At 58.8% G+C, this 461,373-nt stretch carries 430 protein-coding genes, 5 tRNA genes and 14 pseudogenes (2 of these 449 cut by a window edge); 201 read left to right on the top strand and 248 right to left on the bottom strand.

Annotated elements, in window-relative coordinates; genetic code table 11:
* Positions 1-306, top strand: the final stretch of a protein-coding gene (gene katG / locus NL116_RS12805; protein WP_494377472.1) for a catalase/peroxidase HPI. The gene continues 1,950 nt to the left of window position 1, outside the view; 306 of the gene's 2,256 nt are visible here — the last part of the coding sequence; its start codon lies off the left edge, out of view; it ends in the stop codon at positions 304-306.
* Between the two features lie 232 nt (positions 307-538).
* On the top strand, positions 539-763 hold the full coding sequence (locus tag NL116_RS12800; RefSeq protein ID WP_483839768.1) for a hypothetical protein: 225 nt from the start codon (positions 539-541) through the stop codon (positions 761-763).
* Between the two features lie 68 nt (positions 764-831).
* Here NL116_RS12800 and NL116_RS12795 read toward each other — a convergent pair whose 3' ends face one another.
* Together NL116_RS12795 and NL116_RS12790 are read right to left on the bottom strand one after the other, a co-directional pair.
* Positions 832-2,268 carry an FAD/NAD(P)-binding protein gene (locus NL116_RS12795; protein WP_494377471.1) on the bottom strand — a complete coding sequence of 479 codons (1,437 nt, stop codon included), beginning with the start codon at positions 2,266-2,268 and terminating at the stop codon, positions 832-834.
* 357 nt (positions 2,269-2,625) lie between these two features.
* Positions 2,626-3,189, bottom strand: a complete 564-nt coding sequence (locus NL116_RS12790) for a helix-turn-helix domain-containing protein (protein WP_494377470.1) — start codon at positions 3,187-3,189, stop codon at positions 2,626-2,628.
* Here NL116_RS12790 and NL116_RS12785 point away from each other — a divergent pair.
* From NL116_RS12785 to NL116_RS12755, 7 genes are all read left to right on the top strand, one after another.
* Positions 3,184-4,209, top strand: coding sequence for a DMT family transporter (locus tag NL116_RS12785; RefSeq protein WP_494377469.1), 1,026 nt, complete (start codon positions 3,184-3,186; stop codon positions 4,207-4,209). The two genes, NL116_RS12790 and NL116_RS12785, sit on opposite strands and share 6 nt — an antisense overlap.
* Before the next feature lie 193 nt (positions 4,210-4,402).
* Positions 4,403-7,321: a monovalent cation/H+ antiporter subunit A gene (locus tag NL116_RS12780; protein WP_494377468.1), complete on the top strand. Its 2,919-nt coding sequence runs from the start codon at positions 4,403-4,405 to the stop codon at positions 7,319-7,321.
* On the top strand, positions 7,321-7,665 hold the full coding sequence (locus NL116_RS12775) for a Na+/H+ antiporter subunit C (protein ID WP_007944721.1): 345 nt from the start codon (positions 7,321-7,323) through the stop codon (positions 7,663-7,665). The genes NL116_RS12780 and NL116_RS12775 overlap by 1 nt, the downstream gene beginning before the upstream one ends.
* Positions 7,662-9,347, top strand: coding sequence for a monovalent cation/H+ antiporter subunit D (locus tag NL116_RS12770; protein ID WP_494377467.1), 1,686 nt, complete (start codon positions 7,662-7,664; stop codon positions 9,345-9,347). Before NL116_RS12775 ends, NL116_RS12770 begins: the two co-directional genes overlap by 4 nt.
* The gene (locus NL116_RS12765) at positions 9,344-9,832 is read left to right on the top strand and encodes a Na+/H+ antiporter subunit E (protein ID WP_494377466.1); all 489 of its coding nucleotides are present in this window, start codon (positions 9,344-9,346) and stop codon (positions 9,830-9,832) included. The genes NL116_RS12770 and NL116_RS12765 overlap by 4 nt, the downstream gene beginning before the upstream one ends.
* Entirely contained in the window at positions 9,829-10,107 is a 279-nt protein-coding gene (locus tag NL116_RS12760) for a K+/H+ antiporter subunit F (protein WP_027924693.1), read from the top strand. The genes NL116_RS12765 and NL116_RS12760 overlap by 4 nt, the downstream gene beginning before the upstream one ends.
* The gene (locus tag NL116_RS12755) at positions 10,104-10,466 is read left to right on the top strand and encodes a Na+/H+ antiporter subunit G (RefSeq protein ID WP_123435820.1); all 363 of its coding nucleotides are present in this window, start codon (positions 10,104-10,106) and stop codon (positions 10,464-10,466) included. Before NL116_RS12760 ends, NL116_RS12755 begins: the two co-directional genes overlap by 4 nt.
* 58 nt (positions 10,467-10,524) lie before the next feature.
* On the opposite strand, the gene NL116_RS12750 is transcribed toward NL116_RS12755, so the two are convergent.
* From NL116_RS12750 to NL116_RS12735, 4 genes are all read right to left on the bottom strand, one after another.
* Positions 10,525-10,962, bottom strand: a complete 438-nt coding sequence (locus NL116_RS12750; protein ID WP_494377465.1) for a DUF3995 domain-containing protein — start codon at positions 10,960-10,962, stop codon at positions 10,525-10,527.
* Positions 10,963-11,036: 74 nt separating this feature from the next.
* Positions 11,037-12,053, bottom strand: a complete 1,017-nt coding sequence (locus tag NL116_RS12745) for an ABC transporter substrate-binding protein (protein WP_494377464.1) — start codon at positions 12,051-12,053, stop codon at positions 11,037-11,039.
* Positions 12,054-12,169: 116 nt separating this feature from the next.
* Positions 12,170-12,373, bottom strand: a complete 204-nt coding sequence (locus NL116_RS12740) for a hypothetical protein (RefSeq protein ID WP_494377463.1) — start codon at positions 12,371-12,373, stop codon at positions 12,170-12,172.
* Positions 12,374-12,823, bottom strand: coding sequence for a hypothetical protein (locus tag NL116_RS12735; RefSeq protein WP_172825907.1), 450 nt, complete (start codon positions 12,821-12,823; stop codon positions 12,374-12,376). It abuts the gene before it with no gap.
* 428 nt (positions 12,824-13,251) lie between these two features.
* Between NL116_RS12735 and NL116_RS12730 the strand changes: the two genes are divergently transcribed.
* The 3 genes from NL116_RS12730 to NL116_RS12720 all read left to right on the top strand — a co-directional run bounded on the left by NL116_RS12730 (position 13,252) and on the right by NL116_RS12720 (position 14,259).
* Complete coding sequence (locus NL116_RS12730) at positions 13,252-13,500, top strand: hypothetical protein (protein WP_494377462.1); 249 nt, start codon at positions 13,252-13,254, stop codon at positions 13,498-13,500.
* A 158-nt stretch (positions 13,501-13,658) separates the two neighbouring features.
* Positions 13,659-13,889, top strand: coding sequence for a hypothetical protein (locus NL116_RS12725; RefSeq protein WP_494378053.1), 231 nt, complete (start codon positions 13,659-13,661; stop codon positions 13,887-13,889).
* Positions 13,890-14,019: 130 nt separating this feature from the next.
* On the top strand, positions 14,020-14,259 hold the full coding sequence (locus NL116_RS12720) for a DUF2789 domain-containing protein (RefSeq protein ID WP_494377461.1): 240 nt from the start codon (positions 14,020-14,022) through the stop codon (positions 14,257-14,259).
* A 9-nt stretch (positions 14,260-14,268) separates the two neighbouring features.
* On the opposite strand, the gene NL116_RS12715 is transcribed toward NL116_RS12720, so the two are convergent.
* From NL116_RS12715 to NL116_RS12705, 3 genes are all read right to left on the bottom strand, one after another.
* A complete protein-coding gene (locus NL116_RS12715; RefSeq protein WP_494377460.1) occupies positions 14,269-14,472 on the bottom strand; it encodes a hypothetical protein in 204 nt (67 codons plus the stop codon).
* Positions 14,473-14,592: 120 nt separating this feature from the next.
* On the bottom strand, positions 14,593-15,816 hold the full coding sequence (locus NL116_RS12710) for a methyl-accepting chemotaxis protein (protein WP_494378052.1): 1,224 nt from the start codon (positions 15,814-15,816) through the stop codon (positions 14,593-14,595).
* Positions 15,817-16,397: 581 nt separating this feature from the next.
* The gene (locus tag NL116_RS12705) at positions 16,398-16,802 is read right to left on the bottom strand and encodes a TraR/DksA family transcriptional regulator (RefSeq protein ID WP_007907888.1); all 405 of its coding nucleotides are present in this window, start codon (positions 16,800-16,802) and stop codon (positions 16,398-16,400) included.
* A 366-nt stretch (positions 16,803-17,168) separates the two neighbouring features.
* On the opposite strand from NL116_RS12705, the gene NL116_RS12700 reads away from it, so the two are divergent.
* From NL116_RS12700 to NL116_RS12690, 3 genes are all read left to right on the top strand, one after another.
* Positions 17,169-17,780, top strand: coding sequence for a glutathione S-transferase (locus tag NL116_RS12700; RefSeq protein WP_494377459.1), 612 nt, complete (start codon positions 17,169-17,171; stop codon positions 17,778-17,780).
* Between the two features lie 25 nt (positions 17,781-17,805).
* Entirely contained in the window at positions 17,806-18,909 is a 1,104-nt protein-coding gene (locus NL116_RS12695) for a DNA alkylation repair protein (protein WP_494377458.1), read from the top strand.
* A gap of 137 nt (positions 18,910-19,046) precedes the next feature.
* Positions 19,047-19,643, top strand: coding sequence for an eCIS core domain-containing protein (locus tag NL116_RS12690; RefSeq protein ID WP_494377457.1), 597 nt, complete (start codon positions 19,047-19,049; stop codon positions 19,641-19,643).
* 132 nt (positions 19,644-19,775) lie between these two features.
* Here NL116_RS12690 and NL116_RS12685 read toward each other — a convergent pair whose 3' ends face one another.
* Both NL116_RS12685 and NL116_RS12680 read right to left on the bottom strand, forming a co-directional pair.
* Entirely contained in the window at positions 19,776-22,262 is a 2,487-nt protein-coding gene (locus NL116_RS12685) for an arylsulfatase (RefSeq protein ID WP_494377456.1), read from the bottom strand.
* Positions 22,263-22,493: 231 nt separating this feature from the next.
* Positions 22,494-23,066, bottom strand: coding sequence for a cytochrome b (locus tag NL116_RS12680; protein WP_494377455.1), 573 nt, complete (start codon positions 23,064-23,066; stop codon positions 22,494-22,496).
* A gap of 204 nt (positions 23,067-23,270) precedes the next feature.
* On the opposite strand from NL116_RS12680, the gene NL116_RS12675 reads away from it, so the two are divergent.
* The 10 genes and pseudogenes from NL116_RS12675 to NL116_RS12630 all read left to right on the top strand — a co-directional run bounded on the left by NL116_RS12675 (position 23,271) and on the right by NL116_RS12630 (position 34,076).
* Entirely contained in the window at positions 23,271-23,948 is a 678-nt protein-coding gene (locus tag NL116_RS12675; RefSeq protein WP_494377454.1) for a thermostable hemolysin, read from the top strand.
* On the top strand, positions 23,938-25,419 hold the full coding sequence (locus tag NL116_RS12670; protein ID WP_494377453.1) for an AMP-binding protein: 1,482 nt from the start codon (positions 23,938-23,940) through the stop codon (positions 25,417-25,419). Before NL116_RS12675 ends, NL116_RS12670 begins: the two co-directional genes overlap by 11 nt.
* Positions 25,416-26,090 (top strand): iron-containing redox enzyme family protein, encoded by a 675-nt coding sequence (locus NL116_RS12665; RefSeq protein ID WP_494377452.1) that lies wholly within the window; start codon positions 25,416-25,418, stop codon positions 26,088-26,090. The genes NL116_RS12670 and NL116_RS12665 overlap by 4 nt, the downstream gene beginning before the upstream one ends.
* The gene (locus NL116_RS12660; protein WP_494377451.1) at positions 26,077-26,886 is read left to right on the top strand and encodes an SDR family oxidoreductase; all 810 of its coding nucleotides are present in this window, start codon (positions 26,077-26,079) and stop codon (positions 26,884-26,886) included. Before NL116_RS12665 ends, NL116_RS12660 begins: the two co-directional genes overlap by 14 nt.
* Positions 26,883-27,527, top strand: a complete 645-nt coding sequence (locus tag NL116_RS12655; protein ID WP_494377450.1) for a tetratricopeptide repeat protein — start codon at positions 26,883-26,885, stop codon at positions 27,525-27,527. Before NL116_RS12660 ends, NL116_RS12655 begins: the two co-directional genes overlap by 4 nt.
* A gap of 11 nt (positions 27,528-27,538) precedes the next feature.
* The gene (locus NL116_RS12650; RefSeq protein ID WP_494377449.1) at positions 27,539-28,201 is read left to right on the top strand and encodes a response regulator; all 663 of its coding nucleotides are present in this window, start codon (positions 27,539-27,541) and stop codon (positions 28,199-28,201) included.
* Complete coding sequence (locus NL116_RS12645) at positions 28,198-29,616, top strand: ATP-binding protein (RefSeq protein ID WP_494377448.1); 1,419 nt, start codon at positions 28,198-28,200, stop codon at positions 29,614-29,616. The genes NL116_RS12650 and NL116_RS12645 overlap by 4 nt, the downstream gene beginning before the upstream one ends.
* A 1,026-nt stretch (positions 29,617-30,642) precedes the next feature.
* A pseudogene (locus tag NL116_RS12640) lies at positions 30,643-31,213 on the top strand (transposase); the annotation flags it as partial.
* Between the two features lie 258 nt (positions 31,214-31,471).
* Positions 31,472-32,545: an NAD(P)/FAD-dependent oxidoreductase gene (locus tag NL116_RS12635; RefSeq protein ID WP_494377447.1), complete on the top strand. Its 1,074-nt coding sequence runs from the start codon at positions 31,472-31,474 to the stop codon at positions 32,543-32,545.
* Positions 32,546-32,645: 100 nt separating this feature from the next.
* Complete coding sequence (locus NL116_RS12630) at positions 32,646-34,076, top strand: IS1182 family transposase (RefSeq protein WP_494373017.1); 1,431 nt, start codon at positions 32,646-32,648, stop codon at positions 34,074-34,076.
* Positions 34,077-34,545: 469 nt separating this feature from the next.
* On the opposite strand, the gene NL116_RS12625 is transcribed toward NL116_RS12630, so the two are convergent.
* The 5 genes from NL116_RS12625 to NL116_RS12605 form a co-directional block, all read right to left on the bottom strand.
* Positions 34,546-35,280: a hypothetical protein gene (locus tag NL116_RS12625; RefSeq protein ID WP_458959998.1), complete on the bottom strand. Its 735-nt coding sequence runs from the start codon at positions 35,278-35,280 to the stop codon at positions 34,546-34,548.
* 50 nt (positions 35,281-35,330) lie between these two features.
* A complete protein-coding gene (locus NL116_RS12620; protein ID WP_494377446.1) occupies positions 35,331-36,350 on the bottom strand; it encodes an HAD family hydrolase in 1,020 nt (339 codons plus the stop codon).
* 164 nt (positions 36,351-36,514) lie between these two features.
* Entirely contained in the window at positions 36,515-38,173 is a 1,659-nt protein-coding gene (locus NL116_RS12615; RefSeq protein WP_494377445.1) for an arylsulfatase, read from the bottom strand.
* Between the two features lie 457 nt (positions 38,174-38,630).
* Entirely contained in the window at positions 38,631-39,365 is a 735-nt protein-coding gene (locus NL116_RS12610) for an SDR family oxidoreductase (protein WP_494377444.1), read from the bottom strand.
* Between the two features lie 180 nt (positions 39,366-39,545).
* Positions 39,546-40,490, bottom strand: a complete 945-nt coding sequence (locus NL116_RS12605) for a helix-turn-helix domain-containing protein (RefSeq protein ID WP_494377443.1) — start codon at positions 40,488-40,490, stop codon at positions 39,546-39,548.
* Between the two features lie 286 nt (positions 40,491-40,776).
* On the opposite strand from NL116_RS12605, the gene NL116_RS12600 reads away from it, so the two are divergent.
* From NL116_RS12600 to NL116_RS12585, 4 genes are all read left to right on the top strand, one after another.
* Positions 40,777-41,541 carry an SDR family NAD(P)-dependent oxidoreductase gene (locus NL116_RS12600; protein WP_494377442.1) on the top strand — a complete coding sequence of 255 codons (765 nt, stop codon included), beginning with the start codon at positions 40,777-40,779 and terminating at the stop codon, positions 41,539-41,541.
* Positions 41,542-41,718: 177 nt separating this feature from the next.
* The gene (locus NL116_RS12595; RefSeq protein WP_494377441.1) at positions 41,719-42,015 is read left to right on the top strand and encodes a hypothetical protein; all 297 of its coding nucleotides are present in this window, start codon (positions 41,719-41,721) and stop codon (positions 42,013-42,015) included.
* 19 nt (positions 42,016-42,034) lie between these two features.
* Positions 42,035-42,292, top strand: coding sequence for an Atu4866 domain-containing protein (locus NL116_RS12590; protein ID WP_039773158.1), 258 nt, complete (start codon positions 42,035-42,037; stop codon positions 42,290-42,292).
* Positions 42,293-42,373: 81 nt separating this feature from the next.
* A complete protein-coding gene (locus NL116_RS12585; protein WP_494377440.1) occupies positions 42,374-43,291 on the top strand; it encodes an AraC family transcriptional regulator in 918 nt (305 codons plus the stop codon).
* Between the two features lie 179 nt (positions 43,292-43,470).
* Here NL116_RS12585 and NL116_RS12580 read toward each other — a convergent pair whose 3' ends face one another.
* The 5 genes from NL116_RS12580 to NL116_RS12560 form a co-directional block, all read right to left on the bottom strand.
* Positions 43,471-44,241: a nuclease-related domain-containing protein gene (locus tag NL116_RS12580; RefSeq protein ID WP_494377439.1), complete on the bottom strand. Its 771-nt coding sequence runs from the start codon at positions 44,239-44,241 to the stop codon at positions 43,471-43,473.
* Between the two features lie 323 nt (positions 44,242-44,564).
* Positions 44,565-44,942: a c-type cytochrome gene (locus NL116_RS12575; protein ID WP_494377438.1), complete on the bottom strand. Its 378-nt coding sequence runs from the start codon at positions 44,940-44,942 to the stop codon at positions 44,565-44,567.
* Positions 44,943-45,040: 98 nt separating this feature from the next.
* Complete coding sequence (locus NL116_RS12570) at positions 45,041-45,337, bottom strand: DUF6124 family protein (protein ID WP_494377437.1); 297 nt, start codon at positions 45,335-45,337, stop codon at positions 45,041-45,043.
* 467 nt (positions 45,338-45,804) lie between these two features.
* Entirely contained in the window at positions 45,805-46,020 is a 216-nt protein-coding gene (locus tag NL116_RS12565; protein ID WP_494377436.1) for a DUF4287 domain-containing protein, read from the bottom strand.
* 76 nt (positions 46,021-46,096) lie between these two features.
* Complete coding sequence (locus tag NL116_RS12560; RefSeq protein ID WP_027925332.1) at positions 46,097-46,981, bottom strand: LysR family transcriptional regulator; 885 nt, start codon at positions 46,979-46,981, stop codon at positions 46,097-46,099.
* Between the two features lie 121 nt (positions 46,982-47,102).
* Between NL116_RS12560 and NL116_RS12555 the strand changes: the two genes are divergently transcribed.
* Both NL116_RS12555 and NL116_RS12550 read left to right on the top strand, forming a co-directional pair.
* Positions 47,103-48,752, top strand: a complete 1,650-nt coding sequence (locus tag NL116_RS12555; protein WP_494377435.1) for a GMC family oxidoreductase — start codon at positions 47,103-47,105, stop codon at positions 48,750-48,752.
* Between the two features lie 130 nt (positions 48,753-48,882).
* The gene (locus tag NL116_RS12550) at positions 48,883-50,505 is read left to right on the top strand and encodes an MFS transporter (RefSeq protein ID WP_494377434.1); all 1,623 of its coding nucleotides are present in this window, start codon (positions 48,883-48,885) and stop codon (positions 50,503-50,505) included.
* Between the two features lie 51 nt (positions 50,506-50,556).
* On the opposite strand, the gene NL116_RS12545 is transcribed toward NL116_RS12550, so the two are convergent.
* A complete protein-coding gene (locus tag NL116_RS12545) occupies positions 50,557-50,925 on the bottom strand; it encodes a DUF427 domain-containing protein (protein ID WP_494377433.1) in 369 nt (122 codons plus the stop codon).
* A 265-nt stretch (positions 50,926-51,190) separates the two neighbouring features.
* Between NL116_RS12545 and NL116_RS12540 the strand changes: the two genes are divergently transcribed.
* From NL116_RS12540 to NL116_RS12520, 5 genes are all read left to right on the top strand, one after another.
* Positions 51,191-53,140, top strand: coding sequence for a DNA topoisomerase III (locus NL116_RS12540; RefSeq protein ID WP_494377432.1), 1,950 nt, complete (start codon positions 51,191-51,193; stop codon positions 53,138-53,140).
* Positions 53,141-53,253: 113 nt separating this feature from the next.
* Positions 53,254-53,883: a glutathione S-transferase family protein gene (locus tag NL116_RS12535; RefSeq protein ID WP_494377431.1), complete on the top strand. Its 630-nt coding sequence runs from the start codon at positions 53,254-53,256 to the stop codon at positions 53,881-53,883.
* 50 nt (positions 53,884-53,933) lie between these two features.
* Positions 53,934-54,437: a GNAT family N-acetyltransferase gene (locus NL116_RS12530; RefSeq protein WP_494377430.1), complete on the top strand. Its 504-nt coding sequence runs from the start codon at positions 53,934-53,936 to the stop codon at positions 54,435-54,437.
* Positions 54,438-54,582: 145 nt separating this feature from the next.
* Positions 54,583-54,735: a hypothetical protein gene (locus NL116_RS12525; RefSeq protein ID WP_007946257.1), complete on the top strand. Its 153-nt coding sequence runs from the start codon at positions 54,583-54,585 to the stop codon at positions 54,733-54,735.
* Between the two features lie 221 nt (positions 54,736-54,956).
* Complete coding sequence (locus NL116_RS12520) at positions 54,957-55,286, top strand: hypothetical protein (RefSeq protein WP_027925325.1); 330 nt, start codon at positions 54,957-54,959, stop codon at positions 55,284-55,286.
* Between the two features lie 70 nt (positions 55,287-55,356).
* On the opposite strand, the gene cynR is transcribed toward NL116_RS12520, so the two are convergent.
* A complete protein-coding gene (gene cynR, locus NL116_RS12515) occupies positions 55,357-56,229 on the bottom strand; it encodes a transcriptional regulator CynR (RefSeq protein ID WP_494377429.1) in 873 nt (290 codons plus the stop codon).
* A 74-nt stretch (positions 56,230-56,303) separates the two neighbouring features.
* Between cynR and NL116_RS12510 the strand changes: the two are divergent.
* Together NL116_RS12510 and NL116_RS12505 are read left to right on the top strand one after the other, a co-directional pair.
* Positions 56,304-56,384 (top strand): annotated as a pseudogene (locus NL116_RS12510) (cyanase); the annotation flags it as partial.
* A 72-nt stretch (positions 56,385-56,456) separates the two neighbouring features.
* Positions 56,457-56,615, top strand: a pseudogene (locus NL116_RS12505) (carbonic anhydrase); the annotation flags it as partial.
* Between the two features lie 50 nt (positions 56,616-56,665).
* On the opposite strand, the gene NL116_RS12500 reads toward NL116_RS12505, so the two are convergent.
* From NL116_RS12500 to glsB, 3 genes are all read right to left on the bottom strand, one after another.
* On the bottom strand, positions 56,666-57,007 hold the full coding sequence (locus NL116_RS12500; protein ID WP_494377428.1) for a BON domain-containing protein: 342 nt from the start codon (positions 57,005-57,007) through the stop codon (positions 56,666-56,668).
* 73 nt (positions 57,008-57,080) lie between these two features.
* Complete coding sequence (locus tag NL116_RS12495; protein WP_494377427.1) at positions 57,081-58,583, bottom strand: aldehyde dehydrogenase family protein; 1,503 nt, start codon at positions 58,581-58,583, stop codon at positions 57,081-57,083.
* A 74-nt stretch (positions 58,584-58,657) separates the two neighbouring features.
* The gene (gene glsB / locus NL116_RS12490) at positions 58,658-59,566 is read right to left on the bottom strand and encodes a glutaminase B (protein WP_494377426.1); all 909 of its coding nucleotides are present in this window, start codon (positions 59,564-59,566) and stop codon (positions 58,658-58,660) included.
* 375 nt (positions 59,567-59,941) lie between these two features.
* On the opposite strand from glsB, the gene NL116_RS12485 reads away from it, so the two are divergent.
* From NL116_RS12485 to NL116_RS12475, 3 genes are read left to right on the top strand one after another with little or no spacing between them, the layout of a single operon-like run.
* On the top strand, positions 59,942-60,145 hold the full coding sequence (locus NL116_RS12485; protein WP_494377425.1) for an HvfA family oxazolone/thioamide-modified RiPP metallophore: 204 nt from the start codon (positions 59,942-59,944) through the stop codon (positions 60,143-60,145).
* Between the two features lie 56 nt (positions 60,146-60,201).
* A complete protein-coding gene (locus NL116_RS12480; RefSeq protein ID WP_494377424.1) occupies positions 60,202-60,717 on the top strand; it encodes an HvfX family Cu-binding RiPP maturation protein in 516 nt (171 codons plus the stop codon).
* A gap of 58 nt (positions 60,718-60,775) precedes the next feature.
* Positions 60,776-61,474 carry a dienelactone hydrolase family protein gene (locus tag NL116_RS12475; protein ID WP_494377423.1) on the top strand — a complete coding sequence of 233 codons (699 nt, stop codon included), beginning with the start codon at positions 60,776-60,778 and terminating at the stop codon, positions 61,472-61,474.
* Between the two features lie 392 nt (positions 61,475-61,866).
* On the opposite strand, the gene NL116_RS12470 is transcribed toward NL116_RS12475, so the two are convergent.
* Genes NL116_RS12470 through NL116_RS12460 form a run of 3 tightly spaced genes read right to left on the bottom strand, consistent with a single transcriptional unit; the run spans position 61,867 to position 64,975 of the window.
* Positions 61,867-62,946 (bottom strand): putative urea ABC transporter substrate-binding protein, encoded by a 1,080-nt coding sequence (locus NL116_RS12470; protein ID WP_494377422.1) that lies wholly within the window; start codon positions 62,944-62,946, stop codon positions 61,867-61,869.
* A gap of 39 nt (positions 62,947-62,985) precedes the next feature.
* Positions 62,986-63,933, bottom strand: a complete 948-nt coding sequence (locus NL116_RS12465) for a hypothetical protein (protein WP_494377421.1) — start codon at positions 63,931-63,933, stop codon at positions 62,986-62,988.
* Between the two features lies 1 nt (position 63,934).
* Positions 63,935-64,975 (bottom strand): isopenicillin N synthase family dioxygenase, encoded by a 1,041-nt coding sequence (locus tag NL116_RS12460; RefSeq protein ID WP_494378051.1) that lies wholly within the window; start codon positions 64,973-64,975, stop codon positions 63,935-63,937.
* 320 nt (positions 64,976-65,295) lie between these two features.
* Between NL116_RS12460 and NL116_RS12455 the strand changes: the two genes are divergently transcribed.
* Positions 65,296-65,790, top strand: coding sequence for a PaaI family thioesterase (locus NL116_RS12455; protein ID WP_494377420.1), 495 nt, complete (start codon positions 65,296-65,298; stop codon positions 65,788-65,790).
* A 27-nt stretch (positions 65,791-65,817) separates the two neighbouring features.
* On the opposite strand, the gene NL116_RS12450 is transcribed toward NL116_RS12455, so the two are convergent.
* Positions 65,818-66,438, bottom strand: a complete 621-nt coding sequence (locus NL116_RS12450; RefSeq protein ID WP_494377419.1) for a cell wall hydrolase — start codon at positions 66,436-66,438, stop codon at positions 65,818-65,820.
* Positions 66,439-66,577: 139 nt separating this feature from the next.
* Between NL116_RS12450 and NL116_RS12445 the strand changes: the two genes are divergently transcribed.
* On the top strand, positions 66,578-67,429 hold the full coding sequence (locus NL116_RS12445) for a CAP domain-containing protein (RefSeq protein ID WP_494377418.1): 852 nt from the start codon (positions 66,578-66,580) through the stop codon (positions 67,427-67,429).
* 43 nt (positions 67,430-67,472) lie between these two features.
* On the opposite strand, the gene NL116_RS12440 is transcribed toward NL116_RS12445, so the two are convergent.
* Positions 67,473-67,697, bottom strand: coding sequence for a hypothetical protein (locus NL116_RS12440; RefSeq protein WP_494377417.1), 225 nt, complete (start codon positions 67,695-67,697; stop codon positions 67,473-67,475).
* Between the two features lie 196 nt (positions 67,698-67,893).
* Between NL116_RS12440 and NL116_RS12435 the strand changes: the two genes are divergently transcribed.
* Both NL116_RS12435 and yghX read left to right on the top strand, forming a co-directional pair.
* Entirely contained in the window at positions 67,894-69,657 is a 1,764-nt protein-coding gene (locus NL116_RS12435; RefSeq protein WP_494377416.1) for an L-lactate permease, read from the top strand.
* A 104-nt stretch (positions 69,658-69,761) separates the two neighbouring features.
* Positions 69,762-70,649, top strand: coding sequence for a YghX family hydrolase (yghX, locus tag NL116_RS12430; RefSeq protein WP_494377415.1), 888 nt, complete (start codon positions 69,762-69,764; stop codon positions 70,647-70,649).
* A gap of 172 nt (positions 70,650-70,821) precedes the next feature.
* Here yghX and NL116_RS12425 read toward each other — a convergent pair whose 3' ends face one another.
* The gene (locus tag NL116_RS12425; protein WP_494377414.1) at positions 70,822-71,610 is read right to left on the bottom strand and encodes a DeoR/GlpR family DNA-binding transcription regulator; all 789 of its coding nucleotides are present in this window, start codon (positions 71,608-71,610) and stop codon (positions 70,822-70,824) included.
* Positions 71,611-71,736: 126 nt separating this feature from the next.
* On the opposite strand from NL116_RS12425, the gene NL116_RS12420 reads away from it, so the two are divergent.
* On the top strand, positions 71,737-72,618 hold the full coding sequence (locus tag NL116_RS12420; protein WP_494377413.1) for a serine hydrolase domain-containing protein: 882 nt from the start codon (positions 71,737-71,739) through the stop codon (positions 72,616-72,618).
* A gap of 26 nt (positions 72,619-72,644) precedes the next feature.
* On the opposite strand, the gene NL116_RS12415 is transcribed toward NL116_RS12420, so the two are convergent.
* A complete protein-coding gene (locus tag NL116_RS12415) occupies positions 72,645-73,313 on the bottom strand; it encodes an ATPase (RefSeq protein ID WP_494377412.1) in 669 nt (222 codons plus the stop codon).
* A gap of 171 nt (positions 73,314-73,484) precedes the next feature.
* Between NL116_RS12415 and NL116_RS12410 the strand changes: the two genes are divergently transcribed.
* The 3 genes from NL116_RS12410 to NL116_RS12400 all read left to right on the top strand — a co-directional run bounded on the left by NL116_RS12410 (position 73,485) and on the right by NL116_RS12400 (position 76,088).
* Positions 73,485-73,961 (top strand): DUF2059 domain-containing protein, encoded by a 477-nt coding sequence (locus NL116_RS12410; protein ID WP_494377411.1) that lies wholly within the window; start codon positions 73,485-73,487, stop codon positions 73,959-73,961.
* Between the two features lie 57 nt (positions 73,962-74,018).
* Positions 74,019-74,927, top strand: coding sequence for an alpha/beta fold hydrolase (locus tag NL116_RS12405; RefSeq protein ID WP_494377410.1), 909 nt, complete (start codon positions 74,019-74,021; stop codon positions 74,925-74,927).
* A gap of 420 nt (positions 74,928-75,347) precedes the next feature.
* Positions 75,348-76,088, top strand: a complete 741-nt coding sequence (locus NL116_RS12400; RefSeq protein WP_494377409.1) for a hypothetical protein — start codon at positions 75,348-75,350, stop codon at positions 76,086-76,088.
* Positions 76,089-76,126: 38 nt separating this feature from the next.
* Here the strand turns inward: NL116_RS12400 and NL116_RS12395 are convergent, their stop codons facing one another.
* Complete coding sequence (locus tag NL116_RS12395) at positions 76,127-76,930, bottom strand: hypothetical protein (protein ID WP_494377408.1); 804 nt, start codon at positions 76,928-76,930, stop codon at positions 76,127-76,129.
* Positions 76,931-77,274: 344 nt separating this feature from the next.
* Between NL116_RS12395 and NL116_RS12390 the strand changes: the two genes are divergently transcribed.
* The 13 genes from NL116_RS12390 to NL116_RS12330 all read left to right on the top strand — a co-directional run bounded on the left by NL116_RS12390 (position 77,275) and on the right by NL116_RS12330 (position 88,433).
* Positions 77,275-77,880, top strand: a complete 606-nt coding sequence (locus NL116_RS12390; RefSeq protein ID WP_494377407.1) for an SCO family protein — start codon at positions 77,275-77,277, stop codon at positions 77,878-77,880.
* A complete protein-coding gene (locus tag NL116_RS12385) occupies positions 77,880-78,353 on the top strand; it encodes a copper chaperone PCu(A)C (RefSeq protein ID WP_494377406.1) in 474 nt (157 codons plus the stop codon). The genes NL116_RS12390 and NL116_RS12385 overlap by 1 nt, the downstream gene beginning before the upstream one ends.
* 122 nt (positions 78,354-78,475) lie before the next feature.
* The gene (locus NL116_RS12380; protein WP_494377405.1) at positions 78,476-78,901 is read left to right on the top strand and encodes a hypothetical protein; all 426 of its coding nucleotides are present in this window, start codon (positions 78,476-78,478) and stop codon (positions 78,899-78,901) included.
* Between the two features lie 143 nt (positions 78,902-79,044).
* Entirely contained in the window at positions 79,045-80,391 is a 1,347-nt protein-coding gene (locus NL116_RS12375; RefSeq protein ID WP_494378050.1) for a flavin-containing monooxygenase, read from the top strand.
* A gap of 21 nt (positions 80,392-80,412) precedes the next feature.
* Positions 80,413-80,829 carry a RidA family protein gene (locus NL116_RS12370; protein WP_027925290.1) on the top strand — a complete coding sequence of 139 codons (417 nt, stop codon included), beginning with the start codon at positions 80,413-80,415 and terminating at the stop codon, positions 80,827-80,829.
* Positions 80,830-81,010: 181 nt separating this feature from the next.
* On the top strand, positions 81,011-81,688 hold the full coding sequence (locus NL116_RS12365; protein ID WP_494377404.1) for a DUF1028 domain-containing protein: 678 nt from the start codon (positions 81,011-81,013) through the stop codon (positions 81,686-81,688).
* The gene (argE, locus tag NL116_RS12360) at positions 81,685-82,833 is read left to right on the top strand and encodes an acetylornithine deacetylase (RefSeq protein WP_494377403.1); all 1,149 of its coding nucleotides are present in this window, start codon (positions 81,685-81,687) and stop codon (positions 82,831-82,833) included. The genes NL116_RS12365 and argE overlap by 4 nt, the downstream gene beginning before the upstream one ends.
* A 321-nt stretch (positions 82,834-83,154) precedes the next feature.
* Complete coding sequence (locus NL116_RS12355; protein WP_494377402.1) at positions 83,155-84,570, top strand: purine-cytosine permease family protein; 1,416 nt, start codon at positions 83,155-83,157, stop codon at positions 84,568-84,570.
* A gap of 168 nt (positions 84,571-84,738) precedes the next feature.
* Positions 84,739-84,957, top strand: a complete 219-nt coding sequence (locus tag NL116_RS12350; protein ID WP_494377401.1) for a PLD nuclease N-terminal domain-containing protein — start codon at positions 84,739-84,741, stop codon at positions 84,955-84,957.
* Positions 84,958-85,547: 590 nt separating this feature from the next.
* The gene (locus NL116_RS12345; protein ID WP_494377400.1) at positions 85,548-85,841 is read left to right on the top strand and encodes a fructose-bisphosphate aldolase; all 294 of its coding nucleotides are present in this window, start codon (positions 85,548-85,550) and stop codon (positions 85,839-85,841) included.
* 391 nt (positions 85,842-86,232) lie between these two features.
* Positions 86,233-86,904, top strand: coding sequence for a DUF6680 family protein (locus NL116_RS12340; RefSeq protein WP_494377399.1), 672 nt, complete (start codon positions 86,233-86,235; stop codon positions 86,902-86,904).
* A 349-nt stretch (positions 86,905-87,253) separates the two neighbouring features.
* Positions 87,254-87,754: an Hcp family type VI secretion system effector gene (locus NL116_RS12335; RefSeq protein WP_494377398.1), complete on the top strand. Its 501-nt coding sequence runs from the start codon at positions 87,254-87,256 to the stop codon at positions 87,752-87,754.
* The gene (locus NL116_RS12330; RefSeq protein WP_494377397.1) at positions 87,747-88,433 is read left to right on the top strand and encodes a DUF4225 domain-containing protein; all 687 of its coding nucleotides are present in this window, start codon (positions 87,747-87,749) and stop codon (positions 88,431-88,433) included. The genes NL116_RS12335 and NL116_RS12330 overlap by 8 nt, the downstream gene beginning before the upstream one ends.
* Positions 88,434-88,451: 18 nt before the next feature.
* On the opposite strand, the gene NL116_RS12325 is transcribed toward NL116_RS12330, so the two are convergent.
* The 5 genes from NL116_RS12325 to NL116_RS12305 all read right to left on the bottom strand — a co-directional run bounded on the left by NL116_RS12325 (position 88,452) and on the right by NL116_RS12305 (position 94,603).
* Complete coding sequence (locus tag NL116_RS12325; RefSeq protein WP_494377396.1) at positions 88,452-88,874, bottom strand: hypothetical protein; 423 nt, start codon at positions 88,872-88,874, stop codon at positions 88,452-88,454.
* Positions 88,875-89,222: 348 nt separating this feature from the next.
* Positions 89,223-89,771: a cupin domain-containing protein gene (locus tag NL116_RS12320; RefSeq protein ID WP_007946335.1), complete on the bottom strand. Its 549-nt coding sequence runs from the start codon at positions 89,769-89,771 to the stop codon at positions 89,223-89,225.
* Between the two features lie 394 nt (positions 89,772-90,165).
* Positions 90,166-91,452, bottom strand: a complete 1,287-nt coding sequence (locus NL116_RS12315) for an NAD(P)/FAD-dependent oxidoreductase (RefSeq protein ID WP_494377395.1) — start codon at positions 91,450-91,452, stop codon at positions 90,166-90,168.
* Positions 91,453-91,509: 57 nt separating this feature from the next.
* A complete protein-coding gene (locus NL116_RS12310) occupies positions 91,510-93,000 on the bottom strand; it encodes an aldehyde dehydrogenase (protein ID WP_494377394.1) in 1,491 nt (496 codons plus the stop codon).
* Between the two features lie 226 nt (positions 93,001-93,226).
* Entirely contained in the window at positions 93,227-94,603 is a 1,377-nt protein-coding gene (locus tag NL116_RS12305; RefSeq protein ID WP_123436074.1) for a glutamine synthetase family protein, read from the bottom strand.
* Positions 94,604-94,887: 284 nt separating this feature from the next.
* Here NL116_RS12305 and NL116_RS12300 point away from each other — a divergent pair, with 284 nt between their 5' ends.
* The 5 genes from NL116_RS12300 to NL116_RS12280 all read left to right on the top strand — a co-directional run bounded on the left by NL116_RS12300 (position 94,888) and on the right by NL116_RS12280 (position 100,097).
* Positions 94,888-95,649: a gamma-glutamyl-gamma-aminobutyrate hydrolase family protein gene (locus tag NL116_RS12300; protein ID WP_494377393.1), complete on the top strand. Its 762-nt coding sequence runs from the start codon at positions 94,888-94,890 to the stop codon at positions 95,647-95,649.
* A 329-nt stretch (positions 95,650-95,978) separates the two neighbouring features.
* Positions 95,979-97,121 carry a polyamine ABC transporter ATP-binding protein gene (gene potA, locus NL116_RS12295; RefSeq protein WP_223516038.1) on the top strand — a complete coding sequence of 381 codons (1,143 nt, stop codon included), beginning with the start codon at positions 95,979-95,981 and terminating at the stop codon, positions 97,119-97,121.
* 29 nt (positions 97,122-97,150) lie between these two features.
* Positions 97,151-98,032: an ABC transporter permease subunit gene (locus tag NL116_RS12290; RefSeq protein ID WP_170219144.1), complete on the top strand. Its 882-nt coding sequence runs from the start codon at positions 97,151-97,153 to the stop codon at positions 98,030-98,032.
* Positions 98,029-98,913: an ABC transporter permease subunit gene (locus NL116_RS12285; RefSeq protein WP_494377392.1), complete on the top strand. Its 885-nt coding sequence runs from the start codon at positions 98,029-98,031 to the stop codon at positions 98,911-98,913. Before NL116_RS12290 ends, NL116_RS12285 begins: the two co-directional genes overlap by 4 nt.
* Before the next feature lie 86 nt (positions 98,914-98,999).
* A complete protein-coding gene (locus tag NL116_RS12280) occupies positions 99,000-100,097 on the top strand; it encodes a polyamine ABC transporter substrate-binding protein (protein WP_494377391.1) in 1,098 nt (365 codons plus the stop codon).
* 159 nt (positions 100,098-100,256) lie between these two features.
* Here the strand turns inward: NL116_RS12280 and thpR are convergent, their stop codons facing one another.
* Entirely contained in the window at positions 100,257-100,796 is a 540-nt protein-coding gene (gene thpR, locus NL116_RS12275; protein ID WP_494377390.1) for an RNA 2',3'-cyclic phosphodiesterase, read from the bottom strand.
* Between the two features lie 61 nt (positions 100,797-100,857).
* Between thpR and NL116_RS12270 the strand changes: the two genes are divergently transcribed.
* Complete coding sequence (locus NL116_RS12270) at positions 100,858-101,052, top strand: hypothetical protein (RefSeq protein WP_494377389.1); 195 nt, start codon at positions 100,858-100,860, stop codon at positions 101,050-101,052.
* Between the two features lie 14 nt (positions 101,053-101,066).
* On the opposite strand, the gene NL116_RS12265 is transcribed toward NL116_RS12270, so the two are convergent.
* Positions 101,067-101,420, bottom strand: coding sequence for a DUF1428 domain-containing protein (locus NL116_RS12265; protein ID WP_494377388.1), 354 nt, complete (start codon positions 101,418-101,420; stop codon positions 101,067-101,069).
* Positions 101,421-101,422: 2 nt separating this feature from the next.
* On the bottom strand, positions 101,423-102,508 hold the full coding sequence (locus NL116_RS12260; protein ID WP_494377387.1) for a hypothetical protein: 1,086 nt from the start codon (positions 102,506-102,508) through the stop codon (positions 101,423-101,425).
* 350 nt (positions 102,509-102,858) lie between these two features.
* On the opposite strand from NL116_RS12260, the gene NL116_RS12255 reads away from it, so the two are divergent.
* On the top strand, positions 102,859-103,128 hold the full coding sequence (locus NL116_RS12255) for a hypothetical protein (protein WP_494377386.1): 270 nt from the start codon (positions 102,859-102,861) through the stop codon (positions 103,126-103,128).
* Here the strand turns inward: NL116_RS12255 and NL116_RS12250 are convergent.
* The 3 genes from NL116_RS12250 to NL116_RS12240 all read right to left on the bottom strand — a co-directional run bounded on the left by NL116_RS12250 (position 103,125) and on the right by NL116_RS12240 (position 105,990).
* A complete protein-coding gene (locus NL116_RS12250) occupies positions 103,125-103,763 on the bottom strand; it encodes a Vgb family protein (RefSeq protein ID WP_494377385.1) in 639 nt (212 codons plus the stop codon). The genes NL116_RS12255 and NL116_RS12250 overlap by 4 nt on opposite strands.
* A 36-nt stretch (positions 103,764-103,799) precedes the next feature.
* Positions 103,800-105,011: a helix-turn-helix domain-containing protein gene (locus NL116_RS12245; protein ID WP_494377384.1), complete on the bottom strand. Its 1,212-nt coding sequence runs from the start codon at positions 105,009-105,011 to the stop codon at positions 103,800-103,802.
* Positions 105,012-105,159: 148 nt separating this feature from the next.
* The gene (locus NL116_RS12240; protein ID WP_494377383.1) at positions 105,160-105,990 is read right to left on the bottom strand and encodes a helix-turn-helix domain-containing protein; all 831 of its coding nucleotides are present in this window, start codon (positions 105,988-105,990) and stop codon (positions 105,160-105,162) included.
* 135 nt (positions 105,991-106,125) lie between these two features.
* Here NL116_RS12240 and NL116_RS12235 point away from each other — a divergent pair, with 135 nt between their 5' ends.
* From NL116_RS12235 to NL116_RS12215, 5 genes are all read left to right on the top strand, one after another.
* Positions 106,126-106,644, top strand: coding sequence for a carboxymuconolactone decarboxylase family protein (locus NL116_RS12235; protein ID WP_494377382.1), 519 nt, complete (start codon positions 106,126-106,128; stop codon positions 106,642-106,644).
* Positions 106,645-106,674: 30 nt separating this feature from the next.
* On the top strand, positions 106,675-106,926 hold the full coding sequence (grxC, locus tag NL116_RS12230) for a glutaredoxin 3 (protein WP_494377381.1): 252 nt from the start codon (positions 106,675-106,677) through the stop codon (positions 106,924-106,926).
* 116 nt (positions 106,927-107,042) lie between these two features.
* A complete protein-coding gene (locus tag NL116_RS12225; protein ID WP_494377380.1) occupies positions 107,043-107,474 on the top strand; it encodes a nuclear transport factor 2 family protein in 432 nt (143 codons plus the stop codon).
* Positions 107,475-107,779: 305 nt separating this feature from the next.
* Positions 107,780-108,181 carry a hypothetical protein gene (locus NL116_RS12220; RefSeq protein ID WP_494377379.1) on the top strand — a complete coding sequence of 134 codons (402 nt, stop codon included), beginning with the start codon at positions 107,780-107,782 and terminating at the stop codon, positions 108,179-108,181.
* A 120-nt stretch (positions 108,182-108,301) separates the two neighbouring features.
* Positions 108,302-108,580: a DUF3303 domain-containing protein gene (locus tag NL116_RS12215; RefSeq protein ID WP_494377378.1), complete on the top strand. Its 279-nt coding sequence runs from the start codon at positions 108,302-108,304 to the stop codon at positions 108,578-108,580.
* Between the two features lie 44 nt (positions 108,581-108,624).
* Here NL116_RS12215 and NL116_RS12210 read toward each other — a convergent pair whose 3' ends face one another.
* From NL116_RS12210 to NL116_RS12190, 5 genes are all read right to left on the bottom strand, one after another.
* The gene (locus NL116_RS12210) at positions 108,625-111,054 is read right to left on the bottom strand and encodes an efflux RND transporter permease subunit (protein ID WP_494378049.1); all 2,430 of its coding nucleotides are present in this window, start codon (positions 111,052-111,054) and stop codon (positions 108,625-108,627) included.
* A 27-nt stretch (positions 111,055-111,081) separates the two neighbouring features.
* Positions 111,082-112,158 carry a WD40/YVTN/BNR-like repeat-containing protein gene (locus NL116_RS12205; RefSeq protein WP_494377377.1) on the bottom strand — a complete coding sequence of 359 codons (1,077 nt, stop codon included), beginning with the start codon at positions 112,156-112,158 and terminating at the stop codon, positions 111,082-111,084.
* A 135-nt stretch (positions 112,159-112,293) separates the two neighbouring features.
* Positions 112,294-113,658, bottom strand: coding sequence for a DUF1329 domain-containing protein (locus NL116_RS12200; RefSeq protein WP_494377376.1), 1,365 nt, complete (start codon positions 113,656-113,658; stop codon positions 112,294-112,296).
* A gap of 31 nt (positions 113,659-113,689) precedes the next feature.
* Complete coding sequence (locus NL116_RS12195) at positions 113,690-115,519, bottom strand: DUF1302 domain-containing protein (RefSeq protein WP_494377375.1); 1,830 nt, start codon at positions 115,517-115,519, stop codon at positions 113,690-113,692.
* Positions 115,520-116,279: 760 nt separating this feature from the next.
* Complete coding sequence (locus NL116_RS12190; RefSeq protein ID WP_494377374.1) at positions 116,280-116,615, bottom strand: hypothetical protein; 336 nt, start codon at positions 116,613-116,615, stop codon at positions 116,280-116,282.
* 366 nt (positions 116,616-116,981) lie between these two features.
* Here NL116_RS12190 and NL116_RS12185 point away from each other — a divergent pair, with 366 nt between their 5' ends.
* The gene (locus tag NL116_RS12185) at positions 116,982-118,694 is read left to right on the top strand and encodes an amidase (protein WP_494377373.1); all 1,713 of its coding nucleotides are present in this window, start codon (positions 116,982-116,984) and stop codon (positions 118,692-118,694) included.
* A 48-nt stretch (positions 118,695-118,742) separates the two neighbouring features.
* On the opposite strand, the gene NL116_RS12180 is transcribed toward NL116_RS12185, so the two are convergent.
* The 3 genes from NL116_RS12180 to NL116_RS12170 form a co-directional block, all read right to left on the bottom strand.
* Entirely contained in the window at positions 118,743-119,123 is a 381-nt protein-coding gene (locus NL116_RS12180) for a RidA family protein (protein ID WP_494377372.1), read from the bottom strand.
* A gap of 67 nt (positions 119,124-119,190) precedes the next feature.
* Positions 119,191-119,313, bottom strand: a complete 123-nt coding sequence (locus NL116_RS12175) for a hypothetical protein (protein ID WP_494377371.1) — start codon at positions 119,311-119,313, stop codon at positions 119,191-119,193.
* Between the two features lie 35 nt (positions 119,314-119,348).
* Positions 119,349-120,365 (bottom strand): M14 family metallopeptidase, encoded by a 1,017-nt coding sequence (locus NL116_RS12170; protein WP_494377370.1) that lies wholly within the window; start codon positions 120,363-120,365, stop codon positions 119,349-119,351.
* A 171-nt stretch (positions 120,366-120,536) separates the two neighbouring features.
* Here NL116_RS12170 and NL116_RS12165 point away from each other — a divergent pair.
* Positions 120,537-121,022: pseudogene (locus NL116_RS12165) on the top strand (TetR/AcrR family transcriptional regulator); the annotation flags it as partial.
* Here the strand turns inward: NL116_RS12165 and NL116_RS12160 are convergent.
* The 5 genes from NL116_RS12160 to NL116_RS12140 all read right to left on the bottom strand — a co-directional run bounded on the left by NL116_RS12160 (position 120,978) and on the right by NL116_RS12140 (position 126,366).
* Positions 120,978-121,985 (bottom strand): DMT family transporter, encoded by a 1,008-nt coding sequence (locus tag NL116_RS12160; protein ID WP_494377369.1) that lies wholly within the window; start codon positions 121,983-121,985, stop codon positions 120,978-120,980. The pseudogene NL116_RS12165 and the gene NL116_RS12160 sit on opposite strands and share 45 nt — an antisense overlap.
* Positions 121,985-122,683 (bottom strand): ABC transporter permease subunit, encoded by a 699-nt coding sequence (locus tag NL116_RS12155; protein WP_494378048.1) that lies wholly within the window; start codon positions 122,681-122,683, stop codon positions 121,985-121,987. The genes NL116_RS12160 and NL116_RS12155 overlap by 1 nt, the downstream gene beginning before the upstream one ends.
* A gap of 5 nt (positions 122,684-122,688) precedes the next feature.
* Positions 122,689-123,402 (bottom strand): ABC transporter permease, encoded by a 714-nt coding sequence (locus NL116_RS12150; protein WP_494377368.1) that lies wholly within the window; start codon positions 123,400-123,402, stop codon positions 122,689-122,691.
* A gap of 150 nt (positions 123,403-123,552) precedes the next feature.
* The gene (locus NL116_RS12145; RefSeq protein ID WP_310265121.1) at positions 123,553-124,335 is read right to left on the bottom strand and encodes a transporter substrate-binding domain-containing protein; all 783 of its coding nucleotides are present in this window, start codon (positions 124,333-124,335) and stop codon (positions 123,553-123,555) included.
* Between the two features lie 27 nt (positions 124,336-124,362).
* Positions 124,363-126,366, bottom strand: a complete 2,004-nt coding sequence (locus tag NL116_RS12140; RefSeq protein ID WP_494377367.1) for an aminotransferase class I/II-fold pyridoxal phosphate-dependent enzyme — start codon at positions 126,364-126,366, stop codon at positions 124,363-124,365.
* A 561-nt stretch (positions 126,367-126,927) separates the two neighbouring features.
* On the opposite strand from NL116_RS12140, the gene NL116_RS12135 reads away from it, so the two are divergent.
* From NL116_RS12135 to NL116_RS12115, 5 genes are all read left to right on the top strand, one after another.
* Positions 126,928-128,688: a caspase family protein gene (locus NL116_RS12135; RefSeq protein ID WP_494377366.1), complete on the top strand. Its 1,761-nt coding sequence runs from the start codon at positions 126,928-126,930 to the stop codon at positions 128,686-128,688.
* 121 nt (positions 128,689-128,809) lie between these two features.
* Positions 128,810-130,309 carry a glycolate oxidase subunit GlcD gene (gene glcD / locus NL116_RS12130; protein WP_494377365.1) on the top strand — a complete coding sequence of 500 codons (1,500 nt, stop codon included), beginning with the start codon at positions 128,810-128,812 and terminating at the stop codon, positions 130,307-130,309.
* Positions 130,309-131,373 (top strand): glycolate oxidase subunit GlcE, encoded by a 1,065-nt coding sequence (glcE, locus tag NL116_RS12125; RefSeq protein ID WP_494377364.1) that lies wholly within the window; start codon positions 130,309-130,311, stop codon positions 131,371-131,373. The genes glcD and glcE overlap by 1 nt, the downstream gene beginning before the upstream one ends.
* 3 nt (positions 131,374-131,376) lie before the next feature.
* The gene (gene glcF / locus NL116_RS12120) at positions 131,377-132,594 is read left to right on the top strand and encodes a glycolate oxidase subunit GlcF (protein ID WP_494377363.1); all 1,218 of its coding nucleotides are present in this window, start codon (positions 131,377-131,379) and stop codon (positions 132,592-132,594) included.
* A 21-nt stretch (positions 132,595-132,615) separates the two neighbouring features.
* Positions 132,616-133,017, top strand: coding sequence for a heme-binding protein (locus NL116_RS12115; RefSeq protein WP_494377362.1), 402 nt, complete (start codon positions 132,616-132,618; stop codon positions 133,015-133,017).
* Between the two features lie 67 nt (positions 133,018-133,084).
* Here the strand turns inward: NL116_RS12115 and NL116_RS12110 are convergent, their stop codons facing one another.
* The 5 genes from NL116_RS12110 to NL116_RS12090 all read right to left on the bottom strand — a co-directional run bounded on the left by NL116_RS12110 (position 133,085) and on the right by NL116_RS12090 (position 137,098).
* Complete coding sequence (locus NL116_RS12110; RefSeq protein WP_494378047.1) at positions 133,085-133,414, bottom strand: hypothetical protein; 330 nt, start codon at positions 133,412-133,414, stop codon at positions 133,085-133,087.
* Between the two features lie 102 nt (positions 133,415-133,516).
* Positions 133,517-135,058, bottom strand: a complete 1,542-nt coding sequence (locus NL116_RS12105; RefSeq protein WP_494377361.1) for an ArnT family glycosyltransferase — start codon at positions 135,056-135,058, stop codon at positions 133,517-133,519.
* Positions 135,059-135,061: 3 nt separating this feature from the next.
* Positions 135,062-135,340 (bottom strand): lipid-A-disaccharide synthase N-terminal domain-containing protein, encoded by a 279-nt coding sequence (locus tag NL116_RS12100; protein ID WP_494377360.1) that lies wholly within the window; start codon positions 135,338-135,340, stop codon positions 135,062-135,064.
* The gene (locus NL116_RS12095) at positions 135,337-136,077 is read right to left on the bottom strand and encodes a glycosyltransferase family 2 protein (RefSeq protein WP_494377359.1); all 741 of its coding nucleotides are present in this window, start codon (positions 136,075-136,077) and stop codon (positions 135,337-135,339) included. The genes NL116_RS12100 and NL116_RS12095 overlap by 4 nt, the downstream gene beginning before the upstream one ends.
* A 46-nt stretch (positions 136,078-136,123) precedes the next feature.
* Positions 136,124-137,098 (bottom strand): NAD-dependent epimerase, encoded by a 975-nt coding sequence (locus NL116_RS12090; protein WP_494377358.1) that lies wholly within the window; start codon positions 137,096-137,098, stop codon positions 136,124-136,126.
* A gap of 145 nt (positions 137,099-137,243) precedes the next feature.
* Here NL116_RS12090 and NL116_RS12085 point away from each other — a divergent pair, with 145 nt between their 5' ends.
* A complete protein-coding gene (locus tag NL116_RS12085; protein ID WP_494377357.1) occupies positions 137,244-138,671 on the top strand; it encodes a M15 family metallopeptidase in 1,428 nt (475 codons plus the stop codon).
* 28 nt (positions 138,672-138,699) lie between these two features.
* Here the strand turns inward: NL116_RS12085 and NL116_RS12080 are convergent, their stop codons facing one another.
* The 6 genes from NL116_RS12080 to speB all read right to left on the bottom strand — a co-directional run bounded on the left by NL116_RS12080 (position 138,700) and on the right by speB (position 145,967).
* Positions 138,700-139,158 (bottom strand): GNAT family N-acetyltransferase, encoded by a 459-nt coding sequence (locus tag NL116_RS12080; RefSeq protein ID WP_494377356.1) that lies wholly within the window; start codon positions 139,156-139,158, stop codon positions 138,700-138,702.
* A 24-nt stretch (positions 139,159-139,182) separates the two neighbouring features.
* Positions 139,183-139,836 (bottom strand): peroxiredoxin, encoded by a 654-nt coding sequence (locus NL116_RS12075; protein ID WP_494377355.1) that lies wholly within the window; start codon positions 139,834-139,836, stop codon positions 139,183-139,185.
* A gap of 234 nt (positions 139,837-140,070) precedes the next feature.
* A complete protein-coding gene (gene betA, locus NL116_RS12070; RefSeq protein WP_494377354.1) occupies positions 140,071-141,759 on the bottom strand; it encodes a choline dehydrogenase in 1,689 nt (562 codons plus the stop codon).
* A gap of 2 nt (positions 141,760-141,761) precedes the next feature.
* Entirely contained in the window at positions 141,762-143,330 is a 1,569-nt protein-coding gene (locus tag NL116_RS12065; RefSeq protein ID WP_494377353.1) for a purine-cytosine permease family protein, read from the bottom strand.
* A 95-nt stretch (positions 143,331-143,425) separates the two neighbouring features.
* Positions 143,426-144,934, bottom strand: a complete 1,509-nt coding sequence (locus tag NL116_RS12060) for an aldehyde dehydrogenase family protein (RefSeq protein ID WP_494377352.1) — start codon at positions 144,932-144,934, stop codon at positions 143,426-143,428.
* A 28-nt stretch (positions 144,935-144,962) separates the two neighbouring features.
* On the bottom strand, positions 144,963-145,967 hold the full coding sequence (gene speB, locus NL116_RS12055) for an agmatinase (RefSeq protein WP_494377351.1): 1,005 nt from the start codon (positions 145,965-145,967) through the stop codon (positions 144,963-144,965).
* 151 nt (positions 145,968-146,118) lie between these two features.
* Between speB and NL116_RS12050 the strand changes: the two genes are divergently transcribed.
* The 4 genes from NL116_RS12050 to glyA all read left to right on the top strand — a co-directional run bounded on the left by NL116_RS12050 (position 146,119) and on the right by glyA (position 150,628).
* Entirely contained in the window at positions 146,119-147,033 is a 915-nt protein-coding gene (locus NL116_RS12050) for a LysR family transcriptional regulator (RefSeq protein WP_494377350.1), read from the top strand.
* A gap of 80 nt (positions 147,034-147,113) precedes the next feature.
* Entirely contained in the window at positions 147,114-148,622 is a 1,509-nt protein-coding gene (gene gcsR / locus NL116_RS12045; protein WP_494377349.1) for a transcriptional regulator GcsR, read from the top strand.
* 332 nt (positions 148,623-148,954) lie between these two features.
* On the top strand, positions 148,955-149,338 hold the full coding sequence (gene gcvH, locus NL116_RS12040) for a glycine cleavage system protein GcvH (protein WP_494377348.1): 384 nt from the start codon (positions 148,955-148,957) through the stop codon (positions 149,336-149,338).
* 33 nt (positions 149,339-149,371) lie between these two features.
* Positions 149,372-150,628 carry a serine hydroxymethyltransferase gene (gene glyA, locus NL116_RS12035; protein WP_494377347.1) on the top strand — a complete coding sequence of 419 codons (1,257 nt, stop codon included), beginning with the start codon at positions 149,372-149,374 and terminating at the stop codon, positions 150,626-150,628.
* Between the two features lie 126 nt (positions 150,629-150,754).
* Here glyA and NL116_RS12030 read toward each other — a convergent pair whose 3' ends face one another.
* Both NL116_RS12030 and NL116_RS12025 read right to left on the bottom strand, forming a co-directional pair.
* Positions 150,755-151,996 (bottom strand): M20/M25/M40 family metallo-hydrolase, encoded by a 1,242-nt coding sequence (locus NL116_RS12030; RefSeq protein WP_494377346.1) that lies wholly within the window; start codon positions 151,994-151,996, stop codon positions 150,755-150,757.
* 203 nt (positions 151,997-152,199) lie between these two features.
* Complete coding sequence (locus NL116_RS12025) at positions 152,200-153,270, bottom strand: diguanylate cyclase (protein WP_494377345.1); 1,071 nt, start codon at positions 153,268-153,270, stop codon at positions 152,200-152,202.
* 191 nt (positions 153,271-153,461) lie between these two features.
* Between NL116_RS12025 and NL116_RS12020 the strand changes: the two genes are divergently transcribed.
* From NL116_RS12020 to hglS, 3 genes are all read left to right on the top strand, one after another.
* Positions 153,462-154,916, top strand: a complete 1,455-nt coding sequence (locus NL116_RS12020; RefSeq protein WP_494377344.1) for a flavin-containing monooxygenase — start codon at positions 153,462-153,464, stop codon at positions 154,914-154,916.
* Between the two features lie 22 nt (positions 154,917-154,938).
* A complete protein-coding gene (locus tag NL116_RS12015) occupies positions 154,939-155,886 on the top strand; it encodes an alpha/beta fold hydrolase (RefSeq protein WP_494377343.1) in 948 nt (315 codons plus the stop codon).
* Between the two features lie 122 nt (positions 155,887-156,008).
* Positions 156,009-157,394: a 2-oxoadipate dioxygenase/decarboxylase HglS gene (gene hglS / locus NL116_RS12010; protein WP_494377342.1), complete on the top strand. Its 1,386-nt coding sequence runs from the start codon at positions 156,009-156,011 to the stop codon at positions 157,392-157,394.
* A 67-nt stretch (positions 157,395-157,461) separates the two neighbouring features.
* On the opposite strand, the gene NL116_RS12005 is transcribed toward hglS, so the two are convergent.
* Positions 157,462-158,139, bottom strand: coding sequence for a type 1 glutamine amidotransferase domain-containing protein (locus NL116_RS12005; protein WP_494377341.1), 678 nt, complete (start codon positions 158,137-158,139; stop codon positions 157,462-157,464).
* 128 nt (positions 158,140-158,267) lie between these two features.
* On the opposite strand from NL116_RS12005, the pseudogene NL116_RS12000 reads away from it, so the two are divergent.
* From NL116_RS12000 to NL116_RS11990, 3 pseudogenes are all read left to right on the top strand, one after another.
* Positions 158,268-158,423 (top strand): annotated as a pseudogene (locus tag NL116_RS12000) (type VI secretion system tube protein Hcp); the annotation flags it as partial.
* Between the two features lie 502 nt (positions 158,424-158,925).
* Positions 158,926-159,227, top strand: a pseudogene (locus tag NL116_RS11995) (DUF6124 family protein).
* Between the two features lie 17 nt (positions 159,228-159,244).
* Positions 159,245-159,488, top strand: a pseudogene (locus NL116_RS11990) (hypothetical protein).
* Between the two features lie 341 nt (positions 159,489-159,829).
* On the opposite strand, the gene NL116_RS11985 reads toward NL116_RS11990, so the two are convergent.
* The 6 genes from NL116_RS11985 to NL116_RS11960 all read right to left on the bottom strand — a co-directional run bounded on the left by NL116_RS11985 (position 159,830) and on the right by NL116_RS11960 (position 165,181).
* Positions 159,830-160,414, bottom strand: a complete 585-nt coding sequence (locus NL116_RS11985; RefSeq protein WP_494377340.1) for a hypothetical protein — start codon at positions 160,412-160,414, stop codon at positions 159,830-159,832.
* Positions 160,415-160,501: 87 nt separating this feature from the next.
* The gene (locus NL116_RS11980; RefSeq protein WP_494377339.1) at positions 160,502-160,669 is read right to left on the bottom strand and encodes a hypothetical protein; all 168 of its coding nucleotides are present in this window, start codon (positions 160,667-160,669) and stop codon (positions 160,502-160,504) included.
* 11 nt (positions 160,670-160,680) lie between these two features.
* Positions 160,681-160,923, bottom strand: a complete 243-nt coding sequence (locus tag NL116_RS11975; protein WP_494377338.1) for a hypothetical protein — start codon at positions 160,921-160,923, stop codon at positions 160,681-160,683.
* A 62-nt stretch (positions 160,924-160,985) separates the two neighbouring features.
* Positions 160,986-162,050, bottom strand: a complete 1,065-nt coding sequence (locus NL116_RS11970; RefSeq protein WP_494377337.1) for a lipocalin-like domain-containing protein — start codon at positions 162,048-162,050, stop codon at positions 160,986-160,988.
* Entirely contained in the window at positions 162,040-164,511 is a 2,472-nt protein-coding gene (locus NL116_RS11965; protein ID WP_494377336.1) for an ABC transporter permease, read from the bottom strand. Before NL116_RS11965 ends, NL116_RS11970 begins: the two co-directional genes overlap by 11 nt.
* A gap of 1 nt (position 164,512) precedes the next feature.
* Complete coding sequence (locus NL116_RS11960; RefSeq protein ID WP_494377335.1) at positions 164,513-165,181, bottom strand: ABC transporter ATP-binding protein; 669 nt, start codon at positions 165,179-165,181, stop codon at positions 164,513-164,515.
* A gap of 137 nt (positions 165,182-165,318) precedes the next feature.
* Between NL116_RS11960 and NL116_RS11955 the strand changes: the two genes are divergently transcribed.
* Positions 165,319-167,292: an alkyl/aryl-sulfatase gene (locus NL116_RS11955; protein ID WP_494377334.1), complete on the top strand. Its 1,974-nt coding sequence runs from the start codon at positions 165,319-165,321 to the stop codon at positions 167,290-167,292.
* A gap of 111 nt (positions 167,293-167,403) precedes the next feature.
* Here the strand turns inward: NL116_RS11955 and NL116_RS11950 are convergent, their stop codons facing one another.
* The 5 genes from NL116_RS11950 to NL116_RS11930 form a co-directional block, all read right to left on the bottom strand.
* Positions 167,404-168,789: a DUF1254 domain-containing protein gene (locus tag NL116_RS11950; protein ID WP_494377333.1), complete on the bottom strand. Its 1,386-nt coding sequence runs from the start codon at positions 168,787-168,789 to the stop codon at positions 167,404-167,406.
* Positions 168,786-170,132 (bottom strand): DUF1254 domain-containing protein, encoded by a 1,347-nt coding sequence (locus NL116_RS11945; RefSeq protein ID WP_494377332.1) that lies wholly within the window; start codon positions 170,130-170,132, stop codon positions 168,786-168,788. The genes NL116_RS11950 and NL116_RS11945 overlap by 4 nt, the downstream gene beginning before the upstream one ends.
* Before the next feature lie 112 nt (positions 170,133-170,244).
* On the bottom strand, positions 170,245-171,582 hold the full coding sequence (locus NL116_RS11940) for a DUF1329 domain-containing protein (RefSeq protein ID WP_494377331.1): 1,338 nt from the start codon (positions 171,580-171,582) through the stop codon (positions 170,245-170,247).
* 11 nt (positions 171,583-171,593) lie between these two features.
* Positions 171,594-173,420 carry a DUF1302 domain-containing protein gene (locus NL116_RS11935; protein WP_494377330.1) on the bottom strand — a complete coding sequence of 609 codons (1,827 nt, stop codon included), beginning with the start codon at positions 173,418-173,420 and terminating at the stop codon, positions 171,594-171,596.
* Positions 173,421-173,524: 104 nt separating this feature from the next.
* A complete protein-coding gene (locus NL116_RS11930) occupies positions 173,525-174,364 on the bottom strand; it encodes an AraC family transcriptional regulator (protein WP_494377329.1) in 840 nt (279 codons plus the stop codon).
* A gap of 94 nt (positions 174,365-174,458) precedes the next feature.
* Here NL116_RS11930 and NL116_RS11925 point away from each other — a divergent pair, with 94 nt between their 5' ends.
* Positions 174,459-175,385: a LysR family transcriptional regulator gene (locus tag NL116_RS11925; RefSeq protein ID WP_494377328.1), complete on the top strand. Its 927-nt coding sequence runs from the start codon at positions 174,459-174,461 to the stop codon at positions 175,383-175,385.
* Positions 175,386-175,511: 126 nt separating this feature from the next.
* Here NL116_RS11925 and NL116_RS11920 read toward each other — a convergent pair whose 3' ends face one another.
* Positions 175,512-176,426 (bottom strand): LysR family transcriptional regulator, encoded by a 915-nt coding sequence (locus tag NL116_RS11920; RefSeq protein ID WP_494377327.1) that lies wholly within the window; start codon positions 176,424-176,426, stop codon positions 175,512-175,514.
* Positions 176,427-176,497: 71 nt separating this feature from the next.
* On the opposite strand from NL116_RS11920, the gene NL116_RS11915 reads away from it, so the two are divergent.
* Entirely contained in the window at positions 176,498-177,553 is a 1,056-nt protein-coding gene (locus NL116_RS11915; protein WP_494377326.1) for an AraC family transcriptional regulator ligand-binding domain-containing protein, read from the top strand.
* A 114-nt stretch (positions 177,554-177,667) separates the two neighbouring features.
* Here the strand turns inward: NL116_RS11915 and NL116_RS11910 are convergent, their stop codons facing one another.
* Positions 177,668-179,365: a sulfatase-like hydrolase/transferase gene (locus NL116_RS11910; protein WP_494377325.1), complete on the bottom strand. Its 1,698-nt coding sequence runs from the start codon at positions 179,363-179,365 to the stop codon at positions 177,668-177,670.
* Between the two features lie 388 nt (positions 179,366-179,753).
* On the opposite strand from NL116_RS11910, the gene NL116_RS11905 reads away from it, so the two are divergent.
* From NL116_RS11905 to NL116_RS11815, 19 genes and pseudogenes are all read left to right on the top strand, one after another.
* On the top strand, positions 179,754-181,106 hold the full coding sequence (locus NL116_RS11905; RefSeq protein ID WP_494377324.1) for a UDP-glucose dehydrogenase family protein: 1,353 nt from the start codon (positions 179,754-179,756) through the stop codon (positions 181,104-181,106).
* The gene (locus NL116_RS11900) at positions 181,103-182,161 is read left to right on the top strand and encodes an NAD-dependent epimerase (protein ID WP_494377323.1); all 1,059 of its coding nucleotides are present in this window, start codon (positions 181,103-181,105) and stop codon (positions 182,159-182,161) included. The genes NL116_RS11905 and NL116_RS11900 overlap by 4 nt, the downstream gene beginning before the upstream one ends.
* Positions 182,158-182,904, top strand: a complete 747-nt coding sequence (locus NL116_RS11895; protein ID WP_494377322.1) for a sugar transferase — start codon at positions 182,158-182,160, stop codon at positions 182,902-182,904. The genes NL116_RS11900 and NL116_RS11895 overlap by 4 nt, the downstream gene beginning before the upstream one ends.
* Positions 182,905-183,552 (top strand): CpsD/CapB family tyrosine-protein kinase, encoded by a 648-nt coding sequence (locus NL116_RS11890; RefSeq protein ID WP_494377321.1) that lies wholly within the window; start codon positions 182,905-182,907, stop codon positions 183,550-183,552. It begins immediately after the preceding gene.
* 22 nt (positions 183,553-183,574) lie between these two features.
* Positions 183,575-184,603 carry a polysaccharide biosynthesis/export family protein gene (locus NL116_RS11885; RefSeq protein WP_494377320.1) on the top strand — a complete coding sequence of 343 codons (1,029 nt, stop codon included), beginning with the start codon at positions 183,575-183,577 and terminating at the stop codon, positions 184,601-184,603.
* Positions 184,604-184,620: 17 nt separating this feature from the next.
* The gene (locus NL116_RS11880; RefSeq protein ID WP_494377319.1) at positions 184,621-186,213 is read left to right on the top strand and encodes a GumC family protein; all 1,593 of its coding nucleotides are present in this window, start codon (positions 184,621-184,623) and stop codon (positions 186,211-186,213) included.
* On the top strand, positions 186,198-187,304 hold the full coding sequence (locus tag NL116_RS11875; RefSeq protein WP_494377318.1) for a glycosyltransferase family 4 protein: 1,107 nt from the start codon (positions 186,198-186,200) through the stop codon (positions 187,302-187,304). Before NL116_RS11880 ends, NL116_RS11875 begins: the two co-directional genes overlap by 16 nt.
* Entirely contained in the window at positions 187,301-188,668 is a 1,368-nt protein-coding gene (locus NL116_RS11870) for an O-antigen ligase family protein (RefSeq protein ID WP_494377317.1), read from the top strand. Before NL116_RS11875 ends, NL116_RS11870 begins: the two co-directional genes overlap by 4 nt.
* The gene (locus NL116_RS11865) at positions 188,665-189,633 is read left to right on the top strand and encodes a glycosyltransferase family 2 protein (RefSeq protein WP_494377316.1); all 969 of its coding nucleotides are present in this window, start codon (positions 188,665-188,667) and stop codon (positions 189,631-189,633) included. The genes NL116_RS11870 and NL116_RS11865 overlap by 4 nt, the downstream gene beginning before the upstream one ends.
* The gene (locus tag NL116_RS11860) at positions 189,626-190,762 is read left to right on the top strand and encodes a glycosyltransferase (RefSeq protein ID WP_494377315.1); all 1,137 of its coding nucleotides are present in this window, start codon (positions 189,626-189,628) and stop codon (positions 190,760-190,762) included. Before NL116_RS11865 ends, NL116_RS11860 begins: the two co-directional genes overlap by 8 nt.
* A gap of 12 nt (positions 190,763-190,774) precedes the next feature.
* Entirely contained in the window at positions 190,775-191,776 is a 1,002-nt protein-coding gene (locus NL116_RS11855) for a polysaccharide deacetylase family protein (RefSeq protein WP_494377314.1), read from the top strand.
* Positions 191,773-193,077: a lipopolysaccharide biosynthesis protein gene (locus NL116_RS11850; protein WP_494377313.1), complete on the top strand. Its 1,305-nt coding sequence runs from the start codon at positions 191,773-191,775 to the stop codon at positions 193,075-193,077. The genes NL116_RS11855 and NL116_RS11850 overlap by 4 nt, the downstream gene beginning before the upstream one ends.
* Complete coding sequence (locus tag NL116_RS11845) at positions 193,074-194,993, top strand: hypothetical protein (protein ID WP_494377312.1); 1,920 nt, start codon at positions 193,074-193,076, stop codon at positions 194,991-194,993. Before NL116_RS11850 ends, NL116_RS11845 begins: the two co-directional genes overlap by 4 nt.
* An 82-nt stretch (positions 194,994-195,075) precedes the next feature.
* The gene (locus tag NL116_RS11840; RefSeq protein WP_494377311.1) at positions 195,076-195,762 is read left to right on the top strand and encodes an N-acetyltransferase; all 687 of its coding nucleotides are present in this window, start codon (positions 195,076-195,078) and stop codon (positions 195,760-195,762) included.
* A gap of 4 nt (positions 195,763-195,766) precedes the next feature.
* On the top strand, positions 195,767-196,981 hold the full coding sequence (locus tag NL116_RS11835) for a GNAT family N-acetyltransferase (RefSeq protein WP_494377310.1): 1,215 nt from the start codon (positions 195,767-195,769) through the stop codon (positions 196,979-196,981).
* Positions 196,953-197,747, top strand: coding sequence for a ChbG/HpnK family deacetylase (locus tag NL116_RS11830; protein WP_494377309.1), 795 nt, complete (start codon positions 196,953-196,955; stop codon positions 197,745-197,747). Before NL116_RS11835 ends, NL116_RS11830 begins: the two co-directional genes overlap by 29 nt.
* A gap of 138 nt (positions 197,748-197,885) precedes the next feature.
* A complete protein-coding gene (locus NL116_RS11825; RefSeq protein WP_494377308.1) occupies positions 197,886-198,578 on the top strand; it encodes a GNAT family N-acetyltransferase in 693 nt (230 codons plus the stop codon).
* 286 nt (positions 198,579-198,864) lie between these two features.
* Entirely contained in the window at positions 198,865-199,707 is an 843-nt protein-coding gene (yghU, locus tag NL116_RS11820; RefSeq protein ID WP_494377307.1) for a glutathione-dependent disulfide-bond oxidoreductase, read from the top strand.
* A 281-nt stretch (positions 199,708-199,988) separates the two neighbouring features.
* Positions 199,989-200,201, top strand: a pseudogene (locus NL116_RS11815) (addiction module antidote protein); the annotation flags it as partial.
* Here the strand turns inward: NL116_RS11815 and NL116_RS11810 are convergent.
* Positions 200,104-200,877 carry a class I SAM-dependent methyltransferase gene (locus tag NL116_RS11810; protein WP_494377306.1) on the bottom strand — a complete coding sequence of 258 codons (774 nt, stop codon included), beginning with the start codon at positions 200,875-200,877 and terminating at the stop codon, positions 200,104-200,106. The pseudogene NL116_RS11815 and the gene NL116_RS11810 overlap by 98 nt on opposite strands.
* A 167-nt stretch (positions 200,878-201,044) precedes the next feature.
* Between NL116_RS11810 and NL116_RS11805 the strand changes: the two genes are divergently transcribed.
* Positions 201,045-201,428, top strand: a complete 384-nt coding sequence (locus tag NL116_RS11805; protein WP_494377305.1) for a hypothetical protein — start codon at positions 201,045-201,047, stop codon at positions 201,426-201,428.
* 3 nt (positions 201,429-201,431) lie between these two features.
* Here the strand turns inward: NL116_RS11805 and NL116_RS11800 are convergent, their stop codons facing one another.
* From NL116_RS11800 to NL116_RS11780, 5 genes are all read right to left on the bottom strand, one after another.
* Complete coding sequence (locus NL116_RS11800) at positions 201,432-202,862, bottom strand: sigma-54-dependent transcriptional regulator (RefSeq protein ID WP_494377304.1); 1,431 nt, start codon at positions 202,860-202,862, stop codon at positions 201,432-201,434.
* Complete coding sequence (locus tag NL116_RS11795; protein WP_494377303.1) at positions 202,831-204,324, bottom strand: sensor histidine kinase; 1,494 nt, start codon at positions 204,322-204,324, stop codon at positions 202,831-202,833. Before NL116_RS11795 ends, NL116_RS11800 begins: the two co-directional genes overlap by 32 nt.
* Positions 204,325-204,427: 103 nt before the next feature.
* Complete coding sequence (locus NL116_RS11790; protein ID WP_494377302.1) at positions 204,428-205,438, bottom strand: SCO family protein; 1,011 nt, start codon at positions 205,436-205,438, stop codon at positions 204,428-204,430.
* Positions 205,439-205,458: 20 nt separating this feature from the next.
* Positions 205,459-208,266 (bottom strand): multicopper oxidase domain-containing protein, encoded by a 2,808-nt coding sequence (locus NL116_RS11785; RefSeq protein WP_494377301.1) that lies wholly within the window; start codon positions 208,264-208,266, stop codon positions 205,459-205,461.
* A 185-nt stretch (positions 208,267-208,451) separates the two neighbouring features.
* Positions 208,452-209,900, bottom strand: coding sequence for a sensor histidine kinase (locus NL116_RS11780; RefSeq protein ID WP_494377300.1), 1,449 nt, complete (start codon positions 209,898-209,900; stop codon positions 208,452-208,454).
* Between the two features lie 289 nt (positions 209,901-210,189).
* Between NL116_RS11780 and NL116_RS11775 the strand changes: the two genes are divergently transcribed.
* From NL116_RS11775 to NL116_RS11755, 5 genes are all read left to right on the top strand, one after another.
* Positions 210,190-211,536, top strand: a complete 1,347-nt coding sequence (locus tag NL116_RS11775; RefSeq protein WP_494377299.1) for a hypothetical protein — start codon at positions 210,190-210,192, stop codon at positions 211,534-211,536.
* 35 nt (positions 211,537-211,571) lie between these two features.
* On the top strand, positions 211,572-213,815 hold the full coding sequence (locus tag NL116_RS11770) for an Ig-like domain-containing protein (protein ID WP_494377298.1): 2,244 nt from the start codon (positions 211,572-211,574) through the stop codon (positions 213,813-213,815).
* 57 nt (positions 213,816-213,872) lie between these two features.
* Complete coding sequence (locus NL116_RS11765) at positions 213,873-214,334, top strand: curlin (RefSeq protein ID WP_494377297.1); 462 nt, start codon at positions 213,873-213,875, stop codon at positions 214,332-214,334.
* 27 nt (positions 214,335-214,361) lie between these two features.
* Positions 214,362-215,810, top strand: a complete 1,449-nt coding sequence (locus NL116_RS11760) for a curlin (protein ID WP_494377296.1) — start codon at positions 214,362-214,364, stop codon at positions 215,808-215,810.
* Positions 215,811-216,308: 498 nt separating this feature from the next.
* A complete protein-coding gene (locus tag NL116_RS11755) occupies positions 216,309-216,686 on the top strand; it encodes a DUF6124 family protein (protein ID WP_494377295.1) in 378 nt (125 codons plus the stop codon).
* Positions 216,687-217,328: 642 nt separating this feature from the next.
* Here the strand turns inward: NL116_RS11755 and NL116_RS11750 are convergent.
* The 20 genes from NL116_RS11750 to NL116_RS11655 all read right to left on the bottom strand — a co-directional run bounded on the left by NL116_RS11750 (position 217,329) and on the right by NL116_RS11655 (position 239,720).
* Positions 217,329-218,186 carry a CsgG/HfaB family protein gene (locus NL116_RS11750; protein ID WP_494377294.1) on the bottom strand — a complete coding sequence of 286 codons (858 nt, stop codon included), beginning with the start codon at positions 218,184-218,186 and terminating at the stop codon, positions 217,329-217,331.
* 31 nt (positions 218,187-218,217) lie between these two features.
* On the bottom strand, positions 218,218-218,637 hold the full coding sequence (locus NL116_RS11745; RefSeq protein ID WP_494377293.1) for a curli assembly protein CsgF: 420 nt from the start codon (positions 218,635-218,637) through the stop codon (positions 218,218-218,220).
* A complete protein-coding gene (gene csgE / locus NL116_RS11740) occupies positions 218,634-219,026 on the bottom strand; it encodes a curli production assembly/transport protein CsgE (protein WP_494377292.1) in 393 nt (130 codons plus the stop codon). Before csgE ends, NL116_RS11745 begins: the two co-directional genes overlap by 4 nt.
* Complete coding sequence (locus NL116_RS11735; protein WP_494377291.1) at positions 219,023-219,562, bottom strand: type II secretion system protein; 540 nt, start codon at positions 219,560-219,562, stop codon at positions 219,023-219,025. Before NL116_RS11735 ends, csgE begins: the two co-directional genes overlap by 4 nt.
* On the bottom strand, positions 219,537-219,911 hold the full coding sequence (locus tag NL116_RS11730; RefSeq protein ID WP_027921386.1) for a type II secretion system protein: 375 nt from the start codon (positions 219,909-219,911) through the stop codon (positions 219,537-219,539). Before NL116_RS11730 ends, NL116_RS11735 begins: the two co-directional genes overlap by 26 nt.
* A gap of 4 nt (positions 219,912-219,915) precedes the next feature.
* On the bottom strand, positions 219,916-220,389 hold the full coding sequence (locus tag NL116_RS11725) for a type II secretion system protein (protein WP_494377290.1): 474 nt from the start codon (positions 220,387-220,389) through the stop codon (positions 219,916-219,918).
* A gap of 2 nt (positions 220,390-220,391) precedes the next feature.
* Positions 220,392-222,266 (bottom strand): secretin GspD/PilQ domain-containing protein, encoded by a 1,875-nt coding sequence (locus NL116_RS11720; RefSeq protein ID WP_494377289.1) that lies wholly within the window; start codon positions 222,264-222,266, stop codon positions 220,392-220,394.
* Positions 222,263-222,778 carry a hypothetical protein gene (locus tag NL116_RS11715; RefSeq protein WP_494377288.1) on the bottom strand — a complete coding sequence of 172 codons (516 nt, stop codon included), beginning with the start codon at positions 222,776-222,778 and terminating at the stop codon, positions 222,263-222,265. Before NL116_RS11715 ends, NL116_RS11720 begins: the two co-directional genes overlap by 4 nt.
* Positions 222,778-223,326: a GspMb/PilO family protein gene (locus tag NL116_RS11710; protein WP_494377287.1), complete on the bottom strand. Its 549-nt coding sequence runs from the start codon at positions 223,324-223,326 to the stop codon at positions 222,778-222,780. The genes NL116_RS11715 and NL116_RS11710 overlap by 1 nt, the downstream gene beginning before the upstream one ends.
* Positions 223,313-223,858 carry a PilN domain-containing protein gene (locus tag NL116_RS11705; RefSeq protein WP_494377286.1) on the bottom strand — a complete coding sequence of 182 codons (546 nt, stop codon included), beginning with the start codon at positions 223,856-223,858 and terminating at the stop codon, positions 223,313-223,315. Before NL116_RS11705 ends, NL116_RS11710 begins: the two co-directional genes overlap by 14 nt.
* Before the next feature lies 1 nt (position 223,859).
* On the bottom strand, positions 223,860-224,663 hold the full coding sequence (locus tag NL116_RS11700) for a hypothetical protein (protein WP_494377285.1): 804 nt from the start codon (positions 224,661-224,663) through the stop codon (positions 223,860-223,862).
* Positions 224,644-226,350, bottom strand: a complete 1,707-nt coding sequence (locus NL116_RS11695; RefSeq protein ID WP_494377284.1) for a GspE/PulE family protein — start codon at positions 226,348-226,350, stop codon at positions 224,644-224,646. The genes NL116_RS11700 and NL116_RS11695 overlap by 20 nt, the downstream gene beginning before the upstream one ends.
* A gap of 85 nt (positions 226,351-226,435) precedes the next feature.
* Positions 226,436-226,969 carry a response regulator gene (locus NL116_RS11690; RefSeq protein ID WP_494377283.1) on the bottom strand — a complete coding sequence of 178 codons (534 nt, stop codon included), beginning with the start codon at positions 226,967-226,969 and terminating at the stop codon, positions 226,436-226,438.
* 219 nt (positions 226,970-227,188) lie between these two features.
* Entirely contained in the window at positions 227,189-228,145 is a 957-nt protein-coding gene (locus NL116_RS11685; RefSeq protein ID WP_494377282.1) for a peptidylprolyl isomerase, read from the bottom strand.
* A 13-nt stretch (positions 228,146-228,158) separates the two neighbouring features.
* Positions 228,159-229,709: a cytochrome c/ABC transporter substrate-binding protein gene (locus NL116_RS11680; protein WP_494377281.1), complete on the bottom strand. Its 1,551-nt coding sequence runs from the start codon at positions 229,707-229,709 to the stop codon at positions 228,159-228,161.
* Positions 229,710-229,716: 7 nt separating this feature from the next.
* On the bottom strand, positions 229,717-230,337 hold the full coding sequence (locus tag NL116_RS11675) for an SCO family protein (protein ID WP_494377280.1): 621 nt from the start codon (positions 230,335-230,337) through the stop codon (positions 229,717-229,719).
* Positions 230,334-230,990: an SCO family protein gene (locus tag NL116_RS11670; RefSeq protein ID WP_494377279.1), complete on the bottom strand. Its 657-nt coding sequence runs from the start codon at positions 230,988-230,990 to the stop codon at positions 230,334-230,336. The genes NL116_RS11675 and NL116_RS11670 overlap by 4 nt, the downstream gene beginning before the upstream one ends.
* A 12-nt stretch (positions 230,991-231,002) precedes the next feature.
* On the bottom strand, positions 231,003-232,955 hold the full coding sequence (locus tag NL116_RS11665; RefSeq protein WP_494377278.1) for a cytochrome D1 domain-containing protein: 1,953 nt from the start codon (positions 232,953-232,955) through the stop codon (positions 231,003-231,005).
* Between the two features lie 143 nt (positions 232,956-233,098).
* Positions 233,099-238,906, bottom strand: coding sequence for a manganese-oxidizing multicopper oxidase MnxG (gene mnxG, locus NL116_RS11660; RefSeq protein ID WP_494377277.1), 5,808 nt, complete (start codon positions 238,904-238,906; stop codon positions 233,099-233,101).
* Positions 238,907-239,111: 205 nt separating this feature from the next.
* Positions 239,112-239,720, bottom strand: coding sequence for a lytic transglycosylase domain-containing protein (locus NL116_RS11655; protein WP_494377276.1), 609 nt, complete (start codon positions 239,718-239,720; stop codon positions 239,112-239,114).
* Between the two features lie 195 nt (positions 239,721-239,915).
* Here NL116_RS11655 and gspG point away from each other — a divergent pair, with 195 nt between their 5' ends.
* The 3 genes and pseudogenes from gspG to NL116_RS11640 form a co-directional block, all read left to right on the top strand.
* The gene (gene gspG, locus NL116_RS11650) at positions 239,916-240,350 is read left to right on the top strand and encodes a type II secretion system major pseudopilin GspG (protein WP_494377275.1); all 435 of its coding nucleotides are present in this window, start codon (positions 239,916-239,918) and stop codon (positions 240,348-240,350) included.
* 12 nt (positions 240,351-240,362) lie between these two features.
* Positions 240,363-241,550: a type II secretion system F family protein gene (locus NL116_RS11645; protein WP_494377274.1), complete on the top strand. Its 1,188-nt coding sequence runs from the start codon at positions 240,363-240,365 to the stop codon at positions 241,548-241,550.
* A 148-nt stretch (positions 241,551-241,698) separates the two neighbouring features.
* Positions 241,699-242,346, top strand: a pseudogene (locus tag NL116_RS11640) (hypothetical protein); the annotation flags it as partial.
* A 356-nt stretch (positions 242,347-242,702) separates the two neighbouring features.
* Here the strand turns inward: NL116_RS11640 and NL116_RS11635 are convergent.
* Positions 242,703-243,599: a LysR family transcriptional regulator gene (locus NL116_RS11635; RefSeq protein ID WP_494377273.1), complete on the bottom strand. Its 897-nt coding sequence runs from the start codon at positions 243,597-243,599 to the stop codon at positions 242,703-242,705.
* Between the two features lie 161 nt (positions 243,600-243,760).
* Between NL116_RS11635 and NL116_RS11630 the strand changes: the two genes are divergently transcribed.
* A complete protein-coding gene (locus NL116_RS11630; protein WP_494377272.1) occupies positions 243,761-244,780 on the top strand; it encodes an alpha/beta hydrolase in 1,020 nt (339 codons plus the stop codon).
* A gap of 106 nt (positions 244,781-244,886) precedes the next feature.
* Positions 244,887-246,314, top strand: a complete 1,428-nt coding sequence (locus tag NL116_RS11625; protein ID WP_494377271.1) for a mechanosensitive ion channel domain-containing protein — start codon at positions 244,887-244,889, stop codon at positions 246,312-246,314.
* A gap of 70 nt (positions 246,315-246,384) precedes the next feature.
* Here NL116_RS11625 and ycaC read toward each other — a convergent pair whose 3' ends face one another.
* The 7 genes from ycaC to NL116_RS11590 form a co-directional block, all read right to left on the bottom strand.
* Positions 246,385-247,011: an isochorismate family cysteine hydrolase YcaC gene (gene ycaC, locus NL116_RS11620; RefSeq protein WP_027921406.1), complete on the bottom strand. Its 627-nt coding sequence runs from the start codon at positions 247,009-247,011 to the stop codon at positions 246,385-246,387.
* Between the two features lie 68 nt (positions 247,012-247,079).
* A complete protein-coding gene (locus NL116_RS11615) occupies positions 247,080-248,918 on the bottom strand; it encodes an amidohydrolase (protein WP_494377270.1) in 1,839 nt (612 codons plus the stop codon).
* A complete protein-coding gene (locus NL116_RS11610) occupies positions 248,915-249,508 on the bottom strand; it encodes an antibiotic biosynthesis monooxygenase (RefSeq protein ID WP_494377269.1) in 594 nt (197 codons plus the stop codon). The genes NL116_RS11615 and NL116_RS11610 overlap by 4 nt, the downstream gene beginning before the upstream one ends.
* Entirely contained in the window at positions 249,501-249,917 is a 417-nt protein-coding gene (locus NL116_RS11605) for a DoxX family protein (RefSeq protein ID WP_494377268.1), read from the bottom strand. Before NL116_RS11605 ends, NL116_RS11610 begins: the two co-directional genes overlap by 8 nt.
* Positions 249,918-250,235: 318 nt before the next feature.
* Positions 250,236-251,612 carry a hypothetical protein gene (locus tag NL116_RS11600; protein WP_494377267.1) on the bottom strand — a complete coding sequence of 459 codons (1,377 nt, stop codon included), beginning with the start codon at positions 251,610-251,612 and terminating at the stop codon, positions 250,236-250,238.
* Between the two features lie 186 nt (positions 251,613-251,798).
* On the bottom strand, positions 251,799-252,719 hold the full coding sequence (locus NL116_RS11595; RefSeq protein WP_494377266.1) for a LysR family transcriptional regulator: 921 nt from the start codon (positions 252,717-252,719) through the stop codon (positions 251,799-251,801).
* A 35-nt stretch (positions 252,720-252,754) separates the two neighbouring features.
* Positions 252,755-253,741: an MBL fold metallo-hydrolase gene (locus NL116_RS11590; RefSeq protein ID WP_494377265.1), complete on the bottom strand. Its 987-nt coding sequence runs from the start codon at positions 253,739-253,741 to the stop codon at positions 252,755-252,757.
* Between the two features lie 206 nt (positions 253,742-253,947).
* On the opposite strand from NL116_RS11590, the gene NL116_RS11585 reads away from it, so the two are divergent.
* Positions 253,948-254,388 (top strand): helix-turn-helix domain-containing protein, encoded by a 441-nt coding sequence (locus NL116_RS11585; RefSeq protein WP_494377264.1) that lies wholly within the window; start codon positions 253,948-253,950, stop codon positions 254,386-254,388.
* Between the two features lie 60 nt (positions 254,389-254,448).
* Here NL116_RS11585 and NL116_RS11580 read toward each other — a convergent pair whose 3' ends face one another.
* A complete protein-coding gene (locus NL116_RS11580; protein WP_494377263.1) occupies positions 254,449-255,273 on the bottom strand; it encodes an alpha/beta fold hydrolase in 825 nt (274 codons plus the stop codon).
* Positions 255,274-255,306: 33 nt separating this feature from the next.
* Entirely contained in the window at positions 255,307-255,882 is a 576-nt protein-coding gene (locus tag NL116_RS11575) for a flavodoxin family protein (protein ID WP_494377262.1), read from the bottom strand.
* Between the two features lie 333 nt (positions 255,883-256,215).
* Here NL116_RS11575 and NL116_RS11570 point away from each other — a divergent pair, with 333 nt between their 5' ends.
* Entirely contained in the window at positions 256,216-259,020 is a 2,805-nt protein-coding gene (locus NL116_RS11570; protein WP_494377261.1) for an ATP-binding protein, read from the top strand.
* Here NL116_RS11570 and NL116_RS11565 read toward each other — a convergent pair.
* Positions 258,985-260,469 (bottom strand): ATP-binding protein, encoded by a 1,485-nt coding sequence (locus tag NL116_RS11565; protein WP_494377260.1) that lies wholly within the window; start codon positions 260,467-260,469, stop codon positions 258,985-258,987. The genes NL116_RS11570 and NL116_RS11565 overlap by 36 nt on opposite strands.
* Positions 260,470-260,654: 185 nt before the next feature.
* Positions 260,655-261,605, bottom strand: a complete 951-nt coding sequence (locus NL116_RS11560; protein WP_494377259.1) for a GlxA family transcriptional regulator — start codon at positions 261,603-261,605, stop codon at positions 260,655-260,657.
* 252 nt (positions 261,606-261,857) lie between these two features.
* On the opposite strand from NL116_RS11560, the gene NL116_RS11555 reads away from it, so the two are divergent.
* Positions 261,858-262,580 carry a pirin family protein gene (locus NL116_RS11555; protein ID WP_494377258.1) on the top strand — a complete coding sequence of 241 codons (723 nt, stop codon included), beginning with the start codon at positions 261,858-261,860 and terminating at the stop codon, positions 262,578-262,580.
* 99 nt (positions 262,581-262,679) lie between these two features.
* Here NL116_RS11555 and NL116_RS11550 read toward each other — a convergent pair whose 3' ends face one another.
* Positions 262,680-263,555 (bottom strand): LysR family transcriptional regulator, encoded by an 876-nt coding sequence (locus NL116_RS11550; RefSeq protein ID WP_494377257.1) that lies wholly within the window; start codon positions 263,553-263,555, stop codon positions 262,680-262,682.
* A gap of 113 nt (positions 263,556-263,668) precedes the next feature.
* Here NL116_RS11550 and NL116_RS11545 point away from each other — a divergent pair, with 113 nt between their 5' ends.
* From NL116_RS11545 to NL116_RS11535, 3 genes are all read left to right on the top strand, one after another.
* Positions 263,669-264,880: a YbfB/YjiJ family MFS transporter gene (locus NL116_RS11545; RefSeq protein WP_494377256.1), complete on the top strand. Its 1,212-nt coding sequence runs from the start codon at positions 263,669-263,671 to the stop codon at positions 264,878-264,880.
* 58 nt (positions 264,881-264,938) lie between these two features.
* On the top strand, positions 264,939-265,937 hold the full coding sequence (locus NL116_RS11540) for an NAD(P)H-quinone oxidoreductase (RefSeq protein WP_494377255.1): 999 nt from the start codon (positions 264,939-264,941) through the stop codon (positions 265,935-265,937).
* Between the two features lie 217 nt (positions 265,938-266,154).
* The gene (locus NL116_RS11535; RefSeq protein ID WP_494377254.1) at positions 266,155-267,090 is read left to right on the top strand and encodes an alpha/beta hydrolase; all 936 of its coding nucleotides are present in this window, start codon (positions 266,155-266,157) and stop codon (positions 267,088-267,090) included.
* Here NL116_RS11535 and NL116_RS11530 read toward each other — a convergent pair.
* Together NL116_RS11530 and NL116_RS11525 are read right to left on the bottom strand one after the other, a co-directional pair.
* The gene (locus NL116_RS11530; protein ID WP_494377253.1) at positions 267,062-268,876 is read right to left on the bottom strand and encodes an ABC transporter ATP-binding protein; all 1,815 of its coding nucleotides are present in this window, start codon (positions 268,874-268,876) and stop codon (positions 267,062-267,064) included. The genes NL116_RS11535 and NL116_RS11530 overlap by 29 nt on opposite strands.
* Positions 268,873-269,892, bottom strand: coding sequence for an AraC family transcriptional regulator (locus NL116_RS11525; RefSeq protein ID WP_494377252.1), 1,020 nt, complete (start codon positions 269,890-269,892; stop codon positions 268,873-268,875). The genes NL116_RS11530 and NL116_RS11525 overlap by 4 nt, the downstream gene beginning before the upstream one ends.
* Before the next feature lie 167 nt (positions 269,893-270,059).
* Between NL116_RS11525 and NL116_RS11520 the strand changes: the two genes are divergently transcribed.
* The 4 genes from NL116_RS11520 to NL116_RS11505 all read left to right on the top strand — a co-directional run bounded on the left by NL116_RS11520 (position 270,060) and on the right by NL116_RS11505 (position 272,671).
* Positions 270,060-270,911, top strand: coding sequence for a 3-hydroxybutyryl-CoA dehydrogenase (locus tag NL116_RS11520; RefSeq protein WP_494377251.1), 852 nt, complete (start codon positions 270,060-270,062; stop codon positions 270,909-270,911).
* The gene (locus NL116_RS11515) at positions 270,898-271,500 is read left to right on the top strand and encodes a TetR/AcrR family transcriptional regulator (RefSeq protein ID WP_494377250.1); all 603 of its coding nucleotides are present in this window, start codon (positions 270,898-270,900) and stop codon (positions 271,498-271,500) included. Before NL116_RS11520 ends, NL116_RS11515 begins: the two co-directional genes overlap by 14 nt.
* A gap of 185 nt (positions 271,501-271,685) precedes the next feature.
* Complete coding sequence (locus NL116_RS11510) at positions 271,686-272,099, top strand: VOC family protein (protein ID WP_494377249.1); 414 nt, start codon at positions 271,686-271,688, stop codon at positions 272,097-272,099.
* Between the two features lie 239 nt (positions 272,100-272,338).
* The gene (locus NL116_RS11505) at positions 272,339-272,671 is read left to right on the top strand and encodes a hypothetical protein (protein WP_494377248.1); all 333 of its coding nucleotides are present in this window, start codon (positions 272,339-272,341) and stop codon (positions 272,669-272,671) included.
* A 125-nt stretch (positions 272,672-272,796) separates the two neighbouring features.
* Here the strand turns inward: NL116_RS11505 and NL116_RS11500 are convergent, their stop codons facing one another.
* Positions 272,797-273,012, bottom strand: coding sequence for a TOBE domain-containing protein (locus NL116_RS11500; protein ID WP_046028014.1), 216 nt, complete (start codon positions 273,010-273,012; stop codon positions 272,797-272,799).
* A 328-nt stretch (positions 273,013-273,340) separates the two neighbouring features.
* Here NL116_RS11500 and NL116_RS11495 point away from each other — a divergent pair, with 328 nt between their 5' ends.
* Positions 273,341-273,550 (top strand): hypothetical protein, encoded by a 210-nt coding sequence (locus NL116_RS11495; RefSeq protein ID WP_494377247.1) that lies wholly within the window; start codon positions 273,341-273,343, stop codon positions 273,548-273,550.
* Positions 273,551-273,676: 126 nt separating this feature from the next.
* On the opposite strand, the gene NL116_RS11490 is transcribed toward NL116_RS11495, so the two are convergent.
* A complete protein-coding gene (locus NL116_RS11490) occupies positions 273,677-274,000 on the bottom strand; it encodes a hypothetical protein (RefSeq protein WP_494377246.1) in 324 nt (107 codons plus the stop codon).
* 713 nt (positions 274,001-274,713) lie between these two features.
* Here NL116_RS11490 and NL116_RS11485 point away from each other — a divergent pair.
* Positions 274,714-276,099 carry an IS4 family transposase gene (locus NL116_RS11485; protein ID WP_494377245.1) on the top strand — a complete coding sequence of 462 codons (1,386 nt, stop codon included), beginning with the start codon at positions 274,714-274,716 and terminating at the stop codon, positions 276,097-276,099.
* Positions 276,100-276,403: 304 nt separating this feature from the next.
* Here the strand turns inward: NL116_RS11485 and NL116_RS11480 are convergent, their stop codons facing one another.
* The 9 genes from NL116_RS11480 to NL116_RS11440 form a co-directional block, all read right to left on the bottom strand.
* Positions 276,404-276,823, bottom strand: coding sequence for a hypothetical protein (locus tag NL116_RS11480; protein ID WP_494377244.1), 420 nt, complete (start codon positions 276,821-276,823; stop codon positions 276,404-276,406).
* A gap of 17 nt (positions 276,824-276,840) precedes the next feature.
* The gene (locus tag NL116_RS11475; RefSeq protein ID WP_494377243.1) at positions 276,841-281,604 is read right to left on the bottom strand and encodes an RHS repeat-associated core domain-containing protein; all 4,764 of its coding nucleotides are present in this window, start codon (positions 281,602-281,604) and stop codon (positions 276,841-276,843) included.
* Positions 281,605-281,848: 244 nt separating this feature from the next.
* Positions 281,849-283,492, bottom strand: coding sequence for a fatty acid--CoA ligase (locus NL116_RS11470; protein ID WP_494377242.1), 1,644 nt, complete (start codon positions 283,490-283,492; stop codon positions 281,849-281,851).
* A 41-nt stretch (positions 283,493-283,533) separates the two neighbouring features.
* The gene (locus tag NL116_RS11465) at positions 283,534-285,312 is read right to left on the bottom strand and encodes an acyl-CoA dehydrogenase C-terminal domain-containing protein (protein ID WP_494377241.1); all 1,779 of its coding nucleotides are present in this window, start codon (positions 285,310-285,312) and stop codon (positions 283,534-283,536) included.
* A 6-nt stretch (positions 285,313-285,318) separates the two neighbouring features.
* Positions 285,319-287,856: an efflux RND transporter permease subunit gene (locus NL116_RS11460; protein WP_494377240.1), complete on the bottom strand. Its 2,538-nt coding sequence runs from the start codon at positions 287,854-287,856 to the stop codon at positions 285,319-285,321.
* Positions 287,857-287,871: 15 nt separating this feature from the next.
* Positions 287,872-288,960 (bottom strand): WD40/YVTN/BNR-like repeat-containing protein, encoded by a 1,089-nt coding sequence (locus NL116_RS11455; protein ID WP_494377239.1) that lies wholly within the window; start codon positions 288,958-288,960, stop codon positions 287,872-287,874.
* A gap of 147 nt (positions 288,961-289,107) precedes the next feature.
* Entirely contained in the window at positions 289,108-290,466 is a 1,359-nt protein-coding gene (locus NL116_RS11450; RefSeq protein ID WP_494377238.1) for a DUF1329 domain-containing protein, read from the bottom strand.
* Positions 290,467-290,507: 41 nt separating this feature from the next.
* A complete protein-coding gene (locus tag NL116_RS11445) occupies positions 290,508-292,511 on the bottom strand; it encodes a DUF1302 domain-containing protein (protein WP_494377237.1) in 2,004 nt (667 codons plus the stop codon).
* A gap of 128 nt (positions 292,512-292,639) precedes the next feature.
* Entirely contained in the window at positions 292,640-293,206 is a 567-nt protein-coding gene (locus NL116_RS11440) for an RBBP9/YdeN family alpha/beta hydrolase (RefSeq protein WP_494377236.1), read from the bottom strand.
* A 354-nt stretch (positions 293,207-293,560) separates the two neighbouring features.
* Between NL116_RS11440 and NL116_RS11435 the strand changes: the two genes are divergently transcribed.
* From NL116_RS11435 to NL116_RS11415, 5 genes are all read left to right on the top strand, one after another.
* Complete coding sequence (locus NL116_RS11435; protein WP_494377235.1) at positions 293,561-294,595, top strand: AraC family transcriptional regulator; 1,035 nt, start codon at positions 293,561-293,563, stop codon at positions 294,593-294,595.
* A 417-nt stretch (positions 294,596-295,012) separates the two neighbouring features.
* Complete coding sequence (locus tag NL116_RS11430) at positions 295,013-295,372, top strand: DUF6124 family protein (protein ID WP_494377234.1); 360 nt, start codon at positions 295,013-295,015, stop codon at positions 295,370-295,372.
* A 186-nt stretch (positions 295,373-295,558) separates the two neighbouring features.
* The gene (locus NL116_RS11425) at positions 295,559-295,915 is read left to right on the top strand and encodes a hypothetical protein (RefSeq protein WP_494377233.1); all 357 of its coding nucleotides are present in this window, start codon (positions 295,559-295,561) and stop codon (positions 295,913-295,915) included.
* On the top strand, positions 295,912-296,427 hold the full coding sequence (locus NL116_RS11420) for a T6SS phospholipase effector Tle1-like catalytic domain-containing protein (protein WP_494377232.1): 516 nt from the start codon (positions 295,912-295,914) through the stop codon (positions 296,425-296,427). The genes NL116_RS11425 and NL116_RS11420 overlap by 4 nt, the downstream gene beginning before the upstream one ends.
* 74 nt (positions 296,428-296,501) lie before the next feature.
* A complete protein-coding gene (locus tag NL116_RS11415; RefSeq protein ID WP_494377231.1) occupies positions 296,502-297,032 on the top strand; it encodes a DUF2931 family protein in 531 nt (176 codons plus the stop codon).
* Between the two features lie 147 nt (positions 297,033-297,179).
* Here the strand turns inward: NL116_RS11415 and NL116_RS11410 are convergent, their stop codons facing one another.
* The 7 genes from NL116_RS11410 to NL116_RS11380 all read right to left on the bottom strand — a co-directional run bounded on the left by NL116_RS11410 (position 297,180) and on the right by NL116_RS11380 (position 303,570).
* On the bottom strand, positions 297,180-298,190 hold the full coding sequence (locus tag NL116_RS11410; RefSeq protein WP_494377230.1) for a YeiH family protein: 1,011 nt from the start codon (positions 298,188-298,190) through the stop codon (positions 297,180-297,182).
* The gene (locus NL116_RS11405; RefSeq protein WP_494377229.1) at positions 298,187-298,513 is read right to left on the bottom strand and encodes a Rieske (2Fe-2S) protein; all 327 of its coding nucleotides are present in this window, start codon (positions 298,511-298,513) and stop codon (positions 298,187-298,189) included. The genes NL116_RS11410 and NL116_RS11405 overlap by 4 nt, the downstream gene beginning before the upstream one ends.
* Positions 298,510-299,172 carry a DsbA family oxidoreductase gene (locus NL116_RS11400; protein ID WP_494377228.1) on the bottom strand — a complete coding sequence of 221 codons (663 nt, stop codon included), beginning with the start codon at positions 299,170-299,172 and terminating at the stop codon, positions 298,510-298,512. The genes NL116_RS11405 and NL116_RS11400 overlap by 4 nt, the downstream gene beginning before the upstream one ends.
* Complete coding sequence (locus tag NL116_RS11395; RefSeq protein ID WP_494377227.1) at positions 299,169-300,500, bottom strand: MFS transporter; 1,332 nt, start codon at positions 300,498-300,500, stop codon at positions 299,169-299,171. The genes NL116_RS11400 and NL116_RS11395 overlap by 4 nt, the downstream gene beginning before the upstream one ends.
* A 91-nt stretch (positions 300,501-300,591) precedes the next feature.
* The gene (locus tag NL116_RS11390; protein ID WP_494377226.1) at positions 300,592-301,644 is read right to left on the bottom strand and encodes a beta-keto acid cleavage family enzyme; all 1,053 of its coding nucleotides are present in this window, start codon (positions 301,642-301,644) and stop codon (positions 300,592-300,594) included.
* 83 nt (positions 301,645-301,727) lie between these two features.
* Positions 301,728-302,576, bottom strand: a complete 849-nt coding sequence (locus NL116_RS11385; protein WP_494377225.1) for a TauD/TfdA dioxygenase family protein — start codon at positions 302,574-302,576, stop codon at positions 301,728-301,730.
* 13 nt (positions 302,577-302,589) lie between these two features.
* Positions 302,590-303,570 carry a quinone oxidoreductase family protein gene (locus tag NL116_RS11380; RefSeq protein WP_494377224.1) on the bottom strand — a complete coding sequence of 327 codons (981 nt, stop codon included), beginning with the start codon at positions 303,568-303,570 and terminating at the stop codon, positions 302,590-302,592.
* 285 nt (positions 303,571-303,855) lie between these two features.
* Here NL116_RS11380 and NL116_RS11375 point away from each other — a divergent pair, with 285 nt between their 5' ends.
* The 15 genes and pseudogenes from NL116_RS11375 (at position 303,856) to NL116_RS11305 (ending at position 315,600) form a co-directional block, all read left to right on the top strand.
* Positions 303,856-304,536, top strand: a complete 681-nt coding sequence (locus NL116_RS11375) for a DUF3313 domain-containing protein (protein ID WP_494377223.1) — start codon at positions 303,856-303,858, stop codon at positions 304,534-304,536.
* A gap of 103 nt (positions 304,537-304,639) precedes the next feature.
* Positions 304,640-305,101: a hypothetical protein gene (locus tag NL116_RS11370; RefSeq protein ID WP_494377222.1), complete on the top strand. Its 462-nt coding sequence runs from the start codon at positions 304,640-304,642 to the stop codon at positions 305,099-305,101.
* Between the two features lie 303 nt (positions 305,102-305,404).
* The gene (locus tag NL116_RS11365; protein WP_494377221.1) at positions 305,405-306,229 is read left to right on the top strand and encodes a winged helix-turn-helix domain-containing protein; all 825 of its coding nucleotides are present in this window, start codon (positions 305,405-305,407) and stop codon (positions 306,227-306,229) included.
* Complete coding sequence (locus NL116_RS11360) at positions 306,226-306,705, top strand: hypothetical protein (RefSeq protein ID WP_494377220.1); 480 nt, start codon at positions 306,226-306,228, stop codon at positions 306,703-306,705. The genes NL116_RS11365 and NL116_RS11360 overlap by 4 nt, the downstream gene beginning before the upstream one ends.
* A 584-nt stretch (positions 306,706-307,289) precedes the next feature.
* On the top strand, positions 307,290-307,661 hold the full coding sequence (locus NL116_RS11355; RefSeq protein WP_494377219.1) for a hypothetical protein: 372 nt from the start codon (positions 307,290-307,292) through the stop codon (positions 307,659-307,661).
* Positions 307,658-308,620 carry a helix-turn-helix domain-containing protein gene (locus NL116_RS11350; RefSeq protein WP_494377218.1) on the top strand — a complete coding sequence of 321 codons (963 nt, stop codon included), beginning with the start codon at positions 307,658-307,660 and terminating at the stop codon, positions 308,618-308,620. Before NL116_RS11355 ends, NL116_RS11350 begins: the two co-directional genes overlap by 4 nt.
* Before the next feature lie 295 nt (positions 308,621-308,915).
* Positions 308,916-309,416, top strand: a complete 501-nt coding sequence (locus tag NL116_RS11345) for an outer membrane beta-barrel protein (RefSeq protein ID WP_494377217.1) — start codon at positions 308,916-308,918, stop codon at positions 309,414-309,416.
* Positions 309,417-309,491: 75 nt separating this feature from the next.
* Positions 309,492-309,959, top strand: a complete 468-nt coding sequence (locus tag NL116_RS11340) for a response regulator (protein WP_494378046.1) — start codon at positions 309,492-309,494, stop codon at positions 309,957-309,959.
* 83 nt (positions 309,960-310,042) lie between these two features.
* Positions 310,043-311,827 carry a DUF1538 domain-containing protein gene (locus NL116_RS11335; protein WP_494377216.1) on the top strand — a complete coding sequence of 595 codons (1,785 nt, stop codon included), beginning with the start codon at positions 310,043-310,045 and terminating at the stop codon, positions 311,825-311,827.
* On the top strand, positions 311,824-312,186 hold the full coding sequence (locus NL116_RS11330; protein WP_494377215.1) for a P-II family nitrogen regulator: 363 nt from the start codon (positions 311,824-311,826) through the stop codon (positions 312,184-312,186). The genes NL116_RS11335 and NL116_RS11330 overlap by 4 nt, the downstream gene beginning before the upstream one ends.
* Positions 312,183-312,563 carry a hypothetical protein gene (locus tag NL116_RS11325; RefSeq protein WP_494377214.1) on the top strand — a complete coding sequence of 127 codons (381 nt, stop codon included), beginning with the start codon at positions 312,183-312,185 and terminating at the stop codon, positions 312,561-312,563. Before NL116_RS11330 ends, NL116_RS11325 begins: the two co-directional genes overlap by 4 nt.
* A gap of 100 nt (positions 312,564-312,663) precedes the next feature.
* A complete protein-coding gene (locus NL116_RS11320) occupies positions 312,664-312,786 on the top strand; it encodes a hypothetical protein (protein WP_494377213.1) in 123 nt (40 codons plus the stop codon).
* Positions 312,787-313,316: 530 nt separating this feature from the next.
* On the top strand, positions 313,317-313,946 hold the full coding sequence (locus NL116_RS11315; RefSeq protein ID WP_494378045.1) for a LysE family translocator: 630 nt from the start codon (positions 313,317-313,319) through the stop codon (positions 313,944-313,946).
* Positions 313,947-314,601: 655 nt separating this feature from the next.
* Positions 314,602-315,073, top strand: a pseudogene (locus tag NL116_RS11310) (carbonic anhydrase).
* A 50-nt stretch (positions 315,074-315,123) separates the two neighbouring features.
* Positions 315,124-315,600, top strand: coding sequence for a nuclear transport factor 2 family protein (locus tag NL116_RS11305; RefSeq protein WP_494377212.1), 477 nt, complete (start codon positions 315,124-315,126; stop codon positions 315,598-315,600).
* Between the two features lie 117 nt (positions 315,601-315,717).
* Here the strand turns inward: NL116_RS11305 and NL116_RS11300 are convergent, their stop codons facing one another.
* Complete coding sequence (locus tag NL116_RS11300) at positions 315,718-316,275, bottom strand: cupin domain-containing protein (protein ID WP_494377211.1); 558 nt, start codon at positions 316,273-316,275, stop codon at positions 315,718-315,720.
* Positions 316,276-316,433: 158 nt separating this feature from the next.
* Here NL116_RS11300 and cynS point away from each other — a divergent pair, with 158 nt between their 5' ends.
* The 4 genes from cynS to grxC (NL116_RS11280) all read left to right on the top strand — a co-directional run bounded on the left by cynS (position 316,434) and on the right by grxC (NL116_RS11280) (position 318,250).
* Complete coding sequence (cynS, locus tag NL116_RS11295; RefSeq protein ID WP_123434455.1) at positions 316,434-316,901, top strand: cyanase; 468 nt, start codon at positions 316,434-316,436, stop codon at positions 316,899-316,901.
* Between the two features lie 104 nt (positions 316,902-317,005).
* Positions 317,006-317,254: a DUF2790 domain-containing protein gene (locus NL116_RS11290; protein ID WP_494377210.1), complete on the top strand. Its 249-nt coding sequence runs from the start codon at positions 317,006-317,008 to the stop codon at positions 317,252-317,254.
* A gap of 40 nt (positions 317,255-317,294) precedes the next feature.
* Positions 317,295-317,957 (top strand): carbonic anhydrase, encoded by a 663-nt coding sequence (locus NL116_RS11285; RefSeq protein WP_494378044.1) that lies wholly within the window; start codon positions 317,295-317,297, stop codon positions 317,955-317,957.
* Between the two features lie 29 nt (positions 317,958-317,986).
* A complete protein-coding gene (grxC, locus tag NL116_RS11280) occupies positions 317,987-318,250 on the top strand; it encodes a glutaredoxin 3 (RefSeq protein ID WP_494377209.1) in 264 nt (87 codons plus the stop codon).
* Positions 318,251-318,269: 19 nt separating this feature from the next.
* Here the strand turns inward: grxC (NL116_RS11280) and NL116_RS11275 are convergent, their stop codons facing one another.
* The 4 genes from NL116_RS11275 to NL116_RS11260 all read right to left on the bottom strand — a co-directional run bounded on the left by NL116_RS11275 (position 318,270) and on the right by NL116_RS11260 (position 322,468).
* Entirely contained in the window at positions 318,270-320,315 is a 2,046-nt protein-coding gene (locus NL116_RS11275) for a 2Fe-2S iron-sulfur cluster-binding protein (protein ID WP_494378043.1), read from the bottom strand.
* Between the two features lie 226 nt (positions 320,316-320,541).
* Entirely contained in the window at positions 320,542-321,222 is a 681-nt protein-coding gene (locus NL116_RS11270) for a glutathione S-transferase family protein (protein WP_494377208.1), read from the bottom strand.
* Between the two features lie 32 nt (positions 321,223-321,254).
* Positions 321,255-321,800 carry a cysteine hydrolase family protein gene (locus tag NL116_RS11265; RefSeq protein WP_494377207.1) on the bottom strand — a complete coding sequence of 182 codons (546 nt, stop codon included), beginning with the start codon at positions 321,798-321,800 and terminating at the stop codon, positions 321,255-321,257.
* A gap of 44 nt (positions 321,801-321,844) precedes the next feature.
* Complete coding sequence (locus NL116_RS11260) at positions 321,845-322,468, bottom strand: DJ-1/PfpI family protein (RefSeq protein WP_494377206.1); 624 nt, start codon at positions 322,466-322,468, stop codon at positions 321,845-321,847.
* 127 nt (positions 322,469-322,595) lie between these two features.
* On the opposite strand from NL116_RS11260, the pseudogene NL116_RS11255 reads away from it, so the two are divergent.
* Positions 322,596-322,751: pseudogene (locus NL116_RS11255) on the top strand (alpha/beta hydrolase); the annotation flags it as partial.
* A 14-nt stretch (positions 322,752-322,765) separates the two neighbouring features.
* Here NL116_RS11255 and NL116_RS11250 read toward each other — a convergent pair.
* From NL116_RS11250 to NL116_RS11240, 3 genes are all read right to left on the bottom strand, one after another.
* Positions 322,766-323,677, bottom strand: coding sequence for a LysR family transcriptional regulator (locus NL116_RS11250; RefSeq protein WP_494377205.1), 912 nt, complete (start codon positions 323,675-323,677; stop codon positions 322,766-322,768).
* Complete coding sequence (locus NL116_RS11245; RefSeq protein WP_494377204.1) at positions 323,677-324,597, bottom strand: LysR family transcriptional regulator; 921 nt, start codon at positions 324,595-324,597, stop codon at positions 323,677-323,679. The genes NL116_RS11250 and NL116_RS11245 overlap by 1 nt, the downstream gene beginning before the upstream one ends.
* 205 nt (positions 324,598-324,802) lie before the next feature.
* Positions 324,803-325,432 (bottom strand): glutathione S-transferase family protein, encoded by a 630-nt coding sequence (locus NL116_RS11240; RefSeq protein ID WP_494377203.1) that lies wholly within the window; start codon positions 325,430-325,432, stop codon positions 324,803-324,805.
* Positions 325,433-326,182: 750 nt separating this feature from the next.
* Between NL116_RS11240 and NL116_RS11235 the strand changes: the two genes are divergently transcribed.
* A complete protein-coding gene (locus NL116_RS11235) occupies positions 326,183-326,416 on the top strand; it encodes a hypothetical protein (protein ID WP_494377202.1) in 234 nt (77 codons plus the stop codon).
* A 46-nt stretch (positions 326,417-326,462) separates the two neighbouring features.
* Positions 326,463-327,824, top strand: a complete 1,362-nt coding sequence (gorA, locus tag NL116_RS11230) for a glutathione-disulfide reductase (RefSeq protein WP_494377201.1) — start codon at positions 326,463-326,465, stop codon at positions 327,822-327,824.
* Between the two features lie 99 nt (positions 327,825-327,923).
* Here gorA and rclC read toward each other — a convergent pair whose 3' ends face one another.
* Together rclC and NL116_RS11220 are read right to left on the bottom strand one after the other, a co-directional pair.
* Positions 327,924-328,499: a reactive chlorine resistance membrane protein RclC gene (rclC, locus tag NL116_RS11225; RefSeq protein ID WP_494377200.1), complete on the bottom strand. Its 576-nt coding sequence runs from the start codon at positions 328,497-328,499 to the stop codon at positions 327,924-327,926.
* Positions 328,500-328,663: 164 nt separating this feature from the next.
* The gene (locus tag NL116_RS11220) at positions 328,664-329,005 is read right to left on the bottom strand and encodes a carboxymuconolactone decarboxylase family protein (RefSeq protein ID WP_494377199.1); all 342 of its coding nucleotides are present in this window, start codon (positions 329,003-329,005) and stop codon (positions 328,664-328,666) included.
* Positions 329,006-329,114: 109 nt separating this feature from the next.
* On the opposite strand from NL116_RS11220, the gene NL116_RS11215 reads away from it, so the two are divergent.
* The 4 genes and pseudogenes from NL116_RS11215 (at position 329,115) to NL116_RS11200 (ending at position 331,980) form a co-directional block, all read left to right on the top strand.
* Positions 329,115-330,020: an AraC family transcriptional regulator gene (locus tag NL116_RS11215; protein WP_494378042.1), complete on the top strand. Its 906-nt coding sequence runs from the start codon at positions 329,115-329,117 to the stop codon at positions 330,018-330,020.
* Positions 330,021-330,077: 57 nt separating this feature from the next.
* Positions 330,078-330,333 (top strand): annotated as a pseudogene (locus NL116_RS11210) (TSUP family transporter); the annotation flags it as partial.
* 236 nt (positions 330,334-330,569) lie between these two features.
* The gene (locus NL116_RS11205) at positions 330,570-331,307 is read left to right on the top strand and encodes an alpha/beta fold hydrolase (RefSeq protein WP_494378041.1); all 738 of its coding nucleotides are present in this window, start codon (positions 330,570-330,572) and stop codon (positions 331,305-331,307) included.
* 133 nt (positions 331,308-331,440) lie between these two features.
* Entirely contained in the window at positions 331,441-331,980 is a 540-nt protein-coding gene (locus NL116_RS11200; RefSeq protein WP_494377198.1) for a cytochrome P460 family protein, read from the top strand.
* A 120-nt stretch (positions 331,981-332,100) separates the two neighbouring features.
* On the opposite strand, the gene NL116_RS11195 is transcribed toward NL116_RS11200, so the two are convergent.
* Entirely contained in the window at positions 332,101-332,997 is an 897-nt protein-coding gene (locus NL116_RS11195; protein ID WP_494377197.1) for a LysR family transcriptional regulator, read from the bottom strand.
* Between the two features lie 189 nt (positions 332,998-333,186).
* On the opposite strand from NL116_RS11195, the gene NL116_RS11190 reads away from it, so the two are divergent.
* Positions 333,187-334,263 carry an SDR family NAD(P)-dependent oxidoreductase gene (locus tag NL116_RS11190; protein WP_494377196.1) on the top strand — a complete coding sequence of 359 codons (1,077 nt, stop codon included), beginning with the start codon at positions 333,187-333,189 and terminating at the stop codon, positions 334,261-334,263.
* Between the two features lie 162 nt (positions 334,264-334,425).
* Here the strand turns inward: NL116_RS11190 and NL116_RS11185 are convergent, their stop codons facing one another.
* Positions 334,426-334,791: an SDR family oxidoreductase gene (locus NL116_RS11185; RefSeq protein ID WP_494377195.1), complete on the bottom strand. Its 366-nt coding sequence runs from the start codon at positions 334,789-334,791 to the stop codon at positions 334,426-334,428.
* Between the two features lie 39 nt (positions 334,792-334,830).
* Complete coding sequence (locus tag NL116_RS11180; RefSeq protein ID WP_494377194.1) at positions 334,831-335,751, bottom strand: LysR family transcriptional regulator; 921 nt, start codon at positions 335,749-335,751, stop codon at positions 334,831-334,833.
* A 114-nt stretch (positions 335,752-335,865) separates the two neighbouring features.
* Between NL116_RS11180 and NL116_RS11175 the strand changes: the two genes are divergently transcribed.
* The 3 genes from NL116_RS11175 (at position 335,866) to NL116_RS11165 (ending at position 338,644) form a co-directional block, all read left to right on the top strand.
* Positions 335,866-336,735: an SDR family oxidoreductase gene (locus tag NL116_RS11175; protein WP_494377193.1), complete on the top strand. Its 870-nt coding sequence runs from the start codon at positions 335,866-335,868 to the stop codon at positions 336,733-336,735.
* A 469-nt stretch (positions 336,736-337,204) separates the two neighbouring features.
* Entirely contained in the window at positions 337,205-337,438 is a 234-nt protein-coding gene (locus tag NL116_RS11170; RefSeq protein WP_494377192.1) for a hypothetical protein, read from the top strand.
* A gap of 66 nt (positions 337,439-337,504) precedes the next feature.
* Positions 337,505-338,644 (top strand): zinc-dependent alcohol dehydrogenase, encoded by a 1,140-nt coding sequence (locus NL116_RS11165; RefSeq protein ID WP_494378040.1) that lies wholly within the window; start codon positions 337,505-337,507, stop codon positions 338,642-338,644.
* A 287-nt stretch (positions 338,645-338,931) separates the two neighbouring features.
* Here NL116_RS11165 and NL116_RS11160 read toward each other — a convergent pair whose 3' ends face one another.
* Positions 338,932-339,156: a hypothetical protein gene (locus tag NL116_RS11160; protein WP_494377191.1), complete on the bottom strand. Its 225-nt coding sequence runs from the start codon at positions 339,154-339,156 to the stop codon at positions 338,932-338,934.
* 758 nt (positions 339,157-339,914) lie between these two features.
* On the opposite strand from NL116_RS11160, the gene NL116_RS11155 reads away from it, so the two are divergent.
* The gene (locus NL116_RS11155) at positions 339,915-341,210 is read left to right on the top strand and encodes an erythromycin esterase family protein (protein ID WP_494377190.1); all 1,296 of its coding nucleotides are present in this window, start codon (positions 339,915-339,917) and stop codon (positions 341,208-341,210) included.
* A gap of 121 nt (positions 341,211-341,331) precedes the next feature.
* Complete coding sequence (locus NL116_RS11150; protein ID WP_494377189.1) at positions 341,332-345,477, top strand: CheR family methyltransferase; 4,146 nt, start codon at positions 341,332-341,334, stop codon at positions 345,475-345,477.
* A gap of 263 nt (positions 345,478-345,740) precedes the next feature.
* On the opposite strand, the gene NL116_RS11145 is transcribed toward NL116_RS11150, so the two are convergent.
* Positions 345,741-345,890, bottom strand: a complete 150-nt coding sequence (locus tag NL116_RS11145) for a hypothetical protein (RefSeq protein WP_494378174.1) — start codon at positions 345,888-345,890, stop codon at positions 345,741-345,743.
* A gap of 69 nt (positions 345,891-345,959) precedes the next feature.
* Positions 345,960-347,099: a glutathione-independent formaldehyde dehydrogenase gene (locus NL116_RS11140; protein WP_494377188.1), complete on the bottom strand. Its 1,140-nt coding sequence runs from the start codon at positions 347,097-347,099 to the stop codon at positions 345,960-345,962.
* Positions 347,100-347,420: 321 nt separating this feature from the next.
* Between NL116_RS11140 and NL116_RS11135 the strand changes: the two genes are divergently transcribed.
* Positions 347,421-347,624 carry a hypothetical protein gene (locus NL116_RS11135; protein ID WP_494378039.1) on the top strand — a complete coding sequence of 68 codons (204 nt, stop codon included), beginning with the start codon at positions 347,421-347,423 and terminating at the stop codon, positions 347,622-347,624.
* Between the two features lie 46 nt (positions 347,625-347,670).
* Here NL116_RS11135 and NL116_RS11130 read toward each other — a convergent pair whose 3' ends face one another.
* From NL116_RS11130 to NL116_RS11020, 23 genes are all read right to left on the bottom strand, one after another.
* Positions 347,671-348,120, bottom strand: coding sequence for a DUF421 domain-containing protein (locus tag NL116_RS11130; RefSeq protein ID WP_494377187.1), 450 nt, complete (start codon positions 348,118-348,120; stop codon positions 347,671-347,673).
* Positions 348,121-348,127: 7 nt separating this feature from the next.
* Positions 348,128-348,646 (bottom strand): hypothetical protein, encoded by a 519-nt coding sequence (locus NL116_RS11125; protein WP_494377186.1) that lies wholly within the window; start codon positions 348,644-348,646, stop codon positions 348,128-348,130.
* Between the two features lie 9 nt (positions 348,647-348,655).
* Positions 348,656-349,156, bottom strand: coding sequence for a CinA family protein (locus NL116_RS11120; protein ID WP_494378038.1), 501 nt, complete (start codon positions 349,154-349,156; stop codon positions 348,656-348,658).
* Between the two features lie 209 nt (positions 349,157-349,365).
* Complete coding sequence (locus NL116_RS11115; protein WP_494377185.1) at positions 349,366-350,577, bottom strand: carboxylate-amine ligase; 1,212 nt, start codon at positions 350,575-350,577, stop codon at positions 349,366-349,368.
* A gap of 97 nt (positions 350,578-350,674) precedes the next feature.
* The gene (locus tag NL116_RS11110; RefSeq protein ID WP_494377184.1) at positions 350,675-350,929 is read right to left on the bottom strand and encodes a hypothetical protein; all 255 of its coding nucleotides are present in this window, start codon (positions 350,927-350,929) and stop codon (positions 350,675-350,677) included.
* 1 nt (position 350,930) lies between these two features.
* A complete protein-coding gene (locus NL116_RS11105; RefSeq protein ID WP_494377183.1) occupies positions 350,931-351,572 on the bottom strand; it encodes a cytochrome c oxidase subunit 3 in 642 nt (213 codons plus the stop codon).
* Complete coding sequence (locus NL116_RS11100; protein WP_494377182.1) at positions 351,559-353,157, bottom strand: cytochrome c oxidase subunit I; 1,599 nt, start codon at positions 353,155-353,157, stop codon at positions 351,559-351,561. Before NL116_RS11100 ends, NL116_RS11105 begins: the two co-directional genes overlap by 14 nt.
* Positions 353,154-354,098, bottom strand: coding sequence for a cytochrome c oxidase subunit II (gene coxB / locus NL116_RS11095; protein WP_494377181.1), 945 nt, complete (start codon positions 354,096-354,098; stop codon positions 353,154-353,156). Before coxB ends, NL116_RS11100 begins: the two co-directional genes overlap by 4 nt.
* Positions 354,095-354,895 carry an SCO family protein gene (locus NL116_RS11090; protein ID WP_494377180.1) on the bottom strand — a complete coding sequence of 267 codons (801 nt, stop codon included), beginning with the start codon at positions 354,893-354,895 and terminating at the stop codon, positions 354,095-354,097. Before NL116_RS11090 ends, coxB begins: the two co-directional genes overlap by 4 nt.
* A complete protein-coding gene (locus NL116_RS11085) occupies positions 354,885-355,271 on the bottom strand; it encodes a hypothetical protein (RefSeq protein ID WP_494377179.1) in 387 nt (128 codons plus the stop codon). Before NL116_RS11085 ends, NL116_RS11090 begins: the two co-directional genes overlap by 11 nt.
* Positions 355,261-356,259, bottom strand: a complete 999-nt coding sequence (locus NL116_RS11080) for a hypothetical protein (RefSeq protein WP_494377178.1) — start codon at positions 356,257-356,259, stop codon at positions 355,261-355,263. Before NL116_RS11080 ends, NL116_RS11085 begins: the two co-directional genes overlap by 11 nt.
* The gene (locus tag NL116_RS11075; RefSeq protein ID WP_494377177.1) at positions 356,256-356,789 is read right to left on the bottom strand and encodes a c-type cytochrome; all 534 of its coding nucleotides are present in this window, start codon (positions 356,787-356,789) and stop codon (positions 356,256-356,258) included. Before NL116_RS11075 ends, NL116_RS11080 begins: the two co-directional genes overlap by 4 nt.
* Positions 356,786-357,310 carry a DUF3341 domain-containing protein gene (locus NL116_RS11070; RefSeq protein ID WP_494377176.1) on the bottom strand — a complete coding sequence of 175 codons (525 nt, stop codon included), beginning with the start codon at positions 357,308-357,310 and terminating at the stop codon, positions 356,786-356,788. The genes NL116_RS11075 and NL116_RS11070 overlap by 4 nt, the downstream gene beginning before the upstream one ends.
* On the bottom strand, positions 357,303-358,667 hold the full coding sequence (gene nrfD, locus NL116_RS11065; RefSeq protein WP_494377175.1) for an NrfD/PsrC family molybdoenzyme membrane anchor subunit: 1,365 nt from the start codon (positions 358,665-358,667) through the stop codon (positions 357,303-357,305). The genes NL116_RS11070 and nrfD overlap by 8 nt, the downstream gene beginning before the upstream one ends.
* Positions 358,657-361,554 carry a TAT-variant-translocated molybdopterin oxidoreductase gene (locus NL116_RS11060; protein WP_494377174.1) on the bottom strand — a complete coding sequence of 966 codons (2,898 nt, stop codon included), beginning with the start codon at positions 361,552-361,554 and terminating at the stop codon, positions 358,657-358,659. Before NL116_RS11060 ends, nrfD begins: the two co-directional genes overlap by 11 nt.
* The gene (locus tag NL116_RS11055; RefSeq protein ID WP_494377173.1) at positions 361,551-362,207 is read right to left on the bottom strand and encodes a cytochrome c3 family protein; all 657 of its coding nucleotides are present in this window, start codon (positions 362,205-362,207) and stop codon (positions 361,551-361,553) included. Before NL116_RS11055 ends, NL116_RS11060 begins: the two co-directional genes overlap by 4 nt.
* A gap of 218 nt (positions 362,208-362,425) precedes the next feature.
* On the bottom strand, positions 362,426-364,216 hold the full coding sequence (locus NL116_RS11050) for a thiamine pyrophosphate-requiring protein (RefSeq protein WP_494377172.1): 1,791 nt from the start codon (positions 364,214-364,216) through the stop codon (positions 362,426-362,428).
* A 57-nt stretch (positions 364,217-364,273) separates the two neighbouring features.
* Entirely contained in the window at positions 364,274-364,531 is a 258-nt protein-coding gene (locus NL116_RS11045; RefSeq protein ID WP_494377171.1) for a hypothetical protein, read from the bottom strand.
* Positions 364,532-364,836: 305 nt separating this feature from the next.
* Positions 364,837-366,021: an acetyl-CoA C-acyltransferase gene (locus NL116_RS11040; RefSeq protein ID WP_494377170.1), complete on the bottom strand. Its 1,185-nt coding sequence runs from the start codon at positions 366,019-366,021 to the stop codon at positions 364,837-364,839.
* Positions 366,018-366,482 carry an acyl-CoA thioesterase gene (locus NL116_RS11035; protein ID WP_494377169.1) on the bottom strand — a complete coding sequence of 155 codons (465 nt, stop codon included), beginning with the start codon at positions 366,480-366,482 and terminating at the stop codon, positions 366,018-366,020. Before NL116_RS11035 ends, NL116_RS11040 begins: the two co-directional genes overlap by 4 nt.
* Positions 366,479-367,645: an iron-containing alcohol dehydrogenase gene (locus NL116_RS11030; protein ID WP_494377168.1), complete on the bottom strand. Its 1,167-nt coding sequence runs from the start codon at positions 367,643-367,645 to the stop codon at positions 366,479-366,481. Before NL116_RS11030 ends, NL116_RS11035 begins: the two co-directional genes overlap by 4 nt.
* Positions 367,646-367,680: 35 nt before the next feature.
* Complete coding sequence (locus NL116_RS11025) at positions 367,681-369,456, bottom strand: acyl-CoA dehydrogenase C-terminal domain-containing protein (RefSeq protein ID WP_494378037.1); 1,776 nt, start codon at positions 369,454-369,456, stop codon at positions 367,681-367,683.
* Positions 369,453-370,691 (bottom strand): 3-hydroxyacyl-CoA dehydrogenase, encoded by a 1,239-nt coding sequence (locus tag NL116_RS11020; protein WP_494377167.1) that lies wholly within the window; start codon positions 370,689-370,691, stop codon positions 369,453-369,455. Before NL116_RS11020 ends, NL116_RS11025 begins: the two co-directional genes overlap by 4 nt.
* An 80-nt stretch (positions 370,692-370,771) precedes the next feature.
* On the opposite strand from NL116_RS11020, the gene NL116_RS11015 reads away from it, so the two are divergent.
* Both NL116_RS11015 and NL116_RS11010 read left to right on the top strand, forming a co-directional pair.
* Positions 370,772-371,689, top strand: a complete 918-nt coding sequence (locus tag NL116_RS11015; RefSeq protein WP_494377166.1) for a LysR family transcriptional regulator — start codon at positions 370,772-370,774, stop codon at positions 371,687-371,689.
* 100 nt (positions 371,690-371,789) lie between these two features.
* Positions 371,790-373,751 (top strand): alkyl/aryl-sulfatase, encoded by a 1,962-nt coding sequence (locus NL116_RS11010; RefSeq protein ID WP_494377165.1) that lies wholly within the window; start codon positions 371,790-371,792, stop codon positions 373,749-373,751.
* A gap of 18 nt (positions 373,752-373,769) precedes the next feature.
* On the opposite strand, the gene NL116_RS11005 is transcribed toward NL116_RS11010, so the two are convergent.
* From NL116_RS11005 to NL116_RS10995, 3 genes are read right to left on the bottom strand one after another with little or no spacing between them, the layout of a single operon-like run.
* On the bottom strand, positions 373,770-374,063 hold the full coding sequence (locus tag NL116_RS11005) for a DUF202 domain-containing protein (protein WP_494377164.1): 294 nt from the start codon (positions 374,061-374,063) through the stop codon (positions 373,770-373,772).
* Positions 374,056-374,442 (bottom strand): YidH family protein, encoded by a 387-nt coding sequence (locus tag NL116_RS11000; RefSeq protein WP_494377163.1) that lies wholly within the window; start codon positions 374,440-374,442, stop codon positions 374,056-374,058. Before NL116_RS11000 ends, NL116_RS11005 begins: the two co-directional genes overlap by 8 nt.
* Positions 374,442-375,737, bottom strand: a complete 1,296-nt coding sequence (locus NL116_RS10995; RefSeq protein ID WP_494377162.1) for a DUF1329 domain-containing protein — start codon at positions 375,735-375,737, stop codon at positions 374,442-374,444. Before NL116_RS10995 ends, NL116_RS11000 begins: the two co-directional genes overlap by 1 nt.
* A gap of 287 nt (positions 375,738-376,024) precedes the next feature.
* Here NL116_RS10995 and NL116_RS10990 point away from each other — a divergent pair, with 287 nt between their 5' ends.
* Positions 376,025-376,978: a LysR family transcriptional regulator gene (locus tag NL116_RS10990; protein WP_494377161.1), complete on the top strand. Its 954-nt coding sequence runs from the start codon at positions 376,025-376,027 to the stop codon at positions 376,976-376,978.
* Positions 376,979-377,015: 37 nt separating this feature from the next.
* Here the strand turns inward: NL116_RS10990 and NL116_RS10985 are convergent, their stop codons facing one another.
* The 3 genes from NL116_RS10985 to NL116_RS10975 all read right to left on the bottom strand — a co-directional run bounded on the left by NL116_RS10985 (position 377,016) and on the right by NL116_RS10975 (position 381,110).
* Positions 377,016-378,272, bottom strand: a complete 1,257-nt coding sequence (locus NL116_RS10985; RefSeq protein WP_494378036.1) for an MFS transporter — start codon at positions 378,270-378,272, stop codon at positions 377,016-377,018.
* Positions 378,273-378,382: 110 nt separating this feature from the next.
* Positions 378,383-379,546, bottom strand: a complete 1,164-nt coding sequence (locus tag NL116_RS10980) for an acyl-CoA dehydrogenase family protein (protein ID WP_494377160.1) — start codon at positions 379,544-379,546, stop codon at positions 378,383-378,385.
* A 16-nt stretch (positions 379,547-379,562) separates the two neighbouring features.
* Positions 379,563-381,110 carry an AMP-binding protein gene (locus tag NL116_RS10975; RefSeq protein WP_494377159.1) on the bottom strand — a complete coding sequence of 516 codons (1,548 nt, stop codon included), beginning with the start codon at positions 381,108-381,110 and terminating at the stop codon, positions 379,563-379,565.
* A gap of 321 nt (positions 381,111-381,431) precedes the next feature.
* On the opposite strand from NL116_RS10975, the gene NL116_RS10970 reads away from it, so the two are divergent.
* The 4 genes from NL116_RS10970 to NL116_RS10955 all read left to right on the top strand — a co-directional run bounded on the left by NL116_RS10970 (position 381,432) and on the right by NL116_RS10955 (position 385,790).
* Positions 381,432-383,285, top strand: coding sequence for a DUF1302 domain-containing protein (locus NL116_RS10970; RefSeq protein ID WP_494377158.1), 1,854 nt, complete (start codon positions 381,432-381,434; stop codon positions 383,283-383,285).
* A gap of 18 nt (positions 383,286-383,303) precedes the next feature.
* Positions 383,304-384,629: a serine hydrolase domain-containing protein gene (locus NL116_RS10965; RefSeq protein ID WP_494377157.1), complete on the top strand. Its 1,326-nt coding sequence runs from the start codon at positions 383,304-383,306 to the stop codon at positions 384,627-384,629.
* Positions 384,630-385,249: 620 nt separating this feature from the next.
* Complete coding sequence (locus NL116_RS10960) at positions 385,250-385,579, top strand: hypothetical protein (RefSeq protein WP_494378173.1); 330 nt, start codon at positions 385,250-385,252, stop codon at positions 385,577-385,579.
* A gap of 40 nt (positions 385,580-385,619) precedes the next feature.
* Positions 385,620-385,790, top strand: coding sequence for a hypothetical protein (locus NL116_RS10955; RefSeq protein ID WP_494377156.1), 171 nt, complete (start codon positions 385,620-385,622; stop codon positions 385,788-385,790).
* A 176-nt stretch (positions 385,791-385,966) separates the two neighbouring features.
* Here the strand turns inward: NL116_RS10955 and NL116_RS10950 are convergent, their stop codons facing one another.
* Positions 385,967-386,206, bottom strand: coding sequence for a hypothetical protein (locus tag NL116_RS10950; RefSeq protein ID WP_494377155.1), 240 nt, complete (start codon positions 386,204-386,206; stop codon positions 385,967-385,969).
* Between the two features lie 614 nt (positions 386,207-386,820).
* Between NL116_RS10950 and NL116_RS10945 the strand changes: the two are divergent.
* Both NL116_RS10945 and NL116_RS10940 read left to right on the top strand, forming a co-directional pair.
* Positions 386,821-386,937 (top strand): annotated as a pseudogene (locus tag NL116_RS10945) (integrase); the annotation flags it as partial.
* A 287-nt stretch (positions 386,938-387,224) separates the two neighbouring features.
* Positions 387,225-387,783, top strand: a pseudogene (locus NL116_RS10940) (integrase arm-type DNA-binding domain-containing protein); the annotation flags it as partial.
* 104 nt (positions 387,784-387,887) lie between these two features.
* Here NL116_RS10940 and NL116_RS10935 read toward each other — a convergent pair.
* Complete coding sequence (locus NL116_RS10935; protein WP_494377154.1) at positions 387,888-388,805, bottom strand: LysR family transcriptional regulator; 918 nt, start codon at positions 388,803-388,805, stop codon at positions 387,888-387,890.
* A gap of 236 nt (positions 388,806-389,041) precedes the next feature.
* Between NL116_RS10935 and NL116_RS10930 the strand changes: the two genes are divergently transcribed.
* The 4 genes from NL116_RS10930 to NL116_RS10915 all read left to right on the top strand — a co-directional run bounded on the left by NL116_RS10930 (position 389,042) and on the right by NL116_RS10915 (position 392,966).
* Positions 389,042-389,881 carry a pirin family protein gene (locus tag NL116_RS10930; RefSeq protein WP_494377153.1) on the top strand — a complete coding sequence of 280 codons (840 nt, stop codon included), beginning with the start codon at positions 389,042-389,044 and terminating at the stop codon, positions 389,879-389,881.
* A 72-nt stretch (positions 389,882-389,953) separates the two neighbouring features.
* Positions 389,954-391,033, top strand: a complete 1,080-nt coding sequence (locus NL116_RS10925) for an alkene reductase (RefSeq protein WP_494377152.1) — start codon at positions 389,954-389,956, stop codon at positions 391,031-391,033.
* Positions 391,034-391,274: 241 nt separating this feature from the next.
* Positions 391,275-392,063 carry an SDR family oxidoreductase gene (locus NL116_RS10920; RefSeq protein ID WP_494377151.1) on the top strand — a complete coding sequence of 263 codons (789 nt, stop codon included), beginning with the start codon at positions 391,275-391,277 and terminating at the stop codon, positions 392,061-392,063.
* Positions 392,064-392,246: 183 nt separating this feature from the next.
* Entirely contained in the window at positions 392,247-392,966 is a 720-nt protein-coding gene (locus NL116_RS10915; RefSeq protein WP_494377150.1) for a GntR family transcriptional regulator, read from the top strand.
* Positions 392,967-393,031: 65 nt separating this feature from the next.
* Here NL116_RS10915 and NL116_RS10910 read toward each other — a convergent pair whose 3' ends face one another.
* The 8 genes from NL116_RS10910 to NL116_RS10875 all read right to left on the bottom strand — a co-directional run bounded on the left by NL116_RS10910 (position 393,032) and on the right by NL116_RS10875 (position 402,905).
* The gene (locus NL116_RS10910; protein ID WP_494377149.1) at positions 393,032-394,558 is read right to left on the bottom strand and encodes a UxaA family hydrolase; all 1,527 of its coding nucleotides are present in this window, start codon (positions 394,556-394,558) and stop codon (positions 393,032-393,034) included.
* Positions 394,555-395,925, bottom strand: a complete 1,371-nt coding sequence (locus tag NL116_RS10905; protein WP_494377148.1) for an MFS transporter — start codon at positions 395,923-395,925, stop codon at positions 394,555-394,557. The genes NL116_RS10910 and NL116_RS10905 overlap by 4 nt, the downstream gene beginning before the upstream one ends.
* A gap of 106 nt (positions 395,926-396,031) precedes the next feature.
* On the bottom strand, positions 396,032-396,958 hold the full coding sequence (gene kce / locus NL116_RS10900; RefSeq protein ID WP_494377147.1) for a 3,5-dioxohexanoate:acetyl-CoA acetone transferase: 927 nt from the start codon (positions 396,956-396,958) through the stop codon (positions 396,032-396,034).
* Positions 396,959-397,008: 50 nt separating this feature from the next.
* Positions 397,009-397,971 carry a 3-hydroxyacyl-CoA dehydrogenase gene (locus tag NL116_RS10895; RefSeq protein WP_494377146.1) on the bottom strand — a complete coding sequence of 321 codons (963 nt, stop codon included), beginning with the start codon at positions 397,969-397,971 and terminating at the stop codon, positions 397,009-397,011.
* Between the two features lie 321 nt (positions 397,972-398,292).
* Positions 398,293-399,513, bottom strand: a complete 1,221-nt coding sequence (locus tag NL116_RS10890) for an alpha/beta fold hydrolase (protein ID WP_494377145.1) — start codon at positions 399,511-399,513, stop codon at positions 398,293-398,295.
* A 65-nt stretch (positions 399,514-399,578) separates the two neighbouring features.
* Complete coding sequence (locus NL116_RS10885) at positions 399,579-400,967, bottom strand: MFS transporter (protein WP_494377144.1); 1,389 nt, start codon at positions 400,965-400,967, stop codon at positions 399,579-399,581.
* 390 nt (positions 400,968-401,357) lie between these two features.
* Complete coding sequence (locus tag NL116_RS10880) at positions 401,358-402,284, bottom strand: LysR family transcriptional regulator (RefSeq protein WP_494377143.1); 927 nt, start codon at positions 402,282-402,284, stop codon at positions 401,358-401,360.
* 84 nt (positions 402,285-402,368) lie between these two features.
* Entirely contained in the window at positions 402,369-402,905 is a 537-nt protein-coding gene (locus NL116_RS10875; RefSeq protein WP_423502580.1) for a 2,4'-dihydroxyacetophenone dioxygenase family protein, read from the bottom strand.
* Between the two features lie 353 nt (positions 402,906-403,258).
* Here NL116_RS10875 and NL116_RS10870 point away from each other — a divergent pair, with 353 nt between their 5' ends.
* Both NL116_RS10870 and NL116_RS10865 read left to right on the top strand, forming a co-directional pair.
* Positions 403,259-404,263, top strand: a complete 1,005-nt coding sequence (locus NL116_RS10870; protein WP_494377142.1) for an LLM class oxidoreductase — start codon at positions 403,259-403,261, stop codon at positions 404,261-404,263.
* Positions 404,260-405,207 carry a nuclear transport factor 2 family protein gene (locus tag NL116_RS10865; RefSeq protein WP_494377141.1) on the top strand — a complete coding sequence of 316 codons (948 nt, stop codon included), beginning with the start codon at positions 404,260-404,262 and terminating at the stop codon, positions 405,205-405,207. Before NL116_RS10870 ends, NL116_RS10865 begins: the two co-directional genes overlap by 4 nt.
* A gap of 18 nt (positions 405,208-405,225) precedes the next feature.
* Here the strand turns inward: NL116_RS10865 and NL116_RS10860 are convergent, their stop codons facing one another.
* From NL116_RS10860 to NL116_RS10840, 5 genes are all read right to left on the bottom strand, one after another.
* Entirely contained in the window at positions 405,226-406,242 is a 1,017-nt protein-coding gene (locus NL116_RS10860) for a LacI family DNA-binding transcriptional regulator (protein ID WP_494377140.1), read from the bottom strand.
* Between the two features lie 161 nt (positions 406,243-406,403).
* Positions 406,404-407,366, bottom strand: coding sequence for a cyclase family protein (locus NL116_RS10855; protein WP_027620510.1), 963 nt, complete (start codon positions 407,364-407,366; stop codon positions 406,404-406,406).
* 47 nt (positions 407,367-407,413) lie between these two features.
* Positions 407,414-408,505, bottom strand: coding sequence for a glycerol dehydrogenase (locus tag NL116_RS10850; protein WP_494378035.1), 1,092 nt, complete (start codon positions 408,503-408,505; stop codon positions 407,414-407,416).
* Positions 408,506-408,580: 75 nt separating this feature from the next.
* Positions 408,581-409,351, bottom strand: coding sequence for an SDR family oxidoreductase (locus NL116_RS10845; RefSeq protein ID WP_027620512.1), 771 nt, complete (start codon positions 409,349-409,351; stop codon positions 408,581-408,583).
* A gap of 675 nt (positions 409,352-410,026) precedes the next feature.
* Positions 410,027-410,965 carry a LysR family transcriptional regulator gene (locus NL116_RS10840; RefSeq protein ID WP_494377139.1) on the bottom strand — a complete coding sequence of 313 codons (939 nt, stop codon included), beginning with the start codon at positions 410,963-410,965 and terminating at the stop codon, positions 410,027-410,029.
* A 121-nt stretch (positions 410,966-411,086) separates the two neighbouring features.
* Between NL116_RS10840 and NL116_RS10835 the strand changes: the two genes are divergently transcribed.
* Entirely contained in the window at positions 411,087-412,013 is a 927-nt protein-coding gene (locus NL116_RS10835; protein ID WP_027620514.1) for an alpha/beta hydrolase, read from the top strand.
* A 444-nt stretch (positions 412,014-412,457) separates the two neighbouring features.
* Entirely contained in the window at positions 412,458-412,817 is a 360-nt protein-coding gene (locus tag NL116_RS10830; protein WP_494377138.1) for a hypothetical protein, read from the top strand.
* 614 nt (positions 412,818-413,431) lie between these two features.
* On the opposite strand, the gene NL116_RS10825 is transcribed toward NL116_RS10830, so the two are convergent.
* From NL116_RS10825 to thrS, 9 genes are all read right to left on the bottom strand, one after another.
* A tRNA-Pro gene (locus tag NL116_RS10825) sits at positions 413,432-413,508 on the bottom strand.
* Positions 413,509-413,597: 89 nt separating this feature from the next.
* Positions 413,598-413,954 carry a MerR family transcriptional regulator gene (locus tag NL116_RS10820; RefSeq protein ID WP_003179985.1) on the bottom strand — a complete coding sequence of 119 codons (357 nt, stop codon included), beginning with the start codon at positions 413,952-413,954 and terminating at the stop codon, positions 413,598-413,600.
* On the bottom strand, positions 413,935-414,237 hold the full coding sequence (gene ihfA / locus NL116_RS10815; RefSeq protein ID WP_002553164.1) for an integration host factor subunit alpha: 303 nt from the start codon (positions 414,235-414,237) through the stop codon (positions 413,935-413,937). The genes NL116_RS10820 and ihfA overlap by 20 nt, the downstream gene beginning before the upstream one ends.
* Before the next feature lie 3 nt (positions 414,238-414,240).
* The gene (gene pheT / locus NL116_RS10810) at positions 414,241-416,622 is read right to left on the bottom strand and encodes a phenylalanine--tRNA ligase subunit beta (RefSeq protein WP_494377137.1); all 2,382 of its coding nucleotides are present in this window, start codon (positions 416,620-416,622) and stop codon (positions 414,241-414,243) included.
* Positions 416,623-416,648: 26 nt separating this feature from the next.
* Positions 416,649-417,665, bottom strand: coding sequence for a phenylalanine--tRNA ligase subunit alpha (gene pheS / locus NL116_RS10805; protein ID WP_007905876.1), 1,017 nt, complete (start codon positions 417,663-417,665; stop codon positions 416,649-416,651).
* A 109-nt stretch (positions 417,666-417,774) separates the two neighbouring features.
* Positions 417,775-418,131 carry a 50S ribosomal protein L20 gene (gene rplT / locus NL116_RS10800; protein ID WP_007905879.1) on the bottom strand — a complete coding sequence of 119 codons (357 nt, stop codon included), beginning with the start codon at positions 418,129-418,131 and terminating at the stop codon, positions 417,775-417,777.
* Between the two features lie 27 nt (positions 418,132-418,158).
* Entirely contained in the window at positions 418,159-418,353 is a 195-nt protein-coding gene (gene rpmI, locus NL116_RS10795; RefSeq protein ID WP_008145659.1) for a 50S ribosomal protein L35, read from the bottom strand.
* Positions 418,354-418,413: 60 nt separating this feature from the next.
* Complete coding sequence (gene infC / locus NL116_RS10790; protein WP_172668659.1) at positions 418,414-418,965, bottom strand: translation initiation factor IF-3; 552 nt, start codon at positions 418,963-418,965, stop codon at positions 418,414-418,416.
* A complete protein-coding gene (gene thrS / locus NL116_RS10785) occupies positions 418,965-420,887 on the bottom strand; it encodes a threonine--tRNA ligase (RefSeq protein ID WP_438661801.1) in 1,923 nt (640 codons plus the stop codon). The genes infC and thrS overlap by 1 nt, the downstream gene beginning before the upstream one ends.
* A 383-nt stretch (positions 420,888-421,270) precedes the next feature.
* Here thrS and NL116_RS10780 point away from each other — a divergent pair, with 383 nt between their 5' ends.
* The gene (locus tag NL116_RS10780; RefSeq protein ID WP_494377136.1) at positions 421,271-421,570 is read left to right on the top strand and encodes a hypothetical protein; all 300 of its coding nucleotides are present in this window, start codon (positions 421,271-421,273) and stop codon (positions 421,568-421,570) included.
* A gap of 292 nt (positions 421,571-421,862) precedes the next feature.
* Positions 421,863-422,075, top strand: coding sequence for a cold-shock protein (locus NL116_RS10775; protein WP_003179963.1), 213 nt, complete (start codon positions 421,863-421,865; stop codon positions 422,073-422,075).
* A gap of 72 nt (positions 422,076-422,147) precedes the next feature.
* On the opposite strand, the gene NL116_RS10770 is transcribed toward NL116_RS10775, so the two are convergent.
* The gene (locus NL116_RS10770; protein WP_494377135.1) at positions 422,148-422,468 is read right to left on the bottom strand and encodes an I78 family peptidase inhibitor; all 321 of its coding nucleotides are present in this window, start codon (positions 422,466-422,468) and stop codon (positions 422,148-422,150) included.
* A gap of 164 nt (positions 422,469-422,632) precedes the next feature.
* A complete protein-coding gene (locus tag NL116_RS10765) occupies positions 422,633-422,938 on the bottom strand; it encodes a hypothetical protein (protein ID WP_494377134.1) in 306 nt (101 codons plus the stop codon).
* Positions 422,939-423,070: 132 nt separating this feature from the next.
* On the opposite strand from NL116_RS10765, the gene NL116_RS10760 reads away from it, so the two are divergent.
* Positions 423,071-423,283, top strand: a complete 213-nt coding sequence (locus NL116_RS10760) for a hypothetical protein (protein WP_494377133.1) — start codon at positions 423,071-423,073, stop codon at positions 423,281-423,283.
* Between the two features lie 32 nt (positions 423,284-423,315).
* On the opposite strand, the gene NL116_RS10755 is transcribed toward NL116_RS10760, so the two are convergent.
* The 8 genes from NL116_RS10755 to NL116_RS10720 all read right to left on the bottom strand — a co-directional run bounded on the left by NL116_RS10755 (position 423,316) and on the right by NL116_RS10720 (position 430,925).
* Positions 423,316-424,344, bottom strand: a complete 1,029-nt coding sequence (locus tag NL116_RS10755) for a nucleoside hydrolase (protein ID WP_494377132.1) — start codon at positions 424,342-424,344, stop codon at positions 423,316-423,318.
* Between the two features lie 42 nt (positions 424,345-424,386).
* A complete protein-coding gene (gene rbsD, locus NL116_RS10750; RefSeq protein ID WP_494377131.1) occupies positions 424,387-424,791 on the bottom strand; it encodes a D-ribose pyranase in 405 nt (134 codons plus the stop codon).
* Entirely contained in the window at positions 424,788-425,705 is a 918-nt protein-coding gene (gene rbsK, locus NL116_RS10745; RefSeq protein WP_494377130.1) for a ribokinase, read from the bottom strand. Before rbsK ends, rbsD begins: the two co-directional genes overlap by 4 nt.
* A 24-nt stretch (positions 425,706-425,729) precedes the next feature.
* Positions 425,730-426,749 carry a LacI family DNA-binding transcriptional regulator gene (locus NL116_RS10740; RefSeq protein ID WP_494377129.1) on the bottom strand — a complete coding sequence of 340 codons (1,020 nt, stop codon included), beginning with the start codon at positions 426,747-426,749 and terminating at the stop codon, positions 425,730-425,732.
* 3 nt (positions 426,750-426,752) lie between these two features.
* A complete protein-coding gene (locus tag NL116_RS10735) occupies positions 426,753-427,730 on the bottom strand; it encodes an ABC transporter permease (RefSeq protein WP_494377128.1) in 978 nt (325 codons plus the stop codon).
* Positions 427,727-429,280, bottom strand: coding sequence for a sugar ABC transporter ATP-binding protein (locus tag NL116_RS10730; protein WP_494377127.1), 1,554 nt, complete (start codon positions 429,278-429,280; stop codon positions 427,727-427,729). The genes NL116_RS10735 and NL116_RS10730 overlap by 4 nt, the downstream gene beginning before the upstream one ends.
* A gap of 55 nt (positions 429,281-429,335) precedes the next feature.
* On the bottom strand, positions 429,336-430,292 hold the full coding sequence (locus NL116_RS10725) for a sugar ABC transporter substrate-binding protein (RefSeq protein ID WP_494377126.1): 957 nt from the start codon (positions 430,290-430,292) through the stop codon (positions 429,336-429,338).
* A 186-nt stretch (positions 430,293-430,478) separates the two neighbouring features.
* The gene (locus NL116_RS10720) at positions 430,479-430,925 is read right to left on the bottom strand and encodes a hypothetical protein (RefSeq protein ID WP_494377125.1); all 447 of its coding nucleotides are present in this window, start codon (positions 430,923-430,925) and stop codon (positions 430,479-430,481) included.
* 347 nt (positions 430,926-431,272) lie between these two features.
* Here NL116_RS10720 and NL116_RS10715 point away from each other — a divergent pair, with 347 nt between their 5' ends.
* The 3 genes from NL116_RS10715 to NL116_RS10705 all read left to right on the top strand — a co-directional run bounded on the left by NL116_RS10715 (position 431,273) and on the right by NL116_RS10705 (position 433,516).
* Positions 431,273-432,361, top strand: coding sequence for an asparaginase (locus NL116_RS10715; RefSeq protein WP_494377124.1), 1,089 nt, complete (start codon positions 431,273-431,275; stop codon positions 432,359-432,361).
* A 170-nt stretch (positions 432,362-432,531) separates the two neighbouring features.
* Positions 432,532-432,822: a DUF1654 domain-containing protein gene (locus NL116_RS10710; protein ID WP_494377123.1), complete on the top strand. Its 291-nt coding sequence runs from the start codon at positions 432,532-432,534 to the stop codon at positions 432,820-432,822.
* A gap of 4 nt (positions 432,823-432,826) precedes the next feature.
* Positions 432,827-433,516, top strand: a complete 690-nt coding sequence (locus NL116_RS10705; RefSeq protein ID WP_494377122.1) for an endonuclease — start codon at positions 432,827-432,829, stop codon at positions 433,514-433,516.
* A 65-nt stretch (positions 433,517-433,581) separates the two neighbouring features.
* Here NL116_RS10705 and NL116_RS10700 read toward each other — a convergent pair whose 3' ends face one another.
* Positions 433,582-433,947, bottom strand: coding sequence for an SPOR domain-containing protein (locus NL116_RS10700; RefSeq protein WP_494377121.1), 366 nt, complete (start codon positions 433,945-433,947; stop codon positions 433,582-433,584).
* A 249-nt stretch (positions 433,948-434,196) separates the two neighbouring features.
* On the opposite strand from NL116_RS10700, the gene csrA reads away from it, so the two are divergent.
* Positions 434,197-434,391 (top strand): carbon storage regulator CsrA, encoded by a 195-nt coding sequence (gene csrA / locus NL116_RS10695; protein WP_007938114.1) that lies wholly within the window; start codon positions 434,197-434,199, stop codon positions 434,389-434,391.
* Between the two features lie 188 nt (positions 434,392-434,579).
* On the opposite strand, the gene NL116_RS10690 is transcribed toward csrA, so the two are convergent.
* Positions 434,580-435,035, bottom strand: a complete 456-nt coding sequence (locus NL116_RS10690) for a DUF2214 family protein (protein ID WP_494377120.1) — start codon at positions 435,033-435,035, stop codon at positions 434,580-434,582.
* Between the two features lie 451 nt (positions 435,036-435,486).
* On the opposite strand from NL116_RS10690, the gene NL116_RS10685 reads away from it, so the two are divergent.
* On the top strand, positions 435,487-436,239 hold the full coding sequence (locus tag NL116_RS10685; RefSeq protein WP_494377119.1) for a carbonic anhydrase: 753 nt from the start codon (positions 435,487-435,489) through the stop codon (positions 436,237-436,239).
* Positions 436,240-436,450: 211 nt separating this feature from the next.
* On the opposite strand, the gene NL116_RS10680 is transcribed toward NL116_RS10685, so the two are convergent.
* A complete protein-coding gene (locus NL116_RS10680) occupies positions 436,451-436,873 on the bottom strand; it encodes an RDD family protein (protein ID WP_494377118.1) in 423 nt (140 codons plus the stop codon).
* Between the two features lie 284 nt (positions 436,874-437,157).
* Positions 437,158-437,234: transfer RNA gene (locus NL116_RS10675), tRNA-Val, on the bottom strand.
* 183 nt (positions 437,235-437,417) lie between these two features.
* On the opposite strand from NL116_RS10675, the gene NL116_RS10670 reads away from it, so the two are divergent.
* Positions 437,418-438,701 (top strand): NAD(P)/FAD-dependent oxidoreductase, encoded by a 1,284-nt coding sequence (locus tag NL116_RS10670; RefSeq protein ID WP_494377117.1) that lies wholly within the window; start codon positions 437,418-437,420, stop codon positions 438,699-438,701.
* Positions 438,702-438,748: 47 nt separating this feature from the next.
* Here NL116_RS10670 and NL116_RS10665 read toward each other — a convergent pair whose 3' ends face one another.
* From NL116_RS10665 to NL116_RS10565, 21 genes are all read right to left on the bottom strand, one after another.
* The gene (locus NL116_RS10665; protein WP_494377116.1) at positions 438,749-439,720 is read right to left on the bottom strand and encodes an XdhC family protein; all 972 of its coding nucleotides are present in this window, start codon (positions 439,718-439,720) and stop codon (positions 438,749-438,751) included.
* 1 nt (position 439,721) lies between these two features.
* A complete protein-coding gene (locus NL116_RS10660; protein WP_494377115.1) occupies positions 439,722-440,957 on the bottom strand; it encodes a c-type cytochrome in 1,236 nt (411 codons plus the stop codon).
* A gap of 2 nt (positions 440,958-440,959) precedes the next feature.
* Positions 440,960-441,499, bottom strand: coding sequence for a (2Fe-2S)-binding protein (locus NL116_RS10655; protein WP_494377114.1), 540 nt, complete (start codon positions 441,497-441,499; stop codon positions 440,960-440,962).
* Complete coding sequence (locus NL116_RS10650; protein ID WP_494377113.1) at positions 441,492-444,323, bottom strand: xanthine dehydrogenase family protein molybdopterin-binding subunit; 2,832 nt, start codon at positions 444,321-444,323, stop codon at positions 441,492-441,494. Before NL116_RS10650 ends, NL116_RS10655 begins: the two co-directional genes overlap by 8 nt.
* 471 nt (positions 444,324-444,794) lie before the next feature.
* Positions 444,795-444,871, bottom strand: a tRNA-Asp gene (locus NL116_RS10645).
* A 92-nt stretch (positions 444,872-444,963) separates the two neighbouring features.
* A tRNA-Asp gene (locus NL116_RS10640) sits at positions 444,964-445,040 on the bottom strand.
* Positions 445,041-445,093: 53 nt separating this feature from the next.
* Positions 445,094-445,169: transfer RNA gene (locus NL116_RS10635), tRNA-Val, on the bottom strand.
* Between the two features lie 181 nt (positions 445,170-445,350).
* Positions 445,351-446,127, bottom strand: coding sequence for an SDR family oxidoreductase (locus NL116_RS10630; protein WP_494377112.1), 777 nt, complete (start codon positions 446,125-446,127; stop codon positions 445,351-445,353).
* Positions 446,124-447,335: an O-succinylhomoserine sulfhydrylase gene (locus tag NL116_RS10625; RefSeq protein WP_494377111.1), complete on the bottom strand. Its 1,212-nt coding sequence runs from the start codon at positions 447,333-447,335 to the stop codon at positions 446,124-446,126. The genes NL116_RS10630 and NL116_RS10625 overlap by 4 nt, the downstream gene beginning before the upstream one ends.
* Positions 447,336-447,414: 79 nt before the next feature.
* The gene (gene purF / locus NL116_RS10620) at positions 447,415-448,920 is read right to left on the bottom strand and encodes an amidophosphoribosyltransferase (RefSeq protein ID WP_046026886.1); all 1,506 of its coding nucleotides are present in this window, start codon (positions 448,918-448,920) and stop codon (positions 447,415-447,417) included.
* 41 nt (positions 448,921-448,961) lie between these two features.
* The gene (locus NL116_RS10615; protein ID WP_494377110.1) at positions 448,962-449,522 is read right to left on the bottom strand and encodes a CvpA family protein; all 561 of its coding nucleotides are present in this window, start codon (positions 449,520-449,522) and stop codon (positions 448,962-448,964) included.
* A 99-nt stretch (positions 449,523-449,621) separates the two neighbouring features.
* Positions 449,622-450,275 (bottom strand): SPOR domain-containing protein, encoded by a 654-nt coding sequence (locus NL116_RS10610; RefSeq protein WP_494377109.1) that lies wholly within the window; start codon positions 450,273-450,275, stop codon positions 449,622-449,624.
* Positions 450,259-451,566, bottom strand: a complete 1,308-nt coding sequence (folC, locus tag NL116_RS10605; protein WP_494377108.1) for a bifunctional tetrahydrofolate synthase/dihydrofolate synthase — start codon at positions 451,564-451,566, stop codon at positions 450,259-450,261. The genes NL116_RS10610 and folC overlap by 17 nt, the downstream gene beginning before the upstream one ends.
* The gene (gene accD / locus NL116_RS10600; protein WP_494377107.1) at positions 451,563-452,483 is read right to left on the bottom strand and encodes an acetyl-CoA carboxylase, carboxyltransferase subunit beta; all 921 of its coding nucleotides are present in this window, start codon (positions 452,481-452,483) and stop codon (positions 451,563-451,565) included. The genes folC and accD overlap by 4 nt, the downstream gene beginning before the upstream one ends.
* A gap of 176 nt (positions 452,484-452,659) precedes the next feature.
* A complete protein-coding gene (locus NL116_RS10595; RefSeq protein WP_494377106.1) occupies positions 452,660-453,289 on the bottom strand; it encodes a phosphoribosylanthranilate isomerase in 630 nt (209 codons plus the stop codon).
* A 63-nt stretch (positions 453,290-453,352) separates the two neighbouring features.
* Positions 453,353-454,177 carry a tRNA pseudouridine(38-40) synthase TruA gene (gene truA / locus NL116_RS10590; protein ID WP_123434397.1) on the bottom strand — a complete coding sequence of 275 codons (825 nt, stop codon included), beginning with the start codon at positions 454,175-454,177 and terminating at the stop codon, positions 453,353-453,355.
* A gap of 303 nt (positions 454,178-454,480) precedes the next feature.
* Positions 454,481-457,120: a motility hub landmark protein FimV gene (locus NL116_RS10585; protein ID WP_494377105.1), complete on the bottom strand. Its 2,640-nt coding sequence runs from the start codon at positions 457,118-457,120 to the stop codon at positions 454,481-454,483.
* Between the two features lie 207 nt (positions 457,121-457,327).
* A complete protein-coding gene (locus NL116_RS10580) occupies positions 457,328-458,338 on the bottom strand; it encodes an aspartate-semialdehyde dehydrogenase (protein ID WP_494377104.1) in 1,011 nt (336 codons plus the stop codon).
* Between the two features lie 251 nt (positions 458,339-458,589).
* On the bottom strand, positions 458,590-459,702 hold the full coding sequence (gene asd, locus NL116_RS10575) for an aspartate-semialdehyde dehydrogenase (RefSeq protein WP_494377103.1): 1,113 nt from the start codon (positions 459,700-459,702) through the stop codon (positions 458,590-458,592).
* A 66-nt stretch (positions 459,703-459,768) separates the two neighbouring features.
* Positions 459,769-460,851 carry a 3-isopropylmalate dehydrogenase gene (leuB, locus tag NL116_RS10570; RefSeq protein ID WP_494377102.1) on the bottom strand — a complete coding sequence of 361 codons (1,083 nt, stop codon included), beginning with the start codon at positions 460,849-460,851 and terminating at the stop codon, positions 459,769-459,771.
* Positions 460,852-460,903: 52 nt separating this feature from the next.
* On the bottom strand, positions 460,904-461,373 hold the 3' portion of the coding sequence (locus tag NL116_RS10565; RefSeq protein ID WP_494377101.1) for a class I SAM-dependent methyltransferase. The gene runs 298 nt beyond the window's last position; the window shows 470 of its 768 coding nt (coding positions 299-768); the start codon falls outside the window, past its right edge; its stop codon occupies positions 460,904-460,906.

Here is a 461,373-nt window from a genome sequence, read left to right as displayed (position 1 = left end):
ACCCGGCACGGCGTGTTCACCCAGCAACCGGAAGCGCTGACCAACGACTTCTTCACCAACCTGCTCGACATGGGCGTGGAATGGAAACCAACCTCCGAAGCCGCTCAAGAGTTTGAAGGCCGGGATCGCAAAAACGGTCAAGTGAAGTGGACCGCAACGCGGGTGGATCTGGTCTTTGGTTCGAATGCGCAGTTAAGGGCGCTGGCCGAGGTGTACGCGAGCAGCGACTCGAAGGAGAAATTTGTCAAAGACTTCGTGGCGGCCTGGACCAAAGTGATGAACCTGGATCGGTTCGATGTGAGGTGAGGCACCTGTTCCACCCCGACCCGGTGACAAGGGTTGGGGTGGCCTGACTCGGTGCCGATCGACACCACAAAGAAAATCCCCTGCAGTTTAGATTGGGTGGTGTCAGCGATCGCACACCTCGCTGAGCATGGATCAACGTTCTTGATAACGACTATGCCCAAGGGTGTTTTTTCATCGCCGGGCTCCAGCACTACAGTGGCCACATCTTCTTCCCCCACTCTGGAGCACCCTCATGAAAAGCATCATCGGTCTTGGTTTCGCCCTGTCGGTCCTTGGCGCTACGTCCGCTATCGCCGCCCCGCATGCCACCTCGCAGGTTGTCGCCGCCGTCAAGGTCAGCCAACCGGCGACACTGAACGTCAACACCGTCGGTCTCGATCACAAGGACAGCCAGCCAAGCACACTCTACGTCGCTGAAAACCGTCCAGAATTCGGTTCGAAGTATCAGCGTTATTGATCAACGGCGTTGCGCCGCTTTAACGAAAAACCCCGGGCAGATCCAATCTGCCCGGGGTTTTCTTTGTCCTATGCAGCGACTACCACGAGTCGTGCGGCAAGGGCTTTGGCCTGAAGCGCTACGTCGGTGACAGCCGTGCTTTCCCACCACATGCCGCGCAACGGCGGGCCCATGGCGTACAGGCGACGGACGATCTGACCATTGGCGTCCAGTACGGCCCCGTCGACCGCCGCTGCGATCCCCAATGCCAAGGGTCCTGGTCGGATCAGTCCGCGCGCCAGCAATTGTTGCGGCAACGGTCGAGCGACCCGGCGCCAGTCGTATTCGATACCGCTGGAGTTGATCAACGCCGCGCCAGTCACCACACAGGTATCAGCCTCGCCACGGCGGCGAATGCGGATGCTGACGCCGCCCTGCGACCCGGGCTCAAGCCCTTTGAACGACGCGGCCTGAATCCGCAACCGCCCTTCCCGGTGCAACCGTGCCACCAGGGCCGCACTCAACGGCGGCGAGCGGTGGTGATGACTTTCCCACCATGGCCGGACATGCCGCACAAACTGCCGGCGTTGCGGGTCCGTCGCCTGATTCCACAACCGGCCAATATGCGCCCGCACGGTGTCGAGCGGTGCTTGCCAATCGACGCCTTGGTGGATCGCCTCGCGGCAATGCCGACGCAGTTCGCGCACCAGTTGGCGGGGTGTGCGCAGGCGGTGATCCTCGCCGAGAAAATCTACCCAGGCCGGCGGTTGCCGTCGCACATGCGGCAACAAGCCGTGACGGGAAAACACTTCGATGGGGCCGCGATGCCCGGCCTGCTCCAGCGACACCACGGCATCGACCATGGTCAGGCCGGAACCAATGATCAGCACCGTTGAGTGTGGATCGAGCTGGCGCATCGCGGCGACATCCCACGGATCGAGCGCGGCGGCGTTCAAACCGCTGGACTCGGTCTGTGGTGTGCGCGCGGCAGGGAACATACCTGTCGCCAGCACCGCGTAAGCGCCCTGCAAGCGTTGCCCGTCGCTCAAGGTCAGCTGTACCGAATCGTCGTCCGTTTGCAGATCGATTACTTCAGCCTGCACATGCTCGACGGTTGAGCCATTCGACGCCCCGACCGCTTGCGCTTCGGCCAGACGTTGCTGCACGTACACGCCGAACAGGCCTCGTGGCGGGAACAGTTCGCTGATCGGCACCGGTTGCTCCGCTGATTCCGGCCAGCCACCGCGGGCAATGTACTCAGTCAGCCATTGCGTCAGGTCATCGGCGTTGTCCGGGTCGACGCTCATCCGCGCTGCGTTGCCATTCAGCGTATGACCCAATTCGACGGCGCTGTAGGCTTCGCCTCGGCCAAGCTCGGCACGCGGTTCAATCACCAGCACCGATCGGCGGCCGGGCAAGCGCAACAACTGCGCCGCCAGCATCGTGCCGCTAAGGCCGCCGCCAATGATCAGGACGTCGGTGTGGCGGGTGGCGTCGGTCGTCTGTGCGCTCTGGATTTCGCTCATGCCTTGCTCGTAGGTCAAATGGAAAGCTGTGGCGTGCCACCTTAATGTGTTGCTCGCGCGCGCACAAACCCACCCTTTGTAGGAGTGAGCCTGCTCGAGACGCGGAATGTCAGGCACCCGTTGTACCCGGCGCCGTTCATGTCGAAGGCGTTGAGGCAAATTTCGCGGAATTTACGTGGGGGCCGGGTTGAGATTGTCATGGGCCGACTCCGGGATTCTGAAAAGACTTCCGGAGCTTTTGCAGGGGTCGCGCCAGTACACGATTTAGATATATTTCAATGGGTTAGTGAGCCTTTCTAGAAAATCATGCAGCTGTAGACAGGCAAAAGTGACTATCCGCTGTTGATTGGCGAACAGTCAAATCACCACGTTGCGTACAAACCGCGCCGCCACCGGACCGTCATTACGATAGGCGTGGGGCTGGTTGCTGGCGAACATGAAGAACTCACCGGCAGCAATGTGCTGCGGCGTGTCGCCCAACATCAGGGTCAGGCAGCCTTCGAACACGTAGATCTGTTCGCTCCAGCCCTCGGCGTCCGGTTGCGACGGGTAGATTTCCCCCGGTTGCAGGCACCATTCCCATTGCTCCACCTCGCGAGTCGCGGTGGCCTTGGACAGTAAAACGGCTTTGCTGCCAGGGATAATTCCGGCCCAGGCCACTTCGTTGATGCGGCTCGGGTCGCGGGCGTCCGGGGCCTGGATGAGGTCGCTGAACCTCACGTCCAGCGCCTTGGCCACGCGGTCGAGGGTGGTCAGGCTGACGTTCTTCTCGCCGGCCTCGATGGCCACCAGCATCCGCCGGCTGACGCCGGATTTTTCGGCCAGCGTGGCCTGGCTCATGTCGGCGGCGTGGCGCAAGCGTCGAACGTTCAGGCTGACGTGCTGGAGGACTGAAGCCCGTGGCGTGGAATCTTTGTGCACTATATTGCTCACTCGGTAGGGTTGGGCAGTATACTGCGCAACATTCGGCGCATTGTGCGTCCCCCTCAGGTAGCGCGCAAGGTCATGACGTCGGTGAACTCTTCTTCCCCCCGTTTCTCACGGTTCAGCAAAGCCGAGTGCGTGCTTGTGCTGATCACCATGGTCTGGGGCGGTACTTTTTTGTTGGTGCAGCACGCGATGACTGTCAGCGGCCCGATGTTTTTCGTCGGCCTGCGTTTCGCCGCTGCCGCGAGCCTCGTCGCGCTGTTTTCCTGGCGCCACTTGCGGGAACTGACCCTGTTCGAACTCAAGGCCGGGGCCTTTATCGGTGTGGCGATCATGCTCGGTTACGGCTTGCAGACCGTGGGCTTGCAGAGCATTCCCAGCAGTCAGTCGGCGTTTATCACGGCGTTGTACGTGCCCTTTGTGCCGTTGCTGCAATGGCTGGTGCTGGGTCGACGTCCCGGGTTGATGCCGAGCATCGGGATCATGCTGGCGTTTACCGGGTTGATGCTGCTGTCAGGCCCGTCCGGCGCTTCGTTCAATTTCAGCCCAGGTGAAATCGCCACGCTGATCAGCGCTATCGCGATTGCCGCCGAGATCATTCTGATCAGCACCTATGCCGGTCAGGTCGATGTGCGGCGGGTAACGGTGGTGCAATTGGCGACCACCTCGGTGCTGGCGTTTTTGATGGTAGTGCCGACCCAGGAACGCATTCCGGAGTTTTCCTGGCTGCTGTTGTGCAGCGCATTGGGCCTTGGCGCCGCGAGTGCGGCGATTCAGGTGGCGATGAACTGGGCGCAGAAAAGTGTTTCACCGACCCGGGCGACCTTGATTTATGCCGGTGAGCCGGTGTGGGCCGGGATCGTCGGGCGGATTGCCGGGGAGCGGTTGCCGGCGATTGCGCTGGTGGGCGCGGGGTTGATTGTGGCGGCGGTGATTGTGAGTGAGTTGAAGACCAAAGGTAAGGGGACCGCGGCGGAGGGAGAGCTGGAGCGGGAAACCTCGGTTGAGCCTTGATAACGCTGTTGCCGGATAGATAGCTATCGCGAGCAAGCTCGCGATGGGGCCAGACCTGCTGAAAACCGGCCCTGAAAACCATGTGAATCCGGCTTTTTACGTCTACCGTGTAGGATTCTGCGACAGCTTGGCGTTTGGCGATCTTGGGAGTGGCACGTATGATGCTTCACAAACTTCCGCAGATTAGAAGCCTATGTCCCTGATAGTTCTACTGCTTCTGCCTTTTATCGGCAGCTGTCTGGCAGCCGTCCTGCCACACAACGCACGCAATACAGCCCCCCTGCTGGCCGGCCTGATCGCACTGATCGGCACGGCCCAGGTCGCGCTCCTGTACCCGCAGGTCGCCCATGGCGGCGTGATTCGCGAAGAATACTTCTGGTTGCCAAGCCTCGGCCTGAACTTCGTCCTGCGCCTGGACGGCTTCGCCTGGTTGTTCTCAATGCTGGTGCTGGGCATCGGCACGCTGGTCTCGCTGTACGCACGCTACTACATGTCACCGGACGATCCGGTGCCACGATTCTTCGCATTTTTCCTGGCGTTCATGGGCGCCATGCTCGGGCTAGTGATTTCCGGCAACCTGATCCAGATCGTGTTTTTCTGGGAGCTGACCAGCCTCTTCTCGTTCCTGCTGATCGGTTACTGGCACCACCGCAGCGATGCGCGACGCGGCGCCTACATGGCGCTGATGGTCACCGGCGCGGGCGGTTTATGCCTGCTGGCGGGGGTCATGCTCCTCGGCCATGTGGTCGGCAGCTATGACCTCGACAAGGTCCTGGCCGCCGGCGATCTGATTCGCGCACATGCCCTCTACCCGATTCTGCTGCCCCTGATCCTGATCGGCGCCTTGAGCAAGAGCGCGCAATTCCCCTTCCACTTCTGGCTGCCCCACGCGATGGCGGCACCGACACCGGTCTCGGCCTATCTGCACTCGGCGACCATGGTCAAGGCCGGGGTGTTTCTGCTGGCACGGCTGTGGCCTTCGTTGTCCGGCAGCGAAGAATGGTTCTACATCGTCAGCGGTGCCGGCGCCTGCACGCTGTTGCTGGGCGCGTACTGCGCGATGTTCCAGAACGACCTCAAGGGTTTGCTGGCCTATTCAACCATCAGCCATCTGGGCTTGATCACCCTGCTGCTGGGGCTGAACAGTTCGCTGGCGGCGGTGGCAGCGGTGTTCCACATTCTCAACCACGCGACCTTCAAGGCCTCGCTGTTCATGGCCGCCGGGATCATCGACCACGAAAGCGGTACCCGCGACATTCGCAAGCTCAGCGGCCTGATCAAACTGATCCCGTTCACCGCGACCCTGGCCATGGTCGCCAGCGCGTCGATGGCCGGCGTGCCGCTGCTCAACGGTTTCCTCTCGAAAGAAATGTTCTTCGCCGAAACCGTGTTCATCAATGCCACGGCGTGGGTCGAGTGGAGCCTGCCGATCGTCGCGACCATCGCCGGCACCTTCAGCGTCGCCTATTCGCTGCGCTTCACCGTCGACGTGTTCTTCGGCCCGACCGCCACTGACCTGCCGCACACCCCGCACGAGCCACCTCGCTGGATGCGTGCACCGGTGGAATTGCTGGTATTCACCTGCCTCGTGGTGGGGATGTTCCCGGCTCAAGTGGTCGGCTCCATCCTGGCCGCCGCGGCCTTGCCTGTAGTGGGTGGAACCCTGCCGGAATACAGCCTGGCAATCTGGCACGGCTTGAACGCACCGATGATCATGAGCCTGATTGCCATGTCCGGCGGTATCGTGCTGTATCTGCTGTTGCGCAATCAGCTCAAGCGCGGACGCTTCAAATACCCGCCGTTGATTGGCCGGTTCAACGGCAAGCGCCTGTTCGAGCGCGGCCTGGTGATCATGATGCGCATGGCCCGTCGCCTGGTGCGCCGGATCAGCACCAACCGCCTGCAAACCCAATTGTTCCTGGTGGTCCTCGCCGCCGTGCTGGCCGGGTTGATCCCGATGCTCCACAGCAGCCTAAGCTGGGGCGACCGACCAAAAATCCCCGGTTCGATCGTGTTCGTGACCCTGTGGTTGCTGGCGATTGCCTGTGCCCTCGGCGCGGCGTGGCAGGCCAAGTATCACCGGCTCGCGGCCTTGACCATGGTCAGCGTCTGCGGCCTGATGACCTGCGTGACCTTCGTCTGGTTCTCCGCGCCAGACCTGGCGTTGACGCAACTGGCGGTCGAAGTGGTGACCACGGTGCTGATCCTGCTGGGCCTGCGCTGGCTGCCACGGCGGATCGAAGAAGTCTCGCCACTGCCGAGCACCCTGCGCAAGGCGCGCATCCGGCGTATCCGCGACTTGCTGTTGTCGACCGTGGTCGGCGGCGGCATGGCCCTGCTGGCCTACGCAATGTTGACGCGCCAGACGCCCAACGACATTTCCTCGTTCTACCTGAGTCGCGCCCTGCCCGAAGGCGGCGGCAGCAACGTGGTCAACGTGATGCTGGTGGACTTCCGTGGCTTCGACACCCTCGGTGAAATCACCGTGCTGGTGGCCGTGGCCCTGACCGTGTTCGCCCTGCTGCGACGCTTCCGCCCGCCGAAAGAAAGCCTGCAGCTGCCTGCGCAGCAACGCCTGCTGGCACCGGACGTGGTCACCGACCTGGTCAACCCGCGCCACGCCAGCGACACCGCGTTGGGTTTCATGATGGTCCCGGCGGTGCTGGTACGCCTGCTGCTGCCGATTGCCCTGGTGGTGTCGTTCTACTTGTTCATGCGCGGGCACAATCAACCGGGTGGCGGTTTTGTCGCCGGCCTGGTGATGTCGGTGGCGTTCATCCTGCAATACATGGTCGCCGGCACGCAGTGGGTCGAGGCGCAAATGAGCCTGCGACCATTGCGCTGGATGGGCACCGGGTTGCTGTTCGCCACGGTCACCGGGCTTGGGGCCATGGCGGTCGGTTATCCGTTCCTGACCACCCACACCTGGCATTTTTCACTGCCGGTGCTGGGGGACATTCACATCGCCAGCGCACTGTTTTTCGACATCGGCGTCTACGCCGTGGTGGTCGGCTCGACACTGTTGATCCTCACCGCCCTCGCCCACCAATCGGTTCGCGGCCACAAAACCGCGGCCCAGCCCAAATCCGTCGCCACGCAAGGAGCCGTCTGATGGAAGAAGTCATCGCAATCGCCATCGGCGTGCTTGCGGCCTCCGGTGTCTGGCTGATCCTGCGACCACGGACCTTCCAGGTGGTGATGGGCCTGTGTCTGTTGTCCTATGGCGTCAACCTGTTCATCTTCAGCATGGGCAGCCTGTTCATCGGCCGCGAGCCGATCATCAAGGATGGCGTGCCGCAGGACTTGTTGCACTACACCGATCCCCTGCCGCAAGCGCTGGTGCTCACCGCCATCGTGATCAGCTTTGCCATGACCGCGCTGTTTCTGGTGGTGCTGCTCGCCTCCCGGGGCTTGACCGGGACCGACCATGTGGATGGTCGGGAGCCTAAAGAATGAATGCGATGACGCACCTGATCGCCGCACCGATTCTGCTACCGCTGCTGACCGCCGCCATCATGTTGATGCTCGGCGAGAAACACCGTCCGCTGAAGGCCAGGATCAACCTGTTCTCCAGCCTGCTCGGCCTGGGAATTTCCGTGTTGCTGCTGCAATGGACACAAACCACTGGCGTGCCGGGTTCCATCGGCGTGTACCTGCCGGGCAACTGGCAAGTGCCGTTCGGCCTGGTGTTGGTGGTCGATCGCCTGTCGGCCTTGATGCTGGTGCTGACCGGAATCATCGGCGTCAGCGCCTTGCTGTTCGCCATGGCCCGTTGGGACGGCGCGGGTTCAAGCTTCCACGCACTGTTCCAGATTCAATTGATGGGGTTATACGGCGCGTTCCTGACCGCCGACCTGTTCAACCTGTTCGTGTTTTTCGAAGTGCTGCTGGCGGCGTCCTATGGGTTGATGTTGCACGGCTCGGGCCGGCCGCGGGTCTCGGCGGGACTGCATTACATCTCGATCAACCTGTTGGCGTCGTCGCTGTTCCTGATTGGCGCGGCGCTGATTTACGGCGTCACCGGCACGCTGAACATGGCCGATCTGGCGCTGAAAATCCCGCTGGTGCCGGAAGCTGATCGCGGTTTGCTGCATGCCGGCGCGGGGATTCTCGCGGTAGCGTTTCTGGCCAAGGCTGGGATGTGGCCGCTGAATTTCTGGCTGGTGCCGGCCTACTCCTCGGCCAGCGCACCCGTGGCGGCGATGTTCGCGATCATGACCAAGGTCGGGGTCTACACCTTGCTGCGCTTGTGGACGCTGCTGTTCTCCGGTCAGGCCGGGGCGTCCGCCTACTTTGGCGGCGACTGGCTGATTTACGGCGGTATGGCGACCATTGTCTGCGCGGCATTGGCGATTCTCGCGGCGCAACGCCTGGAGCGGATGGCCAGTCTGAGCATTCTGGTGTCGGCCGGGATTCTGCTGTCCGCCATTGGTTTCGCCCAACCAAACCTGATCGCGGCGGCGCTGTTTTATCTGGTCAGCTCGACCCTGGCGTTGAGTGCATTGTTCCTGCTGGCCGAGTTGATCGAGCGTTCGCGTTCGGTCAACGAACTGCCACTGTTCGATGACGCCGACCTGATTGCACGACCAGCGCCAGCCGCACAACTGCTCAAAGGCATCAACCTCGATGACGATCAGAAAGCCGTGGTCGGCCAGGTGATTCCCTGGACCATGGCCTTCCTCGGCCTGAGCTTCATTGCTTGCGCGCTACTGATCATCGGCATGCCACCACTCTCCGGGTTCATCGGCAAACTCAGCCTGCTCAACGCCCTGCTCAACCCGCTGGGCCTGGGTAACGGCGTCGGCGAACCGGTGTCGAACGCGGCGCGGGGATTACTGGCGTTGTTGATTCTGTCGGGCCTCGCTTCGTTGATCGCGTTCTCGCGCCTGGGCATCCAGCGCTTCTGGACCCCGCAAGAACGGCCATCACCGCTGCTGCGCCGCTTTGAGTGCGTGCCGATCATCGTTTTGCTGGGGCTGAGCATAGCGTTGACCTTCAAGGCTGAACCGCTGCTGCGCTACACCCAGGCGGCCGCTGACGCGTTGAACAACCCGCAACAATACGTGATGGCCGTGCTGGGCACTCGTGCTGTGCCAAGCCCGGAAGCCAAGGCAGCGATGGCGGAGGTGCAACCTTGAAGCGACTGTTTCCTGCTCCCTGGCTGTCATTGGCACTCTTGCTGTTGTGGCTGGTGCTGAACCAGTCGATCAGTCCTGGCAACCTGTTACTCGGTGTGTTGTTGGGTTTCTGCGCGCCGTTGATGATGCGCAAGTTACGACCGCTGCCCATTCGAATTCGTCGTCCGGGGGTGATCCTGCACTTGCTGTTGGTGGTGGGTCGTGACGTGGTGGTGTCCAACCTCTCCGTGGCCTGGGGCGTGCTGAACGCCAGTCGCCGTCCGCCCCGCTCACGTTTCATCAAGGTGCCACTGGATTTGCGCGACGCCAATGGTCTCGCCGCACTGTCGGCGATCTGCACCGTGGTGCCTGGCACCGTCTGGTCGGAGCTGGCGCTTGATCGCAGCATCCTGTTGTTGCATGTGTTCGATCTGGACGACGAAGCGCTGTTCATCCAGCACTTCAAGGCGACCTATGAACATCCCTTGATGGAGATCTTCGAATGAGCGCACTGCTGTCGAACGCCATCCTGGCGAGCCTGTTCCTGTTTTCCGTGGCGATGATCCTGACGCTGCTCCGTCTGTTCAAAGGACCATCGGCCCAGGACCGGGTACTGGCGCTGGATTACCTGTACATCATCGCGATGCTGATGATGCTGACGCTGGGCATTCGTTATGCCAGCGACACCTATTTCGAGGCGGCGCTGTTGATCGCCCTGTTCGGTTTCGTCGGCTCGTTTGCTTTGGCGAAATTCCTGCTGCGTGGCGAGGTGATCGAATGACTGGCGAACTGTCGCTGTGGGTTGAGATTCCGGTGGCAATTCTGCTGCTGCTCAGCAGTCTGTTTGCGCTGATCGGCGCCATTGGCCTGGTGCGAATGAAGGATTACTTCCAGCGCATGCACCCACCAGCGCTGGCCTCGACATTGGGCGCATGGTGCGTGGCGTTGGCGTCGATCATTTACTTTTCGGCGCTCAAGTCCGGGCCGGTGCTGCATGCCTGGCTGATTCCGATTCTGCTGGCGATTACGGTGCCGGTGACGACCTTGTTGCTGGCTCGGGCGGCGTTGTTCCGCAAGCGCATGGCTGGGGATGATGTGCCGGCGGAGGTGAGTAGCCGGCGGAGTGAGAGTGGGAGTTAAGTCCGGAGTTTTTTTTGACGGGACCGGCCTGCTCGCGATGAGCTATAGCTCAGGCAACTCAAATCCAGGCGACGGCCAACAACCCCGCACCTAACACCACACACAACGGCGAATACACCCAGGTGTCGAGCCGGGCAAATTTCGAATCCTTGACCACTTTGAAAAACCCCACCAGGTTCGAATCGCCAATCGCCCGAGCGAACATCAGTATCGCGACACCGCTGATGACCCATTGCAGCCACACGTCCTGCACCGCTGGCAAGCACAGCCCGACTCGCAGGCACACCAGCATGGCGATCATCAGAAGCCCCACCGCCACCAGCAACGTCATGAACCCCGACGGCTTGAACGCAGGCCTTGATTGCGCGCCGCCCTCCCCAGGCAACCGCGGCACCGCCGCCTCGCTGCCCACTTTTCCGCCCGACGCCCAATACACGTGGACCAGACTGATCACCAGAAAGATTGAAGACGTCCATTGCGCAACCAACAGGTTCATATTCAGTTATCCATCCAGTGGGAGCGCACATGCTCCGGGCGGCGATAGCGAATGAAGTTGTGCGAATAATCTGTTTACTTCAGGTCGGCGGAGACCTTATCAGCCACCTCCTTGGGTAGCCATGCCTTCCAGACGTCCGGGTGCGCTCTCATGAAAGCTTCCGCGGCCTGGCGTGGCGGGGTGTGTTTTTCGCTCATCTCGGCCAGCGCCTTGTTCAACGGGCCTATGGGCAAATCGACCTTGCTGAAAAACTCGGTGATCTGCGGATACTGTTTTTGAAACGGCGCAGATACACCAATGGACAGCTTTGAGGCCAGTGAACGGGTCGGCTTGGGATTTGGATTGTCAGCGTCGGTCAGGGTTTTCCAGGCTTCGGCGTCGAAGGGTGGCTCCTCCAACTGGATAAGCTTGAAGCGTCCGAGCAAGGGCGTCGGTGACCAGTAATAGAACAACACCGGTTTGCCACGATGGATCGACGACGTGATTTCCGCGTCCAGCGCCGCTCCGGAACCGCTGCGAAAATTCACGTAACTGTCGTTCAGGCCATAGGCAGTGAGTTTCTGCTTGTTCACCACTTCCGAGGTCCAGCCGATCGGGCTGTTGAGGAAACGGCCCTTGCCCGGGGTTTCCGGGTCGCTGAACACGTCTTTGTACTTGGGCAGATCGCTGACACTGCGCAGCCCCGGTGCCAGTGGCTTGATGCCTTTGGCCGGGTCACCCTTGATCACGTACTCCGGAACCCACCAGCCTTCGGTCGCCCCCTTGACCGTATCGCCCAGGCTGGCGACCTTGCCTTCGGCCTCAGCCTTGACCCAGACCGGGCTGCGACCCGCCCACTCTTCGCCAATGACCTGAATGTCATTGTTGGCCAAGGCGGTCTCCAGGGTAATGGTGGTGCCCGGCAAGGTATCCGTCGGCAGCCCGTAGCCCTTCTCTACAATGATCCGCAGGATATCGGTGATCAGGCTGCCACTTTCCCAATTCAGGTCGGCGAAGTGGATTGGTGCCTGGGCGGCAAACACCGGAACGGGTGACGTCAATAACCCGAAACTGGCCACGGACGCAGCCATTAACCGTCGAAATCCTTTCATGCTTTTGCACCTCGTGCTGTTCACAGCAATAGCAGGATGGCCTGATTAAAGACCGTGAGCCTCTAAATATTCGGTCAATTGACTGTAGTAGAGGATCCTGATGTCGAGGGCGGGAATTAATTTCCGGAAGATTCCTGCAAGCTTGATAGCTCTCTTCTGACCATGCTGGCGTACGCCGCCGGACGCAGCGTATAGATCTGTGACGCCACCCAATTCAACCAGGCGCCCTGCAGAACAGCCTTCTGCTCGAACAAACGAAGGGCTTCAGTATGGGCACTGGCCTGGTTTTGTTCGTGGAAATCGGCGCGGGGCAGGGTCATTTACTCGCTGGCCTTGAAGGTCACCAGCTCGCCCTTGCGCCACTTGGCGGCTTTGGCGGTCACGGCCTTCAGGGTTTTGGTCAGGCCTTCCTGCAATTGCTGGTGGGCGGCGAACACCATCACCACGCTATGACCTTCCTTAAACACAATCGCCTGACCGTCGGCGGTGGTGACAAACGCGTAATCGCCCAACCCATACACCGTCAGTTTGATTTCGCGGAACTTGATGTCCAGCTTGCCGCCTTCTCGACTGGGCAGGACCGAGGCACTGAAATGATCGCCAACTTTGAGTTTGAGCCCTGGCTTGTCATCCACCACCAGTGCTTCTTCGGTGTCTATCTCGGCAATGTATATGCCTTCGGCGTTCTGTTCTGTGACATAGACGAAACGAGATTGAAACTGTTTAACCAACTTTGCGCGCAAATCACCCAGCACGAACAAAGCATGCATATCGAGATTACTTACTGCCAAGGAAACATCCCCACATCTGAAATGGATGCCGCGCGTAGAAAAAAGCGCAGCAGAAAAAAGCGGCCATGCCGAGGGTCTAGCAAATAAACCGGGTTGAAATCCTGATCCGGGCAGAGGGCTCATGCATCGCGAGGTCAGTGAGCGTACTGGAATAACACTCGCGCCGTCTTCCCTCAACGTCGTCAGATGTTGAAGGAAAATGCCCTTCTTGCTGCCAGATGAACAGGACTACCAACTTTAAGGAAAAAACCCTACAAGAAAAGCACTTTTCCGACATATCACCCGCAAAAAATTGCTTTAGATGGACACCATTCGCCCACCTTGATGGCGATTCTAGAGCAGCGATGCTGACAGAGACTAGCCAAAACGACGTACATACGTCGGCAAAACATTGAAAAGGACTTCATATGTGCACAATGACTCACTTTGCAACCGCCCAATCGACTTACACACACAGCGCCTTGCCACTGTCGCAGACGTTATACGAACAACCACCCTTCTACCCTCAAAACCCCGCCCGGCCCAGGTTTCAGGTGGTCCTGGCAGGCAAAGCGTTTTTTCATATCAAGGAAACGTCCACAGGGCGCGTCAGAGGTTTCCGCGGTGACCACAACCAGGCTTGTGCGCTTGCTCGCTCACTTGAATCGCACGAATAAAGCCACCCTTGAGTTCATTCCAATAGACGTTTCGTCACACCGTCGAGTTAACTCAGCCGTCGACGGGTAACTACTGCCATACTGCCCGCCCCATGAAACCCGTTCCCACGTCGGACGGCGCTCAAAACAACAAAACATTTCCAAGGGAAGGCTGCTACGTGACGGAATTTGATATCGGCGAATTTATTATCCGGGGTGAAGCCAGAGAGATCGACGGCGAATTCCAGGCAGTGATAGTCATGCGCGCCAAACCGAAACTGACCACGGTGACGTATCACCAGGTCGAGAAAGATCGCTGGTTCAAAACGGCAGATGTTGCCGCCGTCGCCGCTCAGGAAGCGGCTTTGGAACTGAAGGCTGCCGTCGATGCAGGCGCATTGAAAGCCTGATCATCGAATTTGCCGTCTATGCTCACTCCTGCTTTTGAATATCCATCGAACTCCTGAAGCGCGGCCGCCTCAGATGCAATGAAGCCGCCCTTCAGATCTCGCATTCGACGCGACCCACCAGGAGATGAACATGGATTCACCTACACATGACTTGCAAGGTTTGTTCGACCAACTCGGTCTGGACTCCAGCCAAAAAGGCATCGACGATTTCATCGCCCGCCATTCACCGTTAGCCGACGACAAGAAAATGATCGATGCCGACTTCTGGACTCCACAACAAGCCAGGTTCCTCAAAGAACAACTGCGTGAAGACGCCGATTGGGCGCGAGTGGTCGACGACCTGAACTTGCGCCTGCACCAGGTTTACTAACCCGCACACTCAGTGCAGGCTGTCCGATGATTCAGCATTCAATTGCGCCAGCCAGGCAGCCCTGCACTCTTCGGCTTCATCGCGACTGGAAAACGCCGTCCCCCGGCGCTCACCGTTGAGCAGTACCACCCAACAAACGCTCTGCCCCACCGCGCGCAAACTGTCAGGCACACCGCTGCCAATCATCACCGCGACATCCACTTTGCTTTGCATGTTGGCCTCTCGAATTTCATTAGCAACCTAACTATGCAGGCATATTAATGAGTTCATCCGCGAGGAAACAGCAACGAGCCTGCACAGCTTCGTTGCCGGATTCGTAACAGTGACGGCCTCTCAGCGTGGCCCCTGTGGCTTGTACCCCAAGCGCAAACCGCCCCAATGCCGGCCCTTGACGAAGATTGGCACCGAGAGATCGTGCATCAGTTCGCCTGTGTCACGGGTATACGTCTGCAACAACACAGGCTGTTGATGGCTGCCACAGCGGATACCGGTGCGGTCAGCGAATTTGCGCTTGGTGCGGTTCTGCAAGGTATCGACCTTCGCATCGCCCGTCAGCGGCTGGCTGAAAACGGTGTTATGGGTCGGCACGTAACCCTGCTGCGTACAGGCGATGGCGAACACCAGCCCTTCATGACGCGGCAACAGCGGTTCCTGAATCGTCGGCAAGACCTGATCGGTGTAGCGGTCGAAGCGGGTCTGGAACTTCGCCGGGCTGGTGTTGGGGATCGCCTGGTAATTGCGGTCGAACAAATCATCGAGGCTGACGCGACCCTGGTCGATATCCGCTTCGAAGCGAACGGCAATCTGGCTTGCGCCCTCCCGGGCCAGGTCATAAATCCGTTGGTGATAGTCATCCAGTCCGACTTCGGCCAGGCGTTCGCTGATGGATTCGGCCTGCCCTTCCATTTGCACGGCGGCCTGGGCCAGACGCTGAGTTTGTTGGTCGCTGATCGCCAGATCGCTGCGCATCTGCTCGATTGCATGAAACAGGCTGTCGAGTTGATCGCGATTGGTGTCCGCGCCCCGGGCGATTTCCCCGACTTGGTGTTCCACTCCTGCGGCCAGGCGCGCAATGTTTTCAAGGTGCTGACCGGTGTGCTCGACTTGCTCGACACCGGTGTCGAGGTCGCTGGACAGTTGACGTATCTGTTCGACGACCTGGGCGGTACGTTGCTGGATATCGGCGACCATCTCGCCAACTTCACCGGTTGCCGTCGCGGTTCGCGCCGCCAGCCCCCGCACTTCATCCGCCACCACTGCGAAACCGCGCCCGTGCTCCCCGGCCCGAGCCGCTTCAATAGCGGCGTTCAACGCCAGCAGATTGGTCTGGCTGGCGATGGATTGAATCACCAGTGTCACTCGCTGGATATCGTCGCTGCGCAGGCTCAGGGCCTCGATCAGCTCGCGACTGTTGCTGGCGCGTTCGCTGAGTTGATGCATGCGAGCGATGGACTCGATCAACTCCTGGCGCCCGGCTGCGCCGCTTTGATGCGCCTCGCTGGCGGCGCCAAGCGCTTCGCGGCTGAGTTTGGAAGTGACTTCTTCGGTCGCGATCATCGCTTCGGCATTGCGGACAATCTGCGCCGCCGCGCTGAGTTGCGATTGCAGCTTGTCCGCCAGTTGCTTGACCGAAAAGGCCACGCCGGCCGCAGACAACGCGTTATGACTGGTGGTGTAGGAAAGATCGCGGGTCAACGCGCTGATAGCGCTGGGGTTTTCCGCCGGCAAGTCTTGAGGCGCAGCGCGAGAACGCAAGCGCGGCAACCAGATAATCAGCACCGCCAACGGCAGGCCAAGGTAAAGCGGCCATCCGCCCAACGCCATGCCGCACAACAACAGCATCACGGCGATGCTTTGCAGGGTCGGCGTCAGCCAAGGGTTTTTCGGCAAAAGCACTGGCGCAGGCGCGGCCGTCGCCAGAGATCCGTCTCTCGTCATCTTCGTCACCCCACGATCTTCTAATTGTTGTCTTCGCATTAAACGCCACTACCAGGCCATTATCTATGGTCCATTAGTCGTGGGTATTGCAGCAGATCAATAGAGGCGCATGAGGTTTTTTACAGACGAAAAAAAGCATCGCGGGCCAGCCTTTGCTCCTTTGGGAGTGAGGCTCGCCCGCGATGCGGGGCGCTACGAAATCAGGCCTGACGCTGGTGCTTGTCGATCTGTTCGTGACGCTCTTGCGCTTCGATGCAGTACTTGGTGGTCGGGCTGATCAGCAGGCGTTTCAGGCCAATCGCCTCGCCGCTGTCGTCGCACCAGCCGAAGCTGTCTTCTTTGATGCGTTCCAGAGCCTGTTCCAACTGAGGCAGCATGCGCTGGTCGCGATCGATCGCGTTGACCAGCCAGGTGCGCTCTTCTTCGACCGAAGCCGCGTCTGCCGGATCGGCCGGGGTATCCAGGCTTTCGATGGCGATGCGGTTTTGCTCGATGCGCTCATGGGTTTCGACTTTCATGTTCTGCAACAGCTCGCTGAAAAAAGCATGTTGCTCAGCATTCATGTAGTCATCCGCCGGCATGGCCAGCAACTTGTCCTTTGTCATTGATATCTCTATAAAAAAACGTGCATTAAGGCGAATTAGGGAGCGTTCCGGCGGACCTGTTGAAGGCCATCGGAAAGGCGCCGTTTATTCCAAGCGCCACCCGGCACTCAATTTACGAGGGGCGGCAGTCTAAGGCCGACTTGAGGCCCCAGCAACTGAAAAGTCAGCGAATTTGTCCGACAAGGTACGCAAAGTGCTCTACGGCGACCGTTGCGGCGGTTATCGGAGTGCGTTTATAGCAAGAAATTCAATCGAGCGGCTGTATATAGAAGACAAACGGCCGCACAAGCCCTCCCTTTGCTTGCAGGTTGCGGATCCTCAGCTAAGGTTGACCGTCCCGAAATGGTCCTCTGCAGGAGTGTATTAATGAAGCTGATCGGCATGCTGGATTCGCCTTACGTAAGGCGCGTGGCCATTTCCGCCCACTACCTGGGCATCGACCTGGAGCATCAATCGGTCTCAGTGTTTCGGCACTTCGAGCAATTTCAACAGATCAATCCGGTGGTCAAGGCGCCAACCCTGGTGCTGGACAATGGCGACGTGTTGATGGATTCGACCCTGATCATCGACTACCTGGAAGCCCTGGCCGGCCCCGGCAAAAGCCTCATGCCCGACGATCTCAAGCAACGGCTGCGCACCTTGCGCGTGGTTGGACTGGCGCTGGCGGCGTGCGAGAAGTCCGTGCAGCTTTATTACGAGCGCAACCTGCGCCCGGCGCAGATCCAGTTTCAACCGTGGGTCGAACGCGTCGAAGGCCAATTGGCCGCCGCCTATTCATCACTGGAATGCGAACTGGAAAAGCACCCGCTAAACAACGGTGCCTTGATTGCCCAGGACGGGATTACGGTGGCCGTTGCCTGGAGCTTCACCAATCTGGTGATCCCGGATCAAGTCGATACCGAGCGCTTCCCGCGAATCGCCGCATTCACCGCGCAGGCAGAAAAGCTTTCGGCGTTCATCAAAACCCCGATAACCTGAGCCACCCTCTAAACCGGATTCACCCATGACTGCCGCCGAACAATCCAGCCCGGCGCTGAAGGAAATCTTCAACGCCGAGCGCCTCAAGCATATCGCGACTGAAATGACGGCGGTTTACCCCGGGTTCAACGCCAAGACCTTCCTGAAGATGGCCAACGAAGGCCTTGCCGACCTGTCAATCATGCAGCGCATGGCGCGAGTCAGCGAATGCCTATATGCAGCGCTGCCGTTGGGGTATGACGAATCGCTTGAGGTGCTGCGCGCCCTCGCCCCTCGCTTGAACAGTGGCTTTGTCAGTATTTCGCTGCCGCATTATGTGGCGATGTATGGTGCGCATGATTTCGAGCAATCGATGGATGCGCTGAAATACTTCACCGGGTTTGGTTCTGCGGAATTTGCGGTCCGGTATTTTCTGCGCAGTGATTTGAAGCGTTCGCTGGCGCTGATGCAGGAATGGTCGCTGGATGAAAATGAGCATGTCCGGCGCCTGGCCAGTGAAGGCTGTCGACCGCGGCTGCCGTGGTCGTTCCGGCTGGAACAGATCCAGAGTGATCCGACGCTGGCGGCGGCGATTCTCGATAACCTCAAGGCGGATGAAAGCCTTTATGTGCGCAAATCCGTGGCCAACCACCTCAATGACATCACCAAGGATCATCCGGAATGGGTGCTGGACCTGATCGAGGGGTGGGCGCTGGATAACAAGCACACGGCGTGGATTGCCAAGCATGCGTTGCGCAGTTTGATCAAACAGGGCAATCAGCGGGCGTTGGCGATTATTGGCGCCAGTGGCAAGGCTGAGGTCGAGATGGTCGGGGTGACGGTTGAACCGGCGGTGATTCGGCTCGGGGAAAAAATAACCCTGTCGTTTGGTGTGAAATCCACCGTACCTGACAGTCAACGATTGGTGATCGACTATGCGATTGATTACGTCAAAGCCAGTGGCAGCACCTCGGCGAAGGTGTTCAAGCTCAAGTCCCTGACGCTGCCCGGCAACGCCACCGAATTCGTCAGCCGTGGCCAGCAGATCAAGGAACTCACCACCCGCAAGCACTATGCGGGCGTGCATGCCGTGCACATCCTCGTTAACGGCGAATGCCTGGCCAGCACCTCGTTCGAAATCCTCCCCTGACCCGGCGGCGATGCAGTCGTAAATCCAGAAAATCGTTCTTGAGTGACGGTGCCGGGTTCGGGTCTACGCTGAAGCGATGCGGGTCATCGACCCACTGTGATTATTGCTCTTGCAGCATCCGCCCCCTGGAGCGCTCAATGCCGTCCATCATCAAGCGACTGATGACGCTGTTTGCTCTTTGCCTGACGCTTGAAGTGCCAGCCCAGACCAACGCCTGCCCAACCGGCGAGAAACAAGTGTGCCTGGACAGCTGCATCTGCCTGCCAGACGTGGGCCAACTGCTCGGTCTTCCATCCAATGACATCTATCAGATCGCTGCACCCGCCCTGGCACTGTGGCTCACCCAAGCCCGCGCTGAAGCCGCCATCGCCGACACCCACCCCATTCCACCGAACATCCGCGACCAACTGCTGCGCTGGTACGACCCCAGCGTGCTCGATGCCGCGCGCTACAAAGTGAGCGATAACGGCCAATTCAGCGCTGCCACGGCCATGCTGCAAAATCCCGATGTCGGTGCCGTGACGCTGATCGACATCATCCTCTTCCGGGACGCTCAAACGGCAGAGCAGAACTTTGCGCTGTGGGCTCATGAACTGAAGCATGTGCAGCAGTTTCAGGAATGGGGGGTTGGGGGGTTTGCCCAGCGGTATACACAAGATTTCAATGCGGTGGAGGCACCGGCTTATGCCGTGCAGGGCGAAGTCCGGCGGTGGGTACGGGAAGGGGCTCACTGAAAATTTGCCAAGCTGAATGCCCCCCCGGGGGACATTTCCCCTGCACAGGCCAACTCAATCCGACGGTTACACAGGCGGCAATCCCTGATAAGTCGCGGATCATCTCGTGGGAGGTGATCCGCATGCTTTTTCCTAGTCTTTGTTGCCGACCTTGTTCTGAACGGCTTCCTTGCCCGCGGCATTCAACTGCGTTGGTTCAAGCGTGACGGTAAGTTTGTGCAGTGAACCGGTGAATGCAAACGGTACTTGGTAATCCTTGTCATCGACGGGGGTGCCGGTGTCGGAACCGACATCGAAACTTTCATCCACACCGAAGACGAATGGAACGCTGTGTGGGATTGCTTGACTAGCCAGTTGCTTTCCATCCACCGACAGCACGCCAGTGCCGCCCTTACCGAATCCCGGCCCGGCATATTTGAAATCAAAGCTGATGCTGTGCTTTCCGGGCGTGAGCGCGTCGGTCCCCTCCCAGCGGAATCGCGCAACGCCTTCGAGGTTGTAGTTGAAAATCGGCTTACCTTTCAGGAGGTAGAGCGCGTACCCCCCAAAGCGGCCGCCGTCGGTCACCAATACACCGTCGCCGCCGTTTTCAGGAACAGTGATGTCAGCCGTAATGACGTAGGACTTGTTCAACACGTTGGGCTCGTTGCCTGGAAGAATGCCCGTCACTGGCGAAAGGTAATTGAACTCGGTGCGTCCGGCCACGATGCTCGGCCTCTGTGCAATGACGCGCGTAAAACCGGACGCGTCGAGTGGCAATACCTGATATTTGTTCGCTTCCACCCAGAACAGATCCTGCAGTTCCTTGAGTTTTGCGGGGTTGGCGGCGGCGATATCGTCATTCTGCGTCCAGTCCTTGGTGATGTCATACAGCTCCCATTTGACGCCATTGACGATGTCCTTGGGTGGCTGAGAAGTAATGTCCCAAGGTGCCCGGTAGGGCGTCGTCGAGGCCATCCATCCCTCGTGATAAAGCGCACGCATTCCAAACATCTCGAAGTATTGCGTGGTGCGTGTGGACGGCTTTTCGGCATTCTGCTTGTCGAAGAGATAAGCCATGCTCGTGCCTTCGATGGGTTTCTGCGCAATGCCGTCTACCTGGAGCGGCGCATCAATGCCAGTGGCTTCAAGGATCGTCGGCTCGATATCAATGACGTGGTGGAACTGGTTACGAATGCCACCGACATCCTTGATCCGGTTCGGCCAGGAAATGGCCATGCCCTGCCGGGTGCCGCCAAAATGCGATGCAATTTGCTTGGTCCACTTGAAGGGGGTATCCATGGCCCAGGTCCACCCCACGGCCATGTGTGGATAGGTCTGGTCCGAACCCCAGGCGTCCAGGTACTTCATCTGGTCGGCGACCGGCACGTCGATTCCGTTGAAAGTGGTCATTTCATTAGGTGTGCCGTTGGGGGTGCCTTCTGCGCTGCTGCCGTTGTCGCCACTGATATAGATAATCAGCGTATTGTCGAGCTTGCCCATGTCATCGATCGCCTCGATCACCCGGCCGATTTCGTGATCGGTGTACGCGAGATAGGCCGCGTAGACTTCCATTTGGTGGGCATACAGTTTCTTCTCGTCCGCCGGCAGTTCGTCCCATTTCTTCAGTGAATCAGGCCAAGGCGTGAGCTTGGCCTCTTTCGGGATGACGCCGAGGCGCTTTTGATTGGCGAAGATCTGGTCGCGTGCAGCGTTCCAGCCCATGTCGAACTTGCCCTTGAATTTGTCGACCCACTCGGGCGTGGGGTGATGCGGCGCGTGGGTGCCGCCAGGGGCGTAGTAAAGAAAGAACGGCTTCTTCGGATCGAGCGCGTTCAATTGATTGACGTAGCCGACGGCGTCATCCGCCATGGCGGTGATCAGGTTCCAACCCGGTTTGCCGACATAGGGATGGATTGGCGTAGTGTTGCGCATCAGATTGCCCGGTTGCCACTGGCTGGTTTCGCCGCCCATGAACCCGAAGAAATAATCAAACCCCATGCCAATGGGCCATTGATCAAACGGACCCGCCTGAGTGATCTGGAATGACGGCGTGTTGTGGTTTTTGCCAAACCACGACGTTGCATAGCCGTTGTCCTTGAGGATTTTGCCGATGGTCACCTTGTCCTTGGTGATAACGCTGTTATAGCCGGGGTATCCCGTTGAGATTTCTGATATGACACCGAAACCCACAGAGTGGTGATTGCGCCCGGTAATCAAGGCTGCACGTGTGGGCGAGCACAGTGCCGTCGAATTGAATTGCGTGAAGCGCAATCCCGCTGCCGCAACGCGGTCCATGGCGGGTGTGGGTATGAGGCCGCCGAACGTACTGGGCGCGCCGAACCCGACGTCATCGGTGATGATCAACAACACATTGGGTGCGTCTTTAGGCGGGACGACAGTCGGCGACCAGTAGGGCGTCGAGGTCGTGGCGTCGAGGTTGATAACGCCGCCGAACGCCGCTGGAGGATTAGGCAGGTATCGCCCATCGAGGGTCGTCGTCGCACTGGGTGAACCGGGCGAGCCGGTGACTTCTGGTGTCGCGGCATGGGCGTAGTTGAAGGCAAGCAAGGCAACGGCCAATCCTGAACGGATGAGCTGGCGCAGCCTTACAGGTTCATTCCAGTGTGCAGTGGCCATGGCCAGCTCCTGTAAACCCCCGAGACCCCAAGCCCGGAGTGTAGAACCGTTTTCTTCTCTCGCCAGTAAATTGCAACGTTAACCCGAGTGGCCGCTGACTTTTGAGGCCCGATGTCTATACCTGCGCTTGATACCAGGCAGGTTCAGCAAGGGCAGGAAAAGATCCGTTAAATCCACAATCGATAGCAGCCAGTACAGCCACTGTTTTTCGCGCCTGCAACCGATCCAGGATCATCGCTGCCGCTGGTTGACCACATTGCCGGATCGACCGGGCAGCATGCGGGTCAGGGTGTTGTCGCGTACCCAATAGTGATGGAACAACCCCGCCGCCGCGTGTAAACCGATCAGCCAGTAACCGGCGCTGCCGAGCAGTTCATGCCAATGCCTGAACTGCCGCGCCAGGTCAGGATCAACCGACACCAGCGACGGCAGGAAGAACCCGAAATAGGGCATCGGCTTGCCGCCTGCCGAGAGCATCAGCCAGGCCAGCAGCGGCGTGGCGATCATCAAGAGATAGAGCGCCAAATGCATCAGGTGCGAAACGCCGGTCTGCCACAGGGGCAATGCCGGGGTGATGGGTGGACGGGGCGTGAGTCGCCCGAGCAATCGCACCCAGACCAAAATGAAAATGCTCAACCCGAACAGCCCATGAAGCCCCAGAAACAGGCCCTTCAAGGCATGCCCGCGGGGCAGCATGCCTTTGAGCTCAATACTGGTGTAGACGCCGACAAACAAGGCCAGCATCAGCCAGTGCAAGGTCATCGACAGTTTTCCATAGCGAGGTGTTGCTGAGTCGCGGGTCATGGGGGCCTCGTGAAAGTCGTTGCCGGCCGGCGAGTCATTCGCCCAACCTGGGTCCGATGGGTCACCGGACTGACGGACCGCACACTGCCCGCCAAGTCTTAAGGCAATCTGAAGACCGCTCCCCTCCTCCTTTTTTCACCTTCAGACTCTCTTAAGTAACGCCTTTGATACTTCACCCGACCTGACCCGTGGAGGCGTCTTCCCATGCCCGATTTTGAGTGGAACATCGCGCTCCCCTTACGTTTCGGCCAAACCGAAACCGAACAGATGTGTTTGCACAGAGCGCTGCCGGACGAGCCCCTGCGCCCCCTCTTCGAAGACTTTATCCAGCAACGCTTTCGCAAGGCTCACGGTGCTGACATTCGTCATTTCATGCCGCAACTGTTCGGCATGAGCAACGCGTCGGACGAACTCTGTGCAGTGGCCGGGATTCGCATGGCGAGCGTCGGCCAACTGTTTCTGGAGCGTTATCTGGACGAATCGATCGACCCGCTGATCAGCGCGGCCGCCGATCACCCCGTAAACCGTGCCGGCATCGTCGAAGTCGGCAACCTCGCCGCCAGCGACACCGGCAGCGCACGGATGAGCATCATCGCCATCACGTACCTTCTGGCCATGGGGGGTCTGGAATGGGTGGCGTTCACCGGCAATGTCGGCCTCGTCAACAGCTTTCATCGCCTGGGCTTGAAACCTGTGACGCTGTGCGCCGCCGACCCCGAGCGGCTGGGTGACGAACGCCACCACTGGGGCAGCTATTACGAGAGCAAGCCTTGGGTACACGTTGGCAACATTCGCGCTGGCTTCATCCATTTGAACAACAGCGGGATGTTCAGTCGCCTGGGGTTGCCAACGTCCAACGAGGAATCCAGCCATGTCGCCTGAAACCGAACGATTCAACCAGACCCTGCGCAACCATGCCGAACGCACGCCCGGTGCAATTGCATTGTGGGGCGATCAGGTGAAAGTGGACTACGCCACGTTGTACGCAGAAGTGCTGACTCGTCAGCAGCGTCTGCGCGATGAAAACGTCAAGGTGCTTGCGCTGGCCTTGGACAATGGCGTGGAAGCGATGCTATGGGACCTGGCCGCGTTGTTCGAAGGCCTGACCTGCCTGACATTGCCGCCGTTTTTCAGCCCGGCGCAACGCCGCCACTGCCTGGTACAGAGCCACGCCGAACGGGTGATTGCCGAGCCGCAACTGGACACCGAATTACAGGAGGCCGGCTACGAGAAAGCCAATGGGTTCTGGTGCCAGACCTCTATGGACCCGCACTGCCTGCCCGAGGGGACCGCGAAACTGACCTTCACCTCCGGCACCACGGGGACGCCCAAAGGCGTGTGCCTGAGCGCGGAGAGTATTTTGACGGTCGCTCGCGAACTGGATCAGGCCAGCAAACCCACCGATCCGCAGCATCACCTGGCGCTGCTGCCCTTGGCGATCCTGCTGGAAAACCTCGGTTGTTATGCCGCGTTGTATGCGGGCGCGACCCTGAGCGTGCCCAGCCAGCAAACCCTCGGCATTCAAGGGGCCAGCGGTGTGGACGTGCCACAGCTGCTCGGTTGCCTGGCCGCCCGCGCGCCCCAAAGCCTGATCCTGGTGCCGCAGCTGTTACTGATGTTGGTCAGCGCCGCCGAACAGAAAGCCTTCAACCCCGGCACCCTGCGCTTTGCCGCGGTGGGTGGCGCCCGGGTTTCCGAGGAACTGCTGCACCGCGCCCGACGTGTCGGGCTGCCGGTTTATGAAGGCTACGGACTGTCGGAGTGCGCCTCGGTGGTGTGCCTTAATCGACCCGGTGCACGTCGCGCCGGCAGTGTGGGCCAGCCCTTGCCCCACGTGAAGATTCGCTTGGCGGAGGACGGCGAAGTGCTGGTCAAGGGTTCGACCTTGCTGAGCTATCTGGGCGAAGCGCCACCCACCGACGATTGGTGGCCGACCGGTGATCTCGGCAAATTCGACCCCGAAGGTTTTCTCTACCTCAACGGGCGCAAGAAGCATCAATTCGTCACCAGTTTCGGCCGCAACGTGAACCCGGAGTGGGTCGAGTCCGAATTGACCCAGCGCCGCCACATCGCCCAGGCCTTCGTCTACGGCGAAGCCCTGCCGCACAACCATGCGCTGCTCTGGCCCTCGCGCCCGGACTGCACCGACGACGAACTCGCCGCCACCGTCGCCCAGGCCAACGACGTCTTGCCCGACTACGCCCAGGTCCATCACTGGACCCGACTGGATCAACCCTTCTCCCCCGCCAATGGCCTGCTGACCGCCAATGGCCGGCTGCGCCGCGACGCCATCGTCGAGCGTTACCAGGCGCAACTGTCTGAATCTGCATTTTCCGAGGAATCCGCATCATGAATTTTTTCGACCGGCTGCAAGAAGCCACGCAACAAGAACGCCATGCACTGTTCAATCTGCCGATCATTGTCGACGCCCTGGAGGGCAAGGTCAGTCTGGAAAGTTATCGCGCATTCCTGGCGCAAGCCTATTACCACGTGCGCCACACCGTGCCCTTGATGATGGCCTGCGGCGCGCGTCTGCCGGCCCGCCTGGAGTGGCTGCGCAAAGCGGTCTGCGAGTACATCGAAGATGAATACGGCCACGAACAATGGGTTCTCAATGACATCGAGGCCTGCGGCGGCGACAAGGTTGCGGTGCGCGACGGTCGTCCGAGCTTGCCCATCGAGTTGATGGTCAGCTTTCTCTACGACTTGATTGCCCGGGACAACCCGGTCGGCCTGTTCGGGATGGTCAACGTGCTCGAAGGCACCAGCATCGCCCTGGCCACTCACGCCGCCGGCAGTATTCGCGAGCGGCTGGACTTGCCGGAAAGTGCCTTCAGCTACCTCAGCTCCCATGGTTCCCTGGACATCGAGCACATGCAGACTTATCGCCGCCTGATGAACACCCTCGATGATCCGGCCGACCAGGCTGCGGTCATTCACGCGTCCAAAGTGGTGTACACGCTGTACACCGATATGTTCCGTGGCTTGCCACGTGACGGGGAGACATTGCATGCGCCTGTCTGAAGCTCGTGTGGTACTCACCGGTGCCAGCGGTGGCATCGGCCTGGCGATCGCAACCGCCCTGTGCGCCAGCGGTGCCCGAGTGCTGGCGGTCGCGCGGCAAGAGGCACCGTTGGCGCCGTTGCTGGCGCGCTATCCGCAGCAGCTGTGCTGGATCGGCGCGGACCTGACCGTCCTCACCGATCGGCGCAAGGTGTTGGCTGCTGCCCAGGCCATTGGCGGGATCAACCTGTTGATCAACGCCGCCGGAATCAATCACTTCGCCATGCTCGAACAACTCGAGGACAGCGAAATCCACGCAATGATGGCGGTCAACATCAGCGCGCCGATCTGCCTGACCAAACTCTTGCTGCCGCTGCTCAAGGAAGCCGAAAGCGCGATGGTGGTGAACGTCGGCTCAACCTACGGTTCCATCGGCTACCCCGGCTATGCCAGCTATTGCGCCACCAAGTTTGCCCTGCGCGGGTTTTCCGAAGCCTTGCGCCGGGAACTGGCGGACACCCGCGTCAACGTGTTGTATGTCGCCCCGCGCGCCACCCGCACCCGGATGAACAGCCCGGCGGCCCAAGCCTTGAATGATGCACTCAAAGCCAACGTTGATGATCCGCAAACGGTCGCGGCTGCCGTGATCCATGCCATCGCCGGTGATCACCGCGATTTGTACCTGGGCTGGCCGGAACGCTTTTTCGTGCGCCTGAACAGTCTGCTGCCCCATCTGGTGGACAAGGGCTTGCGCAAGCAATTGCCGCTGATCCGGCGCCTGAGTGAAAAGCCTGACAACGAGAATTTGAAACCATGAAAAAAATCATCGCTTGCCTGCTACTGGGCGCCTTGAGCCAAAGCGCCTGGGCGCTGGACCCTTCCGACCAGCAACGTCTGAAGGGCATTCAACAAGAATGGGCGCACATTCAATACGAAGTGCCCGAAGCGCAGCGTACTGCAGCGTTTGAACAACTGGCGGCCCAGGCGTCGGCGTTCACCCAGCAACGCCAGTCGGTGGCAGAAGCCTGGATCTGGTCCGGAATCGTCACCAGCAGTTGGGCCGGTGCCCAGGGCGGCCTCGGCGCGCTGAGCAAGGTCAAGGCGGCAAAAGCCGATCTGGAAAAAGCCCTGGCCCTGGACCCGAAAGCCCTGCAAGGCTCGGCCTACACAAGCCTGGGTGCGTTGTATGACCGCGTGCCGGGCTGGCCCATCGGTTTCGGTGACGCTGACAAGGCCGAACAGTTGCTCAAACAGGCCTTGCAACTCAACCCGGACGGCATCGATAGTCTGTACTTCTGGGGCGATCACCTCTACCGTCAAAAGCGCTACAGCGAAGCGAAAATCGCGCTGCTGAAAGCGTTGCAAGCCGCCCCAAGACCCGGCCGGGAAACCGCCGACGCAGGGCGGCGCAAAGAGATTGAAGCGTTGCTGGTGGACGTGAACAAGAAACTCGACTGACAGGAGTTCGTGTGCGCTTATTACTGATCGAGGACGACGTTGCCCTCGGCGAGGGCATCCATCAGGCCTTGGGCCGCGAGGGTTACACCGTCGATTGGCTACAGGATGGCGCCAGCGCCTTGCACGCGCTATTGAGCGAAACGTTTGACCTGGCCGTGCTCGACCTCGGTCTGCCGCGCATGGACGGGCTTGAGGTATTACGACGCTTGCGTGACAGCGGCTCCAACCTGCCCGTGCTGATCCTTACTGCGCGCGACGCGACCGAAGACCGCATTGCCGGGCTGGATGCCGGGGCCGACGATTACCTGATCAAGCCCTTTGACCTGGCAGAACTCAAGGCGCGCCTGCGGGCCTTGCTGCGCCGCAGCGTCGGGCGCGCACAAATGCTGATCGAGCACGCCGGCATCAGCCTGAACCCTGGTACCCAGCAAGTCAGTTATCACGGCGTTCCGGTGGCGCTGACGCCCAAGGAGTATCAGCTGCTGCACGAATTGCTCTCGCCGCCAGGCCGGGTCATGACCCGCGATCATCTGATGCAGTTGTTGTATGGCTGGAGCGAGGAAGCCGAAAGCAACACCCTGGAAGTGCATATCCATCACTTGCGCAAAAAATTCTCCACCGACCTGATTCGCACCATTCGCGGTGTCGGTTATCTGGTGGAGGAGCGTCGATGACGTCGATTCGACGCCGCAGCCTGACGCTCATCATTGGCCTGATGCTGGTCGGCGTCGCGGTGATCAGCCTGTTCAATCTGCACGACAGCAATCATGAAATCGCCGAAGTCTATGACGCCCAACTGGCTCAAAACGCCCGGCTGTTGCAAGGCGTGATGCGCATGCCCTTGGCCAACAAGGAACACGCCGACTTGTATCAGGCCTTCAATAAAGCCTTGGGCGAAGCAGACCCCAGGGTCGACGGCCATCCTTATGAAACCAAACTGGCGTTTCAGGTCTGGAATCGTCACGGCGAAGTGCTGGTACACACGGCCAGCGCGCCCTCTTTCAGTACACCGCCAGCGACACCCGGTTTCAGTGATGTGGTCGACCTGAACAATCGCCATTGGCGCGCGTTCCTGCTGGATGACAAACAGAACGAGCTGAAAATCTGGGTCGGCGAACGGGACGACGTGCGCGCGGACCTGGTGGATCGGATCATGCGCCATACCTTGTGGCCCAATGTGCTGGGCAGCTTGATTCTAGCGGCGCTGATCTGGATCGCTATCGGCTGGGGCCTCAAGCCGCTGGAAAACATGGCGGCGACTTTGCGGGCACGGCACAGCGGTTCGCTGGAACCGTTGCAACTGACCCCGCTGCCCAGTGAACTGGAGCCGATGCAAGCAGCACTCAATCGCATGCTGGCGCAGATTCAGGAAGTGCTGGCCCGCGAACACCGCTTCATCGCCGATGCCGCCCACGAAATGCGCACGCCTTTGGCGGTGCTGCGGGTGCATGCGCAAAATCTGCTGGAGGCTGGCACCGAAGAAGAGCGCCGTGACTCGCTGGAGTTTCTGATTGCCGGCGTCGACCGCACCAGTCGCCTGGTCAACCAATTGCTGACCATGGCTCGCCTGGAACCCAAAGCCATGGCGCCGCTGCAGCACGGCATCGACCTGGCCGAAATTGTGCGCGGCAGCCTGGCTCAGCTTACGCCCTGGATACTGAGTAAAAATCTTGAGCTAGCCTTCGACGTCCAGGACCGCCCCTTCAAAGTGGTGGCCGACGCTGCCGCCATCGACATTGCACTGAACAATCTGATCAGCAACGCGGTAAATTTTTCCCCTGATAAAGGCGTGATCACCGTGCAGTTAGGTCAGGCCGATGGCTTCTATTTGCTGAGTGTCGAGGATCAGGGCCCGGGCATTGATGAAGCGGACCGCGAGCGGTTGTTCGAACGGTTTTACAGTCGCGGCAATGTCCAGGGCGCGGGACTGGGGCTGACCATCGTCAACACCATCGCGACCCGGCTGGGCGGACACATCACGCTGGTCAACCGGCCGGAAGGCGGGTTGCGTGCGACGCTGGCTATTCCGGATAGCCAGACGCGCGCTTCTTTACCGCACATTGCACGGGAGTTGCCTCCCATCGTTTAAGTAAAGTCTCGCGAGTATGAGATTACGCAACCGATCGGCTTTGTACTCAATTAGGTGAATAGAGCCCACTGTAATTTGAGTTTGCGGCTGGAACCGCTCTCAACGAACCTTAGTGCCAACCCAATGCGATTTGGAGCCGGCAGTTGCTCATTTGCTCAGGTACTCGTCAAGCTTTACAGCGCTGGTTTGTCACTGCGCGCCTTGAGATTGACTTTGAGCTGTTCGCTCATCGGCAGTAAGCCACTTCCAAGTTCGGCCTCTTGAGCTGCCTGCGCACATCATCAACGATGGCATCAGTTAAATCGACTGAGAAACCCACCGCTTCGGTAGGACCGATCAAGTAGCTGAAAGGTATCGATGCCTCCCGGTAAGACACGGTGATTTGTTACTGTCGGCAATTTTGTCGAGTGTCTGCGAGTTGGCGGGAATGCAAGGGCAGACAAGCCTGCGGCGAGGATTGTCGTTGCTATGAAATATGAGGTTTTTCATGGGACACCCTTTAAAGTATGAAAAAGGCAAAAACATCTCAAAAACACACTGAAAACCGTAAAGGACGTGAGCACCCATTTCCGCCGTGTCTACGAAACGTTATTGCAAACACTACGCCCAGGTACGGTAGATACGTTGAGCCAGATCAGAAAACCGAGTCATGTGCGAAGTCGCGCGAACTCCATCGCGACGTTCAGGCGCAGAACAGGTAGTTTTTTATTTCATTAATACCGCTCGGATTGCCGGCGCGTCAGCTTCAGACGTCACGCTGCAGATTGGAGTATTGGGGTTGGAAACGAGGGAAGATGTTTCGATGACACTTAGGCGCATCTAAAGCCTGGGGCTTAACGTATCGATCGATATGGGGCGCCGGGCGAAAAGCCGCGTAGCGCCGGGTTAGGCCAGACCTTGAATGCCTGCTCCCCAAGCTGGCCACTTCAGCTTTTGGTCGAAAGAGGTTGTTAGTGGATCGCTGCTTTCGGCCGAGAGTGTGTAAAAACACAACTACGCTCAAAAGCCCTGTATCGAGCGATGGCGTCAAAAACGCTGTCGGTAGTGGCTGACCGAGGTTACTTCAAAAGCGAAGAAATCCTGGCTTGTCACGATGCCAACATCACCGCCTATGTGCCCAAGCCGATGACCTCTGGAGCCAAAGCAGACGGGCGTTTCAATAACGATGCCTTCATCTATGACACAGCGAAAAACGAATACATTTGCCCGGCTGGGGGAGGTGCTGATCTGGCGCGACACCAATGTTGAAAAAGGCCTGAAGTTACACCGTTATTTGAGTTCGAAATGCCGGGGCTGTGCAATGAAACCGAAGTGCACACCGAGCACGGAGCGGCGGGTTCGACGCTGGGAGCATGAAGCCGTACTGGAGGAAATGCAGGACAGGCTGAGCAACGCGCCGGAAATGATGCGAGTCCGAAAACGGACGGTTGAGCATCCCTTCGGGACGCTTAAACAATGGATGGGTGCAACGCACTTCCTGACCCGAAAACTTGCCGGGGTGAGCACAGAGATGAGCTTAAACGTGCTCGCCTACAACTTGAAACGGGTCATGAAAATCATCGGCGCTGACAGTTTGATGGGGGCACTGTCGGCGTAAGAAACGCCGGTTTTGGCCAATCCAAAGGGCTCCAAAGCAGCGCTGACATGTTCCAGGTTGCTACCAATGCAATCCGAGGCATTGACTTTGCGATAGACCCGTCAAGGAAAGTCGATGCTTGAGGAATCCCAGGTCCATGAGCGTTTTTACACACTCTGGGCCAGGAGCAGACACTCAAAAAGCTGAACGATCAGGTTCTCATGTCATGAAATCATCCAGCTGTCGTACCATCGGCACATCGACAAAACGGAGGTTGATATGGGAAATGGTCAGGACAAACGAGTCGTTGTCATTGGTGCAGGCATCGTTGGCGCGTCATTGGCGTATCACTTGGCAGGTAAAGGCGCGAATGTCACTTTGGTAGAAGCTGAAGATATAGCTTCGGGAGTGACTGGCAGCTCATTCGCTTGGCTCAATGCCTCACACCCCGAACCTGACCCAATTGCGCAACTGCGCGGTTCTGCCATCAAGGAGTACCGCCGACTCGAAACGCAGCTGCCAGGTCTGGAGATAAGATGGACAGGTGCCTTGTCTTACAGCGTGATGGCGATTGGAGCGCGGCCGATCTCAGGTCACCAAGCTTCGGCAAACCTGGTGTCTCGATCGCAGATTCTCGACCTGGAACCAAATCTCAAGAACCCTCCCCAGTCTGCTCTGTATGCGGCTGAAGAAGGGGCGCTGGACGCAGTGGCAGCTACGCATGCGTTGATCGCAGGTGCCCAGGCGTATGGGGCGAAGATTCTCACTCAGACGCGAGTGCTCGGTTTTCTAACCCAAAGTGCAACGGTGACCGGAGTCGAAACAACAATAGGCATCCTCGATGCCGATATTGTCGTACTGGCAGCCGGGACAGGCATCACGAAACTGACAGACATGCTTGGAGTGTCCCTGCCAATAGAGGCCTCGCCTGCCATTTTCATTCGTTACAAGTCACAACCCAACCTCGTGCACACCCTCATCTCCAGCCCTGAAATGGAAGTGAGGCAAAGCTCGGATGATGCATTGCTGGCGGCAGAAGATTACCTGGACGACGCCATGGAAAATCAGCCGGCTGCGATAGCGCTTCGAACTGCCAAGACAATCCAGAACGAACTCCATGGTGTTGTTTCCATAGATCCGGAACGGGCTTGTGTCGGACTCAGGCCCATGCCTGCCGATGGCATCCCCATCATCGGTTATCTACCCAAAGTGGGTGGCGTCTACGTTTGTGCAATGCACCCTGGAATTACTTTGGCTGCGACAGTGGGACGTCTGGCCAGCGAGGAGATCATCGATGACAAGGCATCCAGTGCCCTTTGCCCATGCCGGCCCGATCGATTTTTGCAAGCGTAGGGGGGATCCTCTTGTGAGGCAGAAATCGGCCCAGAGTGTGTAAAAACGCCCGGACAAACCCTTGCTATGATTTCTGAGAATCTCATCGCAGGGGGAACCCATGAAACGGTTTATCCAGGGTGAACACCGAGGTCAAAGTACCTTACTTCCAGAAAGCCTCGACGACTACGTCAGCGATACCAATCCAGTGCGTGTGGTCGATGTCTTCGTCGATGAACTCGACCTAGCCAAACTGGGTTTCGATAGCGTCATTCCAGCCGAAACCGGCAGACCTGCTTATCACCCTGCGATCCTGCTGAAGATCTATATCTACGGCTACCTAAACCGTATTCAATCGAGCCGACGTCTTGAGCGAGAAGCTCAGCGTAACGTCGAGTTGATGTGGTTAACCGGGCGCCTGATGCCCGACTTCAAGACCATCGCCAACTTCCGAAAAGACAACAGCAAAGCCATTCGCGGTGTCTGCCGCCAATTCGTTTTGCTCTGCCAGCAGTTGGGGTTGTTTAGCGAAAACCTGGTTGCCATCGACGGCAGTAAATTCAAGGCGGTGAACAACCGCGACCGGAACTTCACCAGCGCCAAACTGAAGCGGCGCATGGAAGAAATCGAGGCGAGCATCAGCCGTTATTTGGCCTCGCTCGATGCGGCTGATCGCCAGATCCCTAGCGCCTCCAAGCCCGACACGGTGAGCTTGGAAGATAAAATCGCCAAGCTCAAAGCACAGATGAAAGAGCTTCAGGGGATTGAGTCTCAGCTCAACGAATCGCCAGATAAACAGGTTTCGCTGACCGACCCGGATGCCCGTTCGATGATAACGCGCGGCAGCGGGATCGTTGGCTACAACGTGCAGACGGCTGTCGATACGGAGCACCATTTAATCGTTGCTCACGAAGTCACCAACAGAGGTTCTGACCGTGACCAACTCAGTTCAATGGCGAAGCAGGCTCGTGAAGCCATCGGCGTAGAAACGTTGTCGGTAGTTGCCGACCGAGGCTACTTCAAAGGCGAAGAAATCCTGGCCTGTCACGACGCAAGCATCACCGCTTACGTGCCGAAGCCGATGACTTCAAGCGCCAAAGCTGATGGCCGATTCAACAAAGATGCCTTCGTGTATAACGCGACGAAAAACGAATACACCTGCCCGGCGGGAGAGGCACTGATCTGGCGATTCTCCAGCGTTGAGAAAGGCTTGTATATGCACTGCTACTGGAGTTCAAAGTGCCAGAGTTGCACGCTGAAAACCCAGTGCACGCCAAGCACAAATCGTCGAGTAAGGCGTTGGGAACATGAAGCTGTGCTGGAGGAAATGCAGCGTCGGTTGAACCAAGCACCAGAGATGATGAAGGTTCGAAAACGGACAGTTGAGCATCCCTTCGGGACGCTCAAGCAATGGATGGGGGCAACGCACTTCCTGACTCGAAAACTGAACGGGGTGAGTGCGGAGATGAGCTTGAATGTGCTCGCCTATAACTTGAAGCGGGTTATGAAAATCATCGGTACAGAAGGCTTGCTGAAGGCGATGGCGGCGTAAAAGCCGCAGCTTTTACCGCTCCAGGAGGTGCCAAAGCGCTTCATAAACGATATGACGCGCTATCGGCGCGGATCTTGGCAAATGTTCGGGAAATCGCCTCGCCCAGGAGCGCTGGGCTTAGGCATCCAACATACGGAAAGTGTTTTTACACACTCTGGGCCAATTGCTGCCTGTCACGAAGCGCCGCAATCCACAACCCAAAGCGGACATCCATTGCCCCTACTGCCCCAACTTGACCGCCTCTTGGTAAACAAAATTGGCAGTGCAGTCAGTCATCAGGCGTGGGGACTCCGTCTGAATGCTTCAGTCTTGCTGCCAGCCATCCTGATTTTGCACACTGCGTCCAAGTTAAATCTCTGTGTTTGTTGACGCAGACGCTGCGTTTGTTGCCGAAATCCCAGGAAATAGCTGTGGCCTTTACCAATAGGGATCGCAAGTAATAGAAGCTTGGTTCCATGGATTAAACAGCTCAAGGTTTCAGATCGAACTGGTGGAGTTTCTTCGCTGCCGTGCCGAAGTGCCCAAGCTGGTACACCGCCGCACCCTCTGGCGAGAACGTGAACGTATCAAACGGTTCGGCGATCATCTTGTCCAGGTACTCTCTGGGTGCAAGACCGGTGGTGACGTGCGGATGGTAGTTCTCGCCAGAAGACTTAGGCACGAAGTCCGAAACGTAAGTGATCAAGGCAGGGAGGACCTCAGGAACGTCGCCGGTGACGAACGCGGCTGAGGTTCCAGTTTTCACCGTGAACGGAGTCACCGCGTCGATCACCTGCATTTCCAGTTTGATCAATTCGGGAGTTGGCTTGATGACAATGCCCGAGAGGCCAAGGTCTTTGTCCGGTATGTAGTAATACTTGATAGCTTCCAACTTCAGGCCGGTCACATTGGTGCTGGCGAAGACTTTACCGACGGCGGCATACACTTTTTCAAGATTCTCGGTGAGGACGAAACGCTGTACCAAGGTGATGTGGGGGCGGTGTGTGGCGTCCAGCGCAAAGCCCTTCGGGAAAACTTTGAGCAGGCGGTCATTCACGGCTTGCGAGTGCTGGAGCATCGTATTGTCCGGCTCAAGCAGGATGTCGATGGCCGTGACCGCAGGTGTTGCTTGCTGAGCATGCGCAGTCGCACCCAGAATTACCAAGGCGCAAGCCATCAAGCCTTTCAACACAAAAGGTTTGAGGTTCTTCGTCATGAGTTGCATGGCTGTATTCCTCTCTTCGTTTGCAGATTATTGGCGGGGGCTAACATTAATTATTTGTCGAAGGCAAAAATACGTTTCCAGTCGTCCTTCATGCTGACCACGATCCAACCCTGATTTTTCGCCTGCTCATCTAGCGCGGCAGGGAAGGCACCAAGTCTCACATCTGGCAGTCCGCGAGCCGGGCCGTAGGCATATTCGCGCGTCGCATCATCATGCAGGACCAGTAGCATAAGCCGCGCGCCCTTGCCGCCCTGCGTGTACTCCAGCATTTCTTGATCACCAATCGAATTGCCAAACGCGGCAATCGGGCGCCGGCCAATAAACTGGTTGATGCCGACGGGCTTTCCGCCCTTGTCGTCAATGAAGTTCAACTCAGGCAATCGCACTATCACCGGTTTTCCGTCACGCAGTTCAAACTGCGTCTTGATGCTACTGCCGACGACCTGTTCTGGAGGCACTCCGTAAACCTGCTCAGTCCACACACGCATGAACTCAATGCCACCGCCAGAGACAATGTAAGTCTTAAATCCGTTCTCGCGCAGATAAGCGAGCACTTCGAGCATCGGCTGATAAACCATTTCTGTGTAGTGCTTGCCAGTTTTTGGATGCGTTGCGGTGGCAAGCCAATCCTTGACCACCTGCTCAAACTCCACAGTAGTCATGCCGGCATGCGTGGCCATGATGAGTTCCAGTAATGCGTGGTCTCCTCCGGCGAGCGCTGTTTTCAGATCCCCCTTGAGCAATGAGCTAAATGGTTCCTGTGTCTTCCACTCGGGATGCTGTGGCGCAAGTGCTTTTACACGGTCAAGCGCGAAGTAAAGCTGAACGGGCATCGGCTGCTCGCACCAGAGCGTGCCGTCGTTGTCGAAAGTAGCGATGCGTTCAGCGGCCGGCACAAAGTCTGGTGAGCCCGGTTTTGTCACCTTCTCCACGAAGTCGACGATGGATTGCTTGGCAATCCCGTCGTGCCACAAGGGCAACGGATCAGCAGCATGGGCGATGTTTGTAGCGAGCACCAACGCGCCAACAAGCGCGATGAAGAGGAATCTAAGTGAACGTACAGTTTTCATGGACACGTCCTGTCAGATTTTAGGGAAGTCCTTCAGTCAATATGGCCTGAACTCAACACATGGGTGCCGCGCAATCAGGGGGTGGGAACCGATGTTGAATTACCCCTGATTACGCGGTGGACGAGATGCAATTCGCGACCTCGGCTAAGGTCACCACGGCGGTTTCAGTTGTCAGCTGGAATCTGAATTTTGATGCCTTCTTTTTCAAGGTCGTCGCGCACTGACTGGAATTTCTGGTACTTGGACAATTCGATCGGGCCGTCGTAGCTCATGCTTTGCAGTTTGCGAGGAGGATACTGAACATAGGTTTTCATCAGCTTCGCAATTGCTGTGCTGATAGGCACCATGGTCCAGGTATGCTCGGTGTAGTTGTTCATGAAAATGTCATAGCGTTCCTGTGGATCTTGCAGCAAGTCGAATACTTGCGGCACGGTTGCTACGTATTTGGTTGGCCCCTTCCAACCCTGGTTGGTGTCGACGGCCAGACCGCCCGTCACGGCCCCGTCGTCGCCCCTCAGGTTGAACACCGCTTTGTAGTTACCGACACGGGCAGCACCGGGCGACAACTCGTTTTCGGTGAAATAGAACCACTCTTTACGCGGGTCGGGTCCAGTGCCGAGCAGCACCGGTGTCATATCGTAGCTGTCGAAGATGATCGGCTTACCTTCGCGGTCTTTCTCAGGCAGTTTGATGCCGGCCACGGAGGCGAACGTTGCCATCAAATCGAGACCACCGATGATGTCGTGATTTTTTGTGTTCGGTTTGATTTTGCCTGGCCAGGCCATGATCGCCGGAACCCGGTTGCCACCTTCACGCACCGTGCCTTTGGTTCCACGGAAGGGCGTGTAGCCAGCGTCTGGGTAAACATCCTGCCAAGCGCCGTTATCGGTGGTGTAAACCACCAGGGTGTTTTTATCCAGACCCAGCGCTTTTAGCTTGTCCATGATGCGGCCAATGCGGGTATCGAGTTCGACGATTGAGTCGGCGTATTTGGTCTTGGAGATCGACTTGTGCACAAACTCCGGTGCCGGCAAGTTCGGCTGGTGTACTTTCATGAAGTTGACGTTGATGAAGAACGGTTTATTGGATTTTGACGCGGTGTCGAGAAATTCCAGCGTGGCTTTTTCCACATAGTTGTCAAAGAACGGAATGCCGACCACACCGGGTTTGCCATCAATGACCGGCGTGTCTACGTACTGACCGTTGATCTTGAACTCCTCAACCGGCTTTTCCCCGGCTTTGGCCGACAACGCGCCCTTCGTCACTTTGGCAAACATCGCGCGGGTTTCATCATCCATGTCCGGGAACCAGGTAGGGTCCGCGTAGGTGTAAGCGTTCAGGTGATACAGGCCGACGTACTTCATTACGTCGTAACCTTGAGCATTGGGTAGCGCGTAATCGTCTTCGCCCAAGTGCCACTTGCCGGTGAAATAGGTGTCGTAACCACCGGTTTTGAGTACTGATGCCAGTGTCCATTCCGCTGCTGGCAAGCCACCACCCTGACCCTGAAAGGCTACCGTGGTCATGCCGCTACGGTTGGGGATGCGTCCGGTTTGCATGGCAGCCCGGCCCGGTGTGCAACTGGGTTGAGCATAAAACGAGTAAAAGGTGGTGCCTTCTGCGGCGAGTTCATCAATGCTCGGCGTCGGCATGCCTCGACCTACACCCCCTCCGTAGGGGCCCAAATCTCCATAGCCAGTATCGTCGGAGACGATAAACAGAATATTGGGTTTTTCGGTTTGTGCTGCCTGGACAAAACCGTTCATCGCTATCAGCAATGAACAAGCAAAGTAAAACCTGGAGAAGTGTGAGAGCCTTTTCATGCTTGGTTTCCTTTCTCAAAAGCTGATCCTTTGCTCACCCAACAACGCGATGAGTGCAAGCCAAGGATCCTGCGAGGGACCACCCAATCAACAGCCTGGACAGATCTGGAGACTCGCTAACTTCGAAATAGAAATTCCCACACACTATTCAGGGTTAATGTCGAAGCCTAGTACGAAAGGTTTCATGTCGTTTGGTGCCTTCATACCGCTCGTCGAATATGTCGGCTCTAGAGCATTTGTAGCTCGATCAGGCAGTGCAGTGCCGTGTATGGACGGGGGGCATTTCCTCTCTCAATGCCCGCTATTGGCCGATTGTACCTCTCGCGAAGGACCGCAAAGGGTCGTTTCCAGCCGGCCGCGGCAGGCTGAAATCGGCCATTAGTTGCCGTTCCTGATAGGAGCAGCCGCTCCTAAAGCGACTGCCTCCGACCAGTTTGTGCCTTTCGCCCAATACTCCTCAGTGTGGACTGGCGGTCGGACGAACCACAATCTCACTCACATCGACATCGTCAGGCTGCTCGATGGCATAGGCAAGCGCTCGCGCAATGGCGTCTGCATTGAGCGCCACACGGCGGAAGGCTTTCATTTCCTCGCGGGCCACATCATCCGAAATCGTATCCGCCAACTCGGACTCAACAACCCCCGGGCACACCACGGTGACCCGGATCTTGTCCGTTTCCTGACGCAGACCATCCGAGATAGCCCGGACTGCGAATTTGGTCGCGCAGTACACCGCGGCTGTCGGAGAAACCGCGAGGCCTCCAATGGACGAGATATTGATGACCTGACCGAACCCCTGCGCCTGCATGTCCGGCAGGACGGCGGCAATTCCGTGTAGTACACCGCGAACGTTGACATCGAGCATCTGGTTCCATTCGTTGACCTTCAACGAGGCCAGGGGAGACAACGGCATCACGCCCGCGTTGTTGATGATCACATCGACCTTGCCATGTTGCGTCTTGGCGAATGCCACGAATGCGTGCATCGATTGCAGATCCGTAACGTCCAGTGCGCAGGCACTTGCGGAACCACCTTCGGCCTGGATATCGCTGACCAGTTTGTCCAGACGCTCGGTACGGCGGGCACCGAGGACCACACGCGCGCCTTTGGCGGCGATCAACCTGGCCGCCGCTTCGCCAATACCACTGCTTGCACCGGTAATCAGGACGACTTTGTTTTGAATGTTCGACATATCCGTAGCGCCTGCTGTCTGCATTGAAGTTCAGCACCGACCGCTGAAGACGCGGTCGTTACTGTGGGGTACGTCGAAAAGATTAAGGGTACGGGCCTCGTCGGTGCGTGCCGAAACCTGCGCAACTTTTGCCTATTCGTGTCTGTGTGCATCGCCTGCAAACTTGTAATGAAGCGACGCTCAGGCCCCACGGAACTCGCTGGGCGTTACGCCCACTTCACGACGAAATACCTGCGAGAAATGACTGGGGCTTGAGTAGCCGACCTCCAGTCCGACGTCGATGACGCTAAGGCGGGTTTCCAGTAGCAAGTGCCGTGCACGAACCATGCGCAAGCGGATGAAGTACTGCGATGGCGAAAGCCCCGTCGCACGCTTGAACAGGCGGCTGAAGTGGTACTCGCTCAGCTCGGCAAGGCTGGCCAGTGTTGCCAGGCTGAATTCAGCGCTCAGATGCGCGCTCATGGCGTCGGTGACTTTGCGCAACTTGTAGGCTTGCAAGGCGTTGACCCGACGCCCGGGCTGGCTTTCAGCGAGATAGCTGCGCACCAGATGTACGGCCAGCGCCTGCGCCAGAGAGCGGGCGAAAAGAGCGCTGGGCGAGCGTTCCAGAAGCAGTTCGGTGCGCAACTGCTCCATGACAAACGCGACGCGCCCGTCCCGTGCCCCTGAAACATCGCGCAAACGCACAAGCCCGGCGTGCTGACCCGACAGCTCTCGAGACGCTTGCTCGATCAGCGGCAGACCCAGATAAAGATGCATGACTTCGAAGGTATCGCCTCCGTGCGTCTGCCAGCGCATTTCATACGGCTCATCGGAACTGGTGAGGAAAAAATCGCCGGCACTTACCTGTGCAGCTTCCCACTCGCCACCCAATGCGCGCTCCTCCACCCTCGCCGCCCCGGCCAGAACCAGGACAAGCAGCGGTTCCACCACTGCCGGCACGAGAATGGGCTCGATGACGCTGCGATGGGTAAACAGCTGAATCACAACGTCCGTGATTTCCGAGCGCGATGGTAACGCCTGCGGTTCGCCTGGCAGGAACTCACCCATCGACTCGCCGGTGATGCGCAAGTCTCGAGAGGATGTCGACAATGCTTCCTGGGAGGTACGCCCGGTACTTGCCATGAACTCGTCCTTTTCAGATTCGGCTGTGCGAAGCCAGACAGGTCTCGGATGCTTGCCCGCACGCCGCGTCACGGAGACCGGCTCGATGATATCGGGCTTTTCCCTGTGGGTTGAATCGAGCACCGAACCTCCTCCACTGACATTCAGCGCAAAACCCCGACAGCGTGGGCAATCTCACGAAAGCCCACTTTGCCTCGCTGCGAGACAGTAGGCCCGTCGCCGATGACAGCGCCTCGCCGGCGCCAACACGGCTTATCCCTACTCGATCAAATCGCTGGAGAACATCATGACCGACTTCAAGAACAGCACCCCAAACGAAGTGGCCGGTAAAGTCGCTCTGGTCACTGGCGCGGCCAGTGGCATCGGCAAGGCCATCGCACTGCTGCTGCATGCCCGTGGCGCCCAGGTCATTGCTGAAGATATAAACCCTGAGGTGCAAGCACTGGCCCGCCCTGGCCTGGTCCCCCTGATAGCCGACATCACTCAGGACGGGGCAGCCGAACGCGCGGTCGCCCTGGCCGTCGAGCAATTCGGTCGGCTGGACATTCTGGTCAATAACGCCGGCATCATCATCAATAAACTGGTCATCGACATGACCCGCGAAGACTGGGAACGCATTCAGGCGGTCAACGCCACGGCGGCCTTCTTGCATAGCCGGGAGGCGGTCAAAGCAATGATGCCCAACAAATCCGGATCGATCGTCAACATCGCGTCCTACGCCTCCTATTTCGCCTTCCCCACCATTGCCGCCTACACCGCCTCCAAAGGCGCGCTTGCCCAACTGACGCGCACCCTGGCGCTTGAGGTCATTGGCCACGGCATCCGGGTCAATGCTGTCGGTGTCGGCGATGTGGTGACCAACATCCTCAACAATGTGGTCGACGATGGCCCTGCTTTTCTCGCTCAACATGGCGAAGCCGCACCAATCGGTCGCGCCGCCCAACCGGAAGAAATCGCCGAAGTGGTCGCGTTCATCGCCTCGGATCGGGCCAGCTTCATGGTCGGTTCGGTGGTCATGGCCGACGGCGGCATGACTGTCACGGCCGGCTGAGCCGCAGCATAAACGCGCCGCACGACATGTCCGACAAGCCCGAGAGGATCAGGCAAATCTGCGGCAGTTTCGTCCTAACACCCCTGCACTCGGCTACGTAATCTGAAAGCACGCAACGGATGCACACACAGGCCACGGCAGGCCGTTCAGATGAACAACGTCAATGAGGACTGAACAATGAAAAACGCAAAACGGCTTTCCCTTTCACTTGTGATCGGCGCGACGGTGGCCTGCGCGATCAACCTTTCCTCGACCAGCCTGTACCTGTCCGCTGACGGTGCTGATCGAACTCCCGGCATGCGCGTCACTGAAGGCGGCAGTGATCGCATTCCAGGGTTCCGCGTTGCCGCAGATGGTTCGGACCGCACGCCCGGCATGCGCGTAACTGAAGGTGGCAGTGACCGCACTCCGGGTTTTCGCGTTGCCGAAGACGGCTCTGATCGCACGGCTTTGGGCCGTATCAGCTCAGTCTGAAAATCCAAGGAGAAAAGTGATGAAAGATGCCAAAAAAACCACTCAGGACCATCGTTACGCAGGCATGTGGGTTACCGCGGATGGATTCATACGTCATGAGCTTCTGACGACTGGTCGTTACGACGAGGCCCGTGGTAAAAACAAGAGCGCCTATCAGGGCCGCTACGAACTGGTCGGTGATTACATCCAGTACTGGGACGACACCGGCTTCACCGCTGATGGCCACTTTCATGACGACGTGCTGTATCACGCCGGAATGATCCTCTATCGGCAATGAGTACTTTGATGATGTCGGGTGAATATCGTCTGCCTGAAAAGCTTCAGGCAGATGCTCATGAACACTTGTGAGAGCCTTGAAATGGAACAAAGCGATGCTTTCATCCTTCAGAACACGGCCGTCTACCGTGACGAACTGGTTCGCCTGCTGACGCAACGGTTTACCACACCCGGAATCTATGAGACGGCCATAGCTCCCCTGCATGTCATCCGTTTCGATGCACCTTCGGAGCTGATCCATACCGTGCACAAACCGGCACTTTGCCTGATCGTGCAAGGACAAAAGGAAATTGGCCTGGGTGACGACCACTATCTGTACGACCCGCTCAGTTACCTGGTGGTTTCGGTCACCCTTCCGGTGTCCGGTCGCGTGCTGAAGGCCAGCCCGGAGGCGCCCTACCTGTGTATCCGGTTTGATTTCGAGGCCACGGAAATCGCTCAGGTCATCGCCGATGCTCCCCCGTCGGGCGTCCCGGACGAGCCGGAGCTTGGTCTATTCCTTGAGAAAGTCGATGTTCCCCTACTGGAAACAATGCTTCGGCTGGTACGGCTGCTGGAAACACCGAAAGACATTGGCATGCTGGCACCGCTCGCCCTGCGGGAGTTGTATTACCGCCTCCTGCGAGGCGTCCACGGACGTCGTCTGTATGAGCTTGCCCTCGGTGACTCACAAACGCGGCGGGTAACGCGGGCAATCGATTGGTTGAACAACCACTACACCCAACCCTTGCGCATCGAAGAACTCGCGCGGGTCGCCAACTTGGGCAACTCCACATTGCATCATCGTTTTAAGGCAGTGACAGCCATGAGTCCGCTGCAGTATCAGAAACAACTGCGTTTGCAGGAAGCCCGCCGTCTATTGCTCGGCGAAGGACTGGATGTTGCGAGCGCCTGTTATCGAGTGGGCTATGAAAGCCCATCGCAATTCAGCCGGGAATACAGTCGCCAGTTTGGGTGTCCGCCATCCAGAGATGCCGGCCGAGTTCGCCACCCTGCGTGAAAGCCTAATCAGCGACCTATGGCTGATGTGGTTCTATCCGATTAGGAAATTGGAGATTGCTTTGGGGTCCGATTCGTCGAGCAGTCTTTTCACTAATAGTTTTCGTCAAGGGCTATCGTCTGAATGTTTGCTTTTTGGCCGAGACCGGCAATGCCTGCCGCCCCATTCTCGTGCATCCACTAGAGCCTCTGCGTCACTCGGCACTTGGGAAACGCCGAACAGCCCCAGAACCGTTTCCCCGCATTCGGGCCGGACTTCACGGTGCGAATGAGTAATGCACTGCCGCATTTTGGGCACTTGCGCTCGGCTGTTGGATCATTGCGGCGCTTGAGGTTTTGCACATGTTTACGGTGGGTGGCCAGACCTGGCGGGCGCCGGCCGCTTCGCAGAGCTTGCACAAGCGTTTCAACTTCAGCCTCAGTGAATACCGGCTGCTTGAATGACTTTATGTAACGAATGAAGCCACTACCTTGGGTGACATTGGCGGGCATCTCGGATTTGAAGGTGCTTGCGCCAACAAAAGTGACAACCGAGTGCAGATGTTCCGGTTCTACGCCGAGAGTGGTCTGCAGAGCCTTGAGATGTTTGAAGTTCTGCCGCAGTGGGTTCTGGAACGTGTATGTATTTTTATATAACTTCTGTGTCCACTGCGATTGCCTTTCGCTACCGAATATCCAGCCACTTTTGTTCTTGGTCTCCACAACGAAGATGCCGTAGGGAGACAGGAATACATGGTCAATTTGGGTGGTGCCATCGATCGTATTCAGCGTGATGTTGTGCATGCGACGGTAAGTCCGCTTGTCCAGCCGACATCTGGCAACCAGCCGTACCAGGAGCTCGCCCATGTGACCTTTGGCCCAGCGTGATTGCAGTAGAGCGATTAGCAGCAAAGGCGGGATAAACCAGCGAAGAGCATCCCAAACCTGCATGAAGCTATGAGTGAAGTCCATTCCTCTGCCTCAATGTGTAGCCGAATCGAGCATCAATGGACCATAGCGCGATACGAGAGTTTGTCCATTTCGAATTTACTCTCGAAAATTTGTGAATCGACCCTGCATTTGTAGGCGCACGGAGTGGCTGCTTTTGGCCGTTATTTGCCTGTCACAACCGCAGCCGACTGCTGCTGGATGCGATGAGCCGCCCGAGGTTGTATTCCGAGATTGCTCATGAGCGATTTACCTGCGAGAGGTCGGCGGGCTCATTTGCATTGCCCCACACGTCCTCAAACCTGAAATGGCTTTTAGCTGTCTGTGCCTGTCTCTCATCTCAAACATCACCGATTTTTTGAAATAACACCACCCATGTATTGATTCAAATCGCGCAGATCTTTAACGCTCCATGAGTACGGCGAGAGCTTTACACCGTTCTCTCGTAACGTTTTTGGAATTAAGTCTCCATTGGGACGAAGTATTATCGATGACACAATCACGCCCGGATAATTATTCAATCGTTTTTTGAAAGCGGAGGTTGTTAGATCAGGTGTAAGAGGATTGCTTTTATTAGCCAATGGCCCTGTAGCTTTGAGATCTATTCCGTGACACATGGCGCATCGCTGTAAATAGAGGTTTTTTCCATTAACATTTTCAGCGAAGGATAGTGATGTTTGAGCTAACGACACCCCCCCTAGAAAAGTAATGAATAATAGTTTCATGGTTTTTATCTTCTTTGATGGAATCGGCGTTGACTGGGTGCGATTGGTGGGTGCGCTCTGTGGCGAGCAATCAGTTTCCCGCCACAGAGGGGCCGTGCTTACTCCTTCACTACAACGTTATCCAGCGCCTGATTCACCGCCAGTTCCCCCAGCATGACCACCTGCGTAATCCCCATCAGCGTCTTGCGGTGTGAGTTCTCCAACAACGCCGCGAGATTGCTGAGCATGGTGGTCGCCGAGCCCAGTGATTCGCTGGCGTTGACCAGCAGGGATTCTGAGTCGCACTTGGGGTGGTCGAGGGCGCGTTCGGCCGCTACTTGGAGCTTTTTCGAATCGAGGGATTCGTAGGGCGATGCCGGATCGGTGTCGGGCGGGTTGGGTGTTGGTTTGATCATAGTAAAACTCCTAATTGAAAACGGAGCCTTCACCCACGCTACCAAACGATGGGTGGCGGCCATACGCGGGTTGGTAGACCGGTAACTAGGAACCCGGCGCTCCCATGAGAGCCCTGCGCATGGCCACCATAAAGCAGAGACAGAACAGTCCTGCAAACGGTGCGCTATGCGACTAGTTATACCGGGCTACCAAACCCGATCACTGTTTTTTTCAGTGACCCAGCCACGATAGAACCCGCGCCCCAGACGCACAAGCCGGCGAATTCTGTCTTACCCGTAGGCGAAGGCGCAAGGCGTTGTAGCCTTTGGCTGGTAACAGGAGGCTTCGTTTAAACAGATGCGGGTTTTGTTGTTTAAGCGCCAAACAAATGAAATCCCTGTGGGCGCGAGCAAGCTCACTCCCACAGGGTTTTGTGTTTTGTCTGAGGGATTGGGGGGCACAAATATGCCCTGCCCCCCCTGCCCGGTCACTTTTTGTTGGCGGCCAGATAGTGCGCGACCAACGCATTGGCATGGCCATGGCCCATGCCGTGTTCATCTTTCAGCCAGGCCACCATTTCCATGTGCTTCCTGTCGCGCACTGTTCCGAGCAACGCCAGCCAGTGGCTAATCGGCTGCCCATACTTTTTCTCAATGGACGGAAAGTACGACGCCGGTCCTTTTACTTTTGTCTCTTCGGTCATGCTGCAAGCTCCTTTTGTCACGACGCAGTGTCGGATAACGCGCCTTGTCGTCAGCCCATAGAGTGGCCGCGATTGGCTATCCCAGCAACAACCCCTGCTCCGCCTCACACAACCCCACCACATAGTCCCAAACCACCCGCAGCCGCACCGACTTGTGCAACTCGCGCCGCGTACTGATCCAGTAACTTCGCTCAATACTTTCGTCGGGCAACAACGGCACCAGGTCCGCATCTGCACTTGCCATGTAACAAGGCAACACCGCAATTCCCAATCCGGAGCGCGCAGCCTGTTGCTGGGCGATGACGCTGGTGCTGTGAAACACCACCCGTGGATTGCGGCAGAAGCTATTAAGGAACATCAGTTCCTGGCTGAACAGCAAGTCGTCGACATAGCCGATCCAGGCATGGCGCCCGAGGTCTTCGCGGCTGCGCAATGGCGGTGAGCGGTCGAGATACGCCTGGCTGGCGTAGAGCCCCAGTCGATAGTCGGTGAGTTTGCGGGTGACCAGCATGTCGGCGGCCGGGCGTTCGAGGTGGATGCTGATTTCGGCTTCGCGGTTGAGGATGCTGACGAAGCGCGGCACCGCCACCAGTTCCACTTCTAGCCCCGGATAGCGTTCGAACAAGCCGTTCATGCGGCTGGCGAGGAACATGATGCCCAGCCCTTCCGTGACCCCGACGCGAATCTTGCCCAGCGGCGCGGTGGACTGGGTGATTTCTTCTTGGGCCAGCAGCGCGACATTTTCCATGGCTTCGGCGTGTTTGAGCAGCGCTTCGCCGGCCGGGGTCATTTCGTAACCCTGGGCATGCTGGACGAACAGCGCGGTGCCGAGGCTCTTTTCGATGGCCTCGATGTGCCGCGCGACTGTGGCGTGGGTGGTGTTCAAACGGCGGGCAGCGGTGAGCAAACGCCCGCTGCGCTGCAACTCGAGAAAAAACCGCAGGTCATTCCAGTCGAACATGATCCGTCCTTGAGGCAATGCTGTTTAAAAACGCACAGCGGCTGCGCAAAAACTAACATTCTTTTGACGAAAGCGAACAACTAGGATGACCGACAACAAGAACAACAAGACGAGGTCAGGGATGAAGACGCTCCTGGATGAATTCGACTACATCGTGGTCGGTGCCGGTCCGGCGGGTTGTTTGCTGGCCAATCGACTGTCGGCCAACCCGCAACACCGGGTGCTGCTGCTCGAAGCCGGTGGCCGCGATAACTATGCGTGGATTCACATTCCCGTGGGTTACCTGTTCTGCATCGGCAACCCGCGCACCGATTGGTGTTTCAAGACTCAGGCACAAGCCGGCCTGCAAGGTCGCACCCTGAGTTACCCGCGCGGCAAAGTGCTCGGCGGCTGTTCTTCCATCAACGGCATGATCTACATGCGTGGCCAGGCCGGCGACTACGACCGCTGGGCTGCCGATGGCAATCCGGGCTGGCGCTGGAACGACGTGTTGCCGTTGTTCAAAAAGAGCGAAAACCATTTTGCCGGCGACTCCGAGTTTCACGGCGCCAGCGGCGACTGGCGGGTTGAGCGGCAGCGGCTGTCGTGGCCGATTCTGGACGCCTTCCGCAACGCTGCCGAGCAGAGCGGCATTGCCAGCATTGATGATTTCAACCAGGGCGATAATGAAGGCTGCGGCTACTTTCAGGTCAATCAGAAGGCCGGGATCCGCTGGAATGCGGCCAAGGCTTTTCTCAAACCGGTCCGCCATCGTGTCAATCTCACCGTGCTGACCGACGTCGAAGTGGACCGCGTGTTGCTGGAAAACGGTCGCGCTTCAGCGCTGATAACGCGCTGGCAAGGTCAGGCGAAAACCTTCAAGGCGCGCAAGGAAATTGTCCTGTGTGCTGGCTCTGTCGGTTCACCGGGCATCCTTCAGCGTTCGGGGATAGGCCCTCGTCCCCTATTGCAACAACTGGGAATCGGCGTCGCCCATGAACTGCCGGGGGTGGGCGGCAATCTGCAGGATCACCTGCAATTGCGGTTGATCTACAAACTGGAAAATGCGCGAACGCTGAACCAGATCGCCGGCAGCGTGTGGGGCAAGATGGGCATGGGTTTGCGCTACCTGTATGACCGCAGCGGCCCGCTGTCCATGGCGCCGAGTCAACTGGGGGCCTTCGCCCGTTCGGGTCCGGAACAGACCTCGGCGAATCTCGAATATCACGTGCAGCCCTTGTCGCTGGAGCGCTTCGGCGAGCCGTTGCACCCCTTCCCTGCTTTTACTGCCTCGGTTTGCGATCTGCGGCCGCAGAGCCGTGGCCGAGTAGACATCAGTTCTGCCAACCCGCAGGACGCGCCAGTGATTCAACCCAACTATTTGAGTCACCCGGAGGATTTGCGCGTGGCGGCCGATGCCATTCGCCTGACCCGACGCATCGTTGCCGCGCCGGCGTTGCATGCGTTCAAACCGGTCGAGTACTTGCCCGGTGACCGTTTGCAGACGGAAGAGGAATTGCATGAGGCGGCTGCGCAGATCGGCACGACCATTTTCCATCCGGTGGGCACTTGCCGGATGGGTAATGATGCAGACGCGGTGGTGGATGCCGAGTTGCGGGTTCATGGAATTCCCGGGTTGCGTGTAGCTGATGCCTCGATCATGCCGCGCATTACTTCGGGTAATACCTGTTCGCCGACGTTGATGATCGCCGAAAAAGCGGCGCAGCTAATCCTCGAAACCAGTGCCAACCCCATTCCTGTAGGAGTGAGCCTGCTCGCAATGACGGACTGAAATTCAACATCGATGGTGACTGATACACCGCTATCGCGAGCAGGCTCACTCCTACAGTGGGTATTGCGCGCTACAAGGAACACGCAACACCAGTGGAACAACAAAAACAATCACTGTGAGGGATACCGATATGTCAGAACATGTTCAGACCCTGGAAGCCGCGCCCGTCGCGGCGATCACCCACGACACCCGCAAAGTCATCTTCGCCTCGTCACTGGGGACGGTGTTTGAGTGGTACGACTTTTTCCTCTATGGCGCCCTCGCGGCGGTCATCAGCAAACAATTTTTCGCCGGGGTCAACGACACCACGGCGTTCATCTTTGCGCTGATGGCCTTCGCCGCAGGCTTCATCGTGCGGCCTTTCGGCGCGTTGGTGTTCGGTCGATTGGGGGACATGATCGGACGCAAATACACCTTCCTCGCAACCATCGTACTCATGGGCCTGGCGACCTTCTGCGTCGGCTTACTGCCGACTTACGCGAGCATCGGCATCGCCGCGCCGATCATCCTCGTGGTGCTGCGCATGCTTCAGGGTCTGGCTCTGGGCGGTGAATATGGCGGCGCGGCCACCTATGTCGCAGAGCATGCACCGATAGGCAAACGCGGTTTCCACACCAGCTGGATTCAGTCCACGGCGACCCTCGGTTTATTGCTGTCATTGCTGGTGGTGCTCGGTTGCCGCTACTTCACTGGCGACCAGTTTGAAGTCTGGGGCTGGCGCATTCCGTTTCTGTTTTCGATCATTTTGCTGGGCATCTCGACCTGGATTCGCCTGAGCCTGCACGAGTCGCCGGCCTTCGTGAAAATGAAAGAGGAAGGCAAACTCTGCAAGTCGCCGCTTCGTGATTCTTTTGGCAAGTGGGAAAACCTCAAGGTCGTACTGATTGCCCTGTTCAGCATCAACGCCGGGCAAGCGGTAACCTTTTATGCCGCACAGTTTTACGTGTTGTTTTTCCTCACCCAGTTCCTGAAGATGGACCCGGCCGTGGCCAATGGCTTGCTGATCGTCAGTGTGATCATCGGCGCGCCATTCTTCATCTTCTTTGGCTGGCTATCGGACAAGGTCGGACGCAAACCGGTGCTGATGATCGGCCTGCTGCTGGCCACCGCGCTGTATTTCCCGATCTTCAAATCCCTCGCGCATTACGCCAACCCGGCCATTGACCAGGCCAGCCGTCAGGCGCCGATTACCGTATTGGCCGACCCGGCGACGTGCACGTTCCAGTTCGATCCGGTGGGCAAGGCAAAATTTGATAGCCCGTGCGACAAGGTCAAAACCTTCCTGGTCAAGCAAGGCCTGCCTTACGCAAGCGCCGCAGCACCCGCCGGCAGTGGCGTGCAGGTCAGTGTCGGTGACGTGAAAATCGACGGTTACGACGAAGCGGCCTTGCGTGGCGCGGTAACGCTGGCCGGCTACCCGTCACAGGCTGACATGCAGCAAATCAACAAACCAATGATCGTCGCGTTGATTGTGGCGCTGATCATTATCTCGGCCATGTGCTACGGCCCGCTGGCGGCATTGATGGTCGAACTGTTCCCGACGCGCATCCGCTACACCTCGATGTCGCTGCCTTATCACATCGGCAACGGCTGGTTCGGCGGGTTCCTGCCGACCGTGTCGTTTGCGTTGGTGGTCTACACCGGCGACATCTTCTACGGGCTCTGGTACCCGGTAGTGATTACCGCGGTGAGCCTGGTGGTGGGGATGATCTGTTTGCGCGAGACCAAGAACGTCGATCTCGATAAAAACTGACGGGACTTTGTGGCGAGGGCCTCCCTCGCCACACACCTTGGGAAACGATCCTCAGACCTCGGAATCGAGTAACTCGAATTTCACCTGATCCGGGTAGAACGCCACGTATCCACGAATCTGATCGACGGATATTTTAGGGTTCTCGTAACTCCAGACCGCATTGGCGCCTTCATGCCCCGGGACTTGCAGGCTGTAATAGCTGGCATCGCCCTTGTAGGGGCAATAACTGGTGTGGTCGGTGCGGGCGTAATACTTTTCGTCGATGTCCTCTCGCGGTATGTAATACACCGGCGGGTAATTGGCCTCCAACAGCACCAGTGCGCGCGCGGACGCGGCCACCTGAATGCCATGAAACTTCACCAGCAGGCAGCCCGGCTGCTCGGCGATGGTAATAACAGGACTAGGACCGGAGCTTTTCATGGAATACGTTCCTCATGACGGTGATGAACCTGGGAGCGTGGCCCGCCCTTGATCGTGCGTGCAGTTGCCCCGAAACCTGAGACCACAACTGTCAGGTATAACCCAAAATCCGCCGTCGCCACGACCCCACAGCCGAACGGGCATTTTTGACGGCCGCAACCGGACGCAACAGCTTTGCTGTACATCCATACAGATAAAGATTGATCCGGCGCTCATCACCGGCCATTCTGTGCGCCTCTTGCACACTTGATGAACGATGGTGGTTATGCGGCTGTACCTCTGTGAAAAACCTTCCCAGGCCAAGGACATTGCGGCCGTGCTGGGCGCCAAGCGTCGGGGCGACGGCTGCTGGCTGGGAACAGACGTCACAGTGACCTGGTGCATCGGCCACTTACTCGAAACCGCCCCCCCGGACGCCTACGACGTGCGCTACAAACGCTGGGTACTGGCGGACCTGCCGATCATTCCCGAAAAGTGGAAGATGACCGTCAAGCCGCGTACGGCCAGTCAGTACAAAGCTGTCAAACGCTTGCTCGGCGAGGCCAATGAGTTGGTGATCGCCACCGACGCCGACCGCGAAGGCGAGATGATCGCCCGCGAACTGGTCGAGCACTGCCGCTATCGCGGGCCGATCCGCCGGTTGTGGCTGTCGGCGCTGGACGACGCGTCGATCCGCAAGGCACTGGCCACACTCAAGCCGGGGGCCGAGACGTTCAGCCTTTATCATTCGGCGCTGGGTCGATCCCGGGCCGACTGGCTGATCGGGATGAACATGAGCCGGTTGTTTACGTTGCTGGGGCGTCAATCCGGATATCAGGGTGTGTTGCCGGTGGGCCGGGTGCAGACGCCAACCTTGCGGCTGGTGGTGGACCGTGATCGCAGCATTGCTGATTTCGTCCCCGTAGCTTATTGGGCCATCGACGTGCAGTTGTTGCATGAAGGGACGACGTTTACGGCTCAGTGGCGCGCGGCGTCCGATGCTTGTGATGATCAGGATCGCTGCCTGAATCAGGGTCTCGCGCAAAACGCGGCTCAAGCGCTTGCGAACGCAGCGACTGCGCGTGTGATCAAGCTGCGCACCGAGCGCATGCGTGAAGTCGCCCCGCTGCCCTTCGATCTGGGCACCTTGCAGGAAGTCTGTTCGAAGAAGTTAGGGCTCGGCGCCCAGGAAACCCTGGATATCGCCCAGGCGCTCTACGAAACCCACAAAGTCATCACCTACCCGCGCAGTGATTGCGGTTTTCTGCCGTTGAGTCAGCACAGTGAAGCCCCCGGCATTCTCGCCGCGTTGCGTCAGGCTGACCCGTCCCTGAACGCCCTGAACGATTATCTGGAACCGCAACGGCGCTCACGGGCCTGGAACGATGCCAAGGTCACCGCGCACCACGGCATCATCCCCACTGCGGCGGCAAAGAATCTGGAAAGGCTGATGGGCAAACAGCGGGCGGTCTACACACTGATTCGCGCCCGTTATCTGGCGCAGTTCCTGCCCAATCATGAATACGACCGCACTCAGGCCGACTTCAATTGTGCCGGTGAAGCCCTGCGTGCCGTCGGCAAGCAGATCGTCGAGCCCGGCTGGAAGCGTGCCTTGCCGGAAGCTTTCGCCCCCGCCAAGGGCCGTGAGGCTCCCGCGCCACAAACGTTGCCGGCAATGGCCGAAGGGCTGGATTGCGCCGTCGCCGACGTCAGGCTCAAGGACCTGTGGACGCAACCACCCAAGCCGTTCACCGAAGGCGACCTGATCAAAGCCATGAAGAACGTGGCCAAACTGGTGGAAGACCCGCTGCTCAAACAGAAACTCAAGGACACCACCGGCATCGGCACCGAGGCGACGCGCGCCTCGATCATTCAGGGCCTTCTTGACCGTGGTTACCTGATCAAGAACGGCAAAGCGCTGGCCGCTACTCCGGCGGCCTTCAGCCTGATCGATGCGGTGCCGCGCGCGATTGCCGACCCCGGCACCACCGCGATCTGGGAACAAGCGCTGGACATGGTGCAAAGTGGCGAAATGAGCCTGGAAGAGTTCGTCACCAAACAGGCGGCGTGGATGAGCAAGCAAGTCGCCCGTTGCGCCGGTTTGAGCCTGACCATCAGCGGGCCCGCCAGCCCGGCCGGACGAGGTGCCGCACCCTGGAAGAAAAAACGCAAACCGGCGACACGCAAACCTTCGACAGGCAGCAAACGCGCCGCGAAACCGGCAAGCAAGGCTTAATGGCACTTTGAACGGACGAGGATGGTCTAGTGTTCCTCAAGTCCGGCGACTGCCTGTTCTGAAAAGACATCGCAGCTTCGTTTCACTCGACAGCGGCTACAGGAATCTTATTTATGATTATCGTGCATCACCTGAACAACTCCCGCTCCCAGCGCATTCTCTGGCTGCTGGAAGAACTGGCGATTCCTTATGAGCTAAAACTGTATCAGCGCGATCCGAAAACCAATCTCGCCCCGCCGGAATTGAAAGCGATCAATGCGCTGGGCAAATCCCCGGTCATCGAAGACGGTGCGCAGAAGCTGATCGAGTCCGCAGCGATCATCGACTACCTGATCCGCCGTCATGGCCAGGGTCGCCTGCAACCCGATCCTTCCACCCCTGCCTACGACGAATACGTCCAGTGGCTGCACTTCGCCGAAGGCTCGGCGATGTTGCCGCTGATGCTGAACCTGTATGTCGGACGCCTGGGTGAAGCCGGTGCGCCGCTGCATCCGCGCATCAACTCGGAAGTGGCCAATTACCTGGGCTACCTCGACACTGCACTGAGCCAGTCCGATTACCTGCTCGGTGATGAGTTCAGCGCCGCCGATATCCAGATGAGCTTCATCGGCGAAATCGCCCGGGCCCAGGGCAAACTGGCCAACTACCCGCACGTGGCGGCCTGGGTCCAACGCTTCCAGGCACGCCCGGCTTACCTCGCTGCGTTGAAGAAAGGCGGCCAGTACGACTTCGCGCCGCACTGAGTGATCCTGACAGGGCCACGGATGGCCCTGCATCATCTGGAGCGCCCCGCATGCCCTCGATAGAACTGCACGCCGCACACCGCGACGATCTCGACGTCCTCGAAAACCTGATGCAGTTCTACATCTACGATTTCAGCGAATGGCTGCCACTGGAACTGGGTGAGCACGGTTTTTTCAATACCCAGCCCAAACTCGATTACTGGCGTAACCCCGCGACCCAGCCATTTCTGATCCGGGTCAACGGTGAGCTGGCCGGTTTCGTGACCGTGGACGACGACACCCACCTCGAAGGCGCCGAGTACAACATCGGCTACTTTTTTGTCAGTCGGCGCTTCCGTGGCCAAGGTGTCGCGAAGTTTGTCGTTTCCACCCTCTTGAGGCAGTTCCCCGGTCAATGGCAGATTTTCCATATTGATGCGAATCCGCCTGCACGGCGGTTCTGGGCCAAAGTGATGCCTGATCTCACGGGCAATCAATTCACCGTGCATCAGCAGCCAGTAGACGGTTACCCCTGCACGTTCTACCGCTTCCTGAGCCCGCAGCCCTTGGCCTGACGGGCGTGTTCCGACCTCGCTTTTTCATTCCAATCCGTTTTGTCCGACAATATGTAGTGACTGATAAAAATCACTACATAACGGTTGACGCCTTTGGTTTGCCCTTGCATGATGCAGACATCTCCCCGATCGGGAGTACAGCAACATGTTTGAGCAAGCTCGTCTGACCGCCGAGCTGTTTTTCCCGGATACACGCTGCCCACAAGGCAGATTGAAGAAGCTGACCTGGCCCGAACGTCCAGTACAAGGACGAGAAGCGCTGGCGATCAATCCTCATGAAGCTTGTGGCCGACCCTGAAAAGTCGGCAGTGGCCTCCAGGTTCTCGCTGCTTCTCTTCGTTGTGACGCTAACGCGTAGCAGTTATTCAACACGACTACATGCAACAGACGCGAGACCCCGTTGAATTCGACGGCCGACCGCTGACGTCCTGGTTTCGGTGCCAGGGATCAACTAACCGATGGGCTACTTGTATTAGCGAACCAACTTTGAAAGATCACCAAATGGTCAAGGGGCAAATTATGAATCTGAACAATCAACCTTCTATCGATGAACTGGCTCGTCTGTTCGCGGCGCAAAAAGACAGCCACGACAGCCACATTCTGTGGATCAGCAAATCGGGCCAGGTTCATATAGACTGCCTGTCGCCTCACGCTCATGAAGCGGAGTTCGACCAGAACAACCAGAACCTGCTGGCCCGGCTGAAGATGTACCGTCGCGGCCAAGGCTATGTCGGCAAGAAAGCCGCGGCCGACAAGGACTTCATCGGTAATGTTCTGCAAACGCTGAAACAGGCATGGGCTTCGCTGCAGAACCAAAACGAAGTTCGGGTGATTGATCGGTTCTACTAATAAACTGACTCACTGATAAAAAAGGGCCTGCTCCCATTAAAGAGCAGGCCCTTTTTTGTGCCTGAGTGTTTTACAACCCCAATACCAGGTTCATAAACGCCACCGACGCTGCGCTGTGGTAGTTGTTTTTACGACGCAACAACGCCGCCCCGCGTGTAGGTGCCTCCCCCAACAATGGAATCTTGCGCAGTGCGCGCTCCTGGCTGGCGATGGCTTCCGGCAGGATGGTGGCAATTGCCGTGTGACGAATGACTTCCAGCAAGGTGCTCACAGAATTGACCTCGATGACTACCTTGGGCGTGATCTGCTCCTGAGCAAAATACTCATTGATGCGAGTGCGGGTGATGAAATCCGGGGTCAACAGCGCGAACTCCAGTTGAGCAAGTTCATCAGCGGGCAATGCGACCTGGCTGTCATACAACGGGTGATCGCGCCCCACCATCACACCCAACGTCTCGGTAAATGCCGGGATCGACTCAATGTCGGCACTTCTGACTTCATTGAACGCAATGGCGATGTCCAGTGAGTCATCCGCCAACCCCGCTTCAATGTCATCCATCGACAGTTCGAAAATCTCCAGATGGATATTAGGAAACCGCGCCACGTAATCGCGCACCAGTGGCCCCACCAGATACGCCATGAACGTCGGCGTCATCGCCAGGCGCAAGGTGCCGCGGGACAAGTCCTTCACATCATGTAACGCACGCTTGCCGGCCTCCAGCTCCACTAAAACCCGACGAGCGCACTCGATGTAGGCGTCGCCGGCATCGGTCGGCTTGACCGTGCGCGAGCTGCGGTCGAACAGGCTCACGCCCAGCGTTTCTTCAAGCTGGCGGATTTGCTGAGACAAGGTCGGCTGCGACACATGCAACGCCTCGGCGGCACGGGTGAAGCCGCCGTGGTCGGCGACCGCCAGCAAGTAGCGCAGATGTCGTAGCAGCATGGAGGCTCCATCTATAGACAAGACTTATGCGCAGCATTGTATATCGGACTTGTACGCTATGAATCAATCGGCAGAAACAAGTCGAAGACCCGGAAGGTGGCTACCGCGCGGTGATCACCCTTGACGGCAAGTTCCTGCCCCTGCGCCCGTTCTAAGTTGAGACCGGCCAGCCCTACGGCGCGGGCCACCCCTACCTCACGCATGAGGACACGTTATTCATCACCTGCCTGGCGCAGGAAAAAGGCCTGTTGAATTTGGGTGGATGGGTTTACGACATCGAAACCGGTTCGATTGACGCACTGGAGGCCGGCAGTCGCACCTTCGTCTTGCTGGCCGAACACCCGACTACCTGCGCGGTGTACGGCAAAGCCGTCGAAGCCGCGTGATGAACCCCCCTTGCGCAGCGCTCCCGATTCCGGAAGCGCTGCTGACAGGGTCATTTTTCGTCTGACGAACGTGGCCGTTGCTCAACGCCCTCTTCAGCGTTGGGGGCTTCGGGAAAACGGCCGGGTTTGAACACGTGCGTCAACAATTCCCGGGCATCGACGTCGACAACCCCTTGAACCGAGCGAGTGAGCGCAACCGCTTGTTCACATTGCCGATGGGTATTGACCCGGCCACTCAACGCCACGGTGCCCGCATGGGTTCTGACGTGAATGTGCAGGGCAAGGCTAGGTTCGCCCATGGCCAGGGCCGACTTCACCCGGGCCGTCAGCCAGGTGTCATGAGCGACCGATTCCAGGTGATGGGAATACTGCTCGAAGGAACGAAGTTTCATGATGGATCCCTCTTTCAGAACGAAGGAGCAAACACCTTAATTATAGTGTGCCCCTCGCCTGAGGTCGGAAAGCCTAGCGTTTGACCGACAGATCCGTCTGCGTCATGCGACTGCGAATGGTGAACACACCGTCGCCTGAGAGAATCGCGCTGCGCGCAAACAGTCGCCCGCTCTCCCAGTTCGAAAGACCGAGTTCCGGCTTGTTCAAGGCGTACTGTCCATCGACCCAGCGCGTGATGCCGTTGCCGACAAAAGGCGCGTTGACGGCGTTGTAGAAACGCTCATGGGCCGCGTCATCCTCACTGATCAGCGACACCGTGAACTGCGGGCTGAAGCGATTGAACAGGCCGATCGCGCGGTCCAGGTCATCGACGATCATCAGGCTGACTTCCGGGGTTTCTTCCCATTCCCACTCGCGGCCTAATTGGTCCTCCGGCAGTGGCTCGGCCATCGCTTCGGTGCAATAGCCTTCGGCGCGGTAGACCTCAACGCTCGCGCTCGACCATTCAGTCGGCAAACAAGCCTCGCTGCCTTCGACGATGTGCAGCTTGCAGCCCTGGCCCCGCGCAGTGCCGGCCTGTTGCAACGCCTCCAGAAACAGCGGCACCAGATCGGCGGCGCGGTCACGCTGGATCAGGCAGACGTTGAGGGTATTGCAGACCTTGCGGTCCAGGGAATTGCGCACCACGGCGGCAAAGCGCGTCGCGTCGGCGTGTTTGTCGGCGATCAGCCAGGCGCCACCGGTGCCGTGAAGGCTGACGGCGGTGCCCGCCTGTTGGGCGATGCTGCCCAATTGGCTGACCGCACGCCCCGACCCTCGGGCCACCGCCAGGGACAGACGCCGGTCGGCGAACATCGCCCAACCGGCCGCATGATTGACGCTTTCGACCAGCGATACCGCGCCGACTGGCAATCCGGCGTCGCTCAACGCCGGGTTCAGCGCATGAGTGACGATCGCCTGGGCGGTTCCCAACGCATCGCTGCCAATGCGCAACACGGCGGTGTTGCCGGTGCGCAAGACACCGGCGGCATCGGCGAACACATTCGGCCGACCTTCAAAGACAAACGCGACGATGCCCAACGGCGACACCACTTGCTCGACTTTCCAGCCATCATGCTCGACGCAGCTGATCACTTTACCGCGTGTGGCCGACGCATCGCGCCACGCCCGCAGGCCGGCGATCATGTCGCAGCGCATGCGTTCATCCGCCAGCAAACGCGTGATGGAACGTCCACGGGCCTTGGCGCGCTCAATGTCAGCAAGGTTGGCGGCCGCAATCAAATCCCAGCATTGCGGGGTTTCCAGACGCTGGGCAAACAGGTCGAAGAAGGTGCTGATCGCTTGATCCGACACTGCCGACATTGCGGTAAAGGCCGCTTCTGCGCGCTCGATCGCAACGCTGGCCGCCTGCTGGTCCGCCACCGGAATCAGCAACAATTCACCGCTGACCTGTTCGACCAGCAGGTGGTCTCCGGGCTGGAAGCGCGCAGCCAGTTCGGGGCTGACGAGCGTGACACGATTACCGGCAAAAGGAATCGGCGTACCAGCGACTAGACGTTCGAGCACAAGAGACATGAAGCGGTTTCACCATGCAGGGGGCGGCCGGAAAATGTATAGGAAATTTTCCGGAGCGTCATCAAGGCCGTCCGTTAAAACACCGACCAGCCAATCCGTTGGCTCAGCAATTCCAGCGCGGCCATCCCGGCCAGGGAATTGCCGGCGGCGTTCAATTCCGGCGACCACACGCACACCGTGAATTGCCCCGGCACTACCGCGACAATCCCGCCGCCGACACCGCTCTTGCCCGGCAAGCCCACGCGATAGGCGAAGTTACCGGCCTCGTCGTACAGCCCGCTGGTGGCCATGATCGAGTTGACCTGTTGAGTCTGGCGCGCGGAGAGGATCTGTTCGCCGCTGTGTTTGCAGAACCCGTCGTTGGCCAGGAAACAGAAGGCCCGGGCGAGGTCCACGCAATTCATGCGCAATGCACAATGGCTGAAGTAGCTGCGCAGCACGGATTCGACATCGTTGTGAAAGTTGCCGAACGACTGCATCAGGTAGGCCATCGCGGCGTTGCGCGCACGGTGCTGGTATTCGGACTCGGCGACTTTGCTATCGACCATGACCTGCGGATTGCCGGACAGCCGACGGACAAAATCCCGCATCGACAGCGCCGGGGCGGCAAAGCGCGACTGATTGATGTCGCAGATCACCAGGGCGCCGGCATTGATGAACGGGTTACGCGGACGGCCGCGCTCGAATTCCAGTTGCACCAGCGAGTTGAAGGGTTGGCCGGAAGGCTCGTGGCCCAGACGTTCCCAGATCGCCTCACCGGAGTGTTCGATGGCCTGCACCAGGCTGAACACCTTGGAAATACTCTGCACCGAGAACGGCGTCTCGGCATCGCCCGCGCAGTACAACTCACCGTCGTTGCTGTACACGGCGATGCCCAATTGATTGGCCGGCACGGTGCCGAGGGCTGGAATGTAGTCCGCCACCTTGCCCTGCCCAATCAGCGGCCGGACGGCATCGAGGATCTCGTTCAACAACGCTTGCATGCGAGGTTCCAAAGTCACGCCCCATGGGATTGCGGGGACACTGAGGCTAGACGCTGCGCGTCGGCCAGGAATCACAGCTGCCTCACCCCAATCCAAAACTCACCGCATCCCCCCGTAGGAGTGAGCTCGTTCGCAATAGCGGTGTGTCAGTCGACTGATCAATAAATGACAGACCGCTATCGCGAGCAGGCTCACTCCTACAGGGGATTTGCGGTGGCTGTGTATCTGAGTGTGTACAGACCCGCCCCTGACACACGCCGCCCATAAAACCCCGCCCCAACGACACATCGCAGATACACCGGCTTGGTCAACTGCACTTGTCGATTGGCCAAGCCGATCAAAGCGCACAACTCACTCACTGTACGGGGTATCACCATGTTCAAGTTCTCCACTTCTTCCCTGACCCTCGGCCTGCTCATCGCCGGTGGCCTGGCCTTGTCGAACGTCGCTTCGGCCTCCGAATCCGAAGCGTTCAGCATGAAACAACTGGCCCACGGTTACAGCCAGGTCCAGGCCGACACCGCGGAAAAACCGGCCGAAGGCAAATGTGGCGAAGGCAAGTGCGGTGCCGCCGAGTAGCCCTTTTGCGCGGGGCATTCGATGCTTCGCATCCTGACCTGACGGAGATCAAGCCCTTGAACACTTCAATTTCTTCGGCCGTGAAAGGCCTGCACCTGAACCTCGACCGTGCCGGTAGCTGGCTCGCGCCCCTGACCTTGCGGTTGTTCATTGCCTGGGAATTCTTTGAGTCGGGCCTGGAAAAATGGAACGGCGAGAACTGGTTTGCCGACATCCAGGACCGTTTTCCATTTCCGTTCGATCACGTGCCTGCCACGTTGAACTGGGAACTGTCGATGTGGGCCGAGCTGATTTGCGCCCTTGCGATTCTGGTAGGTTTGGGCACGCGGGTCTCGGCGATCATCCTGATCGTGGTCACCGTTGTCGCCACTGCCGCCGTTCACTGGCCAGCCGATTGGTCTACATTAAGTGAGCTTGCCCAGGGTTACGCCATCAGCAATAAAGGCCACGGCAACTTCAAACTGCCGGTGATTTACCTTGCCGCCCTCCTGCCCTTGCTGCTCTCGGGTGCCGGCAAGCTGAGCCTCGATACGCTGCTGGCGAGATTTTTCTGGCGCCGTCACACTCGCTGAAATGCTACCGTGACACGCGTCACCTTCCACCTCACTTGCGTAGTAGACAGGAGCCACCATGAGCGTGACCACCCAATGGATCGAGATCGACAGCGACGACGGTAAATTTGGCGCTTACCTGGCCATTCCGCATACCCAGCGCGGCCCGGGGATCGTCTTGATCCAGGAGATCTTCGGTGTCAACGAGCACATTCGCTCCGTCGCCGAGCAATACGCCGCGGATGGTTATCTGGTGATTGCGCCGGACCTGTTCTGGCGCAGCGGCCACCGCATCGAGCTGACCTACGATGAAGCCGGCTGGAAACGCGCCGTCGAGTTGATGAACGCTACCGACATCACCAAAGCGCAGGCCGACATCAAACTGGCCATCGACACCCTCGATGCCCAGCCGGGGCTGGATGGCGGCATCGCCTCCATCGGTTACTGCTTTGGCGGCCTGCTGTCATACCTTACTGCCACCAACGGGCTGGTGGACGTGGCGGTCGCCTACTACGGCGGCGGCATCCAGAATCACCTGGACCGCGCCGATGACATCCAGGTGCCGCTGCTGATGCATTTCGGTGAACAGGACAGCCACATTTCCCTGGAAGCCGTGGAACAAATCGCCGAACGTTTCGACACCAACGACAACGTGGAAATTGTCGTGTACCCGGAAGCCGAACACGGCTTCAACTGCTCGCACCGCGACAGCTACAACCAGCGCGCTGCGGCTGAGGCGCATGGCAACACGTTGATCTTTCTCGGTCAGGAACTGTAAAACCGCCCTCAACGAAAAAGGCCCCTTCATCGATGGATGAAGGGGCCTTTTTGTTGGGCATCATCATCTCGAACCGACCCCGTCGCATCGAGCAACTGACACCTCACCATGACGTCATGACTCGGATCACCAGGGGCGTATACGATTCCGCAACCTGGCACATCGTCGTCCCCTCGTCGGGTTTGTCCTCGCGTTGATGCTGGCCTGCCAGATGCGCAGCGCCTTGACGGGCTATGGACTCGGCGAACCGATGTTCCTGTTTGAAGGCATCAGTGCCTGGCCGAGCTCTTGCTGTCGCTGACCGGCATTGGAGGTTCTGCAATCGTCGATGCTCTGAACTACGCGAAGTTCTAAACGCACGGGCGTTCCGCCGAACGCCCGTCCCGAAGCAATCAGAGCTGCCCCGTCACCGCCATATTCACAAACTGCGTATCAAACCGCAGCTTGATGTTGTTTTTATCACCCAACGTCGAGCCATCGGCGAATTGCATGCCCACGGCATCGGCGCTGGTCGCCGCCTGGCCGAGCAGGCCCTTGGCGAAGGAGAAGGTGCGGACCTTGTCCATGGTGTGGCGGATGGCGTCGGAATTGGCGAACTCAAACGCGGTGCCCGGCGTGTAGAACAGCATGGTTTGCGTCAGTTGATCCTCGTAGCCTTTAAGGTCGGTGCCCGAACGTTCAGCCATCGAGGTGCGTGCGGCGATGGCCTGGCCGTTGTCGCCGGACATCAGTTGCAGCGTTTCGAACCAGGCACCGACCAGCGCCTTGCCCAGTTCCGGGTTGGCCTTCAGGGTCTCGGTGTTGACCGCCATCATGTCGATGATCTCGCCCGGGATTTCCTTGGAGGTGAACACTTCAACCGCCGTCGGTGACTGTTTCATTACCATGCTCAATTGCGGGTTCCACAGCGCCGCAGCGGTCACGCCGGGGGTGGTGAAAGACGCCACGGCATCGGCGTCCGAGGTGTTCATGATCTTGATGTCCCGTTGCGACAGGCCATGGATGTCCAGGGCGCGGGACATCAGGTAGTCGGAGACCGACAGCTCCACCAGGTTGACCTGTTGGCCCTTGATGTCGGCGAAGGTCTTGCCGTGTTTGAGCACGATGGCGTCGTTGCCGTTGGAGTAGTCACCGAGGATCAGGCCGGTGGTGTCGACGCCATTGGCACTCGGAATGGTCAGAGCGTCCATGTTGGTCATGCCGCAGCCGTCGAACGCGCCGGCCGCGTATTGGTTGATCGACTCGATGTAGTCGTTGAGTTGCACCAGTTCGATCTTGATTCCGTACTTCTTCGCCCACTTGTCGATGATCCCGTGTTCACTGGCGTAACCCCAGGGCATCCAGCCGGAATAGATCGACCACGCCACCTTGAACGCCTGCTTTTTCTCCGCCGCCGAAGCGCCGAACGCGAGACAGGACACGGCCAGCAACACCGCTGCGAAACGGTAAAACACGCACGAGAATGCCTTCATGGAAACCTCACGGGTTATGAAATGGGTAATGCGTTGATGTCAAACGAGCGGCTGGGTGTAGCGGCTCAAGGTCGGGGATTCACGTTCGTACCATTGCGCGGCGCTGGCGGTGAACCCGGTGGCTTGGGCATAGCTGATGTCGGGTTCCAGGGTGTCGATGACGAAAAGGCGTTCTCTCGCAACGCCCTCGACGGTGATCAATTGCGAGACGTGCTCGCCGTCGGGGAGCCGCTCGAAACCCTCCAGTGAAATCAATGGCTGACCGATACGGCCGGCACAGGTGGAAAGCGTCACTTGGTAGCCTGCTGAGAGAGAACCTTCGGCCACCGATGTCTCGAAGTTGAACGCGCGCTTGAGCCACTGCGGGTCTTCACCGTGGCGGGCGACCAGATCCCGGAGCGGCTCGGCTTCTGGACCGGATTCGAGCGGATCAGCCCGGCCCAGCACCAACGCCGCATGCTCACCGCAGACGATCAAACCACCGCCACGGTGATGCACAACACCGCTCTGCACTTCTCGTTCTTCAAGCAAGCGCAAGCCGATCAACGCACCCGGCTTAGATAGCTGAAGTCGCCAGTCTTCGACATAGGCACCGCTGGGGGATAACTCGATCATGCAGTTGCCGATGCGCTTGAGCACACCGGGCTCGGGCCAACGGTTATGCAGCTGGAACGAGGTGTCGGTGTGCCAACTCAACACGTCGCCGTCCCATGAACACAACGCTTCCCAGCCTTCGTAACTGGCCAGGGTCTGCAATTCTTCGGCACTGTATTCCAGCAGCCGTTTGGCCGGCACTTGTTGGCCTTCCAGCGGCAGGCGCAGATCGATGGTGAAATGGCGGCTCTGGAACCAGCAGACGTGGGTGTGCACGTCGGTCAGGCCGTCAGCGAAGCTGATCGACCGGCGTTTGTAGAAGCCGAGCATCCAGTCCGGCACGCCATCAGCAGCGGGTTGCGGATGTTGGGTAACGAGCTCCAGCAGATTCATCTCAAACCTCCCCCGCCATGGCGGCGCGACCGAACGAAGACAATCCCTTCGCCCCATCGGGCAAGCTCAACTCGCCGGCGGCCAGGCGCTGTTTGAGGTAGCGGAAGGTCTGCAGGGTTTGCGCGTACAGGTGATCGCCGCAGACATGCGGCCCATAACGGCTGGGATTCTGCGGGTCGAGCAACTGCGCGATGGGTTCGATCAGCGTGTCGTAGTCACAAGCGCAAAACATCGGGAAGGCGTAGCGTTCCTGGGCGACTTTGCGCACCCGGTGAGCGGTGGCGACGTAGCGGCCGTTGCTCAGTACTTCCATCATGTCGCCGATGTTGATCACAAACGCACCGTCCACCAACGGCACGTCGATCCACTGCCCTGCTCCGTTCAACACTTCAAGGCCCGGTGCGGTCGGCAGCAGGATGGTGAAGCATTCGTAATCGGTGTGCGCACCGATGCCCGGGCGATCTACAGCGGCGTTTGGCGAAAAGGGATAGTGGATCAGGCGAAGTTGACTCGGCGGGTTGTTCACCCGTTGGCTGATGGCGTTTTCCGCCAGGCCCAACGCCAGTGCGAAGCCGCGAAACAACGTGAGACTGAGGTTGAACACCGCGTCGTAGTAGGCCTTGATGTCCTCCTTGAAACCCGGGAAGACCGGCCAGCGATTCGGCCCTAACATCGGCCGTCGCCCTGGCGCCGGCGCATAATCGAAGCCGACGTCGAAGGCTTCCTTGTGGTCAATGGACCCTTCGACAAATTGCTCCTCACCTTCGGGAACATAGCCGCTGTGATTGTTCGACAGCCCGATGTAGTCCTGCATTTTTTGCTCGATCGACTGGGCGAAATAGTCCGCTGCCCGTTGCTTGAGCCGATGGATGATCTGCGGGTCAATACCGTGCCCGGTCACATAGAGAAACCCGGCCTGCGCGGCGGCGTCGCCCAAGGCAGTCGCTGCGTTTATACGTTCGGATTCGAGGTTCGAAAACAGCCCGCAGATGTCGACGAGGGGCAGCGTTTCGAAGGCTGAATGAGGAGTAATTCGAGGCATGGGCGCCATAAGTAACCTCCTGATGATTAGTCAAAATGTCACCTGGTCGTCCAGATATCGCAGAGCCGTGAGGCTTCCGGGTCGTCCCGGATCAATCGCACCGAAAAAGGTGCGCTATGACAGGAGCAATGTGCGTGCCACGTCTGCGCCTGGCCGGCATCACACCGCTATCTCGTTGATTTGAAAGCCCCGTTCTCTTACCGGGGAGTTGATGTCATTCGCTGTGCGATTTGAAAAAAGCACCAGGATGGCGCAATGGACTTCCCCTCGTTCCGGCGTTTTAATCGCACGCGGGCTTCAAAGCACAACAAGGAATCAGCATGCTCGATATACCCCTGCAGGACCGCGCCGCACCGGATGGCGTGTGCTACGGCTGCGGCAGCCGCAACCCTCACGGGTTGCACGTCAAGAGCCACTGGCACGAGGACGGCGTGCACGTCTTCGCCGAGCACTTGCCTGATGCCAAGTATTGCGGCTGGCCGGATCTGGTGTACGGCGGCTTGATCGCGATGTTGGTGGACTGCCATTCGAACTGGACGGCCATGGCGTATCACTACCGGGCCGAACACCGCGAGCCGGGCTCCCTGCCGCGCATCGACTGCGTCACCGGCACCCTGGGCATCAAGTTCATCAAACCGACACCGATGGGCGTTGCGTTGACCTTGCGCGCCAAGGTTGAGGGCGCGGTCGGGCGCAAGAGCCGCGTCATCTGCGAGGTCTATGCCGACGGCGTGCTCACGGCGGTGGGCGACTCAGTGTTTGTCCGGGTCGATACCGGGCAACTGGCCGCCGCAGCGCAAGGTCGTGAGGTTTAAGTGTTGTGAACCTCAGGGTCGGCCGAGCTACTTCGCCGACCCGTCATGGGGCTTGTAGAACACGAACAAGCCGATGCTTGCCGTTTTGATGTACTCCTTGGCCCAGACCGGTTTCACCGTTTTGTCGTGGAAATACATCGCGCCGCCGGTGCGATCCGGCAGCTGCTTGTTTAGCGCCTTGCGCGCGATTTCCTTGGCCAGCGCATATTGGGTTTCTTCCTGAACCGAGTCCGATTTCCCGTCGCACCACCAGGAGAACTGACAACTCTTGGTTTCGGAACCTTGCTTGACCACTTTGCACACCGTATCGGGAAAACCCTCGTGGCCGAGGCGGTTCATCACCACATTGGCCACCGCTTCCATGTCGGCCGTGTCCTTGCCTTTGGCTTCCCAGTAAATAGAACGCGCCATGCAGGTAATCGCGTCGTCGAGCGGAGCCGTGCCGGCCGGGTCGACGGCCTGGACTTCGGACTGGGTGATGGCCTCGGATTTGGGCACCGGTACATCGCTGCTCTTCTCGGCAGCCTTCTGTTCAAGCACCTGCGCCTTGTTCTCTGCGACCTCCTTTTTTTGTTGTAGATCGTCCGCCATGGACGGGGCGGCAAGTAGACAAAGAGCGAGAAACGCGGCGATGCATTTAGCGGGCATAATGCAAACACTCTGAAAGGTGTCGGTTAAGTGTAGTAGCCAAATCATCTCAACTACGGACCAACAAACTGCAAAAACCCGTTGCCTTGTACGGGGGGAATTCGCGCATCATGGGCGCAGTCCGTCCAAGGGGGTTTCCATGCACGTCTTTTCATCCGCTATGCGCTTGTCGGGGTTGTCGTTGGGTCTGGTGCTTGCCGCATCGGCGATGGCGTCCGATGAAACGCAACTGGTCGATTCGATCAACGCTTTTCGCAGCCTGCCGCAGAGTTGTGCCGGTCAGGTCTCGCCGGAGTTGCCACCGTTGACCAGCGATCCGCGCCTGATTCTGCCGGCCAGCGGACAGGTCGACTTGCAGCAGGCCATGGTGCGTGCGTCGTATCCGATGCTCCATGTGCAAGCGATATCCCTGACCGGCCCGCGTGACGCGCAAGCGGCGATGATGGCGGTACAGGAAAGCTTTTGCCAGGTGGTGCTGAACCTGAAATTCGTCGACATCGGCGTCAGCCGCCAAGGTAACGACTGGCGCATCGTGCTGGCCCGCCCGCTGTTGACCGCACGCTTGGGTGATGCCGCTGCCGAAGGCCAGAAGCTCTTGGTCGAGCTCAACGCCGCGCGCAGTAAACCCCGTCAGTGCGGCAGCCAGCCATTTGCCGCCACCACGCCGCTGACCTGGAACGCCACCCTCGCGTCCGCCGCTGAAACCAACTCGCGGGCCATGGCCAACAACAACTATTTTGATCACAAGGATCGCGACGGCCGTACGCCCGGGGATCGCGCGGAACTGGCGGGTTACAACTTTCAGCAGATCGGCGAGAACATTGCCGCCGGGCAAGACACCGTGCGCAAGGTGGTCGATGGCTGGCTGGCCAGCCCTGGTCATTGCGCCAACTTGATGAATCCACAGTTCCGAGAGCTCGGCGCAGCTTACGCAAACGATCCGAAAAGCGATGCGGGTATCTACTGGACAGCCATGTTCGGTACGCAATAAGGGCGATGATCAGAGCGGCGATGCGCCGCTCTTTCAACGTTTGCTAACGGTTGCCGACGGTTTGGGCTTTTACGATGGCCCAGGCCATTGCGTCATCGAAGTCCAGAAGATGCGGGGACGGATGGTGGTCCTCCACTATTACCGAGCCGTCCGGCCGGTACACCCCGATGAACATTTTCAGGGAGCCATCTTTCAGGATTTCGGCCGTAACCTTGATCGAGCATCCGTTGGTAAGCGTTTCCTTGTGTTCCTCATGTCGTTCAGTCATCGCTGTCTCCCCCGCGTGGTGGATGGATCGAGTCAGGCCTCTTTCTGAGCGTAGTAGACGTTCGCCCGTGATCATCGCCGGCCATGGCCCGTTTCAACGCGAACCTCCCAAGACAGCGGCGTAATGCCACCTATACTGCATTTCACCAACCCCGCCCGGGGCCTGCGCTACCCACAATAACAAGCAGAGGTGGAACATGGTCTGGCAGCAAATCTACGACCCCTTCGGTAACCCGGTCATCTCAACGCTCATGGCCGCCGTGCCGGTAGTGGTGATGCTGGCCTCCCTCGCGTTTTTCCACATCAAGGCACACATGGCGGCGCTGCTCGCGCTGGCGTCTGCGTTGCTGATTGCGATTTTTGCTTTCGGCATGCCGGCCAATATGGCGGGCTCAGCGGCGTTATTCGGCGCGGCGAACGGTTTGCTGCCGATTGGCTGGATTGTGCTCAACATCATCTTCCTGCACCGACTGACCACCGAGAACGGCTCGTTCAAGGTGCTGCAGGACTCCCTGGCGCGCATCACCGACGACCGACGTCTGCAATTGCTGCTGATCGCCTTCTGCTTCGGTGCTTTTTTTGAAGGCGCAGCCGGGTTCGGCACGCCCGTGGCGGTGACCGGTGCGATTCTGATCGGTTTGGGCTTCTCGCCGCTGGCCGCGTCTGGCCTGGCGTTGATCGCTAACACCGCGCCGGTTGCGTTTGGCGCACTGGGCACACCGATCATTACCTTGGCCAAGGTGACCGGGCTGGACGAAATGGAACTGTCGATGATGGTCGGTCGCCAACTGCCATTCTTCTCGGTGCTCGTACCGTTCTGGTTGATCTGGGCCTTCGCCGGGTGGCGCAAGATGCTGGAGATCTGGCCGGCGATCCTCGTGGCTGGCGTCAGCTTCGCCGTGCCGCAATTCCTGGTGTCCAACTACCACGGGCCGATGCTCGTCGACGTGATCGCCGCACTGATTTCCATGGCCTGCCTTACCGGTTTCCTCAAGGTCTGGAAACCGGCCACGGTGCACACCTCGGCCGCCCTGACCGGGCGCGTTGATAACTCGAAAATCGACGCCGAACATGAGCAGGCACCGACGGCCAATGCGACTTTTTCTGCCGAGGCCAAACCGGCGGTGATGCGTGCCTGGATGCCGTGGATCATCCTCACAATCTTCGTGTTCGCCTGGGGCACCCAGGGTTTCAAAAACACCTTCGATACCCGCCCGGCCATTGACCCGCAAACCCAATCGGTCAAGCTCGACCCACAGGGCAAACCGATGCGCGAAGCCAACCCGGTGTTCGCGCCCGCCCTGACCTTCACCACCTTGCACCAGCAAATCGAGAAGGTGCCACCGGTGGTGCCGGCACCGAAAACCGAAGAGGCGATTTACAAATTCACCTGGTTCACCGCCACCGGCAGCGGCATCTTGCTGTCCGCCATTCTCGGCGGGCTGCTGATGGGCTACTCGATCCCGCAACTGGCACGCCAATACCTGCGAACGTTGTGGGTGGTGCGCTACTCGCTGATTACCATCGCGGCGATGCTCGCGTTAGGTTATCTCACCCGGTACTCGGGGCTGGACGCGACCATGGGCCTGGCCTTTGCCGCAACCGGTATTTTCTATCCGATGTTTGGCACCCTCCTCGGCTGGCTCGGCGTGGCGTTGACGGGCTCGGACACCGCTTCCAATGTGTTGTTCGGCGGCTTGCAACGGGTGACGTCCGAACAACTGGGGATCAGCCCGGTGCTCATGGCCGCGGCGAACAGTTCTGGCGGGGTCATGGGCAAGATGGTCGATGCACAGTCAATTGTGGTCGCGTCCACAGCCACGCGCTGGTACGGGCATGAGGGCGAGATTCTGCGGTATGTGTTCTTCCACTCGATTGTGCTGGCGATCATGGTCGGCGGGTTGGTGACGTTGCAGGCGTATGTGGCGCCGTTCAGTCATATGGTGGTGGGTGGGCATTAGTCCCTAAGACACACCGCTTGCCCCACAACCCGGACGAATGACCCGGGTGGTGGGGCAAACGCTGCTTTACTGGTACAAATCCCGAATACACGGAAAGCGCCTCGATGGAACGCCTCACCGCCAAAGACTTCGCCCCCCAACTGCTCGAACTTTATGACTATTACGTCCACGGCAAGATTAACCGCCGCGAGTTTCTCGATCGCGCGGCGTTGTTCGCCTTGGGCGGTTTGACTGCCAGCGCACTGCTTGCGTCCCTGAGTCCCGACTACGCGCTCGCCGAACAAGTGGAATTCACCGACCCGGACATCCTGCCCGAGTACATCACCTACCCATCACCCAAGGGCCATGGCACTGTGCGCGCCTATCTGGTGCGCCCGACCAGGATCACCGGAAAAGTACCGGCGGTGGTGGTCGTGCATGAAAACCGTGGGCTCAATCCTTACATCGAAGACGTCGCCCGACGCGTCGCCAAGGCCGGGTTCATCGCCCTCGCCCCTGACGGTTTGAGTTCAGTAGGCGGTTATCCCGGCAACGATGACAAGGGCCGTGAGCTGCAGGCGAAGGTCGATCCGGAAAAGCTCATGAATGACTTCTTCGCCGCCATCGAATGGCTGATGAAAAACGACACGACCACTGGCAAAGTCGGCATCACCGGCTTCTGCTATGGCGGCGGTGTCGCCAATGCGGCGGCCGTGGCGTATCCGGAACTGGCGGCGGCCGTGCCTTTTTATGGTCGCCAGCCAAAGGCTGAAGACGTGCTCAGGATCAAGGCGCCGTTGCTGCTGCATTACGGTGAACTGGACAAGGGCATCAACGAAGGATGGCCGGCGTATGAAGCCGCGTTGAAAGCCGCAGGCAAAACTTATGAAGCCTGCATTTATCCGGGCTGCAATCACGGCTTTCATAACGACTCGACGCCCCGATACGACGAAGCCGCCGCGAAACTGGCGTGGGACCGCACCTTGGCGTGGTTTCACAAGTACCTGGTTTAGGTATCAATTCCTTCGATCTTTTACATCACGAAGCCTAATTTTTTATTTGTCCCCGGCTTATTCAAGATGTCGCCCTCTCGGATAAGTCGGACGACACCTACATGAACCTGAATTTTGCCTTTGCCTGCTTCATCGTTGTGTCGTTCGCGATTGCACTGGGTCATGGCTGAACTCAGGCATCGACCTGAATCACTTCAATACCCAACCGCTGGTAATCCTCAACGTTGCCCGACGCCACCTGTTGCTCGGTAATCAGCGTATGGAGGCGATTGCACGGTGCAACCACAAACGGTTCCACGGCACCCAGTTTGTCAGCCATGGTCACCGCCACCACGTGTGACGCGCTGTCGAGCATCGCCTGCTTCACCGGCACCTCATCGAAATGCAGCGAACTGATGCCGACGTCCGGGTGAATCGCGCAGACCCCGGTGAACAACAAATCGGCCTTGATCCCCTCGATCAGCCTTAGCGTTTCATGGCCGCTGGCCGACATCGTCGCGGGATTGAGCTGCCCGCCGGCCAGGATCACTTTGATGCCTGTGTAGTCGGCCAAGGCGATAGCGATCATCGGCGACGCGGTAATCGCCGTGATAGCAATGTCCTCAGGCAACGACCGCGCGATTTGCAGCGTGGTGCTCCCTGAATCGAACAACACAATCTGGCCATCCTGCACCCGGCGCGCGGCGAGTTGCGCCAGGCGCGTTTTCACCTCATCGGTTTCACCGACCCGGGTGAAGAAATCCTTGCCGGTGTCTTTAGGTCGCGGCAATGCACCGCCGTGCACCCGTTGCACCAGTCCTGCGCTGGCGAGCTCGGACAGATCACGGCGGATGGTGTCTTCGGACACGGAGAAATGTTGGCTCAACTCTGAAGCCATCACTTTGCCGTCTCGCTCAAGAATCAGGAGGATTTTCTGCCGGCGCACGGAAGGTAGCTCGGATACGGCGTGCTGATCTTGCATGTTTATGCCTGCTTTTGCGTGTTTGTGCGAGATTAGCCAAGCCGCCGGATAAACACAATCGAGGCGGTGATGGATAAGGTTTCTGGCAAACTCCCACGGTGCCTTCGTCCAGAGCAGCCCTCACCCATGCTTTTTGCCCTTGTCTCAACCGGTTCAACGCCCACGCCTTCATACCCTCCGGTGACGGTTCCCTGGTGGAGTTTCACCAAGACCGTGCTCAGCGCCGCCGCATTGTCACTGGTGCGTGATGGCCTGTTCGACTTGGACGACACGCTGCCGGAAGGACCGTTCACCCTGCGCCAAGTGCTGCGGCATGAAGCAGGACTGGCGGATTATGCAGAGCTGGCGGCGTACCACGCGGCCGTCGCGCGCAACGAAGCACCGTGGTCAGCCGATGAAATACTGCGCCGGCTCGATGCTACCCGGTTGCGCTACACACCCGGTGATGGCTGGCGATATTCGAACGTTGGCTACCTGTATGTGGCGAATTTCATCGAGCGCCTGACCGGTTTGATGCTGGAAGAGGCACTGAACCGACTGGTTTTTTCACCCCTCGGTTTGTCAGGTGTCCGTCTCGCCAAAACGCCTGCCGATCTGCAGGGCGTGAACATGGGCGCCGCGCAGTCGTATGACCCAGGCTGGGTTTATCACGGGCTGCTGGTTGGTCCGCTGGATCAAGCGGCTGCTTGCCTGGATCGTCTACTGGCCGGCCAGACCCTGCCGCCGGCGTTACTGCGCGAGATGCGATCGGTGCGTACGCTGGGCGGGCCGATCAGCGGGCGTCCGTGGATGGCGCCGGGTTACGGGCTGGGCCTGATGCAAGGCGTGGTCGAGGGTGGATTGATTTTGAGCGGACACACCGGCGGCGGACCGGGCAGCGTGATCGCGGTTTATCGCGGCGGTGAAGGTGACAACACCGCGAGTTGCGCGGTGTTTGCTGAGGGTGGCGCCGAAGGGGCAGTCGAGGCAGAGGCCGTGAGTCGCTTGATGAACGCGGTGATTCGATAATCCCGTGTCCACTGTAAACGCCGACCTCAGTTGCTCGCTACCTGCGCCACGCTGCCCGAGGTCACCAGCGCCTTCAGCGAAGCATCAAACTGCTTCAGCGCAGTCACCTGCAATTCGGTTTGCCGGTCGATTTGCGCCTCAATTTCCGGAGCCGCTTTGCCGTGCACCCAAACCGAAGGCATTTGTTGTGCGCGTGCGCCTTCGGCCTGGCCGATGTACTGCAGGTTTGCATCGTAGAACTTGGCCATGAAACGCGCTTCGACCTGATTATTGCGCTTGGACACCAGGCGACTGTAGGTATCCAGCATCACCACCACGTCAGGATGGGCTTGCACCAAGGTGTCGAGGTTGTCGTAGACGGTCACCGAGCCGAACTGTTTTTGCAGCGAGCTCATGAGCCAGTTGATCGCAAGTTTCGGATCGGAGCTGTTGACGAACGCGCTGCTAATGCGTGGATCCAGCTGGGGGTTTTTAGCGCCGTTCACCGCCACCGCATGGTATTGCTCAAGGTATTGCAGGGTATTGATCGTGTTTTCGCTGTAGAGCACACCCACTGATTGGGCCTGTTGCAGACTGGCTGTGCTGTCGCCTACAGGGGCGAAATGGCAAGCCGGATCAGCCGCGTAGGCCGGCACGGTGGCGGCGACGCTGCCGGTGAAGACGGCGATAAAAGCGAGCAAGGTAGACATTTTCATCGCACAGGTTCCTTCAAAGGCGAATTCGGTTTGTGGCTATCCTCCTCCGATGGCGAAAAAACAGAACTTGCATTCCTTGATGGTGATTATTGATTAAACCAATGGTTGGGCGATGGACCTGGTCTACGCTGTCCTGACGCCCTTTTTCCCTGTCACCCATGGAGCCCACCTGTGAGCCGGATACCTTCTGCTGCCCTCTTGTTGACCGTGTTGTTTACCCTGTCGAATCCAGCCGCTGCCGATACGCCGGCCCTGAATGAAGCGCGCACCCTGGTGGCCAAAGCGCACATGGGCAGCAACCTCCCGGCCCTTGCGCTGTCGACGGCGCAGGGAACAGTGACCTGGTCGGTCATTGCCGAGAAACTGGGGGCTGACGACGCCAATCGCATCGTGTCCGAAGAAATTACCGCGCTGCTGCCCAAGTACCAGCCGGAATGGGACGAGAACCTGGCGCGAGCCTATGAGAAGTCGTTCTCCGAAGAAGAACTGTCATCGCTCGTCGCGGATGGTCCGGCCTCGCAATACGTGGAAAAGGTCAAAGCCCAGCAAGCCACCGTCGCTGGGGATATGCGTTCGACGTCGGAGCCGATTGTGGTGGCGCTGGTGACGGAGGCGCTGAAGGTGACCATGGAAAAACGCGTGCCGTAAAGCGGTCTACGCTGCTTCAGGTACGCCACTTCCCACGCGTACCTGGGAGAGACCACTATGCTGCGCACCTTGCTGACCGCTTCGTTATTGCTTGCACTCAGTCTCCCGGCATTGGCCGGGGTTACGCCGTTCCCCGCCGCATTTCATACGCAGGACATTACGGTCGAAGGCGTCAAGATCCATGTGCGCGTCGGCGGCAAGGGGCCGGCCGTGGTGATGCTGCATGGTTTCGGCGACACCGGCGATATGTGGGCGCCCTTGGCGGCGGACCTGGCCAAGGACCACACCGTCGTGGTGCCGGACTTGCGCGGGCTCGGTCTGTCGGCGATCCCGGAGAGCGGCTATGACAAGAAGACCCAGGCCGGCGACGTCCGTGGCGTGTTGGCCGCGCTGGGGATCGAGCATTCGGTGGTCATCGGCCATGACATCGGCACCATGGTCGCCTTCGCCTATGCCTCGCGTTATCCGCAACTGACCGATCGCCTGGTGGTGATGGATGCGCCGGTGCCCGGCATCCCGCCCTGGAACGACATCGTCCGCTCGCCGATGCTGTGGCACTTCGACTTTGGCGGGCCGGACGCCGAGCGTCTGGTGGCGGGTCGTGAGCGCATCTACCTGGACCGCTTCTGGAACGAATTTGCGGGCGACCGCAGCAAAGTCGATGAGGCCACCCGTCAGCATTACGCCAAGCTTTATGCCCGCCCCGGTGTGATGCACGCGGCCTTCGCGCAATTCCGCAGCATTCGTCAGGACGCCGTGGACAACGAAGCCTCGATGAAGACCCGGCTGACCATGCCGGTACTGGCCATCGGCGGTGAAAAATCCTTTGGGGCCAATGAAGCGATCGTGATGCGCAACGCGGCGGACAACGTCACCGAAGTGGTGATCCCGGGCGCCGGGCACTGGCTGATGGAGGAAGCGCCGGCGGCGACCATTCAAGCGATTCGCGCTTTCATTGCGCCGTGATACGCCCTTGTTACGTGGCTGATTCCAACGATGTCCACGCTGTTACCTTAGTGTCCATGTTGTCACTTCTGCGGGGCCTGGCCGGTCAATAGAGTAGTGCCTCCGGTGTGCAGGGCGGACGTTCAGCCCGGCTGCCCGCCGATCCCCCCATCACGGCTGGAACTTCACATTTGCTGACGCAACGGTGAGTGCGGCCGCGCACTAAGGCACGGTGGGGCGGTCGAAGGGCCGCCCCGTTTCATCGTTTGATACTCCGCCGTTACACACGCTGTTACCTGCCGGGCTGGAAACGTATTGATGCGCCCTCCGACTGTAACGCCAAGACACTTCGCCGCTCCGCTGCGCCCGCCTACAGTGAAGCCGTCAATGCGCCAACGAGCCATTAATTGCCCGACACACCCACCAAGGAATAGGGAAACCATGAGCAAATCCATTGCGGTAAGTGAGCAACAACAAACACTTCATGACAACGTGCAGGCCGCGGTCAAATCGCTGCTGGCCGCGCCAACGGCCTTGAAAAGCACTGATTACGCCAAGGTCCTGACGTCGACGCTGGCGGCCACTCAAAAGTCGGTCAAAATCCAGATCGCCGCCGGCGACCTGACCACGCTCAAACAATCAGGCTACAAGTTATGTTTCGCGAAGAAGGTCGGTAACGAAGCCTACAACGTGGTCTGGCAGTCCTATGTTCAATACCTGAGCAACAACACCTTCAGCTGGACCCCGCAGTATCAGCTGTTCGGTTCCAATACATTTCAAGCCAACGTGCAAGTGGAAGTCTCGACCAACATTGTCACTATTGGTCTGGGCCAACAGTCAATTCTCGACACTTCGGGGTTGATGGGGCCGGCGACGAGCGGCGGCCCTGACACGGCGATCACCCTGATCAACAATTACGGCAATATCCACCCGGGCGTCAGCCAATTGTCCACCGGCATCGATGGCAAGCAGGTCAGCACCCCGATCTACGTAGCCTCCAATCCAGTGGTCCTCGGCTCCACGGCGCTGACCCCGGTCGAAACCATTTTGGTGTGGTTCGAACAGAATGTGCAGACCAGCACCATGTTCAGCACCTCGCGGTCTCAATCCGTCGAGATCGACCTGACGTTCGGCAACAATGCCGCTCGCCTCTACTCCGGAGGCAGCTGGACCGTCGTGTAAAACCTGCAACAGGGGCAACCTTGCGGTTGCCCCTCTGCTCACGCGTCACTGCCGCCCCGGGCGAAATACCCGGTCAATGAACGGCAGATCGATTCCGCCAGATCTTCCTGCGTGGCGATGCCGTAAGGTCGATTGCGATCAAACTGCTCTGACCAGCGAATCCGCCCCTGCGCGACATCAATCAGGCGCACCGAGGCCCGGACCCGCGTCGCCTCAACCCGCACACTGCCCTCCAGCGAATAATTACCGCGCCCGGCCCGCACCAGGTCCGAGGTTTTGACGCTGCTGCGCGGCACCTTCATCAAAACGTGGCTGCCACGGTTTTGCGTGTGCTCGAACGATTCGAACAACCTGCAACTCAGCTCTTCACACAAACCCCGGGCAAAGTCGTCGCCGTCGCGGGTGATGCAGGTGAACGGCTGAATCTGCAACACCGGGTGGCGCGTCGCGATTGTTTTGGGCCGTAGTCGTTGATAGGCCAGGCGATAACACCCGGCCGGAAGACTCAGGTGTACCGGGTCCTGCTGACCGCTGGTGGCGTAATGCGCCGCGAGTTTGCGGCGCAATCGCCCCACCTGCACGCGCACCACCGGATCGTCGCCGGTGCAGTAAATCGCCGGATCACGGCGAAACACCGCCAGGCCGATAGCGTGCTCGGTGAGCGCAATGTTCGGATATTCAAGGTCATGATCGACCAGGAAGCGCAACAGGTCGCCCATCCGCCTGGACTTGGCAAACACCGGGCTGGCCAACAGTTGTGCCAACACCCGCTGCATGTCTTCACGATCCAGTGGCTCGGGAACACCCTCGGCACTCGAATTGCCAACGTGCTTGATCACCATTGCCTGCCTCCGTGCAGGTTATCGACAATCACTCGCCACCTCATTGGAGGTGGAATTGATACTGAAGTCGTACTCCTTGACCCTCTGCAGCGCCCCGCAGGGAAGGCGCGGACGCTGCAAGGTCGAAGCTTAGCAGCCGGCAGGAAATGGGTTGGATAATTGCCGCTGGCAGGGCGCCCTGTTCGTCTGATCTGTCGTTTTCTGCCGATTGTGTGTCTGTCCCGTCACCCGCGCCGGTCAGACAATGCCCAGCGGACCGCTACAGTTTGTTAATATCCACGCGCTTTTTTCGTCTGGTTGATCAGCCGCCCAGGATTTCACGTCGCTGCACAGGATTTTCCCCCATGAGTACGTTGTATACCCGTCGCACTGTCCTGCGCGGCATGAGCCTGTTGAGCCTCGGCCTGCTGGCCGGTTGTGATGACAGCAGCAAGCTGTCGTTCAAGTACGGCAAGGACCTCAGCGACAAGATCATGGGCCGCACCTTCAAGCTCAAGGACGTCGATGGCGAAACCCGGATGCTGACCAGCTATCGCGGGATGATGCCGATGATTTTCTTCGGCTTTACCCAATGCCCGGCCGTGTGCCCGACCACCTTGGCCCGCGCCGCCCAGGCGAAAAAACTGATGGGCCGCGATGGCGAAAAGCTTCAGGTTATTTTCATCACTCTGGACCCTGAGCGCGACACGCCGCCGATGCTCGACAAGTACGTCAAATCCTTCGACCCGACGTTCGAAGCGCTGCACGGCACGCTGGAAGAAACCGCCGCCACCGCCAAGGAGTTCGGCGTGTTCTTTGAAAAAGTCCCTAACGGTGACAGCTACACCCTCTCCCACACCGCGACCAGTTACGTCTTCGACTCCCGGGGCAACTTGCGCCTGGGCCTGTCCGCGTCCCTTACCGCCCAAGAGTGCGCAGAAGATCTGCTCACCGTCATGGAGGTCTGCTAATGACTGCAACATGCTTCAAGCGCATCAAACAACTGGCCTTGAGCCTGTCGCTGATTGGCCTGGCGTTCCAGGCCTCGGCGCAAACCGAAGTCCACGACGCCTGGGTCCGCGCGACCGTTGCCGGCCAACCGTCCACCGGCGCGTTCATGACCGTGCAGGCCGACAGCGACAGCACCCTGCTGAGCGTTCAGTCGCCGGTGGCAAAAACCGTACAGATTCACCAAATGAGCATGAAAGACGATGTGATGAAAATGGACAGGGTCGAATCCGTCGCGCTGCCGGCCGGCAAGCCTGTGGCCTTCGATCCCCACGGCTACCACGTGATGCTGATTGACCTGACCGCTCAGGTGAAAGAAGGCGATACAGTCCCGCTGACCCTGACCGTGAAAAACGCCAAGGGCGAGCAGGAAACCATCGAAGTGCAAGCCGAAGCGCGGGCACTCGGCACGATGGATCACAGCAACATGCACTAAGGCCCCGGCCTGATGGCGGCAGCGGATTAAAAATCGAATTGAACCCTGCGGCCCATCGCGTTTTCGAAATCCTATCGCGCCAAACTTCGACGAAGTCAGGCGCCATTGGAGAGGAAATCCCGATGAACACCCGACTTCTGCTTCTGATCGCCTGCCTGAGCCCTGCGCTGGCCATGGCCGAAAGCTGTGACGTCCAGACCCGGTCCCAAAGCCCTTCCGTGCCGGTGGTGGAATCCCATAGCTGCTATGAGTACGAGGGCATGCCGGTCAATGCCATCGACTGGTCGTGCAGCAACGAAAGCAAAGACATGCTGACCAGCACCAAGAAAAAGGTCGAGCAGTGCGACGACCACTACCAGGCCACGTGCATCGCCACGCTGACCCAGGAATCGTTGGCCAACCCGCACTCCACCAGCAAAGACAAAAACAGCACCTCGCTCAACATCCCCGACAATGCCCGGGTCACGACGTACTACTACAGTGCCGAACACTTGAGCCAGGCGAAGATTGACTGCGAATCGGGCGGCGGGCACTGGAAAGCGCAGTAGTCATCCGGCACGCGTTCCGCCAAACCCGCGGCCCGGGCGGGTCCGGGCGCTCTGCCTCAGTTATTTATACTCAAATGCCAGCTTAATAATATTTTACCGATACCAGGGTGATCCCTAGTCTTGACCCCAAGAGATGGCAGGCCATTAGCGACCTGAATCCCACTTCGAAGGGTAAAGAGATGACCAAAGAAAAAACAAAAACAGACACGCTGATCGTTGGCGCCGGTCAGGCTGGCGTGGCCATGAGTGAACACCTGAGCAAACTGGGTGTGCCGCACCTGGTACTGGAGCGCAACCGGATTGCCGAGCGCTGGCGCACCGGGCGTTGGGATTCCCTGGTGGCCAATGGTCCGGCATGGCACGACCGCTTTCCAGGCATGGAATTCGATGACCTGAGCCCCGACGGCTTTGCCCCGAAAGAACGTGTTGCCGACTACTTCGAAGCCTACGCAAAGAAATTCAATGCCCCGGTGCGCACCGGCGTGGACGTGCTGAGCGTCACACGCAATGTCGGCCGCCCAGGCTTCACCGTTGAAACCTCCGACGGCGTGATCGAGGCCAACCGTGTGGTGGCGGCCACCGGGCCGTTCCAGAAACCGGTGATCCCGCCGATCGCACCCAAAGATCAGCCGTTCATTCAGATCCACTCGGCGGATTACCGTAATCCCGAGCAATTGCCGGAAGGCGCTGTGCTGGTGGTGGGCGCCGGTTCATCGGGTGTGCAGATCGCCGATGAATTGCAGCGTTCGGGCAAGCAGGTTTACCTCTCGGTCGGCGCCCACGACCGCCCGCCTCGCGCTTATCGCAACCGGGATTTCTGCTGGTGGCTGGGCGTGCTCGGCGAGTGGGATCAGGCGGCGATGAAACCCGGTCGGGAACACGTGACCATCGCGGTCAGCGGTGCCCATGGCGGCAAGACCGTCGACTTCCGTGGCCTTGCCCATCGCGGCATGACCCTGGTCGGCCTGACCCAATCGTTCAAGGGCGGCGTGGCGACGTTCCAGCCGAACCTGGCCGAGAACCTGGCACGCGGTGACGAGAATTATCTGGCGCTGCTCAACGCCGCCGACGCTTACATCGAACGCAACGGCCTGGACCTGCCGGAAGAACCCGAAGCACGCATTACCTTCCCTGATCCGGCGTGCGTGACGAATCCGATTCTTGAGCTCGACCTGGTCAAGGCCGGCGTGACCTCGATCATCTGGGCCACCGGTTTTGCCACCGATTACAGCTGGCTCAAGGTCAATGCCTTCGACGCCAACGGCAAGCCGCAGCATCAGCGCGGTGTGTCGAGCGAGCCGGGCGTTTATTTCCTTGGCCTGCCGTGGCAGTCGCGTCGTGGGTCTTCGTTCATCTGGGGCGTGTGGCACGACGCGAAATACGTGGCCGATCACATCGCCATCCAGCGTTCATACCTCGACTACCACGATGCGGCGCAGCGTCAGGCTGAAGCCGTGCCGGTCGCCCACAAAACCACTGTCAGCGCTTAAGACCTTTTTCAGGAGCTTCACATGGCCACGCCAACCCACACCCGTATTCGCATGTTCAACACCAAGGAAACCTACCCGAACCAGAGCCTGGACAACGATTTGTGCCAAGCCGTGCGGGCCGGGAATACCGTTTATGTTCGTGGCCAGGTCGGGACTGATTTCGAGGGCAAACTGGTCGGTTTGGGCGACCCGCGAGCCCAGGCCGAGCAAGCGATGCGCAACGTTAAACAGTTGCTGGAAGAGGCTGGCAGTGACCTGAGCCACATCGTCAAAACCACGACTTACCTGATTGACCCGCGGTATCGCGAGCCGGTTTATCAGGAAGTGGGCAAGTGGCTGAAGGGCGTGTTTCCGATTTCGACCGGGTTGGTGGTGTCGGCGCTGGGGCAGCCGCAGTGGTTGATGGAGATTGATGTGATTGCGGTGATTCCTGAGTAAGGAAGTAGACCGAGTCGCGGCCATCGCAGGCAAGCCAGCTCCCACATTTGATCTTCTGTGAACACAGAATTTGTGTACGACATACATCGAATGTGGGAGCGGCGGTGCGACGATTCGACCTGCTCGCGAAGGCGCCAGCCCAGACACCTCAATAGCCAAGGGTTAACCAAGGAGCAAAACCATGACCTTCTCCATCGCCGCCCGTTGTCCCGAAACCGGTCAGTTCGGCATCGCGATCAGTTCCTCCAGCATCGCCGTCGGCGCCCGTTGTCCGTGGTTGCTGCCGGGTGTCGGCGCGGTCTCGACGCAAAACATCACCCTGCCCTCACTCGGCCCCGAAACCCTTGCCCTGATGGAGCAAGGCCTCGGACCGGCCGAGGCGCTGGACAAAGTCCTGACCCGCAACGGCTACAGCCAATACCGGCAAATCACCGCCATCGACCACCTCGGCCGCACCGCGCATTTCAGCGGCGCGCAAACCCTGGGCAACCACAACGCCGTGTCCGGCGAACAATGCGTGGCGGCCGGCAACATGCTCGCGGACCGCTTGGTGATCGAGGCGATGGTCGAAGCGTTCGAACACGGCGAAGGCCAACTGGCCGACCGCTTGCTTGCCGCCATGAAAGCCGCGATGGCTGCTGGTGGTGAAGCCGGGCCGGTGCATTCGGCAGCGATGATCGTCGTGGGCGAATTGACGTGGCCGATCATCAACCTGCGAGTCGACTGGGCCGAGGAAAACCCTATCGGTGAGCTAGAGAAACTGTGGGACGCGTATCGCCCACAAGTTCAGGACTACATCGACCGCGCCCTCGCCCCGGACAAATCCCCTGGCTACGGCGTCGCCGGAGACGACCGATGAGCCACAGCCGCGAGTTGTTGCAGGCGCTGGTAGCGTTCGACACCACCAGCCGAGAATCCAACCTGCACCTGATCGAGTTTGTCCGCGACTACCTCGCGGGCTTCGATGTGCCGTGCGAGCTGGTCTACAACGAACAACGCAGCAAGGCCAACCTGTTCGCCACGATTGGCCCGGCGGACATCCCGGGCATCGTGCTGTCGGGGCACACCGACGTGGTGCCCGTCGATGGTCAGCCGTGGACCGTGCCGGCGTTCGAACTCACCGAGCGCGACGGCAAACTCTACGGACGCGGCACGGCGGACATGAAAGGCTACATCGCCTGCGTGCTGGCGCTGGCGCCGTCGCTGGTGAACGCCACACTGAGAATGCCGGTGCACATCGCGCTTTCTTATGATGAAGAAGTCGGCTGCTTGGGCGTGCGCTCGTTGCTGGCGGAACTGGAACAGCGTCCGGTCAAACCAATGCTGTGCATCATTGGCGAGCCGACCGAGCTGAAACCGGTGCTCGGGCACAAAGGCAAACTGGCAATGCGTTGTGATGTTCACGGGCAAGCGTGTCATTCGGCGTATGCGCCGCTGGGGGTCAACGCGATTGAATACGCGGCTGAATTGATCGGTGAACTGGGGCGGATTGGCAGCCGACTGAAGGCGCCAGAGTTTCACGATTCGCGCTTCGATCCGCCGTTCAGCACGGTGCAAACCGGGGTGATTGCGGGTGGCAAGGCGTTGAACATCGTCCCCGCCGATTGCCGCTTCGACTTCGAAATCCGTGCCCTGCCTTCGTTTGATCCCAACGATGTTGCGCAGGAACTGAAAGCCTACGCCGAGCAACAGGTGTTGCCGCGCATGCGTGCCGTGAGTGAACAGGGTGAGATCCGCTTCAGCGAGCTGTCGATGTACCCTGGTCTGGCGACGGAAGCGCACAGCGAAGCCGCTGAGTTGATTGGCGCGTTTTCCGGTTCCCGGGAATTCGGCACCGTGGCCTTCGGCACCGAGGGAGGCCTGTTCGACGCCGCTGGCATCCCCACCGTCGTCTGCGGCCCAGGCAGCATGGATCAGGGCCACAAACCCGACGAATTCGTCAGCCTCCAACAACTCAACGAATGCGATGCGATGCTGCAACGGATGTTGCAATCGATCAGCTGATCCGCAATTTCACAAACACCAAAAAACCCTGTGGGAGCGAGCTTGCTCGCGATGACGGACCGGCATTCAACATCTCTGTTGACTGTCACACCGCTATCGCGAGCAAGCTAGCCCCCACAGTATCGCTTCCGTAACGAGCCCCTGTTCTCCCCGGATTTCCAGCGACCAACCGGCATACTTTTTTTAACGTTTATACCCACAATCTTACTAATTTATCTCTCCCCGCCCACCGCCCATCATCAACTCCAACAAGAAAAGCGTTGCCCTCGTGCGGCGCTCACCGAAGTACGTCCACGTACTCACATTGCCTTGGAGTTCGTCATGGTTACCGCTGCAACAACCTCCGTCCCGCTCATCGAGAAACACACCATCGGCTACGTGCCGCCCGAAGATCGTCACGGCAAGACCCGCGACCTGTTCACCCTCTGGTTTGGCGGCAACATCGCGCCGCTGCCCATCGTCACCGGCGCCCTCGGCGTGCAAATGTTCCACCTCAATCTGGTGTGGGGCATCGTCGCCATTCTCGTCGGCCATCTGGTCGGCGGCGTGCTGATGGCGCTGCACTCGGCGCAAGGCCCGCAGATGGGCATCCCGCAAATGATCCAGAGCCGTGCCCAGTTCGGCTCTCTCGGCGCCCTGCTCGTGGTGCTGATCGCCGGCGTCATGTACATCGGCTTCTTCGCCTCCAACATCGTCCTCGCCGGCAAGTCTCTGCATGGCGTGGTCGACAGCGTGCCGGTGCCGGTCGGCATCGTCATCGGCGCCCTCGGTTCCGGCATCATCGGCATCATCGGCTACCGCTTCATCCACGTGCTCAACCGCATCGGCACCTGGGTGCTCGGCGCCGGCATCGTGCTCGGCTTCGGCTACATCTTCACTCACGTACAAACCGCCGACTTTCTCACCCGCGGCAGCTTCAACCTGTCCGGCTGGCTCGCCACCGTGTCCCTCGCCGCGCTCTGGCAAATCGCCTTCGCACCCTACGTGTCCGACTACTCGCGCTACCTGCCGACCAACGTACCCGTCGCCGCCACCTTCTGGACCACCTACCTGGGCACCGTGCTCGGCTCCAGCCTCTCGTTCATCTTCGGCGCCGTCGCCGTCCTCGCCACGCCGGTCGGCATGGACACCATGGACGCCGTCAAACTCGCCACCGGCTCCATCGGCCCGTTGATGCTCGTGCTGTTTTTGCTCAGCGTCATCAGCCACAACGCCCTCAACCTCTACGGCGCCGTGCTGTCGCTGATCACCCTGGTGCAAACCTTCGCCTATCGCTGGATTCCCACCGCCAAAAGCCGCGCCGTGCTCTCGGTCATCGTCCTCGCCGCTTGCTGCTTCGCTGCCGTCGGCGCCTCGGCCAACTTCATCGGCCACTTCGTCGACATGGTGCTGGTGCTGCTCGTGGTGCTGGTGCCGTGGACCGCGATCAACCTGATCGACTTCTATGCGATTCACAAAGGTCAGTACGACATCGGTTCGATCTTCAAAGTCGATGGCGGGATCTATGGCCGGTACAACCCGCAGGCGTTGTTGGCGTATGCGATTGGCATCGTCGTGCAGATACCGTTCATGAACACGCCGCTGTACGTCGGGCCGATTTCGGAACACGTCAACGGCGCGGACCTGTCCTGGCTGGTTGGCCTGCTGATCACCTCGCCGCTCTACTACTGGCTGGCGAACCGTGACAGCGCGTACAAGCGCCGTCTCTCGACCGGAAAACTGGCCACCTCCCTCTAATTATCCCCACAATCCCTGTGGGAGCGAGCTTGCTCGCGATGAGGCCCTGACAGTCAATTCTGAATTGCCTGACAGACCACCATCGCGAGCAACCCCGCTTAACCAAAAATTAAATGAACCCCGCCCACCGCAGCTCACCTAACTGAATGACTATCAGGAGGGTGATCAATGCAAACCGAAACAATCTGGATCGTACTCGTGGCAGTGCTTCTGCTGATCGAGCTATGGGCCATCAACCGAGTTCGAAAAGCCCAAGGCAAATCGAGCAACAAACTTTTGTGGATCGTGGTGATCGTGTTCGTGCCGCTGATTGGGGTCCTGGCATGGGCAGCGTTCGGCCCGAAAGATACCGAACACAACCCGCATTCGCCGCAGGCGAGGGAATGACATCAAACGATAAAAGCCCTGATGATTTGGGGCTTTGTCATTTCTGGCCATCCGAAAATCGTGTAGGAAATCGCCCACTGTGGCGAGGGAGCTTGCTCACGTTGGGCAGCGAAGCGGCCCCAACGTGCACCAAACTTTTAAACACCCCAAAACCCTGTAGCAGCTGGCGAAGCCTGCGTCCGGCTGCGCAGCAGCCGCAAACTCGGCAAGCAACGTCCACCTGACACTAAACAACCTCTGATATCACGACAGCGACTCAACCAAACGCAGTCTCAACCATCCACCCAAAACCTGCATTTACGTCCTACAACCCCGTTTGCAGCCACCAAAATCGACGCCTATATTCGACCCGTCGCTGACCGCAGTTAGCGATTGGGTTTCGCAGCCCTACAGAATAGAATCAGCCGGCACCGTCATAAGACACCCAGGCGAGCTTCGCCTGCGTCGCAGTTTATGGCGGCTGTGCGTGGGAGACTTTCGAGTCTGCCGGGTTTGATTCTTCCTGGTCTGCGAACCCGCGCACAGTTGCCACCCATTTTGTATCGCAGCAAAAAGGTGGCAGTTAATTCCCTTAAAAAGAATCTTATCTAATGAAAACAGACAACCCGCCCCGCCGCTTCACCCCAATGTCCCAACTCGCCACCGACTACCCCGTCCTGCTCATCGACAGCGACGCCCCACTGCGCGAACTCCACAACTGCGTCAGCGAACGCCTCAGCGCCGTCCTCAAATACCTCAACCTCATGGCCTGCACCAGCCTCCCCGACTACGCTGAAAACGATATCAATACCGTCACCAACATCGCCCGGATCCTGATCCAAGACGTGAGCGATGTGTTTCGGGTGATTGAGCAGCTTGGGTTTGATATGCCTAAGGGTAAATGACCACATTTCGGCAGAAAGAAAACCTGCGTTGTTGCGGAATACGGTGCACTTAAGCTGTAACGAACCTTGTGGCAACAGGCGAAGCCTGCGTCCGGCTGCTTAGCAGTCGTGAAATCGGACGTTGTGGTGATCCAGGAAATTCGCGCGTTCAGGATTTACGGCTGCTACTACAGGACACAAAGCCGACAGATCTATGTATTCAAATAGATCTGTCGCCTTTCTTGCCCACCACATGAAAGCTTGCACAAAAAAGATCCACCCGTTGGAGGGAGGGGAAAAATGCTTTCAGAGCTTTGGTCTTATGACATGCACATGTCTTAGCCTCATCTCGACTACGCTAAACACGACATGCATTTTTGTATGCGTGCTGAACTGAGTTAGGAGCTTAGGTATGGAAGCGGGCTGGGTTTTTGGTATAGGTACTATCGCAGCGACGCTACTGGGGCCAATTTTGGCTGTCCAAGTCCAGAAATTTTTAGAAAGAAGGGGTGAAACCCGTAATGAAAAAATGTGGGTTTTCCGCAATCTAATGGCTACGCGTGGAGTGACATTGGCACCGGAACATGTTCGCGCGCTAAACATGATTGATTTGGCATTCAACGGCGGCAAATCAAACCAACGTACAAAAACTGAAAATGACGTTTTAGATGCTTGGAAGGAGTATCTCGCACATCTAAACACACCCTACAACGAGACAAATTTCGAAAGGTGGGTCGAGAAAAAACAGGCGTTGTTCGTTGGGTTGCTAGGCTCAATGGCATCGGATCTTGACCTTCGTTACGATCGAGTACTGCTTCGCGATGGGGCCTACATGCCAAAGGGCTATGCTGATCTAGAGAATGATCAGTATCTGCTCAGGAAATTGACGATTAAGGTTCTCTCCGGGGAACAGCCGGTCAGCATGAAAATCACTGATTTCCCGGTCAATGAAGACCTGCTGGTTTCTCAGCAAAAGCTACAGGAAGCATTAACAAGAACGCTTTCTGACCAAGGTCAACTCAACGTTCGAGTTCAGCGATCGGCTGGCACCGACAATCGAGAGAATGGAGCAGCACAATCCTAGGACACAATGGTGACAGATCTATTTATTAAAATAGCCCCGTCACCTTTTTTATTTGTGTTAGTACCCACCCTCCTTCTTAAAGGAGTTTATTTTTGAGCTACAAAACGTGCCCGCCACCATATATAGCCGAGCCGTAGATAAATCAGTCTCGGTTTCTTGTATAACACGATAGAAAACGCCAGCACGCGTAGGACTTTTCAACTACAAATTTCTTTATCTACTGTAAGAAAAATCCGTATTTCATGAAAATCTTAATTACAGAATACAAGCTAAAACATTCCGAATAGAATCCATTCAACACTGAAATATAGTACCCAATCGCCAAGAGCAAAAAAAAGGAACCGTTCGCATGGCTAGTCATGGTTATATGAGCATCACTGGGAAACGCCAAGGTTTGATTTCTGCTGGCTGCTCAGGCCTAAGTTCTATAGGCAACAAATGTCAGATTGGCCATGAAGACGAAGTCATGATTTTGGCTTACTCCCACAATATGATGACGGGTAGTGATGGCGGAGTTTCTGGCGGCCGGGGCAATCACATGCCTATTATGATCACCAAAAATATTGATAAATCCTCACCACTACTGGCCAGTGCACTGCATGAGCGCGAGGAAGTAGAGTGCACAATCAACTTCTACCGGACCTCGCCGGCTGGCGGACAGGATAAGTATTACTCAATACGACTCACAGGGGCAAAAGTCGTACACGTTAGTCTCCAAGTACCTCATTCCATTCATATGAACGACGCGGAACCACAAGAACTAGTATCGATCCGTTATCGCGATATTAGCTGGACGCACATTCAGGCCGGTACAAGTGCTTACAGTACTTGGGGAAATGAGGATGAGTAAGGAATCCTGTGACATCCACGACGTGACTAAAGCTGCGTCCGATCTTGTGACGTTCGGGTGCACTATTAGCGCTGCGCAGTTGTACGATAGTTTTTTGCAGCTGCAATTTAGTTCGATCGTTTCATCTTTTGCTAACGAGATTGTCCAGGCGGTTGATGAACGCTTGATCAGTGCGCGACAGGGTTTGCAAAAGATCAGAGACGAGTATGTCGAATTATCATCCAAAGCGATGTTTTACACTCAAAATGGCATTGGAATTTTAGCGGGAGTACTGCAGATCCAAACCGGGGCTTCATCACTTGGAAATTCAAGAGGCATTAAATTAACCAGTGGCTTAACCTATATCGCCCATGGCGCTAATAATATTTATGAAAGTGCAGGAAATATATACAACGGACCTGACGCATCCGGCACAGTAGGACCGGTTAGGAAAACATATCAATATCTAGCCAAAAACACGAAGGCCGGAAACACTGCCTATTACTCTGTGGACTTAGGGCTATCAGCTTTCGGCGCAATGAGTTTAGTGCGCAAACCTGACAAGCTTGAGCTTTTCAGGAAAGACCCTACCAATTATGAACGAGCTTACAGACAAATGGGAAAGCTGGCACTGGCCTTTGAAGCATTGATCGATACAATCACTATAAAAAACATAGTTGAAGAAACGGCTTTTAAATAAAACACATCATTAAACACATCACTTTTTTCGGCGCAGCTGCATTATATAAATGCATACGCAGGAAAAAACCAGCATAAAAACTGCCACACCAGCAACAAAAGAAAGATCGCCTTGCAGCGAAAACGCCTTATTCATTTGTAGAACGATAACGGTAGCCCACAACAAAGAACCGATAAAAGCGCCAAAATACGCTACCCAAGCAGAATCTCTTCCGGGATTAAAATCACGCCCAAGTGAAACATCAACGTAGCTGGGAAAACAGTAATAAAAGCTAACAAACAACAAAAAAACAAAGAGAACACCTAACACTAACCAATAATAAATGCCATTTAAAGGGATTACACTCTCTATTAACCACGCAACCAATGAAGCATAAAACATGGAAAGCATCACAGCTAGCAAATCCGAAATTAAAACTGTAAAGAAAACCCGCAACCGCATTATTACCCCCTTCAGACAGTCTGATAGTTTTGAGCTTCGATACAATCAGTGCATGCGCCCCAAATTATAAACATATCATTGCTATTTCTCACTTTAACAAACGCCCCAAACGAGCGACGATCCGAATAGCCCTACACGCTACTTCTTTTGATCTTACGTACTTTTCCCAACGGTCCAGACGCAACTCACCAAAACCAAGCCTTTAGAGAATCTCCATAATGGGAGCCTTGTAGATTCAGCTGAGTAATTTTTAGAGCGTCGCAAAAATAAAAAGTCCGAAACCTGAACAGGGATCGGACTTTTATCAATGGGCAAAATCAAGTTGAACGTTGCCAGAGTTAATTGCTATCAGAAGTTAGCCGGGGTGTTGGCGCTGATGATTTCCGCCTCATCCTGGCCAATATTGCGAAACTTGTGCGGCAGGGTTGTCGGGAAGTAATACCCATCCCCAGCATTCAGCACGCTGATCTGCCCATCAACCGTCAACTCAACCGTCCCCCGCGTAACCAGCCCACACTCCTCCCCTTCCGAATGCACTATCGGCTCCTCCCCCGAACTCGCCCCAGGCGCGTATTGCTCGCGCAAAAGCCGCATCTGCCGGCTCGGCACCGAAGCGCCGATCAGCAGCAACCGCAGGCCATGACGCCCAAGATCCGGCTGTTCATTGGCGCGGAATACGTATTGGTGCTCGCGGGGCGGTTGGTCGAAGGTGAAGAAGTCCGCCAAAGACATGGGAATGCCTTCGAGCAGTTTTTTCAGGGAGCTAACGGAGGGACTGACGCGATTTTGTTCGATCAGGGAGATGGTGGCATTGGTGACGCCGCTACGCCGGGCCAGCTCGCGCTGGGACAGTTTGTAGCTTTCGCGTACTAATTTGAGTCGTGAGCCCGTGTCCATGACAGCCTTATGCGAAGAATACTTAAGGGTTATGGGGGTGGATGGCGGGCGACTTTTGGCCGCGAAAGTACCGCTTCCCTGTCCCGGAAATGTGAAAGGCGGGTATTAAATCACGTTTGGTGGTGTTGCTCAGCAGGTTCGATGAATGGGTGGGTGAAAAGGTTGTTTGGGCCTGTAAACAGGGTGTTTGGGTGGGGTTGATGGTGGCTGGTAGGGCCTCATCGCGGGCAAGCCCGCTGCCACGGGGATCTGTGGCGACCACAAGATCTGTGATCGACTGGATCCCACTTGTGGGAGCGGGCTTGCCCGCGATGGCGGTGCGTCAGGCGACATTGATGGCGACTGATCGGGCCTTATCGCGGGCAAGCCCGCTCCCACAGGTTTTGTGCCCGGGTTAGATACCGAACCGATCACGCAGCGCATAGTACGCGGCGCCCATGGCGGTGAGCGGGGCCTGGAAGGTGCGGCCACCGAGCATTGGCATGTGCGGCAACGATGCGAAAGCATCGAAGCGTTCGGCGTCGCCGCGGATCATTTCCGAGATCAGTTTGCCGGCCAGGTGCGAGCAGGTGACGCCGTGGCCGCTGTAGCCTTGCATGTAGTAGGCGTTTTTCTCGATGCGGCCGAATTGCGGCATGCGCGACATGGTCAGCAGGAAGTTGCCGGTCCAGCGATAGTCGATCTTCACGTCCTTGAGTTGCGGGAAGGTCTTGAGGATTTTCGGGCGGATCAGTTGTTCGATGTCGTCCGGTTCCCTCGCGCCGTAGACCACGCCGCCGCCGTACAGCAGACGGTTGTCGGCGGTGAGGCGGTAGTAGTCGAGCAGGTAGTTGCAGTCTTCGACGCAGTAGTTGTTTTTGATCAGGCTGCGCGCAACCTTTTCCGACAACGGTTCGGTGACGACGATTTGCGAGCCGCACGGCATGCTTTTGCTGGTCACGCGATTGTCGAGGCCCTGCGGCAGGTAGGCGTTACCGGCGATCAGCAGGTATTTGGCGCGGACCACGCCTTTGGCGGTGCGCACGGTGATCGGTTCGCCGTAGGTGATTTCCACCGCCGCCGATTGCTCGTAGATCTTGCCGCCCAGGCCGATGATGGCCGAGGCTTCGCCGAGGGCCAGGTTCAGCGGGTGGATGTGGCCGCCCTGCATGTCGAGCAGGCCGCCGACGTAGGCGTCGGAACCGACTTCACGCTTGATGTCGGCGGTGTCGAGCATTTTCAGGTTCTTGTTGCCGTAGCGTTCCCAGCTCTTCTTCTGCTCGGCCAGGCCTTTGAGTTGCTTCTTGTTCATCGCGGCGAAGATGCCGCCCGGCTTGTAGTCGCACTGGATGTCGTAGTGCTGTATGCGCTGACGGATGATGTCGGCGCCTTCGAAGATCATGCTGCCGAGGACTTCGGCGGTCTTGTCGCCGTAGCGTTCTTCGATGACATCGACGTCGCGGCTGTAGGAGTTGACCAGTTGGCCGCCGTTGCGACCGCTGGCGCCGAAGCCGACTTTGGCGGCTTCGAGTACGGTCACGCTGTAGCCCGCTTCCGCGAGGAACAGGGCCGAGGACAAGCCGGTGTAGCCGGCGCCGATCACGCAGACGTCGCATTCCACCAGATCTTCAAGCACCGGGAATTCGCCGGTGAAGTTACGGGTGGCGGCGTAGTAGCTGTTTACATGTGTGGTGTGTTTCATACGTTTCTCCGATGGCCACCGGCAGCGTGCCGGCGACCGTCGCTTTTTTTATAGGTATTAGAGCTTGATCCAGGTCGCTTTGAGTTCGGTGTATTTGTCGAACGCATGCAGCGATTTGTCCCGACCATTACCCGACTGCTTGTAGCCACCGAACGGCGCGGTCATGTCGCCGCCGTCGTACTGGTTGACCCAGACGCTACCGGCGCGCAAGCCGCGAGCGAAGGTGTGGGCCTTGCTCAGGTTGCTGGTCCAGACGCCGGCGGCCAGGCCGAAGATGCTGTCGTTGGCAATCGCCAGTGCTTCTTCAGCGCTGTCGAAGGTGATCAGCGACAGCACCGGGCCGAAGATTTCTTCGCGGGCGATGGTCATGGCGTTGGTCACGCCGTCGAAAATCGCCGGTTCCACGTACAGGCCACCGGTGCTTTCGAGGGTGCGGCTGCCGCCCGCGATCAGTTGCGCGCCCTGGTCTTTACCGACCTGGATATAGCGCAAGACGTTGTCCAGTTGACGCTGATCGACGACGGCGCCGACCGTGGTTTCCGGGTCCAGCGCATGTCCCGGTTTCCAGGCTTGCAGCGCTTCCACCAGCAGCGGAATGAACTGCTCGCGAATCGAGCGTTCGACCAGCAAGCGCGATCCAGCGGTGCAGACTTCGCCCTGGTTGAAGGCGATGGCACCGGCCGCCGCTTGTGCTGCCGCGCGCAAATCCGGCGCGTCGGCGAACACCACGTTCGGGCTCTTCCCCCCTGCTTCGAGCCAGACGCGTTTCATGTTGCTTTGCCCGGCGTAGATCAGCAGTTGCTTGGCAATCGCGGTGGACCCGGTGAAGGCCAGCACGTCGACGTCCATGTGCAACGCCAGCGCCTTGCCGACGGTGTGACCGTAACCTGGCAGGACGTTGAACACGCCTTTGGGGATGCCGGCATCCAGCGCCAGTTGCGCAATGCGGATGGCGGTCAGCGGCGACTTTTCCGACGGCTTGAGGATGAACGAGTTACCCGCAGCCAATGCCGGGGCGAACTTCCAGCTGGCCATGATCAACGGGAAGTTCCACGGCACGATGGCGGCGACGACGCCCGCAGGTTCGCGGGTGATGAGGCCCAGTTGGTCGTGCGGGGTGGCGGCGACTTCGTCGTAGATCTTGTCGATGGCTTCGGCGCTCCAGCGGATCGCGTTGGCGGTCGCCGGGATGTCGATGCTCATCGAGTCGTTGATCGGCTTGCCCATGTCGAGGGTTTCGAGCAGGGCCAGTTCTTCCTGGTGGGCCAGGATCAGGTCGGCGAAGCGGATCAGGGTGCGCTTGCGCTCGGCCGGGGCGAGGTTGGCCCAGATCCCGGACTCAAAGGTGCGGCGCGCGACAGCGACGGCCGCATTGGCGTCGGCTTCGTCGGTGCTGGCAACGTTGGCCAGGAAACGGCCGTCGACCGGGCTCATGCACTCAAAGGTGTCACCGCTGAGTGCCGGGCAATATTGACCGTCGATGAATGCACGGGCTTCGATGGTGAGGGACTGGAAGCGTTGTTCCCAGTCGCTGCGAGTGTTTGTCATGGTTGTGACTCGACGCAGAGGAATTGGTGATCGTTGGATTGATGCCTGTCGGCTAAGGATCAGAAAACAGCAGTCCCTGTGGGAGCGGGCTTGCCCGCGATTGCGGTGTATCAGGCACCATCATTGTTGACTGTGATGACGCCATCGCGGGCAAGCCCGCTCCCACAGGGTTTTGTGGTGGACACATAATTTGTGTATCCACCCTTAACTGACTGTTTTGTGCCAATCAAACCGTGTGCAAGTACCAGTTGTATTCAAGGTCGGAGATGGAGTTCTCGAACTCGGCCAGCTCGCTTTCCTTGCACGCCACGAACACGTCGATGTACAGCGGGTCGATGTAACGAGCCATGACTTCGCTGTCGTCCAGCTCGCGCAGTGCGTCGCGCAGGTTGTTCGGCAGGCTCTGCTCGTTTTGCTCGTAGCTGTTGCCTTCCACCGGGGCGCCCGGTTCGATCTGGTTGGTCAGGCCGTGGTGAATGCCGGCCAGCACCGAAGCCATCAACAGATACGGGTTGGCGTCGGCACCCGCAACGCGATGCTCGATGCGCACCGAGTCCGGCGAACCGGTTGGCACACGCACGGCCACGGTACGGTTGTCGATGCCCCAGCTCGGCGAGTTCGGCACGTAGAACTGCGCGCCGAAACGACGGTACGAGTTGACGTTGGGGCAGAGGAACGCCATCTGCGCCGGCAGGGTCTCGAGCACACCGCCGATCGCGTGTCGCAGCGCGGCGTTCTGCTCGGGATCCTCGCTGGCAAAGATGTTGTTGCCTTCTTTGTCGAGAATCGAAATGTGCACGTGCAAACCGTTGCCCGCCTGACCCGGATACGGCTTGGCCATAAACGTGGTGTCCATCTCGTGGTCGTAGGCGATGTTTTTCACCAGACGCTTGAGCAATACCGCGTAGTCGCAGGCCTTGATCGGGTCGTTGACGTGATGCAGGTTGACTTCGAACTGCGCCGGGGCGCTTTCCTTGACGATGGCGTCGGCAGGGATGCCCTGCTCTTTCGCGCCTTCGAGGATGTCTTGCAGGCAATCGACGTATTCGTCGAGGTCATCAATCAGATAGACCTGGGTCGACACCGGACGCTTGCCCGATACCGGCGAACGCGGCGACTGCGGACGACCGTTCACGTTGTCCTGGTCGATCAGATAAAACTCGAGTTCGAAGGCTGCGCAGATGGTCAGGCCCAGGTCATCGAACTTGCGCACGATATTGGCCAACACTTCTCGCGGGTCAGCAAAGAACGGCTGGCCTTCGAGTTCGTGCATGGTCATCAGCAATTGAGCGGTCGGGCGCTTCTGCCACGGCTCAATGCTCAGGGTGCCGGGGATGGGGAAGCAGATTCGGTCAGAGTCGCCGATGTCCAGACCCAGGCCGGTGCTTTCCACCGTAGATCCGTTGATGTCCAGAGCAAACAGAGACGCCGGCAGGTTAATGCCTTTTTCGTAGACCTTATGAAGACTGGTGCGCTCGATGCGCTTGCCGCGCACCACGCCGTTCATATCCGCAATCAGAAGGTCGACGTACAAAACCTCAGGATATTTCTTAAGGAATGCGTTTGCTTCGTTGAGTTGAACGGCACGCAGAGGGACCGACATGATGCACCTATTTTTTAGCTGTTAATTATTATGTTCACTACCCTTTCACGAGCCCAGTCAACCCGAACGGCAAAGTGAAGTCAATAGCGAACACTTGGACCTTCAACCTTTATTTTTAGGCCTTTTCAGGGGACGAGAGTACCAAACAGGTCGTGCGCACCGCGTAATCACTGAAGATCAGACGCACGGCGTTTAGAATTTTTTACATGGGAGTTGTTAATTAAAATCAACAAGGCTAAGCTCCGGAAAAGCTCGTTCAAGTGTGAAACTTCGAGGTGATAAAAATGGCATTCAAGCCATTGATCGGCGTTACTGCATGCGTCAAACAGATTGGCCTGCACCCCTACCACATCAGCGGCGACAAGTACTTGCGTGCTGTCAACGTCGCGGCTCTGGGGCTGCCTGTGGTCATACCTTCCCTGGGCGAATTGACTGAAATCGATGATGTGCTCGCGCATCTCGACGGTCTGCTGCTGACCGGCTCTCCTTCGAATGTGGAACCTTTCCACTATCAAGGCCCGGCCAGCGCTCCCGGCACGGATCATGATCCGGCGCGGGACGCCACGACCCTTCCTTTATTACGTGCGGCCATTGCGGCCGGCGTGCCGGTGCTCGGCATTTGCCGGGGCTTCCAGGAAATGAACGTGGCGTTTGGTGGCAGCCTGCACCAGAAGGTCCACGAACTGCCGGGCATGCTCGATCACCGTGAAGCGGACAGTCCGGAGTTGGCAGTGCAATACGCACCGGCGCATGCGGTGACGGTGCAACCGGGCGGCGTGTTCGAAGCCCTGGAGTTGCCGACAGAGTTCCGGGTCAATTCGATTCACAGCCAGGGCATCGACAGACTCGCCCCCGGCCTGCGTGCCGAAGCGATTGCGCCGGACGGTTTGATCGAGGCGATCTCGGTGGAGCACAGTCCGACGTTTGCCGTCGGCGTGCAATGGCACCCGGAATGGCAAGTGCTCACCAATCCTCCTTATTTGAGTATTTTCCAGGCGTTCGGCGATGCGTGCCGGCGACGGGCCGCGCTGCGTAAAAGCCGCTGACTGAATAAACAAACAACCGATTACTGCCCCCGCGAGTCAGACGGGCGTGCCTTTGCGCGTCCGCCCCTCGCGACAGCAACACTGCGATAACAACAAGTACTACCAGGCAGCCAGGACGGCGGCGCCGAATAAGCCAAACCGGAATGGGCAACCCGTAGGAGCCGAGCTTGCTCGCGATGGCGGCCGAACATCCAACATTGATGTCGGTTGTCAGGACCTCATCGCGAGCAAGCTCGGCTCCTACAGGGACCGTACCCGGTTCAGGCTTGCAATCAACTATTAAGTCAGGCCGCGTTGGCCCGACGACTGAAACCTGTTGGGAGTTTCAAATGGCAAACGCCTCCAGCACTTACAGGAAGGCTCTTGAAGGTCACCAGACATCGAAAAAGGTGTTGTTGAAGGTCGACCGCGTCACCAAGAAGTTCGACGAAACCTGCGCAGTAGACGATGTCTCGCTAGAGATCCATCAAGGCGAGATCTTCGCCCTGCTCGGCGGTTCCGGTTCCGGTAAATCGACCCTGCTGCGCATGCTCGCAGGCTTCGAGCGTCCGACCGATGGGCGGATTTTCCTCGATGGCGTGGACATCACCGACATGCCGCCGTACGAGCGGCCGATCAACATGATGTTCCAGTCGTACGCTTTGTTCCCGCACATGACCGTGGCGCAGAACATTGCCTTCGGTCTCAAGCAGGACCGTTTGCCCGCCAGCGAAATCGACGCCCGCGTTGAAGAAATGCTGCGCCTGGTGCACATGACCCAATACGCCAAACGCAAGCCGCATCAATTGTCCGGCGGTCAGCGTCAGCGTGTGGCCCTCGCCCGCTCCCTGGCCAAGCGCCCGAAGCTGTTGCTGCTCGACGAACCGATGGGCGCCCTGGATAAAAAGCTGCGTTCGCAGATGCAACTGGAGCTGGTTGAAATCATCGAGCGCGTCGGCGTGACGTGCGTGATGGTGACCCACGACCAGGAAGAGGCCATGACCATGGCCCAGCGCATTGCGATCATGCATTTGGGCTGGATCGCGCAAATCGGCAGCCCGGTCGACATCTATGAAGCACCGGTCAGCCGAATGGTCTGCGAGTTCATCGGCAACGTGAACGCCTTCGACGGCACCGTGGTGGAAGACCTTGAAGGTCACGCGATCATCCACAGCCCGGACCTGGAACAGAAGATTTACGTCGGTCACGGTGTCAGTACCTCGGTGCAGGACAAATCGATCACCTACGCAATCCGTCCGGAAAAAATGCTGGTCAGCACGGTCAAGCCCGAGAACCGCTACAACTGGTCCCAAGGCAAGGTGCATGACATCGCCTACCTCGGCGGTCACTCGGTGTTCTACGTCGAATTGCCAAGCGGCAAAGTCGTGCAGTCGTTCATGGCCAACGCCGAACGCCGCGGCGCGCGTCCGACCTGGGACGACACCGTCTACGTGTGGTGGGAAGACGATAGCGGCGTGGTACTGCGCTCATGAAAACACTCAATCAGCAGTTCATGCGGCTGATGCCGAGTGGTCGAAAGCTCGTCATCGGGGTTCCTTTCCTGTGGCTGTGCCTGTTTTTCCTGTTGCCGTTCTTCCTGGTGATGAAGATCAGCTTCTCGGAAGCGGCGCTGGCCATTCCTCCTTACTCGGAGATCTACACCTACGCCGAACAGAAGTTTCAACTGTTCCTGAACGTCGGCAACTACCTGTTGCTGACCGACGATGAGCTGTACCTCTCGGCCTACCTCGGCTCGTTGAAGGTCGCGTTTTTCAGCACGTTGATGTGCCTGGTGATCGGTTTCCCAATGGCCTACGCCATTACCAAGGCCAACAAGGAAACGCAAAACGTCCTGATGCTGTTGATCATGATGCCGACCTGGACCGCAATCCTGATCCGCGTTTACGCATGGATGGGCATCCTCAGCAACAACGGTCTGCTCAATGCGTTTTTGATGTGGACCGGACTGACCGATCACCCGATCGAGATCCTCAACACCAACACTGCCGTTTATATCGGAGTTGTTTACGCCTACTTGCCGTTCATGGTGTTGCCCCTGTACGCCAACCTGGTCAAGCACGATCAAAGCCTGCTGGAAGCGGGTTCGGACCTGGGGTCGAGCAACTTCAACAACTTCTGGAAAATCACCGTGCCACTGGCCAAGAACGGCATCATCGCCGGCTGCATGCTGGTGTTCATTCCGGTGGTGGGTGAGTTCGTGATTCCGGAACTGCTGGGCGGCCCGGAGACCTTGATGATCGGTCGCGTGCTGTGGCAAGAGTTCTTCAACAACCGCGACTGGCCGGTGGCGTCTGCGCTGGCAGTGGTGATGCTGTTGATCCTGATTGTGCCGATTCTGCTGTTCAACCGCAGCCAGGCCAAAGAGATGGAGGCACGGGGATGAAACGTTTCGGTTTTTCAAAAATGATGCTGGTGTTCGGCCTGTCGTTTATCTACCTGCCGATGCTGATTCTGGTGATCTACTCGTTCAACGCTTCGAAACTGGTGACGGTGTGGGGTGGCTGGTCATTCAAGTGGTACGCCGGCCTGCTCGACAACACGCAACTGATGGGCTCGGTGGTGCGCTCGCTGGAAATCGCCTGCTACACGTCGGTGGCCGCAGTCGCACTCGGTACGCTGGCAGCGTTTGTGCTGACTCGCGTAACACGCTTCAAGGGTCGTACGCTGTTCGGCGGCCTGGTAACGGCGCCGCTGGTGATGCCGGAAGTGATCACCGGTCTGTCGTTGTTGCTGCTGTTCGTGGCGATGGCGCAGTTGATCGGTTGGCCACAGGAGCGTGGCATCGTCACGATCTGGATCGCTCACACCACGTTCTGTGCGGCGTATGTGGCGGTGGTGGTTTCCGCCCGTTTGCGTGAGCTGGACCTGTCCATCGAAGAAGCGGCCATGGACCTTGGGGCCAAGCCATTCAAGGTGTTTTTCCTGATCACCATCCCGATGATCGCGCCATCGCTGGCGGCGGGCGGCATGATGTCGTTTGCCTTGTCGCTGGATGACCTGGTGTTGGCGAGCTTCGTGTCGGGCCCCGGCTCGACGACCTTGCCGATGGAAGTGTTTTCGGCGGTGCGTCTGGGCGTGAAGCCTGAGATCAACGCTGTGGCCAGCCTGATTTTGTTGGCCGTTTCCATCGTGACTTTCATGGTCTGGTACTTCAGCCGCCGCGCTGAGGCGACCCGCAAACGTGCAATCCAGGAAGCGATGGACCAGACCGCCAGCGAGTCGTGGCAGCAACCGAACAAACAAATGGCTGGAGCAACGGCTTAAAGCCGTTGTTGAGTTAACTGTGGCGAGGAAGCTTGCTCCCTCGCCACAGGTTTTGTGTTCTAAATAAAAAGAATGGAGTTGTACCGATGAAAATGTTTGGCAGGACTCTGCTGACACTGTCCTTATTGGGCGCGATGGTTACCGGCGCCCAGGCCAATGACAAGGTACTGCGCGTCTACAACTGGTCGGATTACATCGCCCCGGACACCGTCAAGAAATTCGAAGACGAGACCGGCATCCGCGTGACCTACGATGTGTTCGACAGCAATGAAACCCTTGAGGCACGCTTGCTTGCAGGCAAATCCGGCTACGACATCGTCGTGCCGTCCAACAGTTTCCTGGCCAAGCAGATCAAGGCTGGCGTCTATCAGACGCTGGACAAATCGAAGCTGCCGAACTGGAAGAACCTCAACCCGGTCCTGCTGAAAAACGCTTCTGCCAGCGACCCGGATAACGCTCACGCCTTCCCGTACATGTGGGGCTCGATCGGCATCGGTTTCAACCCGGCCAAGGTCGAGGAGGTGCTCGGCGCCAACGCACCGACCCACTCCTGGGACTTGCTGTTCAAACCGGAAAACGCGGAAAAACTCAAAGCCTGCGGTATCAGCTTCCTCGACTCGCCGACGGAAATGCTCCCGGCCGCCCTGCACTACCTGGGCTACCCGGTGAACTCGCAGGACAAAGGCCAGATCGCCGAAGCCGAAGCGTTGTTCATGAAGATTCGCCCGTCGGTGGCGTATTTCCATTCGTCGAAATACATCTCCGACCTGGCCAACGGCAACATCTGCGTGGCCGTCGGTTATTCCGGCGACGTCTTGCAAGCCAAGGCTCGCGCGCAGGAATCGGGCAACGCGGTGAAGATCGACTACAGCATCCCGAAAGAAGGCGCTGGCAGTTTCTATGACATGGTCGCCATTCCTCGCGATGCGGCGAACGTCGAGAACGCCTACCTGTTCATGAACTTCCTGATGCGCCCGGACATCATCGCAGAGATCACCAACAACATCGGCTACAGCAACGCCAACGCGGCGGCGACGCCTCTGGTGGACGAAGCGATTCGTGATGATCCGGGGTCGTATCCGCCGCAAGCCGTGATGGCGACGCTGTATGCGATTCCGGATATGCCGATTGGCATTCAGCGGGTGATGACCCGGGGCTGGACGCGAGTGAAATTGGGCAAGTAAAAATCTTTAAAGATCGCCCACGTTCCGCGTGAGGTCGATCAGTATCAACGTTTTCCGTTCCCGCAGCGCCTTACCACCGCTGCCGCTCCTGCAGCAGAACGGCCTCACCTGGCTTTCTCGGTTAAGGTGAATTTGGGCGCCCTCCTCGGGCGCCTTTTTTTAGGCGGACACCAGCGGCCATTCGGCCAACGTCCGATAGCGCCCCTTATGCGATTCATACAACACGAACCGATCAGCCCGCACAAAGAACTCGGGCGACGTCGAGGACTCCGGGACCGGCACCCGATAGTCACGCATCAAGGTCAAATGCGGCCGAAACTCCTTCGCCGTCTCCTCCAGCCCAAACGGCAACATCGCCTGTTCCAGTGCATACACCAGCCGCAATAACTCCGGCGGTGCCTGCTCTGGCGCGAGCACCAACACCCCGGCCCTGCGCCAGACCTCCAGCCGATCAAGCAGCACCCTCAACGCCACACCCGGCACGCGAACCTTGGCGGCGGCCGTGCAGATCTCGCCGATCTGCGCCACGCCGACCGAGCCCAAAAACAGCAACGTCAGGTGAAAGTTCTCCGCCGGCACCGGCCGCCCGCTTCGCAGCTGTAGCGCACTGCGCCACCGGGCAATCGCCTTGCGTTGCTCGGGCGCACAATCAAATGCAAAAAACAGCCGTTTGAGTGGTGCATGGGATTCGTCGCTCATGCCTGGCACCTCCTGACATGCACGTTATAGTTGAACCAACCGAAACCAACGGGAGGGGGCCATGCGGCAGATCATCAGCAAAGAGCCATGGTGGGCAATGCCACCGCAACCGGGGCAGGATGAGTCCGAGCTGGAATGGGGCTGGCTGGTTCACTATAGCGAAGGTGAGCCACGTTTCGAGTTCGTCAGGGAGCGGCCGACGGACAACGAGATCCGTCATCGCAAGAGTTGCCGGATCACCCCGAGCGCGGAGTGATCCGGCGGTTTGTGTCAGGACTGATAGAGGATGTTGAAGCCACCGAAGATCATGCGCTGGCCATCGAACGGCATTGAATTGACGTCCGGTTGCATGCGCGGGTCGGCCATCATTTTTTGCATGCCGGCGTTGCGGGTCGACTTGTCTGGCCAGATGATCCAGGAAAACACTACGGTTTCGTCTTCCTTGAGTTTCACCGCCATCGGAAACGAGGTCACTTTGCCGTCCGGCACGTCATCGCCCCAGCATTCAACAATGCTCAGAGCGCCGTTCTCCTTGAAAATCGCGCTGGTGATTTCGGCGTGCTTCTTGAATTGCTCGCGGTTGGCGGACGGTACGGCAATCACACAGCCATCGACGTAGGACATGGTCATTCTCCTGCGGGGGGTTGAGGGTCGATCTGCTGGTTAGTCGATTGCGTCGGGCTCCAATCGACGTCACCGCCTGGCGAACCGACCGACGGTGGCGCGGCGCTCGCCGCCAGGTTGCCCTCGATCTGCCCCGCCATGTACAGCGTCCCCGCCATCACGCCGGTCGTCGGATTCTGCACCAGTTTCAGCCAGGCCTTGTCAAACGTATTGCCCAGGCTGCTGCGAATCAGCGCTTCGCTGTCGGGCCGGTCAGCGGCCTGAATGAGCGCGCGAATTCCGGCCACACCGACGGTGATCAAGCCCCCGGCCAGCTTACCGGCCGCTGCGGCCACCGCGCTGGCGGCCCCGCGCGGGGCCATTTCCGCCTCCATGCGCTGACTGGCACGCTTGGCCACGGGCGCCATGGCGGTGTCAGTCGAGCTGACGCCTTTGTCACCGCCAGCCTTGTGGATTTTGTCGATCAGCGCCGCATAGGCCGGTAGCGAATTCAGCGGCGCCGTGTGGACGACCTGATAAAGCGAGGCGTTGCGTGCGGGTGGCGGCCCGAGGGCGATAGCGGGGATTTTCTGGATGCGGCCGTTGAGCTGGGCCATCGGTATGCCGTGATGCTGAGAAATTTTCTGCAGTTCTTCCTGAAGAATGTCCACGTAGAACGCCGTGGCGAGGCCGAGAATTGCATCGGGATCGATCTCGACCGCCACCGGCGCCAGCACGCGTTGCTGATATTGCTCGAGCAAATACTCTGCCAGGCGCTTGGCCGAGGCATCCTGTTCGCCCTTGGCGCTGATGGTGTACCAACTGACCTTCATCGACAGCCATTCCTGGGTCCAGTAGCTGCTGAACCAGGGAATGAAGTTTTCTTCGGTCAGTTGGTAGACCCGTGTGCGCCAGTAGTCCATGGCGCCACGGGCATAGATTCGGGTCTGTTCGGTGGCTGATTGCGAGGCTTCGACGATTTCGCGATCAACCTGATGCCACGTGCTGTCCGACACCACCACAACCCGCTCCACCACAGGCGCACGCACAGGCGTGGCGCAACCCGCCAACACCACCAACACGGCGACGATCAGCGAACGCAGGTTCAAGATCGCGGTTTCCTACAGTCGCCCTTGGGCAGAATGCCCGGAACTCACAGGCCTATTGGTTTGAGTATAGGTGTCGCAGTTTGTTCGCTGGGAGGAATGGCGTGGTTGAGGGCCTCATCGCGAAGGTGGCCTGAAGAACACCATCATTAATGTTGATATTCACCATCGCGACGAATGCCTTCCGCAATAAAACAGCCTGGAGCACCATCACCCCATCACAACGCTACGCCCGTATCGGAGGGCCACACCATGTTGATCCATCTCCTGACCTGCCTGGCCCTGACGGCCGTATCGCTGACCCTGTTTTCCCGTTTCTTCCTGGACATCGGTCAGACCGAGGAGCAACCATCATGATCCACTCCGTCAGCCTTTCCGTGAGCTTTGCGGTGTTCGGCACCAACTACTACGCGCAGGAGTTCGTGTCGCGCAAGGCGCTGTCACTGGTGTTCGACCAGAATTTCGAAGCGTTGCTGATGCCGGCAGCCGCCAACCACTTCAACAACGAAGTGGTCGGCCTCAATGATCAGTTCCGCTTTCTCAATGACGTGCTGGTTGAACACCTGCTGGAGATTGAACTGGCCCAAAGTGCGCCTCGCTCGTCACGCCAGTTTACTTTCTAGGAAGCCACGGGCCGGCGCACGGCCCTGACTTTGCCGCTGTTGCCCCCTCCGCAGAAAAACCGCTCGCCACCATCCGACTCGAGACCTGACACCCCCACTCCAGGCGGCATTTCCACGGCCTCCAGGACCTTACCGGTGGTCGGGTCAATCCGCCGCAACTCACTCTGATCCTCCTCCCAAGTGCCGTGCCACAGATCGCCGTCCACCCAGGTCACGCCGGTGACAAAGCGATTGGACTCGATGGTGCGCAAAATGGCCCCCGTGTCCGGGTTGATCTGATGGATCTTGCGGCCCCGGTACTGCCCGACCCACAGCGTGCCTTCCGCCCACGTCAGCCCCGAATCGGTGCCGCCACCGGGTGCCGCAATGGACGCCAGGACGCGGCCGCTTTGGGGGTCGATCTTGTTGATGTGTTCCCCGGCGATCTGGAACAAATGCTCGCCGTCGAAGGCAGTTCCTGCGTCTGCGGTGATATCCAGCGAACGCAGCGGTTTGCCACTGTCCGGGTCGAGGGCGCTGAGCTTTTCGCCGGAAGCGAACCAGACGTGCTGGCCGTCAAACGAGACGCCGTGAACGCTGTCGACGCCGGGAAACGGGCCGTATTCACGGATGATTTCAGCAGATGAGCGTTTCATGGTTACATCCTCTTCACTGGGTGTGTGGAGTGGATCCTAATCACCCGGCAACAAGGCCGTGAGTAACAAAGTCGTCGCGAATCCCGGCATCGGTGGCGTCATCCAGCGGCGAGCGCGGCCCCGACCAAACGCCTGCGCTTTGCCGGCGACCGCCAGCGAGTCGAGTGCTCTTTGCACACTGCGCTGACCGGTGCCCAGTGCCAACGCCAGCGCCGAACTCGACCAGGACTCGCCGTCGGCCAAAAATGCCAACAGCGCTGCGTGCTGTTCTTCAACCGGTCGCGCCAGCACCACAACGTCCGGCGACATCAGCGCAAAGCCGCGTTTTGTCGCCGTGATCCCGGCCAGCGGTCGAAGCGCCGCCCGCAACCGCCCGACCTCGACGCGCAACCGCGCGCGGTGGGATTCGTCACTGAGTTTCAAGCGAAAAGCGCAGGCAATGAGCGCTTCCCGGGAAACATCGCCCGGCCAGGCTTCGGCCAGCACCCGGGCGAGGGAAAACAAAACCGGGCGTTTGGCCAGCGACACCGACATACCGGCGCCGCGCACCGTGTATCGACACGCGTCAACCACCAGCGATGTTGAGCTCAGCAGCGTTTCGGCCTCATCCAGCAGCAACAGTCGCGCCTCGCCTCGGCTGATTAACCGGGCGGCGGGAGTGTTCAGGACGTGAGCGACGCTCTCTACTTCCGCGCTCAGCGCCGGGATACCCGCCTCGCCCGCAAAGCGTTCGGCCCGTTCCAATGCAAACCGCGCTTTTTTGATCTCCAGCCGGCGCATGGCGATGCCGGCCACCACCAGTTCATGGGCGGCGCGCAAGGCTGGCGGCAACGGCGCAGGGTCAAGCTGGGCGAGTCGATCCTCGACCTGTTCGAGATGACCGATCAACAATAAACGCCGGATTTCCAGATACCGCGCGTGAGCCGCGTTCACCCAATCGCCATGAGCTTCCAGCGTTGCGCGCGCCACGTCGAGGGCTTTTTCCGGCCAGCTCAAATCGCGAGAAGCCAGGGCGATTTCGGCCTCGGCCACCACGCAGCGCGCCCGGGCCATCGGCTCTTTTGGACCAAATGCACGCGCCGCCCGTTTGACCAGCGCCTTTGCACGTTCCAGATCGCCGAGCTGCGCCATGGCGATCCCACGGAGTGCCAGCGCCGGCGCATCGTCGCGCAGGGCGACCCGGTTCAACGCCCCAAGGGGATCACCCGCCGCCAATGCACGGGCGGCGGCGGTGATCAGCGAATCCATGTGAATCCCGCCACGGTGCTCACTCCCATCGTTGGATGTCCGCTGGTTAGTCTATCTCACGATCCTGAAACCTTGTGGCAAAGGGCTTCTGTGGCGAGGGGGCTTGCCCCCTCGCCACAAAAGCCCCCACCACCACAAAAGCCCTCCATCATCGCGGGCGTTTGCCGGCTTGCATCCACTCGCGTGGGCTGACTCCGGTTTTTCGGCGAAAAGCCCGGGCCAGCGCCGAAGGGCTTTCGTAGCCGACTTCATCGGCGATCAGCGCAATCGACTTGCCTTCGCGCAAGCGTTTCTGCGCCAGGCTGATGCGCCAGCTCACCAGATAGTCGACCGGGGTCTGCCCCACCACTTGACGAAAATGTTCGGCAAAACTGGCGCGGGACATGTTCGCCGCCGCCGACAGCTCGGCCACGGTCCAGGCTTTTTCCGGCGCGTCATGCATCAGGCTCATAGCCCGCGCCAGACGCAAATCGGCGAGGCCGGCCATCATGCCGGGCCCCTGCTTTCGGTCGCTTAGAATATGCCGCAGCAGCTGGATCACCAGCAGTTCGAAGAGTCGATCCATCATCGCTTCACGGCCGCAGATGCCGCCGAAGGCTTCGCTGAACAGCCAGTCAAGGGTGCCGGCCATCGTTGGCACGCTATCGAGTTTGAGCAGCAAATAATCGGGCAGCGCCGCGGCCAGGGCGTTGCCGGCGCCCCCGTCGAAATCCAGCGATGCGCACACCAGTTGGGTGCCTGAGGCTTCGCTGGCGAGTAAACGGTGGCGGTAAGGTCGTGGGAAAAATATCAGCGTCGGCTCGGTGAGCACTTGCTCGGGTTCATCGGCCAGCTTCAGCGCCACTTCGCCCGTCTGCAACAGGTGCAGGTGCCCCGTTGACTGGTCGCCATCAAACACCGCGGAACCGCAAAAATGCCCGCTGTAGAAGGTCCCGGCACTGACGCCGAAGTGGGTGAGCAACGTGGACAAACGATCCATGGAACGGCTCCCGGGTGAATATCTGGACGATCTGTCGCATATCCTCGACGATTTGCACCCAAAAGGCCACTCCCGCGCAATAGCATAGACCTCGTACCCAGCGCACACCGCGCTTGAATCGACGGAGCAACACCCATGAGCCGCATCACCGCCCTGAGCCTCGAAAACGCCACTGATACCACCCGCCCGCTGCTGGAAGGCGTGCAGAAAAAAATCGGATTTTTGCCGAATGTCTTCAAAACCCTGGCGCACGCCCCTGCCGTTCTGGCCGCCTACCTGCAACAAAGCGCAGCACTGGGCAAAACGTCCCTGAGCGCGACGGAAAAAGAAGCGATATTTTTGGCCACCTCGCAAGTCAACGGCTGCGATTACTGCCTGGCGGCGCACACGCTGTTTGCCGGTAAAGCCGGGCTGTCTGCGCAAGACATCCTCAGCGCCCGACATGGCCAATTGAATGCCTTCGCCACCCTCGCCCAGCAAATTACCGAAAGCCGTGGCCACCTGAGCCCCGAGCAGATCGATGCAGCGCGCGCGGCTGGCATCAACGACGCCAAGATCGTTGAAGTGGTGGGCCACATCGCGGCACAAACCCTGACCAACTACCTCAACAACCTCGCCCTTACCGACATCGACTTCCCCGCCATCGATGCGTGAACACGGCCAATACATGCAGGAGTCCAGACGATGAACAACGTGACGATCTACACCACCGACACTTGCCCCTATTGCCGCAACGCCAAAGCGCTGCTCGCCAGTAAAGGCATCGCAGCCGAGGAAATAAACGTCGAGTCCAGCCCTGGCAAATTCCAGGAGATGCTCAGCCGCAGCGGTCGTCGCAGCGTGCCGCAGATTTTCATTGGCGACACCCATGTTGGCGGCTTCGATGACCTGGCCAAACTGGATCGCCAGGGTGGTTTGCTGTCGATGCTGGCGTGAAACCGCGTGGCCCGCGCACGACCTTGAAGTTGGGTCGTGCCGGGTATTTTCTAAAATCCTCATAGGTTGTACGATGACCGACGAGTCACTCAATCCATAACAACAAGGAAACACCTATGAAGAACGTCAAACTGCTAGTCGGTTTTCTATGCCTTTTCAGTGGCTACGTCGCCGCCGCTCCGGCACCGGGCGAGAAAGAGGTCGCCAGCGCCGTCGACCATTTGACCCAAGCCATGCTGCACAAGAACATTTCCGAACTGAAAGCCCTGACCGCCGAGAACCTGACCTATGGGCATTCCAGCGGCAAGGTTCAGGACAAGAGCGAATTCATCGCCGATATCGAAACCGGTAAAAGCGCGTTCAAAACCCTGGAGATGCAAAACCAGACCATTAATGTCTCCGGTGACGTAGCGTTGGTTCGCAATCATTTCTCGGCACAAGCGCTCAAGGGCACCGAAGTGATTCCGACCGAAATCGAGAACTTCCAGATTTGGCAGAAAAAGGCTGGCAAATGGCTGCTGGTTGGCCGGCAGGCTTTCCACATCTGAAAAAAATCCCGCTCACTTGAGCGGGATTCTTCACGACTACGCTACCCAGCCACCCGAATCATCGGATCCGCTGCGGCCAACGCGGCGGTACGATCAGCGGCCGGTGGGTAAATCCTGAAAGAGTCGGGCGCAAAGCCCCGACCGAATTCGGTGAGCAACTGAACACCTGATGAGCGATCGACGGGAAAAGAAAACCGCCAACAGTGTGGCGGTTGAGGACGAGCAGATCATTCCGACGACCGATCTCTCCGACTGACGATTCAGCGATGGGCAAAGCGGATGGGAGCGCTCTATGATTAGGGCCCATGACGACCCCTGTTTCGATCCGCTCACCCTGCCCGCCCGGCGCCTGCACCTGCGGGCGTGACCCGCTGCTGGAAACACCGGGGGCGGACGTGCGCATCCTGTTTCTGACCCGTCCGGAAGAAAAGCGCCTGCTCGACCGCCTGGAAAACCTCCAGAGCCTGGCCGACCTTGAACGCCTGCAACAGCGGATGTATGAGCAACTGGGTATCCGCGTCGAGATCGTCCCCAGTTTCAATGAAGTGCGGACCATGCGCGGCATCGGCATCACTCTTGGCGAGCAGCCCGGGCTGTGCCGAAAAACCCGCCAGTCGATCCCGGCCGCCATTCGCCGCAGTCTGGAGAAGCGCCCCGAGATCGCCTACGACATCCTCAACGCCAACGACCTGTTGGGCGGCGCATGAGGCCTGTGCCGAAGAAGCGTACCGGATTGAAAAAACCATTAAAGAAGATCAGCGGTCGTACGCACACTGCCGGTCACTGCTATGCCTTCACAGGGGATAACGGGGGTCAGGAGGTGGCCGATGTTATTCATCGTCAGTTGGTCGATTAATCCGGAAAACCGTAACAAGGCGATCGAGCGATTTCTCAAGACCGGGGCTGTTCCACCCACCGGCGTCCACATGCTCGGACGCTGGCACGCCGTAGGCGGTTCGAGCGGTATGGGCGTCGTAGAGGCGAGTGATCCGGTACCGATTCAACAATGGGTGCTGGAGTGGAACGACATCATGAAGATGGAAGTCCAGGCGGCATTGACCGATGAACAAGTGGCGCCGTTGCTGGCAGCCACAACCGCGCGGTAGCAGGCATCGGGGCGGTGCTTCACCGCCCCGTTCCTGACTGACCTCTATTTCACTTTGCGCAACAGGAAGTGCGACAGTGCCGGGATCAGCACCAACGCCCCGACCATGTTCCAGATGAACATGAACGTCAGCAAAATGCCCATGTCCGCCTGGAACTTGATCGGCGACCAAGCCCAGGTGATCACGCCTGCCGCCAAGGTAATCCCGACCAACGCCACCACTTTTCCGGTGAACGCTACGGCATTGCGATACGCCTCGGTCAGCGACATCCCGGCACGTTGCTGCGCCAGTTGCACGCTCAACAGGTACAACGCGTAGTCCACGCCAATCCCCACACCGAGCGCAATCACCGGCAGCGTGGCGACTTTGACGCCCATGCCCAGCCAGACCATCAGGGCTTCGCACAGGATCGAGGTCAGCATCAACGGCACCACCGCCACCACCACTGCACGCCAGCTGCGAAAGGTGATGAAACACAACACAATCACCGCGCCATACACGTATAGCAACATCGTACGGTTCGCGTCGCGGACGACGATGTTAGTCGCCGCTTCAATCCCGGCGCTGCCGGCTGCAAGCATGAACTGGCGCTCGCCATTGCTGTGCTCGCGGGCGAAGGTTTCGGCGACTTGCACCACGCGATCAAGGGTTTCAGCCTTGTGATCCGACAGGTACGCCACGATCGGCATCATCGAGCAGTCATTGTTGAACAGGTCAGGGCTGCTGACCGAGGCCTGCTGCGCGCCGTAGTTGAGCACGTCCTGATTGCGCGCGATGGTCAGCATCTTCGGGTTGCCTTCATAGGAACCCGCCGTGATCTGGCGCACCGCGTTGGTCAGCGACACCGTGGTTTGCACACCCGGAATCTGCTGCAACAGCCAGGCCAGGCGATCAGCCTCAATCAGCGACTGGTACTTCAGGCAACCTTCGCTCGGGGTCTTGAGCATGATTGCGAACTGGTCGCTGGACAGCGAATAGTTGGTGGTGATGTAGGCATTGTCGCGGTTGTAGCGCGAGTCCGAACGCAGCTCCGGAGCACCCGGATCGAGGTCACCGATCTTCAGATGATGGCTGACGACAATCCCGCCCACCGCCAACACAGCCGCCACGCTTACCGCGATGGTGGCCCAGCGACGCTCGGTGAATTTATCGAGGAAACTCCACAACGCGCCGATGCCTTTGCCACGCAGCTCTTTGTTCTCGGCGCGCAGACTGCGCTCGGCGGCCTTGCGGCTTACGCCCCAGTACGACAGCAACACAGGCAACAGCACCAGGTTGGTAAAGATCAGCACCGCGACACCGATGCTCGCGGTGATCGCCAGGTCCTGAATCACTGGAATGTCGATCAGCATCAACACTGCAAAACCAACGGCATCCGCCAGCAATGCCGTGAGGCCGGCGAGGAACAAACGGCGGAAGGTGTAACGCGCGGCGACCAGTTGGTGGGTGCCACGGCCGACGTCCTGCATGATCCCGTTCATCTTCTGCGCGCCGTGGGACACGCCGATGGCGAACACCAGGAATGGCACCAGAATCGAGAACGGGTCCAGTGCAAAGCCGAACAGCGCGACCAGCCCAAGCTGCCAGACCACCGCGATGACCGAGCAGAGAATCACCAGCGCGGTGCTGCGCACACAACGGGTGAAGTAAAAGATGATGGCCGTGGCAATCACGGCGGCGGCGCCGAAATACATCATCACCTGCATCAGGCCGTCGAGTAGATCGCCCACCAATTTGGCGAAACCGATCACACGAATCTTGAGTGGACCTTTGCCCTCTTCCCCCGACGCCCGAACGCTGCCTTCGAATTCGTATTTGTTGCGCAGCTTTTCTTCCAGGGTCCTGGAGAACTGGTGGTAATCAATGGCCTGCCCGGTGACCGGGTCTTTCTCCAGCAGCGGCACGAAGATCATGCTCGACTTGAAGTTGTTGCCGATCAGGCTGCCGACAATCCCCGATCGGGCGATGTTCTGCCGCAGCTGCGCCACACTTTGCGCCGAGCCGTCATAGGAATCGGGCATTACCGGGCCGCCCTGGAAGCCTTGCTCGGTGACTTCGGTCCAGCGCACCGCCGGGGTCCACAGCGATTTCATCCAGGCTCGATCAACGCCCGGCGTGACGAACAGTTCGTCATTGATTTCTTTTAAGGCGTCGAGGTAATGCGGGTCAAAAATGTCGCCGTTGCTGCTCTCGACCACCACCCGCACCGCGTTGCCCAGGCCGCGCAGGGCCTGACGGTTTTCCAGGTAGTTTTTGATGAAGGGCTGGCTCTGCGGGATCATTTTTTCGAAGCTGGCGTTGAGCGCCAGTCGCGTCGTGGCGAAGTAGCTCAGCGCAATCGTCACCAGCAGACAAGCCAGCACCACCCACAAGCGATTGTTGAAGATCAGCCGTTCCAGGGCGTTACCGGAGCGCGCGTCGAAGCCCTTGAGCTCGCGGATAACCGGCATTGTTTCGAGTTCGTAGTGACCCATCATGGTGTTCTCTATGTGATGCCGGACTTATTCGAGAGGCAATTGACGCAAGCCACGGGTGCCCGCAAGCACCAGCGAGCTGCCATTGGCCACTTGGGCGGCAGCCACGGGGGCCATCCTGGTGTCGGGTTGAATGTGAAAACTCGCGCCGTCGTCGCTACTGACCAGCACATGGCCGGCCTGACTGACCAGCACGATGCGACCATCGGCCGTGACGGTGCTGGCGGTGATGCTCAGGGGCAAACCCAGTTCGATTTTGGTCCAGGTCACGCCACTGTCGGTGCTGCGGAAAACGTTGCCGCGCAGACCGTACACCAGCGTGGCGCCCGGTTTGCCGGTGATGCCAAAAAAGCTGCCGTTGTAGGGTGTCGGCATCGCATTGAACCGGCCGCTCGTGCGGTCCAGTTTCAGCACCAGGCCCTGCTCGCCGACGACGAACAAATCGTCGCCCACCGGGCGCAGTGCGTAGAAGTTCAGGGCGCTCGGGTTATCAGTGCGTTCCAGCAACGGGGTCCAGTGTTGGCCGCCATCGTCGGTGCGCAGAATCAGGTTGAACGCGCCGACGATGTAGCCGACCTGATCGTTCTCGAACCAGACATCAAGGAAGGGTTTATCGGCACCCTCCTCGACCATGCGCTGCGCGTCGCTGACCCGGTGTTGCAAGTCTGCGTCATCCGGCTGGCTGGCGAGTTGGTGCTGGTAGTAATCGCGCAGGATCGGACCCACCTGACGGCCGTCCAATTGTCGGGTCCAGGTTTGGCCAGCGTCGCTGCTGTGCAGGACCACGCCGTCGTGTCCGACCGCCCAGCCCTGTTGTGGTGTTGGAAAGTGCACGGCAACCAGGTCGGAACTGACCGGCACTTGCGCCTGTTGCCAGTGTTGACCGGCATCATCGGAATAGAGAATGTGCCCGCGTTGGCCCACCGCAACCAGACGGTCACCGGCGTGTGTCAGCCCGGTCAGCGTCGACTGTGCGGCCAGCTCGCTTGGCAGTGCCGGCGTGTCGAGCACATCGGCGAATTCACCGGCGATCACCGGGCGGGTGAACGGCACGGTCATGGCAGCTGATAACGCAGCCAGCAGAAACCACTTGATCATTGTCATTATTATTATCTCGGTGCACACCACGGTTCCCTTGTGGGAGCGAGCCTGCTCGCGAATGCGGTTTTTCATTCAACACGGATGTCGACTGATACATCGCCTTCGCGAGCAGGCTCGCGCCCACAGGGGGTCGGGGGTTTAGCGGATGCCGGCGCCAGCCAGCGATTCAGCAGACCATTGCGCCTTCGACAGTGGATCGATGTACTTCAAGCCACCGTAAGGACCGTAGAAACCGTTCACGTTGTAGGCACCGGAAACCAGGTCGTAGATCATGTGGTTGATCGTGTCCGGAGCCTTCACGTCGTAGCTGTAGGTCAAATGGGCGAAACCGCCACGGTAGAGTTGGCCACGAGCGTCATACTCGTCGGAAGCCAAAGCGATCCAGCTGTCCTCGTCGAGGTAGAACGTGCGCTTGCTGTAGATGTGGCGTTTACCCGGTTTGAGCGTGGCTTCCACCACCCACACGCGGTGCAGTTCCCAGCGCAGCAAGTCCGGATTGACGTGGTTGGCCTTCATCACGTCGGTCGCGTCTTTGTGGTAGCTCAACTTGTAGGTGTTGTACGGCACATACATTTCTTTCTTGCCGACCAGTTTGAAGTCGTAACGGTCCATCGCACCGTTGAACACGAAAGCATCGTCATAGGTCGCGGCGCCGACAGTACCCGGGTTTGGCGTGTCGTAGGCCAGGTCCGGTGCCAGTTTCACGCGGCGTTGTCCCGGCAGGTATTGCCAGGCGCGACGCGGTTGTTGCAGCGGGTTGACCGAGTCCATCAGCAGCAGCGCTTCACCCGCACGACGTGCAGGGCCGGTGTAGGCCAGCTTGATCTTGTAGTACGTTTCATCGGATGTCACCGGACCCGCTGGGCGCGACGGGGCAAAAAGCGGGTATTCGATGTTGAACACACCCGTGGAGCTCAACGAAGCGGTACCGGAGGAGTCAACGTTCCACGAGTCGTACTTGTTGGTCATTGCTACGCCTTGATAGCGCTGCAAGTGGTTCCACATGGCTTCGTAGCCGTCAGCGGGGATCGGGAACGGTACACCCGGCAGGGAATTTTCCAGACCCAGGCCGCCGTCGATGGTCTTGGCCGTCACGGCGTTTTTCGCGGTGTTGTCCAACACGGCCTGAGGCATGGCGACACTGCGATGAGTCGGGTAGACATCAAGGCGATACGTTGGGTACCGGGTGAGCAACGCCTGCGTGGTCGCGGTGAGTTTGTCTTTCTGTTGCGCAAGCTCTTTGCCCGTGATGACCAGACGTGGTTTGTCGGCACCGAACGGATCCGGACGGAACGAGTCGCCGGTTTTGAAATCGGCTGGAATGGTAGACAGGCCACCGGTGTATGCCGGAATGCTGCCGTCAGCGTTGGCCGCTTTGTCAGCGCCGACTGCCGTCAGGCTGGTGCCCAGTTTCGCCGCTTGATCGGCGCTGACCGCCGCATGGGCGGAGCCGACGACGGCCAGTGCCAGGGCGGTGGCTAATATGGATTGAGCAAAATTCATGGGTGTCTCCTGTTAACACACAGCACTCGGATCAGAGGGTGGTTTTGAAAGTGAAAGTGACCATGCCGCGATCCTTGAGCTGGGCCACGGTACCGGCAAACGCAGTGGTCTGGCCGGGCACGCAGTTGTATTGACCGTTGGCACCAGGCGCAGCGCCATCGCCATGGGCGGAAGCATTACCGGCAGAACCACAGGTGTCGAAGTCGCCAAAGTTATCGACGTACTTGAGGTCGAAGCGGTACTGACTGTGCACATCCATGCCGACGCCGACCGAGTAGCTGCCGGTGCCTTTGTTGCCGCCCAGTTGCACGGACGACTGGCCCGCGAGGCCAACGTTGTAGCTGACCGGCATGAACATATCGATGCCGGGGAACACCTGGTACCACGTCGGGTTGAAGTTCATGCCGACGATGTAGTTGTCCTTGGTGACTTTGTCGACGCCGTTGTACCAGTCCTCACCCTTGAACAATTGCTTGTTATCGGTCACGTCCAGCCAGCGGCTGTAGGCGAGTTCAACCAGCAACGAAGAGGAATCCCAGAGCGGTGTTTCACCGAAGGTGGTCAGGCCGTTCAGCACCGCGTGTACGGTGTTGCCGCGTGCCACGCCGTTTTCGCCATCGAAGCTGCTGATGAACCCTGGCGCTTCGCGTGCGCCCAAGGTCGGGTTGACGGTGGCGGGAACGCTGGACAGCGGCATGTTATGGCGATAGTTGAGGTCGAGACCGACACTCACGCCCGCAATGTTTTTGGCCAGGCTGAAACCGTAGACATCGATGTCATCCACGTAGAACTGGTTATAGCTGCCAGCAATGCCCGAAGCGATCGCCGCCGGCGTGACTGCAGTCGGCTGCAACACCAGATTGGGCAGGATGTCCGAGGTTTTGCGGTAGTAGAGACCCAGGGTGCCGTCGAGCCATGCCGGGCTCCACTTGGCCATCAGGCCGAAGTCGCCGCTGTTGCTTGGCGTGAACGTATGGCCGTTCTGGAGGCGCAGGTATTGGTTGGCACCCAATGGGCCTGGACGGCCAAAAAATGGATTCGCCGCGCCAATCAAGGACAGGTTGTGGCCGCCATTCTGGATGCCGTCATTGAAACCCAGGTACGTGCCGGACTCCGGCAAGCGTGCCGCGTCCCAATCGAGGAAGTACTGTGCGGCGAGGGTCAGTTCCGGATTGACGGTGAAGCTGGTGGACAGCTGATTACGCGGGATGAACAGTTCTTTGGCTTCAGTGCCCGGCACAGCGAGGGCCTTGGACAAATCCAGGCCCGACTGGCCATAGCTGTTGCCGTGGGCAAAGGCCAGAACGCTTTCACCCCAGTAGACCGTGTGTTTACCGGCCTTGCCACTGAGCATCGACTCGTCGCCGATTTCCGTACTGCCGAAAACAAAGGCGTCGAGGATCTCGGAGGACGGGCCGTTGTAATAACGGTCGGCATAGCCGCTCTGGTGCTTGGAATCAGCTTTGCCGTCATTCAGCTGGTTGGTCGACGGGTTGTAGCTGCCGATATCGTCATACGCATGGTCGTACCAGCTGTTGGCGCTGACCCGAAAGCCCATCTGTTTTTTGTACACCACGTCCAGTTCCGACATGACGTCGAGACGCTGGGAGACCGGGCTGCCGGAGGAAAAATTGCGGTTACCGTCGTTGTTGTTCCACGAGTTGGCCAGCTTGCTGTTCGGTGCTTCGACGCGCTGGGCGTAGTTGAACTTCAAGGTGTTGTCGAAACGAACCGTTAGATCCTCGTTCCCCGTATCGAACTCGAACGCCTGCGCTGGCGCCATGCCCAGCCCGGCGAGTACCGCCGAAGCCAGCAGCCCGCGCCGCAGATTTGGATGGCAGATCTTATTGTTGTTATTCATCTAGCGTGCTCGCCTTCTCTGTGGTTTCACGAAAAGTCATTCAAGAAAATGCCGACTTTGGTGTGGTGCCCTGCTCTAAGGAGCACTGACCAGTTCGGTCGAGACTGTTGTATCGCGAGGGGTGGGGGGGTCGCCGGTCAATTGGGCCAAATCATCGGTCAACGGAACTTTCGATCAGATAAGTCGTTGAACGTCGGTGCCCCTGTAGGAGTGCGCCTGCAGCTACTGCTGCTCACTTAAGCAATGGTTTTGAATTCAGGAAATGACTGGGGGTATGTCCATTGTTCCGGTAATGGCCACTAATGGTTCCGCCCATACGGCGGGTCACTTGGAAAAGCCCCAAGTAACCAAGGGCTCTTGCCCCGCGAGCCAGTTTGCTTCAGGGGATTGGGGGTTCTACGGAAGTCAGGTCGGCTCTCAAGCCGCCTCGCGTTGCCTTTGATCCTGGCGCCCCGTTAAACCACGATGCCGCGCTGGGCCAGGGGATGGCCCAGCGCGGCGACCCACGGAGCCATGCCGGAGGGAGGGCATGCCGAGCCTGAGCGAGGCACCGAGTGGTGGGGCAAGAGCCTTTTGGTTACTTTTGCGCGCTTTCAAAAGTGACCCGCCGTAAGGGCGGAACCGCCAGAAGCCATCACTTAAAAAAACGGATACACACCAGAATTGCCCCTGCAACCCCTCAATCTAAAGTGAACAGCATTACGGATGAACCGGGCTTTTTCACGTCAACGCATCACCGCCAAACAACAAGGCTCCGCACTTACTGAACGTTTTTCAGCTTGACCACATCGCCGGAGATCTTGGTGGTGTAACCGGTCAGGACCCAGGCCCAGAACCAGTTTTCCTGCACCTGGGTGTTGATCATCGCATCGCCGCCCTTGGCTTTGATCGCCGCGTCTTGCGCGCGAACAAAACGGCTGTTCTGCCGGATCGGGATGACACCGAACAGCAACAGGCCGGTGGCGGTTGCTTCGCTGTGACCGATGACAGTGTATTGACTGGCGTCATAGTGCTGAGTATTCATCGGGGCGCCGGTGCAACCCGCCAAAACCAGACCGAAGAGAGCAACGGCAACTACTTTACTGAGGTACTTCACTGAACAACTCCATGAGAAAGTGCCCGAGATCCGTCACTCGGGCGGCGCACACTCTAATGGAGGTGATGGCCAATTGGTAGCACTGGCAAAAATTGCGCTGTTGTTAGGCTGATTTTCGATCACTTGGCCGGTTTACGCCGATCCGCCGCCGGCGAGAGGTTGTTTTTCACGACACGCCCACATCCAGCGCGAACCATCGACAGCGTTTCCTCTGCCACCGGCTTAATGCCAAAATGCAGCGCTCAGGTCACCGTCCAGCCCCTGCCCCGCGTCATGCAGTGCAACGAGAATCGATATGAACACCCATTTTCAGGTAAGTGATGCCCCTCAATTCCACGTCTCCCATCAGCCGCCGGCGGTCACAGCATGATTGAAGTCACTGAGGTTTCCATCGCACAACTGCGTGCTGCGCTTGAATCCGGCCAGACCACGGCGGTCGAGTTGGTGCAGGCTTATCTCGCCAGGATCGATGCCTACGACGGCGCCGACACTGCGACTGCCCTTAACGCGGTCGTGGTGCGCAACCCCGACGCAATCAACGAAGCGCAAGCCTCCGATGCCCGTCGGGCCAAAGGTGAAACGCTGGGCCCGCTCGACGGCATCCCCTACACGGCCAAGGACAGTTATCTGGTAAAGGGGCTGACCGCCGCCTCCGGAAGCCCGGCCTTCGCCCATCTGATTGCCTGTCGCGATGCGTTCACCATCGAACGCCTGCGCGGAGCCGGCGCCATCTGCCTGGGCAAGACCAACATGCCGCCCATGGCCAACGGCGGTATGCAACGCGGGGTCTATGGTCGTGCCGAGAGCCCCTACAACGCGGACTACCTCACCGCGCCTTTCGCTTCGGGTTCGTCGAACGGGGCCGGCACCGCAACCGCTGCCAGTTTCGCCGCGTTTGGCCTTGCGGAAGAAACCTGGTCGAGTGGGCGCGGCCCGGCGTCGAACAATGGCTTGTGCGCCTACACGCCCTCGCGCGGGGTGATTTCGGTGCGCGGCAACTGGCCGCTGACGCCGACCATGGACGTGGTCGTACCGTTCGCCCGGACCATGGCGGACCTGCTAGAGGTGCTCGATATTGTCGTGGCCGAAGACCCGGACACCCGTGGCGATCTGTGGCGGATGCAACCCTGGGTGCCGATTCCGAGTGTCACCTCGGTGCGTCCTGCCTCCTACCATGAACTGGCCGCGCAACCGCACGCCCTCGCCGGCAAGCGTTTCGGCGTGCCACGCATGTACATCAACAAAGATTTTGAAGCAGGCACCAGCGAGTCACCGGGTATCGGCGGGCCGACCGGCCAGCGCATCAACACCCGCGCCTCGGTGATCGGTCTTTGGGAAGCGGCTCGCAAGGCCCTCGAAGGCGCCGGCGCCGAAGTCGTCGACGTCGATTTTCCGCTGGTCTCAAACTGCGAAGGCGACCGCCCGGGGGCACCGACCGTGTTCAATCGCGGCATCGTCTCCAAGGCGTTCCTGCACCACGAATTGTGGGACCTGACGGCCTGGGCGTTCGATGATTTCCTTCAGGCCAATGGCGATCCCAAACTGAATCGCCTGGTTGACGTCGACGGGCCGCTGATTTTCCCCCACGACCCCGGCACGCTGCCCAACCGCGAGGGCGATCTGGCGGCTGGCATGGACGAATATGTGCGGATGGCCGAACGCGGCATCACGCCGTGGAACGAGATAACCACCGTGCCTGATGGCTTGCGCGGGCTTGAACACACGCGGCGTATCGATCTTGAGGAATGGATGGATCGCCTGGGACTTGATGCGGTGCTGTTCCCGACGGTTGCTGACGTTGGCCCGGCGAATGCCGATGTCGATCCTGCGTCTGCGGACATTGCGTGGAGCAATGGCGTTTGGGTCGCCAATGGCAACCTTGCCATCCGCCACCTCGGCGTTCCGACGGTCACGGTGCCGATGGGCGTGATGCCGGACATCGGCATGCCTGTCGGGCTGACGTTCGCCGGTCGCGCCTACGACGATTCGTTACTGCTGCGCCTGGCGTCGGCGTTTGAAGCCACCGGGTCGAAACGCTTGATCCCGCCGCGTACCCCGCCGCTGCTTCCCCAGCCGTAAACGTCAACCGGGATCGGGGCTGTGCAAGCCCCAATCCCGCTCAACGATTCAGGCTTTCGCGGCCATCGCAGTGACTTCTACACGCATGCCTTCGACCGCCAATGCGGCCACGCCCACAGCGGCGCGAACCGGCCACGGCTTGGCAAAGAAACGCTTGTAGACCTCGTTGAACGCGGCGCGATCAGCCATGTCGGTGAGGTAAATCGTCAGGTGCAACACCCGATCCATCGAACTGCCGGCACCTTCCAATGCTGACTTGAGCGCTCGCAGCGTGCATTCGCTCTGCTCAATGATGCCACCCAGTTCCAGACTGCCGTCGGCGCGGGTAGGGATTTGCGTGGAGACCATCAGCCCACCAAAACCGGCAACGTCGGAGGAGATGGAGTCCTGGTCTGGATCAGGGATGAACGTGATGTCTTGGTTAGCCATGAGGATCTCGCGCTTGAGGTGAAAAGGGGCTGTTGCGTATCAGGCGCGCAGTTTACATCTATCTCATTTACTCGGGGCGCAGCAACCCTGAAGGAACCACCGTTTCGATCAGCCCGGTCGTCACGTCGTACACCAGCCCCTTCACCGTAAAACCACCCGGCAGGTTCGGATTGGCCTTCAGTGCCGCCACGTCAACCACCACCGCTTTATAAACGAAAGCGATGCCTAGTTCGGGTCCAGCAACCCGCCGCTCCAGTTGCACGAAACCCGGCTGCCGGTGAATTTCGCCACCACCATGCCTTGCGAAACCAGCCTGTCCCGATAGCGCGTGACCATCCGCCCTGCTTGCTCGGCCACCAACACCACCTCGGACGATGGATCGCCCGGTCGCCGCAGAATCCGTGCAAAGCGCTGCCCCTCTTCGACAAAATCCCCCAGCTCTTTTTCAAAGATCAACACGCCGGGCTGCGGCGCCAGAATGGTTTCCATGTGCCCCATTTCCATGGCTTCGACGGGCCAGTCAATGGCTGCCTGCGCTTCATTGACGACCCCGCAGCCGCACAGCCAAACGTACAACCCTTCGGCGTCCTGCTCGGCAATCCGGTCGCTGACGTCGCCCTGCCCGCGCAGTTCCAGCGTCGCCGCCATGCGCTGGTCGGTGACGCCGTCGCGCAGCCACGGCGCGATGATGGTTTCTTCGAAAGAGCCATCGCCGCCGTCCTCCCAGATGATCGCCACGTCCATTTTCATCGCGGCGGCCAGTTCACGGCCACGGGGCCAGAAACGGCGGTGAACGTAGAGGTAGGGCAATGCTTCGTCATCGGTGTGAAGGTCGAGCATCACGTCTGCCGGCGCCGCGAGTTGCACCAGTTTCTTTTGCCATTCCTGGACGTTGGTCGAGGGTTGGGCCATGGCGGCCGATTGGTCGAACCCGCGATTGAAGTTATGCCCGGTGGCATCATGAAAGCGGCCAAGAATGCGGCCCTGGCGAAACTGCCCGATCCCCAGCGGATTGGCTTGCGGCACCACCGTCACGCTGCCGTTTAGCCGGCCGTGGGCCTGGGCGACCTCAAGCTTGTGCATCAACAGGTGCAGCACCAGCATCCCGGCGATTTCATCGGCATGCACCCCGGCCTGGAGGTGCACGGTCGGCCCGCTGCCATTGCCGTCGAAGCGCCATGCGCTGACCTGCACCGCGTCACCGTTATTGTTGCGAACACTGAACGAAACATCCTGCGCCATCTGCTTGTCCTCCTGCGTCACGAACGTTAAAAACCGACACATTGCCAAGGCTGAACTGGAGATTGAACGCACGTTCAACTAAGCTCGCCAACCAGGCAACACACCCAAGGATTCCTTGTGACAATCCCCTCCACGAAAAACCGCCGCGCCGAGCCTGACGAACGTCGCGAAATGCTCGTGGCCGCCACCCTGCGCTGCCTGGTGCGCGACGGTCACGCCGGTATTTCCGTGCGCCGGATTGCCACCGAGGCCGGGGTGTCCGTGGGGTTGCTCAATCACCATTTCGGCAGCATTGATGCGTTGATTGCCGACACCTACCAAAAGATCGCCAGCGAGCTGACCACCGCCCTGCGCCAGGAAATCCAGCAAGCCGGCACGCCCGCGCAGAAGATGGACGCGTTCCTCACCGGGTCGTTCTCGCCTCGGGTCATGGACCCGCAATTGCTCGGGGTCTGGGTGGTGTTCTGGAGCCTGATCCGGCACTCCGAACACGTCAGCCAGTCCCACGAAAAAAGCTATCGAGCCTACCTCGACCTGCTCCGCCAACTGCTGGATGACATGGCGGCCAGCGAAGGCTTCGTGATCCACGACACGCGACTGGCCGCCATTGGTTTATCGGCGATGCTCGACGGTCTCTGGATCGAGTGGTGCCTGAACCCCGAAACCTTCAGCCCCGCCAACGGCCTCCACATCTGTCGCTGCTGGATAAAGGGGTTGCGACACGGAGCATTCAGCACCGACGACGTCCTGTGAAGGGTGACGCCCGAAGATCATCGCCAGGGTGCCACTGACCGCGATCAGCCCGGCACCGACCATCAGCGACACATCCATCAGCGTGCCCCAGATCAGGCTCGACAGCAGGAACGCCCAAATCAGCCCGGTGTATTCAAAGGGCGCGAGCAAGGTGGCGGTGGCCCGCTGAAAACTGGCGAACAACAGAAACTGACCGATACCGCCGACCAGCCCGGCGCCGAGCATCCCCAGCCAGGCCGGGGTCGGCGCCGGGGTGTAGGTCCAGGGCAACGCCACGGCCATGCACATGACGAACACCACGTTGGTGATCAGCATTTGTTCCAGCACGGACGTCTGCTCATCCACCTGGCGCAACTGGATGTAGGTGAAGGCCCAGCACATCGCCGCCAACAATGTCAGCACCACCGGCACCGGATCGACCAGGTTGCCCGGGCGGCAGGCGATGATCACGCCGACAAAACCGATGATCAGGCTGAACCACTGCCAGCCGCTGGCACGCTCTTTGAGAATCACCGCCGCCAGCACCGTGACCATGATCGGTGCGGAGAAATACAGCGTGGTCATCTCCGCCAGGGTCAGGTCCCGGGCCGCCGTGTAATACAGCACCCAGGCGACTATCGATAACAATCCACGCACCACCAGCAAGCGTCGGCTTGGCGAGCGCCAGGCGCGCTGGATCAACCGCAAACGCCCTGCCAGCAGGCAGGCCAGCACCACCACAAGGGCGCGCCAGAACAGGATGCTGACCACCGAATAATCCGCCACCAGCCACTTGATGGCGGCGTCCTGCAGGGCCAGGAACGTATAACCCAAGGTGCACAGGCCAATGCCTTGCAACGATCGGTCGACCATCCTTGGCGTGCTCATTACACCGACCTGCGCACAGGCGTCCCGCGCCGTTCGGCAAGGGCAAACAGCGCCTCGATCATGAACGTCAGGCACACATACACGCCGGCCACCAACAGCAACGGTTCATACACCTGCAGGGTTTGCGCCCGCACCACGTTGGCGGCGCCCAGCAGGTCGATAATCGCAATGGTCGAGGCCAGTGCGGTGGACTTCAGCAGCATCACAGTCTCCCCGGCCAGCGTCGGCAACAGCAGACGCAACGCTCTGGGCAAACGCACCCGCAGCAACGACTGGCGCGGGGTCATGCCAAACGCCGACGCCGCTTCCATTTCTCCTTTGGGCACCGCCAGCAGTCCACCGCGAATCACTTCGCCGACATAGGCGCCCACCGACACCACCAGCGCAAACACGATGTACCAGTAGCCGTCGCGCAGGTACGGCCAGAGGAAGCTGCCGCGAATCAACGGGAACTGCGCAAACAGGCTGCCGAGGCCGTAATAGAAGATGTAGATCTGGATCAGCAACGGCGTACCACGGGTCACGCTGGTGTAAAACAGGCTGACCTTGGCGATCACTTTGTTTTTCGAGATTCGTGCCAGCGCCACCAGCACCGCAAGCGCATAACCGAACACGCTGGAGATCAACAGGATGGTGATGGTCGTTTGCAAGCCCCGGCCCAACAGCGCCGCGTATTCAACTATCCACGCTGGAATCATTTTATTCACTCAGCCAAAGGCATCCAGCGACGGATGCGTCGCTCAAGCCGTCCCGACAGATAATTGGACACCAGCGTCACCGCGTAATACATCGCCGCGGCGGTGAGGTAGAACAACAGGTAGTGACGCGTCGAACCCGCGCCTTGCTTGGCGGTGTACAGCAGCTCGTTGGTGCCGACCACGCTGATCAATGCGCTGTCCTTGATCAGGTTGATCCACAGGTTGGCCATCCCGGCCATGGCGTAAGGCGCCATGATCGGCAGCGTGACCCGCCGGAAAAGGCCAAAGCCGCTCAAGCCGAACGCCTTGCCTGCCTCGATCTGACCGAACGGAATGGCCTGGATCGCCGCCCGAAAAATCTCTGAAGCGTATGCGCCCTGCACCAGCCCCAGCACCACAATCGCCGCCAGCGGACCGCTGACATTTACCGCGTCATAGCCCAATTGCGCCATCAGCGAATTGAGGAGCATCGAACCGACGTAGTACAGCAGCAGGATCAGCAACAACTCCGGCACCGCGCGGAACAAGGTGGTGTAGCTGCGCATCAGTGCCGCGATCGGTTTCGGCGCACCCAGCTTGAGGCAGGCCACGACCAGCCCGATCAGGAGCCCGAGCACAAACGCCCCGACGGAAATCTGCAGGGTCATCCAGAGCCCTTTCAACAGCGCACCGCCCCATCCCTGTTCGCTGAAATTGATCAAATCGAACATTGCCGGCATTTCACTCTCCAGTTAGCGCACATCAACGGCCTACTGCGATCCAATGTGGGAGCGGGCTTGCTCGCGAAGGCGGTGTGTCAGTCAACATCATTGCTGAATGTCTGACCGCATTCGCGAGCAAGCCCGCTCCCACAGGGGTTTTGGGTGCGGTCAGAACGCCGGTTTCACGCTGGTGCCGAAGTAATGTTGGGAGAGGTCGTCATAGTCCTTGCTCGCCAGCAAAGTCTTGATCGCCGTGTCGAGTTTGGCCTTGAGCTCGGTGTCGTCCTTGCGCAGACCGGCGCCCACGCCTTTGCCGAAGATCGGGTCGTAGGGCACTGCGCCGAGGTAAGCCAGGTCCTTTGCATCCGGGGTCTGGACGAAGGCCGCCATGGCCGTGCCGTCCGCCATCATCAGGTCGATACGACCGGCAATCAGGTCGGCGTTGGCCGAGTCCTGGGTGTCGTAGTACTTCACGTCGGCAATGTTTGAGTAGTAGGTCTTCAGGTAGCTGGCGCTCACCGTGGAATTCTGCACGCCAATGGTCTTGCCCTTGAGATCATCCGGGTACTTCTTAACCGACGCGTCCTTCGGCCCGACAATCGCGATCACCGAGTCGTAGTAAGCCTTGCTGAAGGCGATCTGTTTTTCCCGTTCTTCAGTGACCGACATCGAGGAAAAAATCACGTCGATCTTCTTCGCCAGCAGCGAAGGAATGATGCCATCCCACGCCACTTCCTTGATCTCGCACTCGGCTTTCATCTCGCTGCACAGTTTGTGGATCAGGTCGACCTCAAAGCCCTTCCATTCACCGTTGGCCTGCTTCTCGGTGTACGGCGGATAGGGTTCGGCCGCGACCGCGAACCTGATCGGTTGCGCCTGCGCCGCGCTCATGCCCGCCAGCAACAAGCAGGCCGCGCCGGTAAACCAGTTTGCCAAACGTCGATTTCCCATGATTGTTCCCCGTCTTTTTATGGTGTTTTAGCGAGTCTGATGTGCGTTGACGAACTGTCGGCAACGTTCACTGCGTGGGTGTACGAACACGTCATCCGGCGAACCGGTTTCCTCGATCAGCCCTTGGTGCAGGTAGGCGACTTTGGACGAGACATCGCGGGCAAAAGCCATCTCATGGGTCACCAGGATCATGGTCCGGCCTTCTTCCGCGAGGGAGCGGATCACCCGCAGCACTTCGCCGACCAGTTCCGGGTCGAGTGCCGAGGTGGGTTCATCGAACAGCATGACCTTGGGCCGCATGGCCAGGGCCCGGGCGATGGCCACCCGTTGTTGCTGTCCCCCGGAGAGAAACGCCGGGTACTCGTTGCGCTTGGCCGCAAGCCCGACACGTTCCAGCAATGCTTCAGCCCGTTCAGTGGCTTCGGCACGGCTTTCACGCAGGACCTGGGTCGGCGCTTCGATGAGGTTTTCCAGCACCGTGCGATGGGGCCAGAGGTTGAAGTTCTGGAACACCATGCCCAGGCTCGAGCGGATCCGCACCAGCTGTTTGGCGTCGGACACCAGCGGCGCGCCGGGACGGTCGTGGTTGAGCTTGATGCTTTCGCCGTCCACCAGAATGCGTCCCTGGTCCGGCACTTCGAGCATGTTGATGCAGCGCAGCAAGGTACTTTTGCCGGAACCGCTGGCGCCGATCAGGGAGATCACATCGCCTTCGCGGGCTGTCAGCGAGACACCCTTGAGCACTTCGATATTACCGAAGCGTTTGTGCAGGTCATCGACTTCGATCATGGTCTTGGTCGTGACCGGTGCAACGGTGGCCTCACAGGTAACGCGGCTGATCACCGGTCGTGGCGCCTCACCCTTCAGCAGCAAGACAAAATCGCGAATACGCTGACAAGCCTGGACCAGTCGCTCTTCACCCAGGGTGAATGAAAGCCGCACAAAACCTTGCGCCGGCTCGCCAAACGCCGCCGCGTCGAGGACCGACACGCGCGCCTCGCGCAACAGCCGCCAGGCAAATTCCAACGAAGTCAGCCCGGTGTCGCGCACGTCCATCAACACGAACATGCCGGCATCGGGGTTGAGCACTGAAATGCCTGGGCAACCCGACAGACTCGCGACCACCCGATCACGCCGACGGCGATAGATATCGCGCATGCCATGGGTCACGTCTTCGTGGGCCTGCACCGCTTTAAGCGCCGCTTCCATGACAAACCCCGGCAAGCCATAGAGCATGCTCAGCACCAGGGTTTGCGCGTGGGCGATCAAGGCTTCGCTGGCGACGATCCAGCCGATCCGCCAGCCGGTCATGGCATGGGATTTCGACAGACTGCCGATCACCACGCAACGCTCGGCCATGCCCGGCAACGACGCCAGGCTCAGGTGTTCGCGTTCGAAGGTCAGGCTTTCGTAGACTTCGTCGACCACCACCCACAGGTCATGTTCGATGGCGAGGTCGGCGATGGCTTGCAACTCTTCGCCGTTGAGCACCACGCCGGTGGGGTTGTTTGGGTTAGAGAAGAAAATCGCCCGGGTGCGCGGGGTGATGGCCTTGGCCAACACGGCGGCATCAAGCCTGAAACCCGAGTCCGCCGAGCACGGCACCCGCACCAATGCTGCGCCGGAAGCCTTGAGCGTCGCCTCGTACGTCACGTACATCGGGTCCAGCGCTATCACTTCATCACCCGTGTTGAGCAGGCACATCGAGGTGATGAACAGTGCGTTCTGCGCCCCGGCCGCGACGATCACGTTCGACGCGTGCACCTCACGACCGAACAAGGAGCTGTAGCGATTGGCGATGGCTTCGCGCAAGGCCTGGCGGCCAGCGATTTCGGTGTAGTGGGTGTCGCCCTCGCGTAACGCTTCGATGGCGACATCAGTGATGAAATCGGGCGTGGGGAAATCCGGGTCACCGACGCTGAGAATGATTACATCCTCACCACGGCGCTGGGCTTCAAAGGCTGCATTGTGAATATCCCAGGCAGCCACACCGTCGCCTGAAATCCGCTCAACAAAAGGTGAAAACCGCATGCCAGTGCCTCGTTCGAATTGAAGAAACGCCAGCCCGCGCTACCCGCCGGGGAGGTGGTCATCAACATAGTCGAAGCTGAACAGTCGTTCAACAGAAAAGTCGCGTAGGTTCGCGTTCAGCGTAAACAGGTCGTTTTCACGACAGTCGAGGCGTTTTCAGCGGGGGGACAGTTGCGCTTGAATGAGTACTCAGACAGAACGTCCAGCCACGGAAGTTCTATAAACGCGCACAACTTTCGATTCAGTCTTATTTAGCCAAGCCTTGCACACTGGATAAATCACCCTGCACCTGTAACATCAACAAGACACTTATAAAATTTAATACTTCAATCGTCAGCACGCCCTCAAAAACAACAGTACTCCGTACCTACCTGATCGCCCGAAATCCTTGGCTTTCGCCCGCATACGTACAACTCAGCGCTCACTTAAAAACAACTTCCTCATTTCGATTAATCATAAAAAAGCCCGGTCAGATTGTGTTTATCGAATAGGCTTAATTCAACGTACCAACAGGCATGGGTTCTCTATTAATCCGACAGACATCACTTCAAGGAAATGAACATGAAGATCAAGATTCTGTGCGTGCATGGCATTGGCCATGAAGAAGCGGATGAGAGTTTCGAGCACGCCTGGAAACGGTCGATCACCACGGCGGTGCTGAGCGTGGCGCCGAACGCGGTGATCGAGCTGGACTATTTCGAGTATGACGCACGCTTTGCGTCCAGCGGTCTGGGCGCATCGGAAATTGCCGAAGCGACCCTGCGCCTTCTGACCAGCGCCGTTATCCATTCAGCGGGTGATCTGTTCCGGCGCGATCGCGGCATCGGGCAGTTTCCCGACCGCCTGCGCTGGACGGCCGGCATGGTTGCCCAATGGACTGCGGACGAGGCGCTGCGAACCACGTTGCGTAACGACCTCACCCGCAAAATCAACGACTCACAACCGGATATCGTCTGCGCACATAGCCTCGGAACACTGGTCGCCTATGACACGTTCCGTCGAGATCCGTCGCTGATGAACAAGCGCGTGCTGATCACGTTCGGTTCGCAGATTGCCAACCCCGCAGTTCGCGAAACGTTCGGCGGACGCATCGAAGGCATCGGGACGGCGAACAAGTGGTACCACCTCTACAACGAACACGACCATGTGTTTACCGCACCGCTGTACCTGCGCGACGCCAACTTCACCCAGGTCATGACGCCGTTCGACAAACCGGGCGACGCGCTCAATCACGATGCGACGTACTACCTCGGTCACGTCGAAACCCGCTCTAATGTCTGGGGACCCTTGTTGCAGGTCGGCCTCGCGAGAGGTTTCGACAAACGGTTGCTCGCTGTCGACAAATCAATCGGTCTGGCGGTGCCAAAGGCACGAACCGCACGTCGTTCGCGGGACAAGGCATTGCTGATCGGGATCAATGACTACCCCAATCCTTCGGACCGGCTCGAAGGCTGCGTCAACGACGTGTTCCTGATGAGTTCAGTGCTGCAAGAGTCCAACTTCTCGCCGGATGACATTCGCGTGGTACTCGATGACCGCGCTACCACTGCCGGCATTCGCGATCGCCTCCACTGGTTGCTCGACGATGCCCAGGCAGGTGATCGTCGGGTGCTCTTCTACTCAGGTCATGGTGCGCAGATTCCCACTACCAATGCCGCAGGCGAGGCCGATCGCATCGATGAATGCTTGTGCCCCTGGGATTTCGACTGGACGCCGGAACACGCCATCGTCGACAACGACTTTCGCGACCTGTACATCCAGCTGCCGTACGACACGCAATTTATTACCATCTTCGACTGCTGCCATTCGGGCGGCATGACCCGTGAAGGCGCGCGGCGTGCCCGAGGGTTGACGCCACCGGACGATATCCGCCATCGCGCACTGCGCTGGGAGGCCAGTTTGCAGATGTGGGTCGAGCGCGATTGGGTGAAACAGGCACGCAAGAATGCACAGAAGGCCGAAGCCGCCAGCACCGTGAGCAATCGCGACGGTATCCGCCGGGTCGGCCAGGCCATCGCGGTGCGCGGGAACGACGACAAGCTCTACAACAGACGTCGCATCGCTTACCAGCACGAGGGCCCTTTTCTGCCGATCCTCATGTACGCCTGCGGCGAATCCCAACTGTCGTATGAGTACCGTCACGGCGTGATTTCGTACGGTGCGTTCACCTACGCGCTCGCCCAGACCTTGCGCTCATCCAAAAAGCGTCCGACATTCAATGCCTTGGTCCGCGCCACGGGCAGGCTCCTGACCGAGCTGGGTTATGACCAGAAGCCGGCCATTGTCGGACCGAAGGTTCTACTCGGCAACGTCGTTCCATAAACCATCAACCGCCACGCTGAAAATCAAATCGGCTCTAGCGCGCAACTGAGCTAACGTTGGCGAGGGACCTATCATCGAAACCTGACCTCCAATAAAAACAACCGAGGGTCGCGATCAGGCTATGAACATTCTTTACGATGAACGCGTCGACGGTGTTTTGCCCGACGTCGACAAAGCCGCCCTGCTCCAGACGCTACGAGCGCGCTTGCCGGAGCTGGAAATCCTGCATCAGCAAGAAGAGCTCAGACCGTATGAATGCGACGGGCTCTCCGCGTATCGCACGACGCCGCTATTGGTGGTGCTGCCCCGCCACCTCGACGAAGTCCAGTGCATCCTTGAAGTCTGCCACGAGCGGCACGTTCCGGTGGTTGCCCGTGGCGCCGGCACGGGTTTGTCCGGTGGTGCATTGCCGTTGGAAAAAGGCGTATTGCTGGTGATGGCGCGTTTCAACAACATCCTGCACATTGACCCCGCCGCCCGCACTGCGCGGGTTCAGCCGGGGGTGCGCAACCTGGCGATTTCCCAGGCATCTGCGCCGTTTGGCTTGTATTACGCGCCGGATCCGTCCTCGCAGATTGCCTGCTCCATTGGCGGCAACGTCGCCGAAAACGCCGGCGGCGTGCATTGCCTCAAGTACGGCTTGACCGTGCACAACCTGCTCAAGGTCGACATCCTGACCGTCGAAGGCGAACACTTGACGCTGGGCTCCGATGCCCTCGACTCACCCGGCTTCGACCTGCTGGCCTTGTTCACCGGTTCCGAAGGGATGCTCGGGGTGATCACTGAAATAACGGTCAAACTGCTGCCCAAACCGCAGACCGCGAAAGTGCTGCTGGCCGCCTTCGATTCCGTGGAAAAGGCTGGCCGCGCGGTGGGTGACATTATTGCCGCCGGCATCATCCCCGGCGGCCTGGAGATGATGGACAACCTGGCGATTCGCGCCGCCGAAGATTTTATCCACGCCGGCTACCCCGTCGACGCCGAAGCCATTTTGCTCTGTGAACTCGATGGCGTTGAAGCCGACGTTCACGATGATTGCGACCGCGTACGCCAGGTACTGGAACAGGCCGGCGCCTCCGAAGTCCGCCAGGCTCGCGATGAAGCCGAGCGCGTGCGCTTCTGGGCCGGGCGCAAAAATGCCTTTCCGGCCGTGGGACGCCTGTCGCCGGATTACTACTGCATGGACGGGACGATCCCGCGCCGCGAGCTGCCCGGTGTATTGCGGGCTATCGCGGCACTCTCGGATGAATATGGCCTGCGCGTGGCCAATGTGTTCCACGCTGGCGACGGCAACATGCACCCGTTGATTCTGTTCGACGCCAACCAGCCCGGCGAGCTCGATCGCGCCGAAACCCTGGGCGGCAAGATCCTCGAGCTGTGCGTGAAGGTCGGCGGCAGCATTACCGGTGAACACGGTGTGGGTCGCGAGAAGATCAATCAGATGTGCGCGCAGTTCAACAGCGATGAGCTGACCCTGTTCCATGCGGTCAAAGCTGCCTTCGATCCAGGCGGCCTGCTCAACCCCGGCAAGAACATTCCGACCCTGCACCGCTGCGCTGAATTTGGCGCGTTGCACGTGCATTTGGGTCAACTGCCCTTCCCTGATCTGGAGCGTTTCTGATGCGCAGCGAATCCGACATGGATGACAGCGCCGCGCTGCTGGAGCAAGTCAACCAAGCACTGGAAAATGCCACGCCGTTGCGCATCCAGGGTTCCAACAGCAAGGCGTTCCTGGGACGCATCGTCGCCGGTGAAGTGCTCGACACGCGCACGCACCGGGGCATCATCAGCTATGACCCGACCGAACTGGTGATCACCGTCCGCTGCGGCACACCGTTGTCAGAACTGGCCGAGGTATTGGACGACGCACAGCAGATGCTGCCGTGCGAACCGCCGTCCTTCGGCGAAGGCGCCACCGTCGGCGGCATGATTGCCTGCGGCTTGTCGGGGCCACGGCGCCCGTGGTCGGGCTCGGTCAGGGACTTTGTCCTCGGCACGCGGGTGATCACCGGGCATGGCACGCATTTACGCTTCGGTGGCGAAGTCATGAAGAACGTCGCCGGTTACGACCTGTCGCGCTTGATGGTCGGCAGTTACGGAGCGCTGGGAGTGGTGACTGAAGTGTCGCTCAAGGTCCTGCCAAAACCGCGGCAGTGCCTGAGCATCAGCCTGGAAATGGACAGCGACCGCGCCCTGCTGCGCCTTGCGGAATGGGGCCAGCAGCCCTTGCCGATCAGCGCCGCATGCCACGACGGGCAACGCCTGCACCTGCGGCTTGAGGGCGGCGAAGGCTCGGTGGCGGCGGCCCATGATCGATTGGGCGGCGTGTTGCTGGATGTCACCTATTGGACGGACCTCAACGAACATCGCCTGAGTTTCTTTGATGAGGACCAGCCCCTTTGGCGGTTGTCCCTACCCCACAACACACCCCGCCTGTCCTTGCCCGGCGCTCAACTGATCGATTGGGGCGGCGCACAACGCTGGTTCAAATCCGAGGCGCAGGCGGCGTTCATTCGCAAGATCGTCGGCGAAGTTGGCGGGCATGTGACCTGTTATAGCCACGGTCTGATCGACAGCCCTTTCCAACCATTGCCTGCTGCACTGATGCGCTACCACCAGCGCCTGAAACAGCAACTTGATCCACGGGGCATTTTCAACCCCGGTCGCCTGTACGCGGAGTGTTGAGCCATGCAAACCACCCTCAGTGAACAGGCCCGCCAACTGCCCCGCGCCGAAGAAGCCGAAAGCATTCTGCGCACCTGCGTGCATTGCGGTTTCTGCAATGCCACCTGCCCGACCTATCAACTGCTGGGCGATGAACTGGACGGCCCGAGAGGTCGCATCTACCTGATCAAGCAAGTGCTGGAAGGCAACGAAGTCACGCAAAAAACCCAGCAGCATCTGGACCGTTGCCTGTCGTGCCGCAACTGCGAAACCACCTGCCCCTCTGGCGTCGATTACCACAACTTGCTCGACATCGGTCGCGCCGTGGTGGACGCCGCCGTGCCGCGCCCACCCGAACAGCGCTTGTTGCGCGAAGGGTTGCGCCGCGTGGTACCCAATCCGGGGTTGTTCAAAGTGTTGGTCAGCAGCGGTCAAGTGTTTCGGGCCTTGTTACCGAACACCTTGAAAGCCAAGTTGCCGCGCCGTGTGTACCCGGCCAAACCGCGTCCGACGGTGCGCCACGCGAGGCAGGTGCTGATACTGGAAGGTTGCGTGCAACCGGGGTTGTCGCCCAACACTAATGCCGCCACTGCACGGGTGCTGGATCGACTGGGCATCAGCGTCCTGCCGAGCCGCGAAGCCGGGTGCTGCGGTGCCGTCGATTATCACCTCGACGCCCAGGCCGCCGGCCTTGATCGCGCACGGCACAACATCGATGCGTGGTGGCCGGCGATTGAAAACGGCGCTGAAGCCATCGTGCAAACCGCCAGTGGATGCGGTGCGTTCATCCAGGACTATGGCCACTTGCTGCGCAGCGATACGGCCTATGCCGACAAGGCGAAAAAGGTCAGTGCGCTGGCCAGGGACCTGGTCGAAGTGCTGCGTGACGAACCCCTGGAAACACTCGGCATCCACGGCAACCAGCGCCTGGCGTTCCATTGCCCCTGCACCTTGCAGCACGCGCAAAAGCTCGGCGGTGCGGTGGAAGCGCTACTGACGCGCCTGGGTTTCAACCTCACGCCCGTGACCGACAGCCACCTGTGCTGCGGCTCGGCGGGCACCTATTCGCTGACTCAACCGGAACTGTCCCGGCAATTGCGCGACAACAAGCTCAACGCGTTGGAGAACGGGCATCCCGAAGTCATCGTCACTGCCAATATCGGCTGTCAGTCCCACCTCGACGGCGCGGGTCGAACCCCGGTCCGGCACTGGATTGAACTGGTGGAAGCCGCCCTGCCCTGATCACCCTTTGGAGCCATCGCCATGAAGCGTAAAGCCGTTCTGAGTCAGGCCGAAGTCAGCCAGATCCTCACCGCCGCCCGCACCGAAGCCCAGAACAATCAATGGGCCGTGACCATTGTGATTGTCGACGACGGTGGCCATCCCCTGGCGCTGGAACGCCTCGACGGTTGCGCGGCCAGCAGCGCCTATATCGCCACCGAAAAAGCCCGCACCTCGGCCTTGGGCCGGCGTGAGTCGAAGGGGTATGAAGACATGGTCAACGGCGGACGCTTCGCGTTTTTATCGGCGCCGATGCTCACGTCGCTTGAAGGTGGCGTGCCGATTGTTTTCGACGGGCAGGTGATCGGCGCGGTGGGCGTGTCCGGCGTCAAGGCCGAACAGGATGCACAAGTGGCCAGGGCCGGGGCGCAGTGCCTCAAGTAATCCGCAAACAGCACAACCCCTGTAGCAGCTGGCGTAACCAGCTGCTACAAAGTGCGTTCGTGCTCGGTTACTTGCGCGCCAACTTGTACCGAATGCACTCTTCATAAAAACTCTGCCGCACCGCAGCCGGTTTGAACCGCGACGGACTGTCGTAGGTCTGCTCTGTAATGCCCATGGCCATCATGTGCATCCACGGTTTGTTGAATTTGTAGGTCTGGACCTTCTTGCGAGCGGCATACAGTGACACCCCGGATAACTTGAGCTCCTGGGCCCTGGCGGCCGTCCCGGCACCCCAGTCGCACATGTACCTGTCATTGGCCACCAACTCCCTGGCCTGGGCCGCACCGGCCATGCTTGCCAGGGCAAACGAGATCATCGTGATCGCTACATTGCGCAATTGCATTCCGCCTAACCACCTGAAAATAAAGTGATTTTGGCGGCTGTTTTGTGCCAGCGGGGCCAGCAATTTGCCTTATTCGCACCGAAACCGTTATCGGGATCAGCGCAGCGCCGCCTTCAACTCATTGACCCGCTCATTCCAGGTGAAGTGATAGACGTTGGCCGGTGGTAAAGGATGGCACTGACCGTTATCCGCATCGGCCCCCACAATCGACCACTGGGCACGCGAGGTTTCGCCCAACTCACGGGCGGTCTGGCGATTGAAACACTTCTCCAGTTCCTCATCGGGAACCAGCGCGTAAGCCTTGGGATGGTCGCGCAGCCATTGTGCCGCTTGCTCGACCGAAGAGCCGGCCATGCCGAAATGCACAATCGGCTGCCGGGCGTACAACCAGTGCCCTTCACGCCAGTCGACCAGCACCAGCTCTGCGCCGCCGGTCATGGTCGCGGCTTGCGCCATGATCGCGTTATGTGGGTTGGCGCCGTCCCTGATCGGCTCGATGAAACCACGGGCAAACCACAACGCAAACCAGATCACAGCCACCGCCTGGAACACCTGTCGACCGCGCGGACGCTGGCTGAACCAGCGTTTGAGCAGCCAGGGAATCAAAGGTGCGGCCACCAACACCAACCCTGGCAGCGCCGGGTAGATGTACAACTTGCGTTTGCCGCTGCTGATGCAGAAAAACAGCACCACCAACAATACCCAACCGAGCAGCACCAGCACCCGACCGTCGTGTTTTTGTAACTGCCGACGCCACGCGGGGACCAGCCACGGCAACGCCAGCACCAGCGGCAGCCAGTATTGAGGGATCACGTAAACGAAGAAATACCAGAACGGCTCGCGATGGTCCCAGGCCGCGGCATACCGCCCTGCGGTCTGACGCAGCAATATTTCCTTGGCATAGGCGATTTCATCTGCGCCGCCGTTGAGCACGATGGACAAGGCCAGGGGCAGCAACCAGATCGCCGTGGCGCCCAACATCACCGCCAGTCCCAGCCACCACTTGCGCGCCTCGCCCGGCATCGCCACCACGCCGGGCCAGTCTTTGCGCACCGCATAGGCATACGGAATCAACATCAGCGCCGGAACAAACCCGACCCCCTTGGTGATAACGCCCACGCCCATGGCCGCGCAGCCAATATAAAACCAGCGCCATGCCGGGCCGAGCAGCAGGTGACGCGCCAAGCCGTACAGGCCGACCGAGGTGAACAGCACCAAAAAGCTGTCGATCTGGCCGGTCTGCAAGATGCTGTAGGTTTGATAGGTGGCCAGGTACAACAGGGCCGCGATCCGGCCGATGCGCTGACTCCACAGGCGTCGGCCCAAATCGTAGACCACCGCCGTGACGGTCATGCCTGACAACAAGCCGGGGATATAAAGAGCAATCGCAGGCTTTGAGGTCAGCCAGCTGAAAAGCGCCACGGTCCACATGAAAATCGGCGGCTTGTCGCCGTAAATCTCTGCCGCCCGGTGCGGAATCAGCCACGCGCCGTTGTGCAGCATCTCCAGGGCAACGCCGAGGAATCGTTCCTCGTCGACATTCTGCGGCTGACGCAGCCCCAACCCTGCGCCAATCAGCAGCAGCGCCAGCAGCATCAAGCCCAGGCATTCGACGCCGGGCGATAGCGTTCTACGCATGACTCATTCCTTTGCGGCGGTGTTTTTGGCAATCAGTTGCAAATTGCGCAGGTAAACAATCGAACCAAATGCCTGACCGGCGATGAACACCGGGTCCTGGCGGTAAATGGCGTACGCGAGCAGCAGCGTGCTGCCGACAATGCTCAAGTACCAGAAACTCGTCGGGATCACGCTGCGTTTCTGGTATTCGCTGTACAACCATTGCAGGACAAAGCGGCCAGTGAAGGCGATCTGGCCAATGAAACCGACCGCCAGCCACAGGGCTTCACGGGAGAGGTTCATCCTTCGATCTCCTGCGCCTTGGTGTTCAGGCGCGTGCGTTTGATCAGCCACCAGACCCCGAACAGATCAAGAATACCCACCAGTGCCCGGTCGAGGTTGCCGTACTTGGACACCCCGGCGGTACGCGGGCGATGGTTGACCGGGTGGACGATCATGCGGCCGTTGTGACGCTGGATCAGCGCCGGCAGGAACCGGTGCATATGGTCGAAGTATGGCAAGCGCAGGAACGCCGCCCGCTCGATCAGCTTCAGCCCGCAACCGGTGTCAGGCGTGGCATCGTTGAGCATGCGCCGGCGCAGCCCGTTGGCAAAGCGCGAGGCCCAGCGTTTGCTGGCGGTGTCGCGGCGGTTGACGCGATGACCGGCCACCAGTTGAACGTCGACCGGACCATGACCGCCCCGCACCAGTTGCAACATGCCGGGGATGTCCGCCGGGTCGTTCTGGCCGTCACCGTCGAGCGTCGCCAGCCACTGCCCGCGCGCGGCGAGCGCGGCATGGTAAAGCGAGGTGCTTTGCCCCAGCGAACGCTCATGGCACAAAATGCGCAGCGTGCTCAAACCGCTGTTTTTGATCTGTTGCAGCTCATGCAGGGTGGCATCGGTGCTGCCATCGTCGACGACGATGATTTCATATGCTTCATCCGCCAACGCCACACGGATTTCCTCAATCAAGGGTTTCAGGTTATGGGTTTCGTTTTTCGCCGGAATCAGTACCGATACGAAGATGTCTTGGCTCATAGGGTTCTCCCTCCGCTAATGGTTGGTCTCAAGGGTGAACGCTTCATCACTGATAAAAGTGCCGATACCACTTCACAAACTCCGCCACACCGGTCTCGACCGCCACATGCGGGCAGAACTCGACCCAATCCGCCAGCGCCGACACATCGGCCCAGGTCTTGACCACATCGCCCGCTTGCAGCGGCAAATAGTTGCGCCGCGCCTTGATGCCCAGCACGTTTTCCAGGCACTCGACGAACGCCAGCAACGGCACGGGTTCGCCCCGTCCGATGTTGAAAATCCGATTGGCGCCTTCGCCGGCACTGTCCGCTATGGGCGGTTTGGGCCGCAGGCGAACAATGCTTTCGACGATGTCATCGATGTAGGTGAAGTCCCTCGCCATCTCGCCGTGGTTATAGATGTCGATCGGTTGGTCGTTGAGCATCGCTCGGGTGAACTTGAACAGCGCCATGTCCGGCCGACCCCAGGGCCCGTAAACGGTGAAAAACCGCAGGCCACTGGCGCGAATCCCGTAGAGATGGCAATAGCTGTGCGCGAGCAGTTCATTGGCGCGCTTGCTGGCGGCATACAACGAAACCGGATGCTCGACGGCGTCTTCGACACTGAACGGCATTTTGCTGTTGGTGCCATACACCGAGCTGCTCGACGCGTAGATCAAATGCTTCGGGCGATGGTGCCGGCAGGCTTCCAGCACATTCACGAACCCCACCAGGTTCGATTGCGCGTAGACATCGGGGTTGTCCAGCGAATAGCGAACGCCGGCCTGAGCGGCCAGATGCACGACCTCGGTGAATCGATGCGCCTGAAACAGCCCCATAAGGGCCGCTTTATCAACAATATCCATTCGCTGGAAGCAGAAACCCGGCAACGACTCCAACTCATTGAGCCGTGCCTGTTTGAGCTCTACGCTGTAGTAGTCGTTGAGGTTATCGATACCGACGACATCAAGACCTTGCTGGCACAGCCGTTTAACCGTGTGATAACCAATAAAACCGGCAGCGCCGGTAACCAGAACAGTCATAGCACCTCATTATTATTCGAAGCCCGATTCAACTTCATGTCCGGCACCATTGATAAAACCTTGAGGCCCGTGACATCGTTGAAACGCCGCCCCGTTACCCTGCCTGTGCAATGGTGAAATCTTGTTACATATTTATTTAACTTGTATGAAGGCGACAAGCGTACGGAATCGCGTTTTAGCGGTACTGATAAGCCTTGTCATTTGCGGCATGGCCAGTGCCGAACCCACGCCTGGGAACATGGTGTATTTGCGCGCCATCGACCCAAGCATCGAACAGGACATTCGCTACGCCAGCGCCCACAATTTCACCGGGCGCCGGCTCTACGGTTATGACGCGGCCGAATGCCTGTTGTCCGTCGACACCGCCAAGGCCCTCGCCCGGGTCCAGGCGGCACTGCACACCCAAGGCTACGGTTTGAAAGTGTTCGACTGCTATCGACCCAGCCGCGCCGTCGCCGACATGGGCCGCTTCGCGACAGAACCGGGTGACCCGCGCAAGGCCGAGTTCTATCCACGCGTGGACAAACCGGACTTCTGGCGCCTGGGCTATGTGGCGCGGGTGTCGGGACACTCCAAGGGATCAACCGTGGACCTGACGCTGATCAGCCCCAATGCGCTGCCCGCTGACACCTGGACACCCACAGCGACGCAAGTCGATTGCACTGCGCCCTATGACCAGCGCTGGCACGATGGCGCCCTGGACATGGGCACCGGTTTCGATTGCTTCGACGAGCGCGCGCATACCGCCAACCCGACGATCAACGCCACCGCCAAGGACAACCGTCAACGGTTGAGCAGTGCCATGGAGAAAGAAGGGTTTGTCGGGTATTCAAAGGAATGGTGGCATTTCACATTCAGTGGCGAGGGCGCGCCGAAGGACGTAATGGATTTCCCGATTACACCGATGAGCGCCAGCGACACTATCGGCAGCAGTGGTCAGTTGATTGTCGTCACCAGCAAAAACTGGGATGACATTCAAGGCACCGCGCAGCGGTATGAACGTGACGGGGCAACCTTTCGACAGTACGGCGAAGCCTTTCCCGTCGTGGTCGGCAAAAACGGCATGGGCTGGGGCAAAGGCGTGAGCAGCCTGGGTGATGTTGAAGGCCCGGTCAAACGCGAAGGCGACGGAAAAGCACCCGCGGGAATCTTCAAACTGGGCACGGCGTTTGGTTTCGACACCACGGCCGACACCCACCTGCCTTACCTCGCGCTGACACCGACCACCGAATGCGTGGATGACAGCCAATCCAGCCACTACAACGAACTGGTCGATGGCGCAGCGATGGCTACAGACTGGAACAGTTCGGAACACATGCGCAACGAAGAGGGTTATCGCCAAGGCATTTTCATCGAGCACAACACTCCGGCGACGGCGACTTCGGGCTCGTGCATTTTCTTCCACATCTGGCGCGGCCCCGCTTCGCCGACGGCGGGCTGTACGGCCATGGATCAGGGGGCTATGGCTGCGTTGCTCAAATGGCTCGATCCTCGCGAATCGCCATTGCTGGTGCAGATGCCGGAGGCGCAATACCAACAGTTTCGTGAGGAGTGGAAGTTGCCGACGCGCTGATGGGGGTGATGTATGACCAGCGCCCTTTTCAACCCTCCTTCAAATCAAGGCAATACGTGTAATACCCCCCATCACGCACATACCCCAACGCCTCATACAACCGCTGTGCACCCACATTGTCGGTGGCGGTTTCCAGCACCATGCCTTTGGCGCCACTCAACACCGCAAAGGCGCGGGCGGTGTTCATCAGCAACGTCCCCACCCCGAGCCCACGGGCCTCGGGGGTGGTGAACAGGTCGCTGAGCAACCAGGTGCGGTGGGCGTCGATGGAGGAAAACGTCGGGTACAACTGAACGAAGCCCAACGCGTGGCCCGCGGCGTCTTCGGCGAGGAAAATCACCGATTCGTCCCGGGCGATGCGTTCGGCGATGAAATCCCGGGACCGGGTCAAATTCGAGGGCTGGCCGTAAAAGCCACAGTAGGCGTCGAAAAGGCGCGCCACCTTGTCGAGATGGCTGGTGTCGACGCGCAGGGCTTTTACGTCCATTTTTGGGGACCCTCGAAGGCCGGATTACTTCGGCTGCGCCACAGTGCGCAAGTACGGCTTGATGGTTTTGAAGCCGTCCGGGTACTTTTTCCGCGCATCTTCATCGGACACCGATGTCGGGATGATCACGTCTTCGCCCGGACGCCAGTTCACCGGTGTGGCAACGGTGTGCTTGGCATTCAGTTGCAGGGCATCGAGCAGGCGCAGCACTTCATCGAAGTTGCGCCCGGCACTCATCGGGTAGATGAGCATGGCTTTGACTTTTTTGTCCGGACCAATGATGAACACCGAACGTACGGTGGCGTTGTCGGCGGCGGTGCGGGTGCCGCCGCTGGCATTCGGGTGGATCATGTCGTAGAGCTTCGCCACCACCAGGTTTTCATCACCAATCATCGGGTAGTTGACCGCGTGCCCCTGGGTTTCCTCGATGTCCTTGGCCCAGCTTGCATGATTGCTGACCGGGTCGACGCTGAGGCCGACGATCTTGGTGTTGCGCTTGTCGAACTCAGGTTTGAGCCCGGCCATGTAGCCCAGTTCGGTGGTACACACTGGGGTGAAGTCCTTGGGGTGCGAAAACAGGATGGCCCACTTGTCGCCAATCCATTCGTGGAAATGCAGCGTGCCTTCGGTGCTCTCGACGGTAAAATCCGGTGCCTCGTCGCCAATGCGGATTGCCATGTGTGTTCTCCTTATTTTTGGGTCTCAGGGAAAACCGTCAGAATCGCGGGAACCTTTCCCAACGGCATTCAGGATCAGTGTTGAACCTGCCAACGCGGGTCAGTATAGGAGACGCGGCAAAACAAGGGCGTTACCGCTGGCCCCGATCTTTAAGCCATTGAATTTCAAAACATGACAACACAGCCAGACCGCCACACCGTCGATCTGGCTGTTTCTGAACCACACCCGACGCCCTCAAACCCGGACGTTGCGTCCCGGCAGCGTCGAGCGCTGGCTGGTTTCCCAATCCTGCACCAGCCCGACCGGTGCATCAGAGGCCGGCAGCATGTTGCGCCCGCGCACCAGATCGCTGGCCCGCTCGGCGAGCATGATGGTCGGTGCGTTGAGGTTGCCATTCGGTTCGGTCGGGAACACCGACGAGTCGATCACGCGCAACCCGGCGATGCCATGTACACGCAACTCGGAATCCACCACCGCCAGGTCGTCCTCGCCCATGCGGCACGAACCGCAAGGGTGGTAGGTACTCTCGAGGTTGTCACGCACAAAGGCGTCGAGCTCTTCATCGGTATTCACCAGCGGGCCGGGGGCGATTTCGCCGTCGCGGAAACGGTCCATCGCTTTCTGGCCGATGATCTCCCGGGTCAGGCGGATGCAGCGGCGAAAGCCTTCGCGATCCTCTTCCCGTTGCAAGTAATTGAACTGGATCTGCGGATGCTCGTACGGGTCTGCCGAGCGGGCGCGCACATAGCCGCGGCTCTTGGGTTTGTTCGGACCGGTGAGCACCATGAAGCCGTGGCCCTTGATCGGTTTGTTGCCGTCATATCGCATGGCGGCGGGCAGGAAGTGGAACTGGATGTCAGGCCAGCGCAGGCCCTTGTCCGAGCGAATGAAACCACCGGCCTCGAAATGGTTGGTGGCGCCGAGCCCGTCCTTGAACAGCAGCCAGCGCAGACCGATCATCAGTTTGCTCAGCGGGTCCATTTTGCTGTTGAGGGTCACCGGTTCCTTGCAGCCGAACTGGATGTACACCTCGGCGTGATCCTGCAGGTTCTCCCCTACCCCCGGCAAATCATGGCGCACGCCGATCCCGGCTTTGCGCAGGACCTCGGCCGGACCGATACCGGAGCGTTGCAGCAGGTGCGGCGAACCGATGGGGCCGGAAGAGATCAGTACTTCGCGGTGGCAGTAAACCTGGTGGGTCTGGCCATCGTGGTCATACATGACACCGACCGCACGTTTGCCTTCAAGGAGGATCTGGCGGGTCATCGCATGGGTGATCACCGTCAGGTTCGGACGGCCCATGGCCGGGCGCAAATAGGCGTTGGCCGTGGAGCAGCGCACGCCGTTTTTCACGGTCATGTGCATGGCGCCGAACCCTTCCTGCATGTAGCCGTTGCAGTCTTCGGTCTTGATGTACCCGGCTTCGGCACCGGCTTCGACCCACGCCCCATACAGCGGGTTTTTCATGTGATTGCCGTTGGTGGTGTGCAGCGGCCCGGTGCCGCCGCGATAGCCGTCGCCCCCCTCCTCGTAATGTTCTGCCCGTTTGAAGTACGGCAGGCAATTGCGGTAGCCCCAGCCTTGGGCACCGAGGGATTCCCACTCGTCGAAGTCGTAGGCGTGGCCACGGATGTAGACCAGACCATTGATCGACGAAGAACCGCCCAGCACCTTGCCACGCGGGCAATGGATGCGTCGCCCGTTGAGGAACGGCTCTGGCTCGGTTTCGTAGCGCCAGTTGTACTTCTTGGTGTTCATCGGGATCGAGAACGCGCTCGGCATCTGGATCACCACACTGCGGTCGCTGCCCCCGAATTCCAGCACCAACACCGAAGTCGCAGGATCTTCACTCAAGCGGTTGGCCAACACACAACCCGCCGAGCCGGCGCCAATGATGATGTAGTCGTATTTTTGCGTAGCCATGGTTATCTCCCGGCTTGCGATTCGTTGAAAACAGCTGACGAGCGAAAGCTCAGCGAGTCGCCGGTGGTGTATTGCGGAGAGGTTTTCTCGATGTGCTGGATCACGGTTTCTTCGCGCTTGAGATCAATCGAGCGGCTGAACCAGTAGTACACCAGTCCCGAGACAATCAACCCGACCAGCCAGGCGATGTCGATGCTGCCCAACGCTTTGGCGAGCGGACCGACATAGACCTCGCGCTGCTCGACCCCGTCGTAGATGTAGAAGAACGGGATCATCGACACGAAACCGATGGCATACGCGGCGATGCCACGCAGGCCCCAGTTGCCGTAGATGTTGCCGTGGGGCATGAAGAAGTGCGGGATGGCGTAGCGGCCCCTGCGCACGAAGAAGTAGTCCGTCAGGTTGACCGAGGTCCAGGGCACCAGGAAGTACAGCATGACCACCAGATAGATCCCCAGCACCGACAAGCCTTTGCCCGAACTCTGGATGCTCAGGGCCACGCCGAGTTGCAGCAGAATCACAAAACCGATCGCCAGAATCCGTGCCTTGCGGGTCGGTTTGATGTGCTTGATGGAGTCGACGCAGGTCAGCGTGGTCAGTTTCGCGCTGTAGATGTTCATCGCGATCACCGGCAGGAACGCCAGGATGGTGATCACCACTACCGCTGTGCCGATCAGCGGCGAGACCACGTTGCCGACTTGTCCAAGAGCGACGAGCACGTCCGTGGAATGCAGGTGATCCGCCAACCAGCCACCCACCGAAATCATCCATGCGCCGGACAACGAGGCGCCAAGAAACACCACGGCAATCAGCTTGCCGCTGGAGGTGTTCTTCGGCAGGTAACGGGAATAATCGGACACGTACGGGGCGTAGGCGATGTTGTAACTGGCCGCCGCCGCGAACTGAGCGATGAAACCGGTCCAGTTGAAGCCCAACGGTGCCGGCGCGACTTCTCCCGCCGCCAACACCGGCATCGCCGCATCGGGCACCCAGCCCATCATTACCGCCAGCGTCACCAGGCCGTACAACGGAATCGACAGGTACAACGCCCATTTGAAGCTGCGGTGCATCCAGTCATGACCAAGGATCGCCAGGACCGCCGCCGGTATCGTCACCGCCACCGCAATCGCCCAGGGATGGAAGCCGAATAGGGTGTGCAATCCCTGCATCATCAACACCAGGTTGACGATGTTGAACCCGGCAAACACAAACAGCGTCGCCAGCAGCACGAGGATCACACCGCGATAGCCGAACTGCGCCCGCGACTGGATCATTTGCGGCAAACCCAGGTGCGGACCCTGTGAACCATGGAACGCCATGAACAGCGTGCCGAACATGATGCCCAGCGTGCCGGCGAGTGTGGTCCAGAGCGCGGTCAGGCCCACGCTTGGGCCGACGAAGCCGATGGTCATGGTGAAGAAAGTGAAGTTACCGAGGAACCAGAACGGGCCTTGGCTCGACAATTTGTCGGTGCGTTCGTGTTCCGGGATGAAGTCGATCGAATGGCTTTCGACGATCGGTTTATCGTCGAGGAGCGACACGCTAGGAGCGGCTTTGGCGTCAGTGTTCATGATGGACTCTTATTGTTGGAAGATCATGACGGAACTGCATTCCTTGCGATGAGCACCAGTGGTGAGGGAGCTTGCTTCCTCACCACTGGTGCTGCTTAAGGCAACGTGATCCACACGGCTTTGGTTTCGAGCAGGTAATCAAGCTGCTCGGCACCCAGGTCCTTGCCGAAACCGGACTGCTTGTAGCCACCGAACGGCATCGACGGGTCGAGGGTGCCGTGGGCGTTGACGTAGACCGAACCGGCCTTCAACCGTGGGATCAGGCTGTGCACCTTGCCCAGGTCATTGGAATACAGCGCGGCGGCCAGGCCGTACACCGAGTCATTGGCCAGGGCCAGCGCCTCTTCCTCATCGTCGAATGGTGCAGTGACCAGCACCGGACCAAAAATCTCTTCCTGGACAATGCGCATGTCGTTGCGGCAATGGGCGAAGATGGTCGGCTCGACGAAGAAGCCAGGGCCATCGACGGGTTGGCCGCCGTAGACCAGTTCGGCGCCTTCCTGCTTGCCGGTTTCGATGTACTCGGTCACCCGCTGCTTTTGCAGTGCCGAGACCAGCGGGCCAATGAAACAGTCTGGATCCAGACCCGGTGCAATCTTCAGCGTGCGGGTATACGCGATCAGCTCACGCAGAAATTCGTCGTACACACTGCGATGAATATAGGCGCGTGTTCCGGCGTCGCACACCTGGCCCGAGTTGAAAAACACACCGTTGGCGACCGCTTGCGCCGCCGAAGGGATGTCTGCATCAGCCAACACGATTACCGGCGATTTTCCTCCCAGTTCCAGGGTTAGTCGCTTCATTTCGTCCAGCGCCGCGCGCCCGACGGTACGGCCGACCGGGGTCGAGCCGGTAAAGGTCAATTTGTCGATGCCTGGGTGCGTGGCCATCGCCGCGCCGACCACGCTGCCGCGCCCGGAAACAATGTTGATCACGCCATCGGGAATCCCCGCCTGCTGCACCAGTTCAGCAAACCGCAGGGCCGACAGCGAGGTCAGTTCTGCGGGTTTGACCACCACGGTGCATCCGGTGGCCAGCGCAGCGCCGAGCTTCCAGGCCATGGTTTGCAGCGGGAAGTTCCACGGCACGATCGCGCCGACCACCCCCACCGCTTCCTTGCGCGTATACGCCAGGTAGTTGCCAGGCAACGAAGGCTCGACGGTGCGCCCATGCAGTTTGGTCGCCCACCCGGCGAAATATCGCAAGGTATCGACGGTGCCCTGGATATCGACGTCCTTGGCAAATGCTACCGACTTGCCCATGTCGATCGATTCGATTTCAGCCAGTTCTGCGGCGTTCTGTTCAACCAGGTCCGCCAGGCGCTGCATCAAGCGTTCGCGCTCGACCGGTTTCGCCCGACTCCAGGCGCCGCTGTCAAACTGTGCGCGCGCGGCTTGCACGGCGCGGTCCAGATCCTCGGTGGTGCCCATCGGAATCCGGGTGATCAGGCCTTCGGTCGACGGCTCGATGACGTCGGAAGTCTGTCCGTCGCTGGCCTCGACAAAAGCGCCACCGATGAACATCTTCTTGACCTTGCTGAGAAAGGTCTGGGTCGCTTCCGAGACACCGAATGTCTGCAGGTACTGTTTAACACTTGCGTCCATTTTTCATGCCCTCTGTGCGGCGGTCAGTTCACGCCGATTCAGTGGTGGTTGCGCTCACGGGGTGCTTCGCCTGAGCCCGTTCATGGAAGATGAAACCGATACTGTTAAGCAGCAGTTGCGCCGCCAGAATCGAGGTCATGCCGCTCGGGTCATACACCGGTGCCACCTCCACCAGGTCCATGCCGACAATGTTGCCTTTGCTGCGCTTGGCGAGTGCCTGGATAATTTCCAGCACTTCGTAGTAGAGGAAACCGCCGTGGCTCGGGGTGCCGGTGCCAGGGGCGATGGACGGGTCGAAACCGTCGATGTCGATGGTGATGTAGTAGTTGATGTTCTGCGGGATCAGCGCCAGCACACCCTCGACGCCGAGACGACGGACATCACGCACCGAGAGGATTTTCGAGCCGGCAGCGTGAGCCGCTTCGTAGTCATCACGGTTGGACGACGAGACGTTGCGAATGCCCATCTGGGTCATGCCGACAATGTGGTTCATTTCCGAGGCGCGACGCAGCGGGTTGCCATGGCCGTAGCGCACACCGTGGCGTTCGTCGACGAAATCCAGGTGCGCATCGAAGTGGATGATGTGGATCGGGCCGCGGCCCTCGAAAGCTTTGATCACCGGTGCGTGTACCGAGTGGTCGCCGCCCAGAACGACGGGCATGACACCGGCATCGAGGATCTTGCGCACGGCGTATTCGGTGTTTTCGTTACTGGTGACCATGTCGGTATGGACGATGTCGGCGTCACCGACGTCGACCATGCGCACGTCGGCGGCGGTCAGGTACATCACGTCGTCTTCATGGTCGTAGGCGCCGGCATGGCCGAAGGAAAACAGCGTCGATGCTTCGCGAATCCCGCGTGGCCCGAAGCGTGCGCCGGAGCGCCATTGGGTGCCCATATCGTTGGGCACACCGAGCACCGCAACGTCGGCATCCAGCGCGTCCCAATCGGTGCACACCGGGGATTTGCCAAAGGTGCAATGACCTACGAATGGCAGGTTCAGGCGACCGGATTCATAACCGTTATTCGACATTTCAAGCCTCTCCACTTTTTGTTATCGGCTGGGCGGACTGCAAGGCGACCGCCGTTGGAAAGACTATGGGCGCAGGTTTTCGTGGAAAAAATGCTAAACATCAGATACTCATATCGGTATTGCCGATGCATCCACACGCGGGAGGTTCAAGGTGATTCAGCTCCACGATGTCGATCTGAAATTGCTCAGGGTGTTTGCCACGATTGTCCGGTGTGGGGGCTTTTCCGCCGCGCAGGCCGCGTTGAACGCCGGCCAGTCGACCATCAGTGAGCAGATGACTCATCTGGAAACCCGGCTCGGGGTCAAACTCTGTCAGCGCGGGCGCAGCGGGTTTCGCCTGACCGAGCAAGGCGTGGCGATTCATGAAGCGACGCAGCGCCTGCTCTCGGCGGTGGAAAACTTCTGCATGGACGCCGACGTGCTCAAGCAGCACATCAGCGGCAAGCTCAACCTGGGGATCATCGACACCACCATCACCGACCCCGATTCGCCGCTGCCGCGCACCACTCAGCGGTTCGTGTCCCGGGGGCATGACGTGCACCTCAACGTGTACGTCGGCACCCCCGCCGAACTCGAAGAACGGGTGCTCGACGGTCGACTGCACCTGGCCATCGGGCACTTCCCGATCCATGTGCCAGGCCTGCTGCACACCCCGCTGTATCAAGAGGCCTTGGGCTTGTACTGCGGGCGCCGGCATCCGCTGTATGGCAACAAGGCCGAAGGCGACGAACTGCTCGAAGAAATCGCCGCGAGCCGCATTGTCGTGCGCGGCTACATGCAGCAATACGACCTCGAACATTTGGGGGTCAGCAAAGCCGCCGCGACCGTGGACAACATCGAGGCGCTGGCCATTTTGCTGATCTCCGGGGCCTACCTGGGCTTTCTACCGGCGCACTTTGCCGCACAGTGGATCAAGACCGGGGAGATGCACCAACTGGCACCGAACAGCCTGCAATTGATGTCGCCGTTCGACGTGATTACCCGACGCGGCACAGCCCCACCGCCGATCCTTCAGGCCTTCCTCGAAGACCTGTCGGCGTGCTCACGTAAAACCGCCGGCGGCTGATATCCCGCTCGCCATACTCGAAGCGTGCCCGGCATACTCATTGGCGCAACCACCTTGTTCACCACCCTTGCAGGCCCGTCATGCGCATCCACGTCACCTTCATCGACCGCGTCGGCATCACCCAGGAAGTGCTGGCCCTGCTCGGTGGGCGCCGGTTCAATCTGGACGCCGTCGAGATGGTGCCGCCGAACGTTTACATCGATGCACCGACCCTCGGTGCCGAGGTACTGGAAGAGTTGCGCGAGGCTTTTCTCGGTGTGCAGGGCGTACAAGCGGTGACGATGGTCGACATCCTTCCGGGGCAACGCCGCAGCTTGCAGCTCGATGCCTTGCTCGCTGCCAGTACCGACGCGGTGTTGGCCGTGGATGATCGCGGTGTTGTGCTGCTGGCCAACCCGGCGCTGATTGCTTTGTGCGGGCGCGAACCGGCCGGTGAGTCGCTGACGACGCTGTTTGATGATCCATCGCTGCAACACACCCTGATCGAACACCATTTCCGCCTGCCGATGCACGAGGTCAGCCTGGGCGGACAGACGTTGTTGCTGGACGCGATGCCGATCACCGACGCCGGCGCCCTGCTGACCCTTTATCACCCAAACCGCATCGGCGAACGCCTGTCGGCGCTGCACCATGACCATGCCGAAGGGTTCGATGCGCTGCTGGGCGAGTCCCCGGCAATTCGTACGCTCAAGGCCCGTGCCCAGCGCGTGGCGACCCTCGACGCGCCGCTGTTGATCCAGGGCGAAACCGGCACCGGCAAAGAGCTGGTCGCCCGCGCCTGCCACGCGATCAGCACACGTCGCGAGGCACCTTTTCTCGCCCTGAACTGCGCGGCCCTCCCGGAAAGCCTCGCCGAAAGCGAACTGTTCGGCTACGCCGCCGGCGCGTTCACTGGCGCCCAGCGCGGCGGCAAACTCGGCCTGCTGGAACTGGCGGATCAGGGCACGGTGTTTCTTGATGAAGTGGGCGAGATGTCGCCCTACTTGCAAGCCAAGTTGCTGCGCTTTTTGAGCGATGGCTGCTTCCGCCGGGTAGGTGGGGATCGCGAGGTCAAAGTCAACGTTCGGGTGCTGAGTGCAACTCACCGGGATCTGGAAAAAATGGTCAGCGAAGGCCACTTTCGCGAAGACCTGTTCTATCGCCTCAACGTGCTCAACCTGCAGGTGCCGCCGCTGCGTGAACGCGGCCACGACATCCTGTTGATGGCCAACCATTTCATGCAACAGGCCTGCGCGCAGATCCAGCGCCCGGTCTGCCGTTTGGCCCCCAGCACCTTTGCCGCCCTGCTGGGTAACCGCTGGCCGGGCAATGTGCGGCAACTGCAAAACGTGATTTTCCGCGCGGCGGCCATTTGCGAAAACCCGTTGGTGGATATCGACGATCTGGACATCGCCCGCACGGCTGTAGAGCGCCAGAATGACGGTGAAGTCGGCAGCCTGGAAGAAGCCGTCGAAGGGTTTGAAAAGAACCTGCTGGAGCAGCTTTACCGCAGCTACCCGTCCAGCCGCCTGCTCGCCGCCCGCCTGGAAACCTCCCACAGCGCCATCGCCATTCGCCTGCGCAAATATGGCATCCCGGCCAAATCCTGAGTCCCTCCCTTTTCCCCCAAACAACAAAAATCCCCTGTGGCGTGCTGGGGTGACTGTTTGCAAATCGATACAGCGTATCGAATTCAAGACACACCGCCTCCACCCCGTGTTTTCTTGCCCTGCTCGCTACACGTCTTTTGCCCGTATTGATTTCAATACAGATGGCGTTAGCCTCTTCACCCTAAAACCTTATAAACCCTTGATTTAAAACAAATAGAAAACATTGGCACCCCCCTTGCTATCACTCCTGCAACCACGCTCGTTGCCCGTCGCGAGCCTGTAAACGTCATCCGCCACCAGCAGCGGATGGGTCAGAACAATGAGGAGTGGGTATGAGCGAATTGCGTTTTACCGTTGATCACGAATGGCTTCGGCTCGAACGTGATGGCCTGATCACCGTGGGAATCACGCCATACGCGCAGCAGGCGTTGGGTGATGTGGTGTTCGTGCAAGTGCCGGAGTTGGGGACGTTTGGCGCCGGTGATGAAGTGGCGGTGCTGGAGTCGGTGAAAGCAGCCAGCAACATCGGCATGCCGCTCGACGGTGAAGTGGTCGAAGTCAACACGACGCTGGAATCCTCACCGGAATGGGTCAACGAAGACTCACTGGGCGAAGGCTGGTTCTTTCGTTTCAGACCGGCCGACACCGAGGCCTTCCACCACCTGCTGGATCATGACGCCTACGCGCGCCTGACCCAGGAATCCGCCGAAGCCTGAACCCCCTTTTCGCCTACAACACAGGACACCACCATGTTCAGCAAACACGACCAAATCAAAGGCTACGACGACGAACTGTTGGCAGCGATGAACGCTGAAGACGCACGGCAGGAACACCACATCGAGTTGATCGCCTCCGAGAACTACACCAGCCAACGGGTGATGGAAGCGCAAGGCAGCGGCCTGACCAACAAGTACGCCGAAGGCTATCCCGGCAAGCGTTATTACGGCGGTTGCGAACACGTTGACGTGGTCGAGCAACTGGCGATTGATCGCGCCAAGCAATTGTTCGGCGCCGACTACGCCAACGTCCAGCCGCACTCCGGCAGCCAGGCCAACGCCGCGGTGTTTCTCGCGCTGCTGCAAGCCGGCGACACCGTGCTCGGCATGAGCCTGGCCCACGGCGGTCACTTGACCCACGGCGCCAAAGTCAGTTTCGCCGGAAAGCTCTACAACGCGGTGCAGTACGGCATCGACACCGATACCGGCCTGATCAACTACGATGAAGTCGAGCGTCTGGCGGTTGAGCGCAAGCCGAAAATGATCATCGCCGGGTTCTCCGCTTATTCGAAGACCCTGGACTTCCCACGCTTCCGTGCGATTGCCGACAAGGTGGGCGCTTATCTGTTCGTCGACATGGCTCACGTCGCGGGGCTGGTGGCGACCGGTTTGTACCCGAACCCGATCCCCTTCGCCGACGTCGTCACCACGACCACTCACAAAACCCTGCGCGGTCCGCGTGGCGGCTTGATCCTGGCCAAGGCGAATCCGGAGCTGGAGAAGAAGTTCAACGCCGCGGTGTTCCCCGGCGGTCAGGGCGGCCCGCTGATGCACGTGATCGCGGCCAAAGCGGTGTGCTTCAAGGAAGCGCTGGAGCCCGGTTTCAAAACCTATCAGGCACAGGTGATCCGCAATGCCCAGGCGATGGCCAAGGTGTTTATCGACCGTGGGTTCGACGTGGTGTCCGGTGGCACCGACAACCACCTGTTCCTGGTCAGCCTGATCCGCCAGGGCCTGACCGGCAAAGACGCCGACGCCGCGCTCGGCCGCGCTGGGATTACGGTGAACAAGAACGCCGTGCCCAACGACCCGCAATCACCGTTCGTGACGTCGGGGTTGCGCATTGGCACGCCGGCGATCACCAGCCGTGGTTTCAAGGAAGCGCAAAGTATCGGGTTGGCGGGATGGATCTGCGACTTGCTTGATCACCTCGGTGATGCCGACGTTGAGGCGCAGGTCGCCAAACAAGCCGCCGCCATGTGCCGCGACTTCCCGGTCTACCGCGACTGATCAGGCCACCCACCCCCCCCTGTGGTAGCGAGCTTGCTCGCGATGGCGGCAGTTCAAGCGCCGCAAAACGGCAGTCTGAGTAATCGCTCCCACGCTCTGCGTGGGAACGTTCAAACGTGGTGCGGCTTACTGCTTGGCCAATTCCATGATCATCCGCGACAACAGATAGATCCGCGGCGCCACGCTTTCGACCTCCGCATATTCCTCCGGCGTATGAATATTCCCGCCAACAATCCCAAAACCGTCCAGCGTCGGCGTGCCCACACCGGCCGAGAGACTGGCATCCGCCGCCCCGCCACTGCCTTCCTCGGTCAGCTTGCGGCCAATTTCTCCGTAAATCCCCTGAGCCATGGCCATCAACCGGTCCGATTCCGCCGTCTGCGGCATCGGCGGTAATCCGCGCTGAAGGGTGGTGGTGACTTCGGTATCCGCAATCAGCTTGTTTTTGGAAACCCGCACCAGATCCCTCTCTATCCGGTCAAACTCTTCCGGCACCGCCGCCCGCACATCCGCCTTGGCCGTGGCCTGGTCCGGGATCACGTTGGTCCGGTCGCCCGCCTTGATCACGGTGAAATTGATGGTGGTTTTTTTCTCCGCGTCACCCAACTGGCCGAGTTGCAGAATCTGGTGCGCGGCTTCCATGGCCGCGTTGCGCCCCAGTTCCGGCGCGACACCGGCGTGAGCGGCTTTGCCTTTGACTTCCACGACCGCCGTCGCACTGCCTTTTCGCCACACCACCAGACCATCCGCCGGGCGGCCCGGCTCGAGGTTGAGGGTCACGTCGTGGGCCTTGGCGGTTTTCTTGATCAGGTCAGTGGCGACGTCGGAGCCGGTTTCTTCACTGGCGTCGAGCAGGAACGTGATCTGCGCGTAGTCCTTGAAGTCGAGGTTTTTCAGGACTTTCAGCGCATAGATCCCGGCGACGATGCCGCCCTTGTCGTCCATCACGCCTGGCCCGTAGGCGCGACCATCCTTGATGTGGAACGGACGCTCGGCGGCCGAGCCTTCCTTGAATACGGTGTCCATGTGCGCCATCAGCAGGATTTTCGCCTTGCCGGTGCCTTTCAGCGTCGCAATCACGTGGCTGCTTTTGTCAGGTGTGTTGGGTACCAGTTCGATGGTGGCACCGAGTTTTTTCAGCTCGACGATGGCAATGTCGCGCACTTGCGTCAGGCCGGGCTCATAGCCGGAACCGGAGTCAATGTTGACCAGCCGTTCCAGCAACTTCAGGGCTTCACCCTTGTATTGCTCGGAATCGGCAAGGGCCTGTTTGTGCGGTTCAGCGAAGGCTGCAGGTGCGAAGGGGCCGAGGGCGAGGGTCAGGCCGAGGCTGGTGGCCAGCAGGGAGCGAGAGAGATTGAGCGTCATGAATCGGTCCTTGTTTCTTGTCGGGGTCAAAAACACCCTACCTGACTTAGGCGCAAGGCTCTAGACCGCATGCGACACCCACAAATGCGTGACAGAAGATCCCTTCAGGAATGAGCCTGCTCGTGATGGCGTCAGGTCAGCCGATAGATGTTGGAGCCGCCATCGCGAGCAAGCACGGCTCCCACAGGGTATTGGACTTGCCTTCAGACCGGGTCGAGCAATTCGCGATACGGCGTGCCATCGGTACGGCAAATGACCCGATTACGGCCTGTGGTCTTGGCTTCATACAACGCCTGATCGGCATCGTTGAGCCATAACGTCGCATCGGTATGCGCCGAACTGAAAGCTGCCAGGCCAATACTCAAGCTGACTTTCAACGCCGGGCTCTGCTCGTAACCCAGCGTGGCAAAGCGGTCGCGCAGTGCCTCCATGGTCGCGGCGGCGCTGTTCAACGGCATGTCCGGCAGGATCACGCAGAACTCGTCGCCGCCATAACGCCCGGCCACATCGGCGGAACGCAGGTTTTGCTTGAGCATTTTGCTCAACTGGCGCAACACGATGTCACCCGCGACATGGCCGTAGGTGTCATTGATCGCTTTGAAATGGTCGATGTCGATCAGTGCAATCGCCCCGCCCTGCTGCGAGCGTTGGCAGCGCTGGAATTCAACTTCAAGCTGATCCTTCCACGCACCATGGTTCAGCAGGCCGGTCAGGCTGTCGGTACGGCTCAGGGACAGCAACTCGCGCTTTTGTTGACCCAGGGCAGTGGCCTGACGGAAGCAGATCCAGCCAAGCGCCATGGGATACAGGATCAGCAGCGGCATGCAGGCAAACATCTGCACCGGTGTTGTCGACGGAATGAAAGCAGGGGTAAACGCCAACCACCCCACCCCCATCCCGAGGATTTGCGCGACGGTGCCCACCAACAGGAATCGCATGCCGCCGATGGCAACATTGTTCATCGCCATCATCGACAGCGTTGCAACGCTGGGCAATGGATTGAACTGCATGGCCGCCACCCAGAAACCGCCGAGGAAGGCGTCGACCAGGATGTTGCGGTGCTCGGCGTGAAATGGCACCTTGGCCCGACGAGCCCATTGATAGGCAACGTGCGGCCACAACACGCCGTTGAACAGCATCAACCCCCACACCCACGGTGCCGGGTCGAGCGGGCACATCGCTGCGCCCACGCACAACAATCCCAAGGCAAGGCCCAGGGTTCGCGATGTATAAAGCCTCCTGGCTAATGAAAGTCCTTTCCCCGCTTTTGCCATAGGGCCTCTGCGTCACTCAACGGTACCTGATAACACCGGGCTTGCAGGTGCGTTTGAAGTCTATCAGGGCGACGTTAAATAGCCATCACCGGTGAGCGGTCTGAATACCGGGGCATTGCCATGAGGCGAGTCGCCAATGTTTGGCTATACATGAAGGGAGGGTTCAATCAATCACTCTAAAAAGGAGGCCCATGCAGACTTTTCAAGTGTTGATCATCGGCAGCGGTTTTGGCGGTCAGTGCGCGGCGATCAATTTGCTCAAGGCCGGCATCGACGATTTTCGCTTGCTGGAGCGGCGGGACTTTTTTGGCGGCACCTGGTGCCAGAACACCTACCCCGGCGCGGCGGTGGATGTACCCTCCCCCCTTTACTCGCTGTCCTTTGCGCCCTATCGCTGGACGCAAATGTTCGCCGAACAGGCGGAACTGCACCACTACACCCAGTACGTGGTTGAACACTTCGGCCTGCGCGACAGGGTCGAACTGGAGGTCAATGTCGAACGTATCGAATGGGATGACGCCCACAAGCGCTGGGCTGTGCACACCGGCAGCAAAGGCACGTTTTACGCGCAGTTTCTGATCAACGCGACAGGGCCGTTGAGCCAACCGGTCGTCCCGCACGTCGAAGGCGTGGAACGCTTTCAGGGCAAGACATTTCACACCAACAACTGGGACCATTCCTACGATTACCGGCAACAACGCGTGGCGATCGTCGGCAGCGGCGCCAGCGCCGCGCAGGTCATCCCGGCGATTGCCCCGGACGTCGCGCACCTGCATGTGTTCCAGCGCACGCCACACTGGGTATTGCCAAGGGCTGACCGCAAGTTTGGCCCTTTCCAGCGTTGGCTGCTGGGCCTGAAACCGGCCTATAAACTGCTGCGCTGGATGATCTACTGGCAGTTCGAAACCCGGGTGATTGCCTTCAAGTACTCAAAACCGGCGATCCGCATGGTTCAGCATCAGGCCTTGCGCTTCCTCAAGCGCCAGGTGCCTGACCCCGAACTACGTCGAAAACTGACGCCGGACTTCACCATCGGCTGCAAACGCGTGCTGGTCTCCAGCACCTATTACCCGACGCTGAGCCGCCCCAACGTGACATTGCACAGTCGCGAACAGGGCATCGCTTCTATCGATGAAACCGGCATTGTCACTCAGGACGGTCAGCACATCGACCTCGACCTGATCGTCTGGTCCACCGGTTACGACGCCACTGACGGGGTGATTTCCTACCCCGTCACCGGCAAACACGGCACCCGGCTCAAGGATGTATGGGCGCAGTACCCGCGGGCCTACCTCGGCACCAGTCTGCCGGACTTCCCGAACCTGTTTATCGTCACCGGCCCCAACACCGGCATCGGCCACACTTCGGCGCTGTTTATCATCGAATCACAGATGAATTACATCCTCGATTGCATCCGTACGTTAAAAGCACTGGGTTTAAGCAGCATTGAAGTACGCCCCGAAGCGGAACGTACCTACACTGAAATGATCCATCGGGAAATGGAGCGTACTGTTTGGAAGTCTGGAGGCTGTCACAGCTGGTATCAAAGCAAGAGCGGTCATGTGATCGCCATGTTTCCGGGGTTTAGTTTCAGCTATCACCGATTGACCCGGGCCTTGAAACCCGCTGACCACATCTTGTCCTGATCACGTTTAAGGAAGTCATCCGATGCTTCTATTGGTTGTGATTATCGCGGTTATCGTGGCCTGGAGCTGGTTGAGTTATCCAACCATCGGTTATTGGCTATACGACTGGAACATGGCGATCGAGGCCAAGCTGTATCGGCTCCACAAGATTGTCGTGCCGATCAGCGAAATGACCGTCTCAACCTGGCAAGGCGGGCCTTATGAGGCGTCCAGCAGTGTGCTGATGCTGCACGGCTACAGCGCCGACAAGAACCTTTGGCTGCGCTTTGCGCGGCACTTTGTCGGGAGTCATCGGGTGATCATTCCTGACATTGCCGGCCATGGCGAAACCGGCTTCAAGGCCGGTGGTGGTTATGACATTCCGTTGCAAGCCAAGCGGATGATCCAGCTCCTCGACGTCTGCGGGGTCGAGAAGGTGCATGTGATCGGCAATTCGATGGGCGGCTACATCGCGGCGTGGATGGCGGCCACGTACCCGGACCGGATCGCCTCCGTGGCACTGATCGACCCGGCCGGGGTCACCGCGCCCGAGGCCAGTGACCTGGAGCGGCATCTGGCCAAGGGGCACAACCCGTTTCTGATTCACTCGCGCGAAGAGTTTCGGCGCTTCTACGCCATGACCATGGCCGAACCGCCGTGGGTGCCCGGCGTGGTGCTGGACGCCGTTGCCCAGCGCTATGAGCAAAACCGCGATGAACTGGAGGAAATCTTCAACGACTTTCGCGCCAGCCCGCCGATGGAGCCCAAACTGGCCGACATCAAATGCCCGGCGCTGTTGTTGTGGGGGCACAAGGACCGGTTGATCGACGTCAGCAGCGTGGCCGTCTGGAGCAAAGGCATCGTCGATCTGCGGGTGCATATCTGGGACCACATCGGGCACATGCCGATGGTCGAACAGCCTGCCAATACGGCACGTCTGTATCGCGAGTTCCTGGGATCGCTGCGCACGGAAAGCCGCTCGCACCTGTAACCCGGCCCTGTAGCAGCAGTCCTGGGGAGAATGAAGTCCGTAAGATTCTTCGTTTGTCGGCGCCGCTAAAGGCTGCGATCTTTTCGCACATCCTTTACGTCACCGCGCCAGGAATTTCTTTCATGAGCCAGTCATCCTTCGTCAGCCCTGACCTGATCCGCCAACGCTTCTCCAAAGCGATGTCCGACATGTACCGCGAAGAAGTGCCGCTGTACGGCGCACTCATGGAGTTGGTGGAGCAGACCAACCAATACGTGCTGGACAACGACCCGCAGATCGCCCGTCAGTTGAACAGCACCGGCGAAATCGAACGGCTGGACCTGGAGCGTCACGGTGCAATCCGCGTCGGCACCGCCGCAGAACTGGCCACCCTCGCCCGTTTGTTCGCGGTGATGGGCATGCAACCGGTGGGTTATTACGACCTGACCCCGGCCGGCGTGCCGGTGCATTCCACGGCGTTTCGCGCGGTTCACGAAGACGCGTTGCAGGTGAGTCCGTTCCGCGTGTTCACCTCGCTGCTGCGTCTGGAGCTGATCGAAGACCTGGAACTGCGCGCGTTCGCCCAGTCGGTGCTGGACAAGCGCCAGATCTTTACCCCGGCAGCACTGACGCTTATCGAGCGCGCTGAAACCGAGGGCGGTCTGACTGAAACCGAGTCGCAGCACTTTGTCGAACAGGCACTGGAAACCTTCCGCTGGCACCACAGCGCCACGGTCACCGCCGAGCAATACCAGAAACTCAGCGCCCAGCACCGCCTGATCGCCGACGTTGTGGCGTTCAAAGGCCCGCACATCAACCACCTGACGCCGCGCACGCTGGACATCGACATCGTTCAGGCACAGATGCCGGCCCATGGCATCACCCCCAAAGCGGTGATCGAAGGCCCACCCCGCCGCCAGTGCCCGATTCTGCTGCGTCAGACCAGTTTCAAGGCGCTGGACGAGCCCGTCGCCTTCATCGATCAAGCTGAAACCCTTGGCAGTCACAGCGCGCGCTTCGGCGAAATCGAGCAACGCGGCGCCGCGCTGACACCCAAGGGACGCGCGTTGTACGACCGTTTACTCACCGCCGCGCGGGACGAGTTGAAAGACTTCCCCAATGAAGCCAATGCTGCACGCTACAACGCGCTGATGGCGCAGCACTTTGGCGAATTCCCTGACACGTACGAAGGCATGCGCCGACAGGAACTGGCGTACTTTCGCTACTTCGTGACGGAAAAAGGCCGGGCGGCGGATGCGCTGGCATCGTTGTCGCTGGAAGATTTGCTGGACGGCGGGTATCTGCGAGTCGAACCGCTGGTGTACGAGGATTTCCTGCCAGTAAGTGCGGCGGGGATTTTCCAGTCAAACCTGGGGGATGCGGCACAAACCCACTATGGCGTGCACTCGAACCAGCAGGCGTTTGAACAGGCACTGGGGCGATTGACGATTGATGAGTTGGGGTTGTACGCCGAAACGCAACGGCGTTCAGTTGAAGAATGCTATGCCACGTTGGGCCACGCGATCTGAGGCACACCACGTGTAGCAGAGCGCACAGCCGAACGCAGGCTGCGCCAGCTGCTACAGGGATGGTGTGTTAGCGGAGCTTCGCCAGCAATGCTTCGGCGCCTGCCTGCGAAGACGCCGGGTTCTGGCCGGTGATGAGCAAGCCGTCCGTAACTACATAGCTCGCCCAGTCATCGCCCTTGGAATAATCCCCGCCCTTCTCCTTCAGCATGTCTTCCACCAGAAACGGCACGACCTTTGTCAGCTGCACCGCTTCTTCCTCCGAGTTGGTAAACCCCGTCACCTTTTTGCCTTTGACTAGCGGCTGGCCGTCCGCGCCTTTGACGTGACGCAACACACCCGGCGCATGGCAGACCGCTGCGACTGGTTTGCCGGCCTTGATGAATGCCTCTATCAGCGCAATCGAATAACTGTCTTCGGCCAAATCCCACAGAGGACCATGACCGCCGGGATAAAACACGGCGTCGTAATCCTCCGGTCTCACCGTGCTCAGCACAGCCGTTGAAGCCAACGCCGACTGGGCTGCGGAATCCTTGCGGAAACGATGCGTGGCTTCGGTTTGAAAGTCGGGCTCATCGCTTTTCGGGTCCAGCGGCGGTTGGCCCCCCTTGGGCGAGGCCAGGGTCAGTTGAGCACCGGCGTCCTTGAAGGCGAAATACGGAGCGGCAAATTCTTCCAGCCAGAAGCCGGTTTTCTTGCCCGTATCGCCCAATTGATCGTGGGACGTTAAAACCATCAGGATTTTCATGTCGTTCTCACTCCGTTTCAGGGTTTTTCGGACGCTCGACGGCGCTGTTTCTATGGACCCTGCGGCCGGTCTATTCGTTGCACCGAAACTCAGGCGCCATTGACGGGTGGCGCAAGGCCGTTATGCGCAACAAGTTGATCATCCCGCGTGACCCGCAATCCGGCCAACCTACCGGTCAGCGCGCCCACAAGCCAGTGGTCACCACCAAAGTCTACGACAAGTCCTCGCCGCTGCTGCAAGCCGCGCTGACTTCCGAAAAAAAGGGGACAGATTTACTTTTAAGAAAGAAATAAATCCGTCCCCTTTTCGCCAAGAACATTTCAAGTAACGAAGTCATTTCAGTCCAGTTCCCTAAGGAGAATGGAGCCGCTGCGTGCTGCAAGTTAACAAAGACGACTGGGGAAGAACAACAGCAGGGCGATGCAACGGACCTGCTCAACGAGTCCGAAATACACATCTACGGGCTTGGCATTCAATACAAGGCGCCTTTCATCGGCATAGTTATAATTGGCAAAAATGCAACCGCAAACGGCGTCTCAGCCATAGAGATCAAGGACCTTGCTACAACTATCACCACCTGTTTTAGTTAAGAAGGTGTTGATCTTTCTCAAGCAAAAACGGGAGTTTGAACGGCCACTTATACAACTTCCATGAACTTGTAACCCCCCAACTCCCCCCAGATAACATCCCCCAGCCGCTGCAACCTCAGCGACCGGTTTTGACAGACCGAACACGATCAAGGCACGCAAATGCCGCTTTGCCGCTCCGTTCCTACGGAGCTTCACCATGAAAAAATGTCCACACGATTCCCGCGACCCAATCGATCTCAGCCAAGCCACCCAACGCACCGTCAGCGCCCGCCTCCGCGATCCGCCCCCCCCAATCCCATCAGCCACGTCTGCGAAACCCTCGCTTCGCTCAACGTCCTCACCACCGACCTGGCCTGCAAACTCGAAGGCTCACACCGCAGCCTCGCGCTATCAATCCAGTAACTGGCGGTAGTGGGCGAATTGTTGGTGAACCGCGCGCTGGACAATCTCGACCCTCTTGGCGACACATCCGAAGCCCCACACAGCACGCAATCGTGAGAGAGGGAGGTTCACCCTTGGCTCGATACACGCCCATCACCGGCATCGACTGCCTGATCCCTTCCCTGCTGATTGATACGGAGGCGCCCCTCGAAGTGTTGCACGACACGGCGGCCTACCGAACCCGCGGTGTGACTCGACTGGGGGAAGCTCTCCTTGGGCGATTCGATCAACGGCAACAACGCGTTACGTCAGGACTTCGCCCGTGTCATTGCAATGACACTACGCGATGGCTGCAACTTGCTGGACGTCATCGGCTGACGCTTACAAAAACAAGCCGCATAAAAAAACGGGCGATCATACGATCGCCCGTTTTTATTTATTCATTGCCATCACTTCAAAGGAAGGTGTCCGCCCAGTGCTATGGCCTCGGCATTCCATGCACTGGTAAAGAGCCGTGACACTGGGCGAACGGGGGCATTTTAATAGAAGTTTGGGCATATGTCCGCTAAGCGAACATGAAATCTTCAAACACAATGTTTAACAAAATGTCGGTTGCAATACTATTTGAACCGCTACCAAAACTCACTACCTGGACATTAAAACTGATTGTTCTTGTACAAAAAACTTATACAAGAACAATCATTTTATAGAGCCAATACTCAGCTTTTGGAGTGAGCATGTACTTTCAGGACGTCTGTGTAGGTGACGGTAACGGTTTGCCCGACTTTGAGGTCTTTGAGTTTGGCTTGAACTTCCGGTCTTACGACATCAACCGTTTTTTTGTTGCCCTTGGGACCTTCGAAGGTCACTTGGTGCTTCTTCACGTCGATATGGGTAATTTTCAGCTGAACCTGTATCTGACGGTAGGCTTCACCCGCCGGCTTTTCCGAGCCTGGAGCGGCGCGAACATCGCCCGTGCGTTCGACGGAGCCTGGCAGGCCCTTGTCGATGTCGGTATCAAGGACGACCACTTCCGAGTGAGCGACCTTGATATCAACGAGATCGCCGGCTTTCAAATTGCCAAGGTTTTTCGCCTTGTCAGTCAGTTGTACAGCGACCTCATTACCATCGGGGCCTTTGAGTACGACTTGATGGGCTGCGGCGTCGACCGAGACAACGGTGGCGGTGAGCTCATCCTCTAACACGACGCCAGCCAGCGGGATATCGGCAGCCATGGCGCCGAGGCTGACAGCGGACAGCAAGGAAGCGAGGGTGATGGCTTTAGTCAGTGCGCGGAGTTTCATAGGCGGTACATTCCTTGGTAATAAAGGGCAGCAAACCGCTCTGGCTCAGGCGTCAGCGCGATGTGTGCCAATGAGCATAGACGCTCCTCAGGAAGTGTTGGCAGTTTCTTGCGCGGTGGATTCGCCGCTGTCGGTGCCTCTACCGCTTTCCTTGCGCCGGGTCGGGTCGGTGGGGCGCAAGGCGTCATTGTCGCGCTCGACTTCGCCCGGTGGCCGTGGTTCGTCGGGGTGTTCAGCGTCGGGGGTGGGTTTCATACGGGTTCTCCTCAAGCTTCAGGATCGTCAACTTCCCGGGCGACGTTTACGGCCGGCGAGTCTTTGTGCGATTGCTCGGCCCTGGCCTTCAAGTCTTGCCACTGTTGAAGGTCGATGGCGCCCTGCCCCAGCAAGTCGTCGGCCACGCGCAGCAGTTCGGCGTAATGGGCGTCGGGGGATTGTTGCCAGTAAGCCTTGTCGTCGAACAGGCGTTGCCACGCGGCAAGGTCTGGCGGTTTGAGGTCGTCGCTCATGGCGGGCTCCTGTGAACGGGCTTCTTATCGTAGGAGGGTGTCGATCTGCCGAGAGTTCCGACTCAATAACCGGTCATTTCCAGATAGCCCCGCCCCGCATGGCTGCCGCTCAGTTGCACCGGCCCTTCCCAATAAGGAATGCGCAAATCCATCCACGCGTTGGGGTTGAGGGCGTTGAGGGTGATGTCGAGGTGCTTGCCGGGAATTTTGATCGACCAGCGCACGGGCATCTGACGGCCAGCTATCTTGGCGGTGTCTTGCGGTGTGAGGCGGATGTCGTCGGCGTGCAACAGTTGAGTCTGCCCATCAGCGTCGATCCAGGTACCGGTGAGGTAAGGCGCGCCGTCCTTGTTGCGCATGCGGTAGAGCATCACTTGCTCGCCACCGTCGAGGTGCAGGGAAAACCAGTCCCAACCGGTCTGGTCGGCGGTCAGTGGCTGGCTGCTCCACTCGCGGTCGAGCCAGGCCGGGCCGCTGACCTGATAGGTTTTACCCTCGATGTCCAGCGAGCCACTGGCCTGAAAAAACGGCTGGCTGTAGTAGTACGAGGCCTGGCCCTGTTCGGATTTTTGGCTGAAACCTTTATCGCCCTGAAGCACCAGCGGGCGCGTGGACGTCAGCCGAAGCTGGTAACCGAAATCCTTGTCCCGCGCACTGAGTTGAAGATCCGCTAAAGGATCAGAACCCTGACTGCTGAAACGCCATTCATCGATCCAGGCATTGAACGGCGCCACGCTCACGCCCGCCTGACCGACGCCGCCACGGGCGTAGCGTTCGGCCGCGTGATGCACCGTCGCCGAGGTCACGGCCGCGTGCCCCAGCCAGATCGTCTGATTGGCCCAGCCCGCCGCCTCGGGCGCTGCTTTCAAGGCGCTGCGAAACAGCGTCCATTGCACGCCGAATTCGCGGCCTTGACCGTCCTTGAGGTTGGCGGTGACGTACCACCACTCGATGCGATAACCGTCATGCGGCCCGTGATCGGCCGGGAAGCTGAACACCCGACCGGGCACCACCGGGGTAAACGTTGCCGCCTCGTCCCCGAGGCCGGCGAAGCCTTTCTCGACAGGTGCGGAGTTGTCGCAGCCGCTCAATAAAACCAATAAAAACAGGCCGATTTTAATCCTCATGAGCAAACGTCCTCAGCAGGTCCGCCGGCTGCGTGCGATACAGCGAATACAACGGCCACGCCGACGCCAGTAACGTCGCGAACAGCGCCAGCCCCATCAACTGCATCAGTTGCATCGGAAACACCCGCAGCGGCAGGCGCCAGCCGAACGCCTGGACGTTGATCACCGCGTCCAGGCACCACGCCAGCGCGATCCCCAGCGGCAACGCCAGCACCAGTGTCAACACCGCCAGCAGCCAGGTTTGACCGAGGTTGAGCAGCATCAACTGCCGGCGCGTCACGCCCAGCGCCCACAGCGGCGCCAACTGCCCGAGGCGGCTTTGGCTTTGGGTGAGCAGGCTGATGAACAACGCCACGCCCGCCACGGCCAGGGTCAGGCTGTTGAGCGCGGCCGTGGCGGCAAAGGTGCGTTCGAACACTTGCGTCGACCAGCCCTTGAGGCGCGCCTGATCGACGATACGGTTGTCGTCCAGCGCGAAACGCGCCTGCAACGCGGTGACGAATGCCGGGATCAATGCCGGTTCAATACGCAGATTGAAACGGTTGGGCGCCTGCTGTGGCCAGCCGTGCAGCAGATGGTTGACGTTGACCAGCAAGTGGCCCTTGGGATTGCCGTAATCGGCGTAGATCCCGACGATGCGCGGCGACCACGGGCCGCCTGGGGTGGGAATCGTCAGGTGATCACCGAGACGTACCTTCAGGCGTCGGGCCAGTTGCTCGCTGAGCATCAGCGCGTCGTCCTTGACCAGCCGGTCCCACGGGTTGTCACCCAAGGCCTCCAGCAGCGGCCAATGCTGACGATAGGTCGGGTGATCGATCACGCCAAAAATGTCCGCCGGCCAGCCCTGCAACTGGATCGACACCTGCCAGTTGGGCAGCACCGCAGAGAGTTGCGGTTGCTGTTTAAGCCAGGTATTCACCTCGCGGGATTGCGCTGGGGTTTGCGGGTTGACGTAAAGCTCGGCGGTCAGGCGTTGTTCGAGCCAGTTGCTGAACGTCTCGCGGAAACCGGCAGTCATGCTGCCAGCGCCGATGTTTGCCGCCAAGGCCAACAGCAATGCCATCAAGGCCAGGCTCAGGGCCGGCAGTTGCTGACGGCAATCGGCGATAAACCATTGGCCGAGCACTGAATGGCTGCGCGCCAATACGAGATTGAGCACGGCATTGAGCACCACGGGCAGCGCCAGTGCGGCGCCGAGCAACAACGCCGCCATCAGCACAAATCCACTGGCCAGACTGTCGCCCCAGATCAAGGCGCTGAGCGCAATCACCGCGGCCGTCGCCGCCACCCATCCCTGGCGCTGCAACCAGCGCGCGTGCGCCTGATGCCAGGCTTGTGGATCGGCCAGCGCCAGCAGCGGCAAACGCGCCGCCCGCAACAGGCTGTTGGCGCCGGCCAGCAAGGCACCGAGCAAACTCAGGCCGACACCGCTGAGCCACCACCACGGGCTGAGGCTCAATTGCCCCGCCACTTCGGCGCCGTACAAGCCGCGCAGGCTGGCGGCGACGTCCGGCAACAGCACGCTGGCCAACAGGTAGCCGCTGACCACGCCAGCGAGGCCGCCGATCAGGGCCAGTCCACCGAGTTCAGCCGCCAGACAGGAGATGAGCATTCGTGCGCTGACGCCACAGGCGCGCAGGGTTCTGAGCAAGCCTCGGCGTTGTTCCAGCGCCAGGCCGATGGCCGCGTGGACGATGAACAGGCCGACCACGAAGGACAGAAAGCCCAAGGCATCGAGGTTCAGGTGAAAGCTCTCGGTCAGGCGTGCGAGATTGTTCTCTTCGCCGCTGGTCTTGAGTTGGAGTTGTTCCTTGAACGCGTCGGGTAACGCAGCGCTGAAACCCTTCGGCAACAACAGACGCGACAGTTGATCCGGCAACCCCAGAATGTGCTGGGCGAAGCCGATGTCCACCAGCAACAGGCCGGGGGCCATGTCCGTTTGAGCGTGCAGCGGTGGCAGCGACTCACCGCTCGAACTCAGCGGACGTTCACCTTCGTGCAACCCCAGGTTTTTCAAGGTCTGCGGCGAGATCCAGGTGCTGCCCGGCGCACTGAAAAAATCGACAATCTGCTCAATCGGCAGCGACTGCCCCGCCACCGATGAGCCGGCGGGCAGCGACACCGGTTCGATGCCCATCAACTGCAAACGCTGCTCTTCATGGCCCTTGAGGACTATTCGGCCTTGCAGCACCGGCGACACCGGCCAACCGGCACGGCGCAAATCGACAAACAACGCCTGGGAAAACGTCCCGCCTCCCGGCGCGCTGAGGCTGGCTTGCGGTTCGCCGCCGATCAACTGACTGGCCCGCGCATAGCTTTCCCGCGCCTGACTGTTCAATGCCTGCACGCCCGTAAGCAAACTGGTGGCGAGCCACAACCCGGTCAGCACGCTGAAAAACTGCACCGGGTGCTGCCACCAATGGCTGAGCAGCGCCCGCAACGTCTCGCGAAGAACCCGCACCTCAGCGCTCGTCCGCGCCAGCCAGACGGCCCGCGTGCAACACCACTTTTTTCGCCAGCCGCGCGGCTACCCGAGGGCTGTGCGTGACCATCAATAATGTGGTGGACGTGTCATCGAGCAATTCCAGGAGCAACTTCAACACGTCGTCGCTGGTGGCTTCATCGAGACTGCCGGTAGGTTCGTCGGCCAGCAGCAGCTTCGGCTGCGAGGCCAGCGCGCGGCCCAGTGCGACTCGCTGCTGTTGGCCGCCGGACAATTGCTCCGGATAACGTCGCAGCACATCACTCAGCCCCAGACGTTGCACCAGATGCGCCTGCCAGCGCGGATCATGTCGCCCCGCCAGACGCGCCTGAAACGCCAGGTTGTCCTCGACCCGCAAACTGCCGATCAGGTTGAACTGCTGGAACACCAGACCTATTTCGGTACGTCGCCAGTGGGCCAGTTGCCCTTCGTTCATTTGCTCCAGCCGATGTTCACCGCTGCGGATGCTGCCGCGGTCGACCTTGTCCAGCCCGGCAATCAGGTGCAGCAAGGTGCTTTTGCCGCTGCCCGACTCGCCCATCAGCGCCAGGCTGCTGCCGGGTTCCAGGGTCAGGTCGACGCCTTGCAGCACCGGCAGCGGGCCTTGCGGGGTGGCGTAACTTTTGAAGACACCTTGGACCTGAAGCATGAGCAATACCGTGAAGAAGCGTGAGGCAAGGATAGCGGCCCTGCATGGTTTTTGTCCGTTGACGATTGTCGCCCGGCATCGCCGGCGCCCTACCCTCGGAGGCTGGTCTAACCATAACGATAAAAAAAGGAGACGCCATGCCTCGTTTCACCTTGAGCCCTCGCGGCCTGCTCGCTTGCCTGATCACCGTGTGCCTGACACAACCGGTTTACGCCGTCGATGAGCCAGCCGAAGCCAGTGCGATCACCACCACCCACAATGCCGCCGTGCTGCAACATTTGCCCATCAGTGACCGCACCGATTTCGAGTCGGTCAGCAAAGGCTTGATCGCGCCGTTCAAAGGCCAGGTCAAAGACGCCTCCGGCAAGGTCATTTGGGATATTGCGGCGTACGACTTCCTAGCCAAGGACCAGTCCCCGGCTTCGGTCAACCCTAGCCTGTGGCGCCTTGCCCAGCTCAGTACCCACGCCGGTCTGTTCGAGGTCAGCCCGAAGATTTATCAGGTGCGCGGCCTCGACGTGGCGAACATGACCATCATCGAAGGTGACGATGGCCTGATCATCATCGACCCGCTGACCATGGCCGAAACCGCCAAGGCCGCGCTGGCGCTGTACTACCAGAACCGTCCGCAGAAACCGGTGGTGGCGGTGATCTACAGCCACACCCACGTCGACCATTTCGGCGGCGTGCGCGGGGTGATCGACGAGGCCGACGTCAAGGCCGGCAAGGTCAAGGTGTTCGCGCCGTCCGGTTTCATGGAGCACGTGATGAGCGAGAACGTGTACGCCGGCAACGCCATGAGTCGCCGCGCGCAGTACCAGTTCGGCAGTCTGTTGCCCCGAGGCGAGAAAGGCCAGGTCGATTCGGGTATGGGCAAGAGCCTGCCCGCCGGCGGCACCATCACGCTCATCGAGCCGACCGACCTGATCAGCAAGGAACTGGAAACCCGCACCATCGCCGGTATCGAGGTGGAGTTTCAGCTGACGCCGGGCACCGAAGCGCCGTCAGAAATGAACCTCTACCTGCCTCAATTGCGCGCCTTGTGCATGGCGGAAAACGCCACGCAAATGATGCACAACATCCTCACCCCGCGCGGCGCGCAAGTGCGGGACGCCAAGGCCTGGGCGCAGTACCTGGACAGCAGCCTGGCGCGTTACGGCGACAAGAGTGACGTGTTGTTTGCCCAGCACAACTGGCCGACCTGGGGCGGTGAACGGATTCGCACGTTCCTCGCCGATCAGCGTGACATGTACGCCTTCCTCAATGACCGCACCTTGCACCTGTTGAATCAGGGGCTGACACCGATGGAAATCGCCGAGAACATGCAAAAGCTGCCCGGCGATCTAGACCAGAAGTGGTACACCCGGGGTTACTACGGCTCGCTCAGCCACAACTCGCGAGCGGTGTATCAGCGTTACATGGGTTTCTACGACGGCAACCCGGCCAACCTCAATCCGCTGCCACCGGTGGAAACCGCCAGGCGTACGGTCGAAGCCATGGGCGGCGGCGCGGCGGTGGTCGAGAAAATACGCGCGGCGATGGCCAAGGGTGACTACCGCTGGGCTGCGCAACTGGGCAATCAGCTGATGTTCGCCGAACCGGACAACGCGCCGGGACGTAGCGCTCAGGCCGATGCGCTGGAGCAATTGGGTTATCAAAGCGAGAACGCGACCTGGCGCAACATGTACCTGACCGGTGCGATGGAATTGCGCAACGGCGTGCCGCAGCATGCCGGCAGTTCGGTGTCGGTGGACATGGTGCGGGCAATGACGCCGTATATGTTCTTCGACTACCTGGCGATTCGTCTCGACAGCGAAAAAGCCGCGGGCCATGACCTGACGTTGAACTGGACCTTTGAGGATCAGAACAAAGACTTCAACCTGACCTTGCGCAATGGCGTGCTGACCCACCGTACCGGGCTGAACCCGGTGGCGGATGCCAGTGTGAGTTTGAGCAAGTCGACGCTGGAGCAGATCAGCCTCAAGCAACTGGATTTCCCGACGGCGATTCAGAAGGGCTTGATCAAGTTGCAGGGGAACGGGAAGCAGCTTGGGGCGTTGTTGGGTAGCCTGGACAGCTTTAGTCCGCAGTTCAATATCGTGACGCCTTAGGACCGCGTCGCGCCCTTCGCGAGCAAGCCCGCTCCCACATTTAACCGGGTTCTTCCAGGGAGAACGCGGTTAAATGTGGGAGCGGGCTTGCTCGCGAAGGCGGCCGACGGGCTATGCCGAAATCACTTCTACCGCAGGCATCCGCCACCGCTGTTCAATCACTTCCTGTCCCGGCCCATACAACCGCAACACCAACGTAAACGCCCCGCTCGTCGGCGTCGGCAGCCAGTTGCTTTGCTCTTGCGGCGCCGAAGACTGCATCACCAGCGTCACCCCACCGTCTGCATCCACCTGCAGCTGATTCCGACTGCTCAAGCAATATCGATCAATGGTGTTCGCGACCAATTGCCGATCCGGCAAGTCATACAGCGTCAACGACCAAAACTCACTGGCGGGCGGCAATTGCCCCGGCGCAAACCGCAGGCGATAACGCCGCCCGCCCCGCAAGGGCTGCCCCTGATTGTCCTGGCGGCTGCCGGTGTAGAACGCCTCTTCGACGCTGTTGCCGTAGATGCCAACGTTCGCCGCGACCGCTCGATTCCGGTAATTGCCCTGCAGCGCTGTGCGGTTGCCAAACAGGCCCAGCGTGGTGCGCACCTGGGTCACTGCTGTTTGCAGTTGCGCCTGAGCATCGGCTATGCCGGCGATCAACGCCTGCCGGGTTTCCACCGGCAACGCAGCGACATCGAACCCTTGGCCCGGCACGATGCCAATGCGGGCGAAACGTGCGCGCAAGGCCTGCTCGGCGGGTTGGGTCGGGCACAGCGTAAGAATCTGATTGAGCACCGTGATGAACGAGGGCCCCAATCCGCTCTTGCTGTCCCACGCAGGCCAGTCGATTGCGGGCGCCGCGATCGGCGCCTCACTGGCGGTGTACTCATGCAACGGACGCAAACGGTATTGCTGCTGCAACGCGCGAACTGCCGGCAGGTCATCGGCGTTTTCCAGGCCGGTGCGCCCGAGCACCATGACAATTTCGGTCTCGCTGCGCAGCACGGCTTTAATGCCAGCGGGCGTCGGACCCTGCCAATCAGGGCCGGCGATCAGATAATCCCCCGCCTCGCGCCCGGTGCTGAGCACACCGACGTAAGCGAAATTATGCGTGTACTGGTCCACCAACTGGTGCACGTAATAACGGTCGTCATCGACTGCCGGCACACTCAACACTTGCGGTTCGCTGCGCAGGTCGAGCCAGGCCCAGGAGTACGGTGTGTCGTTGTTCGGCGTCACGATTTCACGGTTTTTCGGCGTGTACAGCTCGCTGTAGTGACGGAAGCGATTGAAGCCGCCGACATACTCCGGCGCAGCGGGATTGAGCAGCTGTTTTTCCAGAGTCTGGTAATGCATGAGCATCGGGTAGGCGTAGATCCACGCCTCCTGCGCGATGGCTCGAAGGTCTTCGGGTTCTGCGGCCAACAACCCGCGTGGAAACATGAGGCTGCCTCCCAGAACACCCATGCCGCCGAGCAATCGACGACGGCTGCAGATCAGGTTCATGGCTCAACCCTCGCGATGGTCGGCAACTGATAACTGCCATCCAGCGCACCGGCCTTGGGCAGATATAGACGCAACAACAGATTGAACGAGCCTTGTGGCGTCGGCAGCCAGTTGCCTTGTTGCTGAGCGGGCGCAGCGGATTGCAAGGTCAGGGTCAAGCCACCATCAGCGTCGTAGCGCAGATAGGGGCTGCGGTCGCCGAGGGCGTAACGCTGGATCGGGTTGGCCGCGAGCAATTGGGTTTTGCCGTCGTACAGGGTCAACGACCAAAAGGCGTTCACCGGCGGCAATTGCCCGGCGGGAAAATGCAGGCGATAGGCTTTGGTGCCGTCCAGCATCTGACCCTGGGAATCGTGCAAGGCCATCGGGTACACCGCTTCCACCGGATCGTTGGCGTAAATGTAGCGCCAGGCGACCGCCGCACGGGTCAAGTCGTCGTCGCCGAATTTACCGACGTTGGTCGGGGAGCGAAACCAGCCTTGCTGTTCCACCGAGACCTGACTCGATACGGTACGGACTTGCTCGCGGCCGGCCTCGGCACCTTGGGCAATCGCTTCGCTGAAATCCGCTGGCGGTTCGAACGCGGCGCCGGGTTTCACCCCGATAGCGGTAAAGCGTTGCAGTTTTTCGCGCTCTGCCGGCGTCCATTCGTGTAGCGGCGCCAGGCTATTGAAGGTGCTGAACAGGGCTTGGGCCGGGCCTTGTTTAGTGTCTTGATAAGCGGGCAACTGCAGCGGTGGCAATGCCTCAGGCGTAGCGCCTCCGATCACTTTGGACAAGGGTTGCAGCGCATAACCCATCAACACCTTCGCGGCGTCTTGCTGATCGGCTTCACCTTTGACTTCAGTGCGGCCGAGCAGGAATAGCAGGCGACTCGGCGAGCGAATCACGCCGCTGAAACCTTTCGGTGTTTCGCCTTGCCAATCCGGCCCGGCGATCAGGAAACGCCCTGCTTTGCTGCCGGTGGCACGGGTGCCGATGTAGTCGAGGTTGTCCGTGCGCATGTCGACCAATTGGAAACTGTAGTAGCGCCCTTCCACGGCCGGCACGTCCAGAACCATGGGTTCGCCGCGCAGGTCGAGCAAGGCGCGGGAATAGAAGGTGTCGTTATTGGGCGACACCACTTTGTTGTCCTGCGGACCGAGCAATCGCGGCTCGCTGTAGAGCCGGTTGAAGGGCAGTCTGGCGGCGATGGCGGTGAGCACTTTGTCGTGCTCGACGGTGGCGTAGGCGAAGACGTAAGCCTCTTGCGCCAGCGCCTTGGCCTGAGATGAATCGAGGGTTGCTGCATGAACAGTGCCCAGGCTGACGCCCAAGGCCAGAGCGGATATCCAGTAGCGCACGGCAGATCTCCTGATAGATAAACATTGGCACACACCGATCCCACATCAGTTTTTCGGGGATGCGTGATTTGAGGTCACACCACATTTGGACTTGCGGTGATTCAATGAATAGTTACTTGGCCCAACGCCGCAGGTCCGAGGGGGTGTAGTCATCGGTCTTGGCCGCGAACCCGACCCGCATCGGTTCGGTCTCTTCGTTGGCCAAACCACCGGCGTAGTAGCGCCCGGAAATCAGGTCATACGAGGTTTCCAGCACGTTGTAGGTGAAGCCATGGTCGTACTGCTGAATCGCGTGCAGTTCGCCACTGCGCCACAGTTCGCCGCGACTGTCGTACTGGTCCGACTGCGCGATCTGCCAGCTGTCCTCGTCCACATAGAACCGGCGTTTGGCGTAGATGTGTCGAGCGTTCGGCTTGAGCGTGGCTTCCACCACCCACACCCGGTGTTTCTCATAACGCGCCAGGTCCTGGTTGATGTGGTTGGGCTTGATCACTTCGTCGTACTTGAGGCTGTGGCTGCCGATTTTGTAGCTGTTGTACGGGATGAACAGTTCCTGTTTGCCGATCAGCTTCCAGTCAAAACGATCCGGCGCCCCGTTGTAGCCATCGATGTTGTCGGCGGTGATCAGGCCATTGCTGTAACGGGCGCTGTTGTCGTAGGCGATCATCGGCGCGCGACGCACACGGCGTTGGCCCGGCAAGTATTGCCACGCCGAACGCGGCTCGGCGACCTGGTCGATCGGCTCGTGCACCAGCACCGCTTCGCCGGACAACCGTGCCGGTTCCAGCACGCGGCTCTTGAACATGAACAGGATGTTGGCACCCTGCTCCAACCCGCCCACGGTGTCGGCGAAGTTGATCAACGACTGGTTGCGCACGTAACTGGTGGCGCCGTTTTCACGCACCAATGCCGAGCTGCTGATGCGCTCGTAACTGCCGCCGCGATAGCGGGTCATGTGGTTCCACATCACCTCCAGGCCTTCGGTAGGCAGCGGAAACGGAATGCCGCGTGCGTAGTCGTGCAAGCCGTTGCCGCCATCGGCCATGCTGGTTTTAGCGACGTTGTCGCGGCTCTGCACCAAGATGTCCTTGGGCAGGTTGGCGCTGCGATGGCTCGGATAGATGTTCATCTTGTAGCTGTCGGGAAAGCGCTTGAACAACGCGATCTGACCGGGGCTGAGGAACTTCTGATACTGCGCGACGTTCTTCGAATCGATGGTGAACAACGGCTTCTCGGCCGCATACGGGTCGCTGTAACCGCCCTTGCTGTCGACGCTGCCGGCGTTGCTCCCCAGGCCACCGGTCCACGACGGAATGCTGCCGTCGGCATTGGCCGCCATTTCCGAACCCATGGGGGTCAGGGTTTTGCCCAGAGCGGCGGAGTCAGTGCCTTTGGCCTGAGCCAGGCCGACGGTGCAGGCCAGCGCCAGCACGCACAATTGCATACGCATAACGGTTCTCCTTAGAAGTCTGCCTTGAAGCTGACGGATGCGAAATCGCGGTCGTCGAGGGTGCTGTAATCGTTGGAACCGAAAAAGGCGTTGTAAGCCAGTTCCACGCTGTAATCGTTCATGTAAACGCCGGTCAGGCTCACGCCCAACGCTTGCTGGCCTTCCTGGAACGGCCCTTGCGGATCGTAGGAATAACCCGAGACGTCATGCCGCCAGTTGACTGCCGGAATCAGGTTGATGCCGGGCAGCACGTCGCTGTATTCGAGGCTGGCGCGCAGGCGATAACCCCACGACCACTCGGTGGCGAAACCTTTGTCGGTGCAGTACTGATTGGTTACGCCCGACGCCACGGTGTTACACAGCGTGCCGTTGCGCGGCGCACTGCGGCCAAACGCGGCGCTGCGGCCCAGACGTTCATCGCCGAGGTCGTCGATGTGCACCACGCCGGCCTCGCCGAACAGGCTCAGGCGCGTGGCACCCAGCACGTTGTCGAAGGCCTGAGTGGCCGAGCCAGTCGCTTGCCAGACGCCTTTGCGCACCCAGCCGTCGTAGGTGCTGCCGCCATTGGTGTTGAATCCCGGCGGCAACTCGACCCACGAACTGCCGCCCGCCCCGGAAATCACCGCGACGTTGATGTCCGGCGCGTTGATCGCCAGAGGCATGTTCGGCCGATAGCCCAGTTCACCGGCCAGGGAGATACCGCTGTTGGGTTCGACGCCGTTCAGGCTGATGCCGTACAGGTGAATGTTTTCCGGAAACGCCGCCGCATAACTTGGCGCCTGGACGCCGCCGGGGAAGGTACCGGGCAGGCTGGTGTTCTTCGCGTTGAGGGTGAAATACGGCAAGCGCGAGTGATAGTTGACGTAGTAGATCGCCGCTTCAGCATCGTTCAGCGAGTGGATGATGTTGCGCAAGGCGAAGCCGAACTGGCCGTTGTCGGACGGTGATTCATTGCCTCGGGAGGTGGCGTACAGCCCCGCGGCCTGCATCTGTTGATCGGTCTGCACCTGACTCAAATACAGCGGCCCGCAGCCTTTCTGGATGGCGTCGCTGCTGGCGAAAAACGTGCCGCAGCCGTCAAGTACGCTTTCGCGCCAGTTGTACTGGTAGAAACCTTCGAGGTTGAGGCTGTCGGTCAGGCCGAAGCTGAAGGAGACCATCTCCACCGGCAATTGGCCTTCCTTGATCTCCACGCCGGGGCGGTTGAACGCCGAAATATCCAGCGGGTTGATCACGTTGATGCCGTTCTGGATCAGCAACGATTCGCCCCACGACAACACCTGGTTGCCGACCTTCACGTTCAACGGTCGATCGGCCAACTGGAAATCTTTCCAGACGTAAGCGTCGAGCGTCTTGAAACCCTGGAACTTCGACAGGTCGTCCCAGCCCGAATCGTCAAAATCCTTGAAGCGGCCGTTACGGGTTTCGTACGCATGGTCGTACCAGTATTTGAAGCGAATGAACGCGCCCTGCCCCTGACCATCGAGACTGAAATCGGTAAGGCCCTTGAAGTTCTGCGAGATGGGATCGCCCTTCTCGAAATTCAGCCGGTTGTCGTCGGCGCTGACGCTGGTGCCATTGGCAGGCACGCCTTGGGCTTGCAACGCGTTGGCGCGGGTCATCAGGCTATGGTAGGGGTTTTGCGTCGACCAACTGCTGCCCAGGGTCAGCGTGGTTTTGGTCGACAGGCTCCAATCGTCGTTGATGTCAAAAGCAGTGGCCTGTGCGGGCCCGGTCAAGACAGCAAGAATCGCCAGCGCAAGCGGTTGCGGGCGGGTGTGGCCAAGCCGATGAAGTCGTTGACGGACTCCGGCTGTGGCCGAGCTTTTTCTTATCATTATTGGGCTCCGGTCAGGATTACTCAGCCCGGACACGGTGCCCAACAATCAATGTCGACACGCAAGCGATGGCCGACAAAAAGTAATCATCACGACCACAGCGGTTACAACGACAACCGAAACTGTTTGGGGGTGATGCCGAACTGTTTGCGAAAGGCCCGGATGAAGTTGCTCGGCTGGCGGTAACCCAGGCGCTCGGCGATGCGTTCGATGGGTTGATCACCGGACGTCAGCCAGTGCCGCGCCATGTCCAGGCTGTCGCTGCGGGTCGTGTGCGCGGCAGCGGTTTGCCAGGTACGCAGCATGCTTTGATGCAGAAACGGATTAGCCCCCAGCAACGGATTGTCGAGGCGGGCCAACGGTAACGTCAGGCACACATGCGGCCCTTCTTTCACATTGATGCCGACGCTGCGTAACCATTCGCCGGCCGCTTGTTGCGGTGTCACGCACACGTCGACAAACACCTCCCCCGGTGCCCGTCCGACCCGATGGGCAATGTTGCGCACCAGGCTCAACGTTGCGGCATCCAGGCCAAAAAAGTGTGGCTGCCGGAGCGTCCCGCGCACGTGCAATCTGGCCTGTCCGTCGCCCTCCTCCAGCTCGGCTATCACGTAGTTGGTGACGCGCGGCAGAAACTCGGTGAAACAGGCCAGGCTATCGCGCAGGGTCGCGGCGGAGTCGAGCAAGATGTTCAAGCCCTGCAAGCAAGTGGTAGCCATTCCGTTGACCAGCTCGCAGCCAAATGTCGCGCCCGCGCCCAGGCGTTCGCACTCCTCCCAGAGTTTTTCGACCAGGTGCGCCGGGATGTGCAGGCCCTGCTCGTCAAGCCACGACAGGCTGATGCCCGCCCGCTCCAACAATTGTTCCTGGCACAGGCCGGACTGTTGGGCGTGAATGAGAATGGTGCGGGTAAAGGCGCTGGAAGCGAACGTTTGATCAGGCATGGCAGGCTACGGCGAGTTAACAGGGTTGTAGTTATGCCAGTGGTCGTGATATCGATCAAATGCATTAAAAGTATTCACGAAATGCAGGAGACGCATGATGGACTTACGCCAGCTTCGCCACCTTGTGGCCCTCGCCGATTACCGCAGTTTTGGTCGCGCTGCCGAAGCGATCAATCTCAGTCAACCCGCATTCAGTCGCAGCATCCAGACCCTGGAACGGGACCTCGATTGCGCGCTGGTGGAACGCAGCAGCCGCGAGTTCCGCCTGACTGGCCAGGGGGAATTGGTGCTGCAACATGCCCGGCGTCTGCTCGCCGGCAGCCAGGCACTGCACAACGAGCTAACCCAATACAACGGCTTGACCGGTGGCGAACTCCACTTCGGCAGCGGCCCGTACCCGGCGCAACTGTTGGTGCCCGAGGCGCTGGCGGAATTTATCCAGGCACACCCGGCGATTCGTACCAGCTTCCACCTTGGTGACTGGGAGCAATTGGCGCTGTGGCTGCGCGAGCAGCAGATCGAATTCCTGGTGGCTGATGCCCGATACTTCACCGGTGATCCGCAGTATCAGGTGCAACTGCTGCGCCCGCGGCGCGGGCGCTTCTTCTGTCGCACGGGTCACCCGCTGGCCTCGCGCGAAATTTTGTCCCTGAGCGCCCTGCTCGATTACGCGGTGGTTGGCACCCGGGTCCCGCCGATGATCCGCAAGATCCTCGCCGACGTGCAGGGCCAGCCGGACTTCAACCCCAGCGTCGAATGCGCGCAATTCGATGCAATTCGCCGGGTGGTCATGCAGTCCGACGCCGTCGGCATCGCGACCATGGAAGCCCTCGCCGAACTGGCCAGTCAGGGGCACATCCACTTGCTCGATTTTGCCGACATTCCCCGCGACGACCCCGGCCTGCAATTGCACTACGGCATCGTCAGCCGCCCGGGCCATTCCTTGACGCCAGCGGCGCAGGCGATGGTGGAAGCGATCCGGGCGGTGGACCAGCGTTTGCTTGCAATGGATCAGCCCTGACACCGCATACCCTGTGGGAGCGAGCTTGCTCGCGATGGCGGCGTGCCAGTCAACATTGATGCTGAATGTAATGCCCTCATCGCGAGCAAGCTCACTCCTACAAGGGGTTCTGTGTTGGCTTTTGATTCAGGCGCGACGCGCAAACGCCAGCATCGCCCTTGGCTCGCCCAACGCACGCAGCAGGCAATGCATCGCCTCCTCCCGGCTGCGCTCAAAGCGATAACGCCCCTCGATGTACAACGCCAATTTCAGTTCCACCGATTCATCCAGCGGCAAAGGTACTTGCTGCAACCCCAGCGCCGAGGCAACCCGACTCGGCAGGCTCATGCCGAAGGGTTGCCGATCGGCGATCAGCTTGGCGGCCAGCGTGCTTTGAGTGTTCACCGCGATCGTTCGGCGCAGGCTTTTCAAACCGAGGTGCAGATCCACCGGGCTGAGGCCATCGCGGCGGCTGGAGATCTGAATCTGCGGTTGCTCCAGAAAGGCTTGCAGGGTCCGTGGCGGTTCCTTGAGCGCGGCACCATAGGCAAACACGTAATGATCGGATGGCAACACCTGCTTGTGCAGACCGGCGAGGCCGGCCAGCGGCTGGTCGAGGTCGATGAGGATGTCGAGTTTGCCGCTGGCCAGTTCCTGCAAAGCGTCGCGACGGCGCGGCTGGAAGTAGCGCACCTGCCAGTCGGCCTGGGGGGATTCGAGCAAGGCATCGAGCAGCACCGGTTGCAGGCAATCCAGGCAACTGATGCGCAACAACGGATTGTTCTGCCGCGCCGCTGGAATCATCCGCAAGCCGTCGCGCAACGATTCCAGGGCAGCGCGCACAAAGTCCGCCAGTCGGTGCGCGACCAGCGTCGGGGTCACACCGAGGCGGCTCTTGATGAACAGCGGATCGCCGCACAATTCACGCAGGCGTCGCAGGGCATTGCTCATGGCCGGTTGCGACAGGCACATCACTTCGGCGGCGCGGGTCACGCTGCGTTGCTGGTAAATGGCATCGAAGGCGAGCAGCAGGTTCAGGTCGAGCTGGCGTAAATCAAGCATGGTCTTGCTCCGGCAAATCGCTTAACGTCGAGCAGCCTAACCAGAGTTTCGGAACACGCTGTGAGCCCTACATGACAAAAAGCGCTCAGCCACTGCGCCATCAACCAACACCCAATACGTTTTATGCGCCGACCTTGCTGCCGGCCATCGAAGAACTATTGGCCCGCGGCTTCGCCCGGGAAACCATCGAAGCGATGTTTCGCCGCAGCCTGTTCGAGTTGCGCACGCCGTTCATGCGTATTCCGCTGTTGCTCTCGCGGCGTTTCTGGGACTTTGCGCTGGAGCAGACCGGCGACCCGTTGATCGGTCTTGTGGCGGGTCGGCGCTTCGTTTCCACCGCCACCAATGGCCTGACATACCTGTTCGACGTAGCGGCTTCGCTGGAAAGTGCGTGCGTGTATTTCGAGCGGTTTTTCCCGTTCTTCAACGGGCATTTCCAGGCGCAGATCGTGCGCAACGATGAAGGCGTCGAGTTGCGCCTGCTCGACTGCGGCAGCCTGAAAGCCGCTGCGCCGACCACCGACTACATCCTCGTCAGCCTGTGCAGCATGTTGCGCAGAAAGTTGCTCGCCAGCGGTCTGGAGCGTGACCCGGTTTTAAGCGTTGGTCTCGCCCGGCCAGAGGCCGCCAATCCGCACGCTCACGAACTAGCGTTCCGCGCCAAGGTGCATTGGGCTCAGGCACATCATTCGATTCGCCTGGACCCGCAGCTGTTCGTGACCGCGTTGACACCGGGCAATCATGAGCTGGAACAAACGCTGGTGGACTTGCTGGAGCAGACCCGGCGCAACAGTGAACCGACGTTGCTGGAGCAAGTCAGCGACCATTTGATCGCCAACCTCGCCAGTTCCAATTGGCAGCAGTTTTGTGCCGACCATCACTTGCTGGAACGCACCGCGGCACGTCGGCTGAAGGCGTTGGGCTGGAGCTTTTCGGAACTGCTGGATGAGTACCGTCGCTGCCGCGCGGAAGATTTGTTGCAGGCAGCGGAGCTGGAATTGGTGGAGATTTCGGATCGGTTGGGGTACAGCGATGTGCAGAGTTTCAACCGCGCGTGCTTGCGGTGGCTGGGGTGTGCGCCGGGGGTGTACCGGACGCGGTGGGCACAGCCGTTAGATCTCGAGTGAATGGTAGGGCCCCATCGCGAGCAAGCTCGCTCCCACATTGGATTTGCGGCGCATACAAAACCCCTGTGGGAGCGAGCTTGCTCGCGATGAGGCCAGTAAAACCAACAATAAACCTTACTGCCCCGCCGCCACACTCGTCGGCGCCTGCGAAGGCGTCACGATGCTTTTCAAATCAATATGCTTCCACTCCGGCTTCGCCCCCAGCCGCGCATTGAACCGGTAGTTGAACGTAAACTCGTCGGCCGTCGCCACACTCAACGGCTTGCCATACACCGCCTCGATTCCCGCCAGGTCATACCCCATCAACTGCAACAGCGTCGGGAAGATGTTGTAGTGGCTGGAGCGATCCTTGTTCGTGGCCAATTGCGCCGACCAGTCCAGGGTTTTCAAACCACTGCCCTGAATCACCACCAGCGGCACCAATCCCTCTTCCTCCACCGGGTCACCACCGCAATGGGTATTGAGTCCCGGATTGCCCCGCTCATGCAGGTCCTGCCCGTGGTCCGAGGTGTAGATCAACAGCGCATTGCTCAAGTCAGCCTGGGCGAACACCCGCGAGAAAAACTCCCCGACGTTCCACAGCAAGGTGTTTTTGTAGGCATTGCGGTACAGCAGCCAGTCATCCGGTTGACCGTTAAACCCGTCTCGCTTGCCGGTATCGGCCACTTCGACAAACTGCCCGCGGGGCAAAGTCGGACGGTACGCCATGAACCCGTCGGGGTATTTATCGTGAACCGGAAAATGCGCGCCGACCTTGTTGATCACCACCAATTCCGGCTTGCCGTCATTGAGCAGATCAACCAGTTTGGCCGCCGCCGCCATGTCGCGGTCACGCACGCTGGTCTGGTCGAATTGCACGAACTCGTCGATGTCCTTTTTCTCGGCGTCGTTCATCAGGTTCTGCAAGTTGCCGCCGGTACGCTGGGCGTCGATGTAAACGGTGCGCAGGCCGGCCTTCCTGGCGTATTGCCAAATCGACGGCATCGTCGTGTTGATACGCATGTAGTCGGTGCGAGTGCCGCCGTAGCGCAACGTGACGTTGGTGTCAGCACTGCAATTGGCAATCGAGGCGGCATACCCGTAGTTGAAAATATCGACACCGGGGCGCGGTTCCCGGAGGTTGCTGTGCACACCGAACGGCGCGTTGATGTCCAGGTAGTTGCCGGAAATGCTCTCGTCGATGATCAACACAATGTCGTGGCCCACCGGCTGGTCATTGCGCACCAGGCTCACCGGCTCTCGCGGGCCGACGGTGTTGTGCAAGGCTTCATAGGTAAACAGGTTCAGGTAGGCCAGCGGCGTGTACATGATCGGCAAACCCCGGGCACCCTCGCCGGCCCGCACGAACAACACCGCGCTCAGCAGCAGCACCCCGAGCACCGGCGCGGTCACGAGTAACGCACCGGGTAGCGGCATGCGTCGGCGTGGCTTGAGGCCGATGCCAAACAACAACAGCAAGCCGCCGAGCAGGCCACTGATGATTGCATCACGGTACTGGTAAATCGCTTCCTGGATGAACCCGCCCGAATAAACCAACGACACGAAGCTGCTGTAGGTCAGGTAATCAGCCGTGACCCGCGTATAGACGTCGAAAAACACCGCCGACACGAACATCACCAACGCGAACAGATGGCGAATCAGCGTCTGCCGAATGTACGCCGTCATAAACAGCGTCACCGTCAGCGCGATGGACATGCCACCGAAAAGCAACACCGGAAAACCGATGCCCATCGCACTTAAACGTTCAAGGTAATAGTCGTAGTTCTTAAGTAAATAGAGAACTAACAAGAGTTCTTTGAGATATCGAATCATTCTCTTTAGGTACTCGTGAGGGGCGATTGGCCAATAGATTGTCGGCCATTTTTTGACACTAGCACCGGGCCATCAAAGCGCAAGAATTGTCGGACTTATTCCTAAAGCGTCAAAAAAACGTTGACTCAAATCTGACACACATGTGGGGATTTTTCCCCTGTGTTTCAAGGCACTAGACCGTCTATCGTTTTCTTCAAATCCTTCAAAACCCTTCAAAATCGAGACAAATCCAGCGCCAACAAGCACTTGATGGCATTTAGCCCCCAAAAATGGGGATTGGCTACCACAAGAGAATGTCATTTTGCTGACACGCTTTCCCAACGCTGGGCTATACCCCTTTTGACAGTATTAATTTCGTTATCTCAACCGTCTTACGAGGCACGCCAATATGGACGTGAGCGTATTTGGTACGGGCTATGTTGGCCTGATACAAGCTGCGGCACTGGCCGATGTCGGACATCGCGTCTTATGTGTCGACATTGATCCAAACAAAATAAAACAACTGCAACAAGCGGTGCCTCCGATCAGCGAACCGGGGCTTTCCAGCACGCTGGAAGAGAATATCAAGGCCGGTCGACTGCTGTTCACCACCCAGGCCAGCGATGCGGTCGAACACGCCGAGCTGATTTTCATCGCCGTGGGTACGCCCGCCGATGAAGACGGTTCCGCCGACCTCAGCCATGTGCTGAGCGTCGCTCGCCAGATCGCCCACCATATGGAGGCCGATCGCACCTTTATCATCAAATCCACCGTGCCGGTCGGTACCGCGGACCAAGTAGCCGCCGCCGCCAACGAAGAACTCAAGCGCCGTGGCAAGGGCGCCCTGAATGTGCGGGTGGTGTCCAACCCGGAGTTCCTCAAGGAAGGCAGCGCCCTCGCCGACTGCATGCGCCCTGACCGGATTATCGTCGGCACGCTCGACGATGAAGCCCGCAGTCAGATGAGCGAGCTCTATGCGCCGTTCTGCCGCAACCATGAAAAGCTTATGTTCATGGACAACCGCAGCGCCGAGCTGACCAAGTACGCCGCCAACGCGATGCTCGCCACGCGTATCAGTTTCATGAACGAACTGGCCAACCTCACCGAGCTGCTGGGGGCCGACATCGAAGCAGTACGTCGGGGCATCGGTTCCGACCCGCGCATCGGTTACCACTTTATCTACCCGGGCTGCGGCTTCGGTGGCTCGTGTTTCCCCAAGGACCTGCGCGCCCTGCTGCACACCGCCGAACAAAACGGTATGCCTCTGCGCCTGTTGCGCAGCGTCACCGACGTCAACGACACCCAGCGCCACATTCTCTTCGGCAAACTCAAGGCGCAGTTCCCGAACGGCCTCGCCGGTAAATCCATAGCGATCTGGGGCCTGGCGTTCAAACCCAACACCGATGACATGCGCGAAGCACCCAGCCGCTACCTGATGGAAGCCCTGTGGGCCGAAGGCGCGACGGTGCAGGCCTATGACCCCGAAGCCATGTCCGAATGCCGGCGAATCTACGGTTACCGCAAAGACCTGCATTTATGCGCCACCCGTGACGACACCTTGGAAGATGCCGACGCGCTGGTGATCTGCACCGAGTGGAAGAACTTCCGGGTGGTCGACTTCGACCTGCTGGCGAGCAAATTGCGTTCACGAGTGATCGTCGACGGTCGCAACCTGTACAACCCGGAGCAGGTCGCTGCGGCCGGTTTGCACTACAGCGGTATCGGCTTGCGCCACATTGCACCCGAGGCGCCGCGCCCATGAAGATCCTCGTCACCGGAGCGGCCGGTTTTATTGGTGCCCATTGTGTGTTGCGACTGTTGCGCGACGGGCACCAGGTGTTCGGCCTCGATAATTTCAACGATTACTACGACCCGCAACTCAAGCGCGATCGCGTCGATTGGGTGCAGGAGCAGGTCGGCCATTTCCAGCTCGCAACGGTTGACCTGGCCGATGCGTCGGCCATCGAAGCCCTGTTCGTCCGTGAAAAACCCGACGTAGTGATCCACCTCGCCGCCCAGGCTGGGGTGCGTTACTCCCTGGAGAACCCTCGGGCCTACCTCGACAGCAATTTGAGCGGTTTCCTCAACATTCTCGAGAGCTGCCGCCGGCACCCGGTGCGACACCTGATCTACGCCTCGTCCAGTTCGGTGTACGGCGCCAACCAACACACGCCGTACTCGGTGCAGGACGGCGTCAATCACCCGCTGTCGCTGTACGCCGCGACGAAGAAAGCCAACGAACTGATGGCCCACAGCTACAGCCATTTGTTCGGCATTGCCTGTACCGGCCTGCGCTTTTTCACGGTGTACGGGCCCTGGGGTCGCCCCGACATGTCGCCGATCCAGTTCGCCCGCGCCATTGCCGAAGGCCTGCCGCTGAAGCTGTTCAACTACGGCGAGCATCAGCGCGACTTCACTTACATCGACGACATCATCGAAAGCATCGCCCGCCTGATCGAGCGTCCACCACGGGCCAACGCCGAATGGGACCGCGAGCAACCGGATCCGGCCAGCAGCATGGCGCCGTGGCGCATTTACAACATTGGCGGCCAGCACCCGGTGGAACTCAAGGACTACCTGGCGCTGCTGGAAAAACACCTTGGACAACAAGCCATCGTCGAGTTGCTGCCCCTGCAGCCGGGTGACGTCCTCAATACCTGCGCCGACGCCAGTGACCTGGCGCGCGCTACCGGTTTTCAGCCTTGTATCGAGCTGGATGAGGGGCTCGGGCGTTTCATCGCCTGGTTCCGCGATTACTACCAACTGCCTATCGCCCACGCGCCGCTCGCGGCTGAACTTCAGCGGAGGACTCTATGACTGGACATGAAAAAGGTGTGCCCCTCAAACAAATGCGCCGGGATAAACGCCTTGATCCCGAGCACCGGATTCGCATGGATGCGGCGATTCACATGCAGGGGCGTGGCTGGATAACCGGCCGTGACGGCGGTCGTCCCTGGACGCTGTCACGCACCAACCGGGTGGTCGCCTGCCTCGGTGCATTGATCATCCTGGTATTGATTTCGCCCGTGCTGCTGGGCCTGGCGCTGGCGATCAAGTTCAGCAGCCCGGGGCCAGTGATGTTCGTGCAGAAACGCACCGGCTACCGCGGTCGCGCGTTCGGCATGTACAAATTTCGCACCATGGTGGCCAACGCCGAGGAGCTCAAGGAGTCGCTGCGGCACCTGAACAAACACGGTGCCGACGCCATCGACTTCAAGATCGACAAGGACCCGCGCATCACCGGCATCGGTGGCTTCCTGCGGCGCAGCAGCCTCGATGAGCTGCCGAACCTGATCAATGTAGTGACCGGCGACATGCGCCTGGTGGGTCCCCGGCCGACTTCATTCAACGCCTACCGCTACAAGGATAACCACCTTGCACGCCTGAGCATCTACCCCGGCATGACCGGCCTGTGGCAGATCTCCGGGCGCAGCAATATCGACTTCGACCAGCGCGTTGAGTTGGATCTCAGCTATATCGCCGAGCAGAGCCTTTTGCTTGATCTGAAGATCCTGTTGAAAACCCCCTTCAAAGTATTCAGCGGCCACGGAGCGAGTTAAATGGACGGTTCATCAAACAAAAGCCTGAGCATCGCCAACCCGAGCGAGTCCAACCTGACTTCGACCGTGCTGGATCAAGATCTGCGGATCCTACTGCTGACCGCCGCCAACGCAGGCGCGGGCACCACCACCAGCGCGCTGGCACTGGCCAGTCAACTGGCCCAGATGAGCAGCGGCCGAGTGCTGCTGGTCGACGCCAGCCAGTCCTCGAACAACCTCACGCAACAACTGGGGTTGACCAAGGAGCGCGGCTTTCGCGACTTGATGTTCAACAACCAGAGCCCGCCGATGCTGCAGGACTGTGTGGTGAACGTCGCCAGCCTGCCCTTCGACATTTTGCCCAACGGCCGTTATGCCCGCGGCAATGAACACCTGACCGCCGAAAGCATGAGCCCATTGCTCGATCAGCTCGGCAGCCAGTATCGCTTTGTGGTGATCGACGGCGACGCGGTGTATTCCGCCGCCGACACGCTGGTCATCAGCACGCAGGTGGACGGGGTGATCATGGTCGTTCGCGCGGAAGACACCCGCTGGGAAGTGGCGCAAGCCGCGGTCCAGCGCCTGACCCAGGCCGGCGCAAAAATGGTCGGCAGCGTGTTCAACCGTCGCAAGTACTACATGCCGAAATGGCTGTACAAAAACCTGTAAGCAACCAGAAAAGGATGACGCCATGAACGCCAGAATGCTTGTCCTGCTGTTGCTGCCGCTTGCAGGTTGCACCAGCAATTCGACCGAAACCCAAATGCCGGTGCAGATCCTCACGGCCTCACCGGCCAACGCCCAGGCCACCGACATGCCCAAGGTCGAACAGACCTTGCGGCCACAGGACGTGCTGGACGTGATCTTCCATATCAGCACCAGCGGCTCGGACGCCTACCGCATCCAGTCCGGTGACCAGATCGGGCTGAACTTCACCGCCGCCAGTCAGCTCAACGGCAATCAACTGGTGCTGCCCGACGGCACCATCGAACTGCCGGGCGCCAACACCTCGGTGAAGATCGCCGGGCTGTCCAGCGAGCAGGCACGTGAGGAAATCCAGCGGGCCTATCAGCGCAAGCAGCTGTTCCAGCCCAACCGCAACCAGCTGACGGTGCAAGTCATCAGCCCGCTGAGCAACGAATCCAACCTCAAAAGTGCCCTGAACCACCCCGCTACCGGCATGAGCCGGGAAATCACCGTGGGCACTGACGGTTATGCGAGCTTCCCGGAAATCGGCGCCGTGCCACTGCAAGGCATGACCGTCAACCAACTGGAGACCTTCCTCAACAAGCGCTACGCCGATCTGCCAGGACGGATGACCGTCGACGTGCTGCTCAAGTCCACCGCCGGCAACGAAATCTATGTGCTGGGTGAAGTCGGCCAGCCGGGTTCCTACCCGATCCGCCGACCGGTCTCGGTGCTTGAAGCGCTGACCCTGGCGCGCGGCAGCAATGCCAAGGCGCGGCTCGATTCGGTGGTGATCATGCGCCGCAACGGCAATCAGGTTAAGGCCGTGCATTACGACGTGGAAAAAGCCCTGGCCGGCGATGCCTCACAAATCGCCTACCTGCAACCGGACGACATGCTCTTCGTGCCCAAGACCAAACTGGCCAGCGCCGGTGAGCTTGCGCGTCAACTGGCAGACGTCGTGTTGTTCCAGGGTGTGGGTTTCAGCTTCGGCTACCGCGTCGACGACAAAGACAGCAATAACAACAACTGACTCTCAGGTGACCCGACATGAATCCAAAGGAAAACTACCTGCATGAGTTCTTCAGGATCTTCTTCGCCAACAAGCAATTGGTGAAGCGGGTATTCCTGGTCTTTGCAGTGATCGCCCTGGTCTTGCCGCTGATGCTCAAACAGAGCTTCGACATCACCGCGCAAGTCATCGTGCAGTCGAAAAAACTCTCCCAAGGTGACGCCACCACGTCACTGACCGTGGACAACGCCACCTTCATTCCGCCATCGCTGGCCGACATGGAAACCGAAAGCAATATCCTGCGCTCCCCGGCCCTGATCCGGCAGACCATCAGCGAGCTGCGCGACAAGGGCGAGTACTCCCCTGCCCCCGGCGTGTTCAACACACTGGTGGTCCAACCGTTCAAACGCTTTGTCACCACCCCGCTGCGCGAGTACGTGATCAACCCGATGAAAACCGCATTGGGCATGGAAACCGATCCGGTGCGCGATACCACGCTGGACGCGTTGACTCAGGAAGCCATCGACAAACTGAAGATTGAAACCCTGCCGGGGTCCAACGTGATCTCGATCATCTACAGCTTCGGTGATCCGCATCAAGGCACGCAGTTTGTCGCGGCCTTGCTGCAAAACTACCTGGCCAGCCGTCAGGAACTGCAATCGATCGACCTGCCACAAACCTTCTACGAAACCAAGAAGCACCAATATCAGGTGCGCCTTGATGGCCTGGAAGGCACACGGCTGGCGTTGCTCGAAGGCGTCGGCTCGTCCGATCCGAAAGAAGAAATCACCTTTCGCCTCAACGCAATCAACACCGAGGAGCAAGCGCTCAACCTGTATCAGGACCGCCGCCTGCAAAGCCAACGCTGGCTTGATTACCTGAAAACCAGCCTGGCCGCCGCCAGCAATAACAAGCTCAACGACTACACCTTCCCCTACACCTTCACCACCACCGTGGACAACGTGGCATTTGAAGATCGCGAGATCAAACAGATGGGTGAGGCACTGACCAATCAGGTCAGCCGCTACATGAACGACCTGGCCATCTTCCAGCCCAACAGTGAACCGATGTTGCTGACCCGTGAGCAGATCAGTCGCACCCGTCAGCAGTTTTTGAAAGTGGTGAGCAACCGGATTCAGGAACGCACCAACGACCTGGCGATTGTCAGCTCAGTGATCGACCAGAAGACCGCGCGTATTGCCGAGTTCAAGAACCGCATCCACCAGTTGCAGGAAACCCAGAGCAAACTGCGGCAGATGGACACCGAGATTGACGCCTTGCACGCAGCGTTCTCGACTTACGCTCAGCGCTTTGCCGAAAGCAGCACCGCCCGTTCGCTGGACAACGACCTGTCCAACGCCCGTGTCCTGAGCCCGCCGTACGAACCGACCGAAGCGGCGTTTCCCAAGCCGTTCCTGATCATCCCGTTCGGCTTGCTCACCGGTCTGTTGCTGGCGATTGCCCTGGTGTACGTGCGTGAGTTTTTCGATCACCGCTTCAAGGCGCCTGCGCAAATCACCCACGAACTGGGCTTGCCAGTGCTGTTGGTGATCAACGATCAAAACGACGACCCGATCAATCCGCACAAGAACTGGTCCGTGCCAAGCCTCGTCCATTGGGTGCGCAATTGAACGCGCCGCTCAACCCTGCCACCGCCCTGCCGATCATTCATTTGCTCAGCAGCGGTGGATTCTATGGGGCTGAGCGGATGCTGCTCGACCATTGTCTGGCGACGCCGGGGCAGCACCAGGTGCTGTTTCTCGATGCGCCGCCAGAACTGATCACACGCTTTCGTGAGGCCGGGGTGAATTGCCGTGGCTGCGCGGGGCTGGGGGAATTGCTCGCGCATTTGCGTCAACGCCGGGCAGAACAGCCGCTGATCAACACGCACAATTTCAAGGGCCTGTTGTTTGGCTGGGTTGGCGCGACGTTGTTGCGTTTGCCGCTGGTGATTACCCAGCACGGGTTCACCCCGCGCAGTCGCAAGCAGAAGTTTTACACCTGGCTGAGCCTGCAACTGTGCCGCACGGCTTCGGTGAATCGCGTGGTCTGCGTCGCCGAAAGCATCGCTACGCTGTGCCGTCAGGCCAGTGTGCGGGCCGATAAGTTGCAGGTGATTCCCAATGGTTTGCCCGCCGCTGCGACGCTGCTGTCACCCAACGTTGAACGTCAGCGTTGGCTGGCCGGTTACGTCGGGCGCCTGAGCAGTGAAAAAGGCCCGGACCTGTTTCTCGATGCGCTGATCCCGTTGTGCCAGCAACACCCGCAACTGGACGCCGTGATGCTCGGCGACGGCCCGGAACGGGAAACGCTGCTGGCACGGATCAACGCCGCCGGTTTGCAAACGCGCATCACCTTGCCGGGCTATCAGATCGACATGGGGGCGTGGTGGCGTCAACTCGATGCGCTGGTCATCAGCTCGCGCACCGAAGGTACGCCGATGATTCTGCTCGAAGCGATGCAGGCCGGGGTGCCGGTGGTGGCGTTTGGCGTCGGTGGCATTCCCGATGTGCTGCAAGACCGGCACAACGGTTTGCTGGCAACACCGGCCGACAGCGCCGCCCTCGCCCGCCAGATCGACACCTTGCTGACGGAATCGGCACTGGCTGCACAATTGATCGACAACGCAAAACGTACCCAACTGGATCGTTACGACCTCAAGGCCCTGGCCGAACGCTGGTCGCAGCTTTATATCCGTACTGCACGGGAGGCACGCGCGTGATCTTTCCGCTCTCGATCGTCAGTCTGCTCGGCCTGGTCTGCCTCGGTTTGCTGGCCAGTCCTTATCCCTTTCTGGCGCCCGGGGCGGTGCTGGGCCTGGTCGGTGTCGCACTGCTGTACCGCAAACCCACCTGGGGTCTGCTCGGCATCGCGGCGCTGGTACCGTTCGAAGGGTTCTTCAAGGACAGTTCGCTGTCGGGCACCAAGTTCATCGGCGCGTCGCTGGCAGTGATCCTGATGCTGCAACTGGCCCTGCGGCAGATTCCGTCCGAACGCCTGCGCAGCAATACCTGGCGCTACCTGATCTGGTTTCTGGTGCTGTACCTGCTCAGCCTGCTCAATACCGATGACATCGGCATGTCGTTGGGGCATCTGCGGGAGTTGAGTGTCGGCCTGATCCTGTTTGTGATTACCCTGCTGATTGGCCGTGACCTGAACCTGGACCTGTTCGCCAAACTGGTCACCGCCAGCGTCACGATGACCTGCGTGCTGGCGATGTTCTCCAGCAAATATCAGGACCAGGGGCGCGCCGCCGGGTTGCTCGAAGACCCGAACGCCTTCGCCATGCTGATCGCCTTCGCCGTGCCGCTCGGCCTTTGGCTGGTGATCCGCAGCCCGAACCTGTTGCATCGTCTGGTCTGGGGCGGTTGCTGCCTGCTGTTGCTCGGCGGCATGACCAAGACCGAATCGCGCTCAGGGTTGGTGGTGTTGTTTCTCAGCCTGATGATCGGCGCTTGGCACTACCGCGCCGAGTTGACGCGTATCCGCCCACGGCACCTGGGGTTTGCCATGCTCGCCGTGGTGATCGTGATTCCGCTGGCCATCTATGCGATGCCCGCCGGTTACGTCGCCCGCATCCAGTCTCTGAGTATCTTGAGCGCGGGGGCCAAGAGTCAGGACGAATCCCTCGGTCGCCGTGCCTCGTACATCGTGGTCGGCAGCGCGATGATCCGCGAGAACCCGCTGCTCGGCTCCGGCCCCGGCACCTTCCCGCTGCACTACGCCACCACCGGTTACGCCAAGGCGTTTTCGGCCAACCGCAAAATCGGCGACCTGTACCGCCGCGCCCACAACACCTACCTGGAAATCTTCAGTGAACTGGGGATTCCCGCCGGCCTGCTGTTCGTGGGCATGCTCGCCCTCGGTTTGTACAACCTGATCCGCGCCCGTCGTGTCTGGATGCAGCGAAACAACCGGGACCAGGCTGACTTGATGACGCACCTGGCGATGAGTTTTCTGTCGTTGACCCTGTTCCTGATGTTCCTCAGTGCACCGAACCAGAAGTACGTATGGATCATGCTCGCCCTGACCAGCGTGCTGCGTTTGAAAGCCGAAGAAAGCCCGCCCAGGGAGGCCAAGGCATGAGCCGAATCAGCATTGTGATTCCGATGTACAACGAAGCTCACCACATTGCCCGCACGTTACTGGCCGCGCAAAAAGCCGCCCACGCAGCCGGTCTGGACTGTGAGCTGATCGTGGTCGACAACGGCTCGCACGATGAAGGCCCGCAGATTGCCCGGCAGTTCGGTGCAGAGGTGTTGGTGCAGCCGGGGATCCTGATCGGTGCCCTGCGCAATCGGGGTACCGCCATTGCCACCGGTGAGTGGCTGGCGTTCATCGATGCCGACGTCGAAATGCCCGAAGACTGGCTGACCAAACTGACCGCTATCGAAAGCAACGGGCAGGCCGATGTGTTCGGCCTGGACTTGCACACCCCAGCCGCAGCGCCGTGGTACGCCACAGCCTGGCAACGTCGCACGCTGCGTCCTTCTTCCCAGGGCTCTCGCCCGGTGGACTGGTTGCCCAGCTCCAACCTGCTGATGCGTCGCAGCTGGTTCGACAAGGTGGATGGTTTCAACGAAAGTCTGCGCACCGGCGAGGACAAGGATTTCACCCTGCGCCTGCACCAGGCCGGCGCGCGGATCCTCGCGGTCAATGAATGCGTGGCCCTGCATTGGGGTTATGAAATGAACTGGCGCGAGTGGATGGGCAAGGAAATGTGGCGCCAAAGCAGCCATGTGCAATTGCTCCGCACCCATGGCGCAAGCCTGCGGCTGCTGCGTTTTCCGTTGTTGTCGCTGGGGGCGTGGTTTCTCGATTTGCTGGCGATCTCTGCCCTGTGCGACGGTTTTCCGCATCACGCGGCGGTCATGCTGGCCATCACCACCGTACCGGCGCTGATCATGAGCCTGCGCCAGAGCCGCAAACACCGCGACATCGGCCTGACCCTGCAACTCTGGGGCCTGCACTGGGTGCGCCTGCACCTGGCCGGGGCCGCACTCGTTCTCAGCCTGTGTCATTGGAATGCCAGGAGGCCTGCTCGTGGCTGAATTCATTTTCTGGTTGTGCCTGCTGCTCCCGGTTTACGCTTACCTCGGTTATCCCTTGTTGCTGACGCTGTTGTCGCCGATGTTCGCGGCGCGGCGTCATGGCGCGCCGGAGCCGATGAACGTGAGTGTAGTGATTGCCGCCCACAACGAAGCGCGGCACATCGAACACAAGCTACGCACCCTGCTCGCCCAGGATTATCAACCGGCTTCGTTGCAGATCATTCTGGCCAGCGACGGTTCAACCGATGACACCGTGGCCTGCGCACGCAAAGTGATTGACCCGCGCATCACCGTGCTCGACCTGCCCCGCCAGGGCAAAGCCGCGACCCTGAATGCGGGCGTGGCGCTGAGCACTGGCGACATACTGGTGTTCACCGATGCCGATAACCAATGGTCGCGCGACACCCTCGGCCATTTGCTCGCACCGCTGAGTGATCCGCAGGTCGGCGCCTGTGCCGGGCACATGGTGATCCCTGTGACGGGTGGTGGCCTGAGTGTCGGCGACAGCCTGTATCGGCATTACGAAGGCTGGCTGCGCCGGGTCGAGAATCGCACCGGTTGCATGGTTTCCGCCGACGGCGCGTTGCTGGCCCTGCGTCGCGAGTTGTTCCAGAACGTGCCGGCAGAGGTCAACGACGACTTCTTCATCAGCACCTGCGCACCGGTCGCTTTCAAACGCATCGTCTATGTGCCCGAGGCACAAGTGATCGACCACGGCGTCGATGAAGCCGACAAGCAGTTCCGTCGCCGCCAGCGCGTCACGGTCGGCGGCCTGCAAAGCCTGGCGCAGCGCAGCGAGCTGCTCAATCCGCTCAAGCATGGCCTGTATTCGATTGCCTTGATCAGCCACAAGCTGATCCGGCGTCTGGCACCGATCCTGTTGTTGCCGTTGTTGCTGAGCAATTTCTGGCTGTGGGATGACCACGGTTTTTATCGCCTGAGCCTGATCGCGCAACTGATCGGTTATGCCATCGCCATCGCCGGCCTGCTGGATTCGCAACACCGATTGCCCAAGCCTTTTCGCCTCGCCGCATTCCTGCTGGTGACGTTGGCCGGGATGAGCATCGGTCTGTGGCAGTTCCTGCGCGGCCAGCGCTACGCCCAGTGGAACCCAGAACAGAATCGTTGAAAGGATTGAGCCATGGCGATCAAACAACTATTAAAGCGCACCAGTGGTTGGCTCTACCTCAACTCGCCGGTCGGGCGCCATCAGCTGCAAGGCGCCGGAGTGATCCTGATGCTGCACCGGGTGCTGGCCGACGACCAGGCCGCCGCCCTGCCCCATCGCAACGAATTATGCGTCGGCCCCAAGGCGTTCGAACACTTGCTGGTGTGGCTGAAAAAGCACTTCGACTGCGTGCCGTTGATGGAGATTCTGCACCCGGGAAAAATCCGCTCGGACCGGCCGAAAATCACCCTGACCTTCGACGACGGCTGGCGTGACAACGCGGTGAATGCCTACCCGCTGCTGCAAAAATACCAGGTGCCGGCGAGCATTTTTCTCTCCACCGATTTCATCGGCAGCCGTCAGCGGTTCTGGTGGGAAAGCATTGGTGAAACCTTGTGGGGCAGCCACGGCGAATCCGCCCGCGTCCGCTTGATCGAGTCGCTGCAACAGGCCGGTCGCCCCTTGCCGGTGCCGTTCGCGGAGCTGGATGAGGAACGCCGCAGTCTGGCGCTGCTGAATTTCCTGCAAAGCCTGAAAAGCCTGAGCCCGATGACGCTGAATCAACTGACCGATGCCTGTCCGGAGGAGTCGTTGCCCCAGGCGCTGGACTGGCATCAGGTGCGCTTGCTTGAGTCCTCCGGGCTGGTGCGTTTCGGCCCGCACGGCGCCAGTCACGCCATTCTTACCGGCCTCGACGATCAGCGTTTGCATGAAGAACTGAGCCGCAGCCGCGATGCCCTGCAACACGGTTGCAACCGGCCGTTGCCGGTCTACTGCTACCCCAATGGCGACAACGATGCGCGAGTGCGCGATCAGGTCGCCTTGCATGATTTCCCGTTCGCACTGGGTACCGGCACCGGGATTTATCGTGGCAATCAAGACCCTTTGAACCTGCCGCGTTTCGGCGTCAGCCAACGCGTGGCGCGCAATCCACAATTGCTGTCATGGCGTTTGTATCGCGGGGCCCGCGCATGAGCCGTAGCCATTACCTCAAGCACCTGGCCCTGAGCATGGGCACCAAACTGGCGATGATCGCGCTGCGACTGCTGCGCAACGTGTTGCTGGCGCGGATTCTCGGCCCCAGTGAGCGCGGTTTATTTGCGCTGCTCAGCACCCTGCCCGACCTGATCAGCGCAGCGACCAGTGGCGGGCTGAACTCGGCGGTCGGTTATCAAGCGGCCAAGCAGCGGCCGATGGGTTTGTTGCTAAGCCAAGTGTTGGTGTTTGGCTGTCTGCTGGCGGCGATGTTGACCTTGCTGGTGGTGGCGCTGGTGCGAGAATTCGGCAGCGAACTGGGCATCACCACGCAACTGGGCCTGCTCGCCTGGCTGCTGTTGCTGGCGGTACCGATGACCGTACTCAAAAGCGGATTGCTGACACTGCACAACGCCTCGGGCGGCGTGGTGGCGTTCAACGCCTTGCGCCTGGTGGAATCCCTGGCGCCGCTGCTGCTGTTCCTCGCGCTGTTCTGGATGTGGAAAGAGTCGGCCCTCGAAGCGGCGCTGATCAGTTGGCTGGCGGGCATCAGCCTGGTGGTGCTGGCCGGCTGGGTCTGGCTCAAACGCGATCAGCCGCTGAAGTTGCAATGGGACCGCGCCAGCCAGAATGAACTGCTGCGCTACAGCGCTCGCAGCCATCCGGACCTGCTGTTCCAGCAAGTGATCCTGCGTTCCGATTACCTGTTCATCGGCGCCCTGCTGGGCAGTACCGCGCTGGGTCATTACGCCATGGCCAGCGCCGCCGCCGAGTTGCTGCTGATCGTTCCGGAAGCGGTGACCACGCCACTGATGAAACGCCTGCTGCAACAGGAAGAAGGCATCGACAAGGTCACGCCGCTGGCACTGCGCCTGACCGCGACGGTGATGCTCGGCGCTTGCCTGACCATGGCGGTGATCGGTGAATGGCTGATCGTCACGCTGTTCGGCGCGGCGTATCAACCGGCGTATCCGGCACTGCTGGCGTTACTGCCGGGGCTGCTTGGCCTGTGCTACGCGAGCATCCTGCGCCTGGATCTGCTGGGCAAGAATCGCCCCGGCACCATCTCACTGTTGATGGGGCTGGGCGCCCTGCTTAACCTGGCGTTGAACCTGGTCATGATCCCGGCGTACGGCATCGTCGGCGCGGCGGCCGCGTCGTCCATCGCTTATCTGGCGGTGACCGTCGCGCTGCTGGTGATGTATTGCCGCTTGAGCGGCGTGCCGGTCTGGCAAACCCTGATCATCCTGCCCAGCGACGTGACGCCGATGCTACTGATGCTGCAAAGGAAGTCGGCATGAGGTATTTCGCCCTGCTGGTGAGCCTGGGGCTTTCGCTCGACGTCTACGCCGGGCCGATGCGCTGGGCGGACATTCGCGACGGCAGCTTGTACCTGCAAGCGGATCACCCCGACACACTGACAGTGCGCTGGACTCCGGCGTGGCAGGCGGATGCCAACGAAGAACAGCTGTACCTGCTTGACGGCACAGGCAAGCTTCAGGCTGAGCGCAAGATTGCCGCCAGTGAATTGAGCGGCACCCAGAGCTGGCCGTTGGCGCCGAGTGCGTCCAGCTATCAACTGGAGATTCCGGGTTACAGCTTTCGCCGCTACAAGGTTGAGCACGACGACAGCACCGTGGCGTTGTTCGCGCCGGCCAAGGTGCATTTCAGCGCCGAAACCCATGACGGCGACGAGTTGTTTTTCAAGGTCGCACCGGGTGAACACGCGGTGCTGGCCGGCAAGTTCCACGGTGGCGTGAGCGTCCTGCAAGCGCAACGGGTGGGCGATGGCAAACAGGTGTCGGTTGCGCTGAAACCGTATCGGGCCTATTGGCAGTTCGACCAGGTCGAATTACCGGTCACCTCAAGCGAACAAGTGTGGCGCCTGCGCCTGCAAGGCAGCGGCAAAGTCGCGTTCTGGCTCGACGGCACCGCCAACCTGTTCGCGCAAAACCCGCAGCAGCTAAAACCGCTGCGCGAAGAAGCGGGCGATGTGCGCCTGACACTCGGCAAAGACGTGCTCGGCCCGACGCCGAACCTGGGCATCGCCCTGCCCTACGTGATGCCGCCGCCCTCCAGTTATGCAGTGCTTGATGCGCTCAAGCCGCAAGCCGGCGCCTACTACACCTTTGTCGACGTCACGGCGAAAAAGCCGCAGTACGAAGACGCCTTCCGCCAGGTGTATCAGGACCGCTTCGGCATTTATCAGGACATCACGCTGCTGGCCGGCAGCCAACGCCAGGCTGATCTGCGCGCCGATACAATGAGCAATGCCGGCCTCGATGCCTGGCTCGCCTCGACCCGCGCCCTCGGTGGCAAGGGCACGCACTACATTGGTTTCGCTGACGAGCCGAATCTCAACTATTCGAGCTACGCCCAGTACCAAAGCATTTTCAACAGCATGGCCCGGCAAGTGCGCAGCAACCCGGCCAACGCCAAGGCCGGTGTGCGCATCGCCATGCCAGCCAGTTCACGACTGGTCAACGGCCCGTTCGCCGACAACGCCGCCGACAAACGCGGGATCGATTGGGCCCGGCGTTTGCTGGCGGAATCGGGCGATAACGTCGACGCAATGGCCTGGCACGAGTGGATGATTCGCGACCTGCTCGCGACCCGGGTCTACCGAGACAGCGTGCGTCGCGCGGCCGACCTGGTCGGCCGCGACGGCAAGGGCCGACCACGCAAAGCCCTGTTGCTTGACCAGACCAACCTGTCCAGCGGTTCCAGTCTGAGCCCTTACGATCAGGACACCCATTTCGCTTCGATGTGGTGGGCATCGGTCGTCATCAACTCGTCCCAGGACGGTCTGCTGGAGATGCTCAACTGGTTCCAGGCCGCCGATGAACCGAACTACCCCAAGGGCATGTTGAAGATCCTGGGCGACGATCATTTCGAATTGAAACCGGTGGGCTTTGCCCAGCAATTCATTCAGCAACACTGGCTTGCCAGCGTGATACGGCTGGAGAACGAGGCCTTTGAAGTCGATGCACTGGCCATGGCCACTGACGATCAACGCAGCCTGTTGGGGGTTAATAAAGCCAAGCGTTTGCAACATGTGAGCCTCGCCGGCACCGCCTGCCCGATGCTCAAGGGTTCATTGCGCTACTTCGGCGCGGACAACCGCAGCCGCGACGCGCCTTTCAACTGCCAGAACGGGCACGTCAGCTTCGACTTGCCAGGGGAAACCCTGTTCGCTCTGAGCTGGAGTGCCTCATGAAACCCTCAATTGCTTCGCCGCGCCGGCCCTTGCCGCGCGATGCATTACTCCCACCACGGCCACTGCCGTCAGGAGACCTGACATGAGTGTTTTGCACAAACTCAGTGAAAACATCAAACAAAAAGGCCTGAGCGCCACGCTCAAGAAAATCTGGAAGCATTACGTGTTCTTCCACCAGGAATTGTTGTGGATGGAGCGCGACCTGGTCAGCCCGGTCCCCCCGCACAAACTGCGGCCGTATCCGCCATTGCGGGTGGAAACCATCACCGCGCAGAACGCCGTGGCGTTCACCCGTTACTTCGGTGATCGCGTCGAGACCATGGCGGAACTGGCCCGCGAGGGTTACACCGGACACATGCACCTGGACGATAAAGGCGATGCGGTGGCGTTTATCTGGGGCGCGGCGCGCAACTATCACGACAAGCATTACTACGGTTGCTGGTTCCCGGTGAAGCAAGGCGAGTTTTTCGAATTCGGCGGCGAACTGACCCGCGCCTATTGGGGCACCACGCTCTCGGTGGACGTCCAACTGGAACTGTGGAAAGCCATGCTGGCCCAGGGTTGCAACAAGGTGGTAGATGTCTGCGAGTTCCACAACATTCCGGCCCTCAAGCTGCACATTCGCATGGGGTATCAGGAGCAAGGGCGGATCATGAACGTGTACAGCCTGTTCGGCTGGCGCTTCTTCCGCGAAACCCGTTACACAGGCTCGCGGCTGGATGCCTTGCGCAAACCCGCCCGAGAACCTGTCCCAGCCTCGGCGACCTGACCTTATGGCGGCACGATTGGAATGGCGCACATCACTGTGCGCCGCTGACTTCCCGGCAGCGGCTTACGAAGCGCTGCGTCTGCGGGTGACGGACCACACGCCGTTCAACACGCTGGCCTGGATGGCCGCGTCTGAACAGGCTTTGACTGCCGGGCAGCACCTGCACGTGCTGCTGGGCTGGCAAGGCAATGAGTTGCAGTTGTGCCTGCCGCTGGTGGCATCCGTCGAGCGGTTCGCCGGGCTGCCGTTTCGGGTGCTGCATCACTTGGGCTATCCCCTCGCCGATCGCCTGGCCTTACTCACTAGCATGGACGCCGAGGAGACGCGCAAGGCTTTGGTCGAGATTCGTCGACGGCTGCCCCATGCCTTGTTGCAACTCAATGAGCTGTCGGAACCGGTCGGCGAAGAAAGTGTGCTGACGCAATGGATAGCCCACAGCTCGACCGGCGAAAGGCGGCTCAGTTGCCGGGTGCCGGTGCACTTGATCAGCGAGGCCGACCATCAGGAAGTGTCCGGCGACCCGCGCTACAAATTGCGGCGTGCGCGTAAACGCATCGCCGCCTGTGGCGCCCAGGTTCGACGGATCACCCCGGATGCCTTGACCATGGGCCCGTTGCTGCAGGCCATCAGTGAAGTCGAAGCGGTGAGCTGGAAAGGTGACGAAGGCGTCGGGATTTTCTCTGACGAACGTCATCGGCAATGGATGGACCGCGCCTTCACCGCCCTCGCTAAACAAGGGCTGGTGCGGGTGGTGGTGCTGGAACTGGACGGCCGATGCATCAGCTACCGACTCGGTTTGCTGGAGCAGGGCCGACTCTACGATTACAACCTGGCGTTCCTGCCGCAATACGCCGATCTGGGCAGCGGCCGGGTGCTGCTTGAAGAATGGATTCGCTGGGGGCTGGACGAGCACTGGCGCTGGATCGATGCCTCGCGGGTCAGCCTGGAAAACTCCAGTCATCAACTGCACGAACGCATGACCGGACAGCTGGAACACTGGCGCTGGAGTTTCTACTCCTGGCGGCCCAGCGGTCTCGCACTCGGGCTGGCCCTGCGCTTCTGGCAGCGACTCAAACCGGCCTGGCAACAGTGGAAAGCCCGGCGTACGGCGGCAGCGGTAAAACCCGCACCGGTTGCCGCGCCTGTCGCCAAAGCCGTCGAGCCGGCAAAAACACTCATGGAGGGCGAACATGCCTCGCCAAGTCATAGTCAACGCTGACGATTTCGGCCTCAGTGCCTGCGAAAACGCGGTGATCCTCGGCGCTTTTCAGGCCGGGGTCATCAGTTCCGCCACGGCCATGGCCAACATGCCGGCCTTCGAAGCGGCGTGTGTGATGGCACAGCACCCGATGCTCGAAGGGCGAATCGGTCTGCACTTCAACCTCACCTATGGACGGCCCTTGAGCCAGTCGATTCTGGGTCGCAGGACATTTTGCGACGGCGCCGGCGTGTTCGACCTCAACCTGCCCCGTCACCGTCTCTGGCTCAGTCGCCGGGATCGTGCGGCGGTGCTCGAAGAACTCGAAGCGCAATGGCAGCGTTGCCTGGACAACGGCGTCCGCCCCAGCCATCTGGATTCCCATCAGCACGTACACAACATCTGGCCCATCGGTGAAATCGTCGCCCGCTTCGCTGCCCGTCAAGGGGTGCCCGTACGGCTGGCGCGCAACCTGGGGCAAAACCTGAGCCTGCCCAAGCGCGTGTTCAAGGAGCTGCTCAATCGGCGGTTGATTCACCTGGCCGGGGCCACCGCTGACTATGTGTGCACCCCGGTTGACCTGCGCGATGCCGCGCCACCGCTGGAGGGGCTGCTGGAGATTGTCGCGCACCCCAATCAGCTCGGCGCTGACTTTGGCGATGCTTATCTGGATCAGGGCGAGTCGCTGAGCGCCCTGCTGGAGCGGCGTTTGCCGGGAGTGGAACGCGTCGCCTACACCGTGCTGGGCAAGTCGTTCAGCGCGCGCGCGGAGGCCGTTCTGGAATGAAAAATCACACGGTTTTTTGACGCCTGAAATTGTGTCTGAACTGTTACTCACAAAACAAAAAGTTGGAAATGGCGACTCTGCGCTATGCCCACACTACTTTCATCCACGCACGACCATTCCTTCGTCAAGGAGGGCTTCATGAATGCACTCGACAAGCTTCGCGAACGCATCAAACAAAAAGGTCTGAGCCGCACGTTCAATACGCTGTGGAAGCGCTACGTGTTTTTCCATTGGGAGCTGTTGTGGATGGAGCGCGACCTGGTCAGCCCGGTGCCGCCGCACAAACTGCGTCCCTACTCGGGCTTGCGCAAGGTGATCATCACCCCGGAAAACGCCACGGCATTTGCCAGGCATTTTGGTGACCGCGTCGGCACCATGGCCGAACTTGCTGCCGAAGGTCACACCGGGCACATGTACCTGGACGACGAAGGCCATGCCTGCGCGTTCATCTGGGGCAGTACCCGCGACTATCACGACCGTCATTATTACGGCTGCTGGTTCCCGGTCAAACCCGGTGAGTTCTTTGAATTCGGGGGGGAAATGACCCGCGCCTACTTCGGCACCAGCCTGTCGGTGGATGTCCAGGTCGCCCTGTGGGAAGCGATGCAGGCACAAGGCTGCAACAAGGTAGTGGACGTCTGCGAAACCCACAATATCCCGGCCCTCAAACTGCACATCCGCATGGGGTACCACGAACAGGGCCGCGTGACCCACGTCTATGGGCTGTTCGGCCGCTGGCGCTTCTACCGCGAAACCACCTATACCGGCTCACGCCTGGACCCACTGCGCAAACCGGGCCGGCCAGTGGTGACGAGTGCGGCGCAGGCTTGATGTTCACTCGAGTGCAGCGGTGTCAGTGACACCGCTTTCGCGAGCAAGCCCGCTCCCACATTTGAACATCGTCGAACACACGTCATGTGTTCACTGGAGAACCAATGTGGGAGCGGGCTTGCTCGCAAGACGAGGCACAATCAGCATCGAAGTGATTGAACGACTCCCCCCAAGGCGAAACTCCTCGCCCGACGTCAGTGACATCTGAACGACCTTCTGCCATGGTTCACAGCATTGTCCATTCGCAGTCTGTGATCACAGCAAGCCAATGATGGGGGTCCGTCTCATGAGCAAAGCGTCCTACATTCCGCCCAAGGTCTGGAAAAACAACGCCCCGTCTGGGGGCGAATTCGCCAACATCAACCGGCCAACCGCCGGGCCGACTCATGACAAGGTATTACCGCTCGGCAAGCATCCGTTGCAGCTCTATTCCCTGGCCACGCCCAATGGGGTGAAGGTGACCATCCTGCTGGAAGAGCTATTGGCGCTTGGGCATACCGGCGCGGAATACGACGCCTGGCTGATCCGCATCAACGACGGTGATCAGTTCTCCAGCGGCTTTGTCGAGATCAACCCGAACTCGAAGATCCCGGCATTGGTGGACCACAGCACGAAGCCGCCGATCCGCGTTTTCGAGTCCGGTTCGATCCTGCTGTATCTGGCGGAAAAATTTGGCGCGTTCCTGCCCACCGATGTGGCAGGACGGACTGAGACCTTGAACTGGCTGTTCTGGCAAATGGGTGCGGCACCCTACCTGGGCGGCGGTTTCGGGCATTTCTATGCCTATGCGCCGGAAAAGCTCGAGTACCCGATCAACCGCTTCACGATGGAGACCAAGCGTCAGCTGGATGTCCTCGATCGCCGACTGGCCGAAAGCCCCTACCTGGCGGGTGACCACTACACCATCGCCGATATTGCAGTCTGGCCCTGGTACGGCCAACTAGTGCGAGACAAGGTGTACTCGGCGGCAGAATTTCTGTCTGCACACGAATACACCCACGTGCAACGCTGGGCGGAGGAGATTGCCAAGCGACCTGCGGTTCTGCGCGGGCAGCGCGTCAACCGTACGTGGGGCGATGAGGAGAGCCAGGTGCCCGAGCGGCATGAGGCTGCTGATTTGAACCCGTGAAAAGCCGGGCTTTCGGGTTTGATGGCTGACAGGTAAACCGTGACGCGGCCATCGCGAGCAGGCTCATTCCCACAGGGATCTACGCCAGACACAAAACCTGTGTTTCATGAAGATCAACAATGTGTGGGATTTCCGAAATGCGCGTGGACGTTGGTGCCGGCTATCGGGGTCTACTTCACTATGCGAAATAACGTCGTCAGTGTGTTGTTGGCTGGAGGTGATACATCCTCGCAATCCGCTGACATCCGGCGGGCGAAAAAATTGGCGAAGGAGGTTTAAAAATGAGCCAGACTTTGACTACTTTCGATATGGCGACTTTGCTGGACAGCGATGAAGCTATCAGTGAGTACCTTTCCCAAGTACTTGCCGACGGCGACAACGAGGAGTTTCTTCGTGCTATCGGCTATGTGGTAAAAGCACGTGGAATGACACAAATAGCCAAGGACTCGGGTATGGGGCGAGAAAGCCTGTACAAGGCCTTCTCTCCGGGTGCGAAACCTCGTTTTGATACGGTCCTGAAAGTAATTCATGCCCTTGGAATTGATCTCTGCGCGCAGCCGGGTCATTCGGTAAATCACTCGGCTGATTCTGCACAAACGGTTCACTGCGGAAATACGAACTGTCCGGGCGATACGGATCAGCCGATTCAGGATCGAACATCTCAAGGAAGGGATGAGTCTCGTATACCACCAACGCCCCGCCCGGCTTGAGGGTTTGCGCGACATGCCGCATGAACTCTCCGATGTCCGGCATCCAGTTCAACACGCCGATGGTGATCAGGGCTACGTCGAAACGCTGGTGCAACGAGGTAGGCAAATGACGGATATCAGCTTCGATAAATTCGGGCTGATGGGGTGAGCGCGACGCCAACTCCCGCGCCTGATCGAGAAACGCTGCGGACTGATCGACGCCCACCACGCTACGGGCGCCCAGCGCATACAGCGAGAGACTTTCGCGGCCGTTGTTGCAGCCCGGTTGCACCACGTCCTTGCCATCGACGCCCACCTGTTCCAGCACGCCGGTCAACGTCGCGTCCAGACAGGAAAAATCCCTCTGGCCCACGGTACTCAACATCTCGAGCCATTCGCGGGTGTCTTTGTGGTGTCGGGCGGAGTCGTTCCACGCCTCGCGGTTGCTGACGATGGCTTGTTCTTGTGTCGGCATTTCCATTGCACGCTCCGGATTCGGGTCTTGATTGACCGGCCCAAGTCTAGATCGGAGCGCCGAAAAAACCTGTTGGAATCTTGTAGACCGGGCATGGCGTACGCGTGCCCGTACGGCAGCTATAGTTAATGGCCTTGGGGAATTGCGCGAAAACCGACTACGCAGGTGTTGTCATGAAAAAAACCGAACTGATGCTGTTCACTGTCTGCCTGGCACTGGCGAGCGCCGCCCACGCAGGCGAGACCCTGCCGCTTACCACCGAATACAGCAGTGACTTCAACTATTACGGGGGCGACCAGCCCTTCGCCCACCCCGCTCCACCCTCCGCAATCTTGATACCGCCAGGTTCATATACCTCGACCTCGCCAGGGGATTTCATACCGGTTTCAAGCCAGCATGTGTTTCACGATTCACTCTTGCCGACAATCGCCAGTGCCCGAGTTCAAGTGTTCATTCGCACGTACGATGCCGACCTCAACGTGTACGTGAACGAGGAAGTCGTGAACCCGAGTTGCACACTCGAATGCCTCAGTCAACAAGGCCCGAGGTTGGAATAAGGCCTACCATTGGCGTTTATCCGGACGTGCCAGGCCGAGTTTTTCGATCCGGTAACGCAACATGTCGCGGCTCAGGCCCAATAGCCGAGCGGACTTGGTGACGTTCCAGTCGGTCTTGTCGAGCATCTTGCGCACCATGTCGCGCTCGACTTCCGGCAGGTTCATCGACTCGGTGCCGCTGTAGACCGGGCGCGGTTCGTGGTGTTGTGGCTCATGCTGATACATCGGCGGATCGTCCACCAGGCTCAGGCAGACGTTCAACTGGTGCGCGGCGATGGTGTCGCTCTGGGCCAGCAGCACAGTTTGCTCCAGCATGTTGCGCAGCTCGCGCACATTACCCGGCCAGCTGTAGCTCAGCAGCAGTTCTTCAGCCTGGTCGCTGAAATGCAGGTTCGGTTTGCCGTAGCGTTTGCCGTGGATCGACAGGAAGTGCCGGGCCAGCAACAGGATGTCTTCGCCACGGGCATACAGGCGCGGCACCTTGATGGAAATGATCCGCAGACGGAAGAACAGGTCACGGCGGAACTTGCCCTGCTGGACCATTTGTTCGAGGTTGCAGTTGGTGGCGCTGATCACCCGCAAATCGACCTTGCGCTCCTTCACCGCGCCGACCCGGCGAATGGTCCGGTCTTCCAGCAGCTTGAGCAGCTTGGCTTGCAGTATCAGGTCCATTTCACCGACTTCATCGAGAAACAGCGTACCGCCATCGGCCGCTTCCACCAGGCCGGTCCGGCGGTCCTTGGCGTCGGTAAAGGCGCCTTTCTCGTGGCCGAACAGCTCGGACTCCACGAGGTTGGACGGGATCGATGCGCAGTTGAACTCAATGAACGGGCCTTTGCTGCGCGGGCCGTCGAAGTGCAGTGCCCGCGCCACCAGTTCTTTCCCGGTGCCGGTCTCGCCCTCCACCAGCACCGGTGGCAGGTCGGCGTTGGCCATGCGGCGCTCGGCGTCAAGCAACTGCGCGATGGTGTTCTTCAGGTAATTCATCGGTGCCGATTCGCCGATCAATGCCTGCACGCCAGACTTCTGCGCCTCGCGCTCCTGATAGAACGACAGCGTGCGCTCCATGCGATCCGTGGCCAACGCCTTGTCCAGCAACAGCTTGAGTTCGGGCAAGGCCACCGGTTTGGTGACGTAGTGAAAAGCGCCCTCTTTCATCGCCACCACGGCATCTTCGACGTTGCCGTAGCCGGTCATCATGATCACTTTCAGATCCGGCGCGCTGATGCGCAGCTTCTGGATCAGGTCGTGACCACTCATGCCCGGCAACGAGTTGTCGGTCAGCACCACGTCCGGGGCGAACGTACTCAATTGCTCCAATGCATCTTCAGCAGAGTGGCAGACCGTCACCTCGAAGTCTTTGCGCTCCAGGTAGGTCTGAATATTCTCGGCGAGGATTTCGTCATCCTCGACCAGCAATATGCTGTGCTCCATATTCCCCTCCCGTTGCTACTTTAAAATTGAGACAGACTCGGGTTCCTTCCTGCTCCTGGCTAGTCAGTTCGACCGAGCCTTCGAAACGCTCCATTATTCGTTTGACCAGGGCCAGGCCGACGCCCAACCCGCCTTGCTTGGTGGTGAAAAACGGTTTGAAGACCATCTGTTGCTGCTGCCTGGTCATGCCTTTGCCAGTGTCGACGAGGGTCATGCACACATGGCCGGGTTGTGGCTGTTCGATGTCGATAGTCAGGTGGCCGCCCTTGGGCATGGCTTCAAGGGCATTGGCAAACAGGCTATTGAGAATTTGCGTGAGGAGCACCTGTTGGCTGACGACCGGTGGACAGGATTGAGGCTTGAAATGCACTTGCACGTTCGAACGTCTGATCAGCGCATCGAAAGCACTCAGCGTGTCATCAATGGCCAGCACCAGATCGACCGTTTCGTAGTCATCATTCATGGGCCGCAACGACACCAGCAATTCCCGAACCCAGCGTGACATGCGATCAACCTGGTTGATGATGTCGCCGATGTTCTTTTGCGCAGTCTGGCTGGCGATTTCCTGGGCCAGTTCGGCGCTGGAACGAATGTTTGCCAGCGGATTGCGCAAACTGTGCGCCACCGCCGACGACATTTCACCCAGCGCAACGAAAGTCTCATTGGTAATCAGTTGCTGTTGCTGACTCTGCAGCAACATCGCGGCCCGGCGCACAATCCAGAACAACCCGAGGTAAATGACCAGGCCGCCGAGCACTGTCGCCATCCAGATGGCCTTGAAACCACGCTGGATACGTTCTACCAGGTCCAACGGTTCCTTGTAGATCTCGACCATGGCGATCACTTTGCTCTTGTCGGCATTGAACATCGGGATGTAGTTCTCGACGAACAGATACTTGGGCTCGCGCAACAGCATCTGTTCGGGACGCTCCTCATCGATCTGGTGATAGCTGGTCGAGACGAGCTCCTTCATTTCAAAGGACTCGTCCAGTTCTTCATCGCCTTCGACACGCATGCCGATCATTTGTGGATTGGTCGACCAGACCACCGTGCGATCCAGGGCGTACACCACCGCCAGCAGCGTGTCCGGCAAGTGTTCGACATGATCGAGAAACTCTATGCGGGCCGCGGCACGGGCGCCTGGATTGACGTCGGAATAGGCGTTGTCGTCGCGTGGATCGAGCATTTCCCCCATGGTTCTTTGCGGGGTGATGCCAGCGTGGCGAATTTCCGCATCCCCGATAGCGTGGATGAATTGCGCAGTCAGCATGGAGTCACGTTCGATGCTTTCATCGACGACAAAACGCGTGGACACATAGCCCAGACCCAGCGCCACGGCGGCGATGATCAGAAAGCTGCCCAAAGAAAACCAGCGCAGCAGATTGAACTGTCCAAACCGATGTTGGCCGTTTGCTGCCGGCGTGACCGGCGCAGGTATTTTTTGTTGTTCTACTGTCGGCATAAGGGTGTCCTGAATTGCTCTTATCAAGCCTGTTCAGCCGTGTCACGGATCAGTGTAGGTCGCATTGAACGTGCCTGACTGACCCAATGATAGTATTTCGCCGCTATTGCGCCTGCGCCGCCTGCAAAGGCTGCTGGCGCTCGGTTTCTTCCTGCAAAAAATCCACAATCGATTGCGCGGATTTCTCATCCAGGCGCAGGTTGGGCATCGGAATTTTGTCGAAGCGTTCAAACAGCTCCACGGCAATCGGATCTTTCTCCTTGAGCATGCTGTCCGGCTCGCGAATCCAGCGATTGAGCCAGGCCGGATCGCGCTGGCGGGTCACGCCGATCAAATCCGGACCGATGCTGCGCATGCCGATGCCCTGCCCATCCATCGGGCCCAGGCTGTGACAGGACGCGCAACGGGTGCGAAACAATTCTTCGCCGTTGCTCGGTGGACGAATCTCCGGGGCGTTGGCGTAACTTTCTTCAGCGCTGGCCTTTTTCCAGTTCTGCAAGGTGTTGGCCAACTGGTCAGCCAGAATCCATGGATTCTCGAACGGTGAGGCTTTCATCCAGCGACCGGTGCCCTGGTTGCCGACGATCAGGCTCAGGTTGTGGTCCTTGCTGCGTCCATTGTCGACGCCCTCAATAAACAGCCCGAGTTTTTTTCGCAGCTCAGTGACGTCGGCAAATTCCCCGGTGAGAAATTTCCAGCCCGGCCCGACCTTGAACCGTTGCGCATAGGCCTTGAGCACTTCGGGTGTGTCGCTCAGGGGGTCGATGCTGATGGAGTAGAAAAAAATGTCCTTGCCGACCCGATCGCCGAGCAGCTTTTGCACTTGGCGCAGACGCGCGGTTTCCAGTGGGCAAGAGTCGCTGCACGAGGTGAAGATGAAGTTGATCACCACCACCTTGTTCTTGATCAGGTCATCGAAGAAATGCACCTGCTGACCGTCCTGATCAGTCAGCAGGGTGTTGGGGAAATAGTCGCCGCCCCAGGGAGTCGCCGATTCTGTCGGCGACAGCACACCCTCATGGGCCAGCAGCACCTGACTGGCCAGCAGACAGGTAACCAGCAGCAGAATCAGGTGCATGCCCAGGGCGCGGGAGCGCGGCGTGTGCACGTTCATGTCGGCTCCCTCGCGGCGTTTCATGGTTTGACCACCACTTTAGGACCGAAGCCGTCGCCAGTGCGGAAGGTTGGCAGCGCGGCGGAGTTGACGTAGCGCACACCATCCCAGCTTGGCAGCGGTGTTGGCATCAACTGGAATTGCCCGGGTTTCTCAATGTCCCAACGCAGCAGCATCGAGTTATCTTCATGCTGGGTGTTGTGACAGTGCTCCATGTACGTCCCGGCGAATTCGCGGAAGTTGATCGCCATCTCGACATTGTCCAGACCGTCTTTTTCCGTACCGATGCGGTAAACGTCCTTACGTGCCCACTTTTCCCATTCCGGTGGTGCCTTGCCGCCGCGACTGAGGATGATCCCCTCTTCGAAGTGCACATGCACCGGGTGGCTCCAGCCACTGCCGCCGAGCTTGATGTTCCACACCTCCAGGGTGCCGAACCCGGCTGCACCGGCATCGGTCGGGCCGTTGGCCAAGTGAGTCGCGGTGTTCAAGCGACGGGGGTCCATGTGGAAGCCGAAGCCGCCATCGGTCTTGACCGTCCACGGTGCTTCATCGGTGCCGTCGGAACGGCCGAAAGTGAAGGTGCGGTGACGAGCCTGGGCCAGCAGTGCCTTGTCGGCAGGATTGTCGCGATGGATCTTCAGCGGGATCATCACCAGGCCTTCAGGCTTGCCCGGTTTGGCCGGTTCGTACGCTGCAGGGTCCATGGCCAGGTCCTGACCGGTGTAGGCCTTGACGTTGAGTTGCAACACCTTGCCCACTGCCGGGTCACCCTTGTCCCACATTGGCCCTTTGCTGGTCTGCTTGATCACCGCTTTGTAATTTTCAGAGAGCACTTCAGCCAGCGACACCGGTTCTTTCGGGCCTTTGCCATCCTCGTGGGCCAGCAGGTTGACGAAGAACAGCTTGTCCCCTGGCTTGATGCCGTTTTTCGCGAAGTTGACGATGATGTCGAAGCGCTCGGCAATGCCCTGGGTTGGCAGGATTGCGTTGTGGTTCTGTTTATCGCCGTCGGCGTCGAGGTCCATGGAGCCGTCGAACGGCACGCTGTGTTCCATGATGTTGCCGTCGTTGGCAATCATGTGGAACGGCACGCGGGCATAGGACACACCCGAGCCTTTAGGCCCTTGGAACTCGCCACTGGTGCCTTTGATTTCACGCACCAGCGCCAGTTTGTAGTAACGCGATACCGAACCATTGAGCATGCGGAACCGATAGCTGCGGGCGCGCACATCCAGGGTCGGTTTCCACTGCCAGTTGACCAACACCTGGTCACCGAGGAAGCCGTCGGTATTGAAGGGGTTGAACCACAGCTGACCGTTCTGATCCCACGCCTTGTCGGCGAACACCAGGTTGACGTCGTAGTCGCGGTTACCCCATGGCAAGGCGTTGCCGCTAGGGAAACGCAGGTTGACACCGTCGTTCACCGATTCGTTGCCACGGTCGAGGGCGCTGTAGTAGTTCATCATCGCCGCGTTGCCCTTGTAGACGTTCTGCGCGGTGAAATCGAGCATGTGGTCGTGGAACCAATGGGTGCTCATGGTTTCGCGCCAGTCGCCACGGATCTTGATCGTGCCGTTCTCGCAGGTCTTGCGGCTGGGGTTGACGTCGTTGGTCCACAGGGTTTCGCCCGGCGAGCAAGGGAATGCCGCGCGTGGATCATGAGCGTCGGTGTTGATGGTGTCGTAACCGGCCAACTGGATCGGCCAGCGATAGTCGTAATACTGGCCGGGGAAGAAAAACGCGTTGGCATAACCATCGCTTTCCGCCGGTGCGTGACCGTTGTGTTCGTGGGTACTGATGGTGTGCAAGCCAAAACCCATGTTGGCTGCCGGGTCGATAGGCAAGCCGTTGTAGTGACGCATCAACACCGGTTGACCGTAACGCACCATCAGTAATTTAGGCGGCAGGGTGCCGTCGAAGGTCCAGACCGAATTGTGGTTCTGCACCGGCATGTTCGGGTGGAAACGTGCATCGACGCCTTTGGACGTGCCATTGGTTGCCGGTACACCGGCGACGTTGTGATACAGGCCACCGGGGCCGAACTCGCCCACAGCGTAACCGTGCATCTGATGGCTGTCGCGCCAGCCGCTGTTGAGCCTCGCCCCGGTTTGCACAGTTTTGTAGGCCACTTGCGGGTAGAACTCGTTCCAGCGCTGGTGCGACCAACCCTTTCCGGGCGGACGACCTTCAGCCGATGAGCCGATATGGCGGTTGAGGAACACCTCGATCTGCGCCTGCCACGGGTTGCGGTCCACCACGTTGGAGAATTGGCTGGGGAACGGGGTCAGCCCCGGTTGACGCATGAAGGCATCGAGTGCCGCGCTTGATGGTGCACTGCGGGCGGCATTGGTCGGGTCTTGTTGTGGCAACGGACCGACTGCTGCCGGCGGGAAGCCCAACGGTGCCGCCGGTGTGGTCGGGTCGAGTTTTTCCGGGCCGAACTCTTCGAACAGCACCAGTTGCTGAGTGAATGGCTGGGCACCAAACAACGGGCTCGGCTTGCCATTGGTGGGGTAGTTGAAACTGGTCTGCACCGCCGGCGGCAAGACATTTTCCTGCCGCGGGGTCAGGCGGGTGCCTTTGACACCATCGGGCAAATCGAAGGAGTCCAGGTTGGCCTCCGGCATGGTCAAAATGGCGTTCAACGCCGCGGGTTCGTCAGCCGGTTCGTCGTAGTAAGCCGAGGGGTCGGAGGGTTCGGGCTGTCGCTCGTCATCGATCGGGCTGGCACGCAGATTCGCTGTGCCCAGCGTCATCGTCAGAAGGACGCCAAGAGGCGTCAACAGGCCAAGCCATTTGAAGGGATAACGCGCTTTTATGTCCATCACCAGCCGCCTCGAAGTCATGAAGGGGGTGATGGGGCTTTTGCAAGGAGCTCGCCAGATTTGTAACTGATTTATACGAAAGTATTAACACCCGCAAAAACAATGGCTTATCAACATCAATGTGCCATACCTGGAAAAACGACTGGGGCTTGACACCCGCTAACGGGGATAGTTCACACCCAGTTTCAGGGAAATCGTTTAAACGACAAACGGACAGTCGTGCCTTCCCCTTCACGGCTGCCCAGGGTCACCGCCCCCCCAAAACGCTCCATAATGCGTTTCACCAGCACCAGGCCAACGCCCAACCCCCCTTGCTTGGTGGTAAAAAACGGCCGGAACGCCATGCTGCGCTGTTCCTCGTTCATGCCTTTGCCAGTGTCGCTGATGCTCACACAACTACCTTTGTTATCGGTCGGTTCCAGCAGGATCGTCAGCGTGCCGCCCTTGTCCATGGCTTCCAGCGCATTGGCGAGCAAGCTGTTGAGAATCTGCGTCAGCTGAACCTGCTGGCTCAACACCATCGGCGTCTCTTTTGGCTCGAACACTACGTGAACATTTGCCTTGGCGATCTGATGCTCGAAGGCCAGCAGACTGTCATGCAAGCAGGCAACCAGGTTCACCGGCTCCGCTTCGTCATTGAGCGGTCGCAAGGATTGCAGCAGTTCCCGGACCCATTTCGACATGCGGTCCACCTGACCGATGATGTCATTAATGTTCTTGTGCGCGGGGCCGCTGTCGAACTCAAGGGCCAGCTCGGCACTGGAGCGAATGGTCGCCAACGGGTTGCGCAGGCTATGGGCTACGGCCGAAGACATCTCCCCAAGCGCCACAAAGGTTTCGTTGGTGATCAGCTGTTTTTGTTGCGTGGCCAACAGGAGCGCCGCCCGCCGCACGATCCAGTACAGCCCCAGATAGATCAGCCCGCCGCCAAGGGCCGTGGCCAGCCAGATCAAGGCCAGGCCACGTTCCATGCGCTCAATCAGGTCTTTGGGCTCCTTGTAGATCTCGACCATCGCAGTCACGTTTTCGCGATCGGCGTCGAACAGCGGGATGTAATTCTCGATGAAGATGTAGTCCGGTGGCGTGACGAACTTCTGCTCCATACGCGCCTCGTCCACGTTGTGATAGCTGGCGGACACCGGCGTCTTGGAAGCGAACGCATGATCGAGGTCCTCGTCGGCATGGATCGTGGTGCCCATCAGCTCGGGGTTAGTGGACCAGATGACCATGCGGTCCGGGGCGTAGATGTTGGCCAGAATCACATCAGGCAAATGTTCAATATGGTCGAGGAATTCACCCCGGGCGCTGGCACGCGCCAGGGGATCGACGTCGGGGAATTCCTTGTCTTTGCGCGGGTCGAGCAACTCACCCATAGTCCGCACGTGGGGAATGGACACATGGCGCACCTCGGCCGAGGCAATCGCTTCGATGAATTGCGACGTCAATAACGCATCGCGTTGCACACTCTCGGTAATCACAAAGCGCGTGGAAACAGCGCCCAGCGCCACGGCCACCGTGCCGATCACCGCCATGCTGATCAGCGAAAACCAGCGCAGCAGATTGAACGGCTGTTTGCGCGAACTCAGGCGAATGTCGCCCTCGTCTTTGATCAGGGCTGTGGCTTGAATAGTCATGGACGAGGTTCCCGGGTGCTCCCTATAGGGTTATAGCCCACTGCTCGATGTTTGCCCGGCTTCGGGTGTTTTCTCCCCCACTTTCCCCGCTTGCCCCACTGCCCCGATCGACCCCCAAAACTGGGGACAGTCGCCCGCTTCAACAGCCAGTGAGATTTAGTCGCAGTCATGCCACAAGCCTTCACTACGGGCTTGTGCTGACGGTTTTCAAAAATTGGTATGGAAGTTGCCGAAGCCCTCTCAACTGACCCGCCCCCAAGGGGCAGGTCTTCTGATAGAGGGAATACTCATGCACCCTTTACTGTCCAAAACCACGATCGCCCTGGTCGTGTCCGCTTTAACCCAAGGCGCTGCCCACGCGGCGCTGTTTGCTGTCGACACCGGACCGTACCTGCCCGCCAACGGCAATTTCGCCGCCTGGTATCAGGACACGCACGGTCGCACCCTTGATCTGTGCCTGTCCAAGGCCGTCAGCTCCAGGGTGGCCAGTGCGCCGGGCGCCCCGACTTACATGTGTTCGTTGATCCCCGCGCCAGGTGTTTTCGACGACACCCAACCGATGGTGTTCCCGACCAACTTTCCCGACGAAGCGTTTTGGGCAACCGGCGAAACCACCATCGTCGATGCGGCCCGAGGCATTGACCTGACCTATGTCTCTGCGGTGGAAGCCGCCTTCAGCGGTGGTGATCCGGTGGAAGGCGATCAGATCAGCTTCGCGCGCATCCGCATCCGCATCGACGTGCCCACGGCCGGGACCTACGTCATAACCCACCCCTATGGCGTCGATGTGTTCACCGTCGATACCCCCGGGCGGCGGGCGATCAACATGACCCGGGACATCGGTATCGGCGCAGCGAAAACCTATGACGGCGCGCTCAAGGGCGATGTCGGTCCGTTCCTGCGCAGCGTCAACGGCCCCTACACCGAGACGAACCCGGTTACCGGCGCCGCCGAACAATTCGTCGGCGACCCGAACCTCACGGAAGCCGTCACCGGAAGTCCGTTCAACACCAACTTCGTGCGCATTGAGGGCCCCAATGGCATTGACTTGCGCACCGACCTTTTTGCCGTCTCCGGCAAGCTGTCGACAGTGGTCCGGCCAACGCCGGTCATTGCCCAGCGCAGCACCTACTCACGGCATGCCGGTGCCAGCGCACCGGTGGCTCAGCAGGACGTCTTCGTCATGGCCCCGCCCGCACCGGCGACGGTGACCCTGGACAGCAATAACCCGGTGTTGAACTTCACCGAAGCGGACAGTACCGGCCATTGGTACGCACAGTCGTCGACCAATCCGTCATTGCCGAACACGCTGCAAGTGACTGCCGACAACCACCTGGCCATCGCCAGCAGCACCCCGACGATCTTGCCAATGCCCCTGTCGGACCTGGTGGTGATTTCCCGTGCCGAGTACAGCCTGAGCAATGGCCAGATCACCATCGTCGCCTCAACCAGTGATGAAACCTCGCCACCGGTGCTCACCGCCACCTCTGGCACGGGGGTCGCCATCGGCGCCCTCAGCGGTGATGGCGCAGTGAAAAGCCTGGCCACCGGCATCTCGCCGATTCCGCCAGCCCAGGTTCGCGTGACGTCATCCAATGGCGGCAGCGACACCGAAGAAGTGGTCATCGTGCAATGAACGCTCACATGCCCAGATCCTCATCAGGAGGCATCATGAACAATTGGCCACGCCTGGCGCTCAACGCCCTGGGACTGACTCTATCGCTGTCCGGCAGTGCTTTCGCGCAACTCGCTGCCGTCGACCCCGGCCCCTATACCTTCGCCACCGGGAAATTCCCGATCTGGTATCAGGACAACAATCTTCTGTCGATGGAGCTGTGCCAGTCCAAAGCCGTCAGCTCGCGGGTAGGCGTCTCTGTGCCACCCGCCTACATGTGCACCCTGCTGCCGGCACCCGGCATTTTCGACGACACCCAGCCGATGGTGTTCCCGGATAACTGGCCCGACGAAGCCTTTTGGTATCTCGCAGAAACCACGATCCCCAACAATGCCGCCGGCTATGGGATGGACGCCTACGTCGCCGGGATCGAAGCTGCGTTTGCCGGCGGAAACCCGCTCGACGGTGATCAGATCAGCTTCGCGCGGATCCGGATGCGGATTAACATTCCCGTCGCCGGCACCTACACCATCACCCACCCTTACGGCGTGGAAACGGTCAACGTCACCACCCCTGGCCGTCGTGCGATCAACATCACCAGAGACGTCGGCGTCGGTGCGCCAGGCGTATTCACCGGCGCGGTGAACGGGGCCATCGGACCGTTCCTGCGCAGCGTCAACGGCCCTTACACCGAAGTGAACCCGGACACGGGTGCCGTCGAAACCTTCGTCGGTGATCCGAACCTCACCGAAGCCGTGACCGGTAGCCCCAACAACACCAACTTCGTGCGCATCCAGGGGCCTGCCGGGACCATCGAGACCAGCCTCTTCACCGTGTCCGGCAAAGTGCTCGACAGCCGAGCGCAAACACCGGTGGAGATCAGCCGCGCCACATACCGGCGCACGGGCGGAACGGGAGGCAGCAGCACCCGCGTCGAGGTCTTTGGCAAAGCCGACAACGGCTCGACCCTGTGCTTCCGCGAAAGCATCGCCCTGGTCCCCGGCCCACCTGTTTCACCTTGCCAGACCACCCTGGTGGGCGATAACAACGGCCTGTTCTTCGGCCAGCACCTGCTGGCCAATGGCGCCGTGCCTCCAGTCGTGGTGATCACCGCCACTAACCCGACCGGTTCGACCCGACCGACCTCCGTGTCGAGCAAGCTCAGCGACGTGGTGAAAATCCAGACTGCTCGCTACAACTGGAGCAATCACAGCCTGCTGATCGAGGCCACCTCCAGCGACGAAGTCGGCATACCTGACATGGTCGCCCAAGGTTACGGAAGGCTGTCGAAGAACGGCACGTTGCAGCGCCTGACCGTGCCGGACCTGCTGCAGCCGCCGGCCACCGTGACGATCAAGTCGGCCGCGGGCGGCAATGACACCGAGCCTGTCGTGGTGGTCGGCACCGCACCGGACTCGGGCCAGAACAAGGCACCGATCGGGGTTGCCGATGTCGGTAGCACCACCTTTGGCGTGCCGGTCACCCTCAATGTGCTGGCCAACGACAGCGACCCGGACGGCAACACTCCACTGAGTGTCACAGCACTGACACCACCGGCCGCTGGCCAGGGCACCGTGGCATTGGCCGTCAACAACGTGATCTACACCCCGCCCGCCGTCGTCAATGCACCGTTGACCGCGACCTTCACCTACAAGGTTCAAGACGCCAAAGGCCTGGCCTCGACCGATCCGGTGACTGTGACCGTCAACGTGGCGCCTAACCAGGCTCCGGTGGCTGTTGCAGATAGCGTCTCGACCCAGGCGGCGCCCGTGACGATCAACGTGTTGGCTAACGACACCGACCCTGAAGGCAACCTGCCGCTGGCCGTCGCCAGCATCACCCAGCCGCCCGTGGCAGGTCGCGGAAGCGTCGCCATCAACGGCACGGCGGTCACCTATACGCCACCGGCAGTCGTGCTGAGCCCTTTCACCACGACCTTCACCTACGTCGCCCGGGACAGCTTCGGCGCCCTGTCGGCACCGGCCACGGTCACCGTGCAGGTGTCACCACCGCTGGTCCTTGAAACCTTCAACGTGACGGCTGCCACGGTGACCGCCCGTGCCGGCAACCGGTTCACCTGGAACTTCACCGGTACCTCGTCGGTGGTCCTCGGCAACTCTGTCACCGTCCAGGTCACCACACCGGCCGGGCTGGTCACCCTGGGCACCGCCACCGTGGCGATTACCGGACGCTGGACCCTGACGGTCACCAACACCACGGTCGCCCCATCGCTCAACCCGACGGCCACCATCCGTTCAACCCCGGGCACGGTGCGCAACGTCTCCGTCACCGTGCAGTAAACGCTCGCCCCACCGTCCGCAATGGCCGGTGGGGCAGCTCCAACCAAGGACTCAGTCATGAAAACGTCGACCGCCGCCCTGCTCTGCCTGCTTCTGCTTTGCAGCGGCGCGGGTGTGCGCGCCGATGATTTGATGGACAACGACGACCTCGGTCCCGGTGGCGACCTCGGCGAGTTACCCCCACCGGTTGGCCAGCATGCGCTGATCGACCAGAACGGCCAGGCCAACATTGCGTTAGTGCAACAGAACGGCCAGTCGTTGCTCGGCAATGTCGTCCAGTCGGGCAGCAATCAGGAGGCTTACATCCTTCAACAAGGCAACGACTTGATGGCCATGATCAACCAGCAAGGTTCCGGCAACGATGCCTCAATCACACAAACCGGCAGCCACAACCGTGCGCAGATTTCCCAGAACGGCAATAACAACGACGCCAGCATCGTCCAGGCGGGAACGGGACTTTCCAGTGCCGTCACCCAGTCCGGGAACGGCATGAGCGTCTCCGTCAAACAATATCGCTAAAGCACTGCACCACTTGGAGGTTCCATCATGTTCAAATTAATGCCCCTCACCGCCGCCATCCTGGTCATCGTCAGTGCCCAGGCAATGGCCGACGACAGCACGTCCATCCAGAACCAGAACGGCGATGCCAACATCGCCAACGTGAAGCAATCCGCCGCCAGTTTCAGCACGTCCACCCAGCAACAGACTGGATCGGGCAATGATGCGGCGACGCTGCAAGACAACGCCAGCAGCACCATCGAACAGACCCAGGTCGGTAACTACAACGCCGGCTACGGTGAGCAACTGTTCGAAAACGGTAGCTCGATCACCCAGCAACAGGTCGGCACCTTCAACACCAGCCATGCCAGTCAGTCGATTGGCGTGGGCGCCAGCCAGGCGCTGCAACAACAACTGGGCAACGGCAACTTCTCGTTTATCTATCAGGACAGCCAGGACGGCTCCACCGGCACGACCTTCCAGCAAGGCGACAACAACGAGGCCAACATCGAGCAGATGGAACTGGGCGTGGAAAACACCGCGTCCATCATCCAGCTCGGCAACACCAACTACGGCACCGCCGAGCAAGTGTTCCACGAGGGCGGCCAGATCAACATCAACCAGACGGGCAACGATAACTATGCCTATGGCGATCAACGCAACGGACTGGGCGGCACTATAAGCATCAACCAGCTCGGCGATGGCAACGGCAGTGAAGTCTGGCAAGACAGCCAGACTGCCAGCCAGACCACCATCCAACAGATCGGGCAGGCCAACGAAACCGTGGTCGACCAGAGCTTCGGCCAAAACAACGTGGCGACGGTGCTGCAAGTCGGCGATCTCAACGCAATCTATGCCGACCAGTTCGAATCCCTCGGCTCGACCGTTGCGCTGTATCAAGCGGGCACCGGCAACGTGCATTTCACCTATCAAAGCGGCGACAGCCATGTGCTCAACGCCAACTCGGTGGGCACCGGCAACAAAGTCTACGCCAGCAACTGGAAAGGCCCGCAAACAGGTGGCCAGTTCGGCAGCAACCAGCGTGCAACCGTCAATCAGGTGGGCACCAACAACGTCGCCAACTTCACCCAGACCGGCGCCGGCCACATCATGACCACCAACCAGTCCGGCACCGGCAACACAACCAAAGTCAGCCAGGCCGATTCCTACAACGAGCTGTACTTCGACCAGAACGGCAGCGACAACATCCTCATCGCCGACCAGCGCGGCACCACCAACCTGGCTCAGGGCAGCAGCAACGGCACCGGCAACAGCACCGAGTTCGACCAGTCCGGCAGCGGCAACCAGGCCTACACCACACAACTGTATGGCAGCGACAACATGATCACTGTCAAACAGGCAGACACCATGAACGTCGCCTATGTGACCCAGGGCGGCACCGGCAACATCGCCAGTGTCGATCAAAGCGGCGTAAGCCAGACGGCGACCGTGCAGCAGTTTGGTAGCGCCAACTCGGCAACCGTGTTGCAGCAATAATCGCAAGGCGTAAAAACCGCGGCCTTTGGTGGAGGGTCGCGGTTTTTTTGTGCCGTGTGATTTTTTTCCCCGTGGGAGCGAGCTTGCTCGCGATGACGGTGTGTCAGTCGACTTCCATGTTGAAAGTTAAACAGCCCTCACAAGCAAGTCGAATCGTCGCACCCCCGCTGCCACATTTCGATTGGGGTTGGCCTGAAAATTTGGTGGAGGTCCTACAGCCGTGGCGGTTTTTGAGGAGGATTCCGACAGGTTGTGTCGGTTGTTGTGTCGGAAGGCTGGGAAATAGGCTTTGCACGTCGCTGCAAATTCAGCGACCGGGTTTGGTCGCCCAGGTTTAGAATGGCGCACTTTTCGTGCTTGCTTCATGGCGAGCTGTGCGTGGGAGGGCTTCGGCCCTGCCGGGTTCCATTCCCTGGTCGACCAACCTGCGTACAGTTTGCCACCCCACTGCTTGGTCGCAGTCGTGGCGAACTCCCTATTTACGAATGGAGCTTCACCATGATCAAAGAAACCCCAAATCCCCCGGAAACCGACGATGTTTCCCCCTACGAATCCGTCGATTCCAAAAAATTCCACGACGCCGCCGAACGCGCACTGAATCACTACCTCAATCCTGCGGCCCTGAAATCACCGCCCACCCGCAAACCCAGCACAATGTTCATGCTTGCACCGGACCTCAAGGACGAAGACCTGCTGGCTCACACCTGTGAATCCCTGGCTCAGGCCAGCGTAATGGCCGGCGATTTTGCCAGTTATCTGGAAGGCCCACACCGCAACACCGCCATGGCCATCCAGCAAATCGTCATGCTCGCCGAACTGGCCGCGAACCGGATGATGGACAACCTTGAACTCCCCAAACCCGCGCCACATCGCTAATTCCCAGCAATCCCCAATCCTCCTGTGAGTGAGCCTGCTCGCGATGACGGTGTGTCAGTCGACTGCAATGTTGAATATGAATCCGCTATCGCGAGCAGGCTCACTCCTACAATTGGATTGGGTGCATCTGGTAGAGAGTGGTCGGCTGTCAGGCCGCCATCGCTGGCAAGCCAGGCTCCTACAATTGATCGGCGTACACCCGCCGCTTCTCACCACTCATCAGGCCGAGCGTTAGCTCGCCTGCAGCTTTTGATCTTGATTCACCCGCCCCTTCGGGAGGCTGAGTGGAGGTGTGCATCCGGGGAGTGGCGCGCAGCGCCGTTCGACGCAGTCGAACACGCTGCATGTAGGTCGTCGCGAAGCAGACCGGAGGGCAGTGTCCCCGGATGGATACCGGAACGAAGGAACGCCGAGCCTTAGCGAGGGGCCGGACGCTCGGGGCGAGACCTTTGGTTACTTTGGGGCGTTTGCCAAAGTGACACGCCGTAAGGGCGGAACCATTAGCGGCCGTTACCGCAGCAACGGATATGTACACCGAGGAAGAAAATGGTCGGCTGTCAGGCCGCCATCGCGAGCAGGCTCACTCCTACAGGAGATCGCGTACACAGGGGAAAACCAGGTCGGCCCGAAGGCCGCCTCGGTTCACTCACTCTCCGGATCAACCTTCGACTGAGTCAGGTACCGGTCAAGCGTCGCATTGGCATCCGGCGTGTTATCCCCCGCCACCTGCCACAAATGCCGCTCAATCCCTTGCGCCAGCAAATGCCCAACGGCCGCCTCGATCGCCGACAACACACACAACTGCGCCGGCTCGTTCGTGGTGTAACCAACCTCCGCCTCGAGCAACTTCTTGAACTCGATAAACTTGAACACCCCGGCACTACGGCTCACCGAGTAAATCGTCTTGCTGGTCATCACGTTAGCCAACACCTGCCCGCTGCGCACATCCACCGCCCGCAGGTTGACCGTCACCTGATCCACCCGGTACTCCCGGGCAATGTCGATCCCCAGATAACGCGCCCCTTCACCGCCACTGCGCACGTTGGTGTCGTAAGCAATGATACCGCCCTCAAGCATCATGTTCGCTGCTTGCAGCGGTGGCAGCTCACCCAGGATATTCACCGGCGTATTGGCCTTTTTCTGCGAAGCGCGAATGATCTTGCGCTCGGTCAGCAGGTTCTGCAGCCCTTCGCGCTCCAGTACCACAAACCAGCCGCTGGACTGCAACGCATCCATCAACATGCTCGCCGCGCCCTGGGTCACGCTGGTTGAAAACGAACTGGCCGGGGTCGGTTTGTATTGCCCGGTCTGGTCGCGGAAACCGTACACCACCGCCATCAACCGGCCTTTGGGTCGTGGCATGGCCAGCAAGTCGTAATAAGTCGACGCCCGTGGCGTCAGTGTCGGTGTCTTGGAGTCTTGCTCGGCCGACATAGGCTCGCGCAAACCACACCCTTGTAAGGTTGCCAACATCAGCCCCAGCGCAATTATTTTTTTCATGTCCCTAACTCCCCATCGACCCAATGCCCGTTCAAGGGGCCAGGCCATTCACCTGGATTTCCGACACTTCACCGGTCGATCGGTCCGTCACTTCAATGGTCAGTGCACCCGAATCGTCGACAACGTTGACAATAAAAGCGTCGGTAGAAAGGCTCCCCGAGTTACCGGATGAAATGTTGTCCAGCACCTGCCCCAGCAAGCGGGATTGCAACTGACTGGTGAATCGCTCCAGGGCGGTGGTCCCGGCCACGGCGGTGCGGTTTTTCAGGTCCGGGTCGTCGTAATCGTTCTGCGCCTGGGCGTTGTTGAGCAGCCAGGTGCCGTTCAACGGGTTGCCGCCGAACGAAGGGTTGACGGGCGTGTACACCAGCTCCGTAGCCTGAACCAGGCTGCCGCTGCCACACCCGAGCAGTAAAATGCCGGTGCACTGCAAGAACGTTTTCGTTTTCATAATTCGTCCCTCTCCAGGTCCGTAGTGTCTTGCAACAAAGCCTCCAGCTTCTGCTGGGCAATCTGTCCGCGAACCAGGTCGGCGGCCTGCGAAGCCTCGTCCTGCAGGTCCACGGTGTTCGGCGGCAAGAAACGCCGATAAACCAGTCGCTGCCGATATTCCACGGTCACCAGGCTGCCCCAGCGAGCCGAAGGTCGTTCACGTACCACCAGGTTGAAATCCATCGGGCTGGTGGCGCGCAGTCGTTCACTGAACGAGTAGTAAAAGTCGTGGCCAATATGCGAGATCGTGTCATCGACAATGAAGCCGAGCATTTCCTCGTCTTCGCCGGCGCTGGCGAAGCACGCCACGCCTGTCAGGATCAGGGCCGCGAGCCAGTGTCTGTTCATGGCGATAACGCCTGAGGCAGTGCGGACTGGGCTTTCGGCGGGCCAGACGTGCCGTCGAGGAAGGCTTTCTCGGCCACAAACTGCCAGTCTTTGTAGCTGGCCATGCCGGCGAAATCCGACCATTGGCTGGGAAAATCATTCTGCTTGAGCGGCGTGTCCGTCGAAGGGCTGTTGAGGCCGGTGATGCGCCCGTCGAAACCGCGCATCAGCGTCCACTCTCCCCCGCCAATCGGGTCTGGGTACAGCTGGCGCAGATGATGTTTGGGCGATGGAAAACGCTCGTCCTGCAGCAGGTCTGCCAACTCTTTCGGGTACTGCGCCAAGCCGGGCGAACTGCGGTAGTAGCTGCGAAGGGCCTGGGCGTATTGGGTGCCGACCCACAGCAACTGACGCTCCCGATCGCGGCGCGAGGCGGTGGCCCACAACTCGCCGGCACTGGCCAGGCCCATGCCCATCACCATGATCAGAAACAGCACGCCCAGGTAGGTGAACCCCGCCTCGTCGGCCGGTTTACCACTCGGAATAAAGGCTGCCATCACGCGCCCTCCCTGTGGCTCCACTTTTGATATCGGCCACCCCGCCCGCCACACCGTCCGGTGGCGCGACCAGCACCCAGGTGTCTTTACGCTCGGCAATCGGGTCCATCGGCGCATTGCGCAGGTAACGCTGTTCAATCAGTTGATCAAGGGAATCGGGGTAGCGGCCGGTGTCGCCGTAGTAATGGTCCAGTGCTTCGCGCATGGCCGACAAACTCTGGCGCAGCGTGGTTTCCTTCGACGTTTCGAGGCTGTTGAAATAGCGTGGCAAGGCGATGGTCATCAGCGTCGCGATGATTGCCATAACCACCATCAGTTCCAACAGGGTGAAGCCCTTTTGCCGACGCATATGCTCACCACTCCCGGTAGGCGATGCCGTTGAGCCCCTTGCCCCGGGCCTTGGAGTAAACGTCAAAGACGTCCTCCCCCTCCCGTGGGTTTTGAGCCGTGCTGTCATAAGAGCGCAAGCCCCAGCCACCTTCGTCATCACGCTTGACCGCCGTCAGCGGGTCATGGGGCACGCGGCGCAAAAAGTAGAACTTGGCACCCTTGGCGCTACGCACATCGCGCACGCCGTCCACCAGCACTTGAAGATTGGGTGGATAGCCGCTGCTGTTCAGCGACTTCTCGATATAGCCGGCGTCAAAGGCACGTTTGTAGCCGTCGATGGCGTCGCGAATCTGGTACAGCGCGGTGCGCAGGTCCTGCTCTTTGCCCCGACGCACCACGGTCTCGGTCAGCGGCGCGGCCATACCGGCCAGCAGGCCGATCAGGGCCAGCGTCACGACGACTTCGATCAAGGTAAAACCGCGTTGTGAGGCATTCATGATCAAGGCTTCTCAACAGTGACTTGAGGGGTGGCGGAAGCCACCGGCCGGCCGACGCTCACTTCGGTGGTCACGCCAGGCACCGAGCGGTCGATGTGTTCGTTCTGAATCTGTGGCTCCATCCGGCGATCCGGCGCTTGGATGTGCATGCTGGTTTCGGTGCCGGTCGGGAATTCCATGTCCGACGGGCTCTGGTACGGCAGGTTGCGCACGATCCGAGGGGTGATCGACAGCACCAGTTCGGATTTGCCGACGGTGTCCTTGTTGCTGCCGAACAAGCGACCAAGGCCCGGGATGTCGCCAAGACCGGGGATCTTGTTGCCAGTGGCACCATGGTCGTTTCGCACCAGACCCGCCAGGATCTGCGTTTCGCCGTCATGCAGGCGTAGGGTGGTCTGCGCGTTGCGGGTGTCGACCTGAACCGGGATGGTGCCCTGGCGGGTCGGCTCCAGCGGCGTGGCGTTACTGACTTCCAGCGCGATTTTGATCGCCACTTCATTGTTCAAGTGCACGATCGGCTGCACTTCCAGCTTCAGACCGACGTCGAGGTAGGTGACGCTTTCGGTAATCACCGGCCCTTGGGTCGACGGCACCGACGTCGCGCTGATGATCGGTACGCGCTGACCAATGTGGATACGCGCCTGCTCGCGGTTACTGACGCGAATCACCGGGCTGGCCAGGGTGTTGATGTCGTTGTCCTGGGCGTTGATCTTGGCTTGCGGCGATGGCGAGATAGAGATGCGGCTGGAGTTGATCCCTTTGAGTTGATCGAGGATCGTCACCGGCGAACCGTCGGTGTTGATCACGCCGAAGGTGTTTGGCCATTGCAGGCCAAGGTCAAGAATCCGTTGACGGGCGACTTCCATCACTTCCACTTCCAGCACCACTTCCGGGTTGGACTGATCCTGGGATTGAATGAGTTTTTCCGCCATGCGCACGGCGTCTTCGGTGTCGCGCATGGTCAGGGTGTTGAGGCGCTCATCGACGAACACGTCGCGGGTCTTGAGCATGGTCTTGATCATGTTCAGCGCGGTGTTCGCGTCGATGCTGGTCAAGTAGAACGTGCGCATGACCAGCTCTTGGTAATCCTTGAGTTTCTGTGGCGAGTCCGGGTAAATCAGCAAGGTATTTTCGTTCACCACTTTCTGGTGCAACTGGTTCTGTTGCAGCAGCAGTTCCACGGCGTCTTCGATGCGCACGTCACGCACAAAGATCGTGGCTTTCATGTCAGGGCGCAGGTCCTTGTCGAAGATGAAGTTCAGACCAGCCACCTGGGACAGCACTTCGAAAATGGTTTTCAGGTTGGCGTCGCGAAATTCCAGGGTGACCGGACGATCCAGGCGCGTACGCAGTTGTGGGTACGGGACCACGTTGCGGCTCTGCACCAGGCGGATGTTGCCTTGCAGTTCCAGAGCACCTTCATTCTTGGGGTCGAGTTCGAGAATCTGTTTGACCTGGCGTTCAGCGCCGTAGATGTCGCCGCGACGCAGGTCGCCACGGGCCAGTTCGAGTTTTTCGTCCATGCTGCGCAGGTAGTCGAGCTGGTTCAGTGCTTCTTGGGCGCGACGGTTGTGCGGCTCGATGTTCAGTACTCGGCCGTAGGCCATCCGCGCCGAGGCGAAATCGCGGGTGGCGCGTGCCATGTCGCCTTGGCTCAACAAATTGGTGACCGCCAGCGCGCGCCCGCTGTTGAGGGCCAGGTGCAGTTCGGTGTCGCGAGGATCTTCGCGCAGCCCTTCTTCGATACGGGCCAGGCCGGCTTCGTACTGCCCCGACTCAATCAGCTGGGAAGCTTCCTGGTTCGCGAGCTGCGCTGAACTGCACGCGGCCAGCGCTGCAGCGATGCAGACACTCAACAGCAAACGGGATGTGTTCATTGCGCGCTCCCCACAGACAAGGTCTGGGACAAATGCAGAGGCAAGTAGACAAAACTGAGTTCCACGTCGGAAATCCGCTCGATCCGCCAGGTTTCGTCGATCACATCCCCTTTGCGTACGACGTATATTTTTTCGCCGTTCTGCAAAAATACTTGCAGGTCGGAACGGTCATTAAGCTTGCCAATGAACTGGAAAGGCATCGGCGGTACGCTAGGGGCTTGTACCACCGGGGTCTGGTTGACGGGTTGTTCGGTGACGCTGGCAAGGGTCGGCGCGACCTTCCAGCTGCGGGCGGTGAACAGGTCGCCGGAGGGGCTCAGGTCCTTGATCTCCGCCGGTTTGCCACTGGCTGTTGCTGCCTGCAGCGGGCCGGTTTTACTGTTGACCGGGCTGGTCGAGGCGGCAACAGACCCGTCGCCCTCATCGGTTTTCTGAAAGTATTGCGGTCCCCAGGCCAGTCCCGCGGCCACGCCGAAGAACGCCATCCAACCCATTACGCGCTTGGTATTCATCATGACCTCGACAGGTAGAGGGTCATGCGGATCCGCCCGGTGAGGTCGGTGTCGGCGATCTTTTTGCGCTGGAACTCCACGTCTTCCACCACCACCGCCGGCAACTGGCCAAGCAAGGCGTGCAGGAAGCGTCGCAGTTGCGGATAACTGCCGCGCACCGGCAGCAGGATCTGGTAACGGGCCAGGTGCGTCTTGGGGTCGATGCCCAGTGAATATTCACCGCGCGACAGGGTGATGTGTTCCTGGCTGGCCAGCGCGTAGATCTTGTCGATGGCCACGGTGGCCTGCGGCTGGGACGGCAATTTGCTGCGGAAGTCATCGAGCTGACGTTGCGGCACCACCGGGGCGGCGACGCTGCCGTCTTCGACCTTGGCCAGGTACTCACCGGCTTCACGGGTCTGCTGGCTCAGCTGTTGCAGCGCTTGCCAGTCCGGCATCAAGCCGCCCAAGCCATACACCAAAGCGACCAGCATCAGCGCCATGCCGACCAGGCCGGGAACGCCCAGGCCTTGCAGGTATTCGTGGACGATCAATTTAGGGATTCGCATCGCCGATCTCCCAACTGGCCGACAGGTTGAATTGCACCGGGTGTTCCGGCACGTTGGCAACGATTTCGTGGCTGAGCAACGACACGTCGGACAGCTCGTCGCTGGCTTCCAGGCGCTGGTGGAATTCGAGCATGGCTTCCAGATCCCGCGCCTCGGCGCTGATGCGCACCTGGCCTTTGCGCGCATCCGGGGTGAGGGTCAGCAAGGCGACGTTGTCGCGCGGCATGGCTTCGAGCATGGCAAACAGGCGTTCCCAAGGCCGGCGCAGCTGCTGGGAGACTTTGCGCATTTCGGCCAGGTTCTGCGCCTGCTCGCGGGTTTCGGCCGGGGTCAGGGTGACCTTGCTGCCGTTGTCGCCGGTGAGTGCACGCTGGGCATGTTGCAGGTGCCCTTGCTGCTGCGAGGCTTCTTCGTCGAGGTGCTGCTGGACGAAGAAACACACCAGCGCCAGCGTCACGCCACCGGCCAGCAGGCTCCAGCCCAATGGGCCGGAACGACGACGCGGCTGGAAGTCGAGCATCAGCGGGCGCATGTCAGGCCACCGCCCGAGACATCACGTACAAGCTGTCGCGTACGGCTGTCTGGTCTTCTTCAAGGGTGCGCAATTGCACACCGGGCACGTCAGGGTGTGAATCAATGCGCGCCGGGGCGTGCAGGTAGAGACTCAGCGGCCGTTCGCTGGTGGACGCCTGCAATTGACTTTCACGGCCGATCAGCGCGGTCAGTGCGGCATCGCTGTCACTGCTGCCCACCGAACGCACCGCCACCCAGCGCCCTTCCCGCGCCAGCAGCAACACACTGCGAACCGGCTCGGCCACCACGAACAGAAAGTCACCACCGTCAAAGCTCTTGTCGAAATGGTTGAACGCGGCCATCAGGTACGGCTGCACCGAACGCAGACGGATGCCGCGACCGCTGACCAGGCTGCGAAGGCGTGTCAGCAAGTCTTGCGGCAATGCGGTGGCGATGCGGTCGTAACCTGCCGGCTCGGCCGACAGCACCATGTTCCAGGGCTGGGTCGGTACGCCGTAAAGGTCTTCGAAGCACAGCTGGGCGAACCCGAGCAATTCGTCAGGACTGCTGATTTCTTCGCTCCAGGGCACCAGGCAGAAGCGGCTGAAGTGCCCGGAGATCACCACACTCAACTCCGCACCGGCACGCGCATGTTCGCCGAGCAAACGGTCGAGGGTTTCGAGGGCGACGGTCCAGGCGTGAAAGCCTTCGTCGATGAAGCCGACGCTGCCCAGCCACAGGGTTTCGCTGCCCTTGCGCTGGCCGAGGCCGACACCGCTGGCGCCGAGCACGGCGATGTACCGATCACGAGACAAAAGTGACACGATTGATCTCCTCGAGCGTGGTACGCCCCTGTTGCACCAGTTCCAGGGCCGACTCGCGCAACAGGCGCAAGCCACGTTTGCAGGCGTGTGCCTTGATCTTCGAAATGGGTTGGCGCTCGACAATCATTTGCCGCAGTTCGTCGTCCAGGTGCAGCAATTCGGCGATCGCACTGCGCCCGCGATACCCGGTGCCCCGGCAGTGGCCACAGCCCTTGCCATGCACAAACTGGTAGTGCCCGACGTCTTTGGGATCAAGGCCCGAGGCCAGCAATTCATCGTCGGTGGGGGTGACTGGCGCGCTGCAACTGGCGCAGACCAGGCGGATCAGCCGCTGCGCCAGCACCGCGTTGAGGGCCGACACCAGGCTGTAGGGGTCGATTTCCATTTGGGTAAAACGGCCGATCACGTCGAACACGTTGTTGGCGTGGATGGTGGTGAACACCAGGTGACCGGTGAGTGCCGATTGCACGGCGATTTGCGCGGTGTCCGGGTCGCGGATTTCACCGACCATGATCTTGTCCGGGTCATGGCGCAGGATCGAGCGCAAACCCCGAGCGAAGGTCAGGCCTTTCTTTTCATTGACCGGGATTTGCAGCACGCCCGGCAGTTGATATTCCACCGGGTCTTCAATGGTGATGATCTTGTCCACGCCATGGTTGATCTCGGTGATCATCGCGTACAGCGTGGTGGTTTTGCCGCTACCGGTCGGGCCCGTCACCAGCACCATGCCGTAAGGTTCGGCGGCCAGGCGCCGCAGTTGGCGCAGGGTTTCCTCTTCAAAGCCCAAGGCCTGCAATTGCACGCCGCTGACTTTGTCGGCCAGGTCCTGCTTGTCGAGGACCCGCAGCACCGCGTCTTCGCCGAAAATGCTCGGCATGATCGACACCCGAAAGTCGATTTGCCGGCCGCTGATGCCGATCTTGAAGCGACCGTCCTGGGGCACGCGTTTTTCGCCGATGTCCAGCTCGGCCATGACTTTGACCCGGGAAATCACCTGTTCGGCGAACTCGCTGCCCTGGATTTTGCTGATGTTGTTGAGCACGCCATCGATCCGGTACTTGATCACCAGACCGCTGCCGGTGGTGCCCAGGTGGATGTCACTGGCGTGCATTTTCAAGGCGTCATAGAGGGTCGAGTTGACCAGTTTGACGACGACGCTGGCGTCTTCGCTGATGCTGGTCAGGGACAGGCTTTGCAGGTTGTCGATTTCGATGCCGCCCTCGGATTGGGCATTGAGCGATTCGACCGCGTGGAAGCTTTCTTCGTGACGGGCCAGGTAGGCTTTCAGGTCGTCGGCATGCACCAGGTACAACGGCGCACCGTGCAGGCAGTCGTCGATCCAGGCCAGGCGTGAGGTATCGAAGGGGTCAGCAAACACACCGATGACCGCGTCTTCGTGACGCAACAGGATGAATTCGCGCTTAAGGCATTGGGCCAGGGTGACCCGGTCGAATACCGGGATGGCCTTGAACAGGCTGTCGGTGTCGAGCACCGGATAATGCAGGGTGGTGCCGAGGCATTGGATGAAGGGCATAGGGGCCAGTTCGCACAACACCCCGAGGGCTTCCAGTACCCGTTCGCCGGAACTGGTGGCCCGGGCCCGGGCCTGGGCTAATTGCTCACTGGAAAAACGAGACGGTACACAGTCCAACAACGCCGGTTCAACGACAAGGGATAGACGGTCCATGGCATGCTCTCCAACACCCGGGGCTTTGAGCCCTGTCGGCGCGGCGAGTCATCGCGGCGGGTGCCGGAACGTCTTGTCGCGCCAATTACTCCCCGGTGAGCAGTTGTTCGTCGTTTGGCGCCATGGAGGCCGATGTGTTTCGTCGGCGATCCGCAAGCACCCAACTACCGTCGTACAACTGCAGCGGGAAACTCTCGGTCCTGCTCTGGCGTCGTTCGACGAATCCTTCGCAGATGCTCACGCCCGTTTGGGGTTCCCGTTGCCTTCCCAGAAGATCAAGCACTGCACGAGCCAATTCCGCCAATGGAAAAGGTTTGAACAGAATATGGCTGACCCCCAGTTGCCGGGCCCGCTCGCAAACCTCTGCGGTTGGATGCCCTGTGATCAGCACAAAATGACACTTCTGTTTCTGGCGGACGGCGTCGAGCACCTCAAAGCCTTCCATATCGGGCAAGCGGTAATCGAACACCATCACATCGGGTGCAAAATCGTCAGCTTCTACGATTCCTTGCGCACCGTCGTGAGCAATCCGGACTTCCAACTCTTGCGCCTGCAGGTAACCCTGGAGGTTTTCCGCAAGAAGTTGTTCGTCATCAACAACCAGTATTTTGTTTAACAAGGTGGACTCCTTGTAGCCGCAGGTCCGATATTCGTGCCTGGGAGTACGCGCCCTTAATCAGGCTAACGCACACTTCATGCCAGACTGAGCGACGCTTTTTGGACGACTCATCGCTTTGATTTTCATGGAAAAACCTTTTCGCCCGCAAACCTCGTCCCCCAAAGACGGGGAAGCGCCCGGATTTGCACTCAAGCTTTCCCCACATTTGGGGGACAAGCTTCAATCATCGTCAATCCGTTCGATTCGATTGTTTGTTCGAAGCTGCGCCAAGACTTGCAGACGTGCTTGGGCCTGTTGCTGTCGGCCAAGGTAAGCCCTGACCATTTCAAGCCCCTGCATTTCTGAGACATCGGCCGCCTCCAAGTGGTTCTGAAGATAAATCAAATGCCAGCCCAACGGCGTACGCACCGGTTCGCTGAGGCCCCCCGGCGTCAGGGCGAAAGCCGCCGCTTCGAACTCGGGCAGCATGCGCCCACGGGGAAAATAGCCCAGATCGCCGCCCTCTTTGGCCGACGCATCTTCGGAGCCGGCCCTGGCGACACTGGCGAAGTCCTCGCCCAGGCTGATTTTCGCGCGCAGCTCTACTAAGCGTAGCCGCGCCGCTTCGACCGTGGCGGCATCCGCGCCTTGGGGCACTTTGATCAGGATGTGCCGGGCCTGGATTTCTTCTGGCCGGCTCATCTCGGCACGGTGATCCTCGTAAAACGCCCGGACCTCTTTCTCATCCGGTTTCCCGCCCGCCTGGACCAGCTCGGCAAAGACTTGCTGGGCCGCCAGCTCACGGCGTGTGTATTCCGTGAAACTGGCTTCATCGAAACCGGCGTCTTCGAGTCGGCGGGCAAACACCTCGGGGCCGCCAATGGCTTGCCGGGTCTGGTCAACCTGACGTTGCACGTCGGCATCGCTGATCACCACGCCGCGCTTGACCGCTTCCTGCCACAGCAGCTCCTTGTCGATCAACGCATCCAGCGCCTTCTGCCGCAATTGCTTGTAGGCCTTGGGGTTACGAATATTGCCTACCGCCCGGCCCTGATCCTCCAGGAATTCGGCGAAATAACGCTCCAGGCGGAACTCGGAAATTTCCTCGCCATTGACCCGGGCGGCAGCCGGCCCGTTATTGCAGAACGCCACCGGAACCCACAATGTCAGCAGCATCAGCGCAATGTTGAGTTTCATGATCGGCCTCCGGTCAGGGCATGGCAGCAATGGGTTTGTAGGGGGCAACCAGAAAGAAGCGCTGGTCGGGCAAGTCCACCGTGACAACATGGGCACCGCTCAGGCCCAGGCGTCGGCCCGGGCCAAAACTGATCAGCGGGGTCAGCCCGGTCTCGAAATCGTGCAAGCCTTCGAGGGCACTGATGAGTTTCTCGCGGCTGGCATCGCGACCGGCCTGCTTCATGCCTTCACTCAGCAGAAGCATCGAGCTGTACGCGCCGACTTGCAGCACCGCGTGCTGACCGCCCAATCCCTGGTTTTCGCGCAATTGCGTCAACGCCAGGCGCCCGGCCAGCGTCCAGTCGCTGGGCACGAACGGGTAGGCCAAAAACATCCGGCGAGAAAACCCGCTGGGCATCTGCAACAGATCACCGGCCACCTGATTCGACGCCGCGAACAGGTAAGGCACCTGCCCCGCCGTTTGCAAACGCTCGGCCAGGCGACTGAAGCCGCTGCCACTGCCCAGATAAAACACTGACCGCGAACCCAGCGGCAGTTCGTCCTGTGTCTTGTCGTAGGCTTGCAGACGCACCTGCTGCCAGGCGTGGTCTTGCAGGTATTGGCCGAGGCTCTCCGCCGCCAGCCGCTGGCTCGGTTCGTCCGGATAAGTAATCAGTGTCGGCCCCTGGAGCACGCGCAAACTGGCCGCGGCATAGTCGGCCAGGGCAATCAGCTGTTCGCGCAGCCCCGACAACGGTTCAAAGATTTGCCGACTGGCCTGCGCCGCGCCCTGCAACGACAGCGGCCCGATCAGGGGAATCCCGGCCCGTTCCAATAGCGCCGCCAGATCGGGGTCCAGCGCTGGCGCCAGCGGTGCAATCAGGGCGAACACTTGTTCCTGTCCGATCAATTGCTCCAGCGCCGACTCGGCACTGGCACGGTCCGGGCCCGGGTCAAGTATGGTCAGGCGCAATTGCCTGCCATGAATGCCGCCCGCTTCATTAATTCGTTCCACGCTGCCCTTGAGCACCGCCGCCACCGTGGCGCCCTCCTCGGCCAGCGGTCCCTGACTCGGCAACAAGGTGCCCAGGTGCAGACTGTCGGCGGTCAAACCGGGGTCGCGGTCATCGGCCACCCGCTTGAGGTAGGCCGTGAGGTTGCGTTGATCCTTCATCGACAGCACGAACCGCGGCATCGCCGGATCGAGTCGGTTGTTCGCCGAATCGCGACCCTCGGCAATGGCGCGGGCCAACGCGCCCTCGGTATAGGCAGGATAGTTGCGGCCGTTGACTTGCTCCTGGCCATAGCGACTGGAGAGCCGCGACCAGCTGATGTCCGGCGGACGCACCCCGCCTTCCGGCCGCCCCTGACCGTCGGCGCCATGGCAGTTGACGCACGGCAAGCTGCTGGCCGGCAAGATCATGTCGGCCGCGCCAACCCGCGCCATGACCGGTTCACCGCTCTCGGACAGCCCCTCGCGGTACAGGCGTTTGCCCGCACTTTCGCCGGGGGTGAGCGCTAACGCATGAGCGGTGCAATGCATGCCGCCAAGCAGTAGCAAGCCGAGGACCAGGGACGTTTTCATGGCGCGCTCAACGACCGGCCACGGGCATGGTCAGCAACTGCAAGCGCTGAGCAATGGCGGCGGCCGGGGCATCGGGACGGATTTTGCTCCAGCGCTTGTTCGCCACGTCACCGACGATCAACTGCGTGGAATGCTGTTCGGGGGTCGGCACGATCTGGCCGATACGACTCAGGACAAGGTCCATTTGCGCCTTGTCGCCGGTAAGAAAAAACCAGTGGGGCCCATCGACGCCCTGTTTCAAGGTGTAAGCCTTGAGTACCGCCGGCGTATCGCGCAGCGGATCACTGGTAAGGGAGATAAAAGTGATGCCATCCGCCTTGTCGCCCAGCAACTCACGCACCTCCTTGAGCTTGCGGGTGATCAGCGGACAAGCATCGTTGCAGCTGGTGAAAATCACGTTCAGCAGCACCACGCGGTTTTGCAGCGCATCGCTATAGAAGCGCAGGGTTTCGCCGTTCTGATCCTGCAGCGGCGTGTCGGTGAACCAGGTTTTCGCATCGTGCGTGCCGGTCGCCGGTTGTGCGCCGGCCACCGCCGGCGCGGGCTCTACGTGCCCTTCGTGGGCAAACGCCATCAAGCTGGCAATGCAAAAGCACATCGTGAAGAGGATCAGGGCGAGCGCTCTCATGGCTGTTGCTCCATGGCAATGGCGGTGTGTTTGGCGTGGGCATTGCGCTGGCCGCTGATCTTCTCGACTTCGCGGGTCAGCACGGTCGGGTCAGTGAAGCCGTAGTAGCGCGTCCAGTGCCGGCTGTTGCCGTCGCCGACGAGAATCAATGGCTGATGGTTCTTGAAGTCGCCGCTGAACGAGCCCAAGCCCTTGAGGGTTTCATTGATCGACTGCGAACTGCCGGTCAGCCAGCTCCAGCCCGGGCCGTTCTGGAAATTGCGGGCGTAGTCGTTCAGGCGTTTGGCGTCGTCGCGCTGCGGGTCGACGCTGATCGACACCAGTTGCACCTCGCCGCCGACCCGCGCACCGAGTTGTTTTTGCACCTTGCCCATGATCGAGGACACCACCGGGCAGACCGTGGTGCAACTGGTGTAAATGAAACTCATGACCACGATTTTGTTGCTGATCAGGTCCTTTTCCAGGCGCACCGATTTACCGTTCTGGTCCACCAGTGCCACGTCGGCGAACTTGACCTGGGCGCTTTCGGAAGTGGCGGGTTTGGCCGGCATGTCGTGCCCGGCGTGTTCGTCCGCCGAGTGCGCCAGGGCTTGACCGATACCGGCCGCCAACAGGCAGAACGTCAGCAAACCACGGTGTGCGAAACGGTTCATGTCAGTGTCCTCTCAGTTCGCCGTGCCGGGCACAACCCGGACGCTGGCAAAGGTCTTATCGTCGAAATTCGCACCCAGCGACGCCGCACGAACGTGCAGGTACCACGCGCCGTTCTGGTCCAGGGTCACCGGGGCTTCATAGACGCCGTTGCCCACTTCGAGGGCCGCGACCTCCTGCGCCCGAGACGTCGGGGCGCGGAAGTAACGCACCTGAACATCCTTGACCCCGCTGCGCTGGGTCTTCTGCTGGCCCTGGACAATGCGAAAGCGCACCACGTAGGGGCTGCCGAGGGCGGCCGTGGCCTTGTCGAGCATGAACTCCACTTTCGGCACGCCGGGGTGTTGTGCGACAGATGGGTCGGGCTCAACCAACGCGGTGAAGCAATGAATGATGTTCGGTTGATTGAGCAGGAACGCCACGTCGAAACGCCCGGCCGACGGCAACTTGATGCGTGCGCTGTACAGCCCCGGCTCGACCTCGCGCAGGCTGCGGTCGATCACCATCGCCGCCCGCGCCACTTGCCCGCGATTGGGGTAACCGGACATCGGCGCGTTCATGCCTTCGGCGTAAAAATACGTGGTGTTGTCCACCGGGTTGACCACAAACACTGCGTTGTCGTCCCGCGACACCGCCAGGCTCGACGCCAGTGGCAGATCACCGGCCAGCCGTGGTGCTTGCGGCCCTGCTTCGAACCCTTGGCTGATTGGCGTGCGACCCTGCCCCAGCGACGACAGATTGATCATCGTGACCTTGGCCGACGCCAATCCGCGGACATAGGCATAGGCCTTGGTGAACACCACTTGATACGGCTCGGCCGACACGTCCAGTTCATGGATCAGCGAGTCGGTGGCGGCGTCGATCACCGAGGCCTGGTTCTCCAGGGTGTTGAGCACAAGGCCGAAGCGACCGTCAGCGCTAAAGCCCATCGGCCCCAGCCCCTGCTTCGCCTTGATCACCCGGCGCACTGCCAGGCTTGCGCTGTCGACCACGGTCACGGTGCCGTCCTGGCCATCGGCGACGTACACCGCTTGGGACAGCGGCGAGTACGCCACTGACAGTGGGTGCGAACCGGTCTTGAGTTGCTTGCTGACGGTCAGGCTGGCGATGTCGATGATGCTCAAGGTGCCGTCGTCGCGGTTGGTGACGAAGGCAAAGCGGCTGTCCTTGCTGAAGGCGATTTCGTGATGCCCGGCCCCGGTGGCCAGGTGTTTGAGGGGCTTGAGGCTGCGGGTGTCGATCACCGTGACCCCGGACTCGTCGGCGGTCGACGCGTTGTTGCCGACCCACAGCAGGCGCTCATCCGGCTGCAGGGCCACGCGCACCGGGTTGCTGCCGGCGCTTACCGATTCCAGCAATTTGAATTGCTCGCTGTCGATCACCGCCACTTCCCCGGCGGTCGGCATCGAGACAAAGACGCGTTTGTTGTCCTTCGGGGTGACCCAGTCCATCGGCGGTTGTTTGAGGTCGATCCGGGACAGGGTGCTGGTGATGCCGCCCACCGACACCGAAGGGTCGACCACTGAAACGCTGGCATCACGGTTCATCACCAGCAGGAAGTAACTATTCAGGTCCAGCAGCGGCCGCGCGCCGATGCTCGATTTGAGGAACACCCCGACCCGGGATTTGCAGCTTTGCTCACGACCCTGGGCCTGGTCGGCGGCAACGGTTTCGGGGTCGAGCCAGGCGCCGGGATTGACGCCCGATAGCGGTTGGCCCGAGGTGCTGTCCTTGACCCGAAACTGTACGTCGGCAAATTCGCCTTCGCGCAGTACACCGTCCCTGGCCAGCGGCTTGACCTCAAGCGCCACCGAGACCCCGTCACGGGAGAGGTTCTGGCCGCTCCAGGTGTCTGGCAGGGCGACTTCGCTGAGCATGCTCGGCGGCGCGGTTCGCCACACGCCCAGACTGATCAGCGCAACGCCGATAACCAGCGCACCACTGGCGATTCTGATGGTCCTGTTCATCCCTTTCTCCCCTTCAGATCAATTCCTGCCCCACCTGACCCCTGTGGGAGCGAGCTGGCTCGCGATAGCGGTCTTACATTCAGCATCCATGTCGACTGACACTCCGCCATCGCGAGCAAGCTCGCGCCCACAGGGACGGTGGTCTACGGCGCCGGTGCCGGTTCGGGTTCATTGGTCACCCGCAGCAACCCCCACAAGCCGGCGGTATTGCCGTAACCCGCGTAGTCACGGAACAGGTAGTCGCCCGGTATCGCATTGCTCCCCCCCGCGCTCGGGAGCATGAAGCTGAAGTGCGCCGCCGGCAGGATGCTTTCATGGGCGCCGATGTACATCGACATCGGGTTGTAGCCGAACCGTACCGACCCCACGCCCGGCGTCATCATCGGGTAACCGCCGGTGTCGCTCTTCTCCGACTGGAACGGGTTGACCGACCAGACATGACCGTCCAGCTGGAACGTCGAACCACGGCTGCCACCGGTGGGCATCAGGATGTGGGTGCGCAATGGCTGCCCCGGTTTGGCATACAACACCGGCGTCTGCGGATCGCCCCCCACCAGTGCATTGCTGTAAGCCATGTGCGCATTGGGCACGTCGCCGTAACCGTTGCCGTCGGCGTGACCGAACGGTGCGTCCGGCGGCAGGCCGAAGCGGTACCACATCGGCTCGGTTTTATAGTTGATCGCCATGCTCGAGTTGTCCTGCGGATCAGTCGGCACACCCGCTTCCGAGGCAATGCCTTCCACCGGACGGCCATTGGCCCAGCGCATGTTCAGCGCCTTTTGCCAGACCATCGCAAAGTCGCGGTAGGTGGTTTGCCCGGGCGCAGTGACCGTCGCGTTGGCTTTGCGCACGTCCTCGACCCAGGTCGCACCGATCGGCAGGATGCTCATCGCACCACCAAGGCCTTTTTGCGGCTGCTTGATCACGTCCGCCGGAGTGAAGTTCAACCCGCCGAACTCCACCGCCGTGGCATTGATGTTGTCGACGCTGCGGCCCAGTTGCGTAATCGGCTTGCCTTCACGCTCCAGGTGCCCGGCGTAGTACTGATAAGTACGCGTCGGGTACGCCCCGCTGTTGCCCACCCGTGGCGGTACGGTCTGGATCGGGTTGGTGCCAACGTTGGTGCCGTCGGATTTGGTGATGTCGTACGCCAGCAGCTGAGCGTGCAGGCCCACGGTGCTGGACGGCCGCATCAGGTTGTTGCTGAAGGTGGTCGAACCTTCGCCACCGTTGCGGTCACGCTTGACCATACCCATCACCGAAGCGGTCTGGACCAAGTCCGGCATCACGCTCGGCAAACGGTTTTCCAGGGTGATGTTGATGCAATCACCAGCCGCCGCGCGCAGCACCAGCGGTTCGACAGGCACACCGGGTTTCAGCTTGCCGGTGACCGGGTCGAGGTCGGACTTGCGCACGTACAGAATCGCGGTCGGATCATGCAGCGGGCCGCTTTGCCCGCCGATGGTGAAGGTCGTCCCGTCCTCGGGGTCGTTCACCGTGACCTGAGGAATGCTCACCGCACGGGAGTTGTACACCAGCGTACCGCCCACCGGATTCAACGGTCCGCCGACATGCTGGCCGATGCCCGCCGGGTCTGCCATGGACAGGTTCAGCGGATTGCCGAGGATGTCGTTGGCCAGCGCCGCGACCACTTCATAGTTGCGTTGCACGGTCGGCCGGGTGCCGATGCCGTTCGGGTTGGCGCCAATCCGTGGGCAAGCGCCATCGAAGGCCACGGTATTGCGCATGCCCGCCGGTTTCGGGTTGTTCGGCAATGCGAACAGGTCGTTGCGTTGCGCGGTGTAGTTGCGCATCACACCCCAGATCCCGCTCCAGTAACCTTCCAGGGACGCGTCCATCGAGTACAGGTAATCCCCGGTGGTCGCCGCTGAACTGGACAACATCGAGACCGGTGCGATGAAGCCCATCTGCTCGGAGATCCCGATCATTTGCGACGAGCGCCAACCGGAGTTGGAGCTGTTGCCGAAACCGGAACCGCTTTGCAGCCACTTCACACCGTGCAGGGTCACGTTGTGCTCTTCTTCGTGACCGCCGGCATGCACCCGCAGCCGCACGTTGTCACCGGTGTAGGTGCGCAGCATCGGGGTGAACGGATCACCCGGTTCCGCACCGCCCTTGTTGATGTGCGGCGGGAACAGCGTGGTACCGCCGGTAGGGCCGGTGGCGGCAGTGACCAGGTTGGGTGCCAGGTTCATCGCCGGGATCGCCCGGTCGGTGCGGCTTTGCATGGCGTACGCCAGGTCGCCGCCGAGGCCGTCGGCCTGCATGCCGCGCTTGCCATCCGGGCCGACCTTGTTCGGGTCGTACACCCGCAGGGCCAGCGGCTCGTTGCGGTAATTGACCACGAACATCCCTGGGTCATCCACCGAGATCGCTTGCGGGCAAGGCCGACTTGGGCAGCCGGGTGAAAGCCCACCGCGGGCTTCAACCACCTGCTCAAGCAGGGTCGCGGCTTCCTTGCGCACCGGCGGGTTGATCGCGTAGCGGAAGCTGTCGGCCGTGGCCGGGAAAGATTGCGCATCCGGCACGCCATTCGGGCCGGCCCCCACATACACCCCGGCTTCATAGGCGTGCTGGAAGTCGCTGTATTCGAGGAAGAACTCACGGAAGCTGTCGTTCTTGCCGTCGCCGTCCAGGTCACCGGTAGAAATCACGGCCTGCCACGAGGTCGGCCCGCCGTCCTGCCGCGCGCCGCTGTACAGCGGCTCGCCGGTTTCGGCGTGGAACCAGGTGGAACCGGCCGGCTCTGCCAGCACCGTGGCGTACAGACCGATTTGTTGGTGCGTCGATGGGCCGAGGTGGTCGTGGGTGAAAATGGTCCCCAGGCCACGGTCGACGCCTTTGCTGTTGACCACCGGATCGACGAACCAGCGCTGCATCGCCGTGCGCGCGCCCACCCAGTCGGCCCGGCCATATTGACCAAAGAACGGATGCTGCTTGGCTACCGGGCACGTCGGTGTGCCGTCACGCGGGTCGGTGCCTTCGCACTGATTGAACAGACGGATGGCGTGGATACGCTCTTGCACGGCACCAGGGGAAAGCACGCCGTCTTCATAGTTCCAGCCGTTGGCCGAGCCGTCGGCGGCGGTCAGGTCCCATTTCGGCAGGTGGATGTGCTGACCGATCACGTCGGTCGGCGTGCGCACCTGGTAGTCATCCATCTCGTAGATGGCCGGCACCAGGTTGGTTTGCTGATACTGCACGCAGTCGAAGGTGTTCATGCGCATCACCAGCGGTTCCGGCGGACGCTGTTTGGTGATCACCGGCCAGGCGTCTTCCCACAGGGCCAGGATGCGCGCTTGCGGGAAGTGGTAGCCGACCTTGTTGTACACCGCGTCGAACTGGATGTTCGCAGCCTTATAGATGCGCGGACGGTCGGCGGTGAAGGTCGAGGCACCGGTGAACGACAAGCCGTCGATCCGTTCGCCGCTGTTGAACTCGCCAGTGCCGGCGCTGGCGGTCAGGCGTTTTTGCCGGTCGTCCATGCACGGTTCGTAGTACGGCGCACCGGCCATCGGCAACGCGCCGTTGGTGCGGAAGTTGCGCGCCACCACTTGATTGCCTGGCAGCACGGCGAAGCTCGGGTGGTCCTTTTTGGCGTGGAACGCCATGGCCGCCTGCTCCACTTCAGTGCCCTCTTCGGGCATATAAATCGGTTTGGCGCGGGTCACTTCCTTGGAGAAGTCCAGCGACGTGGTGACGGTATGCGCCTGACCTCCCGAAGAGAAACCATCCAGCGAATGACGCCCCAAACCGCCGTCCCAGCCTCCGGACTGCGCCGGATCAAGGTTGGCCCACAAGGCATTGCCGCTGGTTTTCAGGGATTGCGCCTTGGCGGCGTCGAGCATGTCCAGCGGCGGGGTTGGCGGGCGTTGGCCGACCGAACTTTCCATGCCGCCGATCCAGAACGGATAACCCGGGTTTTTCAGGCTGCCGTCAGCGTTGCGGTTGGCTTCACTGCGGTCCACCAGGGCCAGGGAACCGATGGCTTGAGCACCATCGCTACCGCCGTGATGTTCGCCGTCGTCATCGCCTTCCTCGTCGTCATCATGACTGGCCACCAGGGTTTCGGAGATCTTCGGTACGACCGCGACTTTGCCCGGCATCGGCGCCATGGCTTTGCCCGGTAGCGGCACGACCGCCGGAATCGGTGTGCCGGCGACGATTTCGCCATCGGGCAAGGCCCGAGCCCCCGCTGCCGGTTTGCCGCTGCGCAGCGCGTAAGGTTCGCTGTGATAGCCGTCGTTGCCCTGTTGGGAGACTTCGAGTTTGGTGCCTTCTTCAAACACGTCGTGCACCCGCCACATGCTCCACATGCCTTGGGCAAAGTGCGGATAGAAGTGGCAGTGATAGATTGCATCCCCCGCCACGCGGTTGCGATTGCCCGAACCGCCATTGGCGATTTCATAGGTGTAGCCGGCGCCCGGACCGATGCCCTGCGCGTCGACATAATCGGAGTTATCGTCGTTGGGGTTGAACAGCCATTGGTGCCCGTGCAAGTGGAAGATGTGTTGCTCGTGACCGTTGTGGGTGTTGCGGAATTTGACGAAGTCACCGATGTAGCTGTGGTTGACGTTGGCCGGCTCGGACGGATACAGCGCCATGGTCGCTTTGACTCCGACCTGATCGGCCCGCGGGGTTTCGCCCGGACGAATGTTTTCCAGGCCGACGTTGGCCGGTACATCCACCAGCATCGCCACGTCTCCCACGGTGTGGGAACTGAGGAAGAATTCTTCATAGGCGCAGGACAGGCAATCGTGCATCGGCCCGACGCCTAGTCGGTTGGCCACCACCTCGGCCCCCATACCGCCGGAACCGTAGTTGATCATGAACGCGTCGCGGGTCGGCTCCAGCACGTGGGCCATCACCGGGTCCGCCCAGTACGCCGGGAAAGCCTGGGTCGCCGCCACTTCATCCTGGAATTGCGAGGCGAAATCGCGGAACGGTTCCAGCCGGTTAGGCAGCGCCGGGTTGCGTTTGCCGATGGCTTCCAGCGGATAGGTCGCGGGCGGGAAGCTGCCATCGGCGTTGCTGCCCATGATGATCGCATCGCTCTCGCTGGAGATGATTTCACTGCCGTCGACCATGCTGATGATCGGCGTGCCGGCCTTGCCTTCGCGGATCCATGGTTCGCGCTGCGGGTAGCGTGCCTGGTAATCGACAATCGGCTGACCGGCCGGGGTGCGGCCGCTGCTGGCCAGGCGCATCTCTTCTTCGGTCACGGTGTTGCGATAGGCCCGGCCGCCCTTGGGCACCACCACCACTTCGCCGAACAGACCGTTGGCGACGTTGCCCGCATCGCCTTCACCACCGAATGTGGCACCACGGCTGCTGGCGGCAAACGCGCCTTCGCGCTCGGCGTACAGGGTGTAGGAACGGGTGGCTCCGGGCGGGATCAGCGTGTTGGCGTTGCGCCCGGTGAAAGATGCAATGTCGTCAATGCTGTTGACCGCTTGCAGGCCGTTGACTTGGAAGCCGATGTGGCGATCGGTGACTTGTTCGTCGACCTTGAAGTTGTCGACATTGCCGACTTCGCCTTCGACGCCGGTGTCTTCGTGTTTACCGGGGTTGGCCTGATACGCCAGCAGGTTCTGCAGGTTGATCGTCAGGCAATCACCGGCAGCCACGCGCAGCACCAGTGGACGCGGACGCTTGTCGGGCCGCAACGAGACTTTGCCCGGCACTGCCGCCCCCCCTTGGGCGAGGGACATGTTGTGATCATCGACCACATCGCGGCGCAGGGCGAACATCATGCCGTTAGCATTCTGTGCGCCGAGACGGTTGAACATCAGCGGCTGATCCAGCGCCACGACGTTCGCCACCAGGTTGCGTTCGCAACGGGCGGCCGCATCGGCCAGCTCGATGCCAAACAAGGGCGCGAAAAACAACAGCAGGTTAATCAGGTGATGAGCGTTAGGTATGCCGGACATAATCACGGGCCTCGCATTGGGTGCTCACAGGGAACAATTCTCGACAAGTGCGCTGGAGCAATCCCCATGCCAAAAATAATTGTGTTTTTTTTCAGCCAGTTACGCTGACGACTTGATAACTCGGGGGATATTCCCCACTAATTCCCCACTTTTCTGCCGGGGCCATCATTCCCCACTGTTGGGGCAAGCCTTCACCCCGTATCGACTACAACGGCGCGTCCACGGCGAGGCCCTGCAAACGACGGTATTGGCGCAGAACATCCGGCACGTAGCGCTGAGTTTCGGCAAACGGCGGGATCACCCCGCCGCGACTGAGCACCGCTTGCGGCCCGGCGTTGTAGGCCGCCACCGCGAGGGCAATGTCGTTGTCGAACAGGGTCAACAGGCGCTTGAGGTATTTGGCGCCGCCCTGGATGTTGGCTTTGGGATCGTAGACATCCTTGACCCCCATTTCCCGAGCGGTCTCGGGCATCAATTGCATCAGCCCGCCGGCCCCCTTGGCAGACGTTGCATCCGCGTTGTAACGGGACTCTGCGCGGATGACGGCGTGCAGCAGCGCCTCTGGGACTTCGTTGGCCTTGGCAGCCGCAGAGACCAGTTCGGCATAGGGCTGCGCGGCGATCATCTGCGGTTGCTGATCAAGGCTGACGACCGCCGCGGCGGGCTCGTGTATGACCCGTTCATAGGTGCGGCCGGGGCGGTGAACGTTGGACAGTACGTAGCTGCCCTTGGCGTCCACGGAAACGAAGACATCGGCCTGTGCGACGCTGGTCAACAGCAAACAACCGAGCAATCCAGTGGTGAGTGTTTTCATTGTTCGACCTCCCCTGGCCGGCCCCGAAAATTGGGGGTAATGCCCCACTGGCCGATCGTTAATCAGCCATACGCAAGCACTGTGCCGTAAGCGTGAAAGGCCGTAGCACGGGAGGTTCAGAAGGTTGCCCAAGGCTTTGCATGGCAATTGCATAAGCCTTTAGTGCGACCCTTCTGCCGATTGTGTGAGGTCATCATGAATCAACGTCTGTGCTGTGCTCCGCGTACGCAACGCGGGTTCACCCTGCTCGAGCTGTTGGTGGTGCTGGTGGTGCTGGGGCTGTTGGCCGGCATCGTTGCGCCGAAATATTTCGCCCAACTCGGACGCTCCGAAGTGAAAGTCGCCAAGGCGCAAATCGAGGGCCTGGGCAAGGCGCTGGATTTGTATCGCCTGGAGGTCGGTCACTACCCGTCGACCGAACAGGGCTTGCAGGCGCTGGTCACCGCGCCGAGCGACGAAACCCACTGGACCGGCCCTTACTTGCAGAAAAAATTGCCGCAGGACCCCTGGGGCCGTAACTACACCTACCGCTATCCCGGTGAAAACGGTGAGTACGATCTGCTCTCCATGGGCAAGGACGGGCAGCCCGGTGGCGAAGGCGAAAACGCCGAAATCACCAGTTGGCAATGACGGGGGACGACCATGCGCTTTCATCTAAAAGCCGTGGGCAAGGCCGGCGTGGTCTCGATGACGGTCGAGGCCCCCGGCCACAGCGAAGCCCGGCGCATCATCGAAGACCAGGGATTGCGGGTGGTCAGCCTGCATGCCGAACGGCACTGGCGCGCCTTGCGTCTGCAACAGCGAGAGACTTTCAACCTGGTGTTGTTCAGCCAGGAACTGACCACCTTGCTCAACGCGGGCTTGCCGTTGATCGATGCACTGGAAAGCCTGGCCGAAAAAGAAAGCGCGCCTCAGGCCCGTAAAACCTTGAGTGAGCTGGTGCGCTTGCTCTACGAGGGCAAATCGTTCTCCCAGGCCCTGGGCCAGATGTCGGCCGTTTTCCCGCCTTTGTATGTGGCGCTGGTGCAGTCCAGCGAGAAGACCGGCGCCGTGGGCGAAGCCCTGGGCCGTTATGTCAGCTATCGCCAGCGCATGGACGAGGTTCGGCAAAAAATCGTCAGCGCGTCAATCTACCCCATGCTCTTGCTGGTGGTGGGTGGTGGCGTGGTGTTGTTTTTGATGGGCTACGTGGTGCCGCGCTTCAGCCTGGTGTTTGAAGGCCTGGGCTCGAACCTGCCATGGCTGTCGCAAGTGCTGATGACCAGCGGGATGTTCCTCCACGCGCATCAGGGTGAATTCTTCGGCGGGTTGCTGGCGATCATCGTCGCCATCGCCTTCCTCCAGCGCCAACCGGCCTTTCGTCGGGGCGTGGACCGGCTGATCGAAAAACTCCCGGCCATCCATCAACGCATCTTCATGTACGAACTCGCGCGCTTCTACCGTTCGCTGGGCATTCTGCTGCAGGGCGGCATTCCTCTCGTCACGGCCATGGGCATGGTGCGCGGCCTGCTCACCGTGGCCTCCCGTACACGCCTGGACGAAGCCTGCGAACGGGTTCGCGAAGGCCAATCGCTGTCGGCCGCGCTGGAGCTCAATCAACTCGTGACTCCGGTGTCTCTGCGCTTGCTGCGCGCCGGCGAGCAGTCCGGCAACCTCGGGCAAATGATGGAGCGCAGCGCCGACTTCTACGACGAAGAAATCAGTCGCTGGCTCGAATGGTTTGTCCGGCTGTTCGAACCGCTGCTCATGACGTTTATCGGATTGTTGATCGGGGTCATCGTGATCCTGATGTACATGCCGATTTTCGAACTGGCCTCAAGCATTCACTAAGGCTCTGGAACGGGGCCTGGCGCTGTGTGGCTTTTTTTATCGACGTTCCAACTGAATAAATCCGAACCCAGAGGTGTTCACCTATTGAATTGAGCAGCACGTTGCATTGTTCATCAACGTTCCAACCCTGAAGAAAACGGAGAACGACATGCACATCAACAAGCTTTTACTGGCAGTAGCTATTGGCGCGGTCTTGTCGGCGTCCACCGTATTGATACCGGACAGTCTGTCCAGTATGTCGACCGCTCAGGCCAAGGATGGTGGGGGTGGCGGCGGAGGGGGTGGAGGTAATGGCGGCGGCGGTGGCGGCGGCGGTGGCGGCGGTCATGGCGGCAATGGCGGTGGCGGCGGTGGTAATGGCGGCGGTGGCGGCGGAAATGGCGGCGGCGGTGGCAATGGCGGCGGTGGTGGCGGCGGAAATGGCGGCGGCGGCGGCGGCAATGGTGGCGGCGGCGGTGGTAATGGCGGCGGTGGCGGCGGTAATGGCGGCGGTGGCGGCAATGGCGGCGGTCACGGCGGAAGCGGCAGTGGCGGCAACAGTGGCAGCGGCGGCAATAGCGGCAGCAGCCACAGCGGCAGCGACCATGGCCCGGGCAATGCCGGTAATACAGCCTCCTCCAACTCCGGGCGCAGTGGCACACACGCCGAAGCTGGCGACGATCATGGCGTTCATGCCAATGGCGAAGCCGGCGATGACCATGGCGTTCATGCCAACGGCGAAGCAGGCGATGACCATGGTGTTCATCGTTCCGGTGAAGTGTCCCATAACCAAAATGGCGTTCATCGCTCCGGTGAAGTGTCCCATAACCAAAATGGCGTTCATCGCTCCGGTGAAGTGTCCCATAACCAAAATGGCGTTCATCGCTCCGGTGAAGTATCCCATAACCAAAATGGCGTTCACGCCAACGGCGAAATCGGCGATGACCATGGCGTTCATGCCAACGGCGAAGTCGGCGATGACCGTGGCGTACATGCCAATGGCGAGGTCGGCGATGACAAGAAGAGCTAATAACCGCTAAACACGGCAACCTCAAAAATCTCCTGTGAGAGTGAGCCTGCACGCGATTGCCATTTGTCATTCAACATTGATGTTGTCTGAGACGCCGCCATCGCGAGCAGGCTCACCCCTACAGAGGGAACTGTGTGTGAGGCTTAGAGTTCGCCTTCAGATTGATCCAGCCATTCGCGCAAAAATTCGATCAACGCCTGCACCGGACGCGAGCTTTGGCGATGCTGCGGATAGACCGCTGACAATCTCAGCGGCTCAGGTCGAAACGCCTCCAGCACCGGCACCAGCCTGCCATCCTGCAAGGCTGCACCGACGATAAACGTCGGCAAGTACGTAATCCCCATTCCGGCAATCGCCGCGTCCTTGAGCAACTCCCCGTTGTTGACCCGCATCCTGCCCGTGACATTGACGGTCAGTGGTTTGCCCTGCCCGTCAAAACGCCATTGCACCTGGCGACCGTGACCATACGGCAGGCAGTCGTGGCCGTGCAGGTCTTCGGGTTTGAGCGGCGTACCCCGTTCGGCCAGGTACGTCGGGCTGGCGCAGTAAACGCGCTGGATAGACGCGATGCGTCGGGCGATCAGCGTCGAGTCTTCCAGAATGCCGATGCGCAAGGCCAGGTCGTAGCCCTCACTGAGCAAGTCCACCGGGCGATCACTCAGGTCCACCTCCACGGTGACGTCGCGATAACGCTGCAAGAACACCGGCAGCAGACACCCCAAATGTGCCACCGCAAACGACAACGGTGCGCTGATGCGAATGGTGCCGCGTGGCTCGGCGGTCTGCCCGGCGATGCCCTGCTCCACTTGCTCGACCTCACCCAGCAGGCGCAAGGCTGACTCGTAATAACTTTGCCCCAGCGGCGTGACGTCTAGCCGCCGCGTCGAGCGATTGAGCAAGCGCACGCCCAGGCGCTCTTCGAGCTGCATCAGGCGACGGCTGACGAACTGCTTGGACAGGCCCAATTGATCAGCCGCCGCCGTGAAGCTGCCGGAGTCCATGACCTGGCAAAAAATACGCATATCTTCAAACGGGTTCATTGTCACGCCTTGGTTGACAGTCAAACACTTTATAGCCGCTTTTTCGCGTATCGGCACCCTATTAATCTGTGTTCACGGTGTTGCTGAGGCCTGAACCACAGAGCCCGCAGCAACCTGGACCTTCGGTAATCAACTTCTAACCAATTAAAAAGGATTTACCCATGAACCTCGTCAAAAAAACCCTGACCGCGTCCCTCCTCGCCCTCTCCATCGGCAACGCATTTGCTGCCGGCAGCCCAGGGGTCGAACACAACACCCAAGCCTTCCTTGAGGCCCTCGCCGCCGGTGGTGGCAAGCCACTTGAGCAACTGAGCCCGAAAGAGGCCCGTGCGGTACTGACAGGTGCGCAAAACTCGGTGAAGGTGGATTTGTCGGGTGTGGACGTCAGCGACCGCGCGATCAAGGTCGATGGCCAAACCATTAACCTGAAAATCGTGCGTCCGGCCAAGGTCAAGGGTGAATTGCCGGTGTTCATGTTCTTCCACGGTGGCGGTTGGGTGTTGGGCGATTACCCGACTCACCAACGCTTGATCCACGACCTGGTGGTCGGCTCCGGCGCTGTCGCGGTGTATGTCGATTACACGCCGTCGCCGGAAGCCCACTACCCGACGGCGATCAACCAGGCTTATGCCGCCACCCGCTGGGTCGCCGAGCATGGCAAGGAAATCGGTGTTGACGGCAAGCGCCTCGCGGTGGCCGGCAACAGCGTCGGCGGCAACATGGCAGCCGTGGTGGCGTTGATGGCCAAGGAGCAGAACACCCCGGCGCTGCGGTTCCAGTTGTTGATGTGGCCAGTGACCAATGCCAAGTTTGACACCGTGTCGTACCAGCAATTTGCCGAGGGCCACTTCCTGACCAAGGGCATGATGAATTGGTTCTGGGACAACTACACCACCGATCAGACTGAACGCGCACAGATCCATGCGTCGCCGCTGCAGGCCAGCGCCGAACAGCTCAAAGGCTTGCCGGCAGCCCTGGTGCAAACCGCCGAGTTCGACGTGTTGCGCGACGAAGGCGAAGCCTATGCCCGTCACCTCGACGCGGCGGGTGTGCCAGTCACGTCCGTGCGCTACAACGGGATGATTCACGACTTCGGGCTGCTTAACCCGCTGAGCCAGATTCCGGAAGTGAAAGCGGCGGTTCGCCAAGCGGCACTGGAACTCAAGACGCATCTGAACTGAGTCCTTACAACTCGCCACACAGCACTGTGTGGCGAGTTTTTTTGTGATGTGCGGTGCGCCTGTGGCGAGCCACAAGGCGTTTTGTAAACCTTCGAGAGTTCCACTCATGTCCTTCATCCTCGCCCATCCGCTGTCCTGGAGTGCCCTGCTGCTGGTGATCGACACCGTGCTCTGGCACCTCGCGCCGTTCAAGCACCGCGTCACGCGGGTCGCCGTGCGCCTGGCACTGTTTGTGATGTTCAGCGCGCTGGTGATCAACGCCGGTGTCAGCCCGTTGCAGGCACCGCTGTTTGCCGAGGACCGGGTGGCGCAATTGGGCGCCACGGCGCTGGGTATTCTCTGGTGGCTGTACGCCGCGCGCGTGCTCACCGAAGTCATCGGCCTGGTGCTGATGCGCCGTGTCGGTCACAGCGGTCGATTGTTGCAGGACGTGATTGGTGCGCTGGTGTTTCTGATCGCCATCGTGGCGGCGGCCGGTTATGTGCTGGAACTGCCGGTGAAAGGTTTGCTGGCGACGTCTGGCGTCGTCGCCATCGTCGTCGGTCTGGCGCTGCAAAGTACCTTGAGCGATGTGTTTTCCGGGATCGTGCTCAATACCACCAAGCCGTATCAGGTGGATGATTTTGTAGTGATCGACGGTGTAGAAGGCAAGGTGCTGGACATCGACTGGCGCGCCACGCACCTGCTGACCAGCGCCGGCACCACAGCGGTCGTGCCGAACTCGGTGGCGGCCAAGGCAAAAATCGTCAACCTCAGCCGGCCAGACAACATGCACGGCGTGTCGATCAGTATTCAAGTGCCGAACCCCATCCGTCCGCGCCGAGTGTTGGACGCACTGGATCGTACCCTTCAAGGCAGCAGCAGTTGGCTGCTGAATCCGCCGCCGAAAGCAGTGTTGAAAGAGGCCGGCGAAACGATGTCCGAATACGTGGTCAGCGGCTTTATTGCCGACCTGAGCAAGAAGAGCGAAGTGCGCAATCAATTGTTCGACCTGGCGCATCGGCACCTCGAAGCGGCGGGCATTTCGCGGCGAATCGATGGCGTGATTGAACCGACCACCCGCGCACGGGCGTTGCTCGACGAGGTGAAAATATTTCGTTCCCTGAGCGAGGATGAGCGCGATCAAATGGCCGGATCGATGGTTGCGCAGCAGTACGCGGCCGGTCAGGTGGTGCTGGAAGTCGGTGAAGTTCCAGACAGCTTGTTGGTCATCGCAACCGGCGTGGTCAGCGCGACCGTGCCGGACGGCGCCGGGCACACCGAAGCCGGCCGCATGGGCCCGAGCGAAGTGATGGGTGAACAGAGCATCCTCACCGATACGCCATCCCAGGCGACCTTCACTGCGCTGACCTCGTGCATCATTTACCGGATCGACAAATCGCTGACTCGCAGTTGCATGGAACAACGGGTTGAAGTGGGTCGGGCATTGAACAAGTTGCAGGCAGTGCGGCAGCAGAACAGCCGGTTGGCGTTGATGGCCAAACCGCTACCGATCAAGAAAGGAGGATTTCTGGGGTGGCTGCAAAAGCATTGAATGCAAGACATAAACACTGTGGGAGCGAGCAGGCTCGCTCCCACAGGTCATGCGTCGATAGTGACAGGACTTACTTCGACGTCAGCGCCGAATAGCTGTTCATCAGATTGCGATAGTTCGGAATACGCGGCGACAGCAAATTCGCCAGGCCTTCCATGTCGTTGCGCCAGTCGCCTTGCAGTTCGCAAGCCACCGAGAACCAGTTGACGAGTTGCGCACCCGCCGCCGTCATACGCGCCCATGCCGCTTGTTGCACGGTTTCATTGAAGGTCCCCGAGGCGTCGGTGACGACGAACACTTCAAAGCCTTCAGCCAGTGCTGACAGTGTCGGGAAGGTCACGCAAACGTCCGTCACCACGCCGGCGATGATCAACTGCTTGCGGCCCGTGGCTTTGACGGCTTTGACGAAGTCTTCGTTGTCCCAGGCGTTGATCTGGCCTGGACGCGGAATGTACGGCGCGTCCGGGAACAGTTCTTTGAGCTCCGGCACCATCGGGCCGTTCGGGCCGTTTTCGAAGCTGGTGGTGAGAATAGTCGGCAGTTTGAAGAACTTGGCCAGGTCCGCGAGGGCCAGCACGTTGTTCTTGAATTCGTTCGGTGAGAAATCCTGAACCAGCGAAATCAGGCCGGTCTGGTGATCGACCAACAGGACAACAGCGTCGTCTTTGTTCAGGCGTTTATACGGAACGTTGCTCATGTGAAACTCCTCGAGGTTGGTTTTTACGTCGAGCGCCGATGCAGTCCATCGGCGCTTTTTTATGATCGTCAGAACGCGAAGCACGAGCAGCCAAAGGCGCCCCAGAAACCCGCGAAATCGCTGACTGGCGCATTCGACAAACGCGCCTTTTCGTGGCTGTGGGCATGCACGCCGCACGGCCCACTGCAATGGTGAACCTGCGCCTGCATCGGCGAGGTCGGCCGCCAGTGACCTGGCACCTTCACCACCGGCGACCAGTCCGGCAGCACCGGCACGCTGGCCGGCCCGAGTTTTTCGAAGTCACCGGCGGCGTACACCACTTTGCCGCCGACTACGGTCAACACCGACTCGATCCATTTGATGGCTTCCTCGTCGACGCTGAAAAAGTCCGCGCTCAGAGCCGCGACGTCCGCCAGTTGACCGACCTTGATCATGCCTTTCTTGCCCTGTTCGGAAGAGAACCAGGCGCTGCCATGGGTGAACAGTTCCAGCGCGGTCTGCCGGGAAAGGCCTTCCGCGTGCAGTTCCAGGCCGCCGACAGTGCGCCCGCTGACCATCCAGTACAAAGAGGTCCAAGGATTGTAGCTGGACACTCTCGTGGCATCGGTGCCAGCGCCGACCGGTACACCTTCGGCCAGCATGCGCTTGATCGGCGGCGTCGCTTGCGCGGCTTTGGCGCCGTAACGCTCGACAAAATATTCGCCCTGGAATGCCATCCGGTCCTGAATCGCAATACCACCGCCCAGCGCCCTCACCCGCTCAATGTTCTGCGGGGTGATGGTTTCAGCGTGGTCGAAAAACCACGGCAGACCGTTGAACGGAATGTCGCGGTTGACCTTCTCGAACACATCGAGCATCCGGCTGATGGATTCGTTGTAGGTGGCGTGCAAACGGAACGGCCAACGCTGCTCGACCAAGTGGCGCACCACCGGTTCCAGCTCGTCTTCCATGGTCTGCGGCAGGTCCGGGCGCGGCTCGAGGAAGTCTTCGAAATCCGCCGCCGAGAACACCAGCATTTCGCCGGCACCGTTGTGCCGCAAGTAATCATCGCCCTGGTGCAGAGTCACGCTGCTGGTCCAGTTCTTGAAGTCGCTGAGTTCTTCTTTGGGCTTCTGGGTGAACAGGTTGTAGGCGATGCGAATGGTCAGTTGCTGATCCTTGGCCAACTGCTCGATCACCTGATAATCGTCCGGGTAATTCTGGAAACCACCGCCGGCATCGATAGCGCTGGTCAGGCCGAGACGATTGAGTTCGCGCATGAATTGGCGGGTCGAGTTGACCTGATATTCCAGCGGCAATTTCGGCCCCTTGGCCAGCGTCGAGTACAAAATCATCGCATTGGGCCGCGCGACCAGCATGCCGGTCGGGTTGCCGTTGGCATCACGGACAATCTCGCCGCCCGGCGGATTCGGCGTATCGCGGGTGTAACCGGCAACGCGCAGCGCCGCGCGGTTGAGCAAGGCGCGGTCATACAGGTGCAGCACGAACACCGGGGTGTCTGGCGCGGCCTGGTTGAGTTCTTCGAGGGTCGGCATGCGTTTTTCGGCGAACTGGAATTCATTCCAGCCCCCCACCACGCGCACCCATTGCGGGGTCGGCGTACGGTCGGCCTGCTCTTTAAGCATGCGCAACGCATCGACCACCGAAGGCACGCCTTCCCAGCGCAGTTCGAGGTTGTAGTTCAAACCGCCACGGATCAGGTGCAAGTGCGAGTCGTTAAGGCCGGGAATCACACAGCGACCCTTGAGGTCGATCACTTGCGTGCCCGAGCCGCGCAGGGCCATGGCCTCGGCATCGGTGCCAACCGCGACAAAACGGCCGTCGCGGATCGCCACGGCACTGGCTCGGGGGTTTTCACGGTCAACGGTATGAAATTGGCCATTGAACAAAATCAGGTCGGCGTTCATCGCGTTTCCTTGGGCTGAGGGGAAGGAGATAACCAGGGCGCGAACAATCGGGTCGCCATGGGCATGAACAGGTACACCACCGACAGCACGATGGTGAGCGTGATCAGGAACGTCGCTACGACGTAATTGGAGAGAACGGCATTGAGTTGCAGCAGCGGTCCCCAGATCAGCGGCACCAGCAAGGTGTGCGGCAGAATCACCAGCAAGGTCACCACGGCCTGCTTCCAGCGTGGCGGTGGTGGCGACGCGGCGTCGGCCTGGGGCGCGAACCAGAATTCATTGACCGGATTGACCTCAGTCTGGTCGCCGTCAGCGAGCATCGGGGTGGCTTCGCTGACCAGTTCCAGGCGTAGCGGCGAATCGAGCCACTGCTGCATTGCATCGGTGGTGCAAAAGCGCAGCACGCAGGTGTACATGTCGAGCCCGGCGTTTTTACCGCGCATCACGTCCACGCCCAAGTGCCCTTCCTGTTGTCCGGCGATACTGACAATGTTGCGCAGCCAGGCTTCGTAAGGCACCTCATAACCGGCCTTGACCCGGTGCTTGATGACCAGGGTCACGACTTCTTCAAAAGGTTTGGCTTCAGGCATAACGCAACACTCCGGCGAATCGGACATTGAGCGCCAGCCGACCAGGCCCGGCGATGAAAATGCTGGTGAACAAGATCAACAACAACCAGCCGAATTGCCCTTCTTCGAGGCTCCATTGCGGATGCACGACCACCATCGCCACCAGCAACACAGACAAAATCGGCAGACACGCCAAGCGCGCCAATAGCCCGGCAATGATCAGCAGCGGGCACAGCACTTCGGCGAAAATCGCCAGCACCAGCGTCAGGTTAGCGCCGAGGTGGAAAGGGTCTTCGATGACGTGCAGTTGAGTGCTGTAGTTAAGCAGCTTCGGTAAACCGTGCACCCCCAACAGGAACAGGCTGGCACTGACTCGCAGAAACAGCAGGCCCCAGTCTTGGACCCGTTCATCCCGTTGCGATGTGTTCATGGGCTACCCGTACAAATGAAAAAATCAACGGCAACGATATGCCGGGACGTTTTTCGATAGTGCCGGTGTGGGGACGGGAAAAATTGGATGGGTGTGCTCTTTTTGTGGATGCACCTGGATCTACCAACCCACGCAGATCAATTGCAGGAGTGAGCCTGCTCGCGATAGCGGTGGGTCAGGCAACATCCACGTTGAATGGCATGCCGCCATCGCCAGCAGATTTTTGTTGCCCGCCGGTTTTTGTCGGGCATAAAAAACGGCCCCTTCAAAGGCCGTTCTGTGCAACGGGCAAAGCTGCGCAGATCTCAGCGCCCGGCCCTACTCGCCTGCCGGATTGGCCAGCACATTCAGACTCAAAGGCTCTGATACCACAGGGGGCGATGTTCCACGGGTATAGCTGAAGGTCACCGTGACCCTTGTGCCGAGGTTGGCGCTTACTAGCGTTGTGGGTAACAGTATTTCTCTGGGCCTTGAGTTGCCAACCTGGACTGGAGCGGTGGTTCGCGTCCCGGCACCCGGCGTTCCTACCCACATCACTCTGACCAGGTCTGTGGATATCATGTCGTAGTTCAAAACGGCAGTCAGGCGGTCCCTGGCCGCTGCCGGGTCCAGGTTGGTGTTATCGGGGGCCTCTTTGATGGTCAGCGGCAACGGTAATTGTGCCGCAACGTTGATTGTCCAGGTGTTGGAGTCCTCATGACCGCCATACAAGGCCACAGCCTTGAACACGTGACGCCCATTGCCCAGGCCCACCATCAAAAATTCCCAACGACCGGAAACGGCCCTGACGGTGCCTTTGGAAATGAGCCCGTCAAAAACTTCCACTTCTCCACCCACCATGGCGATCCCTTCTACCGTCACGTTGTTATGCCCGATATTCCCGCCATCGATGATGTCCTGACCGAATGGATCCTTCACCGACAAGATCACCGGCGTCACCGGTGCATCAGTTCTCACAATGTAGTTGCGCGGCGCAAAAATCAGAGCAGTGGTCTCATCATCGCTTCCATCCAGCGTCGCCATGAACTCCAGAATCAACGTGCTGCGATCCCTGAGCTGCTTGAGCGGAACGGCATCAAAATTTTGTTTATAAAAGCCGTAAAAGATCAATTGCTGATCAACCACAGTGCCAGGCCAGTACACAGCCTCGAAATCACTGCCGTTGGCGTTGGTCCCCCGGAGCCGAAGCCAATGCGTTTGACCGTAGGCAATCAAGGGCCATGCATTAATTCGCAAGGTGAATTCTGTCAGGTTATTCACATTCAGGACCAAGCCTTCACCCGCGTCGTCCGCCTGCGGGATAAACGGTCTGGGCAGATCGCGTTGTGCCAGCGGCAGCACATACAAAATCAACGGCTGCGAGGTTCTGGGCGCCGAGCCGTCGCCACTGTTAACGGTGTAAGTCAGCGTGATCGTTCGGCCCAGATTGAATGTCACCAACGAATTGGGGATTCGTAGCTCCATGGGGCGAGTATTACCGACCTCGACGAAGCCCGAGGTATATGAACCTTCGGACGGAGTGTCCGGCGCCCCCTGCCAGTTCACGCTGATCCTGTCCGTGGCCTGGCTTTCGTAGTTCACAACGATGGTCAGGTTATGCCTGACCGCCATCGGGTCCAGGACCGTGAACGCGGGGTTTTCCTTGATCCTGGGCGGGGCCAGGTCATCGGTGGCGACGGCAGTCAGATTATTCATCATTCGCTCTCAGTGCGTGATTGACCTTGCCCATAGGGTACTGGCCTATCTCACACTGGATCGGGAATAGCCGCCACTGTCATAACTGACAGGTTGATGATTTTTTCGGACGAGTGGTTATGCCTCGAGAACTGGCCTCCATAGCTCCTGTAGGCGTGAGCCCGCCCGATAGAGAGGCGATCACGTTCAAGCAGGAATTGGCAAAGGCGCCGACATGAACTCACTGATGCGCGAGCGTAACCAGCGCTCCGCCGGGTCATTGTCATGGACCCCGCTCCACGCCATCGACAACTGCGCCGCATCGATGGGAAACGGCGGGTCTTCAGCGCGCAATCCGCAGCCTTCCACCAACGCACAGGCGGCATAGTCCGGCACGGTGGCGATCATCTCGGTGCCGGCGAGCAAGGCGCGCAAGCCACTGAACTGCGGCACGCCCAACACCACACGGCGGCTGCGACCCAGCTTGGCCAGGTCGAGGTCGATGTTGCCGCTCAGGTCTCCGGAAAACGACACCATGGCGTGGGGCCGTTCGCAGTATTCATCCAGCGTCAGCGTGCCCGGTCGCTTGTCCCCGCGCAGCACTTTGCAGGGAATATCGCGCAGTTTTTTGCGTTTGGCGTTCGCCGGCAGGTCGGTGGTGTAGCTCACCCCCACGGAGATTTCCCCGGAGGCCAGCAACGCTGGCATCAGCAAGTAGTTGGCGCGGCGCACCACGACCACGATCCCCGGCGCCTCTTCTTGCAGCTGTCGCAGCAACGGTGGAAACAAGCCGAACTCGGCATCGTCCGACAACCCGATTCGAAACACGTCGCAACTGGTCGCCGGCTCAAACTCCTTGGCCCGGCTGACCGCGCCCGAGATCGTATCCATTGCTGGTTGCAACTCCTTGAGGATCGCCAGCGCCCGCGCCGTTGGCTCCATGCCGCGACCGTTACGCAGCAACAACGGATCGTCGAACAAATCGCGCAACCGTCCCAGCGCCGCACTCACCGCCGGTTGGCCCATGAACAGTTTTTCCGCGACACGGGTCAGGTTTTTTTCGAACATCAGCGCCTCGAAAATCACCAACAGGTTCATGTCGACGCGGCGCAGATCGTTACGGTTCATTGGCACGGTTCCTTTGTGTGGTAAGCCAGAGGACTTTACTCGATCAGCGGTACGTTGGCCGCACGTTTGTAAGGGCCATATTCCACCGGCACCCACTGGAAGTGCTTGCCCTCGGCGGCAATGTGGCCGATGCCCGGAAACGGCAAGTGCGCCGCCGTCACCCAGGTCTTGCTGGCAGCCGCATCGCTGAACACCTTGGCCCGGCTCTTGATCGCTTGCTGGCTGTTGACGTCAAAAGCAATCGACACCTCGGGGTGCTCGAATTGCACCGCCAGGTTATGCACCAGATCGCCCATGAACAGGATGCTCTGACCCTGCGAAGTGAAGCGGTACGTGGTGCTGCCGGGGGTGTGCCCGGCCTCCAGCACCGCATCGACCACGCCTGGCACAGGTGACTGACCGGCGTTGAACGTGTTGAAACGACCTTGCGCAACATAAGGCGCTGTGGAGTCCTGGGCGATTTTGAAATACGGCTTGGCGCCGTCGGGTGCCTTGGCGATGGCTTGCGGGTCGAGCCAGTAATCCGCCTCGGCTTTCGCCGCGTAGACCGTGGCATTGGCGAACACTGGTTTTTGCGCTGCGTCGACCAGCCCGCAGACGTGGTCGAGGTGCAGGTGGGTCAACAGAATCACATCGACCTGAGACGGCTCATACCCCGAGGCTTTCATGTTGTCCGAGAGCATGCCGGCCGTGGCGCCGATGCACTGGCCGGCGCCGGAGTCCACCAGAATCAGCTGTTTCCCGGTGTTGACCAAAAACGCGTTGAACGCGGTTTGCATGCCTGGCGTTTCAATCGAGCGACGGGCCAGCAGCGCGCGAATCTGGCTTTGGGTCAGGCCCTTGAGCAGTGTTGGCGAGAGGTCGTTGTAACCATCGAACAACGCCGTCACTTCGTAATCGCCCACCGCCAGGCGGAAGTAGCCCGGCACTTGGGTGCCGACTTGCGCCGGAGCCTGCGCCGAGGAAATGCCGGATGCCAGCGCTGCTGTGAGACCCAGCGCGCCAACCAGAGAATGCTTCATGCGTTCACCCTTGATCGATAAAAAAGCGGCCGCGCGTAACGCCACCGGATGACGTCGATAGTGCAAGCACGGCGTCTGGAGAACTTGCAGCAATGTGCTGAGTTAGCGCCTTTGCCGGGGGTGCGCGAAGACGGAATTAACAACGTTTAACTCGCCTGCCAACACCCCGCGACGAAGAATGAAGCTCACCGACACGGATATTTGTCATGGCTCACTCTCAGCAAAACGTTGCCCGCGCGACAGTCACTGAATCGCCAAAGCAGGCCACCGGCGGCCTGACCCCATGGCGCGAAAGCCTGGCGAAACAATTGATCCTTGACCGTCTCGATGAAACCGTCGAGGTCACTGAACTGGCACGGGCTTGCGCCCTTTCGCGCAGTCATTTCTCCCGCGCGTTCAAATGCAGCACCGGTTATTCGCCTCAGGACTGGATACGTCTCCAACGTATTGCACGGGCCAAGCAGTTGATCCGCGACACCGACTTGAGCCTCACGCAAATCAGCCTCGAATGCGGTTTCTGCGATCAGGCGCACTTCTGTCACATCTTCACCCGCAGCGAAGGCATCAATCCGTTTGCGTGGCGATGCCGTACCCCGCGTTCACAACCCCATCCTCCCGCCTACACCGCTCAACTTCTCGCGCAATAACGCCCAACGTCGAACGCTCGACAGCGGCTACAGGGGCGCAGGCACCTGTAGCCGCTTGTGTCAGCCCTTGAGGAATGCCAGCAGATCAGCGTTGAGTTGATCCTTGTGGGTGTCGGTCAGACCATGGGGCGCGCCCGGGTAGATCTTTAACGTAGAACCTTTGACCAATTTTGCCGAGGCAATGCCCGCGGCTTCGATCGGCACTACCTGATCCGCGTCGCCGTGCACCACCAGGGTCGGGATGTCGAATTTCTTCAGGTCTTCGGTGAAGTCGGTTTCGGAGAAAGCCTTGATGCAGTCATAGGCATTCTTGTGGCCGGCCATCATGCCTTGCATCCAGAACCAGTCGATCATGCCTTGCGACGGTTTCGCGCCCGGCTGGTTGAAGCCGAAGAACGGACCACTGGCGAGGTCGATGTACAGCTGCGAACGGTCGACCAGCGACGCCTGGCGAATGCCGTCGAACACTTCGATCGGCAGGCCGCCGGGGTTGGCTTCGGTCTTGAGCATCAGCGGCGGCACCGAGGAGATCAGCCCGGCCTTGGCCAGCCGGCCCGTGCCATGGCGACCGATGTAGCGCGCCACTTCGCCGCCGCCGGTGGAGAAGCCGAACAGCACCGCATCTTTGAGGTCCAGCAACTCGATCAACTGCGCCAGATCGTCGGCGTAATGGTCCATGTCGTTACCCGCCCACGGCTGGCTGGAGCGTCCGTGACCACGGCGATCATGGGCGATGACCCGGTAGCCCTTGGAGGCCAGGAAAATCATCTGCGACTCCCAGCTATCGGCATTCAACGGCCAGCCGTGGCTGAAGACGATGGGTTGACCGGTGCCCCAGTCCTTGTAGTAGATCTCGGTGCCGTCGCGGGTGGTGAATGTAGTCATGGGCTATCTCCTTTGCGAGTGTCGGGGGGTCTATCAAACAGGTGAGTGGTTCATGCGTTCGGCCAGCCGTGCCACGCGCTCGCCCAGGTGCGCCGCAGTGCAGCGATCTTCAGGTGGCGGGGCCAGTTCGGGAGGTTGTTCGACATTGGATTGGGACATGGCACCGAGCGAGCTGCCCAGGCGATTCATCTGCCCATCGAACACGCCGGTACCGGAACGCGCCGGCAGCAGGTCGAGGCCGACCCAGATCATTGAGTGCTGAGCGGCGAACACCGACATTTGCAGCAAGGTGTTGAGCTTGTCGCCGCACAGGCTGCCGGAGTTGGTGAACCCGGCGGCCAGTTTGTCGCGCCAGGGCTGGGCCAGGTAAAACGCCGAGGTGGCTTCCATGAAGCCTTTGAAAGGTGCCGAGGCGCTGCCCATGTAGGTCGGGGCGCCGAAGATGATGGCGTCGGCGCTGTGCAAGCGGTCCCAGTGGTCGTCCACTTCCTCGACCGGAATCAACAGGCAGGTGCTGCCCAAGTGCCGTTCCACCCCCTGGGCCACGGCTTGCGCCATGACACGGGTGTGCCCGTAGCCACTGTGATAGACCACCACGACATTGCTCATTCCGATGTCCTCATGACAATAAATCCCTGCTTCACTTCAATGCCAACATCAACAAACGTTGCGTACGGCGACCGACCGATGGCCGTTGAAGAACCAGAGTTTTGGGCGTAGACCAGACGCAGCACGAGTTAAACGTTGTTAATTTTCCCTGGCGCGCCAAAAGCCGTAACCCCGGCTTTGTTACCGTAAACACGGCACAGGCCAGCGGTTACAGGTATGAATAGTCGCTGCGAACACCTGACAGTCATCCACCGCCCGGATTGCACTGATCCCAAAACCTGCGGAATATGCTCGAAAACCGCGTACTAGACGGATGCAAGCAGGAGCGACACGTTGACCCTCTCCCCCGAACAGGCTGTGCATTTCGGCCCCTACCGGATCTACCCCGCACGACGTCTGGTGATGGAGGCCGACCAGCCCCTGCGCCTGGGCCGGCGTGCCATGGACATTCTGCTGATCCTGCTGGAGCACGCCGGACAGGTGGTCAGCAAACAGCAACTGATCGCGGCGGTCTGGCCCAAAAGCGTGGTGGAGGACATCAACCTGCGGGTGCACATGGCAGCGTTGCGCAAAGCCCTCGGCGATGGCCAGGCCGGCCAGCGCTACATCGTCACCGTGGCGCAGCGCGGCTATAGCTTTGTCGCGCCCTATTCGCTGGAACGGATCGAGCAACACCCCGAACTTGAAGGACCGGTGCCCAGCGGCCATAACCTCCCCGTGCGGCGCACCCGACTGATCGGGCGCCAGTCCCTGGTCGATCATTTGGTGACACAACTGGCACGCCAGCGCTTCATCACCCTCGTCGGCCCCGGCGGCATCGGCAAGACCACCGTGGCCCTGCGCGTCGCCGAACAGTTGATCGGGCGCTACCGGGACGGCATTCGCCTGCTGGACCTGGCGCCGATCAACGATCCGCTGATGATCACCGCCCATTTGGCGACACTGCTCGACGTGTCCCTGCACGATGGCGAACCGGTGAGCGCACTGGCGGCCTTCCTGCGCGACCGGCAGATGCTGCTGGTTATCGACAATTGCGAACACTTGGTAGACGCCATCGCCCTGCTCTGCGAAAGCACCCTGCGCGCCGCGCCCGAAGTGCACATCCTGGCCACCAGTCGCGAAAGCCTGCGAGCCGAAGGCGAGTTCGTTCAGCGCCTTGAGTCGCTGGATTGCCCACCGCCTATCGCCGTGCTGGACCGTGCTCAGGCCATGACGTTTTCGGCGTTGCAATTGTTCGTCGAGCGGGCGATGGCCAGCCACGACAGTTTCGAACTGAGTGAAGACGAGCTGCCGCAGTTGATCGACATCTGCCATCGCCTGGACGGCATTCCGCTGGCCATCGAACTGGCTGCCGCGCAAGTCGTCCACTTGGGTTTGAGCGGCGTGCTGGAGCAGTTGCAAGGCAGTTTTCGTCTGCTGACCCAAGGCTGCCAGTCGGCATTGGGTCGGCACCAGACGCTGCGCGCCACGCTCGACTGGAGCTACGAACTGCTGACGAACTGCGAGCAAACCTGCCTGCGCCGGCTGGGCGTGTTCAGAGGAGGATTCACCCTGGAGTCCGCAGCGGCGTTGATCGTCGGTGAACACATCGACCCCGGCAAGGTGTTTGGTGCGATCACTCAACTGGTGGCCAAGTCGCTGCTGAACGTGGAAGTGGGCGACGAAGAAGTGTTCTATCGCCTGCTCGACACCACACGCAGCTACGCCCTGGAAAAACTCGACCAGGCCGCCGACCTGGCGGACACGCGAATCCGCCATGCCCAACGCTGCCTGGCGTTGATGCATCAGGCACGCAATGACTGGGAGCTCATCCCGACCAGTCTGTGGATCGAGCGGTACGCCCGGGGTCTGGAGGACATTCGCGCGGCGCTTGATTGGGGCTTGAACGGGCACGGTTCGCACACACTGGCCATCCAGTTGGCCGCAACGTCCACGCCGCTGTGGCAGGAACTGTCGCTGCTCAAGGAACATGGCATTTATGTGCGTAAGGCGCTGGCACTGCTCGATGCGACACCCGAGCCCTGCCCTCAGCTGAAAATGAGCCTGAAACTGGCCCTCGGCAGCTCCTGTTACCACACCCAGGGCGGCACTGCGGAAACCATCGACGCCTTCGTCAGCGCCAGAATGTTGGCCAGACAGTGCCGTGACATGGCCGGTCAGTTGCGGGCGGTGTCCGGGCACATGGCGGTCAATCTCAGTTGCGGAAATTATCAATCGGCGCTGGAACAGAGCCTGCAGTTCGATCGTCTGGGCGGGGATGACGACGCCGTGCTCGCGTTGAGCACCCATCGGCTGCGCGTGCTCGCGCTGCACTTTGCCGGGGATCAGGCGCGGGCCCGGGGCAACGCCGAAGAAGTGATCCAGCGCATGGCCCACAGTGGTCACCTCAACCGCTTCACCCACGGATTTGGTGTGCAATACGACCAAAGCGTTGCGTCCCTGACGATTCTGGCGCGCATCCTCTGGTTGCAGGGCCAACCGGAGCAAGCCTGGCGCACGGCCCGCCAGGCACTGGACATCGCGATCCAGATCAACCACGGCACCTCGATTTGCTACACCCTGGCCCTGGCCGGCTGCCTGATCGCCCATTACAACGGCGACACCCGCAGCGCCCGCGAGCTCCTGCGCCTGCTGCTGGAGCAAGCGCAAAAACATTCGGTGCTGTTGTTCTACACGTGGGCGCGTCATTACGCGCAGGTGATCGATCAGGCAGAGGCGCACTTGCCGCCTCCACCGGCCAGCGGATTGATCAAGGACATCATGGTCACGCTGGACAGCGGTTTCGTCGATGACGCTTTGCTGCACCGCGCGGATACCGGTATAGCCGGCTGGAGCACCGCAGAAATTCTTCGGGCCCAAGCGAATGCCCTGCTGGAAGAGGATTGCCCGTTGAAAAACCAGGCGGCCGAGGCCGTGCTGATACGGGCATTGAACGTGGCCAGAACCCAGGGCGCCCGCGCCTGGGAGCTGCGCAGCGCCATGTCGCTGGCCCGGCTCTGGCAGCGTCAGGGTCGCTATCGGCAGGCCCATGAACTGCTGGCCCCGATCTACCAGCAATTCACCGAAGGCTTTGCCACACCGGACCTGATGAACGTCCGCCGGTTACTCGACGAGTTGCAATGCCACCTGCCCAGCTGACGTGGAGCGCCCCCGGCTGATGAAACGGGCGTAGCGCCTTTCGAAATCGTGAAACGCTCCACTGTGCTCGAGTTTTTCCAAGGCGTACAAGCGCGTAGTGTTGAGGAAACGGTAGCGGGTCATACCGCTACCCTGCTCCAGCGACAACAGCGACTTGAGCGCGAGGTGTTCCACCGCTTCCTTGACGCGGCCGGGCAGCAGCACCGCGCAACTGAGTACGCCGATGGCGGCGTCCAGAGTAAAGGACATTTTGAACACGGCCAGGCGCTGCAACACCGTTTGCTCCAATGGGCTGAGCTGGTCATAGCTCCAGTCCAGCGCGGCTTTCAGAGTTTGATGCCGGGGGACGGCCGTGCGCCGGCCCTGGGTCAGCAACTGAAAACAATTGTCTAGCTGCGCTTGCAATCCCACCAGCGCCAGTGCATCAATTTGCGCGGCCGCCAGCTCGATGGCCAGCGGCAAACCATCAAGCCTGCGGCAGATATCACCGACAGTGTCGAGGTCTTGTTCGCGCAGGGCAAAGCCTTGTTGACGGGTGCGGGCGCGACTGACGAACAACTGCACGGCCGAATAGCCCATGACTTGCGCGACACTCTGCCACTCGCAGATGGGCGGCACCGCCAGTGGCGACAGACGCACCAGCGTTTCCCCTGCGGCCAACAACGGTTCGCGGCTGGTGGCCAGAATCGACACCCGGGGCGCCGCGATCAGCAGGCTTTCAACCAGCGTGCGACAGCGCTCCAGCAGGTGCTCGCAGTTGTCGAGCACCAGTAATGCATGGCGCTGCGCCAACGCCTCAAGGGCGGTCCCGGGATCCAGTTCAAGGGTGCGCGCCAGATGTTCAATAACTTGCTCGGGATCATCAATCGCTCCCAGATCAACCAGCCAGACACCGTCCCGATACTGTTGCAACACCAATTCGGCAACGCGCAATGCCACGATGGTCTTGCCGATCCCGCCGGGACCGACCAATGTCATCAAACGCCGCACCGGCAACTGTCGCACCAGACTGCCGACAATCGAGTCGCGGCCGGTCACCGGCGTGAGCCGTGCAGGCAAGTTGTGTTGAGCTTTCTGTATGGACTGGATCGACACGGGCGCGCCCGCCGGCTGTGGCAAGACCGGGGCCACAAAACTGTACCCGTGCTGAGGAATGTTGACGATGTAGCGCTGGCCGTTCTGCCCGTCGCCCAGAGCGCGACGCAGCGCAGCAATGTGCACGCGCAGATTGATTTCTTCGACCACCGACGTCGGCCAGACCCGGGCAATCAGTTCGTCCTTGCTGACCACCGTTCCTGCACGCTCAACCAGTGCCTGCAAGATGTCCATGGCCCGCCCGCCCATGCGCAGCGGCCGATCACCGTCCAGGATCAGCCGTTGCCGCTGGTGAAACGCGTAGGGGCCGAAATGCAGCACCGCTTCGCTGTTTAAATCTGTGAGGCTGTTCATGCACGTTAGCGTGCTGAAAACCTGCTCCGGCGCAAAGTGCCAACGACCTCTTTCGCACTCGCCGTCCAGGCTCCCGCACCTCCCTCGCAAAGAGTTCAGGGGTATCTTGGCAGTCCTGCGTGACGGTTCAACGGCCACGGAGGGAGCGTCCCGGCCATCAAGGTGCGCATGACGGACACACCACGTCAGCTGAACTGTTCGCGGTACTGGCTGGGTGTCAGCCCGAGTTTTTCGCCGAACAGAAAACGCATGTGCCGCACACTGCCAAAACCACTTTTGAACGCCACGGTCTTGAGTGGCAGGTCACTGGTTTCCAGCAAGCTCCTGGCGCGGTCGATGCGCGCGTTTTGCAAAAACTCCATCGGTGTCATGTTCACTTCCCGGGCAAAAACCCGGGTGAAGTGCCGCGTACTCATGGTTGCCAGACCGGCCATGCGCTCGATGCAGAACGCTTCATCCAGATGTTCCAGTACATAGTTTTGCACCCGGGTGATCGGCGTTTCGTGCGGGGCAACCGTGGCCATCAACGGGCTGAATTGCGCCTGTCCACCCTGGCGCTTCATCACCACCAGCAGCACTTTGGCCACGTCTTGCGCGACTTTTTTGCCATGGTCCTCGGCGACCACCGCCAGCGCCAGGTCGATGCCGGCGGTCACGCCGCCGGAGGTGATGAGGTTACGGTCCAGCACATAGATCTGATCGGTCTCGATCGTGGCCTTGGGGAAGCCTTTGATCAGCCGTTCGGTGTAGTGCCAGTGAGTGGTTACGCGGTAACCGTCGATCAAACCGGCGTGCCCCAACACGAAGGCGCCGGTGCAGATCGAACCATAGCGCCCGGCGCGATTCACCGCGCTCTTGAGCCAGTTGAGCAACGCCGGGTGTTTCTCGTTATATGCGCCGGGGCCACCCGGCACCAGCAGCAGATCGTAATCTTGAGTCGCCTGATCAATGTGCAAATCGGCGTGGACGCTGACGCCATTGGACGCACGCAATGTGCCAGGCGCGGTGCCGATGGTCGTGAGGTGGTAGTGCTCCGCCGGGGCGAGGTAGCGGTTGGCGATGGAAAACACCTCCATGGGACCGGCCATGTCGAGCAGGAGGAACTCCGGGAATAACACCATTGCCACGGTTTTCATGAATTAAAAATCGCTAAGTCGGAAAAGAATACTGGCCAGACACCGGTCCCGGTAGGAGTACGGCGTTAAAAGGGTGCTATGCATTATGGCCAATCGTGGCGTCAGCGTCGGGAAAGAATGCGTGATCATTCGCACAAAACTGTCAACCTCATCAGGACAGTGTTTCAATTTCCATCTACTTATTGCACCCGCCAGTAACCATTAACCTTCTCCTCACTCGGACGAATCAACGTCCCACCAGGAGATTTCATCATGCTGACCCTTCGCAAAGCTTCTGATCGCGGCGCGGCCAATCACGGTTGGTTGAAGTCGTTCCATACCTTTTCCTTCGCCAACTATCGCAACCCGAAAGAACAGGGTTTCTCAGACCTGTTGGTGATCAACGATGACCGCGTAGCGGCCGGTAAAGGCTTCGGCCAGCACCCTCACCGCGACATGGAGATTTTCTCCTATGTGCTCGAGGGTGCGCTGGAGCATAAGGACACGCTGGGCACCGGTTCGGTGATCCGTCCGGGTGACGTCCAGTTGATGAGCGCCGGCAGCGGCGTGGCCCACAGCGAGTACAACCACTCGGCGACCCGGCCTGTGCATTTCTTGCAAATCTGGATCGTGCCGGAAGTGAGCGGCGCCAAACCGCGTTATCAGCAAGAGCACTTCAGCACGCAAAAGAAACGCGGTCGTCTGCAACTGATCATCTCCCCCGATGGGGACAAGGGTTCGCTGAAGGTGCGTCAGGATGCACGGGTGTATGCCGCGCTCATCGACGGCAAGGAAAGCGCTGCGCTGGAACTGGCCGCGAATCGTTATGCCTATGTGCACGTGGCCCGTGGCAGCGTTGAACTCAACGGCGTGCCGTTGCAGGAAGGTGATGGCGTGCGGGTTCGTGATGAGCAGCTGCTGACGTTGAGCAACGGTGTGGACGCCGAAGTGCTGGTGTTCGACCTGCGCCCGCAAGAACTGCCTGAAATGCCATAAGGTCTACCAATCGCCGCCTCGTTTTGCTCATAAGCGCCCACAGGTTTGCGTGTAGCTGTGGGAGCTGACGAGTGAAACGAGGCTGCGATCATTCAGGCTTCACTCACCCGTCCCTGAAAATACCGCGACAATTTCATCAATCACCGCCCGCACCCGCGCGGTGTGCCGCAAGTCGGCGTGGGTCACCAGCCAGACATCATACGGCAGCGGTCGTGTGCGCTCCGGCCAGAGCCTGACCAGGCCATCCCTCTCCCCCATGTACACCGGAATTTCCCCCAGCCCGATACCCGCCGCAATGGATCGGCGCACCAGCAGGCTGGAGCTCAGGCTCGACACGATCCGTCCACGATGCAAGGGCTCCGACACCAGCGTCATGTCCTTCTGGTTTTGCAGGTACGGCTGATACACCACCAGATCATGCCCCTGGAACGCCGAACCCGGCGCCGGCATGCCGTGGGCGTCCACGTACGCCCGGGACGCGAAAAGGCCCACCGGCCAGCGGGCGAGTCGTCGTGCAATCAGGTCCGGGTTATCCGGCCGGGTATTGCGCACGGCGATATCGGCTTCACGTTTGGCCAGGCTGAGAATCTGCGTCGAGGCGTCCAGTTGCACGCGTACGTCGGGGTGCTGTTGATGCAGGCGCGCCATGGCCGGGATCAGGAAGTCGATGGCCATGGAATCGGTGGTGCTGACCCTGACGAGTCCGGTCAACCGGTCGTCCAGCCCTTGGATCTGCCGCTGCAGCTCCAGTGCCGAACGCTCCATTTTTTCCACCGCCGCCAGCGCCGCCTCGCCGACCGCGGTCAGTGCATAACCTTCGGAGGTGCGCAGGAACAACGTGGCACTCAAGGACTTTTCCAGCGCCGTAATCCGCCGGCCCACCGTGGCCTGGTCGACCCCCAGCAACCTCGCGGCGCCGCGCAGTGTCGACTCCCGGCACACCGCGAGAAACACCCGTGCATCATCCCAATTCATGAGGCGCTCCAGTTGATGCAGATATGCATCACCATAGCGCAAAATCGCTGCGCTATTGCATCAGATAATCACGATAGGCTGAAGGCCAGCGAACACCTCTCAGGATCCTGCTCATGCACAGCTCATCGACTCCCTCGCGCAACGCCTTGTGGCTGCCGATCTTCGCCGGCCTGAGCGCCAGCCTGGTCAGCATTGGCCTGGCGCGTTTTGCGTACACGCCGTTGATTCCAGCGTTGATCCAGGCGCACTGGTTTTCCGCCAGCGACGTGGTTTACCTGGGCGCTGCCAACCTCGTCGGTTATCTGATTGGCGCCCTGATTGGCCGCCCTGTCGCGCAACATACCTCGAACAAAACCGCGCTGCGGCTGATGATGTTTGCCGTGACGGTATCGTTTTTCGCCTGTGGTTTTCCCTTGTCGGTGAGTTGGTTCTTTGGGTGGCGCCTGCTGTCGGGCGTTGCCGGTGGCGCGATCATGGTGCTGGTGGCTGCGACCGTGTTGCCCCACGTGCCGGCCTCGCGCCGAGGGCTGGCCAGCGGCGCAATTTTTCTCGGGATTGGCTTGGGCATTGCCGGTTCGGGGACGATTGTTCCGCCGTTGCTGAGCCTTGGCTTACAGCAAACTTGGTTCGGCCTTGGCCTGTTGTCCCTGGTGCTCACCGCTGCCAGTTGGTTCGGCTGGCCGTCAGAGGTGCACCACGCAGCCGTCGCACCCACAACCGACGAGCTCAGGATTGCCACTGATCCACGGGTTTACCTGCTGTTCGCTCAATACGCGTTCATGGCCGCCGGGCTGGTGCCCGCCATGGTGTTCCTGGTGGACTACGTGGCCCGTGGACTCGGAGCCGGGCCGCACGTCGGCGCGCTGATTTGGGTGATGTATGGCCTTGGCGCGATTATCGGGCCCGTGAGTTATGGCTTTCTGGCGGATCAGTTCGGCGCGAAAGTCAGTATTCGCCTGGTGCTGGTGGTGCAGGCGATTGCGGTTGGCCTGTTGTCGATCTCGAGTTCTTTTGTGGCGCTGGCCTTGCTGGCAGTGATTCTCGGCTCGTTCCCGCCGGGCATCGTCCCATTGGCGCTGGCGCGGGTTCACGAACTGATCCCCCAGCATCACCAGCAGCAAGTAGCGTGGAGCCGCGCGACGGTGTCGTTCGCCACCTTTCAAGCCATCGCCGGGTTTGCCTATTCGGCGCTGTTCAATGCCTGCGGCGGTCACCACGCTTTGTTGTTTGTCATTGCGGCCGGTGCGATTGTGGTTGCACTGCTGTTGGAACAGGGCATGCGTTTGTTCAACCGTCGTGACGATTTACTGCCTGTTTTGAACTGAATCACCGCTGCCTGGATGCGGTCCCATTTTTATGACTTCTCTATCTCAGGACTTCGACATGACATTGCCCCAAACCATGACCCTGATTGAAATCACCGAGCCCGGCGGCCCCGAGGTATTAAAGCCGCGCCAAGAGCCGGTGCCTGCCCCGACTGCGGGTGAAGTGCTGATTCGCGTGCACGCTGCCGGGGTCAACCGCCCCGACGCGCTTCAACGGGCAGGCAAGTACCCGCTGAAACCCGGCATGAGTCCGTTCCCGGGCCTGGAAGTGGCCGGTGAAGTGGTGGCCATAGGCGCAGGCGTCAGCGAATTCATTGTAGGCGACAAGGTCTGCGCGCTGACCAACGGCGGCGGCTACGCGCAATATTGCGTGGCACCGGCCGGCCAGACGCTACCGATTCCTGACGGCATGGATTGGTTGCACGCAGCGGCGATCCCGGAAACCTTCTTCACGGTGTGGGCCAACCTGTTCGACATGGGTGGCGCCAGCAAAGGCCAGCGCGCATTGATTCACGGCGGCACCAGTGGCATCGGCACCACCGCGTTGATGTTGTGCCGCGAATTCGGAGTCAAGGCCTTCGCCACGGCGGGCAGCGAGGACAAGTGTGCAGTGATCCGCCAGTTGGGCGCCGAGCCGATCAACTACCGCGACCAGGATTTCGCCGAGGTCATCGCGCAAAAAACCGCCGGCAAAGGCGTGAACGTGATCCTCGACATCATGGGCGGTTCGTACCTGAATCCGAACATCGCTGCGCTGGGCATGGAGGGTCGATTGGTGATGCTGGGCTTTCTCGGCGGCGCTCACGCCAAAGAGGTCGACCTGCTGGCGATCATGGCCAAGCGCGCAATCATCACCGGTTCCCTGTTGCGCTCACGCACCCGCGAAGAAAAGGCTTCGATTGCTGAACAGTTGCGGGAATATGTCTGGCCGGTTCTTGCCGCCGGGCGTTGTCTGCCGATGATTGACAACGTGTATGCGCTCAACGATGCGTCACAGGCCCATGCGCGGATGGAGGCTGGGGATCATGTTGGGAAGATTGTGTTGAAGGTGGATTGATCCGGATTTGGCTTTGGCTGTAATGGCCCCCCATCGCGAGCAGGCTCGCTCCCACATTGGATCTATGGCGCGACGCATATCGCCTGTGGAAGCGAGCTTGCTCGCGATGAGGCCGGATGATTCACCGCCGGTTTTCATACGGCTGTCGAAATTGTTCCCGCCCCCGCCACACATCTGTTAAAACCCGTCCTTTCCCGCTGATCTTCCGGACCACCGCATGTTGTCGAATTTGTTGAGCCGCTTAGGTCGTCGCTGGCTGCCGCTGCTGTGCATGGCCATGTTGATCGTCGGCCTGCCGGTGAGTTGTGGCGTACTCAAATACAAAGAGCGCGAGCTGCTGTTTCGCATCGAGCCGGGCACCGCCGGCTGGTATCGCGGCCTGCCGAGCGATGTGCAGGAGTTCGACATCAAACCCGCCAGTTTCAAGGCCGGACAGAACCTGCACGCCTGGTGGTGGCCGGCCGCGCGCCGGGATGCGCCGTCGATCCTGTACCTGCACGGCGTGCGCTGGAACCTGACGGGCCAGGCGTTTCGCATTGAGCAATTGCGCGCCATGGGCTACTCGGTGCTGGCCATCGACTACCGCGGCTTCGGCCAAAGCAAAGGGGACCTGCCCTCGGAAGCCAGTGTTTACGAAGACGCCCGAGCCGCCTGGGAGCGTTTCATCCAGATGCAACCGGACGCCAACAAGCGTCTGATTTACGGCCATTCCCTGGGCGGCGCAGTGGCCATCGACCTCGCGGCAGATCTGGCCGCACAAGCGAAAAAGCAACATGATCCCGTGCCGGTGCGCGGCCTGGTGATTGAATCCACGTTCACCTCGCTGGGCGATGCCGTGGCGCAAGTGGCCGACAGCAACCTGCCAGTAAAATGGCTGCCAGTGCGTTGGCTGGTGTCGCAGAAATTCGATTCCATCGACAAGATCGTCGACATCGACATGCCGTTGCTGGTGGTCCACGGTCTGGCCGACCCGTTCATGCCTTCACGCTTCAGCCAGCAGTTGTTCAATGCCGCCAATGAACCCAAGCGCCTGCTGCTGGTGCCCGGTGGTACGCATAACAACAGCATGAGTCTGGGCGGCAGTCAGTATCGCCAGGCAATCGATGGTTTGATGAAAGCCAAACCTAGCGGTAACCCCGGGCTTGCAGGTTAAACAACTGCGCGTAACGCCCGCCCGCCGCCACCAGGCTGTCGTGATCGCCACGCTCAAGGATCGTGCCCTGGTCCAGCACGATGATGTGATCGGCATTGCGCACGCTGGAAAACCGGTGGGAAATCAGCAACGTCATGCGGCCTTCGGTGTGCTGGCTGAAGTGCTCGAACACCGCCGCTTCCGCCGCCGGATCGAGGGCCGACGTCGGCTCATCGAGAATCAGGATATCGGCGTCGCGACGCATGTAGGCACGCGATAACGCGATCTTTTGCCACTGCCCGCCGGACAACTCTTGCCCACCGGCAAACCATCGCCCCAATTGCGTGGCATAGCCGCGATCGAGACGCTCGATGAATGGCGCAGCCATGCCTTGGGTTGCGGCGTCCTGCCAGCGCTGCTCATCGTTGAACGCCAAGGTGTCGCCAACGCCGATGTTTTCGCCCACCGAGAATTGGTAGCGGATGTAATCCTGGAAAATCACGCCGATGCGCTGCCGCAGAGTGTCCTCCTGCCAAGCCTGCAAATCACTGCCGTCGAGCAAAATGCGGCCTTGATCGGGTCGATACAAACGGGTCAGCAACTTGATCAGCGTGGTCTTGCCCGAGCCGTTCTCCCCCACCAGCGCCAGGCTGCGCCCCGGCACCAGGTGCAGGTCGATGCCTTCCAGCGCTGCACGACTCGCACCCGGATAACGAAAAGCCACGTTTTCGAAACGCAAACCATCGCCGGGTACGGCACCCTCCGTGAGCGTCCCGGTATCGGCCACCACCGGTTCCGCCAGGTATTCATAGAGGTTCGACAGGTAAAGGCCGTCTTCATAGAGCCCGCTGATAGCGCTCAAGCTGCTGCTGACCGCAGTCTGCCCCTGCTTGAACAACACCAGGTACATGGTCATTTGCCCCAGGGTGATATTGCCGTGGACGGCATCGACCACCACCCACGCATACGCCAGGTAAAACGCCGTCGTACCGAGCAGGCCGAGAACAAATCCCCAGCCATCGCGACGCAGCGTCAACCGGCGGTCTTCAGCGTAGAGACGGGAGAAGGTGTCGCGATAACGCTGTAACAACAGTGGCGCGAAACCGAACAGCTTCACCTCTTTGATGTACCCCTCGTGGGAAAGCAGCGTCTCGATGTAGGTCTGCTGCCGGCTCTCCGGCGCCCGGCGGGTGAACAGCCGAAACGCATCCCCGGAAAAATGCGCCTCGGCGAAAAACACCGGCAACGCACCGACCACCAGCAACACCAGCGCCCACGGTGAAAAGTGCACCAGCAACACGCCGAAGCTGATCAGCACGATCAGGTTCTGGATCAGCCCCAACGACTTCATCACCAGCGCCAGCGGCCGGGTCGACGCCTCGCGCCGTACCCGCACCAGCTTGTCGTAAAACTCGGAATTCTCGAACTGGACCAACGACAACGTCTGGGCTTTCTCCAGAATCATCGTGTTGACCTTCTGCCCCAACTGCACGCGCAACAGCGACTGCTGAACCGACAACGCCCGTTGCGTACCGGACAACAACGCCAACACCCCCGCCTCCATCAACACATAACGCACCACCGGCCACAACGGCGCACTGCCCTGCTGCGCGTGCAGCTGCATGGCGCTGACCACTGCGTCGACGATGCGTTGACCAATCCACGCGGCCAGCGCCGGGAGGACACCGGCAATCAGCGTGGCGAGGACCAGGCCGAGAAACAATCCGCGGGACGTGCCCCAGACCAATAGCAAGGCGCGTCGGGCCTGGTCGAATAAAGCGGTGAGCCGGCCAAAAACAGGGGTCACCCTGAGCACTCCACCTGAAACCGCGCCCGATACCGCCCCGGGCTCTCCCCCGTCCATTTCTTGAACGCCCGATGAAACGCGCTCGGTTCCTGAAAGCCCAGTCGTTCAGCAATATCACTGATGCTCGCCTTGCTCTGGCGCAACTGTTCAAAGGCCACGCCGCGCCGTACTTCGTCCTTGATCTCCTGATACGAGCAGCCTTCGCGCTCCAGTTTGCGGCGGAAGGTGCTGGGGCTCAGGTGTTGTTCGAGAGCGAAATCCTGCAGGGTCGGCCATTCGCTGTAATCGCTGTTGCGCAGGCGCTGGTGGACTTGCGAGGCCAGGCCATGCTGGTTGCGGAAGCGGATGACCAGCCATTGCGGGGCCGTGCGCAGGAATACCTTGAGTGAGGCCAGGTCTTGCACCACCGGCAGGCGCAGGTAGTGACTGGCGAATTCGATTTCCGTGCGCTCGGCGCCGAAGGTCAGGTTGGGCCCCCACAGCAAGCGGTCGTCGCTGAGGGACACGCGTTCATGACGGAAGTCTGCGCGGTCGATGGGAATACGTCGCCCGCCGAGCCAGCACAGCAGGCTGATCATCAGCACCAGGAATGTCTCTTCGCCGAAACGGCTGACGTCTTCGTTTTGCGCGTGGGAGTCCAGACTCATGATGGCGCGTTTGCCGCGCACGGTCAGGGTGCCGCGAAAGTCGCGCAAAAAAAGGCCGAAATTGACCAGGCACTGACGCATGGCTTTGTGCAAGTCGGGTTCCTGGATCAAGGCGCGGCAGATCAAAGCGAAGCTGCCCGGCGGCATGCCGTGGGAGTCGAGCCGGAAAAACTCGTCGTTCAACTCGCGAATCTGATTCAGCCACAACTGGGCAAATGCACTGGCCGGCACCCGCGCCGTGGGCTGAGCCATTAACGCCGGGTCAATACCGGCCTGTTCCAGCGCAGCCTTCAGGCGCTGCGGATCTTTCGCCAGCGCATGGATCATGGCCTGCACGAAGTAAACGGCAACCGAGTCCTTTTCCCGCATGTGAACGTTTCGCTCCCTAACTCTTGAAATGGCAAAAAACACCAGCACCGTTGAACAGTTGCGGCATAGGACTACCGGGCTGTCGGTTCTAGACTCGCGGCCAATAGTACGCCTTCGACCGTTGTGACGGCCAAGGTATCGCAAGGTATGAATGGAAGGACGGCAACATGAATCTGCAAAACATCGGCGTGATCGGCGCGGGCACCATGGGCAACGGGATTGCGCAGGTCTGTGCGCTGGCCGGTTTCACCGTGACCCTGATCGACATCTCCGAGAGTGCCCTGCAAAAGGCCCTGGCCACCGTCAGCAAAAACCTTGATCGCCAGGTCGCCAAGGACACGCTGACCGAGGAGCAGAAGCAGGTTGCCCTCGACAGGATTCGCACCTGCACCCACTACGACAGCCTGAAGAACGCGCAATTGGTGATTGAAGCGGCTACCGAAAACCTCGACCTGAAACTGCGCGTGCTGCAACAGATTGCCGCGCAGGTCAGTGCCGAGTGCGTGATTGCCTCCAACACCTCGTCGCTGTCGATTACCCAACTTGCCGCCAGCGTCAGTCAGCCTGAGCGTTTCATCGGCCTGCACTTCTTCAACCCGGTGCCGGTGATGGGCCTGATTGAAGTGATTCGCGGCCTGCAAACCAGCGACGCCACGCACGCCCTCGCCCTGGACATGGCGACCACCCTGGGCAAAACCGCGATCACCGCCGGCAACCGCCCGGGCTTTGTGGTCAACCGGATTCTGGTGCCGATGATCAACGAAGCCATTCTGGTGTTTCAGGAAGGCCTGGCCAGTGCCGAAGACATCGACGCCGGCATGCGCCTGGGCTGCAACCAGCCGATCGGCCCGCTCGCCCTGGCTGACCTGATTGGACTGGACACCTTGCTGGCCATCATGGAAGCCTTCTACGACGGCTTCAACGACAGCAAATACCGCCCGGCACCACTGCTCAAGGAAATGGTCGCCGCCGGTTATCTGGGACGAAAAACAGGACGTGGCTTCCATGCCTATGCCTGAGCGTTGCTCGCGCTTTGCCGAGTACCGGGACAAAGTGCTGGAGCTGTTCGCCAGCAAGGGTTTCGGTCAGGTCGGCATGCGTGAGCTGGCCACGTGCCTGGGGCTCTCCCCGGGCTCGTTGTATCACCATTACCCAAGCAAGCAGCACTTGCTGCTCGACCTGATCGAGGAGTTCTACGAAGAGCTGCTGGCGACCCTGGATCGCCTCAATCAAAAGGGGCCGGCGAAACGCGACAAGCTGCAAAACCTGATCCGTGCGCATTTGAATCTGCACCGGGAAATGCCTTGGCATTTTCGTCTGGCGGAGCGTGACAGCGGTTGCCTCAATGACGAGCAACAGGCGCGAGTCCGGCAATTGCGCGAGCAATACGAACATCGCCTGCTGCTGATGCTCGGCACCAAACCCCGGGTTGGCGAACAGGCGCAACGTGCCGCCGCGCACGCCATCGCCAATTTGCTCAACAGCGCCCCCAGCTGGTTGATGCAACATTCGCTGAATGACCATGAGCGCGATGAACTGCTGGAAAATATGGTAAGCGGGGCCATTGAGCGTCTACTGCGGCCTTCGGCGCCACGAGCGGTGGCGTGAGCACCTGACGCAATGTCAGGTGTAGGCGTGCGCAGGCCATAAAACAGCGCACTTCAATAGAAAAATCATCTAAACGAATTTTGCCAAAACCTCCCTCTAACGTTTTGCTAATGGCGTCCAAATACTGTGTGGGGCCAGCGGTTGATCCACTCTCGACCGGCCTCCTTCGTTACCGGGAGCACAACATGAAAATCAATCCCTACCTGATCTTCAATGGCGACTGCAAAGCGGCCTTCACCTTTTATGAGAAAAGCCTGCCTGGCAAGATCGAAGCCATGATGACCTTCGGTGAAACTCCGGCCGGCGAGCACGTGCCAAGAGATTTTCACAACCTGATCATTCACACCCGCCTTGTGGTGGGCGATCAGGCGATCATGGGCTCCGACACGACACCGGATCGTCCTGTCGATGACATGGCCGGTTTTTCGGTTTCGCTGAATGTTGACAGCATCGCGCAGGCGGAACGGGTCTTTAATGCCTTGTCGGAAGACGGCACCGTGCACATGCCGCTGGAACAGACGTTCTGGGCGGCGCGTTTCGGCATGCTGGTGGACCGGTTTGGCGTGTCGTGGATGGTCAATTGCGAGAAAGACCAATAGCAGGCTTTTGCGACGGGCATGAAAAAGCCCAACCTGAAAAAGTTGGGCATGGAATGTCGCCGGGCAACCTATCGGAGGGCGAAAGGCTCAATAGAGAATTGGCTAGTCGCGGCCTGAGCGACTAGCTTTAACGTGGTCCGGATCATCAACGTATTGTCAGCATTCGCTGAGCAGAGACACAGGCAGGACACTGACCCTTCGCTTGATTGGCAAAATCACATTAATGGAGCACAGTCCCGATGAATATCAAAAACAAAAGCCGTGCCCTGCTGGGTTTGGCACTGCTGGCTGCTGGCCTTGCCGGTTGCCAGACTAACCAGCAATTTATTGCTGCCAATCAAGATGCCGCGTTGAAGGTGGTGACCACTCGCGCAGCCTTCGAAATGAACTGCCAGGCTGTAACGCCGACCATCTTGTCGAGCAAAGTAGCCCAAATGCAATATGGCTATGCCCGTACCGAATACACCGTGGGTGTTCGTGGTTGCGGCAAGCAAGCGGTGTATATGGCACTGTGCCTGGACACCAGCACCTGCAATGCCTACACCGATACCGCCCGCCTCGGCCAATATTGATTGACCTGCCGCCGCAACCCTTTGCGGCGGCTTTCCAATAGCATCCCCGTCCTTTCTAAAAAGGGGACAAGCCGCAACGCTAGCTGCTGTTACAACGTGCGTGTTGGCTGAACTGCCGGTTGGCTTCAGAGCTTGGCGATCGAGACCTCGGTGGATTTGACGAAGGCAATCACTTCGCTGCCCACTTGCAGTTCAAGGTCACGCACCGAGCGCGTGGTAATTACGGACGTAACGATTCCAGAGGCGGTTTGCACGTCGATCTCGGACACCACTTCGCCTTGAACGATTTCCTTGATGACGCCCTTGAACTGGTTCCGGACGTTGATCGCTTTGATGGTCATGATGAGGCTTCCTGTCTGGTGGCGGACGCATCCGTGCGGATGCGCAGGCCTTCAAAGTGCATCACCTGCACAAACAACAAAAGGAATAAATAATTATTTATTTATTCCTTTTTTGAATATAAAACCCCGGATCATTGCCCGGGTTTTCAGGACATTTGAACCATTCGTCGTATAGGCAAATCTTTGACGCCATGCTCATTGTGTCTGGCTTGGGGATTGCAAAGGCCGGTCGTAGCCGCCCGGAAACGACGTTATTCTGACGCAGCGACAATCAATTCAACATTTAAGGACCCCGGCGAAACGCCTGGTGAGTCACCGGAGATTTAACGTGTCAACCCTCAGTGAAATCGCAGCGAACCACGCGAGAATGGCTAAATTACAGGCACAAGAGTCGACCGGATTGAGTGAGCGGCACGTTCAAATTGTGGGGTGCTTCGAAGTGCCCGTCATGGAAGAACAACAGCAACACATTCCATTGCACTTGATCGCTGGGGCGCAGGACAACCACCTTGCCCAGGCAGCGGGTTATTTGCTCTGAGTGAGTTTGTGCGCAGGGAGTGACACCAACCGGTTGGTAACTACTCCCTGCGCACTGATCCAGTGCATCAGAAACTTCGTTAAACTTTCTGACCCAACAGCAACCCTGTGGGGAGGAAGCCAGTCGCTACTGCGAAGGCATTGCCCGCAATCGCCGGCCCACTACATCCAGCACATCGCAGCCATCGCGCAATGGGATGGCGCACAGCAACGCAAAGTCGCTGAGGATGAAGGATTCGCACTCAATCGAACCGCGCATCGACATGTTTTCCAGTACCTGAGTGACGGCACGAATTCGGTAGTTGGCGGCTTCATATAAAACGTCGAGCGGTGCGTGGGTATCGACGAACAGCGTGGGCATGTCGGTGCAGTTGCTGGTGAGGGCCATGAAGCGGCTTTTGGGGTGAGGGATTGGTTTTTCGTAGGGTGGATCTGGGTGAAGGGTTTTCATTTTTTTTAACCTTTGGCGGATAAGTTTAAGCTACCAACGGCCTTCCTACGGGCTTGGGTGGCAGCCGTACGCGGGAGTAGGAAACTGAGGATCCACCAAACTCAGCCACGCCGAAGCGTGTCCCGCGCACAGCCGCCGCGAACGATCTTACGGACACTAAGTAAGTGCCGCAATCACACGACAGCGCTGACGCGCGGTGAAAATCCAAGGGTTCCTACACCCTGCCACTGCATTTGCAGCGACAGCCAAAGACTATCCATGGTTCTCACTTCGCACCAGTTCATCAAAGCCGCTACAACTTGAAGGAAACTTCCGACGACCTTGCCCAGAAATTTCGCCCTCGCGCAGCGTTTTGAGCGCGCGAGACTTTGCGGGAGATCAATCAGGAAAGAAGTCAGAGAAGTAGGAAAACGGCGTAGGCCAAATCCTTAAATAACACCCAAAAAACAACAAGCAACCCCAAACGAAAACGTGGCGTGAGGTTTCCCCCACGCCACGTTCTTTCATCTACCCAACGAGCCTGACAATTTCTTCAACCGTCAGCCCTGCTCACTCTCCCGAATCAGCTTCTTGTTGGGAAAAAGGGGACGGATTTGAATGGCACTTCCTTAGTAGCTAACCACTTGAGCTGAAAGCAAAAAATGAAGAAGGGCTGGTCTTGGTCTACGGTGATAGTTGCGAACACACCCCGACGAACCAAGGACACAGCCCCAATGAATCGTAGACGTCAAATTCTCCAGCATCAACAGCAACGTTTTCATCGACACGCTTCGGACTGCGATGCCTATGCGTTTTTCAATCTGCTCACTGCGCCCGAACTGTTACAGCGCGTCGAGTCTGCACTGCCGGAGTATCGGGAGCGCCTGTTTCCGCCGACTGAAACGCTGTCCATGTTTCTGGCTCAAGCGATGAGTGCCGACCGTTCCTGCCAGAACGCCGTCAACGATTTGTCCATCAAGCGGTTTTGTGGCGGCATGAAGCCCAACAGCACTCGCACGAGCGCCTACTGCAAAGCCAGAAAGCGCCTGCCTGTGGAAATGGTTTCCACGCTGGTCAGGCACACAGGTGCTTCGATAAGTGATAACGCACCCTCGTCGTGGCGCTGGATGGGACGGCCTGTGCGGCTGGTGGATGGCACGACGGTCAGCATGCCCTACACCGCAGCCAATCAGGGGGCCTATCCGCAGTCACGCAGTCAGAAGGTGGAAGTTGGTTTTCCGCTGTGTCGAGTGGTTGGCATCGTTTGCCTCTCCAGCGGCGCCGTTTTAGATGCCGCCCTTGGGCGTTTCCGAGGCAAGGGCGGCAATGAACAGACGCTGCTCAGATCAATGCTCGACACGTTGAAAACAGGCGACATTTTGTTGGGCGATGCTTACTACGCAACCTACTTCCTTCTGTGCGAGTTGCAACGAAGAGGTATCGATGGCGTGTTCGAACAATATGGCGCTCGACGGCGCAGTACGGACTTTCGCTTGGGGCAGAGTCTCGGTTCGGAAGATCATTTGATCGAGTTGAAAAAGCCCGAAAGAAGGCCAGCCTGGATGAGTCAGGCGCATTACGAACAGGCACCTGAAAGACTGACCGTGCGGGAGCTGAAGGCTGGCGAAAAGACATTGGTGACCACGTTGCATTGCCCGAGGCAGACACCAAAAACAGCCCTCAAATCTTTGTACAAGGGGCGATGGCATGTCGAGTTGGATTTGCGAAATCTCAAAGCTACGCTGGGACTTGGAAAGTTAAGCTGCAAAACCCCAGGCATGGCAGTCAAGGAGTTATGGGTCTATCTGTTGGCTCACAATCTGATCCGAATGCTGATGGCGCAATCGGCTCTGTTAGCTGACTGTTTACCTCGCGAACTGAGCTTCAAACACAGCCTTCAGCTATGGCTGGCGCTGCGACAATATGGCAGTCCTGAAGAAGAGAATGGCCTTTCAAATTTATTGACGCTGATCGCTCAAAGGCGCGTTGGAAACCGGCCTGGTCGTATCGAGCCGCGAGCCATAAAACGAAGACCTCAAGCCTACCCCTTGCTGACCAAGCCACGTCGGTCAGCAAGGGCAGATGTCAGAAAAAACGGGCACCCAAAACATGTTAAGTAAGTGCCATTCGGGACGGATTTATTTTTTGCTCTTATCAAAGCTAACGGCAAAAATAAATCCGTCCCCCTTTACCGACAGGCAACAAAGCCAGTTCGGTGACCAAGCTAATATCCATCAGGCTCGACTTTTACAACTGCCTTTTTTTATCTGCCTGACTCCAACTTAGATGGCTAGGCTTAAGCTCCAAATGATAGTGCTCACTATGATGCCTCACGTTAAACACTAAAAAGGGAACGGATTTATTTGTTGCGCCATAACAACACCTTCGAAGCTGGCAAGAAAATAAATCCGTTCCCTTTGCAGCTTACCAAGTGGATTGATCTTCTAACGCTGCTCTTTGAAGATCATCCTTCCACTTTGCGCATGCCAATCTATATATATCTTCAAAAAAACCACGAGGATTCTCAATCTCCGTTTCATCCCACGCAATGGTGCTACATTCCTCATAATCACTTTCAAATTGCGTCGAAAAGTCATAACTGCCATCAGCCAAGGCCACTTCAAGTACTTTCAATAAAGCAAAACGGTGTCTATAACTTAGATAATCCAAACTGCAAATTACGAATTTTTCAATAATCTCACATCTATCCTGACTAATATTAGGATTATATTTACGGACAACATCTCCTATCGTGTCCTCCCGATCATATATTTCAAGGCCTGCCAACAAATACGAAAGACGAGGTTCCCAAGCCAAGTTTACATTTTCAAATGGTGATTTCAATTATCTACACCTCGTTTCTATCTAGTAAATGCCGTAAAGGGCCGTTTAATATTTTCTTTATCAAATCGTATTTCCGCTTCATTCATAACTTCTACGAACTTGGGGTTATCCAGATCCTTATGATTAGGCTTATATCCTCTCCCCACGCCTGGAATTTTCACTCGTACAACCGGATTACCGTGCTTATCATACCCACTAGGCTCAGGAATTTTTTTATTCATTTTTGCAATAGCATATCCGATCGCTTGGCACTGTAAAGTCCAACTAGTAAATTGTGAACTTGAGTTAATTTTTTCCTTTACCCCTTTTTTGGTTGGGTGACTTCCATCAATAGTGCGCTGTTTCAAAGCTTTATCTTGGATGTCAGGGGAGTGTTTCTCAACACTATGCATGCCGTATTCTTTTTCCCACGACAGTACTTGGCGTTTAGCCTGTTCTTTGGGCAAAGGTTTTGGAAGAGTCGGATCACCGGCATTGATGACAGCTTTGCTAACGACATCGGGTGACGAACAGCCGACATTTTTTTTATTGTTCGGCGATGGACAGTCCGTCGAGCTCAACCCCAACGGATCAACCCACCCCGTCGGGTTCGGCGTGTATTGGTACTGATTCAGCCCACCCGCCAACTTCACCGGGTCCGGCGTCAGGTACCGTCCAACCTCCGGATCATAGTACCGATGCCGGTTGTAATGCAGGCCGCTCTCAGCATCGAAATACTGCCCTTGAAACCGTAACGGCTGCTCAAGCTGCTCGCCCCCGCCGAACGCCTGCTGCGTGACTTTGCCGTAAGCGTTGTACCTCGCCGACCACACGATCTCGCCACCAAAATCCGTCAGTTCCTGCGGTGTGCCGAGGTGGTCGAGTTGGTAGTAGAACGGGCAGGCTTTGCGTGGGCCTTTGCCGTCGAGCATGGCCAGCGGGCGGAAGCTGCCGGGTTCGTAGACGTAGCTGCGGTAGTGTTCGCGGCTGCTTTCGGCGATGAGGTTATCGCCTTGCCAGAAGAATTCGGTGGTGTGGCCGTCGACGGCTTTAGCGATGCGGCGGCCGAAGGCGTCGTAGCGGTAGCTGGCGGTGCGACCGTCCGGAGTGGTGACGCAGACCAAGCGGTGTTGGCAGTCGTAGCGGTACTCGGTGACGAGTTTTTGCCCGGTGCCGCGGCGTTCGCGGATCAGGTTGCCGAAGGCGTCGTAGTCATAGTGGCGATCACCTTGCATCAGCTGGCGATTGACCAGCACTTTCGCGGCGCCGGGGCGGTCTTGCATCAACAGGTTGCCAGCGGGGTCGTGGGCGAAGTTTTCCGGCGGGGTGTCGCGGGTGTGGCGCACGCGGGTCAGGCGGTTGAGCGGGTCGTAGGTGTAGTTGCGTTGGCCGTGGCGGGTGTCGGCGATATGGTCGAGATTGCCGTTGGCGCTGTAGGCGTAGTCGCGGCGATACAGCGGTTGTTGCTGTTGGCTGACAGCGTGAGCCTTCAGTCGGCCCTGATCGTCGTAGGCAAACTCGCTGAGCAACTGGCCTTGTTGGCGTTGTTGCTCGCGACCAAACGCAAATTGGTGGCTGGTCAGCCGCGCGCCGTTGAGGTCGATGGCGGTGAGCGCGCCGCCCTTGGCGTGGTGGTAATCGAGTTTGCTGCCGTCGGGCAGGCGCAGGCGATTGAGTTGGCCGCAGGCGTCGTAGCCATAGCGCAGCGTGCCCCAGCCCTGATGTTCGGTGATCAGGCGGTCCTGTCGGTCGTACTCGAATTCCAGCGGATGGTCGTGACCGTCGTCGACGCCGATCAGCCGGCCGAGGCTGTCGTAGCGGTATTCGACCTTGACGCCGTCGGGCAGGGTTTTGACCCGCAATCGGCCGGCCGAATCCCGCTCATAGGCGGTAACCAGTTGTGAACCATCGTCGCCGAACTCGGTTTTCTCCAGCAGCTGGCCATTGAGGTCGTAGACGTACGCCGTGCGCTGACCGTCGAAGCCGGTTTCCTGTCGGATCAATCCGCCGGGGGTGTAGTCCAGCCGATAGTGTTCACCGGATTCGTTTTCGATTTCCGTGAGCAACAGCTGCGCGTTGTCGTAGCAATACTTCAGCTGGGTGCCGTCGGCATTGAGGCGACGGCTGACCAGGTGCAGGTCGTCGAGGTATTCATAGCGCGTGATGCGGCCGAGTTCGTCGCGTTCGGCGGTGATTTTTCCGTAGGCGTTGTAGCTATAGGCACGACTGGCGCCGGTAGGCAAAGTCGTCTGGATCAGTCGGCCAACGGCGTCCCATTGCGACTGGGTGACCGCGCCATGTTCGTCCTGACGGGTAAGCTGCCGCCCCAGAGCATCGTAGGAAAAGCGCCGCTGCCCGCCGTCCGGCAACGTCTCCTCGACAAGTTGCCCCAAACCGTTCCAGACGAACACATGCCGACTGGTATCGGGGTAACGGATCGACAGCAGCAGCCCTTTGTCGTCGTAGTGGTAATGGGTGACCTGGCCGTCAGGGTCGGTCGCTTCGGTGATGTCACCCTGGGTATTGCGTTGATACTTCCAGACCGCTTTACCGCGATAACGGGCGTGCAGGAAACCGTTGCGATACTCGTAGGCCGTGGGCTCGTCTTCCGGCGGAATCAGCGCAATCAGGCGTCCGACTTCGTCGTAACGGTATTCGGTGACGGCGCCGAGCGGGTCCTGCTCGGCGATCAATCGGCCGTCATCGTCGTAGGCCTTGAGCTGTTCACCGCCATCCAGTTCGACTCTGCGCACCAGCCGGGCGTGGTCGTCGTGGACGTAAACCTCTTCGCTGCCGTCGAGGTTGTGCACGGTGACGCTGCCGGCGTCATCCCAGACATAGCGTGCATCCATCTGCGCAAACGAGGCCCAGTGGCGGATGCAGCGCGCCGCTTTGCCGGACCTTTCCCACGCCCAGAAGAAACTTGCCCCACCGGCCAGTTGCCGCTGGAGAATGACGTGCTGCTCGTCGTAGTCGTAGCGTTCGCTTTCGCCGGCGGCGTTGCTGGCTTCGATCAGTTGATCGCGTTCGTCGTAGGTGTAACTGACCAGGGTTTGCTCGGTCTGCCAGCACTCATCGAGCGTCTGCGCCGGGGTAAAAGCCTGATAGTCGACGGCGACCAAATGGCTGCGTTCATAACGCAAACGCAAGGCGCGGCCGGCACCGTTGTCGAGGCGCTGGATGCGCGCCTGGCGGTCGCGAGTGATGCGCAGGCGGTTGTCGTAAGCGTCGCTGATCGCTGTTAGTCGACCGTGATGAAAGTGATAAAACCGTGCGTCGTCGCCGGCCTGGGCGAGGATCAGTTCTTCGAGTTCAGCCCCGAGATAAATCGCCGCGCGGGACAGGCTGTTGTGAATCGCCGGGCGTTCAGCGGTCGGCAGCGGGAACGTGGTGCGACGGTTTTCGTGGTCGATCCAGATGACGCTGTCACCGTCGATCTCCAGTCGATGGGAGAGCGAGTGGCTCCAGCCGAAACCGAGGCCGCCATCGATTTCGGCAGCGCTGGTGCGATAGAGCCGGGTGAAGTCGAACGGCAGAATGCCGTCCAGCGCACCGTCGGTGAGGGTCAGCAGTTCTTCGCCGGTGACCATCGACACCGGGCATTTGTTGGTGGCGGTTTTATTGGCGGAATCGGCGGCGTCGCCGTTGGGGTTTTTCGCCTGATCCGGGGCGTTGTCGTGGTGTTCGTTTTGCTTGAGGGTGGTGTTGCGTTTGGCATCCCAACGCAGTTGCATGCGGCCTTGTTTCAAACCGGCCGCGACGCCGCGCGCGGCGACCGCTTTGTAGCGATCCACGTAGGACATGAAACTGTTGATGATCGTGAAGATCGCTTTGACGAAACCCAATACGGCGCTGACGATCCGGGCGCCGTAGTGCGCAAGACGCATCCCCAGATAGGCAATGCCCGCCCCCGCACCGGCGAAGGTCAAAACGATTCCGATCAGAATATCGATGAGCAACTGCACCACTGCCGTCGAAACCGCTTCAGTCGTTTTACCGGCGATTTCGCTGGGCGGCAGCATCTCCAACCAGAGGCTCGCGGTGCGAAGCAATAAACAGAGCGCCGCTTCGTCACTGACCAGTAACTGAACCTTCTCCATCGTGGCCGGAAATTGTTCAGCCAATTCCACCAAATGGTCGGCACCACTGCCCAAGCGCTCAACGAACTTTCGAGGATTCTGCAGAATGTCAGAGAGCAGGCTGACGCTGTCCCACACACCAGAAATCGCCGCCCAACTTCCCGCGAGTATTCCATTCCCGGCGGCCGCAAAAGTCGACTGCGACCACTGCGGTTTAAACCCTTCCCATTCTTTGCGTAGCCAGCCCTCCAGTTCTGCGGTCAGACCGTCGTAAGAAGAGAAAAGATCATCGACTTGCTGTGGTGTTACTTCATCGTTGACGTGAATGCGATAGAACTTGCCCACCTCCCCCGTGAAAATCCCTTTGCCGTTCTGATCAAGCGTGATAGGCGTTTTTTTGCCGCCATCCATAGCAATCACATCGACCTGAATATTCCCCACGGGCACGTCATAAACCGATTCGAACTTGCTCTCGATCTCCAGTTTTCCACCCTTCGGGCATTGCACGACGGTAGAGAGAAAATCGTCATCGCCACTGCTCATCGTGGTGATGGTGTCGCCGAAACGAATGATCCGCTCCATACCCATCAACGAAGGCAAATCAGCAATGTGACTGGCTTGGTCTGCCGCTTGGCTGAACCAGCGTTTCAGCTGTTCACGGTAGAGCGACAGGGTGTCTGGAAAACGGTCGAGCTCCTGCTCGATGCGGGCGATGTGCGCCATCAACGCACCGAACGGCATGAAGTGAGGTGGAAAATCGGGTCGAACATGTGCAATCCCTCGCGCAGAAATTTGAGCGCGCGAGACTTTGCCGGGGATCAATCAGGAAAGAAGTCAGGAAAGTAGGATGTTGACGTAGGACAAATCTTTAATTAACGGCCAAAAAACAACAAGCAGCCATAAACGCAAACGTGGCGTGAGGTCTCCCTCACGCCACGTTCTTTTATCTACCCAAGAAGGCCAACCGTCAGCCCACCTCACTCTCCCGAATCAGCTTCTTGTTGATCTTCCCGACACTGGTCTTGGGAATCTCAGCCACGAATTTAAATTGCTTCGGAATCGCCCATTTGTTGATACGCCCACACTCGACAAACGTCTGCAGGTGCGTCTCAAGCATTGGCTTGTCCAGGTACTGACCCGGCTCGCACACCACCATCGCCATGGGCCGTTCGCCCCACTGTTCATCGACAATGCCGACGACCGCGACGGACATCACCGCCGCGTGTTCGCTGATCAGGCTTTCCAGTTCCAGTGAGCTGATCCACTCCCCCCCTGTCTTGATCACATCCTTGATGCGATCCTTGATTTCCACGCCGCCCATCGAGTCGATGGAAGCCATGTCACCGGTGTGCATCCAACCGTCGAGCCAGAGTTCGGCGCCCTTTGCCGGTTCTTTCAAATAACCCTGGGTCAGCCAAGGCGCACGAACCACGATTTCGCCGAGAGACTCACCGTCATGCACAACATCGTTGCCGCTGGCATCGACGATTTTCAGGTCAACCATAGGCACCGGTGTGCCGGTCTTGATGCGGGTCGCCAATTGTTCTTGCATGGGTTGTTTAAGCACGTCGTCACGCAGGTAACTCAGGCACAGCAGCGGGCAGGTTTCCGACATGCCGTAACCGCTGTGGACCACCATGCCTTTGGCGCTGGCTTCGCTGGCGATGCCGAGGGTCAATGCGCTGCCACCGAGGAGCATTTTCCAGCCCTCGAAACGGGTCTGTTTCCCGGCCGCGCAGTTCAGGATCATTTGCAGAATGGTCGGCACGCAGTGGGAGAAGGTGACCTTTTCCTCACGGTACAACCGGACCAGGCTGTTGGGCTCGTAACGGCCGGGGTACACCTGTTTCAGGCCCATCAACGTGGCGACATACGGCACGCCCCAGGCATGCACGTGAAACATCGGCGTGATCGGCATGTACACGTCATCGGAACGCAGCAACGGCTGGCCTTGATAGACGCCCAACGTGCCGACGGCATTCAGGGTGTGCAGGACCAGTTGGCGGTGGGTGAAATACACGCCTTTCGGGTCGCCAGTGGTGCCGGTGGTATAGAACAGGGTCGCCACCGAGTTCTCGTCGAAATCGGGGAAGTCGTACCGGTCGGATGCCAGCGACAACAACTGCTCATATTCACCCAGCACCGGTAGCGAGGTGCTGGCGGCGTTGTCATCGGTAAGTTGGAGATAGCCTTTGACGGTGGTCAACCGAGCCTGGACCTGCTCGAGCAACGGCAGGAAATCATCATGCACCAGCACCAGATCATCTTCGGCGTGGTTCATGGTGAACAGCACCTGATCCGGCGACAAACGAATGTTCACCGTGTGCAGCACTGCGCCAATCATCGGCACGGCGAAGAAGCATTCCAGGTAGCGATGACTGTCCCAGTCCATCAGCGCCACGGTGTCCCCGGCTTTCACGCCGGCGGCCGTCAAGGCGTTGGCCAGTTTGCGGATGCGTTTGTTGAGCGTCTGGTAGTCGTAGCGCAGTTTGTCGGCGTAGACGATTTCGCGACCCGGCTCGTAGCGTGCACCGGACAGCAACAGTTGCTTGATCAGCAAGGGATAGGCATAGGCGCCATCGGCGGGCGGGATTATTTTTGTCGCCATCATGTTTGGGTTTCCTGGTCCTTTTTAATGCATTGGCTCGGCGATCAGAACTGCGCTGCGTCCAGTTCGTAGAGGCACTCGCTGCCCGCCTTGACCGATGCGCTCAATGAATGGATGCGTGGCAGCAGGCGGGCGAAGTAGAAGCGTGCGGTAGCCAGTTTGCTGACGTAGAAGTCGTCTTCGGCCTGCTTGCTGATGGCGGTCTTGGCCATCAATGCCCACATGTACGCGTAGGCGACATAGCCGAAGGTTTGCAGATACTCGACCGAGGCGGCGCCGATTTCATTCGGGTTGTTTTGCGCACGGTCGAGCACCCACGCGGTCAATTCGTCGAGGACGTCCACGGCGGCGTTCAACGGTTTGCTGAACTCGCCGAGCTCAGCGCTGGCGTTGGCGGCGAAGTGGCGAACCTCGGAGGCGAACAAGCGGTAAAGCGCCCCGCCGCTGCCGACGATCTTGCGCCCGACCAGGTCCAGCGACTGAATGCCGTTGGTGCCTTCGTAGATCTGCGTGATGCGCACGTCACGCACCAATTGCTCCTGGCCCCACTCGCGGATATAGCCGTGGCCGCCGAAAATCTGCTGGCCGTGGACGGTGGTTTCCAGCCCCATGTCGGTGAGAAACGCCTTGGCCACCGGGGTCAACAGCGACACCAATTGCTGTGCACGATGGCGCGTGGTCGTGTCTTCGCTGTACTTGGCCGTGTCCAGTTGCAGAGCTACGTAGCTGGAAAACGCACGGCCGCCTTCGTTCAAGGCTTTCATGGTCAACAACATGCGTCGCACGTCCGGATGGACGATGATCGGGTCGGCAGCCTTGTCCTTGTTCTGCGCGCCAGTTGGTGAACGGCTTTGCAGACGGTCACGGGCGTACTCGACGGCGTTCTGGTACGAGCGCTCGCCCAGGGACAAGCCCTGAATGCCGACGCCCAGACGCTCGTAGTTCATCATGGTGAACATCGCCGCCAGGCCCTTGTTCGGCGCGTCGACGATCCAGCCGGTGGCGCCGTCAAAGTTCATCACGCAGGTGGCGGAAGCCTTGATGCCCATCTTGTGTTCGATCGACCCGCAGGACAGCGCGTTGCGTTCGCCCAGGGAACCGTCGCCGTTGACCAGCACCTTGGGCACCAGGAACAGGGAAATGCCTTTCGGACCGGCCGGTGCATCCGGCAGTCGGGCCAGTACCAGATGAATGATGTTTTCGGTCAGGTCGTGCTCACCGCCGGTGATGAAAATCTTGCTGCCGCTGACCTTGTAGCTGCCGTCGGCCTGAGGCTCGGCGCGGGTGCGGATCAGGCCAAGGTCGGTGCCGGCATGGGCCTCGGTCAGGCACATCGAACCGGTCCAGGTGCCGGCGTACATGTTCGGCAGGTAACGCTGCTTGAGTTCTTCGCTGGCGTGGGCATTGATCGACAGGCAGGCACCGGCCGTCAGCATCGGGTACAGGCCGAAGGACAGGCCGGCCGAGTTGACCATCTCTTCGACCTGCGCCGAAATCGCCTTGGGCATGCCCATGCCGCCGAACTGCGGATCGCCGCCCACACCGACCCAACCGCCTTCGGCGAACGCCTGGTACGCAGCAACAAAACCGTCCGGCGCGATGACTTCGCCGTTGTTCCAGGTGCAACCTTGTTCGTCGCCATTGCGGTTCAGCGGTGCGATCACTTCACCGGTGATCTTGCCGGCCTCTTCCAGGATCGCGGCAGCCGTCTCTTCATCAATCACCTCGGCCAGGCCAGGCAATGTCGCCCACAGGCTGGACACCTCAAAGACTTCATTGAGGACGAAGCGCATGTCGCGCAAGGGAGCTTTGTATTCGGACATAGTGACTTACTCAGGTGTGCTCAAGGCATGAGGAACGGGTGAAGTGTGCGCGGTGGCGGTCTCTTCGGCGGGCGCCAGCGGAGCGTCCTCGACAGGATGCGTCTCCAGGGATTTTTCACGCAGCAGGAAGTACGACAGGGCTGGAATCAGGATCAGCGCGCCGAGCATGTTCCACAGGAACATGAAGGTCAGCAGGATGCCCATGTCGGCCTGGAACTTGATCGGCGACCAGACCCAGCACACCACGCCGGCGGCCAGGGTGATGCCGACCAGGCCGACCACGCGGCCGGTGAACGACACGGCGTTACGGTACGACTGCGACAGCGACAGGCCCTGACGCTGGAAATGCAGCTGGACGCTGAGCAGGTACAACGCGTAATCCACACCGATGCCCACGCCCAACGCAATCACCGGCAAGGTCGCGACTTTCACGCCGATGCCCATCGCCACCATCAAGGCTTCGCAGAGGATCGACGTCAGCACCAGCGGCAGCAGCGCCACCAGCGTCGCGCGCCAGCTGCGGAAGGTGATCAGACAGAACAAGGTCACCGCCGCGTAGACGTACAGCAGCATGGTGTGATTGGCCTCGCGCACCACGATGTTGGTCGCCGCTTCGATTCCGGCGCTGCCGGCAGCGAGCAGGAACTGACGATCTTCGGTGCTGTTTTCCTTGGCGAACTGGTCGGCGATGGCGACCACGGCGTCGAGGGTTTCGGCCTTGTGATCCTTGAGGAAAGCGATCACTGGCATCAGCGAGCAGTTGTTGTTAAACAGCTCCGGCGAGTTGACCGAGGCTTGCTGCGCGGCGTAGTTGAGCACGTCCTGGTTGCGCTGGATGCTGTTGAGCTTGGGGTTGCCCTCGTAGGTGCCGGCGGTGATCTGGCGTACGGCGTTGACCAGCGACGTCGTCGCCCGCACGCCCGGACTCTGTTGCAGTTCCCAGGCCAGACGGTCGGCCAATACCAGGGTCTTGTAGTTAAGGCAACCTTCCGGGGCGGTCTTGATCATCACCGCGAACAGGTCGCTGGACAGCGCGTAATGCTGGGTGATGTAGGCGTTGTCGCGGTTGTAGCGCGAGTCAGCACGCAGCTCCGGCGCCCCGCTTTCGAGGTCGCCGATTTTCAGGTGCAGGCTGACCATGAAACCGCCGACGCCCATCAACACCGCGACCACGACTGCACCGATGGCCCACTTGCGGGTGGTGAAACGGTCGAGCAAATCCCAGAGTCGGCCGAAGCCTTTGTTCTTTTCCGCGCGGGTGTCGATTTTCAGTGCGCGCTCGGCAGCCTTGGCCCCGACGCCGACGTACGACAGCGCCACCGGCATCAGCAACAGCGAGGTGAAGATCAACACCGCGACACCGATGCTGGCGGTGATCGCCAGGTCCTGGATCACTGGAATGTCGATCAGCATCAGTACCGCGAAACCCACGGCGTCGGCCAGCAACGCGGTGACGCCGGCAATGAACAGACGACGAAAGGTGTAGCGCGCGGCGATCAGTTTATGGGTGCCGCGGGCGATGTCCTGCATGATTCCGTTCATCTTCTGCGCGGCATGGGACACGCCGATGGCGAAGATCAAAAACGGCACCAACACCGAGTATGGATCGATGGCATAACCCAGCCACGCAACGATGCCCAGTTGCCAGACCACCGCGATCAGCGAGCAGCCAACCACCAGCAAGGTGCTGCGCACGCAGCGGGTGTAGGCGTAGATGATCACCAGCGAAGTGATCACCGCCAGGCCGAAAAACATCATCACCTGAATCAGGCCATCGATCAGGTCGCCCATCAGTTTGGCGAAGCCGATCACCCGGACTTTGTAGTGACCTTTGCCTTCCACACCGGACTTGCGCGCGGCGCTGTCACCGGCGTATTCGATCTTGTCGCGCAACTGCTCTTCGAGCATCTGCGAAAACTGATGATAGTTGATGCTCTGGCCAGTGGCCGAGGTTTTGTCCAGCAACGGCACGATCAGCATGCTGGATTTGAAATCGCTGGCGACCAGGCTGCCGACGATCCCGGCGCGGGAAATGTTCTGGCGCAGTTGTTCGATTTCTGCAGGGTTGCCCTGGTAGGTGTCGGGCATCACCGAGCCACCCTGGAAGCCTTCCTCGGTGACTTCGGTCCAGCGCACCGACGGGCTCCACAACGACTTCATCCACGCTCGATCAACACCTTCGGTGAGGAACAGTTGGTCGTTGACCTGCTTGAGCACGTCCAGGTATTCAGGGTCGAAAATATCGCCCTGGGTGTTTTCCACCACCACGCGCACCGAGTTACCCAAGCCGCGCAGGGACGCACGGTTTTCCAAAAAATTCTGGATGTACGGCTGGCTCTGCGGAATCATTTTTTCGAAGCTGGGGCGCAGCTCCAGGCGGGTCGCCGCCATGTAGCCCAGCACCACGGTGGCGAGCGCCATCAGCAGCATGAACAGCGGGCGGTAGTTGAAGACCAGGCGTTCCAGCAGGTTGCCGGAGCGACGGTCGAAATCGCGCACGTCGCGGATCACCGGCATGGCTTCTTGTTGTTTTATGTTGCCCATGTCTGGGTACTCGCTTTAAGGGTTCGAGGTCTTAACGACGGACAGCGCCAGTGCGCCACGGCTGCCAGCCACGACCAACGAGCCGTCGGCGGCCTCGGAGGCGCCAGCTATTGGCGTCGGTACGGGCTGCTGAACCAGGTGCAGTTGCGCGCCAGAGCCTTGGCTGACCAGCATCTGCCCACCCTGGGTGAACAAGCGGTAGTCACCATGGTTATCGATGAGGCCGGCGGTGACGCTGATGTGCAGGCCGGTGTCCAGCGCGGTCCAGTTCTGGCCGTCATCGGTGCTGCGCAACACGTTGCCGCGCAAACCGTACACCAGCACTTCGCCGGGCTTGCCGAGCACGCCGAAGAAGCTGCCTTGATAAGGCGTCGGCACGGCGGCGAAGCGCTGGCTGGCGTCATCCCATTTGAGCAACAGGCCCTGCTCGCCGGCGATGTACAACGCGTCGCCGGTCGAGGCGATGGCGTTCAGGTGAAAGCCTTGCGGGTTATCGGTGCGGTCTTGAAACGGGGTCCAGGTCTGCCCGCCGTCTTCAGTGCGCAGAATCAGGTTGAACACGCCGATCACATAGCCGACCTGCTCGTTGGCGAACCAGACGTCGAGCAAGGGTTTATCGGCGCCCTGCTCCATCAGGCGCTGACCTTCGGCGGCCCAGTGGGCCCATTGTTCGTTGCCCGGTTCGGCACTGGCCAACGCACCGTAATGCCTGACCAGCAATTCACCGATCTGACGGCCATCCAATTGCTTGCGCCAGGTCACGCCAGCATCCTCGCTGTGCAACACCACGCCATCATTGCCGACCGTCCAGCCTTCCCTGGCCGATGGAAAATTCACCGCACTGAGATCGGCACTCACTGGCACGACGGCTTGCTGCCAGTGTTTACCGCTGTCATCGGAATAGAGAATGTGCCCACGCTGCCCGACGGCAACCAATCGGTCGCCCGCACGGGTCATGCCGGTCAACGGGCTGCTGACCGCCAGCGGACTGACTCTGGCAGGCAGGTCCAGCACATCGACGTAACCGGCTGCCTGGATGACGCCCTGCGACATAGCAAGCAGGGCGCCGAGCGTTAACTGCAGGTACTTTTTGTACGAACACATACCGCGTCCTCTTGGGAAAACCGCGTCAGGCACTGCAAGCGTGCGGCCCGACGTTGAAAACCGGCGCTACGACGATCGGCGAGCACCGACCGTCGCCGGTCACACGGCTGCGGGCCGTGGACCGATGAACGCCTTGTTGCGGTTTGCTCAGCGAATGCCAGCGCCCGCCAGGGATTCTGATGACCACTGCGCCTTGGAGAGCGGATCGATGTACTTGATGCCGCCGTAAGGGCCGACTACCCCGTTGATGTTGTAGGAACCGCCCACCAGGTCATAAATCATGAACGGCGTGGAGTCAGGCACCTGCTTGTCATAGCTCTGGCTGAGGAAGGCAAAGGAGCCACGGTACAGCTGACCACGGGCGTCATATTGGTCCGAGGCCACAGCGGTCCAGCTGTCTTCGTCGAGGTAGAAGCGACGTTTGGCGTAGATGTGACGTGCACCGGCCTTGAGGGTGCCTTCGACGACCCATACGCGGTGTTTTTCCCAGCGCACAAAGTCCGGTGCCAAGTGGTTAGGCGTGGTGATCGACTTCGGATCCTGCACGTAGGTCAACTTGTAGGTGTTGTACGGCACGATCATTTCTTGCTTGCCGACCAGCTTCCAGTCGTAGCGATCCAGCGCACCGTTGAACACGAACACATCATCGTAAGTACCGGCGCCGGCGGTGCCTGGGTTAGGCGTGTCGTAGGCCAGGTTGGGTGCCAGCTTCACACGGCGCTGACCAGGCAGGTACTGCCAGGCACGACGCGGTTGTTGCAGCGGGTTGGCGGCGTCCTTGAGCATCACCGCTTCGCCGGCACGACGCGCCGGGCCGGTGTATTGCAGCTTCATCTGGTAATACACGTCGGCGCTGCTGATTGGCTGCGCCAGGTTTTCATAGATCGGGTAGGAGATAAACGCCTGCCCGGTGGTCGCCAGGCTCGGTACGCCCGCGGAGTCAACGTTCCAGGAATCGTACTTGGAGTTGATGCTCACGCCCTGATAGCGCAACAGGAAGTTCCACATTGCCTCGTTGCCCGATTGCGGAATCGGGAACGGCACGCCCGGCAGCACATTGTCGATGGCCAGGCCACCTTCAAGGGACTTGGCGCCGGTGGCGTTTTTCACGCCGTTGTCGAGGATCGCTTTAGGCAGCGAAACGGTGCGGTGAGTCGGGTACACCTCGACTTTGAACGTCGGGAAACGCTTGGCCAATTCCGCGGTGGTGGCGGTGAGCTGCCCCTTGTACTGATCGACGTTTTTACCGTCGATGACCAGCAGCGGTTTTTCGTTGGCAAACGGATCCGGGCGCATGCTGTCACCGGCCTTGAAGCTGGCGGGTGGCGTGGTCAGGCCGCCGTCATAGGCGGGGATGGAGCCATCGGCATTCCCGGCTTTTTCAGCGCCGACGAGGGTCAGGCTGCTGCCCAGTTTGGTGGCATCCTGAGCAGATACAGCAGCGTGTGCCTGTGCGGCAACAATCATCGCCAGCGAGGCAGCCAACACGGTTTGTACATATTTCATGTTGAGGTTCTCCTGCTTACGTCGAGTAAGCGAGTGGTGAATCAAAAGGTGGTTTTCATCGTCAGGTAAACAGCACCACGATCCTCAGTCGTGGCACCGCCACCGGAAAAGGACGAGTAGCCACCGGCGTAGCACGCATAGTTTTCGTTACCGCTGAAGGCGTTTGGAGTAGAGCCGTCGCCCCCCGTCGGGCCGGTACTCACGCCGCTTTTATTGCACTTGTCGGTCTGGCCGAAAGAGTCCACATACTTCAGGTCGACAAAGTATTTGTTGTACACAACGGCACCCACGCCGAAGGCATAGTTGCCGGTGTCCTTGGCACCGCCTCCGGACACCGGTGACACACCCGCGAGGCCGACGTTGACGGACATTGGCGCGTTGAGGTCGACGCCCGGGAATACCTGGTACCAGGTCGGTGTGAAGTTGACCGCGACGCCCCAGTTGTCACGGGTCGGCTGGTCAATACCGCGATAACTGTCTTCGCCCTTGTAGAGCGCTTTGTTCTTGTCATCGAGGCTCAGCAGGTTGCTGTAGTACAGCTCGCCCAACAGGGTGGCCGAATCGAATACCGGCGTTTTAGGCATGGTCATCAGACCGTTCAGCGTCCAGTGCAAGGTGTCGCCGGTGGCGCTCATGCTGTCGCCGCGGCTCGGGGTGTCGTAGATCACGCCCGTGTCAGCGGTGCGCGCCGGCAACAGGCCGAGGCCTTTGCCCAGGCCCAGCGGACTGGTGGAGCTGACGATTGCCGGGATACTGGCCAGCGGCATGTTGTGACGAATGTTCAGGTCAGAACCCACACTCACGCCACCGACGTCCTTGGACAGACTCAGGCCGAAGACTTTAATGTTGTCGGCATAGGCCAGTTGATAGGTCGCGGTGTTCAACGAGTTGAGCGTGTTGACCACGGCAGGTACTTGCCCTGCTGGACGAGTGCCATTCGGGTTGGCCGACGAGATGCCTCGGGCATCCAGCCAGGCTTGCGGCAGGATTTCCGACGTCTCGCGGTAGTAGACGCCGAGCGTCCCGTCCAGCCAGGCCGGAGACCACTTGGCCATCACTCCCCAGTCGCCGCTGCTGTGCGGCGTCAGGTCATGTCCACGAACCACGTTGGTCAAGCCGTTGCACGGCGCCAGTCCGCAACGCAGCGGGCTGCCCGGAACCACGGCGTTGGTGTTGCCCAACAGGAACGATTGCGCGCCGAAGCCCACCAGATCTGAACCACCGTAATAGGTGCCGGCTTCAGGCAAGCGAGCGGCGTCCCAGTCCAGGAAGTACTGCGCGCCGATGGTCAATTCAGGGTTAACGGTGAAGGTCGTCGACAGTTGGTTTCGCGGCACGAACAGTTCTTTGGCTTCAGTGCCCGGGGACGCCGCCAGCTTGGCGAGGTCAAGGCCGGACTGGCCGTAACTGATCGAATGCACCGGGTTGAGAAGGGTCTCGCCCCAGAACACGTTGTGCTGACCGGCCTTGACGCTCAGCAAAGATTCCTCGCCCACTTCGGTGCTGTAGAACACGAATGCGTCGAGGATTTCGCCGGACGGACCGGTGTAGTAACGCTGGGCATAGTTGCTCAGGTGCGGGCTGCCAAAACCGACGTTGTCGTTGGTGACGGCGGCCAGGCGCGGATCGTTGGCCACCAGGCCGGAGCGTGCATCGTTGCCGTTGACGAACGGGTTGGAGTTGGAACCGGTGTTTTCATACGCCTTGTCGTACCAGCTGGCGGCACTGACACGAAAGCCCATGGCGTTTTTGTAAACCACGTCCATTTCGGTCAACAGGTCGATACGGTTGGTGATGTTGGTGCCAGCCTTGCGGAAGTTGTAGTCGCCGTCGTTGTTGTTTGGCGTCCCCAACATGCGCTTGTCGGCGCTTTCGGTGCGCACACCGTAGTTGTACTTGATGGTGTTATCCAGACGCGCGGTCCAGTCCGGATTACCGGTATCCAGTTCAACCGCCTGGGCGGTTGGCATGGACGCGGCCAGAATGGCTGAGGCCAGCAATGTGTAGCGCGAAACCGTGAACCCGTGACTCTTATTGTTGTGCATTGCGTTGTCTCCGCCTTTTGTATTTGTTTTAAGCGCAGCCGCCCTCACGCATTCCCTTGTTCCAGGGTTTTGCGTTGCTCAGGAATGAGGGCAAATGCCGTTTGGCTTAGGGCCAACCGGCGCCTGAATTAACGATCCAGCTCGAGGATGAAAGCTTCGGCTTCTGGCCAGTGGCCAAATCCTGCAGCCGGGTTCAGATGACCGACTGCACCGAGATTGCGCAGTTCTGCACCCCAGCCTCGAGCCATGCGAGTGACAGCGTCGAGACTGGCCAAGTGATCGTTGGTGCTGCCGATCACCAGGCTCGGGAACGGCAACCGACCTTCGGGGAGCGGATTCCAGCCATGGGAGCGCAGAGAATCAGAAGAGGGATAGCCTTGCGGCCAGGTGGCATCGAGGTCCGGTGGCGCAGCCAGCAGAGCGCCCTTGATCGGACGGCGGTGCAAGGCGGCCCAGTGCGCGACCATCAATACGCCGGCACTGTGGGCGACCAGAATCACCGACCCGTCGATCTGCTCCAGTTCGTGCTGGATCGCACGGACCCGTGCAGCGCAGTCGAGTTTGTCGGTTTCAAGCGGCGGGACGCTGCGTACCTTGGCGAGCCTGGCTTCAAGCAATGTCTGCCAATGCTCGGCCACGTGCTCACGCAAGCCAGGTACGATTAAAACGGTTGCAGCAGTTTGCAGTTTGTCCACATCAGCACCTACGCGTTCTCGATGACTCGACTGACTCATAGGTCAGACGTTTTTGTAGTGCTGACATTAAAGAGCCCCCACCCCGGGCGCTTTTCATTGGACGTCAGTCGCTTTTCTTTTCATGACAGATTCGGGGGTGTCGACGTGAGGTGCCCGCTGGTCGAAAACCACGGCAGGTTTGCCCAAGGCCACTGTAATCAATACGTGAGACGGTTATGTCGCGATGAGACGGAAGTGATTTGAGGGGGATCCGGATGCCGTTCGGCGCTTGCGCAACAACTTTCCATTTCATGACGTGCTGGCTATAGTCGCCACGCTCGTTTCCACCGTTACCGGCCCAGGGAAGACCCACGCATGACCAAGCTTGTTCGCGCCGCCGTCTTGACCAACTACCTGGAGGTCACTAATTACCTGGGTTTCAACCCGCGTGATGTATTGGCTGCCAACGGCTTGAGCAGGGCTCAGTTGCTGGCGCCGGAACACCGGATCCCTATCGATTGCGCCGTGCGTGTACTGGAAGATTCGGCCGTTGCCAGTGGCTGCCAGAGCTTCGGCCTGAGCATGGCCGAGTCGCGCCAGCTCTCGGATTTCGGCGTGGTCAGCCTGCTGCTTACACACCAGCGCACGCTGCGCGAAGCCTTGCAGGTGGTAGTGCATTACCGGCACTTGATGAATGATTCGCTGGCCATTTTCATTGAAGAGGCCGGCAAGATGGTGATCATTCGCGAAGAGGTGGTGACCGATACGCCGATGCCCTCCCGGCAGGCCAACGAACTGGCCATCGGCGTGATGTTCCGCTTGTGTGCTGCGCTGCTCGGCGCGCACTGGCATCCCTACAGCGTCAACTTCACCCACCAGCCTCCAGACAACCTGCAACTGCACCGCCGCCTGTTTGGCTGCACGGTGGAGTTCGGCAGCGAGTTCAACGGCATTGTCTGCCCCAATGCCAGCCTGGACGTGACCAACCCCCACGCCGACCCGGCCATGGCGCGTTACGCCCAGGGCTACCTCGACTCGTTGCTGAGCCATGAAGGCGAGTCGTTGCTGTTCGAGGTGCGCAAGGCCATTTACCTGCTGCTGCCAATGGGACGCGCCACCATCGAGCAAATCGCCCAGACCCAGGGCATGAACGTACGAACGCTGCAACGCCGCCTCAAAGACGACGGCTGCGCCTTCAACGACCTGATCAACGACGTGCGCCGTGATCTGGTGCTGCGTTATCTGGAGAACCCGAATTACTCGCTGGGCCGCATCGCCGACATGCTCGGGTACTCGATGGCGAGTTCGTTCACGCGCTGGTTCATCACCCAGTTCGGCATGCCACCGGCTGCGTGGCGTGCACAAAAGCAAGGCGCCGCCAAATCTGTCCCGGGTCAACACGAATCCTGAGGCCGCCAAACCCCTGAGTTCCCCCTTGGGTATTCGGGGTATTAAACATCGCCCGAAAGCGCTTGTTTAAAACCCGTCCAGGTTACTTCCGGAAAGCCACAAGACCTTGCGCCGTTGCCTACGGCTACGCCAGAATCCGCCGGCTTGTGCGCCTTGGGGCCGCCCGGTAATTTGATTCGTGTCACTGCCCATCAGTGATCGGGTTTCGCAGCCTGGGAAATCTCTAGACGCACAACGTCTACCGTCCATGAGCAGATGCTTTTTCAGGTCTGTCTCTCATGTCATGGCGGCTGTGCGTGGGAGACCTTCGGGTCTGCCGGGTTCCTAGAGTCCTGGTCTGCGAACCCGCGTACAGTTGCCACCTTATTTTCGTTTCGCAGCGAATCGTGGCAGCTCCATTTCTCTAGGAGTTTCACCATGTTCAAGGTAACGCCCAACCCACCAGACACCGATCCGGTTTCCCCATGCGAACCCGATTCAAAAAAACTCAATGAGGCCGCCGAGCGCGCGCTCAACTTCCACTTCTCGTCGAATGCCGACATCAAAGCCGCCGCGCGCAAACCCAGCAAGCTGTTTGCCGTGAACCCGGAGGCGACGGCAGAAACCCTGGGAGTGTTTTTGGTCGAAACACTGGCTGCGATCGATGTGATGGTCCATCACTTGGTCGATCATTTGGAGGGTGAGTCGCGTCACGCCCTGCTGGGGATTTCCAACAGCATCATGGTGGCGGAAATCACGGCGATCCGGGTGCTCGACCACATTGAGCCACCCGTGTAACCGCCACTGTTCATTGCCTGAAGCCTTTTCTGACAGTTCCAGGCTTCAAGCATCCCATCCCGATCCTACAAGTAATCAGGCGGCGACTGGCAGCGTCGCCCATCCCCCACAGCGCATCGTTTTTCCCTGAAACCAATCATTTGATTTGGCGCCCAGGGAAGGGTTTTGCGCTCGAGGGATGCATCCATGAAAAATGGCTATGGGAGTTGCCAATGTGCTATTTGCCGCAGCCTGCGCCACAGACGAGGACCGCGACCGGACCAGGCAGCGGAACAACGTAAATACGACGAAGCAATGGCCCGACAACGAGCAATGGAGGAAGCGCTCAATACGGCCTGGGAAGACAAGGAAGCACGCGAGGAAGCTTCGCGGGTGAAGATCACTCTGCGTATCGGGGTGTTTTTCGATGGCACTGGCAACAACCGTTCAATGTCGAGATGGGACAAAAGTGCGGCGCTCATCATCCGGTGTCCGTGCAGGATATGGATGGGGGTTGCAAGCCGTACATGCAAGACCCTGACAGTCGTTATGGAGGGGAAGTGACGAATGTTAAGCGGTTGCATGACTTGTACTTGGAGTCGACAGCACAAGAAATTCTTCAGAAGAAATTGGCATTCGACAACGTTTATATCGATGGAATTGGAACATCGGCTGGCGAGCCAGACAGTTTATTGGGCATGGCGTTTGGGCGCGGTGAAACGGGTATCGAAGCACGAGTATTTCAGGCATTCGGTCAAATCAAACAACGGTTGCGTGCCTTTCATGGACTCTACCCAAACATCCAAATAGGCGCGTTGACCTTCGACGTGTTCGGCTTCAGCCGTGGTGCGGCTGCCGCCCGACATTTCGCTTGCTTGTGCCTAAATAGAACCAATAGCCCGCTCAAAGACTCCCTGGACCAACCGGATAGCCTGTTCACCCAAGGTTTCGGCAAGGGCTTTGGCGAAGGGGTCACCACCGGATTTATTGGCCTGTTCGACACTGTCGCGTCTGTGGGCGGCCTGAGGAACCTGGGCTATGTGCGCAGCCCGGCAGCCCCCGGGGTCAAGTTGTAGTTGATGCCGCGTTTCTTTCCCAATGTTGTGCAACTGGTGGCACGCGGGGGATTGGCTTCACCGAGCCCGCACACATGACCGTTTGGGTGGAAACCTCGGCAGTCGAAGACATCAAAGGTCAGATGTTTTACGCTGTCGCATCGGGTGCAGCCGCAAGAAGTGATCATGACGATGGAACTGAAACCGCACGAGGCTGGGTAGGCATCGGCGGAGCGGGAAAGTCGGTCACGGGGGCCACCCTGCCAAAACGCATCTTCGTGCGCTGGCAATCGATAGTCGAACGCAAGACCTACGCCGGCTGGGTCGATATCTCCGATTCCACCCGCGACATCATGCGTAACTCAACGGCCCAGCGCTGCCACGAAACCCCTCAGTTCACCGCCAACCCGAGCGCAGCCCTGAATGTGGGACTGGCGCCGGGCGGCATCATTCAGGTCTGGGTCTCGGACGACTGCTTGCGCGCCCATAAAGTCGACCGAGGGCAAGTCGGCATCGAGCCTCTTGGTCCTTATCTCGGCAAAAACGAAGGGCGTTACGCCTGGAAGATCAAAGACTCCTCCCAACGCTATATCGAACGTTTCGGCATCCCCTATGGCAGTTGGTAATGAAGTGTTTTCGAACCAACGAAAAAAGCGGCGACTGCGTATACAGTCACCGCGAAAAGCCGGCGTTTGTGACACCGACCGAGAGCCGCACAGCGCTGAGGAGTCAAACCCCGTGCGGCCCTGCCATAAAACGGATGTTGATCGGGTTCAGAATCCCCAGCGCAGCAACAGCAGCACCAAAACGACGAGGAACACCGTCTCCCCCACCATCAGGAGGATCGGCTTGATGCCAACGGAGGCCAGTTCCTTGAGCTGAGTCTTCATGCCCAGGGCACTGATGGACACCACCAGGCACCAACGCGACAGGTCATTGACCGTGCCTTGCACGACGGGCGCTATCCATCCCGTGCTGTTGATGCACGCCAGCAGCAGAAAACCGACGGCGAACCACGGCAGCAGCGGCGGTCGCTTGCCGCCCGTTTCGGCGCCTTGCATGCGCGTGACCATGGCCGCACAGACGATCACCGGCAGGAGCATGGCGACTCGCATCAGCTTGACCACCGTGGCCGTGTCGCCCGTTTCGGTCGACATGCTGTAACCGGCGCCGACCACCTGGGCCACATCGTGGATGGTGGCGCCGAGGAAAATACCCGCCATTTGCGGTGACAATGACAACCAGTTGGCAATCATTGGATAAACAATCATCGCCATCGTCGAAAGGGCTGACACGCCAATGACGGTAAACAGTGTGGCGCGTTCTTTCTGCGGATGATTGGGCAAGGCGGCCGCCAGCGCCAGCGCCGCCGAAGCGCCACAGATCGCGGTCGCGCCACCGGTGAGCATGCCGAACAAACGCTGAAAACCCAGCATCTTGGCCGCAATCACCGAAACGCCAATGGTCACCACCACCAGCGTCACCACCAGCGCAACTGGCTTCCAGCCCAGACCGGCAATCTGCTCAAGGGTAATGCGCATGCCCAGCAGGGCCACGCCGATGCGCAACACGGTGCGCGCAGTAAATTCGATGCCGGCCTTGCACACGCCCTCCCCGGCCAGGAAGTTCAGCGCCATGCCCAGCAGCAAGGCAAACAGCATCACCGGTGCACCGTAGTGCTCGGACAAAAACGAAGCGGCTGCCGCCACGATCAGACTGACGATAAACCCCGGTGCCAGTTCACGTGTTCGGCTATGGATTCGGGTGAGAGCGATGGCGCTCATGGCGCGGACTCCTCAGAAGCAATAACGATAAAAGCCTGGCCGTCGATGACGTCGACCAGATAATTGTTGACCTTGAGCTGTGTGGAATTGAGCAAGTAACCACTGCGCAGATCGAAGCGCAGGCCATGGGCGCAACATTGAATCACCCTGCCCTCCAGACGCCCGCCGCACAGCGAAGCGCCCTGATGCGGGCAACTGTCATCAATGGCAAACACCTCGCCGTCGACGTTGAACAACGCCAGGCTTTTGTTCTCGAATTCGAACAGTGCACGACCGCCCGCCTGCGGGAGTTTTGCGGCAGGCAGCGGGACACGACGCGTCATGACGGCGTCCGCACGCGTTGGCGCTCCAAGGCTTCATGCATGACGCCCAGAATCGCCTCGGCAGGCTGCGCGCCGACCAGCGTTAATTGGCGGTCGAACAGAAAACTCGGCACACCGCTGGAGGCCCCGACTTCATTTCCGACAAAGGGACCTGATTCATCTTTCAGGTAATCCCTCACCGCGTCAGCGTCGTAACCGCACGACTGCGCGATGGCAATCAACGTCTCGCGGCGACCAAGATCCTCGCCGTTCTGGAAGTACGCAGCGAACAGGCGCTCAAGCAACTGTTCACGCTGAGCCGTGCTACCCCGCGAATTGGCATGCGCCAACAGACGGTGGGCGTCCGCGGTGTTGGGCATGGTGGTGATGCGACTCAAGTCGACGTCTACCCCGACCGCTTTCGCCGCCTGCTGCACCTGGGCCTGACGCATGGCGACCGCTTCGGCACTGCCCAGACGGTTGAGGTAGAACTTGGCGAACGGCTCGCCCTTTACCGGCAGGTGAGGCAACAACTGCACCCCGTGCCACACCGTGGTCACCAGCACATCCGGCTGCTGCGAATGCAACAACGCTTGTGCGCGTTCCAGTTGGCGTTTTCCGATCAAGCACCAAGGGCAGATGAAATCGAAAAACACATCGATACGTAAACGAACACTCACACCTTCACCTCTACCGCAGCTTCACTGACAGAATCATTGACACGCTCACCCGCCAACCGGGCGATATCCTTGTGGTAATGGCACTTGGCAAAAAAGAACACCGCCGCTGCCGCGATGCTTACCAGCGGTACCAGCTGGAAGGCCGCTTGCAAGCCAATCAGGTCGGACACCTTGCCGGTGATGAACGGCCCCGGCGCGAGGCCAAGCAAGTTGTTGGCCAGCGTCAGCGTGGCAAACGCCGTGCCGTGCACCGAATAGTGGGTCAGGTTGGCAACCATCGCCCCGGCCGGGCCGGTTGTGCCCGCGGCAATCAACATGCCCAGGCCAATCAACAGCAATTGGGAGGGTCCCGGCGGCAAGGCGAACGCCGCCGACAGCAACAGGCAACTGCCCAGGCAATAAGCGATGGCCAGTGCGACCTTGCGCTCGGGCGACTCGCGACACAGTCGATCGCTGAGCATGCCGCACAGGATCATCCCGGCGCCGCTGCACAGGACGATGATCGCCGCGACGCCACCCGCCTTGTCCGGCGCCATGTCGTAATAGCGATTGAGGTAGCTGGGCATCCACACAATCACGGTGCCCCCCACGAACAGTTGCAAGCCACTGCCGATGTAAGCCGCGATCACCGAAGGGCTGGAGCACAACGTGCGCAATGGGCGCTTGACCACCGCGGCGACTTTTTTGCCCGCCTCGGCGGCGCGCTGCGGTGCAATGCGCGCTTCCTTGACGATGATCGGGTAAAGCACCGCCAGCAGCAGACCAAACAAGGCCATGCCGGCAAAGGACCAGCGCCAGCCCAGCTTGGCCGCGATAGCGCCGCCCAGGGCCATGCCCAACACCGAGCCGAACATCCCGCCCGCCATAAAGGCACTGGCCAGGGTAGCCCGCATGTGTTTCGGAAACACCGAAATCACCACGGCAATACCGACGCTGCCATAGGCAGCCTCACCGACGCCCACCATGAAGCGGGCGATAAACATTTGTTGGTAGTCCTGCGCCAGCGCGCAACCCAGCGTGGCCAGACTCCACAGCAGTGCCATCAGCGCCAGGCTTTTAACCCGGCCGAAGCGGTCAGCCATCAACGACAGCGGAAACGTCAGCAGGCCGACCATCAAGGCCACCACGCCGCTGAGCAAACCGAGCTGGCCGTCAGTCAGCGCCCACTCGCCCTTGAGCATCGGGAATACCGCGTTCAGCACTTGGCGGGACATGTAATCGGAAATCAACAGGCCGAACGTCAGTGCGAAGACGATCCAGGCATATGTACGCGCAACGCCGACACCACTGGTGTCGTCATCGTCAGCGGCGATTGGGTGAAAGGCCATGCAGCCTCCTCGAAACATTATTTTATTGTTGTTATCGAGCGTGTTTCACTGCAGCGAGCGAGGGGTCTACCCCCCTCGCTCCCGCTGTCGGTCAGCCGCGTTGCGGCACACCTTTTTGCCCAGCCTTGCGGTTGGGGGCCATGCCGTTGGCCAACAGGGTTTCCTCGATAGTGTCGTACTTCACACCGATGCGATAAATCTCGCGGGCTTCTTTACCGGTAGCGATTTCGCGACCCAGTTCATGCGCGATGCGCACGGTTTGCTTGATCTGTGCCACCGAGCCAAAACGATCGCCCTTGTGATCAATGATAGTGTCTTCGTTACCCACACGCGGGTGCATGCCCATGGCCATCGCCATGGTGTTGAACGGCAGTACGTTCTTGAGCAGCGACTCGGAGGTCAGGGTGCAGCCGTCCGGCACGCGGTGGATGAAGTTGAAAAAGTTGAACGGATTAGGACCATCGAAACCGCCGCCGATGCCGATCCAGGTCAGATTCAACGGACCTTTGTAGAGACCCTTGCGCACCATTCGCTGCAGCGTTTCCAAAGAGTGCATGCCGGTCAGCTGGAAGTGCGGCTGGATGTCGTTGTCCATCAGACGCTTGAGGTGCTCGATAACCCAGGACGGGCCGGCCGGTACGGTCATTTCGCTGTAGGCAGCCTGATACGCAGGGTTGGCCAGGGATGTGCCTTCCAGGTATTCCGGATACAGCAGTTCCATGATGTTCATCTGGGTGGTGTTGATCGCCACCGTGACCTGATCCGGTTTTGGCGTCAGCTCGGCCAGCATGTGGCGGGTATCGTCGGACAACCACAGCGCGGCTTCGCCATCGCTTTCCGGTGCGAAGGAAATCGAACCGCCGACCTGGATAATCATGTCCGGCACCGCTTCACGTACGCCGGCAATCAATTCGTTGAACTTGGACAGGCGCTTGGAACCCTTGCCGTCCAGTTCGCGTACGTGCAGGTGCAGCACGGTAGCGCCGGCTTCATAGCACTCGACAGCCTTCTGGACTTGCTCGTCCATGGTCAGCGGGATGTCTTCCGGGAAATCTTCCGGCATCCACTCAGGGCCGTAAGGGGCCACGGTGATGACCACTTTTTCCATGTTTTCCGGGTGCAGGGAATCGTCGAAGAATTGCATGAGTTACTCCAGTTTTTATGATTGTCCGCCTGCCGGTCATGCCTGGCAGGCGTGTCTACAAGTTCGAATTCAGAGAGGGTCGGTCAGAACGTCTTGTCGCCAATAATCCCGGCGCGTTCCATCTTGCGATGGCACGGCGGGTAATCCATGACCGCGTAATGCTGGGTACTGCGGTTGTCCCAGATGGCGATGCTGTTCGGCTTCCAGCGCCAGCGAACCTGATACTCGGGGATATACGCCTGGCTGATCAGGTAACGCAGTAACTCGCCGGCGCCAGGATTGGCGTCCTGGCCGAAGCGCACCCGCTCAGGGGTGTGGTAGTTGCTGAAGTGGGTGGTAAACGCGTTGACGAACAGCACCTTCTCACCGGTTTCCGGATGGATGCGAACCACAGGGTGTTCGGCGTCCGGGTACATCGCCTTGAGCGCCAGGCGTTTTTCAATCGGCATGGCAGCACCGAAGCTCGCTTCGATACTGTGACGGGCACGCAGGTCGGCGATCTTCACCTTTACGTCTTCCGGCAAGTTCGCATAGGCCTGGACCATGTTGGCCCACATGGTGTCGCCACCCACCGGCGGGCACTCTACGCAACGCAGCACACAGCCCATCGGCGGGGCTTCGCGCCAGGTGGCGTCGGTGTGCCAGGCGTTCTCGTAGCGGTCCATTGGCTGGTCCGGATTCTTGTAGATGCGCACCAGCCCCGGGTGATCCGGGTCGCTGCCGGCCACCGGATGGTCCTCCAGCTCGCCGAAGCGACGGGCGAAGGCCACGTGGTCGGCGCGGCTGATGTCCTGATCGCGCAGGAACACCACCCGGTGCTTGAGCAACTGGGCACGAATCTCGGCAAACAGACCGCCGTCATGCACCGCGTCGGCGAGGTTGACGCCGATCAGTTCGGCGCCAATGCTGCAGGTCAATTGTTCGACTTTCATGGCTGGCAACTCCTTAAATGACGAAAATCGAGGAACCAGTGGTCTTGCGTGACTCCAGGTCGCGATGGGCCTGAACAGCGTCTTGCAAGGCGTAGTGCTGGTTGATTTCGATCTTGATCCGACCGCTGCCGACATGGTCGAACAACTCGCCGGCCAGCTCGGCTTTTTCCGCCGGATCGGCGATGTAGTCAGCCAAGGCCGGGCGCGTCATGTACAGCGAGCCTTTCATCGCCAGCAGCGCTGGATTGAACGGCGGAATCGGACCGGATGCAGTCCCGACACAGACCATCAAGCCACGACGCTTGAGCGAATCCAGCGAGCCCTCGAAGGTGGTTTTGCCAACACTGTCGAACACGACGTTGACACCCACGCCGTCGGTCATTTCACGAACGCGCTGGGCGACGTCTTCATGGCTGTAATTGATGACCTCGGTGCAACCGTGAGCCCGGGCAATTTCACCCTTGGCCTCGGTGGACACGGTGCCAATGACGTTCACGCCGAGCAACTTGGCCCACTGCGAAACGATCAGGCCGACACCACCGGCAGCGGCGTGCAGCAAAATAGTGTCACCCGCCTTGAAGTCGTAGATGCGGCGCATCAGGTACGACGAAGTCAGGCCGCGCATGGTCATGGCGGCGGCGGTTTCGAAACTGATGGTTTCCGGCAACTTGATCAGCGGTGCCGCCGCGATCAGACGCTCGGTGCTGTAGGCACCCAAGGTATTGAGAAAACCGGTGTAAGTGACGCGGTCCCCCACTTGGACATTGGTCACGCCTTCGCCGATAGCCTGAACCACACCGGACGCCTCAACCCCCATTCCGTTGGGCATAGGGATCGGATAGGTGCCATTGCGAAAATAGGTGTCGGCATAGTTCAAGCCAACCGCCACATGACGAAGACGAACCTGGCCTAGACCGGGATCGCCGACTTCCACGTCTTCATAGCGAAGGACTTCGGGACCACCGGTTTCGTAGAAGCGGACGGCTTTGGCCATGATTTCTTATTCTCCAATCTGCAATGTTGGCTTGCTGCGTCGAATTGCGCTGATTGGACTGTAGGACGCCGCCTGGGGAACCGCTTCTCATCAGACGACAATGGCTTTTCATTTCATGACACGAGCGCGAGGGAAGTTTTTGAGCGTGAGACCGGATACGGACTGGCGGCCACGTTTAATAGTTTTTAAGGGTTATTGATTCGGATTATCCAGCCATTGCGGGCAGCATCTGCCCCGCCTTGTCGGAACCTTAATGACAACTTTCATCACTTGAGAACAGAACACATGAGCATGTCGAATAAATGGATAGCGGGTATCGCCTTGAGCTGCGTGTTTCAGGTCGGCTGCGTCTCGAAAGTGGCGCAGCAGGAGCAGTATTCGGGCTTTCTGGCTAACTATCAGGGACTGGAAGAGCAAACGACGCCAAGCGAACAGAAAGTCCTGCGCTGGGTCTCACCCGGGTTTGATCCTCATGCCTATACCACTGTCGTGTTCAAGGAAGTAGAGCTGTATCCCGCGCCGAAGCCAACCGAGCGCGTCAACCTGAAAACCCTGCAAGACGTACAAACGATGGCCAGCAACAGCATCAAGACAGCCCTTGCCCCTTCCTACACCGTGGTCTCGAATGCAAAACAAGCACCGGCCACTTCGCGGACATTGATCTTGCAGGCGGCGATTACCCATGTCAGTGCCAACAACGAAGGTATGCATTGGTATGAGGCCGTTCCAATCGGCGGGATTATCGGCGCCACTCAAGCCGCTACCGGTCATCGCGATCAGACCGCAGAGTTGTTTATTGAAGCCGATCTGATCGATGCCAACACGGGTTTGGCAGTTGCCAAGGTGGTACGCAAGGTGTTCGGCGCGACATTGAAAAACGCCAGCCAGCCTATCGCGGCCAATGACTTCAAGGCCGCACTCAAAGACATGACGAATGACATGCATGCACTCCTGACCAAGCAGTAAGCACCGCGGCATACCCCATTGCGAGCAGACGTGCGTGGGGTTTCAGCCTCTGGCCTGTACAAAGCGTCAGGCTATGCAACGACGTTTACGAGAGTCCGGCTTGATGAAAATACTGATGTTTACCTTATCGATCCTGGTATTGCTCGCCAGTGCGCAGGCATTGGCGGTGACGGTGGTACCACTGAAGAGCCAAACTTCCCAGACGATCCAGCAAGACACCAGCGCCTGCCAATCACAGGCCAATGCGCAATTCCCGATACAGAACACAACGCCATCGGGTGGTCGGGTAAAAGGCGCGACCAAAGCCGCGGCCGTCGGAGCCACTGCTGCGGAGGTTCGAGGCCGGCAACATGACAACCTCTACGACCAGGTCGACGACGATATCAAGCAAGACTATCGCCAGAACAATGCGCGCAGCGCCGCCGCGGCCGGCGTGGTGATCGGGGGCTCACGACAACGCCAGGAGCGCCGTCAGGACGCTGCCGCCACCGACCAAAGCATTACCGCCAACAACTCCGTGTACAGCAGTTGTCTGCAACAGCGTGGCTACAACGTTTTGCCTTGATTTAGGCGCTCCTTGAGGGAGCGCTGGCCTGCCTGAAAAACCCGCCTCGCAGTTTTCGGATAGCGCCGAAGACCCGTATCGAGCATCATCACTGCCCTCGATAGAAACCTCGTGGGTAACCATTCCTTGATTCCAGTGATGCTTTTTATGCGCTGACACCGGCCTTCGCTAATGGCTCCCTCCGCACCTTCCGCGCTTGTCCGCTTGTAGCCGTTCAGCTCCCTGACAAGAATGTTCACGTCAAATCCGGCTCATTCGAACCGTCTCTATACTTAGCCAGAACCGCCTGAACGGAGGATTCCCATGCGCTACGCCTTCAAGTTGAAAAATGGTGCCATGGTCCTTTTCGACCCCGATACCGCCTTGCTTTCCATCACGACGCTGCATGGCGATGTTCAAAGTTCCACGATTGGCCGGGCTGAATCCCGTCTCCTGGACCTGCTGCTGATGGAGCCCGGCCAGACCAAGAGCCGTGATGAGATCATCGACTACACCTGGAATGACCGCGTCGTCGCCTCCGGCAGTTTGAATCAGGCCGTTTTTTCCCTTAGAAACCTGCTTAATGACAGTCGGGATCATGAGATTCTGATGACGGTTCCTCGACGAGGTTATTGTTTCAACCGTCAGTATGTCGTCGATGCACAGACAGACTTGCTCGCACCAGAAGAGCAAGCCATGCCACCTTCTGCGCCCGTTATTGAAGAGCTTGTTGCGCCAGCCGAAGATGAGCCTGTCCCGCCACCTTCTGGCAAAACCACACAATCGACTTACATGACCAAGGCCCTGTCAGTCGCTTATGTCCTGACCTTGGGCGTCTGCGCATTTGCCGGTTTCCACTCCGATTTCGACACACGGAAAGTAGAAGTCTCCAGCCTCAAACAGAACGACCTGACGATCCATGCAGTAGGCAATAGCGTCGCTGAAGCTGAATCGCTGAGGGATCTTTCGGCTAGACAGGTTCAACAGGCTTCGCTGAACTTGAAAGGTCAGGTTTGGCTGAATCTGTTTAAATCAAACTACTCCGTTTCATGCGTTCGGCCAGATGAAAGCACCGTAAATCTTCAACTGAATAGCGATCAAAAAGACCTCGCATTGATGATCCGGCAATGTCTGGAGACAACCCTATGAAGTCAATTCCGCCCATTGCGCACTGGACAGTGCTTGCAATCATCAATGCCGTTTGTATTTTCTCCCTGTTTTATTCGCCGTCCTATTACATGGAAAATACCAGTTATCAAACCATCACCCGTCAATGGCTGGAAGATTTGAACCAGCTCAATACCGAAGAGTATCTGACCATCGGGCATGCTCGACTGACGCAAACCACTCTGGAAAGCCTGAACGGAAAAATTCGTAACGCCACTATTACCGCGGACATCATTCGCGAAAGCAAACATCACGTTCAGATAAAAATAAGCAATGTCAAACTTAGCCAGGACTCCGAACTGTTTGCCATTGAAAAAACGCCTGATCTTTTTTTCCGACGCCAATATGTTCTGCAAGAAGGTGCCGTGCTGAACTACGAGCTCATCCCTACCAATGACAAAAGCACCGTGTGTTTTTACGTGCACGATCTTGGCCGTCTGCGCTGCATGAATCACTGAGTCTGCTGAAACCAGGTCAAACAATAAAAATAATAATTACTAATTTGTATCAGCCGTTCTCCCCCTTCAAAGTCCCTCCTCTAGCGTTCCGGAGCCGTATCAGTTGTCGCTCAGCGCACAACGGCTCCAGGCTTACCCGAAAACATACATTTTTGCGAGCCGTCATACCGATGATGACCCAGTTGCTGGCAGTCCTGTCTCTAGCCGCATTGCCGTTTCATTCAGTGGCACACGATGAATACTCCAACGGCAGCACCGAGATCGATTTCTATTTAATAGAATTGAGTCCGAATGAAAAACTAAAAATATCGCACCTGCAGATTTACTCCGAGAATGAGTCTCAGGACGACGAAGGGGCAAATGACAATTCCTTACCTTCTCCGCCACAACACGTTATCAACGACGCCCCTTCTCTGATCCCACTATAGTCATTGCTTTTCGCTTGACTGCCTGACCTTGGGCAATATGAGTTTTTGACTTTAATCAGCATCGCCGGTGCGTGATCATCCACAGGCCGAGCCGTGAGCATCATGCGGCTGGCACCAGGCCCTGACTGAATAATCACTAACAAGGAAAGCACGTCAATGCAGCTAAAAAACTTCGCAACCGTTTCGTTTGGTGTATTGCTTTCTCTCAAGGCCATGGCCTATGACAAGCAAGTTTACAGTGCCGAGATGACGCGTGTTGAAAGCAACAAGAAGACGCTCGACGATGAACACGCTCGTTACAAGATTTGCACAGATTATCGAGTCGAAGATTATTTTGCCTTTGATGCCGCCGCCATCGGCCCGGCCAGTGAAACATCGGCCATTTTTGGGTCAAAAATAGCGCCGTGTAAACTTCAGAGCCTGGTGGATACCCCCCTGAGTGACGCGTACGTTTTTTCCGCGGCGCTGGAGCTTATGCCGGCACTGCCTGGCGCCGTCCATTTTGCTGAAGAGCCTTCAATCCCATGAACATCCCTGATGAAGTCTTTCATGTAACCGCTACTCCTGCGGACAACGCCAATATCACCATTGGCCGATGGGAGATAAACCTCATGACATCAGAACATGAGGCGAACATTCGACAGCACAAGCTCATGCATAGCCCCAGAGTGCAATGCAGTCGGCTGGAGTTTGATTCGGCTGTCACTCTGATCAGCTCTGTGCCTCATGGCTGTGTCAGCTTTGCCATTTCACGGACGTCCGTTGGACGCCCCATCGTCAATGATCATGAATTGCGCCCCAACGAAATCATCGCGCTGCATAGCGATGAACCTGTGCATTACACCTGCGAGCCGAATGAAACGCTGTTTACCCTGACCACGACGCTGGAACACTATGCCCAGTGCCTGGACAATCATCCCGCGATCGACGTACTGGCCAATCGAAAGGAACAGCGCTTTCAGGTGGCCAATTTCAAATCGATACAAGCTGCCATTCAAGCGATCAGCGCTTACGCAATCGACATCAAAACCCCTTCTTCAAAACAGCGTGACAGCTCGAAAGCGTCAGGTATTGAAAGTGCACTGCTGACTTCATTGCTGCGGGCTCTGACGCCGGTTGGACGCTCCGCGCTTAAAACCCCGACCAGAAGAAGAGTCGCGATAGAAGCCATTGAATACATTCACGGCAATGCAAAAAAAGCGTTGTGCATGAAAGCGCTGGTCAAACAACTCAGAACGACGACTCGCACCTTGCACCATGGTTTCGTCGAAACGTTCGGCGTGACGCCAATTGCCTACATTAGAAATGTAAGGCTTGCTAATGTTCGCCGAGACTTGATCCGCAACACCTGGCCAACAGTCACCGAAACGGCTATGTATTGGAACTTCCATCACCTGAGCAGGTTTTCCAAGGCGTACCACGATGCTTATGGGGAAGTGCCCTCGGAAACCGCCCGGCGCCACTCAACAAAGCTCCAGCGTCGATAAGCGCCAGATCCAAAAATAACAATCATTAATTTTTCTTCGCCACATCCAATGGCCAACCTTGCTTATTTCTCACTCGAGGGGACAAGCATGCGCTATCGATTGAATTCATTACCGCTCAAACAAAAGATCTTCTTTTGCCTGGCTGCGTATTTAGGTGGTGTCGCGTTAGCCTGGCTGATTGACGGCTTATAACGCACATCAAATATCAATCATTGATTTCTATCAACCATCGCGCCCCGCCAAATTCTTAGCGTTCACCTCACCACCGACAATCTGTAGAAGGACTTCACCTCACATGTTATTTCGAAACCTTGGCTTCGTTTCGCTGCTTTCGTTACTGTCTTTTCAGGCACTCGCAGATGACAAAGGTTTGTATCTTGGCGCTGGCGTCAGCAGCATTGAAACCGACAAATCCCAGCTGAGCGATGACGACACCAGTTATAAGGTTTATGCAGGCTATCGTCTAAACAGTTATCTGGCGTTCGAAGGCGCCTTTGTTGATCTCGGCCAATTCGAGGACAAGGATCTTGATTTCGATGGCAAGTCAGTTCAGGCCGCAGCCCATATTGGATTTCCTATAGGCGATCGCGTGCGAGTGTTCGGCAGTGTCGGTGCTCATGCTTGGGATGCTGACGGTAATGCCAGCGATGACGACACTGGCGTTGACCTGACTTACGGTGCCGGCGTGGAATTTGATGTATTTCGCAACATTGGTATCCGTGCCGAATATGAAGTTCTGCAAGTCGGCGAAATCGATCTGAATCAAACAACGGCCTCTGCTTACATCCTCTGGTAATACGCACTTGCATTGAGCGGCCGTGTGGGTCGCTCAATTCAAATCCTCGAAACCCTCTTCCTTACCAAGAAGCCGATGATTGACTACGAACTTTTAAGTGACGCCGAGCGAGCGGCAATCAACGCCGCCGTCCAGGGCCCGGATTTGCCACTTCAAACAGCCTTGATCGTCGATGACGACGATGCCACACGCGAGTTGCTGGCCGAAATCCTTCAGGTCAATGGCATCGCCTGCGTGACAGCTGACAGCGTCGCAGAGGCTTTGTGTTTGTTGGAAATCGACAGTTCGATCGGGATGGTGATCACAGACTTGCATATGCATCCGCTGGGTGGCTTGACGTTGATTCGCGAGATCCGCAAGTCGGAGTGGGCGGATCTGCCCGTTGTGATCGTTTCCGGAGATGCAGAGGTTCGAGACGCCATTGAGGCCATGCATTTGAATGTGGTCGATTTTCTGTTGAAGCCTATTGATGCATACGAGCTGATCAACCTGGTTCAGTTGGAACTGGGCCTCAAAACCTTGAAGGGATCACTGCTACGCTGATTACTCAATGGCGATCAGGGAAAGAGCGATACGAGACCGCTTGATGGTCGAACACCCGCAGATCAACCTCGACAGATGACTCTATGAAAGACACCATTCGCTACGCCGAATACTTGCATAAGATCGGAGCGGGTCGCCGCGAAATACCCATGCGCGAACTGGTATCCGCACCGGTTCGCGATGCCGATGGCCACTGGCGGGCCGCCCCTCACACAGCAGTGAAATTACAGGGAGGCGAAATCGCCGCCATCCTCAAGCCTTATCTCAATGTCCGTCTGATGGAGCAGCTTCGCGCCGTGGTGCCGTTGGCCCTGTACCTGGTGTTGTTTCAGATCATCATCCTGCGCCAGTTGGTCGAGGACTCGTTGCTTGTCACCGCCGGCCTGTTCGCCGTCATCGTCGGGCTGATGCTGTTCATGGAAGGCCTGAAACTCGGCCTGATGCCGTTCGGCGAAATCATCGGCAGCAACCTTCCGCGCAAGTTATCGCTGCCAGTAGTATTGCTGGTGACCCTGCTGCTGGGTATCGGGGTGACGTTCGCCGAGCCCGCCATTGGCGCGCTGCGCGCTGCCGGGCAGAACGTTTCTGCAGAGCGCGCGCCTTACCTCTGGGCGATCCTCAATCAGTGGACCCGCGCACTGGTTCTGGTGGTGGGGGCCAGCGTCGGCCTGGCCGCTGTCATCGGCACGCTTCGCTTCCTCTACGGCTGGAGCCTGAAGCCGCTGATCTATTTATCACTCGCGCCCGTTCTGCTGTTGACCGTGTACATGAGCAGTGATCCTGAGCTGGCAAAGATTATCGGCCTGGCCTGGGATGCCGGCGCGGTCACCACAGGACCGGTCACTGTCCCGCTGGTGCTGGCGTTGGGCATCGGTATCGCGGCGGCTGCCGGCAAGGGCGGTTCCGGGCTGTCCGGGTTCGGTATTGTCACCCTCGCCTCATTGTTTCCCGTCATCGGCGTCATGCTGCTGGGCCTGTACGTGTCGGCCATCTCTTCGCCGGCAGACATCATCGCCGCAGCGCAGGCTGCGGCCATCGCCGGACAAACGACGGCTGACTGGCACACGGTCAGCCCCGGACTGGAGATCGTTTCCGGGCTGCGGGCCATCGTGCCACTGGTGATATTCCTGCTGATCGTCCTGAGACTGCTGCTGCGCCAAAGCCTGCCACGGCGCGGCGAGATCTTCCTCGGCATCGCCCTGACCGTGGTGGGCATGTGCCTGTTCAATCTCGGCCTGACCTACGGTCTGTCGAAGCTGGGAGGAAGCGCAGGTTCGCTGATTCCGGCAGCCTTCATGCAGACGCCGGGTGCGGACGATTCCCCGCTCTACCGGTATGAGGTGGGGTTGGTATTGGCCCTCGTGTTCGCCTGGGTGCTTGGGTACGGGGCGACCGTCGCCGAACCCGCGCTGAACGCGCTCGGCGTTACCGCCGAGACGCTGACTAACGGTTTTATCCGCAAGCGCAGCCTTATACGTGCGGTATCGATAGGTGTCGCCTGCGGCATTGCCGTGGGTGTGGCCAAGCTGGTGTTCGGCCTGCCACTGGTCTGGCTGGTGGTGCCGCCCTACCTGTTGGCGGTGGTACTGACGATTTTCTCAACCGAAGAGTTCGTCAACGTGGCCTGGGACAGCGCGGGTGTCACCACCGGGCCCATCACCGTTCCGCTCGTTCTGGCGATGGGGCTGGGGCTGGGCAATGCGACCAACGCCGTCGAAGGTTTCGGCATTCTTTGCATGGCCTCCGTCGGCCCGGTCATCAGCGTCATGCTCCTCGGACAATGGGCGCGTTTCCAGTTGTGGAGACAGACAAAGGCCGCCGCAGAACAACCTGCGAAGCAATTAATGGGCACGGGAGAAGCAGGATGAAAGCGCAAGGAATTACCTACCTCACTGACGTTGCACTGATCACCTGCATAGTCCCCGTCGGGCGCGCGGATCTTGTAATCCGTGCGGCCCAGGGCATGGGCGCGCCAGGCGCCATTGTCTACCACGCCAACGGGATTGGCCCTCGCGAGCGTCTCGGCCTGCTCAGCATCGCCATCGATGCCGAGAAGGAAGTGGTGAGCCTGCTGGTCGCTGCCGACTACCAGGACGCGGTACTCGAGGCGATCTATCACGCGGCCAATTTGAATGTTCCCGGTGCTGGAATGATTTATGCGACCCCCGTGGAAAAAGTGGCGACCTACATTCCCCGCGAGATGCTGAAACAGGAGAATGCCTCGTGAGTCTGGCGGTCGCGGGAGTACCAGGTGGGGCTGCAAAACTCATTACCTGCGTGTTGCCCGACGATGGCACGGAGCGCAGGCTGCTGCAGCTATTGCGAGAGAAACATGGCATTACGCGCGCGGACAGCGTTCATTGCCGTGGAGTGGCCGTTTTACAGGCTGCCAAAGCTCCCCCCGACGAAGTGCCGGAGGCGGTTCTCACCCGGGTGGTTAATGTGGTGGTGGATGTAACTCAGGCAGAAGAGGTGTTCGACTTTATCTGTGTGAACGCCAGGCTGTCCGAGCCTGGCAGAGGGTTGATGTATATGGTGGGGTTGAATTTCGCTACTGCAGTGGCGATGCCTGAGGGGGTGACGGACGAGCAGGAGGGGAGATAAAGGGTAGGACGCGATGGTTTGATTCCAAATCGGCCCCTTGGCCTTGTGATCAATGGGTCTACATAAGGCCCACAGCCCGTCAGCGAGAACAGGTAACGGCATGAGCACCGCCCCATCGCCGGCAGCCTTTTCGGTCGTGATTCTCGGATTGTTAGCACGGACGTTGCTCGGCATCCTTCGCGGCGAGTTGCGCACCCTCACCGGTGATCTTACTGCGCACTGAAAGCTGGAAAGCATGCTGATCAGGGCTTTAAGATTTTCTTCAGTGAGGCGCAGTGACTAAAACGAGAAATGCCCCGCAAGCGTAGACCAGCGGAGCATTTCTTTTTGTTTATAAGCCCGGCTTGGGCGCAGGCAAACAAGGGTGTTCACGCCAGACGATGGATCAGCGTGGGTGAAGATTCTCTAGTCAGTATTGAATGATGGCCCGCGCAGGGAGCGCGGGCCGGTATCCAATGCAGCGCATAAGCAGGACCTATGCATTGTGAGTGCGAGATTCACAAGCGCAGAAACGCCAGAGAGGTTGTTATCTCGGGCGGATATCTCGTTGGCAGTTATTGCGCGCAGTTGGCCGTGGGAGAGCCGAGGCATATGGCGTGAATGACGATTATTTGGCATTGCACAGCCAAAAATAAACAATCAATAGCATTAGCTGCCAAAACCTTGCGTATTTTTAGCTCATTACGCAACCACCTGCCCCACCCCTGCGCCCTACACTTTCATCTCCCTAATCAGTCACCGAGCTGCTCCAAGATGGAAGATTTAGCGCTGTATCTCTTAGCCCTCTCAATGATCTTTTTGATGCCTGGCCCCGATATGATCCTGCTCCTGCAAACCGGTGCGAGACAGGGCCGAACTGCGGCGCTGGCAACAGCCTTGGGTCTTGCCATTGCCCGAGCCTGCCACGTAGCACTGACTGCAATGGGACTGGCAACATTATTCAAAATCCTGCCTTGGACGTTCGACGTCGTAAAATATGCAGGGGCTGCTTATCTACTCTGGATTGGACTACAAATGTTCAAAACCAGTGGTGAAAGCTCTTGCGCAACCGAAGACAACCATCTGACACCCCCCTCCTTGAGAGCGGCTGTTCGGCGTGGACTACTGACCAACTTGCTTAACCCGAAGGCACTATTGTTCTGCTCGGTTTTGCTGCCTCAGTTCCTGGATCCCAATCGATCTTCGGTTTGGGAGCAGTTGGCAGTGCTAGGTGCGGTGCTGGTTATCACGGGCCTTGCCTTCGATTCTGTGTATGCAACGGCAAGTGCGTGGGTAGGTCGCTGGTTGGAGCGAAATGCCAAGGCGCAGCGGATTCAGCAATGGCTATTCGGCACGCTGCTAATCGGGTTCGCTGTGCGTTTGGCGTTCATTCAGCAAGGCTGAGGAAACACCCATCTGGAGAAGATGACGTGCCGCCTGCCTGAAGGTCGAGTTCTCCAGGCAGTCGACAAGTGCGACTGATTATTTTCCTCCGGAAAGATACTCAATTTTCAAAGATCCCAGAGGACTTCATCATGAACAAGTTACTGATGAAAACAATTGTTTAAGTGCAAACGCTTACGCAGGAGTGTTGGACATCAACGATGTACAGCAATCGTCCGCATATTTCTGTTCAGTCAATGGTGAAACGTCCGATTACATGGACCGAGCGTTGGGATCTCTTGGGCGGCAACGTCAAGTTGTCCTCGCAGTTCGACAATACAATGCGCTTAAAACATTACTCAAAGGCACGGATTTGCGGGTCGTAGTGCCTGATTACGGAGCCAGAGCGATGACTCGAACTAAGTCCGACAAAGGCGGCTGCTTAATATCCTGATCAACAATGGCGCCTACCCATGTCTTATTGTTGCTTTACTTGGTTGTGGATATGTTGAGACTTCTATCTTTCATGTTCAGCCAAGAGAAAATTGTACGCACTTTAGATTGATCCAATATAACCATTGAATCGTTACTCCTTCTTATTCTTGGACGGCCTTCAACGAGCCATCTACCATCGGCCTTCGAAATCCACCCACACCCCAAACACCGGAACTTGCCTATGAAAGCGCTCATCGAGGGTTTCATCAAGTTTCAAAAAGAAGTATTTCCGGAGCGAACCGACCTCTTCAAATACCTTGCCACGACTCAAAATCCAAAAGTTTTATTTATAACGTGTTCGGACAGTAGAGTTATTCCGGAATTGCTGACACAGCAGGAGCCAGGAGAACTATTCGTTATTCGTAACGCTGGAAATATAGTGCCGTCCTGTGGACCACAACCTGGCGGTGTGACGGCCTCTGTCGAATACGCGGTTGCGGTACTTGGCGTTGAAGATATCGTCATCTGCGGGCACTCCGATTGCGGGGCAATGACCGCCGTTTCAAGTGAAAAGCGTCAGGCTCGCTATAGAGCAAACAAAATTGAACCTGCATGGCTGGGTCTATGACATAGAAACCGGGTCAATTGACACGCTTGACAGAAAGACAAATACGTTCGTGTCACTCGCAGAGTTCCCTGAAACAAAGGCATAACCTCAGCAACTGCTATCGGACACCTGGGAAACCTATCGGGAGTAAAAATCATGGCTGACTCTGACACTCGTCCACCGCTACCTCCTTTCACTCGTGAGACGGCGATCCTCAAAGTCCGTCTTGCCGAAGATGGCTGGAACACACGGGATGCGGAAAAGGTTTCTCTCGCCTATACGCCTGATACCAAATGGCGAAATCGTGTCGACTTCGCAACAAATCGCGCGGAGGCCGCAGCGTTCTTGACCAGAAAATGGAACAAGGAACTGGATTATCGACTGATCAAAGAACTGTGGGCGTTCACCGATAATCGCATCGCTGTGCGGTACGCGTATGAATGGCATGACGACTCGGGTAATTGGTTTCGCTCCTACGGTAACGAAAACTGGGAGTTCGCTGAAAACGGTCTGATGGCGCACCGTTTTGCCTGCATCAACGATATGCCAATCAAAGAGTCAGAGCGAAAATTCCGTTGGCCACTCGGCCGTCGTCCTGACGATCATCCTGGCCTTTCTGATTTGGGTCTTTAATCTGCACCTTCTCGACCAAGGTAAACAGGGACGTTTCGTCGTCAGTAGCCAGATCTGCATCTGGTATTTACCTCACCGCAACTCTGGGAATCGAGGTTGAGCCGATCTAGGCAAAGACTACTGTGCGAGGTTGTTCCCCAATGCCGCCCATTTGACTGCCAGCAATTTCGCGACGGTCTCTGGCAGTTCGGCGAACCACTCCTGGAGCGGACGCACGATTGGCGTTTGAGGTTCTTCTCTCACAGCATCCGTCGTCCATACAACACCATAGCGGGAAAGTATCTCAACCATCTCGCTACGTAGAACAGTGGTGTGTTTAGCCGCGTCAGCCAGCTCGCGGAAAGCCGATTCAACCACTCCAGGCCACAACACAATTCCTACCGTGCTTGGGCACGCACCCTGCTGATGGATTCGGTGCGCGGTACCGGCATGAAGCTTTACCGCGTCGCCTTCTTTGAGCAACGCAATTCGTTGTCGACCCGAACGAACTTCCAATGCGCCACTGAGCGCCACCACCAGTTTCGTCTCATGGCGATGCATCAACGGCAAATTGTGGGCATTGACCGGCAATACAAAGCGCATCGCCGTGCCCGCACCTCCCGTGGTCGCCTGCGGTACGTCGATCCACACGGGATAACCATTGGGTACCAGCAGCAACATCTCAGACGTTTTCACGCTCATGTCCTCCGTAGCCACAATGCATAGGTCCTGCTTATGCGCTGCATTGGATATCGGTCTTGGACGCTATTGGTGAATCGGCAGAACATTGCTTCACACCCAAGCGACATCCACCCGGCAACATCCACTCAGTGACACCCGACAGGAGATCCACCATGCAACAGTCTCACGCTTACAACGACACCAGCCTGCAACTGACCGCCGAAATTCTGGACGCAAAAGCCAACAAAGGTCTGTCCTTTGCCGACCTGGCGGAAGGCACCGGCCTGGGCCTGGCTTATGTCACCGCAGCCCTGCTCGGTCAACACCCACTGCCAGAAAGCGCAGCGAAAGTGATTGGCCAAAAACTGGACCTGGACGCCGACTCGGTCGCCCGCCTGCAAGTCATCCCGCTGCGCGGCAGCCTGTCGGGCGTCCCGACTGATCCGACCATTTACCGCTTCTACGAAATGATCCAGATCTACGGCACCACCCTGAAGTCCCTGGTTCATGAGCAATTTGGCGACGGCATCATCAGCGCGATCAACTTCAAGCTGGACATGAAAAAAGTCGAAGACCCAGAAGGCGGCCACCGCGCAGTGATCACCCTCGACGGCAAGTTCCTGCCACTGCGTCCTTTCTAAGGATGCAAATGAAACTGTAATTCGGCCCGCAGCCACTGCGGGCCTGCTTCAAAAAATTTACTTAACCAACTTATTGAACACCAACTTTGACTGGAGGATTCGTCATGAAAAAAATTCTGTTTCTCGCCTTGTCCCTGACGGCCTCGCTGTCAGCCTATGCACAGGAAACTGTGGTCACGCCGGATGCCGTTCCCTACGCATACGGCATGCACCTGGATATCGCCAAGGTAGTCAACATCTCCCCTGCGGCGGATGTATGCGGTCCAACCCCAGTGCAAATGACTTACAAAGATTCGCACGGTGGTACCCATATTCTGGAATACAGCGTGATCGGTGCCGGCTGCACCAACTGATCGTCATCCATCACTTAGCAATCAATCAGAGGTACACATTATGAAGGCGCTCATCGACGGTTTTCTGAAGTTCCAAAAGGACGCATTTCCACAACGGACTGATCTGTTCAAACACCTGGCCACTACCCAGCATCCAGGTACGTTGTTCATCACTTGCTCCGATAGCCGCGTTGTACCTGAACTGCTGACCCAGCAAGAACCTGGCGAACTGTTCGTGATCCGTAACGCCGGAAACATCGTGCCGTCCTACAGCCCGCATCCTGGTGGTGTGTCGGCAACAGTCGAATATGCAGTCGCTGTGCTCGGCGTCACCGACATCGTGATCTGCGGTCACTCCGATTGCGGTGCCATGACCGCTGTTGCCAAGTGCAAATGCATGGATCACCTGCCCGCTGTCGCTGGCTGGTTGCAACATTCCGAGTCAGCGAAAGTCATCAACGAATCGCGCCCTCATGCAAATGAAGCCGCCAAGGTGAGTTCGATGGTCCGGGAAAACGTCATCGCTCAGCTGGCCAATATTCAAACTCATCCGAGCGTGCGCCTGGCTCAGGAAAAGGGTCTGCTGAATCTTCATGGTTGGGTTTACGACATCGGAACCGGTTCAGTCGATGCGCTGGATGCCGACAACAAAACGTTCAAATCACTGGCCAAGCACCCGACCACCGTTGCCGTGCATGCCCGCCCTGCAAAAGCCGTTGCTTGATCACCAAAACTATTTACGGAGTCCTCAACATGCATGAAGTCACTGTGTACACCACCAGCACCTGCCCCTACTGCCGTGCTGCCAAGAAGCTGCTTAATGCCAAAGGCATTCGCTATACCGAAATCGACGTACAGTCCGCACCGGTGAGGAATGAAATGGTTAGCCGAAGTGGGCGCCGCACTGTCCCACAGATCTTTTTCGGTAATCACCACATAGGCGGGTTCGACGACCTGGCTCAACTTGAAAGCGAAGGCGGTATCGACGAAGCGCTCAGCCCACGTTTGGTGGGATGAGCGGTCGATGGCACCCACATTACAAATCCAGCACAAGGGGGGCATCGCCCTCCTTGGCTTGTGCAGGTACAGCGCAGCAAATCAGCACTTCCCCTTCGGCCGGCATCTCAGCTGGCAAATTCAGATAGTGCACTTGCCCACTGATCAGTTTGGTACGGCAAGTTCCGCACGATCCACCCCGACAACTAAAGTCCGGATTCAGACCACGGCTTTCAGCTAACTCCAGCAGGCTTCCGCCACCTGGCTCCCAACGTGCCTCTTTAGACGATCCTGCAAACAACACTTTGACCGGGCTGCTTGCCGCTGGCACTTGCTCGACTGCTGGAGTCAATTGATCCCGCTGACGGACCAACGTCGACGGGCCAAAAGTCTCCGCGTGTATACGATCATCGCCAATGCGCAATTCGCGTAATCCGTCATACAGCGCCTGGGTAAATGGCCCAGGTCCACACAGGTAAAAATCATAATCGTCCAAGGGCAACAACGCCTTGAGTAACTCGACGTCGATGCGTCCAGCCATTTCATAGTGTTCGCCTACGCGTGCATGAGGCTCTGGTTGACTGAGTACTCGTAAGGCACGGATTTTATCTTTGGCGCGAACTGCCAATTCATACAATTCGTCACGAAACCCAAGTTCAGACAAAGTGCGCGCACTTTGAATAAACCAAGTGGGACGTGTGCGCCGGATACGCTCCCCTTGATAGATCACCTCACGTAGCATCGAGAGCATGGGCGTTATTCCGACCCCTGCTGCCAAGAGCACCAAGGGCCGATGCTCATCGGCATGAACGGTGAAACGCCCCTGCGGTGCACGGGCCTCAATCAGATCGCCTACCTGAACGCGGTCATGCAAATGCGACGAAACCACCCCGTCACGCTTGACGCTGATGCGGAAAAAACTGTCGGAGGGTGCGCCCGACAAACTGTAAGTTCTGACCAAAGGTGGCTCGCCTTCGGCCACGCAAATACGCACCGGCAAGTGCTGGCCAGCCTCAAAGCGCGGCAAGCCTGCACCATCGTCAGGTTCAAAGTAAAAGGATCGAATTGAACTGCTTTCATCAACAATGCGGGTTACCCGTAATTGCCGCCATTTGTCGCGTAAGGCATCAGCCTGCAAACGTCCCGCGGTTTGCTCCCAACTACCCGTCATCAGACTGTTGGGTGAAAAGCCCTCAAACTGCCAACGTAGCGCCAAAACCGCGTGACGTCGAACCACCTGTTCAACAGTCAGCGTCCATAGCCGTTCTGCTCCCTGGAATGCCCCGATCTCCGGGCTGTCGAGAATGATTTCGGTGCGTCCAGCGACTTGCAGTACATCGCCAGTTTCAAAATCGATGAACACTAGCCCAGCGCGTGGATTGAGTAAAAAATTGCCCAAGGTATTGAAGTGCAGGTTGCCAGCGAAATCGGGAATCGTCAGAACGTTGCCTTCAATTCTGACGAAGCCCGGGTTGCCTCCCCTGTGAGAAACATCCACTGAACGCTTGCCGTCCTGGTCCAGGTAGCTCGCAACAAAAAACGTATCAGCCTTGTTGATCGTCTCCTTTGCGGCCTCATCAAGTTCATTGAGATGCTCGGCGACGGTGTTGTGGGAAACGTGCCCCAGACTGACGGGCTCGACACTGCGTAGTTGGATGTACTGCGGGCAATTACCGAAACTGTGAACGACAGAAATGGCAAAACCGCCAGGCGAGGCGGTGCTGATGTTGCCATTCATACGATTTCGCCTTCGAGTCTTCAGGTCGATACCCAATACCCCGACAGCGTCCCCCTTTTTCAGTCCCGACTTAACCGGGTCACCGTCCGCAGGCAGGCAGTCGATTTGAAGCACACGCGGATCGGGAGAATGGGCAAAGCCTGGGGAGCCTTCAACAAGTGTTGCCCAAGGAGTGCCGTTCTCATCGACAGCCCCCAAAATCAAATAAGGGAGTTGGCTATAGAACAGTCGATGTTGGTCTGGCATAAAGTCGCGTACGACCCTGCGCCCGTTTGCCTCCATGACCTGCGCGACGCCAACACTTTCTTGCAACTGCCGTTCGCCTGCATGCCAGGGTGATTCCCCCAGCCCGTCTGTCTGACTCATGATCACCTCTACGTATTCACATTCGTAAACAGGTGCATTTCACTCGCCGTTCAGCGAGGAAAGATGTTTCTCGGCGGCGGGTCAAACTCGCGCTTACCGGTGATCATCAACTCAACGTTTCGCACGCCCACGGCCTGCAAATACTTCGCGGGCTCGAAGGCTTGAAAGGGCCTTTGAGCTAACACACTCACTAACAACAACGAATGAGCTAAGGAAGCTCATAGAGCTTTTTCCTGTCTTGCTCGGTTTGTCCCGAGGGACGAATTGACTCCCCTTTAGCGTAGGCACGAATCACGGCCGGGCGCTCACTTATCTTGGCTAACCACGCGGCTATGTGCGGGTATCCATCGAGTGTTATTCCCTGTTTGTCGTACTGAAGCACCCAAGGGTAAATCGCCATGTCGGCTATCGAATACTCGCCGGCGATGTACGGTTGCTCAGTCAGCTGTTTCTCCAACACCCCGTAAAGGCGCTCCGTCTCCTTACTGAATCTCGCCACGGCGAGCGGGACATGTTCGGAGGCAAAATTCAGGAAGAACACGGTCTGCCCCAGGATCGGGCCCAAATTCGCCGCCTGCCAGAACAGCCACTGCAGGACTTCAGCCGCCTCTCGGTTATCAGCCGGGATAAATTGCCTGTGCCGTTGTGCCAGGTACAACAAAATGGCACCCGACTCAAAAACCGACGCGCCAGCCTCGCTATCGACGATAGCTGGGATGCGCTGATTTGGCGAAAGGCGCGTGTACTCGGCAGAAAACTGTTCACCCTTGCTGATGTTGATGGGGTGCGCGGTGTAAGGCAGTCCCGACTCTTCAAGAAAGATGGCGACTTTCTGCCCGTTGGGCGTTGGCCAGTAGTAGTAATCCACAGCGCTGGAGAGATTGGACATTTGTTGAACCTCTGGGCAAAACAGCGAAAAAACTAGGCCAGATACTCATCTGCACTTAGCACCTTGGCGTAGCCAAATTGCAGGGCCGCCATGAAAGCCGCATGCACCAGACGTGCAGGCACCTTGACGTGATTGAACTCCAGGTCGTGAGTCGTGCAGGCATCGTGAATAACTGTCGTCTCGAAACCGAAGTCGTCAGACGCGCGAGTGACAGCATCAATGCACATGTGACTCATGTTTCCGACCACCGTGACCCGTTCGATCTCGTTGTGTTCAAGCACATGAAGCAGTTCAGTTTCGCGGTACGGGTTCATGAAGTGTTTAACGATGACCAACTCGTCCGCGAGGTTGCGCACTTTCTCGTGCAACTGCGCACCTTCGGTACCCGGGACAAAAAATGGCGCATTGGGGGCTAACGTTTCGTGACGGATATGGACGACTAAATCCCCCCGTTCACGTGCCGCACCGATCACACGAGCAGCATTGTCAGCGGCTGCGTCGGTAGCATCAAGTTCCCATTTACCGCCAGAAAAATAGTCATTTTGGATGTCAACGACGATGAGTGCAGTGCCAGTCATACAGTTACCTGGATAGATGATGAGTACCGAGTGAAGGGGTCGAATCAGGGTACTTGGGGTGTCTCGAACCATGCTTGGGACGGGGTCGCAAAGCGCATTTTTTTGCGGACATGCGCAGAGTTTTCAGCGCTGGTCAGTTTCTCCAGCAGCAGAAAAGCGACTTCGGTAGCCGTGCCAGGCCCGCTTGAGGTGATGATGTTGTTATCGACGATCAACGGCCGGTCCACGAAATGAGCACCGGTCTCAAGCAGCTGACTTTTTCGTTTTCCACCTTCTTGGTGGTAGGTCGTGGCATTCCTGCCCCGCAATACTCCGGCGACGCCCAGGCATACCGAAGACACACAGACACTGGCCACTGGTTTGCCGGCCTCGACAAAGTGGCGGATGGTGTCCAGAAAGGGTTCGCTTAGTGCTTCCTCGTAAAAACCAGCGGGTTCAAAACCACCGGGTAACGCCAAGGCATCAAAGCTGCTCAAATCCAGTTCATTCAGTAAGAAGCTGGGATTCAAGGTGAGCCCAAACGTGGTAACGATTTTTCTACGAAGGCCGGCGTTGACCAATTCAATAGAGTCATCACCGATTAAATCGGCCCAGCCGAGTACATCGGTAAAGGCCGCCATTTCGAGAGGCTCAACGCCATTGGCTAACAACATAAGCACGCGTTTCATCTGGAAATAGCCTCCATCGGCGGGTGTGAATATCTGCCTGAGTGTGTGGGTGCATGCTCCGCTTTAACCGCTATTCGGAGAACGACCAAAAAAAACAATCCACTGTTTCGCTCACTGAAATGCTCATAAAGACAAGAACATTCCCGCACAGGCACAGGCGTTTATGGCTGAGCGCGCGCACGCCTAAAAGACCGATGTGGCCAAAGACACGTCCCACGTGGTGATGGTGTCCAATCCGAAAGCCGTTGCCAGCCGGATTGAAACGGCAGCTACCGCAAAGTAACCAGAGAAATTAACTCAGGGAGCATCCGCGCGCATGGCCGGATGCTCGCGGAGGCTGTCGACGATGAAATCAACAAAGCTGCGCACCCGCATCGATGCTTTGCGCCCCTCGCGGTAGACCACATGCACGGGCAACGCGGGTAACTCATAGGGTTGTAAAACACGACGCAATTGCCCGCTATTCAAATAGTCGTACAGCGGATAACTGAGGCAGCGCGTCAGGCCTGCACCGTGGGCTGTCGCATCGATGGCTGCCTGCACGGTGGCACAACTCAACCGCGTACGAGCCTTGATGGGATTGAGCGCTCCCTCCTGTTGAAAGTCCCACTGAACCTTGTCTCGATAAGCGTGCGTGGCAACCAATCGATGATGCCTGAGGTCCTCAGGTACTTGTGGTTCACCCTGTCTTGCAAGGTAGGCAGGACTGCCACATACGATTGAACGCACATGACCGACAGGCCGCGCAATCAACGACGAATTTGGCAAGTTACCCACCAGCACCGCGACGTCCAGCCCATCCTCATTCATGTTCGGAAACCCATCATGGTATTGGGCGAATACCCTGACCGCCGGATACATGCTCATGTAATTTGCCAAGATCGATGTCATGACATACCGGCTGAAAAGCAATGGCAGCATCACTTTCAGATTGCCTTGAGCTTCGACATGCAGCCCCTTGGCAGAAGCTTCAGCCTCCTCAATCCCCTTGAGAATGCGCGAACAATCCACCATGAAAGCTGCACCGGCCTCGGTCAACGCCACCCCACGCGTACTACGCACCAACAACGCTACACCCAGCCGCGCCTCCAGCCGAGCAATGGCACGAACGACCGTAGGACCGGATACATGAAGACGACGTGCTGCCGAGGCGAGGCTGGGACGTTCGGACAATGCCTCAAACATTTGCATCTCATGGTAGCGATCCATCAGTCTGCGCTCTTCACAACGGGCTTCAGGGCGGCATCCTGGCCAAGTCGGTCCGCGAGGAAATTAACAAACGTACGAACCTTCGCGGGCACTCGATTGTTTTTTTGGTAAACCACCTGGATTGGTAGCGCGGGTGGCTCAAACTCCTGGAGCACCACCTCCAGCCCGCCATTAGCAACATGACCGGCTATCTGGTAGGACAAGACACGAGTGAGCCCCCAGCCCAGACAAGCAATATTAATGGCTGCCTGATTCGCGGTTACCACCAAACGTGGTTCAAAACGAAAGCTCAGTGCATTGCCATCATTCACAAATTGCCAATCGCTCAATAAGTGACTGGCGGACGACATGACAATGTTGGCTGTACTCAACTCTCCAGGGTGCTGCGGCCTACCGTACTGCTCAAAATAAGCAGGTGCGGCACATATTACCTGTCGCACTTCACCGACTTTGATGGCGTGCTGATTGTTCTCATGCAAATGCCCGATGCGTATTGCCACGTCAACGCCTTCGTCGGCCATGCTCACTACGCGGTCGACCAGCAACGCATTGAGATGCACAGAGGGAAACTGATCCAGGTACTCCGCCAACAGTGGCGCTATATACAACTCACCAAACATAACCGGAGCGGTCACAGTCAAGTGCCCGCGCGGTATCGAGTAGCTGTCGGCGGCGGCCTCCTCTGCTTCATCGACTTCGTTCAGTATCCGTCGACAATCTTCCAGATAGCGTTGCCCTGCTTCAGTCAGGTGCAAGCTGCGGGTCGTTCGGGAAAGGAGTTGGGTGCCGATTCGCTCTTCCATCGCGGCGATTGCACGGGTCACGCTGGGAGGTGAGATATTCAACCGACGCGCCGCGGCGGCAAAACCTTCCTCCTCGGCTACCGCCATAAAAATCTGCATCTCATGAAAGCGATCCATGGGCGACCCTCTCTTGATCAAAGAACAACGAGGTATGTGATTGCGAACGCTTACAGCTCAATCTGCCAGTATTGTTGGCGATAGCGTCTTTCGCACGTTATCGGCCCGAGGTTTTTGCAAAAAAATGCTATTCGCAGGAAAAACTGCGGAAAAAATAAAAAAGGGGCCTGCCGGAAGTCATTTCGGCAAGCCCCTTTGTTTTGAATCACGCTTCTTGCAGGCCCTTCGCGGTGCGTTGCATGCCAACGAAGTTCGGCAGACCTTCGATACGGCTCAGCCAGGCGCGGACATTTGGGTAGTCAGTGAGTGCGACATTACCTTCCGGTGCATGGGACACATAGGTGTAAGCGGCAACATCAGCGATGGTTGGCTTATCGCCAGCCAGAAACATGCTCCGCCCCAGCTCTTCTTCCATGACTTTAAGCAAGGCATGAGAACGCTTGATGGCCTCTTCAGCGTCATAACCTGCTCCGAAAACGGTGATCAACCGGGCAGTGGCAGGGCCGGAATTGATCGGACCGGCGGCCACTGACAGCCAACGTTGAACCTTGGCTTGATCGACTGGATCGCTTGGCAACCATTGCCCTTTACCGTATTTGGCGGCGAGGTAAACCAGAATTGCGTTGGAGTCCGCCAGGACGGTGCCGTTGTCATCAATCACCGGCACTTGCCCAAAACTGTTGCGAGCCAAAAACTCAGGGGTTTTGTGCGCGCCTTTCATCAAGTCTACAAAAACAAGTTCGGTTGGTAAGCCAAGCAGGGACAACATTAATTCGACACGGTGAGCGTGACCGGACAAAGGGTGACGATAAAGTTTGATCGCTTGCTGGGACATGACGTACTCCGATTGTTGTTTGAGTTCGACCCGGTTATCGCGTCGAGGGAGGTATCTTCTCCTCCCCTCTCAAACACAGGAATGACCAGCTTTTACAATCCAGCATTCCGCAGGCTGAAATGATGAATACCAGCTTGCTGAATGACGGGTTTACGGGTCCACGTCCTTTCCCCAGCATCAAGCTCAATGCATTAACCGAGTTGACCTCCATCACACGGGCTGAGTTAAACACCAACCATTTTTTACGCCGATAGCCAGCAGCAAGATCAGTGACAAAAAAAGACGTTTCAAGCGTCAGATTCAAGCCTGTCCGCCTGCCCAGGTGTCGCGTCGGAACCTGAGAGAAAATGTCTTGGCGTACTGGGCACGATCTGCAACGAAACTATTGCGGCGGGGTGGATTTGAAGCTGGGCAATGCCTGGATGCGGGACCACCAATCAGCAAAGCCGTTGATTGCAAACACGTGTTCCGCGAAGGCTCGCAGCTGACGACGTTTGACCATCTGCGCAAGCTTGCCGGCAGACGAATGGCAATGACCGAGTGGAGTCTAGGGACAAGTCACGCATGGCATGACTGGGTGGGGTTGCGGTCCCAGCTTCAGTCGACGCTCTGACCCCATTGTTTCATCCAGCACAATTAAGTCATGACATCCTTGCCCATTCTCTAATCACCCCTTGATGGCGAGACTGGTGCCAGAAGCAACTAACCGTTTCCGGTCATTGCAGCGTTCTTCATCTTGGGAGTCTTCACATGGTTGATTTCAATCACTCCAACAAAAGCAGCTCATGGCCGGACTATTCGGTCATGTCGCAAAGTGAGCACGAAAGCGGCTTTCTGCTCCCCCAACTGATGGGAGCGCTTGCCCGCGATTTCGAATTTTCAGCTCTGAAAAGTTGCTCTCGGCAATCAGCCAGCAGTGTTCTTTTCCGGAAGTTGCGCACCTCACTGAAGCGCGCGCTGACGCTTCGACACCTTACCCGTTAATGACGACGGACAGCCAAGAGCCGTTCACTCCTTGTAGAGAAATGACATGACCTACGACTTTGATCTGTTTGTAATTGGTGCGGGCTCCGGTGGTGTAAGAGCTGCACGTTTTGCCGCAGGGTTTGGCGCGAAAGTAGCGGTTGCCGAAAGCCGCTACCTCGGCGGTACCTGCGTCAACGTCGGTTGTGTGCCGAAAAAACTGTTGGTCTACGGTTCCCATTTTGCCGATGACTTCGAACAGGCCGAGGGCTTTGGCTGGACTGCCGGCAAAGCACAATTTGACTGGGAAAAGTTGATTGCCAACAAGAACCGCGAGATCGAGCGACTCAACGGCATTTATCGCAAGTTGCTGATTAACAGTGGCGTGACGTTACTTGAAGGCCACGCACGCCTGACCGATCCGAACCACGTCGAAGTCAATGGACAGACCTTCAGTGCCGAACGCATTTTGATTGCGACCGGCGGCTGGCCGCAAATTCCGGATATCCCGGGTCGTGAGCACGCCATCACCTCCAATGAAGCCTTCTTTCTCCCGCAACTGCCTAAGCGTGTGCTGGTGGTGGGTGGCGGTTACATAGCGGTCGAGTTCGCCGGCATCTTCAACGGACTGGGTGCCGACACGAGCCTTCTGTATCGCGGTGATCTGTTCCTGCGCGGGTTCGATCAATCAGTTCGCACCCACCTGGTGGAAGAACTGACCAAACGCGGACTGCAACTGAAATTCAATACGGGTATCGTCCGGATCGACAAACAATCGGACGGCAGTCTACTGGCTACGCTCCACGACGGTAGCCAATTGGAAACGGACAGTATTTTCTACGCTACCGGGCGGCGGCCAATGCTCGATAACCTGGGCCTGGAAAATACCCGCGTCGAACTCAATGAGAAGGGTTACATAGACGTCAATGACAACTATGAAACGCGTGAACCTTCGATTCTGGCGTTGGGTGATGTGATTGGCCGAGTGCAATTGACCCCGGTAGCTACGGCAGAAGGTATGGCGGTTGCGCGTCGCCTGTTCAAGCCCGAGCAATATCGCCCCGTAGATTACAGGCATATTCCTACCGCCGTATTTAGTCAGCCAAGCATTGGCACCGTTGGACTGACGGAAGAGCAAGCGCTGGAGAATGGCCACAAAGTGACCGTCTTCGAGAGCCGCTTCAAGCCGATGAAATTGACCCTCACGGAGTCATCCGAGCAGACGCTGATGAAGCTGGTGGTGGATGCACGTACTGATCGAGTATTGGGCGCGCACATGGTCGGTCCGGACGCCGGGGACATCATTCAAGGGCTGGCAATCGCTCTGAAGGCAGGTGCGACCAAGCGCTTGTTCGATGACACCATCGGTGTGCACCCTACTTCGGCAGAAGAGTTTGTAACCTTGCGTACACCTGTCGCCGGTAGCTGACAGCGGGTGCTTGATCGGTAAGGCGCCAGTCACAACTTCAGCGACCGCCAACAGCGCAGTCGCTGTCGCTCCGGGCACGAGGCTGGGAGGTATCCGTAACTAAACGCGACGTTCGCGGAGTAATTGTCGGGCCGAGTCCGCCATCACAGGAAGAGAGCCGGCCAGCATCATGACGTCCTTAAGTACCAGGCGACCGGCACCGGACAGATAGGGAAAACCATGCTGACCATCGCCGAGCGCACCAACCCAGGCTTCAGGTGTGGTGATCAGAAAGGTCAACGTCACCAGTGGCGTACCGAAGGCCATCGCACCACCGAGCAACCCCGTACGACGTGAGATCGGGTTGGACAGCACCAACAATCCAATCAGGATTTCGACAACGCCCAGGCCGGTAGAAAAGCCATAAGTGTTGTTGGCTGTCTGCCAGGCACGCTTGTCAGCATTCAGTTCACCTTCATGGGTGAGGTGCGCTTTGTATGCCTGCGGGTGCTCATAGAAGAACGACATGAACGGGCTGTTGGCAACAAACGGTGTGATGCTATCTGCCTCGTAAGGGATGAATTTGAGGAAACCGATCCAAAGGAAAACCACAGCGATTGCCAGTCGCATGAGTGATGTACCTAATGTGTCAACTTTACTGATGAACCGTAGCCAGCCAGTGAATGAGGTAAGCATGAGACTTCTCCGAATAATTGAATGCGGAGCCAGTCTGGGACGTTTTCCGCCGGCACTTTTGTGCGCCGTGCTCAAGTTATTGCTTGATCGTCTCAAGGTTTTGAAGGCATAAAAAAGCCTCGAAACTTCACAGTGCCGAGGCCTCGGAGGAATGATATAGCCGCTCAGTTTTTCAGCGTGTCATACGCTTCTAGCGTGCGCAGCGAATAGATGTAGGCGGCGCCAGCGTTCATCGAAATTGCCGTAGCCAACGTCGCAGCGACCTCCTCGCGGCTCGCACCTGCCTTGATCGCTGCATTCGTGTGTGCGGCGATACAACCGTCGCATCGCGTAGTGAGGGCAACAGCAATCGAGATCAACTCGCGTGTTTTGACATCCAGCACATCATTTTCGGCAGCGGCTTCCCCAAGGGCCATGTAAGCCTTGACCATTTTGGGATTGCTCTTGCCCAGTGCGCCAAAGGCTTTCTGGATGGTGGGCAACAATTCGGACCAGTTACTGAACATTGCATTAACTCCTGAGCAGGTTGGTGTACTGTTTCTACACGCTCAGTTTTCCCTTACGGCGCGATTTGAGTTTGTTCAATCCGCTCAGTTTTTTCTGCGAAGCTCTCAAATGAATTCAATCGATAAGCTCATAAGCTTGGCAAACGTTCGAGGGAGTCTCGATCTGCGATGTCAGTTTCAGGGGGACTGGGCTCGTGATCACGAACAGGAAGTCCTGGGAAAGGCGCCTTACCACATTGTGCTGGAAGGTGAATGCCGGGTGGAGTTTGCGCAGGGTCAGCGCCTGCCAATGCGAGCCGGTGACATATTGCTGCTGCCACGTGGAGCGCCGCATGTCATGCATAGCCCTGGAAAAACCGTTGAGCCAGTCGCGCCGAAACTTGTCTCTGGCGGGGTAATACCGATACACCGCATCGGTGGCGTCAGCAAAGATCTGGATATGCTTTGTGGTGGTTTTCACTACAACCGAGCTTCACTGTTGTTTGCAGCCCTCCCTGAGTTTCTGGTGATCCCTAGCGGCGCCCTACCCGCCAACGGCCCCTTAGCGGCGCTAGTCGAGCTGTTGCGTGGTGAAGCAGACGGCGACCAGGTCGGCGCGAGGTTTTTGCTCGATACTTTTTCTCAAGCGTTGTTCACTTTGATCCTTCGCGCGCACTTGGCCAGCCATGGACAAGATAGCGGTACGCTGGCCTTGCTCAGCGATAGACGCTTAGGCCGCGCTTGGCAGGCGATGTTGGCTGACCCGGCTCACGAGTGGACAATTGAAGGCTTGGCCGAAACCGCGAGCATGTCGCGCGCGACCTTTATGCGGGCATTCGTTCGGGTAGCTGGCGTATCGCCGTGGGTGTTGTTGACGCAAGTCCGAATGGAGTTGGCCTTCAGCCTCTTGAGTCATTCACACCTGGGATTGAGTGATATTGCGGCCCAGGTCGGGTATCAATCTCACGCGGCATTCAGCAAGAAATTCAAAGAGATTTATGGAGAGGCGCCAGGGAGAGTGCGACGCGGAATTTAGTGTCTCCGACAGCGCAATCGCCGCGTCAGCAACAGGCCATGGTCTGCGCAGATTACCGTGGAATTTCTGCTCTATCTGGCTCTCATGTGCCGGAGTATTGGCTGGTTTGTTTGGGGTCGGCGGCGGCCTCATTATCGTCCCGGTGCTCGTGTTCAGCTTCACCCTCCAGGGCTTTGACAGCTCGGTGCTGACTCATCTCGCGGTGGGCACTTCACTTGCAACCATCATATTTACAACGACCCTGTCCGTACGCACCCATCATCGCGCCGGTGCGGTTCCAACAGCGGTAGCGGGCACCATCAGCTACATGATGCTCCTGTCTGCTCTGCCGCCACTCGCGGGCCTCGGTGAACCCCGCAACCATTCCACACAATGAAACAGTAGATTGTGCTTTCTGGTCGTTCTCACATGCTCACCTCAAGCAGACCATGATCCACGCAGCTGATCGATTTGCAGCCAGTTTCAAATTGACCTCACTGCGTCAATTCTCTTCACATACAGGAATGCTCGATGAACAAGTTATTCGCAGGTCTGACCCTCGCGGCGGCAATGGTCAGTGCGACCTCTGTGCTCGCTGCTCCGGTCAAACCGACCGTGGTGTTAGTGCACGGTGCCTTCGCCGACTCCAGCAGTTGGAACGGCGTGGTCAAGATTCTGGAAAAGGACGGCTATCCAGTGATCGCCGCCTCCAACCCACTTCGCTCGCTCAAGGGCGACGCACAGTCGGTAGCTGATGTGTTGGCGAGCATCAAGACGCCAGTTGTACTGGTCGGGCACTCTTATGGCGGCCCGGTCATCAGCGAAGCTGCTTATGGAAATGCCAACGTCAAAGCCCTGGTTTACGTCGCTGCTATTGCGCCCGATGCGGGCGAGTCCACCGCAGACCTGGCAGGTCGCTTCCCAGGCAACACACTTGGCCCAACGTTGGCGCCACCGGTTGAGTTAGCCGACGGTGGCAAGGACCTCTACATCCAACAGGACAAGTTCCACGATCAATTCGCCGCGGACGTGTCGAACGCCGACGCCAAGGTTATGGCGGCGACCCAACGCCCTGTGACCGCAGCGGCGCTGAACGAAAAGTCGAGCGAACCGGCGTGGAAAACCATTCCTTCATGGTTCGTTTACGGTGACAAGGACAAGAACATTCCTGCGCAAGCCCAGGCGTTCATGGCTGAACGTGCGCATGCCAGAAAGACTGTGGCGGTCAAAGGCGCTTCCCACGTCGTGATGGTATCCAATCCGAAGGTTGTTGCCAGCCTGATTGAAACGGCTGCCACCGCCAAATGACGACTGCTTGCAGCCGTCAATGTGCGGTCGCGGCATTCGTTCAATCAGTATCCGGCCGAAAGGCCGGATGCTCTTGCAGGCCGTCGACAACGTAATCGACAACACTGCGTAACTCATCGTTGGAGAATGTGTGATGACTTCAAAATGGCTCGTGCTGACCGTGACCGCCAGTTTTCTCTACGGGCTGTTTTTTTCGGTTGCTGCCGACGCTGATTCAACCCCCGGCCCCGTCGCAGAAGGATCACCCGTATTCGGCGTGACACTCCCACCGGGCTACAGAAACTGGCAATTTGTCAGCATTGCTCATGAAGAAGGTGATAAACCTGACATCCGGGTAATTCTGGGAAATGACGTCGCTATGAAAGCGTTCAGGGATGGGACACTTCCATTTCCAGATGGCACGATCATCGCTCGGCTCGCTTATAAATATGAATCCTCCGCGCAAAACAATGCTGTGTTTGGTCGGGACCAGTCTTTTATCGCGGGGGATCCCACGAACGTACAGATCGAAGTCAAAGACTCCAAGCGCTACGCCAATACAGGCGGATGGGGTTATGGGCAGTTTGAAAACGGCAAGCCCAATCCCAGTGAAAAGATCATAAATAGCTGCTTCGCCTGCCATACGAAACTGCCCCCTGCGACAGACCTGATCTTCACAAAGTACTCAGAATAACGGGCCAAGATTCGTTAGCAATCTTCACTGGGGACTGGCGTTCACCGATGCGAGAATTGCTCAATGTTCGACAGGGGAATCCGGTACACGCACCCGTCACAGGTGGCCAGCAGGACTCAATTACGTTGACACCACTTGTCGGACGAGATCGATAAATGCACGTAGTCCTGCCGGCATGTGGCGATTGGCAGGGTAATAGAGACTTAAGCCCGGGTAAGGAGGTGTCCAATCTTCAAGAACGCGTACCAACCTTCCCGACGCTAAGTGTGCAGTCGCTGCGAACTCACTAACCCACGCCAGGCCCGCCCCTTGGAGTGCTGCCTCTATCATCAAATGGTGGCTATCGAGCGTCAGCGACCCACTGACCTCTACAGCGTGCTGCTCACCTCGTTTTTCAAATTCCCATTTGTAGATGGTACCGCTGGGAAAACGGACGCGGATGCAGTTATGCGCACTAAGGTCCGCTGGTACCTTGGGTTTTTTGCGACGCACAAAATAATCAGGCGCTCCAACCACCGCAAACCGTAGCGGAGGGCTGATAGGAATCGCAATCATATCCTGCGGAACGCTCTCTGCCAGACGTATGCCAGCATCGAACCCGCCAGCAACAATATCTACCAGACTCCTATCCGTAACGATATCCACTCGCATGTCTGGGTAGCGCGTCAAATACTCCAGCACTACCGGGGTCATTACCATTTGCGCGGCACCTTCCGAGGTGTTCAAACGTAATGTTCCTGCCGGTGTATCGCGGAACTCGCTGACCGCTTTCATGGCTGCCGATATGTCGCGTAGAGCTGGTTGCACACGAAGCAGAAACTGTTCGCCAGCTTCGGAAAGCGAAACGCTTCGAGTGGTTCTGTGGAACAACCGAACGCCAAGGCGCTGTTCAAGCGTGGCGACTGCATGACTGAGTGCTGAGGGCGACATACCCAACTCTAATGCCGCGCGACGGAAACTGCGATGTATCGAAACGGCGACGAAAGCGTTCAGCTCAAGAAGGCCTGACTTGTGCATTGTCCTATTCCCTTCATCAGTTCATCCAATATTAGCCTGATTGTTTGTACAAACGGACAGGCTTATTTTAATTCGAACGCCTACGCCAATTCAGAACCGTAAAGCTTTGTTTTGCGTGGCACTCACCAGAATTCCGGGTGCTCATACAAAAATTATCGAGGTTTCTTTATCCGTTTTAACGCATTTCTCATGCGGGCAAAAAATGGCGCGCTGACCAGTTTTAAACAGGCCTACACCGGATATCCGGTTGGACTGCCAGCCAAAAATTTACTGAAAGACAATACACATGCGAGGACATTTTTCATGACACGTATTACGACACCGTTTGGCTTTCATTCGACCGCGAGAGACGTTATCGCTGGCGTGGACCTCACCGGTAAACGAGCGATTGTCACTGGTGGCGCAGCCGGTATCGGCATTGAAACGGCGCGCGCTTTGGTCAATGCCGGGGCGGATGTAACACTTGCCGTCCGACGACCCGACGCGGCGGAAAAAATCGCTGCAACACTACAAGAGGAAGGCAAGGGCAAAGTCGATGTTCGATTGATAGATCTTGCAGACATCTCTTCAGTTACATCGTTTGCGGAGTCGTGGTCAGGGCCGCTTCATATCTTGGTGAACAACGCGGGGATCATGGCTCTTCCTGAGCGGGAGTTGACACTCCAGGGCTGTGAAATGCAGTTTGCAACGAATTTCCTTGGTCATTTTGCGCTCGTACTTGGTTTGCAGGAGGCTCTGATCCAAGCCGAAGGCGCTCGTGTTGTATCGCTTAGTTCAAATGCAATTCTATTGGGGCCAGTGGTCTTCGACGATATAAATTTTGACTTCCGCAACTACGAGCCTTTCGCATCCTATTCCCAGGCGAAGACGGCATGCGCGCTGATCGCGGTTGAGATCACGCGCCGTTGGGCCGATCGAGGTATTTTTGCTAATTCACTGAACCCCGGCGCTATCGCGACCAACCTCCAAAAGCATACCGGGGGTCTCAAGACACCGGTGGAGCGTCAGAAGACAGTGCAGCAAGGCGCGGCAACGTCTGTATTACTCGCTGCATCACCGTTGCTGGAAGGGATCGGAGGCCGGTATTTCGAGGACTGTAACGAGGCGCGGATTGTCCACAAGCGCCCAGCCGATTACACAGGGGTTGCGCCTTACGCGATTGATCCAGATAACGCGCAACGGTTGTGGAAAGTTGCGACGCGAATGCTTGGTCAGGAGGATGACTGCGTTAGCAACGATCAGGGTGAGGGGTGTCGGCCTTGGTGATCAAAGTGCTCCAATGGTTCACGCCATTTCTCAGTCTGCTTTTTAGCTAACCCTATCGCTACAACTGCTACAGAGGTACCGACGAAACGCTGCCCTTGGCTTGTAGCTTTGAACGCGCATCTGCATTCGAGCCCCATTGATCTGGGGCTTTCGGTTTATGAATCAGGCTACGTAGCCGCCATTCACGTCAAGGACGGAACCGGTGATGTAACTCGCAGTGGGTCCCGCCAGAAAAAGGATGCCCGCAGCAACCTCTTCGACAGTCGCCATACGGCGGATCGCATGCACGTCCCTAAGACTGGGTGGTAAGCCGTCTTTCGATGCGGCCGCCATGTCAGTGGCCATCAATCCTGCTTGAACAACGTTGACCGTAATATTGCGCGCACCTAAATCGCGTGCAGCGCCCTTCGAGTAGCCAATGACGGCTGCTTTGGTAGCGGCGTAGTCAGCAGTACCCGGGAAACCTGCACGAGTTCCGGGTCCAGAACCCACGGAAACGATACGGCCACCCTCAGGCAAATGTTTCACAGCGGCCCTGATGTATTACTGAGCCAATTGCCATCGGCGTCAATCGGCACGGAAACGCTGACTGAGCGATCCCTGAAAATGCTCCAGCAGAAAATCCACGAACACTCGTGTTTTGGCCGGCAAAGCTTTTCGAGACGAGAAGTACACCGAGACGACACCGAGATCCACATACCAATCCGGTAATAAGCGAACCAGATCACCCCGTTGCAACCAGGGCCACGCACGCTCCATGGGTACCAGCCCGACGCCCAGCCCCATCAATGCGCAGCTACACAATGCTTCTGGATCGTTCATGATGGCGATGGGTTTCAGGTTGAGGTCAAACCGCCCTTCTCCAGCATCCCGAAGTGTCCAGTCGAGCAAACGCCCTGAGCGGGTCGAACGCATGACGATGCCATCCACCCCCTGCAACTCGCCAGGAACAGCGGGCATTGTCCGCCCCTCCAACCACTGCGGAGCTGCAACAGCGACAAGATGAAGTTTGGCCAACTCTCTCGCTACGATTCCCGGAGACAATTCAATACCGCCACCGATGGCCACATCAAAACCTTCACCAATCAAGTCGACGCGGCGGATTTCCAAGTGCCAGTCCGGAACCACCTCGGGGTAACGTTGTTTGAATTTTTTGAGTAGCGGCAGGACATAATCGTAAGCGAAAGACGGAGACATATTGACCCGTAATCGCCCTGCCGGGACTTCTCGGGCATCGCCTAGTTGCGCGATAGCACCTTGGATCGTTTCGAGGCTGCCCGAAACTTGCTGGTAGAACAATTCCCCTGCCTCAGTGAGGGTCAGGCTTCTTGTGCTGCGCTGGAAGAGTCGAGTGCCTAAATTGGCTTCGAGCCGTGCCACATTTTTACTCACGGCAGCAGCGGAAATCCCCATACGCCTGGCGGCTTCGGAAAAGCTGCTGGCCTCCGCGGCACGAACGAACGATTCCAGATTGCCAAGGGTTTCCATGGTCATCTCCAACTTTTGGTTGAAGGTGATTCTACCTATTGGAGACTAATTTATCCCTGATGCTTTGGTCATGATTGTGCCTACCGGATCATCACGATGGGAAAGCAAAGACTCATGGCCAAAATTCTAGTGACTGGCGCGACAGGCAGATTGGGCAATGCAGTCTTGCGTTCACTGGTACAAAAAGTCCCCGCATCAAATATTGTGGCAATGGCACGTGATACTGAAAAGGCAGAGCCTCTGGCTGCATTAGGTATAGAAGTACGCTACGGCGATTACACCGATTACGATTCGTTGGTGGCGGCATTTGAAGGAGTAGAAAAAATCTACCTGGTATCAGCCGTAGCGTTCAGTGATCGTGTTGCCCAACATAAAAACGTGATTATTGCTGCCGGCCGGGCGGGTGTTCGCCATGTGGTTTACACCAGTATTCAACGGATCAACGATGAGCTGGCACCCATTGAAGGAGTAACGCAGAGCGATATAGCTACCGAGCGGCTGCTTGAAAAGTCGGGCCTCACGTACACGATTATTCAACATCCGTTATACGCCAACGATTTGCCCTTTTTCATCGGTGCAAATGCAGCAAAAGAAGGCTTCAGCGCCCCAGCAGGTCAAGGTCGAATTGGGCCAGCCACTTACGCAGAGCTGGCAGAAGCTGGGGCCACACTGCTCACCCAGACCGGGTATGAAAACCGCACCTGTTTGCTGAATGCGGGACAGACGTGGTCATTCCAGGAAATCGCAGACGAGTTTTCTCGATTGACGGGCGTGCCGGTTGAGTACCAGCCCATTTCCACTGGAGCATTCATTGCTGCTCGCGAAAATGAAGGCTGGCCAACCGCGGTCGCGAAATTCATCAGTGGCTGGGGTAACGCCATTGATAAAGGCGCTTTCGACCAGAGCAGCCCTACCCTTGAAACACTGTTGGGCCGTAAGCCGAAAGACTTGGGGGATATTCTTCGGGAAGCATTCAATCTTTAAATATCGCTCCTTCGTCCGCCGAGGGTGTATTGCCATCGGCCGGTCGACCGTCCAGAGCAGGCATCGGGTCCGTTTGAACGCCAGTTACAACGGAAGCCCACGCAGCATATGCATTCCTGTGTCGGGACACCGCTTCATCCCATCGGCTCCCCGAAACCTCGCTTGATACGACTAGCATCATAAGGTGATTGGTAGTTGCGTCGAGATCGAGCAAAAGTTGGTGGGCGGCGAATCGAAAATCATCAATCGAAGGCATGACGTCACACTTACAGTTTGGTGGGTGGTGCACGATCGCTCCACGCCACATGACATCAGTGTGACAGTACGCGATATTTTATTGCGAACGGTCGGACAGCCGGTTACTGGAGATTGAGTTCCAAGCAAAATCTCTCGAACCGTTCTCTTCACGCCACTTACCGCGCCCTCCACCTTCAAGGTTGACGGCTAAGTGGAGGAAGCTGATTGACGCATGGCCGAACCTCCACCAGCAGCAGCCAACTGCCTGGCTCGACCGACGCCCAAGCCAAAACTCGGGCATCGATTCGCCATGGGAAACCCCAACCTCGATGTGACGCGTTGCAGGCGCAATCAATTACACCCGTTTGAAAGCGACGTAAGCAACGCAAATCGGCTCACTGTTGCCGCAGTTACGGACACGCCTGAAGAGTTCATTCCTTTCGTCAGTGTCATCTCAATTAAATAAACCTTTCGCATGTCCGGAACCTCCATTTCTAGACAACGGAACTGAAAACGATTGGCGAGGTGCATGATGAAAGCAGTTGTATTTCATGACGTGGGTGACATCCGACTGGACGAGGTGCCCGATCCCGTAATTCTGGAACCAACAGACGCCATTGTGAAAATCACAGCAGCGGCCATTTGCGGAACTGATCTGCATTTCATTCGAGGCACCGTCCCGGATATGCAACCCGGGACAATTCTGGGGCATGAAGGGGTCGGGATAATCGAGACGGTGGGCGATGATGTAAGGAACCTCAGGGCGGGAGATCGAGTGATCATTCCGTCGACCATTGCCTGTGGGAACTGTTCCTATTGCAGGGCCGGCTATTTCTCACAATGCGATGTCGTCAATCCTCATGGCAAACAGGCCGGCACTTCTTTTTTTGGCGGCCCCAAAGGCACGGGACCGTTCCACGGTCTGCAAGCCGAGAAAGCCCGTATTCCCTACGCTCACATCGGTTTGATCAAGATTCCGCAGGCCATTAGCGATGACCAGGCCATCGCCATGTCGGATATTTTTCCTACCGCCTGGTTCGGCGCGGAGATGGCCGAAATTCGGGACGGTGACAGCGTCGCGGTATTCGGCTGCGGTCCAGTGGGCCTTTTTACCATCGTCAGTGCAAAATTGATGGGTGCCGGCCGCGTATTTGCCATTGACGGCTTAGCGGACCGCCTTGAGCGCGCCCGTGAACTGGGAGCCGAGTGCATTGACTTTGAAAAGGAAGACCCGGTGCAAACCTTGCACCGCCTCACGGACGGTATCGGTGCGGACCGTGCCATTGATGCCGTAGGCATCGATGCCAATCATGCGCACCATGCGCATTCACAAACCCAATGGCAACCGGGCGACGCACCCGCTCAAGCGTTACAGTGGGCCATCGAAGGGTTGGCCAAGGCCGGTACCTTATCGATCATCGGCGTTTACCCACCGGGCTTCGATACCTTTCCCTTGGGTGCGGCGATGAACAAGAACCTGACCATGAACATGGGCAATTGCCACCATCGCAAGTACATTCCCAAGTTGATCGAAATGACCTTGGCTGGTCGTGTCGACCCGGCAAAAGTACTCACCCAGAAAGAGCCGCTGACCGACGCCATCGAAGCCTTCAAATCGTTTGATAAACGCGAGAGCGGCTGGATCAAAGTCAAACTGATGCCTCAACGTTGATGAGGTCCTTCCTGAGTCGATAGCTGCCAGCGCACCCCAGGCAGCTATCACCTCATTTCATCAAGAGGAAAACAGCTGATGGACGATTCACAACGAGCATGGGAATTGGCCATGGCGTTGATGTCGAGCGGATAAATCGCCTTCCATCCGGCCACTCCGCAAGGTTCTGCAAAGTGCTGTTTCACTCATTTGAGAGTTTTAAACGAGGCGCTGGAAAGCCAGACAGCGCCAAAAACAGTCGTCCACTGTTCGAGTGATAGTGAGCAAGATAATCTGCTGCACAGTCGTTAAATAGCTGGATGCACGGTTCCTTCCACTGCCTCAGCGTAACGTCTGGTGGCTTTGATGACTAACTGCTTTCGTTCGGCACTGTCAATGAAACCCTCTCGAAAGTAGATCTCTGCCCGACAAAGCAATTCTTCGTACTGCTCTTGTGCGGTCATATATCCCTCGGGCTTTCCCATCATCTTGTACCAGTCTGCAAGCGCTTGAGCTTTTCTGTCCTCGTACATGGCGACACCTCCACCGTTGTGTAACGGTTGAGGCTTACGAACGATCGGTTGTTCACTGAAAACGATGCATGGTCAATGCCGAATGCGAGGGACCGACACAAATCTCGAACTCGCAACCTTTAACGCACCAGCCAGCAAGAGGCGTCATGAAGATTCAGCCGAGTCACGGCGATCCACAGGAAAAAAATTGATCGACAGCCATGTGCTACGCGTTTTCGCGAGCGCTTCAATAATCCGGCTTATCGCATCGAAGATGAGGCCATTGGCCGATTGGAGGAGATCGTGTGGAACGCGTATCGAGACAGTCGCCAAGTGCCAGCGACGTGCCCTGCAGGGCCTGGATTTGCAGATCCTGTATACGCTCTGGCCAAGGACTGGCTGGACGCCCTCCATTTGATCGAAGAGGCACGCCGGCAAAATCATCGAGGTGATTCACCGCCTCGCGTATTGCAGGTCAGCGGTCCGTCACGATGCGAGTGGGTGCATACCTGACGCTGCGGAGGAAGTCCCGAAACGTGGCGCGGTCAGTGTCAATGCGATGGAAAATTGCGTACGGGCACCTTGTCCCGAGCCGATGCCCCATTACGCGCGCCGCAACCTGAATAAGCGACATCGCTTCAGAGCCGTTCTTCGTTTTAGCGGAACCCTTTAGTGATTGTGTCCTCCATCGTATAAATAACAGGGAGGATTTCACCATGATTGCCTGAATGATCGGTGATTAGGCCGATAGACGTCATGGTTTGAGAACCGTAACTACTATGGAAAACCTCATCGAAGTCTTGCAGGAAAAAGCTGAGCCGCTACCTGACGTTGCCAGTGAACACTTTGCAACAATGTTCGACCGCTATGGGGACGCACAGGTAGTACTGATCGGCGAAGCCAGCCATGGCACGCATGAGTTTTACCAAGCGCGCGCGGCGATTACGCAACGCCTGGTGACGCACCATGGCTTTTCCATTGTGGCCGTAGAGGCTGACTGGCCGGACGCCGATCAAATCGATCGTTGCGTCAGGAACCGGGAAAACGGTGGATGGCATGAGTCTGCTTTTTCGCGATTTCCAACCTGGATGTGGCGTAACACCGATGTTCAAGTGTTCACGCGATGGCTGTATGGGTTCAACCGGACCTGCACGTCGGAACAACGCGTGGAGTTTCGTGGACTGGACGTGTACAGCCTGCGCAGTTCGATGCGCGAAGTGCTCGGTTATCTGGAAAGCGCTGATCCGGGCATGGCCAAAGAGGCACGGCAACGTTATGCCTGTCTGACCCCGTGGCACGACGACCCGGCACTCTACGGACATTTCACCGAGGTAGGTGGCATGGCCAACTGTGAAAACGCCGTGCTTGAGCAGCTCCAGGCATTATTGAATCAGCGCTTGTCACTGATCGAAAAAGACGGTGAAGCCTTGTTCAACGCGACGCAAAATGCTCGCGTTGTCCAGGCTGCCGAGCAGTATTACCGGGCGATGTATAGAGGTTCCAGAGTGTCTTGGAACCTGCGCGATCGACACATGTTCGAGACATTGCAAGCATTGCGCTCCCATCGTGACGCCAAGGTTGTGGTCTGGGCGCACAATTCGCACATCGGGGATGCCAGGGCAACGCGGATGGGTGACGAAGGCCAATTGACGCTCGGTCAACTGTGTCGTGAAGCCTTTGGGAAATCTTCGGTTCTTATTGGTATGGGAACTGACCAGGGCACCGTGGCGGCCGCTGATGACTGGGACGAACCCGTGCAGATAAAAAAAGTTGTGCCGTCATTGCCCCGTAGTTGGGAGCGCGCCTTTGTTGAGGCGGGTCATCCGCAGGCACTGTATGACTGGCGCAACGACAAACAACAGACGCTGCGCTCAGCTTTGTCAATACGCCTGCTAGAGCGCGCCATTGGCGTGATTTATCGCCCGCAAACAGAACGCCAAAGCCATTACTTCGACGCGACCTTGAGCGAGCAATTTGATGCATACCTGTGGTTCGCTCGCACCCAGGCCATCACACCGCTAACGACCGTGCACTCATCAAGTCACGAAGAGGACACCTTTCCCTTCGGAATATGATTGGCCCCCGCGCCTGCCAGCGGTTGATTCACAGTCAGGCATTCATCCATAACAGCGGACCGCATATCAGAATAATACGGCTAGGATAGTTAGTTCGGCTGCTGCTACTAAGGCTTTGATTATGAAATCTTCAGCGAAGCGCTCACTTAATGTTCCTCAACGTAAAGAGCTGATACCCAGCACTTTGGCCTTTCCTGTAGTGGGCGTGGGAGCGTCTGCTGGCGGCCTTCAGGCGGTGAAGTCATTTTTTGAGCACATGCCCCATGACAACGGCATGGCCTTCGTCATTATTTTTCATTTGTCGCCGGATTATCCAAGTCAAGTCGATCGGATCATTCAGGAAGTCACCAAAATGCCGGTGCGACAGGTGACTGAGACCATCTCCATCGAAAAGAACACCGTGTATGTCATCTCGCCGGCACACAACTTGATGATGAACGATGGTTACCTGTCGGTGACTCCATCGGATCGGCCACCGGGGACGCATGTTGCCATTGATTTGTTCTTCCGGGACCTGGCGGATGTGCACAAGGAGCGCGCTTTCTGCCTGATACTGTCGGGCACTGGTTCCGATGGCGCAGTGGGACTTTCACGGATCAAGGAACAAGGCGGCATTACCCTGGTGCAGACACCGGACGATGCCGAATATGACGGCATGCCCCGTGCCGCCATCAACACCCAGATGGTCGATCTGGTATTGCCTGTGGTGGAGATGCCGCAAAAACTACTGGAGCTCTGGCGGAATGCGAAGTCCATCACCCTGCCGACCGCAAACGACCCGGAAATCAAGACCACCCCTCCAGCTTCCGAACGCGATGCCGCCATTGCCGAGCAGCACCTGCAAGACATCTTGATCCAGCTGCGCGCTGAAACTGGCCATGACTTCAAGCACTACAAGAGAGCTACCGTGTTACGCCGGATCGAGCGTCGCCTGCAGGTGACCGCGCAACCGGATCTGGGCGGGTATTACGATTATCTCCAAGCCCACCCCGAAGAAAACAAGGCGTTGCTGGGGGACATGTTGATTGGCGTGACCAACTTCTTCCGCGACCGCGAGGCCTTCGAAGCGCTGGAACGCAATGTCATTCCTCATCTAGTGAACTCGTTTCGGGACACCGGGCCGCAACGGGATGAGATCCGTGTCTGGTCGGCGGGCTGCTCTACCGGCGAAGAAGCCTACAGCTTGGCCATTTTGCTGATCGAACAATTGGCCTTGGAAGCCAGCGCAGCCAAACTACAGGTGTTTGCCACCGACATCGATGATCGCGCGATTGCCTTTGGACGTAACGGCGTCTATCCCGAAGCAATCATTACCGACGTGCCCCCCTCGCGGATGCGCCAGTACTTTACCCTGGAACACCAGCACTACCGGGTGCGCAAGGAAGTCCGCGAGAAGGTACTGTTTGCCAAACATAGCTTGCTGCTCGATCCTCCCTTCTCGCAAATCGATCTGATTGTCTGCCGAAACCTTCTGATTTATCTCGACCGCGAAGTGCAGCGCGACATCATGCAGATGTTCCACTATGCGTTACGCCCTGGCGGTTACCTGTTCCTCGGCTCCTCAGAATCCGCCGACAGTTGTCTGGATCTGTTTACACCGGTGGACAAACGCAACCGCATCTTCCGCGCCAAAAGCTTGGCCAGCAGCGCCCGACGTGCCCCAGCCATGCCACGCGGGGGCTACGCACGCACATCACTCGCCCCCCCTGCGGCACCGGCAGAGGCACGCAAGGTGTCGTTTGCCGACATTCACCTGCGAGCACTGGAGAAGGCTGCGCCACCGAGCATCATCGTCGATACCAATGCCAATATCCTGCACATGAGCGAAGGCGCCGGACGTTTTCTGCGTTACGTGGCCGGTGAGATATCCCGCAATCTGCTGACCCTGGCCCACCCGGATCTGCGCCTGGAAATTCGCACCACGCTGTTCCAGGTACAGCAAAGCGGGCTACCGGTTACTTCGCACAAGGTGCGGATCGACCGTGAGGAGCGCACGTTTCAGGTCGATCTGACAGCGCATCCCTACAAAGACGAACAAAGCGAGAACGAATATGTGTTGGTCATCTTCGAGGAGCGCGAAGTCGACGCTCAGGAGCTGCTCGATGTCATCGCCAGCCAGAACGAAAACCAAATGCTGGCCAACCTGGAACGCGAACTGCAGCACACCAAGCAGCAATTGCAAGAGACGATCGAACAATCGGAAGTCTCCAGCGAAGAGCTGAAAGCTTCTAACGAAGAAATGCATGCGATCAATGAAGAGCTCCGTTCAGCCACCGAAGAACTGGAAACCAGCAAGGAAGAGCTGCAGTCGATCAACGAGGAGCTATTGACCGTCAATTCCGAACTCAAGGCCAAAGTCGAAGACACCTACAAGATCAACGACTACCTGACCAACCTGATTGCCTCCACCGACATCGCTACCGTATTCATTGACCGTAACTTGCGTATTCGCTGGTTTACCCCACGCGCTACGGAAATCTTCAGCATGCTGCCGGTCGATACGGGGCGCTCGCTGATGGACATCACCCATCGCTTGGACTACTTGGAAATAGCAGAAGATGTGGCGACGGTGTTCGAGTCGCTGAAGATGATCGAACGCGAGGTTCGCAGCAGCGACCAACGCTGGTACATCGTCCGCCTATTGCCCTACCGCTCCAGCGAAGATCACATCGACGGCACGGTGTTGACGTTCATCGACATTACCAAGCGTCGCACCGCCGAGTCTGAGTTACGCACAAGTGAAGAGCGCTTGCGGCTGGTTGCCGAAAGCACCCATGATTTCGCTATCATCATCCTCGACGATCACGGCGTGATTACCGACTGGAACACCGGCGCCAAATTGATTTTCGGTTACGCAAAGGAGGAAGTGCTCGGCGCCTGTTATGACCTGATCTTCACGCCGGAGGAGCGCAGCGCAGGCGCACCAGAAATTGAGTTACGCGCCGCGCGCGAGCACGGTAGAGGCGACGATGAACGCTGGCACCTGCGCAAGGATGGCAGTCGTTTCTATTGCAGCGGCGAAGTCATTCGACTTGAAAGCGAGAGCCTCAAAGGTTACGTGAAAATCGCCCGCGACCTTACCGGTCATAAGCGCCTGCACGAAGAACAAAGCCAACGTTTGGCCGAAACTCAGACCAGCAGCCACCTCAAAGACGAGTTTTTTGCGGTGATGTCCCATGAGCTTAAGCACCCGCTTAACCTCATTCAACTCAACGCCGAACTGCTGCGCCGCTTGCCTGCGACCAAAAGCGTTCGCCCGGCTATGAGGGCGGTCAGTACCATTTGCGAAGCGGTATCCAGTCAGGCGCGAATCATCGATGACTTGCTGGACGTCGCCCGCGTGCGCACCGGCAAGCTGAAGCTGAAAAAACAGGCGGTGGATCTTGGGCGGATTTTGCAGGACATACACACGGTGGTGGTCAACGATCAACGCCCCTGCGAAATCACCCTGCAGGTGCCACAGCCACCGGAGTCACCGCTGGTGGTTGAAGCTGATAGCACCCGCCTGGAACAGATTATCTGGAACCTGGTGAACAACGCCCTGAAGTTCACCCCCAACGATGGCCGTATTGAGCTGATCGCCCACCGCGTCGAGGACATGGCACAACTGGACGTCATCGACAGCGGCATTGGACTCGAAGCGGACAACCTGCACACTGTGTTCGACCTGTTCAGTCAGGCAGAAAACCAGCATGCCACCCATCAGCGCGACGGTTTGGGCATTGGCCTGTCGTTGGTTCGGCAACTGGTGGAAGCCCACGACGGCACGGTAGATGTCCACTCTGAAGGAATTGGTTGTGGCTGCTCCTTCACCATCCGCCTGCCGCTGAGTCATCCCCACCAGCAAGCAACGGATCAAATACAGGCCTCCGGCGAATCAGGGCGCCTGGGTGGCCAGAAAGTGCTGTTGGTGGATGACTCTCGAGACGTGTTAGAAGTGTTGCAAATGTTGCTGGAAATGGAGGACGCCCATGTGGAAGCCTTCAGCAACCCACTACTGGCCCTGAAAGCCGCGAAAGAGGGCAACTATGACGTGATCATTTCCGACATCGGCATGCCTGTCATGGATGGCCACGCCCTCATCCAGGCCATTCGCCAGATCGCCCATCACACATACACCCCGGCGATTGCACTCACGGGTTATGCCACCAGCAGCGATCAAAAAAAAACCAGACAATCGGGGTTCAACTACCACGTGAGCAAGCCGGTAGCCCATGATGACTTCATCGACATCGTCGATGAGGCTTGCAATACGCGGCCCTATTAACCCTGCGACCTCTTGAGTCGTCACCGACTGTCCTCGAAAGGCGTGGGTTGATTTCTGCCCTTTTCGACAGGCAGAACACAATCAATAGCGGTCTCCACCTGATTGCCTTTGTCTGGCGTCATAAAGCTCAATGCACTTTCACTTTCCTAGTCGAAGGCACACAGGCTTGTCCATAGAGCCAGCTGGCTAGGGGGCCTCAGCCCCCCTATCCGCCGATAGTCCGCCATCTGATGTTCATTGGCCGCTATTGGGGCAATTTTGAACTACTTGCTTTCCTCGGCCTTTCCCTGCTGCATTTGAACAGAGGACTTTGTGCCATCGGTGTTGTCCTTGGTGGTGTTCTGCGAATTATCAAAGCAGCCTTGCAGCATGAACAAACCGCAAAAGCTCAAGCATAGGTAGATTGTTTTCACCCTTTTTCTCCTGGTCACGAAGCTCGTCAATGGGCCTGATCTTTTGACCACGCCCATCCATTCATCGACTCAAGCCGCAGGTTTGAGCACAACTTTTGTCCAGCCATTGTCACGCGCGTCGAAATGCTTATAGGCGGCGGGTCCTTCAGCGAGTTTCAGCCGATGGGAGATTATCTGCGCGGGGTTGGCTCGTCCGTGGTGAATGAGTTCTGCCAGCCGACGATTATAGACTTTGACGTTGGCTTGCCCCGTTCGAATCTGCTGTCCCTTGAACCAGAAAGCCCCGAAATCGAAGGCCATCTTGCCTTCCTTAGCGAGGTCATTTTTTGCACCTGGATCTTCCGGGACAAACACACCGACGACACCAATCCCACCGGTAGCCTTGGTCGATGCAACGAGATTATTCATGGTCAAGTGATTGGCTTCGTGACCATGACGGTCGCAGCATTGATAACCCACGCATTCGCATCCGCGATCAGTCCCCTTGCCGTGAGTCAGATTGAGAATCTGATCCACCGCTTCCTTCTCCAGCGAGTTGATTGGCGTGGCGCCCATCTGTGCAGCCAGTTTCAATCGGTCAGGATGGTTGTCGACCACGAATACCTGCGAGGCACCTTTGATCATCGCAGAGTGAGCGGCCATCAGACCCACCGGGCCGGCACCATAAATGGCAATACTCTCACCCGGTAAAAGACCGGCCAATTCCGTGGCGTGCCAGCCCGTAGGAAAAATGTCGGACAGCATGACGTAGTCGTCTTCACGCTCTTGCGCGTCCTCCGGTAGCACCAGGCAGTTGAAGTCTGCGTAAGGCACTCGGAGCAACTCAGCCTGCCCACCTTGATACGGCCCCATTTCTGCAAAACCGTAAGCAGCTCCTGCGCTACCGGGGTTTGCGGTGAGGCAAAAACCGGTTAGTCCCTTTTCGCAGTTTTCACAGAACCCACAGCCAATGTTGAACGGCAGGCAAACGCGGTCACCCACCTTGACCCGATCAACACCGGCACCCACCTCGATAACCTCACCAAGATTCTCATGCCCAAAAACACGACCTGTCTCCATGGAGGTGCGGCCTTCATACATGTGCAGATCCGAACCACAGATGTTGGTCGTGGTAATTCGAACCAGTACGTCTGTCGGTTTTTCAATTTTGGCGTCGGCGACATTTTGCACACTCACGTCGCGCGGGCCGTTGTAAACGATGGCTTTCATATTGCTCTCCCATTAGCAAAGCGAAAGGCATATTTCGCCTGCTCAGACTTATTTGTCAGGAAGAAATGAACGTATGTTCAAACAATTGATGTGCAGAAGTGACGAGCGGTTAATCGACAGGTTCTGCGTCGAAATTACTGAATTTTTTGCAACGTAAAGTATCTCTTGCTTGAGCATTTTCGTTGGCAGATGTCCCTGCAAGACCAAGGGGTGGATTCAGGGTTCAGCGAAAACTCGTCCCACAGCTCCGGCGATTTGAAGAATGCAATTCAGTAGGGGGTAAGGCATTTGGCCGATCTTGACTGGGTTCAATGGCCAGCGATGGTTGTCACTGTGCTGGCCGCGTGGCTGATCGGATCTCAGCAGCCAAGAAGGCGAATGATTGGGTTCGTTTGCTTCAGCTCAAGTAATGTGTTGTGGGTGATTTGGGGTATGTATGCGCACGCCTACGCGTTAATCGTCCTGCAAATATTCCTCTTTCTCATGAACCTTCGCGGGTTCAAAAAAAACTATAAAGGCCAGTAAACCAGGGTGCTTGGGACGTTCCGGAACCCTGGAGATTCTCAGCCGTTCAGGAAGGCTCACGCGCAATTACCGAAATCTTGCCGTTGCGCTCAAGGATCGCAAACTTGATCTGGTCAATGGTTTCTATCCCTTGACTTGAACGCGCAGCCTCCATTACATCAGTCACCGCTAACCGCGCATGACGCAGGCGCTTATGCAGAACTTCACCGTTTTCGACGATGATTGTCGGCTCGCCATCGACCAGTTTGGATACCCATGCAGAGCGTTGCTTAAGCAGCGACAATCCGACGTCGATGGCAATAAGTGTGACGATGACCAGCATGGAGTTGGTGAAGGAAAAATCATCACCCAGCAACGCTTGTTGCGTTGCCTCACCAATGATCATCAGAAGCACAAAATCAAAGGTCGTTAATTCCGCCAACGACCGCCGGCCAGCGATTTTGAATAGCACCATCAGGGCCACATACATCGCTGCTGCGCGCCATACAGAATCCATAAGTCACCTACGGGATAATAAACTGATCGAGGTTGACGGACGTCGCTCCCGGCGACGTCACTCGGGTGCTGAACATTCCGAGGCCGTCAGCGCGCAAGGTCAGATAAAGATTAGCTTTCCCTTGAGTATCCGTTTGCAGCCACAGCTTCATCCCCTCGCCCGCGCTGCTGGCTCGCACCGGTTCAGGTTGCATAGACTCGACACTGAAGCCGTTCAAGAACTCGCCTGACAGCTCGACTTGCACTGTGGCGACCGGTGCACCCATCAGACTGATAATCATCGGGATGGAGGAGCCGCTGCGGTGGACTAGCTCGTATTGCACCCTCATCTTGCCATCGGTTCCGTGAACATCCCGGGAGCTCATCGGGCCTCGCGAAAATAGCCCAAGTAGTCCCAGAATCACTATGACCACCAAGGCATACCAGCCCCGGCGCTCAAATCGCCACACCTTGATCTGGTGAGGCATATCTTCGCGAACGGGATAGCCGCGGCTCTGATAATCATCCTGATTCATGTCGTCATTCATGGTCTGGTCCTACCCTCGCTCACCGGCCTCAGCGCGATGATGAAAGTGTGGAAGCAAATTCAGCGCATGCTGCGCCGCCTGAAGTTGTACCTCGCAGCGAGAACCGAAAAAACGATGTTCCTGGCTAAACAGGCTTCTACCTTTTGCTGATTGAAAGGCCCAGGCGAAGCAGATGGTTCCAGCCGGAATACCGTCGACATCCTCAGGGCCGAGGATCCCGGTAGTCGCTACGGCCACATTCGCGGTGCTGTCATGTAACGCGCCCAACGCCATTTCCCGTGCGACTTCACAACTGGTCAGATTAAAGGTCTTGATGGTCTCGGCGCGCACCCTGAGCAGACGTTGTTTGGCCTCTGGGGAATAGACCACGTAACCGCTCTCGATCAGTTCTCCGCTGCCTTCAACTTCCGAGAGTAGCGTGACGATCTTGCCCGCCGTGCACGACTCAGCTGTCGTCAACAGCAGCGAATGCTCGCGTAGATAGGCAACGGTTTCAGCGGGAATAGACATGACTATTTCTTTCGCTTGAGTATTTGTCAGTGGACTCTTTTTGAGGCTGATCATTCCCTGCATTTAGTCACCGGCCTTAAGTCATAGGCGCCTTTTTCAAGGCCCCGGGATGCGCTGCAATTGAACGTGCAGATCGCCAAGGCAAAAATTAATTACGCACACCATGCCGAATGCAGCAAGGTGCCGGCAGCCAAATCGTGCCAGCGCGACTAAGTCCGGCGAGTCGCCTGCCGGGTTGAAGCCGACGCGGTACGGGCTGCGGAAGGTGGATCGTGGAATTCGCCCTGAAAGAAGTCGGGCTCCAGCGCCGTTTCGACCAGCAACTGATCCACCACCTGCGAGAGCGCCGTGCCAACGTCCTCACCCCGGCGCAACGCGCGCTGACAGGTCTCACGCTGCCGTTGTGCGCTGGTGCCGTCCCGAAGCCATTGCCTGATTCGGGCGAAAACCAACTCTACCCCTAGCTCTCGCGCCGTCTCGCCCAAAGTCTGCTCTGCCCTGAACAGCCACTGCTCCAGAGTGAACGGCCGGTCGTAACCCTCAACGATGAACGAGGCGTGAACCCCGTAGCGTTTCGCCCGCCAACGGTTCTCCTGGAGTATCAACCGGGAGGTTGGCGAATAGGCAGCGCCGGGGTGCGGTTGCGCAATGGCATCGGCCACCAGCAGGCGAAACAAACAAGCGATACACGCGCTGTCATCCAGGCGAGGACAGGCGTCGGTCATGCGCAATTCCAAGGTCGGGTACCTGGCCGCAGGACGTACGCCCCACCAGCAATCGCTGGCCTGGCGGATCGTACCGGTCTGGATCAGCAGCGCGAGGTAGGCATCGTAAGCTTTTTGATCCTCCAGGTATTCGGGAATGCCCATTCGCGGCCACTCATCACAGGCCGTTTGGCGGTAACTGTCGAAGCCGCTGTCGGCGCCGTCCCAGAACGGCGAAGAGCTGCTGAGGGCCAACAACAATGGCGTCCACGGCAAGACTTCGTTCATCACGCGGATTCGGTCCAGGTGGCCGGGCACTTCCACGTGCACGTGCAGACCGGACAGCAGGCTGCGGCGGGCGACGCGCTGGTAGTCCTCGAACAACTGCAGAAAATGATCTTGCTGCGTGGGCTGCTGCAAACGCCACTCTGCTAACGGATGGCTGCCAACGCTGAGCAGGCCGAGGCCATAAGGCTCGAGGATTTGACGCAACGTCCGGCGAACCGTCGCCAGATACTGCGCAGCTTCTGGAACGCAGGTAAACACCGGAGACGCGACTTCGATCTGGCCCTGGAACATTTCATAGGCAAAGCATGGCCCCAGCGCAGCCCGGCACGCTTCGATCGCCGCGACGGAAGGCTGCGCCGACATGCGCCGGGTGCTCAGGTCAGTGATGAAGTACTCCTCTTCAATACCGAATTTCAGGTTCAGGTCCATCGAAGCCCTCCGTGCTTACGTGTGCGTTAGCCATTTCTTACCCGGTGGATCAACGGGTAAGGCGTCGGTTCATGAGGGCCGACCGAAGGCGCTTGATTCATCGGGTTGCAGACTCGCCAAGGATGAACACCGTCATCACCAGCAGCCAGAACAGGTACAGCCAGCCAAACAGTTGCACCCAACCGCGCTGCCGATAGAGGCCCAGGTAGAACACCAGCAGCAACAAAAACTGGCCAGCGGCGGCGAGCATGATCAAGCCGGGGTGCCGCGGCCAGAACAGCGCCACCGACACCTCCACGGCCAGTAGCAGCAGCAGGCCGGCGTAGACTTTCAACGCACTCAACGGGCTCATTTCAGCGTCCCACGAGGTAGAGCGTGGGGAACAACAACACCCAGATTCCGTCCACGAGATGCCAGTACAGGGTGACCATTTCCAGTCGCGTGCTGGCATGATGACCTTGCAACCGGCCGCGTGCGAAACCAACGCACAGCCAAATGCCCAACCCGACGGCGATCATTACGTGCACGCCGTGCAACGCCGTGGCAATGAAATACAGGTTCATGTACAAGCGCGCGGACGGCAGGTGCAACGGTGAATCCACAGCGAAACCGGGCAGCAATCCTTCGCGGTATTCCAGGCTGTATTCGAGGCCTTTGCAGGCGAGAAATAGCGCGCCTAACAATGTCGCGCCCATCAAACAACGAAGCAGACGCGGCACATTGACCTGCTCGCTGGCGGTCAGCGCGAGGGTCATGAGCAAACTGCTGGTCAACAGAATGAAGGTGTTGACTGTGGCCAACCCGAAGTGCAAACCGGCCACCGCTTCGGCGACGCCGTCGGGGTGCTGCAACCGGTACAACCACGCCGCCATGATCAGACTGCCGAACATCATCGCCTCGCCGGCGAGGAACAGCCACATGCCTAGCCGCGCCGCTTCACGCTGCTGCGCCCAGGCCACGAAGGGTTCAGCAGGCCTGTCCTCAGAGCGGATCACGACGCGCCTCCGGGGAGTAATCGTAGGCCTCGAAATCCACGGTCACCGGGGCTTCGAAATTGTGCACCGGCGGCGGCGACGGCACGCGCCATTCCAGCCCGGCCGCCTCCCAGGGATTCATCTGCGCCCGCTCGCCCCAGCGCAGGGAACCGAGCAGATAGAAAAACGGCAAGGCGTAGGCCAGCGCCAGAATCGAAGCCCCGGCGGAAGACAATACGTTGAGGAATTGCAGGTCCGGGTCATAGCTGTGGTAACGCCGGGGCATGCCCAGGTAGCCGAGTAAAAACTGCGGAAAGAACGTCAGGTTGAAGCCGCAGAAAACCAGCACCGCAGTGATTTTCCCCCACAGCTGCGAATACATGCGACCGGTAATTTTCGGCCACCAGAAATGTAAAGCACCGAAGTACCCGGCCACCGCCGCGCCGACCATGATGTAGTGGAAATGAGCGACCACGAAGTAAGTGTCATGAGCATGCAAATCGGCCGCCAGCAGCGCCAGGAACAACCCGGTCACCCCGCCGATGATGAACAGCCCGATAAAGGTCAGGGCAAACAGGAAGGGTGCGTGCAGGGTCAGGTCGCTTTTGTACAGCGTCGCGCTCCAGTTGTAGGCCTTGATCGCCGAGGGGATCGACACCAGAAAGCTCAACAGCGAAAACACCAGGCTGGCGTACATCGACTGACCGGCGACAAACATGTGATGCCCCCAGACCAGGAAACCAATCACCGCGATTGCCACGCTCGACCAGGCGACAAAGCGATAACCGAAGATGCGCTTGTGCCCGGCCGCGGTGATCAGCTCGCTGACCACCCCCATCGCCGGCAGAATCATGATGTACACCGCCGGATGGCTGTAGAACCAGAACAGGTGCTGGAACAGCAGCGGATCGCCGCCCAGCCGCGGGTCGAACACGCCGATGTTGAACAGGTGCTCGGCAGCCACCAGCAACAAGGTGATCGCCAGCACGGGCGTGGCCAGTACCAGAATGATCGAGGTCGCGTACATCGCCCAGATGAACAACGGCAGGCGCATCCAGGTCATGCCCGGCGCGCGCAACGTGTGCACGGTGGCGATGATGTTGATGCCGGTGAAGATCGAGGAGAACCCGGCGATGAACACACCGCAGATCACCGCCACCACGTGGCCGTTGCTGAACATCGTGGACAGCGGCGTGTAGAAGGTCCAGCCGGTATCGACCCCGCCGAGCAGCAACGCCAGCAAGGTGAATAAACCGCCTCCCAGCAGCAGGTACCAGCTGAACAGGTTCAGGCGCGGGAACGCCATGTCCCGGGCGCCGATCATGATCGGCACCAGGAAGTTGCCGAACACGCTGGGGATCGACGGGATCAGGAAGAACCAGACCATGATCACCCCGTGCAAGGTGAACGCACGGTTGTAGCCGTCGGCGGTCAGCAGGTCGCCGTTGGGCGTCACCAGCTCGATTCGGATCAGGCTCGCCGCCAGCCCGCCGACGAAGAAAAAGAAAGTCACGGTAATCATGTACAGCACGGCGATGCGCTTGTGATCCTGGGTCAGGAACCACGACAGCAAGCCTTGCCGGTACAAATAGCTGGGCGAGTTCATTTCGGATCCCCGGTGGCAGTAGCGGGCAATGAACGCAGGTAAGCCACCAGGCGCAGCACGGCTTCTTCGTCCAATAGATTACTGTAGGTCGGCATGATCGGCAGGTAGCCGGCCACCACCTGTTTTTGAGGCAGAAGGATGCTGTCATGCAGGTAGGCGTCGTCGGCCACCACCTGGCTGCCATCGGTCAGACGCACCGAGCGGTTGAATAGGCCCGCCAGGGGTGGCGCGCTCGCGGAATCATGGCAGCTGCCGCAGCCGTATTGACGGTACAAATCCTGGCCCTGATCGACCAGGTCGGCGGCGCTGCCGTTATCCTGCAGCCATTGCTCGTAGTCGCCCGGGTCAAGCACCACCAGCCGGGCGAGCATCGCGGCATGGTCGGTGCCGCAGTATTCAGCGCAGTACACCTGATAGGTGCCGCTGTGACTGGCCTGGAACCAGAGCATGCTGTAGCGCCCCGGCAGCACGTCCTGCTTGATGCGCAGGCTGGGAAAAAACAGGCTGTGGATCACGTCCTCGGAAATCATCGTCAGCTTCACCGGGCGCCGCGCCGGGACGTGCAGGGTGTTGATCTCGCGCTGCCCGCCCTGATGCTGGAATTTCCACATCCATTGGCGCGCGGTGACCTGCACTTCCAGGGCATCGGCCGGTGGCGTACGGGCAAAAAAGAACAGCCGCGCCGAGAACACAAAGATCACCAGCGAACCCATGAGCGGCAGAATAATCCACGCCAGTTCGATCGGCAGATTGCTCCGCGGCCGATGATCGCGATCGGCCTTTTTCCCGCGCCGATAACGCCAGATGAAAATCCACAGCGCCACGAACACCGGCACCACGAACAACGCCATCATCCCGGTGAACCCGATCACCAGCCAGTCGACCGATACCGCGTAATCCGACGCCTGCTCGGGCCACAAAGGCAGGAAGCGTTCGTTCATGACAGCCTCCGGCGTTCACGGCGCAACGCCAGCAGGATGAACACGCCCAGCGCCAGCACGGTCGCGACGCCGGCCACCTGCAGCAACAGGATGATCCGGCTGTTATAGGTGCCGCTCTGCGGATCGTAGTGATAACACAGCAACAGCAGTTGTTCCTTGAGCGCCCCTAACCGGCCCTGCCCGGCTTCGGTCAATCCCAGGCGCAGATCGTCGGCCTGATAACCGAGGCCGTAGAGCCAGCGCGACAGACGTCCATCGCCGGTCACCACGGCGACGGCGGAGCTGTGGGCGTATTGCTGCTGGTGATCGTCATAGCGGTAGCCAAACCCGAGCGAATCGGCCAAGGCCTGACTGGCGCCCGCATCGCCAATGAGCAAATGCAGGCCCGGTTCGTTTGACAGCGCCGGCCAGTGCTGGCTGAGTTGGGCCAGCTCGTCACGGGCGGCCGTGGCGTCTTCCCGCGGGTCGAAGCTGAAGGCGATCACCTGAAAGTCGCGGCCGATCCGGTAAGGCTGATGGGCCAGTTGGCTGAACAACGTCGAAAGCGCCGCGCCGCAAACGTTCGGGCAGCGGAAATACACAGGCACCAGTAGGGTGGGCTTGCCGTTCAACAGGTTGCCCAAACGAACCGGATGGTCGTGCTGATCGATAAACCGCGTGTCCAGTGCCAGATGCTCGCCGACCCGGGCCGGGTCGATGCCGGCGGCAGCAAACGGGTCGAATGGCTGCCCGACGCTGTGTTGCAGCGTCATCAGCCACAGCAGCGCCAGCAGCAACGCGCCCCGTTCAAGGTTCATGGGGTGCGTCCGCGTTTGTTGGCCAACCTTGCTGCAGGATGATCTGCCGCGCTTGCTCCAGAGGAAGGTGGACGACGCGGTGTTCGCGGTCGACCCAACCGAAGCTGTCGAGGTGAATGCGTTCGGCGGCGAGCTGCCGTTCGCCGTCCTGCCGTGGCTGCGCTTGCAAGCGTGGAACCGGCGGTAGCAGACGTTCCCGTTCGAGACCGCTCAAGGGTGGTTGTTGCGCCGCCGCGCGCTGCTGATAACCATTGAGCAGCCAGGCCACTCCGGTCAGGCACAGCACAATGGCGGCCAGCAGTAACACCACCAGACCGGCGACTTTGTAACGGTCGACCCGATTGGGTTCATAGCCACGCGGCTCTTCAGGTTTCATGGCGCCTCCTTTGCCATTGCCAACGCCACCAGGTCCACAGGCCGAGGCCGTAAACGCCTTGACAGAGCAGCGCCACGACCCCAGCCACGAGTGAAACCTCAGGGAACGCCGATGGCAAACTGAGCCAGATCGACTCCAGCGTCCCCAGCAACAGAATAGCTACACAGCCCCGGACCAGCACCCGTGGTCGACCACCCCACGGCGAAGCCAACGCCAACAGGCAAGCCAATTGCCCCGCCACCAGCACCGCGCTGACCACACCCCATGCACCGACTTCGCGCACGCGATACCACTGGGTTTCGTGTTCAAGGTTGACCGACCAGATGATCAGGTACTGCATAAAGTGTACGTACGCCCAGAAGGCCAGCGCGCTGACCAGCAATCCTCGCAACACCTGACACTGTGGCGCGGGCAGCTCCACGAGGTTCCAGCACAATACGCAGAGACCGGCGAATGCCAGGCCCTCGAGCAGTTGTCGCGCGATCAACAGCAAACCAAAAATGCTGGAGGCAAACCCCGGCTGCAACGACATCAACCAGTCGACCGCCGCAAGGCTGGCGACCAGTGCGTAAACAATCAGCCCCGGACCACAGCGCCGGGGCGCCCAGCGTCGCAGAACCAGCGCAATTGCAGCGTACAGAACGGTGCGCAGCACAAAGAACCACGGCGACAACCACACCCCGCGAAACCCGGAACCCTCGACCGCGTACCACGGATACACCCACGCCATGGCGAATAACACCGGCAGCAGCATGGGCAATAGCCACACAACCGCGCTGCCCCCCAATCGACTGCCCGGTGCCAGCAGCACTTGCCAGCGGCCTTTGATCAAGGGCGTCAGCAGCGCCAACAACAAACAGCCAAAGACGATGTTGCTGCCGTTGACGGCGGCGGCCAATGCGCCGACGCCGACCCCGGCCGGTTGCCAGAGTCCGAGCATCACGACGGCGCCGGCGCCAATGGCGAAGGCTGCGGTCAGGCGACTCATGGAGCGCCCTCCTCGAACGCTTGCCGCACGGACTCGGGCAAGCGGTCCAGGGACGCATGCTGGCTCAATTGCAACACGCGTACATAGGCGACAATGGCCCAGCGCTCGGCCGGCGGGATGCGCGACTCGTAGCCGTACATCAAGCCTTTGCCCTGGGCGATCACCTCCATCAGTTGAGCATCGGAAGTCCCAAGCAAGCGTGCTTCGGTGAAGGGCGGCGGCGCGGGGAAGCCACGACCGACCACCAGACCATCGCCCCGTCCACTCAGGCCATGACAGGGCGTGCAAAATGTCTGATAACTCGCTTCGCCGCGATCGAGCAGTGCCTCGGTCATCGGCGGACGCTGCCGCACCATCGCTTCGCGGGCCAGCTGCCCGCGGGCGACCGTGCCGGCGGGAGGCTGGTGACTGCTCAAGCCATTGGCGAACAAGGCACCGGGGCGTTGCTCCTGAACCTTGGCCTGGCGCGACATGTCATCGCAGCCACCGCACAGCACGGCGATCAGCAAGGCCCACGGCCAGACGTTCATGGCTGAACCTCGTGCACCTTGATCGCCCGTTCGGCCAGCCAGGCGCGGGTGACTGGTTCGTCGAACAGTGGGTCGTTGGCGTCGATGAACAGAAAGAAGCCATCGTCGCTGGCCCGTTCAAACGCCTGTGCGCCGAACAGCGGGTGATGCAGCCGTGGCAGGCGACTGCCGATCAGCAGCGTCAGAACGGCTGCCACCGCGGCCCCGACAATGCCGAACAAAAACGTCACCACCATCAGCGACGGCCCGGCAATCAACGGCCGGCCACCGACGTTCAGCGGGTAGCTCAGGACCGAGCCGACCTGCATCCACAACGCCAGCGCGATGCCCAGCAGCGCCCCGACGCCAGCGATGCGCGGCACCCTAGACGCCCTGGGGTTGAACAGCGGCAGCAGCGCTTCCAGCGGAAACGGCGCAAACGCATCAAGGCGCCGGTAACCCAGGGACCAGGCATGCAGGCTGGCCTCAACCAGTGGTTGCGGCGCATCGAACTCAGCCAGCAAGCCCAGGAAGTCAGGCATCGCCACGCTCCTTGTGCAGCGCCTGTTTGACCTCGAACGCCGAGACCATGGGCACATAGCGCAGGAACAGACTGTAGGGCACCAGAAACACGCCGAAGCTTCCGATAAACAGGCTCCAGTCCCCTAGCGTCGGGGTGTAACCACCCCACGCCGAGATCAGGAAATCCCGGGTCTGCGGCGCAATCAACAACATGAACCGCTCGGCCCACATGCCCACCAGCACCGCCAGCGCCACTGCCGCCAATGTGCCCGGCCGCTGGCGCATCGACCGCCACCACAATGACTGGAGCACGCCGGCGTTGCAGACAATGGCCAGCCAGAAACTCCAGGCATGCGGCCCGGCCAAGCGCGTCATCAAAACGTCGATTTCATGAGCATCGCCGCTGTAGAACGGCATGAACAGGTCCGTCAAATAGCCGTAGGCCGTCATCAAACCGGTCGCCAGCAACAGGCGCCCGAGCATGTCCAGGTGTCGCAGGGTGATCAGCGCTTCGATGCGCAGCAGCCAGCGCACGCCAATGGCGAGCAACGCCACCAGGGCAAAACCGGAGAACACCGCGCCGGCCACGAAGTACGGCGGGAACAGCGTCGAGTGCCAACCGCTTTGCGGGCCCATGGTCAGCAGAAAGGAATAGCCGCTGGACACCGCGAACACCAGCGCAATCGCCAGCATCGCCAACACGCGCGTGGTCTGTCGCCATAGCGCCCAGTGCCGCTGCGAACCGCGCCAACCCAGCGCCATCAGGCCATACAGGCGTTGCGCAATGACCCCGGTGGCACGGTCCCGGGCGGTGGCAAAATCGGGAATCGCCCCCACCAGCAGAAACAGCACCGACACGGTGAGGTACGACAGGATCGCAAACATGTCCCACGCGGTCGGGCTCTTGAACTGTGGCCACAGGCCCATTTCATTCGGGTACGGCATGGTCCAGTAGAACAGCCAGGGCCGCCCCAGGTGCAGGATCGGGTACAACGCGGCGCAGATCACCGCCATCAGGGTCATCAGTTCCGCGAGGCGATTGAGGCTGTGCCGCCACGGTCGCTCGATCAACCACAGCAGTGCCGAGATGAAGGTACCGGCGTGACCAATGCCCAGCCACCAGATGTAATTGAGAATGCCGAAGCCCCAATGCACCGGATGATTGTTGCCCCACATGCCCACGCCGTTGGCCAGCAGCACCGTGGCGGCGGCCAGGTACATCAGCAGCAAAGCGAGGCCGAGGCCGAACAACCAGCGCCAGGCCACCCGGTGCGGAAACTGCTGCAACGGGCCGAACACCTGGCGCGACACCTGCTGATCGCTCAGGTCCCGGGGCAGGAAATGCCCGGTGTCGTGCAACAGAGGTTCAGGCTTCATCGCTGCCCTCCCCATCCTCGATGCGTGCCAGGTAACTGGTGCGCGGGCGCGTGCCCAAGGCTTCAAGCAGACGGTAATGCCGTGGATCACGGCGGCCGCTGCTGACGGCGCTGGCGGGGTCGGCGACGTCGCCGAAGCGGATCGCCTGACTCGGGCAGGTCTGCTGGCAGGCGGTGACCACGGTGCCAGCGTCGAACTCGCCGCCCTGTTGCTTGCCGTCGATCCGCGCGGCGCTGATGCGTTGCGTGCAGTAGGTGCACTTCTCCATCACTCCGCGCGAGCGAACGGTCACCTCGGGGTTGCGTTGCGCCTGAATCGACGGGGCGGCGTTGGCGCTCCAGTCCAGCCAATTGAAGCGCCGCACCTTGTACGGGCAGTACGACGCACAGGTGCGGGTGCCGATGCAGCGGTTGTAGACCATCTGGTTCAAACCATCGCGGCTGTGCACGGTGGCGTTCACCGGGCAGCCGGTTTCACAGGGCGCCTGTTCGCAATGCATGCACGGCAAGGGTTGAAAGCGCGAGCGCGGCGCGTCCAGGGAGCCCTGGTAATAATGGTCGATGCGCAGCCAGTGCATGCTGCGCCCGTTGGCGACCTGTTCAGCTCCGACCACCGCAATGTTGTTTTCTGCCTGACACGCCGTGACGCAGGCATTGCAGCCGGTGCACAGGTCAAGGTCGATCACCATGCCCCATTGCGGGCCGCTGTCCGCGGCAGGGGTGTAGAGCGACACCGGAATCCGTTCTGCCGGAAGCTGCGGCCGATCCCGCGGCACCAGGCGAATCGGCGGGGTCTCGTCGTGCGGCAACAGGTGATGAGCCTGCGTGAACGCCAGGACATGGCGCTCGCCACTTGCACGCACCGACGCACTCACTGATGAAGCCTGGAGGGGGCGCACCGCGTAGCCCAGGCCGTTGCCCACCCGCCCGGCATGACGACGCCCGTAACCGGCATAAAGGGCAATGACCTGATCGGCCTGGCCCGGCTCAATCCACGCCGCACCGCGAAGCAACTGGCCCGGCAGCGCCACTTCGACGCCGTCGCCATTGCTCACTCCGACCTGTTCCGCCAGCCGTGGCGATAACCCGACCACGTTGCTCCAGGTCAGGGTGCTGATGGGTTTGGGTAATTCCTGCAGCCAGCCCAGGTTGGCGAATCGCCCGTCCCACACGCACGGGTCCGGACGCACCACGGCTTCCAGGCCTTCGGGGTCGGGAAGGTTCACCGCCACTGTGCCGGTGGCAGGGACGTCGATCGGCGCCGACGCGGATTCGATCCAGCCATCGGCCAACGCCTGACGCCACTGCTCTTGCTCGACATGGCCCCATGTGGTGCGCACTTGACTCAAGGCATCGCTGTCGGCGGACGTCAGCCACAACTCGATGAGCTGATGCACGGTGCGGGTCGAATACATCGGCTCGATCAATGGCTGAACAATGCAGGCGCTGCCGTCCGCCGCCCGCGCGTCGGTCCAGCCGTCAAGCGCATGGTTGAGGGGGACATGCCAATGACAATGCGCGGCGCTTTCGTCGTAATACAGCCCGGCGTGCAGGCAGAACGGCACCTTTTGCATCAAGCCTTCCAGGCCCAATTCCGGTGCCGAGCCGGGCAAAGGATTGCAATCGAGCAGCATCAACTGACTGACATTGCCGCCGGCCAGTTGCTGGCTCAACTGCTCCAGCGGTGCCCAGAATTGTCCGCGTTCGTAACCCAGCAACGACGGCGCCTGCCAGTTCAGCGTCTGGCCGTGCGCGCCCAGGCGTTGGTTAAGCCGCATCACCTGAGCCTGCACATCCACCGCCGCTTGCGAGCCGACGCAGACCAGGCCGCGGCCGGGATGAGCCTTGAGCGCTGCGGCGGCGGCCTCGACCCAGTTGAGTTGACGCGTACTCAAGCGTGGCTGATCGACGACGTTTTCGCCCAATGCCCGACTCAGCGCCAGCGTCAGGTCGGGCAGTCGCGACGGCGCTATCGCCAGTCGGCGAGTCGCGGCGGCGCCGGTCAGGGTGGGAATGCTCTCGGCGACAAACGACAACGCCACGCCCTGCCCCTGCGCCGCTTGCCGTCGACGTTCGGCCCAACCGCGTTGCAACGGGGTCTGGCGTGGACCACTGCCCAGCGGATCGTCTTCCAGGCAGACCAGCACTTCGGCGTTCTGCAGGGAGCGCCGGGCCTGCAACGGCTGGCCGAACACCCGCTCGCTGGTGCGCAAGGCTTCGGTTTCGGCGAAGGGTTCGGCGTGATAAAAGCGCGCCTCGGGCCAGCGCCGACGCAGCGCCTCAAATTGCCGCGCCAGGGTCGGCGAACTGCTTGCGCCGCAGACGATGTGCAGGCCTTTGCCTTGGGCGGCGTCCAGCTTCAGTCTTTGCCGGGCCAGCGCACCGCGCACCTCGTCCCAACTGGTATCCCGGCCCTTGAAGCGCGGGGCTTGGGAGCGGTCCGGGTCGTACAACTGCAAGATTGCTGCCTGGGTGAAGGCATCGCACGTACCACCGGACATCGGGTGTTGCGGATTGCCTTCGAGTTTGATCGGCCTCCCGGCCAGAGTCTTGCCAAGCACCGGTTGGGCAATGCCGCAAAAGGGGATGGCGGTGGCGTACCAGCTCGCAACGCCGGGGGTCAGTTGCGGCGCCTGACGGACCGCCGGCACGGCGTGTTCAGGGGTTTTGCCGCAGGCCGCGAGACCGGCCATGGCCAGAGACGCTGCCATCAATTGCAGAAACCGCCGACGGTCCATCAGGGGTGCGGTGCCGGGAAATTCAGCTTCGATCAACGCCTGCGCCTCGGGGGTCGCCGCCAACGCTTCAAGCCCGCGCCAGTACGCGGCGCCCTTGAGCCCGGCGAGGTGTTCGCGCAGTGCGGCAAAGTCCATGACGGAGGCGCTCATCGATGACAGGTCCCGCAGTCGGTCAAGCCTTGCGGATCAATGTGCCGGTCTTTCATCAGGCGTTCACCGAGCACCCGCCGATCCTCGTCGGTGTGCCATTGCTGTGCGGTGACCTGCCCGACCGGACGCAGGTGCGGTGCCGGATCGCGATGACAAGCCAGGCATTGCCCCATGTTCAGCGGTTCGGCCTTGAACAACAGTTGCATACGGTCCACCGCGCCGTGGCATTCGCTGCAGCCGACGCCGGCATTCACATGCACGCCGTGGTGGAAGTACACGTAATCCGGCAGCTCGACCACGCGCTGCCAATGCAAGGGCTGTTGCTCGCGCAGGCTTTTGCGCAACGGCTCGAGCACGTCGGCGTTCTTCCAGATTTGCGAGTGGCAGGTCATGCAGGTTTCGGTGGGCGGCAGACTGGCCATCGAGGAGGATTCCACCGAGCTGTGGCAGTAGCGGCAATCGATCCTCAGCTCGCCCGCATGGTGCGCATGGCTGAACGGCAACGGCTGCTCGACCACCCAGTTACGGCCGGTTCGGTAATCGGAGCGGTCCAGGGCCAACACCACGAGCAAGCCTCCCGCGAGGCCGACGAACAGCATCAGTAGCCCCAGGCGCAGCCAGGTATCGGCCGAGCGGCTGAAGATCTGCGCCATCGCCGGGTTCCAGAATTCAGGTTCTTAAGGCTATGGCTACGTTTACGCCCAGGAGTTCTTATTTTTTAGCGATTCAATCCGGCCAGACACCTAACCTGGGTTTGTCCGGATCAACGCGGCGCATTTACGTCCATCGCCAGCAACCTGGCGCCTATAGCGGTGTGCATTTATCAAGGGAGTTGGCGTTAACCCTCTTTCCCGGGAGGGCGTGAAGGGTCTTATTTTTTGCTGCGAGGCAGCATCGAGCCCACTACCTGTTTTGCGGTTTGCACGATCACTCCGGCTTCGTCCGGGTCGCCCTTGAGCAAGGTCGAGGCGAATTTTTTCGCTTGTTCGAGCTTGATGTGCGGCGGCAGCGGCGGGACGTTGGGGTCGGTCTTGAATTCGATCAGCACCGGAACGTCCGACGCCAGGGCCTTGTCCCAGGCCGCGGCGACGTCCTCTTCGCGATCGACGAAAATCCCCTTGAGCCCGATCGACAGGGCGAACAGGTGATACGGGACATCGGGGATGCTCTGCGACGCCTCAAACTTGGGATCGCCCTCCATCACCCGCTGTTCCCAGGTGACCTGATTGAGGTCTTCATTGTTGAACACGGCGCAAATCCATTTCGGGTTGTCCCACTGCCGCCAGTATTTGGCAACGGTGATCAGCTCGGCCATGTTGCTCATCTGCATCGCACCGTCGCCCACCAACGCAATCACGGTACGTTGCGGGAAAGCGAATTTTGCCGCAATCGCGTACGGCACGGCGGCGCCCATGGAGGCCAGGCCGCCGGAAAGCGAACATTTCATACCCCGGCGGATTTTCAGGTCGCGGGCGTACCAGTTGGCACAGGAGCCGGAGTCGCTGGTGATGATCGCCAGCTCCGGCAACCGTGGCGACAGTTCATAGACCACCCGCTGCGGGTTGATCGGGTCGGCGCTGACCAGCGCGCGCTTTTCCAGGGTCTTCTCCCACGTGCTGCGCCAGCCTTCGACTACCTTGCGCCATTTGCGTGACGTCTTTGGCACCAGTAACGGTGCCAGCGCCGCAAGCGTTTCCGCGGCGTCGCCCACCAGGTTGACCTCCATTGGATAGCGCAGGCTGAGCATGTCGGGTTGCAAATCGATCTGCACCCCGCGCGCCTGCCCTTCCTTGGGCAGGAATTCGGAATAAGGGAAACCGGAACCAACCATCAGCAAGGTGTCGCATTCCATCATCAGCTTGTAGCTGGGCTCGGTGCCCAGCAGGCCGATACTGCCCGTGACCCACGGCAGATCGTCCGGCAATGCCGCTTTGCCCAACAATGCCTTGGCCACGCCGGCACTCAGTTTTTCAGCCACCACAATCAGTTCATCGGTGGCGTTCAAGGCACCCGCGCCGATCAGGATGGCGACTTTCTCACCCGCGTTCAGCACCTCCGCCGCGCGTTGCAGATCAGCGTCGTAGGGCACGACTTTCGGCTTGCTGTAACCGACGCCGGAATGCACCGTGCCGTGCGCCCTGGCCGGTTCCTCGTAGGGCAAATCTTGCAGATCATTGGGCAGGATCAGCGCAGTCACCCGCCGCTCGCCGATGGCCGTGCGCACTGCCCGGTCGAGCAGGTGCCGGACCTGCGCAGGCACTGAGGCCTGTTGCACGAACGCACCGGCGACGTCCTTAAACATCGACAGCAAATCCAGTTCCTGTTGATAGTGACCGCCAAGCGCCGCGCGCGCCTGCTGGCCGACGATTGCCAATACCGGCATATGATCCATGCGCGCGTCGTACAGCCCGGTGATCAGGTGCGAGGCACCGGGGCCGGATGTCGCGATGCACACGCCCAGCTCGCCCGTAAATTTTGCATGGGCCGACGCCATGAACGCGGCCATTTCTTCATGACGGGCCTGAATGAATTCGATTTTTCCCTGAGCCCGGCTCAGCGCGCCGAAAACGCCGTTGATACCGTCGCCCGGATAACCGAAAATCCGCGTGACGCCCCATTGGCTGAGTCGCTCTACCAGAAAGTCGCTGACTGTGGTTGTCATGAAGATCCTCTTCTTTAGTCCGATGGCGATAATCGCTACAGAAACACCAGATATTGTTTAGCCAACCTTGTCGTTGTCCTGGTCCGGCGTTTCCATGCCGATCTCTTCTTCAGGGTCATCCTGCGGGTAGCCAGGTAACCCACGGGTGTCATTCGACTCTTGAAGATGGCCTGGCAGGGTATTTCTGCTATTCCCATCCGTGGTGCGATTTGGATCTTCATCACGGCCAGCCGTGCCGAGCACGCAACCGTCGTCATTGGGGTTACTCAGATCCTCAGCGGGTCTGTCCTTCGTGATAGATGGTTGGGTTTTCATAACGCCTCCAATTCAAAGTCATGAGACTTCTTTTGAAGATGTGACCAGCACCAGAGTGCAGCTCAATTGACGAATGGTAATTTGGACTCCTGCTGAAAAGAAAAGCCGAGTCGTTGTTTTATGAGGCTCTGGACCCTCTCGTCTTATTGAATGAAATTTTTCCGCCCCCCTCAACGAGTCGCCGAATAGTTTTGCGCGGACACCAAAAAGCCGATACGACCGATCGGCTTTTCGGAGTGACGGTCGCCCCTCGGTTACATTCCTGAACAATGACCGAGCGCTGGCAGTTCACGTCTTGGCTTTGATTACAACACCTCGAACAATCCTGCCGCCCCCATCCCTCCGCCCACACACATCGTTACGACCACGAACTTCACACCCCGCCGTTTTCCTTCGAGCAACGCGTGCCCGGCCATCCGCGCTCCGCTCATGCCATAGGGGTGCCCGATAGAGATTGCACCGCCGTTGACGTTCAGCTTCATCGGATCGATTCCCAAACGCTCAGCACAGTAAAGCACTTGGCATGCAAAGGCTTCGTTTAGCTCCCACAACCCGATATCGCTCACGCACAAGCCGTGCTGCCGAAGCAGCTTGGGCACCGCCAGTACCGGTCCGATGCCCATTTCTTCCGGCGCCAGGCCGACGACGGCGATGCCTCGATAAAGGCCCAGTGGCGCAATGCCTGAACGGGCCGCGAGGCCTCCCTCCAGCAACACACACGCACTGGCGCCGTCAGACAATTGGCTGGCGTTGCCGGCCGTGACGCAGCCGCCTTCTATGACCGGTTTAAGCCCTTGGAGATCGGCGAGTACGGTGGCGGGTCTGTTGCCTTCATCCTTGGCCAGGGTGACCTCCTGATAGCTGACCGCCCCACTCTCTTTATCAATGATTCGCTTGCGCGTTGTCACCGGGACGATCTCGTTGGCAAACAACCCCGCTTCTTGCGCCGCGGCTGTTCGTTGCTGGGACTGCAACGCGTAGGCATCCTGCGCTTCCCGGCTGATGCCATAACGACGCGCCACCCATTCAGCGGTTTGAAGCATGGGCATGTAGGCGTGTTCGCTCATACGCAGCACAGTCGCATCGTACGCCTCACTCGCCAGCTGATTGTGAGCCTGTTGTACCAGGCTGATTTGCTCTTGGCCGGCACCGATGGTCACCTGCATTCCGTCGACGATGATCTGCTTGGCGGCGATGGCAATCGCCATCAAACCCGATGCGCACTGACGGTCGACAGTCTGCCCGCTCACCGATACTGGAAGGCTGGCCGCCAATGCCGACAAACGCGCCGGGTTGATGGCGGAGGTACCGCTTTGCATGGCTGTGCCGAGCACCAGGTCTTCGATTTGCGCCGGTTCAATGCCGGCTCGCTCGACAGCAGCGCAAATGGCGATGGCCGTCATGCTCGGGGTCTTCAGGTCGTTGAACGCACCGCGCATGGCCTTGCCGATTGGCGTGCGGGCGGTGGATACGATCACGGCGTCTTTCATGGTTCAAGTTCCTTGTTCGAGGAAGTGAGGCAATCGCAAATCAATTCACTCAACGCCAGGCGCAGGCGTTCAGGGATCGGCACTGGGCGGCGCTCATGCCGGTCGACAAAGACGTGCACGAAGCGCCCGGTCGCACAGGCCCGTGGCTGCCCTTCGCGGAATACAGCAAGCTGATAATGCACTGAGCTGTTGCCGAGTTTGCTCACCGCCAGCGCCACTTCGATGCGCTCCGGAAACGCGACCGGCGCGTGGTAATCGCAGCTGGAACTGACTACCAGGCCGATCACCGGACCACCATGGATGTCCAGCCCACCGAGCTCGATCAGGGCACTGTTCACAGCACTGTCGAAGAAGCCGTAATACACGACGTTGTTCACGTGACCATACAGGTCGTTGTCGCGCCAACGGGTGGTGATCGTTGTGAAGTGTCGGTAGCTGTCGCGCTGCGTGACGTTGGTCATCCGTACGCCGCCTCATAGATGGCCAACGCATCGGCTTCACTGACCGGGCGCGGGTTGTTCACCAACAGGCGCTGTTGCTGCATCGCGTCAATGGCCAATTGAGGCAGGCTTTCTCTCGGCACTCCGGCATCACGCAGTGTGGTTGGCAAGCCGCAACGAGATGCCAATTGCTCCAATTCACAGACAAATTGTTCGGCGCGACTCTGTCGATCACCCGCCTGCAGCCTTTCGCCCAACAACGGCAGCGCCAGTTCGGCGTAGTCCGCCATTGCTACCGGCAGGTTGAAGCGCAGCACATGAGGCAGCACCAGCGAATTCGCCAACCCATGAGGAATGTGAAAGTGTCCGCCCAGCGGGTAGGCCAGCGCATGCACCGCCGCCACCGGCGCGTTGGCAAATGCCTGGCCGGCCAGGCAGGCACCCAGCAACATCGCTTGGCGCGCGGCCAGGTTACTGCCGTTGTACACAGCCTGGTCGAGGTTGGACGCCAAAAGCCGTAACGCCTCTCGCGCCAAGAGGCTGGACAGCGGATTGCGCTTGAGCTTGCTGGTGTAGGCCTCGATCGCATGCACCATGGCATCAATGCCCGTGGCCGCCGTCACGGCTGGCGGCAGGCCTAACGTACAGACGGCGTCGAGTAAGGCGAGATCCGGCAGCAACAACGACGAGACGACGCCCATCTTGGTGGTGTCACCGGTGGTGACGATCGCGATGGGTGTCACCTCCGAGCCGGTCCCGGCAGTCGTCGGCACCTGAATCAGCGGCAAGCGCTGCCCCTTTGCCTTGTCAACGCCATACAACTCGGTGATCGGCTGAGTGCACTGCGGATGCGCCAGCAGCGCGACCAGTTTGGCCACGTCCAACGAACTGCCGCCACCGAAGCCGACGATTAGATCGGCGCCGATATGCCGTGCCCGTTCAACGGCGGCGAGCACGCAAGCCTGACTTGGATCCGCCGTCACGTCACTGAAGATCGTCACGGCAACTTTGGCGAGGGTGAAACCAGGCAACACCTCATCAAGCATGCCCAGGCGAGCAATACCCGGGTCGGTGACTATCAATACACGGCGCGCGCCGCGTTCCCTGCACAGATTGGCAAGGCGCGGCGCGGCGCCGGTTTCGCAGAGCATCTGCGCCGTAGTGGCAAAGCTGAAAGGCTGCATGTCAGCGACTCCTGATTTTTGTACTTCGTCTGCAATCAGCAACTGAAGTCAGTTGCCGGCATCGCCATCAAGCAGTTCGCACCACCCGACAATGCTTCCCGGTGTGCGCTTGCACGGGGTAATACGCGCCGCCAGTAGAAGTCCGCGGTTTGTAGCTTGGCTTGATAAAAGGCGCTTTCATTGGTCCCGTCAGTCAGGATTTCACCCGCTCGAATCGCTGCCTGCAGCCAGAGCCCCGCCAGCAGGACGTAAGCCGAATACGCGAGGAAGTCCACCGAGACCGCGCCGATTTCCTGCGGGTCCCGGTGGCAGGCCTCGATGATGGTCTTGCCCAATGCCCGCCATTCCTCAAGGCGTTGACTGACTGCGCTTGCCATTTCCTGCAGCTGGGGTTGATGGCCAGCAGCCTCGACGTGCTGAGCCAGCTCATCGACCAGCGCGTGCAGTTCGGCACCGCCATCGCCCATCAGCTTGCGCCGGACCAAGTCCAGCGCCTGGATGCCATTGGTGCCTTCATAGAGCTGGGTGATGCGACTGTCACGCATCAACTGTTCCATACCCCATTCGCGGATGTAGCCATGCCCGCCATACAGTTGCACGCCCAGGCTGGCGACCTCTTGGCCGACATCGGTGAAGAACCCTTTGACGATCGGGATCAGTAGCGCAGTGCGACGCATGGCTGCACGACGAGCCTCGGACTCTGGGGCACCGTGTTCGAGATCGAGTTGCCGTGCGGTGTAAGCGCCGAGCATCCGGCAGCCTTCGGTGAGGGATTTTTGCGTGAGCAGCATGCGCCGCACATCCGGATGAACGATGATCGGGTCGGCGGGTTTGTCCGGCGCCACCGCTCCGGTCAGCGAGCGCGACTGCAGACGTTCACGGGCGTACGCCAAGCCACCCTGAAACGCCGCCTCAGCAATTCCCAGCCCTTGCAGGCCGACCTGAAAGCGCGCGTCATTCATCATGGTAAACATGCATGACAGGCCCTGATTCGGCTCGCCCACCAGCCAGCCTTGGGCACCGTCGAAATTCATGACGCACGTCGACGCCCCCTTGATGCCCATTTTGTGTTCCAGTGCGCCGCAGCTCAGGGTATTACGCCGACCGTCGATCAAGACTTTCGGCACCAGGAACAAGCTGATGCCTTTCACGCCGGCAGGAGCATCCGGCAGGCGTGCCAGCACCAGATGAACGATGTTGTCCGTCAGGTCGTGCTCGCCGCCACTGATGAAAATCTTGCTGCCAGTGATGCAATAGCTGCCATCGGCCTGAGGCTGCGCGCGGCTGCGCAGCAACGCAAGATCAGTGCCGGCCTGGGGCTCTGTCAGGCACATGGTGCCGGTCCATTCGCCGCTGACCATGTTGCTCAGCCATGATTGCTTGAGCGCTTCGCTGCCATGGCGATGCACGGCTAACACCGCGCCTTCAGTCAGCCCCGAATAGATCCGGAACGACAATGACGCCGCCATCAGCATCTCGTGGACGCTGGCCGAGACCATTTGCGGAAGGCCTTGGCCGCCATACTCGGTTGGCCCGGTCATGCTCGCCCAACCATTGTCGATGTATTGGCGATAGGCATCGCGAAAGCCATCGGGTGTGCTGACCTCGGTGCCATTCAACCGGCAGCCTTGCTCGTCGCTGTTACGGTTCAGCGGCGAAATGACGTCGCCAGTGAAGCGCCCGGCCTCTTCAAGAATGCCGTCGAGGGTATCGCGATCGAGGTCGATACCCAGCTGTTCGCAGTGACCAGATACGTCAAACAGTTCGTGCAAGACGAAGCGCATATCGCGCAGTGGTGCTTGATAATTTATGACCGTCCCCCCTCGACATCGGCGAAGCGCTTGCCGGCAGCCACCAACGTGTGGATCAGCCCGGCGGGACGCCAATGCTCACCGAGAACCCCCTGCAGATGCTCCAGTCGAGCAAGCACCTCGTTCAAACCCCGCTCGTCCGCCCAGCACATCGGCCCGCCCGTGACTGCCGGGAAACCGTAGCCGTTGAGCCAGACCTGATCGATGTCATGGCTGCTGCCGGCGATGCCTTCTTCAAGAATTTTTGCGCCCTCGTTGACCAGCGCCAAGAGGCAACGGTCGAGGATCTCCCGCGCGTCGATCTCGCGGCGACGATAACCCTGGCCCTGCGATACCTTGAGCACCAGCTCGTCAACCTGCGAATCTTGCTCGGCGCGACGACTGCCGGGGGCATAGCGGTAGTAGCCATGGCCGGTCTTCTGGCCAAGGCGACCGAGTTCGCACAAGGCGTTGTCGATTTGTACCAGAGGATCGTCCATGCCCTGCCCCGCCAGTTGTCGGGCGCGCCATTCCAGATCGATGCCGACCACGTCATACATGCGGAACGGGCCCATTGCGAAACCGAACTGTTGCAACACCTCATCGATCTGTTGCGGCAGGGCGCCTTCAAGCAGCATTTCCCTAGCCTGCGCCACGTACCTGCGCAGCATCCGATTACCGATGAAGCCAGGGCAGTTGCCCGACACGACGGCGACCTTCCCGGTTCGCCGGGCGAGCACCCGTCCAGCGTCCAGCACCGCGCTGTTGGTGTGCTTGCCGCGGACGATTTCCAACAGTTTCATGATGTGTGCCGGGCTGAAAAAATGCAGGCCCAGCACGTGTTGCGCACGCCCCGTCACAGCAGCAATGGCGTCAATGTCGAGGGCCGAGGTGTTGCTGGCCAGAATGGCCTGTGGCTTGAGGTGGGCATCCAGCGCGCGGAAGATCTCCTGCTTGAGTTCAAGGCTCTCGTACACCGCCTCGATCACCAGATCCACATCGGCCAGCGCAGCGTAGCTTTGCACCGGACTTACCCGTTTCAGACAGGCGTCAGCCTCGATCTGAGAGATGCGTTCTTTGCCAACCTGCTGCGACCAGGTCTGTTCAATCATGGCCAGGCCTGCGTCCAGGGTCAGGGCATTGCTTTCCAGCCATAGCACTGGAAACCCGGCGCTGGCCAGGCTGATGACGATGCCCCGGCCCATAGTGCCGGCACCGATCACGGCGACCTGTTGGATATCGAAAGTGGTGCTCACACGCGGCGCTCCTGCATCTGGGGAAAACGAAGGCCCTCACCCTAAGCAGGCTTCAAGTATTTTTGAAATTTCAATTTCATATGCCATATATTTGCAGCATGAATATTTCAAACTTTGATCTGAACCTGCTGCGTGTCTTTGACATGCTGCTGCGCGAGCAGAACGTCTCCCGCGCCGCCGAGCGTTTGGCACTGACTCAACCCACCGTCAGCAACGCTTTGGCCCGTTTGCGCGATGCACTGGGCGATCCGCTGCTGGTGCGCGTCGGCCGGCGCATGTGCCCTACCCCTCGGGCGCTCGCGCTGGAAGGGCCGATTCGCGCAGCGTTGCAACAGATCGAACAAACCCTGGCCACGGGTGACACGTTCGATCCGCAACGCAGTCACCGGCAGTTGCGTGTTGCCTTGACCGATTTTGTTGAACAGCTGTGCATGCCATCACTGTTGGCCCACCTGGAGACGCGAGCACCGAACCTGCGCATTGACGTCGTTCATCTGACGGCGAACCTGCCGGTAGAGACGCTCGATCGTGGCGAGCTGGACATGGTGCTGGGGCGATTTGACCACGTTCCGGCACGCTTTAGCCGTCAGCTCTGGCGCAGCGAAACACTGCGGGTCGCGGTACGACAGGGCCACCCGCACCTGGTTGACGGCCTTGAACTGGACACCTTCCTGCAACTGCGCCATGTCTGGGTGCACGGCGGCCAGACCCGGGGCATGGTCGACCAGTGGCTGGCAGAACAGAACCTGACGCGGCAGATCGTCTACACCACCCCCAATTATTTGCAAGCTGCACACTTGGTGGCGGCGACCGATCTTTGCGTCGTATTGCCAACGCAACTGGCGCAACAATTTGCCCGGTTGCTGCCTCTGGAATTGCATGAACTGCCGTTCGCATTACCGCCATTCGAGCTTGAGTTGGTGCATCTTTCGCATCGCCAACACGACCCGGCGCTAGCGTGGCTGAAGGCGCAGATCCTGGTCATTCAGCCGGTCTGAGTCATCACGCAATACGATGGCCGCCATGCTGTTCTGGTATTGGCTGCGACTCGACCCGCTGCCTAAAGTGGATCGCCCAAACAATAACAAGGACTCCTCCATGCGACTTTCCCAGCCTTTGCTCACCCTTGCCCTGCTGGTACCGCTCACGACTCTCGCGGCTACGCCTGCCAAGGATGCGACGGCGATCACCCTGCAAAACAATCAGCAATGGCTGCAGCGACTGCCCTTCGCCGACCGTGGCGATTTCGACGCGGCACAGCGCGGTTTGATCGAGCGCTACGAAGTTGTCGTCAGCAATTCGAATGGCAAGACCGTCTGGGATCCAGGCCAATACGCATTCCTCAACCAGACCCGCGCACCGGGTACCGTGAACCCGAGCCTGTGGCGAATAGCCCAGCTCAATACCATTGCCGGTTTGTTCAAGGTCACTGAAGGCGTTTATCAAATTCGAGGCCTGGACCTGGCCAACATGACCATCGTCGAGGGCGACAGTGGACTCATCGTGCTCGACCCACTGCTGTCGGTTGAAACCGCCAGAGCGGGCCTTGAGCTGTACTTCAAAAATCGCCCGCGCAAACCGGTCAACACGGTGATTTACACGCACCCGCACGTTGACCATTTCGGCGGCGTACGTGGGGTGATTGACGAAGCGGACGTCAAGGCTGGCAAAGTCCAGGTGATCGCGCCTCAAGGCTTTTTCGAGCACGCCATCGGGGAGAACGTCCTGGCGGGGCCGGCGATGAAGCGTCGCGCACACTACATGTACGGCGCGACGTTACCGCGCGGTGAACGTGGACAGGTAGACGCCGGCCTGGGCAAGGGTGTACCGGCAAACCCGACGGTCAGTCTGATCGCGCCGACCAAGGAAATCACCCAGCCGCTGGAGCGCCTGACCCTCGACGGCGTTGAAGTGGAATTCCAGCTCACTCCCGGTACTGAAGCGCCGGCGGAAATGAACATTTACTTCCCGCGATTCAAGGCACTGTGCATGGCCGAAAACGCCACTCACGTGCAGCACAACGTACTCACTTTGCGCGGCGCACTGGTTCGCGACCCGAAGATCTGGGCGCACTACCTGGATCAGTCTTTAGTCCGTTACGGCAACCAGGCTGAGGTGGTGTTTGCCCAGCATCACTGGCCGACCTGGGGCGGCGCGCAGATACGCGATTATCTGGCTGACCAGCGCGACATGTACGCATTCATCGACAGCCAGAGCTTGCGCCTGATCAACCAGGGCCTGACGCCGATGGAAATCGCCGAAACCCTGAGTTCGTTGCCACCACGCCTGGCGAATAAGTGGTCCAGCCGCGATTACTACGGCTCCCTGAGCCACAACGTACGCGCCGTTTATCAACGCTATATGGGCTTTTATGACGGCAATCCGGCGAACCTTAACCCCTTGGCGCCGCAAGCCGCCGGCAAGCGCTACGTGGCGGCCATGGGTGGTGCCGACCAAGTCTTGAGCAAAGCACGCCAAGCCTTCGACGAGGGGGATTATCGCTGGGTCGCGCAATTGACCAATCATCTGGTATTCGCTGAGCCGGATAACGCTGATGCGCGGCAATTACAGGCCGATGCGCTGGAGCAACTGGGTTATCAGAGTGAGAACGCCACGTGGCGCAACGCTTACCTCAGCGGCGCCCAGGAACTGCGCGACGGTGTAGCGGCCGCTTCCGCCAGCGGCGGTAATACCGACGACATGGTTCGGGCGCTGACACCGACGATGTTCTTCGATTACCTGGGTGTTCGTGTGGACGCGTTGAAAGCCGCCGACAACGACTTAACCATCAACTGGCGGTTCACCGATCTGGGCGAGGATTATGCCCTGACCCTGCGCAATGGCGTCCTCACCCATCGCGACCTGACCCGACATGATCAGCCCGACGTGGAAATAAGCATGAAAAAGTCGACCCTCGATCGCATCGCGCTTAAACAGACGGGCTTTTTGAAAGAGGCAACGTTGGGCGATATCGACATCAAGGGTGAACGGCTCAAGTTCCTGCGCTTCATGGGTGGGCTGGACGAACCGGATTCGCGATTCAATATCGTCACGCCTTGAACCTGCATGAGCGGCGCCTCAAGCGCCGCTTATCAACTTGAGCATCGCGCTGGCCCCTAGCAAACACACTGTTGCGCCTAATGCCAGAACAGCCTCGGGCGAAGGCGCCGACTTCTCGGCTCGCAGCATCGCCAAGCCTTGTTGATAGCGGCGACCCTGCCTGGCGAGCAGCACCAGGGCGGCAACAACGCCCACCCCCATCGAAAACCAGTCGCCCACTCGCCCCGCCAGAATCAGCACCACCAGCAACGCCAACAACGTCCGTCGCCAAGCCAGTTCCGTCCGCTCAGCCTGCAACCCCGGATCACCCATGCCAACGGGGCCAAAGCACAATACCGAACAACAACGTTGCGGTGGCGCATCCCATCGCCAGCAATGGCGCGAGTGTCGGTAAAGGCAGCGGCCGTTGTTGGCGCAGCGCTCGCTCCACCCTGAGCCAGCGCACGCATGCACCGACGCTGACCAGTTGGCTCAGGAGCATCAGGCTCATCGCCATGATCATGCGCAAATGGGGCTCGAAGACGTGTGTCGCGAGGGCCTCAATGGCGATCCCGCCCCCCATCAGGGCCAGCGAAGTTCGAATCCAGGCGAGAAAGGTGCGTTCGTTGGCCAGCGTGAATCGCGGGTCGGGCGCCTCACCGGCGCCCAACAGGATTTCAGTCCACGTACGACGTTTTTGCTCCGTGCCCATCAACGCACACCAAAGCTGCGCAAGGCACCAGGTGAAAAGTAAGAGAGGCTAATCGGCAGGTTGAACACATAAGGCTGGCGTTGCTCGTTAATCAGGCCCGAAACATGGTAGCGGCCACTTTTCAAATCATAGGTGACCTCCATGGCATTGACCGCAGCCTCACCGCCGGGGTGGTAAAAACTGTGTGCCTCGGATGTGCGCCACAATGTACCCCGCTGGTCGTAGACATCGGCCTCGAGGATCGCCCAGGTGTCTTCGTCAATGTAGTAATGGCGCTTGGCGTAAATGTGTTGAGCCCCGGGCTTTAAGGTCGCGACTACCTCCCACACCCGATGCAGTTCATAGCGGGTGGGCACGGGGTTGACGTGGCCGGGCTTGATCAACTCGCTGTAACGCAAGTCGGGCGAGGCCAGGCGATAACTGTTATAGGGCACGTAAAGCAATTTCTTGCCCTCCAGTTTCCAGTCATAACGATCCGGCGCGCCGTTGAACATGTCGCGACTGTCCGCCGTGCGCAAACCCGCAGTCCCCGGGCCGGTTGTGTCATAGGCGATACCGGGTGCGCGCCTCACCCGCCGTTGACTGGAACTGTAGACCCAGGACAAACGCGGTTCGGCAACCTGATCGAGCGTCTCGTGAACCACCATGGCGTCTCCGGCGAGCCGCGACGGCGCGGTCATTCGGTAAGTGAAGTAGTAAAGAATGTTGTCGGCGCCAGCGCTCGAAAGTCCGTCGGGGCGCGCGAATTCCTGACGTGCGCTCATGAGGGTGAAACGACCATTACCCAGCGGCGTGACGCTGTCAGAGATCAGGCTGTAACTGGCATTGCGGTTGCGGGTCAGGTGATTCCAGATCACTTCCAGTCCATTCCTGGGCACCGGAAAGGCGACCGCTCCGGCGAAGCCTTGCAGACCGTTTCCCTGATCCTTGAGTTGCGCAGACACGGCGTTGCGTGCGGCCGAAGCGGCGAGCGGCGCCGGTATCGCTACGCTGCGATGCGTGGGGTACACCGGTAGGCGCATCGTTTCGGGAAAGCGTTTGAGCAAAGCGATCTGCCCGCCGGACAACTGATCCTCATACAGGTGGTAATTCTGTGCGGTTATTTCGTACAGCGGTTGTTCGTCGGCGTAAGGGTCGACCGGCGTGCCGTTGCTTGCAAACCGTTGCTGCGCAGCCGTGAGTCCGCCCTGCCATGGCGGGATTCGTCCGTCAGGACTGGCGCCTCGCTCGGCACCTATCGGGGTCAGATCATGGGGCCATTCGCCAACGGCCAGCGATCCTGCCGCCCATGACATTCCAAGTAAAAACAGGCATGACAATGAAACTGAAGGCAACCGAACGAAACCTCGGGTACGGGTTGTCATCACTCTTAACCTCTTATTGTGTTTATCAGAGAGTGAACATGTGCAATGCCCCGCCAATAGGTAGAAACGCTCGACGGGACTGCTGGCAAATCAATTTTTACAGGGTATTTAATGGCCTCTGGGTAGGTATCAATGGATACTAAGTAGCCCTTTGGGCCTCGACAAATAGCGTCTTCAGATAGTTGCCATATCACTTCGGCATAGCCAGAGATCTGCCCATGACTTTGAAACAGCTGCGTTACCTTATCGCTATTGCGGAAGCGGGAAGCTTCTCCAATGCCGCACGCCGGGCGTTCATCGCTCAGCCTGCCCTGAGCCGACAGATCGGTTTATTGGAAAGCGAACTGGAAATGCAGCTACTGGCGCGCCAACACGACGGCATCGAGCTGACAGATGCTGGCCGGCAGTTGTACGAGGTGGCGCGCTCGGTGATCCAGAAGCTCGACTCGGTGAAAGACGAACTGAAATCGAGCCGGGGCAATCCGATGGGCCATGTCGCTATTTCCATACCCGCAACGGCATCGGCGCTCCTGCTGCCCACCATCATTACCCAGGCGCAGGCCAAGTTTCCAGGAATCAAACTAACGATTTGGGACGGCCTGAGTCGCGAAGGCGGTCAGGCGATCGAGCTCGGCAAAGTGGATTTCGGCGTCGTGCCCAACGCTGAAGAACTGGAACATGTCATCGCCGAACCCGTGTTCACCGAAGACCTGTACTGGGTCGGCACGCCTGCTGAGGAAGCAGACAATTCGCCCATTACCCTGACTGAGGCAGCGGCGACCCGTCTTGTGATGCCCCCGCGTGCCCTGCACCTGCGCCGCCGGATCGAGCAAGCGGCGATGGAAACCGGGGTAACACTCGATTCAAGCTATGAACAGCAATCCGCGCCAGGCATCAGCAGCCTGGTACGCGCAGGGTTGGCAGCAACCATCAGCAACTGGCCGCCGCTGACCGAGTTGCTCGAACCGATTTCGGCACGGTTGATCGTGGAACCGCGGATCACCCGCACGATTTCCCTGGCCTATTCGCAGCACAAGCCGCTGTCCTTCGCAGCAACGTGCATGCGCGATCTGGTGCGCAGCCTGTTGGTCGAATCAGTGGTCAATAATCGCTGGAAAGGAAGCCTGATTGAACGAGTGCCCGAAGAACGCCTGAGCCTGGCTGATCAATAGCGACGCCGCAACGGTGATCCGTGCGGCGCCGGAGCACTCAGTTAGCCCGAGGCTGTGCAACAACCGCGATCTGGCGCAGCCGCTCACGGGTTTTCTGCGGATCCATCCAGAACAACCCGATCAGCCCCGCAATGACCAGCACCGCGCCGCAGACCAGGAACCCTTCGCCATAACCCGCCGGATGCTCGGCGCCCGCTCCCTGCACCAAGATGCCGGTCACCACGGGCGCTGACAAACCGGCCAGTGAGGCGATGCCATTACCGATTGCCAAGACACCCGCGCGTTGAGTACCTGGAGTGAACTCGGCGAGCATGGCTGGGCCCACCGAATACATCACCAGCGCCAAGCCACCGCTGAACGTCAGGCTGATGATTCGCTCGATGCTCGACAAGCCCGGCAGAAACAGCGCTGCACTGAGCAGACCGCTGGCAATCAGGCAGAGCGAAACGAACGCCCCTCGCGACCAACGCGTCGCGATACCGCCACGCAGCATGCGCTGCGACAGCCAAGCCATGAACAGACTCAGCGGCGTGGTCACCACCACGAACAGCACGAACACCCGGCCGGTCATGATCGGGTCAATACCCAGCCCGTTTTCCAGATAGCTCGGCACCCAGGTCAGCGTCAGCGCCAATGACCAATTGGCGGCGAAATGGCACAGATAATTGCTCAGCACAGTAGGATCGGTCAGCAGACGGCGATACGCCACACGCCCGTCGTCCTGCTTCAGCTGCCCTGGGCGAATGCGATCCAGCGTGCCTTCACGCCCCAGCAGCCACCACAACACGCACCACACACCGCCGATCACCGCGAGAACAATGAAGTTCATCCGCCATCCGTAGTGCACGCTGATCCACGGGATCATTGCGCCCGCAACCAGCAGACCCAAAGCGCTGCCTGTGTGCAGCAACGCCACTGGCAGATTGCGTCGGTCGTTGGGAAACCATTTGTATAGAGCGTGGGTGGCCACCGGCGACGCCGGCCCTTCGCCAATGCCTAGCAGCACCCTGCAAGCGACAATGGCCCAGAGCGAGCTGACGAACAGCATGGGCAGCTGAATCACCGCCCAGAACATGCCCATACCCAACAGCAAGGTTCGCGTGGGTCGGCGATTGGCCACGAAGCCACCGATCACCGCAGAAACCGCGAAGAACCAGTGCAAGGCACCCCCTACGAGGCCGAACTCGGTGGGGGACAGGCCAAGCTCTTTGGACATCGGCACCGCGACCAGGCCGATGACCACCTTGTCGAGGAAGTTAACCAGCATCAGCAGCGCCAGCAGTACCGCAACCATCCAGGCGGTGCCCGGACGTGCGGGGGTGTCAGTTTCAGTCATGGTCGTTTCTCGTTATTGTTTTTGTCAGAGCGTCCGGCCTGATGGGGCCGGACGTAAAGCGGGCGACGCTAGCCAGGCATCAGCACGCCTTTTGCAATGGTGTTGCGCTGGATTTCGCTGGTGCCCGTCAGGATGCGCATCATACGAGTGGCCCGGAAGATCCATTCCACCGGATGACCACGCAGCAGTCCCGCGCCGCCATGGATTTGCACTGCGCGGTCAGCGATGCGGAACGCTGTCTCCGACACAAACAGTTTGCACATGGGTGCCTCGGTGCGGATATCACCCCCCGCGTCGTTCACCGCTGCGGTGGCATAGACCATGCTGCGGGCAGCATGCAGTTCGGTGGCCATGTCGGCGATCATGTGGCTGATCGACTGGAACATGGCGATCGGCTGACCGAACTGTTTGCGCGTACGGGCGTAGTCGATCGACAAGTTCAGCGCCAAGCCAGCCAGGCCCAGCATGGTCGGGCAATGCAACAGGCGATTAAGGGTAATCCGTCCCATCGCCAGTTTGAAACCCTGTCCCTCTTCGCCGATGCGGTTGGCCACGGGCACCCGCACTTCGTCGAGAAAGATATCACCATGGGCACCGCCCCCGGACATCACCGCGTAGTCGCTCTCAACTCGCACCCCTGGCGCCTTCAAATCGACAAAGAACGCCGAGATGCCTTGCGCGCCGCCGCCGGAACCGGTGACCGCGAGCAGCACGGCGATGTCGGCATAAGGCGCACCGGAAATGAAACGTTTGCTGCCGTTGAGCACATAATGCTCGCCTTCACGGCGTGCGCTGGTCTTGATCGCGGTTGCATCGGAGCCGGCTTCAGTCTCGGTCAACGCGAAGCACACAGCCTTCTGTGCGCGGCACACCGGCTGCAAGAAAGACTCGATCTGCTCAGGACTTGCGACCTTGAACAGATGCCCGATGCGAGGCGGGCCGGACAGTTCGCCGAGGATATGCGGCGCCAGCATGGATCCACTCAGCACCGTGGCTTCCTTGACCGCGCACAGGTCAGAAACGCTCAGCCCGGCGCCGCCGATAGCCTCGGGCAGCATGATGTTGTAGAAACCCTGGGTGCAGGAGCGCTGCCAGACTTGTTGCAACACCTCCCGCGGGTGCGGCTCGGCCCAACTCAGGCCAGCGCTTTTCTCCAGCGGCAGTATTTCATTCCGAACAAAGCCACCAATGGCCTCGATGATCTGGCTGGCTTTTTCACTTGGCTGGTACATGGGGGAGCTCCTGGAGTCAGATGCGACGTTCGCTGTTTTGCCAGTAGGCATCGCGGATCAGGCGGCGAACCACCTTGCCGTTGGGGTTCTTCGGGAGTTCGCTGACAAAGTCCACGGCGCGCGGTTTCTTGAACCCGGCCAGGGTTTGCGAGCAATGCTCCATGATCTCGGCTGCACTGAGCACGGCGCCCGGTTTGAGGACGATCACTGCGCGTACGGCTTCGCCCCACTGTTCGTCCGGGACGCCGACCACTGCGGCCTCAAACACTTGCGGCAGGCTGTAAAGCACTTGTTCGACTTCGGTGGGATACACGTTGAAACCGCCGGAAATAATCATTTCTTTCTTGCGGTCGACGATGAATACGTAGCCCTCTTCGTCGACTGTCGCCAGGTCGCCGCTAAGGTAATAACCATCGCGCATCACCTCAGCGGTCAGCTCCGGCGCGCGCCAATAGCCCTGCATGATGTCCGGGCCTTTGACCACGATTTCACCGATCTCGCCGGGTTTGACGTCTTCGAAATCTTCATTGACCACACGCAGGTCAGTCTCGAAGTAACAGCGACCGCAAGAAGCCAGACGCCGGTAGTCGCCGTCTTCGCAGAGGTGATCCTGCTCGGTCAGTACGGTGACCAGCGAACAGGTTTCGCCGGCCCCATAGCCTTGCGCCAGGATGGGTCCGAACACCTCGATGGCGCGCTTGACCAGCGTTGGCGCCATCGGTGCCGCGCCGTACATGACCAGGCGCAGGCTACTCAAGTCGTAGCGTTCAACGCCTGGGAAATTCACCAGACGGTTGATCATCGCCGGCACCAAAAACAATCGGGTGACACCCTCGCGCTGAATGCTCTCGAGCAGCAGTTGATCGTCGTAGCGATCCAGCAACAGGTTGCACGCGCCCACCGCCAACAGCGGCATCAGTTGCATGCCGCTGGCATGGGTGATCGGGCCGACATGGGCCATGACATCCCCCGACGCGGCTCGCCGAGTGGGGCTGGCGATACTCTTGCGGATCAGCGCTTTGCGGTTGCCGACACTGAGCATGGCGGCTTTGAGTACGCCGGAGCTGCCTGAGGTGTAATGCAGCACCGCGAGCGCGTCGTCCGGCAGATCACAGCTGATCGGACTGTCGCTGCCCTGGCTCAGCAATGCGCGATAGGTCATATCGCCTCCCTCTTCCCCCAGCGTGACCACCAGGCGCAACGCCGGGACTTCCGCCCGGCGCGCACTCAAGGCCTCGGCGAAGGCCGGCACCGTAATCAGGCCGACGCTGCATGAGTCATTGATGATCTGGATGATTTCGTCGAGGGAGAGGCGCGCATTAACTGGCACTTTAACCAGGCCGGCCTTATAGAACGAGACTTCCGCCTCGACCAGTTCTACCCGGTTGGGCGCGAGAATGGCGACATGCTCACCCGCACTAATGCCCTGGGCCAGCAGCGCAGAGGCCAGACGGTTGGTACGTTGTTCAAGCTGAGTGAAGGTCAGCCGCGTTTGATGGTCAATTACGGCCATCCGCTCCGGCCAGTACTTAGCACTTCGACTGATTATTTTTCCGAGGTTCACGTTGTTGTTCTCGTCGACAGTTAAGACTGTGGCGATGCTAAACAGCGTTGATGCGAGAACCGTAATACCAGTTGTTGATGCCGGGTATAGCGTTTTTAGCTGGGCACGTTGCCTATCCAGTTACTGAGTCATCTCCCGCCCCGCCCATGCCAAAGTGTTATGGCAACGATCCAAAGACGCTATTTGTGAGCCCGACCGGGCGCTCCCTATTATCCGTCGCGACTCAGTCAGAACAGTCAGCGGCGCGCAATCGCCAGGATGTTCCTCCTGTTGTCAGTGCTCTCCCCCCTCACTCTCGAATAAAAAAACAAGAGGTTAAGAGTGAACACTACCTTTCCCGGCCGACTTCGGTCATCGCTGGTTTTACTGTCGTGCAGTCTGCTTGCTGCTCCGGTGAGCGCCGTTCAATTTGAAGTCGGCGAAATTGACGGACAGCTTGATTCAGCCCTGGCATTGGGTGTCGGCATCAGCACGGCCAATCCGGACAAGTTGCAAGTGGCGGCCGCCAATGGCAATGACGGCCGGCGCAATTATCGATCTGGGGACGTGTTCTCGACGATTTTCAAAGGCACCCATGATCTGGAGCTCAAACACGACAACCTGGGCATGTTTGTGCGAGGCACCTACTGGTACGACACGGCGCAGCGTGATCACAGCCAACGCTTCAAAGACATTGACGACAACAACCGTCAAACCTCGGCAAAGACGGCAGGGTTTCAGCTGCTCGATGCATTCGCCTATTACATATATGACATCAACGGCGAGCCAGGCTCGACGCGCGTTGGCAAGCAAGTGGTGAACTGGGGTGAAAGCCTATTCATCCAGGGTGGCCTCAACGTCGTGAATCCTTTTAACCAGGCCGCACTGCGCCGACCCGGTTCGGAGGTCAAAGACGCGCTGGTGCCCGTGAACTTGCTCTACGTAACGCAAAACATCAATGAAGCGCTGTCCTTTGACGCCTTCTATCAGTTGGACTGGGAACAAACCCAACTTGAAAACTGCGGTACCTTCTTCTCGGGCAATGACTTTATGCCCGAGGGTTGCGATAGCCTTGATGTCGGTGGGCGACAGGTCAATCTCGCCGCTGCGAATCGGGGACTGAGCCCTTTTGGCGTGGTCATGGGCGAGGAAGGCGTGCGCATTCCTCGCTCCGGCGACCAGGATGCGCGCAACAGCGGCCAGTGGGGTCTGTCGTTACGCTGGTATGTGACGCAACTGGATGCCGAATTCGGCGCCTATGCGGCCAACTACCACAGTCGTTCGCCGTATCTGGGCACCATCAGCAGCCAGTATTACAGCAACAACAATTTCGCCTCGCAGTTGTGCGGCAACCTCGGCGTGCCATCGGCGGGCTGCGGTGCATTCCTGGCTTCAAACGCAGGGCAGACATTAGCCGGCGCGTTACGGATGGGCACCTCCGAATACCTCGCCCAATACCCTGAAAATATCCACTTATACGGCGTGACGTTCTCCACCACCCTGCGAACCGGCACGGCACTGCAAGGTGAGTTGAGCTATCGCCCGAATATGCCCGTGCAGCTCAACGGCACCGATGTGCTGCAGTCGCTGCTCAACGTCGATGGCCGCAGTCCCTTGTCCGAACAAGGCCTGCGACCGACCACCGACTCAACCATGTTCAACGGTTATCGGCGCAAGGAAGTCACCCAGGCACAAATCTCGGCGATGCACTCGTTCGGCCAGGTCATGGGCGCGAATCAGCTGCTGCTGGCAGGTGAAATCGGGGCTACGTACGTCGGCGGGCTGGAAGGGAGAAACGGGCCACGCTACGGCCGATCCGGTGCCTACAACAACGGCGAGCTGGCCGACAACAGCGTCTGCCTGAGCATTTCGAAAAGCCCTGAATATTGCAACGATGAAGGCTTTGTCACGCCGTTTTCCTGGGGGTATCGGATGCGGGCGACCTGGAGTTATTCGGGCGTGATGCAGGGGTTGGATCTGCGCCCCAACCTTTCCTGGTCGCATGACGTCAAGGGTTACTCGCCCGGCGACGGCTCAGCCTTCAACGAAGGTTCGCGCTCCGTCAGCCTCGGCCTGGACGCAACGTTCATGAGCAAGTATTCGCTAAGCCTGTCTTACACCGATTACATCGATGGCAGCTATGGGACGCGGGGTGATCGCGACTTTGCCTCGATCGGTATCGGTGCCACCTTCTGAATATCAAGGAAAACGACAATGCCAAAATCCGTTAATCGATCCGCTCCTGATAAGTCCACGCCCAACCTGGTGCTTGGTGTAGCGCTGCTGTTCTCGAGCGCCGTCTGTCCAGCCCTCGCGGCAAGTGGCTCAGTTGTTAGTGGCGTCATGCAAGGATTCCCACCCGCACCGGAGCTTCGTGTGAACAAAGCCAACGCCTTCCAGCCGCCCTTCTTGCGCTGGTCCATACGCCACGCCAGGGAAGTATCGGCGACGCGCAACATCGGTCGCGCTGCCCAGTCTTTGTCGTTAGCCGAAGCAGCAAAGCATGATCTTGACCCGATCACGTTCAAGGCCGGAGAGGACGACCTGACCCTCTCTCGCTACCTGCAAGATACCGAGACCGACGGTCTGATTGTGCTGCAAAGCGGGAAGATCATCTATGAGCGCTATCTGGAAGGATTCGAACCGGGGCAGCCGCATATCTGGGCGTCAATGACCAAGTCGGTGACTGGCCTGCTGGCGGCACAGTTCATCGCCGAAGGCGCGCTCGACCCGCAGGCAAAACTTTCCACCTATGTCCCTGAACTGAGCGGCACACCATTTGGTGAGGCTACGGTGCAGGCCAATCTCGATATGCAGGTGGCCGTGGCGTACCCCGAAGATGTGCCGCCCGACCTCGGCCTGTTCGCCGCAACGGGATTGATCCCGCGTAGCGCAAAGATGCCCAGCGATATTTATTCCTTCCTTAAGGTCGCGCAAACAACTACCGGCGAAGCCGGGTTCTTTTACCAGAATGGTTCGGCCGAAGCGTTGGCTTGGGCACTGCGGCGTATCTCCGGATTGAACTGGGCGCAATTGGTTCAGCAACGCATCTGGTCGCGCTTCGCCCAGGAAGATGCCTATGTCCAGGTCGACGAGTTGGGCACGGAGATGGCCAGCGGCGGGATCAGCGCCAACCTTCGTGATAGCGCTCGTTTTGCCGAGCTGGTGCGCCGGGAAATGACGCGGGAGCCAAGCACCGACAGCTTCAATCGGGCTGTGCGCAGTACCTTCCAACGGGGCGATTCGGCGGTCTTCGCTCGCGGCAACCTCGCACCCGGCCGACCCGGTTATGCCTATCGCAACTACTGGTTCCAGCGAAATGATGGAGACGGAGCGGTGGAGGCCAGTGGTCGCTTTGGGCAAAAAATTTACATCAACCCGAAGCGTGAGGTAGTGATCGTGAAATTGTCCTCCACCGCCGATCAAACCAGGCGCGCCACCAGCGCACAAGGCGCAGCGAAGGTTGCTAGCCGGGTGATCGATTCGCCGGGTACGTTCAATAACATGGTGAATGCCGTATTAGCTCAATTGAGGGATTGAACGGCATTACCCGCTTTCGCGCTTTGCTGACAAAGCTTGAATTCTGTTCAGCTTTCGAGGCTAAAAAGGTAGTAGCTAATTGCCTGATGGAAGGACGATGCCCCTTCCAATAAGCTAAACCTATGCCGTCGATGCCGTATTGACCCATCGAAGGGGTTGCGAGATAAAATCTCGTAACCCCTTTAATTATATGGTCGGGATGGAGTGATTCGAACACTCAGTGCCTGGCCTTTCGCGGAAGCAGGGCTGCCAAAAAGGTACGCGTGCAGATCGGATACCCACCCTCCAGCGACAAAACAGAGGATGAGGAGGAAAATGCAACGCCTCGAGGTGTGCCATAACTCACTTCAGCGTGACAACCTCTGCAGACTTGAGCGCCAGACGATCCGCACCCGATCAAGACGCGGGAGCGGTGCCGACGCGATATCCGCAAGGCGCTGGAGATTAGGTGTAGATCAGGCGCTCGTCGAGCGGGTGCCCCGGTTCAAGAGTGATTTCAGGGCCTGGTTCGCGCTGGGTTTTTGGTTTCCACCGTTCGTCTATTGCACCGCACTCGTAACGCTTTAATCGACTCTCAAATTCATGCACGGTTATCCCGCGCCTCAGAATGGAGAGTTAACGTGGACATCGATGAGAATGCTACTGGAAACATCTCTCAGCAGGCCGTAACGCGGTCGACGGATAACGAAACGGGCCATGATTCCCATCGGCAAGAGGTTCCGCTAAAGGCTCCCGACCTCAACCCTGGCAGCGGAGAAATAGAGCAGGGGAAAGACCAAGGTTCGCCAGATGTTTCTGATTCACAAAGCGAATCGTCAAGTTCTGCCACGGCGCCTAATAATCCAAAGCAGGATCCCATTGCTAAAGAAAACCCCTACAGCCCTGACTTTAAATCCGAACCGGAACATAAGCCGGCTCAAGACGCTGATATAGATACTCAGGGCGGTTAGCTCAGGCAAAACATCCTGCGAATCAATATGGAGTATAAGCATGGACACTGATGATAATGCTCGTAGAGACATGTCCCAGCAGGGCGACGATTCCAAGCGAAATAAAACTGAGGTTCCGCTGCCTGCGGACGACGAAGCACCTGTCGATGAAGAAATGGCAGATGTGGATGCCAACAACTCGGTTTCAAGTGAGTACCCCGCCCCCCAATGAACACTTCAAACTAATGAGCCCGGCCACTGCGCCGGGCTTTTCGTTTTCGGCTCCGCCACACCCATCGCCTCAAGCTGAGGGTGCTGCGGGGGCTGATTCAGATCCGCAGAAGATGGAACGTAAAGCGCCGTTGATATTTAGGCAAAGAAAAGCCCGCTAGAGAGGACAGAAGCGGGCTAAATACTCAAGTGGCTAAAAATTACAGGTAATTTATTTCGTGCCTCCGTTGCCGCCACCACCAGCACTTCCCCCACTACTGCTGCCACCACCGACTTGGCCTCCGCCGCCAGTCTTTGCGCCACCAGGTATAGGGCCATTATCCGTTGTGCCGCCATCCGCCCCCTTCGGCAGAGACCCTGCATCTGGATCGGCGTTTGTGGCTTTAGGCGCTGGCTCACGTGTTTGGCTTTTTCCATCGTTCGTGGTCGACCCTACAGTCGACATGTCTTCCGCAACAGCATAAAGCGAGCAGACGGAGATGATCCCGGAGAGGGCGAGCATAGCGATTTTGTTGTTCATCATTAAATACTTCCGCGCAAATGGATGTACAACATCTGAAAAGACCTGCGCCTCAAGGTGCGTTTCATCGGACGAGTGGCTGTATGGGTAAGTTCGCGCCGGCTGTAAATCAGGAACGCAGCGGTCAAGTACTTCGGATTGCTGAGGGGGCCGTCACCGTGGAGCACCGAACTCGTCACCGGTGATGAACGGCACAAGCTTGTCCGTCAGGCAGGCACGTCGCTCGCCGCTACCGCAGGTTGCATAGGCTGTCCCGGATGGGGCAGAACTAAAAGCCCGGCGATGGGCCGGCCTCTTTAGAAGGGCGCAACTTTGCTCGTCTTCAGCCAGTTGCAGATCGAGTTCTTGCTGCTTACCAAATCTGGCTGCAAATTTTTTCCGTAGTCTGCACTAGAGCTAGAAGACTCAGCCATCTCCAGAATGCAGCCCATGTGAATACGGAGTGAGCAAGCGCCAATTTCATTCAGGAACTGGCAACGATTTCTTCCCTGGTTCTGTCGAAACCGAGATTGGCAGCATCACCAGTCACTACTCGGCCACAGTGTTGAACCAACTGATTGAAGCTGCGAATACAGTATCAATTACCGACTCACGCGCACCAGCGCTGACGATTCTGAGACAGACTTGAAAAAAGAACCCTGGCTCACTCGGAAAGTCACTAGGGCAGAAATGAAAAAGCCACCAAAAGGCGGCTAAGTCATTGAAAAAAATGGTCGGGACGGAGTGATTCGAACACTCGACCCCTAGCACCCCATCTCCTTTTTCATACTTCTTGAAAGACTCCAAAATTTTACTCTGGATTTTTCCAAGCTAGTATTTACTTGAGCTCCAGTGGTGTTCTGCTCTACGAGAGTCCAGGAACGTCCATCAAGAGCCGGCGTTTTTGTGGGGGTAAAAGTAGGGGGAGTCCGTTTCATGGCCAAAATCACCATCAAAGAACTTGAGGCACTAACTGCCAACGATGCCGGCCGAATCCTCCGGGAAGATGGCGATCTAGCCAGTCGAATTGCAGTGCACAAGGACGGCGCGTCGGTCAGCTTTTTCTATCGCAATCGGTGGGGCGGACAAAACAAAGAGTACGCCTGCGGGTCTTGGCCGCGCAAATTACTGACGGACATCCGCAAGGTACGCAACCAAGCCCGAGCGCTCACCGATGAGCAGATCAATCCCAACGAGCATAAGAAAACCGCCAAGGCATAGACATACGCCGCGGCTAACGTAGAGGCCGAACAAGTAAAAACGACGAAGGTGCAAACGCTGACCGTCCAGGACCTGATCAAGGCCTGGCTGTTGGATGGCGTCGCGCGTAAAGATGGCAACTCAGTTGGGCCAGAAAGCGCCAACTTGGCGGGCCTTGTTGGTCGAGGGCAATCCGACGGAACTGGTCGACATCACCCCACTGACCCCTGTCGACTACGAAGCCGAAAGAAACCGCATCCTTTCACCGCCGGAGCTGTTGGAACTGCACAAAAAAAGGTGTTGAGGACGGGCGCAGGCACTTCCTGACTTTTCACTGCATCCCTGCCCCCCCCTTCTTTCGAAGACAACTGCTTGAACGATACTTGGGCAATGTGTTGATCAGGAACGAGCCGTCACGGGGAATTCTTGACCCTCTAGCTTCTCCATAACCAACTCAATGAATGCAGACACAGCTAGCGGCAAATGTTGCCGACTGGGGTAAAGCACGTGCAGGCCGTATCCGGTTCTATGGTACTGCGGAAGCACAGACACAAGGCGCCCTGTCTGAAGATCAGACTTTGTCATGGCGGGCGGCAGCAAGGCAATTCCTAGCCCGGCCAACGTCGCCTTGCGCAAAGCTTGGGCGGTGTTTCCATTGAAACGGCTAGTGACCCGCACTTCTTCCGCTGCACCATTTGGCCCATGGAGAGTCCAGGTGGTGACGCCACTAGGATGGCCAAAAGTTACACAATCATGATTGACCAAATCTCCAAGTGAATCAGGTATACCTTTTTTTCTAAGATAATTCGGGCTGGACACCAGACCTTCGTTACCAGCTCCAAGCAGCTGGCGACCGACATATCCCGAGTCCTGCAACGCTCCGCCTCGAAACGCAATGTCGATACGATCAGCGATTAAATCGGCGCGTGCATCACTCAGTACAAAGTCGACGTGTACCCGTGGATGCGCGCCAAGAAAATCGGCCACCCACTCCATAGGAAAGAAGTCGAAGAAATCAGCCATTGCCGCAATGCGCACGGTGCCGCTCGGCTCTTGGTTTCCTGTCATCAGCTGCTCACCAGCGTCAATCAGACCTTCCACAGCTCCACAGCATCGTTCGTGAAAAGCCTCACCGGACTGGGTGAGTGTGAGCTTACGCGTGGAGCGTTGCAGAAGCCTTGTACCGAGTTGCGCCTCAAGCTGTTGAACACGCCGGCTTAAGGTGTTTGAGGGCATTCCAAGTTGCCGCGCCGCCTCAGCGAAACTGCCGCTGCGCACCACTTTTACAAACAATGCGACGTCATTCAGATCGATCATCTTGTTGCCACCCCTCTAAAAATGGATTAGTTCAATCCAATTGTGCCATCTAATAAAGCAATCACTAGACGCATATGATTCAGGCATCGCTGCAGCTGACCTGCCGGAATCCTTCATGTGCTAACCGCTCCCGCTATTCGGCATCACTGAGTTCGCGCACATCTAGCTAGGCAGCAGGAACTCCGCTCGACGACATCGTCTACCGGCACGGCGGCACAAAACTCTAGAGAAAACATATGACCGCTAACGCAGTAGTTCGACCACGCACCATTGTCCATCGTACTGAAGGCAGAACACATGGCCCCATAACGAGGCTGATTAGCCCAGGTGATTTAGGCGAGCTTTTGAAGCCGTTTATTTTCCTGGACATTTTCAGCCTGAAGGCCAGTGGTGGTAAGTCGAGTTTCGGCATGCATCCGCACTCAGGAATCGCAACGGTTACCTTCATGACAAAAGGGGATGTCTCTTACGAGGACACCACCGGGGCGACCGGCTTATTGCTTGCCGGTGGTGTTGAGTGGATGCAGGCCGGCAATGGGGTGTGGCACGACGCTACGCTAGCAAGCGAGTCCGCGATACAGGGATTCCAGCTCTGGGTGGCATTGCCGCCGTCGCTTGAAAACGCTCCCGCGATGAGTGTCTACCTTGCGCCGTCACAAGTTCCACAAGTGGGCCCAGCGCGGGTGCTATTGGGACGTTACGGGGCAGCTCAAAGCCTGATCGACGCACCGAGTGCAATGAACTATCTCGCCGTGAGTTTGAAAGACGGTGAGCATTGGCGTTACACCCCACCTTCCGGTCACAGCATTGCTTGGCTCGCGGTGAATTCAGGAAGTCTGGACGCAGGAGGGTTGATCAATGCCGGCGAATTAGCCGTGTTCGAAGAGTCAGAGCGCCACATCAACTTCATCGCGAAAGGCGATTGCTCTTTCGTGATGGGCTCAGCGGTAAAGCATCCGTACGACCTGGTGACAGGTGATTACTCGGTTCACACAAGCCAGGCAGCTCTGGCTCAGGGCGAAACGGAAATACAGCGGATTGGCACAAGGCTGCGGCAGCAAGGACGACTCAACTAGCGCCGCTTAGCCCTGCGCGAAAATCATCTCGACGATAACTACCCAACATCCCAAATCATACCGAGGCACGTCATGACTACGAGCAATCTCAACCTTCTGTTGTCCCCAGCCCAGATCGCCAACCTCCCCCTGAATAATCACATGGTGATGGCGCCGCTGACGCGAAGCCGGGCTGGCCAAGGCGATGTTCCGACTTCCACAGTGGTCGAGTATTACCGTCAACGTGCAGGCGCTGGCCTCATCATTACTGAGGGCTCTCAGGTCTCCGCCCAAGGCAAAGGCTATATGAGAACGCCGGGCATCTTCAGCAGCGAGCAAATCGCCGGCTGGAAACATGTGACCGACGCAGTGCATGCAAAAGGCGGACGGATATTCCTCCAACTCTGGCACGTTGGACGCCTGTCGCACTCCCTGGTACAGCTCGATAATCAGCTGCCGGTAGCCCCCTCAGCGATCAAGGCTGATGGCGAGATCTACACGCCTGAAGGACTGAAACCTTACGAGTTGCCACGGGCGCTGAGCCTGGATGAAATTCCTGGCGTGATCGCGGATTTTCGCCAAGGCGCTGAAAACGCAAAACGTGCAGGTTTCGACGGTGTGGAAATCCACGGTGCGAACGGTTACTTAATCGATCAGTTCCTGCGCGATGGCACTAACACCCGAACCGATTCATACGGCGGCTCTGCAGAAAATCGCGCTCGGTTTCTCAGGGAGGTTGTGGAGTCGGTCATCGAAGTATTTGGGGCCAGCCGCGTGGGCGTGCGCCTGTCGCCGATCTTTAATTACTTCTCCATGAGCGACAGCAATCCACAAGCGACATTCAACTACGCAGCGAAAATGCTCAGTCACTATGGCTTAGCCTACATTCACGTCGTTGAACTTGGTGCCGGGTCATTCGATTTCAGGAATCTGAAGCGTCATTTCGGTGGCACCTACATCGCCAATGGCGGCTATGACGCTGAACGCGCAGAAACGTCGCTCCGGGAAGGAAATGCTGATCTGGTGTCGTTTGGCACCGCGTTCCTGGCCAACCCCGACCTGGTAGAGCGATTCAAACAGGGTGTACGACTGAATGACGTAGACCCGACCACCTTCTACCAAGGTGAGGAGCGCGGTTATACGGATTACCCGACCATGGCCCAGACCTCATAACGATAAGGTGCTCCGCTAGAGTAGCCGCCGGATAATCCCTTCGCAGATCATTCGACCCATAGGCAGCAATTCTGAACCGGAGTGGGGCCTGTACCTACTCGGTTAATTACCTGTCAGTCTGCAGCAATTCTGTCTTGACAAAAAAACTGTGATCACATATCACTTAGTGAGATTTCCTTGCCTACGCGCGCCGTAGCCAAGGAAGAACTCATGAACAAAAATAAGACAGGACGCACTGGCTATGAACGTGATGAAGCGGCTGACACCCTATACCGGATTAAAGGTTTTAATTTCCGGTGGGGCAGCAGGCATTGGAGAATCGATCGCGGCTGCATATCTCGAAATAGGAGCGAAAGTTCATGTATGTGATGTGAGTGAGCAGGCGATCTCACAATTTCGTGAGCGCTACCCAGAGGCCTTGGCCACGCTGGCCGATGTATCCGACTCTGCTCAAATTAAGCGAGTTTTTGAAATCCAACAGGATTGGGTGAATGGGCTCGATGTGCTGATCAACAACGCCGGTATTGCAGGGCCGACCGGCGGAATTGACAAAATCAGCGATGCTGAATGGGAACAGACAATAGACATCAACCTCAATGCGCAGTATCGCTTCGCTCATCATGCTGTTCCCCTCCTTGCGGAGTCAGAACATGCTCACATTATCCACATCTCATCCGTCGCAGGGCGCTTAGGTTACGCTTGGCGGACTCCCTATGCGGCGACCAAATGGGCAATTGTAGGGCTGATGAAGTCATTGGCAGCCGAGTTGGGCGAAAAAGACATTCGAGTCAACGCACTCCTGCCAGGTATCGTCGAGGGCCATCGACAGGATCGCGTCATCAGTGATCGCGCTAAGCAGTTAGGGATTTCAGAGCCGGAGATGCGTCAACAAACATTGAAGAAAATCTCATTGCGTCGGATGACTCCACCCGAAGACGTGGCAGCAATGGCCTTATTTCTCTGCTCTCCTGCCGCTAACAATGTGACAGGACAAGCAATCAGTATCGACGGCAATGTCGAGTATCTCTGATTAAGTCAGATCTACAACGTCTCCCACCTACCTCGGTGGCGAGACGTTTTTTTGCGCATGTGTACCTAGAGAACTCACCTCTGCCGAACTCCACCATTTTCGAACTATTTGACCGGCGAATCCGTGATCACAGATGCCTTATTTTTCTATGCCAGCTGATCGAACCTGCCTATAATTCTCGCCATGAACCTATCCACACTCGTAACGCCCATGATCCGCCAGACACTCAGTGCGGACGTTTATGCTCAGCTCCGTGACCTGCTGATTAGTGGGCGGGTTATGCCTGGGGAAAAGCTCTCGCTCAGATCTATCGCGGACGCTCTAGGTGTTAGCGTCATGCCAGTACGAGAAGCGGTTCACAGGTTGGTCGCTGAGCAAGCGCTTGAAATGGCGGCTAATCGATATATTCGCGTTCCTGTGCTGACGGTCAGCCAATTCCGGGAAATCACCAGTATCCGGCTGAATCTGGAAGGGCAAGCTGCGGCCCGTGCTGCAGAGCTTGTTGGCTCAGAGGCGCTTGCGGAGATAGAGGAGATACACGAGGCATTTTGTGCAGAGTTTGCAAAAGTCGCTCCTGATGAATCTCAGCTCATTACGCTGAATAAACAACTGCACTTCGCGATTTACAATCAGGCAGACATGCCCATCCTGCTCCAGATAGTTGAGTCCCTGTGGTTGAGAATAGGGCCTATCATCAATTACGACCTACGATCTGGCACTGAGCGCGTGGTTCAGAGGGTGCAAGCTAGTCATCACGCAGCGATGGTTGATGCTTTAAAGAAGGGTGACCCTGTTGCCGCATGTGAATCACTACAAGATGACATCAAAAGTGCTGCCGAGTTTATCCTGAATACAGGGGCGTTGATCGTTGCCGATGCGCAGACGCCTGTCGAAGCTGATTAACCTCACCAACAAGTTGTAAAAAGAAGGCGCCCTGGTATCAGGACGCCTCTTTTTTTGTTCGCTTATTACATTTGAGCGCCGATCATCCAAGGCACTGTTTCTTCATTGCCAACGCCCAGCGCCTCGCTTTTAGATTTTTCACCAGAAGCAACGCGTATGAGCATGTCGAAAATCTCTTTGCCCTTCGACTCAAGGGTGGCATCGCCATCCATGACATCGCCGCAGTTGATGTCCATATCATCCTTCATGCGAGTGTACATCTTGGTGTTCGTCGCAAGCTTGATCGAAGGAGCAGGTTTGGCACCAAAGCACGAACCGCGTCCCGTGGTGAACGCAACGAGGTTTGCGCCGCTGGCAATTTGGCCGGTGGCTCCCATCGGATCGTAGCCAGGCGCATCCATGAACACCAAGCCTCGAACTGTGATGGGCTCGGCGTAACGATAAACGCCCATGAGTGCTGACGAACCACTTTTGGCAACTGCGCCTAGAGACTTTTCAAGAATGGTCGTTAAACCGCCAGCCTTGTTGCCAGGAGTGGGGTTATTGTCGATGCTGCCTTTTTCACGATCTGCGTAGCTCTCCCACCATTTGATAAGGTCGACTATTCCCTGGCCAACCTCACGGGTTGCCGCACGGCGAGTCAGCAGGTGTTCAGCGCCGTAGATCTCTGGCGTTTCGCTAAGGATGGCCGTCCCACCTTGCGCTACGAGCATATCGACAGCCACACCGAGGGCGGGGTTGGCCGTGATGCCCGAGTAACCGTCCGAACCGCCGCACTGGAGCGCCACGGTCAGGTGCCGGGCCGAGACCGGCTCGCGACGGCACTCGTTGGCAACCGGCAGCATCGATTCCACGGCGGCAATGGCGGCATCCGCTGCATTGCGGGTTCCGCCAACGTCTTGGATGACCACGGGAGCGATAAGCTTGCCGGTCTCAATACCCTGAGCCATGAAAAGCGCGCCCATCTGATTCGCTTCACACCCGAGGCCGATGACGACTACGCCAGCGAAGTTGGCGTGTTTGATAAAGCCGCCGAGGGTACGACGCAGTTGATTTACGCCCTCTCCATTGTGCTCTATACAGCAGCCAAAACTGTGAGTGATCGGTACAACACCATCCACGTTTGGATAAGCATCTAACACACCATTTCGCGAGAAGTGCTCCACCACCATTTTGGTGACAGTGGAGGAGCAGTTCACCGTGCTCACTACACCAATGTAGTTTCGCGTTGCTACCCGTCCGTCAGCGCGGACGAAACCTTGGAATGTCACGGGAGAGGCAGCAGGCGACGCGACCTTGGCATCCTCGCCGAACGCATAGTCTCGCTCGAACGTCGCCATCTCCAGATTGTGCGTATGGACATAATCGCCTGGCGCTATGGCTTTCGTAGCAAAGCCAATAATCTGGCCGTAACGCAGAACAGGCTCACCCGAGTTGACGTGTGCAAGGGCGATCTTGTGCGCTGCGGGAACATCGGCGAGCACCACGATATTGCCGAACTCGGTAACAACTGTCCCTTGAGATATAGAAGCACGCGCGATTGCAACATTGTCATCAGGATGTAGTTTAAGTGCTAGGGACGTGCTCTTCATTTTGTCCTCCCATTATCAGTAATACACGGCGCAGCTTGGGGCAATACAATGTTGTCCCGAGTTGTTGTAGTGATCGTTTCCTGTGCCTGGCGCAACTTTAAACTCAAAAATGCGGCGAGCGTCAAAAGAGCAGCAACAATAATAAGACCATTCTTCGTGCTCCCCGTTGTTTGCTCTACGAAGCCCAGCAACGAAGGCCCGAAGAAGCCACCAGTAATACCAAAGGTATTCACTAACGCTAGACCCGCTGCCATTCCTGCTCCCGCTAGCCTTGAACTGGCGAAGAGAAATATCACAGGCTGAACGACAAAAAACATCGATGCCGTCAGAGTGAATCCTATTAGTGCGATTAACGGAGTTGTATATGCCGCGAGGGTCAATCCAGCCGACATCAGAAGCAGACCACCAAACATTATTTTTCGTGAAATTTTTGGAGTAGTGGCATATTTTGGAAGAAATGCTGCGCCGAGTGCTGCAGCTATCCATGGGATTGAATTTAACAACCCTATTTGTAAGGATGACAACCCTCCATAGGTGCCAATGATGCCCGGCAAGAAGAAAATTACCGAATACACACTAATTTGATGGAGAAAGTAAACCGCGATGGCAAGCCAAATTTGAGGGATTTTAAGAACACCCTTAAAAGAATGACCAACGTTGCCCGATGCGATTTCTTCATCATGTTCTTTTTTCAGACTTCGCTCTACCTCAGTAGCTTGTTCCTTTGACAGCCAACTTGCAGTGGATGGGCCGTCCGGAAGCTTTCGCCAAATAACGACGGAGAAAAGAACCGCTGGTATGCCCTCCAAGAAAAACAGCCACTGCCAGCCGTGCCAACCCAAGATTCCGTCCATCTGTAACAACAAACCGCCAACCGGGCCGCTGATGATGTTCGCGAGACAGACCCCGATTAGAAAATAGCCGCTGGCTCTTGCTCTTTGCTCACGACCAAACCAATAGGTTAAATAGAGCATTACGCCTGGGAACAATCCGGCTTCAGCTGCGCCGAGCAGCGCACGGGCAATGTAAAACGTAGTCTCATCGGTAATGAAGGCCATACCGGCAGACAATAAACCCCACGTAATCATGATCCTGGTGATCCAGAGTCGTGCACCCACTCTGTGCATGATCAGGTTGCTGGGTACTTCCATGAGTGCATAGGAGAGAAAGAAGAGGCCTGCACCAAAACCGTAGGCGGCGGCGGAAATACCCAAGTCGACTGCCATGTGAGTTTTGGCAAGTGAGATATTTGTTCTGTCCAGAAAGCTGATGACGTAAGCGAACACCAACATCGGCATTAACTTGCGAAACATTAAAGCGTTCAGCGACTGTCCCTTTTGTGTTTTTGTATGGGTCGTAGCGAACATGATTCAGGTCTCCTCATAAGGATAGATTGCTAGGGCGCCAGTTTTGTGAGGCGACCTTTAGCAATTCATTTCCTCTAGCTAAACTTAAAGGTGTGAGTACCCGCGCTTAGAAGTTGACGTTATCGCCACCTTTGAGCTTCAGGATTTCCCTGGCGTCAGCAGGTGTCGCCACTTCAAGTGAAAGCCCTTCGAGGATTTTTCGCATGCGCAAGACTTGATCGGCGTTGCTTTTTGCCAATTGGCCTGGCCCGTCCCAAAGCGAGTCTTCAAGACCTACACGCACATGTCCTCCAAGCGTGGCTGATTGAGCACCAATGCTCATCTGCTGCTTTCCTGCTGGAAGAACCGACCACTGATAGTCTTCCCCAAAGAGACGATCAGCTGTGCGCCGCATATGCAGGACGTCCTCAGGGTGACCGCCGATACCGCCCAAAATGCCGAAAACCGACTGGATCAAAAATGGGGGTTTGATGAGGCCACGATCAATGAAATGTGCAGCCGTGTAGAGATGCCCAATGTCATAGCATTCGATTTCAAAACGGGTACCGTTCTCACTGCATGACTCGAGGATATGGGCGATATCGGTAAATGTATTTTTGAAAATGCGGTCATGACTACCGGCGAGGTATGGTTCCTCCCAAGCGTGTTTGAACTCCTTAAACCGATTGAGCATCGGGTAAAGCCCCATGTTCATCGTCCCCATGTTCAGTGAGGCCACTTCCGGTTTGAACTGATGTGCTGGGCGAAGTCGATCTTCAAGAGACATTGTCGGGGCGCCACCTGTGGTCAGGTTGATCACCACATCGCTAGCCTCTTTGATAGCAGGCAGAAACTGCTTAAAGAGTTCTGGATCCTGAGAGGGGCTGCCATCAATTGGATTACGAGCGTGTAGGTGAACAATTGAGGCGCCAGCTTCAGCAGCGCCAATTGCCGCTTCGGCAATTTGACCCGGCGTTACCGGCAGATAACGGGACATAGAAGGTGTATGAATTGCGCCGGTGACCGCGCAAGTGATGATGACTTTACGAGCCATGGTGATCTCCTGGTTACTTTTATTTTGGTGTTCAGGATGAAGTGATGCCGTCAGGAATTTGGGGCTTGACGCTTGTGTGCAGCGAGGGCCATCAGGCGGCGGTCACGCCAAGCGGAACGCAATGCAATTCCTTCGAGCTCAAGTTTTTGGCGACGCTCGTCATGCACTCGGGCAACCGCTGATTCCGACCAGTCGAAAGCATTTTCGGAATTGATCGTTTCGCGATTTTGCTGACCGTAGCGTTTGGCATAGTCGGATACGCCGGCAGGGGCGTTGAGATCGATAGTTTCGAAGGGGCCCATAAATGACCAGCGAAGGGCAAGCCCATCTTTAAGCACCCGATCAATGTCTTCTGAGCTAGCAAAGCCTTCCTCATGCAATTTGAAGCATTCGTTGAGGACTGCGGCTTGGACTCGGTTCAACAAGAAGCCGTGGATCTCTCGGGATAGAACGACAGGGCTCTGCCCGGCTGCGGTGTAGATCTCATGCGCTCGAACCATGACTTCAGAGTTTGTCCACGGCGCAGGGCATAGTTCTACCAGCGGAACCAGATATGGCGGGTTGGTAGGGTGAGCAACTACGCAGCGTCCCCGACCTGGAAGATCCTTGGTGAACTCAGAGGCCGGTAGCCATGAAGTTGAACTGGCGAGAATCGCGTCTTTGGGCGCCAGCGCATCCATTCGACTGAAAATGTCGATTTTTGCCTCCACCGTTTCCCGAACGTTTTCCTGTACGAGCACCACGTCACGTAGCGCTTCCGCCAAGTCGGGGACGCAAGTAATGCGTGCAAGTACGGTAAGGGGGGTGTCATTGAGAAGATCGAATTCTGCAAGCTCGTCGAGTCTCGCTTCGATGTAGGCATGGCTGTTCTGCATTGTCTGCAGATCCATGTCGTGTAGTCGCACCGGATGTCCTGCCCGAGCAAAAACAATCGCCCAGGCTCTCCCAATCAGGCCCGCGCCAACGATTGCGATGGGGCCACGGTCGGTCGCAGATGGAGTTGTACTTCGCATGATGTTCTCCAAATTTTGTATTTATGTTTAGGAGTAATCGTTTGAGCGATTGGTGAACAATGCTGACGCTCAGATGTTCGCTCTGAGACAGATGCTATCCACTGTGATCACAGATCACAAGAAAATTCTTCGGATTGTCTGACGATCGGCTGTGCAAAGAATTCGAGGGATAGAGATGGCACCTGCCAACGGCGTGAACCTCAGCGGGTCGGCGCGATTCAGGTTTTTGTGCGGAGGTTGTGAGGGCTTTCGGAATTGAAACTTCACATGAAATAAACGCAGAAAAGCCCGCCTGCCGAGCGGGCTCTTCAATCACATCTTTCAGTCTGCGTGGCCGTGACCCGCTTCGCGAAGGAACGCGCGTACCGTGTCACAGAACTCCAATGGGTTCTCAGTCATTGGATAGTGGCCAGTACCTGCGAGCACGGCGATTTTACTGCCGGGAATGCGAGATGCTGTCTCCTCAACCTTCTCTTGGTACACCAACCAATCCGCGTCACCGCGCAGAAGTAAAACAGGCGCTTTGATCTTTCCAACTTGGTGCCGCTGATCAAAGTTCGCATAGCCTGTGAGGTCACCCTTCATCACCTGCGGCGTGGTTCGCGAGATCTGCCACACCACCTCCCTCGCACGATCTGGTGGAGTGCGATTGCCCGTCATCGAACGAGACCAGGCACCGATGATCTCTGGCCCATTCATGAGCAACATATCGAGGAAGAACTCGGAAACCGTCGGGGTAAAATCTGCCCCTTCAGCTGAAATGATCGCGCTGTACGCATCGGGCCGACGCGCCCCCAATTCCAGCACCAGATTGCCACCCATCGAGCATCCCATGATGGCGGGTTTCTCAAGTCCCAAGGCCTCCATAAGGTGCTCATTGAACTCCGCATGGCGAGTGAGGCTGTGGAATGGGCCTGATTCGGGTAGCTCTGATTTGCTGTGCCCGGGGGCGTCAATTGCGATGACGCGGAACTCATCTGAGAGACCGTCCAGTACGTGCCTGTACATCAGAGAATCTTGTGATGCTGCGTGGAAGCAAACGAGTGGACGTCCCTCCCCTGATTCTTCGTAGTAAACGCGAATTCCATCAACGGTAATGTACCGTCCTACCGTCTCTTTCCCCGACGGCTTCGGCCCGGGAGAATAGGAAACTGGTGGGTTAGTATCGGTTTTTCCTACACGCTTCATTGCGTCGAACGCGCGAGCCATCACATCTACGTACTGCCATGCGGCGACCACGTTGCCCTCAAGCTCAAGCTTTCCCAATCCAGGGGACAACGCTTCAAACCAGTCGATCTTTCCGTCAAGAACGCGCTGCCACTCATCATCAGCACCAGACACGATGATGTCAGCGCCCAACGGGCTTCCTTCCGGGTAAACCGCAACGACTTTACCGGCGAGAACCGCAAGCGTTGAGAAACCTGTGCTGTGCTTGAATTGAATGCGCCCATCGAAATAGCGAGCAGCGGCAGTCCAATTAGCATCACCGTTCAACTCGTCGGCGAATTGGCTCAACCATTTGGCATCATTAATAAGGGTCATGACTTTCTCCTAGCTTTAGCTATCCCCAAGGGGATTTTCTTGTAAGTGCAGGTGCAATAGGTTCGTTACAAACCCATGTTGCAAGAGTGTTTCGAGACCAGCGCCTTGTCGTACTTAAGGAACCAGCCGGTAGTTTCACGTGTGAAGAAAATAGTGATGATGGCCGCCAGTACCATGAGGCCGGAGATAAAGTAGAGCGCGTAGTTGTACCCAGCAGCCTGCTCAAAGCCACCACCTGCGCCGATGAACATCCCGATCACGAAAGGCCCGAAGCCACCAGCGTAAATACCGACGTTGACGATTGAGCCTGCTAGGCCAGTCGTGCCTTGTTTTGCAGAATCGAACGCAATGGCATACAGCAACGTGTAGGGCGCGTTCATCGCGAACCCAGCAAACAACTGAATCGCGATAAGCCAAGTCAGGCTGACGGATGAGTATTTGAAGAGGTACATGCCCACCGCAAGCCACGCGAAAACAAGCACTAGGCAAAGTTTTCGGCCTGCACGGTCTGAAATCCATCCCCAAACGATCTGGCCGATACCACCGGTGATCGTGAAGAGCACCGAGTAAGCAGCTGCCTCTGCGAAGTTGTAATGGGCAACAAAGGCCAGGTACTGAGGTAGCCAGAAGCTGATGCCGAAATAGCCAACGATTGCGAACATCGAGATTAGAGCGATAGCGGAGATGTTCGGATTTTTCATTGCAGACTTGAACGCGCCTTTGGGCACCTCCACCACACCCTGTACCGCTTCCATTGATGGAGGCGTCTCACCGACGGCTTGAGCGTGTTCAACAAAGGACTCGTAACGCTTCTTCGTACTGAACCACCAGTAGACCGAAAAGATGATGATCATCGGTACGGGGAACAGCAGGAATGCCAAGCGCCAATTTTCCGGGCCGTAAGCGTGGAGTAGAGCACTGATCGCCAAGCCACCGATCAATGTGCCCCAAGGGTATCCGGTGTGATGAAGTCCTAGGGCGAAACCACGGCGCTCCTTCGACCACCACTCAGACAAGGAGGTGACTTCGATGGCTTCGCCAGCACCGCCAAATGCGTGAGACATCACTTGCAGCGCGACAAGCACTCCAAGCGAGCCAGTCAAGAAATTGAGGCCGGTCAGAAAGGTGAATAGCGTGTAAGCAATCACGATTGGCAGGTGGCGGTATTTTCGCATCCATCCCTGACCGCCTTTATCAGCCCAAATCATGCAAGGCACGGCTATCAAAGATGTAGCGATCGTGATGAACGCGGCAAGCAGTCCAGTCAGCTCAGCGCTTGTCTTGAACTCGCTGGTGATGGAGGGCAATACCATAAAGAACATCTGGCGGGAGTTGGCATCCATGGCATACACGAGCCACAAAAGAGCCATCGCGCCCCACGAGGCTGCACCTGCCCCTTTTTGCACACGATTGACCGCAGGTAATGCTTCGATTTTGTTTTGAGCAAATCCCATGGGGATATCTCCGGGTATTTATTTTTATTCTCCGGCTGAGGATCGGTGTTTTGCACACATACACCTCAACATCCGAGGTGTATCAGCACTTGTCGTACTGCTCACCATGGACAGAGGTTATGGCTCAACTTCAGTGCTGAATATAGCTGGCAGAGCACACCTGCTGTGACCGCCAGGAACAGGTCAGTGGCACAGCATGAGAGATGCACCAGCAAAGCATGTGGCTAGGTATTTACTGGGGAATAGGTCTCAGATTTTGAGAGATCTGTTGGGCACAGAGCAGGAGGGGAAATGACCAGAGAGGTGGATTAGTGGCTCCCTTGTGCAGGAGCCAACGTTGCACGCTAGCGCGGAGGTAGAGTGAAGATAAGCGCGGGGCCGTAGTGGCTATCAAGTCGCTTCGGGTAGTACTCTCACGACCTTCCATGGATGCTCAATCCATTTTTCCTGAAAAAACTCGATGAAAACTCGGATGCGAGGACTTAGATGCTTTCTATCCGAGTAGAGCAGGTATATAGGCTCTAAGATCTCCGCTTTGTACTCGTCAAGCAGGAGCACCAGCGATCCGTCCTGAATGTCTTTTCCAATGTGAAAATCTGCAAGGCGGACTATACCCGCGCCTGATTTGGCCAGGTCTCTTAGCAACTCACCCTGGGTAAACGATCCACGGGGCTTCACAGGGGTCGTCACACCTAGGCCATCTTGGATAAAGGCCCAATTGTTCCAAGGGCTGGAAAAACTGAAATTGAAGCATCGGTGGTTCATCAGGTCTATTGGCTGCTGCGGTGTTCCATACTTTTCCAGGTAGTCAGGCGAAGCACACAGCAACCATTCACATTCGCCTATCTTCTTCGCGATTCTGGAAGAGCTCGGAAGAATCCCGCTATGGATGGCTATGTCCAACCCTTGCTCAAACTGGTCAACGAACTGAGCGCCTAACTGAATCTCGACATCAAGACCAGGATAAGTGTCGAGGAATTCTGGCAACCAAGGCACGATTTGCTGCTTCGCGAAAGAGGTCATCGTGTGGATGCGTAGCGTGCCACTCACCCTAGAGGGAAGTCCCTCTGCCAGGGAGTCAGCCTCACTCATCGCTTCAACCACCGCCTTCGCACTGCGTAGGTAAGCAGCACCCTCCTCCGTCAGCGTGAGGACTCGGGAACCCCTCTGAAAAAGACGAACGCGAAGTCGATCTTCCAGTCGCGCAATCAATTTGCTGATGGCTGAAGGCGTCATCTCATGCGCCCTGGCGGCAGCAGAAAAACTTCCGCACTCTGTCGACCATATGAACGCTAGCATTTGAGAGTATTGATCCATTTCAGTACGCTCCTTACGCGACTGAATCCACCTGTTTATCTACACAAAAAAACGCGCCGTAGCGCGTTTTTTTTTGCCCGAAAATCAGCGAATGAACTGCTCGATATAATCGTCCGGCAAGCCCAAGGTTTTGTAGTGGCTGCGTGCGGCTTCCAGCTTGGTAAAGACGTCCTCATAGCCAACAGCGACACCTTGCGGGTCGACATAAGTGTAGCCCCCCTGAACGTGGAACCAGGTGATCATTTCTTCAACATCTTCAGGGACGAACAGAGTATGAGTTTCCCCTGGCGGCTCGAATGCAAAGGAGCCTTCATCAGCCACCCAATCATGTTCAAGGTAGTACCAACGCCCCTTCAACACGATCGCATGCACTGCTCCCGAGTGACGGTGACGTGACAATACCCCGCTCTGCCGCACTCGGAGCAGGTTGATGTAGTACCCGCCGCTAACGCTCAGCAGCAATGGTTTGAAAGATACTGACTTGGTAACAGGCACCCAGAGATTATCGTCTTCGAGCCAAGTGGTCATAACGCCTGGATGCACCATGTCTGGAGACATGAAAGGCACCTGCGGCAAAGCATAAGGAATGGCAAGTTCATCAGGTTTAACGGGCGTATTCATTATAGTTTCTCTCAACGTGTGACTGGCGAGCGAGCCAGGATTTCAATCGCTGAGTGAGAGTAGGTGATGCTCTCGCACAGGAGAATACTCAGAAATTCACACCATCTGTGACCACTCGTCACAGCGCGTAAGGCTCATCCTGTTGAAGGCCGCGACGCATCTCAGACGCCTACTGCGAACGAGTTCAAGCGATTGACCCAGCAGATTTTTCACTCAGGGGATAGCGGCCATCAGTGGATCGCGCCCCATCAGAGGGGACACATTTTCCCCAATACCTTCACTACCATGCAGACCTGTTCATCTAGAAAGCCGCTTACACAGTAGTAATCGGCTTGAAATAATGAGGTTTAGCAATGACTTCTCTCAGCCCTTCCCTTGAGCTCAGTCCCGAGCTTGCAGCTCACCCGGCCTATTCGCGAGTGTTCCAACCCGAAGGCCTCACCTTCGGATACATCATGCCCTTGGAAGGCTACCCAAACTCACCGTTTCCTACCTTGCAGGATCATCAACGTCTTGCTCGAATCGCGGATGAGGCTGGTTTTGCAATTTTATGGATGAGGGACGTGCCCTTTTACGATCCAAGCTTTGGTGACACCGGGCAGATGATCGACCCTTTCGTCTACCTTGGATATTTGGCAGCCGTAACTAAACAAATTGCTCTAGGAACGACAGGAATCGTTCTTCCACTGCGCGAGCCGTTGATCGTTGCTAAACAGTCTGTGTCGGTTGACCAGCTCACTGGTGGACGATTCTTGTTAGGGCTCTCCAGCGGAGATCGCCCGATTGAATATCCAGCATTCGGGATTGATTTCGAAGCGAGAGAAGAACGATACCGGGAAGGCTTCGAGCTGATTAAGACAGTCACTGAAAATAGCTTCCCAAGCGTCTCAACCAAACTTTTCGGCAAGCTGGAAGGCTTGCTAGACATGGTACCCAAGCCAGTTGGCCCTCGACTCCCCATGATTGTCGTGGGCCGAGCCCGTCAGACGCTTGAGTGGATAGCCAATAATGCCGATGCCTGGATTTGGCATCTGAGCGACTTCAATCGTTTGCCCGGCCTCATCCGCGAGTTCCGTTCTGCCAGTCAGACCGGCAATGCAAAACCATACGGCTACGCGACATTTTTCGATCTAGCGAAGGATCCGAGCACACCGCTGGAACGCGGCTACAACGGAATAAGGATCGGGCGTAATGCTCTCGTGGATCTCTGGAAACGGCAACAGGATGAAGGTGTTTCACACGTCGCACTTAATATCAAACCTCTGCAGCGACCAGCCGCTGATGTCCTGGAGGAGATGGCTGAGTATGTCCTGCCACACTTTCCCATAGGCCAACCTGCCTCGCAGGTGAACCAGTGACCGGTTCAAGTGATCGCACCGACATTAAAGGCGTTATAGCCACCTTTCTGGAAGCCTGGGAGAGCGGTAATTGGGAATCTGCTGGGGATATATTCACTGACAATTGCCAGCTGGTAACAAGCCACATGTCCGCTCATGAGGGTGGACGCAAGATTGCCAGAGCTTTCCAGCAAGACCGTGCCAAGGCTGATGGCTTTTCAGTGAAGGCAACCAATCACTATGTGGGTGGTGGAGAAACCGACGCCACTTTCAGTTTCTACGCCTATGGCCATATCAGCAAAACCACAAAGTCGGCCACGCTCGGATTTGGTATGACTGTCACAGGCTCTCTGAAAAAGACAGCAGGCACCTGGCGCCTCGACAGCGTGCTGATTGCCTTGAATTGGGTAACCGGGGACTACTCGCTTGCAATTCACTGGCAGCTTCCACCAAGAGACGACGGATGGAGGATTGGCGACCCAGCCCCGACCATCGTTAGCGAGCTGAATTCGCCATGGCTTGCTTTCCCTAACTCAACGGCTTCGGTGACCAGTGCGGAGTGTATTGCTGAAACCTACGCTCGTTACTCATGGGCGCTGGATCAGGCTGACATGCAGCTGCTTGCTCATTGCTTTACCAACGACGCCGCTGGTGATTTCCAACCGATGGGCCTTATTGAAGGGCGCCAGGCGATCATCGGCTCCTTCAAAGAGTTTCGCAGGCCCTGGCCGTGGATGCAGCATTTCGCGGACGTGCTGGAGATCAAGTCTGACGAGGAAAAGGGTATAGCGGAAATGATTGTCGGCAGAGTCATTCCTGGAAACTCACACACGCAAGATGGCACGCCTCTCTATGGCGCGCATTACCGGATGCGGCTTCGTCGCAAGCATGAGGGATTCTGGCAACTGACCTGGAGCGAGTACCGCCCAGGCTGGTTCAATGCCAATGAAGCACCAAGAGTTTAGTCCCTTCCTGAAAACGCTCTAAGGCCGTGGCGCCGTACTATCTCGGACGACGAGTTCGATTTGTATGCGCTCGCGGCGTGCAAGTGGGCGCCCCTCGATCAGCGCAACGATGTTGTTGGCGCTGCTGATACCAATTTTCGAAGTCGGCACCCTGACGGTCGTCAGGGCTGGAACGTAGGCAGCCGCGAACTCGATATCATCGAACCCGCTGACTGATAGTTCTTTGGGGACGTCGATCCCATTGGAGCGCGCTTCCGCCAACGCTCCGATACAGGTGAGGTCAGTGCTGCAGACAATGGCTGTAGGCTTGGGGTTAAGCTCCATAGCAATCCGCAGCCCGGCGCGCCCTCCCTCAATCGTGAATGGCTGCTCAATAATCCGTTCACTTGAAAGCTCTATCCCTGACTCGATTAGCTGAGCGGTGATTCCTTTCAGACGGTATTTTGCCCGTTCGTTGTTAGAAACAACTCCACTGATCATGGCGATACTTTGATGACCAAGGCTAAGCAAGTGCTTGGCTATCAATCGACCACCCTCCTCATTGCTGAACCCCACGCAGTGATGGTCGTGAGCACCATCTAGCGACCACATGAGAATGAATGGGCATTGGGCGGCAGTTAGTGCTTCATAAATTTCTGGACTATGTTCAGTACCCACCAACAGTAGGCCTTCGACGCCCCGCTCAATCATGTTCCTTACGTTTACCAGTTCTTGCGCCTGGTCGTATTCATGCGAAGAAATGATCAGGTGATACCCAAGCTCCGTTAGCCTTAACTGGAGGGCCTGGACAGCTTCAGCGAACGCTGGGTTGTTAAAAGTAGGAAAAACGGCTCCGATGCTGTGCGTGCGCCTGGATGCCAAAGCACGCGCGGCCCCGTCTCGCACGTACCCGAGCTCTTGAACAGCTGCTTGTACTTTGGCCAGCGTTGCAGGTTTCACTAAGTGCGGGACAGCCAACGCTCTTGAAGCACTCCCCATCGAGACGCCCGCCAATTCAGCCACATCCTTGAGCTTCGGTTTCTCGATTTTTTTCATTGGAGATTCAGCATCCTTGATCGTAGCGCGGAGACAGGACGATCAGAAGAACGCCCTCGATTTGCGCAGAGGATGATAAGCCAACAGCCTGCCGTTCGGGAGCCGTTAATTGGAGAGAAAAACCTGAGAGCAGCGTTTCTGCTGCCCCCAGGCAAAGACACTTATTTTATGACGATCGGATTCACAGGGGCGCCGGTTCCGCCAACGACCTTTAGAGGGGCTGCGGTGTACAGGAACGTCCACTGACCGTCCTCAGCGCAGTCTTCAGCGAGAGGATCAAGCTGAGCGATCTCAGTGAGAGTGATGCCCAAGTTCCTCATGAGTGCGTTGTGCAACGGCAACGCAACCCCTGACACGGGATCGACGGTGACTTCGTTAGCGATGGTGTCGGTGACAATGTTCGGAATTTCCATCTCCTGAAACCACTTCACCAGCTCAGGGCTGTAGGTCAGGCCTGGCTCGATAAAGTCTTTGTAGAACTCTTCCGGGTCGCGTTTATAAAACGAGCCGATCCACCCAGTGCGGATGATGAGAATGTCGCGCTTGTTGATAGAGACGCCTTGAGCCCGGGCCGCAGCCATTAGATCCTCATGGTTGAAAGTTTCACCTGCATCCAGCACGTCTTTACCACGGTGGCGCGCTATGTCGATCAGAATGCCTCGGCCAACGATGCCTTTTTCACCCAATGGAGCAACGCTCGCCTTGGCCAGGGAGCCGATAGTGGTATCAGCGCTGTAGCCATTCCAAATCTGATCGTCGTACCAGACATGCCCTAGGGCGTCGTACTGAGTTGACCCTTGAAGATGAAAAAACATCACGTCGTCGGCGAACTCGTAAGAGCCCGGAAAATGTGGGCCTTTGCCACAGTTGTAGTGACCACGATCCATGATATTCATGCGTTTTGACTGAGAGCGGCCAGGCCAGACCGGGTCACCAGCAGGATCTGCCATCCGCACCTGCAAAGTAAATGTCTTGCCTTGCTTGACCTCTTTGACCCCTTGGAGCACTTCGATACCTGTAAGGTAGTTGAGTGAGCCTACCTCATCATCCGGGCCCCACTTACCCCAGTTCTTAGGGGAGTCTTTGAGCAAGTCATGAATGTGCGGAACGGTCTTGTCTGTCATTTTCTGAGCCTCTTTTATTCTTGGATTAGCTGTGCTGCATTTAGCGGTTAGTTGAAATGTTCAAATCGTTGTCCCAGCTCGTCAGCACGAGCGAGTCCTCGGATGAGTCGTTCAGCCGTAAGGGCTGGCGCCATATTTTTCGCGTACACCGCACCCAGTGTTGCCTGGACGACAATGTCCAGTTCCTTAGAGGTAAACGGAGACGTCTGGCCAAGGCCGTCGAGGGTGACGGGAAGATTCACATCATTCAGAAGCTGAGCGACCTCTAAGATCTCTGAGTCTGGGCGCTCTTCGACGGACATCTGCACCAGCGTCCCGAATGCGACAAGCTCACCATGCAGCATGGAAGTAATCGCAGGAATTGCCGTAAGACCTCGCACAAGCGCATGGGCTAGCGACAAGCCGCCACTCTCGAACCCAACGCCACTGATAAGGACGGTTCCTTCAACAACCCGCTCGACATCATCATTAACCTCGTGCCGGCCTACTGCTTGGTAAGCGCTGTACCCGTAGGTCATAAGCGTCTTAAACACTGCCTCTGTTAGCAGCAATGCAGTGTTCAACGCTGGAGTACCAAATGAGTTATTGCCTCCGGCAGACTGACATTGTTGCGCCTCAAACTTTTTACTGATGGCGTCGCCGATGCCTGCGGCGAAAAACCTTGCAGGCGCACGGACAATCACTTCGGTGTCAACGACGACTGCGGAGGGGTTCATGTTCAGGTACTCGACACCAACGACCTTGTGCGCTTCGTCGTAAAGCACAATCAAACGGCTGGTTGGGGCGTCGCTGGAAGCAATGGTCGGGCATACGACAATGGGGACGTTAAGCTGAGCAGCCATCCCTTTAGCCGTGTCAATTGTCTTACCCCCGCCCAAAGCGATGATGGTATCTGGCCTGTAATCTGCTGATCGCTCACAGAGAGACGCAATTGCCGCTTTAGTGCACTCACCAGGAAAAACGATACTGTTCGCCTCGAAGCCATGCTCCGACAATGCATTCCCTACCTCAGGCCACAGATGCCTCGAGACGAACTCGTCGCATAAGACCAAAGGGCGCGATTGCCCCATATCCGAAAGGATTCTGCCAAGCTGCTTTAGCGCGCCTGGCCCTTGCTCGTATCGGCCAGGAAAACCCATTGTTCGAACCATGCCACCACCCGCTGCTGAAAAACTGTGAGATAAATCGTTACGTTGAATACGAGCCAGGCTGGATCAGCGCATCAACCAGCCACCTGCCACATCCACGACTTGGCCCGTGATGAAGTCGCTGTCGTTTGAAGTCAAAAAGCATGCTGCTTTAGCTACCTCAAGTGGCGTTCCAAGACGGCCCAACGGAGTCTCATCAACGACTGCCTGGTTCGCTTGCGCAGAAACGGTTTTTAGAAGCGGCGTTTCGATGCGTCCCGGAGCCAGTGCGTTTGCCGTAATGCCATAGGGCCCGAGCTCACCTGCCAGGTGACGGGTGAAACCAATAACTGCGGCTTTCGTGGCGCTGTAATGCGCCGCGACGATAGGGAGGTAAGCGCTGCCAGCAACGGAAGACATGTTCACTATTCTTCCAAAACGGCGCTCGACCATCGCTGGTGCGAGAGCTCTGACCAAGTTGAACGAGCCAGTCAGGTTGATGCCAACGACGCGATCCCATTCCTGAGGATCCATTTCCCAAATCGGCGCTGGTGCGCCCTCGTGTTTGGGTGAAATACCTGCATTGTTAATCAAGGTGTCGATCGGGCCGAGCTGCTCACTAAGTTCAAGACAGGCTCGACTGCATTGAGCGAAATCTGATACGTCAGCTTTAGCCCAAGCCACCAAATGTCCGGCAGCACTGAGTTGCCGGGAAAGCTCGGAAACTGACTGTTCGTCGAAATCTACCAAGGCAACCCGCGCGCCCTCCTCGCAGTACAGCCGGGCAATCGAGGCACCGATGCCCCCACCGGCCCCGGTAATGAGAACTGTGCGTCCTGAATGTCGAAGATTCGTCATGCCAAATTCCCCGCGCTGAAAAAACAGAAACAAGACGCGATGATGCTCACACGCGTCTGATGCCGCACTGGCTGACCGAAAATTTCGGGCTCATGTAAGCGGGTGGTGTTAGGAGATTTGCGTGGCGAAGCCAGTGTCCACGTGCCGGAGCGGTCGGTGACTTTGGATAAGAGAGTGGCGAGGGCTGCCCGCGTGCGTGACCGAGCGCAGGCTAATGATGCAGTGACCATCATGATCTCCAGACTTGCCTAGGAAAACGGCAAATATGAATCGTTTCACGCTCATAGCCTGCGGCCCTAAGCCAACAAAATCTATGATCTGTTCACGACTCTATTTTTTGTATTTATTCTCGAAAGAGATATTTATGAAGCGCTTCATTTTTATTCGGATATTTGACCGCTGTCAAGCGTCTGCACAGTCACTCCCCGCGCAAGGAGGGCCAATAGCTCCTACGAAACTGAGCAGTGGTGAATGCCTTCGCAGTCATGAGCATCTGCGCCAATCATATTGAGGATGTGGAAAACACCGGCGCACTAAGCCTCTGAGCCACTGGCTCCTTTGGCAGATGCACGGAATACGGGCGCAGTGCCCACGCCTGGAAGTCGATGCTCAAGTGAGATGAATACGCGATGCATATGCTATGCATCGACTAGACGCGCGGGCCTCGCTCACGGGTCAGGCAGAGTGAATGCCTTCCGCAGAATGCTGCTCCCATGGTGGGCATGGTGACCAAGCCTCCACGAGCTTATCGATGAAGAGTCGAATTTTTGGAGATAGGTGCCGCTTGCTAGGGTAGATCACCCGAATAGGCTCTGCGGCCTCTGCATACCCAGCGAGCAATTGAACGAGCTTGCCGCTCCTCAAATCGTCGTTCACCACGTAGGAAGGAAGAGTCGCAATACCCAGGCCAGCTACAGCTGACTGGTGTAATGACTCAGCACTGTCCATCTGTAGCCTTCCACCATGAGTAACGGACACAGAGCTACCATTCACGCGAAAATTCCAAGGAAGCAATCTCCCACCGCTCACGAAATGCAGGCACTGGTGCTCGGATAAATCCTCAGGCGTTTTAGGCTCGGCATGCTCAGCCAAATATTTGGGGGAAGCGCAGGTAATCATTTGTTGGTAGGCCACAGTGCGCGTTAACAACCGAGAATCTTCCTTCGGTGGCCCGATGCGCATGGCCAAATCAAATCCCTCATCGATCAGATCGACCAGCCTGTCAGAAAAGGTGATATCCACGCTCAGGGAGGGCCAATCCTTAAGACAGCACTCAACGTGCTGAAGGACATGAAGTCTGCCCAACGCAACCGGCAGACTCATCCGCAGTCGCCCACTAGGTGTCGAACGACGAAACGCAAGGGCATCCTCCACGTCGTCCAGATCCTGAAGAACGCCCACACAGCGCTCATAAAGAACCTGGCCGTCATCCGTCATGCTCAAGCTACGCGTAGTGCGATTCAGTAGACGTACATGTAAACGAGCCTCGAGCCTGACTATCGACTTCCCCACTGCAGAGCGAGTAAGGCCAAGCTGCTTTGCCGCCGCAGTGAAGCTTCCAGCGTTTACCGAGCTTACAAACGCGGCGATATCGTTCAGGTTATGGAGTTCCATACGGCCTCAGTGGTCTCAACGTTCGGGCGGCTTAGCACCTGTTATGGGGAACCCTATTCCCTAATACTAAGCATAGTATCTCAATTAGCTAATCCACTCCCAACGATCAATTGAGGTCATTATGAACACTAAAGTCCAAGCAGCCGTCCAAACCTGGGCCAACAGCCTTAGCGATCTGGTACCCGTTCTTAAGGGAATCGATACCACCACAAAAATGAGCGACATCCGCGACTCTTACGCAAAAATGCTCGCACAAAATCCAGCGCCTGCTGGCGTAAAGTTTGAAGCGGTCGACATGGGTGGCGTGCCAGGCACACTGGTCACTCCTGACGAGATCAAAACCGACGCAGTCGTGATGTACATCCACGGAGGTGCTTACATTGTTGGCCGTCCAGACGGCTACCACGGCATCGGCGGCAACTACGCGAAAATGCTCGGCGCTCGTGTGTACATGCCGGACTACCGTCTTGCCCCTGAGCACAAGTTCCCAGCCTCTATTGACGACACACTGCGTGCCTACGAGTGGTTGCTTGAACAAAAAATTCCGGCTAACAAGATTGCATTCTCTGGCGAGTCGGCTGGCGGCGCGATGGTTGTCAGCGTGATGGTGGCGGCGAAATCCAAAGGCCTTCCATTGCCTGCGGTTGGCTCCTCCATTTCGCCATGGGCAAACCTTGAACATACCGGCGCCTCCATGAGCAATCGTGAAGGTCTGGATCCTCTGAACTCTAAGCCTGTCCTGGACATCCTCGCCAGAGCGTTCTTGGGCGACACATTGGCCAATCATCCTCTGGCCTCTCCTGTGTTCGCGGACGTCACCGGACTTCCTCCAATTCTGGTGCAGATCGGCGAGAACGAGTTGATGTTGAGTGATGCGATGCGCCTTGCAACTCATCTTGCTGATAACCGCGTTCGCGTCAACTTGGAAGTCTGGCCTGCGATGTTCCACGCCTGGCACTTCTACGCCACCATGCTGCCAGAGGGTCAGCAGGCGATGGAGAGTTCCGTTCGGTTCATCGAGGCTGGCTTGGCCGACGCTAACCGCTAAAACGCAGTACAACCGCGATAGCTTTTCCTGCTCTCGCGGTTTTACTAATGCTGTTCCACAAAAGCTTCATCAGGCTAATAAAAAACCTGAGCAAGCGCCCTGCCCAACTCTTGTCACTTACCCCCCCTTCTTGGCAGGTCATGTCCACTGAACTCAGAACATGGTTTTTCCGATGACACGAGACCGCAGCACGATCAATCCCCGAGTCTACCCCGTCGTGCGCTACCTTAGAGCATCATCCGCATCACGGCGCGACCAGGAACCATGGAATGAATCGCAAGCAGTTTCTCGAGCAACCGGACATGCTCGGCCTCATCGAGTGGCTAATCGAAAACCTTCCCACTCTTCCAGTACATCTGAAGGTCGCGCGCAGTAGGCTCGTGCGCAACGCGATCGACTCCAAGGTTCAAGGTATCGAAGCGGCGAATACCAGTGGGGCGGGAATTGGGAGACGGTCAAGGCGGAGCTGCGCCGGCTGCGCATTCGCTTGCGTTGGCGGTTCGCGCCCGCGATGAGTTCGCCACGCATGGAGCCTGCGAAGCGATCCTAGCGTGGGGAAAAGTCGATGGCGCCGTCGGATTCCTCAAGAATCAAATGCACGACAAGAACTTGATGAATTACCTAAAGCAGTGCCAGGCGCTTCTCGCGCTGGACCGCAAGCAGCAGCTCAACCACCTCACCAAGCAGAACATCCTAAGATTCGACTCGGGCATGACTAAGATCCATGCCCTGCTCGACACTACTGGCTCTCCAATCTATGACGGCCGGGTCGGTGCCGCCATCGCGCTGCTCTACTGCCTGTAACGCCAAGGCACCAGCACCACTGCGCCGCAGGTAGTGGACTTCGCCTGGGGGCCATGGATCAGCGACCAGATTCGAAACCCAAAACAGTTAAAGCTTGGGTACAACGGTACACCGCAACTCTCCACCACCAGTCGGCACCTTTGGGCACGGCGTCAGCGCCAATTAGGTTGGATCATCCGCGCGGTACTAGAAGGGTCCGAATTATTCGCCAAGCAGCCTCAGCTAGTAGACCGCTGCCACGCTTTTGAAGCTGGATTGTTCATGATGGGCTATGACCTACGCAATCCCCGACGGCTATACGATCCCAGTGCCGCCCAAGCCTAACTTCCGGGTACGTAGGATGACCCGAGCGACCTGAGATAAACAAGCTGATGGTTGACCTGTATGTAGTTCTCAATACACAGGAAAATAGTCTTAAACACTCAAAAACGTCAGGACCTGAAGAGAAAGACCAAACAACATTGGTAAAGAGACCACGCGTGAGCGCCAAAGCCTGCGCCCGCTCACGCGGAACCCGTGAGGATTCCACCCAGAGCCAGCCGTTTTGTGGGGGTAAAAACGCCTAAAAATAAAAAAGGGTCGCGAGATAAAATCTCGCAACCCCTTGAATTATATGGTCGGGACGGAGTGATTCGAACACTCGACCCCTAGCACCCCATGCTAGTGCGCTACCGGACTGCGCTACGCCCCGACTAGGCGTGAAACTCGCCCCTCTTCTCGAAGGACGCTCAAGAATATATCGCAAGCGTTTGAAAACTGGAAGTATTCAAACGCAGGAAATTATTTCTTGAGAACCACCAACACATCTTCCAGCTCGGCAATCATCTGCCGAATCATCTGCTTGTATTGGGTAGTATCGTCTTTGGCTTCATCGCCGGACAAGCGCAAGCGCGCGCCGCCGATGGTGAACCCTTGATCGTAAAGAAGCGCGCGGATCTGCCGGATCATCAGCACGTCTTGTCGCTGATAATACCGGCGGTTCCCGCGGCGTTTGACGGGGTTGAGTTGAGGAAACTCCTGTTCCCAATAGCGCAGCACGTGTGGTTTTACCGCACACAGCTCGCTGACTTCACCGATGGTGAAGTAGCGTTTGCCAGGGATGACGGGGAGCTCGTCGTTATGACTTGGTTCCAGCATAAGCCTCAACTCGGGCCTTCAACTTCTGCCCTGGACGAAAGGTGACCACACGGCGAGCCGTGATCGGGATTTCTTCCCCCGTTTTCGGATTGCGGCCAGGCCGCTGGCGTTTGTCCCGAAGGTCGAAATTGCCGAAACCGGACAATTTGACTTGTTCGTTGTCTTCAAGAGCGTGCCTGATTTCTTCAAAAAACAGTTCGACCAATTCCTTGGCCTCCCGTTTATTCAGGCCCAGCTCTTCATACAGACGTTCCGCCATCTCAGCTTTCGTCAGAGCCCCCATACGTCACTTCCTTAACGTGGCGTTCAACCTTTGTTCGAGCGAGGTGAGGATATTTTGCGTCGTGGTATTCACCTCATCGTCATTAAGAGTGCGCGATGGATGCTGCCAGGTCAAGCCGACTGCAAGGCTTTTTCTATCAGGATCAATGCCTTTACCCTGATACACGTCAAATAGCCTGAGGTCCGTCAGCCATTCCCCTGCATTTTCACGGATTACGTCCAGTACAGCGCTGGCTGCGACGTCTTTCTCGGCGATCAGTGCAAGATCACGACGCACTTCAGGAAAGCGCGATAACTCGTGGAATGTAGGCATTTTGCCCAACGCCACTTCCGCCAGAACCAGTTCGAAAACGAAGACCGGGCGGTCGAGACCGAGGGTTTTCGACAATTCAGGGTGGATGGCGCCGACAAAACCGACCAGACGGCCTTCACGTTCGATGCGCGCGGTTTGACCCGGGTGCAATGCTGGGTGTTTGCCCGGTACGAAAGTGAATGAATCGAGCGCACCGGCGAAGCCTAGCACTGCTTCCACGTCAGCTTTGACGTCAAAGAAGTCAACAACATCGCGCCCTTGTGCCCAGCCTTCCGGCAGACGACTGCCGCACACCACACCGGCCAGCATTGGCTCTTGCTTCAGGCCTTCAAGTTGACCGACAAAGCGCAGGCCGCTTTCGAAGAGACGGATGCGATCCTGCTGACGGTTCAGGTTGTGCTGAAGCGCCTTGACCAGACCTGGCCACAGGGACGAGCGCATGGCTGCCATGTCGTTCGAAATCGGGTTGGCCAGCAGCAGCGGCTCCACCCCCGGATTAAACAATTCAAATTGTTTCGGATCGATGAAGCTGTAGGTGATCGCTTCCTGATAACCACGAGCCACTAACAGGCGACGCAGCTCGGGCAACTCGCTGCGCGCTTCAGCCTTGGCTTGTGGCGCAAGGCGAGCTTGCGGGTAGCGAACCGGCAGACGGTTGTAACCGTACAGACGGGCCAGCTCTTCGATCAGATCGACTTCCAGACTGATGTCGAAGCGATGGCTTGGCACTTCAACGCGCCACTGCCCTGTCCCATCGGCGGAAACAGTCAGGCCCAAAGCATTGAGCAGACGCTCGACTTCGGCCGAATCCATTTCCATGCCCAGCATTTGGGTGATCCGCTGTGCGCGCAACGTCACAGGAGCAATCTTCGGCAGATGTTGTTCGCTGACGGTTTCGATGATCGGGCCGGCTTCACCGCCAGTGATCTCCAGCAGCAGGCCAGTCGCACGTTCCATGGCTTCACGGGCCAGTTTCCAGTCCACGCCACGCTCGTAGCGGTGCGAGGCGTCCGTGTGCAGGCCGTAGGAACGGGCCTTGCCAGCGACAGCGATCTGATCGAAGAACGCGCTTTCGAGAAAAATATCGCGAGTGGTCGCGGTGTTCACACCGCTGTGTTCACCACCCATGACGCCAGCGATAGCCAGGGAGCGCGTGTGGTCGGCGATCACCAGCGTATCGCTACGCAGGGTGACTTCCTGGCCGTCGAGCAGCACCAGTTTCTCGCCTTCTTCGGCCATGCGCACGCGGATGCCACCGTTGATTTCGGCGAGATCGAAGGCGTGCAGCGGTTGACCCAGCTCCAGCATTACGTAGTTGGTGATGTCGACAGCCGCGTCGATACTGCGCACTTCGGAACGACGCAGGCGCTCAACTATCCACAGCGGCGTAGGTTTGGACAGGTCGACGTTACGGATCACACGACCCAGGTAACGCGGGCAAGCGGCTGGCGCCAGCACTTCAACCGAACGCACTTCATCGTGCACGGCTGGAACAGAGGCAACAACCGGGCGGGTGACGGTGGCAGCGTATAGCGCGCCGACTTCACGGGCCAGACCAGCCAGGGACAGGCAGTCACCGCGGTTCGGGGTCAGGTCGACCTCGATGCTGGCGTCGTCCAGGCTCAAATATTCACGAATGTCCTGACCGACCGGCGCATCGACCGGCAATTCCATCAGACCATCGTTGCCTTCGCCCACTTGCAGCTCGGCTTGCGAGCACAGCATGCCGTTGGACTCAACGCCACGCAGCTTGGCTTTCTTGATTTTGAAGTCGCCCGGCAGCTCGGCACCGATCATGGCGAACGGGATTTTCAGGCCCGGGCGCACGTTTGGCGCGCCGCAGACGACCTGGAAGGTCTCCGAGCCATTGCTGACCTGGCAAACGCGCAACTTGTCAGCGTCCGGGTGCTGCTCGGTATTCAGCACCTCGCCCACGACCACACCGCTGAAAACACCAGCGGCCGGCGTAACGCTATCGACCTCAAGACCGGCCATCGACAGACGAGCAACCAGCTCGTCGCGACTTACCTGCGGGCTTACCCAGCCACGCAGCCATTGTTCACTGAATTTCATCCTGCTCTCCTAAGAATTCGTTACGACTAGCGAAATTGCGCGAGGAACCGCAAGTCGTTGTCGAAGAACAGACGCAAGTCGTTCACGCCGTAACGCAGCATGGCCAGACGCTCAACGCCCATGCCGAAGGCAAAGCCCGAAAACTCTTCCGGGTCGATCCCGGACATACGCAACACGTTCGGGTGAACCATGCCGCAGCCCATCACTTCCAGCCAGCCCGTCTGCTTGCAGACGCGGCAGCCTTTGCCGCTGCACATCACGCATTCCATGTCGACTTCAGCGGAGGGCTCGGTGAACGGGAAGTACGAAGGACGGAAACGAACGGCCAGTTCTTTTTCAAAAAACACGCGCAGGAATTCTTCGATGGTCCCTTTGAGGTCGGCGAAGTTGATATCGCGATCGACCAGCAGGCCTTCGACCTGGTGGAACATCGGCGAGTGGGTAATATCGGAGTCGCTACGGTACACACGGCCTGGGCAGACAATGCGGATCGGCGGCTGTTTCGATTCCATGGTGCGGACCTGTACCGGCGAGGTATGGGTGCGCAGCAACATGTTGGCATTGAAATAGAAGGTGTCATGCATCGACCGGGCCGGGTGGTGACCTGGGATGTTGAGCGCTTCAAAGTTGTGATAGTCGTCTTCGACCTCAGGGCCTTCGGCAATGCCATAGCCAATGTGGGTGAAAAACTGTTCGATACGTTCCAGAGTCCGGGTAACCGGATGCAGACCACCAGAGGTCTGGCCGCGGCCAGGCAGGGTCACGTCAATGGACTCGGCAGACAGTTTGGCGGCCAGGTCGGCCTCTTCAAACAGTGCCTTGCGGGCATTGAGAACCTCTGTGACACGCTCCTTGGCAACGTTGATCAGGGCGCCGACTTGCGGACGCTCTTCTGCCGGTAAATTCCCCAGGGTCTTCATCACCTGAGTCAATTCACCCTTTTTGCCAAGGTAGTGAACCCGGATTTGCTCCAGGGCATTGATATCTTCAGCGCTTTGCACAGCCTCTAGTGCTTGAGAGACGAGCGCGTCCAGGTTTTCCATGTACAGACTCCAGATACAAAATAGGGGAAGAGCTTGAAGGCTCTTCCCCTATTTATGACGTTTAACACCCGGCCCCACAGAGGTGAGGCCAGGTGACTGTCGGGGGTACTTAAGCCAAGGTGGCTTTAGCTTTCTCGACAATCGCAGCAAACGCCGCTTTTTCGTTCACTGCCAGATCAGCCAGAACCTTACGGTCGATCTCGATGGACGCTTTTTTCAGGCCGGCGATGAAACGGCTGTAGGACAGACCGTTGATACGTGCACCAGCGTTGATACGAGCGATCCACAGAGCGCGGAACTGACGTTTTTTCTGACGACGGTCACGGTAGGCGTATTGGCCTGCCTTGATTACCGCTTGCTTGGCAACACGGAATACGCGCGAGCGAGCGCCGTAGTAGCCTTTAGCAAGTTTCAGAATTTTTTTGTGACGTTTACGGGCAATGACGCCACGCTTTACACGAGCCATGAGTTACTTCCTCTATTCTTGACTAAATTAACGAAGGCGCAGCATGCGCTCGACTTTTGCCACGTCACACGGTGCCAGCAAGCTGCTACCGCGCAGTTGACGCTTACGCTTGGTCGACATTTTAGTCAGGATGTGGCTCTTGAAAGCGTGCTTGTGCTTGATACCGTTAGCAGTTTTCAGAAACCGCTTAGCAGCACCACTTTTAGTTTTCATTTTTGGCATGTTCGGATACTCCGCATTCAGTTGATAAACATAATCAGAAGGCCTGCCGTGCCCTGTTGATTACTTCTTCTTTTTCGGGGCGATGACCATGATCAGCTGGCGTCCTTCCATCTTAGGATGCTGTTCGACCGAACCGTACTCGAGCAAGTCACCTTCAACTCGCTTGAGGAGTTCCATCCCCAGCTCCTGGTGGGCCATCTCACGGCCGCGGAATCGCAAGGATACCTTGGCCCTGTCCCCATCACTCAGGAAACGTACCAGGTTGCGCAGTTTTACCTGGTAATCCCCTTCCTCCGTCCCTGGACGAAACTTGATTTCTTTAACCTGAATCTGCTTCTGGTTTTTCTTGGCCGCAGCAACCTGCTTCTTCTTCTCGAAGATCGACTTGCCGTAGTCCATCAGCTTGCAAACAGGGGGTACTGCATCGGCGGAAATTTCCACCAAATCGAGCTTGGCTTCTTCAGCCTTAAGAAGCGCGTCTTCAATTGACACAATCCCAAGCTGCTCGCCTTCAGCCCCAATTAACCGAACCTCGCGTGCCGAGATATTCTCGTTGATCGGGGCTTTCGGTGCAGCTCGTTTATCTTGTCTCATTTCACGCTTAATAATAATTACTCCGAATCTGGGCGACCACGCCGGGAAACCGCTTGCGCGAGAAACTCAGCGAACTGGGCGACGGGCATCGAGCCCAGGTCAGCACCTTCACGAGTACGCACAGCGACAGTCTGCATCTCGACTTCCCGATCTCCGATAACCAAGAGATAGGGAACCTTGAGCAAAGTATGCTCGCGGATTTTAAAGCCGATCTTTTCATTTCTCAAGTCAGACTTGGCACGAAATCCGCTTTCGTTGAGAGTTTTTTCAACTTCAGCAGCAAAATCGGCTTGTTTATCAGTGATATTCATAATCACGGCCTGGGTCGGAGCCAGCCACGCAGGGAATGCACCCTCGTAGTGCTCGATCAGGATTCCGACGAAACGTTCGAAGGAGCCCAGGATCGCCCGGTGCAACATTACCGGGTGCTTGCGACTGTTGTCTTCGGAGACGTATTCGGCTCCCAGACGGACAGGCAGGTTAAAATCGAGCTGAAGGGTACCACACTGCCAGACGCGGCCAAGGCAATCTTTCAGCGAGAACTCGATCTTCGGACCATAGAAAGCACCCTCGCCTGGCTGCAGATCGTACGGCAGGCCAGCGCTATCAAGGGCTGCAGCCAATGCCGCTTCAGCGCGATCCCACAATTCGTCGGAACCAACGCGTTTTTCCGGACGAGTGGACAGCTTCATCTCGACGTCTTTGAAGCCGAAATCAGCATAAACGTCCATGGTCAGCTTGATAAATGCAGCCGATTCGGCCTGCATCTGTTCTTCAGTGCAGAAAATGTGGGCGTCATCTTGCGTGAAAGCACGCACACGCATGATGCCGTGCAACGCACCCGATGGCTCGTTACGATGGCAAGCACCGAACTCGGCCAGACGCATCGGCAACTCGCGGTAGCTTTTCAGGCCCTGATTGAACACTTGCACGTGGCAAGGGCAGTTCATTGGCTTGATGGCGTAGTCGCGATTTTCCGACTGAGTGGTAAACATGTTGTCGGCGTAGTTGGCCCAGTGCCCGGATTTCTCCCACAGGCTGCGGTCAACGACTTGCGGAGTCTTGATCTCCAGGTAACCGTTGTCACGCTGAACCTTGCGCATGTACTGCTCGAGTACCTGGTACAGCGTCCAGCCGTTCGGGTGCCAGAACACCATGCCTGGCGACTCTTCCTGAGTGTGGAACAGGCCCAGGCGCTTGCCGATTTTGCGGTGATCGCGCTTTTCAGCTTCTTCGATGCGCTGGATGTAAGCCGCCAACTGCTTCTTGTCTGCCCATGCAGTGCCGTAAACGCGCTGCAACTGCTCATTCTTGGCATCGCCACGCCAGTACGCGCCGGACAACTTGGTCAGCTTGAAGGATTTCAGGAAACGCGTGTTCGGCACGTGCGGGCCGCGGCACATGTCGACGTATTCTTCGTGATAGTACAGGCCCATGGCCTGCTCGTTCGGCATGTCCTCGACCAGTCGCAGCTTGTAGTCTTCACCACGGGCCTTGAACACCTCGATCACTTCCGCGCGCGGAGTGACTTTCTTGATCACGTCGTAATCTTTCTCGATCAGCTGCTGCATGCGCTGTTCGATGGCGGCGAGGTCGTCCGGAGTGAAAGGACGCTCGAAGGCGATGTCGTAATAGAAGCCCTCATCAATCACCGGCCCGATTACCATTTTGGCGGCCGGGTACAACTGCTTGACCGCGTGGCCAACCAGGTGGGCGCAAGAGTGGCGAATGATCTCCAGCCCCTCTTCATCCTTTGGCGTAATGATTTGCAGCGTGGAATCGCTGTCGATGATGTCGCTGGCATCGACCAGCTTGCCATTGACCTTGCCGGCCACAGTGGCTTTGGCCAAGCCAGCACCAATGGATGCGGCGACCTCGGCTACGGAAACCGGGTGATCGAATGAACGTTGACTGCCGTCGGGAAGAGTAATAGTTGGCATGGCGCCTCCTCTCCTAGTGGTGACCCCTACCAAAGGTCACGTGGGTTGGGATGAGCCAGTACAAGATCCGGTCCAGGCCATTCAATGACGAACGCCTGCCTTACAGCGGCAGGAGCCTTGCGGCCAACCGGAAAACCGAACCAGAGTGACTGGGATTCAAATCAGGGTTATTCGCGCAGTTGCCGCCACCGGGACTGAAGGTCATCCGGGGCTTGCAAACGCCCGAGCGAGGCATGCTAGCACAGATGAACGGTCATCGACGCCTACGCGTCCAGACAATGAAGATTTCACACTTTTATGGCACAGAGTGAACTTGAGATGTACGGGTCACCTCAAATAGGCTGAGAATCGCTACAGATTATCGACCCCAAGGAGTTCCCGACATGCGCCTGACCCGTCTTTTCGCCTTTGCCGCCCCGCTCGCCTTACTGCTGCCACTGAGCGCCCATGCCGCATGGCCAGCCGGTGTGAAAGCCCAGTACATGAGCGATTGCACCAAAGCTGCCAGCCAAAAGTTGAATCCGGCCGAAGCGCAGAAGCATTGTGCATGCGGAGCCGACGTTCTGGATAAAAAATTCACCACCCAGGAAATTACTCAGCTGATGGACAAAAACAATCCACCTGGCCCTGAGTTGAGCCAGCGCGCCCTGAAAGAAATCTCGGCATGCAGAGTCCAGAAATAGGGTTTTACAGCGCAGCTTTTGATGAATTAGCAGGTCAAAACCAGCCAAAAAAGGGCTGATTTACATAATTTACGCAGCTTTTACGGCTTTTTTTACTGCCCTGCTTTTTAGCGCAAAGCCTCTTAAACCGGGGCCTCCAGCCATTTTACGCGACGAAAAGCATGCTATCTGAGGGCAAACAGCACGTCCGGGGGGCTCCCAAACCGAACATTTCGACTATGATACTCCGGTGTGCCCAGTTGGCCTGAGCAGCACAGCACTACTGAAAATATATGTTTCTTGGAGATACACCATGTCTAATCGCCAAACCGGCACCGTTAAATGGTTCAACGATGAAAAAGGCTTCGGCTTCATCACTCCTCAAGGTGGCGGTGACGACCTGTTCGTACACTTCAAAGCTATCGAAAGCGACGGTTTCAAAAGCCTGAAAGAAGGCCAGACCGTTTCCTTCGTGGCTGAGAAAGGCCAAAAGGGTATGCAAGCTGCACAAGTTCGCCCAGAGTAAGTTTCTGGCGCACTAAAAAAACCCCGTCCATGCGACGGGGTTTTTTATGGGCGAAACAAAAGCCTGGTGCGATCAGCCGCAGTTGACGCGAGTGACCACCCGATTGGCATCGGTGTTCAGGTTCAGACGGTCGGAGCGGTACTCCAGGGTCACCATATCGTTGGGGGACAGGAACCGTGCGTTCTGTGCGCCTGCGCGAGTGCGCGCCTGCTCCAACAACTCGGGCGAAGCCGTCTTGCCAACGGTGAATTCCGCAGCCTTTGCCTCGCAGCGGCTATGACCCGTGTCAGTCGTCGTTACAGGGTCAGTTGCCGACTCGGATGACGTACTGCTGCAACCTGCCAGCAGAGTGACGACAAACACAGCACCCAATGACGCGAGCTTCCAAGGCATGAAGCCTCCTTTTCAATAGTTGACCAGAGAACGTGCGACCGCCATTTCGGCGATAGGTTTCAAGGTGAATGCCCTCACCCTGCCCTCAAGCCGCACAAGCGCCGAGTTTGCCTGAGCATCGTCCTGCCCTTCAGTACTCAATCGTGACTGAATATGAACAGCGATCAGTAAACGTCGATGTAGTCGTACGGCGGATTCGGCCAGTTCTCTTTCAACGCGTTGAAAATCTGCATGACCCAGACTTCGTCACTGGCCGCGACCAATCCTACATAGCCCGAGCCCTTGGCCCACGTCTCCAGCCGAAATCGCAGCCCACCAATGTCAGTGCCGCCTACGACACCCGAAGAGATGTAGGCGATGCCGCTTTGGGTTACCCGCAATTGAGTGTGCTCATCGTCACTGGCGCTGGCCAATAGCTGGCGCACTGCCTCAAGGGTCAAACCGTCAGGGGAGTTCAAATCGATCTGCACAGCGCGGTCCTTGAAAATTCGTCAAAGACCAAGTGTCGCATAGCCCTCCTCCCATGCCTAAGTCGGAGTGCCAAACGCCGCGCAAAATGGTTAACTCGACACTCAGACTTTCCCGACTTCACGAGCGCCATCATGACCACCGTAAGCATCGACGCCGATATCAAAGCAAAATGGCCGGACGGGCACAGCTCTTACAGCCCAAGCAGCACGGAAGAGCTCGCCATTATCGGTATCGATCTGTTGGTCCGGGACCTTGGCACCGAAGCCGCCCAGACGTTCATCAAGCAGATCTTCGAAAAACACCTGGCAGACCAAAAAGCCGCGCTAGAAGGAGGGCGGGGGTGAGGCCCGCAGGCAGGCACCTGCGGGCTTAAAACTTAATTCAAACGAGCCAGACGCTGAGTCAGCAAGTCGAAGAAGCCCTGGACGTCACCACTCTCAACCCAAAAAGCGTTCTTCGGCGCTTTGAGACCGTCATACCAGTCGACAATGGTTTGACCAAAGGTTGGACCTTCGCGGCTATCTACGACCACGTTGACCGAGCGACCGCTAAACAGCTCAGGCTTTAGCAGGTAGGCGATGACGGTAGCGTCGTGCACCGGACCACCTGTAAGACCGTAGTGCTCCATGTCATCCTTGATGTATGCATCAAGAATATCGCCCACCAGTTTGCTCGCGTTGTTGTTGATCGCCGCGATCTGTTTGAGGCGTGATTCGCTGGTGAGGATCTTGTGCGTCACATCCAGCGGTAGATAGGCCAGCTTCACACCACTTTTCAACACAATTTCAGCCGCCTGCGGATCGGCGAACAGGTTGAACTCAGCCACCGGTGTAATGTTGCCACCGTTGAAATGCGCGCCGCCCATAATCACCACTTCCTTGATGCCCTGGACGATTTCCGGCTCCTGGATCAGCGCCAACGCCAGGTTGGTTTGCGGGCCGAGCATGGCAATAGTGATGCTATGAGGTTTGGCCGCTTTCAAGGTGCCGATCAGGTAATTGACCGCACTGCCTTCTGCCAGGCCCTTCTTGGGCTCGTGCACGGTAACGCCTGATAAACCTTCCTTGCCATGAATATTCTCGGCATAGATCGGCGTGCGCATCAGCGGCTTGGGTGCACCGGCATAAACCGGCACATCTTCGCGCCCTGCCCACTCGCGGGCCAATCGCGCATTACGCGATGTCTTGTCCAGACGCACGTTGCCGGCCACGGTTGTCAGCGCAAGAACGTTCAGTTCTTCGGGCGATGCCAAGGCAAACAGCAAAGCGACCACGTCGTCGGTTCCGGGATCGGTGTCGATGATCAAGTCGATCTTTTCCGCCGCTCGGGCGTGGGTTGCAGTAATCAGGGACAAAAGCAGCAGACTCCGGAGCAGGTGGCGCAGTTTCATAGCATAGCGGGGCATATCGCACTCCTTGTGCGCGGGGAAAAACGAATGGATACAGCGCTAGAACGTCACCCCCGACACCAGCACGACGTTGCAGTACGGCGCACATTCGCCGGTACGAACAATCGCCCGCGCCTGTCGGCTGAGGACCTTGAACTGGTCATGGCTGACTAACTCACGCGAACCCAGCACGCCTTCAGCGTTCAATTTGTCCAGAACACTCAATGCCGGCGGCTGCTTGTCGAGGATCTCCCGGGCCAGCAGATGGCTTTCGACCTGCATTTCGCTCAGTACGACTTTCAAGGTACTGACAAAGTCCGGAATCCCCTGGGTTAGTGCCAGATCGATCAGTTCGACACCTGGCGGCACCGGCAGACCGGCATCACCGATCACGACCATGTCGCCGTGACCCAGGGAGGCAATCAGCCGCGATAACGCAATATTGAGCAGCGGTGTTTTTTTCATGGTGCTTTGAACGCCTGTACATCGGACAAGGTGGGAATCGAGGGTTGGGCGCCAGCCCGGGTGACCGACAAGGCTGCGGCAACCTGACCGAACCGGATCGCATCAGCTTCGCTGCTGCCAGACGCTAATGCGGCGGCAAAACCACCGACAAAGGTGTCCCCTGCGGCCGTGGTATCGACGGCTTTGACCTTCGGTGCCGGGAAATGCTCCAGTCGTGAGCCGTCGGCGAACAGCGAGCCCTGGGCACCCAAGGTGATAATCACTTTACCCACGCCCAGGGCGATCAATCGGGTTGCGGCAGTTTCTGCCGTCTTCAAAGAATCCACCGACACCCCCGTGAGGGCAGACGCTTCGCTTTCGTTGGGGATCAGGTAATCGATGGCGGCAAACCAGTCCGCCGGCAATGGACGGCTGGCAGGCGCAGGGTTGAGAATGACGGTCTTACCCAGCGCTCGACCCCGCTTGAGGGCATACCCAACCGTTGCATCCGGCACTTCCAGCTGACAAATAATCACATCCGCCGCCTGCAATACGGCGTCAAAACGGTCGATGACTTGCGGCGTCATTGATCCATTGGCACCCGCGACGATGACGATGGCGTTCTGACTGTTGTCATCGACCACGATCAACGCTACGCCGCTGGAATCCTCGACAGTGCTGACGGCCTGACAATCTATATGCTCGGCCAACAGCGCCCCGCGCAGCTCTGCGCCATAGGCATCGCTGCCCACACAACCGACCATCGACACCTCGGCGCCCAGACGGGCTGCTGCGACGGCCTGGTTGGCGCCCTTGCCACCGGACACCGTGGAAAACGACTCGCCGATCAGCGTTTCACCGCCACGCGGCAGCCTGGGCGCCCGGGTTACCAGGTCCATGTTCAAACTGCCTATCACCACTACTTTTGCGGGCATACATTGCTACTCATCAATTCTGGTTCAGCGAAACTGGGCAAACATGCCGGCCAACGGCGCGGTTGACTCTCGCAGGACAATGCTGGGGATCACGATGCGCTGATCGGTAGCCATGTCCGGCGTGGCGATCCGGCGCAAAAGCACTTCAGCGGCCATCTCACCGAGTTGCAGGATCGACTGCCCCACCGTGGTCAGCGCCGGATAGACATAACGGCTCATCTGGATATCGTCGAAGCCGATCACCGACAGCTCGCTCGGTACGCGCACATTGCGTTCGGCCGCCGCTCGCAGCACGCCGATGCCGATCATGTCGTTGCCGGCAAAGATCGCGCTGGGCGGATTGCGCTCCAGCAAAATCGCTGCCGAGTTGTAACCGCCGGTGCTGGTAAAGTCGCTTTCCAGCATACGCTCACGATTTACGTCGACGCCCGCCTCTTGCAAGGCACGGCAATAACCGGCCAGACGCATTTGCGCCACGCTGGTACCTGCCGGACCGCCGATCATGGCAATGTCACGATGCCCCAGCTCCAGCAAATGTCGAGTCGCCAGGTACGCGCCGTATTCGTGATCGATGCGCACCAGATCGGCAATTACGCCTTCCAGTCCGCGGTCGACGATGACCATCGGCGTGCGCACACCGGCAAGACCCTCCGCCAACCCCGCATCACCACCGGCAGACGCCACGATCAAACCATCGATACGCTTTTCGAGTAACACACGCAGGTAGCTGCGCTGCTTGTCCGGATTGTCGTCGGAGTTGCAGAGGATGACGCAATATCCCTTACGCTCGCAGTAATCTTCAATGCCTCGCGCCAGTTCAGCGAAGTACGGGTTGAGGCTGTTGGGCACCAGCAAGCCGATGGTCGCGGTGGTTTTGGCTTTCAACGAACGGGCCACGGCACTCGGCACGTAGTCCAGGGTTTTGATCGCCTCCTCGACCTTGATCCGCACCTCCTGACTGACCGGCCGCGTCTTGTTCACCACATGGGACACGGTGGTGTAGGAAATGCCCGCGAGTGCGGCTACATCCTTGATCGTTGCCATGATTCAGGTCCGCCGGCTTGCGCGCTGACTGCGATAAGTATCCAGCACCACCGCCACCACGATCACCGCGCCAGTGATGATGCGTTTGGTGGGCTCGGTTGCGCCGATCTGCGCGAGGCCCGCTGCCAGTACGGAAATGATCAAGACGCCGAAAAAGGTGCTGATCACCGAACCACGGCCCCCCATCAAACTGGTGCCGCCGATGACGACAGCGGCGATGACCTGCAACTCCAGCCCGGAGCCGGCATTCGGATCCGCGGCCTCAAGCCTGGAAATCTGGAACAACGCGGCAATGCCAGCCAGCAGCCCCATCAGGCTGAACACCAGGATTTTGTAGGGCTTTGGATTGATCCCTGCCAGACGCACTGCTTCTTCATTGGTGCCAATGCCGATCAGGTAGCGGCCGAACACCGTACGGGTCAGCACGGCTTGAGCAATGATGATAATCAGCAAGGCAATAATGAACGACGGCGAGATGCCGAACGCAATCGGGTTGGACAACCAGCCGAAGGCATCACCGATATAAGCGGTGCGCGACCCGGTCATTTGATACGCCACACCGCGGGCCATTTCCAGCACGCCCAGCGACACGATGAACGACGGAATCCGCCAGGCCACGGTGATCGACCCGGTGACGGTCCCGGCCAATGCAGCCGCCGCCATGCCCAGCAACGCGGCGGGCAGGACGCTCCAGCCCCAGCCGAGAATGGCCACGCTGACCGTTGACGCCGCCAGCGCCAACACCGAACCGACCGACAGGTCGATACCACCAATAATCAACACGAAGGTCATGCCGACCGCCAGCACCATCAGATCGGGAATCTGGTTGGCCAGGGTGCTGAACGTGTCGTAAGAAAGAAAGTGGCTGCTCAATACCGAGAACAGCGCAATCATCGCCAGCAGGGCACCGGCCAGGCCCAGATAGGTGCCCAGGCCGTAGAAGTTGCCACTATGTTTGCCGGCAGAAGATGCAGTTTTCATGGAAGGTCCCTAGGCGCCGCTTCGTTGAGCAACGCATCACGTTTTTGGTAGCCGGCAAAAGCGGCGGCAAGCAAGTCATCCTGGGTCCAGCTGTCGCGCTCGAACGTGTCGATCAGGCGCCCCGCCGACAGCACGCCGATCCGGTCGCAGATCAACATCAGTTCGCGCAGGTCACTGGACACCACCACCAGCGCCTTGCCCTGTCGGGTCAGCTCGCCGAGCAACGCATAAATGTCGAATTTGGCGCCGACATCGATGCCACGGGTGGGCTCGTCAAACAACATCACCGAACAATCGCGCTCCAGCCAGCGACCGATTACGACCTTCTGCTGGTTCCCTCCGGACAGTTCGCAGACCAATTGTGTCGGGCTCGAACTGCGGATGCGCATGGCGTCGATCTGACGCTGGGCCAGGGACATCTCGTCGCCATGGTTGACGAATCCACCACTGGAAATCACCGGCATATTGCCCAAGGCAATGTTGGCGCTGATCGATTGGGTTAGCAGCAAACCCTCGCCCTTGCGGTCTTCCGTGATCAGGGCAATGCCGTGCCCCACCGCATCGGCCGGCGAGCGGATACTCACCACCTGAGCCGGAGACCCGAGCGCGACCGTGCCGCTGTCAGGCGTGTCGGCACCGAAAATCAAGCGCAGCAACTCGGTGCGCCCTGCCCCGATCAAACCAGAGATCCCGTAGATTTCGCCGGCACGCACTTCGAAAGACACATCGCGAACTTTGTCTGCGCGGGTCAAGCCATTGACCGTCAACGCCGGAGCGCCAATCTTGCGCGGCCCCAAGTCCATATGTTCGCCGAGTTCACGACCGACCATCAACGTGACCAGTTGCTCGCTATTGTAATTGGCCATCGGCTCGACGCAGACCAGGTTGCCGTCGCGCAACACCGCAATGCGCTGGGCAACCCGCGCCAGTTCTTCGAGGCGATGGGAGATATAGATGATCGACACGCCACGGGATTGCAGGCGGGTGATCTGCTCGAACAGCATCTCGACTTCACGAGCTGTCAGCATCGCCGTCGGCTCGTCGAGGATCAGCACATGGCAGTCGCCGATCAGGTTGCGGGCGATCTCGACCATTTGCTGGTGGCCGATGCCAAGGTCGCCGACCAGGGTGTCCGGGTCGATCGCGTCGAGGCCAACCTGGGCCATGGCCTCGATCGCCGCTTTGCGCAACTGCTTGCGACTGATCCAGCCGCCGTTGCTGGGCAAGTTGTCGAGAAACAGGTTTTCCGCCACCGACAGGGTCGGCAACAGATTGAGTTCTTGCATGACCATGCGGATGCCCAGGTCTTCAGCCTGGGTCCGGCTGCCGGGACGGTAATCCTCACCCTGGAATTGCATCTGGCCGGTGGTCGGCGTGACCAACCCGCCAATGATCTTCGACAGCGTGCTCTTGCCGGCGCCATTTTCACCGGTCAGCGCCAATACTTCACCGCGAATCAGCGTCAGGTCGATGCCAGTCAGCACCGGCTGGGCGTAGGTCTTACCGATACCACTGACCGTGAGGACAGCGTTCCGAGCGCAAACGGACATAAAACTCTCCCTGTGCCCGCCCGGACGGACGAGCACCAGTGTGTCGCCAGAAGGCTTACTGGGTGACCAGTTCTACCGGGGTTTCGATCACGCCGTTGGTGCCGCTGTCGACTTTCTCGCCCTTGATGATTTTCAGCGCAGTCTCGATACCGAACACGGCTTGTCGGGCTGCAAACTGATCGGCGGTTGCCAGAACGCGACCATCCTTGAGCATCGGCTTGATGGCGTTGATATTGTCGTAACCGACCACTTGCACCTTGCCGGCCTTGCCCGCTGCACGCACGGCGGAAACGGCACCGACGGCCATGCTGTCGTTACCGGCCAGCAGGGCTTTGACGTCCGGGTATTCGCTGAGGATCGAGGCGGCAACCTTGTTGCCTTTGTCGATCTCCCAGTCACCGGACTGCAACGAAACGACCTTGATCTGCGCCGCCTCCATTGCATCTTTGAAACCCGCGGTGCGGGCCTGTGCATTGGTGGTGGTGGACACGCCCTCGATGATGCCGACCTCGTCACCGGCCTTCAGTTGCTTGGCCAGGTACTCACCGACCAGACGCGCGCCTTTGCGGTTGTCCGGGCCTACAAACGGCACCGTCATGTTCTTGCTTTTGAGGACGGTCGGGTCGAGTTGGTTGTCGATGTTGATCACGGTGATGCCGGCATCGATGGCTTTCTTGATCACCGGAACCATGGCTTTGGAATCCGCCGGTGCGATGACCAGGGCATTGACCTTGGCGAGGATCATTTGCTCGACGATGCGCGTCTGGCCAGCCGTGTCCGTTTCGTCCTTGATGCCATTGGAGATCAGGTCGAATTCGCCGGAGTGGTCTTTTTGATAAGCCTTGGCGCCGTCTTCCATGGTGAGGAAGAATTCATTGGCCAGGGATTTCATGACCAATGCGACTTTGGGTTTTTCAGGAGATTCGGCGAATGCCGATGAGACGGGCAGCGCGGCGGATGCGACAGCCAGCATAGCGACAGCAAGAAGGCGTCCAGCGAATGGCAGCTTCATGGGTTCACTCCGATCTTATGATTATTGTGAGCAAGCTTGCGCTGAAGAAATGCCTGGACTCCCATCGTCGAAGGAATGAGGACCGACACTACCGCGCAAACGTTTGCGTAGATCGAACTATGCGAACCCTGCTGCTATTTGTCAACGACCTGTTTTGTTTCTGCGTTGGCACAAGCCGCCCACTCGTTACGCCGTGGTGCTGATCAGACCACCTGTGCCGGAATCCTTGGCCAGTTCTTTCACCAGATTGCCCGCCACTTGTGACAGCGCGCCGTTGGTGTCGGCGATTTGCCCCTGGATCGACATCACCGCCGTGGCCTTGGCTTCCGGGGTCGGGTAAGACGCAGCCTGAGCGGCCGCCAATTGTTGTTGTTGCTCACGCAGTTGCTGTTGTAATTCCTGCATGCGCTTGAGCAGCACCTGCACCGCAACACTTTGGGTGCTGCCGCTCTCGGACTTGGCTTCATCCTGAGCACCGCCACCGGTTCGAACCCGGTTGACGCCGCCCTCTTCCTTCCCCAGAACCTGGGTCGCGGTTTCGGCCGTCGCTTCGCTCAAGGAATTGATCGTAGACGGGGCCTTGCCGCCGATGGTGACCGCGCCCGCATTTGGAAAACCGACATTAAACGACATGGGAACTCCTGTAAGTAAATAACCATAACGGGGCATCGACCGGCGCGGTAGTTTCTTTAGCATTGATTCTTGTTTTGGCAAGGCGCGCTTTTCTACAAGCGTCGTAGGCATTTTCGGAGAGCCGAACGCGAACCCTCAACCTATTCGGAAACCCGGACGCATTCATGTTTAACCCCGATCAGAAACATAATAATTACTGTTATAAATCAAATATTTAAAAGTTTTTCTCATCCAACGCTTAGATGGTACAGATCCTGCTCTTCACCTACACCCCCGGCGTTCAGATCTGCCGGGGGCGTATCTAGATGAACTTGCATCAGCACCGTCTGACTACTAGAGAGAAAATAATGAAATCTGCCTTCAACACTTTTATTCCGGGCGCTTTGGCCCTCCTGCTGCTACTCCCTGCCGCCCTTCAGGCAAAAGAAGTCGAAACCCAACAGAAACTGGCGAACGTAGTCATCCTGGCCACCGGCGGCACCATCGCCGGCGCCGGTGCGAGCGCCGCCAACAGCGCGACATATCAAGCGGCAAAAGTCGGCATCGAACAGCTAATCGCCGGCGTTCCGGAACTCAGCCAACTGGCTAACGTTCGTGGTGAACAGGTCATGCAGATCGCCTCGGAAAGCATCACCAATGACAACCTGCTTCAGCTGGGCCGTCGCGTGGCCGAGCTGGCCGACGACAAAAACGTCGATGGCATCGTGATCACCCACGGCACCGACACACTGGAAGAAACCGCCTACTTCCTGAACCTGGTGGAAAAAACTGACAAACCGATCATTGTCGTCGGCTCCATGCGCCCAGGCACCGCGATGTCGGCTGACGGCATGCTCAACCTGTACAACGCCGTCGCCGTCGCCAGCAGCAAAGAAGCACGCGGCAAGGGCGTCCTCGTGACCATGAACGATGAGATCCAGTCGGGTCGCGACGTCAGCAAGATGATCAACATCAAGACCGAGGCGTTTAAAAGTGCATGGGGTCCACTGGGCATGGTGGTCGAAGGTAAATCCTACTGGTTCCGTCTGCCGGCCAAGCGCCACACCATGGACTCGGAATTCGACATCAAAACCATCAAGAGTCTGCCTGATGTAGAAATCGCCTATTCCTACGGCAATGTGAGCGATACGGCGTACAAGGCACTGGCGCAGTCCGGCGCCAAGGCGATCATCCATGCCGGCACCGGCAATGGCTCTGTTTCCTCGCGCGTCGTTCCGTCCTTGCAAGCCCTGCGCAAGGACGGCGTACAAATCATTCGTTCGTCTCACGTTAACGCAGGCGGCTTCGTACTGCGCAATGCCGAACAGCCTGACGACAAATACGACTGGGTTGTCGCGCACGACTTGAACCCGCAAAAAGCCCGCATCCTGGCCATGGTTGCACTGACCAAGACCAACGACAGCAAAGAGCTGCAACGGATGTTCTGGGAATACTGATTCGCCCTCGCCCGCCCCGTTCGGGCCGGGCACGCTCTTGACCACTCGTCAGCATTGACGAGTGGTTCACGCCTCAAGCAACACTCCCCCTGAAAGCTTTCTCCTCTTCCTACACCAAAAGGTAAAAACCGCCGTCAGAGGATTTTCTTGAATTTTAAGCAGTTGCGAAAATGCTTACAGTTAAATACTGTATGCACGTACAGCTTAATAAGGATAATCCTGTGGTCACACCCTCCGCTGCTCCTGACACCTATGCACGCATGGGTCTGCGCGTTCAGAAAATAATCAATTCCCCCACCGCTCAAAGAACCAAGGCAGCACTGATCTTCCGCCTGCCGGACGAACCAGTGGATGAGTGGGAGCAGTTGCTCGAAGAAATCGACGAGAACGACAACGTCACCCTCGCCTATCGCGACGATGGCGGCGTGCAGGTTTTCTGGGTCGTGCCAAAGGAAGATTGAGTCAATGAGTGTCCGCTGGTTTGCTTGGCTGGTTTTATTCATCTCCCTCGGGGCGCAGGCCGGCGCCCCACGCACCTTCAGTGAAGCCAAAAAAGTCGCCTGGAAACTGTATGCACCGCAATCCACCGAGTTCTATTGCGGCTGCAAATACACCGGCAACAAGGTGAACCTGGCCGCCTGTGGTTATGTGCCGCGTAAAAACGCCAAGCGCGCTTCACGCATCGAGTGGGAGCACATTGTCCCGGCGTGGCAGATCGGCCATCAACGCCAGTGCTGGCAGGCCGGTGGGCGCAAGAACTGCAGCCGTTACGATCCAGTATTCCAGAAGGCCGAAGCAGATTTGCACAATCTGGTGCCGAGCATTGGCGAGGTAAACGGCGATCGCAATAACTTCAGTTTTGGCTGGCTGCCAGTGCAGACCGGTCAATATGGCTCCTGCCTGACCCAAGTCGACTTCAAGGCCAAGAAGGTCATGCCCCGCCCTTCCATTCGCGGCATGATCGCCCGGACCTATTTCTACATGAGTAAGCAGTACGGCTTGAGCCTGTCGAAACAGGATCGCCAACTGTACGAAGCCTGGAACAAAACCTATCCGGTTGAAGCCTGGGAACGTCAGCGAAATCAGAGCGTGGCGTGCGTCATGGGGCGCGGTAACGAGTTTGTCGGGCCGGTGAACATGAAAGCCTGCGGCTAATGCCGCCGGAAAGTAGAAAGGCCTCGGTGTGAAAGCCGAAGCCTTTTGCTTTTCCAGGCACTGCGTTACTGGACCGCAGGACGCTCAAGCACCAGCAATTCGACATTCTGTTTCTTGGCCCGCGCCAGCGCTGCAGCCACTTCTGCCTGCTTGGCCTCGGTCTCGGCTTTTGAACTGAATGGCCCCATCAAAATGCGCGTCTTGCCGTTTTCCATGATGACGTTGGAGATGAAGCTGTGTTCAATCAACCAGCCACTCAGATCACTCACTGCCTGGGGTGTTTCGCCTCGCACTTCGAGGTCCCACTGCGGCCCGTTAGTCGCTGCGGGGGCGGAAACGACTGCCGGCTTCGTTTTTTGTGCATCAACACCCTTCCCTTCACCGCATCCAGCCAGCGCCAATACAGCGATTACCAAGACCATTTTGCGCACAACGGTTCCCTCTGAATGCCGAAAGCGGTGATTTTAACATTCATGAATACTTCCCGAGTGCCGCAAAATGGGCACAAAACAACGAGATTGATGGTTGCGGCCTCTGTATAGTTACGCCTTGGGAATTAATGCACCATCTGCGCGTCAGAAAGAGGCACCCAAACCGCGAGACTTCGCACTAATCTATACATACCACCGACCTCTGCACTGTTCGAATCAGGTGCCCTACAAGCAATCAAGGAGAAGACCATGCTGATACTCACCCGCAAAGTCGGTGAAAGCATAAATATTGGTGACGACATTACGATCACCATTCTGGGCGTGAGCGGCCAGCAAGTCAGGATCGGCATCAACGCCCCGAAAGACGTTGCAGTGCATCGCGAAGAAATTTATCAGCGCATTCAGGCTGGCCTCACCGCGCCAGACAAGCCACAAACTCCCTGAGTCCTGTTGCAGTCAGTAGCCAGCCCGTTCGCCCCGGACACCGGCTGGCTAAAGATTCGAGCGCCGCACGCCCGCCGGCTCGCTCCCCCTCTCCCGCCAAAACTTGAAGCCGATACTACCGGCATATCTCATGCCATGGCTGTCAGACGTTTCCGAATAACCCCGAGGAAGTAAGTGATCGCTCTCGGTTAACCAAAGGTTACCCCGCGCGCCATCCCCGTCCCTGCGATAACCATCAGCAACACCAGCAAGCCTTCGACATGACTGAAACGAGCAAACAGTTTTGCCCACGCGGTGTCGATCGTCGTGCCACGCCTAAGTGCAATCCGCCATTTGATCAGCGTCATCATGGGGGCAACTTCAAGCAGCAGGATCAGCACGAAAAGCGTCATCTTGAGGTGGAACAGTGGCTGGTGAAGGTAGTAATCGGTGCCTTTTTCGTACCCGCCAAAGGCCCGCATCCCACCGGTGATCAGGAGGATGACTGCAGAAATCCCCCATAGGTTATCGGCTATCAGCACGCGACGAGCCTCCCCTGTCCCGGCTGCCAGGCGCCTGAATGCCGTGCCGCGAGTCAAAACGGCCCAGAACGCCAGCGCAACAGCCAGCAGGTGAATTGCCGCAAGAGACCAATGAACCAGCATCGATGCACCCCATCAGACCGAGTTTGAGTTGGCCAGACAGTAGTAGCCCAAAAGATCGAGATTTGCGCGCTTGAGCGGGTCTTCGAAGGGGCAGGACAAATTTTAGGCAAAAAAAAATCCCAAGCAGCTGATGGAAGCTTGGGACTTAAAAATGCATAAACCGTGGTGGTGAACGCAGGGCGATAATATCCCAGCAATTCACTTGTAACAATATATTTTCGACCATTGGTCGGTTAATAAAGATCGTAAGCCATTAAATATCCACACTTTTTTCATTAGCCATGAACAAAAAGCGGGCCAACCCAATTCATCGCTAACGAAACCAACAGGCCTTATATAGCACTTGAAACATTACGTCACAGATCAACTAGACTCCACGCACAAGAGCTGAAGCGTTCTAGAAGCACCCGCTTTTGACTGCGAGCTCCCCTTTCACCTGAGTACACAAGCCATGTGTGAATCATGTGATTCAAAACCGCCTCAAACCGCGGTTAGTCGCCGTAAGCTCCTGATGTTTGCCGGCCTCGGCGCCAGCGCCCTGCTATTGACTGGCGCCCTGCCTGGCCAACTCCTACAGGCCGCCGAGATCACGGCGACACCACCAAAACCGCAAAACTCAATCAGCCCCGACGCAGCCCTCCAAAGGCTTATGGAGGGAAACGAGCGATATGTTTCCGGCACCTCCAAAACTCATGACTTCAAGGCTGAACGAGAAGCCCTGGTCATGGGCCAGAACCCGTTCGTGTCGGTGCTCAGTTGTTCTGACTCTCGTATCGCCCCCGAGTACGCCTTTGACACTGCCCGGGGAGATCTTTTCGCCATACGCATTGCCGGCAATTTCGTCACTGATGAGGGTTTGGCCAGCCTTGAATACGCTGTCGCAGTGCTCGGCTCACCACTGATCCTCGTGCTCGGACATGAAGACTGCGGTGCGATTAACGCAGGTATCAAGGCGGTAAAAGATCACACCATTTTTCCTGGTCACATCCCAAAACTGACTGACGCACTCAGGGGCTCTATCGAGATGGTGCTTAAGGAGCCAGGGAGCCTTCCCGCTAATGCGGTAGCGCAAAATGTCAAAGACTCGGTCGAGCGACTAAAAAATGCTTCCCCCCTGCTGACTGACGCCCTCACCAAAGGCAAGCTGAAAGTAGTGGGCGGCGTTTATCGCCTGGCCACCGGAAAAGTGGACCTGATCGCCTGATTCAAACACCGGTCATTGGCATAGCCAGATGAGAAGAGCCCAGCGCAATGGCTGGGCTCTGATTACCATCTGAGATCCATCATATTGTCAGCAAGCGCCTTGGCTCTTTCGATCACAGGTTCTGCCTGTCTTCGTGAGTAGCCCCCACCCACGACCGGAGGCCGTCAGGTGCTTCAGCAATCAATGCAGCGCAGAAGAACTGAACCGCCTCTTACCTGGATCGAACCACGATCGTAGAAGCGAGCATATCGCCCAGTCGCTTGCGCGAACCAAAGAATATAAAGATCCAGTCAAAAATACTCAGGAACGGCGTGGTGATATTGCGCATAAATGATTGATAAAGATTGCAGTTAAGGTAGCTGCGCTCATCAATCACGGACATGCCCAACAATTTTTTCCCAACACTTTGGCCCTTGGGCATCGCATCGGAAAACAGGTAATAACCCGCACCGGCGCCCAGCGCCAAAATGCCGACCACGGTGGGTGGCAGACCTATGAAGTCGCCCATTCGACCGAAAAACAGGAACAGAAAGAACGTGATGAGTGAGTCAATCATTTGCCCGCCCCACCGACGCCCCAGACCCGCCAGGTTTTTTGGCTTTTGATATTCGTTTTGAGCGTCGCTGACTTCCATGCGTCGTCGCCTGTTGATGTTGGTTACAGGCGTATCGGCACCAGATTAGTAACACTTAATGGCGCACTGAAATCTAAAGCGAGGCGAGCACTCTCGCCTAAATGGTGTCCGGTTTCATTAGACCAGTACAATCCCACCCGAAAACGAACTGATATCGGCGTTCACATTGCCCAGTGTGAACGAACCCGATATTTTGTGAACGTTCTGAAGAAATCCAAAGACAACAAAAAAGGGCCCACCTTTCGGTGAGCCCTTCTAGACCGCCCAGCAGAGCGGATTTTGTTTGGTAGGCGCGATTGGACTCGAACCAACGACCCCCACCATGTCAAGGTGGTGCTCTAACCAACTGAGCTACGTGCCTGCTGTGAGGCGGCATTCTACGGAATTCCGGAGGGGTGTCAACACCTTTTTTCGAGCTAACCCTATGAATATGCAAAATATTTAATTTTGCGGTGGTGAAGAAGATTTTCCGGTGGCTGGCGGTCGATTTTTAACTCGGGTAGGATCAAGGCACTCGTAAAATATATTAAACAGAGGCAGCAGGATGGCGAACACTTCCTACCCAGAGTCCTATTACGCCGCATCGGCCAATGCGGTTCCGCCGCGCCCGGCCTTGCAGGGTGAAGTAGAGACGGATGTCTGCGTGATCGGTGCCGGTTACACCGGTCTGTCCTCTGCCCTGTTTCTGCTGGAGAACGGTTTCAAGGTAACGATTCTGGAAGCGGCCAAGGTTGGTTTTGGTGCATCGGGCCGTAACGGCGGTCAGATCGTCAACAGCTATAGCCGCGATATCGATGTGATCGAGCGTAGCGTCGGACCCAAGCAAGCACAGTTACTTGGGCAGATGGCGTTTGAGGGTGGGCGGATCATCCGTGAGCGGGTTGCCAAATATAATATCCAGTGCGACTTGAAAGACGGCGGTGTGTTCGCGGCCATCACAGCCAAGCAGATGGGTCATCTGGAATCGCAGAAGCGCCTGTGGGAACGTTTCGGTCATACGCAGCTTGAGCTGTTGGATCAGCGTCGTATCCGTGAAGTGGTGAATTGCGATCAGTATGTCGGCGGCATGCTCGACATGAGTGGCGGGCACATTCACCCGCTCAACCTGGCGCTGGGCGAAGCGGCAGCCGTTGAGTCGCTGGGCGGCACTATTTATGAGCAGTCGCCAGCGGTGCGCATCGAGCGCGGCGCGAGTCCGGTAGTGCATACGCCAGAGGGCAAGGTCAGGGCCAAGTTCATCATCGTGGCGGGCAATGCTTACCTGGGCAATCTGGTGCCAGAACTGGCGGCCAAATCGATGCCCTGTGGGACACAGGTGATTACCACCGAACCACTGGGCGAGGCATTGGCGAACAATCTGCTGCCGCAGGATTACTGCGTCGAGGACTGCAATTATCTGCTCGATTATTATCGCCTGACGAGCGACAAGCGGCTGATCTTCGGCGGCGGCGTAGTGTATGGCGCGCGGGACCCGGCGAACATCGAGGCGATCATTCGACCAAAGATGCTCAAGGCGTTCCCGCAGCTCAAGGACGTGAAAATCGACTACGCCTGGACCGGCAATTTCCTGCTGACCCTGTCGCGCCTACCGCAGGTGGGACGGATCGGTGACAACATCTACTATTCCCAAGGCTGCAGTGGTCACGGCGTGACGTATACGCACCTTGCGGGCAAGGTGCTGGCCGAGGCGCTGCGAGGTCAAGCGGAGCGTTTTGATGCGTTTGCCGATCTGCCGCACTACCCGTTCCCTGGCGGACAATTGCTGCGCACACCGTTTGCGGCGCTGGGTGCCTGGTACTACGGGCTACGGGACAAACTCGGATACTAATACAAAAAAGGGGCCGTTGAATGCGGCCCCTTTTTTTGCAGGAGTGTTTACAGCTTGTTCCGCGCAATACCGCTGCGGATTCGCAAGATGTCAGCAAGTACCGCGACGGCGATTTCAGCGGGTGTCTTGCTGCCCAGGTTCAATCCGATCGGCGCATGAATCCGCGCCAGCTCGGCCTCCCCCAACCCACCAATCCGGCGCAACCGTTCAAAGCGCTTTTGCGAGGTCTGCATGGACCCCATCACACCGATGTAAAACGCCTCAGTGCGCACCGCCTCCATCATCGCCAGGTCATCAATGCGCGGATCATGGGTCAACGCCACCACCGCCGTGTCGCTGTGGCAACCGCCATCAGCAATGAACACCGAGGGCAACTGACGACGAATGTCGACGTTTTCCAAGACCACGCCTTGCAGCACCTCGTCGCGCGGATCACAAAGAATCACTTCGAAACCCAACCCGACGGCAAACTCTGCACAGGCCTGAGCAACCGAGGAATACCCGGCCAGCAACAAGCGCTGGGCCGCACCGATCCGCACGCGCACCCGATCGATCTCTCGCTCAATGCGCACGCCCTGCTCGCGATCATCGAACAGGCTGCGCGCACCGCTGGTCAGATCGACTTCGCGGATCAGCCGACGCTGACCCAACAGCGCCGACTCCAGTTCTCGCAGATGCGCCTGAACCTCACAAACCGGCTCAAGCTTCTCCACCAACACATCGAGCACACCACCACAGGGCAAGCTCACCCGAGAGCGCGGATCATCGCCATCGCCATAACGAACAACGCTGACTGCCTCAAGAAACGCCCCTTCGGCGACTCGTTCGAGAAAATCCTCCTCGACGCAGCCGCCCGACAGCGAACCGATCCATTGCCCGTCAGCGTTCACCGCCAGCAGCGAACCCGGCGCCCGCGGCGCCGAACCGTAGGTGGCGAGTACCGTGCACAGCCAGACACGCTGGCCGGCCGACGACCATTGCAGCGCCCGGCGCACAACTTGCAGATCGAGATGCTGCATGTCAGTGCGCCTTGTGCTCGAGCGGCGGCGCATCAGCCCGCAACTTCTGCACGTCCTTCACCGCCAGATCACCCGGCTGGCCACCCCAGCCCTCACGCAGGTAGTTCAGCAGATCCGTCAGTTGCTCGTGACTGAGCTTCTCGGCGAACCCAGGCATCGGCTGCATGTGCTCGAACCCGGTAAACTTCTGCTCACCGATCCCGTCGTCGATCACCCGCACCAGGTTGCGCGGGTCTTCCAGACGCAACGTGGTGTTCCCGCGCATGGCCACGGCGATGTGGGGCTTGCCTTCGCCACCGACCGCGTGGCAACCGGCGCAGACGTTCAGGTATTCCTGACGGCCGCGCTGGGCGCTCGCAGTAAGTTTGTCAAACGGCACATCCGCCAGCACCTTGGCTTGCGGCGGTTGATCGCCGAGCAAGAAGGTCGCCATCGCCGCGAGGTCCGGGTCATTGAGGCCCTGGGTGCTGTTGTGGAACACCGGGAACATTTCATTGAACATCGTGCCCTGGGCGCTCATGCCGTGCTTGAGGAACGAGCTCAGGTCTTGATGGTTCCAGCCGCGAGCCGCCAGGTCATTGGCCAACAGGCTTGGAGCCAGATAGCCGTTGAGTACGCCGCCGGTCAGGCGCTTGTCCTGCTGCATCGCACCTGGCAAACCGCGCGGGGTGTGGCATTCGCCGCAGTGACCGAGCACGTCGACCATGTACTGGCCGCGTTTGAAGGCGTCGCTTTTACCCTCGGTGGACGAAAGCTTCACGTCCTTGCCGTAGAGCATGTTCCAGCCCATCAGACCCAGGCGCATGTTGAACGGAAAGCTCAGGCTGGTGACCGGCGCTGCGCGCTCGATCGGCTCGACGGTTTTCAGGTACGCGTGAATCGCGTCCGAATCGTCGCGCGGGATCAGGTGATACGAGGTGTACGGCATCGCGGGGTACAGGTTGGCGCCATCACGGCGCTTGCCTTCGGTGAGCGCGGCGAAGAACTCGTCATCGTTATAGAGGCCGATGCCGTGTTCTTTGCTCGGGGTAATATTGGTGCCGTAAATCGTACCGAACGGCGAGACAATCGGCAGACCGCCCGCGTACGGCGCGCCGCCCGACGCGGTGTGGCAGGCCATGCAGTCAGCGGCACGAGCAAGGTATTCGCCGCGCTTGACCTGATCTTCCGCGTGCGCCAGCAACACCGGCGCAGCCAGACCGACCGCCAATGCCAGGCGGGAAAGTAGTTGCTTCATGCTTAACCCTCCTTGACCAGGCCGAGATCGGTCAGCACGTTGCGCGTCGCGCTGTAGTAACGCACGTAGCCTGTGCAGCGGCAGATGTGGTGACCGAGGCTATCCTCGATGACTTTTTCCAGCTGGCTTTTGACGATCGGCCGACGCTGCAGCTTTTCCACCAACACGGTCGCGGCATTCACGAAGCCCGGGGCGCAATAGCTGCACTGGAAGGCAAACTCGTCGACGAAACGCTGTTGGATCGGGTTCAGCTCAGTGACTTTTCCTTCCTCGTCGCGTTTCGCGTGGCCTTCGATGGTGCGTACTTTTTTGCCCTCGAAGTAATGCGCGCCGGTGATGCAGGTGCGCACTTCTTCGCTGGTGCCGTCCGGGTTGTCGACGATCACCACACAAGCGTGGCAGATGCCCTGACCGCAGCCCAAGCGCGAGCCGGTGAGGTTTTTGTATTCGTGCAGGTAGTCGATCATCGGCAGGTCATCAGGGATGTCCACCGGGCCGACGGATTGACCGTTGAGAGTCAGTTGAAGCGGACGGTTAGCCATTGAGGGCCTCCTTGATGCGTGCAGAAGTGATAGGCAGGTCGCGGACCCGTTTGCCAATGGCGTGTGCCACGGCGTTACCGATGGCACCGACCACCGGGATCATCACCACTTCGGCGATGCCCTTCGACGGATCACTCGGCGACAGCGGCGGCAGGATTTCAGCCGTCTGCTTCCAGACCGCTACGTGGCGCGCCATCGGCAAGCGGTAACGGTTGAAGTTCCAGTCACCCTCCCCTGGCCCGCCTTCGTACAGCGGCATCTCTTCCATCAGCGCATGGCCGATGCCCATGGCGATCCCACCTTCGAGCTGCCCCTTGACCAGTTCTTCCACCAGCACCCGACCGCACTCGACCCACGAATGGTGATTGAGCACCTGAACTTCGGCCGAACCTTTGTTCACTTTCAGCTCCACCAGCGTCGCGACAGGGCTGTAGTAAGTCACCATCGCGTTGTTCAACTGAGTGTCCGGGTAGTGCACGTTCTGGCGATCCAGCAGATGGAAACCGGCGCTATTCATCTGCGCTTTTTTCACGTTCGGCGCGCCGTCGCCGTACTTGACGGCCAAGCCGTCGAGCGGCAGACGTTCACGCACGCCATCGATGCTGAACTCGGCCTCGGCCCAACTCCATCGGTTGAAGCCGTGCACAGTCGCGCCAGTGACCAGGCCCTTCTCGTGAGCGTGCATGGCCAGCTGTTCAAAGCTCAGCGGCTGCATGCCGTTGGCGGTGAGCTTGCCGTCGACCCAATGCGCATCTTCGCGACGCACCACGTAAGGGTTGGCAGAACCACCGTAAGGGCCCTGGCTCCAGATCTGCAGCGCCGCCGGCCACAAACCATGGTTGAACAGCACACGCGCGGCTTCGCGCGTGGCGTGGCTGAAGTAGTAGGCCGAGTTGGTGGCCGACGATGCCGAGGCGATCTTGCCGACCCAGCGCGGGTTACGCAGCAGGCTGTCCTGCTCAGCCTGACTCATGATGTAAGGGTTGCCGCTGCTGATCAGCTGCAACTCTTTCCATTCGGTCTCCCCAGTTTTAACTTCAGTCGCTGCGATGCCGAGGAAATCGGCGACAACCAAGGCTTGCGAGGTCGACATGCCGGTGCCGATTTCGATACCGATGTGGCGCAGGGTGATGTGACCTTGCGCGGTGAACTCGATGCTCGCCATCGGCGCTTCTGAACCGGTGCCGAAGTCTTTCTGGCAGATGGCGAAACCAACGCCGTACCAGTTGTCCGGATCCTGCGCTTCACGCTGCTTTTTGATCGCATCGCGATTTTTCCAGACGTCGTGAACGGCGGCCTTGTCGAGAATCTCGTGCAAGCGCAACGCACCCGCTGGCACCGCGCCCTGGGTGTTTTTCATGCCCGAGACCATGGCGTTTTTCTTGCGCAGGTCAATCGCGTCGATGCCGAGGCGATCGGCAATTTCGTCGACCATCATCTCGGTGGACGCCATGCTTTGCAGGGTGCCGTAACCACGCATCGAGCCGGCTTCAACGGCGCGAGAATGATAGGCGGTGACCTGCAAATCGTTTTGCGGCATGTAGTAGATCGACTGCGCGGCCGTGGCGCCAACTGCGGCCACAGATGGGCTGTAGTTGACACGGCCACCGCCGTCGACACTCATTTCGGCGCGGAAAATCTTGAAGCTGTGATCGGTTTTGTCCACGGCCAATTGATAGCGGATGTCGAACGGGTGACGCTTGATGCCGCTCTGGAATTGCTCGTAGCGGTCGTTGGCCAGACGCACCGGCACACCCGCGCCGTACAACGCCGCGAGGGCTGCGTAGTAGACAAAAATGTTGTGGTCTTTGGAACCGTAACCCACGGTGTAACCCGGGTGCATATTGAGGTTGGCCAGGCCGAAGCGCGACGGTGCGATCATCTTCGCGGTGTCGGTCGCCGCTTCCAGTGGGCACTGGGTCGCCACCACGAAATGCAGGGTTTTGGTTGCCGGATCGTACCAGCCATTGCCGTTGTCGGGCTCCATGGCGGCGGGTTCGATCGAAGGGGTTTTATAGCGCTCGTCGAACACCAGCCAGTTGTCCGGCGGCGTGTCGATTTGCTGCTTCATGCGATCGGCATAGAACAATCCGCGCTCGGTCAGGTTGCCGTGCAGGTTCGGCTGGGAATTCCACACCGGGCGACGGTTTTTCAACATCGGAAACAGGATCGAGTCCTTGAGGCTGGCGAATTCGTCTTCGTCTGCCGAAGTCGCCCCGCCCACGCGCACGTAGCGGAAACTGCCGTAGGGATCGCTTTCGTAGAACGGCACTTGTGCACCGTAACGAATCGCTTTGTCATTGAATTTGAGTTTGGCCTTGGCTTGACGGAAACGCTCGAAGTCGTTCCAGATCAGGATTGCCACCGGGTGACCGATGAACATCGGCACCTTGCCTTCCGGCAACAGCGGATCCGGCGCGTGCTCTTCCGGGAAGACGATGCCGTCTTTCTCCAGATCAGCGGCGGTGACGATGCGATCAGGCTGCAGTTCGGCGCCAAGCCACGACAGGTCCATGCCCGCGTAGATGCGGTCGGCCTTGATCGTTTTCAGCAGCATCGCGTGGCCTTGCTGCTGCGGCCAGCCCGGCATGTCCTTGGCGCGGATGTCGCGGGCAAAGACTTTGCTGCCGCAGACCTTGGACAAGGCGTCATTACGCGAGCGTGCCTTGCCGTTGTTGCCGAGCCATTGCTCGGACGGCACGGTCACGCTGTTTTCCATCAAGGCGGCGAGCGCCTGACTGCTGAGCGGTGTGAGCGTCACGCTCACACCTGCCACCAGCCCGCCCTGAAGGAACGAGCGCCGGGATATTTCACGGTTGGACATGGATCATCCTCTGGACGGTTACAGGCCCGCCCTTCTGATTATGTTCTGGAAATCTCGAGTCGTGCAGAAGCCCTTTTTGACGAAACGAAGGGCTGAAATGAGAGTGCAAAGCTGACCGAAAGGTTAAGTTTATAGGCTTATGCACCTGCGGCAAACAGCCTCACACAAAAAAACTGACCAGCGAATCAAAAAACTGTGTTTTTTCAGTGTAAAGAATTGATCAGGCAAGCGGATGCACCGCCAAGGTCAGCCCGGCAGGACGGCGTCGTCGCGACAAACTTAGAGGCAGCATAGAAGAAGGCAGGCACGAAGGCCCGGCAAGGAAGACTGCAAGCGGAGAAAAGCCAAATTACAGACACAAAAAACCCCGGTCTTTCGACCAGGGTCTTTGCTATCGACTCGAAGTAAACACTGGCAAACCAGCATTTTACTTCGTAGCTCCAAGGCGTTCAGTAGGCCTTGTAGCAGATATGGCGCAGCGGACGGGACTCGAACCCGCGCCCCCCGGCGTGACAGGCCGGTATTCTAACCGACTGAACTACCGCTGCGTATCGCTTTGGACTTTCATCCAAGTAACTCGTCTGATTGAAAACTCAGAAGCTTTCCAATCTCGAACCAGATAAATCTGACTCGGCAAATATGGCGCAGCGGACGGGACTCGAACCCGCGACCCCCGGCGTGACAGGCCGGTATTCTAACCGACTGAACTACCGCTGCGCGTCGGTGGAGGCATTTCAGCCTACCTCTTGCTTTCGCAAGTACCTCGGAAGTGGTGGGTGATGACGGGATCGAACCGCCGACATTCTGCTTGTAAGGCAGACGCTCTCCCAGCTGAGCTAATCACCCGTTTGCATCTCCGAGGCCGCGAAATTTACGCAGGTACCGAACCTAAGTCAATAGCAGGATTGAAGTTTTTTCAAAACAGCTGCAAGAGACACGCTTCACGCCACCAGCGGAAGCCGGTACGCATGAAGCCGGCATAACACTGTCGAGCTTTAACGTGCAGCTTGAAGCTTGAAACTGCTTCTCACTGCTCGTAAATCATCTTCTTGGTCATGCCACCGTCGACCACAAACTCCTGGCCCGTGACGAACCCTGCGTTCTTCGACAGCAACCAGGCCACCATCGCCGCCACGTCTTCGACCGCCCCTACCCTGCCCGCCGGATGCTGGGCATGATCGGCATCGGTCAGTGGCTCGGCACGCCGCAAAGAAGGATCCCGGGTGTCGATCCAACCCGGACTGACCGCATTCACACGAATCTCCGGACCAAGACTGATCGCCAACGCGTGAGTCAGGGCCAACAGGCCGCCCTTGCTCGCCGCATAAGCCTCTGTATCGGGTTCCGATTGTCCGGCACGGGTCGAGGCCAGATTGACGATTGCACCGCTGTGAGCGCGCAGATACGGCGCACAGTGCTTGGCCAAGAGCATCGGCCCGCTAAGATTCACCGCCAACACTCGATTCCAGTAGGCCAGATCGAGGCTTTCCAGAGTGATGTTGTGCGGATCAGCCACCGCCGCGTTGCACACCAGCGCATCCAGGCGCCCGAACTGTCCGAGCACCTCGGCAACGCCCAGTGCCACCTGCCCTTCGTTTGAGACGTCCATGGCGATAAACCAGGCATTGTCGCCCAGCACCTTCGCCACTTTCGAACCGCGCACCCGATCCAGGTCGCTCAGCACCACCTGCCAGCCTTCGCTGATCAGCCAGGCCGAGATCCCCAGACCAATGCCGCGCGCAGCGCCGGTGACCAAGGCGACACGACCATTGGACCCGGACGTCGGCGTGGACAACTCGATCACAAGGCCGCCAACCCGCGCGCCAGGTCGGCCTGCAGGTCAGCCACGTCTTCCAGGCCGACCGCAATGCGGATCAGGCTGTCACGAATGCCCGCGGCTTCACGTTCTTGCGGCGCCAAACGACCGTGGGAGGTGGTGCTCGGGTGAGTAATGGTGGTCTTGGTGTCACCGAGGTTGGCCGTGATCGAAATCAGACGGGTCGCATCGATAAAGCGCCAGGCGCCCTCTTTGCCGCCCCTGACCTCAAAGCTGACCACCGCACCAAACCCTTTCTGCTGACGCCGGGCGAGGTCATGCTGCGGATGGCTTTTCAGACCGGCGTAATGGACCTTCTCGATGCCGTCCTGCTGCTCCAGCCACTCGGCCAGTTGCTGGGCGTTGGCGCAATGCGCCTTCATCCGCAGGTTCAGGGTTTCGAGGCCCTTGAGGAAAATCCACGCGTTGAACGGGCTCAGGGTTGGCCCTGCTGTGCGCAGGAAACCGACGATTTCTTTCATCTGCTCGCTGCGACCGGCGACCACACCGCCCATGCACCGGCCCTGGCCGTCGATGAACTTGGTGGCCGAATGCACGACGATGTCCGCGCCCATCTTCAGCGGCTGCTGCAACGCCGGGGTGCAGAAGCAGTTGTCGACCACCAGCATCGCGCCCTTGGTGTGAGCGATTTCCGCCAGCGCGGCGATATCCACTAGCTCGGCCAGCGGGTTGGAGGGCGATTCGACAAAGAGCAATCTGGTGTTGGATTTGATCGCTGCATCCCAACCGGACAAGTCCGCCAGAGGCACGTAATCGACTTCGATACCGAAGCGCTTGAAGTACTTTTCAAACAGGCTGATGGTCGAACCGAACACACTGCGCGACACCAGCACGTGATCACCGGCGCTGCACAGGCTCATCACCACCGCCATGATTGCAGCCATGCCGGTGGCCGTTGCCACGGCTTGTTCGGCGCTTTCCAGCGCGGCAATGCGCTCTTCGAACGCACGTACGGTCGGGTTGGTGTAACGCGAATAAACGTTACCCGGCACTTCACCGGCAAAGCGTGCCGCCGCGTCGGCAGCGGTGCGGAAGACGTAGCTGGAAGTGAAGAACATCGGATCACCGTGTTCGCCCTCCGGCGTGCGGTGCTGACCGGCGCGTACGGCCAGGGTATCGAACGCTACGCCATCAAGGTCGCTGTCCAGCCGACCGGCATCCCAATCCTGACTCATGCTGTCACTCCTTGCCCTGCTTCTTGATATAGAGAGTTTTTAGTAGATACAAAACCGGCCCCTCAGGGCCGGTAGAAACTCAGTTGTTGTACAGATCGATGATCGCACTGACTGCCTGCGTCTTGACCTTGGAGGCATCGTTACGTGCCTGCTCGATCTTGTTCAGGTAAGCCTCGTCGACATCGCCGGTGACGTATTGGCCATCGAACACCGCGCAATCGAACTTGTCGATCTTGATCTTGCCGCCACCGACCGCTTCGATCAAGTCAGGCAAATCCTGATAGATCAACCAGTCAGCGCCGATCAGGTCAGCAACGTCCTGGGTCGAACGGTTGTGGGCGATGAGTTCGTGAGCGCTCGGCATGTCGATGCCGTAGACGTTCGGGTAACGAACGGCCGGTGCGGCGGAGCAGAAGTAAACGTTCTTGGCGCCGGCTTCGCGAGCCATCTGGATGATCTGCTTGCAGGTCGTACCGCGAACGATCGAGTCGTCCACCAGCATCACGTTCTTGCCACGGAATTCCAGCTCGATCGCGTTGAGTTTCTGGCGTACGGATTTTTTCCGTGCAGCCTGGCCCGGCATGATGAAAGTCCGGCCGATGTAGCGGTTCTTCACGAAGCCTTCGCGGAACTTGACGCCCAGGTGGTTCGCCAATTCCAGGGCCGCGGTGCGGCTGGTGTCCGGAATCGGGATGACCACGTCGATATCATGCTCAGGACGTTCGCGCAGGATTTTCTCAGCGAGCTTCTCGCCCATGCGCAGACGGGCCTTATAAACCGACACACCGTCGATGATCGAATCCGGACGCGCCAGGTAGACGTGTTCGAAGATGCACGGGGTCAGCGACGGGTTGGTCGCGCACTGACGGGTATGCAGCTTGCCGTCTTCAGTGATGTAGACCGCTTCACCCGGTGCCAGGTCGCGAATCAGGGTGAAACCGAGCACGTCCAGAGAGACGCTTTCGGAGGCGATCATGTACTCGACGCCTTCGTCGGTGTGACGCTGGCCAAAGACGATCGGGCGAATGCCGTGCGGGTCACGGAATCCGACGATGCCGTAACCGGTCACCATCGCCACGACCGCATAGCCACCGACGCAACGGTTGTGCACGTCAGTCACGGCGGCGAACACGTCTTCTTCGGTTGGCTGCAACTTGCCGCGCTGGGCCAGTTCGTGTGCGAACACGTTCAGCAGGACTTCCGAGTCAGAGTTGGTATTGACGTGGCGCAGGTCAGATTCGTAAATCTCCTTGGCCAGTTGCTCAACGTTGGTCAGGTTACCGTTGTGCGCCAACGTGATGCCATAAGGCGAGTTGACGTAGAACGGCTGAGCTTCGGCCGACGTCGAGCTGCCCGCGGTCGGGTAACGCACATGGCCAATGCCCATGTGGCCGACCAGACGCTGCATGTGACGCTGATGGAACACGTCACGCACCAGGCCGTTGTCCTTGCGCAGGAATAACCGGCCATCATGGCTGGTCACGATACCGGCAGCGTCCTGGCCGCGGTGCTGGAGCACGGTTAGCGCGTCATACAGCGCCTGATTGACGTTCGACTTACCGACGATACCGACGATGCCACACATGCGACGCAACCCCTACTTAATGGATCTGAACTGAACAACACTCACTGAGGCGTTTTGGCCATCGGCAAGAGTTGCTCCTTGAACGGTATCTCAGCGGGTACGCTGATACCGCTGGCAAGCCACTGACTGCTCCACCCGAGAATCAGGTTTTTGGACCAGTCTGCAACCAATAGAAATTTTGGCACGAGCTGTGACTCTTTCCACCACCCGTCCTGCTGTACCGGCCCCAGGCTCAACAGCCCGACCGCCACGACCACCAGCAACACGCCACGCGCGGCGCCAAAGGCCATGCCGAGGAATCGATCGGTCCCGGAAAGCCCGGTGACGCGAACCAATTCGCCGATAAGATAATTGATCATTGCGCCTACGATTAACGTGGCGACAAACATGATGGCACAGCCCGTGATCACACGAGCCGACGGCGTTTGAATGTATCCGGCGAGGTACTCGGACAATGAACCACCGAACATCCAGGCAACGGCTCCTGCGACGATCCAGGTCACCAGCGACAGTGCTTCTTTGACGAAGCCGCGGCTCAGACTGATCAATGCGGAGATGGCGACGATTGCAACGATCGCCCAGTCAACCCAGGTAAATGGCACAGTGCAGCCTACAGACGGATAAGGCGGCGCATTTTAGCAGAGCGCACGGCTATCGGTAAGCTGCGATTGTCAGTGCATTTCAAATCGGCGTGATAGTTTTTACCCGCGCTCAGGCTGGAAGCGCACGACAAAACCCTTGAGTTTCTTCTGGCGGTCCAGCAAGTCGCGAAGACGGTCGGCTTCGGCGCGCTCGATCAGAGGCCCGACAAACACTCGATTTTTGCCATCAGAGGATCGGATGTAAGCGTTGTAGCCCTGACTGCGCAGTTCTTTCTGCAGGCTTTCGGCGTTTTCTCGGCTCGTTAGACTGGCCACTTGCACTGACCAGCTAACCGACAGGCCATTGGCATCGATGCGACTTTGAGTCGTATCAGGCTTGGTCGGTGCGGCCGCGATCGGCTGTGCCGGCGGCGTTGTAGCCTTGGCGACTGGCGCTGGCGCGACCGGCTTGGCGACAGGTGCCGGAACTACGGGGGCTGCCGGCGCAATGGGGGCCGTCGGAGCCTCTTGCTGAGCGATTTCATCATCGCTCGGCACCGGTTCTTGAGGCAACGCTTGCGGCTCAGGCACCACGACTGGCTCGACCTGCACTTGCGGCATCGCCGGGGCATGCGGCGCAGCCGGGGCGTCGACCACCACTTGACGCTGTTCATCCTGACGGGAGAACAACATCGGCAGGAAAATCACCGCCAGTGCCACCAGCACCAGCGCGCCAACCATGCGTTGTTTGTAGGCCTTATCCAGCAATGCCATTTGCCGCTTCCTCCGTGGAGCGCCGGGCCAGCCATTCAAGGGCCTCGGCAACACAATAAAATGATCCGAACAACAGAATCTCATCGTCGCTCGTCGCCAGCGCGCTTTGCCCTTCCAGGGCGGCCGCCACGCTGTCATAGGACGTTACCGACGCGCCAAGGCTCTGCAATGCAGCCTGCAAATCGGCAACCGGTCGCGCTCTCGGAGAATCCAGCGGCGCAACAGCCCAGTGCTGGACACTAGCATTCAATTCACCGACAACACCATCCAGATCCTTGTCCGCCAGCAAACCGAACACCGCCAGACGCTTGCCGGCCGGTGGACGACTGGCCAGACGCCGCGCCAGGTACTCGGCCGCATGCGGGTTATGCCCTACATCCAGCAATATATTCAAACGCTTGCCGTGCCAGTCGAACTGACGGCGGTCGAGACGACCTACCACCCGCGTCGCTTTCAGCGCATCAATAATCTGCGCATCCACCCACGGCAAGCCGAGCAGCAGATACGCCTGCAACGCCAGCGCAGCGTTTTCCATCGGCAGATCAAGCAACGGCAGATCGTGTAATTCGACCGCACGCCCTTGAGCATCCAGACCGCGCCATTGCCAATTGTGATCGGTTACGCCAAGGTCAAAATCGCGGCCACGCAGGAAAAACGGACAAGCCAGCTCGCGCGCCTTATCCAGCAGGGGTTGCGGGGGATTCAGATCACCACAGAGCGCAGGCGCGCCCTGGCGGAAGATGCCGGCCTTCTCAAAGGCCACGGACTCACGGGTATCACCTAGATAATCCGCATGGTCGACGCCGATGCTGGTGACCAGCGCCATGTCGGCGTCGACCACGTTGACCGTGTCCAGGCGCCCGCCCAGACCGACTTCCAACACCACCGCATCAAGCCCGGCCCCTTGAAACAGCCAGAACGCCGCCAGGGTGCCCATTTCGAAGTACGTCAGGGAGGTGTCGCCGCGACCGGCCTCGACAGCCGCAAAGGCTTCGCACAGCTCGGCGTCAGTGGCTTCGACGCCATTAACCTGCACCCGCTCGTTGTAACGCAGCAGGTGCGGAGAATTATAGACACCAACGTTCAGGCCTTGCGCCCGCAGCAATGAAGCCACGAATGCGCAGGTAGAACCCTTGCCGTTGGTGCCAGTGACCGTGATCACCCGAGGCGCCGGCTTGCCCAGCCCCATGCGGGACGCTACCTGTTGCGAGCGCTCCAGCCCCATGTCGATGGCCGAAGGGTGCAACTGCTCAAGGTAGGCGAGCCACTCGCCAAGGGTGCGCTCGGTCATATGTTCGCAGGTACCGGCGGAACCACGACTGGCTCGATTGGCGCGGCGACGAATTTCGGCGTCGGCAGGCCCATCATTTGTGCCAGCAGGTTGCCCAGACGCGGACGCAGTTCCTGACGGTGAATGATCATGTCGATGGCGCCGTGTTCCAGCAGGAATTCGCTGCGCTGGAAGCCTTCCGGCAGCTTTTCACGCACGGTTTGTTCGATCACGCGTGGACCGGCAAAACCGATCAGGGCCTTCGGCTCACCGACGATCACGTCGCCAAGCATCGCCAGACTGGCGGAAACACCGCCGTAGACCGGGTCGGTCAGTACGGAGATGAACGGAATGCCCTCTTCACGCAGACGCGCCAGTACCGCCGAGGTCTTGGCCATTTGCATCAGGGAGATCAGGGCTTCCTGCATCCGCGCACCACCCGAAGCGGCGAAGCAGATCATCGGGCATTTGTTTTCCAGGGCATAGTTGGCGGCGCGAACAAAACGCTCACCGACGATGGCCCCCATCGAACCACCCATGAAGGAGAATTCGAACGCCGACACCACCACCGGCATGCCCAGCAAGGTGCCGCTCATGGAGATCAGTGCGTCTTTTTCGCCGGTCTGCTTCTGGGCAGCGGTCAGGCGATCCTTGTATTTCTTGCCGTCACGGAATTTCAGGCGGTCAACCGGCTCCAGGTCTGCACCCAGCTCGGCACGGCCTTCGGCGTCGAGGAAGATATCAATGCGGGCGCGGGCGCCGATGCGCATGTGGTGGTTGCACTTGGGGCAAACGTCCAGGGTCTTTTCCAGCTCCGGACGATACAGCACAGCCTCGCAAGACGGGCACTTGTGCCACAGACCTTCAGGCACCGAGCTCTTCTTGACCTCGGAACGCATGATCGAAGGGATCAGTTTGTCTACTAACCAGTTGCTCATGCTTTCTTTCTCCAGTACCGGCGGCCCGAACGCTCTGGTTCGCAGCCCCGCGTATGCCCTTGAGCTAAATTCATGTGTGTGGCGATGGTCGGTGGATGGCCGGGTCAGAAAAACTGACCTGCGTACAACCCGAACAACCCTCAGCCTCTTTTCTACAGAGCTGTGGACGGCGGCAGTTAGCCAGCCGTCACATCACGTACCGCTTTGATGAACGCCTGAACCTTTGCGTGATCCTTGATGCCCTTGCTCGCCTCTACCCCACCGCTGACGTCCACCGCATAAGGCCGGACCCGGGCAATCGCGCCGGCGACGTTATCGGGGGTCAAGCCACCCGCCAGAATGATTGGCTTGCTCAAGCCTTGCGGAATCAGAGACCAGTCGAATGCTTCACCGGTTCCGCCGGGCACGCCTTCAACGTAGGCGTCGAGCAGGATACCGCTGGCACTTGGGAACGCATTGCAGGCTGCCGCGATGTCGTCTCCGGCCTTGACCCGCAGTGCCTTGATGTAAGGCCGATGCCACCCTTCGCACTCGGCAGCCGCTTCGTCACCATGGAACTGCAACAGGTCCAGCGGCACGGCGTCGAGCAATTCGCCCAACTCGCAGCGGCTGGCGTTGACGAACAACCCCACGGTGGTGACGAACGGCGGCAGCGCCTTGATGATGTCGCGCGCCTGCTGGAACGTCACGGCCCGCGGGCTCTTGGCATAGAACACAAACCCGATGGCATCGGCCCCGGCCTCGACCGCTGCCAACGCATCTTCTATGCGGGTAATCCCACAAATCTTGCTGCGAACGGCTGACATGTCGATAAATCCTCAGGGCAATTCCGGGAAAGTCCCGGATGGTAACAAATGCGTTCGAGGGCGTCAGCCGTCAAGTTCCGTGAAACCGGTCAGGAAGTGTGGGCCGATATAACGCTCGGGCAACTCGAACTCATCGCGGTACTCCACCTGCACCAGATACAGGCCAAACGGGTGCGCCGTGACCCCGCCAGAACGGCGAATACGGCTTTCCAGTACTTCCTTCATCCACTCCACCGGACGCTCGCCGGCACCAATGGTCATCAGCACACCGGCAATGTTGCGCACCATGTGGTGCAGGAACGCGCTGGCGCGAATATCCAGCACGATCATCTTGCCGTGACGGGTCACGCGCAGATGATGCAGCTCCTTGATCGGTGACTTGGCCTGGCATTGACCGGCGCGGAACGCACTGAAATCGTGGGTGCCGACCAGATACTGCGCGGCCTCGGCCATGCGCTCGACGTCCAGCGGACGGTGGTTCCAGGTGATTTCTTCGTTGAGGTGCGCCGGGCGGATCTGATCGTTGTAGATCACATAGCGGTAACGCCGGGCGATGGCCTTGAACCGCGCATGGAAATGCGCCGGCATGACTTTCGCCCAGCTGACGCTGACATCGTGCGGCAAATTGATGTTGGCGCCCATGACCCAGGCCTTCATGGACCGCTCGACCTGGGTGTCGAAATGCACCACCTGACCGCACGCATGCACGCCCGCGTCCGTTCGCCCGGCGCAGAGCAGCGACACCGGTGAGTCCGCGACTTTGGACAAGGCTTTCTCAAGGGTTTCCTGCACCGTGAGCACACCGGAGGCTTGGCGCTGCCAGCCGCGATAACGCGAGCCTTTGTATTCAACGCCCAATGCGATCCGGTAAAAGCCGTCGGCCGCCATTTCGGCAGCCGGATTATCAATATTTGCCAAGGGGTACAGCCTGCTGATCTACGCAAAGGCGGGCATTATAAGGCCGCCAGACCGAGACGCCAGAGTGGCTTCAGCATTTGCGGTGAATGTCAGGGCCTCATCGCGAGCACGCTCGCCCCCACAGGGGTTTTGTGAACAGCGCAAATCCACGGTGGGCGCGAGCATGCTCCGGGCGGCGTTCCGACGATGGCAATAGCCCAGACACACACGCCCCCCCTGAAACAAAAACGGCAGCCTCAATGGGCTGCCGTCTTATTGACTGCTGAGCAACACTCAAGCCAGACGCGAAAGCATTTCCTTGGCTTCGCTTTTCTGCCCGGCATCGCCCTCGGTCACCACCTCATTGAGGATGTCCCGAGCGCCGTCGTTGTCGCCCATATCGATGTATGCCTGGGCCAGATCGAGCTTGGTAGCGACTTCATCAGTACCGGAGAGGAAGTCGAAGTCTGGCTCATCCGCCGCCGAGGCCATGGCGTCTTCCGCAGTGAAGCGCGGCTCGCCAATGCTTTGCGACAGACGATCCAGTTCAGCGTTGACGTCATCCAGCTCTGCTTCAAAGTCATCCGGGATATCAGTGGCGACAGGCTTGGCCGGGGCCGCGGCCATTTCATCCGCGAGCGACAGGTCAAAATCGGCAGGCAACTCCAGATCGTCCTGCGGCACTTCAGGCGCGACCGGAAAATCTTTCACGCCTTCGTCCAGATCCAGCAGGAAGTCGTCTTCAGCGAGAATGGCCGGCGACGGATTTGCACCCAGATCCATATCGAGATCGAAGTCTGACAGGTCGTCGAGGTTTTCCTTGATGTCGGTTTGCTGCTGCAGCACTGATTCAAAGCTCAAATCGTCATCCAGCGGGAACTCGTCCAGCTCGGTCGACGCGTCTGCCTCAGGCGAAACCACAGCCGGGGAAGCAGCTTCCAGATCGTCCAGGCTCAGGTCGAACGCGCTATCGAGATCGTCATCGATTGCGGCTGCCGGGGCTTGCGGCTCGTCCAGCAGCAGGTCCTTGACGTACTGCGCATCCAGCTCGGCGGCGATGGCTGCAGCAGCCAGGCCACTGGCGGCGACCACCGCCATGGCCGGGAAGCGGGTCTTGAGTTTTTCGACCTGGGCGAAGTTGTCACCATTGGCGACCAGTTGGCGCTCCTGGCCCACGAACGCATCACGGTCGCCCTGCTGACCATACACTTCCATCAGCTTCAAACGCAGATCACTGCGCTGTGGCTCGTGCTTGATACCGTCTTCCAGCAACGCGGCAGCCTGGTTCAGACGACCCGCAGCAATGTGCGACTGCGCCTTGGTCAGCACGTCGTCATCACGTTCGCCGGCAGGCGACACCAGAGGTGCGGCAATCGGCGTAGTCATCACAACCGATGCAACGGGTGCTGGCGTCGGCGCAGGCGCAGGAGCAGGAGCCGGTGCTGGCGTCGGCGCGGTGGCGAGCTTCACGCTAGGCGGCGGAACCTCCAGACCTTCAAAGCTGCTGTCAGGCAGGTCATTGTCAAAGGACATGTTCTGTTCTTCAGACAACGCACGGGCCATGCGCAAATGTTTCTCGGCTTCTTGTTGAGCTTTGCGGCGACGTGCCAGCAACAACAGCAAAAGCGCCAAGACCACTGCACCGCCACCGATAAGCCCCAGCAGGATCGGGTTAGTCAGCAGTTCATTGAACTTTTGGTCGTCGGAGACCGCGGGTGTCGGCTCGATTGGCGGCTCGGCAGGTGCCGGTGTCGCTTCAGGTGCCGCCGCCGGAGCAGGCGCCACCTCAGCCGGTGCCGGCGCAGGGTTGGCGGCCAACTCGGCCGACATGGCCGGAGCGGTCGCAGTCGCCGCCGCAGCAGGTGCACCCGCCGCGCCTTCGGCCTGCATCTTGGCCAGTTGATTGTTCTTCAGCTCGATCAGTTTTTGCAGCTTGTCCAGCTGACTTTGCAAATCGGTCATGCGGCTTTTCAGTTCAGCGTTGTCACGACGGGTCGTGTCGAGGCTTTCCTGGGTCACCGCCAATTTGTTGCTCAGGTTCTTGGCATCGCCCGCGACACCTTTACCGCCGGCCTTGCCGGATTCGGCAGAGACCAGGCTCAGTTTGTCCTTGGCAGGTTCTGTACTACCGGCGTCAGCACGACTGCGCTTGGTGGCATCGAGTTGTTGCTGCCCGGTGCCGGGTTTCGCCACATAACGACGACCCTGGCGCCACGCGGTGTTCTGCGCGGCCACTTCAGCAATGGCCTTGGGTTGCGGCAAAGTGGTGGCTTGCGCCTGATCCGGCATGCGCAACACCTGACCGGTTTTGAGCCGGTTGATGTTGCCGTCGATAAAGGCATCGGGGTTCAGCGCCTGGATGGCCAGCATGGTTTGCTGAATCGAACCACCGTTGCGCGCCTTCGCAGCGATTTCCCACAAGGTATCGCGCGGCGTGGTGGTGTGTTGAGCCGGGTTGGATGCGCCGGTCACCGGAGCCGTTACGGTTGAGGTCGGCGCTGGCTGCGCAGCCGCTTCAGCGGTCTGCGGCGAGAATTTGGACGGATCGAGCAGCACGCTGTAATCGCGCAGCAGGCGACCGTTCGGCCACATGACCTGAACCAGGAATTTCACCATCGGTTCGGACAGGGGCTTGCTGGAAGTTACACGCAGGATGCTTTTACCGCTGGCGTTGAGCACCGGCGTGAAGGTCAGGTCATTGAGAAATGCCTGGCGGTCGACACCGGCCTTGGCGAAATCTTCAGGCGAGGCCAGGCTCGGCACCACTTCGGCGGCCGTAAGGTCCTTGACGTCGAGCAGCTCGATCTCCGCCACCAGGGGTTGGTTCAGCGTCGACTTCAGGGTCAATTCCCCGAGCCCGAGGGCATGCGCCATACCGGATGACAGCGCCGAGGCGGCCGCAATTGCTAACACCAGTTTGCGAACTTGAACCATAGCCTCATCCTTTGTTTGAACATTCCTCGGCCAGCGAGAAGGTATTGAAAGTCGCCGCCGTAAGGCATTGCGCGCGGCGTCGACGTGTCATCGCGCGCGATCATTTCTTGCCTGCCCCGGAAAGCCTGTTGAGCGGCTTTCCTTCAGCAGTGCGGCCAAGCATAGCGCCCGGCTAGAATCATTCTGTAAATTGTTGCCAAGTATCTTTTACAGCAGGTCTTTTATCAACAATTCAGCCACCTGCACAGCATTGAGCGCGGCGCCTTTTCGTACGTTATCTGACGTCAGCCACACATTAAGTTCCGACAGGTCGTCGACTCCGCTGCGAACCCGACCGACGTACACCACGTCCTGTCCCACCGCATCGCCCACTGCGGTCGGGTAATCACCGGCCTCAACCAGCTCGATCCCGGGTGCATCTTCCAGGGCCGCATTGACTTTCGCCAGGTCGACAGCGCTCGCTGACTGCAAGGTCACGCTAAAGCTATCGCCAAAAAACACCGGGGCTTGAATGCAAGTGGCAGAAATCTTCAATTGAGGCAGCGCAATCACCTGACGCAACTCACGCACCAGGCGTTTTTCCAGCAGCGTATGGCCCTGCTCATCCGGCTTGCCGACCTGAGCCAACAGGTTGAACGCCATTTGCCGATCGAAGAACGTCGGCTCCAGCGGACGCACGTTAAGCAGTTCGGCGGTTTGCCGGGCCAGCTCTTTCACCGCTTCGCGACCTTGGGCGGAAACCGCCAGGCTGGCGGTGACGTTGACCCGCTGTAGATCAATGACCGAAAGCAACGGCGCCAGCACCACGGCCAACGTGGTGGCCGATGGGCTTGGGCTGCTGATCAGAAAGGGCTTTTTCAACGTCGCGAGGATTTCGGCATTGGCTTCCGGCACCACTGGCGGCGCCTGATCGGCCGACAAAGCGCCAGACAGGTCGATTACCGAGCAACCGGCGGCGCTCGCACGCGAGGAAAAACTGAGGGTCACTGCCGGGCCGGCGGCGAAGAACACCAACTGGACTTTGCTGAAATCGAATTCATCAACTTCGCGTACCCGCACGTTCTTGCCGCGAAACGGCACCGAATGACCGGCCGATTCGCTGCTCGCCAGCAGGTGCAAGTCGCCAACCGGGAAGTCACGCTCTTCAAGAATCTGCACGAGCGTTTCGCCGACAGTACCGGTGGCGCCGACTACGGCGATATCAAAGGACTGGCTCATGGTTCTACCTCAGGCGAAACGGGGGAGCGGCACTTTACCGGGTGGGGGGCGTGCAGGCAATTTGTGCCGGTATTTGTGGTGCCTGTGATGGCCCCCTCGCGAGCAAGCCCGCTCCGACATTTGAAAGGCGTTCTAATGTGCGGGCTTGCTCGCGAAGGGGCCGGTACAGATAACTCATCGACATCAGGCTGCCGGGAATAAAAAAACCCGCACCTCTTTCAAGGCACGGGTTTTTTCACTGCTTCAACCAATCAACGCTCAAGCAGAATCCGCAGCATGCGACGCAGCGGTTCGGCCGCGCCCCACAGCAGTTGGTCGCCGACGGTAAAAGCACCGACGAACTGCGACCCCATGTTCAGCTTGCGCAGACGGCCCACCGGCACGTTCAGGGTGCCAGTGACTTTCGTCGGGCTCAGTTCCTGAATGCTGATGTCGCGGTTATTCGGCACCAGTTTGACCCACGGGTTGTGCTGACTGATCAGCCCTTCGATGTCGGCGATCGGCACGTCTTTGTTCAGCTTGATGGTCAGCGCCTGGCTGTGGCAGCGCATGGCGCCGATGCGCACGCAAATGCCGTCGACCGGGATCGGGCTCTTGAAGCGACCGAGGATCTTGTTGGTTTCGGCCTGGGCCTTCCACTCTTCGCGGCTCTGACCGTTCGGCAGTTCCTTGTCGATCCACGGGATCAGGCTGCCGGCCAGCGGTACGCCGAAGTTTTCGGTCGGGTACGCTTCGCTGCGCATGGCGTCGGCCACACGACGGTCGATGTCGAGGATCGCGCTGGCCGGGTCGGCCAGTTGATCGGCGACAGCGGCGTGGGTCGCGCCCATTTGTTTGATCAGTTCACGCATGTTCTGCGCGCCGGCACCGGAGGCCGCCTGATAGGTCATGGCGCTCATCCACTCGACCAGACCGGCTTCGAACAGACCGCCCAGGCCCATCAGCATCAGGCTGACGGTGCAGTTGCCGCCGATGTAGTTCTTGGTGCCCGCATCCAGCTGCTGGTCGATGACCTTGCGGTTGACCGGGTCGAGGACGATGACCGCGTCATCCTGCATGCGCAGGCTGGAAGCGGCGTCGATCCAGTAACCCTGCCAGCCGGCTTCGCGCAGTTTCGGGAACACTTCGCTGGTGTAGTCGCCACCTTGGCAGGTCAGAATCACGTCGAGGGTTTTCAGCTCTTCAATGCTGTAAGCGTCCTTGAGCGGAGCAATGTCCTTGCCCACGGACGGGCCTTGGCCACCGACATTGGAAGTGGTGAAAAACACCGGCTCAATAAGATCGAAATCCTGCTCTTCCAGCATCCGCTGCATGAGCACGGAACCGACCATACCGCGCCAACCGATCAGACCTACACGTTTCATCGCAACTACACCTTCTTGAAATGTGGGCCGCTGCTTTGTATAGAATTTCGCAGCGGGCCGGAGAGATTACAGATTCCGCAGCGCGGCGACTACTGCGTCGCCCATTTCCTGCGTACCGACTTTAGTGCAACCGGCCGACCAGATGTCGCCTGTGCGCAGGCCTTGGTCCAGCACCAGGCTCACGGCTTTCTCGATAGCATCGGCTGCCGCCTGCTGGTTGAAGCTATAACGCAACATCATCGACACCGACAAAATGGTCGCCAACGGGTTGGCAATGCCCTTGCCGGCGATGTCTGGCGCCGAACCGTGGCAAGGCTCGTACATGCCCTTGTTGTGGGTGTCCAGGGACGCCGACGGCAGCATGCCGATGGAACCGGTGAGCATCGAGGCCTGGTCGGACAGAATGTCGCCGAACAGGTTGTCGGTCACGATCACGTCGAACTGCTTCGGTGCACGCACCAGTTGCATCGCGGCGTTGTCGACGTACATGTGGCTCAGTTCGACCTGCGGGTAATCCTTGGCCACTTCCTCGACGATTTCACGCCACAGTTGGCTGGATGCCAAGACGTTGGCCTTGTCCACCGAGCACAGCTTCTTGCCGCGCACCATCGCCATGTCGAAGCCGACGCGGGCAATGCGGCGGATTTCGCTTTCGCTGTATGGCAGGGTGTCGTAGGACTGACGCTCGCCGTTTTCCAGGATACGGGTGCCGCGTGGCGCGCCGAAGTAGATACCGCCGGTCAGCTCGCGGACGATCAGGATGTCCAGGCCGGCCACGATTTCCGGCTTCAGGCTCGACGCCTCGGCCAGTTGCGGGTACAGGATCGCCGGACGCAAATTGCCGAATAGGCCCAGTTGCGCACGGATTTTCAGCAGGCCGCGCTCAGGGCGGATGTCACGCTCGATGGTGTCCCATTTCGGGCCGCCCACGGCACCCAGCAGCACAGCATCGGCAGCGCGTGCACGCGCCAGGGTTTCGTCAGCCAACGGCACGCCATGCTTGTCGATGGCCGCGCCGCCGATCACGTCGTGGCTCAGTTCGAAGCCCAGGGAGAACTTATCGCTGGCCAATTCCAGCACTTTGACCGCTTCGGCCATGATTTCCGGGCCAATACCGTCACCTGGGAGAATCAGAATCTGCTTGCTCATGCTTTCCTCATGTCATCAGTCGGTGCGCCTCTAGGGCACACCCGGAAAAATTCTATCGCTCGGCCATCAATACCAAAACATCGGTACTGAACGAACCATCAGCCTCAATCTCAAAATATTCGCGCACTTCGTTGCCCATCGACTGCTGCAACTCGCGAATTGCCGCGCGCATCACTTCAGGTGTGCGCATGCGCTCGACCCAGGAGGTGTACTCCAGACGCAGCCTTTGGCGCGTCGTGCTGCGGGTATGCAACCCCGCTTCGCTGACCTGGCGCAACCATTCGCCGGCGGAATAATCGCGCACATGGCTGGTGTCACGCAGCACTTCGACGCTTTGCAGGTACGTGTCAAACAACGGGCTGCCCGGTGACAACACATCGACAAACGCCGCCACGCCGCCTGGCTTCAGCACCCGACGCACTTCCCGCAGCGCCAGGCCGAGATCGCTCCAATGGTGCGCCGAATAACGGCTGAACACGAAGTCGAACTCGCCATCGGCGAACGGCAGGCGCTCGGCGGCAC

It is taken from the genome of Pseudomonas sp. FBCC-B1667, from assembly GCF_059133255.1.
Note: the sequence above shows the minus strand (reverse complement) of the source record. Positions and strands in the feature narration are given on the sequence as shown.

Coding starts and splice junctions, on each gene's coding strand:
- NL116_RS12800 (WP_483839768.1), top strand. CDS start 539: ATGAAAAGCATCATCGGTCTTGGTTTCGCCCTGTCGGTCCTTGGCGCT.
- NL116_RS12795 (WP_494377471.1), bottom strand. CDS start 2,268: ATGAGCGAAATCCAGAGCGCACAGACGACCGACGCCACCCGCCACACC.
- NL116_RS12780 (WP_494377468.1), top strand. CDS start 4,403: ATGTCCCTGATAGTTCTACTGCTTCTGCCTTTTATCGGCAGCTGTCTG.
- NL116_RS12775 (WP_007944721.1), top strand. CDS start 7,321: ATGGAAGAAGTCATCGCAATCGCCATCGGCGTGCTTGCGGCCTCCGGT.
- NL116_RS12770 (WP_494377467.1), top strand. CDS start 7,662: ATGAATGCGATGACGCACCTGATCGCCGCACCGATTCTGCTACCGCTG.
- NL116_RS12760 (WP_027924693.1), top strand. CDS start 9,829: ATGAGCGCACTGCTGTCGAACGCCATCCTGGCGAGCCTGTTCCTGTTT.
- NL116_RS12755 (WP_123435820.1), top strand. CDS start 10,104: ATGACTGGCGAACTGTCGCTGTGGGTTGAGATTCCGGTGGCAATTCTG.
- NL116_RS12750 (WP_494377465.1), bottom strand. CDS start 10,962: ATGAACCTGTTGGTTGCGCAATGGACGTCTTCAATCTTTCTGGTGATC.
- NL116_RS12745 (WP_494377464.1), bottom strand. CDS start 12,053: ATGAAAGGATTTCGACGGTTAATGGCTGCGTCCGTGGCCAGTTTCGGG.
- NL116_RS12740 (WP_494377463.1), bottom strand. CDS start 12,373: ATGACCCTGCCCCGCGCCGATTTCCACGAACAAAACCAGGCCAGTGCC.
- NL116_RS12735 (WP_172825907.1), bottom strand. CDS start 12,823: ATGCATGCTTTGTTCGTGCTGGGTGATTTGCGCGCAAAGTTGGTTAAA.
- NL116_RS12730 (WP_494377462.1), top strand. CDS start 13,252: ATGTGCACAATGACTCACTTTGCAACCGCCCAATCGACTTACACACAC.
- NL116_RS12720 (WP_494377461.1), top strand. CDS start 14,020: ATGGATTCACCTACACATGACTTGCAAGGTTTGTTCGACCAACTCGGT.
- NL116_RS12715 (WP_494377460.1), bottom strand. CDS start 14,472: ATGCAAAGCAAAGTGGATGTCGCGGTGATGATTGGCAGCGGTGTGCCT.
- NL116_RS12710 (WP_494378052.1), bottom strand. CDS start 15,816: ATGATCGCGACCGAAGAAGTCACTTCCAAACTCAGCCGCGAAGCGCTT.
- NL116_RS12705 (WP_007907888.1), bottom strand. CDS start 16,802: ATGACAAAGGACAAGTTGCTGGCCATGCCGGCGGATGACTACATGAAT.
- NL116_RS12700 (WP_494377459.1), top strand. CDS start 17,169: ATGAAGCTGATCGGCATGCTGGATTCGCCTTACGTAAGGCGCGTGGCC.
- NL116_RS12695 (WP_494377458.1), top strand. CDS start 17,806: ATGACTGCCGCCGAACAATCCAGCCCGGCGCTGAAGGAAATCTTCAAC.
- NL116_RS12690 (WP_494377457.1), top strand. CDS start 19,047: ATGCCGTCCATCATCAAGCGACTGATGACGCTGTTTGCTCTTTGCCTG.
- NL116_RS12685 (WP_494377456.1), bottom strand. CDS start 22,262: ATGGCCACTGCACACTGGAATGAACCTGTAAGGCTGCGCCAGCTCATC.
- NL116_RS12680 (WP_494377455.1), bottom strand. CDS start 23,066: ATGACCCGCGACTCAGCAACACCTCGCTATGGAAAACTGTCGATGACC.
- NL116_RS12675 (WP_494377454.1), top strand. CDS start 23,271: ATGCCCGATTTTGAGTGGAACATCGCGCTCCCCTTACGTTTCGGCCAA.
- NL116_RS12670 (WP_494377453.1), top strand. CDS start 23,938: ATGTCGCCTGAAACCGAACGATTCAACCAGACCCTGCGCAACCATGCC.
- NL116_RS12665 (WP_494377452.1), top strand. CDS start 25,416: ATGAATTTTTTCGACCGGCTGCAAGAAGCCACGCAACAAGAACGCCAT.
- NL116_RS12660 (WP_494377451.1), top strand. CDS start 26,077: ATGCGCCTGTCTGAAGCTCGTGTGGTACTCACCGGTGCCAGCGGTGGC.
- NL116_RS12655 (WP_494377450.1), top strand. CDS start 26,883: ATGAAAAAAATCATCGCTTGCCTGCTACTGGGCGCCTTGAGCCAAAGC.
- NL116_RS12645 (WP_494377448.1), top strand. CDS start 28,198: ATGACGTCGATTCGACGCCGCAGCCTGACGCTCATCATTGGCCTGATG.
- NL116_RS12635 (WP_494377447.1), top strand. CDS start 31,472: ATGGGAAATGGTCAGGACAAACGAGTCGTTGTCATTGGTGCAGGCATC.
- NL116_RS12630 (WP_494373017.1), top strand. CDS start 32,646: ATGAAACGGTTTATCCAGGGTGAACACCGAGGTCAAAGTACCTTACTT.
- NL116_RS12625 (WP_458959998.1), bottom strand. CDS start 35,280: ATGCAACTCATGACGAAGAACCTCAAACCTTTTGTGTTGAAAGGCTTG.
- NL116_RS12620 (WP_494377446.1), bottom strand. CDS start 36,350: ATGAAAACTGTACGTTCACTTAGATTCCTCTTCATCGCGCTTGTTGGC.
- NL116_RS12615 (WP_494377445.1), bottom strand. CDS start 38,173: ATGAAAAGGCTCTCACACTTCTCCAGGTTTTACTTTGCTTGTTCATTG.
- NL116_RS12610 (WP_494377444.1), bottom strand. CDS start 39,365: ATGTCGAACATTCAAAACAAAGTCGTCCTGATTACCGGTGCAAGCAGT.
- NL116_RS12605 (WP_494377443.1), bottom strand. CDS start 40,490: ATGGCAAGTACCGGGCGTACCTCCCAGGAAGCATTGTCGACATCCTCT.
- NL116_RS12600 (WP_494377442.1), top strand. CDS start 40,777: ATGACCGACTTCAAGAACAGCACCCCAAACGAAGTGGCCGGTAAAGTC.
- NL116_RS12595 (WP_494377441.1), top strand. CDS start 41,719: ATGAAAAACGCAAAACGGCTTTCCCTTTCACTTGTGATCGGCGCGACG.
- NL116_RS12590 (WP_039773158.1), top strand. CDS start 42,035: ATGAAAGATGCCAAAAAAACCACTCAGGACCATCGTTACGCAGGCATG.
- NL116_RS12585 (WP_494377440.1), top strand. CDS start 42,374: ATGGAACAAAGCGATGCTTTCATCCTTCAGAACACGGCCGTCTACCGT.
- NL116_RS12580 (WP_494377439.1), bottom strand. CDS start 44,241: ATGGACTTCACTCATAGCTTCATGCAGGTTTGGGATGCTCTTCGCTGG.
- NL116_RS12575 (WP_494377438.1), bottom strand. CDS start 44,942: ATGAAACTATTATTCATTACTTTTCTAGGGGGGGTGTCGTTAGCTCAA.
- NL116_RS12570 (WP_494377437.1), bottom strand. CDS start 45,337: ATGATCAAACCAACACCCAACCCGCCCGACACCGATCCGGCATCGCCC.
- NL116_RS12565 (WP_494377436.1), bottom strand. CDS start 46,020: ATGACCGAAGAGACAAAAGTAAAAGGACCGGCGTCGTACTTTCCGTCC.
- NL116_RS12560 (WP_027925332.1), bottom strand. CDS start 46,981: ATGTTCGACTGGAATGACCTGCGGTTTTTTCTCGAGTTGCAGCGCAGC.
- NL116_RS12555 (WP_494377435.1), top strand. CDS start 47,103: ATGAAGACGCTCCTGGATGAATTCGACTACATCGTGGTCGGTGCCGGT.
- NL116_RS12550 (WP_494377434.1), top strand. CDS start 48,883: ATGTCAGAACATGTTCAGACCCTGGAAGCCGCGCCCGTCGCGGCGATC.
- NL116_RS12545 (WP_494377433.1), bottom strand. CDS start 50,925: ATGAAAAGCTCCGGTCCTAGTCCTGTTATTACCATCGCCGAGCAGCCG.
- NL116_RS12540 (WP_494377432.1), top strand. CDS start 51,191: ATGCGGCTGTACCTCTGTGAAAAACCTTCCCAGGCCAAGGACATTGCG.
- NL116_RS12535 (WP_494377431.1), top strand. CDS start 53,254: ATGATTATCGTGCATCACCTGAACAACTCCCGCTCCCAGCGCATTCTC.
- NL116_RS12530 (WP_494377430.1), top strand. CDS start 53,934: ATGCCCTCGATAGAACTGCACGCCGCACACCGCGACGATCTCGACGTC.
- NL116_RS12525 (WP_007946257.1), top strand. CDS start 54,583: ATGTTTGAGCAAGCTCGTCTGACCGCCGAGCTGTTTTTCCCGGATACA.
- NL116_RS12520 (WP_027925325.1), top strand. CDS start 54,957: ATGAATCTGAACAATCAACCTTCTATCGATGAACTGGCTCGTCTGTTC.
- cynR (WP_494377429.1), bottom strand. CDS start 56,229: ATGCTGCTACGACATCTGCGCTACTTGCTGGCGGTCGCCGACCACGGC.
- NL116_RS12500 (WP_494377428.1), bottom strand. CDS start 57,007: ATGAAACTTCGTTCCTTCGAGCAGTATTCCCATCACCTGGAATCGGTC.
- NL116_RS12495 (WP_494377427.1), bottom strand. CDS start 58,583: ATGTCTCTTGTGCTCGAACGTCTAGTCGCTGGTACGCCGATTCCTTTT.
- glsB (WP_494377426.1), bottom strand. CDS start 59,566: ATGCAAGCGTTGTTGAACGAGATCCTCGATGCCGTCCGGCCGCTGATT.
- NL116_RS12485 (WP_494377425.1), top strand. CDS start 59,942: ATGTTCAAGTTCTCCACTTCTTCCCTGACCCTCGGCCTGCTCATCGCC.
- NL116_RS12475 (WP_494377423.1), top strand. CDS start 60,776: ATGAGCGTGACCACCCAATGGATCGAGATCGACAGCGACGACGGTAAA.
- NL116_RS12470 (WP_494377422.1), bottom strand. CDS start 62,946: ATGAAGGCATTCTCGTGCGTGTTTTACCGTTTCGCAGCGGTGTTGCTG.
- NL116_RS12465 (WP_494377421.1), bottom strand. CDS start 63,933: ATGAATCTGCTGGAGCTCGTTACCCAACATCCGCAACCCGCTGCTGAT.
- NL116_RS12460 (WP_494378051.1), bottom strand. CDS start 64,975: ATGCCTCGAATTACTCCTCATTCAGCCTTCGAAACGCTGCCCCTCGTC.
- NL116_RS12455 (WP_494377420.1), top strand. CDS start 65,296: ATGCTCGATATACCCCTGCAGGACCGCGCCGCACCGGATGGCGTGTGC.
- NL116_RS12450 (WP_494377419.1), bottom strand. CDS start 66,438: ATGCCCGCTAAATGCATCGCCGCGTTTCTCGCTCTTTGTCTACTTGCC.
- NL116_RS12445 (WP_494377418.1), top strand. CDS start 66,578: ATGCACGTCTTTTCATCCGCTATGCGCTTGTCGGGGTTGTCGTTGGGT.
- NL116_RS12440 (WP_494377417.1), bottom strand. CDS start 67,697: ATGACTGAACGACATGAGGAACACAAGGAAACGCTTACCAACGGATGC.
- NL116_RS12435 (WP_494377416.1), top strand. CDS start 67,894: ATGGTCTGGCAGCAAATCTACGACCCCTTCGGTAACCCGGTCATCTCA.
- yghX (WP_494377415.1), top strand. CDS start 69,762: ATGGAACGCCTCACCGCCAAAGACTTCGCCCCCCAACTGCTCGAACTT.
- NL116_RS12425 (WP_494377414.1), bottom strand. CDS start 71,610: ATGCAAGATCAGCACGCCGTATCCGAGCTACCTTCCGTGCGCCGGCAG.
- NL116_RS12420 (WP_494377413.1), top strand. CDS start 71,737: ATGCTTTTTGCCCTTGTCTCAACCGGTTCAACGCCCACGCCTTCATAC.
- NL116_RS12415 (WP_494377412.1), bottom strand. CDS start 73,313: ATGAAAATGTCTACCTTGCTCGCTTTTATCGCCGTCTTCACCGGCAGC.
- NL116_RS12405 (WP_494377410.1), top strand. CDS start 74,019: ATGCTGCGCACCTTGCTGACCGCTTCGTTATTGCTTGCACTCAGTCTC.
- NL116_RS12400 (WP_494377409.1), top strand. CDS start 75,348: ATGAGCAAATCCATTGCGGTAAGTGAGCAACAACAAACACTTCATGAC.
- NL116_RS12395 (WP_494377408.1), bottom strand. CDS start 76,930: ATGGTGATCAAGCACGTTGGCAATTCGAGTGCCGAGGGTGTTCCCGAG.
- NL116_RS12390 (WP_494377407.1), top strand. CDS start 77,275: ATGAGTACGTTGTATACCCGTCGCACTGTCCTGCGCGGCATGAGCCTG.
- NL116_RS12385 (WP_494377406.1), top strand. CDS start 77,880: ATGACTGCAACATGCTTCAAGCGCATCAAACAACTGGCCTTGAGCCTG.
- NL116_RS12380 (WP_494377405.1), top strand. CDS start 78,476: ATGAACACCCGACTTCTGCTTCTGATCGCCTGCCTGAGCCCTGCGCTG.
- NL116_RS12370 (WP_027925290.1), top strand. CDS start 80,413: ATGGCCACGCCAACCCACACCCGTATTCGCATGTTCAACACCAAGGAA.
- NL116_RS12365 (WP_494377404.1), top strand. CDS start 81,011: ATGACCTTCTCCATCGCCGCCCGTTGTCCCGAAACCGGTCAGTTCGGC.
- argE (WP_494377403.1), top strand. CDS start 81,685: ATGAGCCACAGCCGCGAGTTGTTGCAGGCGCTGGTAGCGTTCGACACC.
- NL116_RS12355 (WP_494377402.1), top strand. CDS start 83,155: ATGGTTACCGCTGCAACAACCTCCGTCCCGCTCATCGAGAAACACACC.
- NL116_RS12350 (WP_494377401.1), top strand. CDS start 84,739: ATGCAAACCGAAACAATCTGGATCGTACTCGTGGCAGTGCTTCTGCTG.
- NL116_RS12345 (WP_494377400.1), top strand. CDS start 85,548: ATGAAAACAGACAACCCGCCCCGCCGCTTCACCCCAATGTCCCAACTC.
- NL116_RS12340 (WP_494377399.1), top strand. CDS start 86,233: ATGGAAGCGGGCTGGGTTTTTGGTATAGGTACTATCGCAGCGACGCTA.
- NL116_RS12335 (WP_494377398.1), top strand. CDS start 87,254: ATGGCTAGTCATGGTTATATGAGCATCACTGGGAAACGCCAAGGTTTG.
- NL116_RS12330 (WP_494377397.1), top strand. CDS start 87,747: ATGAGTAAGGAATCCTGTGACATCCACGACGTGACTAAAGCTGCGTCC.
- NL116_RS12325 (WP_494377396.1), bottom strand. CDS start 88,874: ATGCGGTTGCGGGTTTTCTTTACAGTTTTAATTTCGGATTTGCTAGCT.
- NL116_RS12320 (WP_007946335.1), bottom strand. CDS start 89,771: ATGGACACGGGCTCACGACTCAAATTAGTACGCGAAAGCTACAAACTG.
- NL116_RS12315 (WP_494377395.1), bottom strand. CDS start 91,452: ATGAAACACACCACACATGTAAACAGCTACTACGCCGCCACCCGTAAC.
- NL116_RS12310 (WP_494377394.1), bottom strand. CDS start 93,000: ATGACAAACACTCGCAGCGACTGGGAACAACGCTTCCAGTCCCTCACC.
- NL116_RS12305 (WP_123436074.1), bottom strand. CDS start 94,603: ATGTCGGTCCCTCTGCGTGCCGTTCAACTCAACGAAGCAAACGCATTC.
- NL116_RS12300 (WP_494377393.1), top strand. CDS start 94,888: ATGGCATTCAAGCCATTGATCGGCGTTACTGCATGCGTCAAACAGATT.
- potA (WP_223516038.1), top strand. CDS start 95,979: ATGGCAAACGCCTCCAGCACTTACAGGAAGGCTCTTGAAGGTCACCAG.
- NL116_RS12290 (WP_170219144.1), top strand. CDS start 97,151: ATGCCGAGTGGTCGAAAGCTCGTCATCGGGGTTCCTTTCCTGTGGCTG.
- NL116_RS12285 (WP_494377392.1), top strand. CDS start 98,029: ATGAAACGTTTCGGTTTTTCAAAAATGATGCTGGTGTTCGGCCTGTCG.
- NL116_RS12280 (WP_494377391.1), top strand. CDS start 99,000: ATGAAAATGTTTGGCAGGACTCTGCTGACACTGTCCTTATTGGGCGCG.
- thpR (WP_494377390.1), bottom strand. CDS start 100,796: ATGAGCGACGAATCCCATGCACCACTCAAACGGCTGTTTTTTGCATTT.
- NL116_RS12270 (WP_494377389.1), top strand. CDS start 100,858: ATGCGGCAGATCATCAGCAAAGAGCCATGGTGGGCAATGCCACCGCAA.
- NL116_RS12265 (WP_494377388.1), bottom strand. CDS start 101,420: ATGTCCTACGTCGATGGCTGTGTGATTGCCGTACCGTCCGCCAACCGC.
- NL116_RS12255 (WP_494377386.1), top strand. CDS start 102,859: ATGATCCACTCCGTCAGCCTTTCCGTGAGCTTTGCGGTGTTCGGCACC.
- NL116_RS12250 (WP_494377385.1), bottom strand. CDS start 103,763: ATGAAACGCTCATCTGCTGAAATCATCCGTGAATACGGCCCGTTTCCC.
- NL116_RS12245 (WP_494377384.1), bottom strand. CDS start 105,011: ATGGATTCGCTGATCACCGCCGCCGCCCGTGCATTGGCGGCGGGTGAT.
- NL116_RS12240 (WP_494377383.1), bottom strand. CDS start 105,990: ATGGATCGTTTGTCCACGTTGCTCACCCACTTCGGCGTCAGTGCCGGG.
- NL116_RS12235 (WP_494377382.1), top strand. CDS start 106,126: ATGAGCCGCATCACCGCCCTGAGCCTCGAAAACGCCACTGATACCACC.
- grxC (WP_494377381.1), top strand. CDS start 106,675: ATGAACAACGTGACGATCTACACCACCGACACTTGCCCCTATTGCCGC.
- NL116_RS12225 (WP_494377380.1), top strand. CDS start 107,043: ATGAAGAACGTCAAACTGCTAGTCGGTTTTCTATGCCTTTTCAGTGGC.
- NL116_RS12220 (WP_494377379.1), top strand. CDS start 107,780: ATGACGACCCCTGTTTCGATCCGCTCACCCTGCCCGCCCGGCGCCTGC.
- NL116_RS12215 (WP_494377378.1), top strand. CDS start 108,302: ATGTTATTCATCGTCAGTTGGTCGATTAATCCGGAAAACCGTAACAAG.
- NL116_RS12210 (WP_494378049.1), bottom strand. CDS start 111,054: ATGGGTCACTACGAACTCGAAACAATGCCGGTTATCCGCGAGCTCAAG.
- NL116_RS12205 (WP_494377377.1), bottom strand. CDS start 112,158: ATGACAATGATCAAGTGGTTTCTGCTGGCTGCGTTATCAGCTGCCATG.
- NL116_RS12200 (WP_494377376.1), bottom strand. CDS start 113,658: ATGAATTTTGCTCAATCCATATTAGCCACCGCCCTGGCACTGGCCGTC.
- NL116_RS12195 (WP_494377375.1), bottom strand. CDS start 115,519: ATGAATAACAACAATAAGATCTGCCATCCAAATCTGCGGCGCGGGCTG.
- NL116_RS12185 (WP_494377373.1), top strand. CDS start 116,982: ATGATTGAAGTCACTGAGGTTTCCATCGCACAACTGCGTGCTGCGCTT.
- NL116_RS12180 (WP_494377372.1), bottom strand. CDS start 119,123: ATGGCTAACCAAGACATCACGTTCATCCCTGATCCAGACCAGGACTCC.
- NL116_RS12170 (WP_494377370.1), bottom strand. CDS start 120,365: ATGGCGCAGGATGTTTCGTTCAGTGTTCGCAACAATAACGGTGACGCG.
- NL116_RS12160 (WP_494377369.1), bottom strand. CDS start 121,985: ATGAGCACGCCAAGGATGGTCGACCGATCGTTGCAAGGCATTGGCCTG.
- NL116_RS12155 (WP_494378048.1), bottom strand. CDS start 122,683: ATGATTCCAGCGTGGATAGTTGAATACGCGGCGCTGTTGGGCCGGGGC.
- NL116_RS12150 (WP_494377368.1), bottom strand. CDS start 123,402: ATGCCGGCAATGTTCGATTTGATCAATTTCAGCGAACAGGGATGGGGC.
- NL116_RS12145 (WP_310265121.1), bottom strand. CDS start 124,335: ATGGGAAATCGACGTTTGGCAAACTGGTTTACCGGCGCGGCCTGCTTG.
- NL116_RS12140 (WP_494377367.1), bottom strand. CDS start 126,366: ATGCGGTTTTCACCTTTTGTTGAGCGGATTTCAGGCGACGGTGTGGCT.
- NL116_RS12135 (WP_494377366.1), top strand. CDS start 126,928: ATGAAGATCAAGATTCTGTGCGTGCATGGCATTGGCCATGAAGAAGCG.
- glcD (WP_494377365.1), top strand. CDS start 128,810: ATGAACATTCTTTACGATGAACGCGTCGACGGTGTTTTGCCCGACGTC.
- glcE (WP_494377364.1), top strand. CDS start 130,309: ATGCGCAGCGAATCCGACATGGATGACAGCGCCGCGCTGCTGGAGCAA.
- glcF (WP_494377363.1), top strand. CDS start 131,377: ATGCAAACCACCCTCAGTGAACAGGCCCGCCAACTGCCCCGCGCCGAA.
- NL116_RS12115 (WP_494377362.1), top strand. CDS start 132,616: ATGAAGCGTAAAGCCGTTCTGAGTCAGGCCGAAGTCAGCCAGATCCTC.
- NL116_RS12105 (WP_494377361.1), bottom strand. CDS start 135,058: ATGCGTAGAACGCTATCGCCCGGCGTCGAATGCCTGGGCTTGATGCTG.
- NL116_RS12100 (WP_494377360.1), bottom strand. CDS start 135,340: ATGAACCTCTCCCGTGAAGCCCTGTGGCTGGCGGTCGGTTTCATTGGC.
- NL116_RS12095 (WP_494377359.1), bottom strand. CDS start 136,077: ATGAGCCAAGACATCTTCGTATCGGTACTGATTCCGGCGAAAAACGAA.
- NL116_RS12090 (WP_494377358.1), bottom strand. CDS start 137,098: ATGACTGTTCTGGTTACCGGCGCTGCCGGTTTTATTGGTTATCACACG.
- NL116_RS12085 (WP_494377357.1), top strand. CDS start 137,244: ATGAAGGCGACAAGCGTACGGAATCGCGTTTTAGCGGTACTGATAAGC.
- NL116_RS12080 (WP_494377356.1), bottom strand. CDS start 139,158: ATGGACGTAAAAGCCCTGCGCGTCGACACCAGCCATCTCGACAAGGTG.
- NL116_RS12075 (WP_494377355.1), bottom strand. CDS start 139,836: ATGGCAATCCGCATTGGCGACGAGGCACCGGATTTTACCGTCGAGAGC.
- betA (WP_494377354.1), bottom strand. CDS start 141,759: ATGGCTACGCAAAAATACGACTACATCATCATTGGCGCCGGCTCGGCG.
- NL116_RS12065 (WP_494377353.1), bottom strand. CDS start 143,330: ATGAACACTGACGCCAAAGCCGCTCCTAGCGTGTCGCTCCTCGACGAT.
- NL116_RS12060 (WP_494377352.1), bottom strand. CDS start 144,934: ATGGACGCAAGTGTTAAACAGTACCTGCAGACATTCGGTGTCTCGGAA.
- speB (WP_494377351.1), bottom strand. CDS start 145,967: ATGTCGAATAACGGTTATGAATCCGGTCGCCTGAACCTGCCATTCGTA.
- gcsR (WP_494377349.1), top strand. CDS start 147,114: ATGCGCATCCACGTCACCTTCATCGACCGCGTCGGCATCACCCAGGAA.
- gcvH (WP_494377348.1), top strand. CDS start 148,955: ATGAGCGAATTGCGTTTTACCGTTGATCACGAATGGCTTCGGCTCGAA.
- glyA (WP_494377347.1), top strand. CDS start 149,372: ATGTTCAGCAAACACGACCAAATCAAAGGCTACGACGACGAACTGTTG.
- NL116_RS12030 (WP_494377346.1), bottom strand. CDS start 151,996: ATGACGCTCAATCTCTCTCGCTCCCTGCTGGCCACCAGCCTCGGCCTG.
- NL116_RS12025 (WP_494377345.1), bottom strand. CDS start 153,270: ATGGCAAAAGCGGGGAAAGGACTTTCATTAGCCAGGAGGCTTTATACA.
- NL116_RS12020 (WP_494377344.1), top strand. CDS start 153,462: ATGCAGACTTTTCAAGTGTTGATCATCGGCAGCGGTTTTGGCGGTCAG.
- NL116_RS12015 (WP_494377343.1), top strand. CDS start 154,939: ATGCTTCTATTGGTTGTGATTATCGCGGTTATCGTGGCCTGGAGCTGG.
- hglS (WP_494377342.1), top strand. CDS start 156,009: ATGAGCCAGTCATCCTTCGTCAGCCCTGACCTGATCCGCCAACGCTTC.
- NL116_RS12005 (WP_494377341.1), bottom strand. CDS start 158,139: ATGAAAATCCTGATGGTTTTAACGTCCCACGATCAATTGGGCGATACG.
- NL116_RS11985 (WP_494377340.1), bottom strand. CDS start 160,414: ATGAAACTCCGCGCACTGACTAAAGCCATCACCCTCGCTTCCTTGCTG.
- NL116_RS11980 (WP_494377339.1), bottom strand. CDS start 160,669: ATGAAACCCACCCCCGACGCTGAACACCCCGACGAACCACGGCCACCG.
- NL116_RS11975 (WP_494377338.1), bottom strand. CDS start 160,923: ATGAGCGACGACCTCAAACCGCCAGACCTTGCCGCGTGGCAACGCCTG.
- NL116_RS11970 (WP_494377337.1), bottom strand. CDS start 162,050: ATGAGGATTAAAATCGGCCTGTTTTTATTGGTTTTATTGAGCGGCTGC.
- NL116_RS11960 (WP_494377335.1), bottom strand. CDS start 165,181: ATGCTTCAGGTCCAAGGTGTCTTCAAAAGTTACGCCACCCCGCAAGGC.
- NL116_RS11955 (WP_494377334.1), top strand. CDS start 165,319: ATGCCTCGTTTCACCTTGAGCCCTCGCGGCCTGCTCGCTTGCCTGATC.
- NL116_RS11950 (WP_494377333.1), bottom strand. CDS start 168,789: ATGAACCTGATCTGCAGCCGTCGTCGATTGCTCGGCGGCATGGGTGTT.
- NL116_RS11940 (WP_494377331.1), bottom strand. CDS start 171,582: ATGCGTATGCAATTGTGCGTGCTGGCGCTGGCCTGCACCGTCGGCCTG.
- NL116_RS11935 (WP_494377330.1), bottom strand. CDS start 173,420: ATGATAAGAAAAAGCTCGGCCACAGCCGGAGTCCGTCAACGACTTCAT.
- NL116_RS11930 (WP_494377329.1), bottom strand. CDS start 174,364: ATGCCTGATCAAACGTTCGCTTCCAGCGCCTTTACCCGCACCATTCTC.
- NL116_RS11925 (WP_494377328.1), top strand. CDS start 174,459: ATGATGGACTTACGCCAGCTTCGCCACCTTGTGGCCCTCGCCGATTAC.
- NL116_RS11920 (WP_494377327.1), bottom strand. CDS start 176,426: ATGCTTGATTTACGCCAGCTCGACCTGAACCTGCTGCTCGCCTTCGAT.
- NL116_RS11915 (WP_494377326.1), top strand. CDS start 176,498: ATGACAAAAAGCGCTCAGCCACTGCGCCATCAACCAACACCCAATACG.
- NL116_RS11910 (WP_494377325.1), bottom strand. CDS start 179,365: ATGATTCGATATCTCAAAGAACTCTTGTTAGTTCTCTATTTACTTAAG.
- NL116_RS11905 (WP_494377324.1), top strand. CDS start 179,754: ATGGACGTGAGCGTATTTGGTACGGGCTATGTTGGCCTGATACAAGCT.
- NL116_RS11900 (WP_494377323.1), top strand. CDS start 181,103: ATGAAGATCCTCGTCACCGGAGCGGCCGGTTTTATTGGTGCCCATTGT.
- NL116_RS11895 (WP_494377322.1), top strand. CDS start 182,158: ATGACTGGACATGAAAAAGGTGTGCCCCTCAAACAAATGCGCCGGGAT.
- NL116_RS11890 (WP_494377321.1), top strand. CDS start 182,905: ATGGACGGTTCATCAAACAAAAGCCTGAGCATCGCCAACCCGAGCGAG.
- NL116_RS11885 (WP_494377320.1), top strand. CDS start 183,575: ATGAACGCCAGAATGCTTGTCCTGCTGTTGCTGCCGCTTGCAGGTTGC.
- NL116_RS11880 (WP_494377319.1), top strand. CDS start 184,621: ATGAATCCAAAGGAAAACTACCTGCATGAGTTCTTCAGGATCTTCTTC.
- NL116_RS11865 (WP_494377316.1), top strand. CDS start 188,665: ATGAGCCGAATCAGCATTGTGATTCCGATGTACAACGAAGCTCACCAC.
- NL116_RS11855 (WP_494377314.1), top strand. CDS start 190,775: ATGGCGATCAAACAACTATTAAAGCGCACCAGTGGTTGGCTCTACCTC.
- NL116_RS11850 (WP_494377313.1), top strand. CDS start 191,773: ATGAGCCGTAGCCATTACCTCAAGCACCTGGCCCTGAGCATGGGCACC.
- NL116_RS11845 (WP_494377312.1), top strand. CDS start 193,074: ATGAGGTATTTCGCCCTGCTGGTGAGCCTGGGGCTTTCGCTCGACGTC.
- NL116_RS11840 (WP_494377311.1), top strand. CDS start 195,076: ATGAGTGTTTTGCACAAACTCAGTGAAAACATCAAACAAAAAGGCCTG.
- NL116_RS11835 (WP_494377310.1), top strand. CDS start 195,767: ATGGCGGCACGATTGGAATGGCGCACATCACTGTGCGCCGCTGACTTC.
- NL116_RS11830 (WP_494377309.1), top strand. CDS start 196,953: ATGCCTCGCCAAGTCATAGTCAACGCTGACGATTTCGGCCTCAGTGCC.
- NL116_RS11825 (WP_494377308.1), top strand. CDS start 197,886: ATGAATGCACTCGACAAGCTTCGCGAACGCATCAAACAAAAAGGTCTG.
- yghU (WP_494377307.1), top strand. CDS start 198,865: ATGAGCAAAGCGTCCTACATTCCGCCCAAGGTCTGGAAAAACAACGCC.
- NL116_RS11810 (WP_494377306.1), bottom strand. CDS start 200,877: ATGGAAATGCCGACACAAGAACAAGCCATCGTCAGCAACCGCGAGGCG.
- NL116_RS11805 (WP_494377305.1), top strand. CDS start 201,045: ATGAAAAAAACCGAACTGATGCTGTTCACTGTCTGCCTGGCACTGGCG.
- NL116_RS11800 (WP_494377304.1), bottom strand. CDS start 202,862: ATGGAGCACAGCATATTGCTGGTCGAGGATGACGAAATCCTCGCCGAG.
- NL116_RS11795 (WP_494377303.1), bottom strand. CDS start 204,324: ATGCCGACAGTAGAACAACAAAAAATACCTGCGCCGGTCACGCCGGCA.
- NL116_RS11790 (WP_494377302.1), bottom strand. CDS start 205,438: ATGAACGTGCACACGCCGCGCTCCCGCGCCCTGGGCATGCACCTGATT.
- NL116_RS11785 (WP_494377301.1), bottom strand. CDS start 208,266: ATGGACATAAAAGCGCGTTATCCCTTCAAATGGCTTGGCCTGTTGACG.
- NL116_RS11780 (WP_494377300.1), bottom strand. CDS start 209,900: ATGACTATTCAAGCCACAGCCCTGATCAAAGACGAGGGCGACATTCGC.
- NL116_RS11775 (WP_494377299.1), top strand. CDS start 210,190: ATGCACCCTTTACTGTCCAAAACCACGATCGCCCTGGTCGTGTCCGCT.
- NL116_RS11770 (WP_494377298.1), top strand. CDS start 211,572: ATGAACAATTGGCCACGCCTGGCGCTCAACGCCCTGGGACTGACTCTA.
- NL116_RS11765 (WP_494377297.1), top strand. CDS start 213,873: ATGAAAACGTCGACCGCCGCCCTGCTCTGCCTGCTTCTGCTTTGCAGC.
- NL116_RS11760 (WP_494377296.1), top strand. CDS start 214,362: ATGTTCAAATTAATGCCCCTCACCGCCGCCATCCTGGTCATCGTCAGT.
- NL116_RS11755 (WP_494377295.1), top strand. CDS start 216,309: ATGATCAAAGAAACCCCAAATCCCCCGGAAACCGACGATGTTTCCCCC.
- NL116_RS11750 (WP_494377294.1), bottom strand. CDS start 218,186: ATGAAAAAAATAATTGCGCTGGGGCTGATGTTGGCAACCTTACAAGGG.
- NL116_RS11745 (WP_494377293.1), bottom strand. CDS start 218,637: ATGAAAACGAAAACGTTCTTGCAGTGCACCGGCATTTTACTGCTCGGG.
- csgE (WP_494377292.1), bottom strand. CDS start 219,026: ATGAACAGACACTGGCTCGCGGCCCTGATCCTGACAGGCGTGGCGTGC.
- NL116_RS11735 (WP_494377291.1), bottom strand. CDS start 219,562: ATGGCAGCCTTTATTCCGAGTGGTAAACCGGCCGACGAGGCGGGGTTC.
- NL116_RS11730 (WP_027921386.1), bottom strand. CDS start 219,911: ATGCGTCGGCAAAAGGGCTTCACCCTGTTGGAACTGATGGTGGTTATG.
- NL116_RS11725 (WP_494377290.1), bottom strand. CDS start 220,389: ATGAATGCCTCACAACGCGGTTTTACCTTGATCGAAGTCGTCGTGACG.
- NL116_RS11720 (WP_494377289.1), bottom strand. CDS start 222,266: ATGAACACATCCCGTTTGCTGTTGAGTGTCTGCATCGCTGCAGCGCTG.
- NL116_RS11715 (WP_494377288.1), bottom strand. CDS start 222,778: ATGAATACCAAGCGCGTAATGGGTTGGATGGCGTTCTTCGGCGTGGCC.
- NL116_RS11710 (WP_494377287.1), bottom strand. CDS start 223,326: ATGCGAATCCCTAAATTGATCGTCCACGAATACCTGCAAGGCCTGGGC.
- NL116_RS11705 (WP_494377286.1), bottom strand. CDS start 223,858: ATGCGCCCGCTGATGCTCGACTTCCAGCCGCGTCGTCGTTCCGGCCCA.
- NL116_RS11695 (WP_494377284.1), bottom strand. CDS start 226,350: ATGGACCGTCTATCCCTTGTCGTTGAACCGGCGTTGTTGGACTGTGTA.
- NL116_RS11685 (WP_494377282.1), bottom strand. CDS start 228,145: ATGAAACTCAACATTGCGCTGATGCTGCTGACATTGTGGGTTCCGGTG.
- NL116_RS11680 (WP_494377281.1), bottom strand. CDS start 229,709: ATGAAAACGTCCCTGGTCCTCGGCTTGCTACTGCTTGGCGGCATGCAT.
- NL116_RS11675 (WP_494377280.1), bottom strand. CDS start 230,337: ATGAGAGCGCTCGCCCTGATCCTCTTCACGATGTGCTTTTGCATTGCC.
- NL116_RS11670 (WP_494377279.1), bottom strand. CDS start 230,990: ATGAACCGTTTCGCACACCGTGGTTTGCTGACGTTCTGCCTGTTGGCG.
- NL116_RS11665 (WP_494377278.1), bottom strand. CDS start 232,955: ATGAACAGGACCATCAGAATCGCCAGTGGTGCGCTGGTTATCGGCGTT.
- mnxG (WP_494377277.1), bottom strand. CDS start 238,906: ATGTCCGGCATACCTAACGCTCATCACCTGATTAACCTGCTGTTGTTT.
- NL116_RS11655 (WP_494377276.1), bottom strand. CDS start 239,720: ATGAAAACACTCACCACTGGATTGCTCGGTTGTTTGCTGTTGACCAGC.
- gspG (WP_494377275.1), top strand. CDS start 239,916: ATGAATCAACGTCTGTGCTGTGCTCCGCGTACGCAACGCGGGTTCACC.
- NL116_RS11645 (WP_494377274.1), top strand. CDS start 240,363: ATGCGCTTTCATCTAAAAGCCGTGGGCAAGGCCGGCGTGGTCTCGATG.
- NL116_RS11635 (WP_494377273.1), bottom strand. CDS start 243,599: ATGAACCCGTTTGAAGATATGCGTATTTTTTGCCAGGTCATGGACTCC.
- NL116_RS11630 (WP_494377272.1), top strand. CDS start 243,761: ATGAACCTCGTCAAAAAAACCCTGACCGCGTCCCTCCTCGCCCTCTCC.
- NL116_RS11625 (WP_494377271.1), top strand. CDS start 244,887: ATGTCCTTCATCCTCGCCCATCCGCTGTCCTGGAGTGCCCTGCTGCTG.
- ycaC (WP_027921406.1), bottom strand. CDS start 247,011: ATGAGCAACGTTCCGTATAAACGCCTGAACAAAGACGACGCTGTTGTC.
- NL116_RS11615 (WP_494377270.1), bottom strand. CDS start 248,918: ATGAACGCCGACCTGATTTTGTTCAATGGCCAATTTCATACCGTTGAC.
- NL116_RS11610 (WP_494377269.1), bottom strand. CDS start 249,508: ATGCCTGAAGCCAAACCTTTTGAAGAAGTCGTGACCCTGGTCATCAAG.
- NL116_RS11605 (WP_494377268.1), bottom strand. CDS start 249,917: ATGAACACATCGCAACGGGATGAACGGGTCCAAGACTGGGGCCTGCTG.
- NL116_RS11600 (WP_494377267.1), bottom strand. CDS start 251,612: ATGAATAATCTGACTGCCGTCGCCACCGATGACCTGGCCCCGCCCAGG.
- NL116_RS11595 (WP_494377266.1), bottom strand. CDS start 252,719: ATGAACCGTAACGATCTGCGCCGCGTCGACATGAACCTGTTGGTGATT.
- NL116_RS11590 (WP_494377265.1), bottom strand. CDS start 253,741: ATGAAGCATTCTCTGGTTGGCGCGCTGGGTCTCACAGCAGCGCTGGCA.
- NL116_RS11585 (WP_494377264.1), top strand. CDS start 253,948: ATGGCTCACTCTCAGCAAAACGTTGCCCGCGCGACAGTCACTGAATCG.
- NL116_RS11580 (WP_494377263.1), bottom strand. CDS start 255,273: ATGACTACATTCACCACCCGCGACGGCACCGAGATCTACTACAAGGAC.
- NL116_RS11575 (WP_494377262.1), bottom strand. CDS start 255,882: ATGAGCAATGTCGTGGTGGTCTATCACAGTGGCTACGGGCACACCCGT.
- NL116_RS11565 (WP_494377260.1), bottom strand. CDS start 260,469: ATGAACAGCCTCACAGATTTAAACAGCGAAGCGGTGCTGCATTTCGGC.
- NL116_RS11560 (WP_494377259.1), bottom strand. CDS start 261,605: ATGAAAACCGTGGCAATGGTGTTATTCCCGGAGTTCCTCCTGCTCGAC.
- NL116_RS11555 (WP_494377258.1), top strand. CDS start 261,858: ATGCTGACCCTTCGCAAAGCTTCTGATCGCGGCGCGGCCAATCACGGT.
- NL116_RS11550 (WP_494377257.1), bottom strand. CDS start 263,555: ATGAATTGGGATGATGCACGGGTGTTTCTCGCGGTGTGCCGGGAGTCG.
- NL116_RS11545 (WP_494377256.1), top strand. CDS start 263,669: ATGCACAGCTCATCGACTCCCTCGCGCAACGCCTTGTGGCTGCCGATC.
- NL116_RS11540 (WP_494377255.1), top strand. CDS start 264,939: ATGACATTGCCCCAAACCATGACCCTGATTGAAATCACCGAGCCCGGC.
- NL116_RS11535 (WP_494377254.1), top strand. CDS start 266,155: ATGTTGTCGAATTTGTTGAGCCGCTTAGGTCGTCGCTGGCTGCCGCTG.
- NL116_RS11525 (WP_494377252.1), bottom strand. CDS start 269,892: ATGCGGGAAAAGGACTCGGTTGCCGTTTACTTCGTGCAGGCCATGATC.
- NL116_RS11520 (WP_494377251.1), top strand. CDS start 270,060: ATGAATCTGCAAAACATCGGCGTGATCGGCGCGGGCACCATGGGCAAC.
- NL116_RS11515 (WP_494377250.1), top strand. CDS start 270,898: ATGCCTATGCCTGAGCGTTGCTCGCGCTTTGCCGAGTACCGGGACAAA.
- NL116_RS11510 (WP_494377249.1), top strand. CDS start 271,686: ATGAAAATCAATCCCTACCTGATCTTCAATGGCGACTGCAAAGCGGCC.
- NL116_RS11505 (WP_494377248.1), top strand. CDS start 272,339: ATGAATATCAAAAACAAAAGCCGTGCCCTGCTGGGTTTGGCACTGCTG.
- NL116_RS11500 (WP_046028014.1), bottom strand. CDS start 273,012: ATGACCATCAAAGCGATCAACGTCCGGAACCAGTTCAAGGGCGTCATC.
- NL116_RS11490 (WP_494377246.1), bottom strand. CDS start 274,000: ATGAAAACCCTTCACCCAGATCCACCCTACGAAAAACCAATCCCTCAC.
- NL116_RS11485 (WP_494377245.1), top strand. CDS start 274,714: ATGAATCGTAGACGTCAAATTCTCCAGCATCAACAGCAACGTTTTCAT.
- NL116_RS11475 (WP_494377243.1), bottom strand. CDS start 281,604: ATGGCGCACATCGCCCGCATCGAGCAGGAGCTCGACCGTTTTCCAGAC.
- NL116_RS11470 (WP_494377242.1), bottom strand. CDS start 283,492: ATGATGGCGACAAAAATAATCCCGCCCGCCGATGGCGCCTATGCCTAT.
- NL116_RS11465 (WP_494377241.1), bottom strand. CDS start 285,312: ATGTCCGAATACAAAGCTCCCTTGCGCGACATGCGCTTCGTCCTCAAT.
- NL116_RS11460 (WP_494377240.1), bottom strand. CDS start 287,856: ATGGGCAACATAAAACAACAAGAAGCCATGCCGGTGATCCGCGACGTG.
- NL116_RS11455 (WP_494377239.1), bottom strand. CDS start 288,960: ATGTGTTCGTACAAAAAGTACCTGCAGTTAACGCTCGGCGCCCTGCTT.
- NL116_RS11450 (WP_494377238.1), bottom strand. CDS start 290,466: ATGAAATATGTACAAACCGTGTTGGCTGCCTCGCTGGCGATGATTGTT.
- NL116_RS11445 (WP_494377237.1), bottom strand. CDS start 292,511: ATGCACAACAATAAGAGTCACGGGTTCACGGTTTCGCGCTACACATTG.
- NL116_RS11435 (WP_494377235.1), top strand. CDS start 293,561: ATGACCAAGCTTGTTCGCGCCGCCGTCTTGACCAACTACCTGGAGGTC.
- NL116_RS11430 (WP_494377234.1), top strand. CDS start 295,013: ATGTTCAAGGTAACGCCCAACCCACCAGACACCGATCCGGTTTCCCCA.
- NL116_RS11425 (WP_494377233.1), top strand. CDS start 295,559: ATGAAAAATGGCTATGGGAGTTGCCAATGTGCTATTTGCCGCAGCCTG.
- NL116_RS11415 (WP_494377231.1), top strand. CDS start 296,502: ATGACCGTTTGGGTGGAAACCTCGGCAGTCGAAGACATCAAAGGTCAG.
- NL116_RS11410 (WP_494377230.1), bottom strand. CDS start 298,190: ATGAGCGCCATCGCTCTCACCCGAATCCATAGCCGAACACGTGAACTG.
- NL116_RS11405 (WP_494377229.1), bottom strand. CDS start 298,513: ATGACGCGTCGTGTCCCGCTGCCTGCCGCAAAACTCCCGCAGGCGGGC.
- NL116_RS11395 (WP_494377227.1), bottom strand. CDS start 300,500: ATGGCCTTTCACCCAATCGCCGCTGACGATGACGACACCAGTGGTGTC.
- NL116_RS11390 (WP_494377226.1), bottom strand. CDS start 301,644: ATGCAATTCTTCGACGATTCCCTGCACCCGGAAAACATGGAAAAAGTG.
- NL116_RS11385 (WP_494377225.1), bottom strand. CDS start 302,576: ATGAAAGTCGAACAATTGACCTGCAGCATTGGCGCCGAACTGATCGGC.
- NL116_RS11380 (WP_494377224.1), bottom strand. CDS start 303,570: ATGGCCAAAGCCGTCCGCTTCTACGAAACCGGTGGTCCCGAAGTCCTT.
- NL116_RS11375 (WP_494377223.1), top strand. CDS start 303,856: ATGAGCATGTCGAATAAATGGATAGCGGGTATCGCCTTGAGCTGCGTG.
- NL116_RS11370 (WP_494377222.1), top strand. CDS start 304,640: ATGAAAATACTGATGTTTACCTTATCGATCCTGGTATTGCTCGCCAGT.
- NL116_RS11365 (WP_494377221.1), top strand. CDS start 305,405: ATGCGCTACGCCTTCAAGTTGAAAAATGGTGCCATGGTCCTTTTCGAC.
- NL116_RS11360 (WP_494377220.1), top strand. CDS start 306,226: ATGAAGTCAATTCCGCCCATTGCGCACTGGACAGTGCTTGCAATCATC.
- NL116_RS11355 (WP_494377219.1), top strand. CDS start 307,290: ATGCAGCTAAAAAACTTCGCAACCGTTTCGTTTGGTGTATTGCTTTCT.
- NL116_RS11350 (WP_494377218.1), top strand. CDS start 307,658: ATGAACATCCCTGATGAAGTCTTTCATGTAACCGCTACTCCTGCGGAC.
- NL116_RS11345 (WP_494377217.1), top strand. CDS start 308,916: ATGTTATTTCGAAACCTTGGCTTCGTTTCGCTGCTTTCGTTACTGTCT.
- NL116_RS11340 (WP_494378046.1), top strand. CDS start 309,492: ATGATTGACTACGAACTTTTAAGTGACGCCGAGCGAGCGGCAATCAAC.
- NL116_RS11335 (WP_494377216.1), top strand. CDS start 310,043: ATGAAAGACACCATTCGCTACGCCGAATACTTGCATAAGATCGGAGCG.
- NL116_RS11330 (WP_494377215.1), top strand. CDS start 311,824: ATGAAAGCGCAAGGAATTACCTACCTCACTGACGTTGCACTGATCACC.
- NL116_RS11320 (WP_494377213.1), top strand. CDS start 312,664: ATGAGCACCGCCCCATCGCCGGCAGCCTTTTCGGTCGTGATTCTCGGA.
- NL116_RS11315 (WP_494378045.1), top strand. CDS start 313,317: ATGGAAGATTTAGCGCTGTATCTCTTAGCCCTCTCAATGATCTTTTTG.
- NL116_RS11305 (WP_494377212.1), top strand. CDS start 315,124: ATGGCTGACTCTGACACTCGTCCACCGCTACCTCCTTTCACTCGTGAG.
- cynS (WP_123434455.1), top strand. CDS start 316,434: ATGCAACAGTCTCACGCTTACAACGACACCAGCCTGCAACTGACCGCC.
- NL116_RS11290 (WP_494377210.1), top strand. CDS start 317,006: ATGAAAAAAATTCTGTTTCTCGCCTTGTCCCTGACGGCCTCGCTGTCA.
- NL116_RS11285 (WP_494378044.1), top strand. CDS start 317,295: ATGAAGGCGCTCATCGACGGTTTTCTGAAGTTCCAAAAGGACGCATTT.
- grxC (WP_494377209.1), top strand. CDS start 317,987: ATGCATGAAGTCACTGTGTACACCACCAGCACCTGCCCCTACTGCCGT.
- NL116_RS11270 (WP_494377208.1), bottom strand. CDS start 321,222: ATGTCCAATCTCTCCAGCGCTGTGGATTACTACTACTGGCCAACGCCC.
- NL116_RS11265 (WP_494377207.1), bottom strand. CDS start 321,800: ATGACTGGCACTGCACTCATCGTCGTTGACATCCAAAATGACTATTTT.
- NL116_RS11260 (WP_494377206.1), bottom strand. CDS start 322,468: ATGAAACGCGTGCTTATGTTGTTAGCCAATGGCGTTGAGCCTCTCGAA.
- NL116_RS11250 (WP_494377205.1), bottom strand. CDS start 323,677: ATGGATCGCTACCATGAGATGCAAATGTTTGAGGCATTGTCCGAACGT.
- NL116_RS11245 (WP_494377204.1), bottom strand. CDS start 324,597: ATGGATCGCTTTCATGAGATGCAGATTTTTATGGCGGTAGCCGAGGAG.
- NL116_RS11240 (WP_494377203.1), bottom strand. CDS start 325,432: ATGTCCCAGCAAGCGATCAAACTTTATCGTCACCCTTTGTCCGGTCAC.
- NL116_RS11235 (WP_494377202.1), top strand. CDS start 326,183: ATGGTTGATTTCAATCACTCCAACAAAAGCAGCTCATGGCCGGACTAT.
- gorA (WP_494377201.1), top strand. CDS start 326,463: ATGACCTACGACTTTGATCTGTTTGTAATTGGTGCGGGCTCCGGTGGT.
- rclC (WP_494377200.1), bottom strand. CDS start 328,499: ATGCTTACCTCATTCACTGGCTGGCTACGGTTCATCAGTAAAGTTGAC.
- NL116_RS11220 (WP_494377199.1), bottom strand. CDS start 329,005: ATGTTCAGTAACTGGTCCGAATTGTTGCCCACCATCCAGAAAGCCTTT.
- NL116_RS11215 (WP_494378042.1), top strand. CDS start 329,115: ATGAATTCAATCGATAAGCTCATAAGCTTGGCAAACGTTCGAGGGAGT.
- NL116_RS11205 (WP_494378041.1), top strand. CDS start 330,570: ATGGTCAGTGCGACCTCTGTGCTCGCTGCTCCGGTCAAACCGACCGTG.
- NL116_RS11200 (WP_494377198.1), top strand. CDS start 331,441: ATGACTTCAAAATGGCTCGTGCTGACCGTGACCGCCAGTTTTCTCTAC.
- NL116_RS11195 (WP_494377197.1), bottom strand. CDS start 332,997: ATGCACAAGTCAGGCCTTCTTGAGCTGAACGCTTTCGTCGCCGTTTCG.
- NL116_RS11190 (WP_494377196.1), top strand. CDS start 333,187: ATGCGGGCAAAAAATGGCGCGCTGACCAGTTTTAAACAGGCCTACACC.
- NL116_RS11180 (WP_494377194.1), bottom strand. CDS start 335,751: ATGGAAACCCTTGGCAATCTGGAATCGTTCGTTCGTGCCGCGGAGGCC.
- NL116_RS11175 (WP_494377193.1), top strand. CDS start 335,866: ATGGCCAAAATTCTAGTGACTGGCGCGACAGGCAGATTGGGCAATGCA.
- NL116_RS11170 (WP_494377192.1), top strand. CDS start 337,205: ATGGCCGAACCTCCACCAGCAGCAGCCAACTGCCTGGCTCGACCGACG.
- NL116_RS11165 (WP_494378040.1), top strand. CDS start 337,505: ATGAAAGCAGTTGTATTTCATGACGTGGGTGACATCCGACTGGACGAG.
- NL116_RS11160 (WP_494377191.1), bottom strand. CDS start 339,156: ATGTACGAGGACAGAAAAGCTCAAGCGCTTGCAGACTGGTACAAGATG.
- NL116_RS11155 (WP_494377190.1), top strand. CDS start 339,915: ATGGAAAACCTCATCGAAGTCTTGCAGGAAAAAGCTGAGCCGCTACCT.
- NL116_RS11150 (WP_494377189.1), top strand. CDS start 341,332: ATGAAATCTTCAGCGAAGCGCTCACTTAATGTTCCTCAACGTAAAGAG.
- NL116_RS11140 (WP_494377188.1), bottom strand. CDS start 347,099: ATGAAAGCCATCGTTTACAACGGCCCGCGCGACGTGAGTGTGCAAAAT.
- NL116_RS11135 (WP_494378039.1), top strand. CDS start 347,421: ATGGTTGTCACTGTGCTGGCCGCGTGGCTGATCGGATCTCAGCAGCCA.
- NL116_RS11130 (WP_494377187.1), bottom strand. CDS start 348,120: ATGGATTCTGTATGGCGCGCAGCAGCGATGTATGTGGCCCTGATGGTG.
- NL116_RS11125 (WP_494377186.1), bottom strand. CDS start 348,646: ATGAATGACGACATGAATCAGGATGATTATCAGAGCCGCGGCTATCCC.
- NL116_RS11120 (WP_494378038.1), bottom strand. CDS start 349,156: ATGTCTATTCCCGCTGAAACCGTTGCCTATCTACGCGAGCATTCGCTG.
- NL116_RS11115 (WP_494377185.1), bottom strand. CDS start 350,577: ATGGACCTGAACCTGAAATTCGGTATTGAAGAGGAGTACTTCATCACT.
- NL116_RS11110 (WP_494377184.1), bottom strand. CDS start 350,929: ATGAGCCCGTTGAGTGCGTTGAAAGTCTACGCCGGCCTGCTGCTGCTA.
- NL116_RS11100 (WP_494377182.1), bottom strand. CDS start 353,157: ATGAACTCGCCCAGCTATTTGTACCGGCAAGGCTTGCTGTCGTGGTTC.
- coxB (WP_494377181.1), bottom strand. CDS start 354,098: ATGAACGAACGCTTCCTGCCTTTGTGGCCCGAGCAGGCGTCGGATTAC.
- NL116_RS11090 (WP_494377180.1), bottom strand. CDS start 354,895: ATGAACCTTGAACGGGGCGCGTTGCTGCTGGCGCTGCTGTGGCTGATG.
- NL116_RS11085 (WP_494377179.1), bottom strand. CDS start 355,271: ATGAAACCTGAAGAGCCGCGTGGCTATGAACCCAATCGGGTCGACCGT.
- NL116_RS11080 (WP_494377178.1), bottom strand. CDS start 356,259: ATGAGTCGCCTGACCGCAGCCTTCGCCATTGGCGCCGGCGCCGTCGTG.
- NL116_RS11075 (WP_494377177.1), bottom strand. CDS start 356,789: ATGAACGTCTGGCCGTGGGCCTTGCTGATCGCCGTGCTGTGCGGTGGC.
- NL116_RS11070 (WP_494377176.1), bottom strand. CDS start 357,310: ATGCCTGACTTCCTGGGCTTGCTGGCTGAGTTCGATGCGCCGCAACCA.
- nrfD (WP_494377175.1), bottom strand. CDS start 358,667: ATGAAGCCTGAACCTCTGTTGCACGACACCGGGCATTTCCTGCCCCGG.
- NL116_RS11060 (WP_494377174.1), bottom strand. CDS start 361,554: ATGAGCGCCTCCGTCATGGACTTTGCCGCACTGCGCGAACACCTCGCC.
- NL116_RS11055 (WP_494377173.1), bottom strand. CDS start 362,207: ATGGCGCAGATCTTCAGCCGCTCGGCCGATACCTGGCTGCGCCTGGGG.
- NL116_RS11050 (WP_494377172.1), bottom strand. CDS start 364,216: ATGACAACCACAGTCAGCGACTTTCTGGTAGAGCGACTCAGCCAATGG.
- NL116_RS11045 (WP_494377171.1), bottom strand. CDS start 364,531: ATGAAAACCCAACCATCTATCACGAAGGACAGACCCGCTGAGGATCTG.
- NL116_RS11040 (WP_494377170.1), bottom strand. CDS start 366,021: ATGAAAGACGCCGTGATCGTATCCACCGCCCGCACGCCAATCGGCAAG.
- NL116_RS11035 (WP_494377169.1), bottom strand. CDS start 366,482: ATGACCAACGTCACGCAGCGCGACAGCTACCGACACTTCACAACGATC.
- NL116_RS11030 (WP_494377168.1), bottom strand. CDS start 367,645: ATGCAGCCTTTCAGCTTTGCCACTACGGCGCAGATGCTCTGCGAAACC.
- NL116_RS11015 (WP_494377166.1), top strand. CDS start 370,772: ATGCCATATATTTGCAGCATGAATATTTCAAACTTTGATCTGAACCTG.
- NL116_RS11010 (WP_494377165.1), top strand. CDS start 371,790: ATGCGACTTTCCCAGCCTTTGCTCACCCTTGCCCTGCTGGTACCGCTC.
- NL116_RS11005 (WP_494377164.1), bottom strand. CDS start 374,063: ATGGGTGATCCGGGGTTGCAGGCTGAGCGGACGGAACTGGCTTGGCGA.
- NL116_RS11000 (WP_494377163.1), bottom strand. CDS start 374,442: ATGGGCACGGAGCAAAAACGTCGTACGTGGACTGAAATCCTGTTGGGC.
- NL116_RS10995 (WP_494377162.1), bottom strand. CDS start 375,737: ATGTCATGGGCGGCAGGATCGCTGGCCGTTGGCGAATGGCCCCATGAT.
- NL116_RS10990 (WP_494377161.1), top strand. CDS start 376,025: ATGACTTTGAAACAGCTGCGTTACCTTATCGCTATTGCGGAAGCGGGA.
- NL116_RS10985 (WP_494378036.1), bottom strand. CDS start 378,272: ATGGTTGCGGTACTGCTGGCGCTGCTGATGCTGGTTAACTTCCTCGAC.
- NL116_RS10980 (WP_494377160.1), bottom strand. CDS start 379,546: ATGTACCAGCCAAGTGAAAAAGCCAGCCAGATCATCGAGGCCATTGGT.
- NL116_RS10965 (WP_494377157.1), top strand. CDS start 383,304: ATGCCAAAATCCGTTAATCGATCCGCTCCTGATAAGTCCACGCCCAAC.
- NL116_RS10955 (WP_494377156.1), top strand. CDS start 385,620: ATGGACACTGATGATAATGCTCGTAGAGACATGTCCCAGCAGGGCGAC.
- NL116_RS10950 (WP_494377155.1), bottom strand. CDS start 386,206: ATGGAAAAAGCCAAACACGTGAGCCAGCGCCTAAAGCCACAAACGCCG.
- NL116_RS10935 (WP_494377154.1), bottom strand. CDS start 388,805: ATGATCGATCTGAATGACGTCGCATTGTTTGTAAAAGTGGTGCGCAGC.
- NL116_RS10930 (WP_494377153.1), top strand. CDS start 389,042: ATGACCGCTAACGCAGTAGTTCGACCACGCACCATTGTCCATCGTACT.
- NL116_RS10925 (WP_494377152.1), top strand. CDS start 389,954: ATGACTACGAGCAATCTCAACCTTCTGTTGTCCCCAGCCCAGATCGCC.
- NL116_RS10920 (WP_494377151.1), top strand. CDS start 391,275: ATGAACGTGATGAAGCGGCTGACACCCTATACCGGATTAAAGGTTTTA.
- NL116_RS10915 (WP_494377150.1), top strand. CDS start 392,247: ATGAACCTATCCACACTCGTAACGCCCATGATCCGCCAGACACTCAGT.
- NL116_RS10910 (WP_494377149.1), bottom strand. CDS start 394,558: ATGAAGAGCACGTCCCTAGCACTTAAACTACATCCTGATGACAATGTT.
- NL116_RS10905 (WP_494377148.1), bottom strand. CDS start 395,925: ATGTTCGCTACGACCCATACAAAAACACAAAAGGGACAGTCGCTGAAC.
- kce (WP_494377147.1), bottom strand. CDS start 396,958: ATGGCTCGTAAAGTCATCATCACTTGCGCGGTCACCGGCGCAATTCAT.
- NL116_RS10895 (WP_494377146.1), bottom strand. CDS start 397,971: ATGCGAAGTACAACTCCATCTGCGACCGACCGTGGCCCCATCGCAATC.
- NL116_RS10890 (WP_494377145.1), bottom strand. CDS start 399,513: ATGACCCTTATTAATGATGCCAAATGGTTGAGCCAATTCGCCGACGAG.
- NL116_RS10885 (WP_494377144.1), bottom strand. CDS start 400,967: ATGGGATTTGCTCAAAACAAAATCGAAGCATTACCTGCGGTCAATCGT.
- NL116_RS10880 (WP_494377143.1), bottom strand. CDS start 402,284: ATGGATCAATACTCTCAAATGCTAGCGTTCATATGGTCGACAGAGTGC.
- NL116_RS10875 (WP_423502580.1), bottom strand. CDS start 402,905: ATGAATACGCCCGTTAAACCTGATGAACTTGCCATTCCTTATGCTTTG.
- NL116_RS10870 (WP_494377142.1), top strand. CDS start 403,259: ATGACTTCTCTCAGCCCTTCCCTTGAGCTCAGTCCCGAGCTTGCAGCT.
- NL116_RS10860 (WP_494377140.1), bottom strand. CDS start 406,242: ATGAAAAAAATCGAGAAACCGAAGCTCAAGGATGTGGCTGAATTGGCG.
- NL116_RS10855 (WP_027620510.1), bottom strand. CDS start 407,366: ATGACAGACAAGACCGTTCCGCACATTCATGACTTGCTCAAAGACTCC.
- NL116_RS10850 (WP_494378035.1), bottom strand. CDS start 408,505: ATGGGTTTTCCTGGCCGATACGAGCAAGGGCCAGGCGCGCTAAAGCAG.
- NL116_RS10845 (WP_027620512.1), bottom strand. CDS start 409,351: ATGACGAATCTTCGACATTCAGGACGCACAGTTCTCATTACCGGGGCC.
- NL116_RS10840 (WP_494377139.1), bottom strand. CDS start 410,965: ATGGAACTCCATAACCTGAACGATATCGCCGCGTTTGTAAGCTCGGTA.
- NL116_RS10835 (WP_027620514.1), top strand. CDS start 411,087: ATGAACACTAAAGTCCAAGCAGCCGTCCAAACCTGGGCCAACAGCCTT.
- NL116_RS10820 (WP_003179985.1), bottom strand. CDS start 413,954: ATGCTGGAACCAAGTCATAACGACGAGCTCCCCGTCATCCCTGGCAAA.
- ihfA (WP_002553164.1), bottom strand. CDS start 414,237: ATGGGGGCTCTGACGAAAGCTGAGATGGCGGAACGTCTGTATGAAGAG.
- pheT (WP_494377137.1), bottom strand. CDS start 416,622: ATGAAATTCAGTGAACAATGGCTGCGTGGCTGGGTAAGCCCGCAGGTA.
- pheS (WP_007905876.1), bottom strand. CDS start 417,665: ATGGAAAACCTGGACGCGCTCGTCTCTCAAGCACTAGAGGCTGTGCAA.
- rplT (WP_007905879.1), bottom strand. CDS start 418,131: ATGGCTCGTGTAAAGCGTGGCGTCATTGCCCGTAAACGTCACAAAAAA.
- rpmI (WP_008145659.1), bottom strand. CDS start 418,353: ATGCCAAAAATGAAAACTAAAAGTGGTGCTGCTAAGCGGTTTCTGAAA.
- thrS (WP_438661801.1), bottom strand. CDS start 420,887: ATGCCAACTATTACTCTTCCCGACGGCAGTCAACGTTCATTCGATCAC.
- NL116_RS10780 (WP_494377136.1), top strand. CDS start 421,271: ATGCGCCTGACCCGTCTTTTCGCCTTTGCCGCCCCGCTCGCCTTACTG.
- NL116_RS10775 (WP_003179963.1), top strand. CDS start 421,863: ATGTCTAATCGCCAAACCGGCACCGTTAAATGGTTCAACGATGAAAAA.
- NL116_RS10770 (WP_494377135.1), bottom strand. CDS start 422,468: ATGCCTTGGAAGCTCGCGTCATTGGGTGCTGTGTTTGTCGTCACTCTG.
- NL116_RS10760 (WP_494377133.1), top strand. CDS start 423,071: ATGACCACCGTAAGCATCGACGCCGATATCAAAGCAAAATGGCCGGAC.
- NL116_RS10755 (WP_494377132.1), bottom strand. CDS start 424,344: ATGCCCCGCTATGCTATGAAACTGCGCCACCTGCTCCGGAGTCTGCTG.
- rbsD (WP_494377131.1), bottom strand. CDS start 424,791: ATGAAAAAAACACCGCTGCTCAATATTGCGTTATCGCGGCTGATTGCC.
- rbsK (WP_494377130.1), bottom strand. CDS start 425,705: ATGCCCGCAAAAGTAGTGGTGATAGGCAGTTTGAACATGGACCTGGTA.
- NL116_RS10740 (WP_494377129.1), bottom strand. CDS start 426,749: ATGGCAACGATCAAGGATGTAGCCGCACTCGCGGGCATTTCCTACACC.
- NL116_RS10735 (WP_494377128.1), bottom strand. CDS start 427,730: ATGAAAACTGCATCTTCTGCCGGCAAACATAGTGGCAACTTCTACGGC.
- NL116_RS10730 (WP_494377127.1), bottom strand. CDS start 429,280: ATGTCCGTTTGCGCTCGGAACGCTGTCCTCACGGTCAGTGGTATCGGT.
- NL116_RS10725 (WP_494377126.1), bottom strand. CDS start 430,292: ATGAAGCTGCCATTCGCTGGACGCCTTCTTGCTGTCGCTATGCTGGCT.
- NL116_RS10720 (WP_494377125.1), bottom strand. CDS start 430,925: ATGTCGTTTAATGTCGGTTTTCCAAATGCGGGCGCGGTCACCATCGGC.
- NL116_RS10715 (WP_494377124.1), top strand. CDS start 431,273: ATGAAATCTGCCTTCAACACTTTTATTCCGGGCGCTTTGGCCCTCCTG.
- NL116_RS10710 (WP_494377123.1), top strand. CDS start 432,532: ATGCTTACAGTTAAATACTGTATGCACGTACAGCTTAATAAGGATAAT.
- NL116_RS10705 (WP_494377122.1), top strand. CDS start 432,827: ATGAGTGTCCGCTGGTTTGCTTGGCTGGTTTTATTCATCTCCCTCGGG.
- csrA (WP_007938114.1), top strand. CDS start 434,197: ATGCTGATACTCACCCGCAAAGTCGGTGAAAGCATAAATATTGGTGAC.
- NL116_RS10690 (WP_494377120.1), bottom strand. CDS start 435,035: ATGCTGGTTCATTGGTCTCTTGCGGCAATTCACCTGCTGGCTGTTGCG.
- NL116_RS10685 (WP_494377119.1), top strand. CDS start 435,487: ATGTGTGAATCATGTGATTCAAAACCGCCTCAAACCGCGGTTAGTCGC.
- NL116_RS10680 (WP_494377118.1), bottom strand. CDS start 436,873: ATGGAAGTCAGCGACGCTCAAAACGAATATCAAAAGCCAAAAAACCTG.
- NL116_RS10670 (WP_494377117.1), top strand. CDS start 437,418: ATGGCGAACACTTCCTACCCAGAGTCCTATTACGCCGCATCGGCCAAT.
- NL116_RS10665 (WP_494377116.1), bottom strand. CDS start 439,720: ATGCAGCATCTCGATCTGCAAGTTGTGCGCCGGGCGCTGCAATGGTCG.
- NL116_RS10660 (WP_494377115.1), bottom strand. CDS start 440,957: ATGAAGCAACTACTTTCCCGCCTGGCATTGGCGGTCGGTCTGGCTGCG.
- NL116_RS10655 (WP_494377114.1), bottom strand. CDS start 441,499: ATGGCTAACCGTCCGCTTCAACTGACTCTCAACGGTCAATCCGTCGGC.
- NL116_RS10650 (WP_494377113.1), bottom strand. CDS start 444,323: ATGTCCAACCGTGAAATATCCCGGCGCTCGTTCCTTCAGGGCGGGCTG.
- NL116_RS10625 (WP_494377111.1), bottom strand. CDS start 447,335: ATGAGTCAGGATTGGGATGCCGGTCGGCTGGACAGCGACCTTGATGGC.
- purF (WP_046026886.1), bottom strand. CDS start 448,920: ATGTGTGGCATCGTCGGTATCGTCGGTAAGTCGAACGTCAATCAGGCG.
- NL116_RS10610 (WP_494377109.1), bottom strand. CDS start 450,275: ATGGCATTGCTGGATAAGGCCTACAAACAACGCATGGTTGGCGCGCTG.
- folC (WP_494377108.1), bottom strand. CDS start 451,566: ATGACCGAGCGCACCCTTGGCGAGTGGCTCGCCTACCTTGAGCAGTTG.
- accD (WP_494377107.1), bottom strand. CDS start 452,483: ATGAGCAACTGGTTAGTAGACAAACTGATCCCTTCGATCATGCGTTCC.
- NL116_RS10595 (WP_494377106.1), bottom strand. CDS start 453,289: ATGTCAGCCGTTCGCAGCAAGATTTGTGGGATTACCCGCATAGAAGAT.
- truA (WP_123434397.1), bottom strand. CDS start 454,177: ATGGCGGCCGACGGCTTTTACCGGATCGCATTGGGCGTTGAATACAAA.
- NL116_RS10585 (WP_494377105.1), bottom strand. CDS start 457,120: ATGGTTCAAGTTCGCAAACTGGTGTTAGCAATTGCGGCCGCCTCGGCG.
- NL116_RS10580 (WP_494377104.1), bottom strand. CDS start 458,338: ATGAGCCAGTCCTTTGATATCGCCGTAGTCGGCGCCACCGGTACTGTC.
- asd (WP_494377103.1), bottom strand. CDS start 459,702: ATGAAACGTGTAGGTCTGATCGGTTGGCGCGGTATGGTCGGTTCCGTG.
- leuB (WP_494377102.1), bottom strand. CDS start 460,851: ATGAGCAAGCAGATTCTGATTCTCCCAGGTGACGGTATTGGCCCGGAA.